This is a genomic window from Kribbella sp. NPDC104740 (genome assembly GCF_055583505.1).
The window spans coordinates 850,279-1,302,029 of record NZ_JBVJNV010000001.1 but is presented as its reverse complement, the minus strand read 5'-3'; the positions used below and the strand labels follow the sequence as shown (position 1 = coordinate 1,302,029).

General features: G+C 70.4%; 419 protein-coding genes, 2 pseudogenes and 1 riboswitch (2 of these 422 only partly in view). Of the genes and pseudogenes, 208 read left to right on the top strand and 213 right to left on the bottom strand.

The genetic code is table 11. The annotated features are described in order from the left end of the window. The 3 genes from ACZ6Z4_RS06150 to ACZ6Z4_RS06140 form a co-directional block, all read right to left on the bottom strand. Positions 1-1,108 carry the beginning of a glycosyltransferase gene (locus tag ACZ6Z4_RS06150; RefSeq protein ID WP_465558697.1) on the bottom strand. It extends 1,805 nt beyond the left edge of the window, so only the first 1,108 of its 2,913 coding nucleotides appear in the window; it begins with the start codon at positions 1,106-1,108; the stop codon falls past the left edge of the window. A 164-nt stretch (positions 1,109-1,272) separates the two neighbouring features. Next, the gene (locus tag ACZ6Z4_RS06145; protein ID WP_020389877.1) at positions 1,273-1,524 is read right to left on the bottom strand and encodes a WhiB family transcriptional regulator; all 252 of its coding nucleotides are present in this window, start codon (positions 1,522-1,524) and stop codon (positions 1,273-1,275) included. Positions 1,525-1,877: 353 nt separating this feature from the next. Continuing rightward, positions 1,878-3,197 (bottom strand): hypothetical protein, encoded by a 1,320-nt coding sequence (locus ACZ6Z4_RS06140; protein ID WP_465558695.1) that lies wholly within the window; start codon positions 3,195-3,197, stop codon positions 1,878-1,880. A 138-nt stretch (positions 3,198-3,335) separates the two neighbouring features. Here ACZ6Z4_RS06140 and cofD point away from each other — a divergent pair, with 138 nt between their 5' ends. The 3 genes from cofD to ACZ6Z4_RS06125 all read left to right on the top strand — a co-directional run bounded on the left by cofD (position 3,336) and on the right by ACZ6Z4_RS06125 (position 6,088). Beyond that, entirely contained in the window at positions 3,336-4,313 is a 978-nt protein-coding gene (gene cofD, locus ACZ6Z4_RS06135) for a 2-phospho-L-lactate transferase (RefSeq protein WP_465558693.1), read from the top strand. Further along, positions 4,310-5,284 carry a coenzyme F420-0:L-glutamate ligase gene (locus tag ACZ6Z4_RS06130; RefSeq protein WP_465558691.1) on the top strand — a complete coding sequence of 325 codons (975 nt, stop codon included), beginning with the start codon at positions 4,310-4,312 and terminating at the stop codon, positions 5,282-5,284. The genes cofD and ACZ6Z4_RS06130 overlap by 4 nt, the downstream gene beginning before the upstream one ends. A gap of 135 nt (positions 5,285-5,419) precedes the next feature. Beyond that, positions 5,420-6,088, top strand: a complete 669-nt coding sequence (locus ACZ6Z4_RS06125; protein ID WP_465558689.1) for a DUF3105 domain-containing protein — start codon at positions 5,420-5,422, stop codon at positions 6,086-6,088. Between the two features lie 72 nt (positions 6,089-6,160). Here ACZ6Z4_RS06125 and ACZ6Z4_RS06120 read toward each other — a convergent pair whose 3' ends face one another. Both ACZ6Z4_RS06120 and ACZ6Z4_RS06115 read right to left on the bottom strand, forming a co-directional pair. Then, positions 6,161-7,258, bottom strand: coding sequence for a mannose-1-phosphate guanylyltransferase (locus tag ACZ6Z4_RS06120; protein ID WP_465558687.1), 1,098 nt, complete (start codon positions 7,256-7,258; stop codon positions 6,161-6,163). Between the two features lie 40 nt (positions 7,259-7,298). Then, the gene (locus ACZ6Z4_RS06115) at positions 7,299-8,414 is read right to left on the bottom strand and encodes an NAD(+)/NADH kinase (RefSeq protein WP_465558685.1); all 1,116 of its coding nucleotides are present in this window, start codon (positions 8,412-8,414) and stop codon (positions 7,299-7,301) included. A gap of 130 nt (positions 8,415-8,544) precedes the next feature. Between ACZ6Z4_RS06115 and ACZ6Z4_RS06110 the strand changes: the two genes are divergently transcribed. From ACZ6Z4_RS06110 to ACZ6Z4_RS06085, 6 genes are all read left to right on the top strand, one after another. After that, positions 8,545-9,168: a hypothetical protein gene (locus ACZ6Z4_RS06110; protein ID WP_465558683.1), complete on the top strand. Its 624-nt coding sequence runs from the start codon at positions 8,545-8,547 to the stop codon at positions 9,166-9,168. Beyond that, a complete protein-coding gene (locus ACZ6Z4_RS06105; RefSeq protein ID WP_465558680.1) occupies positions 9,165-10,379 on the top strand; it encodes a peptidoglycan-binding protein in 1,215 nt (404 codons plus the stop codon). The genes ACZ6Z4_RS06110 and ACZ6Z4_RS06105 overlap by 4 nt, the downstream gene beginning before the upstream one ends. Next, entirely contained in the window at positions 10,376-11,044 is a 669-nt protein-coding gene (locus tag ACZ6Z4_RS06100; protein ID WP_465558678.1) for an ABC transporter ATP-binding protein, read from the top strand. Before ACZ6Z4_RS06105 ends, ACZ6Z4_RS06100 begins: the two co-directional genes overlap by 4 nt. Positions 11,045-11,097: 53 nt before the next feature. Further along, complete coding sequence (locus tag ACZ6Z4_RS06095) at positions 11,098-12,249, top strand: ABC transporter permease (RefSeq protein WP_465558676.1); 1,152 nt, start codon at positions 11,098-11,100, stop codon at positions 12,247-12,249. Positions 12,250-12,889: 640 nt separating this feature from the next. Continuing rightward, positions 12,890-13,582 carry a response regulator gene (locus tag ACZ6Z4_RS06090; protein WP_465558673.1) on the top strand — a complete coding sequence of 231 codons (693 nt, stop codon included), beginning with the start codon at positions 12,890-12,892 and terminating at the stop codon, positions 13,580-13,582. A 1-nt stretch (position 13,583) separates the two neighbouring features. Then, the gene (locus ACZ6Z4_RS06085) at positions 13,584-15,368 is read left to right on the top strand and encodes a sensor histidine kinase (protein ID WP_465558671.1); all 1,785 of its coding nucleotides are present in this window, start codon (positions 13,584-13,586) and stop codon (positions 15,366-15,368) included. On the opposite strand, the gene ACZ6Z4_RS06080 is transcribed toward ACZ6Z4_RS06085, so the two are convergent. Genes ACZ6Z4_RS06080 through ACZ6Z4_RS06070 form a run of 3 tightly spaced genes read right to left on the bottom strand, consistent with a single transcriptional unit; the run spans position 15,354 to position 19,482 of the window. Continuing rightward, positions 15,354-15,635: a DUF2470 domain-containing protein gene (locus ACZ6Z4_RS06080; RefSeq protein ID WP_465558669.1), complete on the bottom strand. Its 282-nt coding sequence runs from the start codon at positions 15,633-15,635 to the stop codon at positions 15,354-15,356. The genes ACZ6Z4_RS06085 and ACZ6Z4_RS06080 overlap by 15 nt on opposite strands. Beyond that, positions 15,632-18,748 (bottom strand): HtaA domain-containing protein, encoded by a 3,117-nt coding sequence (locus ACZ6Z4_RS06075; protein WP_465558667.1) that lies wholly within the window; start codon positions 18,746-18,748, stop codon positions 15,632-15,634. Before ACZ6Z4_RS06075 ends, ACZ6Z4_RS06080 begins: the two co-directional genes overlap by 4 nt. Further along, on the bottom strand, positions 18,745-19,482 hold the full coding sequence (locus tag ACZ6Z4_RS06070) for an LPXTG cell wall anchor domain-containing protein (RefSeq protein ID WP_465558665.1): 738 nt from the start codon (positions 19,480-19,482) through the stop codon (positions 18,745-18,747). Before ACZ6Z4_RS06070 ends, ACZ6Z4_RS06075 begins: the two co-directional genes overlap by 4 nt. A 24-nt stretch (positions 19,483-19,506) precedes the next feature. Between ACZ6Z4_RS06070 and ACZ6Z4_RS06065 the strand changes: the two genes are divergently transcribed. Genes ACZ6Z4_RS06065 through ACZ6Z4_RS06050 form a run of 4 tightly spaced genes read left to right on the top strand, consistent with a single transcriptional unit; the run spans position 19,507 to position 23,229 of the window. Continuing rightward, positions 19,507-20,181, top strand: coding sequence for a biliverdin-producing heme oxygenase (locus ACZ6Z4_RS06065; RefSeq protein WP_465558663.1), 675 nt, complete (start codon positions 19,507-19,509; stop codon positions 20,179-20,181). Then, positions 20,178-21,308 (top strand): heme/hemin ABC transporter substrate-binding protein, encoded by a 1,131-nt coding sequence (locus tag ACZ6Z4_RS06060; protein WP_465558661.1) that lies wholly within the window; start codon positions 20,178-20,180, stop codon positions 21,306-21,308. The genes ACZ6Z4_RS06065 and ACZ6Z4_RS06060 overlap by 4 nt, the downstream gene beginning before the upstream one ends. Further along, positions 21,305-22,414: a FecCD family ABC transporter permease gene (locus tag ACZ6Z4_RS06055; RefSeq protein WP_465558659.1), complete on the top strand. Its 1,110-nt coding sequence runs from the start codon at positions 21,305-21,307 to the stop codon at positions 22,412-22,414. The genes ACZ6Z4_RS06060 and ACZ6Z4_RS06055 overlap by 4 nt, the downstream gene beginning before the upstream one ends. Continuing rightward, the gene (locus ACZ6Z4_RS06050; RefSeq protein ID WP_465558657.1) at positions 22,411-23,229 is read left to right on the top strand and encodes a heme ABC transporter ATP-binding protein; all 819 of its coding nucleotides are present in this window, start codon (positions 22,411-22,413) and stop codon (positions 23,227-23,229) included. Before ACZ6Z4_RS06055 ends, ACZ6Z4_RS06050 begins: the two co-directional genes overlap by 4 nt. Here the strand turns inward: ACZ6Z4_RS06050 and ACZ6Z4_RS06045 are convergent. From ACZ6Z4_RS06045 to ACZ6Z4_RS06030, 4 genes are all read right to left on the bottom strand, one after another. Continuing rightward, positions 23,195-24,343 (bottom strand): hemolysin family protein, encoded by a 1,149-nt coding sequence (locus ACZ6Z4_RS06045; protein WP_465558655.1) that lies wholly within the window; start codon positions 24,341-24,343, stop codon positions 23,195-23,197. The genes ACZ6Z4_RS06050 and ACZ6Z4_RS06045 overlap by 35 nt on opposite strands. Next, positions 24,340-25,677, bottom strand: coding sequence for a hemolysin family protein (locus tag ACZ6Z4_RS06040; RefSeq protein WP_465558653.1), 1,338 nt, complete (start codon positions 25,675-25,677; stop codon positions 24,340-24,342). Before ACZ6Z4_RS06040 ends, ACZ6Z4_RS06045 begins: the two co-directional genes overlap by 4 nt. Positions 25,678-25,729: 52 nt before the next feature. After that, complete coding sequence (locus tag ACZ6Z4_RS06035) at positions 25,730-27,115, bottom strand: M1 family metallopeptidase (RefSeq protein ID WP_465558651.1); 1,386 nt, start codon at positions 27,113-27,115, stop codon at positions 25,730-25,732. A gap of 99 nt (positions 27,116-27,214) precedes the next feature. Beyond that, complete coding sequence (locus tag ACZ6Z4_RS06030) at positions 27,215-28,111, bottom strand: siderophore-interacting protein (RefSeq protein WP_465558649.1); 897 nt, start codon at positions 28,109-28,111, stop codon at positions 27,215-27,217. Between the two features lie 87 nt (positions 28,112-28,198). Here ACZ6Z4_RS06030 and ACZ6Z4_RS06025 point away from each other — a divergent pair, with 87 nt between their 5' ends. Continuing rightward, positions 28,199-29,002 carry a siderophore-interacting protein gene (locus tag ACZ6Z4_RS06025; RefSeq protein WP_465558648.1) on the top strand — a complete coding sequence of 268 codons (804 nt, stop codon included), beginning with the start codon at positions 28,199-28,201 and terminating at the stop codon, positions 29,000-29,002. After that, positions 29,002-29,802 (top strand): class I SAM-dependent methyltransferase, encoded by an 801-nt coding sequence (locus ACZ6Z4_RS06020; RefSeq protein WP_465558647.1) that lies wholly within the window; start codon positions 29,002-29,004, stop codon positions 29,800-29,802. Before ACZ6Z4_RS06025 ends, ACZ6Z4_RS06020 begins: the two co-directional genes overlap by 1 nt. Here ACZ6Z4_RS06020 and ACZ6Z4_RS06015 read toward each other — a convergent pair. After that, on the bottom strand, positions 29,792-30,709 hold the full coding sequence (locus ACZ6Z4_RS06015) for an SDR family NAD(P)-dependent oxidoreductase (RefSeq protein WP_465558645.1): 918 nt from the start codon (positions 30,707-30,709) through the stop codon (positions 29,792-29,794). The two genes, ACZ6Z4_RS06020 and ACZ6Z4_RS06015, sit on opposite strands and share 11 nt — an antisense overlap. After that, a complete protein-coding gene (locus tag ACZ6Z4_RS06010; RefSeq protein WP_465558643.1) occupies positions 30,706-31,551 on the bottom strand; it encodes an SDR family NAD(P)-dependent oxidoreductase in 846 nt (281 codons plus the stop codon). The genes ACZ6Z4_RS06015 and ACZ6Z4_RS06010 overlap by 4 nt, the downstream gene beginning before the upstream one ends. Before the next feature lie 70 nt (positions 31,552-31,621). On the opposite strand from ACZ6Z4_RS06010, the gene ACZ6Z4_RS06005 reads away from it, so the two are divergent. Beyond that, on the top strand, positions 31,622-32,548 hold the full coding sequence (locus tag ACZ6Z4_RS06005) for a LysR family transcriptional regulator (protein ID WP_465558641.1): 927 nt from the start codon (positions 31,622-31,624) through the stop codon (positions 32,546-32,548). A 10-nt stretch (positions 32,549-32,558) separates the two neighbouring features. Here ACZ6Z4_RS06005 and ACZ6Z4_RS06000 read toward each other — a convergent pair whose 3' ends face one another. Next, positions 32,559-32,876, bottom strand: a complete 318-nt coding sequence (locus ACZ6Z4_RS06000; protein WP_465558638.1) for a twin-arginine translocase TatA/TatE family subunit — start codon at positions 32,874-32,876, stop codon at positions 32,559-32,561. A gap of 59 nt (positions 32,877-32,935) precedes the next feature. On the opposite strand from ACZ6Z4_RS06000, the gene ACZ6Z4_RS05995 reads away from it, so the two are divergent. The 7 genes from ACZ6Z4_RS05995 to ACZ6Z4_RS05965 all read left to right on the top strand — a co-directional run bounded on the left by ACZ6Z4_RS05995 (position 32,936) and on the right by ACZ6Z4_RS05965 (position 41,333). Next, entirely contained in the window at positions 32,936-33,616 is a 681-nt protein-coding gene (locus ACZ6Z4_RS05995) for a TIGR03089 family protein (protein ID WP_363676580.1), read from the top strand. Between the two features lie 3 nt (positions 33,617-33,619). Next, entirely contained in the window at positions 33,620-34,393 is a 774-nt protein-coding gene (locus ACZ6Z4_RS05990) for an SDR family NAD(P)-dependent oxidoreductase (protein ID WP_465558635.1), read from the top strand. A 66-nt stretch (positions 34,394-34,459) separates the two neighbouring features. After that, the gene (locus tag ACZ6Z4_RS05985) at positions 34,460-35,779 is read left to right on the top strand and encodes a bifunctional o-acetylhomoserine/o-acetylserine sulfhydrylase (RefSeq protein WP_465558633.1); all 1,320 of its coding nucleotides are present in this window, start codon (positions 34,460-34,462) and stop codon (positions 35,777-35,779) included. 4 nt (positions 35,780-35,783) lie between these two features. Beyond that, a complete protein-coding gene (gene metX, locus ACZ6Z4_RS05980) occupies positions 35,784-36,896 on the top strand; it encodes a homoserine O-acetyltransferase MetX (RefSeq protein ID WP_465558631.1) in 1,113 nt (370 codons plus the stop codon). Between the two features lie 92 nt (positions 36,897-36,988). Further along, complete coding sequence (locus ACZ6Z4_RS05975) at positions 36,989-40,123, top strand: glycosyl hydrolase family 95 catalytic domain-containing protein (protein ID WP_465558629.1); 3,135 nt, start codon at positions 36,989-36,991, stop codon at positions 40,121-40,123. A 9-nt stretch (positions 40,124-40,132) separates the two neighbouring features. Continuing rightward, positions 40,133-40,879 carry a class I SAM-dependent methyltransferase gene (locus tag ACZ6Z4_RS05970; RefSeq protein WP_465558627.1) on the top strand — a complete coding sequence of 249 codons (747 nt, stop codon included), beginning with the start codon at positions 40,133-40,135 and terminating at the stop codon, positions 40,877-40,879. A 97-nt stretch (positions 40,880-40,976) separates the two neighbouring features. Continuing rightward, positions 40,977-41,333: a hypothetical protein gene (locus ACZ6Z4_RS05965; protein ID WP_465558625.1), complete on the top strand. Its 357-nt coding sequence runs from the start codon at positions 40,977-40,979 to the stop codon at positions 41,331-41,333. Positions 41,334-41,726: 393 nt separating this feature from the next. On the opposite strand, the gene ACZ6Z4_RS05960 is transcribed toward ACZ6Z4_RS05965, so the two are convergent. Then, on the bottom strand, positions 41,727-42,182 hold the full coding sequence (locus tag ACZ6Z4_RS05960) for a MarR family winged helix-turn-helix transcriptional regulator (protein ID WP_465558623.1): 456 nt from the start codon (positions 42,180-42,182) through the stop codon (positions 41,727-41,729). A 62-nt stretch (positions 42,183-42,244) separates the two neighbouring features. On the opposite strand from ACZ6Z4_RS05960, the gene ACZ6Z4_RS05955 reads away from it, so the two are divergent. Next, positions 42,245-42,604: a VOC family protein gene (locus tag ACZ6Z4_RS05955; protein ID WP_465558619.1), complete on the top strand. Its 360-nt coding sequence runs from the start codon at positions 42,245-42,247 to the stop codon at positions 42,602-42,604. An 80-nt stretch (positions 42,605-42,684) separates the two neighbouring features. Here ACZ6Z4_RS05955 and galE read toward each other — a convergent pair whose 3' ends face one another. After that, positions 42,685-43,638: a UDP-glucose 4-epimerase GalE gene (galE, locus tag ACZ6Z4_RS05950; protein ID WP_465558617.1), complete on the bottom strand. Its 954-nt coding sequence runs from the start codon at positions 43,636-43,638 to the stop codon at positions 42,685-42,687. 64 nt (positions 43,639-43,702) lie between these two features. Here galE and ACZ6Z4_RS05945 point away from each other — a divergent pair, with 64 nt between their 5' ends. From ACZ6Z4_RS05945 to ACZ6Z4_RS05935, 3 genes are read left to right on the top strand one after another with little or no spacing between them, the layout of a single operon-like run. Then, positions 43,703-44,440 carry a phosphocholine cytidylyltransferase family protein gene (locus ACZ6Z4_RS05945; RefSeq protein WP_465558615.1) on the top strand — a complete coding sequence of 246 codons (738 nt, stop codon included), beginning with the start codon at positions 43,703-43,705 and terminating at the stop codon, positions 44,438-44,440. Further along, complete coding sequence (locus ACZ6Z4_RS05940) at positions 44,428-45,528, top strand: iron-containing alcohol dehydrogenase family protein (protein WP_465558613.1); 1,101 nt, start codon at positions 44,428-44,430, stop codon at positions 45,526-45,528. Before ACZ6Z4_RS05945 ends, ACZ6Z4_RS05940 begins: the two co-directional genes overlap by 13 nt. Then, the gene (locus ACZ6Z4_RS05935; protein ID WP_465558611.1) at positions 45,525-46,247 is read left to right on the top strand and encodes a tyrosine-protein phosphatase; all 723 of its coding nucleotides are present in this window, start codon (positions 45,525-45,527) and stop codon (positions 46,245-46,247) included. Before ACZ6Z4_RS05940 ends, ACZ6Z4_RS05935 begins: the two co-directional genes overlap by 4 nt. Here the strand turns inward: ACZ6Z4_RS05935 and ACZ6Z4_RS05930 are convergent. Continuing rightward, a complete protein-coding gene (locus ACZ6Z4_RS05930; protein WP_465558609.1) occupies positions 46,228-47,961 on the bottom strand; it encodes a metallophosphoesterase in 1,734 nt (577 codons plus the stop codon). The two genes, ACZ6Z4_RS05935 and ACZ6Z4_RS05930, sit on opposite strands and share 20 nt — an antisense overlap. Positions 47,962-48,102: 141 nt before the next feature. On the opposite strand from ACZ6Z4_RS05930, the gene ACZ6Z4_RS05925 reads away from it, so the two are divergent. The 6 genes from ACZ6Z4_RS05925 (at position 48,103) to ACZ6Z4_RS05900 (ending at position 52,654) form a co-directional block, all read left to right on the top strand. Then, the gene (locus tag ACZ6Z4_RS05925; RefSeq protein WP_363676561.1) at positions 48,103-48,993 is read left to right on the top strand and encodes an ABC transporter permease; all 891 of its coding nucleotides are present in this window, start codon (positions 48,103-48,105) and stop codon (positions 48,991-48,993) included. Beyond that, positions 48,980-49,789 (top strand): ABC transporter ATP-binding protein, encoded by an 810-nt coding sequence (locus tag ACZ6Z4_RS05920; protein WP_465558606.1) that lies wholly within the window; start codon positions 48,980-48,982, stop codon positions 49,787-49,789. Before ACZ6Z4_RS05925 ends, ACZ6Z4_RS05920 begins: the two co-directional genes overlap by 14 nt. A 125-nt stretch (positions 49,790-49,914) precedes the next feature. After that, positions 49,915-50,373, top strand: a complete 459-nt coding sequence (locus tag ACZ6Z4_RS05915) for an SRPBCC domain-containing protein (RefSeq protein WP_465558604.1) — start codon at positions 49,915-49,917, stop codon at positions 50,371-50,373. Continuing rightward, complete coding sequence (locus ACZ6Z4_RS05910; protein WP_465558602.1) at positions 50,370-50,888, top strand: ArsR/SmtB family transcription factor; 519 nt, start codon at positions 50,370-50,372, stop codon at positions 50,886-50,888. The genes ACZ6Z4_RS05915 and ACZ6Z4_RS05910 overlap by 4 nt, the downstream gene beginning before the upstream one ends. Then, positions 50,885-51,331, top strand: coding sequence for an SRPBCC family protein (locus ACZ6Z4_RS05905; RefSeq protein ID WP_465558600.1), 447 nt, complete (start codon positions 50,885-50,887; stop codon positions 51,329-51,331). Before ACZ6Z4_RS05910 ends, ACZ6Z4_RS05905 begins: the two co-directional genes overlap by 4 nt. 135 nt (positions 51,332-51,466) lie before the next feature. After that, complete coding sequence (locus ACZ6Z4_RS05900; RefSeq protein ID WP_465558598.1) at positions 51,467-52,654, top strand: HNH endonuclease signature motif containing protein; 1,188 nt, start codon at positions 51,467-51,469, stop codon at positions 52,652-52,654. A gap of 581 nt (positions 52,655-53,235) precedes the next feature. Here ACZ6Z4_RS05900 and ACZ6Z4_RS05895 read toward each other — a convergent pair. From ACZ6Z4_RS05895 to ACZ6Z4_RS05880, 4 genes are read right to left on the bottom strand one after another with little or no spacing between them, the layout of a single operon-like run. Then, on the bottom strand, positions 53,236-53,361 hold the full coding sequence (locus tag ACZ6Z4_RS05895; RefSeq protein ID WP_465558596.1) for a hypothetical protein: 126 nt from the start codon (positions 53,359-53,361) through the stop codon (positions 53,236-53,238). 18 nt (positions 53,362-53,379) lie between these two features. Next, positions 53,380-54,675: an RNA polymerase sigma factor gene (locus ACZ6Z4_RS05890; protein ID WP_465558594.1), complete on the bottom strand. Its 1,296-nt coding sequence runs from the start codon at positions 54,673-54,675 to the stop codon at positions 53,380-53,382. A 1-nt stretch (position 54,676) separates the two neighbouring features. After that, a complete protein-coding gene (locus ACZ6Z4_RS05885; RefSeq protein WP_363676554.1) occupies positions 54,677-55,048 on the bottom strand; it encodes a YciI family protein in 372 nt (123 codons plus the stop codon). Further along, complete coding sequence (locus tag ACZ6Z4_RS05880; protein ID WP_465558591.1) at positions 55,045-55,668, bottom strand: DUF998 domain-containing protein; 624 nt, start codon at positions 55,666-55,668, stop codon at positions 55,045-55,047. Before ACZ6Z4_RS05880 ends, ACZ6Z4_RS05885 begins: the two co-directional genes overlap by 4 nt. Positions 55,669-55,840: 172 nt before the next feature. Between ACZ6Z4_RS05880 and ACZ6Z4_RS05875 the strand changes: the two genes are divergently transcribed. After that, positions 55,841-56,275, top strand: a complete 435-nt coding sequence (locus ACZ6Z4_RS05875; RefSeq protein WP_465558589.1) for a hypothetical protein — start codon at positions 55,841-55,843, stop codon at positions 56,273-56,275. On the opposite strand, the gene ACZ6Z4_RS05870 is transcribed toward ACZ6Z4_RS05875, so the two are convergent. The 4 genes from ACZ6Z4_RS05870 to ACZ6Z4_RS05855 form a co-directional block, all read right to left on the bottom strand. Then, positions 56,272-56,496 (bottom strand): hypothetical protein, encoded by a 225-nt coding sequence (locus ACZ6Z4_RS05870; RefSeq protein WP_465558587.1) that lies wholly within the window; start codon positions 56,494-56,496, stop codon positions 56,272-56,274. The two genes, ACZ6Z4_RS05875 and ACZ6Z4_RS05870, sit on opposite strands and share 4 nt — an antisense overlap. Before the next feature lie 305 nt (positions 56,497-56,801). Then, positions 56,802-57,824 (bottom strand): glycosyltransferase family 2 protein, encoded by a 1,023-nt coding sequence (locus ACZ6Z4_RS05865; protein WP_465560587.1) that lies wholly within the window; start codon positions 57,822-57,824, stop codon positions 56,802-56,804. Between the two features lie 10 nt (positions 57,825-57,834). Continuing rightward, on the bottom strand, positions 57,835-59,283 hold the full coding sequence (locus ACZ6Z4_RS05860) for an LCP family protein (RefSeq protein WP_465558583.1): 1,449 nt from the start codon (positions 59,281-59,283) through the stop codon (positions 57,835-57,837). 154 nt (positions 59,284-59,437) lie between these two features. Next, positions 59,438-61,168 (bottom strand): hypothetical protein, encoded by a 1,731-nt coding sequence (locus ACZ6Z4_RS05855; protein ID WP_465558581.1) that lies wholly within the window; start codon positions 61,166-61,168, stop codon positions 59,438-59,440. Between the two features lie 199 nt (positions 61,169-61,367). On the opposite strand from ACZ6Z4_RS05855, the gene ACZ6Z4_RS05850 reads away from it, so the two are divergent. The 3 genes from ACZ6Z4_RS05850 to ACZ6Z4_RS05840 all read left to right on the top strand — a co-directional run bounded on the left by ACZ6Z4_RS05850 (position 61,368) and on the right by ACZ6Z4_RS05840 (position 65,082). Next, positions 61,368-62,237: a S1 family peptidase gene (locus tag ACZ6Z4_RS05850; RefSeq protein WP_465558579.1), complete on the top strand. Its 870-nt coding sequence runs from the start codon at positions 61,368-61,370 to the stop codon at positions 62,235-62,237. A gap of 78 nt (positions 62,238-62,315) precedes the next feature. Further along, positions 62,316-64,385 (top strand): spermine/spermidine synthase domain-containing protein, encoded by a 2,070-nt coding sequence (locus tag ACZ6Z4_RS05845; protein WP_465558576.1) that lies wholly within the window; start codon positions 62,316-62,318, stop codon positions 64,383-64,385. 61 nt (positions 64,386-64,446) lie between these two features. Then, positions 64,447-65,082 (top strand): class I SAM-dependent methyltransferase, encoded by a 636-nt coding sequence (locus ACZ6Z4_RS05840; protein WP_465558573.1) that lies wholly within the window; start codon positions 64,447-64,449, stop codon positions 65,080-65,082. Here ACZ6Z4_RS05840 and ACZ6Z4_RS05835 read toward each other — a convergent pair. Next, on the bottom strand, positions 65,058-65,915 hold the full coding sequence (locus ACZ6Z4_RS05835; RefSeq protein ID WP_465558571.1) for a hypothetical protein: 858 nt from the start codon (positions 65,913-65,915) through the stop codon (positions 65,058-65,060). The two genes, ACZ6Z4_RS05840 and ACZ6Z4_RS05835, sit on opposite strands and share 25 nt — an antisense overlap. Before the next feature lie 296 nt (positions 65,916-66,211). On the opposite strand from ACZ6Z4_RS05835, the gene ACZ6Z4_RS05830 reads away from it, so the two are divergent. Continuing rightward, positions 66,212-67,057, top strand: coding sequence for a phosphotransferase family protein (locus tag ACZ6Z4_RS05830; protein WP_465558569.1), 846 nt, complete (start codon positions 66,212-66,214; stop codon positions 67,055-67,057). Here the strand turns inward: ACZ6Z4_RS05830 and ACZ6Z4_RS05825 are convergent. Together ACZ6Z4_RS05825 and ACZ6Z4_RS05820 are read right to left on the bottom strand one after the other, a co-directional pair. Then, positions 67,054-67,374, bottom strand: coding sequence for an AzlD domain-containing protein (locus ACZ6Z4_RS05825; RefSeq protein ID WP_465558567.1), 321 nt, complete (start codon positions 67,372-67,374; stop codon positions 67,054-67,056). The genes ACZ6Z4_RS05830 and ACZ6Z4_RS05825 overlap by 4 nt on opposite strands. After that, positions 67,374-68,054, bottom strand: coding sequence for an AzlC family ABC transporter permease (locus ACZ6Z4_RS05820; RefSeq protein WP_465558565.1), 681 nt, complete (start codon positions 68,052-68,054; stop codon positions 67,374-67,376). The genes ACZ6Z4_RS05825 and ACZ6Z4_RS05820 overlap by 1 nt, the downstream gene beginning before the upstream one ends. A gap of 69 nt (positions 68,055-68,123) precedes the next feature. On the opposite strand from ACZ6Z4_RS05820, the gene ACZ6Z4_RS05815 reads away from it, so the two are divergent. After that, positions 68,124-68,693 (top strand): helix-turn-helix domain-containing protein, encoded by a 570-nt coding sequence (locus tag ACZ6Z4_RS05815; protein WP_465558562.1) that lies wholly within the window; start codon positions 68,124-68,126, stop codon positions 68,691-68,693. A 3-nt stretch (positions 68,694-68,696) separates the two neighbouring features. On the opposite strand, the gene ACZ6Z4_RS05810 is transcribed toward ACZ6Z4_RS05815, so the two are convergent. Then, positions 68,697-69,527, bottom strand: a complete 831-nt coding sequence (locus ACZ6Z4_RS05810) for an SAM-dependent methyltransferase (RefSeq protein WP_465558560.1) — start codon at positions 69,525-69,527, stop codon at positions 68,697-68,699. A 207-nt stretch (positions 69,528-69,734) separates the two neighbouring features. Between ACZ6Z4_RS05810 and ACZ6Z4_RS05805 the strand changes: the two genes are divergently transcribed. Then, on the top strand, positions 69,735-70,568 hold the full coding sequence (locus ACZ6Z4_RS05805) for a helix-turn-helix domain-containing protein (protein WP_465560584.1): 834 nt from the start codon (positions 69,735-69,737) through the stop codon (positions 70,566-70,568). Between the two features lie 8 nt (positions 70,569-70,576). Here the strand turns inward: ACZ6Z4_RS05805 and ACZ6Z4_RS05800 are convergent, their stop codons facing one another. From ACZ6Z4_RS05800 to ACZ6Z4_RS05785, 4 genes are all read right to left on the bottom strand, one after another. Beyond that, positions 70,577-71,062 (bottom strand): hypothetical protein, encoded by a 486-nt coding sequence (locus tag ACZ6Z4_RS05800; protein WP_465558558.1) that lies wholly within the window; start codon positions 71,060-71,062, stop codon positions 70,577-70,579. Between the two features lie 63 nt (positions 71,063-71,125). Then, entirely contained in the window at positions 71,126-71,731 is a 606-nt protein-coding gene (locus ACZ6Z4_RS05795) for a hypothetical protein (protein ID WP_465558556.1), read from the bottom strand. Positions 71,732-71,807: 76 nt separating this feature from the next. Further along, positions 71,808-72,008 carry a hypothetical protein gene (locus ACZ6Z4_RS05790; protein ID WP_465558554.1) on the bottom strand — a complete coding sequence of 67 codons (201 nt, stop codon included), beginning with the start codon at positions 72,006-72,008 and terminating at the stop codon, positions 71,808-71,810. Between the two features lie 50 nt (positions 72,009-72,058). After that, positions 72,059-72,637, bottom strand: a complete 579-nt coding sequence (locus tag ACZ6Z4_RS05785; RefSeq protein ID WP_465558552.1) for a GNAT family N-acetyltransferase — start codon at positions 72,635-72,637, stop codon at positions 72,059-72,061. A gap of 126 nt (positions 72,638-72,763) precedes the next feature. Between ACZ6Z4_RS05785 and ACZ6Z4_RS05780 the strand changes: the two genes are divergently transcribed. Genes ACZ6Z4_RS05780 through ACZ6Z4_RS05770 form a run of 3 tightly spaced genes read left to right on the top strand, consistent with a single transcriptional unit; the run spans position 72,764 to position 74,915 of the window. After that, a complete protein-coding gene (locus tag ACZ6Z4_RS05780) occupies positions 72,764-73,525 on the top strand; it encodes a helix-turn-helix domain-containing protein (protein WP_465558550.1) in 762 nt (253 codons plus the stop codon). A 55-nt stretch (positions 73,526-73,580) separates the two neighbouring features. Next, positions 73,581-74,432: a hypothetical protein gene (locus ACZ6Z4_RS05775; protein ID WP_465558548.1), complete on the top strand. Its 852-nt coding sequence runs from the start codon at positions 73,581-73,583 to the stop codon at positions 74,430-74,432. Between the two features lie 27 nt (positions 74,433-74,459). Then, positions 74,460-74,915, top strand: a complete 456-nt coding sequence (locus ACZ6Z4_RS05770; protein WP_465558546.1) for a GNAT family N-acetyltransferase — start codon at positions 74,460-74,462, stop codon at positions 74,913-74,915. On the opposite strand, the gene ACZ6Z4_RS05765 is transcribed toward ACZ6Z4_RS05770, so the two are convergent. Further along, on the bottom strand, positions 74,912-75,406 hold the full coding sequence (locus ACZ6Z4_RS05765; RefSeq protein ID WP_465558543.1) for a methylated-DNA--[protein]-cysteine S-methyltransferase: 495 nt from the start codon (positions 75,404-75,406) through the stop codon (positions 74,912-74,914). The two genes, ACZ6Z4_RS05770 and ACZ6Z4_RS05765, sit on opposite strands and share 4 nt — an antisense overlap. 197 nt (positions 75,407-75,603) lie before the next feature. On the opposite strand from ACZ6Z4_RS05765, the gene ACZ6Z4_RS05760 reads away from it, so the two are divergent. Then, complete coding sequence (locus ACZ6Z4_RS05760) at positions 75,604-77,823, top strand: NADP-dependent isocitrate dehydrogenase (RefSeq protein ID WP_465558541.1); 2,220 nt, start codon at positions 75,604-75,606, stop codon at positions 77,821-77,823. Positions 77,824-77,893: 70 nt separating this feature from the next. On the opposite strand, the gene ACZ6Z4_RS05755 is transcribed toward ACZ6Z4_RS05760, so the two are convergent. Then, positions 77,894-79,084, bottom strand: a complete 1,191-nt coding sequence (locus ACZ6Z4_RS05755; RefSeq protein ID WP_465558539.1) for a M20 metallopeptidase family protein — start codon at positions 79,082-79,084, stop codon at positions 77,894-77,896. Positions 79,085-79,222: 138 nt separating this feature from the next. After that, a complete protein-coding gene (locus tag ACZ6Z4_RS05750; RefSeq protein ID WP_465558537.1) occupies positions 79,223-80,386 on the bottom strand; it encodes a hypothetical protein in 1,164 nt (387 codons plus the stop codon). Positions 80,387-80,701: 315 nt separating this feature from the next. Here ACZ6Z4_RS05750 and ACZ6Z4_RS05745 point away from each other — a divergent pair, with 315 nt between their 5' ends. Then, on the top strand, positions 80,702-81,373 hold the full coding sequence (locus tag ACZ6Z4_RS05745) for a GAF and ANTAR domain-containing protein (RefSeq protein WP_465558535.1): 672 nt from the start codon (positions 80,702-80,704) through the stop codon (positions 81,371-81,373). 76 nt (positions 81,374-81,449) lie between these two features. On the opposite strand, the gene ACZ6Z4_RS05740 is transcribed toward ACZ6Z4_RS05745, so the two are convergent. Then, positions 81,450-82,781: a DMT family transporter gene (locus ACZ6Z4_RS05740; protein WP_465558533.1), complete on the bottom strand. Its 1,332-nt coding sequence runs from the start codon at positions 82,779-82,781 to the stop codon at positions 81,450-81,452. Positions 82,782-82,857: 76 nt separating this feature from the next. Between ACZ6Z4_RS05740 and ACZ6Z4_RS05735 the strand changes: the two genes are divergently transcribed. From ACZ6Z4_RS05735 to ACZ6Z4_RS05720, 4 genes are all read left to right on the top strand, one after another. Then, positions 82,858-83,757 carry a LysR family transcriptional regulator gene (locus tag ACZ6Z4_RS05735; RefSeq protein ID WP_465558531.1) on the top strand — a complete coding sequence of 300 codons (900 nt, stop codon included), beginning with the start codon at positions 82,858-82,860 and terminating at the stop codon, positions 83,755-83,757. A 25-nt stretch (positions 83,758-83,782) separates the two neighbouring features. Then, on the top strand, positions 83,783-84,211 hold the full coding sequence (locus tag ACZ6Z4_RS05730; RefSeq protein WP_465558529.1) for a GNAT family N-acetyltransferase: 429 nt from the start codon (positions 83,783-83,785) through the stop codon (positions 84,209-84,211). Between the two features lie 144 nt (positions 84,212-84,355). Next, positions 84,356-86,185 carry an alpha-L-fucosidase gene (locus tag ACZ6Z4_RS05725; RefSeq protein WP_465558527.1) on the top strand — a complete coding sequence of 610 codons (1,830 nt, stop codon included), beginning with the start codon at positions 84,356-84,358 and terminating at the stop codon, positions 86,183-86,185. 79 nt (positions 86,186-86,264) lie between these two features. Next, on the top strand, positions 86,265-87,437 hold the full coding sequence (locus ACZ6Z4_RS05720; protein WP_465558525.1) for a low temperature requirement protein A: 1,173 nt from the start codon (positions 86,265-86,267) through the stop codon (positions 87,435-87,437). Between the two features lie 310 nt (positions 87,438-87,747). On the opposite strand, the gene ACZ6Z4_RS05715 is transcribed toward ACZ6Z4_RS05720, so the two are convergent. The 4 genes from ACZ6Z4_RS05715 to ACZ6Z4_RS05700 are packed head-to-tail and all read right to left on the bottom strand — an operon-like array spanning position 87,748 to position 91,448. Next, the gene (locus ACZ6Z4_RS05715) at positions 87,748-88,461 is read right to left on the bottom strand and encodes an alpha/beta fold hydrolase (RefSeq protein WP_465558523.1); all 714 of its coding nucleotides are present in this window, start codon (positions 88,459-88,461) and stop codon (positions 87,748-87,750) included. A gap of 10 nt (positions 88,462-88,471) precedes the next feature. Beyond that, a complete protein-coding gene (locus ACZ6Z4_RS05710) occupies positions 88,472-89,296 on the bottom strand; it encodes an alpha/beta fold hydrolase (protein ID WP_363676521.1) in 825 nt (274 codons plus the stop codon). Between the two features lie 29 nt (positions 89,297-89,325). After that, the gene (locus ACZ6Z4_RS05705) at positions 89,326-90,462 is read right to left on the bottom strand and encodes an SLAC1 family transporter (RefSeq protein WP_465558520.1); all 1,137 of its coding nucleotides are present in this window, start codon (positions 90,460-90,462) and stop codon (positions 89,326-89,328) included. Positions 90,463-90,518: 56 nt separating this feature from the next. Then, positions 90,519-91,448 (bottom strand): cupin domain-containing protein, encoded by a 930-nt coding sequence (locus ACZ6Z4_RS05700; protein WP_465558518.1) that lies wholly within the window; start codon positions 91,446-91,448, stop codon positions 90,519-90,521. 203 nt (positions 91,449-91,651) lie between these two features. Between ACZ6Z4_RS05700 and ACZ6Z4_RS05695 the strand changes: the two genes are divergently transcribed. The 3 genes from ACZ6Z4_RS05695 to ACZ6Z4_RS05685 are packed head-to-tail and all read left to right on the top strand — an operon-like array spanning position 91,652 to position 95,385. Next, the gene (locus ACZ6Z4_RS05695) at positions 91,652-94,432 is read left to right on the top strand and encodes a helix-turn-helix transcriptional regulator (RefSeq protein WP_465558516.1); all 2,781 of its coding nucleotides are present in this window, start codon (positions 91,652-91,654) and stop codon (positions 94,430-94,432) included. A gap of 39 nt (positions 94,433-94,471) precedes the next feature. Beyond that, the gene (locus ACZ6Z4_RS05690; protein ID WP_465558514.1) at positions 94,472-94,903 is read left to right on the top strand and encodes an SRPBCC family protein; all 432 of its coding nucleotides are present in this window, start codon (positions 94,472-94,474) and stop codon (positions 94,901-94,903) included. A 32-nt stretch (positions 94,904-94,935) separates the two neighbouring features. Further along, positions 94,936-95,385, top strand: coding sequence for a MarR family winged helix-turn-helix transcriptional regulator (locus tag ACZ6Z4_RS05685; RefSeq protein ID WP_465558512.1), 450 nt, complete (start codon positions 94,936-94,938; stop codon positions 95,383-95,385). A gap of 51 nt (positions 95,386-95,436) precedes the next feature. Here the strand turns inward: ACZ6Z4_RS05685 and ACZ6Z4_RS05680 are convergent, their stop codons facing one another. The 4 genes from ACZ6Z4_RS05680 to ACZ6Z4_RS05665 form a co-directional block, all read right to left on the bottom strand. Next, positions 95,437-96,318 (bottom strand): LLM class flavin-dependent oxidoreductase, encoded by an 882-nt coding sequence (locus tag ACZ6Z4_RS05680; protein ID WP_465558510.1) that lies wholly within the window; start codon positions 96,316-96,318, stop codon positions 95,437-95,439. A gap of 87 nt (positions 96,319-96,405) precedes the next feature. Then, on the bottom strand, positions 96,406-98,925 hold the full coding sequence (locus ACZ6Z4_RS05675) for a S8 family serine peptidase (RefSeq protein WP_465558508.1): 2,520 nt from the start codon (positions 98,923-98,925) through the stop codon (positions 96,406-96,408). A gap of 177 nt (positions 98,926-99,102) precedes the next feature. Further along, positions 99,103-100,014 carry a helix-turn-helix domain-containing protein gene (locus ACZ6Z4_RS05670; RefSeq protein WP_465558506.1) on the bottom strand — a complete coding sequence of 304 codons (912 nt, stop codon included), beginning with the start codon at positions 100,012-100,014 and terminating at the stop codon, positions 99,103-99,105. Between the two features lie 291 nt (positions 100,015-100,305). Beyond that, the gene (locus ACZ6Z4_RS05665) at positions 100,306-100,872 is read right to left on the bottom strand and encodes a GtrA family protein (protein ID WP_465558504.1); all 567 of its coding nucleotides are present in this window, start codon (positions 100,870-100,872) and stop codon (positions 100,306-100,308) included. A 153-nt stretch (positions 100,873-101,025) separates the two neighbouring features. Here ACZ6Z4_RS05665 and ACZ6Z4_RS05660 point away from each other — a divergent pair, with 153 nt between their 5' ends. The 3 genes from ACZ6Z4_RS05660 to ACZ6Z4_RS05650 all read left to right on the top strand — a co-directional run bounded on the left by ACZ6Z4_RS05660 (position 101,026) and on the right by ACZ6Z4_RS05650 (position 104,016). Next, entirely contained in the window at positions 101,026-102,207 is a 1,182-nt protein-coding gene (locus tag ACZ6Z4_RS05660; RefSeq protein ID WP_465558502.1) for a 5-(carboxyamino)imidazole ribonucleotide synthase, read from the top strand. A gap of 10 nt (positions 102,208-102,217) precedes the next feature. Then, complete coding sequence (purE, locus tag ACZ6Z4_RS05655) at positions 102,218-102,715, top strand: 5-(carboxyamino)imidazole ribonucleotide mutase (protein WP_465558500.1); 498 nt, start codon at positions 102,218-102,220, stop codon at positions 102,713-102,715. An 80-nt stretch (positions 102,716-102,795) separates the two neighbouring features. Continuing rightward, entirely contained in the window at positions 102,796-104,016 is a 1,221-nt protein-coding gene (locus tag ACZ6Z4_RS05650; RefSeq protein WP_465558498.1) for an MFS transporter, read from the top strand. A gap of 3 nt (positions 104,017-104,019) precedes the next feature. Here ACZ6Z4_RS05650 and ACZ6Z4_RS05645 read toward each other — a convergent pair whose 3' ends face one another. Continuing rightward, positions 104,020-105,357 carry a UDP-glucose dehydrogenase family protein gene (locus tag ACZ6Z4_RS05645; RefSeq protein ID WP_465558496.1) on the bottom strand — a complete coding sequence of 446 codons (1,338 nt, stop codon included), beginning with the start codon at positions 105,355-105,357 and terminating at the stop codon, positions 104,020-104,022. 136 nt (positions 105,358-105,493) lie between these two features. On the opposite strand from ACZ6Z4_RS05645, the gene ACZ6Z4_RS05640 reads away from it, so the two are divergent. Continuing rightward, entirely contained in the window at positions 105,494-106,657 is a 1,164-nt protein-coding gene (locus tag ACZ6Z4_RS05640) for an acyl-CoA dehydrogenase family protein (protein ID WP_465558494.1), read from the top strand. 319 nt (positions 106,658-106,976) lie between these two features. On the opposite strand, the gene ACZ6Z4_RS05635 is transcribed toward ACZ6Z4_RS05640, so the two are convergent. The 5 genes from ACZ6Z4_RS05635 to ACZ6Z4_RS05615 all read right to left on the bottom strand — a co-directional run bounded on the left by ACZ6Z4_RS05635 (position 106,977) and on the right by ACZ6Z4_RS05615 (position 112,532). Next, positions 106,977-107,228, bottom strand: a complete 252-nt coding sequence (locus ACZ6Z4_RS05635) for a hypothetical protein (protein WP_465558492.1) — start codon at positions 107,226-107,228, stop codon at positions 106,977-106,979. 147 nt (positions 107,229-107,375) lie between these two features. Next, positions 107,376-109,772 (bottom strand): hypothetical protein, encoded by a 2,397-nt coding sequence (locus ACZ6Z4_RS05630; protein WP_465558490.1) that lies wholly within the window; start codon positions 109,770-109,772, stop codon positions 107,376-107,378. Positions 109,773-110,018: 246 nt separating this feature from the next. Then, the gene (locus ACZ6Z4_RS05625; protein WP_465558488.1) at positions 110,019-110,900 is read right to left on the bottom strand and encodes an MBL fold metallo-hydrolase; all 882 of its coding nucleotides are present in this window, start codon (positions 110,898-110,900) and stop codon (positions 110,019-110,021) included. Between the two features lie 16 nt (positions 110,901-110,916). Next, positions 110,917-111,759: an SAM-dependent methyltransferase gene (locus tag ACZ6Z4_RS05620; protein WP_465558486.1), complete on the bottom strand. Its 843-nt coding sequence runs from the start codon at positions 111,757-111,759 to the stop codon at positions 110,917-110,919. 155 nt (positions 111,760-111,914) lie between these two features. Continuing rightward, positions 111,915-112,532, bottom strand: coding sequence for a PH domain-containing protein (locus ACZ6Z4_RS05615; protein ID WP_465558484.1), 618 nt, complete (start codon positions 112,530-112,532; stop codon positions 111,915-111,917). Between the two features lie 118 nt (positions 112,533-112,650). Here ACZ6Z4_RS05615 and ACZ6Z4_RS05610 point away from each other — a divergent pair, with 118 nt between their 5' ends. Together ACZ6Z4_RS05610 and ACZ6Z4_RS05605 are read left to right on the top strand one after the other, a co-directional pair. Further along, the gene (locus tag ACZ6Z4_RS05610) at positions 112,651-114,048 is read left to right on the top strand and encodes an OFA family MFS transporter (protein ID WP_465558482.1); all 1,398 of its coding nucleotides are present in this window, start codon (positions 112,651-112,653) and stop codon (positions 114,046-114,048) included. Then, the gene (locus ACZ6Z4_RS05605; protein WP_465558480.1) at positions 114,045-114,152 is read left to right on the top strand and encodes an MFS transporter small subunit; all 108 of its coding nucleotides are present in this window, start codon (positions 114,045-114,047) and stop codon (positions 114,150-114,152) included. Before ACZ6Z4_RS05610 ends, ACZ6Z4_RS05605 begins: the two co-directional genes overlap by 4 nt. On the opposite strand, the gene ACZ6Z4_RS05600 is transcribed toward ACZ6Z4_RS05605, so the two are convergent. From ACZ6Z4_RS05600 to ACZ6Z4_RS05590, 3 genes are all read right to left on the bottom strand, one after another. Next, positions 114,142-114,951, bottom strand: a complete 810-nt coding sequence (locus ACZ6Z4_RS05600; protein WP_465558478.1) for a biotin--[acetyl-CoA-carboxylase] ligase — start codon at positions 114,949-114,951, stop codon at positions 114,142-114,144. The two genes, ACZ6Z4_RS05605 and ACZ6Z4_RS05600, sit on opposite strands and share 11 nt — an antisense overlap. After that, the gene (locus ACZ6Z4_RS05595; RefSeq protein ID WP_465558476.1) at positions 114,951-117,590 is read right to left on the bottom strand and encodes a phosphoenolpyruvate carboxylase; all 2,640 of its coding nucleotides are present in this window, start codon (positions 117,588-117,590) and stop codon (positions 114,951-114,953) included. Before ACZ6Z4_RS05595 ends, ACZ6Z4_RS05600 begins: the two co-directional genes overlap by 1 nt. Before the next feature lie 96 nt (positions 117,591-117,686). After that, positions 117,687-118,325, bottom strand: a complete 639-nt coding sequence (locus tag ACZ6Z4_RS05590) for a TetR/AcrR family transcriptional regulator (RefSeq protein WP_465558474.1) — start codon at positions 118,323-118,325, stop codon at positions 117,687-117,689. Positions 118,326-118,392: 67 nt separating this feature from the next. Here ACZ6Z4_RS05590 and ACZ6Z4_RS05585 point away from each other — a divergent pair, with 67 nt between their 5' ends. From ACZ6Z4_RS05585 to ACZ6Z4_RS05575, 3 genes are all read left to right on the top strand, one after another. Beyond that, the gene (locus ACZ6Z4_RS05585; protein ID WP_465558472.1) at positions 118,393-118,875 is read left to right on the top strand and encodes an SCP2 sterol-binding domain-containing protein; all 483 of its coding nucleotides are present in this window, start codon (positions 118,393-118,395) and stop codon (positions 118,873-118,875) included. A 175-nt stretch (positions 118,876-119,050) separates the two neighbouring features. Continuing rightward, on the top strand, positions 119,051-120,628 hold the full coding sequence (locus tag ACZ6Z4_RS05580; protein ID WP_465558470.1) for an acyl-CoA carboxylase subunit beta: 1,578 nt from the start codon (positions 119,051-119,053) through the stop codon (positions 120,626-120,628). Positions 120,629-120,641: 13 nt separating this feature from the next. Next, a complete protein-coding gene (locus ACZ6Z4_RS05575; RefSeq protein WP_465558468.1) occupies positions 120,642-120,971 on the top strand; it encodes an acyl-CoA carboxylase subunit epsilon in 330 nt (109 codons plus the stop codon). A gap of 241 nt (positions 120,972-121,212) precedes the next feature. On the opposite strand, the gene ACZ6Z4_RS05570 is transcribed toward ACZ6Z4_RS05575, so the two are convergent. Both ACZ6Z4_RS05570 and ACZ6Z4_RS05565 read right to left on the bottom strand, forming a co-directional pair. Then, positions 121,213-122,214 (bottom strand): hypothetical protein, encoded by a 1,002-nt coding sequence (locus tag ACZ6Z4_RS05570; RefSeq protein WP_465558466.1) that lies wholly within the window; start codon positions 122,212-122,214, stop codon positions 121,213-121,215. Then, complete coding sequence (locus tag ACZ6Z4_RS05565) at positions 122,214-122,609, bottom strand: hypothetical protein (RefSeq protein WP_465558465.1); 396 nt, start codon at positions 122,607-122,609, stop codon at positions 122,214-122,216. Before ACZ6Z4_RS05565 ends, ACZ6Z4_RS05570 begins: the two co-directional genes overlap by 1 nt. Before the next feature lie 72 nt (positions 122,610-122,681). On the opposite strand from ACZ6Z4_RS05565, the gene ACZ6Z4_RS05560 reads away from it, so the two are divergent. Both ACZ6Z4_RS05560 and ACZ6Z4_RS05555 read left to right on the top strand, forming a co-directional pair. After that, positions 122,682-123,038 (top strand): hypothetical protein, encoded by a 357-nt coding sequence (locus ACZ6Z4_RS05560; RefSeq protein WP_363666247.1) that lies wholly within the window; start codon positions 122,682-122,684, stop codon positions 123,036-123,038. 29 nt (positions 123,039-123,067) lie between these two features. After that, positions 123,068-123,643, top strand: a complete 576-nt coding sequence (locus ACZ6Z4_RS05555) for a chorismate mutase (protein WP_465560582.1) — start codon at positions 123,068-123,070, stop codon at positions 123,641-123,643. Here ACZ6Z4_RS05555 and ACZ6Z4_RS05550 read toward each other — a convergent pair. Together ACZ6Z4_RS05550 and ACZ6Z4_RS05545 are read right to left on the bottom strand one after the other, a co-directional pair. Further along, positions 123,640-124,848 (bottom strand): Maf family nucleotide pyrophosphatase, encoded by a 1,209-nt coding sequence (locus ACZ6Z4_RS05550; RefSeq protein ID WP_465558462.1) that lies wholly within the window; start codon positions 124,846-124,848, stop codon positions 123,640-123,642. The genes ACZ6Z4_RS05555 and ACZ6Z4_RS05550 overlap by 4 nt on opposite strands. Continuing rightward, positions 124,845-126,536, bottom strand: coding sequence for a DUF885 domain-containing protein (locus ACZ6Z4_RS05545; protein WP_465558460.1), 1,692 nt, complete (start codon positions 126,534-126,536; stop codon positions 124,845-124,847). Before ACZ6Z4_RS05545 ends, ACZ6Z4_RS05550 begins: the two co-directional genes overlap by 4 nt. A gap of 92 nt (positions 126,537-126,628) precedes the next feature. Between ACZ6Z4_RS05545 and ACZ6Z4_RS05540 the strand changes: the two genes are divergently transcribed. Beyond that, positions 126,629-128,104 carry an insulinase family protein gene (locus ACZ6Z4_RS05540; RefSeq protein WP_465558458.1) on the top strand — a complete coding sequence of 492 codons (1,476 nt, stop codon included), beginning with the start codon at positions 126,629-126,631 and terminating at the stop codon, positions 128,102-128,104. Here the strand turns inward: ACZ6Z4_RS05540 and ACZ6Z4_RS05535 are convergent. Continuing rightward, entirely contained in the window at positions 128,101-128,445 is a 345-nt protein-coding gene (locus ACZ6Z4_RS05535) for an MmcQ/YjbR family DNA-binding protein (protein ID WP_465558456.1), read from the bottom strand. The two genes, ACZ6Z4_RS05540 and ACZ6Z4_RS05535, sit on opposite strands and share 4 nt — an antisense overlap. Before the next feature lie 56 nt (positions 128,446-128,501). Beyond that, positions 128,502-129,902, bottom strand: coding sequence for an MFS transporter (locus tag ACZ6Z4_RS05530; protein WP_465558454.1), 1,401 nt, complete (start codon positions 129,900-129,902; stop codon positions 128,502-128,504). A gap of 85 nt (positions 129,903-129,987) precedes the next feature. Here ACZ6Z4_RS05530 and ACZ6Z4_RS05525 point away from each other — a divergent pair, with 85 nt between their 5' ends. Beyond that, positions 129,988-130,521 (top strand): TetR/AcrR family transcriptional regulator, encoded by a 534-nt coding sequence (locus ACZ6Z4_RS05525; protein ID WP_465558452.1) that lies wholly within the window; start codon positions 129,988-129,990, stop codon positions 130,519-130,521. On the opposite strand, the gene ACZ6Z4_RS05520 is transcribed toward ACZ6Z4_RS05525, so the two are convergent. From ACZ6Z4_RS05520 to ACZ6Z4_RS05485, 8 genes are all read right to left on the bottom strand, one after another. Further along, positions 130,518-131,063: a hypothetical protein gene (locus ACZ6Z4_RS05520; protein ID WP_465558450.1), complete on the bottom strand. Its 546-nt coding sequence runs from the start codon at positions 131,061-131,063 to the stop codon at positions 130,518-130,520. The two genes, ACZ6Z4_RS05525 and ACZ6Z4_RS05520, sit on opposite strands and share 4 nt — an antisense overlap. A 156-nt stretch (positions 131,064-131,219) precedes the next feature. Then, the gene (locus tag ACZ6Z4_RS05515) at positions 131,220-132,521 is read right to left on the bottom strand and encodes a DUF58 domain-containing protein (protein WP_465558448.1); all 1,302 of its coding nucleotides are present in this window, start codon (positions 132,519-132,521) and stop codon (positions 131,220-131,222) included. Next, positions 132,518-133,498 carry an AAA family ATPase gene (locus tag ACZ6Z4_RS05510; RefSeq protein WP_465558446.1) on the bottom strand — a complete coding sequence of 327 codons (981 nt, stop codon included), beginning with the start codon at positions 133,496-133,498 and terminating at the stop codon, positions 132,518-132,520. Before ACZ6Z4_RS05510 ends, ACZ6Z4_RS05515 begins: the two co-directional genes overlap by 4 nt. Positions 133,499-133,504: 6 nt before the next feature. Further along, entirely contained in the window at positions 133,505-134,038 is a 534-nt protein-coding gene (locus ACZ6Z4_RS05505; protein ID WP_465558444.1) for a hypothetical protein, read from the bottom strand. Next, positions 134,035-134,745 carry a DUF4129 domain-containing protein gene (locus ACZ6Z4_RS05500; RefSeq protein ID WP_465558442.1) on the bottom strand — a complete coding sequence of 237 codons (711 nt, stop codon included), beginning with the start codon at positions 134,743-134,745 and terminating at the stop codon, positions 134,035-134,037. The genes ACZ6Z4_RS05505 and ACZ6Z4_RS05500 overlap by 4 nt, the downstream gene beginning before the upstream one ends. 20 nt (positions 134,746-134,765) lie before the next feature. Beyond that, positions 134,766-135,977 (bottom strand): GNAT family N-acetyltransferase, encoded by a 1,212-nt coding sequence (locus ACZ6Z4_RS05495; protein WP_465558440.1) that lies wholly within the window; start codon positions 135,975-135,977, stop codon positions 134,766-134,768. A gap of 66 nt (positions 135,978-136,043) precedes the next feature. Then, positions 136,044-137,780, bottom strand: coding sequence for a proprotein convertase P-domain-containing protein (locus ACZ6Z4_RS05490; RefSeq protein ID WP_465558438.1), 1,737 nt, complete (start codon positions 137,778-137,780; stop codon positions 136,044-136,046). A gap of 109 nt (positions 137,781-137,889) precedes the next feature. Beyond that, positions 137,890-138,780 (bottom strand): XRE family transcriptional regulator, encoded by an 891-nt coding sequence (locus ACZ6Z4_RS05485; protein ID WP_465558436.1) that lies wholly within the window; start codon positions 138,778-138,780, stop codon positions 137,890-137,892. A 187-nt stretch (positions 138,781-138,967) separates the two neighbouring features. Between ACZ6Z4_RS05485 and ACZ6Z4_RS05480 the strand changes: the two genes are divergently transcribed. Beyond that, complete coding sequence (locus ACZ6Z4_RS05480; protein ID WP_465558434.1) at positions 138,968-140,041, top strand: CobW family GTP-binding protein; 1,074 nt, start codon at positions 138,968-138,970, stop codon at positions 140,039-140,041. 160 nt (positions 140,042-140,201) lie between these two features. Here ACZ6Z4_RS05480 and ACZ6Z4_RS05475 read toward each other — a convergent pair whose 3' ends face one another. The 4 genes from ACZ6Z4_RS05475 to ACZ6Z4_RS05460 all read right to left on the bottom strand — a co-directional run bounded on the left by ACZ6Z4_RS05475 (position 140,202) and on the right by ACZ6Z4_RS05460 (position 144,489). Further along, positions 140,202-140,984 carry an HpcH/HpaI aldolase family protein gene (locus tag ACZ6Z4_RS05475; RefSeq protein ID WP_465558432.1) on the bottom strand — a complete coding sequence of 261 codons (783 nt, stop codon included), beginning with the start codon at positions 140,982-140,984 and terminating at the stop codon, positions 140,202-140,204. A 26-nt stretch (positions 140,985-141,010) separates the two neighbouring features. Next, positions 141,011-141,709: a maleylpyruvate isomerase N-terminal domain-containing protein gene (locus tag ACZ6Z4_RS05470; RefSeq protein WP_465558430.1), complete on the bottom strand. Its 699-nt coding sequence runs from the start codon at positions 141,707-141,709 to the stop codon at positions 141,011-141,013. A gap of 76 nt (positions 141,710-141,785) precedes the next feature. Next, a complete protein-coding gene (locus ACZ6Z4_RS05465; protein WP_465558428.1) occupies positions 141,786-143,315 on the bottom strand; it encodes an acyl-CoA carboxylase subunit beta in 1,530 nt (509 codons plus the stop codon). Between the two features lie 7 nt (positions 143,316-143,322). Continuing rightward, positions 143,323-144,489: an acyl-CoA dehydrogenase family protein gene (locus tag ACZ6Z4_RS05460; RefSeq protein ID WP_363666288.1), complete on the bottom strand. Its 1,167-nt coding sequence runs from the start codon at positions 144,487-144,489 to the stop codon at positions 143,323-143,325. A 67-nt stretch (positions 144,490-144,556) separates the two neighbouring features. Between ACZ6Z4_RS05460 and ACZ6Z4_RS05455 the strand changes: the two genes are divergently transcribed. From ACZ6Z4_RS05455 to ACZ6Z4_RS05445, 3 genes are all read left to right on the top strand, one after another. Next, positions 144,557-144,955, top strand: coding sequence for a MerR family transcriptional regulator (locus ACZ6Z4_RS05455; protein ID WP_465558425.1), 399 nt, complete (start codon positions 144,557-144,559; stop codon positions 144,953-144,955). A 448-nt stretch (positions 144,956-145,403) separates the two neighbouring features. Next, positions 145,404-147,437, top strand: a complete 2,034-nt coding sequence (locus ACZ6Z4_RS05450; RefSeq protein ID WP_465558423.1) for an ATP-dependent nuclease — start codon at positions 145,404-145,406, stop codon at positions 147,435-147,437. Between the two features lie 20 nt (positions 147,438-147,457). After that, on the top strand, positions 147,458-149,215 hold the full coding sequence (locus ACZ6Z4_RS05445) for a UvrD-helicase domain-containing protein (RefSeq protein WP_465558421.1): 1,758 nt from the start codon (positions 147,458-147,460) through the stop codon (positions 149,213-149,215). Between the two features lie 27 nt (positions 149,216-149,242). Here the strand turns inward: ACZ6Z4_RS05445 and ACZ6Z4_RS05440 are convergent, their stop codons facing one another. Next, positions 149,243-149,683, bottom strand: coding sequence for a YdeI/OmpD-associated family protein (locus ACZ6Z4_RS05440; RefSeq protein WP_465558419.1), 441 nt, complete (start codon positions 149,681-149,683; stop codon positions 149,243-149,245). A 4-nt stretch (positions 149,684-149,687) separates the two neighbouring features. Next, entirely contained in the window at positions 149,688-151,916 is a 2,229-nt protein-coding gene (locus ACZ6Z4_RS05435) for an MMPL family transporter (protein ID WP_465558417.1), read from the bottom strand. 196 nt (positions 151,917-152,112) lie between these two features. Here ACZ6Z4_RS05435 and ACZ6Z4_RS05430 point away from each other — a divergent pair, with 196 nt between their 5' ends. The 15 genes from ACZ6Z4_RS05430 (at position 152,113) to ACZ6Z4_RS05360 (ending at position 170,134) form a co-directional block, all read left to right on the top strand. Further along, positions 152,113-153,495: an MFS transporter gene (locus ACZ6Z4_RS05430; protein ID WP_465558415.1), complete on the top strand. Its 1,383-nt coding sequence runs from the start codon at positions 152,113-152,115 to the stop codon at positions 153,493-153,495. Continuing rightward, positions 153,492-155,570, top strand: a complete 2,079-nt coding sequence (locus tag ACZ6Z4_RS05425; protein WP_465558413.1) for a molybdopterin oxidoreductase family protein — start codon at positions 153,492-153,494, stop codon at positions 155,568-155,570. The genes ACZ6Z4_RS05430 and ACZ6Z4_RS05425 overlap by 4 nt, the downstream gene beginning before the upstream one ends. Beyond that, complete coding sequence (nirB, locus tag ACZ6Z4_RS05420) at positions 155,567-159,448, top strand: nitrite reductase large subunit NirB (protein ID WP_465558411.1); 3,882 nt, start codon at positions 155,567-155,569, stop codon at positions 159,446-159,448. The genes ACZ6Z4_RS05425 and nirB overlap by 4 nt, the downstream gene beginning before the upstream one ends. After that, positions 159,445-159,981: a nitrite reductase small subunit NirD gene (nirD, locus tag ACZ6Z4_RS05415; RefSeq protein ID WP_465558409.1), complete on the top strand. Its 537-nt coding sequence runs from the start codon at positions 159,445-159,447 to the stop codon at positions 159,979-159,981. The genes nirB and nirD overlap by 4 nt, the downstream gene beginning before the upstream one ends. Continuing rightward, positions 159,978-161,093 carry a uroporphyrinogen-III synthase gene (locus ACZ6Z4_RS05410; protein WP_465558407.1) on the top strand — a complete coding sequence of 372 codons (1,116 nt, stop codon included), beginning with the start codon at positions 159,978-159,980 and terminating at the stop codon, positions 161,091-161,093. The genes nirD and ACZ6Z4_RS05410 overlap by 4 nt, the downstream gene beginning before the upstream one ends. Further along, positions 161,090-161,311, top strand: a complete 222-nt coding sequence (locus ACZ6Z4_RS05405; protein ID WP_465558405.1) for a hypothetical protein — start codon at positions 161,090-161,092, stop codon at positions 161,309-161,311. The genes ACZ6Z4_RS05410 and ACZ6Z4_RS05405 overlap by 4 nt, the downstream gene beginning before the upstream one ends. Beyond that, positions 161,308-162,015: a sirohydrochlorin chelatase gene (locus ACZ6Z4_RS05400; RefSeq protein ID WP_465558403.1), complete on the top strand. Its 708-nt coding sequence runs from the start codon at positions 161,308-161,310 to the stop codon at positions 162,013-162,015. Before ACZ6Z4_RS05405 ends, ACZ6Z4_RS05400 begins: the two co-directional genes overlap by 4 nt. Beyond that, positions 161,978-162,721, top strand: a complete 744-nt coding sequence (locus ACZ6Z4_RS05395) for a DUF6891 domain-containing protein (RefSeq protein WP_465558401.1) — start codon at positions 161,978-161,980, stop codon at positions 162,719-162,721. The genes ACZ6Z4_RS05400 and ACZ6Z4_RS05395 overlap by 38 nt, the downstream gene beginning before the upstream one ends. 25 nt (positions 162,722-162,746) lie before the next feature. Further along, on the top strand, positions 162,747-163,265 hold the full coding sequence (locus tag ACZ6Z4_RS05390) for a hypothetical protein (protein WP_465558399.1): 519 nt from the start codon (positions 162,747-162,749) through the stop codon (positions 163,263-163,265). Positions 163,266-163,286: 21 nt separating this feature from the next. Then, positions 163,287-163,910 carry an HAD family hydrolase gene (locus ACZ6Z4_RS05385; RefSeq protein ID WP_465558397.1) on the top strand — a complete coding sequence of 208 codons (624 nt, stop codon included), beginning with the start codon at positions 163,287-163,289 and terminating at the stop codon, positions 163,908-163,910. 80 nt (positions 163,911-163,990) lie between these two features. Then, positions 163,991-164,827, top strand: coding sequence for an SMP-30/gluconolactonase/LRE family protein (locus tag ACZ6Z4_RS05380; RefSeq protein ID WP_465558395.1), 837 nt, complete (start codon positions 163,991-163,993; stop codon positions 164,825-164,827). A 175-nt stretch (positions 164,828-165,002) separates the two neighbouring features. Beyond that, positions 165,003-166,439, top strand: coding sequence for an Nramp family divalent metal transporter (locus ACZ6Z4_RS05375; protein WP_465558393.1), 1,437 nt, complete (start codon positions 165,003-165,005; stop codon positions 166,437-166,439). A gap of 10 nt (positions 166,440-166,449) precedes the next feature. Continuing rightward, positions 166,450-166,923: a hypothetical protein gene (locus ACZ6Z4_RS05370; RefSeq protein WP_363666312.1), complete on the top strand. Its 474-nt coding sequence runs from the start codon at positions 166,450-166,452 to the stop codon at positions 166,921-166,923. Continuing rightward, entirely contained in the window at positions 166,920-169,667 is a 2,748-nt protein-coding gene (locus tag ACZ6Z4_RS05365) for a CHAT domain-containing protein (RefSeq protein ID WP_465558390.1), read from the top strand. The genes ACZ6Z4_RS05370 and ACZ6Z4_RS05365 overlap by 4 nt, the downstream gene beginning before the upstream one ends. A 26-nt stretch (positions 169,668-169,693) precedes the next feature. Beyond that, positions 169,694-170,134 carry a hypothetical protein gene (locus ACZ6Z4_RS05360; protein ID WP_465558388.1) on the top strand — a complete coding sequence of 147 codons (441 nt, stop codon included), beginning with the start codon at positions 169,694-169,696 and terminating at the stop codon, positions 170,132-170,134. Between the two features lies 1 nt (position 170,135). Here the strand turns inward: ACZ6Z4_RS05360 and ACZ6Z4_RS05355 are convergent, their stop codons facing one another. From ACZ6Z4_RS05355 to ACZ6Z4_RS05345, 3 genes are all read right to left on the bottom strand, one after another. Next, a complete protein-coding gene (locus tag ACZ6Z4_RS05355; RefSeq protein WP_465558386.1) occupies positions 170,136-171,902 on the bottom strand; it encodes an acetyl/propionyl/methylcrotonyl-CoA carboxylase subunit alpha in 1,767 nt (588 codons plus the stop codon). 153 nt (positions 171,903-172,055) lie between these two features. After that, a complete protein-coding gene (locus ACZ6Z4_RS05350; protein ID WP_465558384.1) occupies positions 172,056-172,880 on the bottom strand; it encodes a hypothetical protein in 825 nt (274 codons plus the stop codon). Between the two features lie 15 nt (positions 172,881-172,895). Next, on the bottom strand, positions 172,896-173,390 hold the full coding sequence (locus ACZ6Z4_RS05345; RefSeq protein WP_465558382.1) for a SigE family RNA polymerase sigma factor: 495 nt from the start codon (positions 173,388-173,390) through the stop codon (positions 172,896-172,898). Positions 173,391-173,511: 121 nt separating this feature from the next. Between ACZ6Z4_RS05345 and ACZ6Z4_RS05340 the strand changes: the two genes are divergently transcribed. The 4 genes from ACZ6Z4_RS05340 to ACZ6Z4_RS05325 all read left to right on the top strand — a co-directional run bounded on the left by ACZ6Z4_RS05340 (position 173,512) and on the right by ACZ6Z4_RS05325 (position 178,443). Beyond that, entirely contained in the window at positions 173,512-174,444 is a 933-nt protein-coding gene (locus ACZ6Z4_RS05340; RefSeq protein ID WP_465558380.1) for an SMP-30/gluconolactonase/LRE family protein, read from the top strand. After that, the gene (locus ACZ6Z4_RS05335) at positions 174,437-176,806 is read left to right on the top strand and encodes an ATP-binding protein (RefSeq protein WP_465558378.1); all 2,370 of its coding nucleotides are present in this window, start codon (positions 174,437-174,439) and stop codon (positions 176,804-176,806) included. The genes ACZ6Z4_RS05340 and ACZ6Z4_RS05335 overlap by 8 nt, the downstream gene beginning before the upstream one ends. 67 nt (positions 176,807-176,873) lie before the next feature. Next, positions 176,874-177,767, top strand: a complete 894-nt coding sequence (locus ACZ6Z4_RS05330) for a peptidylprolyl isomerase (RefSeq protein WP_465558376.1) — start codon at positions 176,874-176,876, stop codon at positions 177,765-177,767. A gap of 7 nt (positions 177,768-177,774) precedes the next feature. Next, complete coding sequence (locus ACZ6Z4_RS05325; protein WP_465558374.1) at positions 177,775-178,443, top strand: hypothetical protein; 669 nt, start codon at positions 177,775-177,777, stop codon at positions 178,441-178,443. Here the strand turns inward: ACZ6Z4_RS05325 and ACZ6Z4_RS05320 are convergent. From ACZ6Z4_RS05320 to ACZ6Z4_RS05310, 3 genes are all read right to left on the bottom strand, one after another. Further along, positions 178,425-179,645 carry a glycoside hydrolase family 76 protein gene (locus tag ACZ6Z4_RS05320; RefSeq protein ID WP_465558372.1) on the bottom strand — a complete coding sequence of 407 codons (1,221 nt, stop codon included), beginning with the start codon at positions 179,643-179,645 and terminating at the stop codon, positions 178,425-178,427. The two genes, ACZ6Z4_RS05325 and ACZ6Z4_RS05320, sit on opposite strands and share 19 nt — an antisense overlap. A gap of 86 nt (positions 179,646-179,731) precedes the next feature. After that, entirely contained in the window at positions 179,732-180,907 is a 1,176-nt protein-coding gene (locus ACZ6Z4_RS05315; protein WP_465558370.1) for a SpoIID/LytB domain-containing protein, read from the bottom strand. Next, complete coding sequence (locus tag ACZ6Z4_RS05310; protein WP_465558368.1) at positions 180,904-182,505, bottom strand: N-acetylmuramoyl-L-alanine amidase; 1,602 nt, start codon at positions 182,503-182,505, stop codon at positions 180,904-180,906. Before ACZ6Z4_RS05310 ends, ACZ6Z4_RS05315 begins: the two co-directional genes overlap by 4 nt. A 150-nt stretch (positions 182,506-182,655) precedes the next feature. Between ACZ6Z4_RS05310 and ACZ6Z4_RS05305 the strand changes: the two genes are divergently transcribed. Then, a complete protein-coding gene (locus ACZ6Z4_RS05305) occupies positions 182,656-183,138 on the top strand; it encodes a winged helix-turn-helix transcriptional regulator (protein WP_465558366.1) in 483 nt (160 codons plus the stop codon). 84 nt (positions 183,139-183,222) lie between these two features. After that, positions 183,223-184,059, top strand: a complete 837-nt coding sequence (locus tag ACZ6Z4_RS05300) for a hypothetical protein (RefSeq protein WP_465558364.1) — start codon at positions 183,223-183,225, stop codon at positions 184,057-184,059. A gap of 59 nt (positions 184,060-184,118) precedes the next feature. On the opposite strand, the gene ACZ6Z4_RS05295 is transcribed toward ACZ6Z4_RS05300, so the two are convergent. Next, positions 184,119-185,321, bottom strand: a complete 1,203-nt coding sequence (locus tag ACZ6Z4_RS05295) for a glycosyltransferase 87 family protein (protein WP_465558362.1) — start codon at positions 185,319-185,321, stop codon at positions 184,119-184,121. Between the two features lie 36 nt (positions 185,322-185,357). After that, positions 185,358-186,506, bottom strand: coding sequence for a glycosyltransferase 87 family protein (locus tag ACZ6Z4_RS05290; protein WP_465558360.1), 1,149 nt, complete (start codon positions 186,504-186,506; stop codon positions 185,358-185,360). Between the two features lie 96 nt (positions 186,507-186,602). Here ACZ6Z4_RS05290 and ACZ6Z4_RS05285 point away from each other — a divergent pair, with 96 nt between their 5' ends. Next, the gene (locus tag ACZ6Z4_RS05285) at positions 186,603-187,832 is read left to right on the top strand and encodes an aminoglycoside phosphotransferase family protein (protein ID WP_465558358.1); all 1,230 of its coding nucleotides are present in this window, start codon (positions 186,603-186,605) and stop codon (positions 187,830-187,832) included. Beyond that, positions 187,816-188,277: a hypothetical protein gene (locus ACZ6Z4_RS05280; protein WP_465558356.1), complete on the top strand. Its 462-nt coding sequence runs from the start codon at positions 187,816-187,818 to the stop codon at positions 188,275-188,277. The genes ACZ6Z4_RS05285 and ACZ6Z4_RS05280 overlap by 17 nt, the downstream gene beginning before the upstream one ends. A 340-nt stretch (positions 188,278-188,617) precedes the next feature. On the opposite strand, the gene ACZ6Z4_RS05275 is transcribed toward ACZ6Z4_RS05280, so the two are convergent. Next, on the bottom strand, positions 188,618-189,997 hold the full coding sequence (locus ACZ6Z4_RS05275) for an NAD(P)H-quinone dehydrogenase (protein ID WP_465558354.1): 1,380 nt from the start codon (positions 189,995-189,997) through the stop codon (positions 188,618-188,620). 31 nt (positions 189,998-190,028) lie between these two features. On the opposite strand from ACZ6Z4_RS05275, the gene ACZ6Z4_RS05270 reads away from it, so the two are divergent. After that, on the top strand, positions 190,029-190,490 hold the full coding sequence (locus tag ACZ6Z4_RS05270; RefSeq protein ID WP_363666352.1) for a gamma-glutamylcyclotransferase: 462 nt from the start codon (positions 190,029-190,031) through the stop codon (positions 190,488-190,490). A 21-nt stretch (positions 190,491-190,511) separates the two neighbouring features. Beyond that, on the top strand, positions 190,512-192,164 hold the full coding sequence (locus ACZ6Z4_RS05265) for a phospho-sugar mutase (protein ID WP_465558351.1): 1,653 nt from the start codon (positions 190,512-190,514) through the stop codon (positions 192,162-192,164). A gap of 225 nt (positions 192,165-192,389) precedes the next feature. On the opposite strand, the gene ACZ6Z4_RS05260 is transcribed toward ACZ6Z4_RS05265, so the two are convergent. The 4 genes from ACZ6Z4_RS05260 to ACZ6Z4_RS05245 all read right to left on the bottom strand — a co-directional run bounded on the left by ACZ6Z4_RS05260 (position 192,390) and on the right by ACZ6Z4_RS05245 (position 195,684). Beyond that, positions 192,390-192,842, bottom strand: coding sequence for a hypothetical protein (locus tag ACZ6Z4_RS05260; RefSeq protein ID WP_363666356.1), 453 nt, complete (start codon positions 192,840-192,842; stop codon positions 192,390-192,392). Positions 192,843-193,020: 178 nt separating this feature from the next. Continuing rightward, positions 193,021-193,953 carry a neutral zinc metallopeptidase gene (locus ACZ6Z4_RS05255; RefSeq protein WP_465558349.1) on the bottom strand — a complete coding sequence of 311 codons (933 nt, stop codon included), beginning with the start codon at positions 193,951-193,953 and terminating at the stop codon, positions 193,021-193,023. 159 nt (positions 193,954-194,112) lie between these two features. Then, the gene (locus ACZ6Z4_RS05250) at positions 194,113-195,042 is read right to left on the bottom strand and encodes an alpha/beta hydrolase (RefSeq protein ID WP_465558347.1); all 930 of its coding nucleotides are present in this window, start codon (positions 195,040-195,042) and stop codon (positions 194,113-194,115) included. A gap of 81 nt (positions 195,043-195,123) precedes the next feature. Next, positions 195,124-195,684 carry a PH domain-containing protein gene (locus ACZ6Z4_RS05245; RefSeq protein WP_465558345.1) on the bottom strand — a complete coding sequence of 187 codons (561 nt, stop codon included), beginning with the start codon at positions 195,682-195,684 and terminating at the stop codon, positions 195,124-195,126. A gap of 87 nt (positions 195,685-195,771) precedes the next feature. On the opposite strand from ACZ6Z4_RS05245, the gene ACZ6Z4_RS05240 reads away from it, so the two are divergent. The 4 genes from ACZ6Z4_RS05240 to ACZ6Z4_RS05225 are packed head-to-tail and all read left to right on the top strand — an operon-like array spanning position 195,772 to position 199,678. After that, entirely contained in the window at positions 195,772-196,353 is a 582-nt protein-coding gene (locus tag ACZ6Z4_RS05240; RefSeq protein ID WP_465558343.1) for a mycothiol transferase, read from the top strand. 51 nt (positions 196,354-196,404) lie between these two features. Beyond that, positions 196,405-197,373, top strand: coding sequence for a deoxyribose-phosphate aldolase (gene deoC / locus ACZ6Z4_RS05235; protein ID WP_465558341.1), 969 nt, complete (start codon positions 196,405-196,407; stop codon positions 197,371-197,373). 3 nt (positions 197,374-197,376) lie between these two features. Beyond that, positions 197,377-198,813, top strand: a complete 1,437-nt coding sequence (locus ACZ6Z4_RS05230) for an aldehyde dehydrogenase family protein (RefSeq protein ID WP_465558339.1) — start codon at positions 197,377-197,379, stop codon at positions 198,811-198,813. Continuing rightward, the gene (locus ACZ6Z4_RS05225; protein WP_465558337.1) at positions 198,803-199,678 is read left to right on the top strand and encodes an aldehyde dehydrogenase family protein; all 876 of its coding nucleotides are present in this window, start codon (positions 198,803-198,805) and stop codon (positions 199,676-199,678) included. Before ACZ6Z4_RS05230 ends, ACZ6Z4_RS05225 begins: the two co-directional genes overlap by 11 nt. A gap of 84 nt (positions 199,679-199,762) precedes the next feature. On the opposite strand, the gene ACZ6Z4_RS05220 is transcribed toward ACZ6Z4_RS05225, so the two are convergent. Then, on the bottom strand, positions 199,763-200,512 hold the full coding sequence (locus ACZ6Z4_RS05220) for a class I SAM-dependent methyltransferase (protein WP_465558335.1): 750 nt from the start codon (positions 200,510-200,512) through the stop codon (positions 199,763-199,765). A 102-nt stretch (positions 200,513-200,614) separates the two neighbouring features. On the opposite strand from ACZ6Z4_RS05220, the gene ACZ6Z4_RS05215 reads away from it, so the two are divergent. Continuing rightward, positions 200,615-201,643 carry a S66 family peptidase gene (locus ACZ6Z4_RS05215; RefSeq protein WP_465558333.1) on the top strand — a complete coding sequence of 343 codons (1,029 nt, stop codon included), beginning with the start codon at positions 200,615-200,617 and terminating at the stop codon, positions 201,641-201,643. 24 nt (positions 201,644-201,667) lie between these two features. Here the strand turns inward: ACZ6Z4_RS05215 and ACZ6Z4_RS05210 are convergent, their stop codons facing one another. Continuing rightward, a complete protein-coding gene (locus ACZ6Z4_RS05210) occupies positions 201,668-202,246 on the bottom strand; it encodes a hypothetical protein (RefSeq protein ID WP_465558331.1) in 579 nt (192 codons plus the stop codon). A gap of 97 nt (positions 202,247-202,343) precedes the next feature. Beyond that, positions 202,344-203,417, bottom strand: a complete 1,074-nt coding sequence (locus ACZ6Z4_RS05205; RefSeq protein WP_465558329.1) for a serine/threonine-protein kinase — start codon at positions 203,415-203,417, stop codon at positions 202,344-202,346. Between the two features lie 52 nt (positions 203,418-203,469). On the opposite strand from ACZ6Z4_RS05205, the gene ACZ6Z4_RS05200 reads away from it, so the two are divergent. Beyond that, positions 203,470-204,009, top strand: a complete 540-nt coding sequence (locus ACZ6Z4_RS05200; RefSeq protein ID WP_363666378.1) for an RNA polymerase sigma factor — start codon at positions 203,470-203,472, stop codon at positions 204,007-204,009. A gap of 113 nt (positions 204,010-204,122) precedes the next feature. Here the strand turns inward: ACZ6Z4_RS05200 and ACZ6Z4_RS05195 are convergent, their stop codons facing one another. The 3 genes from ACZ6Z4_RS05195 to ACZ6Z4_RS05185 all read right to left on the bottom strand — a co-directional run bounded on the left by ACZ6Z4_RS05195 (position 204,123) and on the right by ACZ6Z4_RS05185 (position 207,593). Next, positions 204,123-205,508 carry a S28 family serine protease gene (locus ACZ6Z4_RS05195; RefSeq protein ID WP_465558326.1) on the bottom strand — a complete coding sequence of 462 codons (1,386 nt, stop codon included), beginning with the start codon at positions 205,506-205,508 and terminating at the stop codon, positions 204,123-204,125. A 127-nt stretch (positions 205,509-205,635) separates the two neighbouring features. Then, the gene (locus ACZ6Z4_RS05190) at positions 205,636-206,904 is read right to left on the bottom strand and encodes a sensor histidine kinase (RefSeq protein ID WP_465558324.1); all 1,269 of its coding nucleotides are present in this window, start codon (positions 206,902-206,904) and stop codon (positions 205,636-205,638) included. Further along, positions 206,901-207,593 (bottom strand): response regulator, encoded by a 693-nt coding sequence (locus ACZ6Z4_RS05185; RefSeq protein WP_184803563.1) that lies wholly within the window; start codon positions 207,591-207,593, stop codon positions 206,901-206,903. Before ACZ6Z4_RS05185 ends, ACZ6Z4_RS05190 begins: the two co-directional genes overlap by 4 nt. 127 nt (positions 207,594-207,720) lie before the next feature. Between ACZ6Z4_RS05185 and ACZ6Z4_RS05180 the strand changes: the two genes are divergently transcribed. The 5 genes from ACZ6Z4_RS05180 to ACZ6Z4_RS05160 are packed head-to-tail and all read left to right on the top strand — an operon-like array spanning position 207,721 to position 211,873. Beyond that, positions 207,721-208,005 (top strand): hypothetical protein, encoded by a 285-nt coding sequence (locus tag ACZ6Z4_RS05180; protein WP_465558322.1) that lies wholly within the window; start codon positions 207,721-207,723, stop codon positions 208,003-208,005. Continuing rightward, on the top strand, positions 208,002-209,015 hold the full coding sequence (locus ACZ6Z4_RS05175; protein ID WP_465558320.1) for an AAA family ATPase: 1,014 nt from the start codon (positions 208,002-208,004) through the stop codon (positions 209,013-209,015). The genes ACZ6Z4_RS05180 and ACZ6Z4_RS05175 overlap by 4 nt, the downstream gene beginning before the upstream one ends. Then, complete coding sequence (locus ACZ6Z4_RS05170) at positions 209,012-209,968, top strand: DUF58 domain-containing protein (protein ID WP_465558318.1); 957 nt, start codon at positions 209,012-209,014, stop codon at positions 209,966-209,968. Before ACZ6Z4_RS05175 ends, ACZ6Z4_RS05170 begins: the two co-directional genes overlap by 4 nt. Continuing rightward, a complete protein-coding gene (locus ACZ6Z4_RS05165) occupies positions 209,965-210,912 on the top strand; it encodes a VWA domain-containing protein (protein WP_465558316.1) in 948 nt (315 codons plus the stop codon). Before ACZ6Z4_RS05170 ends, ACZ6Z4_RS05165 begins: the two co-directional genes overlap by 4 nt. Before the next feature lie 16 nt (positions 210,913-210,928). Further along, positions 210,929-211,873, top strand: coding sequence for a S1C family serine protease (locus ACZ6Z4_RS05160; protein WP_465558314.1), 945 nt, complete (start codon positions 210,929-210,931; stop codon positions 211,871-211,873). A gap of 60 nt (positions 211,874-211,933) precedes the next feature. Here ACZ6Z4_RS05160 and ACZ6Z4_RS05155 read toward each other — a convergent pair whose 3' ends face one another. From ACZ6Z4_RS05155 to ACZ6Z4_RS05135, 5 genes are all read right to left on the bottom strand, one after another. Continuing rightward, the gene (locus ACZ6Z4_RS05155; protein ID WP_465558312.1) at positions 211,934-212,350 is read right to left on the bottom strand and encodes a PRC-barrel domain-containing protein; all 417 of its coding nucleotides are present in this window, start codon (positions 212,348-212,350) and stop codon (positions 211,934-211,936) included. Positions 212,351-212,427: 77 nt separating this feature from the next. Then, positions 212,428-213,561, bottom strand: coding sequence for an ROK family protein (locus ACZ6Z4_RS05150; protein ID WP_465558310.1), 1,134 nt, complete (start codon positions 213,559-213,561; stop codon positions 212,428-212,430). Positions 213,562-213,598: 37 nt separating this feature from the next. After that, positions 213,599-214,948, bottom strand: a complete 1,350-nt coding sequence (locus ACZ6Z4_RS05145) for an ABC transporter substrate-binding protein (RefSeq protein WP_465558308.1) — start codon at positions 214,946-214,948, stop codon at positions 213,599-213,601. A gap of 26 nt (positions 214,949-214,974) precedes the next feature. After that, a complete protein-coding gene (locus ACZ6Z4_RS05140) occupies positions 214,975-215,871 on the bottom strand; it encodes a carbohydrate ABC transporter permease (RefSeq protein ID WP_465558306.1) in 897 nt (298 codons plus the stop codon). Positions 215,872-215,883: 12 nt separating this feature from the next. Then, positions 215,884-216,786: a carbohydrate ABC transporter permease gene (locus ACZ6Z4_RS05135; RefSeq protein WP_465558304.1), complete on the bottom strand. Its 903-nt coding sequence runs from the start codon at positions 216,784-216,786 to the stop codon at positions 215,884-215,886. Between the two features lie 166 nt (positions 216,787-216,952). Between ACZ6Z4_RS05135 and ACZ6Z4_RS05130 the strand changes: the two genes are divergently transcribed. After that, positions 216,953-217,426, top strand: coding sequence for a hypothetical protein (locus tag ACZ6Z4_RS05130; RefSeq protein ID WP_465558302.1), 474 nt, complete (start codon positions 216,953-216,955; stop codon positions 217,424-217,426). A 13-nt stretch (positions 217,427-217,439) separates the two neighbouring features. Continuing rightward, positions 217,440-218,303, top strand: a complete 864-nt coding sequence (locus ACZ6Z4_RS05125) for a helix-turn-helix domain-containing protein (protein WP_465558300.1) — start codon at positions 217,440-217,442, stop codon at positions 218,301-218,303. Here the strand turns inward: ACZ6Z4_RS05125 and ACZ6Z4_RS05120 are convergent. After that, positions 218,300-220,726, bottom strand: coding sequence for a glycoside hydrolase family 2 protein (locus ACZ6Z4_RS05120; RefSeq protein ID WP_465558298.1), 2,427 nt, complete (start codon positions 220,724-220,726; stop codon positions 218,300-218,302). The genes ACZ6Z4_RS05125 and ACZ6Z4_RS05120 overlap by 4 nt on opposite strands. 66 nt (positions 220,727-220,792) lie before the next feature. Beyond that, positions 220,793-221,173 carry a hypothetical protein gene (locus ACZ6Z4_RS05115; RefSeq protein WP_465558296.1) on the bottom strand — a complete coding sequence of 127 codons (381 nt, stop codon included), beginning with the start codon at positions 221,171-221,173 and terminating at the stop codon, positions 220,793-220,795. A gap of 82 nt (positions 221,174-221,255) precedes the next feature. On the opposite strand from ACZ6Z4_RS05115, the gene ACZ6Z4_RS05110 reads away from it, so the two are divergent. After that, entirely contained in the window at positions 221,256-222,143 is an 888-nt protein-coding gene (locus ACZ6Z4_RS05110) for a LysR family transcriptional regulator (protein WP_465558294.1), read from the top strand. A gap of 2 nt (positions 222,144-222,145) precedes the next feature. On the opposite strand, the gene ACZ6Z4_RS05105 is transcribed toward ACZ6Z4_RS05110, so the two are convergent. From ACZ6Z4_RS05105 to ACZ6Z4_RS05060, 10 genes are all read right to left on the bottom strand, one after another. Beyond that, positions 222,146-224,200 carry a hypothetical protein gene (locus tag ACZ6Z4_RS05105; RefSeq protein ID WP_465558292.1) on the bottom strand — a complete coding sequence of 685 codons (2,055 nt, stop codon included), beginning with the start codon at positions 224,198-224,200 and terminating at the stop codon, positions 222,146-222,148. A gap of 113 nt (positions 224,201-224,313) precedes the next feature. Then, on the bottom strand, positions 224,314-224,706 hold the full coding sequence (locus tag ACZ6Z4_RS05100) for a DUF3592 domain-containing protein (protein WP_465558290.1): 393 nt from the start codon (positions 224,704-224,706) through the stop codon (positions 224,314-224,316). After that, a complete protein-coding gene (locus ACZ6Z4_RS05095; RefSeq protein ID WP_465558288.1) occupies positions 224,703-225,197 on the bottom strand; it encodes a DUF3592 domain-containing protein in 495 nt (164 codons plus the stop codon). The genes ACZ6Z4_RS05100 and ACZ6Z4_RS05095 overlap by 4 nt, the downstream gene beginning before the upstream one ends. Before the next feature lie 54 nt (positions 225,198-225,251). Beyond that, positions 225,252-226,673 (bottom strand): xylulokinase, encoded by a 1,422-nt coding sequence (gene xylB, locus ACZ6Z4_RS05090; RefSeq protein ID WP_465558286.1) that lies wholly within the window; start codon positions 226,671-226,673, stop codon positions 225,252-225,254. After that, positions 226,673-227,641, bottom strand: coding sequence for a sugar-binding transcriptional regulator (locus tag ACZ6Z4_RS05085; protein WP_465558284.1), 969 nt, complete (start codon positions 227,639-227,641; stop codon positions 226,673-226,675). The genes xylB and ACZ6Z4_RS05085 overlap by 1 nt, the downstream gene beginning before the upstream one ends. Then, positions 227,638-229,116 carry a mannitol dehydrogenase family protein gene (locus ACZ6Z4_RS05080; RefSeq protein ID WP_465558282.1) on the bottom strand — a complete coding sequence of 493 codons (1,479 nt, stop codon included), beginning with the start codon at positions 229,114-229,116 and terminating at the stop codon, positions 227,638-227,640. The genes ACZ6Z4_RS05085 and ACZ6Z4_RS05080 overlap by 4 nt, the downstream gene beginning before the upstream one ends. Further along, entirely contained in the window at positions 229,113-229,958 is an 846-nt protein-coding gene (locus tag ACZ6Z4_RS05075; protein ID WP_465558280.1) for a carbohydrate ABC transporter permease, read from the bottom strand. Before ACZ6Z4_RS05075 ends, ACZ6Z4_RS05080 begins: the two co-directional genes overlap by 4 nt. Beyond that, complete coding sequence (locus ACZ6Z4_RS05070; RefSeq protein WP_363666429.1) at positions 229,955-230,911, bottom strand: carbohydrate ABC transporter permease; 957 nt, start codon at positions 230,909-230,911, stop codon at positions 229,955-229,957. Before ACZ6Z4_RS05070 ends, ACZ6Z4_RS05075 begins: the two co-directional genes overlap by 4 nt. 10 nt (positions 230,912-230,921) lie before the next feature. Further along, on the bottom strand, positions 230,922-232,322 hold the full coding sequence (locus ACZ6Z4_RS05065; protein WP_465558278.1) for an ABC transporter substrate-binding protein: 1,401 nt from the start codon (positions 232,320-232,322) through the stop codon (positions 230,922-230,924). Positions 232,323-232,439: 117 nt separating this feature from the next. Then, positions 232,440-232,859, bottom strand: coding sequence for a hypothetical protein (locus ACZ6Z4_RS05060; RefSeq protein ID WP_465558276.1), 420 nt, complete (start codon positions 232,857-232,859; stop codon positions 232,440-232,442). A gap of 92 nt (positions 232,860-232,951) precedes the next feature. Between ACZ6Z4_RS05060 and ACZ6Z4_RS05055 the strand changes: the two genes are divergently transcribed. After that, positions 232,952-233,551, top strand: coding sequence for a uridine kinase family protein (locus ACZ6Z4_RS05055; protein ID WP_465558274.1), 600 nt, complete (start codon positions 232,952-232,954; stop codon positions 233,549-233,551). 63 nt (positions 233,552-233,614) lie between these two features. On the opposite strand, the gene ACZ6Z4_RS05050 is transcribed toward ACZ6Z4_RS05055, so the two are convergent. Then, positions 233,615-234,295: an IclR family transcriptional regulator gene (locus ACZ6Z4_RS05050; protein WP_465558272.1), complete on the bottom strand. Its 681-nt coding sequence runs from the start codon at positions 234,293-234,295 to the stop codon at positions 233,615-233,617. Positions 234,296-234,352: 57 nt separating this feature from the next. Between ACZ6Z4_RS05050 and ACZ6Z4_RS05045 the strand changes: the two genes are divergently transcribed. From ACZ6Z4_RS05045 to ACZ6Z4_RS05025, 5 genes are read left to right on the top strand one after another with little or no spacing between them, the layout of a single operon-like run. After that, entirely contained in the window at positions 234,353-235,921 is a 1,569-nt protein-coding gene (locus ACZ6Z4_RS05045) for an ABC transporter substrate-binding protein (RefSeq protein WP_465558270.1), read from the top strand. Then, positions 235,914-236,900, top strand: a complete 987-nt coding sequence (locus ACZ6Z4_RS05040; protein ID WP_465558268.1) for an ABC transporter permease — start codon at positions 235,914-235,916, stop codon at positions 236,898-236,900. Before ACZ6Z4_RS05045 ends, ACZ6Z4_RS05040 begins: the two co-directional genes overlap by 8 nt. Further along, entirely contained in the window at positions 236,897-237,721 is an 825-nt protein-coding gene (locus ACZ6Z4_RS05035) for an ABC transporter permease (RefSeq protein ID WP_363666443.1), read from the top strand. The genes ACZ6Z4_RS05040 and ACZ6Z4_RS05035 overlap by 4 nt, the downstream gene beginning before the upstream one ends. Positions 237,722-237,758: 37 nt before the next feature. Next, the gene (locus tag ACZ6Z4_RS05030) at positions 237,759-238,568 is read left to right on the top strand and encodes an ATP-binding cassette domain-containing protein (protein ID WP_465558266.1); all 810 of its coding nucleotides are present in this window, start codon (positions 237,759-237,761) and stop codon (positions 238,566-238,568) included. Further along, a complete protein-coding gene (locus tag ACZ6Z4_RS05025; RefSeq protein WP_465558264.1) occupies positions 238,565-239,398 on the top strand; it encodes an ATP-binding cassette domain-containing protein in 834 nt (277 codons plus the stop codon). Before ACZ6Z4_RS05030 ends, ACZ6Z4_RS05025 begins: the two co-directional genes overlap by 4 nt. A 41-nt stretch (positions 239,399-239,439) precedes the next feature. Here the strand turns inward: ACZ6Z4_RS05025 and ACZ6Z4_RS05020 are convergent, their stop codons facing one another. Continuing rightward, positions 239,440-240,438, bottom strand: coding sequence for an ROK family protein (locus ACZ6Z4_RS05020; protein ID WP_465558262.1), 999 nt, complete (start codon positions 240,436-240,438; stop codon positions 239,440-239,442). Between the two features lie 74 nt (positions 240,439-240,512). On the opposite strand from ACZ6Z4_RS05020, the gene ACZ6Z4_RS05015 reads away from it, so the two are divergent. The 5 genes from ACZ6Z4_RS05015 to ACZ6Z4_RS04995 all read left to right on the top strand — a co-directional run bounded on the left by ACZ6Z4_RS05015 (position 240,513) and on the right by ACZ6Z4_RS04995 (position 245,028). After that, complete coding sequence (locus tag ACZ6Z4_RS05015) at positions 240,513-241,316, top strand: creatininase family protein (protein WP_465558260.1); 804 nt, start codon at positions 240,513-240,515, stop codon at positions 241,314-241,316. Then, positions 241,313-242,440 carry a mandelate racemase/muconate lactonizing enzyme family protein gene (locus ACZ6Z4_RS05010; RefSeq protein ID WP_465558258.1) on the top strand — a complete coding sequence of 376 codons (1,128 nt, stop codon included), beginning with the start codon at positions 241,313-241,315 and terminating at the stop codon, positions 242,438-242,440. The genes ACZ6Z4_RS05015 and ACZ6Z4_RS05010 overlap by 4 nt, the downstream gene beginning before the upstream one ends. Next, positions 242,440-243,483, top strand: coding sequence for a serine hydrolase domain-containing protein (locus ACZ6Z4_RS05005; protein ID WP_465558256.1), 1,044 nt, complete (start codon positions 242,440-242,442; stop codon positions 243,481-243,483). The genes ACZ6Z4_RS05010 and ACZ6Z4_RS05005 overlap by 1 nt, the downstream gene beginning before the upstream one ends. A gap of 119 nt (positions 243,484-243,602) precedes the next feature. Next, positions 243,603-244,283 (top strand): hypothetical protein, encoded by a 681-nt coding sequence (locus ACZ6Z4_RS05000; protein ID WP_465558254.1) that lies wholly within the window; start codon positions 243,603-243,605, stop codon positions 244,281-244,283. Between the two features lie 73 nt (positions 244,284-244,356). Further along, the gene (locus tag ACZ6Z4_RS04995; RefSeq protein WP_465558252.1) at positions 244,357-245,028 is read left to right on the top strand and encodes a DUF998 domain-containing protein; all 672 of its coding nucleotides are present in this window, start codon (positions 244,357-244,359) and stop codon (positions 245,026-245,028) included. On the opposite strand, the gene ACZ6Z4_RS04990 is transcribed toward ACZ6Z4_RS04995, so the two are convergent. From ACZ6Z4_RS04990 to ACZ6Z4_RS04960, 7 genes and pseudogenes are all read right to left on the bottom strand, one after another. Next, positions 244,958-245,818: a DNA-3-methyladenine glycosylase family protein gene (locus ACZ6Z4_RS04990; protein WP_465558250.1), complete on the bottom strand. Its 861-nt coding sequence runs from the start codon at positions 245,816-245,818 to the stop codon at positions 244,958-244,960. The genes ACZ6Z4_RS04995 and ACZ6Z4_RS04990 overlap by 71 nt on opposite strands. Before the next feature lie 207 nt (positions 245,819-246,025). Further along, positions 246,026-247,306 (bottom strand): thymidine phosphorylase, encoded by a 1,281-nt coding sequence (locus ACZ6Z4_RS04985; RefSeq protein WP_465558248.1) that lies wholly within the window; start codon positions 247,304-247,306, stop codon positions 246,026-246,028. Next, positions 247,303-247,689, bottom strand: a pseudogene (locus ACZ6Z4_RS04980) (cytidine deaminase); the annotation flags it as partial. The pseudogene ACZ6Z4_RS04980 and the gene ACZ6Z4_RS04985, both read right to left, overlap by 4 nt. A gap of 64 nt (positions 247,690-247,753) precedes the next feature. Further along, the gene (locus ACZ6Z4_RS04975) at positions 247,754-249,037 is read right to left on the bottom strand and encodes an ABC transporter permease (protein ID WP_465558246.1); all 1,284 of its coding nucleotides are present in this window, start codon (positions 249,035-249,037) and stop codon (positions 247,754-247,756) included. Continuing rightward, positions 249,034-250,245, bottom strand: a complete 1,212-nt coding sequence (locus ACZ6Z4_RS04970) for an ABC transporter permease (RefSeq protein WP_465558244.1) — start codon at positions 250,243-250,245, stop codon at positions 249,034-249,036. Before ACZ6Z4_RS04970 ends, ACZ6Z4_RS04975 begins: the two co-directional genes overlap by 4 nt. Next, the gene (locus ACZ6Z4_RS04965; RefSeq protein WP_465558242.1) at positions 250,246-251,796 is read right to left on the bottom strand and encodes an ABC transporter ATP-binding protein; all 1,551 of its coding nucleotides are present in this window, start codon (positions 251,794-251,796) and stop codon (positions 250,246-250,248) included. It lies immediately after the preceding gene. Between the two features lie 96 nt (positions 251,797-251,892). Further along, the gene (locus ACZ6Z4_RS04960; RefSeq protein ID WP_363666471.1) at positions 251,893-252,969 is read right to left on the bottom strand and encodes a BMP family lipoprotein; all 1,077 of its coding nucleotides are present in this window, start codon (positions 252,967-252,969) and stop codon (positions 251,893-251,895) included. Between the two features lie 297 nt (positions 252,970-253,266). Here ACZ6Z4_RS04960 and ACZ6Z4_RS04955 point away from each other — a divergent pair, with 297 nt between their 5' ends. After that, positions 253,267-254,454, top strand: a complete 1,188-nt coding sequence (locus tag ACZ6Z4_RS04955; RefSeq protein ID WP_465558239.1) for an amidohydrolase — start codon at positions 253,267-253,269, stop codon at positions 254,452-254,454. Here the strand turns inward: ACZ6Z4_RS04955 and ACZ6Z4_RS04950 are convergent. The 4 genes from ACZ6Z4_RS04950 to ACZ6Z4_RS04935 all read right to left on the bottom strand — a co-directional run bounded on the left by ACZ6Z4_RS04950 (position 254,451) and on the right by ACZ6Z4_RS04935 (position 258,264). After that, positions 254,451-256,025 carry an acyl-CoA mutase large subunit family protein gene (locus ACZ6Z4_RS04950; RefSeq protein ID WP_465558237.1) on the bottom strand — a complete coding sequence of 525 codons (1,575 nt, stop codon included), beginning with the start codon at positions 256,023-256,025 and terminating at the stop codon, positions 254,451-254,453. The two genes, ACZ6Z4_RS04955 and ACZ6Z4_RS04950, sit on opposite strands and share 4 nt — an antisense overlap. A gap of 102 nt (positions 256,026-256,127) precedes the next feature. Then, entirely contained in the window at positions 256,128-257,072 is a 945-nt protein-coding gene (locus tag ACZ6Z4_RS04945; protein ID WP_465558235.1) for a pentapeptide repeat-containing protein, read from the bottom strand. Positions 257,073-257,205: 133 nt separating this feature from the next. Then, entirely contained in the window at positions 257,206-257,484 is a 279-nt protein-coding gene (locus tag ACZ6Z4_RS04940; RefSeq protein ID WP_465558233.1) for a hypothetical protein, read from the bottom strand. A 69-nt stretch (positions 257,485-257,553) separates the two neighbouring features. Beyond that, the gene (locus ACZ6Z4_RS04935) at positions 257,554-258,264 is read right to left on the bottom strand and encodes a DUF4241 domain-containing protein (RefSeq protein WP_465558231.1); all 711 of its coding nucleotides are present in this window, start codon (positions 258,262-258,264) and stop codon (positions 257,554-257,556) included. Positions 258,265-258,475: 211 nt separating this feature from the next. Between ACZ6Z4_RS04935 and ACZ6Z4_RS04930 the strand changes: the two genes are divergently transcribed. Both ACZ6Z4_RS04930 and ACZ6Z4_RS04925 read left to right on the top strand, forming a co-directional pair. Further along, positions 258,476-259,666 carry a glycosyltransferase family 4 protein gene (locus tag ACZ6Z4_RS04930; protein WP_465558229.1) on the top strand — a complete coding sequence of 397 codons (1,191 nt, stop codon included), beginning with the start codon at positions 258,476-258,478 and terminating at the stop codon, positions 259,664-259,666. Continuing rightward, positions 259,663-260,904: a glycosyltransferase gene (locus tag ACZ6Z4_RS04925; RefSeq protein WP_465558227.1), complete on the top strand. Its 1,242-nt coding sequence runs from the start codon at positions 259,663-259,665 to the stop codon at positions 260,902-260,904. Before ACZ6Z4_RS04930 ends, ACZ6Z4_RS04925 begins: the two co-directional genes overlap by 4 nt. Here ACZ6Z4_RS04925 and ACZ6Z4_RS04920 read toward each other — a convergent pair. Further along, positions 260,901-261,716 (bottom strand): MBL fold metallo-hydrolase, encoded by an 816-nt coding sequence (locus ACZ6Z4_RS04920; RefSeq protein ID WP_465558225.1) that lies wholly within the window; start codon positions 261,714-261,716, stop codon positions 260,901-260,903. The two genes, ACZ6Z4_RS04925 and ACZ6Z4_RS04920, sit on opposite strands and share 4 nt — an antisense overlap. 311 nt (positions 261,717-262,027) lie before the next feature. Here ACZ6Z4_RS04920 and sdhC point away from each other — a divergent pair, with 311 nt between their 5' ends. The 7 genes from sdhC to ACZ6Z4_RS04885 all read left to right on the top strand — a co-directional run bounded on the left by sdhC (position 262,028) and on the right by ACZ6Z4_RS04885 (position 271,883). Then, a complete protein-coding gene (gene sdhC / locus ACZ6Z4_RS04915) occupies positions 262,028-262,405 on the top strand; it encodes a succinate dehydrogenase, cytochrome b556 subunit (RefSeq protein WP_465558223.1) in 378 nt (125 codons plus the stop codon). A gap of 1 nt (position 262,406) precedes the next feature. Further along, positions 262,407-262,862 carry a succinate dehydrogenase hydrophobic membrane anchor subunit gene (locus ACZ6Z4_RS04910; RefSeq protein ID WP_363666487.1) on the top strand — a complete coding sequence of 152 codons (456 nt, stop codon included), beginning with the start codon at positions 262,407-262,409 and terminating at the stop codon, positions 262,860-262,862. 13 nt (positions 262,863-262,875) lie between these two features. After that, positions 262,876-264,618 carry a succinate dehydrogenase flavoprotein subunit gene (sdhA, locus tag ACZ6Z4_RS04905; RefSeq protein ID WP_465558221.1) on the top strand — a complete coding sequence of 581 codons (1,743 nt, stop codon included), beginning with the start codon at positions 262,876-262,878 and terminating at the stop codon, positions 264,616-264,618. Next, a complete protein-coding gene (locus tag ACZ6Z4_RS04900) occupies positions 264,618-265,322 on the top strand; it encodes a succinate dehydrogenase iron-sulfur subunit (RefSeq protein ID WP_363666491.1) in 705 nt (234 codons plus the stop codon). The genes sdhA and ACZ6Z4_RS04900 overlap by 1 nt, the downstream gene beginning before the upstream one ends. Before the next feature lie 1,235 nt (positions 265,323-266,557). After that, a complete protein-coding gene (locus ACZ6Z4_RS04895; RefSeq protein ID WP_465558218.1) occupies positions 266,558-266,752 on the top strand; it encodes a hypothetical protein in 195 nt (64 codons plus the stop codon). Positions 266,753-266,943: 191 nt separating this feature from the next. Further along, positions 266,944-267,318, top strand: a complete 375-nt coding sequence (locus ACZ6Z4_RS04890) for a peptidase inhibitor family I36 protein (RefSeq protein ID WP_465558216.1) — start codon at positions 266,944-266,946, stop codon at positions 267,316-267,318. 224 nt (positions 267,319-267,542) lie between these two features. Continuing rightward, a complete protein-coding gene (locus ACZ6Z4_RS04885) occupies positions 267,543-271,883 on the top strand; it encodes a S8 family serine peptidase (RefSeq protein ID WP_465558214.1) in 4,341 nt (1,446 codons plus the stop codon). A 41-nt stretch (positions 271,884-271,924) separates the two neighbouring features. Here the strand turns inward: ACZ6Z4_RS04885 and ACZ6Z4_RS04880 are convergent, their stop codons facing one another. Beyond that, positions 271,925-272,347, bottom strand: coding sequence for a DUF2000 family protein (locus ACZ6Z4_RS04880; protein WP_465558212.1), 423 nt, complete (start codon positions 272,345-272,347; stop codon positions 271,925-271,927). A 50-nt stretch (positions 272,348-272,397) separates the two neighbouring features. Here ACZ6Z4_RS04880 and ACZ6Z4_RS04875 point away from each other — a divergent pair, with 50 nt between their 5' ends. Then, a complete protein-coding gene (locus ACZ6Z4_RS04875) occupies positions 272,398-272,946 on the top strand; it encodes a histidine phosphatase family protein (RefSeq protein WP_465558210.1) in 549 nt (182 codons plus the stop codon). On the opposite strand, the gene ACZ6Z4_RS04870 is transcribed toward ACZ6Z4_RS04875, so the two are convergent. After that, complete coding sequence (locus tag ACZ6Z4_RS04870; protein ID WP_465558208.1) at positions 272,921-273,787, bottom strand: M55 family metallopeptidase; 867 nt, start codon at positions 273,785-273,787, stop codon at positions 272,921-272,923. The two genes, ACZ6Z4_RS04875 and ACZ6Z4_RS04870, sit on opposite strands and share 26 nt — an antisense overlap. A 191-nt stretch (positions 273,788-273,978) precedes the next feature. Here ACZ6Z4_RS04870 and ACZ6Z4_RS04865 point away from each other — a divergent pair, with 191 nt between their 5' ends. Further along, positions 273,979-274,767: a helix-turn-helix domain-containing protein gene (locus ACZ6Z4_RS04865; RefSeq protein ID WP_465558206.1), complete on the top strand. Its 789-nt coding sequence runs from the start codon at positions 273,979-273,981 to the stop codon at positions 274,765-274,767. 57 nt (positions 274,768-274,824) lie between these two features. On the opposite strand, the gene ACZ6Z4_RS04860 is transcribed toward ACZ6Z4_RS04865, so the two are convergent. The 7 genes from ACZ6Z4_RS04860 to ACZ6Z4_RS04830 all read right to left on the bottom strand — a co-directional run bounded on the left by ACZ6Z4_RS04860 (position 274,825) and on the right by ACZ6Z4_RS04830 (position 283,140). Then, on the bottom strand, positions 274,825-275,064 hold the full coding sequence (locus ACZ6Z4_RS04860; protein WP_465558204.1) for an SCO4848 family membrane protein: 240 nt from the start codon (positions 275,062-275,064) through the stop codon (positions 274,825-274,827). Positions 275,065-275,205: 141 nt separating this feature from the next. Continuing rightward, complete coding sequence (locus ACZ6Z4_RS04855) at positions 275,206-277,977, bottom strand: helix-turn-helix transcriptional regulator (RefSeq protein WP_465558202.1); 2,772 nt, start codon at positions 277,975-277,977, stop codon at positions 275,206-275,208. Between the two features lie 201 nt (positions 277,978-278,178). After that, positions 278,179-278,904 (bottom strand): FadR/GntR family transcriptional regulator, encoded by a 726-nt coding sequence (locus ACZ6Z4_RS04850; RefSeq protein WP_465558200.1) that lies wholly within the window; start codon positions 278,902-278,904, stop codon positions 278,179-278,181. Positions 278,905-278,937: 33 nt separating this feature from the next. Continuing rightward, complete coding sequence (locus ACZ6Z4_RS04845; RefSeq protein WP_465558198.1) at positions 278,938-279,717, bottom strand: 3-oxoacyl-ACP reductase; 780 nt, start codon at positions 279,715-279,717, stop codon at positions 278,938-278,940. A 3-nt stretch (positions 279,718-279,720) separates the two neighbouring features. Then, positions 279,721-281,079 (bottom strand): aldehyde dehydrogenase family protein, encoded by a 1,359-nt coding sequence (locus ACZ6Z4_RS04840; RefSeq protein ID WP_465558196.1) that lies wholly within the window; start codon positions 281,077-281,079, stop codon positions 279,721-279,723. After that, a complete protein-coding gene (locus tag ACZ6Z4_RS04835; RefSeq protein WP_465558194.1) occupies positions 281,076-281,795 on the bottom strand; it encodes a gamma-glutamyl-gamma-aminobutyrate hydrolase family protein in 720 nt (239 codons plus the stop codon). The genes ACZ6Z4_RS04840 and ACZ6Z4_RS04835 overlap by 4 nt, the downstream gene beginning before the upstream one ends. Next, complete coding sequence (locus tag ACZ6Z4_RS04830; protein WP_465558192.1) at positions 281,776-283,140, bottom strand: glutamine synthetase family protein; 1,365 nt, start codon at positions 283,138-283,140, stop codon at positions 281,776-281,778. The genes ACZ6Z4_RS04835 and ACZ6Z4_RS04830 overlap by 20 nt, the downstream gene beginning before the upstream one ends. Positions 283,141-283,291: 151 nt before the next feature. Here ACZ6Z4_RS04830 and eat point away from each other — a divergent pair, with 151 nt between their 5' ends. The 3 genes from eat (at position 283,292) to ACZ6Z4_RS04815 (ending at position 287,028) form a co-directional block, all read left to right on the top strand. After that, complete coding sequence (eat, locus tag ACZ6Z4_RS04825) at positions 283,292-284,731, top strand: ethanolamine permease (protein ID WP_465558190.1); 1,440 nt, start codon at positions 283,292-283,294, stop codon at positions 284,729-284,731. A gap of 115 nt (positions 284,732-284,846) precedes the next feature. Further along, positions 284,847-285,788 (top strand): zinc metalloprotease, encoded by a 942-nt coding sequence (locus tag ACZ6Z4_RS04820; RefSeq protein WP_465558188.1) that lies wholly within the window; start codon positions 284,847-284,849, stop codon positions 285,786-285,788. Positions 285,789-285,888: 100 nt separating this feature from the next. Next, positions 285,889-287,028 (top strand): D-alanyl-D-alanine carboxypeptidase family protein, encoded by a 1,140-nt coding sequence (locus tag ACZ6Z4_RS04815; protein ID WP_465558186.1) that lies wholly within the window; start codon positions 285,889-285,891, stop codon positions 287,026-287,028. On the opposite strand, the gene ACZ6Z4_RS04810 is transcribed toward ACZ6Z4_RS04815, so the two are convergent. Together ACZ6Z4_RS04810 and ACZ6Z4_RS04805 are read right to left on the bottom strand one after the other, a co-directional pair. Beyond that, entirely contained in the window at positions 287,025-288,146 is a 1,122-nt protein-coding gene (locus ACZ6Z4_RS04810; RefSeq protein ID WP_465558184.1) for a YihY/virulence factor BrkB family protein, read from the bottom strand. The genes ACZ6Z4_RS04815 and ACZ6Z4_RS04810 overlap by 4 nt on opposite strands. A 54-nt stretch (positions 288,147-288,200) precedes the next feature. Continuing rightward, positions 288,201-288,713: a 2'-5' RNA ligase family protein gene (locus ACZ6Z4_RS04805; protein WP_465558182.1), complete on the bottom strand. Its 513-nt coding sequence runs from the start codon at positions 288,711-288,713 to the stop codon at positions 288,201-288,203. A gap of 130 nt (positions 288,714-288,843) precedes the next feature. On the opposite strand from ACZ6Z4_RS04805, the gene ACZ6Z4_RS04800 reads away from it, so the two are divergent. Next, on the top strand, positions 288,844-289,395 hold the full coding sequence (locus ACZ6Z4_RS04800) for an alpha/beta hydrolase (RefSeq protein ID WP_465558180.1): 552 nt from the start codon (positions 288,844-288,846) through the stop codon (positions 289,393-289,395). A gap of 5 nt (positions 289,396-289,400) precedes the next feature. Here the strand turns inward: ACZ6Z4_RS04800 and ACZ6Z4_RS04795 are convergent, their stop codons facing one another. Genes ACZ6Z4_RS04795 through ACZ6Z4_RS04765 form a run of 7 tightly spaced genes read right to left on the bottom strand, consistent with a single transcriptional unit; the run spans position 289,401 to position 296,967 of the window. Next, entirely contained in the window at positions 289,401-290,354 is a 954-nt protein-coding gene (locus tag ACZ6Z4_RS04795; protein ID WP_465558178.1) for a hypothetical protein, read from the bottom strand. A 58-nt stretch (positions 290,355-290,412) separates the two neighbouring features. Continuing rightward, the gene (locus ACZ6Z4_RS04790) at positions 290,413-291,444 is read right to left on the bottom strand and encodes an iron-siderophore ABC transporter substrate-binding protein (RefSeq protein WP_465558176.1); all 1,032 of its coding nucleotides are present in this window, start codon (positions 291,442-291,444) and stop codon (positions 290,413-290,415) included. Between the two features lie 37 nt (positions 291,445-291,481). Continuing rightward, a complete protein-coding gene (ngcE, locus tag ACZ6Z4_RS04785; RefSeq protein ID WP_465558174.1) occupies positions 291,482-292,828 on the bottom strand; it encodes an N-acetylglucosamine/diacetylchitobiose ABC transporter substrate-binding protein in 1,347 nt (448 codons plus the stop codon). Positions 292,829-292,837: 9 nt separating this feature from the next. Beyond that, a complete protein-coding gene (locus tag ACZ6Z4_RS04780) occupies positions 292,838-293,725 on the bottom strand; it encodes a carbohydrate ABC transporter permease (RefSeq protein WP_465558172.1) in 888 nt (295 codons plus the stop codon). Then, entirely contained in the window at positions 293,722-294,723 is a 1,002-nt protein-coding gene (locus ACZ6Z4_RS04775; protein ID WP_465558170.1) for a carbohydrate ABC transporter permease, read from the bottom strand. The genes ACZ6Z4_RS04780 and ACZ6Z4_RS04775 overlap by 4 nt, the downstream gene beginning before the upstream one ends. Next, complete coding sequence (gene ngcE, locus ACZ6Z4_RS04770) at positions 294,720-296,135, bottom strand: N-acetylglucosamine/diacetylchitobiose ABC transporter substrate-binding protein (protein ID WP_465558168.1); 1,416 nt, start codon at positions 296,133-296,135, stop codon at positions 294,720-294,722. The genes ACZ6Z4_RS04775 and ngcE (ACZ6Z4_RS04770) overlap by 4 nt, the downstream gene beginning before the upstream one ends. A 22-nt stretch (positions 296,136-296,157) precedes the next feature. Next, on the bottom strand, positions 296,158-296,967 hold the full coding sequence (locus ACZ6Z4_RS04765; protein ID WP_465558166.1) for a sugar isomerase domain-containing protein: 810 nt from the start codon (positions 296,965-296,967) through the stop codon (positions 296,158-296,160). A gap of 209 nt (positions 296,968-297,176) precedes the next feature. Here ACZ6Z4_RS04765 and ACZ6Z4_RS04760 point away from each other — a divergent pair, with 209 nt between their 5' ends. After that, the gene (locus ACZ6Z4_RS04760) at positions 297,177-298,223 is read left to right on the top strand and encodes an N-acetylglucosamine kinase (RefSeq protein ID WP_465558164.1); all 1,047 of its coding nucleotides are present in this window, start codon (positions 297,177-297,179) and stop codon (positions 298,221-298,223) included. Between the two features lie 20 nt (positions 298,224-298,243). Then, complete coding sequence (locus ACZ6Z4_RS04755; protein WP_465558162.1) at positions 298,244-298,807, top strand: RDD family protein; 564 nt, start codon at positions 298,244-298,246, stop codon at positions 298,805-298,807. Here the strand turns inward: ACZ6Z4_RS04755 and ACZ6Z4_RS04750 are convergent. Continuing rightward, positions 298,700-299,347: a response regulator gene (locus ACZ6Z4_RS04750; protein ID WP_465558160.1), complete on the bottom strand. Its 648-nt coding sequence runs from the start codon at positions 299,345-299,347 to the stop codon at positions 298,700-298,702. The genes ACZ6Z4_RS04755 and ACZ6Z4_RS04750 overlap by 108 nt on opposite strands. 25 nt (positions 299,348-299,372) lie before the next feature. After that, the gene (locus ACZ6Z4_RS04745; RefSeq protein ID WP_465558158.1) at positions 299,373-300,671 is read right to left on the bottom strand and encodes a sensor histidine kinase; all 1,299 of its coding nucleotides are present in this window, start codon (positions 300,669-300,671) and stop codon (positions 299,373-299,375) included. Positions 300,672-300,845: 174 nt separating this feature from the next. Here ACZ6Z4_RS04745 and ACZ6Z4_RS04740 point away from each other — a divergent pair, with 174 nt between their 5' ends. Then, the gene (locus ACZ6Z4_RS04740; protein WP_465558156.1) at positions 300,846-302,576 is read left to right on the top strand and encodes an alpha/beta fold hydrolase; all 1,731 of its coding nucleotides are present in this window, start codon (positions 300,846-300,848) and stop codon (positions 302,574-302,576) included. Between the two features lie 82 nt (positions 302,577-302,658). On the opposite strand, the gene ACZ6Z4_RS04735 is transcribed toward ACZ6Z4_RS04740, so the two are convergent. Then, the gene (locus ACZ6Z4_RS04735; RefSeq protein ID WP_465558154.1) at positions 302,659-303,039 is read right to left on the bottom strand and encodes a YciI family protein; all 381 of its coding nucleotides are present in this window, start codon (positions 303,037-303,039) and stop codon (positions 302,659-302,661) included. A gap of 163 nt (positions 303,040-303,202) precedes the next feature. On the opposite strand from ACZ6Z4_RS04735, the gene ACZ6Z4_RS04730 reads away from it, so the two are divergent. Genes ACZ6Z4_RS04730 through ACZ6Z4_RS04715 form a run of 4 tightly spaced genes read left to right on the top strand, consistent with a single transcriptional unit; the run spans position 303,203 to position 307,258 of the window. Then, positions 303,203-304,063, top strand: a complete 861-nt coding sequence (locus ACZ6Z4_RS04730; protein ID WP_465558152.1) for an alpha/beta fold hydrolase — start codon at positions 303,203-303,205, stop codon at positions 304,061-304,063. 49 nt (positions 304,064-304,112) lie between these two features. After that, positions 304,113-305,336 carry a serine/threonine-protein kinase gene (locus tag ACZ6Z4_RS04725; protein ID WP_465558150.1) on the top strand — a complete coding sequence of 408 codons (1,224 nt, stop codon included), beginning with the start codon at positions 304,113-304,115 and terminating at the stop codon, positions 305,334-305,336. Between the two features lie 54 nt (positions 305,337-305,390). Beyond that, positions 305,391-306,011 carry an ArsR/SmtB family transcription factor gene (locus ACZ6Z4_RS04720; RefSeq protein ID WP_465558148.1) on the top strand — a complete coding sequence of 207 codons (621 nt, stop codon included), beginning with the start codon at positions 305,391-305,393 and terminating at the stop codon, positions 306,009-306,011. Further along, on the top strand, positions 306,008-307,258 hold the full coding sequence (locus ACZ6Z4_RS04715; RefSeq protein ID WP_465558146.1) for an MFS transporter: 1,251 nt from the start codon (positions 306,008-306,010) through the stop codon (positions 307,256-307,258). The genes ACZ6Z4_RS04720 and ACZ6Z4_RS04715 overlap by 4 nt, the downstream gene beginning before the upstream one ends. Here the strand turns inward: ACZ6Z4_RS04715 and ACZ6Z4_RS04710 are convergent. After that, positions 307,255-308,547, bottom strand: a complete 1,293-nt coding sequence (locus ACZ6Z4_RS04710; protein WP_465558144.1) for a hemolysin family protein — start codon at positions 308,545-308,547, stop codon at positions 307,255-307,257. The genes ACZ6Z4_RS04715 and ACZ6Z4_RS04710 overlap by 4 nt on opposite strands. Positions 308,548-308,677: 130 nt before the next feature. On the opposite strand from ACZ6Z4_RS04710, the gene galT reads away from it, so the two are divergent. Continuing rightward, a complete protein-coding gene (gene galT / locus ACZ6Z4_RS04705; RefSeq protein ID WP_465558142.1) occupies positions 308,678-309,721 on the top strand; it encodes a galactose-1-phosphate uridylyltransferase in 1,044 nt (347 codons plus the stop codon). Next, the gene (gene galK, locus ACZ6Z4_RS04700; RefSeq protein WP_465558140.1) at positions 309,718-310,845 is read left to right on the top strand and encodes a galactokinase; all 1,128 of its coding nucleotides are present in this window, start codon (positions 309,718-309,720) and stop codon (positions 310,843-310,845) included. Before galT ends, galK begins: the two co-directional genes overlap by 4 nt. On the opposite strand, the gene ACZ6Z4_RS04695 is transcribed toward galK, so the two are convergent. Beyond that, on the bottom strand, positions 310,842-311,660 hold the full coding sequence (locus ACZ6Z4_RS04695; protein ID WP_465558138.1) for a DeoR/GlpR family DNA-binding transcription regulator: 819 nt from the start codon (positions 311,658-311,660) through the stop codon (positions 310,842-310,844). The two genes, galK and ACZ6Z4_RS04695, sit on opposite strands and share 4 nt — an antisense overlap. Positions 311,661-311,772: 112 nt before the next feature. On the opposite strand from ACZ6Z4_RS04695, the gene ACZ6Z4_RS04690 reads away from it, so the two are divergent. Continuing rightward, on the top strand, positions 311,773-312,930 hold the full coding sequence (locus ACZ6Z4_RS04690; protein WP_465558136.1) for a GNAT family N-acetyltransferase: 1,158 nt from the start codon (positions 311,773-311,775) through the stop codon (positions 312,928-312,930). An 88-nt stretch (positions 312,931-313,018) separates the two neighbouring features. Continuing rightward, positions 313,019-313,678: a GNAT family N-acetyltransferase gene (locus ACZ6Z4_RS04685; protein ID WP_465558134.1), complete on the top strand. Its 660-nt coding sequence runs from the start codon at positions 313,019-313,021 to the stop codon at positions 313,676-313,678. Positions 313,679-313,831: 153 nt separating this feature from the next. Here ACZ6Z4_RS04685 and ACZ6Z4_RS04680 read toward each other — a convergent pair whose 3' ends face one another. Together ACZ6Z4_RS04680 and ACZ6Z4_RS04675 are read right to left on the bottom strand one after the other, a co-directional pair. Beyond that, positions 313,832-314,074, bottom strand: coding sequence for a hypothetical protein (locus tag ACZ6Z4_RS04680; protein WP_465558132.1), 243 nt, complete (start codon positions 314,072-314,074; stop codon positions 313,832-313,834). Positions 314,075-314,084: 10 nt separating this feature from the next. Continuing rightward, on the bottom strand, positions 314,085-315,005 hold the full coding sequence (locus ACZ6Z4_RS04675; protein ID WP_465558130.1) for an NAD-dependent epimerase/dehydratase family protein: 921 nt from the start codon (positions 315,003-315,005) through the stop codon (positions 314,085-314,087). 122 nt (positions 315,006-315,127) lie between these two features. Between ACZ6Z4_RS04675 and ACZ6Z4_RS04670 the strand changes: the two genes are divergently transcribed. The 4 genes from ACZ6Z4_RS04670 (at position 315,128) to ACZ6Z4_RS04655 (ending at position 318,537) form a co-directional block, all read left to right on the top strand. Continuing rightward, entirely contained in the window at positions 315,128-315,964 is an 837-nt protein-coding gene (locus tag ACZ6Z4_RS04670; protein WP_465558128.1) for a CAP domain-containing protein, read from the top strand. Positions 315,965-316,202: 238 nt separating this feature from the next. Beyond that, positions 316,203-317,084 carry a CAP domain-containing protein gene (locus ACZ6Z4_RS04665; protein ID WP_465558126.1) on the top strand — a complete coding sequence of 294 codons (882 nt, stop codon included), beginning with the start codon at positions 316,203-316,205 and terminating at the stop codon, positions 317,082-317,084. A gap of 328 nt (positions 317,085-317,412) precedes the next feature. Then, complete coding sequence (locus ACZ6Z4_RS04660; protein WP_465558125.1) at positions 317,413-318,195, top strand: CAP domain-containing protein; 783 nt, start codon at positions 317,413-317,415, stop codon at positions 318,193-318,195. An 81-nt stretch (positions 318,196-318,276) separates the two neighbouring features. Beyond that, on the top strand, positions 318,277-318,537 hold the full coding sequence (locus ACZ6Z4_RS04655) for a hypothetical protein (RefSeq protein WP_465558123.1): 261 nt from the start codon (positions 318,277-318,279) through the stop codon (positions 318,535-318,537). Here ACZ6Z4_RS04655 and ACZ6Z4_RS04650 read toward each other — a convergent pair. From ACZ6Z4_RS04650 to ACZ6Z4_RS04630, 5 genes are all read right to left on the bottom strand, one after another. After that, the gene (locus ACZ6Z4_RS04650) at positions 318,534-319,757 is read right to left on the bottom strand and encodes an NADP-dependent isocitrate dehydrogenase (protein WP_465558121.1); all 1,224 of its coding nucleotides are present in this window, start codon (positions 319,755-319,757) and stop codon (positions 318,534-318,536) included. The two genes, ACZ6Z4_RS04655 and ACZ6Z4_RS04650, sit on opposite strands and share 4 nt — an antisense overlap. A 79-nt stretch (positions 319,758-319,836) precedes the next feature. Continuing rightward, the gene (locus ACZ6Z4_RS04645) at positions 319,837-321,219 is read right to left on the bottom strand and encodes a M1 family metallopeptidase (RefSeq protein ID WP_465558119.1); all 1,383 of its coding nucleotides are present in this window, start codon (positions 321,217-321,219) and stop codon (positions 319,837-319,839) included. Between the two features lie 34 nt (positions 321,220-321,253). Continuing rightward, positions 321,254-322,114, bottom strand: coding sequence for an MOSC domain-containing protein (locus ACZ6Z4_RS04640; RefSeq protein ID WP_465558117.1), 861 nt, complete (start codon positions 322,112-322,114; stop codon positions 321,254-321,256). Between the two features lie 60 nt (positions 322,115-322,174). Then, positions 322,175-322,978 carry a spermidine synthase gene (locus tag ACZ6Z4_RS04635; RefSeq protein WP_465558115.1) on the bottom strand — a complete coding sequence of 268 codons (804 nt, stop codon included), beginning with the start codon at positions 322,976-322,978 and terminating at the stop codon, positions 322,175-322,177. A 1,976-nt stretch (positions 322,979-324,954) separates the two neighbouring features. Continuing rightward, positions 324,955-326,157 carry a glycerophosphodiester phosphodiesterase gene (locus ACZ6Z4_RS04630; protein WP_465558113.1) on the bottom strand — a complete coding sequence of 401 codons (1,203 nt, stop codon included), beginning with the start codon at positions 326,155-326,157 and terminating at the stop codon, positions 324,955-324,957. A 277-nt stretch (positions 326,158-326,434) separates the two neighbouring features. Between ACZ6Z4_RS04630 and ACZ6Z4_RS04625 the strand changes: the two genes are divergently transcribed. Next, the gene (locus ACZ6Z4_RS04625) at positions 326,435-327,427 is read left to right on the top strand and encodes a malate dehydrogenase (RefSeq protein ID WP_465558111.1); all 993 of its coding nucleotides are present in this window, start codon (positions 326,435-326,437) and stop codon (positions 327,425-327,427) included. A gap of 55 nt (positions 327,428-327,482) precedes the next feature. Here ACZ6Z4_RS04625 and ACZ6Z4_RS04620 read toward each other — a convergent pair whose 3' ends face one another. The 4 genes from ACZ6Z4_RS04620 to ACZ6Z4_RS04605 all read right to left on the bottom strand — a co-directional run bounded on the left by ACZ6Z4_RS04620 (position 327,483) and on the right by ACZ6Z4_RS04605 (position 332,458). Further along, the gene (locus ACZ6Z4_RS04620; RefSeq protein ID WP_465558109.1) at positions 327,483-330,770 is read right to left on the bottom strand and encodes a S8 family peptidase; all 3,288 of its coding nucleotides are present in this window, start codon (positions 330,768-330,770) and stop codon (positions 327,483-327,485) included. A gap of 385 nt (positions 330,771-331,155) precedes the next feature. Further along, entirely contained in the window at positions 331,156-331,431 is a 276-nt protein-coding gene (locus tag ACZ6Z4_RS04615; protein ID WP_465558107.1) for a DUF3017 domain-containing protein, read from the bottom strand. Further along, positions 331,431-331,607: a hypothetical protein gene (locus ACZ6Z4_RS04610; protein ID WP_465558105.1), complete on the bottom strand. Its 177-nt coding sequence runs from the start codon at positions 331,605-331,607 to the stop codon at positions 331,431-331,433. Before ACZ6Z4_RS04610 ends, ACZ6Z4_RS04615 begins: the two co-directional genes overlap by 1 nt. Next, positions 331,604-332,458, bottom strand: a complete 855-nt coding sequence (locus tag ACZ6Z4_RS04605; protein ID WP_465558103.1) for a bifunctional methylenetetrahydrofolate dehydrogenase/methenyltetrahydrofolate cyclohydrolase — start codon at positions 332,456-332,458, stop codon at positions 331,604-331,606. The genes ACZ6Z4_RS04610 and ACZ6Z4_RS04605 overlap by 4 nt, the downstream gene beginning before the upstream one ends. 602 nt (positions 332,459-333,060) lie before the next feature. On the opposite strand from ACZ6Z4_RS04605, the gene ACZ6Z4_RS04600 reads away from it, so the two are divergent. The 5 genes from ACZ6Z4_RS04600 (at position 333,061) to ACZ6Z4_RS04580 (ending at position 341,074) form a co-directional block, all read left to right on the top strand. After that, positions 333,061-333,660 (top strand): TetR/AcrR family transcriptional regulator, encoded by a 600-nt coding sequence (locus tag ACZ6Z4_RS04600; protein ID WP_465558101.1) that lies wholly within the window; start codon positions 333,061-333,063, stop codon positions 333,658-333,660. Between the two features lie 43 nt (positions 333,661-333,703). Further along, positions 333,704-335,884, top strand: coding sequence for an MMPL family transporter (locus ACZ6Z4_RS04595; RefSeq protein WP_465558099.1), 2,181 nt, complete (start codon positions 333,704-333,706; stop codon positions 335,882-335,884). 100 nt (positions 335,885-335,984) lie between these two features. Beyond that, complete coding sequence (locus ACZ6Z4_RS04590; protein WP_465558097.1) at positions 335,985-338,732, top strand: AAA family ATPase; 2,748 nt, start codon at positions 335,985-335,987, stop codon at positions 338,730-338,732. 75 nt (positions 338,733-338,807) lie between these two features. After that, entirely contained in the window at positions 338,808-339,794 is a 987-nt protein-coding gene (locus ACZ6Z4_RS04585; RefSeq protein WP_363666620.1) for a pirin family protein, read from the top strand. 53 nt (positions 339,795-339,847) lie between these two features. Further along, positions 339,848-341,074: an acyl-CoA thioesterase/bile acid-CoA:amino acid N-acyltransferase family protein gene (locus ACZ6Z4_RS04580; RefSeq protein ID WP_465558095.1), complete on the top strand. Its 1,227-nt coding sequence runs from the start codon at positions 339,848-339,850 to the stop codon at positions 341,072-341,074. On the opposite strand, the gene ACZ6Z4_RS04575 is transcribed toward ACZ6Z4_RS04580, so the two are convergent. The 8 genes from ACZ6Z4_RS04575 to ACZ6Z4_RS04540 form a co-directional block, all read right to left on the bottom strand. Then, positions 341,071-341,691 carry a phosphotransferase gene (locus ACZ6Z4_RS04575; protein ID WP_465558093.1) on the bottom strand — a complete coding sequence of 207 codons (621 nt, stop codon included), beginning with the start codon at positions 341,689-341,691 and terminating at the stop codon, positions 341,071-341,073. The two genes, ACZ6Z4_RS04580 and ACZ6Z4_RS04575, sit on opposite strands and share 4 nt — an antisense overlap. Before the next feature lie 45 nt (positions 341,692-341,736). Beyond that, entirely contained in the window at positions 341,737-343,017 is a 1,281-nt protein-coding gene (locus tag ACZ6Z4_RS04570) for a glycoside hydrolase family 18 protein (protein WP_465558091.1), read from the bottom strand. A 143-nt stretch (positions 343,018-343,160) separates the two neighbouring features. Continuing rightward, on the bottom strand, positions 343,161-344,138 hold the full coding sequence (locus ACZ6Z4_RS04565; protein ID WP_465558089.1) for a LacI family DNA-binding transcriptional regulator: 978 nt from the start codon (positions 344,136-344,138) through the stop codon (positions 343,161-343,163). Between the two features lie 10 nt (positions 344,139-344,148). Further along, positions 344,149-345,102 carry a Gfo/Idh/MocA family protein gene (locus ACZ6Z4_RS04560; protein ID WP_465558087.1) on the bottom strand — a complete coding sequence of 318 codons (954 nt, stop codon included), beginning with the start codon at positions 345,100-345,102 and terminating at the stop codon, positions 344,149-344,151. Next, on the bottom strand, positions 345,095-346,075 hold the full coding sequence (locus tag ACZ6Z4_RS04555; RefSeq protein ID WP_465558085.1) for an alcohol dehydrogenase catalytic domain-containing protein: 981 nt from the start codon (positions 346,073-346,075) through the stop codon (positions 345,095-345,097). Before ACZ6Z4_RS04555 ends, ACZ6Z4_RS04560 begins: the two co-directional genes overlap by 8 nt. 89 nt (positions 346,076-346,164) lie before the next feature. Beyond that, positions 346,165-347,724: a bifunctional phosphoribosylaminoimidazolecarboxamide formyltransferase/IMP cyclohydrolase gene (purH, locus tag ACZ6Z4_RS04550; protein WP_465558083.1), complete on the bottom strand. Its 1,560-nt coding sequence runs from the start codon at positions 347,722-347,724 to the stop codon at positions 346,165-346,167. Next, positions 347,721-348,329: a phosphoribosylglycinamide formyltransferase gene (purN, locus tag ACZ6Z4_RS04545; protein ID WP_465558081.1), complete on the bottom strand. Its 609-nt coding sequence runs from the start codon at positions 348,327-348,329 to the stop codon at positions 347,721-347,723. The genes purH and purN overlap by 4 nt, the downstream gene beginning before the upstream one ends. Before the next feature lie 15 nt (positions 348,330-348,344). Next, positions 348,345-349,580, bottom strand: coding sequence for a cell division protein PerM (locus ACZ6Z4_RS04540; protein ID WP_465558079.1), 1,236 nt, complete (start codon positions 349,578-349,580; stop codon positions 348,345-348,347). A 234-nt stretch (positions 349,581-349,814) separates the two neighbouring features. Here ACZ6Z4_RS04540 and ACZ6Z4_RS04535 point away from each other — a divergent pair, with 234 nt between their 5' ends. Then, a complete protein-coding gene (locus ACZ6Z4_RS04535) occupies positions 349,815-351,149 on the top strand; it encodes a hypothetical protein (RefSeq protein ID WP_465558077.1) in 1,335 nt (444 codons plus the stop codon). A gap of 48 nt (positions 351,150-351,197) precedes the next feature. On the opposite strand, the gene sucD is transcribed toward ACZ6Z4_RS04535, so the two are convergent. Together sucD and sucC are read right to left on the bottom strand one after the other, a co-directional pair. Next, entirely contained in the window at positions 351,198-352,082 is an 885-nt protein-coding gene (gene sucD, locus ACZ6Z4_RS04530; protein WP_363666642.1) for a succinate--CoA ligase subunit alpha, read from the bottom strand. A gap of 13 nt (positions 352,083-352,095) precedes the next feature. Next, the gene (gene sucC, locus ACZ6Z4_RS04525; RefSeq protein ID WP_465558074.1) at positions 352,096-353,271 is read right to left on the bottom strand and encodes an ADP-forming succinate--CoA ligase subunit beta; all 1,176 of its coding nucleotides are present in this window, start codon (positions 353,269-353,271) and stop codon (positions 352,096-352,098) included. Between the two features lie 183 nt (positions 353,272-353,454). Between sucC and ACZ6Z4_RS04520 the strand changes: the two genes are divergently transcribed. Beyond that, on the top strand, positions 353,455-355,089 hold the full coding sequence (locus ACZ6Z4_RS04520) for a glycoside hydrolase family 13 protein (RefSeq protein ID WP_465558072.1): 1,635 nt from the start codon (positions 353,455-353,457) through the stop codon (positions 355,087-355,089). 51 nt (positions 355,090-355,140) lie between these two features. On the opposite strand, the gene ACZ6Z4_RS04515 is transcribed toward ACZ6Z4_RS04520, so the two are convergent. The 6 genes from ACZ6Z4_RS04515 to ACZ6Z4_RS04490 form a co-directional block, all read right to left on the bottom strand. Next, on the bottom strand, positions 355,141-355,680 hold the full coding sequence (locus ACZ6Z4_RS04515; RefSeq protein WP_465558070.1) for an RICIN domain-containing protein: 540 nt from the start codon (positions 355,678-355,680) through the stop codon (positions 355,141-355,143). A gap of 191 nt (positions 355,681-355,871) precedes the next feature. Next, positions 355,872-356,015: a hypothetical protein gene (locus ACZ6Z4_RS04510; RefSeq protein WP_465558068.1), complete on the bottom strand. Its 144-nt coding sequence runs from the start codon at positions 356,013-356,015 to the stop codon at positions 355,872-355,874. Continuing rightward, positions 356,012-356,887, bottom strand: coding sequence for a carbohydrate ABC transporter permease (locus tag ACZ6Z4_RS04505; protein ID WP_465558066.1), 876 nt, complete (start codon positions 356,885-356,887; stop codon positions 356,012-356,014). The genes ACZ6Z4_RS04510 and ACZ6Z4_RS04505 overlap by 4 nt, the downstream gene beginning before the upstream one ends. Then, a complete protein-coding gene (locus ACZ6Z4_RS04500) occupies positions 356,887-357,939 on the bottom strand; it encodes a carbohydrate ABC transporter permease (protein ID WP_465558064.1) in 1,053 nt (350 codons plus the stop codon). Before ACZ6Z4_RS04500 ends, ACZ6Z4_RS04505 begins: the two co-directional genes overlap by 1 nt. Before the next feature lie 91 nt (positions 357,940-358,030). Continuing rightward, complete coding sequence (locus ACZ6Z4_RS04495) at positions 358,031-359,302, bottom strand: ABC transporter substrate-binding protein (RefSeq protein ID WP_465558062.1); 1,272 nt, start codon at positions 359,300-359,302, stop codon at positions 358,031-358,033. Positions 359,303-359,626: 324 nt separating this feature from the next. Beyond that, the gene (locus ACZ6Z4_RS04490; RefSeq protein WP_344175217.1) at positions 359,627-360,046 is read right to left on the bottom strand and encodes a cobalamin B12-binding domain-containing protein; all 420 of its coding nucleotides are present in this window, start codon (positions 360,044-360,046) and stop codon (positions 359,627-359,629) included. Positions 360,047-360,227: 181 nt separating this feature from the next. On the opposite strand from ACZ6Z4_RS04490, the gene ACZ6Z4_RS04485 reads away from it, so the two are divergent. The 4 genes from ACZ6Z4_RS04485 (at position 360,228) to ACZ6Z4_RS04470 (ending at position 364,151) form a co-directional block, all read left to right on the top strand. Beyond that, positions 360,228-361,094: an esterase/lipase family protein gene (locus tag ACZ6Z4_RS04485; protein ID WP_465558059.1), complete on the top strand. Its 867-nt coding sequence runs from the start codon at positions 360,228-360,230 to the stop codon at positions 361,092-361,094. Between the two features lie 252 nt (positions 361,095-361,346). Then, positions 361,347-362,234 carry a M23 family metallopeptidase gene (locus tag ACZ6Z4_RS04480; RefSeq protein ID WP_465558057.1) on the top strand — a complete coding sequence of 296 codons (888 nt, stop codon included), beginning with the start codon at positions 361,347-361,349 and terminating at the stop codon, positions 362,232-362,234. A gap of 48 nt (positions 362,235-362,282) precedes the next feature. Further along, positions 362,283-362,819, top strand: coding sequence for a DUF6886 family protein (locus ACZ6Z4_RS04475; protein ID WP_465558055.1), 537 nt, complete (start codon positions 362,283-362,285; stop codon positions 362,817-362,819). Between the two features lie 24 nt (positions 362,820-362,843). Next, positions 362,844-364,151, top strand: coding sequence for a lanthionine synthetase LanC family protein (locus ACZ6Z4_RS04470; RefSeq protein ID WP_465558053.1), 1,308 nt, complete (start codon positions 362,844-362,846; stop codon positions 364,149-364,151). A gap of 33 nt (positions 364,152-364,184) precedes the next feature. Here the strand turns inward: ACZ6Z4_RS04470 and ACZ6Z4_RS04465 are convergent, their stop codons facing one another. After that, positions 364,185-364,748, bottom strand: a complete 564-nt coding sequence (locus ACZ6Z4_RS04465) for a hypothetical protein (RefSeq protein ID WP_465558051.1) — start codon at positions 364,746-364,748, stop codon at positions 364,185-364,187. A 147-nt stretch (positions 364,749-364,895) separates the two neighbouring features. On the opposite strand from ACZ6Z4_RS04465, the gene ACZ6Z4_RS04460 reads away from it, so the two are divergent. Both ACZ6Z4_RS04460 and ACZ6Z4_RS04455 read left to right on the top strand, forming a co-directional pair. Next, complete coding sequence (locus ACZ6Z4_RS04460; RefSeq protein ID WP_465558049.1) at positions 364,896-365,357, top strand: hypothetical protein; 462 nt, start codon at positions 364,896-364,898, stop codon at positions 365,355-365,357. 143 nt (positions 365,358-365,500) lie between these two features. Next, positions 365,501-366,517: a TerC/Alx family metal homeostasis membrane protein gene (locus ACZ6Z4_RS04455; protein WP_465558047.1), complete on the top strand. Its 1,017-nt coding sequence runs from the start codon at positions 365,501-365,503 to the stop codon at positions 366,515-366,517. A 45-nt stretch (positions 366,518-366,562) separates the two neighbouring features. On the opposite strand, the gene pcrA is transcribed toward ACZ6Z4_RS04455, so the two are convergent. From pcrA to ACZ6Z4_RS04440, 3 genes are all read right to left on the bottom strand, one after another. Beyond that, positions 366,563-368,881, bottom strand: coding sequence for a DNA helicase PcrA (pcrA, locus tag ACZ6Z4_RS04450; RefSeq protein WP_465558045.1), 2,319 nt, complete (start codon positions 368,879-368,881; stop codon positions 366,563-366,565). 62 nt (positions 368,882-368,943) lie between these two features. Then, positions 368,944-369,276, bottom strand: coding sequence for a hypothetical protein (locus tag ACZ6Z4_RS04445; RefSeq protein WP_465558043.1), 333 nt, complete (start codon positions 369,274-369,276; stop codon positions 368,944-368,946). A gap of 41 nt (positions 369,277-369,317) precedes the next feature. Continuing rightward, a complete protein-coding gene (locus ACZ6Z4_RS04440; protein ID WP_465558041.1) occupies positions 369,318-369,572 on the bottom strand; it encodes an Imm32 family immunity protein in 255 nt (84 codons plus the stop codon). A 92-nt stretch (positions 369,573-369,664) separates the two neighbouring features. Here ACZ6Z4_RS04440 and ACZ6Z4_RS04435 point away from each other — a divergent pair, with 92 nt between their 5' ends. Next, positions 369,665-370,264, top strand: a complete 600-nt coding sequence (locus tag ACZ6Z4_RS04435; protein ID WP_465558039.1) for a ClpP family protease — start codon at positions 369,665-369,667, stop codon at positions 370,262-370,264. Beyond that, entirely contained in the window at positions 370,261-370,875 is a 615-nt protein-coding gene (locus tag ACZ6Z4_RS04430; protein ID WP_465558037.1) for a ClpP family protease, read from the top strand. The genes ACZ6Z4_RS04435 and ACZ6Z4_RS04430 overlap by 4 nt, the downstream gene beginning before the upstream one ends. Positions 370,876-370,914: 39 nt before the next feature. Here the strand turns inward: ACZ6Z4_RS04430 and ACZ6Z4_RS04425 are convergent, their stop codons facing one another. Together ACZ6Z4_RS04425 and ACZ6Z4_RS04420 are read right to left on the bottom strand one after the other, a co-directional pair. After that, positions 370,915-371,250, bottom strand: coding sequence for a YnfA family protein (locus tag ACZ6Z4_RS04425; RefSeq protein WP_465558035.1), 336 nt, complete (start codon positions 371,248-371,250; stop codon positions 370,915-370,917). Continuing rightward, on the bottom strand, positions 371,247-371,540 hold the full coding sequence (locus tag ACZ6Z4_RS04420) for a hypothetical protein (RefSeq protein ID WP_465558033.1): 294 nt from the start codon (positions 371,538-371,540) through the stop codon (positions 371,247-371,249). Before ACZ6Z4_RS04420 ends, ACZ6Z4_RS04425 begins: the two co-directional genes overlap by 4 nt. Before the next feature lie 66 nt (positions 371,541-371,606). Between ACZ6Z4_RS04420 and ACZ6Z4_RS04415 the strand changes: the two genes are divergently transcribed. Next, positions 371,607-372,332, top strand: a complete 726-nt coding sequence (locus tag ACZ6Z4_RS04415; protein WP_465558031.1) for a PIG-L deacetylase family protein — start codon at positions 371,607-371,609, stop codon at positions 372,330-372,332. 27 nt (positions 372,333-372,359) lie between these two features. On the opposite strand, the gene ACZ6Z4_RS04410 is transcribed toward ACZ6Z4_RS04415, so the two are convergent. Next, positions 372,360-372,917 (bottom strand): TetR/AcrR family transcriptional regulator, encoded by a 558-nt coding sequence (locus ACZ6Z4_RS04410; protein WP_465558029.1) that lies wholly within the window; start codon positions 372,915-372,917, stop codon positions 372,360-372,362. A gap of 86 nt (positions 372,918-373,003) precedes the next feature. On the opposite strand from ACZ6Z4_RS04410, the gene ACZ6Z4_RS04405 reads away from it, so the two are divergent. Next, positions 373,004-373,768: an alpha/beta fold hydrolase gene (locus ACZ6Z4_RS04405; RefSeq protein WP_465558027.1), complete on the top strand. Its 765-nt coding sequence runs from the start codon at positions 373,004-373,006 to the stop codon at positions 373,766-373,768. A gap of 48 nt (positions 373,769-373,816) precedes the next feature. On the opposite strand, the gene ACZ6Z4_RS04400 is transcribed toward ACZ6Z4_RS04405, so the two are convergent. The 4 genes from ACZ6Z4_RS04400 to ACZ6Z4_RS04385 all read right to left on the bottom strand — a co-directional run bounded on the left by ACZ6Z4_RS04400 (position 373,817) and on the right by ACZ6Z4_RS04385 (position 377,804). Further along, positions 373,817-375,139, bottom strand: a complete 1,323-nt coding sequence (locus ACZ6Z4_RS04400) for a C1 family peptidase (protein ID WP_465558025.1) — start codon at positions 375,137-375,139, stop codon at positions 373,817-373,819. A gap of 93 nt (positions 375,140-375,232) precedes the next feature. Further along, positions 375,233-375,586: a hypothetical protein gene (locus ACZ6Z4_RS04395; protein WP_465558023.1), complete on the bottom strand. Its 354-nt coding sequence runs from the start codon at positions 375,584-375,586 to the stop codon at positions 375,233-375,235. Positions 375,587-375,648: 62 nt separating this feature from the next. After that, positions 375,649-376,290 (bottom strand): response regulator transcription factor, encoded by a 642-nt coding sequence (locus tag ACZ6Z4_RS04390; protein WP_363666701.1) that lies wholly within the window; start codon positions 376,288-376,290, stop codon positions 375,649-375,651. After that, positions 376,287-377,804, bottom strand: coding sequence for an ATP-binding protein (locus tag ACZ6Z4_RS04385; protein ID WP_465558021.1), 1,518 nt, complete (start codon positions 377,802-377,804; stop codon positions 376,287-376,289). The genes ACZ6Z4_RS04390 and ACZ6Z4_RS04385 overlap by 4 nt, the downstream gene beginning before the upstream one ends. Positions 377,805-378,010: 206 nt before the next feature. On the opposite strand from ACZ6Z4_RS04385, the gene ACZ6Z4_RS04380 reads away from it, so the two are divergent. From ACZ6Z4_RS04380 to ACZ6Z4_RS04355, 6 genes and pseudogenes are all read left to right on the top strand, one after another. After that, entirely contained in the window at positions 378,011-379,309 is a 1,299-nt protein-coding gene (locus ACZ6Z4_RS04380) for a PspC domain-containing protein (protein ID WP_465558019.1), read from the top strand. Beyond that, positions 379,306-379,485: a hypothetical protein gene (locus ACZ6Z4_RS04375; protein ID WP_465558017.1), complete on the top strand. Its 180-nt coding sequence runs from the start codon at positions 379,306-379,308 to the stop codon at positions 379,483-379,485. Before ACZ6Z4_RS04380 ends, ACZ6Z4_RS04375 begins: the two co-directional genes overlap by 4 nt. A 229-nt stretch (positions 379,486-379,714) precedes the next feature. After that, positions 379,715-380,845 (top strand): annotated as a pseudogene (locus ACZ6Z4_RS04370) (Cmx/CmrA family chloramphenicol efflux MFS transporter); the annotation flags it as partial. 99 nt (positions 380,846-380,944) lie between these two features. Beyond that, positions 380,945-381,145: a cold shock domain-containing protein gene (locus ACZ6Z4_RS04365; RefSeq protein ID WP_363666711.1), complete on the top strand. Its 201-nt coding sequence runs from the start codon at positions 380,945-380,947 to the stop codon at positions 381,143-381,145. 157 nt (positions 381,146-381,302) lie between these two features. Then, positions 381,303-382,448 carry an L-histidine N(alpha)-methyltransferase gene (locus tag ACZ6Z4_RS04360; RefSeq protein WP_465558015.1) on the top strand — a complete coding sequence of 382 codons (1,146 nt, stop codon included), beginning with the start codon at positions 381,303-381,305 and terminating at the stop codon, positions 382,446-382,448. Positions 382,449-382,570: 122 nt separating this feature from the next. Next, positions 382,571-383,203 carry a hypothetical protein gene (locus tag ACZ6Z4_RS04355; protein WP_465558013.1) on the top strand — a complete coding sequence of 211 codons (633 nt, stop codon included), beginning with the start codon at positions 382,571-382,573 and terminating at the stop codon, positions 383,201-383,203. Here the strand turns inward: ACZ6Z4_RS04355 and ACZ6Z4_RS04350 are convergent. From ACZ6Z4_RS04350 to ACZ6Z4_RS04320, 7 genes are all read right to left on the bottom strand, one after another. Next, positions 383,190-384,212 carry a zinc-dependent alcohol dehydrogenase family protein gene (locus ACZ6Z4_RS04350; RefSeq protein ID WP_465558011.1) on the bottom strand — a complete coding sequence of 341 codons (1,023 nt, stop codon included), beginning with the start codon at positions 384,210-384,212 and terminating at the stop codon, positions 383,190-383,192. The genes ACZ6Z4_RS04355 and ACZ6Z4_RS04350 overlap by 14 nt on opposite strands. Before the next feature lie 43 nt (positions 384,213-384,255). Then, a complete protein-coding gene (locus tag ACZ6Z4_RS04345) occupies positions 384,256-386,367 on the bottom strand; it encodes a GH92 family glycosyl hydrolase (RefSeq protein ID WP_465558009.1) in 2,112 nt (703 codons plus the stop codon). Positions 386,368-386,469: 102 nt separating this feature from the next. Then, entirely contained in the window at positions 386,470-386,748 is a 279-nt protein-coding gene (locus tag ACZ6Z4_RS04340) for a ubiquitin-like small modifier protein 1 (protein ID WP_363666724.1), read from the bottom strand. Next, positions 386,745-388,004, bottom strand: coding sequence for a threonine synthase (gene thrC, locus ACZ6Z4_RS04335; protein WP_465558007.1), 1,260 nt, complete (start codon positions 388,002-388,004; stop codon positions 386,745-386,747). The genes ACZ6Z4_RS04340 and thrC overlap by 4 nt, the downstream gene beginning before the upstream one ends. An 11-nt stretch (positions 388,005-388,015) precedes the next feature. Continuing rightward, a riboswitch (SAM riboswitch) is annotated at positions 388,016-388,156 on the bottom strand. A 142-nt stretch (positions 388,157-388,298) separates the two neighbouring features. Beyond that, a complete protein-coding gene (locus ACZ6Z4_RS04330) occupies positions 388,299-389,258 on the bottom strand; it encodes a helix-turn-helix domain-containing protein (protein ID WP_465558005.1) in 960 nt (319 codons plus the stop codon). A gap of 350 nt (positions 389,259-389,608) precedes the next feature. Then, the gene (locus ACZ6Z4_RS04325) at positions 389,609-390,850 is read right to left on the bottom strand and encodes a cation:proton antiporter (protein WP_465558003.1); all 1,242 of its coding nucleotides are present in this window, start codon (positions 390,848-390,850) and stop codon (positions 389,609-389,611) included. Positions 390,851-390,881: 31 nt separating this feature from the next. Further along, entirely contained in the window at positions 390,882-391,835 is a 954-nt protein-coding gene (locus ACZ6Z4_RS04320) for a DNA-3-methyladenine glycosylase family protein (RefSeq protein WP_465558001.1), read from the bottom strand. Between the two features lie 52 nt (positions 391,836-391,887). Here ACZ6Z4_RS04320 and ACZ6Z4_RS04315 point away from each other — a divergent pair, with 52 nt between their 5' ends. Then, positions 391,888-392,340: a hypothetical protein gene (locus ACZ6Z4_RS04315; protein ID WP_465557999.1), complete on the top strand. Its 453-nt coding sequence runs from the start codon at positions 391,888-391,890 to the stop codon at positions 392,338-392,340. Here ACZ6Z4_RS04315 and otsB read toward each other — a convergent pair. Genes otsB through ACZ6Z4_RS04300 form a run of 3 tightly spaced genes read right to left on the bottom strand, consistent with a single transcriptional unit; the run spans position 392,337 to position 394,083 of the window. Continuing rightward, positions 392,337-393,173: a trehalose-phosphatase gene (gene otsB / locus ACZ6Z4_RS04310; RefSeq protein ID WP_465557997.1), complete on the bottom strand. Its 837-nt coding sequence runs from the start codon at positions 393,171-393,173 to the stop codon at positions 392,337-392,339. The genes ACZ6Z4_RS04315 and otsB overlap by 4 nt on opposite strands. After that, positions 393,170-393,724: a LytR C-terminal domain-containing protein gene (locus ACZ6Z4_RS04305; protein ID WP_465557995.1), complete on the bottom strand. Its 555-nt coding sequence runs from the start codon at positions 393,722-393,724 to the stop codon at positions 393,170-393,172. The genes otsB and ACZ6Z4_RS04305 overlap by 4 nt, the downstream gene beginning before the upstream one ends. Positions 393,725-393,771: 47 nt before the next feature. Then, positions 393,772-394,083, bottom strand: a complete 312-nt coding sequence (locus ACZ6Z4_RS04300; protein WP_465557993.1) for a DUF3263 domain-containing protein — start codon at positions 394,081-394,083, stop codon at positions 393,772-393,774. A gap of 213 nt (positions 394,084-394,296) precedes the next feature. On the opposite strand from ACZ6Z4_RS04300, the gene ACZ6Z4_RS04295 reads away from it, so the two are divergent. Genes ACZ6Z4_RS04295 through ACZ6Z4_RS04275 form a run of 5 tightly spaced genes read left to right on the top strand, consistent with a single transcriptional unit; the run spans position 394,297 to position 399,909 of the window. Further along, entirely contained in the window at positions 394,297-395,697 is a 1,401-nt protein-coding gene (locus ACZ6Z4_RS04295) for an amidase (protein WP_465557991.1), read from the top strand. Next, positions 395,688-396,686, top strand: a complete 999-nt coding sequence (locus ACZ6Z4_RS04290) for a Gfo/Idh/MocA family protein (RefSeq protein ID WP_465557989.1) — start codon at positions 395,688-395,690, stop codon at positions 396,684-396,686. The genes ACZ6Z4_RS04295 and ACZ6Z4_RS04290 overlap by 10 nt, the downstream gene beginning before the upstream one ends. A 7-nt stretch (positions 396,687-396,693) precedes the next feature. Continuing rightward, positions 396,694-398,091 (top strand): alpha,alpha-trehalose-phosphate synthase (UDP-forming), encoded by a 1,398-nt coding sequence (locus ACZ6Z4_RS04285; RefSeq protein WP_465560579.1) that lies wholly within the window; start codon positions 396,694-396,696, stop codon positions 398,089-398,091. After that, positions 398,078-399,589, top strand: coding sequence for an FGGY family carbohydrate kinase (locus ACZ6Z4_RS04280; RefSeq protein ID WP_465557987.1), 1,512 nt, complete (start codon positions 398,078-398,080; stop codon positions 399,587-399,589). Before ACZ6Z4_RS04285 ends, ACZ6Z4_RS04280 begins: the two co-directional genes overlap by 14 nt. Beyond that, on the top strand, positions 399,586-399,909 hold the full coding sequence (locus ACZ6Z4_RS04275) for a hypothetical protein (RefSeq protein WP_465557985.1): 324 nt from the start codon (positions 399,586-399,588) through the stop codon (positions 399,907-399,909). The genes ACZ6Z4_RS04280 and ACZ6Z4_RS04275 overlap by 4 nt, the downstream gene beginning before the upstream one ends. Here the strand turns inward: ACZ6Z4_RS04275 and ACZ6Z4_RS04270 are convergent. After that, entirely contained in the window at positions 399,906-401,144 is a 1,239-nt protein-coding gene (locus ACZ6Z4_RS04270; RefSeq protein ID WP_465557984.1) for a hypothetical protein, read from the bottom strand. The genes ACZ6Z4_RS04275 and ACZ6Z4_RS04270 overlap by 4 nt on opposite strands. Positions 401,145-401,283: 139 nt before the next feature. Here ACZ6Z4_RS04270 and ACZ6Z4_RS04265 point away from each other — a divergent pair, with 139 nt between their 5' ends. Genes ACZ6Z4_RS04265 through ACZ6Z4_RS04255 form a run of 3 tightly spaced genes read left to right on the top strand, consistent with a single transcriptional unit; the run spans position 401,284 to position 403,981 of the window. Continuing rightward, positions 401,284-402,072 (top strand): neocarzinostatin apoprotein domain-containing protein, encoded by a 789-nt coding sequence (locus ACZ6Z4_RS04265; RefSeq protein WP_465557983.1) that lies wholly within the window; start codon positions 401,284-401,286, stop codon positions 402,070-402,072. A gap of 48 nt (positions 402,073-402,120) precedes the next feature. Then, positions 402,121-402,543, top strand: a complete 423-nt coding sequence (gene panD / locus ACZ6Z4_RS04260; protein ID WP_363666752.1) for an aspartate 1-decarboxylase — start codon at positions 402,121-402,123, stop codon at positions 402,541-402,543. A 19-nt stretch (positions 402,544-402,562) separates the two neighbouring features. Continuing rightward, positions 402,563-403,981 carry an aminopeptidase P family protein gene (locus ACZ6Z4_RS04255; RefSeq protein WP_465557982.1) on the top strand — a complete coding sequence of 473 codons (1,419 nt, stop codon included), beginning with the start codon at positions 402,563-402,565 and terminating at the stop codon, positions 403,979-403,981. On the opposite strand, the gene ACZ6Z4_RS04250 is transcribed toward ACZ6Z4_RS04255, so the two are convergent. Then, entirely contained in the window at positions 403,982-405,934 is a 1,953-nt protein-coding gene (locus ACZ6Z4_RS04250; protein WP_465557980.1) for a M13 family metallopeptidase, read from the bottom strand. It abuts the gene before it with no gap. A 187-nt stretch (positions 405,935-406,121) separates the two neighbouring features. Here ACZ6Z4_RS04250 and ACZ6Z4_RS04245 point away from each other — a divergent pair, with 187 nt between their 5' ends. Continuing rightward, positions 406,122-407,066 carry an SMP-30/gluconolactonase/LRE family protein gene (locus tag ACZ6Z4_RS04245; protein WP_465557978.1) on the top strand — a complete coding sequence of 315 codons (945 nt, stop codon included), beginning with the start codon at positions 406,122-406,124 and terminating at the stop codon, positions 407,064-407,066. Here ACZ6Z4_RS04245 and ACZ6Z4_RS04240 read toward each other — a convergent pair. Then, positions 407,056-407,352 (bottom strand): HU family DNA-binding protein, encoded by a 297-nt coding sequence (locus ACZ6Z4_RS04240; protein ID WP_363666760.1) that lies wholly within the window; start codon positions 407,350-407,352, stop codon positions 407,056-407,058. The genes ACZ6Z4_RS04245 and ACZ6Z4_RS04240 overlap by 11 nt on opposite strands. Positions 407,353-407,500: 148 nt before the next feature. Between ACZ6Z4_RS04240 and ACZ6Z4_RS04235 the strand changes: the two genes are divergently transcribed. After that, on the top strand, positions 407,501-408,568 hold the full coding sequence (locus tag ACZ6Z4_RS04235; RefSeq protein WP_465557976.1) for a LacI family DNA-binding transcriptional regulator: 1,068 nt from the start codon (positions 407,501-407,503) through the stop codon (positions 408,566-408,568). A gap of 69 nt (positions 408,569-408,637) precedes the next feature. After that, positions 408,638-412,090 carry a sugar-binding protein gene (locus tag ACZ6Z4_RS04230; RefSeq protein WP_465557974.1) on the top strand — a complete coding sequence of 1,151 codons (3,453 nt, stop codon included), beginning with the start codon at positions 408,638-408,640 and terminating at the stop codon, positions 412,088-412,090. A gap of 24 nt (positions 412,091-412,114) precedes the next feature. On the opposite strand, the gene ACZ6Z4_RS04225 is transcribed toward ACZ6Z4_RS04230, so the two are convergent. Continuing rightward, a complete protein-coding gene (locus ACZ6Z4_RS04225; RefSeq protein WP_465557972.1) occupies positions 412,115-412,924 on the bottom strand; it encodes a phytanoyl-CoA dioxygenase family protein in 810 nt (269 codons plus the stop codon). Between the two features lie 72 nt (positions 412,925-412,996). Here ACZ6Z4_RS04225 and ACZ6Z4_RS04220 point away from each other — a divergent pair, with 72 nt between their 5' ends. The 4 genes from ACZ6Z4_RS04220 (at position 412,997) to ACZ6Z4_RS04205 (ending at position 416,258) form a co-directional block, all read left to right on the top strand. Next, entirely contained in the window at positions 412,997-413,827 is an 831-nt protein-coding gene (locus ACZ6Z4_RS04220) for a helix-turn-helix domain-containing protein (protein ID WP_465557969.1), read from the top strand. Between the two features lie 66 nt (positions 413,828-413,893). After that, entirely contained in the window at positions 413,894-414,907 is a 1,014-nt protein-coding gene (locus ACZ6Z4_RS04215; RefSeq protein WP_465557967.1) for an LCP family protein, read from the top strand. 17 nt (positions 414,908-414,924) lie between these two features. Beyond that, positions 414,925-415,437 carry a DUF1990 family protein gene (locus ACZ6Z4_RS04210; RefSeq protein WP_465557965.1) on the top strand — a complete coding sequence of 171 codons (513 nt, stop codon included), beginning with the start codon at positions 414,925-414,927 and terminating at the stop codon, positions 415,435-415,437. A gap of 134 nt (positions 415,438-415,571) precedes the next feature. Next, positions 415,572-416,258, top strand: a complete 687-nt coding sequence (locus tag ACZ6Z4_RS04205; protein ID WP_465557963.1) for a uracil-DNA glycosylase — start codon at positions 415,572-415,574, stop codon at positions 416,256-416,258. Here ACZ6Z4_RS04205 and ACZ6Z4_RS04200 read toward each other — a convergent pair. Then, the gene (locus ACZ6Z4_RS04200; protein ID WP_465557961.1) at positions 416,236-417,927 is read right to left on the bottom strand and encodes an ABC transporter ATP-binding protein; all 1,692 of its coding nucleotides are present in this window, start codon (positions 417,925-417,927) and stop codon (positions 416,236-416,238) included. The genes ACZ6Z4_RS04205 and ACZ6Z4_RS04200 overlap by 23 nt on opposite strands. Positions 417,928-417,998: 71 nt before the next feature. Then, complete coding sequence (locus ACZ6Z4_RS04195; protein WP_465557959.1) at positions 417,999-419,708, bottom strand: ABC transporter transmembrane domain-containing protein; 1,710 nt, start codon at positions 419,706-419,708, stop codon at positions 417,999-418,001. A gap of 210 nt (positions 419,709-419,918) precedes the next feature. Between ACZ6Z4_RS04195 and ACZ6Z4_RS04190 the strand changes: the two genes are divergently transcribed. The 11 genes from ACZ6Z4_RS04190 to ACZ6Z4_RS04140 all read left to right on the top strand — a co-directional run bounded on the left by ACZ6Z4_RS04190 (position 419,919) and on the right by ACZ6Z4_RS04140 (position 431,998). Further along, positions 419,919-421,118: an ROK family transcriptional regulator gene (locus tag ACZ6Z4_RS04190; RefSeq protein ID WP_465557957.1), complete on the top strand. Its 1,200-nt coding sequence runs from the start codon at positions 419,919-419,921 to the stop codon at positions 421,116-421,118. A gap of 87 nt (positions 421,119-421,205) precedes the next feature. Further along, entirely contained in the window at positions 421,206-422,534 is a 1,329-nt protein-coding gene (locus ACZ6Z4_RS04185; RefSeq protein ID WP_465557955.1) for an ABC transporter substrate-binding protein, read from the top strand. Further along, positions 422,534-423,499, top strand: a complete 966-nt coding sequence (locus tag ACZ6Z4_RS04180) for a carbohydrate ABC transporter permease (RefSeq protein ID WP_465557953.1) — start codon at positions 422,534-422,536, stop codon at positions 423,497-423,499. Before ACZ6Z4_RS04185 ends, ACZ6Z4_RS04180 begins: the two co-directional genes overlap by 1 nt. A gap of 16 nt (positions 423,500-423,515) precedes the next feature. Further along, positions 423,516-424,403, top strand: a complete 888-nt coding sequence (locus ACZ6Z4_RS04175; protein WP_363666786.1) for a carbohydrate ABC transporter permease — start codon at positions 423,516-423,518, stop codon at positions 424,401-424,403. Then, positions 424,400-425,653: a 6-phospho-beta-glucosidase gene (locus tag ACZ6Z4_RS04170; protein WP_465557951.1), complete on the top strand. Its 1,254-nt coding sequence runs from the start codon at positions 424,400-424,402 to the stop codon at positions 425,651-425,653. The genes ACZ6Z4_RS04175 and ACZ6Z4_RS04170 overlap by 4 nt, the downstream gene beginning before the upstream one ends. After that, entirely contained in the window at positions 425,644-426,714 is a 1,071-nt protein-coding gene (locus tag ACZ6Z4_RS04165) for an N-acetylglucosamine kinase (RefSeq protein WP_465557949.1), read from the top strand. Before ACZ6Z4_RS04170 ends, ACZ6Z4_RS04165 begins: the two co-directional genes overlap by 10 nt. A 168-nt stretch (positions 426,715-426,882) precedes the next feature. Further along, positions 426,883-428,307: a GntP family permease gene (locus ACZ6Z4_RS04160; protein ID WP_465557947.1), complete on the top strand. Its 1,425-nt coding sequence runs from the start codon at positions 426,883-426,885 to the stop codon at positions 428,305-428,307. A gap of 30 nt (positions 428,308-428,337) precedes the next feature. Then, on the top strand, positions 428,338-429,555 hold the full coding sequence (locus ACZ6Z4_RS04155) for a CaiB/BaiF CoA transferase family protein (protein ID WP_465557945.1): 1,218 nt from the start codon (positions 428,338-428,340) through the stop codon (positions 429,553-429,555). Continuing rightward, positions 429,552-430,460: a beta/alpha barrel domain-containing protein gene (locus ACZ6Z4_RS04150; RefSeq protein ID WP_465557943.1), complete on the top strand. Its 909-nt coding sequence runs from the start codon at positions 429,552-429,554 to the stop codon at positions 430,458-430,460. Before ACZ6Z4_RS04155 ends, ACZ6Z4_RS04150 begins: the two co-directional genes overlap by 4 nt. Before the next feature lie 65 nt (positions 430,461-430,525). Beyond that, complete coding sequence (locus tag ACZ6Z4_RS04145; RefSeq protein WP_465557941.1) at positions 430,526-431,323, top strand: IclR family transcriptional regulator; 798 nt, start codon at positions 430,526-430,528, stop codon at positions 431,321-431,323. Positions 431,324-431,473: 150 nt separating this feature from the next. Beyond that, entirely contained in the window at positions 431,474-431,998 is a 525-nt protein-coding gene (locus tag ACZ6Z4_RS04140; protein ID WP_363666792.1) for a hypothetical protein, read from the top strand. Positions 431,999-432,082: 84 nt separating this feature from the next. Here ACZ6Z4_RS04140 and ACZ6Z4_RS04135 read toward each other — a convergent pair whose 3' ends face one another. Then, entirely contained in the window at positions 432,083-432,973 is an 891-nt protein-coding gene (locus tag ACZ6Z4_RS04135; protein WP_465557938.1) for a membrane protein, read from the bottom strand. Between the two features lie 225 nt (positions 432,974-433,198). Between ACZ6Z4_RS04135 and ACZ6Z4_RS04130 the strand changes: the two genes are divergently transcribed. Then, positions 433,199-433,651, top strand: coding sequence for a GNAT family N-acetyltransferase (locus ACZ6Z4_RS04130; protein WP_465557936.1), 453 nt, complete (start codon positions 433,199-433,201; stop codon positions 433,649-433,651). Positions 433,652-434,330: 679 nt separating this feature from the next. Here ACZ6Z4_RS04130 and ACZ6Z4_RS04125 read toward each other — a convergent pair. Together ACZ6Z4_RS04125 and ACZ6Z4_RS04120 are read right to left on the bottom strand one after the other, a co-directional pair. Next, positions 434,331-435,197 (bottom strand): neutral zinc metallopeptidase, encoded by an 867-nt coding sequence (locus ACZ6Z4_RS04125; RefSeq protein ID WP_465557934.1) that lies wholly within the window; start codon positions 435,195-435,197, stop codon positions 434,331-434,333. Between the two features lie 1,431 nt (positions 435,198-436,628). Beyond that, positions 436,629-438,101, bottom strand: coding sequence for a neutral zinc metallopeptidase (locus ACZ6Z4_RS04120; RefSeq protein ID WP_465557932.1), 1,473 nt, complete (start codon positions 438,099-438,101; stop codon positions 436,629-436,631). A gap of 211 nt (positions 438,102-438,312) precedes the next feature. Here ACZ6Z4_RS04120 and ACZ6Z4_RS04115 point away from each other — a divergent pair, with 211 nt between their 5' ends. Beyond that, positions 438,313-439,080, top strand: a complete 768-nt coding sequence (locus ACZ6Z4_RS04115) for an SDR family NAD(P)-dependent oxidoreductase (RefSeq protein ID WP_465557930.1) — start codon at positions 438,313-438,315, stop codon at positions 439,078-439,080. Here ACZ6Z4_RS04115 and ACZ6Z4_RS04110 read toward each other — a convergent pair. After that, positions 439,042-439,854, bottom strand: coding sequence for a class I SAM-dependent methyltransferase (locus ACZ6Z4_RS04110; RefSeq protein WP_465557928.1), 813 nt, complete (start codon positions 439,852-439,854; stop codon positions 439,042-439,044). The genes ACZ6Z4_RS04115 and ACZ6Z4_RS04110 overlap by 39 nt on opposite strands. 27 nt (positions 439,855-439,881) lie before the next feature. Next, on the bottom strand, positions 439,882-440,331 hold the full coding sequence (locus ACZ6Z4_RS04105; RefSeq protein WP_465557926.1) for a GNAT family N-acetyltransferase: 450 nt from the start codon (positions 440,329-440,331) through the stop codon (positions 439,882-439,884). Between the two features lie 84 nt (positions 440,332-440,415). On the opposite strand from ACZ6Z4_RS04105, the gene ACZ6Z4_RS04100 reads away from it, so the two are divergent. Together ACZ6Z4_RS04100 and ACZ6Z4_RS04095 are read left to right on the top strand one after the other, a co-directional pair. After that, a complete protein-coding gene (locus ACZ6Z4_RS04100) occupies positions 440,416-441,150 on the top strand; it encodes an SAM-dependent methyltransferase (protein WP_465557924.1) in 735 nt (244 codons plus the stop codon). Continuing rightward, positions 441,147-441,569 (top strand): hypothetical protein, encoded by a 423-nt coding sequence (locus ACZ6Z4_RS04095; protein WP_465557922.1) that lies wholly within the window; start codon positions 441,147-441,149, stop codon positions 441,567-441,569. The genes ACZ6Z4_RS04100 and ACZ6Z4_RS04095 overlap by 4 nt, the downstream gene beginning before the upstream one ends. Here ACZ6Z4_RS04095 and ACZ6Z4_RS04090 read toward each other — a convergent pair. The 3 genes from ACZ6Z4_RS04090 to ACZ6Z4_RS04080 form a co-directional block, all read right to left on the bottom strand. Beyond that, on the bottom strand, positions 441,566-442,069 hold the full coding sequence (locus ACZ6Z4_RS04090) for a class E sortase (RefSeq protein ID WP_465557920.1): 504 nt from the start codon (positions 442,067-442,069) through the stop codon (positions 441,566-441,568). The genes ACZ6Z4_RS04095 and ACZ6Z4_RS04090 overlap by 4 nt on opposite strands. 207 nt (positions 442,070-442,276) lie before the next feature. After that, positions 442,277-442,804: a molybdenum cofactor biosysynthesis protein gene (locus ACZ6Z4_RS04085; protein ID WP_465557918.1), complete on the bottom strand. Its 528-nt coding sequence runs from the start codon at positions 442,802-442,804 to the stop codon at positions 442,277-442,279. Further along, entirely contained in the window at positions 442,797-443,735 is a 939-nt protein-coding gene (locus ACZ6Z4_RS04080) for a LysR family transcriptional regulator (protein WP_465557916.1), read from the bottom strand. Before ACZ6Z4_RS04080 ends, ACZ6Z4_RS04085 begins: the two co-directional genes overlap by 8 nt. A gap of 106 nt (positions 443,736-443,841) precedes the next feature. Between ACZ6Z4_RS04080 and ACZ6Z4_RS04075 the strand changes: the two genes are divergently transcribed. Together ACZ6Z4_RS04075 and ACZ6Z4_RS04070 are read left to right on the top strand one after the other, a co-directional pair. After that, positions 443,842-444,645 carry an alpha/beta fold hydrolase gene (locus ACZ6Z4_RS04075; RefSeq protein ID WP_465557914.1) on the top strand — a complete coding sequence of 268 codons (804 nt, stop codon included), beginning with the start codon at positions 443,842-443,844 and terminating at the stop codon, positions 444,643-444,645. A gap of 92 nt (positions 444,646-444,737) precedes the next feature. Then, complete coding sequence (locus ACZ6Z4_RS04070; protein ID WP_465557912.1) at positions 444,738-444,899, top strand: hypothetical protein; 162 nt, start codon at positions 444,738-444,740, stop codon at positions 444,897-444,899. Positions 444,900-444,986: 87 nt separating this feature from the next. On the opposite strand, the gene ACZ6Z4_RS04065 is transcribed toward ACZ6Z4_RS04070, so the two are convergent. Continuing rightward, positions 444,987-445,754, bottom strand: a complete 768-nt coding sequence (locus tag ACZ6Z4_RS04065; RefSeq protein WP_465557910.1) for a TrmH family RNA methyltransferase — start codon at positions 445,752-445,754, stop codon at positions 444,987-444,989. Between the two features lie 105 nt (positions 445,755-445,859). On the opposite strand from ACZ6Z4_RS04065, the gene ACZ6Z4_RS04060 reads away from it, so the two are divergent. Beyond that, a complete protein-coding gene (locus ACZ6Z4_RS04060; RefSeq protein WP_465557908.1) occupies positions 445,860-448,652 on the top strand; it encodes an AfsR/SARP family transcriptional regulator in 2,793 nt (930 codons plus the stop codon). Here the strand turns inward: ACZ6Z4_RS04060 and ACZ6Z4_RS04055 are convergent. Together ACZ6Z4_RS04055 and ACZ6Z4_RS04050 are read right to left on the bottom strand one after the other, a co-directional pair. Continuing rightward, a complete protein-coding gene (locus tag ACZ6Z4_RS04055) occupies positions 448,649-451,531 on the bottom strand; it encodes an AfsR/SARP family transcriptional regulator (RefSeq protein ID WP_465557906.1) in 2,883 nt (960 codons plus the stop codon). The genes ACZ6Z4_RS04060 and ACZ6Z4_RS04055 overlap by 4 nt on opposite strands. A 141-nt stretch (positions 451,532-451,672) precedes the next feature. Then, positions 451,673-451,751, bottom strand: the 3' end of a protein-coding gene (locus ACZ6Z4_RS04050) for an alpha/beta hydrolase (RefSeq protein WP_465557904.1). The gene runs 617 nt beyond the window's last position; the window shows 79 of its 696 coding nt (coding positions 618-696); its start codon lies off the right edge, out of view; it ends in the stop codon at positions 451,673-451,675.

The following is a 451,751-nucleotide window of genomic DNA, read 5'->3' as shown; positions in this document are numbered from 1 at the left end:
GGGAGAACAGGCCCTTGATGTCGTCGTACGGGACCTTGTCGAGGCGGCGGCGGTCCTTGCGGGCCTGCGTCCAGCCGCCGGCCAGGACCGTACCGAGCAACGCCGTCCACTCGTCGACCGCGCCGGACGGCGTCTTGCCGATCAGGAACCAGGCCGAGCGCAGGATCGTGCCGGCCAGGAAGCGCAGGATCAGCAGCGGCAGCAGCTTGCCGGGCGCGTTCGCCAGGACGGTGTAGTAGGCGTGGGCGCGGTCCAGCTGGTACGCGTGCCGCCGGGTGCCGGCCAGGGCACGCTCGCCGGTCGCGGCGGCCTGCGCGTGGTAGACGACCGCGTCGGGTGCGACGCCGACCCGGAAACCCGCGCGGCTGGCCCGCCAGCCGAAGTCGAGGTCGTCGCGGAACATCGGCAGCCGCGGGTCGAACCCGTGCAGCGCCTGCCAGACATCACGCCGGACCAGCATCCCGGCCGAGCTCACCGAGAGCACCTGCCGCGGCTGGTCGTGCTGGCCCTGGTCGAGCTCGCCGGCCTCGATGCCGGTGTCGCGGCGGCCGCCGAGCGACGTGGTGACACCGACCTCGAGCAGCTCGCGGTCGCGCGGCCAGAGCCGCAGCTTCGGGCCCCAGATCCCGGTCTCCGGCGACAAAGTGGCCTGGAGCAACAATTGTTCGAGCGCCTTGGGGGCCGGCGCGCAGTCGTCGTGCAGCAGCCAGAGCCACTCGACGACCGGGGCGTGGCCGTCGTCGCCGTACGGGCCGACCGCAGACGGGATCGGCGCGAAGCCGACCGCTTCGAGGCCGCGGGTGACCGCCGTGCCGAAGCCGGTGCGGGCGGACATGCTGACCACCGGCTCGACGCCGGGCATCTCGGCCAGCAGCTGGGCGGTGTCGTCGGTGGAACCGGTGTCGATCGCGATCAGCCGGTCGGGGCGGCGGGCCATCGCCCACAGCGCCTCGGTCAGCCGCGGCAGCCAGGCGGCTCCCTCGTGGCCGACCACGACGGCGGTGACGACGTGCCGGACCTGGGCGCGACCCATCGGGTCGTCGGTGAGTCCGGTCGGGAAGTCGACGGCGTCGAAGAAGTCCCAGCCGGCCGGAGCTTCGGGTTCCATCAGGAGCGCTGCACCTCAAGGGGAAGGATCGGCCTGCCACGAACCCTGAGGGTCACGGCGAGGCCTCACCTTACGCGAAGTGCGCAGGCGCCCGTAAACAGCCGCGGGCCCCGGTGGACAGTCTCCGACCGGGGCCTCACGCGAAAGTTTGTGTTGACTTGTGGCTAGACGGCCTTCTTCTTCAGCTTGCGGCGTTCCCGCTCCGACAGCCCGCCCCAGATCCCGAAGCGCTCGTCGTTCTGCAGTGCGTACTCGAGGCACTCGCCCCGGACGTCACAACCGAGGCAGACCTTCTTCGCCTCGCGGGTGGATCCGCCTTTCTCCGGGAAGAAAGCCTCTGGGTCGGTCTGGGCGCACAGCGCCCGTTCCTGCCAGTTCGGCTCCTCCTCGATCGCCTCACCGTCGACAATCGCCAGCAGCGTTTCTGTCACGGTACGACCTCCTCGACCCTGTTCGTTCCCCTGTACATGTGGAGTGCGGTCCACATGCCTGACCTCGACCGTTCTGTGTGCTGAAAACGGTCCCCGATACCGAGTGTCCAACGAACGACACGGTTGAAATTACATTCCTGCAATCCACGAAAGTCAAGCCGTGGTCTGCTATTGGCGGCATCCGCAACACGGCTGCAAAAGAACGAGAGGCCTGTGTACACAGGCCTCTCGGACTCCTCACTGCGGTGTCAACCACCGGAAACCGTTCCAGGATTGGCACGAACCTGCCGTACGGGAATGCGTTGTCCGCCACATTCGCGGCCCGGCAGGGCCGTCGCTCAGGACGGCTGCGACCACCAGCCCTGCTGTCCGGCCTGGCCCTGACCACCCGGCTGCTGCGGCTGGTCGTCGTCCTTCGCGGCGTCGGCACGGTCCTCGGAAACCCGCGGATCCACACGGGTTTCGTCGGCCGCCTCGGTCTCCGGCTGGGCCTGCGGCGTCGCTGCCGGAGCAGCCTCGTCGCCCTGCCAGGTCTGGCCGCCCTGCTGCCAGTTCTGGTCCGACCAGCCCTCGCCCGCGGCCTGACCGGCCTCGTGCTGCGGCTGCTCGGCCACGTCGTGCGCAGCGGCTTCCTGCAGGCCGGCGTCGTGCTGACCGGCCTGGTGCTGCGCCGGCTCCTGGCCCTGCCACTCGGACTGACCCTGCTGGCCGTACTGCGCGGCCTCGGCGCCACCCCACTGCTGCTGGCCGGCGTCACCGCCCCACTGCTGCTGCTCCTGCGGCCACTGCTGGCCCTGCGCGTCGGCGCCACCCCACTGCTGCTGACCCTCGGGGCTCCACTGCTGGGTCGGCTCGGCGCCCTGCGCCTCGGCAGCCGACCAGGCCTGCTGGTCACCCTGCTGGTCGTCGGCGGACCAGGCCTGCTGCTGCTCGCCCTGGTTCCAGTTCTGCTCCTGCGGCCACTGCTGGTCGCCGTGCTGAGCAGCGGCGTAGCCACCGGCAGCACCCGCGGCCGCACCGGCGGCAGCGCCGGCGCCGTACTGGCCGTACTGGCCCTGCCCCTGGCCGCCCTGGTCGTACTGGTTGCCGTAGGCGCCGTACTGCTGACCCTGCTGGCCGCCGTACTGGCCGCCCTGCTGAGCGCCGTACTGGCCGCCGTACTGGCCCTGGCCCTGGCCGGCGAACTGGCCCTGCTGGGCCGGCTTCGGGACGCGCACCGGGGCGGGCAGCGTCTGGAAGGTGTTGAGCACGTAGTAGCCGGAGGCGCCGTAGACGGCCAGCCCACCGAGGCCGACCAGGAAGCCGGCGATCTTCGGGCCGGCGTCGCTGGAGGAACCGAAGACGGCGAACACCGTGATCAGGTCGACCAGCGCGGTCAGACCGACGATCACCAGCGCGGCCAGCGCGACGGTCCGGGCGTTGGGGGTGCGCTCACCCGCCTCGGCCACCAGCCACACCGCGACGGCCGGGACCGCCGCGAGCAGCAGGCCGGACACCTCGAGCGGGGTGAGGACGTTGCGCACCCCGCTGGCGGAGGCGGTGAACCCGGCCCCGCCGACGAACAGCTGGAGCAGCGAGGCCAGGGCGACCAGGCCGGCGAAGGCGAGAAGGATGTACGCGACCGGCTCTCTGAGCTTCTTGGTTGCGTCGGTGACCACGAGGGCTCCTCGGGATGTTGGGGGGCCGTGCGTTATTCGAGGCAACTGCGGATAACACACTTCGGAACTGTTGTCGGACGCATGGCAGCATAGTCGTGCGGTGGCTCGTCCGATTGACGACTCGTGCAGACTCTTCCCATGCGATTGACAGTGCTGGCCGGTGGCATCGGCGGATCCACCTTCCTGCGCGGCCTGCTGAAGGCCCGGCCCGACGCCGACGTCACGGTGATCGGGAACACCGCGGACGACATCACCCTGTTCGGGCTGCGGGTCTGCCCCGACCTGGACACGGTGATGTACACGCTCGGGGACGGGATCTCGAAGGAGCGCGGCTGGGGACGTGAGGACGAGACCTGGGTGATCAAGGAGGAGCTGGCGGCGTACGGCGTGGAGCCGACCTGGTTCGGCCTCGGCGACCGGGACGTGGCCACCCACCTGGTCCGGACCCAGATGCTGGACGCCGGGTACGGCCTGAGCGCGGTCACCCAGGCGCTCTGCGAGCGGTGGAAGCTGCCGGTGCGGCTGCTGCCGATGAGCGACGACCGGGTCGAGACCCACGTCGTGATCGACGACCCGGACGCCCCCGGCGCCAAGAAGGCGATCCACTTCCAGGAGTACTGGGTCCGGCTGCACGCCGAGGTGCCCGCGCACCAGATCGTCGCGGTCGGCTCGGAGAAGGCCAAGCCGGCGCCCGGCGTGCTGGAGGCGATCGCGAACTGCGACGTACTGATCCTGCCGCCGTCGAACCCGGTGGTCTCGGTCGGCACCATCCTCGGCGTGCCCGGGATCCGCGAAGCGGTCCGCGACACCGCGGCACCGGTGATCGGGCTGTCGCCGATCATCGGCACCGGCCCGGTCCGCGGCATGGCCGACAAGGTGCTGGCCGCCGTCGGGGTCGAGTCGACCGCGTCCGCCGTCGCCCGGTACTACGGCGCCCGCGCCCGCGGCGGCGTCCTGGACGGGTGGCTGATCGACACCTCCGACGCCGCCCAGCTCGACTCGATCGCCGGCGCCGGAATTCACGCCCAGGCCGTGCCGTTGTGGATGACCGACGAGTCCCTGACCGCGGCGATGGCCGACGCGGCCCTGAGCCTGGCGGAGGCAGTACGCCGATGAGGAAGCACCTGGAGATCTTCGCGGTCACCGGACTGCCCGAGGTCGCGGCCGGGGACGACCTGGCCGCGCTGATCGGCGAGGCGGCCGACCTGCGCGACGGCGACGTGGTCGCGGTCACCTCGAAGATCGTCAGCAAGGCGGAGGACCGCCTGACCCACCTGACCCGCGCCGAGGCGGTCGACGCCGAACTGGTCCGCGTCGTCGCGCGCCGCGGCGACACCCGGATCGTCCAGACCCGGCACGGGCTGGTGATGGCCGCCGCGGGGACCGACACGTCGAACACCGCGCCGGGCACGGTGCTGCTGCTCCCGGTCGATCCGGACCACTCCGCGCGCGAGCTGCGGACCGCCCTGAAGGACCGGTACGACGTCAACGTCGGCGTCGTGGTCACCGACACGCTCGGGCGGCCCTGGCGGGTCGGCCAGACCGACCTGGCGATCGGGGCGGCCGGCGTACGGGTGGTGGAGGATCTGCGCGGCACGACGGACTCGCACGGGAACGTCCTGGCCGTCACCGAGCCCGCGGTGGCCGACGAGATCGCGTCAGCGGGCGAGCTGGTGAAGGGCAAGGCCGACGGGGTGCCGGTCGCCGTACTGCGCGGGCTCTCGGACGTCGTCCTGGCGGTCGGCGAGCACGGGCCTGGTGCGCGGGCGCTGGTGCGCGACGCGGAGAACGACATGTTCAGCCTGGGCACCCGGGAGGCCGCGCGGGCCGCCGTACTGGAGCGGACGCCGCCCGGTGGGCCGCGCGAAGTCGACCCGGCGCTGTGGGACGGGCTGCTGGTGAACGACGAGGACGTGCACCTGGAGGTCGGCGACAGCGCCGTGACGGTCTTCGGCGACAACCCCGTCGCGGTCGGCATCATCGCCGAACGGCTGGCCGTCCTGCTGCACGCCGAGGGCTACGGCGTCACCGTCCGGACCGGTTCGGGCAGTGAGGCGACGGTCACGTTCGGCTCACGCTTGGACTAGTTTTCTAGGCAACTTCTCAGGCGGGCTGCGTACACTGCATCCGCACGGCGGCGCCGGACCGCCCGGATCGGAAGACCAATCACTGTGGGTAAAGCGTCGTCGCAGAAGCAGTCGCGCCGCGAGATGGTAGAGAAGATGCAGCGGGACCAGGCCCGGTCCGACAAGCGCCGCACCCTGCTCATCGTCGCGGCCTCGATCGTGGTCGGCCTGGCGATCATCGCCTACCCGGCGATCAAGCTGATCCAGGACTCCCGGACCCGTGACCAGGCCCTGTCCTCCTTCGGAACCGCCGCCTCCGGCGCCTCGTGCGACAAGGTGATCGACGACAAGGCGAGCGGTACGCAGGACCACAAGCCGGACGGCGAGGTGATCGCCTACCCGGTGTCGCCGCCGTCGTCGGGCCCGCACTACGCCACCTGGGCGCCGTTCGGCAAGAAGTTCTACAGCACCGACGACCGGCCGCCGGTGCCGAACCTGGTGCACAACCTCGAGCACGGTTACACGATCCTGTGGTACCGCGACACCCTGCCGAAGGACCAGATCGACCAGATCGAGCAGATCTCCAAGGCGAAGCTGCCCGACTCCTCGCTCGGCAAGTTCATCGCGGCGCCGTTCAAGGAGGCCGACGGCCCGGCCTGGCCCGAGGGCAAGAACGTCGCCTTCTCGCACTGGAGCGGCAACGCCCAGGGCGCCACGGAGGCCTTCGGCCACCGCCAGTTCTGCGGCTCGGTCTCCGGCGAGGCCCTGACCCAGTTCATGGACAAGTTCCCGGCCCTGGACGCCCAGGAGCCCAACGGCGGCTGATCTCCACTTCTGCCTGAAAGGGCACCCGATCCAGTGGATCGGGTGCCCTTTGCCGTACGGCGTGCTGGTGGGTCAGACGTAGCGTTCGGCGTGGTCGGACTGGACCTGGGCGACCAGGTCCTTGACCCGTTCGCCGTCGGCCAGTGGGCAGACCATGGTGACGTCGTGGGTGTGCACGATGATGTGGCCGCGCAGGCCGACCGCCGCGATCAGGTGGTCGGGGTCGTCGGTGACGATCACGTTGTCGTTGGAGTCGAGCAGGCAGCTGAGCGCCGAGCCGTCGTGGCGGTTGCCTCGGGCATCGACCTCGTAGGTGCCGGCCAGTGCGGCCCAGGAGCCGACGTCGAGCCAGTGGACGGGCATCGGGACGACCACCACGTCGGCGTCGACCTTGCCCTGCGAGGCGGGCTCCATGACGGCGTAGTCGACGGAGATCTTGCGCAGCGTCGGGTAGATCTCGGCGAGGGTCGCGTCGCGGTCGGGGGTGTCCCAGACGGCGGCGACCTGGCGCAGCTGCGCGGCCGACTCGGGCAGCAGCGCGTCGAGCACGCTCAGCACCGTCTCGGCCCGCCAGACGAACATCCCGGAGTTCCACCAGAACCGCCCGGTGGCCAGGTACTCCTCGGCGGTCGCGCGGTCCGGCTTCTCCCGGAAGCGGTCCACCACGTACGCCGCCGTACCGTCGATCTGATCGCCCCGCTCGACGTACCCCAGCCCGGTGTGCGGATGCGTCGGCTCGATCCCGAACGTGACCAGCGACCGCGGCCGCTGCTCGACCAGCTCGAAACCGCTCTCGATCGCCTGCCGGAACTCGGCCTCGGGCGTGATCAGGTGGTCCGACCCGACGATCGCCAGTACGGCGTCCGGGTCGTTGCGGGCCACCACGGCCGACGCGAGGCCGACCGCGTTCGCGGTGTCGCGCCCGACCGGCTCGCCGATGATGTTGTTCTCGCCGAGCTCGGGGAGCTCCTCGCGGACCAGGTCGGTGTGCGCCGCGACCGTGCAGACGTAGATGTTCGCGGGGTCGACCAGACCGGCCAGCCGGTCGTACGCCACCCGCAGCAGCGAGTTCCCGGCTGCCAGCGGCAGCACCTGCTTGGGCTTGTCCGCCCGGGACAACGGCCACAGCCGCGTGCCCGAGCCGCCGGCCAGAATCACCACGTTCCGCATGAGGAGGAACCCTACCTGCCCGGCCGACCAGACAACTTCATCAGCTGGTCTGCTCGTCCTCGGGAACCTCGCACGCTTCCCCCGCCGGTACTTCGGGGACGGGCGTGGCCGACGGCAGCCGCAGGTGCGCCATGTCGGCCGGCACCTCGCCGCCGCTGGGCACCCAGACCGCGTCCGACTCGCCGTCGATCCCGGTCGCGGGCGCGTCGGTCAGCCGGAACCGGTCGCGCAGCCGCCCGTAGAAGTCGGTCGGCCGCAGCCGAACGAGCCGCAGCGGCCGCGTCGACCCGTAGACCCCGATCCAGTCCCCCGGATCGAGCACACCCCGCAGCTGCCCGTCGATGCTGACCGCGGCCTGCCCCGAGTGCGGCAGCACCCGCAGCCCGATCGGCTCGTCGGGCGCGGCGATCACGGTCCGGTTGAAGGTCATGTGCGGCGCGACCGGCGTGAACACGATCGCCTCCGTCGTCGGCGACAGGATCGGCCCACCGGCCGCGAAGCTGTACGCCGTACTGCCGGTCGGTGTCGCGACGATCACCGCGTCCGCCGAGTACGACGCCAGCAGCCGCCCGGACAGGTACACGCCGAGCGCGACCTGGTGGTCCCGAGCCAGCTTCTCCAGCACCACATCGTTCAGCGCGGTCACATCGAGCGCGACACCCCACCCGTCCGCATCCGTCTCCGGCCGGACGGCGGGCGGCGGCAGCGCCGGGCCGTGCCCGTACCGCAGCAGGGCGTCCATGCCGGTCGGGATCTCCAGCGCCCGGGACGCGCGCATGGTCAGCGTCATCCGCTGCTCGATCGTTGCCTCGTCGCGGTGCACGGCCTCGAGCGCCGCCTCGACGTCGCTGCAGGCGACCTCGGTAAGGAACCCGACCTTGCCGAGGTCGACACCGAGCACGGCCGCGTCGTTCTTGGCCGCGATCCGGGCGCCGCGCAGGAAGGTGCCGTCGCCGCCGAGGGTGACGACCAGGTCCGGGTTGCCGGCGTGGTGCAGCTCGTCCATCCCGCCGCGGCGGTCCTCGTGCTGCTTCCAGACGTCGATGTCGGTGCAGCCGATGTCGTTGGTCTTGCACCAGGCACGGACCACGTCGGCGGCCTGCACGGCCAGCGGACGGCCCTGGTGCACGACCAGACCGAGTCGACTGATGGGCACGGTGTTCTCCTTCTGATCCCGGCCGGACCGGCGGATGCTCCGGCCCTGTCTGCACCACCGTAGGGCTTCCGGACAAGATCGCCACCGACGGCCGACATTTCCCTGACATTCGCCTCGCACAGTGGCCGGTATGACCACGACACGACTGATCCGCTGGGTTCCGCTGCTCCTCGTCGCGGTGCTCGCCACCGGCTGCGGGGGCAGCTCGTCGGCCGGTACGGCGGACAAGACGCCCGAGATCGCCACGCTGACCACGCCGACGCCCGGCAAGGCCGCCACCGGCCAGCCGTCGGGCCAGCAGTCCGCCGCCGACCCGGACGCCGGGCGGGTCCGGGAGCGGATCGACATGACCGCCGCCGACCGCGACCGGCTGTACCAGGGCTACCTGGTCTGCATGAAGGAGAACGGCATCGACGTACTGTCCGAGCGGTCGAAGCCGAAGGAGTCCGGCGTCCTCGGCAGTGGTGGCCGGACCACCGACCCGGAGAAGGCGAAGAAGGCCGGCGCCACCTGCGCGAACAAGCTGCCGCTGCCGGCCTGGGAGATCGACGCGAAGAACCCGGACGCGCTCGACTTCGGCCGCAAGGTCGTGCAGTGCCTGAAGAACAAGGGCGTCAAGTACGTCGAGCTGTCGACCGGCGCCGACACCGGCATCGTCGGCCCTTCGCTGGGCGGCCCGCAGAACGACGCCGAGTCGATCCGCAAGGGCATGGACCTCACCCCCGAGTGCCAGCGCGAGGTGGCCGGCAAGTGAGCACCCTCCGTACGCCGCCCGCGGGCGGCCGCGGCCGCCCGCGCCGGGCGGTCGCGCTGGCGCTGGGGGCGGTCCTGGTCGTCGGCGCCGGCTACGCGGGCTTTCGCGTCTTCGACAAGCCGCCGCCGGCGGTCGCCGCGGACGGACCCGATCCGGCAGAAACCGTCGCCATCCAGCGCACCGATCTCTCCCAGGCCCGCGAGCTCTCCGGCGACCTCGGGTACGGCGGCCGCAAAACCGTGAAGACCCGCGCGACCGGCACGATCACCTGGCTGCCGAAGCCCGGCACCACCGTCGGCCGCGGCGACGTCCTGCTGCGCGTCGACGACAAGCCGGTCGTGCTCTTCTACGGCAGCACCCCGCTCTTCCGCACCCTCGGCATTCCGCCGGCGAAGAAGACCCCACCGCCCGAGAACGACCCCGCCGGGCCGCCGAACTCTCCGCCCGACTCCCCGGCGAAATCCCCGTCCGACCCACCGCCGAACCCACCCGCGAAACCCCCGGCCGGCCCCGACGTGAAGGTCGTCAAGCAGAACCTCGCCGCCCTCGGCTTCCTCGGCACCACCGGCAGCGACAAGCTCACCGCCGCCACCACGAAGGCGATCAAGCAGTGGCAGAAGTCGCTCGACCTCGACCAGACCGGTGTCCTCGACCCGGCCTCGGTCGTCGTGCTCCCGAACGCCGTCCGGATCGACTCGATCGCCGTCGCCCTCGGTGATCCCGCCCCGGCCGACGTCTTCGGTGTCACCTCGACCGAGAAGGTCGTCACGCTCCCGCTCGACGCCGACGACACCGCCGGGGTCCGCGCCGGGGTGAAGGTGAAACTCACGCTCCCGAACGGCAAGGCGACCACCGGCACGGTCCGCGCGGTCAGCACCGACGCGGCCCCGCCGCCGAGCGACGGAAACCCGGCCGACGGCACCAAGAAGCCGCAGGTCACCGCGACGATCGCCCTCGACCAGCAGTCCGCCGCGACCGGGATCGACTCCGGGCCGACCACCGTCACCGTCCCGGGCGCGGTCCGCAAGGGCGTGCTCGTCGTACCGGTCGCCGCGCTGCTGGCGCTCCGCGAGGGCGGGTACGCCGTACAGGTCGTCGACGGCACCGCGACGTCGCTGGTCGGCGTGAAGACCGGAATGTTTGCCGACGGCAACGTCGAGATCACCGGCGCCGGCCTGCAGGCCGGCCAGAAGGTGGTGACGACGTCGTGAGCGCCCCTGTCGTCGAGCTGAGGAACGCGGTCAAGCAGTACGCCGGTGGGGTGCGTGCCCTCGACAACGTCTCGCTGCGCATCGACTCCGGCGAACTGCTCGCGATCGTCGGCCCGTCGGGCTCCGGCAAGTCCACGCTGCTCAACCTGATGGGCACCCTCGACCGCCCGACCGAAGGCACGGTCGAGCTGCAGGGCCACGACGTCACCGCCCTCTCCGACCGGCAACTCTCCGCCCTCCGCGGCCGCTCGATCGGTTTCGTCTTCCAGCAGTTCCACCTGTCCGAGGGCCACACCGCCACCGAGAACGTCGCCACCGGCCTCCTGTACGCCGGTACACCGCGGCGGCAGCGCAAGCCGCTGGCCCTGGAGGCGCTCGACAAGGTCGGCCTCTCCCACCGCGCCACCCACCGCCCGCACGAGCTCTCCGGCGGCGAACGCCAACGCGTCGCCATCGCGCGGGCGCTGGTCAACAACCCGGCACTGGTCCTCGCCGACGAGCCCACGGGCGCCTTGGACACGGCCACAGGTCAGGCGGTCCTCCACCTTCTGACCACCCTGAACAGCACCGGAACGACCATCGCGGTGATCACCCATGACCGGGAGATCGCGGCGCAACTTCCCAGAAAAGTAGAAGTCCGCGACGGCCGCCTGGTGACCACATGAAGAAAGTGACAGCACCTGTCCGTCTCGCACTCTCAGATCTCTTACTCCTTGGATTGACCAGGCTCAGGACCAAACCCCTCCGCGCCGCCCTCTCCGCCCTCGGGATCTCCATCGGCATCGCCACCGTCGTGGTCGTCACCGGCATCCCCGCCTCCAGCCAGCAAGCCGTCATGGACGAGCTCGCCTCGCTTGGCCCCGACCTCCTCCGGGCCGCGGCGGTCCCCAACCAAGGCGAGGACCAGCCCGCCGGGTTGCCGACGGCATCGATCGGGATGGCCGGCCGGATCGGCCCGGTGCAGGAGGTCAGTGGCGTCGCCAACGTGCACGCCGGCGTTCGCCGTACGGACAAGGTCGACGGCGGCAGCACCGGGATCACCGTGCTCGCCAGCAAACCCAACCTCCTCCCGTTGCTCGGAGCAAAGATCCACTCCGGCAGTTTCCTCACCGCCGCCAACGAGCGCTTCCCGACCGTCGTCCTCGGCGCGAAAGCCGCGACCTGGCTCGGCATCACCGACCTCCCACCCGGCCGGCCGAAGCCGAGGATCCTGCTCAACGACACCTGGTTCACCGTCGTCGGCGTCCTCGCCCGCTCCCCGCTCGCCCCGGACGTCGAGCAATCCGTCCTGGTCGGCTGGGACGCCGCCAAGACCTCTTTGGGGTTCGACGGCCGCCCGTCGGTCGTCTACGTCCGCGCCACCGACACCTCGCTCGAAGACGTCCGCGCCGTCCTCGGCCGCACCCTCAACCCCGAGCAGCCCGGACTCGTCCAGGTCAGCCGCCCGTCCGAGGCCCTGGCCGCCCAGCGGATCACCCAGAACGCGTTCTCGACCCTCTTCCTCGGCCTGGCCGGCGTCGCCCTCCTGGTCGGCGGGATCGGCGTCGCGAACACGATGGTGATCTCCGTCCTCGAACGCCGCCGCGAGATCGGCCTCCGCCGCGCCCTCGGCGCCAACCGCGGCCAGATCCGCGGCCAGTTCCTGACCGAGTCCGTGGTGCTCTGCACGATCGGCGGCCTGCTCGGCGCCGGCCTCGGCATCCTCGGCGTGATCGCCTACGCCAACTCGCAAGCCTGGCCGGTCGTCGTCCCGGTGAACGCCCTCCTGGCCGGAATCGGCGCCTCGATCGCGGTCGGGGTCCTCGCAGGCGTCTACCCCGCCGTACGGGCGTCGCTGCTCACCCCCACCGAAGCCCTCGCCGCCGACTGATCCCACTTTGAGCACCACTCAGCCACTCCAGCGCCACCAAAACGCCTGACCGGTGCCCAAAGTCACCCCCACCCCCGACCCGCCATCCCCACTTTGAGCACCGGTCAGCCACTTCGACAGCCCCAGAATGACTGGCCAGTGCCCAAAGTTGGCCTTCAACCCGACGAGCGAGCCCAGGCCGCCTCGCCGTAGGAGCTCGCCGGCTCAGCCACAGTCCGGCCCCGCTCCGATCCACCCCCCAACCTTGGGCACCGCCCAGCCACTTTGCCGGTCCAGAAATGGCTGGCCGGTGCCCAAAGTCGCGTTCGGGTGGGCGGCGGGGGCGCAACCCCGGGGGCATTGGGGGTGAAGGGGGCGGCGGGCCTCAGCGGTTGGCGGCCGAGTGTGGGCGGTGGCTGGGTACAACGGGTGGCGGCTGGTGTGGAGCGGGTGCCAGGGCCGCAACGGGTGGGAGCGGTGCAGCGGATGGCCGCCAAGGTGAGGGCGGTGGCTGGGTGCAACCGGTGGCGGCGGGGGCGGGCGGGTGTCAGGACTGCGACGCGTGGGGGCGCCCGGGTTCGGCGACGCCGAATGTCAGGATCTCGTCCCGGTCGGCGTGAGCGTGCCGGGAGCAACGACCGGCCGACCTACAGTGGGAGCCATGTGTGCGCAGGTCGTGCTGGCCGAGGACGACGCGAAACAGGCTGAGCTGGTTCGCCGGTATCTCGAGCGGGAGCATCACCAGGTGGTCGTGGTCGGCGACGGGCGGGCCGCGCTCGAGCAGGTTCGCCGGTTGCAGCCGGATCTGTTGGTGCTGGACGTGATGCTGCCCGGGGTCGACGGGCTGGACGTGTGCCGGATCCTGCGTCGCGAGTCCGACCTTCCGGTGCTGATGCTGACGGCGAGGACCGAGGAGGACGACATGCTGCTCGGCCTCGATCTCGGTGCCGACGACTACATGACCAAGCCGTTCAGCCCGCGCGAGCTCGCGGCCCGTGTCCGCACGTTGCTGCGGCGTGGCCGGCAGGCTCCGAGCAGTGCCGAGCCGGACCAGATGCTGCGCGTCGGCGGGCTCACCGTCGACCTGGACCGCCACGAGCTGTTCGCCGACGGCACGAAGGTCGCCTGTACGCCGGGCGAGTTCCGCCTGATCGCGACGATGGCCGCGAAACCGCACCGGGTCTTCACCCGGGCCCAGCTGCTCGAGCAACTGCACGGCATCGACCAGTACATCACCACCCGCACGATCGACACCCACGTACTCAACCTGCGCAAGAAGATCGAGCCGGAGCCGCGCCGCCCGGTCCGTCTGCTGACCGTGTACGGCGTCGGCTACAAGCTGACCGACGCCTGAGATGGCGGCCCGCAGGAGCATCCTGGTCCGGCTGCTCGCGGGCGCCGTCCTGGTCTCGCTCTGCTCGATCGCGGCGACGGCGTGGCTGGCGGCCCGCAGTACGACGGTCGCGATCCAGCAGGAGCAGGGCCGGGCGCTGGCCGACGACAGCAAGATCTACGACGCCCTGCTCGGGTACGCCGCGACGCACGCCGCCTGGCCCGGTGTCGGCACGCTGATCGAGCAGCTCAGCCGCGAGACCGGCCGGCAGATCACGCTCACCACGAACGACCGCAAGCTGATCGCCGGACCGGCCAAGGATCTCGCGAGCGCGTCGTCGGTGACGATCGACCCGTTCGCGGTCGACCCCGATCTCGGCGGCGCGGACCGGATCGACCCGCGCGTGGTCGGCCCGTTCAAGCTGAGCGCGGCGGACCAGAAGTTCCTCGGCGACGTCGCGAAGCGGGTCCTGAACTGTGTGCGCGGCCGGACCGGCGTCGGCATCATCCAGACCACGCCGAGCGGCCGCCCGCGGATCGTCGGCGCCAGTGAAGCAACGATCAGCAGCTGCGACACCCAGGGTGTGCTCGATCAGCTGACCCGCTCGGAGCGCAAGCCGTACAGCGATCTGCAGACGCTGATCAACACCTGCCTGGCCAGCCAGAAGATCCAGTTCACCGTGAAGCTGCAGCCGGACCTGACCTGGTCGGTCTTCGACCCCGACGTCAGCGGCCCGGTCCCGCCGGACGGCGTACCGAGCGAACGGATCGAAGCCTGCGTCACCCAGTCCCGACGCACCCAGCTCGACCCGTACGTCGCTCCGCTCGCGCGGCTGTTCGTGAACACCCCGAGCCGCGCCGAGGCCGGGTTCGACCTGTCGCCCACGAACCAGAAACGGATCGCCGGGGTCGCGGCCGCGGTGCTGCTGATCACGGTGATCATCACCGTCGCGGGCGGGTTCCGGCTCGTGCAGCCGCTGCGGGCGTTGACCCGGGCGTCGCGGCGGATGACCGGTGGGGACGAGTCGGTCCGGGTCCGCGTGCGGGGACGCGACGAGATCGGGCAGCTGTCAGCCGCGTTCAACGAGCTCGCCGACAGCCGCGCCCGGACGGAGGCGTTGCGGCGCGCGATGGTGAGCGACATCGCGCACGAGCTGCGGACGCCGCTGAGCAACATCCGCGGCTGGCTGGAGGCCGTCGAGGACGGCGTCACCAAGCCCGACCAGGCGTTCATCCAGTCGTTGAGCGAGGAGGCCGCGCTGCTCCAGCACATCATCGACGACCTCCGCGACCTGGCGACGGCGGACGCGGGCAACCTCCGCATCCACCCCGAACGCGTTCATCTGCCGACGCTGCTGGAACAGGTCGTCGCCGCCCACCACTCGGAGGCGGGAGCCGCAGAAGTCACCCTCACCTCCGCCCCCTCCCCGTCCGCCCCGGCGGGGGCGGACGGGGAGCTCGAGCTGGAAGCCGACCCGATCCGGCTCCGCCAAGTGGTCGGCAACCTGGTGGCGAACGCCCTGCGTTTCACACCGGCGGGCGGCAGTGTCCGTGTGACCGGCCGCCGGGAGGGCAGCGACGTGGTCATCGACGTGATCGACACCGGCACCGGCATCTCCCCCGAGGACCTCCCCAAGGTCTTCGACCGCTTCTGGCGCGCCGAGCAGTCGCGCAACCGGCACACCGGCGGCAGCGGCCTCGGCCTGGCGATCGTCCGCAGCCTGGTCGAGGCGCACCACGGTCAGGTCACGGCCCGCAGCACCCTCGGCCAGGGCTCGACCTTCACCGTCCGGCTACCTGTCGACTGACTCCGCGTGCATCCGCGCGAACTCGCGCCGGAACTGCGGCCGCTCGACGATCTGCTCCGACCACGGCAGCTGCACCCGTACGACGCCGCCCGCCGCGACGGTCACCGCGAACACGGCGCCTGCCGGGTCGATGGTGGCCAGCTGCACGCTGACCGCGTCCGGGTACCCGCCGAGCGCGCGGACGATCTGCAGCGAGTCGTCCGCGTGGTCCTCGTTCATGTGCCGCAGCACGGCGGAGACGATGTCCGGGGTGAACGGGTCGCTCATGAGGACGCCTTCTTCCGTCGAGCCACCAGCACGAGCGCGGCCCCAACCAGCAACAGCACGCCACCCGCGACCGGCAGCCAGAACGTCGCTCCACCGGTACTGGCCAATGAGGCACCCGTCGGCTTGGTCGGGGTGTCACTCACAGGTGGGTCTGAAGGAATCTGTACAGGAGAAGTACGAACAACTGCTTTGACAGAAAAGTTGCTACTAGCAACAATATCGTCGACCGACAGCGTCACCACGTGCTTCCCGACCGCCAACGACATCGGCACCTTCCACCGGAAGCTGACTGTTCCGTCAGCACCAGCCACGTGCTGACCCACCGAAGCCTGCCGCTCCCCGCCGAACACCAACGGAATCCGCACATCGAACGACCGATTCCCCGTCGACCGGTGATCCGCCCGCAGATACAGCACGCACCCGTTCACCGCCTCAGCACACTTCGTGTTCTCGTCGAACGACTTCACCTCCACCGAGGTCGTCGCCACCAGATCACCCCCGATCGGCACCACCAGCTCCTCCGACCCGGCGTACGGGTAGTTCGTGATCCACTGCGACGTCCCCGACGCCCCGCTCATGTCCGCACCCCCGATCGCCGGCGACGCGTGCTTTCCTGGCCCGTTGTCGACCGCGGTCAGCAGGTAGAACCCACTCGGCGCCTCCACAGAGTTCGCCTTGCTGTTCACCAGCCCACTGATCCGCGCCGACACCTTCGCCCCCTCGGCCACCATCAACTTGCCCCCGGCAACCTTCAGTCCCGGCCCACTCACGACCACCGTCTGCCCGTGACCGTTCGAGAAGCTGAACTCCGGCGCGCCCGGTGTCGACCCCGGATCGACCTCCGCGGTCACCTTCGAACCGGCCGGGAACCCCGTCCCCTCGACCAGCAGTTCAGCCCCCGGCAGCACAGCCTCCGGCGACACCTTCACCGCAGGTTCCACAACCCTCAACACAGCAGCCGACGACGTCGCCGAGCCCGCCTCGTTGCTGAAGACCGCGCGATACCCCGACCCGTCGTCCGCCGCCGCGACCCCGGCGAGACTCAACGCCGGTGTCACCGCGGACGGCGACGCGATCGGAGCCCAGCTCTTCCCCTCGTCAGCGCTGCGCTCCCACTGCACCGTCGGCACCGGCGTACCGGTCGCCGCCGCGGTGAACCTCGCGGTGCCCCCGCCGACCACCGACGCCGCGACCGGCTGCGTCGTCACCACCGGCAGCACCGGCTGCGGCCCGGCGGGCTTGAAGGTGATCTTCTGGAACACGTCCTGCGACCGGTCGCCGCGATGATCGACGACCTCGTTGTCCGAGGCCAGCGGCGAGTTGAAGCTCGCGATGTGGCAGGCGGCCGCGAGGCAGTCCACGTCGACGCCCTCGTTGGTGAACGTCACCGCCGTCTCGACGGTCGCCTCGAACGTCCCGTCCGCACCGGTCACGACGCGCTGCGCACCCGAGAACGGCGTCGGGTTCGACTCGCCGACCGTGCCCTGCGGCGTCTGCGCGATGTACAGCGCCCGGTCAGGCGCGAAACCGGTCCCCTTCACCACAACAGCCTGTCCATCCGCAAGATAGACCGCCGGCGAGACCGTCAACGCAGGCTTCACAGCGTTGCCAAAGGCAACCACCTTCAACAGCTCCTGCGCCGCGTTCGGCAACGCTCCACCCGCCGCGTACGTCGCGACGCCGTACGTCCCGCTCGCGGTGTCAGCGGGCTTCACCGTCAGCGTCGTCTCGAACGTCCCGTCCGGCTTCAACGTCACGTACGCCGGGTTCGCCGCCCCCGGCCGCGAGGCGTCCGGCAGCGCCCACTTCTGGTCGAGCACCCGCCGCGTCCCCGCCGCCGCGCCCTTCGACGGCTGCCAAACCTCGTCGAAACTCCCGAACACGACGTACACCCCGGCGGGTAACCCAGGCGTCACCGGCGGCCGCGTCGACGGGTTCGCGGCCGGGTCGTACCCACTCCCGCGCACCGTCACGGTCGTCCCGGCAGCAGGCACGGTCCCCAGCGGCTGCCCGTCGGCACCGAGGAGTTCCAGCTTCGGCGTCCAGACCGGCGCCGTCGTCAATGCGACCGAGAAGCTGATCGGGTCGAGCGCCGTACCGGCCGGGTAGAAGTTCGCGAACGCCGGAACCCCCGCCGCGGTCAGCTTGGTCGGTGCCGCGGTCACGGTGGCGACGCCGTCCTTGGCCACCACCGGATGCGCGCTGAAGTCGACGTCGGCGAGCACCACGTCGTCGTACGTCGCGGGCTGCCCGGTCTCCAGGCTCTTGCTGACAACGTCGGCGATCACCGTTCCCGCGCTCCCGCTCATCGTGACCCGGACGTCGGTGACGGTGACCTCGAGGAGCGGGTTGCCGGCCTGCATCTCGTGGCCTTTGAAGTACACGCCGCCGGTGAAGCCGACCTGCTCGGCCGTCCCGCTCCCACCCGGGAAGCGGAACGTGCCGTCGGCGTTCCGGGTCGCGGGCTCGCGCATCGTGATCGAGCCGTGCGCGATGCTGCCCTCGATGTAGGTCCGGAACGATGCCTTCAGCCCCCAGTCGAGACTGCCGGCCGGCGGTTCTTCCGGCTCCGGCTCACCGCCACCTCCGAACGTCACCGGTACGGCGAGCTCGTGCGCCGCGTTGACCGCGGAGCCACCCGGGTAGGTGTAGACGCCGTAGTTGCGCGGGTTCTCGGCGACGGTCTTCGCCTTCACCTTCACCTCGAAGGTCCCGTCGGCGTTCAGCGGCACCAGCCGCGGCTTCTGGTTCGGGAAGTCGGTCCCGACCTGGTCGTACGACGCCTGCGGCAGCGCCCACTTGGTGTCGAGCAGCGTGCGCGTCGTCGAGTCGGCGCCGGTGGACGGCCGCCAGTCGTCGGCGAACGAGCCGAACACGACGTACACGCCCGCGGGCTGCCCCGGCGTCACCGGAACCCGTGTCGAGAGGTTGGCGGCCGGGTCGAAGCCGGAACCCCGGACGGTGAGCTCCTCGCCGTCGGTGACACCGGTGGTCTTGGAGACCTCCAGCTTCGGCTCGAAGACCACGGGGGCAGCGGCCACCGCGGACAAGGCACTTCCGGAAGCGACGACCAGCGTTGCCAGGGCGACGAACAGGCCACGGAGGCGGGTCATGCGGTGGGCTCCTTGCGGCGGCGGGTGGCGAGGATCGTGGTGGTGCCGACGACGGCCAGTACGGCGGCGGCGACGAGCAGGGACATCGTGGTGCCGCCGGTGTTCGCCAGTGGTCCGCCCTGCTGCTTCACCGCGGTGGTCTTGTCGTCGGTGACGGTCGGCTTGGCCAGCGTGGTCGACGAGGTCGGCGTCGCGCTCGGCTTCGAGGACCCGGCGCCCGCGAAGCCGACCGGGATCAGCACGTCCGCGGTCCGGTCAGCCGTCCTGGTGTGATCCGCGCGGGTCCCGATCACGCACCCCTTCGGCGCGACCTTCGGGTCCAGGCAGTTCGTGAACTGGTCCTTGGCCTTCACCGTCAGCCGCACCTCGAACGACCCCTTGCCGCCGCTGCGGGTGAACGGCGTCGCCAGCCCCTCGCCGTACGAGGGCGGGTTGGACGAGATCCACGCCGACGTGCCGGAGGCACCCTGCATGTCCACGCCGCCCAGGCACGGCGACGGCAGTTGCCCTGGGCCCTTGTTCACGCAGAACGCGACGTAGATGCCCTTGTTCAGGTCGAAACCGCGGCCGCGCACGGTGACCGAGGTCCCGGCCGGGTCCAGCCCCTGGCTGCGCGACACGGTGACCACCTGCCCCTGCGGACCGGTCGCGGCCGGCGCGGCGTCCGCGACCGACCCGATCCCCCAGATCCCTCCGACCAACAATCCAGCGACACACGCATAGGTTAGCCTCACCTAACTTAGGTTAACCTAAGTTCCGTGACCCCACCATTCGGCTCCACCGCCCAGCCGTTCTCGCAGCGACTCCGGGAACGGAGTCTCAGCTTGCACCGAGACGCCGAAGGGAGCACCTACCTGACCGCCCTCACCACCGGCCGCCTCGACCTCGGCGCGTACGCCGCGCTGGTGGCGCAGCACGCGGCCATCTACCGCGCGCTCGAACGCGTCGGGGCCGGACTGGCCGACGACCTGGTCGCGGGCCCGTTCCACTTCCCGCAGCTCAACCGCTGCCTGGCGCTCGAGGCCGATCTCGCCTTCCTGCGCGCGGCCGGCATCGCGATCCCGGAGCCGACCGAGGCCACCCGCCGGTACGCCGACCGCCTGGACGAGCTGGCGACCTGGCCGGGCGGGTTCATCGCGCACCACTACGTCCGCTACCTCGGCGACCTGTCCGGCGGGCAGGCGATCGGCCGGCTGGTCGCGTCGGCGTACGGGCTGGAGCGGGACGGGGTGCGGTTCTACACGTTCGAGCAGATCCCGGCGGTGAAGCCGTTCAAGGACCGGTACCGGGCGCTGCTCGACGAGACCGGCTTCGACGAGCGCGAGCAGGAGCAGGTGCTGGAGGAGGTCCTGCTGGCCTACCGCTTCAACGTCGACGTCCTCACGTCGATCGCCGAGCTGGTGCTCCCGCGTCACCCTCAGGTCGCCTCGTGAAGCTCCGACCGCCGGCCGCACTGGTCGTGGCCGCGCTGCTCACTTCCGTCGGCTGTGCCGGCCCGGCAGCCTCGCCGGAAGCCGCCGCTCCCGGCGTCGTCGACGCCTGTCTCCCGGCCGTCAAAGGCTTCGCCGTCAGCACCGGCGCCGACGGCAACCCCTTGCCCAAGGCAACACCCAGCCCCGGCGCGAAAGACCCGCACACCCTGACCGGCCCGTCGACCGCGACCCTCGCCGACCACTCGATCGACCCGGTCGGCGGTACCGATCCGCAGCTCCCCGTCACCGTGAAGTCCTGCGACGACAAGCAGGTCCAGATCAAGGACACGAGCCGCATCATCGCCGTCGACCTGTACGGAACGCTCGCCGAGATCGTCTTCAGCCTCGGCCTCGGCGACCACGTCGTCGGCCGGGACACCTCCACCGGCTTCCCCGAGGCCGCGAAGCTGCCGAAGGTCACACCGTCCGCGCACGACCTGAACGCCGAGGCGATCCTGGCGCTCGACCCGACCGTCGTGCTGACCGACAAGAGCATCGGCCCGCCCGAGGTGCTCGAGCAGCTGCGCGCGTCCGGCGTCGCGGTGGTCTTCTTCGACGACACCCGCACGATGGACAACATCCCGAGCCAGATCCGCGCGGTCGCGGGCGCCCTCGGTGTCCCCGCGCGCGGTGAGCAGCTGGTACGCCGTACGCAGGACGAGGTCGTGCGGTCCCTCGGCCTCGCCCCGGCCGGCGCGAAACCGCTGCGGATGACGTTCCTGTACGTGCGCGGCTCGGCCGGCGTCTACCTGATGAGCGGCCCCGGCTCCGGCGCGGACGCGATGATCACCGCGATCGGCGGCGTCGACACCGGCACCGATATCGGGCTGACGAAGCCGTTCGTCCCGCTCACCAGCGAGGCACTGGTCCGGTCGCAGCCGGACCTGATCATCGTGATGACCGAGGGCCTGAAGTCGCTCAAGGGCGTTGACGGGCTGCTCAAGCTGCCGGGCATCGCGCAGACCCCGGCCGGTCAGGACCGCCGGATCGTCGACATGAAGGACACCGAGCTGCTCAGCTTCGGCCCCCGCACCGGCCGCACGGTCGAGGCGCTGGCCAAGGCCGTCTACACCCCTGCCGCCCCTTGACCCCGGCAACCACCGCCGCACCCGCGCAGCGGCGGACCCGCCTGCGCTCGGCCGGCCTCCTCACCGGCCTGACGGTTGCCCTGCTCTTGATGGCTGTCGTCGCCGCAGGTGTCGGGCAGCTGCCCATCCCACCAGCGGAAATCATCGGCTCGGTCATGCACCGCGTCGACAGCGGCCTGGAACGCCTGCTGCACCTGCGGCTCCCGCTCGACCTCGGCCCGCTCCCGCACCACCCGCAGGGCGACAACGCCTTGTGGAAGGTGCGTTTCCCGCGCGTCGCGCTCGCCGTGCTCGTCGGCGCCTCACTGGCAACAGCAGGCGCCCTCATGCAAGGCGTCTTCGGCAACCCGCTCGCCGAACCGTCCGTGGTCGGCGTCTCCTCCGGCGCCGCGGTCGGCGCGAGCCTGGTGATCGTCACCGGCGTCACCTGGCTCGGCAACTGGACGATCGCGGCCGCCGCGTTCACCACCGGTCTGGCCACCACGCTGCTCGTGCACAGCCTGTCTCGCGCAGGACGGCGTACGGAGGTCGTGACGCTGGTGCTCACCGGCATCGCGGTCAACTCACTGGCCTTCACGCTGATCTCGTTCGCGACCTTCATCGCCGACACCAGCGCCCGCGAGCAGCTCGTCTTCTGGCAGCTCGGCAGCCTGAACGGCGCCACCTGGCAGGCCGTCTCCGCCGTCGCGCCCTTCACCTCGGTCGGTCTGGCCGCCGCGTTCGTGCTCGCCAGGCGCCTCGACTTGCTCGCGCTCGGCGACCGCTCCGCGAGCCACCTCGGCGTCGACGTGGAGAAGCTCCGGCTGGTCGCGATCGTCGTGGTCGCGCTGCTGGTCGGCGCGAGCGTCGCGTTCAGCGGCATCATCGGGTTCGTCGGCCTGGTCGTCCCGCACCTGATCCGGATGATCGCCGGCCCCGGCCACCGATTGTTGCTCCCGGCAAGCGCCCTGGCGGGTGGCGTCCTGGTGATCTGCGCCGACCTGCTGGCCCGCACCCTGATCCGCAACGCCGACCTGCCGATCGGCATGATCACCTCGCTGGTCGGGGCGCCGTTCTTCTTCTGGCTGCTCCGCCGCACCCGCGCCCGCCAAGGAGGCTGGGGATGAGACGCCGCCTGCCCGACCGTCTCACCGCCGGTACGACGATCGCGGCCGCCCACGACATCTCGGTGACGCTCGGCGGCACGCAAATCCTCGATCAGGTCACGATGACGGTCCGCACCGGTGAGGTGGTCGCCCTGGTCGGCCCGAACGGCGCCGGCAAGTCCACGCTGCTCGGCGTCCTGAGCGGCGACCTCGCACCCGACGAAGGCTCGGTCGAGCTGCACGGCGAGCCGTTGAGCCACTGGTCCCCGGTCGAAGCGGCGATGCGCCGGGCCGTGATGGTGCAGCAGGCAACGATCTCGTTCCCGTTCCCGGTCGGCGAGATCGTCGCGATGGGCCGCTCCCCCTGGGACCGCACCGAACGCGCCGACCACGACACCGAGGCCATCCGTACGGCGCTCCACCGAGCCGACGCGGAGACCTTCACGGACCGCGTCTTCAACTCCCTGTCCGGCGGCGAACGCGCCCGCGTCTCGCTCGCCCGGGCGCTGGCCCAGGAGACCCAGCTGCTCCTGCTCGACGAACCGACCGCCGCGCTCGACCTGCACCACCAGGAGGACGTGCTCCAGCTCGCTCGTCAGCGCGCGGCCGAGGGCGACGCCGTCGTGATCGTGCTGCACGACCTCAACCTCGCCGCCGGGTACGCCGACCGCGTCGCCGTGCTGTCGCGCGGCCGGCTGGCGGCGTACGGGTCACCGGCCGACGTCCTGACCGCTGAGCTGGTGACCGACGTCTACCAGCACCAGGTCGAGGTCTGGCCGCACCCGGTGACGGGTGCGCCGATCATCCTTCCCGACCGCTCTCCCGCGCGGCGGTGATACTGCTCTCTCGCGCGGCGGTGATACTGCTCTCTCGCGCGGCGGTGATACTGCTCTCCCGCGCGGCGGTGATGATGGGGTCGGTCTCGTCGTCGAACTCCCCGATCACCTCCTCCAGCAGATCCTCCAGCGCGACCACGCCGACCGGGAACCCGTCATCAGCCTGTACGACGGCCAGCTGCGACCGCTTCTCGCGCATCACCCGGATCGCTGCCGCCACCGGCGTACCGGCGGCCAGGCGGAGCGGATCGGTCATAAGGTCGGACGCATGCAGCGTGTCGCCACCGCCGGTCGTCGCGCGCGCCGCATCGCGGACGTGCACGATCCCGCACAGCAGCCGCGCCTCGACCGACACCACCGCCAGCCGCGACCGGCCCTGCTGGCGGCTCGCGACCTCGACCTCGCGCGCGGTCGCCTCGGCCGGGACCGTCGCCAGCTGCGCGGTCGGCGTCATCACCTGGGCAACCGTCGTGTTCTGCAGCGCGAGCATCGCCGTCAGCAGGTCGTGCTCGGCCGCTTCGAGCGTGCCGTGCTCACCGGACGACTCGATCAGCAGCCGCAGCTCGTCCGGTCCGTGCGCGTTGGCGATCTCGTTCTGCGGCGTGACACCGACCGCGCGAACGCAGACGTTCGCCAGCCAGTTCAGCACCGAGAGCAGCGGCCGGAACACGTAGGTGAACCCGCGGAACGGCAGCGCGAGGATCAGCGCCGAGCGCTCCGGGTCGCTGATCGCCCACGACTTCGGCGCCATCTCGCCGAGCAGCACGTGCAGCAGGCCGATGCCGCCGACGGCGATGATCAGCGCGACCACGTGCCCGACGTTCTCCGGCAGGCCGATCAGCTCGAACAGCGGATGCAGCAGGTGCGCGACCGCGGGCTCGGACAGCGATCCGAGACCCAGCGTGCACAGCGTGATCCCGAGCTGCGCGCCGGCCAGCATCAGCGACAGCTCGCTGACCCCGGCGATCGCCGCCCGGGCGGACCGGCTGCCCTCGGCGGCCGCCTGTTCGAGCCGGTGCCGCTTCGAGGCGACCAGCGCGAACTCGGCCGCCACGAAGAAGCCGTTGCAGACCAGCAGGACCAGGGAGATCAGCAGCGCGACCGTCGTACTCATGAGAGCCGCTCCAGCACGATCTGGCCGGGCACGTGCCGCAATACGGTCTGGACGGTCACGCGGGCGCGCTCCAGCGGGACCTGCCGCCCGTCGTGGTCGAAGCGCGGCGGCAACGCGATCACCACCTCGTCACCGACCACCGGGATCCTCCCGAGCCGGGCCATCACCAGTCCGGACACCGTGTCGTAGTCCTCGTCCTCCGGCAGCGCGATGCCGGTCGCTTCCTCGACCTCGTCGAGCCGCCAGCGGGCCGGCAACGTCCAGCTGCCGTCGCCGTTGACCACCAGGTCGCCCTCGGGCAGGTCGTCCTCGTCGCGGATCGGGCCAACCAGCTCCTCGGCGATGTCCTCCAGCGAGACCACCCCGGCGAAGCCGCCGAACTCGTCCACGACGATCGCGAGCTGCCGGTGCGTCGTCCGCAGCTGCTCCAGCACCGCGGGCAGCGGCAGCGTGTCCGGTACGACGACCGGCGGCGACGCCAGCGACCCGGTCGGCACGTGGTGCCGGTCGCCCGGCTCCACCTCGACCACGTCACTGACCGCGATCACGCCGACCACCTCGTCGACCGACGACGCGACCACCGGGAACCGGCTGTGCCCGGTGTCGAGCAGCTCGACCACCCGGGTCAGCGGGTCGTCTTCGTGCACAGTCACCACATCGACCCGCGGGATCATCACCTCCCCGGCGATCCGGCCGCGGAAGTCCAGCCCGCGGTCGAGCAGCCGGGTGGTGTCGCGGTCGAGCAGGCCCTGCTCGTACGACGTGGCGATGATCCGGTCCAGGTCCTGCGCGGTCGCGCCCCGCGGCAGCTCCTCGACCGGCTCGATGCCGACCCGGCGCAGGATCCGGTTCGAGGTCGCGTCGAACAGGTGGATGATCGGCCCGGCCACGGTCAGGTACATCAGCGTCGAGCGGGACAGCCGCAGCGCGATCGCCTCCGCGCGGGCGATCGCCAGGTTCTTCGGCGCCAGCTCGCCGAACACCATCTGGATGATCGTCGCCAGCAGCAGCGCCGCGATCACCGAGACGGTCAGGCTGACCCCCTCCGGAACGCCGGCGCCGCCGAGGATCTTCTGCAGCCCCTCACCGAGGTAGGGCTCGGCGACGTACCCGGCGAGCAGGGCGGTCACGGTGATCCCGACCTGTGCCCCGGACAGCACGAACGAGAGCCGGGCGGTGACCTTGAGGGCCCGGGCCGCGGCGGCGTTGCCCTCGTCGGCCAGGCCCTGCAGCCGGTTCCGGTCCACGGCGACGTAGGAGAACTCCTGGGCGACGAAGTAGCCGGTGGCAACGGTCAGGGCCAGGATCAGCGCGAGGCCGATCAGGATCAGCATGGATCGACCCTACAAGGCGCACCCCACGTCACCGCGGAGTGCGCCCCCGGGATCAGTGCGCGGGCTTCCAGTCCGGGTGGCCCGGCATCGCGGGGAGCTTCGTGCCGTACAACCAGCTGCGCAGGAAAGGTCCGAGGTCTCGCCCGGCCACCCGGGACGCGGTCGCGATGTACTCGGCCGTGCTGCCCAGCCCGTTGGCGTGCTCCCGCACCCAGGTCCGCTCGATCTTCTCGAACGTCGCCGCCCCGACCTCCTGCTGCAGCGCGTACAACGTCAACGCCCCACCCTGGTACGCCGCCACGTCGTACGGCTTCAGCAGCTGCTGCTCGCCGGGGAACGTCGCCGGATCAGGCTGCGCGATCGGCCCGTGCGAGAAGAGGTCGAGGTCCTTGTCCTCGTACGTCCAGCGCATCGCCTCGGCGACCGACGTGTTTCCCCAGTGCTCCGCCGCGAACACGGTCTGGTAGTAGACCGCGTGCCCTTCGTTGAGCCACAGATCCGACCACTGCTTCGGCGAGACCGAGTTCCCGAACCACTCGTGCGCGAGCTCGTGCAGCACCACCGCCTCGGTGCCGTTCTGCTCGAAGCCCTCCTTGGTCATGCTGTCGGCGTTCAGCAGCGTCAGCCCCTGCGTCTCCAGCTCACCACCGGCCGGCGTGATGTACGCCCCGGCCCGGCGGCCCGGGAACCTGCCGAGCCGCTGCTCGAGGAACCGCACCGAGCGGTCGAACGACGCCAGCTGCGGTTCGATCGCGGCGCGCCGCGCGGTCGGTACGGCGTACCGGAGGTCCAGGCCGTGCGGGCCGCGGGCGTGCAGGACGGTGAACGGGCCGAGGCCGACCTGGAGCAGCTCGGTCGCGAGCTTGCGGTCCTCGTGGAAGAACCGGGTGGTCCGGGCGCCGCTCTTCACGGTCGCGACGAGTTGGCCGTTGGCGATCGAGTTGAGCCGGGACGGGCCGGTGATGCTGATGTCGGTCGGCGCCTTCTGCGCCGGGTGGTCGGCGACGGCGAGCATCCGGCGGGCGCCGGACGGCTGGTTCTCGGTCTGCACCCAGCCGTCGATCCGCATCAGCCCGGGCGGGAACGGCGACTGCGCGGTGGTCTCCGGGAGGTCGTTGCGGACGTCGACCTTGACCACGAACGCCTGCCCCTTCCCGACCGCGGCCGCGGGCTTGATCACCAGCTCGCCCCCGGGGGTGGTCTTCCAGGTCGCCGCGCGGCCGTTCACCTTGACCGCGCCGACCTTCGGGCCGAGCAGATCGAGGTCGAACTCCTGCAACCGCTGGGTCGCCTGCCCGGTCAGCGTCGTACTGGCCGTGTAGGTGCCCAGGTCGTCGGCGAAGCTGAAATCGAGCTTCTGCCGGACGACGTCGTACCCTCCGTTCCCCAGCTCCGGCCAGACCGGATCGCCCAGACCGAACAGACTCAGACTCGTCACTACCGCAACTACGGGTGTCCACATACCGACGACCCTAGAAAGCATGCCGAGGGCAAACATCGCCCCACGGTCGCAACCGCGGTCAGACCTTCGTCGTACTCAGGCGAACTCGAGCCCCTGCAGAACGGCGGGGTCGGTGGTGTCCAGGCCCTCCGCACCGGCCTTGGCGTACCAGCGCATCTGCTCGGCGTCGCGGCCCTCGGCGGTCTGACCGGCGATCCAGTACGCGACCGTGTGCAGATCGTCGCGCTGCACGGCCAGGTCCTTCAGCAGGTACGGCCGCAGCGACCGGACGACGCCCGCTTCCGCGGCGAGCCAGGCCTGGGTGCGGCCGCGCAGCCGCGGGTACGAGCGCACCGCCTTCTCCAGCGGGGAGTCCGGACCGACGCCCGGCGGGCCGACGATCCACTGGACGTCACCGGGGACCAGAACCTGGTCCTCCTCGCTCTCCACCTGCAGGAAGATCGTCGCCGGGGCGTCCAGCGACTCGACGATGCTCGCGATCGCCGGCAGCGACGTCGGGTCGCCGATCAGCAGGTGGTTCTCGACGCCGTCGCCCACGGAGAACTCGCGACGCGTCCCGAGCAGGACCAGGGTGTCGCCCGGCCGGGTGCCGGCCAGCCAGGTCATCGCCGGGCCGGCGCCGTGCAGGGCGACGTCGAAGGTGAGGCGCAGCGTCGCCGGGTCGAACGAGCGGACCGAGAACGCCCGCATCAGCGGGAGCGGACGGTCGGCCGGCCAGACCGGTGCGCCGTTCGGGCCGAGCTTCGGCATCCGCACGCTGCCGACGCCGTCCGGCGGGATCATCAGCTTGAACGCGTCCGCCGGCCGGATCGTCCAGTACGCCGCCAGCCCGTCGCCGCGGACCACCACCCGGCCGAAGCCGGGGGTCAGCGGCTCGACCGACACGACGGTGACCGGGCAGATCACCCGGGAGTCCCCCGACCGGGTGAGCCTGCGGATCTCGGACCGGATCGTCCTGGTTCCCTGTGACACGGTTCCCTGTGACACCGCTCCCTGTGACACCGCGATCTCCTCACCAGCCATGGACCCCACGACTCAACTAAGGCTAACCTAACTTGCATGAGCCTCGGGGTGGATCCCGGCCTGTCGGCCGGCCTGGAACTGGTACGGCGGCCGATCGCGGCCACGGTCCTGGCGCGCACCGTGCTGAACCGGCAGCTGGTCCGCGTCACCGTCGGCGCGCCCGAGCTGGACCGCTTCGAGTACACCGCGCCCGACCACCTGGTCCGGATCTTCCTGCCGCCGCAGCCCGGCGCCGCGCTGGTGCTGCCGACGACCGAGCGCTGGTGGCCGGAGCTGCAGGAGATGCCGGACGCCTCCAGGCCCGTCGTCCGCAACTACACGGTCCGCGCCTTCGACCCGGTCGCCCGCCGCCTCGGCATCGACTTCGTCCTGCACGGCCACGGCCCCGGCTCGACCTTCGCCCGCACCGCGGCTCCCGGCGACCGCCTCGGCATCCTCAGCGACGGCGCCGACTACGCGCCACCCGCCGACACCGACTGGCAGCTCCTGGTCGGCGACGAGACCGCTCTCCCCGCCATCGCCGCGATCATCGAGCAACTCGACCCCGGCACCCGGGCCCTGGCCTTCCTCGAGGTCGGCACCCGCGCCGACGAGCTCCACATCCCCCGCCACCCCGGCGTACGGATCCACTGGCTGCACCGGGGCGAAACCCGCCCCGCCAACTGCGACCTCCTCCTGCGCCGCCTCCGCGAAACCGCCCTCCCCACCGGCCGCCCGTACGCCTGGCTGGCCGGCGAGTCGAGTCTCGTCACCTCCGTCCGCCGCCACCTCGTCACCGACCGCGGCTTCGACAAGTCCCACATCTACTTCTGCGGCTACTGGCGCCGGATGAACGACTGATGCAGCCCCACCTCGGCGCCGTCCAGGAGACCCTGCTGATCCCGCTCTACGGCCGCGCCGTCGAGACCGCCAGGAAACGCCCGCTGCTGCGCGACCCGAAGGCCGTCGAGATGGTCGCCGCGATCGACTACGACTTCACCAGGTACGACGGCGGCCGCAGCCTCGGCGGCTCGGTCCTCCGCGGCCTGATCTTCGACGCTTGGGTCAGCGACTTCCTCCGCGCCAACCCCGGCGGGACGGTGATCGAGATCGGCGCCGGCCTCAACACCCGCTTCGAGCGCCTCGACAACGGCACCTGTCACTGGTTCGAGCTCGACCTCCCCGACGCGATGGAGCTGCGGCGACACTTCTTCGCGCCGAGCCAGCGGCGCGGGATGCTCGCCGGGTCGATCACCGATCCTGCGTGGATCGAGGCCCTGCGCGCGCACCCGGCGCCGTACTTCTTCGTCGCCGAGGCGGTGCTCTTCTACCTGCCACGGGAGGACGCCCAGTACGCCGTGGCGCTGGTGCACGATCACTTCCCCGGTGCGGCGGTGGCGTTCGACACCGCTGGGCGGGCGATGGTCGACGGGCAGCGGACCCACGACGCGCTCAGGCACACGAAGGCCGCGTTCGCGTGGGCTTGTGACGAGCCGCGCGAGCTGGAGCCCTGGGGGTTGCGGCTGCAGGACTCCCGCTCGCTTGCCCGGCCGCAGCGGGCGGTGGCTGCTCGGCTGCCGGTCGCGTACCGGGCGCTGCTGCGGTTGCTGGCGTTTCACCCGCGGGCGGCGGCGTACCGGATGAATCTGTTCAGCGTGTGAGCAACTGCTCCGAGACCGTCCAGAGGCGCTGGGCGTTGGCGGGGTCGACGGCGTAGTCGGCGACGCCGGTGAAGTTGCCGGTGCGGTGGTGGACGACCGGGGTCTCCTGGGCGTCGACGAAGTAGCGGGCGCCGATGCCCTCCAGGAGTGGGGAGACGGCCAGGAGGGTCGAAGTGGCGGCGCCTTGTTCGGTGGTCTTGATCTGGTCGGGGCGGACCGAGCCGCTGCGGCCGGTTTCCAGGTGGCGCTGGAGGTTGGTGAGGATGGCGCCGGGCATCACGGCGTTCGCGGTGATGCCGTCGGCGGCCCAGCGGCGGCTCGCTTCGACGGCGAACAGGACGTTGGCGGTCTTCGACTGGCCGTAGGCGAGCCACGGGTCGTACGGGCGGAACGCGAAGTTCAGGTCGTCGAAGATCACCGGTGAGCGCTGGTGGCCCGACGAGGTGACGACGACGATCCGCGCCGCGCCGTCCGCGGCCAGCGCTGCGTGCAGCCCGGTCGCGAGCGCGAAGTGCCCGAGGTGGTTGGTCGCGAACTGCAGCTCCCAGCCCTCCTTGGTGAAGGTCTCCGGGCTCGCCATCACGCCGGCGTTGTTGACCAGGATGTGCAGCGGTCCCTGCCAGTCCGCGACGAACGCACCGACCGACTCCTGATCGGTCAGGTCGAGGTGCGCGACCCGGACCAGCTCGTTGCCGGTCGTCGCCGCGATGTCCTTGGCCACCGCCTCGCCCGCCGCGAGATCGCGGACCGCGAGCGTCACCTCCGCGCCGGTGCCGGCGAGCGCCCGCGCGGTCTCGACGCCGATCCCGGACGCCCCGCCGGTCACGACCGCCCGGCGCCCGCTCAGATCGATGCCCTCGGCAACTTCTGCCGCGGTGCTGCTGAAACCGAAAGGTGTGCTGATCACTGCTGTTCCTCTTCTCCGGGGTTCCACGGCAGCACCTTGCCGTCGCGGACCAGTTCGCCGTACGTGCTGGGGTCGAGCGGCTGCAGGGCGAAGTCGAGCAACGGCCCGGCCGCCTCCTCCGGGGTGCGCGCCTGGCTGAAGTCCTCGAACCACGGGCGCGACGCCCGCGTGTGCACCAACCCGGGGCAGACCGCCGCGATCAGCGTTCCGTTCGCGAGGTCCGTCGTACGGCGCTCCGCCGCGACCGCACGCACGGCGGCGACCTGCGCAACCTTGGACGGCACGTTGATCCAGTCCGGCCAGCCCTGTGCGGCCGCCGTACCGGCGTGCATCGCGACCCGGTACTCCTCGACCGCGGCCTCGACCTGATCGAGCGTCACACCGTCGAAACGACCCTGGACGGCGGCATCGAGGTGGTCGAGCGTGCCCAGCGAGCTGGCGACGACGATCAATCGCCCACCCGGCTTCAGCACCGGCCCGAACGACCGCAGTACGGCGCTCGTCCCGCCGTTCGCCACGGCCAGGAACTCGTCGACCTGCTCGGCCTGGGTCCGCTCGGGAACGAGCGGCCCGACCGCGTTGGAGACGACCAGGTCGACTCCGCCGTACTGCGCCTGCAACTCGGCGGCCAGTGCGGCCACCGCGCCGGCGTCGGTGACGTCGAGCACGCGCCCGGCCACCTGCTTGCGTCCGATCTCCTTCGTGGCGGCCGCGACCCGCTCGGCGTTGCGGCCGGTCAGCAGGATCACGTCGTCCGGGCCGAACCGGTCGGCCAGACCTTCCACCACTGCACGACCGATGCCCTGGTTGGCACCGGTCACCACTGCGACTCGTGTGTTCATGAAGCCAATCTAGGAACGGATCGGCCATGACTCCAACGAGAGTTGAGCACAGGTAGCATGCGTAAACGTCATGGACTTCTCCGATGTCTCCCCGACCGCGCTGCGGGTGTTCCGCGAGATCGCCGAGCGCGGCACGTTCACGGCCGCGGCGGTCGCGCTGGGGTACACGCAGTCCGCGGTGTCGCGGCAGGTCGCCTCGCTGGAGAAGGCCGCGCAGGCGCCGTTGCTGGAGCGGCGGCGCGAAGGCGTGCGGCTGACGCCGGCCGGTCAGGTCGTCCTGCGGTCAGCGGCGCGGGTGCTGGACGAGCTCGACAGTACGGCGCGGGAGCTGGCGGGGCTGCCGGTGAGCGGTGGGACGGTTCGGTTGGGCTGGATCCCCAGTGCCGGTGCTGTGCTGCTGCCGCGAGCGCTCGGGGCGCTGCGCCGCAGTCATCCGGCGATCGCTGTCACCAGCCGCGAGGGGACGACTCCGACGCTGGTCCGGGCGCTGCGGTCGGGGACGATCGATCTGGCGCTGCTCGCTTCGGCGCCGCCGTTCCGGCCACCGGACCTGGAGACGCCCGCGCTGAAGCTGCAGACGCTGACCGAGCGGAGCCTGCGCCTCGCCGTACCGGCCGGGCATCCGCTGGCGGCGTACGACGAGGTCGCCGTGGACGACCTGCGCGGGCAGCGCTGGATCGCCGGGCCGAGCGCCGGCGAGGACAAGCTGATGGGCGTCTGGCCGGGGCTCGACGAGCGTCCCGAGATTGCGCACACCGCGCGCGACTGGCTGGCGAAGCTGCATCTGGTCGCGGCGGGCGCCGGGATCACGACGCTGTCGGAGTCGCTGGTCGACGCGGTGCCGGCCGGCGTCCGGGTGCTGTCGGTGCGTGGCGGGCCGCAAGAGCTGCGCCGCATCCTGCTGGCCCGCCTGCCGGGCCCACTCGCCGAGCCGGCGAAGCTCCTGAGCGACGCCATCCGGACGGCGTCGCAGGAACTGAGCAACCCCCGGGGGTGAGCGCGCCGGATCAGCTGGTGGGTGTGGGCGGCTGAGCCGGCGGCGTGCCGTTCGGCTGCTGGGCCGAAGGCGCGCCGCTCGCCGGGTCGCCCGCACGCTCGACGGCGCTCGGCTCCTGCGGGGCCGGGTCGCCCGCACGCTCGACGGCGCTCGGCTCCTGCGGGGCCGGGTCGAGCTTGGCCTCGCGGGTCACCTTCTTCAGCTCGACCAGGGCCTTCGCGGTGTTGCGGGTCAGCTCGGGCAGCCGGTTGGCGCCGAAGAGCAGGACCACGACGATCAGCAGCACGATCCACTCGCCGCCTTCGGGCAGCGCCAGCAGAGTCTCCATCTGAGCCTTCTTTCTCCCCGGCCACATTAGCTCCGAATGCGAAACGTACGCTTCTCGGCATGGCCGGAACCCTGCCCGAACTGTTCGCCGCCGCGGTCCGCCGCGACGGCGCCAGCCCTTTCCTGACCCACTACGACGACGTCACCGGGGAGCGGATCGAGCTCAGCGCGGTCACCACCGCGAACTGGGTCGCCAAGACCGCGAACCTGCTCGTCGACGAGTACGAGCTCGAGCCGGAGGAGACGGTCGCGATCGGTCTCCCGCCGCACTGGCTCGGTGTCGTCTGGGCGCTCGCGACCTGGTCGGCCGGCGCGTCGGTGACCACCGGTGAGGGCGACCTCGCGATCACCGGCCCGGACTTCCGCGTCCGCGGCAACCGGGAGTCGGTCGCGTCCGCGCTGCTGCCGCTCGGCGGGCGCTTCCGCGACCCGGTCCCGGACGGCGTGCACGACTACGGCGCCGAGGTCTACAACCACCCCGACCTGTTCGTGCCGATCAACCCGCCGGCCGCCACCAGCCCGGCGTACGACGGACGCACGCACGCCGAGCTGATCGCCGCCGCGGCGCCGGTGTCCGAGCGGATCCTGCTCACCCGGTCGCTGGTCGACCCGGTCGGGATCGAGCTGCTGGCCGGAGTGATCTCCGGCGGTGGTTCGATCGTGCTCTGCCGCAACCTCGACCCGGCCAAGCTGGAGCGACGGATCGCGGACGAGAAGGTCGACCGAGTCGTGGAGGACTGAACGGTGCAGAGGTTCGAGGGCAAGGTCGCGCTGGTCACGGCGGCGGCGCAGGGCATCGGGGCCGCGGTGGCCCGGCGGATCGTCGCCGAGGGCGGCGCGGTGGTCGCCACCGACCTGCAGCAGGACAAGCTCGACGCCCTGGTGACCGAGCTCGGCGCTGACCACGCGCTCGCCGTACGGGTCGACGTCACCGACCGCGCGCAGATCGACGCGGCGGTCGCGGCGGCGGTCGAGCGGTTCGGCCGACTCGACGTCCTGGTGAACAACGCCGGCGGCTGCATCGTGACGTCGAAGATGGAGAGCACCCCCGCCGAGGAGTGGCACCGCCAGCTCGACCTGACGCTGGTCGGCGCCGCGCAGTGCATCCAGGCCGCGCTCCCCCAGCTGCTGGAGAGCCGCGGCAACGTGGTGACGATCAGCTCCGTGAACGGGCTGGCCGCGTTCGGCAACCTCGAGTACTCCGCGGCCAAGGCCGGTCAGGTCGCGATGACGCTGAACTTCGCCGCCCGCTTCGGCACCAGCGGCGTCCGCTTCAACGTCGTCGCCCCCGGCACCGTCCGGACGCCGAACTGGGACAACCAGCCGGGCACCCTGGAACGCTTCGCCACCTTCTACCCGCTCGGCCGCGTCGGCGAGCCCGAGGACATCGCGGCCGCGGTCGCGTTCCTGGCCTCCGCCGACGCCGCCTGGATCACCGGCGTCACACTCCCGGTCGAGGGCGGCATCCTGCTCGGCCCGAACCCGCTCGACCTGACGCCGTCCGGCCCCGGCAAGTAACCCGCTGACTGTCCACTCCGTGGACAGTCACCCGGAGTCAATGTGCAGTAACTTTATCGTCTTTATATGACTACTACCCCGAGCTGGTCCTTCGAGACCCGGCAGATCCACGCCGGCCAGACGTCCGACCCGGCCACCAAGGCCCGGGCGCTGCCGATCTACCAGACCACGTCGTACACGTTCGACAGCACCGACCACGCGGCGAGCCTGTTCGGGCTGCAGGAGTTCGGGAACATCTACACCCGGATCCAGAACCCGACCCAGGACGCCGTCGAGCAGCGGATCGCCAGCCTGGAAGGCGGGACCGCGGCGCTGCTGGTCTCGTCCGGCCAGGCCGCGGAGACGCTGGCCCTGCTGAACATCGCCGAGGCCGGCGACCACGTGGTCAGCAGCCCGAGCCTGTACGGCGGCACCTACAACCTGTTCCACTACACGTTCCCGAAGCTCGGGATCGAGGTCTCGTTCGTCGACGACCCGAACGACCTGGCGTCCTGGCAGGCCGCGATCCGGCCGAACACCAAGGTCTTCTTCGCCGAGACGATCGCCAACCCGAAGTCGGAGATCCTCGACATCGAAGGCGTCGCCAAGGTCGCGCACGAGTACGGCGTACCGCTGGTGGTCGACAACACGGTGGCGACGCCGTACCTGATCCGACCGATCGAGCACGGCGCGGACGTCGTCGTGCACTCGGCCACCAAGTACCTCGGCGGGCACGGCACCGCGATCGCCGGGGCGATCGTCGACTCCGGCAACTTCGACTACGCCGCGAACCCGGACCGCTTCCCCGGTTTCAACCAGCCCGACCCGAGCTACCACGGCCTCACCTACGCGCAGGCCCTCGGCGTCGGCAGCGAGCTGGGCAACCTGGCCTTCATCCTCAAGGCGCGCGTGCAGTGGCTGCGCGACCTCGGCCCGGCGGTGTCGCCGTTCAACGCGTTCCTGATCGCACAGGGCCTGGAGACACTGTCGCTGCGGATCGAGCGGCACGTCGACAACGCGCTGGCGGTCGCGCAGTGGCTGGAGGCGCGCGACGAGGTGGAGAGCGTCGCGTACGCGAGCCTGCCGTCGTCGCCGTGGTACGCGCTGGCCCAGAAGTACGCGCCGCGCGGCGCCGGGGCGGTGATCGCGTTCGAGATCAAGGGCGGCGTCGAGGCCGGTAAGCGTTTCGTCGACGCGTTGGAGCTGCACAGCCACGTGGCGAACATCGGCGACGTCCGGTCGCTGGTCATCCACCCGGCCTCGACCACCCACAGCCAGCTGTCCGCCGAGGACCAGCTCGGCGCCGGCGTCACCCCCGGCCTGGTCCGGCTGGCTGTCGGCATCGAGCACGTCGACGACATCCTCGCCGACCTCGAAGCGGGTTTCGCCGCCGCCAAGACGGCCTGACCCCATGAGCCAGGATCGCCCGCCCGTGGAGGCGGACCACTCACCAGGTCAGGTGGCCGGTGGGTGGCGGGCGGGCGATCCTGCCGGCTCGCGGCAGTTCTTCTCAGCAGGATCTCTGGCTCTGGAATCCGGTGAGGTGCTGCCGGACGTGACGATCGCCCACGAAACCTGGGGCGATCCAAGCGGTCGTCCGGTGCTGATCTGCCATGCGCTCACTGGGGATGCGCATGTCTTCGGCCCCGCCGGCCCCGGTCAACCGACAGCGGGCTGGTGGGACGGACTACTCCCGGCCTACCTGGATCCTCAGGACTTCTACGTGGTCGCCGCCAACGTCCTCGGCGGCTGCCAGGGCTCGACCGGCCCGTCCTCCCGAGCGCCGGACGGCCGGGCCTGGGGCAGCCGGTTCCCCGCGATCACCATCCGCGACCAGGTCACCGCCGAGGCCGCGCTGGCCGACGCCCTCGGCATCGACCGCTGGACCGCCGTGATCGGCGGCTCGATGGGCGGGATGCGCGCGCTGGAATGGCCGCTGATGTTCCCCGACCGAGTCGCGACGTCCGTCGTACTGGCGTCGACCGGTTACGCCACCGCCGAGCAGATCGCCTGGTGCGCACCCCAGCTCGCCGCGATCGAGTCCGACCCTCACTGGCACGGCGGCGACTACCACGACACCGGCCACGCGCCTCTGGCCGGACTCGGCATCGCGCGCCGGATCGCCCACATCACCTACCGCTCGGAGTACGAGCTCGCGATCCGCTTCGGCCGCAATCCCCAGGGCGACGGCCGGTTCGCTGTCGAGTCCTACCTCGATCACCACGCCGAGAAACTCGCCGCCCGCTTCGACGCCGGCTCGTACGCCGTACTGACCCGCGCGATGAACTCCCACGACATCGGCCGCGGCCGCGGCGGCCTGGTCCGAGCTCTGCAGGACCTCCGGTCGCGCCTCGTCGTCGCCGCCGTCGACTCCGACCGGCTCTATCCCGCGCGCCTGTCCACCGAGCTCGCCGACGCGGCCGGCGTACCGCTGCACCTCGTCAAATCGCCGTACGGCCATGACGGCTTCCTGATCGAGCTGGAGCAGGTGGGCGCCCTGATCGCGGGAGCGCTGACCGGATGAGAGATCCTATGAACCATGGCGACGACCTGTAGACAGCGTGTGACGACCCGCTTACAGTGTGCGGAATTCATCGGACCTCTCTGGGAGATCAGATGCGCACAGCCGGTTTCGCCCTCCTCGCTGCGGCAACCCTGATGGCCGGTCTGACGTTGCCACCCGAACCGTCCGAGGCGGTCCCGCCACCACGCAGCCCCGGCGAGCTGGCGCTCTGGTACACCGCACCGGCCACCGACTGGGAGTCCGAGGCGTTGCCGATCGGCAACGGCGCGAGCGGCGCGATGGTCTTCGGCGACCCCGCGACCGAGCACCTGCAGCTGAACGAGAAGACCCTGTGGACCGGCGGCCCGGGATCCCAGCAGGGCTACGACTTCGGCAACTGGCGCACCCCGCGGCCGACCGCGCTGAGCGACATCCGCACGATGATCGACCGCGACCTGAAGGTCGCGCCCGACGTCGCCACGAACATGCTCGCCCAGAACGAGATCGGCTTCGGCGACTACCAGCCGCTGCTCGACCTGAAGCTCGCGATGCAGCACGGCGGCACGCCCACGGCGTACCGGCGGCACCTCGACATCGAGAACTCGCTGGCCGGTGTCCAGTACGCCGTCGACGGCGTCCGGCACAGCCGCGAGTACTTCGCCAGCGCGCCCGGCAACGTGCTCGTGGCGCGGATCGCCGCCGACCGGCGCGGCAAGGTCGGCTTCACGGCGAGCCTGACCGGCGAAGCGAACCGCACGCTGACCGCGACGGCTCGGCGTGGGCGGATCACGGTCAAGGGGGCGCTGAACGACAACGGGCTGCGGTACGAGCTGCAGGCCCAGGTGCTGACGGCCGGCGGGACCAGAACCGACAACGCGGACGGCACGGTCACGGTGTCCGGGGCCGACTCCGCGGTGCTGGTGCTGAGCTCGGGGACCGACTACTCCGACGTCTACCCGACGTACCGGGGTGTCGATCCGCACGCCGGGGTGACCGGCCGGGTCGATGCCGCGAGCAACCTTTCGTACGGCGTACTGAAGGCTCGGCACGTCGCCGATCACCGCAAGCTGTTCGACCGGGTCTCGCTGGAGCTCGGGCAGGTGATGCCGGACGTGCCGACCGACGAGCTGCTGGCGTCGTACCAGGCCGGGACGGCGACGCCTGCGGCGCGCAAGGCGCTGGAGGCGCTGTTCTTCCAGTACGGGCGGTACCTGCTGGTCGCGTCGTCGCGCGGGAACTCGCCGCTGCCCGCCAACCTGCAGGGCGTCTGGAACCAGTCGACGACCCCGCCGTGGCGTTCGGACTACCACGTCAACATCAACCTGCAGATGAACTACTGGCCGGCCGAGACCACCAACCTGAGCGAGACGACCGCGCCGCTGTTCGACTTCGTCGATGCGCTGGTGCCGCCCGGGCGGGTGACCGCGCGGGAGATGTTCGGCGCGGACGGATGGGTTGTGCACAGCCAGACGAATCCGTTCGGGTTCACGGGTGTGATCGGGTATCCGCTGGCGTTCTGGATGCCGGACGCGGGTGGGTGGCTGGCCCAGCACTACTGGGAGCACTACCAGTTCACGCAGGACAAGCGGTTCCTGAAGGAGCGCGCGTACCCGCTGATGAAGGAGCTGGCCGCGTTCTGGATCGACGAGCTGCAGGTCGACCCGCGGGACGGGAAGCTGGTGGTCAGCCCGAGCTTCTCGCCGGAGCACGGCGACTACTCCGCCGGCGCGGCGATGCCGCAGCAGATCGTGTGGGACCTGTTCACCAACCTGTCCGAGGCGGCGCCGCTGGTCGGGGAATCGTCGTCGTACAAGGCGCAGCTCGCGTCGGTGCTGGAGCGGCTCGATCCTGGGACGAAGGTGGGGTCGTGGGGCCAGCTGCAGGAGTGGAAGGAGGACTGGGACGACCCAAACGACCAGCACCGGCACACGTCCCAGCTCTTCGGGCTGCATCCTGGGCGGCAGATCATCCCTTCCGCCCGGCCCGAGCTGGCTGCGGCCGCCGTGAAGACCCTGCAGGGCCGCGGTGACGGCGGCACCGGGTGGAGCAAGGCGTGGAAGATCAACTTCTGGGCGCGGCTGCTCGACGGCAACCACTCGCACAAGATGCTGTCCGAGCTGCTCAAGACGAGCACGCTGAAGAACCTGTGGGACACCCACCCACCGTTCCAGATCGACGGCAACTTCGGCGCGACCGCTGGGGTCGCGGAGATGCTGCTGCAGAGCCACGCGGGTGTTGTCGACGTACTGCCCGCACTGCCGGACGCGTGGGCGTCCGAGGGCTCGTACGACGGCCTGCGCGCTCGGGGTGCGTTGACCATCGGCGCGACCTGGCGCTCCGGGACCGCCACCGAACTGCGGATCCGCCCCGACCGCTCCGGCAAAGTTGCCCTTCGCAACAACATTTTCGGCGCCGGTTACGTGCTGACCTCCGACGGCCGGCCGGCCGCACACTCCCGCACCGGCAGCACGGTCACCTTCGATGCCGTCGCCGGTCGTACGTACGTCGCCCGCCCCAAGGCGCAGATCGAGCTGGTCGCACCGGACGCCGTAGCCCTCGAACCCGTCGAAGTGAAGGCCTCCATCACCGGCACCCTGTCCCCCGGCACCTTGTCTCTGGAAACCCCGCCCGGCTGGACCGTCACCCCCGTCGAGGTCCCGACCCCCGCGATCCGCCCCGGCAAACCCTTCACCACCACCTTCACCGTCACCCCCACCACAGCCTCCGGCGAAGGCGACTTCACCCTCACCGCCCGCCACACCGAAGGCCTCACCGCCCGAGCCGGCACCGGCCTGCACCGAGTCAACCTGGCCCGCGGCAAACCCGCCACCCAGTCCACCACCGCCCACAACGCCGAAGCCGCGAGAGCCGTCGACGGCAACACCAGCGGCAACTGGGGCGACAACTCCGTCACCCACACCGCCGAACCGTCCGACGAGGCTTGGTGGCAGGTAGACCTCGGCCAACCTCAGGCGCTCTCCCAGCTGGCGCTGCACAACCGCACCGACTGCTGCTCCGACCGCCTCAGCAACTACTGGATCCTCACGTCGGAATCCCCCATCACCGCGACGTCCCTGGAAGAAGCCCGCACCACTCCCGGCGTGACCGCCCTCCACCAGACCACAACCGCCGGCAGCCCGTCCCTGATCGACCTCGACACCACAGCCCGCTACGTCCGCATCCAACTGGAGTCCCACTCCACCCCACTCTCCATCGCGGAGGTCAAACTGCACCCCGCCGGTGGTTAGCGTGCCCGGGTGGACATCACCCGCGAGGTAGCCGACCAGTACGACGAACTCCCGCTGTGGTCGGCGCCGTTCGGCCAGCTGATCCTCGACCGCGTCCCCCTCCGGCGCGGCCAGACGATCCTGGACATCGGCGCCGGCACCGGCTTCCTCACCGTCGAGCTCGCCCAGCGCTCAGCCGCCCGCGTCATCGCCGTCGACCCGTGGGCCGACGCGATGGACGTGCTGCGCCGCAAGGTCGGGTACCTCGGCCTGCCCGACATCGAACTCGCCGTCTCCGACGCGGCGTCACTCGACCTGCCCGGCGACTCGGTCGACGTCGTGGTCTCCAACCTCGGCATCAACAACTTCACCAACGCGCCCGACGTACTGACCGAGTGCCACCGCGTCCTGCGCCCCGGCGGCCACCTGCTGATCAGCACCAACCTGGCCGGCCACATGCAGGAGTTCTACGACGTACTCCGCGAACACGTCGACCAGCAGGCACTGGACGACCACCTCGCCCACCGCGCGACCGTCGACGGGACACTCGACCTACTGGCCGCCGCAGGCTTCGACGCAACCGTCGACCGAACCACCTTCACCTGGCGCTTCACCGACGGCACCGCCCTCCTCAACCACTACTTCATCCGCCTCGGCTTCCTCGACAGCTGGCTCGAGCTCGCCGGCGACCTGACCGCCGTAGAACAAGACCTGAACCGCCGAGGCGAACTGACACTGACCATCCCGGCGGCCTGCTTCGACGCGGTCAAACACTGAGCCGGCGATCCTCCCGGTACGGGCGCGGTACGGGCAGTACGGCGACAGCCGCGCTTTCTAGCCTGGCGTCGTCCGAGCCCCACCGAAGGAGCGTTCGTTGAACCTGCCCGTAAGAAGTGTGTCGATCCCGAACCGAGCGGCGGCGATGGTCCTGCTGCTAACTGCAGCGAGCGTGTCCCTCACCGTCGGCACGACGACCCCGGCCGAGGCCCGCGAGCCGTCCCCGCCGACCGGTTGCAGCTCCAGCGTCGACCGCCGCGTCAAAGCGGTGGCACAGTGCACGTCCGGCTACGGGACCTACCGAGTCTGGGCCCGCTGCAACTGGAGTGCCTCGACGCTGTACGGCGCATGGAAGGCGCCGAGCCGAACCAGCGAGTCAGTCGTGTTCTGCGTGACCAGCACGCACCAGGCCGGCATCGTGATGGCCTACGGCATCCAGAAACGCGACGGCTGACCGCTCGACGGGCCGGTGCGCGCGATCAAGAGGCGTACGACACCACAAACCGCACCGGCACGCCCGGCACAGACACCCCGAACCACAAACCCCTCGTCACCCAGCAGACCCCGCGATGCCCCCGAACCGCTTGCAGCACCAGCGATCCGACGACCGCGGCCGCCAACGCCCCAAGCAGAATCCAACTGAACACCAACAACTCACACAACCAAGCCAGCCCCAGCACGACGTACCAAACCACCCCAGCAACAAATGACATCGGACTGTACGCCGCATCCCGCGTCCGCCAAGGCTGCTCCACCGCCCGACCACACCGACAAACCGGAGCGGGCTCCTGCGCCCGCCAGACCCCAGCGGGCCCGTCCGGCTGGTGGCCGGTCAGGCGTTCGTCGCTCATGTCGCCTCCTCGCCGCCCTCACGCAGCGAACGCACCATGCTCTGCAGAATCCGGAACGCCCCCGCCTGCTCAGCCTCGGTCAGTCCATCCAGCATCCTGACCTCCACAGCCCGAACCGCCGCGGACGCCTCCTTCAGACTCGCTCGCCCCCGCGCCGTGAGCTGCGCAGGCAGCACCTTCCCCACAGGCGCCTGCGCCGGCCTGGCCACGAACCCGTCCCGCTCCAGCGCCTGAAGCAACACGTTCATCGACTGCCGGGTCACGAACGCACCCCGCGCGAGCTCGGAGTTCGACAACCCCGGCCGCTGCGCCAGCAACTCCAGGCACGAGTAGTGCGTGATGCTCATCCCCAGCGGCCGCAGCACCTCTTCCATCGCCGCCCGCAGCGCACTGGACGCCTCCTTCAGCAGGTACCCCAGCGACGTCTCCAGCTCGACCCCGTCTTGCCTCATGTCAGTATCCTGACATACAGTCGAACGTGTCAGAAAACTGACACAACCCGAGGAGTCCTCTCATGCCCGTCACCGGCCCCGACTTCATCTCCCTCCAGGCCCACGACCTCGCCGCCACCCAGGCGTTCTACGAGCACTACCTGGGCCTGGTCCGCTCCCCAGCCGGCCCACCCCACGCGGTCGTCTTCGAGACCAAGCCGATCACCTTCGCCCTCCGCGAGGTCATCCCCGGCACGAACCTCGCCCACCCCGGCGCCGGCACGGCGGTCTGGCTCCACGCCACCGACATCCAGTCGATCCACGACACCCTGGCAGCCGACAATCACCGCATCGTCACCGCCCCCACCGACGGCCCCTTCGGCAGAACCTTCACCTTCGAAGACCCCAACGGCTACCAGATCACGCTGCACGACCGCGCCTGATCGGGCCACAGAGGACCCGCAGCCTTCCTCAGCTGAACAGAGAACAGCAACCAGGCACTCGAGCCTGTAGTTTTTCTGTTTTAGCTTCGGGGCCAGGAGTTCCAGGCTGAGGCGAACATTTCGTCGACGGTGTGGGTGTTCTTCCACTCCAGATCGCGGGCTGCCAGTTCGCCGGAGGCGACGACCCGGGAGGGGTCGCCCGGGCGGCGGGGCGCCTCGCCGGGGGTGAAGTCGATGCCGGTGACTCGGCGGGCGGCGTCCATGATCTCGCGGACGCTCGTTCCGGTGCCGGAGCCCAGGTTGTAGACGGGCTCGAGGGTTTTGCCGGAGTCGAGGGCTCGGGCCGCCGCGACGTGGGCTCGGGCGAGGTCGGCGACGTGGACGTAGTCCTTCACCGACGTGCCGTCCGGGGTCGGGTGGTCGGTGCCGTAGATCTGGGGGGTCTTGCCCTGGGTCAGCATGTTGCAGACGATCGGGAAGAGGTTGTACGGGCTGGCGTCGTAGACCTTCGGGTCACCGGAGCCGACCACGTTGAAGTAGCGGAGGGACGTGTGGTTGAGGTCGACGGCCTTCGCCTGGTCCGCCAGGAGCCACTCGCCGACGAGCTTCGTTTCGCCGTACGGGCTCTGGGGGTCGGGGGTGGTCTGCTCGGTGACGATCTCCTCCGTGGGAGTGCCGTAGACGCCGGCGCTGGAGGAGAAGACGATGTTCCGTACGCCGGTGTCGGCCATCGCGTTCAGCAGCGACACCATCGCGGTGACGTTCTGGGTGTAGGTGTGCATCGGCTTGTCGACCGACACTCCGGCGTACTTGTAGCCCGCCAGGTGCACCACGCCGCTGACCCCGGCCAGCGTTTTCCGGGTGAGGTCCGTGTCGAGCAGGTTGGCCTCGACGAACGGCACCCCCTCGACCAGGAACTCCGGCTTGCCGCTGGACAGGTCGTCGATCACCACGACGTCGATCCCGTCCGCCGCGAACGCGCGCACCACGTGCGCCCCGATGTAGCCCGCCCCGCCAGTCACCAGCCATGTCATGCGGCCTATCCTGCCAGTCCCGCGGACCCCTGGCCGAACCGGACCGAATCGGTATCATCGGCCAATGATCGGACTTGTTCTCGCCGCCGGGGCCGGCCGCCGGCTGCGCCCGTACACGGACACGTTGCCCAAGGCGCTGGTCCCGATCGACGCGGAGACCACCCCGCTCGACCTGACCCTGGCGAACTTCGCCGAGGTCGGGCTGACCGATGTGGCGGTCGTCGTCGGGTACGCCGCGGGCGCGATCGAGCAGCGGGTGCCCGACCTGCAGAGCCGGTACGGCGTCCGCATCCAGCTCGTGCACAACGACAAGGCCGAGATCTGGAACAACGCCTACTCGCTGTGGTGCGCCCGGGACCTGTTCGCCGAGGGGGTCGTGCTCGCCAACGGCGACACCGTGCACCCGGTCTCGGTCGAGCACACCCTGCTGAACGCCCGCGGCGGTGACAAGCGGATCATCCTCGCCCTCGACACCGAGAAGCAGCTCGCCGACGAGGAGATGAAGGTGGTCTGGCACGACGACCACGGCGTCCGCAGCATCACCAAGCTGATGGACCCGGCGACGGCCTCGGGTGAGTACATCGGCGTCACGCTGATCGAGCCGGCCGCGGCCGGCGACCTGGCCGACGCGCTGCGCAAGACCTGGGAGAACGACCCGGACCTGTACTACGAGGACGGCTACCAGGTGCTCGCCGACGCCGGCTACCGGATCGACGTCGCCCCGATCGGCAAGGTCGACTGGGTCGAGATCGACAACCACGCCGACCTGGCCCGGGCCCGCGAGATCGTATGCCCCTCCTAGCCCGGTTCGTCACCGCGCCGCTGGTCGTCGACGTCCGGCGCGGTGCCCTCAAGGAGCTGGCCGAGGTGCTGGCCGACCAGCGGATCTCGACGTCCGGCAAGGTCGCGATCGCGGTCGGACCGACGTACGGGCCGATCGTGCAGAACACGTTCGAGCACGGGCTGGTCGACGCCGACTGGTTCACCGTCGACGGCGGCACGATCAACACCGCGATCAAGCTGGTCGAGCAGATCCGGCAGAACCGGTACGACGCGATCGTCGGGATCGGCGGCGGCACGGTGCTGGACGTGACCAAGTTCGCCGCGGCCCGGCTCGGGCTGCCGATGGTCGCGGTCGCCACCAACCTGGCCCACGACGGCATCGGCTCCCCGATCTCCACGCTCGACAACGACGCCGGGCGCGGCTCGTACGGCGTACCGGCGCCGATCGCCGTGGTCGTCGACCTGGACCTGATCGCGCAGGCCCCGCCGCGCTCGGTGCGGTCCGGGATCGGCGAGATCGTCTCGAACCTGTCCGCGATCGCCGACTGGGAGGCCGCGCACGCGGCGCACGGCGAGGAGATCGACGGGCTCGCGGTGTCGCTGGCCCGGACGTCGGCGCAGGCCGTGCTCAACCACCCCGGCGGTATCCAGGACGAGGTGTTCCTGGCCGCGCTGGCCGAGGGCCTGGTGCTGTCCGGGATCTCGATGGTGGTCGCCGGGACGTCGCGGCCGTCGTCGGGCGCCTGTCACGAGATCTCGCACGCGATCGACCTGCTGCACGCGGACCGCCGCGCCTTCCACGGCGAGCAGGTCGGGCTGGGTGCGGCGTTCGCCTGGTACCTGCGCGGCGACGAGCAGGCGTTCGGTACGACGGTCGACTGCCTGCTCCGGCACGGCCTGCCGGTGCGCCCGGCGGACCTGGGCTTCAGCGCGGAGGAGTTCGGCGAGATCGTCGCCTACGCGCCGCAGACCCGTCCGGGGCGGATCACGATCCTGGAGGAGGCGGCGCTGTCACCGGACAAGATCGCCGAGGCGATCGCCGGTTTCGACGAGCAGGTGTCGCGGCGGATCGCTGCTGCTGACGGGCGTGCGCCGGAGCACGGGTGAGTGATCGTCGGCTGGACTGGCCCGACTGCCAGAACGTACGGGACCTCGGCGGCCTGCCGACCGCCGACGGAGGCGAGATCCGGCGCAACGCGCTGATCCGCGCCGACAGCCTGCAACACCTGACCGCAGCAGCCGTGCAGACCATCAAACAAGCCGGAGTGAGCCGCGTCATCGACCTCCGCTCCCACGGCGAGGTGAGCGGCTTCCCGACCCCCTTCACCGGCGACCCGCTCGGGATGCACCTCCCCCTGCAGGACCCGGCCGACCCACCCAGTACGGCGACCACGATCGTCGACGCCTGCACCGAGATGCTCGACCTCCACCCCGACCTGTTCGCGGCCGTCTTCCGCGCCATGCTCGACGCACCCGACGGCGCCGTCGTCGTGCACTGCTACGGCGGCAAGGACCGGACCGGCGTGGTCGTCGCGCTGGCGCTCGCGCTGGCCGGCGTACCGGAGGAGGAGATCGTCGCCGACTACTTCCTCACCCGCGCGAACCTGGCCGACCTGATGGCCGAGCAACTCGCCGCCGAGCCCGACGAGTCCTTGCACGCCGAGATGCTGGAGTTCCGCGAGACCCGCGCCGAGTCGATGACCGCGATCCTCCGCCACCTCGACACGGCGTACGGCGGCCCGGTCCCCTACCTGCGGCAGACCGGACTCACCGACGCCGAACTCGAAGCCCTGAAGCAAAGGCTGACTAGACCCGCGCAGTCGTAGCGGCGGAGGCGCGGACGACCTCGATCGGCTGCTCGATCAGCTCGACACCGATCGCGCCGGAAGTGGGCACCAGCCAAGGGCTTCCCGGTTCGCCGTCCGGAGCGGCCTTCCACGAGCGCCCGACCTTCGGCACCTTGATCGGGTAGATCCGCAGCGCGCCCTCGCGATCGATGTGCAGCCGCAGGAAGCCCTTGTAGTCCTCGAGGCTCTGCCCGGCGAACACCTCGTTGGTGTTGAAGCCGAAGCGGCAGGCGATCAGCAGGTAGAGGCCGACGACGAGCGAGTCCACGAAGCCGACGACCACGGGCGTACCAACGAGCGCGACGACGACGGTGATCCACTGGGCGGCGTTGGCCTCCAACCGGTACAGGACAGCTGCCCAGAAGCCGGCCAGCGCCAGGTGCGCCGCCGAGTGGAGGACACCCGCGACTCCGGCAGCGAACGAACTTCGTTCCAGCCCGAGCCGGGCGAACAGCACCCCGCCGACCACCGTCCCCAGCGCCGCGAAGGCGGCCGGCGTCCACACCGCGAGCGTGCCGAAGACTCCGTGCGGGTCCGACGCCAGCCCGAACTGCACGAGCAGCGCGATCACCGTCTGCAGGAACGCCGTCAGCCCCCAGAACCCCGGGTTGCGCCACGGCAGCCGGAAGATCCCGTTCGCCAGCCGCGACGACTGCGCGCGCGACGGGTACGTCTGCACCCGGTCGTACGTCGTCCGCTCGTCGGTCTCGGTGACCCGCGACGTCTTCGGCGGCAGCTCGAGCTTGTCCGGCAGCAGGTGCGTGGCGGTCAAGTACGCGCCGCCACCACCGCTGGTGATCCGCTGACCGGTGCCGCCTTCCTCGGCGTACCGGGCGTAGTGGTGCGAGTCGCCGGACAGCATCACGTGAACGGTCGCGCCGGCCGGGCGGACGATCTCGCGCTCGAAGAACCGGATCGCGTCGTAGCCGCGGGCGTCGCCGCCCGATCCGGCCTTGATCCACGCGGGTTTCGGCGTACAGAGGATGACGCCGTCGCCTTCGCGCATCTGCGTCGTCGCGCGCCGGAAGTAGGCGAGCTGCGGCGCGTCGATGTACTCGTCGAACTGGGTGTCGATGGCCAGCAGCCACCAGCGCTGCGGCAGCTGGACCGCGAAGTAGCTGCGGGCCTGCTCGGTGTCCCAGCCGCCGACCGGCCGGCCCTGCGCGAAGACCCGCAGGAACGCGGTCAGGCCGTCGTACCAGTCGTGGTTGCCCGGCAGGGCGAAGAGCACGGGCCGGTCCTCGCCGTCGTCCTCGCGCGGGAAGGCCGTGTCCTCGCGCGGGAAGGCCGCGCGGTACGGGCCCTTCGTCCGGTCCTCGTACGCCGTCGCGGACGCGGCCGGGTAGGCCTGGTCGCCGCCCATCACGAGCAGCTGCCCGCGCGGCAGGTGCAGGTTGTCGGCCGGCGACAGTTCCGCTGCCGCGAGCACCGACGCGATCGAGTACGTCGCGTCGAAACCGTCGCCGAGGTCGGCCACGAAGTCGAACCACAGCTCGTCGTCGCCGTGGTGGTAGATCTCGGCCTGCAGGCCGCTCTGGAGCTCGCGCTTGTCGGCGTACGCACCGAAGATGCCGGCCAGCACGGCCTTCAGGCCGGCACTGGCGAGAACGGTCGGGAGGAGCCAGCGAACAGCTCCCCGGCGGCGGAATCCGAGCTGTTCCTCGGACAGGTCGTGCGGGCGGGAATCCTTCACCCGCAGAAGGTACGCGGTCGCGCCGACGGCATCCGGAGTCGTGGCGAATTGTTGTCGAGCCGCGACCATCCGTCACCGGCTGAAACGGTTCAGAGCGCGCCGATGTGAGGTCCCGGCCCGGCGCCCAGTAGATTGGCCCGCATGTCAACCGCCGCCGAGTCGGCCACCACCGCGGACGCCGCGGCACTGGCCGAACGCTACGGGTTGTCCAAGAGCGCGGCACGTCCGCCGCTCGGGGGCTACCTTCGTGAACTGTGGGGCCGTCGCCAGTTCATCTACAGCTACGCCCGCGCGCGCACGTACGCGCTCTACGCGGGAGCCCGGCTGGGATCGGTCTGGCAGATCCTCACCCCACTACTGAACGCCGGGGTCTACTACCTGGCCTTCGGTGTCCTGCTGGGCACCAAGGGCGGGATCGACAACTACCCGGCCTTCCTGATCTGCGGCATGTTCATCTTCACGTACACGCAGCGCTCGATGACCGAGGGTTCGCGGGCGATCGCGACCAACATGTCGCTGATCCGCACGCTGCACTTCCCGCGGGCGACGCTGCCGCTGGCGTACGTGGTCAACGAGCTGAACCAGCTGTTCATCTCGATGGGCATCCTGCTGCTGCTGGTCGGCTTCACCGACGGGCCGTCGCTGAGCTGGTTCCTGGTGATCCCGGCGCTGCTGCTGCAGACGATGTTCAACGTCGGCGTGACGCTGATCTTCGCCCGGCTCGGGACCTTCCTGACCGACATCAGCCAGCTGCTGCCGTTCATCACCCGGACCTGGCTGTACGCCTCCGGCATCTTCTTCTCGATCCCGGACAAGCTGCGCGACGCCGACGCCCCGGGCTGGGTCATCCACCTGCTGGCCCTGAACCCGATCTCGGCCTACATCGACATCATGCGCAGCGCGCTGCTGGAGTCGCACGAGAAGCACGCGCTGCCGAACGCCTGGCCGATCGCGATCGGCTGGGCCGTGGTCGCACTGTTCGGTGGCTTCATCTACTTCTGGCGAGCGGAGGACAGGTATGGCCGTGGCTGAGACGGCAGCTCCGACCCCGGCGGCACCACTGCCGGAGTCCGACGCTGCCCCGACGGTGATCGCCGACAACGTCAACATCATCTACAAGGTGACCGCCGGCTCCGGCGGCAAGGGCACCGCGGCGACCGCGTTCCGGCGGATCCTGAAACGCCAGGACCGGCCGACCATCCGCGAGGTGCACGCGGTCAAGAACGTCACCTTCACCGCCCACAAGGGCGACGCGATCGGCCTGATCGGCCGCAACGGGTCCGGCAAGTCGACGCTGCTGCGGGCGATCGCCGGGCTGCTGCCGCCGGCCTCGGGCGCCATCTACACCGGCGGCCAGCCGTCGCTGCTGGGCGTCAACGCCGCGATGATGAACGACCTGACCGGCGACCGGAACGTCGTCCTGGGCTGTCTGGCGATGGGCATGAGCCCGGCCGAGATCGACGAGCGGTACGACGAGATCGTCGAGTTCTCCGGGATCGGCGACTTCATCGACCTGCCGATGTCGACGTACTCCTCGGGCATGTCGGCGCGGCTGAAGTTCGCGATCGCGTCGGCCAAGACGCACGACATCCTGCTCGTCGACGAGGCGCTGGCCACCGGTGACGCGGAGTTCCGGGTCCGCTCGGAGCAGAAGATCAAGGACCTGCGCGACCAGGCCGGCACGGTCTTCCTGGTCAGCCACTCCCTCGACGTCGTGCTCGACACCTGCAACCGGGCGATCTGGCTCGACAAGGGTGTGCTGCGGATGGACGGGGACGTGAAGGAAGTCGTGGACGCGTACAACAAGGAAGCCACCGGCAAGCGCTGAGGCTGCTCGAGAGGGCCCCTGGGATCTCGGTCCCAGGGGCCCTTTTGTTCGGGGTTGTGCAACCGATGGTTGCATGACATATTGATGTGCAACCAAACGTTGCAGATCATCTCGAGGAGCTCTTCATGGAGTACGCCACGCTCGAACGCGAGATCCACATCGAGGCCGCGCCGGAGGTCGTCTTCGACGTGGTCAGCAGTCCCGACCACGTCCGCGAGTGGTGGCCCGACTCGGCCGACTACCCGCTCGCTCCCGGCGGGTCCGGCCAGATCGTGTTCGACCAGGCCACCGACGACCCGAAGGCCGTCGCGATCACCGTCGTCACGGTCGACCGGCCGCGGCTGTTCTCCTTCCGCTGGACGCACCCGGTCGGCGAGCCCGCCGCCACGGCCAACTCGCTGCTCGTCACCTTCGAGCTCGTCCCCGCCGGGTCCGGTACGACGCTGAAGCTGACCGAGACCGGCTTCCGCGAGCAGGGCTGGGAGGCCGCCGTCCTGGAGGAGACCTACCGCGACCACGAGCTCGGCTGGGACCACCACCTGGCCCGGATCAGCCCGTACGTCGAGAAGCTGGTCGCCCGATGACCGACGGCGGCCTGATCGACGGCGGCCCGATCGACGGCGGCCTGATCGACGGCGGCCTGATCGACGACGGCCCGATCGACGACGGCCCGATCGACGACGGCCCGATCGACGACGGCCCGATCGACGACGGCCCGATCGACGACGGCCCGATCGACGGTGGCCCGATCGACGACGGGCTCTGGTCCGCGATCGGCGACCCGACCAGGCGCCGGCTGCTCGACCTGCTGCTCGCCGACGGCCCCGGTACGGCGACCACCCTCAGCGAGCAGCTCCCGGTGACCCGCCAGGCGGTCGCCAAGCATCTCGGCGTACTGGACCGGGCCGGGCTCATCCATGTCGCCCCAGCGGGCCGCGAGATGCGCTACCAAGTCGACGACGTGCAGTTGGCCCGTGCCGCCGCGCAGCTGGCCGATGTCGGCCAGGCGTGGGACCGCCGGCTGGAGCGCATCAAGCGCCTGGCCGAAACCATTCAGAAGAAGTCCGCATCCGTTCCACCGCAGCAAAAGGAGAAGTGACCGTGCCCGACATCCTGCACCGCATCGCGACTCGCGGCACGACGCCCGAGGACGTCCTGCCCGCGCTGACCACCATCGACGGTCTCGCCGCCTGGTGGACCACCGACACCGAGGGCGACGCCGCCGTCGACGGGACCATCAAGTTCCGCTTCGTCCCCGGCGGCTTCGACATGAAGGTGCTCGACGTGAAACCCGACCAGGTCCGCTGGGAGGTCGCCGAGGGTCCCGAGGAGTGGCTCGGGACGACGATCACCTTCGACCTGAAGCAGGACGGCGAGCACACCGTCGTGCTGTTCGCCCACGAGGGCTGGAAGGAGCCGGTCGAGTTCATGAACCACTGCTCGACCAAGTGGGCGTCGTACCTGCTGAGCCTGAAGGACTACGTCGAGACCGGCAAGGGATCACCGGCGCCGGACGACGTACAGATCAGCAACTGGCACTAGCTCCGACGCAGGGCACTAGGGGCTCTTCTGGGCTGCTTACATCGTTTCGTGGGCGTCGCCAGTGTGACGGATTCTCCTTGTGGACAAGGGATTCCGGGTCGAATCCTGTCGGCGGCGTAGTCCATCATGGTGGTCATGGCAGAGTACGACGAGCGTCCGGTGTGGTCGATGAGCGGCAGCGAGATGCTGTCCGCTCTCGACCAGCTCCAGGCCGCCCTCGCCCGCCTGCAAACCCGCCGCCTCGAGTTGCTGGCAGCCCTGGAAGCGAACGGTCACGCCGCCGAACTCGGCGCCCGCGACACCGCCGAACTGATCGCGCTGCGGCACCGTCTCGACACCGTCGAGGTACGCCGCGACCTCCGCCTGGCGACCGCGCTGCCGAAGTACCCGGACGTCCAGCAAGCCCTCTCGGCCACGCTGCATCCGGCCCAGGCCGAAGTCGTCGTCACCACCCTCGAGCGCATCCCGGCCGCCGCGATGGTCCCCGTCGACGACCTCCGCGTCGCCGAGCAGCAGATGGTGAAAGCCGCCGAACTCCTCGCCCCCGGCGAACTGCGAAAACTCGGCAGGCGCGTCCGCGACACCCTCGACACCGACGGCCCCGAACCCGCCGAGGACCGCGCCCTGGCCGCGGAAACCCTGGCCCTGCGACCGGACGACCACGGCGTCGCCTTCAAGGGCTACCTGGCCGGCGCCCACGCCGAACTTCTCCAGACCTTGATCCTCGCCGGTGCGAAACCCCGCCTCACCCCCGACGGACACCGCGACCCCCGCAGCAGCGGCAAGCGCCGCGCCGACGCCCTCACCAGCATCTTGGAGGTCGCCGCAGCGACCGGTGGTGCTGCGCCCGCACACGGTGACATCAAGCCCCACGTCAGCGTCACGATCGACCTCGCCGACCTTCAGTCCAGCACCGGTACCGGCACCTTCGCCTCTGGCGCCGCCCTCTCCGCAGCCGCCGCCCGCCGCCTGGCCTGCGACGCCGGCGTCATCCCCATGGTCCTCGGCTCGAACTCCGAACCGCTCGACGTCGGCACCGAACACCGCTTCGTCACCCGCGCGATCCGCCAAGCCCTCAACGCCCGAGACCAAGGCTGCGTCATCTGCACCGCCCCGCCGGCCCTGTGCGACGCCCACCACATCACCCACTGGGCCGACGGCGGCCCCACCAACCTCACCAACCTGGCCCTCCTGTGCAAACCCCACCACCAAGCCGTACACCAAGGCCACTGGACCCTCACCATCCGCAACGGCCACCCCCAGGTCAGCACTCCCACCTGGGCCACCCCCGACTCCTCCAAAGACCCGCCCACCGCCGCTTGACCAACCCACCCAGCAATCAGCGCCCCCAGGCCGCTGATCCGACCGCCACGCCCACCCGAGCTCCGGCACGCCCACCCGAGCTCCGGCACGCCCACCCGAGCTCCGGCACGCCCACCCGAGCTCCGGCACGCCCAACCGCCCCAGGCGAGCCAGGTGCTCCGGCGACGTGCGTTCCGCGGCCCGGCCGGCCACGCCCCGGCGCCAACCCCTGACAGTTCCGCGCCCGAAGCGCCGGGGACGGAACGCCGACGCAGCGCGCCGGACGGGAACAAGTCCGAGATGCTGCTCGATTTTCAGCCGCAGATCGGGAAGTTCAAGCTCGTCGACGGGCGGGCCGAGCTGGTCGGCAAGGTGTTGCTGAAGGGCGGGTCGCTGCCCGAGGCGGTCCGTCTGCTGCCTCGTGGGGTACAACGCGTGTCCGGTCCTGGCCGCGGCCGACGAGGACAAGGCCGCCCAGATCATGCGCGAGCACACCGAGCACACACGCACGGCGTACCACGAGCTCCAGTCCGGCGGCGGGGCGCCGATCCAGCCCGCCCCGGAGAAGAAGCCCGCGACCCGCGGAGATCCGCTCCGGCGGCCTACACCCCCAGGAACCGACCACGCTCGCCGCCCCGTACAACCTGCGCACCGACCTGCGCACCGACCGCGATCCCGGTGTCGGAGTTCTCGCTGGCGTTGTTCTGCTCGATCCGGTGCTCCGCCACACGGCGTACGGCGTGTGGTCAGAGGTTGTGGGCTCGGGTCAGGAGGTAGTGGCGTTCTACCTGGTTGGTGGCGAGGGCGGCGGCGGTGAGGTAGGCGGCTCGGGCTTCGGTTGGGTTGCCGGTGGATTCCAGGAGGTGGGCTCGTACGGCGGTGGCTCGGTGTTGGAGGAGAGGGTCTTGGGTGAGCTGGTGGTTCTTGTCCAGGTCGTCGAGGAGGGCGAGGGCTCGATGGGGGCCGAAGGCCTTGGAGACCGCGACGACCCGGCTCAGGCGGACCGGCGCGGTGGGGGCCAGGCGCTCCAGCCAGAGGTAGAGCGCGGCGATCTGCGGCCAGTCGGTCGCGTCGGCCGAGGGCGCTTGGGCGTGCACGGCGGCGATCGCGGCTTGGAGCTGGTACGGGCCGACCTGGTTCTGGGCCCAGGCTGCTTCGATCAGCGCGACGCCTTCGGTGATCGCCGTCTGGTCCCAGCGCGAACGGTCCTGGTCTTCGAGCTGGATCAGGTGGTTGTCGTCGTCGGCCCGCGTCGCGTCGCGGGAGGTCGTCAGCAGCATCAGCGCCAGCAGGCCGGTGACCTCGGCGTCGTCGGGCAGCAGGCCGTGCAGCATGCGGGTGAGGCGGATCGCTTCCTGGGTGAGGTCGGCGCGGGCCAGCTGTTCGCCTGACGTGGCGGTGTAGCCCTCGTTGAAGATCAGGTAGAGGACATGCATGACGGCCGCGATCCGCTCGTCCTGCGCGTCGGTCGGCGCGCTGAACCGCGCGCCGGTTTCCTTGAGCGTCTGCTTGGCGCGGCTGATCCGGGTCGACATCGAGCGCTCGGCAGCGCCGTACGCGTGGGCGATCTCGGCCGTCGTCAGGCCGCCGACGGCGCGCAGGGTCAGGGCGACCTGAGACGGCGGGGAGAGCGCCGGGTGGCAGCAGAGGAAGAGCAGCAGGAGGCTGTCGTCCTGGTCGGCGACCCACGGCGCCGAGCCGGCCGGGTCGCCGTCGGCCGCAGCCGCCCGGTCGGCCTGAACCTGCACGTGAACGGCGGCCTGGGCCGCTTCCTGCTCGCGGCGCCGGTCGGCCTGGGCCGCTTCCTGCTCGCGGCGCCGGTCGGCCTGCTCGGAGCGCAGCAGGTCGACCATCCGCCGGTACGCGACCCGGATCAGCCAGCTCCGCGGATCGTCCGGTACGCCGTCGACCGGCCAGCGCCGGGACGCGACCAGCAGCGCCTCCTGGGTCGCGTCCTCGGCCTCGGCGAAGCGGCTGAAGCGGCGTACGAGAGCGCCCAGTACCTGCGGCGCCTCGGCGCGCAGCAGCTCCTCGAGCTCCATCTCAGCCGGCGAAGTCGTCGCCCATGATCGGCCGGATCTCCATCGGCTCGCCGAGCACGTCGACCATCCGCTTCACGATGTCGGTCGCCCGCTCCAGGCTCACGCAGTCGATCACCGCGAAGCTCGCCAGCACCTCCTTGAGCTCCGCGAACGGCCCGTCGGTCGCCACCACGCCCGCTCCGGTCTTCCGCACGGTCGTCGAGACCACCGGGTGCCCGAGGCCCTCGCTGGTGACGAACTCGCCGGTCTCCCGGAGCTCCTTCTCGAACACCTGGTACGCCGCGAACGCCGCGAGCGCCTCCTCCGACGGCACGTCCGCCGTCGCGCCGTCCCAGCTGTCGGCCGGGGTGTAGCTCAGTACCAGAAACTTCATCGGGTCCTCCGGTTCAGCTGTACGGCGTACAGGGTGGTCCAGGTGAAGGCCACGACCCCATTCAAGGCGATCTGCAGGCTCGACTCGGTCGGCGACATGGGCAGCAGCATCACCAGCGCGACGAACCCGTGGCCGATCGCCGCCTTGGTCGCGCGGCGCCGGACCGCGTCGACGACCAGGACGATGCAGGCGACCGCGAGCGCGGTGAACGCGACGACCGCACCGATCGAGTGGACGACGCTGTGCCAGGACATCGCGACCGCGCCGTCGGGCGCGCCGGTCGGGAAGCCGTACTGCGGGTCCATCGGGAACAGGCCCGCGAGCACGAGCCCGGCGCCGAAGATGCCGAGGAAGAGCGGCACCGCGCGGCGGCCGGTGCCGTCGGTGATCAGCCTGCGGCGGGCGACGGCGAGCGCGATCACGCCCAGGCCGGTGAGTACGAAACTGATCATTTGGATCCAGCCGAGTGATCCAGTGGCCAGCTGACTGATCGGGTGGACCCGCAGGTCGAAGCCGTCGCGGGTCAGCATCTGGGCGATCGCGACGGCGTAGAAGAACGGCCCGGCGATGGCGGCGGCGGTCAGCAGTTGGGCCGGTCGGGTGGCGGTGAGAGTGGTCATCAGGTGCTCCTCGGGTCGGTCGGTCACCGCTACCTCGCTGCCGCCCGACCTGCTTCAACATCTCTCAGATGTGATCCACATCACACGAGCTGAGATGTTGAAGCGTCCCCGGCAGCTCCGAGGTGGCCGTGAGTGCGCAGGAGCCGCGCACCAGACCCGGAGGAGAACCAAGATGACCGAGAACCACACCCCGCCCGCCCCGACCGCCGGCCTGCACGCCCTCGACCGCCTGGTCGGCGAGTGGACCGTCACCGGAGGCGCCGAGGGCGTCGTCCGGTACGAGTGGATGGAAGGCCGCTACTTCCTGCTGCAGACCGTGGAGCTGGAGCAGTACGGACAGCAGGCGAAGGGCCTGGAGATCATCGGCAACCTCCGCCCGTTCGGCGAACCGCCCAGCGCGGACGTCCACTCCCGCTTCTACGACTCGACCGGCAACACCCTCGACTACACCTACGAACTGGACGGCGACAAGCTCACCATCTGGGGCGGCCCGAAGGGCAGCCCGGCGTACTTCGAAGGCACCTTCACCGACCACGATCGCGTGATGTCAGGCAACTGGATCTACCCCGGCGGAGGCGGCTACGAGTCCACGATGACCCGGCGCTAGCCGATCTCGGCCCACTCCATCCCACGCTCCAGGAACTCCGCCCGGTACTCCCGGTGCTCACCCCGCAGCGCCTGGCAGGTGACCCCGACCAGATCCGCCAGCGTGCCCTCTTCGCAGGGCCGCACGTAGTCGGAGCACGCCTCCCAGACGAACCCTTCGTCGCCTGACTCCGCGACCAGGAACGCGCCGCCACCGTCGATCGCGAACGGCAGACCGTCCACGCCCGCTTGCTCCCGGCACCAGCTGCGGGCGAACGGCGCCTCCTCGGGGACTCGCTGCAACGGGAGGAACTGCCAGAAGCGTGGGAACAGGTACAGCGGCCGATCACCGCGCTGCCAGGTGATGCCGTCGTGCCAGCTGTAGAGCTGTTCGGCGGCGGTTGCCGGAGCGATGCCGAGCAGGTCGAACGTGGACCGGATCTCCTCCGGCGAGGCGCCTACGTTGAGTTGGCGCTTCGCCGGCGGGTGGACGGCGAGCAGGCGGTCGAGCTCCGCCAGCCGGTCGGCCAGCGGGCTCGGTACGACGGTCAGGCCGGGCCCGGGGTGGTGAGGGCCGGGCCGGCCGGCTTTTCCTGGAGGCCGACGATGAAGCCCAGGCCCCAGGAGACGTGCATGGTGGCGATGACGCCGGGGAGCCAGAAGAGCGCCTTCCAGGGCAGATAGCGGCCTTCCATGGCGGAGCCGGCGATGACGGCGAGGGCGTAGCCGAGTGGGATGACGAAGCCCAGGTCGAGGATCGGGCTGCCGACGATCAGGCCGACGATGCCGAGGATGGTGCCGACGGCGAGCAGGCCGACGGCGACCGGCGGGGCCAGATAGCGCTTGTTGGCGGTCTCCGGGTGCCGGCGGATCACCTCGCGGCGCCACTGGCCGGTGTGGAAGAACTGCTTCGCGACGGCCGACAGCGACGAGCGCGGCCGGTACGTCACCGACAGGTCGGGGCTGAACCAGATCAGCCCGCCGGTCTTGCGGATCCGGTAGTTCAGCTCCCAGTCCTGGGCGCGGTGCATCGACTCGTCGAAGCCGCCGACGCGTTCCAGCGCCGTCCGCTTGAAGACCCCGAGGTACACGGTGTCGGCCGGTCCGGCCTTGCCGCCCTGGTGGAACGTCGACGCGCCGAGCCCGAGCCGCGACCGGTAGGCACACGCGACGGCCATCTCGAACGGCGTGCGGCCCTCGGCGGCCATCACGCCGCCGACGTTGTCCGCGCCGCTCTCCTCCAGCACCTCGACCGCGCGGGTGATGTACCCCTGGGTCAGTACGCCGTGCCCGTCGACCCGGACGACGATGTCGTGCCGGGCGTGCGCGATCCCGACGTTCAGCCCGGCCGGCGTCTTGCCGGTCGGGTTCGGGACGATGGTGATCCGCTGGTCGCTCGCGGCCAGCCGGTCGGCGATCTCCTGCGTCCGGTCCTTGCTCGGGCCGATCGCGAGCACGACCTCCAACTCGCCGGGATACTCCTGGTCGAGAACGCGGCCGACCGCCTCCTCGAGGTGGCGTTCCTCGTTCAGCACGGGCATCACGACGGAGACCGGGGGCCAGTTGGACAGCATCTTCAGGTCAGGCCTTACAGACTTGTGCGACGTCGTCGACGTCGGTGGATGGCTTGGTCGGGGTCTTGCTGGGCTTCTTGCTGGGAGACACGCTACTCGGTGTGTCCGACTTCTTACCGTCCCCGTCGTCGGACCCCTTGTCCAGGGCCTCGGACTTGCTGACCGCCTCGGCGACCTTCGTCCGGATCAGGCCGAAGTCGGGGTCACCGGTCTTGATCAGCGGTGGGACCGGCGAGAAGGATGACACCGGAAGCTTCTTGGAGTCCAGCGCGAGGTCGGTGAAGGTCCCGAGCTCACCCGACGGGATGTTGGTCTGGACCACCTCTTTGCTGGCCGACGCGATGCCCTGGAACTTGGTCAGCACCTTCTGCGGCGACAGCTGGTTGAGCATCGCGGTCATCACGCACTTCTGCCGGGTCATCCGCTCGTAGTCGCTGGCCCCGGCCCGGGACCGGGCGAACCACATCGCGTGGTACCCGTCGAGGTGCTGGTCCTTGCCGGGTTTGATGTAGCCCTTGATCGGCCCGCCGATCCCGCCGATCGGTACCTTCTTGCCGACGTCGACGGTGATCCCGCCGACCGCGTCGAGCAGGTGCTGGAAGCCGGCGATGTCGATCAGCACGTAGTAGTTGACCTTCAGCCCGGTCAGTCCCTCGACCGCCTGCTGGGTCGCGACCAGGCCGGGCTCCTTGACGCCCGGGAAGTGCTGCTTGTGCCCCATCGCCCAGGTGTAGACGCCGTTCAGGTAGCAGTCGTGGCCGCACCCGTCCCACTCGAAACCGTTCGGGAACTGCTTGGCCATCTCGGTCCCCTCCGGGAACGGCACCTTCGCCATGTTCCGCGGCAGGCCGATCAGCACGGTCCGCCCGGTCTCGGCGTCGATGCTGGCCAGCGTCAGACTGTCCGGCCGTACGCCGATCCGGTTGGCCCCGGAGTCCCCGCCGAGCAGCAGCACGTTGTAGCGGCCCTTGTCCGCCTTGGACTTCTCCCCGTTGCCGAACACGCTGGCCACGAAGTCGCGCTGCGCCGACACGATCGTCGAGCTCCAGATCAGCACGGTCATCACCAGCACCACCAGTACGCCGTCCACGATGCTCGCGGTCAGCCGGTGGTTGCGTTCCAAGGTCAGCGGCCGGCCGAGCCGGTAGGCGTCGACGAACAGCGCGGCCCACCCGATCGCCAGCAGGATCAGCAGAATCTGCACGATCCGCAGCGTGGTCGGCGACACGATGAGGTTGATCGTCCCGGACCGCCAGACCAGCGACAGCAGCACCAGGAACACGACGACCGCGACGATTCCCGCGATCACCCGCCAGGCCGCCCGCCCGGCTTTCTTGCTGCCCGCGACGATCTGCGCCGAGCCGGGCAGCACCAGCGTCATCAGCAGCAGCGCCAGCGCCCGCTTGAAACGGACCGGCTCACTGAGATTCCGCAGCTCCGGCTTCTCCGGCCGCATCACATCCACCTCCTGTTCCCCCCAGGGTCACTTCGTACGACGTACGGGGCAGGGGGATGGTTCGAGCTGGGCGGATTCCGAGTCGGAGAGTAACAGCCCGAAAGCGCCACGAAGGCGCCGACCTGCGGGGGTCGACGCCTTCGTAACGTAGGTCTCAGCGCAGCCCGTACGCGTCCAGCACGGTCACCTCGACGGCGTTGCCGGCGGAGTCGGTCGCCTTGGCCCGCAAGGAGATCGCGGCTCCCGGCGGTGTCGCGGCGATCGCGAGGAAGCCGTTGCGTTGCGTGACAACGGTCGCTCTCTGCCACGTCTTGCCCTGGTCCCCGGAGAGCTCGACGACCGGCTTGCCCAGCTTGCCGACCGTCGCTCCCGGCTGTGGCGTCACGGTGAACGGGAGCCGCGTGACCGGCGTCCGCCGGACGTCGTTGGCCGCGTCGACCGCCGGCTGGTAGCCGATCGACCACAGCGGCAGGTTCTCCCCCTGCTCGCTCGTCGTGTCCGAGTCGAAGGTCCAGACCGCCTTCACCTGCGTCGATCGGCGCGCGGCCGCGTTCCGGACGACCTCACTCTCCAACCGGTACGACGCCCGGCCGGGCTCGACCTCCACACCACGCCCGATGTTCCCGGGACTGGTCGTCTCGGCCACCAGGCGACCGTCGCGGTACAGCCTGGTCGCGGCCTCGGTGTCCATTCCCCATCCCGAGTGGCCGGCCGCGTCGTCGTACAAGCCGAAGCGGGCGGAGAAGAGGTCGCCGTACCGGGCCGCCGAGCCTTCCCGCACCGACGGCGCGAGCACCGCGTTGTTCCAGGGCGTCACGTACCGCCGGCCGGGCTCGGCCGTCCGGCTGATCGTCCCGTTCTGCGCGGTGACCAGGGCGCTGTCCATCCCGGCACCGTCGCGCTCCTGGAACTGCTCGGACACTTCGGCGCCGGGCTCGACGTACTCGGTCACCGTGCGGTGTCCCGTCCCGGCGAACCCCTTGCTCCAGTGGCCCCGCATCTCCGGGGCCAGCACGGTCGTCGACTTGCTGGTGGTGTTCCCGGGGCCGGTCGTGGACAGGCGGGACTCGAACGGGACCAGGCTCCGTGGCTGCACGACGCGGTCGAACCCGGTGAAGAACACGCCGCGGACGGTGTTCATCGTGGTGTAGGTGACCGGCGTCTCCGCGAAGTCCCCGGTGCTGCCGGGCACCGCCCACTGGGTCATCAGGCTCGAGGTCACCTCGCCGGCCGCGACCGCCGGGCCGAGCTGTGCGGCGTACAGCGAACCGAGCGTGTCGGCCGGGTAATCGAACCACAGAGCCGATCCGTCGTCGGCGCGACGGGTGAAGTACAGCGCGGCCATCGACGAGGCGACCGCGGGATCGTCGACCCGGACGTCGAACGGCCGGGCCTGGCGGGCATCTAGCGCGACCGTCGTGGCGGCGGTCAGGTCCAGGAACGGCTGGACCAGGATGCTCGTCGTCGTGCCGGTCGGGATGAAGCTGACCACGACGTACCGGCCCGGCGGGAGGTCGACGGTGGCCTCGCCGGTGCCGACGTCGACGGCGCCGTTGACGGTTCCGTCCAGGGCGGCGACGGTGGTTCGCGCGCCGGGCGCGAGCGCGCCGGTCCGATCGAGATGCCTGAGGGTCAGCGGGACGGTGGCCTGCTGGAAGCGGCGGGTGAGTGCGCCGGGGGTCGCGGTCGGGTCGATCCGCTGCCCGGCCTGCCGTCCGGGGAGCTCGGTCCGGAACGCTTGCCGGGGTTCGGCGTACGCCGGTGTGGGGTCTTGCGGGGGTTCGGCGTACGCCGATGTGGGGTGCGGTGCGGCGGTGGCCGTCGTACCGGTGAGTGGGAGGAGGGCGAGGGCGAGCAGAACGATCAGTCGTTGTCGTGAACGCATACCCAGAGGTGTCCGCCGGGCCGGTGGATGGTTGCCGGTGCGGAGGGAAACCCCTGCACCCGCCCCCGGATCGGCAGGTTTGACGCGTTCGTGATGGTTTCGGTGGCCGGTCTTCGGATACGAAGAGTTCCAGGGCCACTACGCCCTGTCCGCAACCGCCCAGTGCGCGGACACCTGTGAGGACAAAGGATCACCGCCCATGAAACTCGTCCGTTCCGTTCTCGTTTCTGCTCTCGCCTGCAGCGCTGTGCTGCTCGGTGGCAGCCAGGCCCACGCCGTGGAGGTCGCCGAACCGGCGGCAGCACCGGCGAAGGCCGCCGCTCCCGGTGCCGACTACACCGGCATCGCGGCGCTCAGCAACTGTTCCGCCTCCCTGGTCCGGTACGCCGAGTCCGTCGGCACCGACAAGGCGATGGTGCTCACCAACGGCCACTGCTACGAGGGAGGTTTCCTCAACCCCGGCACCGTTCTGGTGAACCGCGCGTCGACGCGGTCGATCACGCTGCTGCGCCCGAACGCGAGCAACGCCGGCACCGTCCGCGCCTCGCGGATCCTTTACGGCACGATGACCAAGACCGACATGATCGTGTACGAGGTGAACGAGACCTACAACGCGATCAAGACCCGGCTGAACGTGACGCCGCTGACGCTGGCCAAGCAGGGCCCGGCCAACGGCGCCGGGATGGCGGTCGTGTCGGGGTACTGGAAGCGCATCTACACCTGCTCGGTGCAGGCCACGATCCCCACGCTGCGTGAGGGCGACTGGACCTGGAAGAGCTCGATCAAGTACCTGCAGCCGGGTTGCGAGACGATCGGCGGTACGTCGGGCTCGCCGATCGTGAGCACCAGCACCGGTCAGGTGATCGGCGTCAACAACACCGGCAACGAGGACGGCGCCCGCTGCACGGTGAACAACCCGTGCGAGGTGGATGCGAACGGCAACGTCACGGTCGACCAGGGGGCGGCGTACGGGCAGCAGACCTGGTGGCTCTACACCTGCCTGACCGCGAGCCGCACGATCGACCTGAACAAGTCGGGCTGCCAGCTGGCGAAGCCCGCTCGCCGCTAGTGGTCGCCGGGACTCGCCGGTAGGCGTTTGCCGTACGAGGGGTGACGCGCGCCACATGCGTGGGTAAGGTGCCGACGCATGGCAGTCGACTCGTCAACCCCTCGTACGGCCGAACCGAACCGCTGGCAGAGCCCGATCGGGGTGAAACCCCGGCTGGTCGCGGCCAGCGCGCTGATGCTGTTCCTGGAGCTCGCGCTGATCCGCTGGACCGGCTCCAACGTGGTCCACCTCAGCTACTTCTCCAACTTCGTGCTGCTCGGCTCGTTCCTCGGGATCGGGATCGGGATCCTGCGGGCCGGGAAGGCGAAGCGGCTGCCGTACTACTCCCCGATCATGCTCGGGCTGCTGGTCCTGGTGATCGCCTGGAAACCGGTGACCGTCAACCGGTCCGGCGACAGCGTCATCTACTTCACCAGCCTGGACACCACCGGACCGCCGGTCTGGGTGATCCTGCCGATCATCTTCGTCGCCGCGGCCGTCATCCTGGCCGGCCCGGCCGAGCTGGTCGGCCGCTGCTTCACCGAGCTGCCGCGGCTGACGGCGTACCGGTACGACCTGATCGGCAGCCTGACCGGGATCGTCACGTTCACGCTGCTGTCTTTCCTCGGCGCGCCGCCGATCTGGTGGGGGCTGCTCGTCACCGTCGGGTTCCTGGCGCTGATGGTGCCGGGCAAGAAGGCGACCGCGGCCGCTCTGAGCGGCGCGCTGGTGGCGACACCGCTGCTGGTGATGCTCGGCGTGCTGCTGCACGAGTCGACCCGGCCGGACAACAGCTGGTCGCCGTACTACAAGGTGCAGACCTCCTCCTCGACGTACGAGGGCACGCCGCTGCTGACGATCAAGGTGAACGGCGTCCCGCACCAGCAGGCGATCCCGGCCGAGAAGCGGCTGCAGTGGGAGCCGCAGTACGGGCTGCCGTACGAGCGGGCCGCGAAGAAGAACCCGGAGAACGTGCTGATCATCGGCGCCGGCTCCGGCACCGACGTGGCCGTTGCCCTGCGCAACGGCGCCAAGCACGTCGACGCGGTCGAGATCGACCCGAAGCTGCGCGACATCGGCCGCGAGCAGCACCCGGACCACCCGTACCAGGACCCGCGGGTCAGCTCGCACATCGACGACGGGCGCGCGTTCCTGTCGCGGACCGACAAGAAGTACGACCTGATCCTGCTGGCGCTGCCGGACTCGCTGACGCTGGTCAACGGCGCGAGCTCGCTGCGGCTGGAGAGCTACCTGTTCACCGAGCAGGCGTTCAAGAGCGCGCAGGAGCATCTCGCGCCGGGCGGCGCGTTCGCGATGTACAACTACTACCGCGAGACCTGGCTGATCGACCGGCTCGCGTCGACGGCGCAGAAGGCGTTCGGGCACAAGCCGTGCGTCGACAAGGTCGGCGACGACCTGCAGCAGGCCGTCGTCACGGTCGGGCTGACGCCGGCCGACCAGACCTGCGGCGCGGAGTGGGCGGGCGCGACCTCGACGACTCCCCCGCCGGCGACCGACAACCGGCCGTTCCTGTACCTGTTCACGGACCGGATCCCGTCGCTGTACCTGGTGACGCTCGGCCTGATCCTGGTCGCCGGACTGATCGGGGTGGGGATCGCGGGCGGCGGTTCGTCGTACCGGCGGATGCGTCCGTACACCGACCTGTTCCTGCTCGGCGCGGGCTTCATGCTGCTGGAGACGAAGTCGATCACCGGTTTCGCGCTGCTCTTCGGCACCACCTGGGTCGTCAACGCGATCGTCTTCGCCGGCGTCCTGGTCGCCGTGCTGGCGGCCGTCGAAGTCACCAGACGCTTCAAAACGCCACCCCTGAAGACGATGTACGTCGTCCTCTTCGGCGGCCTGCTGCTGAGCTGGATCTTCCCCGACAGCTGGCTCCTGAGCATGCCGCTCGGCCTGCGCGCGGTGGTCGCGGTCCTGATCGCGTTCCTCCCGATCTTCGCCGCGAACGTCATCTTCGCCAAACGCTTCACCGACACCGCCGACAGCACCGCGAGCTTCGGCGCCAACCTGCTGGGCGCCCTGCTCGGCGGCTGCCTCGAGTACGCCGCCCTGCTGATCGGCTTCGACGGGCTGATCATCATCGCGGCGCTGCTGTACGTCGGAGCGTTCCTGCTGCGACCGAAATCCGTTGCCGGGGTGGGTTCCTGACGCCTAGGTTCTGATGTCTGGGTCCCTCCGGACCTCCGCGGACGACGACGGAGGTTCTGCGATGGACGACCTGACCGAGTACTACCGGCGGCGCGCCCGCGAGTACGACGCGGTGTACGCGAAGCCCGAACGCCAGGACGACCTCCGCCGGCTGCGGTCGGCGGTGGTCGAGCTGGTGGGCGGGCTGCGCGTGCTCGAGGTCGCCGCCGGGACCGGGTACTGGACCGAGGTGATGGCGCCCGCCGCGCGGTCGGTGCTGGCGACCGACCTGGCCGAGGAGACGCTCGCGGTGGCGCGCGAGCGGTCGTACGACGGGGACGTGGCGTTCCAGGCGCTCGATGTCGCGGAGCTCGACGGGCTCGGCGGGGAGTACGACCTGGTCTTCGCCGGGTTCTTCTGGTCGCACGTGCCGCGGGCCGAGGCGGTCGACTTCGTGCGGCGGCTCGGGCGGCGGGCGCCTCGGGTGGTGCTCGTCGACAACCTGTACGTCGAGGGCAGCAGTACGCCGATCCGCTCGGTCGGTGACGACACCTTTCAGACGCGGCGGCTGGCCGACGGGTCGGCGTACGAGGTGCTGAAGAACTTCCCGCGGGACGGGAACGTCGAAGCGGACCTCCGGGCGCTGGGCTCGGAGGTCCGCTTCGAGACGTTCGGGTACTACTGGATCGCGACCTACTTCGGCGGCGGGGCCGGGTAGTCCGGGTCCACGCCGTCGGTCTCAGCGGGCGGAGCCGGGTAGTCGGGGTCCACGCCGTCGGTCTCGGCCGGCGGCGCCGGGTAGTCCGGGTCGACGCCGTCGGAGATCGGGTCCGGCGGGGACGGCTGGGGGGCCGGGTAGTCGGGGTCGACGCCGTCGTTGCCGGTGCCGGGGCCGCCGTGCGGGTGGTAGCCGCGGGGTTCGTCGGCGGGCGGGACCGGGTAGTCCGGGTCGACGCCGTTCTGACCGAAGGTCGGGAACGTGTTGGCCTGGGTCGGAGGGTTGTTCGGGCCGGGTTGAGCCATGGTTGCCTTTCTCGCGCGGCGGCGGCGGACGGTGTCGACGACGATCAGCACGATGCCGATCAGGAAGAGCAGGACGAACGAGCCGATCGCCAGCAGCACCGACCCCACCAGCGAGGCGAGGGCGAGCTTCGGGCCGGCGTAGAAGGTGCCGCCGGTGTCCGCGGTGTCGCAGGCGACCACGACCTCCTGGGCCGGGACCTTGCGGACCGACTGCGCGACGACGTACCAGGTGTCGCCGTTCAGCGTGATCTGCTGGGACCCCTTCACCCGTTCCAGCGGGATGTCGGCGCCGGAGGCATCTTTCGCGGTACAGGGCGGGATCAGCGCCGGGACCGTCGAGTACACGGTCAGCCCGTCCGCGGTCAGCTGCACAGTCCCACCGTCGACCCGCGTCGGGGCCTTCGGCAGGTTCTGCACCAGGCGGACCACGAAGATCCCGCTCAGCACGATCCCGAGGACGAAGCAACCGACTGCGATCCACGTCAGTGTCCGCTTCGGCGCCACAGGTCCCCCGGAGTAGCTCGTCATACCCGCACGCTAACCCGCCGGAGGATCCCGTCAGGCCAATCTGCCCGAAAGGGCGACGGACCGGTGCGGGGCAGCGGACCCGGCGCGGGGCAACGGACCCGGCGCGGGGCAGCGCACCCGGCGCGGGGCAGCGCACCCGGTGCAGGGCAGCGCACCCGGTGCAGGGCAGCGCACCCGGTGCAGGGCAGCGCACCCGGTGCAGGGCAGCGCACCCGGTGCAGGGCAGCGCACCCGGCGCGGGGCAGCGCACCCGGTGCGTCCGTAGGGTGCGGAGCGTGGAGCGAATCCTGCGTTGGGTGAGCGAGCAGACCGGCAGCGGCGTCGACACGGTGACCCCGTTGCGCGGCGGCTGGACGTCCGAGATGCGCCGCGTCCGGCTCGTCGACGGGCGGGAGGTCGTGGTCCGCTCGTTCGTGACCGAGTTCTTCCGCCGGCACGCGGAAGGTCTGCTCGACCGCGAGGCCGGGATGCTCCGCGCCCTCGCCGACGTCGGCAGCGTCCCGGCGCCGCGGCTGCTGGCGGTCGACTCCACCGGCTCGTCCGGCGAGGCGCCGTCCCTCGTCATGTCGTTGCTGCCCGGCGCCGTCGATGTCCACACCGACCGCTCGACCGAGCTCGCCCGGCAACTCGTCGCGATCCACCGCGTCCAGATCGATCCCCGGCCGCGCGATTTCCAGGTCTGGGTCGTCCCCGGCCAGGTCCGCGTGCCCGAGGCAACCAACCGTCCCGAGGTCTGGGCCCGCGCCGTCGAGGTCGTCGCGCGCGAACTTCCGCCGTACGACGGGGTGCTGCTGCATCGGGACTTCCATCCCGGCAACGTGCTGTTCGACGGCGACCAGGTCAGCGGCGTCGTCGACTGGGTCGAGACCTCCTGGGGACCGGCCGACCTGGATGTCGCGCACTGCTCGACGGCACTGGCCCTGCTGCACGGACCGAAGGTCGGCCTGCGCTTCGCCGACCACTACGTCGCCGCCGGCGGGCAGCTGTCCGAAGAGCTCCGGCACTGGCAGGTCCTCGACGCGCTCGGCTTCGCCCCGGACGCCGAGAAGGTCGCGGGCCCGTGGCGCGATCTCGGGCGCACCGACCTGACGCCCGGCGTACTGCAGGATCGGCTCGAGACCTGGCTGCAGCAGGTGCTCTAGGGAACGCCGAGCAGCCGAAGCCCCGCGGCAGTGGCCGCGGCGGCGACCACGACCAGCACGAACGGCGCTCGGCGCCAGGCGAGAACGCCACCGACCAGCACGCCGACAGGTCGCGCGATTCCCGCGTACGTGTGCCCGACGGTGAACGTGGCCGTGGCAACCAGCGCCGCGAGCAGGACGACCGCGGCGGTGGAGAGCAGCTGCCGCGTCCGCTCGGAGAGCTCGAAGCGGGCGCGCATCAGCGGACCGGCGAACCGCAGCGAGAAGGTGCCTGCGGCAAGGATCAGGATCGCGACGAGGATCAGGGGTTGGTTCATCAGACGGGTTCCAGGGTTCTGATCGGGCGGTGGAAGAGCAGACCGGCGAGCGCCAGCAGCACCGGCAACCCGGCCGGCAGGAACGGCGTCGCCGCGAGTGCGACGACCGAGCCGACCAGCGCCGCCGTACGAGTCGCTTTGTCCTTCAGCGCGGGCAGCACCAGCGCCAGCAGGACGGCGGGGAACGCCGCGTCCAGCCCGAACGCGTCGGTGTCCGTGATCACCGACCCGGCCAGCGCGCCGACCAGCACCCCGGCGTTCCAGCTGATGAAGATCCCGATCCCGCACAGCCAGTACGCCGCGCGCTTGTGCCGAAGCTCCTCCTGGCCGAGCGCGAACGCGACGTTCTCGTCGGTCATCAGGTGGCTTCCGGCCACCCGGCGCCAGCCGCCGCCGAGCACGTCGCTGACCGCGAGCCCGAACGCGACGTGCCGGCTGTTGACCAGCAGCCCGGCGATGGTGGCCGCGACCGGCGAGCCGCCGGCCGCGACGATCCCGACGAACAGGAACTGCGACGCGCCCGCGAACACCAGCAGCGACATCGCGACCGGCACCCACAGGCTCAGTCCCCCACCGACGCTGATCGCGCCGTACGAGAGCCCCACGACGCTGTCGGCCAGGCAGACCAGTGCGATGTCTCGGGCCAGGCCCGGGTCGAGTGTTCGCCAGATCGAACGCATGGGTTTTATGATGAACAGAGCGTACGACGTTCGTCAAGTCGAACGCATGGACCGATGGAGCGAACACTCTTGGAGCGAACACTGTTGGACGCCAAGGCACCACTCGACGTGATCGCGGGCTCGTTGCGCCGCGAACGGGCCCGGACCGGACTGTCGCTGAGCGAGGTCGCCAAACGGGCCGGTGTCGCCAAGTCCACGCTGTCGCAGCTGGAGTCCGGCACCGGCAACCCGAGCGTCGAGACGCTCTGGGCGCTGTGCGTCGCGCTGGAGATCCAGTTCGGCGACCTGATCGACCCGCCGCGGCCGAAGGTGCAGGTGATCCGGGCCAACGAGGGCCCGGCGATCCGGTCCGAGAAGGCCGACTACAGCGCGACCCTGGTCGCCTCCTGCCCGCCCAACGCGCGCCGCGACCTCTACCGGCTGACGATCGATCCCGGCCCGGGCCGCAAGTCCGAGCCGCACATGCCGGGCACGATCGAGCACGTCGTCCTGAGTACCGGCCGGGCCCTGGTCGGCCTCGCCACCGAACCGGTCGAGCTCAACCCGGGCGACTACATCGCCTACCCGGGTGACCTCCCGCACGTGTTCCGCGCGCTGGAACCGAACACGACCGCCGTGCTGGTGTCGGAAACGTCGTAGAACTCAGACCTTCCGGCCGACGGCGCCGACGATGCACTCCTCGACCTGGTTCAGCGGCTTGAGCCGTGGGCCGTCCGGCCACCAGTCGTCGCAGAGCACCAGGCCCGGGTCGACCAGCTCCTGGCCGGGGAAGAACTCCATCAGTTCCTTGCGGGTGCGGAACCTGCCGCTGCCCATCGGGCTGTGGATGAACTTCTCCTCCATCCGCTGGGCGACCTCGGTGTGCTCCGGAGTCTCCGGGTCGAAGAAGTGCGAGATCGCCGTGTACGACCCGGGGACCACCGCGTCGACGTACTTCTGCATGATCTGCGCACCTTCGGTGCCGATGTAGTGGTGCAGCGTGCCGGCCTGCATCACGGCGATCGGCTGGCTGAAGTCGAGGAACTCACGCACCTCGGGCTTGCTCAGCACCTCGTCCGGCTCGAAGATGTCGGCGCTGATGAACAGCGTGTTCTCGTTCTCCTCGAGCAGCGCGCGGCCGTGCGCGAGCACCACCGGATCGTTGTCGATGTAGAGCACCTTGGCGTTGGGCTGGATCCGCTGCACGACCTGGTGGGTGTTCTCGGCGGTCGGCAGACCGGATCCGCAGTCCAGGTACTGCGTGATCCCCGCCTGGCCGGCCAGGAACCGGCACGAGCGGATCAGGAAGTTCCGGTTCGACCAGGCCAGGTCCTGGGCCTGCGGCGCGGCGGCCTGGACCCCACGCAGCACCTCGCGGTCGACCTCGAAGTTGTCCTTGCCACCCAGGAAGGCGTCGTACACCCGGGCGATACTGGCCCTGGTGGTGTCCACACCCACCGGGACGGAACTCGGAGCCTTGGTGACATCGGACATGCGGCGACCTCACTCGGGGAGATTCGGCTGAAGTTCCCAGCCTATCCACATCGGAGCGGAAATATCACGCCCAGTAGCGGGTCCGGACTCCCCATCGGCGGACCGGACGTGCAAAGATCGGCGGGCACGTCGCGGGAGAGTCGACTGGGGAGGATCGCGGTGACCGAGGAGCAGGGCGCACTGGGCGGTCCGACCGCCCTGCGGATCATGCTCGGGGCCCACCTGCGCCGGATGCGCGAGGAGGCCGGGATCAGCCGCGGTGACGCGGGCTGGGCGATCCGTGGGTCGGAGTCGAAGATCAGCCGGCTCGAGCTCGGCAAGGTCGGCTTCAAGCCGCGCGACGTCGACGACCTGCTGACGCTGTACCGGATGCACGACGCCGAGGAGCGCGAACGGCTGCTCGAGCTCGCCCAGCAGGCGAACAACCCCGGCTGGTGGCAGCGCTACGACGACCTCACCCCGAACTGGTTCCACCCCTACCTCGGCCTCGAGGTCGCCGCGGACATGATCCGTACCTTCGAGTCGCAGTTCGTCCCGGGCCTGCTGCAGACCGCCGGGTACGCCCGCGCCGTCACGCAACTCGGCCACAGCGAGGCGCCGCTGCCGCCGGCCGAGGTCGAACGACTGGTCACGTTGCGGGTCGAGCGGCAAGCCGTGCTGACCCGCGGACTGCGACCGCTGCGGCTGTGGGCCGTTGTCGACGAGTCGGTCCTGCGCCGCGGCGTCGGCGAGCCCGGCGTACTGCGGGAGCAGCTCGAGCACCTGCTGGAGGTCTCGCGGCGGCCCAACGTCACGCTGCAGGTCATCCCGTTCGACAAGGGCCTGTACGCCGCGACCGGCGGCGCCTTCAGCATCCTTCGCTTCGCCGAGGCCGATCTGCCCGACGTCGTCTACATCGAGCACCTCACCAGCGCCGTCTACCTGGACAAGCGCGAGGACCTCGACAAGTACGTGATCACGATGGACGCCCTGTCGGTCGCCGCCGGCACGCCGCGCGAGACCGAGGAGCTCCTGAAGGACATCATCAAGACCACCGCGTAGTCCCTTGCTCAGAACGAGAAGGCGGCGCGGACCGCTTCCACCCGGTGCTTGACGTTGGACAGGAAGCTCTTCGGGACCGACCGGTCGGTGAACTGCGGCAGCGCCTCGCACTCCTGGTGCCCCGGGGCCAGGTGGACGGTCATCACGCGGGTCAGACGGGTGCCTTCGGCAACGGGTTCGAAGAGGTAGTCGACCTGGGCGCCGACGCCGCGCCAGCCGTACCGGTCGGTGGTGACGGTCCACCGCCGGCCCCACTCGGCGCGGCTGACCGTCCAGGTCGCCGAGAACATCTCGTCACCGCTCGCCAGCACCTGCGTGACCTGGTCGCCGGCCACCGCGCAGCGGTCGGTGACGCCGGTCGTGTGCACGACCAGCGGATGGGTGCGCAGCACGTTGCGCGGCATGGTCAGGAAGAAGTACGTGTCCTGCGGGTCCCGCCCGACGACCACCTGGTCGCGGGCCCGGATCACGCCCCCACTCGTCGGCCCCGGCATCCCAGCGACTCTACTGACGCGGGTCGGCCCCAGGAACCAGGTGAACGGCGGCTTAACTCATTCTTACTCCGACGACGTGTGGTGGTCGGTTCTGGTGAAGAAGTCACTCGGATCGGCCGTCGGCCGGGGAGTTGTCTCCAGCCAGGCGGCGAAGGTCTCCGGCTGCCGGCGTTCGAGCTCGTCGAGGTAGCTGAGCCGGGTCGCGGTGATCGCGATCCGCTCGTCCGCGGTCGCCGCCGACTCCAGTGCCGTGCTGCTCAGGCACCAGGCCAGGCAGAGCTCCTCGTCGGAGTACTGCTCGATCGTCGAGGCCGGGGTCCACAGATGCTTCACGACGTACGGCGAAGTCGCCGCGACCGCGACGGCCAGCGCGATCGTCGTCCAGCCGGCGGTCACGACGTACCCGCAGAGGGCGAGCGCGAGCGCGCCGGAGCGCAGCGACCACTTGGCGACCTGGCGCGCGACCTGGCGGGCCGGCCGTCCGTCGGCGAGACCGGCGCTGAGGTAGACCGAGCCGACCGTGCCCGCGCCCATCACGAACGTCATCAGACAGGTGGTCGGGCTGATCAGCAGGACGGCGGCGCCGGCACCGGCCAGCAGCAGGAACCCGACCACGGCCGTCCAGACGATCCGATAGCGCCGCCCACCGAAGAACCCCGTAGCCGCCATCTCTACCTCCTTCTCCCCAGTCAAGTGCCCACACCAGGTGTGGTCAATCCATGACGCCGAGTGTCGGAGAACAGGCTCAGGAAATCGGGGGCTCGGACCGCCGGGCCGGGTGCAGGCACGCCCACGGCCTGGGCGACCTCGACCCGGGCGAGTTCGGCCCGAACCAGGCGTCCAGTACGACGTCCTCACCGCTCGCCTCGACCTGCTCGGCCGGCTCGCGCTCGACCAGCCGCAGCAGCGCGATCAGCCGCCAGGCCGGTTCCCCCGTGATTTTCATTGCCCCGGGCCCCCTCTCTGGGGTCTATCGGGGAACGGGGCCCGAACGTTTCACCCGGGGTCCACCTGGTGGCCCGGGAGCTGTCGCCACTCGTCCTCGCGGATCGCGAACACCAGGTCGTCGATCCACTCCCCCTTGAAGATCGCGGCGTGCACGAGATGCGCCTCCTGGTGCATCCCGAGCCGGGTCGCGAGCTGCGTCGAGGCGGTGTTGCCGTCGATGATCAGCGCGTAGATACGGTGCAGCTTCAGCTCCTCGAAGCCGATCCTGAGCATGGCGTCAGCGGCCTCGGCGGCCAGTCCACGACCGTGGTACGCCGTGTTCAGCGCGTAACCGAGCTCGCCCTGGCGGTCGGTCTCACTGGCCCACTTGAGCAGGACCTCACCGATCACGGTCCTGGTCTCGCGCAGCTCGATCGCGAGCACGAGCCACTGCCCGGGCTCGGTCAGCTCGCCCTGGCCGAGCTTCACCTCGAGGGCCGCCTCGACCTGCGCGCGGTCGCGAACCGGCCACGGGACGTAGCGGACGACGTCGGGGTCGGAGTGGAAGGCGAGCAGGTCGTCGAGGTCCTCGCGCCGATGCGGGCGCAGATCCAGCCGCTCGGTCCGGATCGGGTAGTCGAGACGCATCGGCGGGTCCTCTCGTGGGTGAAGGCGCCAGGCTAATGCGCTCCCCGGCTCACCCCCGCCGCATTCTCCTCCCGCCCGCCTCAGCTCACCTGGGAGCTGTCGGTGGGCGGCGCTATGGTCGAGGACATGACCAGCTACCGCGAGTACCGAGCCCCCAAAGGCCTGGAGCCGCTGGTGGCCTGCCTGTGGGAGAGCGAGCCGGTACGAGGGAAGACGACGCGGGTGATTCCGGACGGGTGCGTGGATCTGGTGTGGCTCGGGAGTGAGCCGGGGCTTGTTGTGGCTGGGCCGGACACCGGTCCCTGGATCGCCGAGGCAAGCACCGCTGCGCCTGGGGCCAGCGGGCCGGGCGGCGCCGGGCCAGGCGAGACCACGTGTGCGATCCGGCTTCGGCCGGGAGCTGCGGGGGCGGTCCTCGGTCTGCCCGCCGCCGAGCTGCGCGACGCTCGGGTGCGAATCGACCTGGTCTGGGGCGCCGCCGGGCGCGACCTCACCGAAGCCCTCCAAACCGCCGCCCCCGCCCAGCGCCTCCGCGTACTGACTGAAACTGTCCTCCAGCGCCGCGCGACCCCAGACCCCCTCGCGGTGGCCGCCGCCCGACGCCTCGCCGAACCGGACACGAAGGTCTCCGCCGCGGCCGCCGACCTCGGCATCAGCGAGCGCCAGCTCAACCGCCGCCTCCAGCACGCCGTCGGCTACGGCCCGAAGATGCTCGCCCGGGTCGCCCGCCTCCGCCGCCTGATCGCCCAACCGGGTGACGCCCCGCTCGCGACCCGCGCCTTCGCCGCCGGCTACGCGAGCCAGGCCCACATGAGTGACGAAGTACGCCGGTTGACAGGCCTGACTCCCGGCCAGTTCCTGAAGGACGCCACCCTTACCGCAGCCTGAAGCACGTCCATTTCCTGAAAGACCCGCCATCCGCGCGCGGCCTAGCGTCGTATACATGACCGACCTCGACGCAGCCGAACAGTTCGTCCTCGCCAACGCGCGGCTGATCGACCGGCACCGGCTCGCCGTGCTGCTGCACGGCACCCCGGCCGGCCAGGTCGTCGACGCGCTCATCGCCTACCGAACCGGCGACGGCGGCTTCGGGCACGCGCTCGAACCCGACGTCCGCTGCCCGGGCAGCCAGACCTCCGCCGTGCTGCACGCCCTCGACGTCCTCGCAGCGATCGACGCGCTCGACCACCCGCTGGTCGGCGAGATCGGCGACTGGCTGACCACGATCACCAACCCCGACGGCGGCGTACCGACCGTCCTGCCGAGTGCGGACGGCTTCCCGCGCGCCCCGTGGATGGTCCCGGCGCCGGAGAGCGGCTTCCTCACCTACGCGATCGCCGGCAGGCTCTGGCAGGCCGGTTCGACCCACGCCTGGTTGCCCAAGGCAACCGAATGGTGCTGGAGGTCGCTGGAGCAGGCCGACGGCGTCGGCGGGTACACGGTGAAGTTCGCCCTCGACTTCCTGGACGCCGTACCGGACCCCGCCCGCGCCGCCGCGGCGATCGAGCGCTTCCGCCCGGCCCTCGACGCCACCGGCAGCCTCGCCGTCGAGGGCGGCACGGAGAACGAGAAGATCACGCCGATCACGCTCTCGCCCCACCCCGGTACGCCGAGCCGCGCGCTGTTCACCGCCGACCAGCTCGACGCCGACCTCGACCGCCTCGCGGCCGGCCAGCACGACGACGGCGGCTGGGACGTCGACTACCTGAACTGGTCCCCCGGCCAGGCCCTCGACTGGCGCGGCATCGCCACCGTCCAGGCGCTCACCACGCTCCAGGCGAACAAGCGCCTCTGACCCGAACAGCTCCGTACGCTGCTGGACATGCCCACGACCATCCGCCGCGCAGTTCCCGCCGACGCCGAGCTCGTCCGCACCCTGATCGGCGAGATCGCCGATCACCAGGACGAGGGCCAGTACGTCACCGTCACCGCCGCCCGCTGGCGCGAGCTCCTCGCCGACGACACCGTCACCGTCCTCCTCGCCGAGCAGGACGGCGAACCGGCCGGCTACGTCTCCGCCGTACGCCGCCTGCATCTGTGGTCCGGCGGCGACGTCCTGGCCCTGGACGACCTGTACGTCCGCGAACAGCACCGCAGCGCGGGCCTCGGCCGCCTCCTGATGCTCGAACTCGCCCGCCAAGCGGACGGCCTCACCATCACCTGGGGCATGCGCGTCGAGAACGAGGCCGCCCAGCGCTTCTACGCCCGCCTCGGCGCCACCCTCAAAACCAAGGTCCTCGCCGCCTGGCCCGCCAGCGCCTACACGCCTCAGCTCTAGAACAGCCGAGCGCCCACCGGCTCCTCCAGCTCCAGCAACAGCTGCTTGCGCCGCAGCCCTCCGGCGTACCCGGTGAGCTTTCCGCCCTTCCCGACCACCCGGTGACACGGCAGCACCACACACAACGGATTCCGCCCGACCGCCTGCCCGACGTCCCGAGCCAGCGCCTTGTCCCCCAACCGCTCGGCCAACTCGCCGTACGTCGTGGTCTCGCCGTACGGAATCTCAGCCAGCAGCCCCCACACCCGCCGCTGGAAAGCGTCGCCGAGCAGCCTGATCGGCACCTCGAACGACCTCCGCTCGCCCGCCAGGTACTCCCGCACCTCCGCAGCGGCCTGCGTCAGCAAGTCATCGCCCTCGACGCGCTCCCCGAGAAGCACCTCCGGCCGCGGCCAGTGGTTCGGGAAGTAGACCCCCACCAGCGCCTCCCCGGAGGCGACCAAGGTCAGGTCCCCCAGGCTGGTGCCGATCACGGTGTGCCGGTTGTTCATCGCAGTTCCTCTCGCCGGTTGCACCGATGAAACGGGCCAGCGGGCCAACGTGTGAGGCGTCACCCTCAGTACACGCCCCGGTGAGGTGGTCGAGGTCACCGAAACCCGCGGCCGGTGTGACGGTGTGCCGCCACTAAGGTGGAGGGCGCCATCTTCTTGGCACCCTGCACGTTGGCACACTGGGAGCGGAGTACACGGTGACAGACCCGACCATCATCTACACCCACACTGACGAGGCGCCGGCGCTGGCGACGTACTCGTTCCTGCCGGTGATCCAGGCGTACGCCGGGCAGGCCGGGGTCGCCGTCGAGACCCGGGACATCTCGCTGGCGGGTCGGATCGTGGCGCTGTTCCCGGACTTCCTGACCGCGGAGCAGCAGACCCCGGACGCGCTGGCCGAGCTCGGTGAGCTGGCCAAGACGCCCGAGGCGAACATCATCAAGCTGCCGAACGTGTCGGCCTCGATCCCGCAGCTGAAGGCCGCGATCGCGGAGCTGCAGAGCCAGGGCTACGCGCTGCCGGACTACCCGGACGAGCCGAAGACCGACGCCGACAAGGACGTCCAGGCCCGCTACGACAAGGTCAAGGGCTCCGCGGTGAACCCGGTGCTGCGCGAGGGCAACTCCGACCGCCGCGCGCCCGCCTCGGTGAAGAACTACGCCAAGACCCACCCGCACCGGATGGGCGCCTGGACCGCCGACTCCAAGACCAACGTCGCGACGATGGGCGCCGACGACTTCCGCTCGACGGAGAAGTCGGTCGTGATCCCCGCCGACGGCACGCTGCGGATCGAGCTGGCCGGCGACGACGGGACCACGACGGTGCTGCGCGAGTCGGTCCCGGTGCTGGCCGGTGAGGTCGTCGACGCGTCGGTGATGCACGTCGCGCCGCTGCGCGAGTTCCTCACCGCGCAGGTCGCCAAGGCCAAGGCCGAGGACGTGCTGTTCTCGGTGCACCTGAAGGCCACCATGATGAAGGTCTCCGACCCGATCGTGTTCGGCCACGTGGTGCGCGCCTTCTTCCCGAACACCTTCGCCCAGTACGGCGACGTCCTGGCCAAGGCCGGCCTGACCCCGAACGACGGCCTCGGCGGCATCCTCAACGGCCTGGCGGGGCTCCCGCAGGGCGACGAGATCAAGGCCTCCTTCGACGCCGAGCTCGCGGCCGGCCCGGCGCTGGCGATGGTCGACTCCGACAAGGGCATCACCAACCTGCACGTCCCCTCGGACGTGATCGTCGACGCGTCGATGCCGGCGATGATCCGTACGTCGGGCCACATGTGGGGTCCGGACGGCCAGGAGCACGACACCCTCGCCGTACTGCCGGACAGCAGCTACGCCGGGATCTACCAGGTCGTGCTCGACGACTGCCGCGCCAACGGTGCTTTCGACCCGGCGACGATGGGCTCGGTCCCGAACGTCGGTCTGATGGCGCAGAAGGCCGAGGAGTACGGCAGCCACGACAAGACCTTCGAGATCGCCACCACCGGGACCGTCCGGCTGGTCGACGCCGACGGCAACGCCGTCCTGGAGCAGGCCGTGTCGGCCGGTGACATCTTCCGCGCCTGCCAGACCAAGGACGCGCCGATCCGCGACTGGGTCAAGCTGGCCGTCACCCGGGCCCGGGCGACCGGCGACCCGGCGGTGTTCTGGCTGGACGAGACCCGCGCCCACGACGCGCAGATCATTGCCAAGGTCAACGAGTACCTGGGCGAGCACGACACCGACGGCCTGGAGCTGAAGATCCTGGCGCCGGTGGACGCGATCAAGCTGTCGCTGGAGCGGATCCGCCGCGGTGAGAACACCATCTCGGTGACCGGCAACGTGCTGCGCGACTACCTGACCGACCTGTTCCCGATCCTCGAGCTGGGCACCAGCGCGAAGATGCTGTCCGTCGTACCGCTGATGGCCGGTGGTGGGCTGTTCGAGACCGGCGCGGGCGGTTCGGCACCGAAGCACGTGCAGCAGTTCGCGAAGGAGAACTACCTGCGCTGGGACAGCCTGGGCGAGTTCTTCGCGCTGGCCGCGAGCTTCGAGCACCTGGCCCAGACCACCGGGAACGCCCGGGCGCAGATCCTGGCCGACACCCTGGACCGGGCGACCGCGACGTTCCTGAACGAGGACAAGTCGCCGACCCGCCGCGTCGGTGGCATCGACAACCGCGGCAGCCACTTCTACCTGTCGCTGTACTGGGCGCAGGAGCTGGCCAAGCAGACCGACGACGCGGAGCTGGCCAAGGCCTTCGCCGGGGTCGCCGAGACGCTGGCGGGCAACGAGCAGACCATCGTCGAGGAGCTGCTCGCGGTCCAGGGCAGCCCGGTCGAGCTGGGCGGCTACTACCAGCCGAACCCGGAGCTCGCCGCCGCCGCGATGCGGCCGTCCAAGACCTGGAACGACGCGCTCGCTTCCCTGTCCTGACGCAAGCCGAAGGGGGCGCTCACCCGGCCGGGTGAGCGCCCCTTCGTCGTACTGCATGGTTCCTCTGGGATCAGCCGCGCGCCAGCCTGCGCCGCGCGAGCTCGGCCAGCAGCGCGGCTGCTTCCGGTACGACGGAGTCGTCGAACGCTGCGAACGGCGAGTGGTTCGCCGGAGCGTTGTCCCAGTCGTCGGTGGCCGCCGCACCGAGATGCAGGAACGCGCCCGGCACCTCGGCCAGCACGTAGGCCATGTCCTCGGCCGGCATCGTCGGGTGCGCGTACTCGTGAAAGCGTTCGGCTCCGAACAGGTCGACGACGGCGTCCCGGGCCAGCGCGAACTCCTCGGCGTCGTTGTTCACCACCGGGTAGCCGGGCGTGAAGGTCACCTCCGCGGTCAGCCCGTGCGCCGCGGCGACGTGCTCGGCCAGCTGCCGAGCCGCTCGTTCCACCTTCTCCATGGTCGCGGCCGAGAACGCCCGCACGGTGGCGTCCAGGGTCGCTTCGGCCGGAATGATGTTCGACGTCGTCCCGGCGACCAGGCGCCCGACCGACACCACCACCGGGTCGAAGACGTCGAACTGCCGCGTGACCATCGTCTGCAAGCCCAGTACGATCTCCGCCGCCACCGGGACGGGGTCCTGGCCGCGGTGCGGGAGCGAGCCGTGCGTGCCGGCACCGAGAACCCGGATCTCCAACTGGCCGACCGCGGCCATCAGCGGCCCGGCCTTGCCGCGCCAGTGCCCGCGCGGCGTCTCGGTGGACTGCACGTGCAGCCCGTACGCCGCGACGACCCGCTGGCCGGCCGCGTCGAGCACACCCTCCTCGATCATCAGCCGCGCGCCGGCGTAGCCCTCTTCACCCGGCTGGAACATGAAGACCACGTCCCCGGCGAGCTGGTCACGCTGGGCGTGCAGGACCTTGGCGGCGCCGACCAGGGCCGCGGTGTGCAGATCATGGCCGCAGGCATGCATCCGGCCCTGGTGCCGGGAGGCGTACGGGAGGTCGAGCCGCTCGGTCAGCGGAAGGGCGTCCATGTCGCCACGGAGCAGGACCGCCGGGCCGTCGCCGGCACCGCGCAGGACCGCGGTGACCGAGCTCAGCTTGCCGCCCAGCGTGATCTCGAGGTCGAGATCACGCAGTGCCGCGAGGACGAGCGCCTGCGTGTTCGGCAGCTCGAGCCCCAGCTCCGGTGCCTGGTGCAGCGCCCGGCGCAGGTCGATCAGTTCGTTGCGGAAGTGCTCAGCCAGCTCGGTGGTACTCACCCGTCCACGGTAACGGGGACGGGTGAGGTTTCCCTGACAGCTGAGCGGCAGGTCCGGCGAGTTCCTGCCGCGTCAGCCACCTCGTGTTCGCCGTACTCAGTGCTCGTGACTCAGTGCTCGTGACTCAATGCTCGTGACTCAGTGTTCGTGCTGGTACTCGTGCACGGTCATTTCCTTCAGCTCGTACGCCGGGGTCTTGACCTTGTTCTGGGAGGCACCGCCACCGACGTCACCGCCGCCGAACTGGATGTTGGCCCAGTTGTTCTGGGTGGTCAGCGTGGTCCGGCTGTTGTCGCGGTTGATGTCGGCCGACGCGGTGTCGCTGGTGTCGCCGTCGCAGTTCCAGTCGATGCCGAGGTTGGCCGCGCCCGAGGTCCGGGTGGTGTTGTTCGGGCACTTCCACTTGGTCTTCCAGCTCGCCGCGGCGCTGCCGAGGCCGGTCGACTCCTTCAGGCTGGACTCGTTCAGCGACGGCGGAGCGAAGTTCGAGTAGCTGAACCAGGCCGGCCCGCTGGTCCGCGGCACACCGTCGAACTGGAAGTGGTAGTTCATCACGCTCAGGTAGTTCGGCTTGTAGTTCACGTGGTCGGTGCCGCCGTGCTTGAGGCCGAGGTCGTGCCCGAGCTCGTGGATGAAGGTGCCGACGTTCATGTTCTCGGTGACGGTCCACTGGCACTTCGGGCCCATCGTCACGATGAAGGTGTCGTTCGGGATCGCGAAGGCGTTGCCGCTGCTGCAGGTGTTGTCGTAGTCGTCGGCCCAGAGCATGTAGTGGAAGACGGCCTTGCGGGCGGAGGCGAAGTTCGTCGCCTTGATCGCGTCGGTCTGCGACTCGGCGGGCTGCAGGTTGCTGTCGTAGGGCACCTGGTTGCCGCCGCCGAGGTTGTACGCCGTACCGCGGGCCGAGCCGGCGTCGAGGTGGATCCGGATGCCGGTGCTGCCGTCGGGGTTGCTGACCGGCGCGGACGCGAAGGTCTGCACGATCCGGTCGAGGGCGGCGGTGCTCGCGAGCCGGCCCTCCATGTAGTCCATCTCGACGAACAGGTCCTTCTTGTTCGGCGTCGCGCCCATCGCGGGCAGGTTCACGTCGACGACGCCGTCACCGTTGGCGTCGTACCCGTTGGTCTCCCAGGCGTCGGGCAGGGAGTCGCCGTCGGTGTCGGTGGCGGCCGGGGCCTTCACCTGCGGTACGGCGGCCGCGCCCTCGGGGGCGACGGCGGCGACGGCGCCACCGGCCGCGGCGGCGACCAGGGCGAACGAACTCAGGGTGGCGAGCACGAGGGGGCGTGGGCGGAAAGTCATCGGTTCTCCTCGGTCCAGTCAGCGGCGGGAGCAGGCTCCCTCTCACGGGCCGCACGACAGTTGCTGGATACAACTTTCCGCAGCATGTATCCAATCGACCACTCAGCGCAATGGGGATAACCCGAAACTTTTCGTTTTCGCCACCTCTTGGTGTGCGGGTTGTCACCCATCGTGAGCAGGGCCACGCTGAGCCAGGTCACCGTGAAGTTGGGCAGGTCCGCATTCTCCGGAGCGAGTGGGTAAAATCGGGCCCACGTACTGGGGGCGTCCAGAGACCGGCGCCTCGGCTCCCTGCTCACGCGTGGAGAGACGAGAATGACCGAACAGGCCGGCGCTTACGGCGAGCTGGCGATGAATCTGCACGACCGGGTCGGGGTCCTGGCCACGGTCGAGTCCGTCCTGGAGTTCGCCGTCGAGGTGCTGCCCTACGACCACGCGTCGGTGCTGCTGATGCACCGGCAGCAGGCGAAGACCGTGGCCGCGACCGACGACCTGGTCACGGCCGCGGACCAGCTGCAGCTGGATCTCGGCGAAGGGCCGAGCCTGCTGGCAATCAGCGACCACGAGGACGTGCTCGTCGAGGACACGATGACCGACACCCGGTGGCCGCGCTGGGCGCCGACCGCGGTCGCGAACGGGATCCGCAGCGCGCTCTCGATCCGGCTGCACACGGCGCACTCGACCAGCGGCGTGCTGAACCTGGTCTCGGCGTCGCCGTACCGGTTCGCCGAGGGCGACCGCGAGGCCGCCCGGCTGCTGGCACTGCACGCGTCGATCGCGATCGCCTCGGCCCGGCTGGAGGTCTCGCTGCACGAGGCGATCGACTCCCGCAAGGAGGTCGGCCAGGCCGTCGGGCGGCTGATGGAGCGCTACCAGCTCGACCCGGTACAGGCGTTCGGCGTCCTGAAACGCTACTCGCAGGACCGCAACCAGCGGCTGAACTCGGTCGCCCTGCACGTCGTCGAGCGCGGCGCGCTGCCGGACTAGCGGCGCGCTGCCGGACTAGCGCGGCATGCTGGACCAGCGCGGCATGCTGGACTAGCGCAGCATGCCGCCGGGGTGGCTAGGTGGCCGGCACCAGCGCCCGTTGCCGGGTCGGCCACTGCACCACCAGCACCGCACCGAGCACGACCGCGCCGCCGAGAACCTGTGGAACGGTGAGGTTCTCGGCGAAGATCGTTGCCGCAAGCAACACCGTGACCACGGGTTCGAGCGTGGACAGGATCGACGCCGCGGACGGCCCGACCCGGGCCATCCCGGCGAAGAACGCGAGGATCGCAGCCACGGTACTGATCACGGCGATCGCGACCAGCCAGACCCAACCGCTGGGCGCGAAGCCGAGCTTCGGCCCACCCCGTACGACGGACGCGAGCGCGAACGTGCAGGCCGCGCCGGTGCAGACGAGAGACGAGAGGGCCACGGGCGGAATCCCGGCGCCGGCAGGCCGATCGCCGCGTGCGGCACTCGCGGCGGCACCAGCAGGCCGGTCGCCCCCGGCGACGCTTGCGGCCTTCTCGACGGACGCGGCCATCTCGACGGACGCGGCCATCGCGCCGCTCGCGGCGGACGCGGCAGACCCGGCGGACCCGGCGTTCGCGACGGACGCGACGTTCGCGACGGACGCGGCGTTCGCGACGGACGCGGCGGACGCGGCGGACGCGGCGGACGCGGCGTTCGCGGCCTTCGCGCCGCTCACGGCCTTCGCGACGTTCGCGGCCTTCGCGACGTTCGCGGCCTTCGCGACGTTCGCGGCCTTCGCGACGTTCGCGACGTTCGCGACGGACGCGGCCCCCGCGCCATTCGCGGCACTCGCGGCGGACGCGACCCCCGCGCCGCTCGCGCCATTCACGGCGGACGCGGCCTCCGCGCCGCTCGCGCCGGTCGCGGCGCCCACACGGTCTCCGACCAAGATGTACACGGTGTAGGCAACAGCCGCGCCGAAGCCCATCGCAGCCCCCAGCGGATCGAGCGTCCCCGACGCCGCCCCGCCCAGGACCAGCGCCGTACCCACCGAGGCCAGCACGAGCGCGGCGATCCTGCGGCGCGACGCCCGCTCGCGGCCGAGCAGGATCGCGCCGACCGTCACCAGCGCCGGGTACGCGTACAGGATCAGGGCGAGCAGCGAGGCGTCGATCCGGCCGAGCGCGCCGAAGAACAGGCCGGACTGCGTCGCGTACCCGATCCCGCCCATCGCGAGCCCGGCCACGAGCGACCGGCGCGGGACGCCGCGCAGCGCGCCCGTCGTACCGGCGACGACCAGCAGGAGCACCGCGGCGATCGCGAAGCGCACCAGCAGCAGGTCGCCGACATCGACGCCGGCGTCGTACGCGAGCTTGCCGAAGATCGCCATCGCGCCGAAGCAGGCGGCGGACAGGAGGCAGAGGAGAGGACCCACGCGACGATGCTGACAGCGCTCAACCGTTCACGTCCATCTCACGTTTCTGCATGACACCGAGTAGATTTACTGCACGATGCTCGATCTTCGCCGCCTTCGCCTGCTCCGCGAGCTGCACGCCCGCGGAACGATGCACGGCGCCGCCCGCGCACTCGGCTACACGCCCAGCGCGATCTCCCAGCAGCTGGCGGTGCTCGAGCGCGAGGCCGGCTCCAAGCTGCTCGAACGGACCGGTCGCACTGTCCGGCTCACCGACGCCGGCCAGGCGCTGGTCCGGCACGCGGCGGTGCTGCTCGACGGTCTGGAAGCGGCCGAGGCCGAGGTCGCCGCGATCGCCGCGGGGCACCCGGCGGGCGTCGTCCGGGTGTCGGCGTTCCAGTCGGCGTTCCTGCGCATCGTCGCGCCCGCGGTCGCGGCGCTCGGCGCCAGCCATCCGGGCATCCGCGTCGAGGTGACCGAGGCCGAGGTCGAGGAGTCGATCCCGGCCCTGCGGCTGCGCCAGCTCGACGCCGTCGTCGGCGACGAGTACGCCGGCCAGCCGCGGCCGGTGCACAGCGATCTGACTCGCGAGTCGCTCGTCCACGAGCAGGTCCGGCTGGTCCTGCCCGAGTCGCATCCCCAAGCAGGCAACGCGAAAGTACGGATGACCGACCTCGCCGGAGAACGCTGGGCCGCGTGCCAGCCCGGTACCGGACACCGCAACATGCAGATCCGCGCGTGCCGCGATCTCGGCCACTTCGAGCCCGATCTGCGCTACGCCTCCGACGACTTCCTGATCCTGGTCGAGATGGTCCGTACGGCGGGCGCCTGCGCCCTGCTGCCCGACCTCGTGCTCGGGTACGGCGTACCGGGTGTCGCCGTTCGGCCGCTCGCCGAGGGACCGATCGACCGCGAGGTCTTCCTGCTCACGCGCGCGACCCGGACGCCGGCGGTCGAGGCCGTGGCCGCGGCACTGCACGAGGCCGCGCTCGCCTGACCTTCGCGCTGACAGACTGGCCCGCATGACGGATACGACGATGAGTGTCGGGGACGGCGACAAGGACCTCAGCGAACGTCTCTCCGCGGGGCTGGACGAGGTGAACTTCCCGGCGACCGGGACCACTGCCGGCGACCAGGGCGAGCTCTCGGTCAAGGTGGTCGACGACGCCGGCGAACTCGTCGGCGGCCTGACCGCGTGGACGTGGGGCGGCCTGCTCGGGATCGAGATGCTCTGGGTCCGCGCCGACAGCCGCCAGGACGGCTGGGGCAGCAAACTGCTGGTCGCCGCGGAGGAGGAAGCGCGGCGCCGCGGCTGCGACCGCGCGTGCGTCTCCTCGTTCACCTTCCAGGCGCCCGGGTTCTACCAACGCCACGGCTACGAGGAGACCGGCCGCACTCTCGGCATCCCCGGTGGCGCCGAGGACGTGCACTTCTTCAAGCGGCTGACCTGATCCGGATCCGATGATTCCTGAGCCGGCTGTGCTGGATCACCAGGCCAGGTAAAACCGAGATCCTATACGATCTAGTATTTTCCGAATTAATTCCCTACTCTCCTGTCGTCCGCCCACGACAGACAGGGGATCACTGTGCTCACAGTGGATCTTTCCCGCAGCCGCCGGCTCGTGCCGGCCCTGCTGGGGTTGGTACTTCTCGCCGCGACGCTCGGCGCACCCGGCGCCCAGGCCGACGCGACGACCGACCAGACGAACCTCGCCCTCGGCCGTACGGCGAGCCAGAGCTCGGAGTACGAGACCGCCGCTCCGGCCGCCCGCGCGGTCGACGGCAACCGCGACGGCGGGTTCTGGAACGGCTCGCTGACCCACACCGCCGAGCAGGACGAGGCCTGGTGGCAGGTCGACCTGGAGGCGCGCCGGCAGATCGGCGGCGTCGCGATCTACAACCGGACCGACTGCTGCGTCGCCCGGCTGGCCGACTTCTACGTGCTGGTCTCGAACAGCCCGTTCACCTCGAACTCGCTGGAGGAGACCCGGCGCCAGCCGGGTGTCACCGCGATCCACGTCGACCGGGTCGCGATGAAGGTCGAGGTCCCGGTCGGCCGGCAGGGCCGATACGTCCGGATCCAGCTCGCCGGTCACAACCCGCTCGCACTGGCCGAGGTCGAGGTCCGCAGCGCGGCGCCGGCCAAGCCGTCGCCGTACCGGAACCTGGCGCTCGCCGCGAAGACCTCCCAGTCCAGCGTCGCCGACGGCGGCGCGTCGACGCGCGCGCAGGACGGCAACACCAACGGCGCCTGGAGCGGCAGCTCGCTGAGCAACACCACGAGCGAGAAAACCCCTTGGTGGCAAGCCGATCTCGGGACGTCGAAGCGGCTCACCTCGGTGCGCGTCTTCAACCGCACCGACTGCTGCACCGACCGGCTGCGCGACTTCTACGTGCTCACGTCGGACCGGCCGTTCGCCTCGACCGACCTGCAGCGCACGCTGCGGCAGCAGGGCGTGACCGCGACTCGCGTCCGCAACATCGGCGCCGACAAGAGCATCGACCTGCGCGGGACCGCGCGCTACGTGCGGATCCAGTCGGCACTGACCGGCTACCTGACGCTCGCCGAGGTGCAGATCTTCGGCACCGAGCCGCTGACCCAGCCGAACGTCGCCGAACACATCCGGACCAACCAGTTCGGCATGTTCATCCACTACGGGCCCGGCACGTACACCAACGAGCAGTGGGCGACGCCCGGCACCTCGCCGAGCGTCTTCAACCCGACCGCGCTCGACACCGACCAGTGGGCCGCGGCGGCGAAGAGCGCCGGCATGTCGTACGGCGTACTGACCACCAAGCACCACGACGGGTTCGCGCTCTGGGACACCGCCTCGAACACCTATGACGTTGCCTCCAGCCCCTATCAGGGTGATGTCGTGCGCCAGTACGCCGACTCGTTCCGCAAGGCCGGGCTGGGCGTCGGGCTGTACTACTCGATCTGGGACCGGACCAACGGCGAGACGCCGGAGCTGGTGATCAACCAGCTGCGCGAGCTGCTCACGCAGTACGGGTTCGTGAACCAGCTGTGGTTCGACGCGTGGACCTACGTGCCGGGCTACCAGAAGATCCCGTTCGAACAGGTCCGGGACTTCGTGCGGAACGTGTCGCCGGGGACGGTGATCGTGAACAACGACAAGAACGACACGATCGCGACCTCGGACGTGCTGGAGTACGAGGACGGGCGGCCGCCGGCCGGGATCGCCGAGCCGGTGCAGATGTCGGACATGATCAGCACCAGCAACTGGGACTGGTTCAACACCGACGAGTCGCTGCCGCCGCGGACCACCGAGGACATCGTGGCCGAGGAGACCTACCAGCGGGAGCACGGCTACCAGTACCTGCTGAACGTCGGCCCGGGCAAGGACGGGCGGATGGCGAAGGTCTACACCGACCGGCTGGCGGAGGTCGGCGCCGCGCTGCGTTGACACGAGACGACCTGATGGTCATGATCTATTACTGTCACTGATTATGACCATCAGGTCTGTCGTTCGAACGGAGCTCGCCGTGACCACACCGTCCGTCGTCCCCACCCGGTTCCGGCTGGTGCCGATGCGGCCGCGCGACCCGGGCGAGCCCGGCCGGACCGCGTCTTCGCTGGAGCTGTTCTTCGACCTGGTCTTCGTGGTCGCGGTGAGCATCGCGGCGTCGGAGTTCCACCACACGCTCAGCGAGGGGCACGTCGTCGACGGGCTGCTCAACTACGGGCTGGTGTTCTTCAGCATCTGGTGGGCCTGGATGAACTTCACCTGGTTCGCGACATCGTTCGCCACCGACGACTGGCTGTACCGGGTGCTCACCTTCGTGCAGATGGGCGGCGTGCTCGTCCTGGCGGCCGGGATCGGCCCGGCGTTCGCCGAGGGCGACTACCACGTGATGGTCTTCAGCTACGTCGTGATGCGGATCGCGATGGTCGCCCAGTGGCTGCGCGCCTCCCGCAACCCGGATCCGCTGCGTACGACGACCCGCATCTACGCCGCCGGCATCGTCTTCACCCAGGTCTTCTGGCTGCTCCAGCTGACCCTCTCCGGCCCGGCCCACGCCGTAGCCCTGCTGGTCCTGATCGCCGCCGAACTGGCCATCCCGGTCGTCGCCGAGAAGGGCGGCGTCACCCCGTGGCACCCCCACCACATCACCGAACGCTACGGCCTCTTCGCCCTGATCCTGCTCGGCGAGAGCCTGCTCGGCTCGGCCAACGCGATCATCGAGGCCCTGCACGACGACGTGGCCCTGGGCCCGCTGATCTCGGTCTCGGTGCTCACCCTGGTCGTCACCGCCGCCCTGTGGTGGATCTACTTCTGGCCTCCGCACCACAAGTCGATCACCACCTTCGCGAACTCGGTCCGCTACGGCTACGTCCACTACTTCGTCTTCGCCGCCGCCGGCGCCTTCTCGGCCGGCATCGAGGTCACCATCGACGCCCTCACCGGCCACACCGAGCTGAGCAGCATCGCCGCCTCCTTCACGGTGACCATTCCGATCGCCGTCTTCGTCCTCGGCATCTGGCTGATCGCCGTCCGCCGGTACGCCGACCGCGTGGTCAACACCGTGATCCCCGCGGCCGTCGTACTCGTCCTCCTGGACCCGATCCTCCCGATCCCCTTCGCCCTGACCGCCATCGTCCTGGCGTTGGTGATCGCAGTCCTGGTCCTGCGTCCAGCGAAAGAACAGCACACCTGAGCAGGTAGCTGGAGGAGACTGCCCGCGGGGTCCCCGCGGCCAGTCCATCCTCCGCCCGCGCCGGTGGTTCCTGCGGCCGGGTTCCCCAGACAACCGGTCCCCCGGACGGCAGAGAGCCCGCCGCGATCTGCATGCGAGCAGCGCACTGGCGGCCCGCTGTTAGAACAGTTGCAGACCTGAGCCTCGCCCGCCTCCGCCGCGGTGGAGCTGGTTGCGGCGTGCAGCAAGCAGTTGGCGCCGGGGCAGCGGCCGCGCGGAGTGGTGCCGGTGCGCGGCCGCTGGGCTTGGTCGTACACCCAACTGAGTGAGGTCAGCTGGTTTTGGCGGCCCGGAGGATCAGGTCGGCGACCTCGGCCGGGTGGGAGGCGAAGACGGCGTGGGAGGCGCCTTCGATGGAGACCACTTCGCCCTTGGCGCGTTCGGCCATGAAGTGGTGGGCGGCGGCCGGGATGTTGCGGTCGGCCTCGGCGATCAGGAAGAAGCTCTGGATCTCCGTCCAGGCCTGGTCGCCGACGGCCGGCTCGTTCAGCGCGGCGGCGGTGATCGGGCGCTGGGTCGCCGCCATCAGGCGGGCCTGCTCCTCCGAGACGTCGGCGACGAACTGGTGGTGGTAGAGCTCCGGCGCGACGTACATGTCCTGGTTGCCGTCCGGCAGCGGTACCGGGCGCAGGGTCTCGCCGAGCGTGCTGCCGGGGAACATCCCGGACAGGCTCGCGCCGCTCTCGCCTTCCACCGGCGCGAACGCGGAGACGTACACGAGCGCGGAGACGTTGCCGGCGCCCGCCGCGGCCTTGCTGATCACCATCCCGCCGTACGAGTGCCCGACCAGGACGACCGGGCCGTCGATCGTGTTGATCAGCGCCCTGACCTGCGCCGCGTCGTACGCGACCGAGCGCAGCGGGTTCGGGGCCGCGATCACGCGGTGGCCCTCGGACTGGAGGCGGTCGGCGACCGGCCCCCAGCCGCCGGACTCGGCGAACGCCCCGTGCACCAGTACGACGGTCGGCTTGTTGCTGTCAGCCATTTCGGTCCTTTCAGGACTTGATGAAGTCGAGGATCTCGGCGTTGATCACGTCGGCGTGCGTGGTCGGCATCCCGTGCGGGAAGCCCGGGAACGACTTCAGCGTCCCGTTCTGCAGCAGCTTCACGGTCAGCGGCGCGGAGTCGGCGTACGGAACGACCTGGTCGTCCTCGCCGTGCAGCACCAGCGTCGGCACGCTGATCTTCGGCAGGTCCTCGGTGAAGTCGGTCTCGGAGAACACCCCGATCCCCTCGTAGTGCGCGTTCGCGCCGCCCTCCATGCCCTGGCGCCACCAGTTGCGGACCAGCGCCTCGCGCTTCTCCACACCGTCCCGGTTGAAGCCGTAGAAGGGGCCGGAGGCAACGGCCAGGTAGAACTCGGAGCGGTTCGCGGCGAGCTGGGCGCGGAAGTCGTCGAAGACGCTGATCGGCGTACCGCCCGGGTTCGCCTCGGTCTGCAGCATCAGCGGCGGGATCGCCGACATCAGCACCGCCTTGGCGACCCGCGACTCACCGTGCCGGGCCAGGTAGCGGACGACCTCGCCGCCGCCGGTCGAGTGACCGATGTGGACGGCGTCCTGCAGGTCCAGGTGCGCGGTCACCGCGGCCAGGTCGTCGGCGTAGTGGTCCATGTCGTGACCGGTCGCCACCTGCTCGGACCGGCCGTGGCCGCGGCGGTCGTGCGCGACGACCCGGTAGCCCTGGCTGACGAAGAACAGCATCTGGGTGTCCCAGTCGTCCGACGACAGCGGCCAGCCGTGGCTGAAGACGAGCGGCTGACCGGATCCCCAGTCCTTGTAGAAGATCTCGTTGCCGTCAGCACCGGTGATCATGGGCATGGTCTTTCTCCGTTCGGTTTGATCGGCGGTCACCGGCCGGGTCGGCGGGTGACCAATCGCAGCGACTCGACTGCGATCGCTGCGATGAATGCGGTCATCAGGACGGCGAGTACGCCGGTCGCCACGCGCCAGCCCGGCATCGCCTCGATCTCCAGCCACTCCTCGGTCCACGCCACCGCGGCGGCGAAGGGGAAGGTGAACGACCAGAACCCGAGCGAGAAATGCAGCCGGCGGTAGCGCGGCAGCATCGCGACCTGGACCAGGACGAGCAGTACGCCGACGCCCGCGGTCGCCTCCGCGACCGCGTCGACGACCCGGCCGTTCAGCGCGAACCACGCGATCCCGGCGACCGCGGGCGGCGCGACGAGGATCGCGGTGGTCGGCAGCAGCGGGTCGGCGAGCGGCGCGTGGAAGGCGAGCCGGAGGACGAGGATCGCGGTCATGATGACGGTGAAGAACATCCCGACGCCGAACAGCCCCCAGGCCAGGCCGCGGAAGCCGACACCGGCCGCGGCGCTGGCGCCGACGAGTCCGGGGGCGACGGTCGGGAGCAGGTAGCCGGGGTGCATCGACTCGAAGTCGAGCTGGCCCTCGAACCAGGACGCGAGGCGCCAGGCGGCGAAGACGGTCGAGACGAGCAGCGCGAGCACGAAGAAGACGCGCCCGGCGGCGAGCGAGTAGGTCGCGAGGTCACCGGCGAGCAGCATGGCGGTGACGGGGGCGAGCGAGGCGAGGGAGCCTTGCGCGGGGTGGTGGAGCTGCTGCGCGAGCGAGGTCGAGCTGCGGGCACCTCGTACGGCGTGCGCGACGATCAGCCAGCACCAGGCGACCGCGGCGATCCCCCAGAACGCCTGCGGTACGGCGCGCGGTAGTCCGAGAGCAGGCGCCGCGTTGGTCCACACCTCGGCGAGCCCTGCCAGGCCGAACCCGATGGCGAAGGTGTTGAGCGGCAGCCGCTCCGGACCGGCTCCGCCGGGCACGTGCCCCCGGGCCGGCCCACCCGCCTCCCTGCCTGCTTCGCGCCCGTCTGCTTCGCGCCCGCCCGCGTCATGCCTGCCTGCTTCGCGCCCGCTTTCCACCCGCCCACCGCCGGGCCGATGGCCGCCCGGCTGATCAGCTCCCCCGTTGTCCTCAGCCGGGGTGGTCGCTGTGTGCGGGGTGGTCACTGGTCCTCCGTCGGTCGGTGCTCGAGCGAGAACCATGCTCGGCCGACCCGCCCGGATCAGGGCCCGTCAGATGACCTGTCCGGCGACGGTTCCGGATGACGGACCTGTTTGCGGTACTGCGACGGCAGCATCCCGAGCGCGGCCCGGAACGCCTGGCCGAACGCCGAGTCGGAGCGGTAGCCGACCTCCCGGGCGACCCGCGAGACCGAGTGGTCCGAGCCCGCGAGCAGCTCGGCGGCCGCCATCATCCGGATCCCGGTCAGCAGCGCGGCGACCGTCGTACCGGTCCGGGCGTTGAAGCGGCGCAGGAACGTCGCCCGCGACATCGCGGCCTCGACCGCGAGCCGGTCGATCGTCCAGGCCTCCCCCGGCCGGTCGACGACGGCGCAGATCGCCTTGCCGAGGACGTCGTCGCCGATCGCCGTCCACAGCGCGGGGCTCTCCGGCGGCTGGCCCGACCGGCTGCGCAGCGCCATCGCGAGCAGCGCGTCGAGCAGCGACGACACGATCACCTCGGTGCCGGGCCCGTCGTACGCCGCCTCGCCGCGGAGGATCTCGGCCAGCGCCTGCGCCGGCTGGTCGAGCGCGACGTGCACGACCCGCGGCATCAGCCGGAACAGCAGCGCCCCGGCGCCGTCGTCGACGCGGTAGTGCCCGCAGAACAGGTCGAGCTCGGGCTCGGCGTCCGTCGTCCGGCGGACCCGGAACGACGGGCCGGCCGTCTCGGCGAACTCCAGGCAACGGTCGGATCTCGTGGCGACCAGGTGCGCGTCACCCTGCGGGAGCAGCAGCAGGTCGCCGGCCTCCAGGTCGACCGAGAAGTCCGCGGAGCTGACCGTGCACGAGCCCGCGAGCACGAGGTGGAACGGCACCAGCCCGGGCGCGGCCGGCGGGTGGTCGATCGCGAACCCGCCGGCGATCAGGCAGCGGACGTCGACCTCGCCCCGAACGCGGGCGAGCCGGACCAGCCGGCTCACGCTGTCCACGAACGGCCCCCGCTCCGCGCGGTCCCGGACCCCAGCCCGCCGGGCGCCGCTGAACCGATCCCGTCGAGAATCGAACCGCTCGGGCGTGGCCGGGATGTGCGCACCGGCGCGATGCTGTGCGCGTGGACGCGACCCCCTCCGAGCAGCGACACGATCCGTCCTTCCTGCTCCCGACCACCAGGGCCACGAGCTTAGTCACCTGAATGGACTATCCCAAACACCTGCCACCAGGCGCCGTGGACCGGGCGGAGCGGCTGATCGGCCGCGAGCACGACCTCGGCACGGTCCGGGCGTACTTCGATGATGCCGGAGTCCGCGGGGGCGCCCTGCTGGTGGTGGGTGAGGCCGGGGTCGGCAAGAGCGCGCTGCTCGAGGAGTTCGCCGCCGGTACGCCGAGCCGCGTGCTGCGCGCGGCCGGCGCCCAGTTCGAGGCCGAGTTCAGCTACTCGGCGCTCAACCAGCTGCTGTTCCCGCTCGGCGACGAGCTCGAGTCGCTGAGTCCGGCGCACCGTACGGCGCTGCGCTGCGCGCTCGGTTTCGAGGTCGGCCCGGTCCCCGACCGGCTCGTCGTCTCCAACGCCGCGCTGCTCTGGCTGCGCGCGGTCGCGGCCGAGACGCCGCTGGTGATCCTGCTCGACGACCTGCAGTGGGTCGACCGCGCCAGCGCCGAGGTGCTCGCGTTCGTCGCGCGGCGGCTGGTCGGCAGCCCGATCGTCGTCCTGGCCGCCTGCCGGCCCGAGGAGCGCGGCTTCTTCCACAACGCCGGTCTGCCCGAGCTGGTGTTGCCGCCGCTCAGCGCCCCGGCCGCCCGCGCGCTGGTCGACCTGCACTTCCCGGAGCTGGCTCCCGCCGTACGGCAGCGCCTGCTGGAGGAGGCGGCCGGCAACCCGCTGGCGCTGCTGGAGCTGCCGTCCGCACTCGACAGCGACCAGCGGGCCGACTTCACGACGCTGCCGGAGGTCCTGCCGCTGACCGAGCGGCTGCAGGTGATGTTCACCGCGCGGGTCCGCAACCTGCCCGAGCGCTGCCGGCTGATGATGCTGCTGGGCGCACTCGGCGGCGGCCTCGAGCTGACCCGCTTGGAGACGGCCTGCGGAGACGCCTGCGACCTCGACGACCTCGCCCCGGCGGAGGAGCAGCGGCTGGTCCAGCTGAGCCCGACCCGGCTGACCTTCCGGCACCCGCTGATCGGTGCGGCGGTCGTCGCCGCGTCCTCCGAACGCGACCGCCGCTGGGCCCACGGCCGGCTCGCCGGCGTCGCCCGTACGCCGGAACGCCGCGTCTGGCACCTGGCCGGCTCCGCCGTCGGCCCGGACCCCGAGATCGCCACCCAGCTCGACGAGGCCGCCCGCGCCCTGGTCCGCCAGGGCGAGGTCATCGGCGCCATCGCCGCGCTGACCCGGGCTGCCGAGCTGAGCGCCGACCCGACCTGCTCCAGCAGCCGGCTCGCCCAGGCCGCCTACCTGGGCGCCGAGGCCGGCGGCGAGCTGGCCACCGCGAGCCGGCTGCTCGACTACGCCCGGAAGTCCGGCGCCCTCGCCGCACACTCGTTGCCTGCGGCATCGGCTGCGGCGCACCTGCTGGTCAACGCCGACGGCGACGTACCGACCGCGCACCGGCTGCTGGCGGGCGCGATCGCGGCCGGCGACCACGGCTTCGCCGCCGGGGACGCCGACCTGATCGAGGCGCTGCAGAACCTGCTCCTGATCAGCTGGTACGACGGCACCGAGCGCGCCTGGCAGACCTTCCACGCCCTGGTCGACCGTCTCGTCCCGGAGCCGCCACCGCTGCTGCGGGTGAACGCGACCGTGTTCGCCGACCCCGCCCGCGCGACCGCCGAGGACGTCGCCGTACTGGACACGCTGATCGACACCGTCGACGACGAGGAGGACCCGACCCAACTGGTCCGGGTCGCCAGCGCCGCCATGTTCGCCGACCGGCTGCCGCGGCTGCGGCGCGCGGAGCGGGAGTTCGTCCGCTCCCGGCGCGACGGCAGAGGGCCGGTCCGCCGCCACATCGGCGCGCTGCTGCATCTCGGGATCGACGGCTTCGTCGCCGGGCGCTGGACCGAGGCCGCGGAGTACGCCGACGAGGGCATGGCGCTCTGCGCCGAGCACCAGCTCCGGTTCTTCGACTGGTACTTCCACTGGGTGCACGCGCTGGTCGCAGCCGGCCGCGGCGAGACCGGGGCAGTGCACCGGCTGACCGATGACCTGAACGGCTGGGCCGTCGCGCACCAGGCCACCGGCATCACCTACTTCGCCTCGCAGGCGCGAGCGCTCTGCGACGTCGGCGCGGGCGACTACGAGTCGGCGTACCGGCACGCGGCGCGCGTCAGCAGGCCGGGCGAGCTGACCAGGTATCGCCCGACGGCGCTGTGGTCCGGGCTGGACCTGGTCGAGGCCGGGCTGCACAGCGGGCACCGCGCTGAGGCCGCTGCTCACGCTGAGGTCATGGGGTCGCTGGGCAGGCTGTCACCGCGCGTGGAGTTGCTGAGCAGAGCTGCGGCGGCGCTGACCGCTGACGACGAGCGGACGCGGGAGCTGTTCGAGCTGGCGCTGTCCGGGCCGGAGCTGGAGCAGTGGCCGTTCGACCTGGCCCGCGTGCGACTCGTGTACGGCGAACGCCTGCGGCGGCTGCGGGACACCAGCGCCGCCCGCGACCAGCTGACGCTCGCGTACGACGTACTGGCTGGGCTCGGTGCTGACCCGTGGCGGGACCGGGCGGCAGCCGAGCTGCGGGCGACCGGCATGACGCGGCACTCGGGCGCGGACGCGCAGGCGCCGCTGACCCCGCAGGAGCGCGAGATCGCCGAGCTGGCGAGCAGCGGGCTGACCAACAAGCAGATCGGGCAGCAGCTGTTCATCTCGCACCGGACGGTCGGCGACCACCTCTACAAGATCTTCCCCAAGCTCGGGATCACCTCCCGGGCGGCCCTGCGGGCGGCGCTCACGGCGTACGACCAAACCCGGCCAGTCATCTGACAGATGTTGAACAGCACCGATCAGCGCGACGATGAGGGCATGAGCGCGGACATCCACTGGCCGCCCGGCTGGGGACCGGACTGCGCGGACAGCTTCGTGGACCACCAACGGGTGCTGGCCGCACCGATCCAGATCGTCTTCGCGTGCCTGCTCGACGTCGAACGCTGGCCGGTCTGGCAGCTCGACGTCCAGAACGTCCAGCTCGTCGACGCTGTCGCCGTCGGCTGCCGCTTCGTGGTCTCCACCCACCGGCACACCCTCGACGGCATCGTCGGCGAGCTGGACGCACCGCACCGCTTCGGCTGGGCCGCGGTCAGCGACGAGCTGAGCTTCTACCAGTCCTGGCTGCTGCTGGACGAGCCCGGCGGCGGGACCCGGGTCGTGCTCCAGGAATCCGCGCGCGGACCGGCGGCGCTGCTGCGGCGTACGGACCGCTCGATCGTGACCCAGAGGCACCTCGACGCCTTGTAGGGTGCTGCCAACTCTGGACCGAGGAGGCAGCGGTGGACGGCGAACGCCGCGACGAGGGCACCGACCTGGGCGTGCTGGCCGGCCGGTTGCTGTTCTCCGTCCAGGGCGAGCTGTTCCGCCGCCTGCACCAGGCCGGCTTCGACGACATCGCACCTCGCCACGGCGCCGTCCTCGCCTATCTCCGCGCCGACGGCATCCGCGCCACCGAGCTGGCCCGCCGGTCGGGCCAGCACAAGCAGGTGGTCGGCAAGAACGTCGACGAGCTCGAGGCCCTCGGCTACGTCGAGCGCCGGCCCGACCCCGCCGACCGGCGGGCCAAGCTCGTCGTCCCGACCGCCCGCGGCCGCGCCGAGATGCAGGCCGCCGACGCGATCATGGCCGAGATCGGCGAGCGGCACCGCGACGCGCTGGGCTCCCGCGAGTACGCCCGCTTCCTCGCGACGTTCCGCAAGGTCGTCGCGAACCAGCGCGACCAGCGCTGAGTCGAGGCGCCCCCGCTCACCCTCGCCCCCCTGGCTCACCCTCGCCCTGGCTCACCCGAGGCGCTCCCGCACCTTCGGCGCGACCTCCTCGCCGAACCTCCGGGCCTGCTCCCGCGCATCTCCTTCGGGCCACAGCACGAACCCGTCGAACCCGTCCTCCGCGAACCGGGTCAACACGTCCACCCAGTCCTGCACCCCACCTCGCACCGGCGCATCCCCGTGCACCTGCACGCCTTTCGCGCCCTCGCCCGTGACCGTCCCCACCACCTGCGCGAACCGCCGGATCCCCTTGGGGTTGCGCCCGGCCTCCACCGCCGCCCGATCGACGATCTGGTTGCCCTCGGCCCATTTCTCGTACGGCAGGTACGACGGGATCGGCGCCGCCCACCCGTCCGCGACCTTCCCGGTCAGCGCCAGGCTGCGCTTGCCCTGCGACCCCAGCCAGATCTCGACGCCGTTGGCTGCAGGCTCCTGCCCGGCCAGCCCGCGGACGCCGTACCAGTCCCCCGACGCCGTGACCTTCCCCGGCCGCCACAACGCCCGCAGCAACGCGATCGCCTCCTCCTGCGCGGCCAACGCCTCCGCCGGCGACTTCCGCTCGACCCCCATCGAGGTGATCGCGTCCCAGTACCCACCGGCGCCGAGCCCGAGCTGGAACCGCCCACCCGACACCAGACTCAACGAGCTGGCCACCCGCGCGAGCTGCGCCGCCGGCCGCAACGGCAGGTTCGCCACGTCGGGGAAGAACCCGATCCGCTCGGTGTGCGCGATCAGGTCCCCGATCACGACGAACGCGTCGAGATACTCCGCGACGTACGGATGGTCCTGTACCCCGATCAGGTCCAGCCCGGCGTCCTCGGCCGTCGCCGCCACCGCCCGAACCCGCGTGACGTCCACCGAGGGCTCCACCGCAACCCCGAACAGCACACCCATCATCCACTCCTTTGGTCACCAATCAAGATAGTCACGATTGATGACCAAATCAACCGGCCGCCCCGCGAAGGGACGGCCGGCTGATCCTCAGAACGGGAAGACGAACCAGTAGAAGGTGGCCGACGCCGAGGCGCCGGAGCTGTCGGTCACCTTCACGGTCGGGCGGTAGTTGCCCTGGCTGGTCGGCGTTCCGGAGACGAGACCGGTGGACGGGTTGACGGACAGACCACCCGGAAGGCCGGTCGCGGTGAACGTGTTGCCGCCGCGCCCTCCGGTCGCCGTGAGCTGCAGACTGGCCAGCTTGCCCTTGACCGAGGTCTGCGCGCCGGGAGTGGCCAGCTTCAGCGTGCTCGGACCGCCGCCACCGGTGACAGTGAGCCGGTACGTCGCCTGGCCCGTCATCGCGCCGCGAGTCGCGGTGACGGTGATCGCGTAGTCGCCCGCCGGCGTACCGGCGGTTGTGCTGACGGTGAGCTGCGAGCTGCCGCCGAGATCGACCGCGCTCGGGCTGAACGCGGCCGTCGCGCCGGTCGGCAGACCGCTCGCGGCGAGCGTGATGTCGCCGGCCGGCGGGGTGCCGCCGCCGATCTGCTCGTTGGCCCAGTCGCCCATCACGCCCCAGAGCTTGCCGTGCGCGTTGTACGACGCGCAGTCGGTGCGCAGCCAGGAGAAGACGCCGTACACCTTGCCGTTGTGCACGTACGGGCCGCCGCTGTCGCCCTGGCACAGGTGCGGCCGGCCGGCGTCGCCGTACCCGTTGCAGAACATGTAGCGGTCGTCGAAATGACCGGCGAACGCGTTGCAGTTCTGGCCGTCCACGGTGGGCAGAGCGGCCTCGTACAGCTTGGTGTTGCGCTGGGCGTCCTGCGCGTCGGACTTGCCGTAGCCGATCGCCGTGCCGAGCGTCCCGAGCGGCAGGTTGTCGCTCGACCGCGCAACCGTCGGGTAGGCCATACCGGCCGGGGTCGGGATGTCGGTCGTGGTGGTGATCACCGCGACGTCCCACCCGGTTCGCCAGCCGTCGTTCGCGTTGTAGTTGGGATGCGTGAGGTAATCGGCGATCTCGATCCGGACGCCCTTGCTGGTGTCCGCGAGGTCATCGCGGCCGTAGACCAGGTACTTCGGGTCACCCGCGGCGAACTTGCAGTGCGCGGCGATCAGAACCTTGCGCTTGGCAACGACCGTACCGGTGCAGGACTGCTCGGTCGGGCGGGCGCCGCCGGTCCGGTGCTGCGAGATGATGTAGGGGTACTTGGCAACCGTCGTCGGCTGACCGCCGACGACCGCCGGGCCGGCGAAGCCCGTGGCGGCCGACACCTTCACCGTCGTGCTCACCGCGTTGCCGGCCTGGACCGATCCCGACGACGGGTCGGCGCTGACCACGAAGTCGCCGGTCGGCGGCGGGGTGTCCGCGTTCGGCACGTACAGCAGCCGGTTCGGCGTGCCCTGGCGGATCCCGGTCATCTTGCCCGTGGTCGCGTTGTCGACGATCCACTGCTTCAGCTGCGCCGGCGTCGCGTTCGGCTGGTCGTGCAGGCGCAACGCGACCGCACCGGCGACGTGCGGCGCCGCCATCGACGTACCGGACAACTGGCCGTACGACGAATCCGACGAGTTCACCGACGAGTTGATGTTGCTGCCCGGCGCGAACAGGTCGGTGCACGGGCCGTCGTTGGAGTCCGAGGCGCGACCGTCGGAGCTGGTCGCGTTCGCCGTCCGGATCCCGGTCTCGACGCGGCCACCAGGCCCGTAGTCGCAGGCATTGCCGCCGTTGTTGCCGGTGATCAGCGCCCAGTGCACGCCGTTCGCGATCGCGCCCTTGATCGCGTCCACGCCGATCGACGGGTTGTCGGCGTACACGCTGAGGTTGGCGACGGCCGGCTTCTTCGCGTTCTGGGCCAGCCAGTCGGCGGCCGCGACGATGTCGACGTCCTGACCGCTGGACTGGCAGTTCAGGATCCGCACCGACCACAGGTTCGCCTTCTTCGCCACCCCCCGGGTCTTGCCGGCCGCGATCCCGGCGACGTGCGTGCCGTGGCTCTTCACCCGGTCGCAGTCCTCGCCGTTGGTCGGCGGCTCGACGAAGTCCGCGGCGTACTTGGCCCGGCCCTCGAACTCCTGGTGGGAGTAGCGGATGCCGGTGTCGACCACGTAGATGTTGACGCCGGCGCCGCCGTGCGCGGGATAGGCGTACTTCTTGTCCAGCGGCTGGTTGCGCTGGTCGATCCGGTCCAGGCCCCAGTTCGGCGGGTTGTCCTGGGTGTCGGCCGCGTGCGCCGTACCGGACTGGACGACGGCCTCGACGGCCGGGTCGGCGGCCAGCCGCCGGGCCTGCCGGTCGGACAGGTTCTTCAGCACGAACCCGTTCATCACCTTGGCGAACGTGTACTTCACGTCGCCGCCGTACCGGGCGGACAGGTCCGGGGCGAGCGCGGCGGAACGGGTCGCGCCCGGCTTCAGCTTGACCAGGTAGACGCCGGCGACCGGCTGCTTCGCCGACCGGTCGACGACGCCTTCGGGCTCGGCGGCCTGGCCGGGCAGTGCGGTGGCCACCGTGACGGCGAGCGTGACGGCCAGCAGACCTGCGGATCTTCGCGAGAAGCGCATCAGTGCTACCTCCTTGGGCGGGATGCCCCGGTGGGTCGCCGGGACAGCAGGAAGGTAGCCAGCGCGCGGCGGGCCCGGGCCGAAAACTGTTCGGTCGTCGTACGACTCGTTCGGGGCCGGCGTTTGCGCAGGTCAGAGGCCCTTGGTGTGAACAGATTTACGGGGTTTTGGGAGCCTTCACCACAGCCAGCGGACGCCGACCGTCCCCGATCTGACCTGCGGGACGACCAGCGACGTGGTCCCCGACCCGCCCAGCCACAGGTCGCCGACCAGCCGGTCGGGCCCGTCGGCCCCGGTGCGTTCGTACCGGCGGATCCAGGCCGGCTGCCGGCCGAGGAACCGCAGCTGCAGAGTGTAGAGGCCGCCGGGCCGGGTGAAGTGCCGGTAGAAGTGGTCGAGTGGCTGACTCACCGGCAGCCGCAGCTCGTAGTCGACGACCGTGTGCTCCCCCACCCGCAGCGGCCGGTCGAACAGGAACTCGGCAACGAACTGCCGCGTCGTCAGGTCGCACCGCACCCGCCCCCGCCGCCCGAACGCCACCCCGACCAGCTCCGGCACGAGATCCTCCGGGTCTTCGAGCTCGTGGTAGACCACGCACCGGTCGACGTCCTCGACCGCCGCCTCGGCAACCAGCCGAACCCGCTGCCGCCGGATCTCCTTGTCCTCGTCCACCACCAGCACGTCGTTCGTGCTCAGGTACGCCAACCGCCCGTCCGGCGGCGCGTCCAGCTCCGTCAGCAACGCCTCCGTCGACGGCCACAACTTCCACCGATCCAGCGTCCCCGGCGGATGCCCCAACCACCGCCCCCGCGGCCGCCGCCCACCGAGCAGCGCCACCAGCCCACACTCCGGCACCCCGAGGATCTCCTCCAACTTGCCCAGAGCAACCAACGAGGCCCCCCGCTCCGGCCGGCTCCGCCCCCGCCGCCAGTACGACAACGCCGTCGGACTCACCGAAACCCCCGCCAGCTCCAGCCGCTCCGAAAGCTCCCGCAACGAAAGCCCCGAAGCCGCGATCGCCACATCCAACGCCGCCTCGAACGGCCCCGACCGCAACAACCCGGCCAACTCCCGCCTGGCACCCACCACGCCGCCTCCCGCAGTAGCCCTCCGCCGAGTCTGAAGGACAGACGCCACCGAGGGAACGGCTCAGCGCCCCCGGTGACCGCGACGCGCCCGTCTCACTCCCGTGGTCACCACAAGGGCGAATAGTTGACGCAACAGGCACTTCCGTCTCGCGGCCCGGTGCTCGCCCCGGCGTTCCTGCGCGGCGACGCGCTGGACCACTTCACTCAGGGGTTCACCGACCGCCCGCTGGAACTGCTGGCCGAGGAGCGTGAGCTGATCGCCGCGCTCCGGCGTACCGGTGAAAGCCCGGGGTCAGCGGACGACGGGGAGGTCGCCGGTGTTGTCGGCGTCGAGGGCGGCCGGGGAGTCCGGAGCCTTCGGGTGGTGCTCGGCCTCGTCGAGGGCGATCTCCTCGCGGAAGACCCACTTGCGGTAGGACCAGAAGCGGAACAGCGTGCCAAGACCCAGGCCGATCACGTTCGCGGAGATGTTGTCGGCGAGCGCGGTGTGCAGGTCCAGCACGTAGCGGGAGAAGCCGAGGCAGCCGGCCGAGATCAGCAGGCCGATGCCGTTCAGCACGAAGAACAGCACGTACTCGCGGTGCAGCCCGGTGCGCTCGCGGTGCCGCCAGGTCCAGTGCCGGTTGCCCAGGTACGTCGCGACGGTGGCGACCGTGACCGAGATGAACTTCGCCGTCACCGGCCGGTCGTGCAGCATCCCGTCACCGTGCGTCCCGAACACGACCAGCGGGTTGTCGAACACCAGCCAGTTGTAGATCGGCAGGTCGACGACCATGCCGAGCAGACCGACCAGCCCGAACTTGGCCACTTCGTGCACCAGGTGCTCGACCTGGCGGTACAGCGTGGTGAAGATCTTCAACGGACCAGTGGACTCTCTGTGAACGGGCGATCGCGGGGCACCTTTCACGGTACCCGGCCGAGGGGCCGACACGAAAATCGCCCGCGCGCCGCAGTGGCCGCCTCGCGCCGGGTGATGTAAGCGGGCCCGACGGCAACGACTAGGCTCAGGCGGGTGAAGTTCGAGCGAAAAGACCTCCCGGTCGGGACTCCCGTGGTGGGCATGGTCGGCGGCGGGCAGCTGGCCCGGATGACGCAGGAGTCGGCGGTCGCGCTGGGCATCCAGCTCCGGGTGCTGGCCGAGGGCCCGGCCGTGTCGGCGGCGCAGGCGGTGGCCGACGCCCCGGTCGGCGACTACCGCGACCCGGCCACGGTCAAGGCGTTCGCCGCCGAGGCCGACGTGGTCACCTTCGACCACGAGCACGTGCCGACCGAGCTGCTCCGTGAGCTGGAGGCGGCCGGCGTCGCCGTACGGCCCGGTCCGGACGCGCTCGTGCACGCTCAGGACAAGGCGGTGATGCGGCAGCGGCTGGACACCATCGACGCGCCCGCACCGGCGCACCAGGTCGTTGCCTCGCCCGCCGACGTCGAGGACTTCGCCAAGCGCGTCGGCGGCTTCCCGATCATCCTCAAGACCACCCGCGGCGGGTACGACGGCAAGGGCGTCTGGGTCGTCGACGGCCCGGACGACGCCGCGGTGGCGCAGGCGTTCGGTTCCGGCGTACCGATCCTGGCCGAGGAGAAGGTCGACTTCGTCCGCGAGCTGTCCGCGATCGTCGCCCGCAGCCCGCACGGCCAGGCCGTCGCCTACCCGGTCGTCGAGTCGGTCCAGAAGGACGGCATCTGTGTCGAGGTGACCGCGCCCGCGCCGGGGCTGGACCCCGACAAGGCCGCCCAGGCCCAGCAGACCGCGCTGCGGATCGCCGGTGAGCTCGGTGTCGTCGGCATCCTCGCCGTCGAGATGTTCGAGGCCCGCGACGGGCGGCTGCTGGTCAACGAGCTCGCGATGCGCCCGCACAACACCGGCCACTGGTCGATCGAGGGCGCCGTCACCAGCCAGTTCGAGAACCACCTCCGCGCCGTGCTGGACCTGCCGCTGGGCTCCCCGGCCGCGCGGGCGCCGTACACGGTGATGGTGAACGTGCTCGGCGGCGACCCAGACGTCACAGCGGACATGCACTATGCGCTCCTCCACTGCATGGCGCGCGACCCGGGGCTGAAGGTGCACTTCTACGGCAAGTCCGTGAAGCCGGGCCGCAAGGTCGGGCACGTCACGGCGTACGGCGACGACCTCGACGAGGTCCGCGAACGCGCGCGGCACGCCGCGGCGTACCTGACCGGCACGATCGACGAGTGAGGAACCGGCCATGAGCGTGGGCATCGTGATGGGATCGGACTCCGACTGGCCGGTGATGAAGGCCGCCGCGGAGGTCTGCGCCGAGTTCGGCGTGCCGTTCGAGGCGGACGTGATCTCCGCGCACCGGATGCCGGTGGAGATGATCGAGTACGGGCGGGCGGCGCACGGGCGCGGCCTGAAGGTGCTGATCGCCGGCGCCGGCGGCGCGGCGCACCTGCCGGGCATGCTGGCCGCGGTGACGCCGCTGCCGGTGGTCGGCGTACCGGTGCCGCTGAAGTACCTGGACGGGATGGACTCGCTGCTCTCGATCGTGCAGATGCCGGCCGGCGTCCCGGTCGCGACGGTCTCGATAGGCAACGCCCGCAACGCGGGGCTGCTCGCCGTACGGATCCTGGCCGCGCACGACCCGGAGCTGCTGAAGAAGATGACCGACTTCCAGGACTCGCTGGCCGACCTCGCCCGCGCCAAGGGCGCTGCGGTGCGTGACGGAGCCGACGAGCTGCGTTAAACCGCACCCCAGACGGTTTTCCACACCCTCGGGGCGGGTAGCCGTGAGATCCCAACCATTGTCGTCTAAGGTCGTCGATCGTGACTCCGCCCGCAGAACCGGATACTGAGCGCATCCCGGTCCGTTACTGGATCTGGCTGCTCGGTGCCGCTGTGTCGCTTCTCGGCGACATCACGATGACGTTCGCCATCGGCTGGTCGGCCAGCCACTACGGCGGGCAGATCGCCGGCCTGGTGCTGCTGCTCGCGGCGGCCCCGCGGGCCGCGCTGCTGCTGATCGGCGGCGCGATCGGCGACCGGTTCGGTGCTCCGCGGGTGCTGCTGGTGAGCTGTACGGCGATGTTCGTGCTGACCGCGGTCCTCGTCCCCGTGACGATCGCGATCGACGAACCGGTCTGGCTGCTGCTCGGCACCGCGCTGCTGGTCGGTGTGATCGACGCGTTCTTCCTGCCGTCGTCCCGCTCGATGCCGCGACTGCTGGTCCCGGCCGCGCAGATTCCCCGGGCGATGGCCAGCTTCCAGGTCACCGGGATGGTCTTCGCCGTGATCGGTGCGGCCGTCGGTGGCGCGCTGGTCGCCTGGGCCGGGCTGACCGCCGCGGCCGGGTTCGACGCGCTGACCTTCGCGGTGATGATCGTGGTGCTGATCGTGATGGGCAAGGCGATCGCGCCGCCGCCGAAGATGACGACGGGGATGTTCCGCTCGATCGCCGAGGGCCTCAAGGTCGCGCTCGGGCGGCCGCTGACGCGGACCCTGCTGGTCACGATGACGCTCGCGGCCGGCCTGCTGATGCCGATGGACGCGCTGCTGCTGCCACTGCTGGCCCGTGACCACGGCTGGGACGCCGGGCGCGCCTCGCTGCTGATCGCGGTCCGCAGCCTCGGGGTCGGGCTGATCGCGCTGCGGATCCTGATGCGCGGGGCGTTCCAGCGCCCGGGCCTGGTGGCCGCGGTGGGTCTGCTGCTGGCCTCGATCGGGTTCCTCGGGCTCGCCTTCCTCGACCCGCTGCCGCTGACGATGGCCGCGGCGATCATCAGCGGTCTCGGCGTCGGCACCTTCACCGGGCACCTGCTGCCGCTGCTGATGAACTCGGTCGAGAAGGAGTACCAGTCCCGGCTGCAGTCGGTCGTCGTCCTGTGTCAGAGCCTGGCGCTGGTCGTCATGAACCCGCTGCTCGGTTTCTTCACCGACCTCGACGGGATCGGCATCACCGGGGTCCTGCTGGGCATCAGCGTCCTGACCGCACTGATCGGGTTCTTCGCGCTGACCCGCCCGGTGATGCGCGACGCCACCGTCGCCTGAGTACTACGGCTTGCCGGGCGCCCGGTAGGTCCAGCCCGCCTCGCGCCACTTGGCCGAGTCCAGCACCAGCCGCGCGTCCAGCATCACAGGCGCCGCGACGACGTCCTTCAGCTCGACCGGGTCGAGCGCGCGGAACTCCGGCCACTCGGTCAGGTGCAGCACCAGGTGCGCGCCCTCGCAGGCCTCGATCGCCGAGGCGGCGTACCGGAGGGTCGGGCGCACGCGTCGCGCGTTCTCCATCGCCTCCGGGTCGTACACGGTCACCGTCGCGCCGTGCAGCTGGATGCGGCCCGCCACGTCGAGCGCGGGCGAGTCCCGTACGTCGTCCGTACCGGCCTTGAACGCGGCGCCGAGCACCGTCACGTTGCGGCCGACCCACTCGGCGCCGAGCAGCTCGTGGGTGACGTCGACGATCCGGGCGCGGCGCCGGTAGTTGATGTCGTCGACCTCGCGCAGCAGCGTGATGACCTCCTCGACCCCGAGCTCACCGGCCCGGGCCATGAACGCGCGCAGGTCCTTGGGCAGGCAGCCACCGCCGTACCCGGGTCCGGCGTTGAGCATCCCGCGGCCGATCCGCTTGTCGAAACCGAGCGCGTCGGCGAGCTGGGTGACGTCGGCGCCGGTCGCGTCGGCCATCTCCGACAGCGCGTTGATGAACGAGATCTTCGTGGCCAGGAAGGCGTTCGCGCCGCCCTTGACCAGCTCGGCGGTCGGCAGGTTGCAGACCACGACCGGCGTGCCCTCGGCGATCGGGGTCGCGAACACCTGCCGCAGCGTCTGCTCGGCGCCGTCCGTCTGTACGCCGAACACCAGCCGGTCCGGGTGCAGCGTGTCGTCGACACCGTGCGCCTCGCGCAGGAACTCCGGCTGCCAGGCGATCTCGACGCCGGTCCCGGCCGGAGCCTCGGTGTGGAAACGCTGCTCGACGAGCTTCGACGTACCGACCGGGACGGTCGACCGCCCGACGACCAGCGTCGGCCGGGTCAGCAGCGGGGCGAGCATGTCGACGACCGAGTTCACCTGGGCCAGGTCGGCGGCGTCGCTGCCCTCGGTCTGCGGCGTCCCCACGCAGATGAAGTGCACGTCGGCCCAGTCGGCGATCTCGCGGTAGTCCTTGGTGAAGCGCAGCCGCCCCGACTCCACGTGCTTCTTCAGCAACGGGTCGAGCCCCGGCTCGTACAGCGGGGCCTTGCCGTCGTTGAGCAGCTTCAGCCGGTGCTCGTCGATCTCGACGCCGATCACGTCGAAGCCGAACTCGGCCATTCCGGCGGCGGTGTTGGCCCCGAGGTAGTTGGTCCCGATCACCGCGATCCGCAGCGAGCCGGTGGGCGTCTCAGTCATGCGGGCGACTCTACCGAGGCGGGTTTCCGGCCGGTGAACGGCTCTGGTCGGCCGCAAGTACCTCCGGGTGCGCCGTACGTCACTTTCCGGTGCCGGGAGGTCGTCGTCCGGGGCGATCCGTCGTAGATTGCAACTCGTGAGTAACTCATTCGACCTGTACGCGCTGTCCGAGGAGCACGAGGCGATCCGGGCGGCGGTCCGCGACGTCTGCGACGCCAAGGTGGCCCCGCACGCCGGGGACGTCGACGAGCTCGCCGAGTTCCCGAAGGCGTCGTACGACGCGCTGAAGGCCTCGGACTTCCACGCCCCGCACATCCCGGAGGCCTACGGCGGCGCCGGTGCGGACGCGCTGGCCACGGTGATCGTGATCGAGGAGGTGGCCCGCGCCTGCGCGTCCACCTCGCTGATCCCGGCGGTGAACAAGCTCGGCTCGCTGCCGCTGCTGCTGTCGGCGTCCGAGGAGGTCAAGCAGGCCTACCTGCCGCCGGTCGCGGCCGGCGACGCGATGTTCTCGTACTGCCTGTCCGAGCCGGAGGCCGGCTCGGACGCGGTGTCGATGAAGACCCGCGCGGTCGCCGACGGCGACGACTTCGTGCTGAACGGCGTGAAGCGCTGGATCACCAACGCCGGGGTGAGTGACTACTACACCGTCTTCGCGGTGACCGACCCCGACGCCCGCTCGAAGGGCATCTCGGCGTTCGTGGTCGAGAAGGCCGACGAGGGCGTCTCGTTCGGCGCGCCGGAGAAGAAGCTCGGCATCAAGGGCTCGCCGACCCGCGAGGTGTACTTCGACAACGTCCGGATCCCGGCGTCCCGGATGATCGGCGAACCCGGCACCGGCTTCGGTACGGCGATGGCGACCCTCGACCACACCCGGGTCACGATCGCCGCCCAGGCCCTCGGCATCGCCCAGGGCGCGCTCGACTACGCACTCGGCTACGTCAAGGAGCGCAAGCAGTTCGGCAAGGCGATCGCGGAGTTCCAGGGCCTGCAGTTCATGCTCGCCGACATGGGCATGAAGCTCGAGGCCGCCCGCCAGCTCACCTACGCCGCCGCCGCCCGCTCCGAACGGAATGCTCCTGACCTCACATACTTCGGCGCCGCCGCCAAGTGCTTCGCCTCCGACGTCGCGATGGCCGTCACCACCGACGCCGTCCAACTCCTCGGCGGCTACGGCTACACCCACGACTACCCGGTCGAACGCATGATGCGCGACGCGAAGATCACGCAGATCTACGAGGGCACCAACCAGGTCCAGCGCATCGTGATGGCCCGCCAACTTCTGAAGGGGCTGACCTAAAGGACACCGCCTCCGGCGGCGACAGCTTCTTTTGGCGCCTTCGGCGCGTGGGGCAGCACGGTCCGCCAGCGCCGATCCGCAGCCAGTTCGCGGTGATGCGGTGTCGCCGGCGGCGGATCTGACTGCACCGGCCGTTGCCGTATGCGCGTCATCCGGCGGCGCAAATACAGTCGATCGATCTGGGCTTCGAGCCTGGGCACCACCGGCGATTGACACGCGATGAGCCGCACTGCAGGTGCAGCCTGTCTTGCGACGGTAGGTCCAGCGCATCATCATGGCCCGCCAGCTGCTGAAGGCTCTTGGCTGAGCCGTCGCCATATCAGGCAGCGGTCGACCAACAGCGCAGCCCCAGGCGCAATGTCGCTGGCCTGACAACGCAGCTCGCGAGAGATCCACCAGCCGGCGGGTCCTCGGCCGAGACGGCGTTGGCGAGGTAGATCGAGCCGGTGCCGGAGGCGTCGACGATGAAGAAAGTCGGGCAGTCGTCGCCGGACTTCAGCACCTCGACGACTTCGCCTCGCACGTCGACGCAGTACTCAAGGAACCAGTCCGCATCACCTGAATCGACCATGCCGTCGTCATCCGCATCTAGTCCACCGTTCAGCTTTCTCGGCGGTAGCTCAAGCAGACGAGGAATGCCTGAGCCAGTGCAGCTGTGCAGTTGATGAAGGAGATCAGACTATTAGCATCATGCCGAGGTTCAAATCAAGCAGCGGCGTCAACGAAGACCTCGCGGAATTCGCCGTGGATGCTTGTCAGGACTGACGAGCTTGAATTCATGGCCGAGTTCCTTCATCTCGGCGTCTGATTCACCATCCGATCCGTCATAGATCGTCTGTAGTAGGTCTTTGGTGACTTGGTCCATGACGATCACGCAGCCACGAGGCAACGTCAGTTGATGCTTCTTCACACGGAGGTATCTCGTCATCTTCTCAATAAAAACGGCGCGATCATCGCCGACCGCCGGCGTCGCCCAGACGAGCAGGTATGCGTCGCTCTTCGAGTGGCCGAGCGCTACGGTGAGACTGTGCTCGCGGCTGCCCGAATCGATGCTCAGCAACTTGTCAGTCGCCCGAAGTAGATCGCTCTGCGTTCTGGTCGAGCAAGACAACAATGTGGCTCCGACGCTCAGCCACGCCTCGACCTCGCGCTCCTGTAGCAGTCTCGCGAGTGGCTTCATCGGGGAGTGCTGAAGTTCCGGTTTCGGCGCGGCTGTCGGCGAGAAGCCCCGGTCGTACCAGAACCACGCGTCCAACGGATCGGTACGGCTGGTGATGAGCCCCCTCCGTTGCCGACGACGTCTGTCGATATCGGCCGTCCGTGCCCGCTTGACGAAGCTCAGTTCCTCGCTGACCCGATGCGGATCGGGCTCGACGTAAAGACCCGCCTCAAGAAAGTACAGGAAGTAGTCGAGCTCGTCGACGGCGGTGTAGAACATGGTCACCTCGGGATTGCGCCGCCGTCGGACATACAGCAGGAAGGCCGCAGAAGGTTCGGCGAGTTCGGTGATCAGATCGAGATCGTGAAGCGAAACCGTCCACGGAATCTCCGTCGGCTTCAGTAGACCGACCAGAACCAGGTCGACTGTCGTCGTCGCAATCCCGGACAGGTCGTCGAGGCTGACCGCCACCGTGTGTATCTCACGAACTTCGGGGAGATCCACCCACTCGCCACTCCGCAGCCGGAAGCCGCGATCCCGCTGCAGGGCCCTCTTCAGTCGACCGGCTTGGTCGGCAGCCGCCGTAACGATCCGTGTCAGATCGCCGCGCAGTCGCCGAGTCTCACCGGCTCGGGCTCTGGGGGTGAGCGCGACTGCCTTTGCCTCGACCACGAACGCGACATCGTCCATTACGACGAGCAGATCGCCCTCGACCATCTTTGAGTAGGCTGCGGGCGCTCCTGCGGACTCCGCCTCTGTCGACGGCACGAAGTACTCGAAGCCGTTCCACACCTTGGCCTGCGGCAGAACGCGGCGGAAACACTGTGCGGTCCGGCGCTCAAGGACCTTGCCGCGGTGCGACTGATAGGTCTCCCAGGCGTGCGTGGACTTGAGCACCTGTTCGAGGTTTTCACGGACGGCCGGGAGGATGAGTGCCTCGTGCACCACCATCATGCGGCCCTCTCCAGTGGTTAGGAGTGGGTGTGTCCGGAGGGGATTGTTTCCACTCGTGAACTCGCGGGCCGCAGTCACGGGAGTCCAGTCGTCGATCGTCAGCCGGAACTGCGTCGCGACCGCAGCAATAGTTTCGATGTCGACTCCGCTGCGCTCTGCGACGGAGGCTTGGTCAACAGTGACCTCCAGTTCACCCGGCTCCCACGCGGCATCCCAGAGGGTCTTGAGTTCAGTGCGTCTCTGCTCGGTCAGGGGTATCGCGGACCGCCGAGCAGCATCCATCTCGCTGAGGCAAGTTTCCAGCCGTCTGTTCATCCCGTCGACTTGGAGCGAGTGAATTGCCTTCAGAGTCGCGATCGCGGCCGAGGCGTCGAACCCGACTGCCGCCGACAGAGCCGAGCTGACCGCCGGCGAGCCGAACAGGTCTGCCAGTGTCTCCTCGACCATCTCCGGGTACGAGGAATTTCGCAGCCAGATCTCGCGGCCTCGGGAGGCGGCTTGGATCTTTGCCATGACATCCGGTTGCTCCGCGATCATCGCGGCGACGAATTCCTCCGCCGTGGCCAACTCCATCACCGCGGTCGCCCGGGACCCGAGGTCCTCGAGAATTGGCGAGATCGGAGCATAGTCATCCGTCGTCCAGCTGGAGCGATCGGCAAAAGCGATCAGCGTCAAGAGTTCGGTTTGGGCCGCGCCTCCGTCGGTGCCGGGTCTCGTCTCCTCCCTGCCGACACTCCACGGTAGACAGCTGAGACGGGCGCCTTCGCACAATCTGAATCTATTGTGCTGCCGAGCGATATCTGCGATCCCGTTCACGGCGGCAGTAAGCCGCTGATCGGCCGCAGAGAGTGGATCAGCCGTCTCGACGAGTTCCTTGACCTTCTCGGCGAGGCCGTGGAGTGACTGCAGGATTGTCGAGACATGGTGATCCAATCGCTGCTCGGCAACCGGTCTGCGCCGCCGCTCGCTCCGTCGGCGCCGCTGCGCCTTACTTCTCGCCATGGAGGCACCCAACCAGGCGACACCGACAGTTCTCAGGCGCCGTCCCAGGACTCGTGGCGAATAGGCCTCAACACGCAGCCCTACGCTGTGGACGGGTCCGCTTGCGGACAAGCCAGGCAGATTGGCGCCGACGCACAACCCGCCCCGAGCACCCACCACCCGTTCATCCGCTCTGCCAGATGCACTCGGCACAGTGCGGCCGGCAGCTCAAAGCCCTGCGCGCGGGTGGTGGCGCCCGGCCGTCCGTTAGAAGTCCGAACGGACCGTCGTTACCGCATCCGCGATCGGGCCGTGGTGGAGGGGGCCGTGGCCGGGGAGTAGGAGGTCGGCGTCCAGGGCTTCCAGAGGGGTGAGCGCGGACAGGAGCTCGGCGCGGGACGCGTGGGCGAACATCGCGGGGAGCAGCTGTGGGCCGGTGGTCGGTGACAGCGGGTGGCCGGTGACCAGGGCGTCGCCGGTGATGACGGCGCCGGCGGCGGGGAGGTGGAAGGCGGTGTGGCCTGAGGTGTGGCCGTGGGTGGGGACGGGGACGGGGGCGCCGGGGAGGTCCAGGGCACCAGCACCCGCACCAGCAGCTCCAGCACCCGCACCAGCAGCTCCAGCTCCATCACCGGCTCCGGCTCCGGCTCCGGCTCCGGCTCCGGCTCCGGCTCCGGCTCCGGCATCAGCATCAGCATCAGCACCGGCACCGGCACCAGGGAAGGCCTGTGCGTGCGGGGCGGTGACGTCTTGGGTGGCGCCGTTGCGGAGGATGTGGACGGCCCATGGGAGGACCCGTGGGCGCCAGATGTTCTTCAGCAGGGTCGGCGGGGTGAGCTGCTCCAGGTAGTCGCGGTGGGCGTGGGCGACCTCGGTCGGGTCGAAGTACGCGGGGGTGCCGTAGCGGGTGTGGAACGGGTTCACGGCGCCGAGGTGGTCGACGTGGGCGTGGGTGACGAGGATTGCGCGGACGTCTTCGGGGCGGCGGCCGATCGACCGGATCGACTCCTCGACGTCGTTCAAGTCGCCGGGGTAGCCGCCGTCGACCAGGGTCAGGTCGGTGCCGTCGCGGAGGAGGATCCAGTTGACGGCGGAGCCGCGGACCAGGAAGACGTTCTCGGCTGCTTCGACCACTCGGTTGTCGCTCACCCGTTCAAACTAGCGCTCAGGGCTTGCGGGCGACCGCGCAGTACAAGAAGTTGCCATCGGCGTCGATCTCGGGGGCGTCGGGATCCGGTGCACCGGGCGGGTTCCAGTCCGATAGCCGGACCAGGCCCGGGCTGAGCACCTCGAGGTCGCCGAACAGGGTGAGGATCTCGGCGGGCGTGCGGAACCGCAGGCCGGGGAAGCTCGGGCCGAGCTGCTCCTCGAACGCGTCGGCGAGCTCCGCGGCCGGGCTGCCGTCGCGCGGGTTGCAGGCGTGGCTGATCGCGACGTACGAGCCGGACGGCAGGTGGTCCAGGTACTCCGCCTGGATCTTCCGCGCGTCGTCGAGGTCCGGGACGTGGTGCAGCACCAGGGCCTCGATCAGGGCGATCGGGCGGCTGTCGTCGAAGCCGACCACGACGGCCTCGTCGACCAGCACCTGGCGCGGGCGGGTCAGGTCGGCGGCGACGAACGCGGTGTAGTCGTTGTCGACCAGCAGCGCCCGGCCGTGCGCGATCACCGACGGGTCGATGTCGACGTACACGACCCTGGCCCGCGGCCGGACGGCCTGGGCGACCTGGTGGAGGTTCTCCTCGGTCGGAAGACCAGCGCCGAGGTCGACGAACTGGCCGACCTGCTGCTCACCGGCCAGCCATCTGACCACCCGCCGCAGCCAGCGCCGGTTCTCCCGGGCCCAGAGCGGCAGGTCCGGCACGACCTCGAGGAGCTGACGGTAGAGCTCCCGGTCGGCCTCGTAGTTGTCCTTGCCGCCGAGCAGCAGGTCGTAGACGCGCGCATTGCTGGGTCTGCTCACGTCGACGAGCGGCGGCTCGTCCACCCCGTCGCCGGCTGGCTCGATCATCCCCGAAACCCCTTCACTTCTTGGCCTTGCGGTCAGTCCTCCGAGGCTAGCGCGAAGGGGTGGGGCAACCCGGGGCAGATCACGGGGCATCCCGGGGCAGATCGCAGGGCAGATCAGGACGAATTCGGGGCAGATCCGGGGCAGATCGGGGCAGATCAGCGCCGGTCGTTGTCGTCGGAGCTGAACAGGGTCTCCGAGTCCGGCTCCTCGGCCGGCCGCTGGGAGCGGATCCGCTGGTGCTCCGGCGGCGCCTCGTCGTCCAGGTACCCGTCGCCGGGCTTGCCGTCCGGGCCGCCGAAGAGCAGGTCGGACATCTTCAGGTGCATCATCTCGACGTGCGGTACGTCGGGCAGCACCACGTGCCCGCCCTCGCTGGCCGACTGGATCTGCAGCGTGCCGCAGCCGAGCATCCGGTCGATCAGGCCGTGCTCGTAGGAGACGTCATTGATCCGCATCAGCGGGATGTCGCGGCCGGTCCGGGTCAGGATGCCGTGCCGGGTGATCAGGCGCCGGTTGGTCAGCGTGTACGTCGAGAAGAACCAGTTCAGGAACGGCTTGGCGCCGAACACGATCAGCACCAGCAACCCGACCACGCCGATCGCGATCCGGGCCGGGGTCTGCAGGCTGCCGGCCGGCACGATCGCGGCCAGGAACCCGCCGCCGGCCGCCACCACGAGCAGCAGGAAGACCGGGAAGATCAGTGCCTTCCAGTGCGTCCGGGTGTCGACGACGACGTACTCGTCCTCACCCAACAACTTCGCCGAGATCGCCATGAGATCAGTCAATCACGAGACGAGCGCCACCGGACCGGCGAAATGATTTAATGCTTTACAGAATGCATACAGTGCGCCAGTATGCGCCGGGGGGCTACCTGTTAAGGAGTCAGTTCTGATGGCCATCTTGTCGGTCCTCGACCGGGAGCACAGCGTCGCACCCCCGGGCTACAGCCGCTGGCTGATCCCGCCGGCCGCGCTCGCGGTCCACCTGTGCATCGGGCAGGCCTACGCCACCTCGGTCTACAAGACGTCGATGGTGAAGCACTTCGACGCCAGCCAGACCTCGATCGGCGTCATCTTCAGCATCGCGATCGTGATGCTCGGCCTGTCCGCCGCGATCGGCGGCACCTGGGTGGAGCGCAACGGCCCGCGCAAGGCGATGTTCGTCTCGGCCTGCTTCTGGGCGGCCGGCTTCGGAGTCGGTGCCCTGGGCATCGGAACCGGCCAGCTCTGGCTGGTCTACCTCGGGTACGGCGTGATCGGCGGCATCGGCCTCGGAATCGGCTACATCTCGCCGGTCTCGACGCTGATCAAGTGGTTCCCCGACCGCCCGGGCCTGGCCACCGGCCTGGCGATCATGGGCTTCGGCGGCGGCGCGCTGGTCGCCAGCCCGCTGTCGCGCCAGCTGCTCAGCCTGTACGACGACGGCTACGACCCGAACAACTCCGCGTCGGTGGCCGGCGGCGGTGCGCTGGTCGCGCTGTTCCTGACGCTCGGCATCGGCTACTTCGTGATCATGATGTTCGGCGTCTTCAACATCCGGGTCCCGGCCGAGGGCTGGAAGCCGGACGGTTTCGATCCGTCGACGGTCAAGCAGAAGGCGCTCGTCACCACGGCGAACGTGTCGGCCGCGAACGCGATCAAGACCCCGCAGTTCTGGCTGCTGTGGGTGGTGCTGCTCTGCAACGTCACCGCCGGGATCGGCATCCTCGAGCAGGCCAGCCCGATGATCCAGGACTTCTTCCGCGGCGCGGACGGCAAGTCCTCGGTCGCGGTCGCCGCGGCCGCCGGGTTCGTCGGCGTGCTCTCGATCTTCAACATGGCCGGCCGATTCGGCTGGTCGACCACGTCGGACCTGATCGGCCGCAAGCCGATCTACGCGCTGTACCTCGGCGTCGGGATCGTCGCCTACGCGCTGCTGGCCACGGTCGGCCACAACAGCACCGCGCTGTTCGTCCTGCTGGCCGCGGTCATCCTGTCCTTCTACGGCGGCGGTTTCGCCACCGCACCGGCGTACCTGCGGGATCTCTTCGGCACGTACCAGGTCGGCGCGATCCACGGCCGGCTGCTGACCGCATGGTCGCTGGCCGGGGTCTTCGGGCCGCTCATCATCAACGGCTTCCTGGACCGCGAGGGCAAGCCGGGCACGCTGACCGAGACGGCGTACCGCCCGGCGCTGTTCACGATGGTCGGCGTGCTGGCGATCGGTTTCGTCGCCAACCTGCTGATCCGCCCGGTCGCCGCCAAGTTCCACGAGCCGTCCAGCACCGAGTCCGCGGAGGCGGCCAAATGAACCAGACTCCTCGCCTAGTCCTGTCCTGGCTGCTGGTCACGATCCTGCTCGGCTACGGCGTCGTGCAGACGCTGATCACCGCGGCGAAGCTGTTCACCCACTAGTTCGTAGATGTGTCACGTCCCCGGCGGCCAGCGCGTGCTGGCCGTCGGCGGCGTCGACGAGCAGGCGGCCGTCGGTGTCGAGCCCGGTCGCCGTCCCCTCCAGGAACTTCCCGTCCGGCAGCTCGACCCGGACCGGCCGGCCGATCGTTGCCGACAGCCCCTGATAGTCGGGCAGGATGACCGCGGGGTCCCCCGCCGCGTCCACCCACTCCCGGTACCGCGCCTCCAGGTCCCGCAGTACGGCGGCCAGCACCGTCACCCGGTCGGTCGTCGCGGCGCCTTCCAGCGCCAGTGAGGTCGCCGCCGGGTGCGGCCGCTCGTCGGCGCGCAGCGTGACGTTCAGTCCCATCCCGACGATCGCCGCCGGCCCGTCGACCCGCTCGAGCAGGATGCCGGCGAGCTTCCGGTCCTCGACCAGTACGTCGTTCGGCCACTTCACCTGTGCCGGAACCTCGGCAACCCGCCGTACGGCGGAGGCGACGGCCAGCGAGACCAGCAGCCCCAGCCACGGCCAGCGGACAGCCGGTACCGCATCAGGGCGCAGCAGGACCGACGTCAGCAGCGCAGAGCGCGGCGGAGTGGTCCAGGTCCTCCCCAGCCGCCCTCGTCCGGACGACTGGTACTCCGCTGTCGCCACCAGACCCTCAGGAGCTCCGGTACGTGCAGCGGCGGCCAGGACGGCGTTGGTGGACGGCGTCTCGGCCAGTACGTCGATCTGCGTCCACAAGCCACCAGGACGCACCAAGCGCGCCCGCAGGAACTTCTCGTCCAGCGGAGGGCGCTCCAGGTCTCCGAACATCAGCCGGTGTTCTGCAGGCCGGCGGCAACGCCCGAGACGGTCAGCAGCAGCAGCCGTCGTGTGCGCACGATCTGCTCCTCGTCGAGGGAGTCGTCGGTGCGCAGGGTCCGCAGCGCTCGCAGCTGCAGGTAGCTGAGCGCGTCGACGTACGGGTTGCGCAGCTCGACCGCGCGGCCGAGCACCCGGCGTCCGGCCAGCAGCCGGTCGCCGCCGAGCACCTTGAGCACCCACTCGGTGGTCAGAGCGTGCTCGTCGAGCATCAGCTGGGACAGGTCTTCCCGGTCGCCCAGCTCCAGGTAGCGGCCGAGGATGCGCCGGTCGGTCTTGGCCAGCGACATCTCCGCGTTCTCCAGCATCACCTGGAACAGCGGCCAGTTCTTGTTCGCGTCCTGCAGCTTGGCGACGTCGCCGACCGCCTCCAGTGCGGAGCCCAGGCCGTACCAGCCCGGCGCGTTGACGCGGGCCTGCGACCAGGCGAATACCCACGGGATCGCCCGCAGGTCCTCCAGCGACGACACCGCCACGCCACGGCGAGCAGGGCGCGAGCCGAGCGGCAGCTGGCCGAGCTCCTCCAGCGGGGTGACCCGGCCGAACCACTCGGCGAACCCGTCGGCCTTCACCAGCCGGTGGTACGCCGTCTTGGCCGCCTCGTCCAGCACCTTCTCCACCTCGCCGAACCGGTCAGCGGCCTCAGCGGCCCGCTCCTCGATCGCCGGGGTGGACGCCAGCAGCGTGGCGGCGGTGACCTGCTCGATGTGCCGCTGGGCGATCGCTGCGTTGCCGTACCGGGCCGGGATCGCTTCGCCCTGCTCGGTCAGCTTGAACCGGCCCGCCACCGAGCCAGGCGCCTGCGCCAGTACGGCGCGGTTGGCGGGGCCGCCGCCACGGCCGAGCGCGCCGCCGCGGCCGTGGAACAGGGTCAGCCGGATGGCGTTGCGCTGGGCCCAGGCGGTGATCCGCGCCTGTGCGTCGTACAGGGCCAGGGTCGCCGAGACCGGGCCGACGTCCTTGGCGGAGTCGGAGTACCCGAGCATGACCTCGAAGCGCCGGTCGTTCGCCGTCAGGCGGTGCCGGACCCGGGTCAGCTGGATCGCGTTGTCCAGCACCTCGACCGAGTTCTGCAGGTCCTCACCGGTCTCGAACAGCGGTACGACGTCCAGCTCGATCGGGCGGCCGTCCAGCGCCGCGTCGGCCAGCTCGTAGACCGCGGCCAGGTCGCCGGCGTTGCGGGTGAACGACACGACGTACCGGCGGCAGGCCTCGGGGCCGAAGCGCTGCTGGATCTGGCCGATCACCCGGAGGGTGGCCAGCACCTCCTCGGTCTGGTCGGACAGCTCGCCGCCGCCGAGGACCTCCTCCAGCGCCTTCGCGTGCACGGAGGAGTGCTGCCGGACCTCCAGCTCGGCCAGGTGGAAGCCGAACGAGCTCACCTGCCAGATGAGCTGCTGCAACTGCCCGTACGCCTGGCGGGGAGCACCTGCTGTCACCAGTGAGTCCTGCAGGACCTTCAGCTCGTGCAGGAAGTCAGCGGCCCGCGGGTAGCCGAAGTCGGCGTCGCGACCACGAGTAGCGGCCAGGCGGCGCGCTGCCAACAGCAGGAGCTGCCGGTGCGGCTCAGCGGGCGAGCGGGTCTCGATGTCGGCGATCAGCTCCGGGTTGACCGCCCGGGCGTCCTCCAGAATCCGGCGTACCGGGGCGGACGGCGGGGTGGTCGCCGCGTCCAGCGTCAGCGAGCGGCCGAGCTCGTCGGTGGCCTGCTCCAGCGCGCGCAGCACGTGGTCGGCCTGGATCTGCATCGCCTCGCGGGTGATCGCGGCGGTGACGTTCGGGTTGCCGTCGCGGTCGCCGCCGATCCAGGAACCGAGCCGGACGAACGGCGCGACCGCCGGCGGGCGGGTACCCGCAGCGTCCCCGGCCAGCGCGTCGTCGAGGCGGCGGTAGACGTTGCCGACGACATCGAACAGGGTCTCCTCGAAGACCGCCATCGCCGAGCGCACCTCGTCCAGCGGCGTCGGCCGGCTGGTCCGCAGCTGCGACGTGCGCCAGAGGATGTCGACCTGCTCGACCAGGCTGCGGCGGTTCTCGGCCAGCTCGGCGTCACCGGCGCGCGGGTCGTTGCGCTCCTCCAGCAGCGAGGAGATGCGGCGGATCGTCGCCAGTACGGCGCGGCGGCGGGCCTCGGTCGGGTGCGCGGTCAGGACCGGGCGGAACTCCAGCCCGTTGAGGAGGGCGCGGGCCTGCTGCTCGCCGGCGTCCACGGAGATCTGCTCGACGGCCTGGGCCAGCTCGGACACCGCCGGCGCGTCGCCGGAGCGGTCGCGCTCGCGCAGGACGCGGGCGCGGTGCAGCTCCTCGCTGAGGTTCGTCAGGTGGAAGTAGCAGGTGAACGCGCGGGCGACGTCCTCGGCGCGCTCGTGCGGCCAGGTCGCGACCAGCTGCTCGGCCGCCTCGCCGTCCCCGGCGATGGTCAGCTCCCGCAGTTTCTCGACGTCGTCGAGCAGCGGCTGCCCGGCGTACTCGACCAGGATCCGGCCCAGGATCTCGCCGAGCAGGCGGACGTCACCCCGCAGTTCCTCGGGGACTTCGAAACGTGCGCGGGTACGGGTGCGGGCGTTCGCCTGACTGCCGGTCTCGGTCACGTTCGCCCACGATATCTGTGGCCGCGCTCTCTCGCCTCATGGTCCGGCCAGTGAACGCAGATCGTGACCGAGCGTGCTGGTGGTACGACGGACAGCTCAGACCGAGCCGAACCCTCCGCCGACCACCTGAGAGACCACCTGGGCGAGCTCCGCGGGAGTCCGGTCGGTGCCGTCGACGACGAGCATCCGGGCGCAGGCCTCGGTCATCGAGGCGAGCATCTCGGCCAGGACCGGCAGGTTCGCGTCCGGCGCGGTGACGCCCGGCAGCGACTGCACGAGCGTCAGCCGCAGGCCCTCGACCAGGAACGCGCGGGCGGCCCGCACGCGGTCGGCGACGGCCGGCGCCGCGCCGTACTGGGCTCCGAAGACGATCCGCCAGGAGTGCGGGTTCTTCGCGGCGGTCTCCAGGAACGCGGTCAGGCCCTCCAGCACGTGCTCCTGCGGCGTACCGACGGTCGGGTCGGCCGGCAGCGCGGCCATGATCGAGAGCACCAGGTGCTGCTCCTCGCGGGCCAGCAGCGCGAGCAGCAGCTCGTCGCGGTTCGCGAAGGACGCGTAGACCACCGGCTTGGTCACCCCGGCGGCGTCGGCGACCGACTGCATCGTCGTCCCGGCGTACCCGCGCTCGGAGAAGACTTCCAGGGCGGCCTCGAGGATCATCGGCCGCCGGCGTTCCGGGCCGAGGTGCGCGGCCCGGCGGCGAGGTTCCGCAACCGGCTCGTCGGGGCTGACCACTTGACAAACCTACCAGGTCGTAGGAAATTCCTACGGTCTGGTAGGAAGTCGCCACGGGGAGGTCTGCTTGACCGAACGTGGCGGTGCGCACTGGCTGGAGGCCGGTGACTGGTCCGGGCTCGAACTGGGTGAACTCGCCCGGCTGGTGGACCGGACGTCGGAACGGGAGCTTCGGCATCGACTCATCGGGGGTGTGCGAGAGATCGCGTTGCGCGAGATCTTTCGCCGGATGCCGGAGTACCTCCGACCCGCCCGGGCCACCGGGTTCGACGCCGTCGTCACCTGGCAGATCACCGGCGCCGCCGGCGGCGTCCACGGCGAGGGCGTCGACGAGTACCACCTGAGGATCACCGACGGCCGCTGCGCACTGATCCCCGCCCCGGCCACCCCGCCCGACATCTCGGTCCGCACCGACCCGGCCACCCTGCTGAGAATCGTCACCGGCAACGAGGACCCGGTCACAGCGGTGCTGAAGCAACGCCTCTCGGTCCGAGGCGACCTGGCGCTGGCCGCCCGCCTGACGAAGATCTTCGCCGTCGGCCCCCACTGACCCCCAGGCGGCATTCACCCCAGCAAGTACCGACCACCGCCCCGCGCACATCACCGTCTCACCCTCCACCCCAGCCGCGGATTTCCTTCCCTTTCTTTCTCTTTCTTTCCCCCCACCCACCACTGCGTCGGACATCACAGGCGCAACACCTACTAGCCAGTTAGGCTGCCGGTTTATGGGAGAGACCGTGAACATCCACACCACCGCCGGGAAGCTCGCGGACCTGGAGCAGCGGCTGGACGAAGCCGTGCACGCCGGGTCCGAGCGGGCGGTGGAGAAGCAGCACGCGCGGGGCAAGAAGACGGCCCGGGAGCGGATCGCGCTGCTGCTCGACGAGGGATCGTTCTCCGAGCTCGACGAGTTCGCCCGGCACCGCTCGACGGCCTTCGGCCTGGACGCCAACCGCCCGTACGGCGATGGCGTGGTGACCGGATTCGGCACCATCGACGGCCGCCAGGTCTGCGTGTTCGCCCAGGACTTCACCGTGTTCGGCGGCTCGCTGGGTGAGGTGTTCGGCGAGAAGATCGTCAAGGTGATGGACCTGGCGATGAAGATCGGCTGCCCGCTGATCGGCATCAACGACTCCGGCGGCGCCCGGATCCAGGAAGGCGTCGTCTCGCTCGGCCTGTACGGCGAGATCTTCCGCCGCAACGTCCGGGCCTCCGGCGTGATCCCGCAGATCTCCCTGATCATGGGCCCGTGCGCCGGCGGCGCCGTCTACTCCCCGGCGGTCACCGACTTCACCGTGATGGTCGACGAGTCGTCGTACATGTTCATCACCGGCCCGGACGTGATCAAGACCGTCACCGGTGAGGACGTCACCCAGGAGGAGCTCGGAGGCGCCCGGACGCACAACACCAAGTCCGGTAACGCGCACTACCTGGGCAGCGACGAGGAGGACGCGGTCGACTGGGTGAAGGCCCTGGTCGCGCACCTGCCGCAGAACAACCTGGAGGACCCGCCGGCGTACGACTTCGCCGCCGACCTCGAGGTCAGCGACATCGACGCCGCGCTGGACACGCTGATCCCGGACTCGCCGAACCAGCCGTACGACATGCACACGGTGATCGAGGCGGTCGTCGACGAGGGCGACTTCCTGGAGGTGCAGGCGCTGTTCGCGCCGAACCTGATCGTCGGCTTCGGCCGCGTCGAGGGCCGCCCGGTCGGCGTGGTCGCGAACCAGCCGCTGCAGTTCGCCGGCACCCTCGACATCGACGCCTCCGAGAAGGCCGCCCGGTTCGTCCGCACCTGCGACGCGTTCAACCTGCCGATCCTGACCTTCGTCGACGTCCCCGGCTTCCTGCCCGGCACCGACCAGGAGTGGAACGGCATCATCCGCCGCGGCGCCAAACTGATCTACGCGTACGCCGAGGCGACCGTCCCGATGATCACCGTGATCACCCGCAAGGCGTACGGCGGCGCGTACGACGTGATGGGCTCCAAGCACCTCGGCGCCGACATGAACATCGCCTGGCCGACCGCCCAGATCGCCGTGATGGGCGCCCAGGGCGCCGTCAACATCCTGCACCGCCGCGAACTCGCCGGCGCCGACGACGTCGAGTCGCGCCGCCAGCAGCTGATCACGGAGTACGAGGACCACCTCGCCAACCCGTACATCGCGGCGGAACGCGGCTACATCGACGCGGTGATCAAGCCGAGCGAGACCCGCGCCGAGATCATCCGCGCGCTGCGCCTGCTCCGCACCAAGCGCGACACCCTGCCCCCGAAGAAGCACGGCAACATCCCCCTCTGACGGGAGCCCTCCGATGACCGACACCTCCAACTCCCTGGGCGCTGCGGACGCTTCGCACGCGCCCGCCGACTCGCAGTCCGCCGCTGACTCGCTGTCGGCCGCTGACTCGCCGTCCGCCGCTGATTCCCCGTCCGCCGCGAGCACCCCCGTCCTCCGCGTCGTCAAAGGCGACCCCTCCCCCGAGGAACTCGCCGCCCTGCTCGCCGTGGTCTCCGCCCGCGCCGCCGCCCCCGCCCCCGAGCCCGACACCGAACGAGCCAGCGACTGGGCGACGTACTGGCGCCACGCCAAACGCCCGCTCCACCCAGGCCCCGGCCGGTGGCGCGCCAGCGCACACCCGTAACCGCGCGGGCGAGCCCCGAACGTCAGCGGCGCGTGGGTCGGCACCTGAGCGGCGCATGGGCCGGCGACTGCAGCTCGGGCACGGGCGGGCCGGCGGGAGCGCCGTCTATCCAGCGGCTTCAGCTACGGCCGTCGGGCTCGTTCGTCGCCGCGCGCCCGCTTTCGGGCGGGCGGGTGTTCGGGCTCGGCTGGTTGGGCTTGGGGCTTGCCGAGGCGGTGGGAACGCCGCCTGACCGGCGGCTTCAGCTGCGGCCGTCGGGCTCGTTCCTCGCCGCGCGCCCGCCTTCGGGCGGGCGGGTGTTCGGGCTCGGCTGGTTGGGCTTGGTGCTTGCGGGGCCGGCGGCTGGGGCTATGCCCTGGTCGTACGTGAGGCCTCCGAAGTCTGCCATCTGGGTGAAGAACTGCTCCGCCGTGCGGACCTTCTCGATGGCGACTGCGGCTAGCTCCTGGCCGCGTTGGGCGCCGGCGCTTCGGGCGGTGGGGATGTCGGTGAGGCTCGCGAAGCCCTCGGCGAGGGTGCGGGCGAGGTCGGTGCGGAGGGCGGCTTCTCGGCGGGGGTCCTGGAGGAGGGCGGGGAGTTGGGTTCGGGCGATGATCAGGGTCGCCAGCGCCTCCGGCCTGCGGGACGCCGACTCGCGAGCACCTGCTCGCAGTACGTCGACAGCCCGCAGATCCTCGAACTCCGCCGCGAGCTCCGCGGCGAACATCCCGGCCGCGCTCGTCCAGCCGGGGTACGACGGCAGCATCGGCTCCGGCCCGGCGGCCACCGCGCGCGCCAGCGGCTCGGCGAGCTCGGGCGGCAGCACGTGGGAGACCAGGCCGCGCAGCTCCGCCTGGGTGAGGGCCTCGATGAAGCCCTCCTCCGCGGGGTCCTGCTCGTCGCGGTCGAGGTCGCGGATCCGGTCGTCGAGAGTCCAGTCGGCCGGCGCCGTCAGGTGCCCGAACTCGTGCGCGGCGGTCTTGAGCGCGCGCCAGCAGGTTTGCGCGAACTTCGGGTCGGACAGCGCGCCCGGCCCTTCGGCGTACAGGCGTCGGAGCGGCTCCACGACCAGCGGGCGGCTGAGCAGCAACCGGCCGTCCGCGGTCGCCTGGCCCCTGACGTCGTTCTCGCGATCGGCCGGCAGGTAGTCGATCCGGCCGTTCCAGAGGGTCGCCTCGGCCTGGTAGTTGCTGACCACGTCAGCGGCGATCCGGTCCCACAGGCCGTCGAAGCCGGGGACCTCACTGGCCGGGTCGCGGCGCATCACTGCCGTTCGATCCGCTCCAGCACTCTGAGCAGCGCCGCGTTCATCTCCAGCGCCGCGTCCCGCTCGGCGTCGGTCGGCGCCGCGGCCGCAATCCGGGCGACCTCGGCGATCCCGGCCTGGACGTGCACGCACTGCTCAGTCGCCGTACCGGCGGGAACCTGCCGAGCGCGCAGCATCGCCTCGAACGCCTGGCCGACAGCCTCGCTCTGCGGCGCGGTCGCCTCCAGGAGCATCCGCTCGGTGGCCTCCAGGTACCGAAACGCCTTCCCCGGGTCGTCCTCCACCGTCGCCGCCAGCCCGCGCAACCGCTCCACACCGGCCTTGAAGGCAGTGACGTCGTCGGCCACGCCGACCACCTGCGCCCGCTCGGCGGCGAACTCCTCGAATCGCATGCGAGCAGGATTCCACCTCGACCCGCGCGCCACCAGGTGGCGCGTCGGCGCGCGTCCGTCAACACTGGGCCCATGGCCAAGTACGAGGTGAACCCGGCGGCGGTCGAGTACGCGCGGAAGCTGATCGAGGGTCGGCAGTACGTGCTGGACAGCGATTGGGGCTCGGTGCAACCAGACGCCGAGGCCCAGAACGACTACCTGGCCAAGCACGGCTGGGACGAGTACGGCGCCTGGCACCTCGGCCTCACCGACGGCGCGAACGAGGAGACGAAGGCACGGCACGCGTTCGTGTACGGCGATTTCCGGCGCATCCACCGGACCGGGCTGATCGCGTGCGTGTACCGGGCGGCGGAGTGGCGGCACAAGAAGGTCGAGCTGGCCGCGCACGAGTTGCTGCAGCTGCTGGACGCGAAGGCGGGGATCGAGTGAAGCGGCTTGCTGGGGTGGTTTCGGCCGGGATGCTGCTGGGCGGGATGGTCGCCGCACCGGCTTCAGCTGCTGCGGCGCCGGGCGCGCCGGCTTCGGCTGCTGCGGAGCGGGTGTCTGCGCGGACAACGGGCCTTGGGCAACTGATTGACCTGGTGGCGCAGCGGATCGAGGTCGGTGATCTCGTGGCCGCCTCGAAGTTCGGGACCGGTAAGCCGATCGACGACCCGGCCCGCGAGCAGGTCGTGCTCGACCAGGCCCGTGCCTCGGCGGTGCAGCTCGGGATCGACCCCGAGGAGACGGCGACCTTCTTCCGCGACCAGATCGAGGCGAGCAAGGTCGTCCAGCGCGGCTTGTTCGCGCGCTGGACCGCGCATCCGGCTGAAGCGCCGACGAAGCGCCCGGACCTTGAGGAGATCCGGGCGACGCTCGACAAGCTGACCACCGAGCTGCTGCAGGCGTTACGCAGTACGACGTACGTCCGGCACGCCGGGGTGCGCTGCGTGGTGGAGTTGACCACCAGCAGCATCACCACCGGCTTCGCGCACCGGCTGGATCGCCTGCACACGCAGGCTTTCAGCGGCGCCGTCGGGCACGTCTGCAGCTAGCTCTTGCGGAAGCGCACCAGCGGGTAGACCGGGATGCCGGGGCCGCCGCGGAGTGGGCCTTCGAACGTGGTCGCGCCGTCGAGGACGAGGCCGTGCTCGGCGCCGCGGGTGACCAGGTGGGAGAGGGCGTCGCCGGAGCGGGTGTCATTCGGTGAACGCCCGGCGGCGTAGCGGCTGGCTTCGGACTTCTCGGTGGTGGTGATGAAGACCCCGCCGGGCCGCAGGACGCGGGCGACCTCGGCGATCACGCCCTCGGTGTCGTCGAGCAGGTGCAGCAGCCAGATCGCCACCACCGCGTCGCACCGGCGATCGGCGACCGGCAGCCGCGCGACATCAGCCGCCGCCACGTGCCCGGGGAGGCGGTACTTCGCATGCTTGAGCATCGCGGGCGACAGGTCGACACCGTGCACGAGATTGCCCAAGGCAACAAGCTCCGCGCCGACGATCCCGGTGCCGACAGCCAGCTCCAGCACCCGTCCAGTACCTGAGGGAATCAAGCGGTGGACTGCTTCCGCGGCCGCTCGCGCTCGGGGTTCGCCGCCTCGGGTTTCGTCGTAGATGGCGGCTTCGGCTTCGTCGTACGCGAAGTGGGGGTCCTGCCACAGGGACGGCCACGGGATGCCGACCTCGGTGAGCATGCGGCGGAGCAGCGGCAGGGAGAGGCCGACGACGTTGTGGTAGTCGCCTTCGATGGCGGTCACGAAGGGGCCGCCGAAGCCGTCGACGGTGAAGGAACCGGCGACGACGAGCGGTTCGCCGGTGGCGACGTACGCGTCGATCTCTTCGTCGGTGAGGTCGGCGAACTGCACGACTGTGGAGGCCAGCTCGCGGAGCTCCTGCTTGCTGTTGGTGTCGAAGAGGCAGTGCCCGGTGTGCAGTACGCCGGACCGGCCGCGCATCATCCGGAGGCGTTCGCGGGCGATCTCCGGCGTACCGGGCTTGCCGTACGCGACGCCGTCGATCTCCAGGACGGAGTCGCAGCCGAGGACCGTCGCGTGGTCGTCGAGGGTCGCGACGACCGCTCGGGCCTTCAAACACGCCAGCAACCGCGCCAGCTCGCCAGGGCTCTCCGCGGTGACGTTGTCCTCGTCGACACCGGAGACGATGACTTCAGGCTCGACTCCCGCGTTGCGCAGCGTCTTGAGGCGAGCCGGCGACTGCGACGCCAGCACGAAGCGCGGACGCTCCCCCGTGTGCCCGTTCACAGGCGGGCGAGCGCGCGGCGCAGCGGGTCGAGGCCGATCGAGCCCAGGTCCAGCGCTTCCCGGTGGAAGGCACGCAGGTCGAACGCGGCACCTCGCCGCGCCCGCACCTCCTCGCGGGCCTGCAGCCAGATCCGCTCACCGACCTTGTACGACGGCGCCTGCCCCGGCCAGCCGAGGTACCGGTTCAGCTCCGAGCGCAGGAACTCGGTCTCCATCCGCGAGTACGCGCGCAGGAACTCGAACCCGAGCTCGGCGTTCCAGCGCTCGCCGGGCCGGAACCCGAGCGGGTTGTCGCGCGGGATCTCCAGCTCCAGATGCATCCCGATGTCCACGATCACCCGCGCCGCGCGGAACCCCTGCGCGTCCAGCATGCCGAGCCGGGCGCCCGGCTCCTCCAGGTATCCCAGCTCTTCCATCAGCCGCTCGGCGTACAGGGCCCAGCCTTCGCCGTGACCGGAGACCCAGCAGCCGATCCGCTGCCAGCGGTTCAGCGTCTCGCCGCGCAGCATCGTCTGCGCGACCTGCAGGTGATGCCCGGGGACGCCTTCGTGGTAGACCGTCGTCACCTCGCGCCAGGTGGCGAAGTCCTCGATACCGGCCGGGACCGCCCACCACATCCGGCCGGGCCGGGTGGTCAGGTCCTCGCTCGGGGCGGTGTAGTAGATCGACCCGTCGGAGGTCGGCGCGATCATGCACTCGATCCGCCGGATCTGCTCGGGGATGTCGAAGTGCTCGCCGCCGAGCTCGGCGACGGCGGCGTCGGCGAGCTGCTGCATCCAGTCCCGGAAGGCTTCCTTGCCGTGGATCTGGCGGGCCGGGTCGTTGTCGAGCAGCTCGGCGGCCGCGGCGATGCTCTTGTCGCCACCGTTCAGCGACGCGGCGATGGTCTGCATCTCGGCGTCGATCCGGGCCAGCTCCTGCCAGCCCCAGGCGTAGGTCTCGTCGAGGTCGACGGCCGCACCGAGGAAGTTGCGCGAGGCAAGCTCGTAGATGTCCCGGCCGACCGCGTCCCGGGCCCGGCCCTGCGGGACCACCTCGGCGGTCAGCCACTGGCCGAACTCGTCGTAGGCCTTGCGCGCCGACCCGGCGGCGGCCTCGACCGATGCCTTGACCGCGCCCTCGGGCGCCCGCGCGGCCAGCCCGGCGAAGAAGTCGTCACTCTCGGCGCCGGTCCAGCTGGCGATCCGGGTGGCCAGGTCGTTCAGCTGCCGTACGGCGGACACCCGGCCCTGGCCGGCCTGGTCGAGCACGGTCTCGCGGAACCCGTCGAGCGTCGTCCCGACCTGGTTGAGCCGGATCGCGATCCGCTCCCAGTCCTCGGCCGAGGCGGTCGGCATCAGGTCGAACACCTGCCGGATCTCGGCCGGGATCGAGGTCAGCGCGTTCAGCTGCGACTGCGGTACGCCGGCCTCGAGGTTCTCCACCTCGAGCCCGAGCCGTTCCACGAAGGCGTCCTGCGCGACCTCCTCGCGCGGGCTGCCGGGCTGCAGAGCACGCGCCTCGGCGAGCGCCCGCCGGTGCAGCTCGAGCAGGCCGTCGAACCCGTTCGGCGAGTAGTCGGGCAGTTCGTGGTCGTGCCCCTCGACCCCCATGAAGGTCGCCGCGGTCGGCATCAGCTCGAGGTACTGCTCGAGGAACCGCTCGGAGACCTGGTCGATCGGGCTGTTCGGTGTGGTCGCGTCCGTCACGGCTCCGACCCTACCTGCCGCACGACCGGCGACTCCGTCATTTACCGCAGGCCTGTGGGTAACCTCAGGCACCGACAGTCCAGGAGGGCCGAATGCCGCAGTACCTCGACGGAGTCCGGCTGCTGCACCACCGCGAGCAGCAGACCACCACCGACGCCACGCTGACCTTCGCCGTGGGCGCTCGCGACGAGACGCTGCCGACGGTCGGCGTCGCGCACGCGCTGGAGCACCTGGTGATGAGCACGGTCCGCCGGCTGCCGATCCAGATCGACGCGACCGTCACCACCACGGTCACCAGCTTCGTCGCCTCCGGTACGCCGGAACGCGTCGGCGAGTTCCTGACCGGCGTCTGCGCGGCCCTGGCCAACCCGCCGGTCGAGCGGCTGGAGGTAGAGGCCGGCGTACTGGCTGCTGAGGACAGCTGGGTCACACACCCGATGGCTGCTCTCCTCTACTTCGTCCGGTACGGCGCCCGCGGCGCTGGGCTCGACTGGCTGGACGGGCCTGGTCCGGACGGCCTCACAGCCGACCAGGTGAACGCCTTCGCCCGGCGGTGGTTCACCGCCGACAACGCGGTCCTGCAGATCACCGGACCGATCCCTGCTGACCTCGAGCTCCCCCTGCCCGCCGGCAGCCGACCTCAGCACCAGCACTACCCCGCCAGGCAGTTCGCCGGCCCGGCGGTCGTCGGCATCGGCATCCCCGGTGCCGCCGTGCTGCTGTCGCTGCCCAACAGCGACGCGGCCCGGACCGCCGCACTGGCGACCGACGTGCTGCAGCAGCGCATCGAGGAGAGCGCCCGGCACGGCGGAGGCCACAGTTACGTGGTCGACCACGACTCGGTGCCGCAGCCGGACGGCACGACCGACTGGGTCCTGTACGCCGAAGCCCGCGAAGGCGCCGAGCAGGAGGTGGCCCAGGCCGTCGTCGAGTCCCTCACCGGCCTGGCCGCCAACGGCCCGTCCGAGGAGGAGCTGCAGCTGGCGCTGGCCCGCTTCGAGGAGGAGCGCGCGACCACCGACGCCGAGCTGGGCGCCGAGTTCAACGTGCTGCGCCGGGAGCTGTTCGGCGAGCCCGCGGCCGAGCCGCTCGACCCGGAGCAGGTGCGGGCGGTCCGGCCGGACGACCTGGCCGCCGTACTGCGTGCGGCGCTGCCGACGGCCATCGGGTACGCGGCGGAGCACGCGGTCGAGCAGTGGACCAAGCACGGGTTCACCGAGGTGTCGCTGTGCCCGGTCGGCGAGGAGCTGCCTGCTGGTGAGGAGTTCCGGCCGCCGCGGATGGCGCGGCTGTTCGTGCGGGAGGCGCGGGAGACGGCGCTCGTGGTGACGCCGGACGAGCTGGCGGTCCGCGAGGAGGACGGCGTGCACCGCGTGCGGTGGGACGAAGTCGCCGGCGTGATGCGGGCCGGCGACGGGACCACGGTGGTGTTCGGGACGGGCGGGTGCGTGATCCTGGTGTCCGGCGACCTCTACCGCGGCGGCCAGAAGGTCGTCGCGGAGCTGGAACGCCGGGTCGACCGCTCGCTGTGGTTCAAGGAGTCGCGCTTCAAAGCCGAGGAGGACTAGGGCTCGAGTCCTGCCGGCGCGGTTTGGCGCCAGGAGTCGAGCACGATGTCGTAGAGCTCGTCCGCACCTTCGAGGGCGCCTAGCCGCGCGCGGACCCACGCCGAGCCGGCCTCGTGCGGCGGGACCCAGAACTTGTCCGGCTCGGCCGCGATCAGCTCGTCGCGCTCCAGCCGTGGGCAGCGGACCGCGAACGAGGTCTGGTCGTCCGGCACGGTCAGGAACATCCGCCCGGCGACGTCGAACGTCGGGTGGTTCCACCGCTGCTTCTCCACGGTCTCCGGCAGCGACAGCGCGACCCGGCGTACGTCGTCGGCGTTCAGCACGTCCAACTCCCCCAACAAGACAACAGGATGGTCCCCGACATCGAGGGGACCATCCTGCCGTACGCCGGGGACACTCAGCGGTTCTTGACCGGCCCCGGGATCAGCAGGGCGACGAACGCGCCGACCGCGACCACCGCGGCCCCCACCCAGACCGCGGGGACCAGCCCGTCGACGTACCGGGCGGGTGACTCGTAGCCGCCGGCGGAGGCGAAGACCGAGGCGAGCACTGCGACGCCCATCGCGACGCCGACCTCGCGAACCGTGTTGTTGGTCCCCGACGCGACGCCCCGGTCGTTCTCGGCCGCGGCGCCCATCACCACGCTCGCGGTCGGCGCGAAGGTCAGGCCCATCCCGACGCCGGCCAGCACGAACGGTACGACGTACGCGCTGTAGGTGACGTCGACCGTGGTGACCACAGCCATCCAGCCCAGCGCCACCGCGAGCAGCGCCTGTCCGCCGGCGATCAGCACTCGCGCCCCGACCCGGTCGACGATCAGTCCGGCGATCGGTGCGACCACCATCGGCGCGGCGGTCCAGGGCAGCGTCCGCAGCCCGGAGTCGAGCGGCGAGTAGCCCTGCACGACCTGGAAGAACTGCGCGAGCAGGAACACCGCGCCGAACACGCCCAGCGAGAAGGTGAACGACGTCGTGTTGACGACGCTGATCGCGCGGATCCGGAACAGCCGCAGCGGCAGCATCGGCGCCGGCGTCCGGCTCTCCCAGACCACGAACGCGATCAGGAGCGCGACGCCACCGACCAGCGCGCCGAGCACCGGTCCGGACGTCCAGCCGTCGTCAGCACCGTGGACGACACCCCACACGACGCCGAGCAGACCGGCCGCCGAGAGCACCAGCCCGGCCACGTCGAAGCGCCGGCTGCCGCCGTACGACTCGGTCAGGACACGGGCGACGAACGGCAGCGCGAGCACGCCGATCGGGACGTTCAGCCAGAAGATCCACTGCCAGTTCAGCCCGTCGACGACCGCGCCGCCGACCACCGGCCCGACCGCGACGCCGAGCCCGGAGATGCCACCCCAGATCCCGATCGCGGCACTGCGCATCCTCTCCGGTACGGCGGCCGACAGCAGCGTCAGCGACAGCGGCATCACCGCGGCCGCACCGACGCCCTGGATCGCGCGGGCGCCGATCAGCATCCACGGCTCGGTCGCCAGCGCGCAGGCCGCCGACGCGAACGTGAACAGCGCCAGCCCGGCCAGGAAGATCCGGCGCCGGCCGAGCCGGTCGCCGATCGCCGAGGCGGTCAGCAGCAGCGCCGCGAAGGACAGCGTGTAGGCGTTCACGAACCACTGCAGGTCGGTCAGCGAGGCGCCCAGATCCTGCTTGATCACCGGCAGCGCGGTGGTCACCACGAGGTTGTCGAGCGTGACCATGAAGACGGGAATGCCGACCACGGCGAGCACCGCGCCGAGCGGTCGGGCGGTGCGGACCCCGGGATCGAGGACGGTCGATGTCATAGCGCGCATCCTTTGTTGTTATCGACTGATAACAAGGAAGGTATGCATTGACTGATAACATGTCAAGCGACGAGTGGAGGACCCGATGACCAGAACCAGGCTGACCGCGGCCGAGCGCGGCGAAGAGGTGCTGCAGGCCGCCATCACGGCCTTCGGCGAGTCCGGGTACGCCGGGACGAAGACCGACGAGATCGCCCGGCTGGCCGGCGTCTCGCAGCCCTACGTGATCCGCCTGTTCGGCACCAAGCAGCAGCTGTTCCTGGCCACGCTGGAGCGGGTCTGCGACGAGATCGAGCAGGCGTTCCGGATGGCCGCCGAGCGCAAGTCCGACCTGGAGTCGCTCGGCGACGCGTTCAACCAGCTGCTCGTACGCCGTGAGCTGCTCGTGGTCCTGCTGCACGGTTTCGCGGCGAGCGCGGAGCCGGCCATCGGCGAGGCGTCGCGGGAGCGCTTCGGCGGGATCTACCGGCTCGTCCGCGACCTGACCGACTCGTCGCCGGAGGAGACACGCGAGTTCATGGCCACCGGCATGCTGCTGACGGTGATGGCCGCCATGCAGGTCGTCGGGCCGAACCCGGTCGCCTGCACGTGGGCCACCGACCTGCTGGAGAACCTCTAGTCGTTCACCGACTGGCCGGAGGCGAACCAAACCGCCGCTGTCGCGGCCGCGAGCGCTGCGACGGTGACGATCAACGAGCCGGGCACACCTGCGCCGCGGACGACGGAGGCGCCGATCGCGACCAGCGGCGCGAGCAGCACCGCGATGCTCGTCGGCAGCAACCACCTGCGCAGCGAGCGGCGTCCGACCTTCGCGTACGACGGCAGCTGCGCGGCGTACGCCGATGCCAGGTGGAGCAGGAGGAGGCCGAGCGCGGTGACCACCGTCGACCAGCCGACCTCCACTGGCGCTCTGAACAACCAGCCGACCAGTACGACGAGCAGGAACAGCAGCGCGGCGGCTGAGTCGGGCAGGACCAAGCAGACCAGCAGCAAGGCGCCCGCGGCGATCGACACCGCGTCCATCTGGTCCCACGGCTGCAGCGCTGGGACCAGCAGGGCGATCAACCCACCCAGTGCGATCAGCAGCCGGGCAACCAGAGGCCCGCGCCCGAACGCCCGCAGCTCCCCGAGCCAGCGCGTCAACCGATCAGCGATGCTCACAACCGACCCCCTCCACAATCGACGAGCACCACAAAGGTTTTGGGGCCGCCCGGTCTGGACTGAGGAGGGAGGGAGCGCAGCGACCGACCGACGAGGGAAGACCGGGCGAGAAAGCCCCAAAACCCGCGGCGACGAAGTCGACGCCAAAGACATAGCTCATGAGCGCATCCTCGGCGCCGACGCGACGCGTGCTGCATCCCGCAGCACCTCGTCCAACGTCCCAGCGCCCCGCCACCGCACAGTAGGCACTCCCAGATCCCCCAGCCGGTCCAGCTCGCGGCGCCGCTCCAGCAACCGCAGCCGCCAGGCCAGCGGCCACGCCTGCGAGTCGTGCTGCTCCAGGTCGATCACGTCCGCCACGTCGTCCGGCAGCGTGTCCACAGCGATCACCGTGCACCCGGAGTGCACCAGCGTCACCACATCCCCGAGCACAGCCGGCCGCAGCAGCGGGCTCAGCACCAGCACCAGGCTGTCCGCACGAATCCGGTGCCGCCGAGCCAGCGCCTGCTCGTCCTGCTGCCGGCCCTTCTGGTCAGCGTGCACCAGCACATCCAGGATCCGCCGCAAGTGCGCCCGCCCGCTGCCCGCGCGCACACCGCCGACCGCCGTACCGGTGTCGACCAGGCGCACCCGGTCGCCGTGCCGCAGGTAGTGCTCAGCGATCGACGCGGCAGCGCGCACAGCCGTGTCCAGGCTGCTGGAGCGCCCGTCGATGCCCTCGCTGATCCCGACGTCGCCACCGGTGTCCAGCAGGATGACGACCTCGGTGTCCCGGTCGGACCAGGTCGACGTGACGTGCAGCTCCTGGGTCCGCGCCGACACCGACCAGTTGATCCGCCGCAGCCGGTCGCCGGTCCGGAACGGCCTGACTCCCGAGAGCTCGGTCCCTTCACCCGGCCGCCGCGACCGGTGCAGCCCGACCAGACCAGCAGGCCGCGGTACGGCGTCGACTGCCTCGAAGCCCTCCCGGAGCGGCAGCGTCGTCACGGTCAGCGCCGCAGCATCCGGCAGCTGCACCCGGTACGACCCCAGGTCCGACGTGGCGATCACCCGCGGCCGCTCCAACCGCCGCAGCCCCCACCGCTCGGACCGTACGCCGACCTCGACCTCAACGGTCCCGTCGGCCGCCGACTCGGCCACCGCGGCCTGCGGCGGGTCGTACCGGAACCACTGCGTCCGCGGCACCGCCGCAACCACCAGGTCGATGTCCGGGTCGACAGCACCCGGCACCAGCACCCGGTACGTCGTCGCCTGCCCCTCGAACAGCACGTCCGCGTCCAGCTCGGTCGCCACCTGCGGAACGCTCCGCGGCCGGAAGAACCGTCCCCAGACCGCGACGAACCCCAGCGGCATCCCGAGCACGGCCAGGTCCGGCCTGCGCGCGACGACCGCGACCAGCAGCAGCCCGGCGGCCACGCAGACCACCCGGACCTGCGCGTGGGTCGGCCGCCAGGTCACTGCCGGGCGCCCACGACGGTCGGCGGCGCCGGCACCTGCGTCAGCACAGCCCGTACGACGCTCGCGCCGGTCACCTCGTGCAGCCACAGCTCCGGCCGCACAGTGATCCGGTGTGCCAGCGCAGCGACCGCGACAGCCTTCACGTCCTCCGGTACGACGTAGTCGCGGCCCTGGATCACGGCGTACGACCTGGCGGTCAGCAGCAGCGCCAGCGAGCCACGCGGTGACGCACCGACGAGCACCTGCGAGTCCCGGCGGGTAGCGGCGGCCAGCTCCACGCAGTACCGGCCGACGGTGTCGTCGACGGTCACCGTCTCGACAGCGCGCTGCGCGGCGAGCAGACCGGCCGCGTCGGTGACCGCCTCGACGTGCTGGTCCTCCTGACGCCGTGCCATCCGGCGCTGGAGCACCTGCCACTCCTCGTCGGCGCTGGGGTAGCCGAAGCCGATCCGCAGCATGAAGCGGTCGAGCTGGGCCTCCGGCAACGGGTAAGTGCCCTCGTACTCGACCGGGTTCGCCGTGGCCAGCACGTGGAACGGCGCCGGCAGCGGGAAAGTCTGGCCCTCGACGGTGACCTGGTGCTCCTGCATCGACTCCAGCAGCGCGGCCTGGGTCTTCGGCGGCGTCCGGTTGATCTCGTCGGCGAGCAGCAGCCCGGTGAAGATCGGTCCGGGCCGGAAGACGAACTCGCCGTTCTTCTGGTCGTACACGAAGGCGCCGGTGACGTCGGAGGGCAGCAGGTCCGGGGTGAACTGGACGCGCCGGAACTCCAGCCCGAGCGCCTGTGCGAACGACCGCGCGGCCAGCGTCTTGGCCAGGCCCGGGTAGTCCTCGAGCAGCACGTGCCCGCCGGCCAGGACCCCGGCCAGCACCAGCTCGAGCGCCTCGGCCTTGCCGACCACGGCCTCGCCGACCCGCTCCAGCACCCGCCGGCTCAGCTCCGACACGTCGCCCGGGCTCAGTTCCCGATCAGTCACGGTTCCTCACAGCTTCTCGATGGTCTGGACAGCCTGCTCGATCTCGGCGAACGACGCCGTGCCCGGCCCGGTCCCGGTGATCAGGTTCCACAGCTGGTCGCCGACCAGCGCGCGGGCGCGGTCGGGCTCCTGCTGCGGGTCGATGCCGTGCCGGTGCACCAGCCGGTCGGTGGTCAGCTCCAGCAGCAGCGGCCGGACCCGCCGGGCGAACGTCAGCGACCCGTCACCGCCGCGGCGCTCGCGTCCGGACTCCTGCACCCAGGTGGCCAGGAACTGGGTCCGGTTGTCGTTGCTGCGGCTGCGTAGCTCGGCCCACTTCTCGTCGAACCGCGACGGCCAGGTGGTCTCGACGAGCTGCGGGAACACCAACCGGAGCGCCACCGAGACGAAGGCGATCGCCAACGCCAGCCCGACGAACCACATCGGGCGCGGCGCCGTACCAGCCAGCCCGAACCCCGCGATCGCCAGCAGCGCGGCGACGATGCAGATCAACAGGTGCCTCAGCAGCACGCTGTTGAAGGACCGCAGCTTCTCCTTCATCGCGCCGCCACCGCAGCCGCCAGCTCCTCGCGCAGGCTGAGCAGCGCCGCTCTCGCCTGCGTACGAGCCTCTTCCGTCGACCCGTGCGTCGAGTAGCGGGCCTCCCGGTACAGCTGAGCAAGCCGCAGCAGCTCAGGCTCCGAGATCCCGCCAACGCCAAGCACCCGCACGGTGAACTCCGCCGGCGTCTCCGACGGCTCCCGAGCGACACCAGCTGATGCGGCAGCCTCCTCCAGGGCGACCCAGCACGCGATCACCGCGTCGGTCGCCGTACCGGAGTCCACAGCCGACAGCCCCGACTCCACAGCCTCGGCAAGCCGGTCCACCTTCACCCGCTCCCAGTCGGTGTCGTCGTCCTCGCCGTGCGGCAGCTCGACCTTCCGCAGGATCCGGTAGACCACCCGCAGCAGGAAGAGCACCAGCAGCACCCCGGCGGCGTACACGAGTGCCGTCCAGAGCGCCTTGAGCCACTCCGGCATCTCGATCGGCTTGATGTCCTTCGGCGTCGGCTGCCCGCTCGGCGTCGGTGCCACCACCGACTGGCTGCTGTTGAACGTCGGCGGCGTCCGCGGCGCCGCGGTACGGGTGCTCTCGCTCACCGGCTGCACGCTCCCGCCGGCCGACGCGAACACGACCAGCACCACAGCCCCGACGCCCAGCACGAGGGCAGCAACGACTGCCACCACACTGCGTCGCGTCGGCTGCATCCCGGAAGACTAACCGCGAATCAGAAGCCTGTGTCGAGCCAGGGGAGGCGCTTTCCGAGGAATGCCCGGGAAGTTGCAGCAAGTGCCCCTTCGGTGCGCTCCTCGACCAGTCCGGCCGCTCCCAGCAGCTCCAGCGACGGCTTGCCGAGGTAGACCGCACCCAGCTCCCGGACGTCGACCAGTACGTCGGCCGGCCGGTTGGTCTGCTCGCAGGTCGCTCCAGCGGGTCCGCCGACCAGGTGCCAGTGCCCGGCGTTCCAGGACAGGAAGTCGTCGCTGACACCCAGTACGACGTCCAGCTCCTCGGCGTACGTGCGGCCGGCCAGGGCCTTGCCGACATCGGCCAGCCGCACCCAGAGCCCGTCCGCCGTGACCGGCTTCGGCGCTCGCGGGTCGACGAGCAGGGACAGCAGCGGGTCGTCCGACGGCAGCTGCTCGTACGTCGTCTCGCTCAGCAGGTCCTGGTTGAGCAGGAACTGCCAGAGCGCGGCATGCGAGGCCAGGTCGCGGGCGTGCACGCGGGAGACGTCGACGAAGCCCTTGGTGGTCCGGCGGGTCCGGAAGTGCGCGTAGCCGGTCACCTCTCCGTCGACCGAGGCGAGCACGCAGCGCAGCGGTGAGGCGCCGCTGGTGTTGGTCACCACGTTCTCGCCGCCGACATAGGACTCCCAGCGGGCGTCGTGGTGGAACATGCCCGGGCGGCCGAGCGCCTCATCGTTGTGGATCCGCGTCGTCACCGGGCGGGCCTCCACCGGGTCGGCGTACCGGACGCGGACCTTGTCGGCGCCTGCGACCGGGCGGAGCGCCCGGGAGGCCTTCGGCACGGTGATCTGCTGGTGGTCCGAGCCCAGGCCGTAGCCGAAGCGGCCGTAGATCACCGGCTCGCTGGCGGTCAGTACGGCGACCGGCTCGACGCCGGTCTCGTGCAGCTCGGTGAGCTGGGCGCGCATCAGGTCGCGCAGGATGCCGCGACGGGTGTGCGTCGGGCTGACGCAGACCATGCTCACCCCGGCGACCGGCAGCTGTCCGCCCGGCACGCTCATCGTCATCCCGAACGACGCGGTGTGCCCGGTGAGCTCCTTGTCGTCCCACGCGACGATGCTCCGCGCCGGCTCCCACATCTTCTGCTCGGCGAGCAGCTGCGCGTCGCTCCAGGGCTCCGCGAACCCCAGGTTCAGCAGCTTGACCAGCTCGCCCCACTCACCCTCGTACCGCCCGATGGAGTTCGTCATGGCCCTTGCCTACCAGACTCACCCGTCCACTGCCCCCGACTTTCGGGAGCAGTGGACGGGGAGCACTCACAGCGTGATCGACCAGTTCGTCAGCGTGCCGGTGTCACCCGGCCCGTTGTCGCCGATGCGGAGCGTCCAGGTGCCTGCGGCGTTCTCGGTCGTCGGGACCGAGTACGTCTTGCTGCTGGGCAGCGGGTGGCAGCTGCTGCCGCCGTAGCGCTGCAGGTAGTACCAGCGGCCGCTCGGCGAGACCAGGCTGATGTTGAGGTCCTCCAGGCAGCTGTGGTTGCCCTCGACCGTCACCTTGATCGGGCTGGTCGCCCGGCCCGTCGCCGTCGACCGCACTGCGCTGACAGCCGTCTGGTAGTCCCGGATCGGGTAGTCGGTGCCGTTGCTGAACGTGCGCCCGCCGCTGCTACCCGGCTGCGTCCGTGCCGACACCGCCGCACTCTGCGGCGACTTGTTGCCCGCAGCGTCCTTCGCCTGCACGGTGAACGAGTACGCCGTGTCGGCCGCGAGGCCGCTGACCGTGGCCGACGTACCGGCGACCGTCGTCGCCAGGGTGCTGCCGTTGAAGACGTCGTACCCCGTGACCCCGACGTTGTCGCTGGCTGCGTCCCAGGCGAGCGAGACCGAGCTGCTCGTCGTACCGGTGGACCGGACGTTGCCCGGCGCGGTCGGCGCCTGCGTGTCGTCCGGGTCGCCCGGCCCACCGTCGCCGACCAGCAGCGTGAGGTTCCACTGGGCCAGCGCTTCGTTGACTGGCTGGAAGATCGAGTTGTCGTCGTTCGCGACGCAGCTGGAGTTGCCACCGGAGTGCAGCCCGACCGCCTTGTCGCCGCGCAGCCAGGCGCCGCCGGAGTCGCCACCCTGCGAGCAGGCGTCGGTGGTGGTCAGTCCGTCGATCACCACGTTGCCGTAGTCGATCGACTGGTTCACCGCGCGCACCTTGCCGCACTCGAACTTCGGCGCGGTGTTGCCGGAGTGGCAGACCGTCTCACCGACGATCGCCTCGGCCGAACCGGTGACGGTGATCGCCGGCTGACCCCAGGTGTTCACCGCCGCGGAGATGTTCCAGCCGGGCTCGGTGACCGCGACCACGCCCATGTCGCCCTCACGGGCGTTGATGCTCCGGCTGCCGCCGACGTTCGACGTCCCGAGCTTGTTCTGCTGCCCGCTCGCGCCGTACGCCGCCTGGTTGGCGTCGTTCGTGCAGTGCCCCGCGGTCAGGAAGTGCTTGTTGCCCTGGGCATCGGTCGCCGGGAAGCCGACCGAGCAGTTGCTCTCGCTGCCCGGCCACCACGGATCGCCGGGATGCACGTCGCCCGCCTGCTGGCGGAAGTTCGTCGTGGTCCGGACGACCTGCACGCCGTCGCCGAGGCCCTTCAGCGCGCCGTACGCGCCGCGCGCCTTGACCACGACCTTGTTCGAGACCGGGTCGATCCCCCAGCTCTGCAGGCCCGCGGACCGGTCGGCCCGCGCGATCTTGTCGACCTGGGCGAGCAGAGCGTCCAGCTCGGCCTGACTGCGCGCCACCAGCTTCGGCGTCGCGCCGGCCCGGCGGACGCGATCGGCCGCGGCCGCGTCGGTCACCGCGACGTGCAACCTGCCGTCGTCAGCGATCCACCGCCCCGCCAGATCCGATGCCTTGGGCAACTGCTCGGAGACTTGCTGGGGGCTGACCTGCTGCGGGCCGGCCGGCGAGGGCTGCGCCGCCCTGGCCGGCCCGCCGATCGCGATCAGACCGGCCACCAGGCCCACGACCGCGGACCCACCGATCACCATTGTCCTGCGCCGTTTCATGGATTCGCTCCTTGTTCACTCGGGAGGGGTGGCCCGACCCTAGGAGCGAACAACGGCGACCGACATCGCCCAGATCCCTTTCACACTTAACAAAACGCGCTTCCACAGTTCACAGCTGGAAGCGGAAACCGTACCGGCCGGGGCCGAAGTTGAGGGCCACACCGTGCACCGAGGAACTGGGGTCGATCGCCCGCACCTGCTCGGCATCGTCGTCCAGCTGGGCGTACTGCTCGCACCACAGCGGCGGCTGCTCGAAGGAGATCTCCAGGACGTACTCGCGCACCGGCAGCCGGAACTTGCGCTCGTAGTTGTCGGCCGGCGGGTACGGCGGGGAGTTGACCAGCTCGTGCTCGGTGATCACCGTCTCGCCCTTGCGGAGTGGGCGATCGAAGAGCAGCTCGGCGACCAGCAGACCGTCGCCCGGGCGCGAGACGACGCGGCCGAGGTGGCAGTGCCGCAGCGGGCGGATCGCCGGGAGCGGGCGGTCGTGCTCGTCGAGGTGCATGATCACGACCCAGCGGTCGGGGCCGTCGGCCTCCGCGCGCAGGACCTGGCGCGAGTGGTACGACAGCTCGCCGCCGTCCGCGCCGACGTACACGTGATCGTGCTGGCTGATCCGGGTCAGGCGCTCGTCCCAGCGGATGTCGACCTCGCTGACCGCGTCCTCGACCGGGTCGGGCTCGGGCCAGTACGCCGCGACCTCGGACGACGGGACCGTGCTCAGCCAGCGACCGCGGCGGCGCGGTGGGCCGAGCGACGACGAGAGGGTGCCGGCGGGGACCTCCAGTACGGACTCCAGCAGCCCGACGGCGAGCAGCGAGTCGCGGCGCTCCGGTCGGGAGCGGCCGGACTGCCAGTAGCTGAGCGTCGCGAGGCTGACGGTCACGCCCTGGGCGCGCAGACGGTCGCGAATCCGCTCCAGGCCGAGGCCGCGCGCCCGGATCGCCGCGCGCAGCACGCCGGCGAAGTCGTCGTCCGCTGCCTCCGACCGGTCCGGCACCGCGCCTCCTCGAGTCCCCCTCGGAGGCTAGCCCGCGCCCGCCGCCGCGGGGAAGCGCGTGGCGAGCGTGACCGGATTAACAGTTAACAGCCGATTTCCCGGCCAGGCGCGAAATTTCCCGCCCTGACGGGAAACTCTTCCGCGTCAACCTCTGGACTGATGAAAACCGTTTTCATATACTCGGCGCATGGCCGCCCATCGGAAGACCCCGCTGTCCTTGCTCGTAGGGCTCTCGACGACCCTTCGCGGGCCGGTCCTGCAAGCCGTCACCGACCCGACCACCGTCGCGATCGTCGTCGATCAGGACGAGCTGCGCAGCCGCGGCGTCCTGACCTGGCAGGTGCTCGACGCCGGCGGCGCGATCGACTCCGGCGAGTTCACCGTCGGCGACGACTGCGGCGCCTGCCAGCTGATCGAGTCGCTGCTCCCGCTCCTGGAGACGCTGGTCGCGCGCGCCCACTGGCAACACATCGTGCTCGCGACACCGCCCGCAATGGAGGCCCGGCCGCTCGCGAGCGCGCTGGTCGCGACGATGCCGGAGATCGAGGTCGACACCGTCACCTGCGTCGTCGACGCCGTACTGCTGGTCGAGCAGCTGTCCGGCGACGAGCTCCTCGACGAGCGCGGCCTCGCCCTCGGGCCGCCGGACCGGCGCAACGTGGCCGAGCTGACCGCCCGCCAGATCGAGTACGCCGACGTCTGCGTGCTCGCGAACGCGCACCGCAGCCAGGTCCCCGAGCGGCTGCACAACCTGCTGCTCCACCTGAACCCGCGCACCACCGTCGTACCGGCGGATCCGGCCGGCGTACCGGCTGCTGCCGTCGCGCGAACGGGCCGGTTCGACTTCGCTGCTGCTGAGGCCTGGGCGGGTGAGATCGCCGACGGCGACCGGCTCCAGCCCAGCGGCGACGGGGTCACCACGGTGCTGTGGCGCTCCACGCGGCCGCTGCATCCGGCGCGGCTGAACGACGCTCTGGAGGACATCGTCAACGGGGTGGTCCGGAGTCGGGGCGTCGTGTGGCTGGCCAACCGGCCGACTCAGCGGGTGCGCTGGGAGTCGGCGGGTTACAGCGCCTCGCTGGGGACGCTCGGCGAGTGGTCGGACACCAACCACCTCGCCGAGTGCACGGTGGTCGCCACGGGTGTGGGCCTGGATCCCGCGCGCCTGCAGTCCGTCCTGGATGCCTGCCTGCTCACCGAGTCGGAGCTGGCGACGCTGGACTGGCAGACGCTGGAGGACCCGTTCGCTGGTGTCCTGTAGACCCCGCTGACGCTCAGCGGGGTGCTGTAGAACCCCGCTGACGCTCAGCGGGGTGCTGTAGAACCCCGCGGACGCTCAGCGGGGTGCTGTAGAACCCCGCGGACGCTCAGCGGGGTGCTGTAGAACCCCGCTGACGCTCAGGTGGTCGCGCGCGGGTGCCTCACCCTCTGACGACGCCCAAGTGGTCCGCGGCGACCTGGTGCAGGTGGTCGATGTCGGAGGAAACCGTCGCGTAGCTGTACCCCTCGCTCAGCCGACGCTTGGCCGAGGGCCCGTCGTTGGTGTGGATGCCGGCGGCAACACCAGCCGCCGCGGCAGCCTGGGCGATCCGCTCGATCGCGGCCTCGAACGGCTCCGCGACGTCCGGGTCGCCCGGGAACTTGCCGCCGATCGCCAGACACAGGTCGGACGGACCGACGTAGATCCCGTCCAGCCCCGGCGTCGCACAGATCGCCTCGACGTTGGCCAGCGCGCTCGCGGTCTCGATCATCGCCAGGACGACGGTCGTCGCGTCGGACTCGGCGGGGACCGGACCGATGCGCTGCCCGGCCCGGGTCGGCCCGAACGACCGGATCCCGCTCGGCGGGTACTTCGCCGCCCGGACGGCGTACGCCGCGTCCTCGGCGGTGTCGATCAGCGGCACGATCACCCCGGTCGCTCCGGCGTCGAGCGCCCGCCCGATCGGCGTCGCGTTGTTCGCCTCGACCCGAACCAGCCCGACCGTCGCGGCAGCGCCGTCGCCTCGCCGTCCGGCCCCCGCGGCGTCGATCGCCAGCAACCCGTCCAGGATCCCCCGCGTGCTCAACAGCCCGTGCTGCCCGTCGAGCACCACGTAGTCGTACCCGACGCTCGCGATCCGTTCGGTCGACGGCGGCGAGTCCAGCACCACCCAGTAGCCGACGAGCGATTCACGGGCACGAAGACGCGCAGCGAAGTTGGTCACGCGACCGTTCTACCCGATCCCCGCCACTACCCGAGCAGCGGCAGCCGCCCGGCGTACTCACCGAGCATCTCCTGGTCGGCCGCGGTCAGCGGCTCCCGGCCGGTCCCCTTGAGCACGTACGTCGTCGTGTCCCACCCGATCACGTCCCACGCCTCCGGCCCGAACAGCCCGTCGAGCGTCCGCGCGGTCACCTGCAGCCCCTCCGGATCAGGCTCCGGCGCGCCGACCAGGTCCACGGTGAGATCCAGGTGGTGCACGGTTGCCTCCAGCACCAGCGTCGCGACGAAGTCCTTCGCCGCCAGCACGTGCCCCTGCGTCTCGACCCGCTTGCCCTTGTCCGCGACCCCGAGCGCCGCCGCCCGCACCGCCGCCTCCGACAGCTCCCGCCACTGCGCGACCAGCTGCACCGAAGGCCGTTCGTACGCCGAGGCAACCACCTGCACGAACCGCGAGTCCCCGTCCGCGCCCGGCGGGAAGTCCTTCCAGTACGACACGAAGTCCCGGTCCGGATCCAGCACCGACGGCGACGCGAACGCCGTCAGCGCCCGCTGCGCGTCGTACAGCAGATGCACGAGCAACGGCCCGACCGCCATCCCCGGGCAGCGTGTCGGCCGCGCGAAGTCCGCGTCCGACAGTCCCTGCACGACCTCGGTCACCCGCCCGTAGGCCCGCCCCAACGTCCCAGCCGGCCACAACGGCAACGCCCCACGCTCAGGAGCCTTCATACTCCGAGCGTAAAACCGGTCCGGTCCCGATCCAACCTTCGCGACCAATACCGGCCACGTCCGGTACCGGCGACGGTCAGACCGGCGGGACCCCGTGCCGTTTGGTGCTGAAGTGCCGGTCCTTGGTCTGCGCCGCCGCCAGCCGCGCGATCAGGTCCTCGCGCAGGTTCTCCGGCTCCACGATCGCGTCGATCACCAGGTCGGCGGCCAGCCGCAGGATGTCGATGTCGGTCTCGTACTCCTCGCGCAGCTTCGCGACGTACTCGACCCGCTCGGACTCCTGCGCGATCTCCTGGATCTTGTTGTAGTAGACCGCGTTGATCGCCGCCTCCGGACCCATCACCGCGATCTTCGCGGTCGGCAGCGCGATGCACGCGTCCGGCGAGAAGCCCGGCCCGCACATCGCGTACAGCCCGGCGCCGTACGCCTTCCGGACGATCACCGACACCGTCGGCACCGTCGCCTCCGACACCGCGGTGATCATCTTCGCGCCGTGCCGGATGATCCCGGCCCGCTCGACCTCGGACCCGATCATGAACCCGGGCACGTCGCACAGGTACACCAGCGGCACGTTGAACGCGTCGCACAACCAGATGAACCGGGCCGCCTTGTCCGCGGAGTCGACGAACAGCACGCCGCCCTTCACGGCCGGCTGGTTCGCCACGATCCCGACCACCTGACCGGCGAGCAGGCCGAAGCCCGTCACCAGCTCCGGCGCGTACGCCGGCTTGAGCTCGAAGAACGTGTCCGCGTCGAGCAGCGCGTCGATCACGTCGTGGATGTCGAAGCCGACCGACTCCTCGGCCGGCACCAGGTCACGCGTGAAGTCCCGCCCCGGCGCGGAGGCGTCGTACGACGGCGGCCGGACCTGCCACGAACCGGGCAGGTACGAGAAGTACTGCTTGGCCAGCTCGATCGCCTCGGTGTCATCGCTCGCCAGCAGGTCGCCGCAGCCGGACACCGACGTGTGCATCCGGGCGCCGCCCATCTCCTCCAGCGTCACCTTCTCGCCGACGACCATCTCGGCCATCCGCGGCGACCCCAGGTACATCGAGGCGTTGCCGTCGACCATGATCACCAGGTCGCAGAACGCCGGGATGTAGGCGCCACCGGCCGCGGACGGGCCGAACAGGCAGCAGATCTGCGGCACCTTGCCGGACAGCGCGACCTGGTTGTGGAAGATCCGGCCCGCGCCGCGGCGGCCTGGGAACAGGTCGACCTGGTCGGTGATCCGGGCGCCCGCGGAGTCGATCAGCCAGAAGATCGGCAGCTCGTCGCGGAGCGCGATCTCGGTGATCCGGACGATCTTCTCGACCGTCCGGGCACCCCACGACCCGGCTTTCACGGTCGGGTCGTTGGCAACCAGCAGCGCCGGCCGCCCGTCGACCAGCGCCCGCCCGGTGACGACACCGTCCGCGGGCAGGCCCGGGTTCAGCGCGTTGGCCAGCTGCGCGTCCTCGACGAAGCTGCCCTCGTCGACGAGCAGGGCGATCCGGTCCCGTACGTAGAGCTTGTTCTGGGAGTCGAGCTTGGCCTTGGCCTTCTCCGGCGGTGCCAGGGTCGCTTCCCGCGCGACCTTGACCTCTGTCCAGTGATCCCGGGTCATGTCCTCATCATTCCACTGGGAGCCCGAGGCCCCGCGCGATCAGCATCCGCTGCACCTCGGACGTGCCTTCCCCGATCTCGAGGATCTTGGCGTCACGGTAGAACCGCGTCACCGGGTACTCCTCCATGAAGCCGTAGCCGCCGAAGACCTGCGTCGCGATCCGGGTCGCGGTCACCGCGGCCTCGCTCGCGTACAGCTTCGCGACCGCCGCGGCCTGCTTGAACTCCTGGTACGGCGCTCCGGCGTCCTTCAGCGCGGCCGCCCGGTACACGAGCAGCTCGGCGGCGTCGGCCATCACCTTCAGGTCGGAGATCTGGAACGCCACGCCCTGCTTCTGCCCGATCGGTACGCCGAACGTCTTGCGCTCCCCGGCGTACTGGACCGACATCTCCAGGCAGGCCTTGATGCAGCCCAGCGCGACCGCGCCGATCGCGACCCGGCCGTCGTCGAGGGTCGCCAGGAACTGCGCGAAGCCGCGGCCGCGCTCGCCGAGCAGGTTCTCCTTCGGGACCCGGCAGCCCGCGAACGACAGCGGGTGCGTGTCCGAGGCGTGCCAGCCGAGCTTGTCGTACTGCGCCTCGGCGACGAAGCCCGGCGTACCGGCCGGGACGATGATCGTGGAGATCTCCGGGCGCCCGTCGGGGCGCTCGCCGGTGCGGGCGGTGACGGTGACGACCGACGTGATCGCGGAGCCGGAGTTGGTGATGAACTGCTTGCTGCCGTCGATCACCCACTCGTCACCGTCGAGCACCGCGCGGGTCTTGGTCGCGCCGGCGTCCGAGCCGGACTCGGGCTCGGTCAGGCCGAACCCGGCCAGCGTGCGACCGGCGACCAGGTCCGGCAGCCAGGTCTGCTTCTGCTCGTCGGTGCCGTAGGTGAGGATCGGGTTGATCCCGAGCCCGACCGCCGCCTCGAGCGTGATGCCCATCGACTGGTCGGCGCGGGAGATCTCCTCGATCGCCACGCACAGGCTGGTGAAGTCGGCGCCGGCACCGCCGTACTCCTCCGGCGCGGTCAGCCCGAACAGGCCGAGCTTGCCCATCTTCTGCACGGTCTCGACCGGGAAGTGGTGCTTGCGATCCCACTCGGCGGCGTACGGCGTGATCTCGGCCTGCGCGAAGTCGCGCACGCTGGCGCGGAACTCGCGGTGCTCCTCGGACAACTCGTACGACATGCCAGGCTCCTTGTGATTGACGCTTACGTAAACGTAAAGCACAGTGGGTGGTGTGCACAATGTCCGGGTGAGCACCGACACCTCGACCTGGTCGATCGCCGACCTGGCCGCCGAGTACGACGTCACCCTGCGCACGATCCGCTTCTACGAGGACCGCGGCCTGCTCACCCCCGAACGCCGCGGCACCACCCGCGTCTACCACCCCCGCGACCGCGTCCGCCTCGGCCTGATCCTGCGCGGCAAACGCCTCGGCTTCTCCCTCGACGAGATCGCCACCATCGTCGACATGTACGACGCCGAACCCGGCGAGGAAGGCCAACTCGTCTACCTCCTCGACCAGATCGCCGTCCGCCGAGCCGACCTCGAACAACGCCGCCGCGACCTCGACGAAACCCTCGCCGACCTCGCCGAGGTCGAGGCCCGCTGCCAGGCGGACCTGCGGAAGCTGCGAGACAAGCACCAGTAACAGCATCAATCGCCACCGAAGTGCAGCCTGCCAGTAGGTGCGATCGCCAGCGTGCCAGGAAATGCACGGCCTAATGCGTGCACCGCGCCCCCTTCAACAGTCCGGCACGAAGTGCATCGATCGGTGCGACTGCATTCGCTCCCGCCGAGTCAGCCGACGGTCGAGTTACGGCCGCTCGCCGGAGTTGTGATTGCGTCTGAAGCGTCTGTTGGCGCAACAGATGCAACCCGAAGTGGACACAACTTTGTCTTGCTGCGAAGCATCGAGCAAGACGTCCAGGAGCGCATCACGGGCCAACTGAGCGAAAAGCTTGCCTTACAGCACGATCCACCTGTTGTAACGGATTGTGAGCATGGCGCGATATCTGGCGCGAGTAGTGAGACAAGGAGCCAGCGACCGACAAGGTTCGACGGCCCCGCCCCACCGATCTGAAGTCCGAGGCAGCAGCGTGAAACTCACGACCCTAACCATCAAGAACTTCCAATGCTTCGGCCCGCAGCCGACAACTGTCGGCTTGGACGAGTTGACCTACCTCCTCGGTCCGAACGGGGCCGGCAAGACGGCGGTACTCCATGCCCTGGCACGAATGTTCGCGGTGGATTCAACTCTCCGTGGGGTGCGACAAAGCGACTTCCATGTGCCTCACAGCACCGCCGAAGGCTTGGCCATGGTCGATGATGCAGACTCGGGGTCAGAAGCGCTGTGGATCGAGGCGGAATTCATCCTGCCGGAGGTGGACGAGGACAGCGTCGATCTGCAGCCCGCAGTACCTCAGTTCCTCTCTCAAATGAGGCTGGAATCTGTGGGTGGGCAGATGGTGATCCGCATTCGGCTGACGGCGGAGACCGCCGCGGACGGCGAGGTCGACGAGCGGCTGGAGTTCGTACTGGCTCGTGATGAGGATGGCGTTCCGACCAAATGTCAACCGGTCGATGCTTACGCTCGGCGACGCATTCAACTCCACTACCTTCCTGCTCGCCGCAACCCGAGCGAGCAGGTCTCATACGCTTCGGGGTCACTGCTTGGCAATGCGCTGCGAGCGGCCAACTGGCAGGCCGAGAGCGAGAAGATCCGCTTGTGGAACCTCGACATCACGAGCGTCATGTCCAAGAACTCGGCGATCACCGCCATCGGCGAACACCTGGCGAAGAACTGGGCTCAGCTCCACAAAGGCCATCACTACGCATCGCCCTCGATCAGCTTCGGTCGCAGCGACCTCGACCTGCTACTTCGTCAGTTGACCGTCAATTTCGCGCCGAGCCATCATGGGCCGCCGTCGTCGATGGAAATGCTCAGTGACGGTCAGCAGTCTCTGCTGTACCTGACTACTGTCCTGAGCTTGCACCAAGTGGGCAGGGCACTGCTCTCGAAGGCGCCGCCGGGATTCAGCGAGGAGAAGTTCCGGCCCGCTGTCTTCACGATGCTCGCGGTGGAGGAACCAGAGAACAGTCTCTCTCCCTTTCACCTGGGCCGCGTTCTCGACCTGCTCAGGGCGAGCGCCCGAGAGCCGGACTGTCAGGCGATCATCGCGACCCACTCGCCGGCTGTGGTGCGGCGGGTCATGCCGGAGCACATCAGGTTTCTTCGTCTGACTGAACAGCGCACCGCACGCGTCAGCGTGGTGACTCTGCCGGCTGACGAGAACGAGGCACACAAGTATGTGCAGCAGGCTGTTGCGGCATACCCCGAGTTGTATTTCGCGCGCTTGGTGGTGCTCGGAGAAGGAGCGAGTGAAGAGGTCTTTCTCCCACGGCTGTTCAGTTCCAGCGGGACCAGTATCGACGAGAACTCGGTCGCTGTCGTGCCTTTGGGCGGGCGTCACGTCAATCACATGTGGCGTCTGCTCAACAGCTTGAGCATCCCGCACATCACGCTGCTTGACCTTGACCGATGTCGCTTCGGCGGAGGCTGGGGACGCGTTCGGACGGCCCTGAAGAACCTCCAGGAATTCTCGTCTGACCCAGGGATGCCAGAGATCGTGAGGCACACCAAGCACACCGATCTTCCCTCCTGGCGGGAGAGGGGCCTCCCGGCCGCTGACGAAGACAACAGTTGGCTGCAGCACTTGGAAGCCGCGGGTGTCTTCTTCTCTGCTCCGCTGGATCTGGATTTCCTACTCCTTCGCCATTTCCCAGGGGCGTACCCAGATGGAAGCGAGGCGCTCGAAGGCGACACAAACGTGGACACCGATGCCGGTGACCTGCCAGACGTCATCGATGAGACGGACAGCCGGGAGGCCACTGACAAGGTTCACGCCCAGGTCCTGGGAAAGAAGAGGCTCAAGCCGGAGGGCATCTACAGTGCGGCCGAGCTTGAGCTGTTCCCCCGATACCGGTCGCTCTTTCAGTTGGGCAGCAAACCGTCGGCGCATCTTGTCGCCTTGTCGAAACTCGATGACGCCGCCTTGCTTGCCGATCTGCCCGGCGTGATGCACCGACTCGTAGCCAGAGCCTCGGTTCTGCTGTCAAAGCACGGTGAGTAAGGATGGTTGACGCTGGCTGGATGGCCGACTCAGTCAGTCCCGTGAACACCAATCACACGTCGGCGCCCATCGACGACACGAGTCAACGACTCTGGTTGCCCAGCCGGGGAATCACGCTGGAGCCGCTCGGACTGCGAGCGGTCACGACGCTGGAAAGAAACGTCGCTGTACTGGCCGGGCCTGGCGCAGGCAAGACCGAGCTCCTTGCACAGCGGGCCGACTTCCTGTTCACGACGGGCGCGTGCTCGTATCCAAGGCGGATCGTTGCGATCTCGTTCAAGGTCGACGCTGCCACCAACTTGCGCGAGCGCGTGACGGCGCGATGCACCCCGGCCAGCGCGTCCCGGTTTGACAGCTTCACCTTCCATGCCTTCGCTCGCCAGATCGTCGCGCGGCATCGACCTCACGTCGCCAATCGTGTTCCCCCGGACTTCCGGGTCGGGATCAACCGATCTGCGCGCGAGTTGCATTATGACGATCTTCTACCTCTCGCACTCGAAGTGGTGGCCAAGGACCCGTCCGCACGGCGAGTCGTCAGGCAGTCCTACGCGTTCGCGTTTTTCGACGAGTTCCAGGACTGTACAGCCGAGCAGTTCGAGCTTCTGTGCATGCTGTTCGCGGAAACGGACATCCGGACTACCGCGGTCGGCGACCCCAAGCAACGGATCATGGGGTTCGCCCGCGCGCTGGGCACAGCTCTCACCGACTACCGGCAGGCATTCGACGCAGAGGTATGCCCGATCTACCTGAACCACAGATCTCGGCTTCGACTGCGACGGGTTCAGAACGCACTTGTCCGGGTCATGGACGTTCGTGCAGCTGTGGTGGACAGCGAACTCCGGACGCCTGACTCGCTGCCTACCGGGCCCGACTTCGACGGCGAAGTCGGAGTGTGGAGATTTCCCGATGCTTCAGCCGAGGCGGCTGAGCTGGCACGATGGATCCAGCGCGACGTCTCCAGCGGGATCGAGCCACACCAGATCGCAGTGATCGTCTCCCGTACCCCGGGCGCGTACTGCGAGGAGCTTGTCGCTCTCCTGAGAGCGGCCGGCATTGCCTGTCGCGACGAACAGAAACATCAGGACGTGCTCGCGGAACCCGCCGGAGCTCTCATCCTCGACGTGACCCGTCTACTAGTCCTGAAGCATGCACCCGCAGAGTACGTCCGACTCACGGCGTTCATGACACGCAACTGTGTCGACGAGAAGCAAGCTGAACGGCGCCGCCGTCGATTGGATCGCTTTCTTGACGAGACTCGACACGCCCTCACAACTGGCAAGGTAGATCTCATGGTCCGCGCGCAGTTGGAATCGACCATCTACGACTTCCTGAAGGTTTGTGAGCGCCAGTACTTGTCGCGGCTGTCCACTGAGTATGCGGACAGCGAGGCACTGACGCTGGTCGCCAAGCAGGCCATCGATTCCGTGTTCGAGGCCATCGAGCAGACCACATCTCTTGAAGCCGCGATGGCACGGTTATCGCCTCTGGACGCCGTGCGGCTGCTGAGTGTCCACAAGTCCAAGGGGCTTGAGTTCGAGCATGTGTACTTCGTTGGTGTCGAGAACGAAACCTTCTTCAACCCGGTCGAAGAAGAGCGCCCCAACTTCTTTGTCGGCATCTCGCGGGCGCGATCGCGACTGGTCCTTACCGCCGCCGACTCTCGTGCCTTGCCGGCGGCTCCGACGAAGCGATGGAAGCTGCGTCGCACCGAACATCGCGAGTTCCTCGACTATGCGCGGAGTGAGTGCAACATTTGGCCTGCAGGACAGCAGCGCTGACTCGGCGAACCGATCCAGTCAGGTGTCCTATACAGTCGAAAGGCTCTCGAGAGCTTTCGCGATCCGCCGCGCGCGGGTCTCCGGCTTCTTGGCGTCCAGTACGGCGTTCACGTGCTCGCGTCGGTGCGAGTAGCTGAGCCGGTCGAAGGTCTCCCGGAGGCCGGCCTCGGCGAGGGCGGTGGCGAGGTCGGGTGGGACGTCGACGGTGCGTTCGGCGGTGTCGCGGGTGACGGTGACCGTGACGGTGTCGCCGGGGGACTTGCCGAGCGTCGTACGGATGCTCTTGAGGACGCCGAGCGCTTGGCAGCCGCCCATCGAGACGATCGAGCCCTGGTACGGGATGGTGTCGAAGGTCGCCTGGACGGGGATGCGGGCGCCGCCGCCGAGGGCGGTGAGTACCTCGGCGGGGATCTCGACGTACGCGCCGCCGCCTTCGGCGTCCTGGATCACTGCGTCGAAGGTCTCCATGGGCTCACACCTTCTCGGGCTTGGACAGCTTGCTGGGCCACCAGATGTGGCGGCCGATGTCGTGGGAGAGGGCGGGGACCAGGAGGGAGCGGACGACTGTCGTGTCGAGGAGGACGCCGAAGGCGACCATGAAGGCGATTTGGGCGAGGAAGAGGATCGGGAGGACGGCCAGGGCGGAGAAGGTGGCGGCGAGGACCACGCCGGCCGAGGTGATGACGCCGCCGGTGACGGCCAGGCCGACCAGGATGCCGGGTCTGGTGCCGTGCTCGATGGATTCCTCGCGGACCCGGGTCATCAGGAAGATCGAGTAGTCGATGCCCAGGGCGACCAGGAAGACGAAGGCGTAGAGCGGGATCGACGGGTCGGCGCCGGGGAAGTCGAAGACGTGGTTGAAGAACAGGGCGCTGACTCCGACGGTGGCGCCGAACGAGAGGACGTTGCAGACCACCAGGAGCAGGGCGGCCGCGACCGAGCGGAGCAGGAGCATCAGGACGACGAAGATGACCGCGAGGATGGTCGGGATGATCACTCGCAGGTCGCGCTTGCTGGAGTCGAGGACGTCCAGGTTGATCGCGGTGTTGCCGCCGACCAGGATCTCGGGGCTGACCGTGTCCAGCTCGGTGCGCAGGTGCTCGACGACCTTGGTGGCCTCGGGTGAGTCGGCGGCGACCTTCAGGGTGGCCTGGACCAGAACCTTGCCGTCGACAACCTTCGGCGGCATCCCCGGGGCGACCGAGGCCGACGCGGTGGCGACGCCGTCGACCTTCATCGCGGTCTGGACGACCTGCGCCGACTGGTCCAGCGGGGTGAGGATCTGCACCGGCGTACCGGCGCCGGCGTCGAAGTGCTTGGCCAGCTCTTCCTGACCGGTGACCGACTCGACCTTGTCCAGGAACAGCTCCTCCTGGGAGATGCCGGAGGCCTTGAACGTCGGCAGGAACGCACCGCAGATCAGCAGCGCCAGCGCGCTCAGCGCCCACACCTTGCGTGGGCTGCGGCCGACCAGGCCGGAGACGCGGCCCCAGAGTTTGCGGCCGCCGACCTGGTCGCGGGCGTGCACGTGGTCGACGCGCGGGATCGACGGCCAGAAGATCCGCCGGCCGAAGGCGAGCAGCAGCGCGGGCAGGAACGTCATCGCGGAGATCAGCGCGCCCGCGATGCCGATGGCACCGACCGGGCCGAGGCCCTTGGTGCTGCCGAGCTCGGACAGCAGCAGGCAGAGCAGGCCGAGGATGACAGTCGCGGCGCTGGCTGCGATCGGTTCGATCGAGGCCCGCCAAGCGACCTTCATCGCCTCGAACTTGTTGTCGAAGTCGTGCAGCTCCTCCTTGTAGCGGGAGACGAGCAGGAGTGAGTAGTCGGTGGCGGCGCCGACGACGAGGATGAACAGGATGCCCTGGCTCTGGCCGTTCAGCTCGATCACGTCGGCTTTGGCCAGCGGGTAGACGACGAGCGCGGCCAGGGCGAGGCCGAAGACCGCTGTCAGCAGTACGGCGATCGGCAGCACCGGGCTGCGGTAGACGATCAGCAGGATGATGAACACGACGGCCAGCGCGACGCCGAGCAGGATGCCGTCGATGCCGCCGAAGGCGACCACGAAGTCGGCGAACACGCCACCAGGGCCGGTCACGTAGACCTGCAGGCCGGTCGGGGTGAGCGAGTCCTTGATCTCGGCCCGCATCTTGTCGGCGACCGCGAACAGCACGGTCTCGCCTTCGGTGACGACCTCGTCGGCCTGGTCGCCGTTCAGTTCGACGGTGACGAGCAGCGCCTTCTTGTCCTCGGACGGGATCACCGTCTTGACCGGCGCGGCGAGGTACTCGCCGAGGGTCTTGCCGTTGCCGAGGTCGAGCTTGGGGATCTGGGCGAGGAACTCGTTGGTTTTCGCAACGTCTTCGGGGGTGATGCCGCTGTCGCGCTCGATCAGGACGAAGTACGGGAGTGCTTTGGAGTCGACGAACTTGGCCGACTGGTCGGCGACCAGCGTGGACTCGGCCCGCTTGGGCAGGAAGTTCGCGTTGTCGTTCTCCTGTACTTCGCTGAGGCGGCCGACGGTCGGGCCGCCGAGCGAGCCGACGAGCAGCCAGCCGATCAGTACGGCGGCGATCGCCGCGCGCCAGGCCCAGCGGCCGCCCTTGCGAGGCGCGGCGTGCTCGGCGTGGTGCTGCTCACCGCGATGTGCGCCGTGCCCGGCGCCCTGGCCGTTGTCCCCCGTGCTGTCCTGCTGGTTCACCCGTGATTCCCCTCATCGGTCCCGCGCCGGCTACCTGACGGGCACAGTACCCAGCCGCGGGGATCACATCTCTCACCCCCCACCGGCGCGTGTGCGGAGGCCGTTTCGGCGGCGTAACAACGAGATGACCGCTCGGAAACACCCCGGTCATAGCGTCCTGGCCTAATCAGTGGGGTCGAACGATCGGAGACGAACCATGACGCTCGAGGCAGGGCCGGACACGGTCGGCGCGGCAGAAGGAACGGGCGTGGTCGGGACCGTCGAGGCGCCGCGGCGGGGGCGCTGGATCGACGTCTGGGACCCGGAGGACGCCGCGTTCTGGGCCGCGAAGGGCCGCCGGGTCGCGCGGCGCAACCTGTGGCCGTCGATCTTCGCGGAGTTCCTCGGCTTCTCGGTGTGGCAGTTGTGGAGCATCGTCGTGGTGTCGCTGCCGGCCGCCGGGTTCGGCTACAGCACCGACCAGATGTTCTGGCTGGTCGCGCTGCCCAGTCTGGTCGGCGCGACGCTGCGGCTGCCGTACACGTTCGCCGTGCCGAAGTTCGGCGGGCGGAACTGGACGATCGTCTCGGCGTTGCTGCTGCTGATCCCGACCTGCGGTCTCGCGTACTTCGTGAGCAAACCGGACACGCCGTTCTGGGTCCTCGCGCTGGTCGCCGCCACAGCGGGCGCAGGCGGCGGCAACTTCGCCAGCTCGATGACCAACATCTCCTTCTTCTTCCCCGAGCGGGACAAGGGCTTCGCGCTCGGACTGAACGCCGCCGGCGGCAACCTCGGCGTCGCGGTCGTGCAGCTCGTCGTACCAGCGGTGATCGTGATCGGCGCGGGACTTTCGCTGGAGCGGGCCGGGCTGATCTGGCTGCCGCTGATCGTGCTCGCGGTGGTGCTGGGCTGGAAGGTGATGGACAACCTGTCCGCCGCGACGTCGTCGTTCCGGGCCTCGGTCGCGGCCGCGAAACGGCCGCACACCTGGGTGATCTCGTTCCTCTACATCGGGACGTTCGGCTCGTTCATCGGGTTCTCGGCGGCCTTCCCGCTGCTGATCAAGACAACGTTCCCCGAGGTCGCGGGCGTGCAGCTGGCCTTCCTCGGCGCGCTGGTCGGGTCGGTGTCGCGGCCGTTCGGCGGCAAGCTCGCCGACGTGGTCGGCGGCGCCCGGGTGACCGTGGCGGCGTTCGTGGTGATGGGCGCCGGCATCCTGTCCGCGGTCGTCGCGCTGAACGCCGGGAGCTTCGCCGGGTTCCTGGTCAGCTTCCTGGTGCTGTTCGTGGCCAGCGGCGCGGGCAACGGTTCGACGTACCGGATGATCCCGGCGGTGTTCCGTTCGACGACGCGGGACGTCGATGGGAGTGTCGACCTGGTCCGGGCCCGGCGCGAGGCGGCGGCGTGCATCGGGATCGCCTCCGCGGTCGGCGCGTACGGCGGGTTCCTGGTGCCGCGCGGATTCGCGATGTCGAGCGGAGCGTACGGCTCGCTGGTCCCGGCGCTGTACTGCTTCTGCGGCTTCTACGTCGTCTGCCTGCTGGTCACGTACGCGTGCTACCTGCGCAAGGGCGGACCGCTCAGCGGGGTGCGCGTGTGACGGCCACCCACTGCCCGTACTGCGCGCTGCAGTGCGCCATGACGCTGTCGCCGGCGCCGGTGACTGTCACGCCGCGGGCGTTTCCCACCAACCGTGGCGGGCTGTGCCGGAAGGGCTGGACCTCGGCCTCGGTTCTGACGACGCCGGACCGGCTGACGACGCCGCTGGTGCGGGTGGACGGCGTACTGGTCGAGACGAGCTGGGACCACGCGCTGGATGTCGTCGCCGAGCGGATCAGGGCGCTGCAGTCGGCGTACGGGAACGACTCGGTGGCGGTGTTCGGTGGTGGTGGGCTGACGAACGAGAAGGCGTACGCGCTGGGCAAGTTCGCGCGGGTTGCGCTGCGGACCGCGAACGTGGACTACAACGGGCGGTTCTGCATGTCGTCGGCGGCTGCCGCGACGAACCGGTCGCTCGGCGTGGACCGGGGCCTGCCGTTCCCGCTGACGGATCTGGGTGGTGCTGCGGCGATCCTGCTGGTGGGGAGCAACCTGGCCGACACAATGCCGCCGGCGGTGGCGCACCTGGAGGCTGCACGGGAGGCGGGTGGGCTGCTGGTGGTGGACCCGCGGCGGTCGGCTACTGCTCAGCTCGATGGCGCGCTGCATCTGCAGGCGACCCCTGGTACGGATCTGGCGCTGGTACTGGCGCTGACTCACGTCGTACTGCAGGAGGGGCTGGCGGATACGGCGTACCTGACTGAGCGGACCGACGACCCGGAGGGGCTCTACCGGTCGACAGCGGCTTGGTGGCCGGAGCGGGCCGAGCGGGTGACCGGCGTACCGGCTGGGGTGATTCGGCAGGCGGCGCGGGTGCTGGCTGCTGCTGCGCCCATGCACGGTGGCGCTGGGGCGTTCGTGCTGACCGGGCGTGGGGCTGAGCAGCACAGCAAGGGCACTGACACGGTCACGGCCTGCATCAACCTGGCGCTGGCGCTTGGCCTGCCTGGGCGGGTTGGTAGCGGCTACGGCTGCATCACCGGGCAGGGCAATGGGCAGGGCGGGCGGGAGCACGGGCAGAAGGCGGATCAGCTGCCGGGCTACCGGAGCATTGCTGATCCTGCTGCTCGGGAGCATGTGGCTGGGGTGTGGGGTGTCGAGCCCTCGTCGTTGCCGGGCGCTGGGAAGAGTGCTGTTGAGCTGATCAACGCGCTGGGGACTGCTGGCGGGCCGCGGGCGTTGCTGGTGCACGGGAGCAACCTGCTGGTGTCTGCTCCGCGGCTGGCGTCGGTGCGGGAGCGGCTGGCGTCGCTGGACCTGCTGGTCGTTGCCGACGTCGTACCGTCCGAGACGGCGTTGCTGGCGGACGTGGTGTTCCCGGTCACGCAGTGGGCCGAGGAGGACGGCACCATGACGTCGCTGGAGGGGCGGGTGCTGCGGCGGCGGGCTGCTGTTGAGGCGCCGGGTGACGTGCGGAGTGACCTGGCGGTGTTCGCTGGGTTGGCTGAGCGGTTGGGCTGCTCTGCTGCGTTTCCTGTGGAGCCTGAGGAGGTGTTCGAGGAGCTGCGGCTGGCCAGTGCTGGTGGAGTTGCGGACTACTCGGGGATCTCGTGGGAGCGGCTGGACGCCGGCGAGGCGTTGTACTGGCCGGTGCCTGATCAGGGGCACCCGGGGACGCCGCGCCTGTTCGGTGAGCGCTTCGGTACGCGGGACGGCCGCGCTCGTATCGTCGCCGTCGACCACCAACCGGTGGCGGACGACCTGCGCGGGGACGCACCGCTCTACCTGATCACCGGGCGGCTGCTGCAGCACTACCAGAGCGGGGCGCAGACGCGGCGGGTGCCGGAGTTGCTGGAGGCGGAGCCGGAGGTGTTCGCGGAGGTCCATCCGCGGGTGGCTGCTGCGCTGGGGGTCGTCGACGGCGGACTGCTGCGGTTGCGGACTGCGCGGGGATCGCTGGTGTGTCCGGCGCGGGTGACGCTCGACGTACGGCCGGACACGATCTTCGTGCCGTTCCACTTCCCCGGGGTGAACGAGCTGACCAACGACGCGCTCGACCCGGTGTCGCGGATGCCTGAGTTCAAGGCGTGTGCGGTGGAGGCGACTGCGGTCGGCCGGGCGGAGGTGTCGGCATGAGGGTGGTGATCGTCGGCGCTGGGATGGCGGGGACTCGGCTGGCTGAGCTGCTGGGGTCGCACGAGGTGACGCTGCTGGGGGACGAGCCGTACTACCAGCGGCATCGGTTGACCGAGTACGTCGCTGGGCGGGCTGAGCTGGTGACCGGTGGGGCGTACGCGGCTGCTGTGCGGGTGGACCGGGGTGCTCGGGTCGTGGTGGACAGCGCTGGTGCTGAGCACTCGTACGACCGGCTGGTGTTTGCGACCGGAGCTGCGGCGGTCGGTGGGTACGGGTTGCGGACGGCAACGGATGCCCGGCGGGTGGTCGAGGAGGCGGCTGGGGCCCGGCGGGCTGTGGTGCTGGGCGGTGGGGTGCTGGGGGTCGAGACGGCTTGTGCGCTGCGCGAGCGTGGTGCGGCGGTGACGCTGGTGCACGACGGCGAGACGTTGCTGGTGCCCGGTACGGCGGGGCGCTTGGTCACGCGGATGGTGCGGCGGCTGGGGATCGAGGTGGTGCTGCAGGCGCGGGTGCAGGCGACCGAGACGCGGGACGGGCGGTTCCGGGCGCTGCAGCTGGCGAGTGGGCAGGTGGTGTTCGGGGATCTGTTGGTGACCGCTTGCGGCGTGCAGCCGCGGGTGGAGCTGGCTGCGGCCGCTGGGTTGGCGATCGGGGCCGCGGGTGGAATTGCTGTTGATGCGTCGCTGATGACCGCGGATCCGGTGGTGCATGCGATCGGGGATTGCGCTGAGGTCGACGGGGTGGTGTCCGGGACCGTGGGGGCGGCCTGGGATCAGGCTCAGGTGCTGGCGGACGTGCTGGACGGGCGGCCGGCGCGGGAGTTGGCGCCGGAGGTATTGCGGCTGACCGCCGGCGGGCTGGACGTGCTGGTGCTCGGGGACGACAGCCGAGTGGCGGGCGGCGAGAGCGCGCCCGTCGTCGTACAGCTTGCGGATGACGGGCGGTACGTGCGGGCGGTGCTGGTCGACGGCGTCGTTCGGGCGGCGGTGGCGGTGAACGCGCCGGAGGTCGCGGCCGAGCTGGTGCTGCTGGCGGACCGGCGGACGGCCGTCGTCCCGGAGATGTTGCTGGAGGCAACGGAAGCGCCGCGGCGGAAGGCGCCGGTGTGCCGGTGCAACGGGGTGACGCGGGCCGTCATCGAGGCGGCGTGGAAGGACGGTGCCGACAGCGTCGACGGCATCGCGGCACGGACCAGAGCGACCACCGGGTGCGGCAGTTGCACCGGCGCGGTGGGTGAGCTTCTCGAGCGGCTTCGGCGCGGGGAGACCGCGGAGAGCCCGACCAGGAGGGTAACGATGAAAGAGCTCGAGCAGGCGAAACACCTGGTGGTCGTCGGTGGCGGCATGGTCGCGCACCGGCTGGTCGAGGCGCTGCGGTCGCGGGACAGCGGGGTCGAGTGGAAGGTCACTGTGCTCGCGGAGGAGCCGCGGCTGCCGTACGACCGGGTGGCGCTGACCAGCTATTTCTCCGGGCGGGATCCGCAGGATCTGAGTCTGGGCGAGGCGGAGCTGTGGGACGACCCTGCGGTGACGCTGCGGAAAGGCGTTGCTGTTGCTGCGCTCGATGTCGCGGGGAAGACCGTGCGGACGACGCGGGGTGAGGTGGTCGCGTACGACGAGCTGGTGCTGGCGACCGGGTCGAGTGCGTTCGTGCCGCCGGTGAAGAACAGTGATGCGCAGGGGTGCTTCGTCTACCGGACGATCGATGATGTGGCGGCGTTGCGGACGTACGTCGAGAGGTTGCGGACGGAACGCGAGCAGGTTCACGGTGTTGTCGTCGGTGGTGGTCTGCTCGGGCTCGAAGCAGCCGGAGCTCTGCGTGCGCTTGGTGCCTCTACAGAGGTTGTCGAGTTCGCTCCTCGGTTGATGCCTCTGCAGGTGGACGAAGGTGGCGGCGCCGCGCTCGCCCGGTTGATCCGCGGGCTGGATGTCGGGGTGCAGACCGCGACGCAGGTGACGCGGGTGAAGACCACCTCGCAGGGTTCCGCGCGGGCGATGGCTGTTGCCGACGGTCCGGACCTGCCGGCCGACGTGGTGGTGTTCGCGACCGGCGTACGGCCTCGGGACGAGCTGGCGCGGGCTGCTGGACTCGCGGTGGGAGAACGTGGTGGGGTCGTCGTCGACGACTCGTGCCGGACGTCGGTGCCGGGCGTCTGGGCGATCGGCGAGGTCGCGTGCATCGAGGGCCGGGTGTGGGGATTGGTTGCCCCCGGCTACGCGATGGCCGAGATCGTCGCCGACCGGCTGCTCGGGGGCGCGGCGACGTTCCCGGGCGCCGACTCCTCGACCAAGCTGAAGCTGCTCGGGGTCGACGTCGCGAGCTTCGGTGACGCGTTCGCGACCACTGAGGGCGCGCTCGACATCGTGTACGCCGACCCGGTCGCGGGCGTCTACAAGAAGCTCGTGCTGTCCGACGACGCGCGCACGCTGCTCGGCGGGATCCTGGTCGGCGACGCGTCGGCGTACGCCGCGCTGCGGCCGATGGTCGGCCGCGAGCTCGGCGCCGACCCGGCGTCGTACCTGCTGCCCGAAGGTGCGCAGCCGGTCAAGCTGGAGCTGCCCGACGACGCGCCGGTCTGCTCCTGCAACAACGTTGCCGCGGGCACCATTCGCTGCGCGGTCCGGGACGAGGGCTGCGGCGACCTGAAGGCGCTGTGCGCCCGGACGAAGGCCGGCACGAGCTGCGGGTCCTGCCTGCCGATCGTGAAGAACCTGCTGAACACCGAGCTCGCCGCGGCCGGTGTCGAGGTCGGCAAGGCGCTCTGCGAGCACTTCGCGCTGTCCCGCGCCGAGCTGTTCGACGTCGTCCGGGTGACCGGGCTGCGCACGTTCAGCGAGATCGTCGACCGGCACGGCAGCGGCCGCGGCTGCGACATCTGCAAACCCGTCGTCGCGTCGATCCTGGCCAGCCTCGACCCGGGCAGCCACGTGCTGGACGGCGAACGCGCGACGCTGCAGGACACCAACGACCACGTGATGGCCAACATCCAGAAGGACGGCACCTACTCGGTCGTCCCGCGGATCCCCGGCGGCGAGGTCACCCCCGAAGGGCTGATCGCGATCGGTGAGGTCGCCCGCGACTTCGGGCTCTACACCAAGATCACCGGCGGGCAGCGGGTCGACCTGTTCGGTGCTCGGATCGAGCAGCTGCCGGCGATCTGGGCCCGGCTCGTCGACGCCGGGTTCGAGTCCGGGCACGCCTACGGCAAGGCGCTGCGGACCGTGAAGTCGTGCGTCGGGTCGACCTGGTGCCGGTACGGCGTCCAGGACTCGGTCGGGATGGCGATCGCGCTGGAACTGCGCTACCGCGGGCTGCGGTCGCCGCACAAGCTCAAGCTCGGCGTCTCCGGGTGCGCGCGGGAGTGCGCGGAGGCGCGCGGCAAGGACGTGGGCGTCATCGCGACCGAGTCCGGCTGGAACCTGTACGTCGGCGGCAACGGGGGCATGACACCCCGGCACGCACAACTGCTCGCCTCCGATCTCACCGACGAACAGTTGCTGCAGGCCATCGACCGGTTCCTGATGTACTACATCCGGACCGGCGACCGGCTGCAACGCACGGCCGTCTGGATGCAGGAGATCGACGGCGGGCTGGAGCACGTGCGGTCCGTCGTACTGGAGGACAGTCTGGGGATCGCGGCCGATCTCGACGCGGCGATGGCCGCGCACGTCGACTCCTACGTCGACGAGTGGCGCGCGACGCTCGACGACCCGGCGAAGCTGGCCCGGTTCGTGTCGTTCGTGAATGCGCCGGACCAGCCGGACGCCGATCTGCGGTACGTGGTCGAACGCAGCCAGCCCCGGCCGGCGACGCCGGCCGAGCGAGGCAAACTGGAGCCGGTGCTGCTGGCCGGCCCCCGACTGGAGGTACGCCGATGATGATGGTCTGCTCGTACGACGAACTGCTGCCCGAACGCGGCGTCGCCGCGCTGCTGGACGGGCGCCAGATCGCGCTGTTCCGCACCCACACCGGCGAGGTGTTTGCCCTGGGCAACCAGGACCCGTTCAGCGGCGCCAACGTGCTGTCCCGCGGGATCGTCGGCAGCCGCGGCGACGTGCCGACGGTGGCGTCACCGATGTTCAAGCAGGTCTTCGACCTGCGGACGGGGGTGTGTCTGGACGACCCGGGGGTGGGGGTGACGGCGTACGCCGTGGAGGTGCGCGACGGGCTGGTGCTGGTGGGGGCGGCTGCGGCCGGGCTGGGCGAGGCCGGGATGGGCGGCGCCGCGCTGGCCGAGGCCGGGATGGGCGGCGCCGCGCTGGGTGAGGCCAGGCTGGGCGGGGTCGGGGCGGGTGAGCCCGGGCGGGATGGGGCCGGGCCGGACGGGCTGGGCGAGGCCGGGCTTGGTGCGGGGCCAACTGCTGGTGCGGCCGGGGCTGGTGCGGCGCCGGCTGCTGGTGGGGCTCGGTGAAGGCCAAGCCGGGGCCGCTCAGCGGGTGCACGGTGGCGGTGACCGCGCACCGGCGGGCCGACGACCTGATCGCGTCGTTCGAGCGGCGCGGGGCGAAGGTGCTGCACGCGCCGACGCTGCAGATCGTGCCGGCGCCCGACGACCAGGCGCTGATCGAGGCGACCCGGCGGGTGATCGCGAACCCGCCGGACGACGTCGTGGTGACGACCGCCGTGGGGTTCCGCGGCTGGGTCGAGGCGGCGGACACCGCCGGGCTCGCGGCCGATCTGCTCGGGACGCTGGAGCAGTCCCGGATCCTGGCGCGGGGGCCGAAGGCGCGCGGGGCGATCCGGGCCGCGGGGCTGGTGGAGCACTGGTCGGCGCGGTCGGAAACGACCGCCGAGGTGGTCGAGTGGCTGCGCGAGCAGGGCGTCGAGGGGCGCAAGATCGTCGTACAGCTGCATGGGCTGTCGGAGCCCGGGCTGCAGGACGAGCTGCGGCAGGCCGGGGCTTCGGTGCGGGGGTTGGAGGTGTACCGGTGGGGGCCGGCGCCGGATCCGGTGGCTGTCGAGCGGCTGATCGGGCAGATCGTCGGCGGGGGTGTGGATGCGATCGTCCACACCTCGGCGCCGGCTGCGCAGGCGCTGCTGGATGCGGCGGCCGAGCTGGGGCAGTACGACGCGTTGCTGCGGATGCTGCGGAGCGGGCGGGTGCTGAACGGGTGCGTCGGGCCGGTGACGGCGGCGCCGTTCGTGGCGCTCGGGTTGGAGCCGCTGGTGCCGGATCGGTATCGATTGGGGGCGTTGATCCGGAGCGTCACCGATCGGCTGACCGACGCGAACGCGCGGTCGATCGAGACGAGCTTCGGGCCGCTGGTGATTCGCGGTGGGGCCGCGGTGCTCGACGGCGTGGTGCTGCCGCTGGGGCCGGGGCCTCGGGCGGTGCTGTCGGCGCTGGTCGAAGCGGGTGGGGATGTGGTGTCGCGGCCGGATCTGCTGGCGGTGCTTCCGGGGGCGGAGGACGTGCACGCGGTGGAGGTGACGGTGAACCGGCTGCGGACTGCTGTTGGGCGGCCGGAGCTGGTGCGGACCGTCGTGCGGCGGGGGTATCGGTTGGCGGTGGGGCCGGCGTGAGCGACCTGGTGGCGGCGCACGGTACGGCGTACGGGATGAGCGATCCCGTGGCGGCGGCGCACGGTACGGCGTACGGGATGAGCGATCCCGTGGCGGCGGCGCACGGTACGGCGTACGGGGTGAGCGATCTGGTGCCGACGCCGAGCGGTACGGCGTACGGGATGAGCGATCTGGTGGCGGCGGCGAGCGGTACGGCGTACGGGCGGAGGCTCGGATGAGCGACCTGGTGGCGGCGGCGCACGGGACGGCGGATCGGCGCGGGATTCGGGTTGTGCACGACCTCGTGCGGGAGATCGCTGGGCAGCGGACGGGGGTGCCGGTGTCGTTGGGGTTCGTGGATGTGGATCATCCGGCGCTGTCCGGGGTGGTTGATCGGGTGGTGGGTGACGGGGCTCGGGCTGTGGTGGTGCCGTTGCTGCTGAGCTCGGGGTATCACGTGTGCCGGGATGTTGCGGGAGAGGTTGCGCGGTATCCGGGGGCGGTGGCGGCGGCTGGGGCGTTGGGGCCGGATGTGGTGCTGGCGGAGATCCTGGCTGATCGGGTGCGGGAGTTACCGGCGGCTGATCGGGTGGTGCTGGCGGCTGCGGGGTCTTCGGATCCGCGGGCGTTGGCGGATTGTTCGGTGGTCGCTGCGGAGCTTTCGTTGGTGCTGGGAGTGCCGGTGGAGGTGGGGTATGTGTCGGGGGCTGGGGAGCGGCTGGCCTCGGTGCTCGCGCGGGTGAGCGGGCGGGTGGCGGTGGCGACGTACTTGCTGGCACCTGGGTACTTCGCTGACCGGGTCGTGGCGATCGCTGGGCGGGCGAGTCGGCCGTTGGGGGCTGATCCGCGGCTGGCTGAGTTGGCATTGCGGCGGTACGACGAGGTGGAGGGCCTAGGCTTCGGACGTGGGGATCTTCGACAAGTTCAAGCGCCGGCCGGCTGAGGACGCGCCCGCGGACGCTGCGGCCGCGCCCGCGAACGCCGTGCCCGCGAACGCCGTGCCCGCGAACGCCCCCGCCGTGCCGCAGAGCGCGTCGGCCCAGCCCGCTGCCTCACCGGTCGACGGGCAGCAGGCGGTCGAGGACCTCCGCGAGCAGGTCGAGCTCTGGGTCCGTCCCGGCTTCCTCACCCGCGCCGAGGTGCTCGAGTACGCGCGCGAGTTCCGCGACGACGACGAGATGCCGGTCGACGACCAGCAGCTCGAAGCCCTCGTCGACAACGTCTGGAACAGCCGGCTCGCCGACGAGGCGAACTGGCCCTCCCACACCGACGCCGACCGCGTCGCCGCCGCCTTCGCCGAGCTCGACGCGAACGGCGTCGTCGCCCGGATGAACTTCACCTGCTGCCAGACCTGCGGCGTCACCGAGATCGACGACGAACGCCCCACCGACCGCCCCTCCAGCGGCTACGTCTTCTTCCACCAGCAGGACGCCGAGCGCCTGGCCGACGACCCTGCCCACCTGTTCCTCGCCTACGGCACCCTCGACCCCGAAAAGGGCCGCGTAGCCGAGCAGGACCAAGCCGTAGGCGAACAGATCCGCACGACTCTCCTGGCCCACCACCTCCCCGTCGAGTGGAACGGCTCCTCCACCCAACGCATCGCCATCGGCCCCCTCAACTGGCAACGCCGCCTGCCGCGAAGCTCGTGACCTGGCGGGTGGATAACTTCCGGGCATGAAGTACTGCTGCGGCTACGCATACTCGTGCCCGGTCCGGGATGCGGTGGCGTGCTACGCGCACGGCGGGTCCGACCCGTGCTGCGGCCTCGAGCAGTCACACGAGTGCCTGCGAGACATGTACGGCAGCGAGGACGGCGTGAAGTTCGGCGACGGCTTCTTCTGCCGCCGGTGCGGCAACTACGAGCTGGTCGGCATCGCCCACGCGGTGGGCGAGGAACCCGGCTTCCCGCGCAAGTACCCGCCGGGCTGGTCCCCCGAGGACGCGAAGGACGGCCCGGCGATCTTCCTCGTCGAGGACGTCTTCGACCTGCCCTCGCGAGGCGGGTTGCTGGTAGCCGGCCGCCTGTACGGCGGAGTGGTGGCCGCTGGGACGACGCTGTTCACCTACAACCGCCAGCCGGTCCGCGTGATCGGGATCGAGCTGGTCCCGGGCAGAACCGACGACGCGCTGACACTGCTCGTCGAACGCGCGGAGCAGCCACGCGTCGTACCGCGGATGTACTTGCGGAGCTGAACGAAGGGGCCGACCTGACCTATGAGCGAGTCCGGGATCCGCCATGTGCTGCTGGATGCCGACGGGGTCCTGCAGGATCTCCCCGGCGGCTGGTACGCAGCGATGGAGCCGTACGTCGGAGCGCGGGCTCGTGAATTCCTGCACCGGACGTGGAACGACGAACTGCCGATGCTTGCCGGGCACGGCGACTATCTGCCGGTCCTCGCGGCCACGTTGCGCGAGTACGGCGTACGCACTCCTGCCGCCGAGGTGTACGCCGCCGTCTGGACGAACATCGTGGTGATCGAGGAGTCGATCGAGATCGTCGGAGCGTTGCGGCGGCACGGCTACGGCGTTCACCTCGCGACGAACCAGGAGTGCTACCGGGGCGCCCACATGCGGACAGTGCTCGGGTACGACGACCTGTTCGACGTGAGCTGCTACTCCTACGACCTCGGTGTCGCCAAGCCCGATCCCGAGTTCTTCACCCGGGCGGCGCACCAGATCGGCGCCGACCCCCACACGGTCCTGTTCATCGACGACACTGCCTCCAACGTGGACGGCGCCAGAGCCGCGGGGATGATCGCCGAACAGTGGGACTTCACCCGAGGTCACGACGTCCTTCGCGCTCACTTGGCATGGCACGGCGTCACGATCAACACCTGAAGGGGTGATCGCGGCTGAGTGTCGATCTAGGCGGTTGCCGTTCGTGTAGGGAGTAAACCAACGAGAACGAGGTGGCGGTCATGGAGGTCTTGCTGAGTGGGCTGGGGATTCCGGAGTCTCCGCGGTGGCACGACGGGCGGTTGTGGTTCGCGAACTGGATCGCGCAGGAGATCGTCGCGGTCGCGCCGGACGGGACGGCTGAGCGGTGGCCGGCGGCGAGTGAGCGGTTGATGGGCTGGTCGATCGACTGGCTGCCGGACGGGACGCTGCTCACGACGGGTGATCGGTTGCGCCGGCAGCAGGGGGACGGGAGCTTCGCGACGTACGCCGAGCAGCAGGCGAACGAGATCGTGGTCGATGCGCGGGGCAACGCCTACGTGAACGGGGCGGACTTCGACTTCGCCGGTGGGGAGGCGCCGAAGCCGGGGTACATCAAGTTGGTGACGCCCGCGGGTGAGGTCAGGGAAGTTGCGCAGGACATCCAGTTTCCGAACGGGATGGTGATCTCGCCGGACGGCTCCACCCTGGTGATCTCGGAGTCGTTCGCCGGGCGGCTGACCGCGTTCGACATCGCGGCCGACGGCGGGCTCGGGAACCGGCGGGTGTTCGCGGACGGGCTCGGGCCGGATGGGATCTGCCAGGACGTCGAGGGCGCGATCTGGGTCGCGACCGGAGGGTCCGACGTCGTACGGGTCGCTGAAGGTGGTGAGGTGTTGCAGCTGGTCGAGCTGTCGGAGGACAAGGCGCCGTTCGCGATCGCGCTGGGCGGGGACGATCGCCGCACGCTCTGCATCCTGCGCGCCGAGTGGCGGCCGGGCGACAGCATCACCGACAACCTCGACCGGCTGACCAACGGGCCGCGCACCGGCGAGATCGTCACGCTGCGCGTCGACGTACCGGGCACCGGCCGGCCCTGAGCAACACCGGACCGGCCGCCCTGAGCGACGCTGCCGACCTGCCTCCCTGACCGGTACCGGACAGCCGAGCGACCGCCCGTCGCGCCGATCGGACCGCTCGGCGGTGTCGGGTCGCCCGTGCGCCCAACCTTCGCTACTGTCCGGTGAACGGGGGTCGACCGGGAGCGAGGAGCCCATGGCAGACACCAGGTCAACACCGCACCGTTTCAACCTGCCCACCAAGAACCTGCCCGCGCCGCAGGTCCGCGACCTGCCCGAGCCGCCGTCGAACACCTGGCGGATCGTCGGACCGGGCATGGTCGGCGCCGGGGTCGGACTGGCGTCCGGCGAGTTCATCCTGTGGCCGTACATCTCGTCGCAGGTCGGCCTGGTCTTCCTCTGGGGCGCGGTCGTCGGCGTCGCGATCCAGTGGTTCCTGAACATGGAGATCGAGCGCTACACGCTGGCCACCGGCGAGACCGCGCTGACCGGCTTCAACCGGTACGGCAAGCACTGGGGCCTGTTCTTCGCGATCATGACGTACTTCGCGAACCTCTGGCCGGGCTGGGCCACCAGCTCGGCGTCGATGCTGACCTATCTCTTCGGCGCCGGTGACCCGCGCTGGATCGCGATCGGCATCCTGGTCGTGATCGGCCTGATCCTCACCCTCGCGCCGGTCGTCTACGTGATGCTGGAACGGTTGATCTTCGTCAAGATCGCGGCGGTCGCCCTGCTCGTCGTCCTGGCGCTGATCTTCGCGATCCGCGGCAAGACCTACAGCGCGCTCGGCGACGCGGTCACCAACCCGCAGTTCCCGGTCGACCAGCTCGGCTTCGCGCTGATGATGGGCGCGATCGCGTACGCCGGGGCCGGCGGCGGCCAGAACCTGTGCCAGAGCAACTGGATCCGCGACAAGGGTTTCGGGATGGGCGTGCACGTCCCGCGGCTGACCTCGCCGGTGACCGGTGAGAAGGAAGCCGACCCGAACGCCAACGGCTACACCTTCCCGCCCGACGAGCAGAACCTGGCCCGCTGGAAGCGCTGGTGGAAGTTCGCGAACCTCGAGCAGGCGCTCACCTTCGTGCTGATCACCGTGCTGACGATCATGTTCACGTCGATGCTCGCGCACGCCACGCTGTTCGGTGACGCGTCGGTGAAGAACAACATCAGCTTCCTGAAGATCGAGGGCGTCAACCTGCAGTCGCTGGTCGGCGGCTGGTTCGGCTACCTGTTCTGGGCGATCGGCGCGTTCAGCCTGTTCGCGGCCGCGGCCGGCATCGTCGACTACACCTCGCGGCTGGCCTCGGACATGATCAAGGCCCGCTACCTGCGCGAGTCCAAGGTGACCGAGTCCAAGCTGTACTTCTGGCTGGTCTGGGGTCTGGTTGCCTTCGGCATCATCGTGTTGCTGGCCGGGCTGGACCAGCCGCTGGTGCTGCTGGTGATCTCGGCCTGTACGGCGGGCACGATGATGTTCGTGTACTCCGGGCTGCTGTGGTGGATGAACTCGCGCGCGCTGCCGGCCCCGATCCGGATCAGCGCGGTGCGCACCGCGGTCCTGGCCTTCGCGTTCCTGGCCTTCGGGGCGCTGGCCGCGTTCACGATCATCGACCAGGTGAAGAAGAACTTCTGAGGGGGAGCCGGTGGGGTTGTTCGGACCGAAGAAGGTCAGCAAGTGGGGACTCGCGGACGCGATGGCGGCGGGTATCGCGTCCCGCCGCGACCTCACCCACCTGTACCTGATGTACGAGGCCGGCGGCACCGTCTCGGTGAAGTGGGAGGCACCGAGCGGTGACCGCAAGCAGCAGTTCCGGATCACCGGCGGCAACGTCGCCGGTGACGCGTGCCCGCACTGCGCCGTCCTGATCGCGGTCGACCGGCTGGAGACCGCGATCGGGCTCGACGACGGGCGGATCGAGCGGATCAACCGCGAGTACGAGTCGACGGTCCGGAGCGGGATGCTGCCGTGCCCCGCGTTCGGGCGGCCGCCGTCGATCGACACGCCCTTCGGTGCGATGCCGCTGATGCTCGGCGGGCCGTCGTGGATGGCCGAGGTCCACGTCGGCAACGGGGATCCGCACACTCCGGCCGACTGCACCGACCACGCGCGCCGGTGAACGACTTCCTCCAGCGGATGGTGGTGACCCAGCTCCTGGGTGAGGCGGAACGGCTGCACGCGGCGTACGAGACCGGTGGGCGGGTGGCCGATCTGTCCGCAGCTGTCAGCGCGTTCGAGCAGGCGCTGGAGCTTGCGGACGAGGCGGACACCCGGAGCGCTGCACTGAACGGGCTCGGTACGTCGTACTGGTCGCAGGCTGAGCGATCCGGTCGGGTCGACGAGGCGGATCGGGCGATCGGGCTCTTCCGGGAGGCCACCGCTCAGCTCGACGAGGGCGTGCCTGCCGCGTTCGCCTTCGGTGTGCGCCCGGCCTTCGAGTCCAACCTCGCGGGCGCGCTGCGCTTCCGCTGGCGGCTCACCGGCGCCGAGCAGGACCTCACGGACTCGATCACCGCCGTCCGCAACGCCTTGGCAGCCACCGACCTCGACGACAAGCGCCGCCCGAACCGCCTGTCCAACCTCGGCGAGGGCTTGCTCTCCCGGCATCTCCAACTCGGCGACTCGTCGGCTCTGGCCGAGGCGATCACCGTCTTCCAGGAAGCCCTCGACACCGCCCGCCCGCGCAGCGACGCCCGCGCCTTCGCCGGTGCGAACCTCGCCGAAGCGTTACGTCGCCAGTACCTGTCGACGCACTCCCGCGACCCCGCCGTCCTCGACCGCGCGATCGACCTCGCCCGCTCGACACTGGCCGCGACCCCACCCGACCGGCTCCTGCACCCGCGCTTCCAGTCCAACCTCGCGGTGCTCCTGATCACCCGCTACCACGCGACCCACAGCCCCGCGGACCTCGCCGAGGCGACGACGCTCGCCGAGCAGGCCGTCGCCACAACCCCAGCGGGTCATCCCAACCGTGTCGAACGCCTGTCGGTCCTCACCGGCATCAAGCAGGCGCAGTTCGTCCGTACGTCGGGCCTGCTGCGCGCCGACCTCCGCCGCACGAGGAGCGCAGGGGCGGACGGAGCGGGAGCGGGCCGGGGAGCTGCCGGACGGCTGGCCGGGCGACTCGGGCTGTCCAAGCAGCGCCGTCAGCTCGACGACTTCGTCGCCGCGACCGCCGAAGCCGTCGCGGCCGGTCCCGACGGCTACCGCCGCTCGGAGGCCCTGCTCTCGCACGGCGCAGCCCTCGCGTTCCAGAGCGAGATCACCAACGACCGGAAGACCGGCGCCGCCGCCCTCTCGGTCCTCCGCCAGCTCGCCGCCGACCCGACCGCGACGGTCCACAACCGGATCGAGGCCGCCACCCTCGCCGCCTTCAGCTTGCTTGCCCAAAGCAACAACGCCGACATCGCGGGCGCCGCCGAATCGCTCCGGCTGGCCGTCGAGCTGCTCCCCCAGACCGCCCCACGCCGCCTCCCGTACGCCGACCGCGAGCACCAGCTGGCCGGCTTCTCCGGCCTGGCCGGGCATGCCGCCGCCTGCGAGATCGCCCTCGGCCGCCCGGACCGCGCCGTGGAGCTCCTGGAAACCGGCCGCGGCGTCCTCCTCAGCCAGGCCCTCGACACCCGCACCGAGCTCACCGACCTGCACGAACGCCACCCCGCGCTGGCCGCCCGTTTCGAGGATCTCCGCTCGGCTCTGGACCGCCCAGCGGCTACCGGTTTCCTCGACCAACCCGCCGGCGATCACCTCTCCGGCGAGGCCCGCCACGCACTCTCCGACGAGTGGGACCAGCTCCTCGCGACCATCCGTCAGCAAGCAGGCTGCGAGACCTTCCTCCGCCCACCGACCATCGACGAACTGCTGCCTGCCGGCGCCCAGGGTCCGGTGGCGATCGTCAACACCAGCGTCCTGCGCTGCGACGCCCTGATCGTCGCCGACGGCCGAGTCACCCTCGTCGAGCTCCCCGAGTTGCACCACGCCGATCTCACCGCCCGCGCCGAAGCCTTCCGGGCTGCGGTCCTGCAGAGGGACGACGCAACCGTCCAGGAAACCCTGACCTGGTTGGCGAAAGTCGTCACCGACCCAGTGCTCGCCGCGGCGGGCCTGCACCTGCCGGGGCCCGACCTCCCCCGCCTGTGGTGGATCCCCACCGGCCCACTCACCACGCTCCCTCTCCACGCAGCCGGCCCGCCCGACGGCCCGAGCGTCCTCGACCGCGTCATCTCGTCGTACGCCCCGACCGTCCGCAGCCTCACCGACGCCCGCCGTACGACCTCGGACACCCCAGGCTCACCCCTGATCGTCAGTGTCCCCGCCGCCCCCGGCACACCCCCACTCCCCCGCGTCCGCGAGGAAACCAGCGAGCTCAGCACCCGCTTCCCCGCCGCCCTCGTACTGGCCGACGACCAAGCAACCCGCCGCCGAGTGCTGGACGCGTTGCCGAACCACCGCTGGGCCCACTTCGCCTGCCACGCCGTCAGCTCGGCCGACGCCGCGACCGGCCAACTCCTCCTCCAGGACCACGCTTCCGACCCGCTGACCGTCGCTGACCTCGCCCGCCTCAGGCTCAACGACGCAGAGGTCGCCTACTTGTCGGCCTGCGACACCAGCGTCTCCCGCGGCGACCTCGCCGACGAGGCCCTCCACATCACCGGCGCCTTCCAGATGGCCGGCTTCAGCCACGTCATCGGCACCCTCTGGCCGGTCGGCGACCAAACCGCCCGCACCGTCGCCGACCACTACTACTCCGCCCAACGCACCACCGACCCCGCGACCGCCCTCCACACCGCCGTACAAGCAGTCCGTACGACGTACCCGAGCCGTCCCGCCGTGTGGGCGCCGTTCGTCCACGCCGGAGCATGATCCGGCGAACAGGGGAAGATGACTTCGTGACCGAGACCCCGGAACCCGCCCACCCAGAGCGCCCCCAGCCGGACGAGGACCCCCGCGGAGCCGTCGAACTGCTCCTCGGCGCGCTGGCCGGTTCGACGCTGCTCCCGTTCGTCCAGGCGATCGCCACCAAGGCCGGTGAGGACGTCTACACCAAGATCCGCGACAGGCTGTCGCGGAGGCACCGCCGGCAGGCGAAGGCGGCCCTGCGCGCGCGAGGTACGGTCACCATCGCCGACGAGCAGTCCCGCCTGCTCCTGCAGCTCCCGTCGACGATGACGACCTCGATGGCCGCCCGCCTGAGCGCTGTCCAGATCCCGCCGACCCGCGACGGCTGGTTCCTGGTCCACTGGAACCACAGCACCGCCGAGTGGCAGACGCACCCCTGCGCCCCGCCCTCCCCCGACGACGTCATCGAGGCAGGGCAGGACGAGCAGTAGGTCAGTCCTTGATCTCGCAGATCGCGGCGCCGGCCGCGACCGTCGCGCCGACCTCCGCGGCCAGGCCGGTGATCGTGCCCGACTTGTGAGCGTTCAAGGGCTGTTCCATCTTCATCGCCTCGAGGACGACGATCAGGTCGCCCTCGGAGACCGTGGCGCCTTCCTCGACGGCGATCTTGACGATCGTGCCCTGCATGGGCGACGTGAGCGAGTCACCCGAGGCGGCTGACTTCCCGCCACCGCCGGAGCGCTTGGCCGGCTTCTTCTTGGCGGTGCCGGCGGCAGCAGCGGAAGCACCGAGCCCGGCCGGAAGCACGACCTCCAGGCGCTTGCCGCCGACCTCGACGGTGACCTTCTCGCGCTCGCCGGCTTCAGGAGATTCAGCACCACCCTCGTACGGCGTGAGCTGGTTGTCGTACTCCGTCTCGATCCAGCGGGTGTGCACGGCGAACCCGTCGTCGCCGACGAACGCGGGATCGCTGACCACCGCCGCGTGGAACGGGATCACCGTCGGCATTCCCTCGACGACGAACTCCTTCAGCGCCCGCCGCGACCGCTCCAGCGCCTGCGTCCGGTCCCGCCCGGTGACGATCAGCTTCGCCACCAGCGAGTCGAAAGCGCCCGGCACCGTCTCGCCCTCGTCGTACCCGCCGTCCAGCCGTACGCCGGGACCCGACGGCGGGTGCCACCGCGTCAGCGTCCCCGGTGCGGGCAGGAAGCCGCGCCCACCGTCCTCGGCGTTGATCCGGAACTCGATCGAGTGCCCGGAGACCTCCGGGTCGTCGTACCCGAGCTCCTCGCCGTCGGCGATCCGGAACATCTCGCGGACCAGGTCGAGGCCGGTGACCTCCTCGGAGACCGGGTGCTCGACCTGCAGGCGGGTGTTCACCTCGAGGAACGAGATCAGCCCGTCCTGCCCGACCAGGAACTCGCACGTCCCGGCACCGACGTACCCGGCCTCGCGGAGGATCTTCTTCGACGAGTCGTACAGCAAGGCCAGCTGCTCGTCGGACAGGAACGGCGCCGGCGCCTCCTCGACCAGCTTCTGGTAGCGGCGCTGCAGCGAGCAGTCGCGCGTCGACACCACCACGACGTTGCCGTGGGCATCGGCCAGGCACTGGGTCTCGACGTGCCGCGGCTTGTCCAGGTACCGCTCGACGAAGCACTCGCCGCGGCCGAACGCGCTGATCGCCTCGCGGGTCGCGGACTCGAACAGCTCCGGCACCTCTTCCAGCGTCCGCGCGACCTTCATCCCGCGGCCACCACCGCCGTACGCCGCCTTGATCGCGATCGGCAGCCCGAACTCCTGCGCGAAGGCAACGACCTCGTCGGCTCCTGCGACCGGGTCCGGCGTACCGGGAACCTGCGGCGCGCCGACCTTCTCGGCGATGTGCCGGGCCTTGACCTTGTCGCCGAGCGAGTCGATCGCGGACGGCGGCGGGCCGATCCAGATCAGCCCGGCGTCCAGCACGGCCTGGGCGAACTCGGCGTTCTCGGCCAGGAAGCCGTACCCCGGGTGCACGGCGTCGGCGCCGGAGCGGGCCGCGACGTCCAGGATCTTGGCGATGTTCAGGTACGAGTCGGCCGGCGTGGCGCCGTCGAGCGAGTAGGCCTCGTCGGCGAGCCGGACGAACAGCGCGTCGCGGTCCGGCTCGGCGTACACGGCGACGCTGCCCAGCCCGGCGTCGGCGGCGGCGCGCACGACCCGGACGGCGATCTCGCCCCGGTTGGCGACCAGGACCTTGGTGATCTTGCGGCTGTCTGGCACAGCTCAGCTCCCTTCGGCGTCGCCTGAGTGTAGGACGAAGTTACTCACCGGGAGGGCGGTTTGTGCCTCACACCACGGCCCCGGCCCGGGCGAACCGCCTGCCCGGGCCGGGACTGTCTGCGGACTGGTCGCAGGGTCCAGCTGATGGACGCGTCAGCGTGGTGCCGGCGGTGTGGTGGGCTCGTCGACCCACTGGTACGCCGGGGACAGGTGCGTCGACCAGGTGTCGAGCAGCCGGGTCAGCCGCGGATCGCCCGCGACGGCGAGCAACTGGTCGCTGTCGATCGGCGCCGAACCACCGGAAGCGTCACCGAAGATCGCCAGCCGCAGCCCGAGTCCGTGGTGGTCCAGGGTCAGCATCGCGGTCCGGCTTCCGGCCGGCCTCAGGACGATCACCCCGTTCTCCGTCGTCTGCGTCTGCCGCTCGCTCGGCCGGCGCGCCATCGCCAGCCCACCGGAGCCGAGCCGCTCCACCCGGCACCCGTCGTTGTCGGGCTCGACCCGGACGGTCCCCTTGTCGAGCGGGACCTGCGGGACGCACCGCGTCCCGGGGCCGGGGAAGTCCGCCATCGGGCCGGAAAACTCGAAGGTGACCGGGTACGTCGATCCACCGGCCCGGACCGTCATGTTGCCCTTGCCGGTGTCCGTGGATCCGGCCTCGACGGCACCGAACCCGTCCGGCAGCAGCACCGACAGCGTCTCCGCGGCGTACCCGAGGAACTCGTCGTACCCGAGGACCTCAGGGATCGGCCGCACCGTGGTCATCGGCGCGACCGGCGGTTCGGACTGGACCAGAGGAACCACGGTCACCGTCGCCGCGACCACCGCGGCCGTGGACAGCACCGCTGCGGCACCGACCAGCGCCCGGCGCCGCCGGACCGTCCGGGGGCCTTCGGCAAGCACCGCCGGGACCAGGTCGGGCATCGGCTCCAGACCGTCGAGCGACCGGGCCAGCTCCTGCTTCATGTCGAGCGTCATCTCTCCTCCTGAGAACTAGTTGGCGGACAGGGCCGGGAACTCGTCGCCGAGCCGGGCGCGCAACAGCCCCAGCGCGCGGGACGCGTGCGACTTCACCGTGCCCGGACTGCATCCGAGGACGTCGGCCGTCTGCTCGATGCTGAGGTCCTCCCAGTACCGCAGGACGACCACGGCCCGGCCCCGGCGCGGCAGCTCGGCGAGAGCGGCCATCAGCGTCATCCGCAGCTCGACCGAGCTCTCCGCCCGGGCGGCGTCGGGCTTGTGGAACCAGTCCAGCTCGCGCCGCCGGCGCCGCTCACCGTCGATGTAGGTGCGGACCATCGTCTTGCGCGCGTAGGCGTCGACGTTGTCCGCGCGCCGGACCGACGGCCAGGCGCGGTACAGCTTCAGCAGGGTGGCCTGGACCAGGTCCTGGGCGCCGTCCCGGTTGCCGACGAACAGGTAGGCCTGCTGGAACAGGCGCTGCTGCCGTGCGGCCGCGTACTGCGCGAACTCCTCGTCTCGTCGCATCCACCGTCTCCTCTCGTCACACCCTGACAAGAGCACGCCCGCCGGGAGAAGGTTCAAACCGCGGCCGGCCGCCGTACGATCTCGGGTGACGACGCTGTCACCCGAATCGTGAGGAGTGCGGATGTCCCTGCTCGAGCCGCTGGCCGGAACCGTTCCCGCTGTCTGGGAGAAGCTCGACGATCGGTGGAACGGGCCGCTCGGTGACAAACACCTCGAGCGGCTGTGGACGGGCGGGCGCTGGCTGGAGGGGCCGGTCTACTCGCCGCAGGGCCGGTTCGTGCTGTTCAGCGACATCCCGAACGACCGGATCCTGCGCTGGGACGAGACGTCGTACCAGGTCTCGGCGTACCGGGAGCCGGCCGGGAACACCAACGGGCACACCCGCGACCAGGAGGGCCGGCTGGTCAGCTGCGAGCACGGCAACCGCCGGGTCACCCGGACGGAGCACGACGGGTCGGTCAAGGTCCTTGCCGACGGCTACGAAGGGCACCGGCTGAACAGCCCGAACGACGTGGTGGTGCGGCCGGACGGTTCGGTCTGGTTCACCGACCCGGCGTACGGGATCGACAGTGACTACGAAGGACACCGCGCGGAGATCGAGACCGAGGGCTGCCATGTCTACCGGATCGCCCCGGACGGCGCGATCACCAAGGTCGCCGACGACTTCAACCGCCCGAACGGGCTGGTCTTCTCCGCCGACGGCTCGAAGCTGTACATCTCCGACACCGAGGAGGCCACCATCCGGGTCTTCGACGTGACCAGCGACGGTACGGCGCTGAGCGGCGGCGACGTGTTCGCCGAGTGCGGCAACGGCGCCTTCGACGGCATCCGCCTCGACACCGCCGGCCGGGTCTGGGGAGCGGCCGCCGACGGCGTCCACGTGTACGACGCCGACGCCACGCTGCTCGGCAAGCTGCTCGTCCCCGAGATCGTCTCGAACCTGTGCTTCGGCGGCGCCAAGCGCAACCGGCTGTTCCTGACCGCGACGACCTCGCTGTACTCCCTCTACGTGAACGCCAACGGCGGCCCCGAGGCGTACGACGGCCGTGACTGACTTCGGCGCCGTCCTCCGGGTGCACCGGCACGCGGCGGACCTGACGCAGGAGCAGCTCGCTCACGCCGCCGGGGTGAGCGTCGAGGCCGTCCGCACGCTGGAGAACGGCCGCCGGCGGTACCCACGCGCCCAGACGGTAGAGCTGCTGGCGAAGGGGCTCAACCTGGCCCCGGAGGACGAGGCCGAGCTGGCCGAGTACGCGCGGCGCCCGTCCGCAGCGGGCCGCCGCAGCCTGCCCGAGCGCGTCCCGGACTTCACCGGACGCCGGGAGCAGGTCGATCAGCTGCGCGATCTCCTGGTCGCGGGGAGCACCGGCCCGGGCGTCGTGGTGATCTCCGCGATCGCCGGGATGGGTGGCGTCGGCAAGACCGCGCTGGCTGTCCACGTCGCGCACGAGCTGGCCGCGCACTACCCGGACGGCGTACTGGTGGTGAACCTGCGCGGCTTTGGCCCGGACGAACCGCTGCCGGTCGAGGACGCGCTGGCCAGCTTGATGGAGCAGGCCGGGGCCGAGCCGAGCGACCAGCCCGAGTCGGCCGACCAGCTGGCTGCTCGATTCCGCAGCGTGCTGGCTGGGCGGCGTACGTTGCTGCTGCTGGACAACGCGGCGGACGTCGCGCAGGTGAAGCCGCTGCTGCCCGGCTCGGAGACCTGCGCGGTCATGGTGACCAGCAGGCGTCTGCTGACCAGCCTGCCCGGCAGCCGGCTGCTGAAGCTCGACGTACTGGCTGAGGCGGAGGCGGTCGCGCTGCTGACAGAGACCGCTGGAGCCGACCGGGTGTCCGCTGAGCCGGAGGCGCTGCGCGAGCTGGCCCGGCTGTGTGGCTACCTGCCGTTGGCGCTCCGGATCACCGGCACTCACCTGGCGACCGACGCTGGGCTCAGCGTGGCGCAGCTGGCCGCTCGCCTGTCCGACGAGCGGGCTCGCCTCGACCAGCTCTCCAGCGACGACTTGGACGTCCGGGCGACGATGGCACTGTCGCTGGCCCGGCTGGTCGAGGTGGAGCCGTCGGCCAGGGCGGTGTTCACGTTGCTGGGCGCCTATCGCGGTGACGTGCTCGACCTGCTCGTTGCGGCTCGCCTGGTGGAGCACGCACCGGAGGAGGTCGAGGAGGTGCTGGAGAAGCTCGTCGACCTGCACCTGCTGGAGACGGTCGGGCCTCAGCGCTACAGCTTGCACGACCTCGTACGGGCCTACGCGAGAGAGCTGGCGGTCGCCGAGCTGACCACCGCCGAGCACGACGCCGCTCAGCTCAGGATTCTCGAGTGGTACCAAGCGGTGAGTCTGCGGCGACGGCTGCAGGTGTTCGGCCTCGGCAAGCTGGCCCGCGAGCTCGCCGATCCCGCGCTGACCGAGCTGGCCGCGGGGCTCGACGTACCGCAGCTCGACGACTGGTTGCAGACCGAGTTCCCCGAGCTGCTCGCCGCGGTCCGGCGGGCGGTGGACGACGCACCGCAGGTGGCACGACCGGTCGCCTCGATCGCGATGGGGCTGGAGATGTACCTGAGCGACCGCCGGCGCTACCTCGACTGTCTGGCCCTGTACGACGCCGCCGGGACGGCGATCCGCCGCGCCGGCGACCAGGTCGGGCAGTCGCTGACCTTCTACGACTGGGCGACCACACTGGCCGAGCTCGGCGACTTCGAGGCGGCGGCAGTGCGGATGCGGGAGGCGCTCGACGCCGAGCCGACAGCTCGGCACCTGAACCACGAGCTGCACTGCCGGATCTACCTGGCCGCCTACCTCGGCCGGCTCGGGCGCCACGAGGAGGCGTTCCCGGAGGCTGAGCGGGGGCTCGCGCTGGCTGGGGAGTTCGGCGCGGAGATCCCGATCGCCGAGGCGCACCTGGTGCTGGGCACGCTGTACGGCGAGGTGCAGCGCTACGCCGAGCAGGACGAGCAGTTCCGGACCGCCGCGGAGCTGGTTCGGCGTACGGAGGACGTGCGGGCGGCGCGGCACTGGATCCTGTACCGGATCGGCGTCGCCTACCGGCAGTCGGAGCGGTCCGCTGAGGCTGTCGCCTACCTGCGGGAGTGCCTGGCGGTCGACGAGGAGGAGTACGACGAGCTGGAGCGGATGGAGACGCTGCAGGAGCTCGGGCGCAACGAGCTGGCGCTGGGCGAGGCGGCGCAGGCGGCAGCGCATCTGAGCGCTGCGCTGGAGGTCGCCGTACGGAACGAGAACCTGTTGATGGAGGCCCGGACCCGGCAGTACCTCGGGGAGGCGCTGGCCGGGCTCGGTCGTGATGCGGAGGCCCGGGCCGAGTGGGAGCGGGCGCTGGGACTGGCGCGTTCCAGCGGTCTGCGGGAGGCGGCGGAGCTGGAGGCGCTGCTCGGTAGTGTTGCCGACCCGCGGGGTTGACAGGTGATTCTCAGGGTTTGGTTGTAGCTTTCCCCCAGCGTTGGCCCGTTCCCAGGTGAGGAGTGCGATGTCCAAGAAGACCCACCAGCAGCAGCTCGCGGCGCGGAAAGCGCAGCGGCAGGCGGAGCGGGCGGCCGAGCGGAGCAAGCAGCGGCGGATGGTGGGGATCACCATCGCGGCGATCGTGTCCGTGGTCGTGGTGATCGTCGGCGTCGTGCTGATCGCCGCGAACACCGGTACCAAGGAGACCCCGGCGGCCGGTGACACCCCGTCGGCCGACCCGTCGTCGCTGCCGTCGGAGGCCGGCCCGGGCAACAAGCCGGCGTCGATCCCGACCGCGCTGGCGGCGCCGCTGAAGCGGCCGACGCCGCTGCCCGCCGAGGTCGACTGCAGCTACACCAAGGGCGGCCCGGCGGCGAAGAAGGTGAACGCGCCCGCGAACGGCAAGGTCAAGGCCAGCGGCACCACCGCGGTGACGCTGAAGACCAGCGTCGGCAACCTGGGCCTGACCCTGGACAGCGCGCTCGCGCCCTGCACGGTGAACAGCTTCGTCAGCCTGGTCAACCAGAAGTACTTCGACAACACGATCTGCCACCGCCTCACCGTCGGCCAGGGCCTGCAGGTCCTGCAGTGCGGCGACCCGGGCGGCGACGGCCGCGGCGGCCCCGGCTACAGCTTCAAGGACGAGGTCTTCCCCGAGCTGAAGTACGGCCGCGGCACCCTCGCGATGGCCAACTCCGGCCCGAACACCAACGGCAGCCAGTTCTTCATCGTGTACGGCGACGGCTCCGGCCTCGACCCGGCCTACACCGCCTTCGGCACCCTCGACACCGCCGGCCTGACCGCGGTCGACAAGGTCGCCAACGCCGGCGTGAAGCCCGTCGAAGGCGGTACACCGGGCGACGGCGCCCCCGCCACCGAGGTCCGCATCACCGCAGCCAGCACCGACTCGAAGAACTAGCCCACCGATGCCCGACCCGACCCCCGCGGCGCTCGGCAACGAGCCCACGGGGTTCTCGTTCGCGGCGTACGGCGAGCTGCGGCTGCACGCGTGGGCCAGGGCGGCGTACGCCGCGGGGGCGGATCGGGATCTGTTCATCCTGGTCGCGAACCAGGCGGCGGCGCTCGGGTTGTCGGCGTTCGACGGGCGGACGCAGGGGTTGCAGTGGCACCCGGCGGGGGTGGTCGACGGGTGGACCACGCCGCAGCGGGAGAACCTCGTTCTCCAGTGCGGGTTCCAGGCTGATGTCGAGCTGCCGCTGCAGTCGGCGGGGCTGGTGCTGCAGCAAGCCGTTGACCGGGTCGGGGTGCTGGAGCTGGAGCGGCTCGACGTACGGGTCGGGTGGAAGGTCGCGGACCCGATGCGGTTCGTGGACGGGCGGGACTGGTTCGAGTTCAGCGATCCGGCGGGGGCCGTGCCTGCGCGGCTCAGCTGGTCCGGTGCGGTGGCCGACGTCGAGCCGTGGCTCGGGGGAACGGTGGCGTTCGACCGAGCCACGGAGGACGGGTGGATCGTCACCCTGCGGTCGTCGTCGCTCGACTTCCTCGGGTGGGTGGCCGGTGTACTGGCCTGGGCCTCGCCCGACCAGGAGAGCCTGGTCGGGTTCGGCTTCGGACGTCAGGCCAGCTTGTCGTAGCGGCCGCGGGGCCAGGCCAGGAGTGCGTCGATCTGGACCATGCCGGCCTGCTCCAGGAGCTGGACCGGGCCGTCGGCGAAGTGGAAGAGGCCGGTGGCGGGGTCGCGGACCTCGGACCAGGCTCGGGCCGAGTAGGCCTTCATGACCGCGGTGTAGCGCGGGTCGTGGGTGACCGAGTCGAGGATCAGCAGGTTCTTGAACCAGATCGCGTTGAAGCGGGTGGGCTGCTTCCAGAGGCGGTCCTCGCTGCCGTAGAAGGCCAGCGACGCGTTCGCTAGCGCCTTGGCCTCGGTCAGGTAGCGCTTCTGGCCGGTGGCCTTGTAGAGCAGGGTTCCGGCGCCGAGCATCACGCCCTGGTTGTAGCTCCACTGGGTCTTCTCGACCGTGCCGGCCAGGTCGATGTGGTCCCAGTACAGGCCGTTCGGCGCGAGCATGCAGCTGCGCGCCCATTCGTACATCTTCTGCGCCCAGGTCAGGTACGACCGGTCCCGCGTCAGCAGGTACAGGTGCGCGCCGAGCTCCGCGCCGGGCCCGTTGGAGATCGTGTTGCGGTCCTGGCTCCACGGCGCCTGGGTCCAGTAGACGCCGCCCGCGCACGGGTGCGCCGGGTCGGTGTCCCAGCCGTGCACGACGAGCGCGAAGATCTCCTTCGCCCGCGCCAGCGACGCCTTGTCGTGGGTGCGCTGGTAGTGCTGGATCAGGTTCAGCCCGATCCACTCGTTGTCGTCGTAGAACTTGTCGCCGCCCTGGCCGAGCGGCGGCCGCAGGTACGAGTCGTAGCCCTTCGGCGTCGTCTCCGCGTTCCAGTACGGCTTGTACCCGTCGAGCCGGCGCTCCGCCTCGGCCGCGGCCTTGCGCCCCGAGCCGGGGATCCCCGCGAGGTTCTCCGCCGCGACCGCGCCCTGCGAGTACGGCCAGACGTAGGAGTACGGGTTCTGCTGCTCGTTCGGGTACTCCTCCAGGAGCAGCCCAGGTCCGGCCGAGAAGTACTTGTTCAACGCCTGGTACGACGAGTTGGCGCGCGCCGCCGCGCTGCCGCCGCCCTGCGCACCGCTCTGTGCACCGCCCTGCGCACCGCTCTGTGCACCGCTCTGCTCCCCGGCCGGCGCGGCCTCGGCCCCGGGCGCGTGCAGCGCGCCGACCACCGCCACCGCCAGCAACCCGGCGAGGACCCTAGTTGATATACCAATTCTTCCGCGCATCGAGCACTCCTTCACGGGCGGCTGACATCGATGTCACGTTCTAACCGGCGGCAGCGCGCAGCGTCAAGGGCTCACCACTTGGTATGTCAACCAGCGAAGACGAACCAAGCCGACTTCAGATGCAGGTTCGCCCGCACCTGATCCCCGGTGAACGCCCGCGTCCCGGCCGCGCCGGTCGCGACCACCCGGGTCACCCGGCCGCCGTCCGGCCCGAGCCCGGTCCGCCGGCTGATCGAGACGCCCTTCAGCTTCCCGACGCCGAACGCCGCCTGCAGCTGCGCGGCGGTCCGCGTCGTCGTCCAGGTGACGTTCGGGTTCTTGTTGCCCGGGTACGCGTCCCAGCTGTCCGCCTTGGCCAGCTGGTACGCGACCGTGCCGGCCGTCGTCGCGCCGCCGTTCGAGGACGAGAACTCCGCGATGATCGGCGTGTTCCGGTACAGCCGGATCTGCCCGGCCGTCGCCGCGATCGCCGCGTTCGTGGACGTCTTCTCCGAGGAGTACCCGCCGTACACCTGGCAGGAGATCGTGTCGCACAGGTCGTACACCCGGCTCCCCGCGCGCTTGCGGTGGTACGCCGCATAGGTGCGCGCGGCAACGGACTGCGCCTGCAGCGCGGCCGGCCGCCAGCTGGTGATCGCCTCGCGCGGCACCACACCCCGCAGGTAGGTCTCCATCGGCAGCACGTTGACCGTGTCGAGGTGCGCGCCGCCGACATCGGCAGCCCGCAGCGCGCCGCGGTACTTGGCCTGCGCCCCACTCGGCAGCACCAGCCCGATCACTGCCGGGCCCTCGAACTGCGCCGTACCGGACAGCGTCCGCCACAGCGACCAGGTCCGCTTCTTCGCGTCGAACGACCGGACCTGCGTCCCGTGCTCGCCGTGCGGATCGATCGACCACTGGTTCCGAGTCGTTGCCACCGGCAACGTGTAGACGGTGTTCGTCTTCAGGTCGCGCAGCTTCAGCCCGCTCACCGAGTGCACCCGGACGCCGTCGGTGGTGTCGGCGGTGATCCGGATCCGGACCGTCCCGGTGGCCTTGCCGACCGCCGTACCGGGGTAGTAGAAGTCGAGGATCTGCTTGACGTTCTTCCCGGCCAGGGCCGCGCCCTGCGCGCCGTACTGCGACATGCCGCGGCCGTGGCCGAAGCCGCGGCCGGTGATCGTCTGGGTCGCCTCGGCGTCGAACGGGTCGATGTCCTGGGCAACCGCCAGCCCGCTCGGCAGCACGGCCAGCACGAGGCCGGCGGCAACGACCCGCCTCACGAGACGTAGACCTTCTGGGTGCGGGTGCTCGCGGTCAGCTTGCCGTGCTGGAACCGTTGCTGCTGGCCACCGTTCACGGCGTACGTCCCGGAGGTCGGCAGCCCGAGCCGCGAACCCTCCGCGCCGAGCGAGCCGTACTTGCGGGAGATCAGCCCGGCGACCGGGTACATCCCGGTCTTCGGCGACCAGTACAGCGCGCCGTTGCGGAACGTCTGCAGCCGGCTGCCGCTCACCCGGCCGTTGCGCTGCTCGGCGGTCGGCATCCCGAGGAACCCGTCCGGCCCGATCCGCCGGTACTGCGCCTTGAAGCCGCCGCGCACCGACCACGCGCCGGTGCGCGCCGACCAGTAGATGTCGAGGGCACCGAAGTACGTCGCCCGCCCGGTCTTCGTCGGGTGCTCACCCCAGAAAGGTTGCCCGATCGCCCGATAGCCACCGTGCTCCTGCGCGCGCCGGTAGATCTCGGTCGAGATGCTCTTGCCCATCAGCGCGTTCACCCGTTGCCGCAGCCAACCGAGTTTGGAGTACAGGTTCTTGCCCGGGCACGCGGTCGCCTTGGTGTCGCGGTGCCCGGAGACGGTGCCGAGCTTGCTGCCGTCGAGGATCACCGTGCTCAGCGGGGAACGGTAGTTCGCGTCCAGCTTCCAGGCCACCACCCGGGCGGTCATCTCCATCATCTGCGCGGTCGGCGCGACCTTCTCGAAGTTGCCGATCAGCGAGACCCCGAAGGAGTTCGCGTTGAACGAGCCGGTGTGCGCGCCGAGCACCGGCAGCTGCATCCCGCCGTACCGGCCCTCCCAGGCCCGGCCGAACTTGTCGACCAGGAAGTTGTAGCCCAGGTCGCACCAGCCGCGGCTCTTCACGTGGTACGTGTACATGCCGCGGATCATCGCCGGGACCTGCGCGCTGGTGTAGTTGTTGGTGTCCGCGGTGTGGTGCACGAACGCGGCCTGCACGGTGCTGGTGTACTTCGGCTTCGCGCACGCGGCACCGTTGTGCGAGCGCAGCTTCTCGTCGGCACCCCAGCCGGGCCGCCCGACGATCCGCGGCATCGCGTACGGCGCGCGGCTGCCCTCGGGCTCGATCGGCTGCTCCGGCGTGGTCGGCGGATCGTTGTCCGCGGCCCGGATCCCGGGCTGGATCAGCACCACCTTGGAGTCCGGCACCGGCGTCCCGTCGGTGGTGGTCACCGCGGCCTCGACGCCGTCCGCCGTACCGACCCAGGTCGGTTCGGTCCCGGAGCGTTGCTTGCCCTCGGCACCGTCCGGGCCGTGCTCGTCCTCGACCTCGAGCCGCTCCCAGACCGCCCAGACCCCGTTGCGCTGGACCCGGACCTTGGCCACGATGTCGGCCGAGCTCTTCCGGGCCGGCCAGGTCACGCCGACCATGCCGAACGGCTGCGTCTGCGCCGACGTACTGGCCATCTTGGTGCCCTGGACCTGCGACAGCGGCAGCTCCCGGTACGACGGCTCGACCTCGTACGCCGAACGCGGCGCGGCCTCGGCCGGTGCCGGGTCGCTCCAGGGGACGTGCGGCACGAAGAGTGCGAGCCCGGTCACCGCGGTGAGGGCCAGTCGCACGGGGGTGGTGATACGCATCGGAGAGCCTCCGGCAGATCTGTGCGCTGATGAGCAGCTGTGACCGATTATGCGCAAGGAGTCACCGGAACCCCGGGATTGCGGTCACCCTGCGTGGCGCGCCGAGGACACGTTCTAGACTGGCTTCGGAAATCGAAGTGAGGGATGTGGATGCGCGACCAGCTCCGGCTCGAGGATCTGTCCTGCCCGCTGTCGGCCACCGCGCGGCACGTCGGCGAGTGGTGGACGCTGCTGATCCTGCACGACGCCTTCGACGGGTTCACCCGCTTCGACGAGTTCCAGCGCAACCTGAAGATCTCGTCGAGCATGCTGACCACGCGACTCAAGTCGCTGGTCGACGACGGGCTGCTGGAGCGCCGGCCGTACCAGGAGCGTCCGGTGCGGCACGAGTACGTGCTGACCGAGCTCGGGCAGTCGCTGCGGCCGGTCATCCTGACCCTGGCCGCGTGGGGCAACGAGCGGCTCGCACCGGCCGAGCGGACGATGATCCTGGTCGACTCCGAGACCGGCGAGGAGGTCGAGCCGGTACTGGTCGACCGGGCCACCGGGGAGCCGGTTTCCGGGCCGCGGTACGTGTTCACAGCCGGCCCGGCGGCGAGCCCCGCGATGCGGGAGCGCTATCTGGATCGGTGACCAATTCTTTTTTCGGCGAATTGGTACGACTCGGTAGGCTCGACGGAAAGTACCTCTTTCCAGGCACGTCGAGGAAGGCACGTCATGGAACTCATTCTGCTGATCGCGGTGGTCGTGATCGCAGTGCTGGCCTACCGCTCCTACCGCCGGACCCAGCTGCAGACCAAGCAGCGTGACGAAGTGACCTCGGCCGAGCTGGAGTCGGTCAAGCGGACCGCCGACGAGGACATCACCCGGTTCGGCGAGGAGTTGCAGGACCTCGACCTGGACATGGTCGGCAAGGACCTCGGCGACGGCGCCCGCCAGGACTACCAGCGCGCCCTCGACTCCTACGAGTCGGCCAAGCAGTCCCTCAGCCAGGTGACCGCGGCCGACCAGATCAAGCACGTGATCGAGATCCTCGAGGACGGCCGGTACGCGATGGCCTGCGTCCGCGCCCGGGTGAACGACCAGCCGCTGCCGCAGCGCCGCCCGTCCTGCTTCTTCAACCCGCAGCACGGCCCGTCGGTCGAGGACGTGACCTGGGCCCCGGCCGGTGGCGCCCCGCGTGAGGTCCCGGCCTGCGCCGCGGACGCCGAGCGCGTGCGCGCCGGCGCCGACCCGGACATCCGCAAGGTGATGGTCGGCCCGCAGCAGGTCCCGTACTGGCAGGCCGGCCCGGCGTACGCGCCGTACGCGCAGGGCATGTTCGGTGCGCTCGGCGGTGTGATGACCGGTATGTTCATCGGCACCATGCTGGGCGGCATGTTCGCCGGCGGTGGCTACGGCGACTACGCCGCGGGCTACGACGCCGGCCAGGCCGACGCCGGTGACGGCGGGGGCGGCGACGACTTCAACTTCGGCGACGACGCCGGCGGCGACATGGGCGGCGGGGACATGGGCGGCGGCGACTTCGGCGACTTCGGCGGTTTCGACTTCTGAGCTCTGGTTCGACTCGAACGGACGGCCCCCGGGATCGCTCCCCGGGGGCCGTTCTCGTGCTAGCTGGGAATGTGCTGCCGCCTGATCGTTGCTGACGGCATCTTTTCCGTACGGCGGCCGGCCGCGAGCAGGATGCCGGCGGTGAGGGCGAGCCAGAGGTAGGCGTTGCCGAAGACCTGCTCGAGCATGTTCCAGTGCAGCTCGCGGTCGCCGCGGCGCGGGACCCACCAGATCGGCGCGAGCATCATCAGCCCGAACCAGGTCGCCGCGGTCGGGACGGGGAACCGACGCCCGACCCGCGTTCCGGTGAGCAGCGCGACGCCGAGCGGGATCATCCAGACCCAGTGGTGACTCCACGACACCGGCGAGCAGAGCAGGCTGATCATGCCGGTCACCGCGGCCGCGCCGAGGCGCTCACCGCGCAGCCACAGGGCGCGGGTCAGCCAGAGGCCGGCGACGACCGTCAGCAGGACCAGCGCCTTCCAGGCCAGGCCACCGCCCTCGGGGTCGCCGGTGATGCGGATCAGGAAGCCGTTCCAGGACTGGTTGCCCGCATAGGCCAGGGCGCCGATCCGGCCGGTGTCGGCGAGCAGCTTGGTCGAGTACTCCCAGGCCGCGGTGGGGGCGAGCAGGAACCCGGTCAGGACGGTCGCCGCGAAGGCGGCCGACGCGTGGGCGAGGGCGCGCCACTGCCGGGTCACGACGAGCAGGCCGAGGAACACGAGCGGGGTGAGCTTGATGCCGGCGGCGATGCCGAGCCAGATGCCGCGGCGACGACGGCGGACCTCCAGTACGTCGTACAGGATCAGGGCGCAGAGGATCAGGTTGATCTGGCCGTACGACAGCGTCTCGCGGACCGGCTCGATCAGCAGCGAGGCGGCGGTGACCGCGAGCAGCGCGGCCGGGCCCCAGCCCTGCGCGGCCGGCAGGCGGCGCAGGCAGAGCCGCCAGATCACCGCCAGCGCGACCAGCGAGGCCGCGATCGAGACGCCGTACGCGACCGGCCACGGCATCACCGCCACCGGCACCATCACCAGCGCGCCGAACAGCGGGTAGGTGAACGGCATCGTGATGTCGCGCATCCGGGCGGCGTACAGCGACGACGGGTCGTCGAGCACCATCGAACCACCCAGCCGGTAGACCTTCAGGTCCGCGCCGGTGTGGTCCCAGACGAACGGCAGAAGGATGCCGACGGCAACACAAACAGCCACGGTCAGCCACCAGCGGCGCTTGACCGGGTCCCCCAGGATCCCCGTACTCACCCGCCGAGCGTGCCAGGCCGGGAGGGTCAGACCGGGCTAGACCGGCTGGCAGCTTGATGTCACGGCGTGTCGGGAACTTTTCACCGTCCGTACGACGAGCAGCGCGGCAGCCAGAGTCGCCGCTATCAGATAGGCGTTTCCGGCCACTTGTTGCCCGATCGTCCAATCCAGCTCGCGGTTCTCGTGGTTCGGCGGCCACCAGATCGGGGCGATCGCGAAGACCGCGGTCCAGAGGATGCCCACGGCAACCTTTGCTCCGGTTCCGAGAGGTTGCACGAGGGCCACGCCGAGCGGGATGCACCAGACCCAGTGGTGGCTCCAGGAGACCGGCGAGCAGAGCAGGCTGATCAAGCCGGTGACTGCCGTCGCTGCGAGACGGTCACCGCGAAGCCAGAGGACGCGGCAGAAGTACAGGCCGGCCAGCGCGGTCAGCGCGACGAGGGCGAGCCAGATCGGGCCGCCGCCGTCGAGATCGCCCTGGACGCGAACCAGGAAACCGTTCCAGGACTGGTTGCTGGCGAAGGCCAGGCCGCCGACCCGCGTGGCGTCGGAGACGAGTGAGGTCCAGTACTCCGTCGCGGCTTTCGGTGTGACGGCGAAGCCGAGCAGGACGGTCGCGGCGAATCCGGCGGTCGCGTAGGCGAGGGCCTTCCACTGGCGGGTGACGGCCAGCAGCCCGAGGAAGACCAGCGGCGTGAGCTTGATGCCGGCGGCGACGCCGATCCAGATCCCTCTGAGCTGGTGCTTGGTGTTGAGGGCGTCGTACAGGATCAGGGCGCAGAGCAACAGGTTGACCTGGCCGAAGCCGAGAGTCTCCCGGACCGGTTCGAGAAGCAGCGAGGCGGCAACGACCCCGAACATCGCTGCCGGGGGCAACGTGATGCAGAGCCGCCAGACGGCGACCAGGGCAACAATCGTGACGATCGTCCAGACCACCGTTGCCACCGGCCACGGCATCAGCGCGAACGGAACCATCACCACGGCCGCGAACGGCGGGTAGGTGAAAGGCAGCGGGGTGCCGCCGAGGCGTACGTCGTACAGGGCCTTCGGGTGCTGGAGCAGGGTCTCGCCGCCGAGCCGGTAGACCTTGAGGTCGACCATCGCGTGCCGCCAGAGCAGCGGGAGAACGATGCACGCGGCAACCCCCACGACCAGAGCCGCCGCCCACCGCCAGTTCCCCCGCACGGCGGAGACGATACGCCAACCTTGCTGCAGCGTTGATGAGAGCCTTCTCAGAATCGGTTCATTGGGGACTCATGGTGGCCCGGCAGTGTTCTGGGTATGGCAGACCACGAGGCGTTGGAGCTCCTGACCGGGGTGACCGCGGGCGAGATCCTCGGCGCCGCCGTCGAGGCGGGCGGCGGGGAGCTGCTGTCGTGGCGCTCCACTGAAGTGGCCCACGGCAACAACTCCGCCACCGTCGCGTACCGTACGACGATCCGCTGGGCGCACGGCGAGACCGAGGAGATCCTCGGCGCCACGGCCGGCGGGGAGATCCCCGCGGGCGCGACGGTGGTCGGGGCTGACGACAGCCACACCGTGGGTGTCTGGCGGGCGGCGCACGATCCTTCTCTTCCTGGTCTTCGTGGCGCTCTCGACCCTGCTGGTGTCTCCGCGCTCTTCAACCGCTGCGGCCTCGGCGACCACCCGGTCTCGCTGAAGCTCCGCGCCTACCGACCGCTCCGGCGCGCCGTCGTGGAAGCGTGGACGCCGACCGGTCGCCTGTTCCTCAAGGTCGTCCCGCCCGCGCAAGGCGAAGCGCTCCACAGCCGCCACCGCCTGCTCACCAACGCCGGCGTCCCCTCCCCGCGCAGCCTCGGCTGGACCGACGACGGCCTCGTCGTCCTCGAGTCCCTCCCCGGCCGCACCCTCCGCTCAGCCCTGCGATCCGGGCCCGTGGCAACCAACCCGGCCGCCATCACCGCCCTGCTCGACCGCCTCCCGACCGAGCTTCTCGACAACCCCCGCCGAACCTCCTGGCTCGACCGTACGCCGTACTACGCCCGCTCGATCGGCAACGTCCTCCCCGACCTGGCCACGTGGACCTCCGACCTCGCCACGTCGATCGTTGCCGAGAGCACCGTCGGCCCCACCGTCCCCGTCCACGGCGACCTGTACGAGGCCCAGCTCCACGTCGACCACACCGGCGCCATCGTCGGCCTGCTCGACATGGACACAGCCGGCCCCGGCGACCGCTTGGACGACCTGGCCTGCATGCTCGGGCATCTCGCCGTACTGGCCCAGGTCCTCCCCCAGCACGCCGCGGCGATCAATGCCCTGACCGCCCGTTCCCTCACCACCTTCGACACCCAGACCGACCCCGGCCAACTCCGCCTGCGAACCGCCGCGGTCGTCCTCTCCCTCGCCACCGGCCCGCACCGAGTGCAGGACCCCGGCTGGCAACAAACCACCCGGCAGCGCGTCGCCCTGGCCGAAAGCTGGTACGACGCCGCCCACCGGGCCACCCGAGTAACCCACGATGAAAGGAACCACCATGTCAGCCACGCGTAAATGGGCCGTAGTAGGCACCGCCGCCGCCATCTCCGCCATCGGCATCGGCACCGCCGCGTACGCCGCCCCCGCAGACCTGAACGACCCCGCAAAGGCCACCCCGACCCCCACCCTCACCCAGGACACCCCCACCCAACCGACCGCCGCCGCCCCCGCAGCCCAGTCCGCCGACACCCCCGGCGAAACCGCCAGCACCAACACCCCCGGCGAACCGGCCTCCGCCGACACCCCCGGCGAAACCGCCAGCACCAACACCCCCGGCGAACCGGCCTCCGCCAACACCCCCGGCGACACCGCCTCCGCCAACACCCCAGCCGGCGCCACCTCGGCCAACACCCCCGGCGACACGAACTCGGTCAACACCCCGAACGACACCAACTCCACCAACACCGCCAACTCGGCGAACACCCCCGGCGACACCAACTCGGCAAACTCCCCGAGCTGACCCACCCGCAACCTCCCGTGCCCGGCCCGGCCCCCTCCGGCCCGGGCACGGGCGCGCAGGAACGGTGCAAGTACTGAGAGACACACCCGCGACCACCGCCCAACCAACAACCTCAGCCACAGCGGACAACCACCGAAGCCAAAGGTGTGCAGGGCAATGGCCCACCCCAAGGTGACGCCTGCTGACTTCTCGCCCGAACAGCGCGCCTGTACTTGGCAAGCAACGGAGGCAGGCGAGAAGTGCACAGGCGGCACCTACCCGCACCCAACCGCAAACCCGTAGCCGGCGCCGCGAGGCCCGAACCACCCGCACCCGACCTACGTACGCCAACCCCAGCCGGTCAGTTCCTCAAATGCAACCGCCGCGCAGCCTCAGCAATAGACCCGGTAACCGACGGATACACCGTGAACGCCTGTGCCACCTGATCAACCGTCAGCCGCCCAGCGACAGCCAGCGAGATCGGATGAATCAGCTCCGAAGCCCGCGGCGCCACCACAACCCCACCCACGACAATCCCCGTGTTAGGCAAGCAGAACAGCTTCACGAACCCATCCCGCACACCCTGCATCTTCGCCCGCGCATTGTCCGCCAGCGGCACCTTCGCGACCATCGCCGTACTCCCACCAGCATCCAGCGTCGCCTGCGTCAGCCCCACCGTAGCGATCTCCGGCGCCGTGAAAACGTTCGACGAAACCGTCGACTGATCCAGCGGCGCAACAGCGTCACCCAAAGCGTGCGACATAGCGATCCGCCCCTGCATCGCCGCCACCGACGCGAGCATCAGCACCCCCGTGCAGTCACCGGCGGCATAGACCCCACGGCTAGAAGTCCGCGACACCCGATCGACCGAAATGAACCCCCCGTCGTCGAGCGACACGCCCGACTCGACAAGTCCCATGTTCTCCGTGTTCGGCAGCGATCCAACCGCCAGCAGCGCATGCGACCCATGCACCGTCCGCCCGTCCGTGAGCGTCACGACGACGCCGTCGCCCTGCCGCTTCACCGACTCCGCGCGCGACCGACCAAGCACCGTCAACCCCCGCCGCCGGAAAACGTCTTCCAAGACCGCGGCAGCATCAGCGTCCTCACCGGGCAGCACCCGATCCCGCGAGGACACGAGCACGACCTCGCTCCCCAGCGCGTCGTACGCACTGGCGAACTCCGCGCCCGTCACACCCGACCCGACCACGATCAACTTCTCCGGCAGCTCCTGGAGCTCGTACACCTGCTCCCAGGTCAGAATCCGCTCCCCGTCAGGCTCAGATCCAGGCAGGATCCGCGGCCGCGCCCCCGTGGCGACCAGTACGACGTCCGCCTCCAGGCGCTCGTCGCCGACGACAACCGTCTCCGGCCCGTCCAGGCTCCCCCGCCCGTGGATCAGCCGGATCTTCTCGTCCGCGAGCCGCCGGGCAATGCCGTCCGACTGCGCCGCGGCGAGCGCCTTGACCCGGCTGTTGACCACGTTGAACTCGACGCTGACCGAGTTGGCCGGGTCGTCGTCGCCGTCGTCGACCCGCAGGCCCAGCTCGCCGGCCTCCTCCACCTCGGTCATCACCTCCGCGGTGGCGATCAGAGTCTTGCTGGGGACGCAGTCGGTGAGCACGGCCGACCCGCCGATCCCGTCGGAATCGACAACCGTCACCTCCGCTCCCAGCTGGGCGGCCGCACTCGCCGCTTCGTACCCGCCAGGACCGCCACCGATGATCACAACTCGCGCCACGAGAGGCCATTGTTCCGTATCCTGTGATCTCGTGACCCTGTACGCCGCGTTTGCGTCGAATCTGGACCCGAATCTGATGGCCGATCGGTGCCCGTACTCGCCTCTGCGCGGGACCGGGTGGATCGTCGGCTGGCGCCTCACCTTCGGTGGGGAGGAGCTCGGCTGGGAGGGTTCGATGGCCACTGTCGTCGAGGACCCGGCCGACCCGACCAACCAGGTCTTCGTCGCCCTGTACGACGTCAGCCCGAAGGACGTCGAGCGGCTGGACGAGTGGGAGTGGATCGACCAGGGCGTCTACCGCAAGATCCAGGTCCGGGTCCAGACCCTCGACGGCACCCAGCTGGCCTGGATGTACGTCCTGAACGCCTACGAGGGCGGCCTCCCGTCGGCCCGCTACCTGGGCATCCTGGCGGAGGCCGCGGAGGCAGCAGGCGCCCCGGACGACTACGTAGCGGACATCCGCGCGAGACCCTGCCAGTCCTCAGGTCACTGACGTACCGGGCGGTATCGTGCGGTGGTGACCGTCAACGATGCCGTTCTGATCCGTACTGCTGCTGAGGCCTGGCTGGCCGAGGACCCCGACGCGGACACCCGCGCCGAGCTCCAGGCGCTGCTGGACGCCGGGGAAGACGCCGAGCTGGCCGATCGGTTCTCCGGGAAGCTGGAGTTCGGTACGGCGGGCCTGCGCGGCGCTGTGGGCGCCGGGCCGAACCGGATGAACCGGGTGGTCGTGATCCGCGCCGCCGCGGGCCTGGCGGCGTACCTGAAGGCGAACGGGCTCACCAACGGCCCGGTGCTGATCGGGTACGACGCGCGCCACAAGTCCGACGTGTTCGCGCAGGACACCGCCGCGGTGATCCGGGGCGCGGGGCTCGACGCCGTGCTGCTCGACCGCCCGACGCCGACGCCCGTCGTCGCGTTCGGGATCCCGCACCTGAAGGCGGTCGCGGGGGTTGTGGTGACCGCGTCCCACAACCCGCCGCAGGACAACGGCTACAAGGTGTACCTCGGCGACGGCTCCCAGATCGTTCCGCCCGCGGACCACGAGATCGCCGCGGCCATCGATGCGGTCGGCGCGCTCGCCGAGGTCCCGCGCGGCGACGACTGGCAGACCGCCGGCGACGACCTGCTCGACGCCTACCTGTCCCGGATCGCCACCCTCGTCCCCGGCGACGCGCCGCGCGACCTCAAGGTCGCCTACACCCCGCTGCACGGCGTCGGCCGCCTGCTTGTCGAGGACGCCGTACGCCGGGCCGGCTTCGCCGCGCCGGCCGTCGTCGCGACGCAGGCCGACCCGGACCCGGACTTCCCGACCGTCGCCTTCCCGAACCCGGAGGAACCCGGCGCGATCGACGCGGCGCTGGAGCTCGCACGCGCCGAGGGCGCCGACATCGCGGTCGCGAACGACCCCGACGCGGATCGTTGCGCGGTCGCCGTACCGGATCCGGCGGCCGACGGTGGCTGGCGGATGCTGCGCGGTGACGAGCTCGGCGCGCTGCTCGGCGAGTTCCTCCTGTCGGGCGGGCCGAACGGGGTCGCCGCGTGCTCGATCGTGTCGTCGTCGCTGCTGGGCAAGATCGCGGCGTCGTACGGCGTGCGTTACGAGGACACGCTGACCGGCTTCAAGTGGATCGGCCGGGTGCCGGAGCTGGTCTTCGGGTACGAGGAAGCGCTCGGCTACTGCGTCGATCCGGCCGCGGTGAAGGACAAGGACGGCATCTCGACCCTCGTCCGCGTGCTCGAGCTCGCGGCCCGCGCGAAGGCCGACGGGCGCACGCTGCTCGACCTGCTGGACGATCTCGCGAAGAAGTACGGGCTGCACGCGACCGACCAGCTCTCCGCGCGGGTCGAGGACCTGAGCCTGATCGCCGCCGCGATGGATCGCCTGCGCGCGACCCCGCCGACGTCGCTCGGCGGCCACACCGTCGACCGCGTCGACGACCTGAGCGAGGGCAGCGCGCACCTGCCCCCGACGGACGGCCTGCGCTACACGCTCTCCGAGGGCGCGCGCGTCGTCGTCCGCCCGTCCGGCACCGAGCCGAAGCTCAAGTGCTACCTCGAGGTCGTCATCCCGGTCACACAGGACGATGTCCCAGCAGCTCGTACGAAAGCAGCCGAAGAGCTCGCCGCGATCAAGCAGGACCTGGCAGCAGCCGCCGGAATCTGAGCGAGCGCAGCGAAGCGCCCGGGACCGCAGGCCCAGCCAGCACCTGAGCGAGCGCAGCGAAGCGCCCGGGACCGCAGGCCCAGCCAGCACCTGAGCGAGCGCAGCGAAGCGTTCGGGGCGCCGGCTCATCCGCCCCACCACGCAAGCCGAAGGGCCCCTCGCAGAGGGGCCCTTCGGCTTGCGTGTTCAGTTTCAGGGAGCACCTGGCGGGAGACTCCCTGGGGACTAGCGAACCGCGGCGGCTTCCTGCTCGGCCTGCTCGGAGCGCAGCGAGCTCTGCAGCGACGAGTGCAGGATCCGCAGCGTGCTGGTGGACTGCATCAGCGCGTCGCGCTCGTCGGGGTTGCGGTTGGCCAGCGCGGTGATGTCGTTGATGCTCGCCTCGATCCGGGCGATCCGGTCGGCGACGGTGCCTTCCTGGCTGCTGGCGCGGCGGATCGCCTCGGACGTGACCGTCCAGACGTCCTCCTTGTCGTTGGTACGGCGCGACAGGTCGACCATCTGGCCGAGCGCGGCGAGATCGCTGTCGATCTGGCTCCGCTCGACCGGCACCGTGATGCCCGCGGTCGACTGACGGAGCCGGGTGACATGCCCGGACAGCTCCGACCAGCTGCACTTACCGCTCTTGATCTTGTCCAGCACCTTGGTGTACTCGGTGTTGAACTCGTCGTAGTTCACTGTCCTTGACTCCTGCCGTTCGACGTTCGACCCAGACTCTAAGGCGTGCGGACCCGAAACACGGTAACCACACGATCGCAGATCGTGCACGTGTCGGCAAAACGCGAAGGCGCCCGGAGAGCCAACGCTCTCCGGGCGCCTTCGTTACGTGTCTTTACCGAACCGAATCCGCCGGTGGTCAGGCGATCCGGGTCGCCGGGGCCGACCAGGTCTGGCAGCTGCCCGGGTGGGTGTTCTTGCCGTTGCCGGTGAAGCCGGCCAGCGACCAGAAGTTGTGGTTGGTCCACGAGCCGTGGTCACGCGGGCCGCCCGGCATGTCGCCGGAGTGCGAGACGACGTACTTCCACTCGGTCAGTAGACCGCCGCTCATCGGGTAGTACGCCTTGTTGGCGCCGATGTAGGCCGAGCCGAGGCAGGACGCCTGCAGCTCACGGCGGCGGCTCTCGGCCAGCGCCGCGTCGTACGTCATGTGGCTCGAGCGCCAGAACGAGGCCGTGATGATGCCGGTCATGCTCTGCACGTGGTGGCCGTACTCGTGCGCGATCGTGTTGGTCGCGTAGGCGACGGTGTACGTCGGGTTCTGCGCGTACCAGGTGACCAGCTGACGCCACGGGATGTAGATGGTGCCGCCGCCGGTGGTGCAGTAGAACGAGACCCAGCCGGTGACCTGGCCGCAGCTGGTCTTGACCGTGTTGTAGCCGTGCACGACCAGGCCGGGCTTGACGTCCCAGCGCGCGCCCATCCGCCACAGGTTCGGCTTCCAGGCGGCGTACAGGCAGCGGACGAGCTCGGACTCGAAGTACCGGACGTTCGCCTCGGTGTTCAGCGCGACGTTCGGCCGCTTGCACTTCGACGCCGCGATGTTGCCGGTGCCGTAGAGCTTGTTGTTCTTGACCGCCTTCAGCGCGCTGGCGGCGTTCCAGCCGGCGTCGCGGCCGGAGTCGGGCACGATCAGCGGGGTGTCGATCTCGCCCGGCGTCGGCCGGACCGCGGTGGCCCCGGACGGCGAGGACTGCGCCGCCTGGGCGTTCGGCATCGCGAGCACCGCGCAGCTGGCCAGGGCGACGGCGCCGGCCAGGACGCGCAGCTTCTTGCTGGAGAGATAGTTCATGCGCTCCACTCTCGAAAACTGGGGGGACATACCGGAGACATCCTGGATCACCCAGAGGTTCACCCCGGCCTGAACACGGGGTCCGACGCAGGATCCCGGCGTGAAGTTCCCCTCATTTGTCCGCTTCCTGCCACTGCGTCAGCCCGTGGCTGCGCTGGGTCAGCGGTTGCCGAGGCGTCCGCCGAGGAAGCGGAGCTGCTCGGGCAGCATCCGGCGCCAGTAGCCGGCGGTGTGCGTGCCGGGCTGGATACCGCCTTCCGCACTCAGGTCGTCGCGCAGCTCGCGGACGGCATCGGCGAACGGGTCGTCCCGGCCACAATCGATGCGTAAGGCAACATTTTCCAGCTGTCCGGCCTCGATCTCGTACGCCGCGAAGTCGGCGACGCCGTCGAACGCACCGGGAGCAGTGTCGCCCACGGTCGCCCACAGGGCCGGGCTCAGCGCCCCGGCGGCGACGACCTGGCGCCCGCTCTCGCGATCCCCGCCGCCCTGCTGACCGTTCTCATGATCCCCGCCGCCCTGCCGACCGCTCTCCCGCGCCGCGAGCAGCGCGCCGTACCCGCCCATCGACCACCCGAGGACGCCGTACCGGTCGACCAGCAGGCCGCGTTTCGCCAGCAGGGGAAGGAGTTCCGCGGTCAGCATCCGCTGCGGGTCCTCGCCGGTGGAGCGCCGGTGCCAGTACGAGTCGCGGCCGCCGTCGACGGTCGCGAGCGCGAACGGCGGCGTACCGGACCGGACGGTCTTGGTGAGGTACCGGTCGATGCGGAGATCGTTGAGCGCGGAGGTGTGGTCGCCGCCGCGACCGTGCAGGACGAGCACGACCGGGAGGGCTGCGTCAGGGCGCCGGCCGTGCGGGTAGACGACCGACCAGCCGACCGTCGTACGCCGTGCGGCGGAGTCGAAGGTGCCGCTGATCACCGGTCCGGCAGGGACGTCGGGGACCACACCGTCGTCGCCGGTGAGGCCGAGTGCGGTGTGGACGCGGGCCCGGCCCGGGAGGACGCCGGTCTCCAGGCCGCCGATCCCGGCAGCACCGAGACCCGCGAGCGAGAGCAGAACGCGGCGCCGGGTCAGTCGTGAAGTCACACGAGATCGGACGCCACGAAACGCGGTGGGGTTCGTGGCCGGTCGCCGCTGGGCTCTAGCGGAGCAGTCGCCGCGCGAGTTCTAGCGGAGGATCTGGGCGATCACCGCAACGACCACCAGTACGCCGGCGATCGCCAGTTCCGGGACGGCCCAGGTCGTGACGACCTCGCCCTCGGCGGTGGCGGCGTGCCGCTCGCGGTGGTTGTCGATCCGGTCGACGACGAACTCGGCGCGGCTGATCGAGTTCTCGGCGCCGAGCTTGCGGCCGCCGACGCGGCTCTTGCGCAGGTCCTTCATCACCAGCTGGACGCCGGGGCAGCGGATCCGGCCGGCGCTGGTGTGCACGCGCAGGATGTCGGTGACGTCGGCGTCCTCGATCCGGTGCCACGGGACGTGGTGGTCGCGGATGTGGTTGCGGATCAGCAGGCCGTCGGGACGCAGCGTGACCGAGGGACGCACCAGGCCGACGTACGCGACGACCATCAGCAGGCCGATCAGCGCGGCGACCAGCAGACCGCCCGTCGTCCGCCACTCCAGCACGATGTCGAGCAGCCCGGCCAGGCCGATCACCATCACCACGACGCCGGTGATGCGGTTCGACTGGGACAGGTACTGCTCGTTCTCGGACACCTTCGGTTTCACCCGGACAAGGTAGCCGCTCGGGCCCAGCCGAACGAGCGGAGGCTACACGGACGGGGATCGTCCGGGTACGGCGTTAGCGTGCTGTGCATGAGCGAACACGACAGCGACACCCCGTGGGAGCCGCCGATCGCCGGTACCGAGGTCGAGCACCTGCTCGGCGCGCTGAACCGGCTCCGGACGACGTTCCGGTTCAAGGCCGACGGCCTGGACTCCGAGGGCCTGAACCAGCGGATCGGCAAGTCCTCGCTGAGCCTCGGCGGGCTGCTGAAGCACCTGGCGCTGCACGAGGACTACACGACCCGGGTCAAACTCCAGGGCGGCAAGGTCGGGTCGCCGTGGGAGGAACTGGCCCCGGACGGCGACGACTGGGAGTTCGAGACCGCGGCGCAGGACTCGCCCGAGCAGCTGTACGCGCTCTGGGACGACGCCGTCGCACGATCGCGTCAGGTCGTCGCGGAGGCGCTGGCGAACGGCGGGCTCGACCAGGACGCGCACGTCTCGTGGCCGGACGGCCGGCATGCGAGTCTGCGCCGCCTGCTGTTCGACCAGGTGGAGGAGTACGGCCGGCACACCGGCCACGCCGACCTGCTCCGCGAAGCCGTCGACGGCCGGACCGGCGAGGACCCGCCCGACGGCTGGCGTCCGAGCTCAGGTACTTACAAATTCTGAGTAAGACCTGCGACCACACAGGTGTCAGAGGTAAGCCCTAGACTCGGAGAGGTGACGACTACCGACAGCTCCCCCGGCGCAGGGGTGGACAGCCTCGCCGACGTGACCTCGTCCGAGGACCGGTTGCGCCGGTTCCTGCTCGGTCTGCCGGGTGTCGACCAGGTCGGCGCCGAGGCGCGGGCGGCGACGCTGAGCACCCGGTCGATCAAGACCACCGCGAAGGCGTACGCGCTCGACCTGGCGATCCAGATGATCGACCTGACCACGCTGGAGGGCCAGGACACCCCGGGCAAGGTCCGGGCGCTGTGCGCGAAGGCGCGCCGCCCCGACCCGGCCGACCCGACCGCGCCGCAGGTCGCCGCGGTCTGCGTCTACCCCGACCTGGTCGCCACCGCGAAGTACGAGCTGAAGGGCTCCGGGATCAACGTCGCCAGCGTCGCGACGGCCTTCCCGAGCGGCCGGTCCAGCCTGGCGATCAAGATCCAGGACACCAAGGACGCGGTCGCCTCCGGTGCCGACGAGGTCGACATGGTGATCGACCGCGGTGCGTTCCTGTCCGGCCGGTACGGGCTGGTCTTCGACGAGATCGCCGCGATCCGCGAGGCGGCCGGCGACGCGCACCTGAAGGTGATCCTGGAGACCGGCGAGCTGGTCACCTACGACAACGTACGGCGCGCGTCCTGGCTGGCGATGCTGGCCGGCGCCGACTTCATCAAGACCTCCACCGGCAAGGTCTCCCCGGCGGCGACGCTGCCGGTGACGCTGGTGATGCTGGAGGCGGTCCGCGACTACCACGAGGCGACCGGGCTGCACATCGGCGTCAAGCCGGCGGGTGGTATCCGGACGGCGAAGGACGCGATCAAGTACCTGGTCACCGTCAACGAGACGGCCGGACCGGACTGGCTGGACCCGGAGCTGTTCCGCTTCGGGGCGTCCAGCCTGCTGAACGACCTGCTGATGCAACGCACCAAGCTGGCCACCGGGCACTACCCCGGCCCCGACTACTTCACGCTGGACTGAGGCATGAGCAGATTCGAGTACGCCCCCGCGCCGGAGTCGCGCGCGATCGTCGACATCAAGTCGTCGTACGGGTTGTTCGTCAACGGCGCCTTCACCGAGGCGACCGACGGCAAGCCGTTCAAGACCGTCAGCCCGGCGTCGGAGGAGGTGCTGGCCGAGGTCAGCGAGGCCGGCCCGGCCGACGTCGACAAGGCCGTCCGCGCCGCCCGGCGCGCGTACGAGAAGGTCTGGGGCCCGATGGCGGGCCGCGACCGCGCGAAGTACCTGTTCCGGATCGCCCGGCTGATCCAGGAGCGGTCCCGCGAGCTGGCCGTGCTGGAGTCGCTGGACAACGGCAAGCCGATCCGCGAGTCCCGCGACGTCGACCTGCCGCTGGTGGCCGCGCACTTCTTCTACTACGCCGGCTGGGCCGACAAGCTCGAGTACGCCGGGGCCGGCGCCGACCCGCGGCCGCTCGGTGTCGCCGCGCAGGTGATCCCGTGGAACTTCCCGCTGATGATGCTGGCCTGGAAGATCGCGCCGGCGCTCGCGGCCGGCAACACCGTCGTACTGAAGCCGGCTGAGACGACCCCGCTGACGGCGCTGGCGTTCGCGGAGATCTGCCAGCAGGCCGACCTGCCGCCGGGCGTGGTGAACATCATCACCGGCGCCGGCCGGACCGGGCAGGCGCTGGTCGAGCACGAGGGCGTCGACAAGGTCGCGTTCACCGGCTCGACCGCGGTCGGGCGGGCGATCGCCCGCTCGGTGGCGGGCACCGACAAGAAGGTGACGCTGGAGCTCGGCGGCAAGGCCGCCAACATCGTCTTCGAGGACGCGCCGATCGACCAGACCGTCGAGGGCATCGTCAACGGCATCTTCTTCAACCAGGGCCACGTCTGCTGCGCCGGTTCGCGGCTGCTCGTCCAGGAGAGCGTGTACGACGAGGTCCTGGCCCGGCTGAAGCGCCGGATGGGCACGCTGCGGGTCGGCGACCCGCTGGACAAGAACACCGACATCGGCGCGATCAACTCCGCCGAGCAGCTGGCCCGGATCCGCGAGCTGTCGCAGATCGGCGAGGACGAAGGCGCCGAGCGCTGGTCGCCCGAGTGCGAGCTGCCCACGCAGGGGTTCTGGTTCCCGCCGACCGTCTTCACCGGCGTCTCCCAGGCACACCGGATCGCCCGCGAGGAGATCTTCGGGCCGGTGCTGTCGGTGCTCACCTTCCGCACCCCGGCCGAGGCCGTCGAGAAGGCCAACAACACGCCGTTCGGGCTGTCCGCGGGCGTCTGGACCGACAAGGGCTCCCGGATCCTGTGGATGGCCGACCAGCTGCGCGCCGGCGTGGTCTGGGCGAACACGTTCAACCGCTTCGACCCGTCCTCGCCGTTCGGCGGGTACAAGGAGTCGGGCTACGGCCGCGAGGGCGGCCGCCACGGTCTGGAGGCCTACCTTGCCCACTAAGTCCGACGCGCGGCTGGACGTGCGCAAGACCTACAAGCTGTACGTCGGCGGCGCCTTCCCGCGCAGCGAGTCGGGCCGGTCGTACGTGGTGAACGATGCCAAGGGCAAGTTCCTCGCCAACGCCTCGCAGGCCTCCCGCAAGGACGCCCGGGACGCGGTCGTCGCGGCCCGCAAGGCGTTCGGCGGCTGGTCCGGGCGGACGGCGTACAACCGCGGTCAGGTGCTGTACCGGATCGCCGAGGTGATGGAGGGCCGGCACGACCAGTTCAGCGCCGAGGTCGCCGCCGCCGAAGGGGTCTCGGTCGCCAAGGCCCGCCCGCTCGTCGACGCCGCCATCGACCGCTGGGTCTGGTACGCCGGCTGGGCCGACAAACTCGCCCAGGTCGTCGGCTCCAGCAACCCGGTGGCCGGCCCGTACTTCGACTTCTCGGTGCCCGAGGCAACAGGTGTCGTCGCGCTGCTGGCGCCGCAGGACTCCAGCCTGCTGGGCCTGACCAGCGTCCTCGCGCCGGCGATCGTCTCCGGCAACACCGCGGTCGTCGTCACGTCGTACGAGCGCCCGATCCCCGCGATCACCCTCGGCGAGGTGATGGCCACGTCCGACGTACCGGGCGGGGTGGTCAACATCCTCACCGGCTCGGCGTCGGAGATCGGCCCGTGGCTCGCGTCCCACCTGGACGTCAACGCCATCGACCTCTGCGGCATCGAGGACCCCGAAGAGGCCCGCGACCTCGAGGCGGCGAGCGCCGAAAACCTCAAGCGAGTCCGCCGCCCCGCGGAAGAGGACTGGCAGGAGTCTCCGGGCCTGTCGCGCCTGACGCAGTACCTGGAACTGAAGACGGTCTGGCACCCGATCGGGGTCTGACCACCAACGGCCGGGGTTGTGGACAAAGCCCCGGCCGCGCAGGCCCTCCCTTGTAAACTCAACAAGGAAGGGCAGATGGCGGCGTCAGTCGGGCCGACGCGCAACGGCTAGCAGCGACCCGCCCGCCGGCAACGGCAGTCCTGCTTTGATCAGCACGTTCTCCAGCTGCATCGCCTTGTAGCAAACGGCGTTGAGTGGGGCCGCCATGCCTAGTTCGCCTTCTACGTCGGCGGACTGTTTCTTCGTGAGGCGGGCGGCCATCATCGCGGGGAGCAGAACGGAGACGAAGGACGTGATCCTGACCGGCTCGAAGCCGGCGTCCTGGAGCTCCTGGGTGAGGTCGCGGCGGGTGTAGCGCTTGACGTGGTGGGCGGCGACGTCGGCGGCGCTCCACAGCCACTGGTGCTGGGGGACGGTGATCAGGACACCGCCGCCGGGGCGGACCGCCTGGAACATGCCCTTCAGTACCGCGGGGGCCTCCTCGACGTGCTCGATCACGTCGAAGGCGCCCGCGACGTCGAACTCCTTCTCGTACGGGTTCTGCGTCGCGTCGAGCTGCCGCAGTTCGATGCCGGCGGGCATCCGGACGCGCGCGTTGACCAGGCCCTCCTCGAACAGCTCGGTGCCGACGAGGTGCCAGTCGGGGTGGAGCTGGCGCACCCGGTCGAGCACGTACGCGTTCCCGCAACCGAGCTCGAGGAACGAGCGGGCGTGCGGGAAGTACTTGTCCAGCGCCCAGTTGATCAGGTCGCTGCGCCCGCGGTACCAGAAGCTGTTGGCCTCCAGTGCGAAGAGCTTCTCGAAGATCGCCGGGTCGTACCCGCCACTCGCCATGCTGCAACCTATGCCCCCACGGCCGTGCGCGGGAAGGGTTTCGGACAAGTCCATCCGGTAACTGCGGTGCGGTGAAGCTGGACGGCGCTTTAAGGTCAGCGCATGATCTTTGCTGCGAAGCCGAAACCTGGGGATCGGGTTGCCGTGGTCTCTCCGTCGAGCGGGTTGCCGGGGCTGTTTCCGGCGCCGTACGAGCTGGGGCTCGAGCGGCTTCGCGGGTTCGGGCTGGAGCCCGTGGAGTATCCGACGACCCGGAGGATGGGGAGCTCGGCGGTCGAGCGGGCCGCGGATCTGCAGGCGGCTTGGGCGGATCCGTCGATTCGGGCGGTGTTCGCGAGTATCGGCGGGGATGACCAGATCACGGTGCTGAAGCATCTCGATCCGGAGGTGTTCCGGGCTGATCCGAAGCCGTTCTTCGGGTACTCCGACAACACGAACCTGCTGAACTTCCTTTACTCGTTGGGCATTCCGGCGTTTCACGGCGGCAGTGTGATGGTGCAGCTCGGGCGGGGTGGAGCAATGCACCCGGACACCGAAAAATCGATGCGTGCGGCAATCTTTTCGTCGGGGGCGTTCGAGCTGACGGCCGCGGCAGGGTGGACCGATCGCGATCGGGACTGGGGTGATCCGGCGACGTTCGAGTCCGCGCCGGAGTTGTCGCCGGGGACCGGGTGGCAGTGGTCTGGACCATCAACGCCGGTGAGTGGACGGCTGTGGGGTGGGTGCTTGGAGATCCTCGACTGGCAGCTCGCGGTGGGGCGGTGGATGTTGCCGAGCGATCAGTACTCCGGGGTGCTGTTCCTGGAGACGAGTGAGGAGATGCCGTCGGCGACTCAGGTTCATCGGATTCTGCGGAACCTGGGCGAGCGTGGGTTGCTGGAGCGGTTCGAGGCGGTGCTGTGGGCGCGGCCGAAGGCGTGGGAGCTCGGTCATCAGCTGTCGCGCGAGGAGTCGGAGGCGTTCGTTGCCGAGCAGTACGACGTCGCGCGCAGCACGGTCGCGGCGTACAACGAGGATGCGGTGTTCGTGAGCGGGCTGGACATCGGGCACACGGATCCGCAGCAGGTCCTTCCGTACGGCGGGTTGGCCGAGCTGGATCCGGCAGCGGGCCGGATCACCGTGACGTACTAGCCGCCGGTCCGGCAGCGGGCCGCCTCAGCGGATCTCCGTGCGGGTGAGCGCCGGATTGGGGTCGGGGTAGCACTTCACCGGGGACTTGATCGTGACGAACTTCCACTTGATCGTCGCCTGGAGATCGAGCCCGGGGTTGTCGAAGCTCGAGCCCTGCAGCTTCGTCTCGACGACCCCCGATCGCCCGGCCTTCAGGTGCACGGTGAGCTGCGGCAGCTTGTACGACGCCCCGCCGGCGATCGGGCCGGCGACGCGCAGCGTGGCGACCCCACCAGCGGCCTGGATGCTCGGGGTCGAGTTGAGCCCGGAGCCGCCGGAGAGCCAGGCCGACACGTACTGCGCGTTGGCCGGGATCGGGATCCGCAACGAGAGGTCGCGGACCTCCTTCAGCTTGAAGCCCTTCACCTCGCCGGGGAGCGAGCCGGGCTTCAGGTCGACCACGACGTAGAAGTGCGCGCCGGGCCGGACGACGGTGGGCGCCTTGGCCTCGGCGCCCTGGCGGAGCGAGAGTTGATGCTGGCCGAACTTGGTGTCGGCCCGGCAGGCGTAGCTGACCGCCGAGCCCGCGGCTGAGGCGGGGAGGGGTACCAGGACGAGTCCCATAACCATCACGGGAGCCAGAAACTTCCGCAGAGTAGTCATACGATTACTCTAAGCAGCCATCTGCCGGGTTGGCGCCTGCCGTCTCAGCCAGTGAGCGTCAGCGTCCGGCCAGGTACCAGGCGCCCACGGCGGCGGCCGCGAAGACGACGGGCACGAGCACCACCAGCAGAAGACCTCTGAGGAACCTGCCTCGGCGGCGAGGTGCAACAGGAACCTCAGACGAACTACCAAGGGTTGTGTTGATCTCATCCTGCTGGCCGACCGTCGTACGCAAGGACGCGAGCAGCGGCGCCTCCTGCTCCAACCGGTAGGCCTCCGCTTCCAGGCGTTCGGCGAGCGTGTGCGCCTGCGCCCAGCGGTCGCCGACGCGGTAGGCCAGCGCGCGCCTCAGCAGCTCGTCGACCTGGCCGACCGCGTCGTGCAGCAGCGGCTGCAGGCTCGGCGGGTCCTGGTCGGGGTCGCGGCCGACGACATCGGTGATCGATGAGGCCACGAACGGCGCGCGCCCGGTCAGCAGCGCGTACGTGACCGCGCCGACGGCGTACACGTCAGCCCGCTCGTCGAAGCCACCGTCACCTCGCCCCTGCTCGGGGGCCATGTACGACGGCGTACCGACCGCCTCCGTCAGCCCGGACGCCTCTGCGGCCCGCTTCGCCAACCCCAGGTCCGCGAGCACGATCCGGTGCGTCCCACCGCCGGACTCGCTCCCACGCGCGTAGCCGTCCGCCGAACCGTCCGAGCCCCCGCCCGAAGGCCGCAGCAGCAAGTTCGCCGGGGTGATGTCCCGGTGCACCACACCCTCCGCATGCAGCGCCGCGACGGCGTGCGCGAGATCGGCGCCCCACCACAGCGCGTCGGCGGGGTCGAGCGGGCCGGCGGCCAGTACGTCGGCCAGCGTCCCGCCGCTCACGTAGTCCATGACGAAGTACGGCCGGCCGTCGTCGAGGGCGCCGAGGTCGAAGACGCGGACCACGCGGTCGCTGGCGATCCGCCGCATCAGCCGCGCCTCGGACAGGAACCGCTCGCGGACGTCGGCCCGGGACGCCCAGTTGTCGGCCAGCACCTTCACCGCGACGTCGACGTCCAGGTCGTCGTCGTACCCGCGCCAGACCGTCGCGAAGGCACCCGCGCCGATCTTCGACTGCAGGCGGTACCTCCCGATGGCATCCATCGAGACTATTGTCGGTGACAGAGAGGATCATGGCGAACACCCCTGGGGGAGCATGAACGACGAGTTGGAGGCGTTGGCGGTGCGGGCCGCGGGTGGGGACGAGGCCGCGCTGCCGGAGCTGCTGCAGGCGATCCGGCCGCAGGTGCAGCGGCGGGTGGCCAAGTTCCTGCCGTTCCGGGAGGACGCCGAGGAGGCCGCGCAGGACACGCTGCTGACGGTCGCCACCAAGATCCACACGTTCAAGGGGACCGGCACGTTCGCGGGCTGGCTGACGATCGTCGCCACGAACCAGGCCCGGCAGACCTACCGGACGCTGAAGCGGCGGTCGGTCGAGCAGTCGGCGGAGGTCCTGCCGGAGTCGGTGGACCCGCGGACGACGTCGGTGATCGCCGGTTCGCGTCTCGACCTGCTGGAGGCGCTGGAGCAGCTCGAGTCGAACCACCCGCAGCTCGTTCAACCGCTCGTACTGCGCGACCTGGGCGCGCTGACGTACGCCGAGATCGCGGAGGAGCTCCAGGTCCCGCTCGGCACGGTCAAAGCGCGCATCCACCAAGCCCGCAAGGAAGTCGCCCAGCGTCTCACCATCCGCTGACCGGCGGACACGCCCGCCCTGCAGTCGAGGGTCGTCTGCGGGTAGACCTTTCAAGTACCGGCCACCGATCGGGGGCCGGTACTTGAAAGGTTGTCGGTGAGGCCTGTCAGGTGTCAGCGGGCCTTGAACTGACGGGCGCCCGGGTCGATCGTCGTCTGCTGGGTCACCGGCTGGGCCGTGACGCCCATCCACTTCTGCAGGATCGAGGTCGCCTCGGTGCGCTGCGCGGCCGGCAGGCCGCTGATGTTCGAGCCGTGGTTGCCGCCGGGCTGCGTGTACCAGTGCGAGTCGCGCGTGCCTGGCCCGGGCGCGAACTTCTCCGCGCTCCACGGGTCGTTCTCGCCGTACACGAACAGCATCCGCCGGCCCTGCGTCTTCAGCCACAGGTCCACGTCGAGCATCGCGAACGGCTCGTGCCGCGGCTCGATCGCGTCCGGTACGGCGGCCGGTGCGTCGCCCGCCTCGCGGTAGTGCAGCAGGCCCTTGAGCCAGGTGGTCTTCGAGGCGACGTCGGGCCAGTTCAGCTGCTGGGTGGCCTGGAAGTAGTACGGCAGGAAGCCGGCCGTGCCCTCGTCGGAGTAGAAGGACCAGCCGGAGATCTGGTCGATGAAGTCGAACAGCTGCTGGTCGGTGGCGGCCGCCGTACCGGGGACGGACGGGCAGCTCGCCTGGGTGCTGTACTGCCAGAACGCGAACGGGGTGTCCAGGACCGCAGCCTCGAGCGCGCGGTCGGCCGAGCCGAACGTGCTCTCGTAGGTCAGGCCGTTCGCCGCGGCGTACTCCTTCAGCTTAGCCAGCATCGCGGGACGGCGGAGCAGGGTGTTGCGCTGCATGTTGCGCAGGGCGGTGTTGCACGCCGGGTCAGTCCCGGCCTGCTGGATGAACGCGACGTACGTGTCGGCCTTGTTGAACACGTCCTGCGGCGCGACGTACGCGACGGTGGCGTCGACGTCGTTCGGGTAGAACCGGCGGTGGTACACCGACGTCATGCCGCCCTTGGAGGCACCGGTCGAGACCCATTTCCCGGCGTACAGGGCCTTCTTGAACGCCTGGACGATCCGGTGGTGGTCGCTCGCGGCCTGCCAGATGTTCAGCTTCGACCAGTCCTGGCTCGCGGGCGTCGAGGAGTTGAAGAAGCGCTGCTCGACGTTCAGCTGGTTGCCGTCGACGAGCCGGGTCGGCTCGGCGGTGAACGCGCCGCCGACCCCGCCGTACCCGGTGGTGTGCAGGACGGTCGGGCGGGCGAAATCCCGGTGCCACAGGGTGATCCGCTGCTCGAACTTCTCACCGTTCGGTTTCCGGTGGTCGGCGGGCTGCGTGTACTTCAGCACGAAGAACGGCTTCCCGCTGACCACGCTGCTGCTCTCGATCCGCAGGCCCGGGATGGTCGCGAGCCGGGCCGCGACGTCGTCCACGGGCGCTGCGGCAGCAGGCGTCAGCGACGTTCCGATCAGGGCCGCGACGAGCACGGCGACAACACTGGCAACGAACCGGCGCATGACGGCTCCTCTGTTGGGGGCGAGCCCAAAGCCTAAGCCGGATCGGCTTCCCCGGGGAGAGGTTCGTCCACAGCCAAACGCCCGCTTCAGCCCCGCAGCCAGTACTTCAGACCCTCAGCCCAATACGTCAGGCCCGCGGCCCGAGCGGGTCCTCCTCCGCCGGCGGCGTCGGCGCCCGCCGGGTGTCGTTGGTCAGCGAGCGTTCCGGCAGCCACAGCACGAACGTGCTGCCGACCCCGACCTCGGAGTACAGCGAGACCGATCCCCCGTGCGACTCGACGATCTGCCGGACGATGGCCAGGCCGAGGCCGGCTCGGCGCTGGCCGGTGGAGGGCACGGTGGCGGGCGACTGGCGTTGGCCGGAGCGGAAGAAACGGTCGAAGACGCGGTCGGCGTCTTCCTCGGCGATACCGGGGCCTTCGTCGCGGACGGCGATCCAGGCCCAGCCGTTGCGGCTGCCGACGGCCAGGACGAGCTCGCTGCCGCCGCGGGCGAGGCGAACTGCGTTGGAGAGAAGATTGTCGACGGCTCGGCGCAACGCCGAGGCGTCACCAGCCGCGATCGGCCCCGGCGACAGCCGTCGTACGAGCCGGATCTCGCGGTCCGCGGCGAGCAGCGCGTACTCCTCGGCGGCCTCCCCCGCGATCCCGGCCAGATCCACGTCGGCGTCGACGAACGCCGGCGACGAGCGCCGCGCGGACGCGAGCAGGTCCTCGACCAGCCGTGTCATCCGCTGGATCGCCCGGGAGACGATCGCGGTCGCCTGCGCGCGGTCCTCCGGGGGCGTGTCGTCATGGGCCAGGACAGCGTCGACGTTGGCCTGGATCACCGCGAGCGGGTTGCGCAGCTCGTGCGACGCGTCGTCGACGAGCTGCCGTTGCGCGACGAACGCCGACTCCAGCCGGACCAGCATGTCGTCGACCGTGTCGGCCAGGTTGCGCAGCTCGTCGCGCGGCCCGTCCAGCGCGATCCGGCGGGACAGGTCGGTCGCCGAGATGTCCTGCGCGGTCGCGGTGATCGCCCGGACCGGCCGCAGCGCGCGCCCGGACAGCCACCACCCGGTCCCGAGGCTGACCAGGAACAGCACGCCCATCCCCGCCGCCGAGTAGTTCCGCATCGTCTGCAGGGTCTGGTAGTTCACCGCCGACTGGATGCTGGAGATCTCCGCGGCCTGGATGACGTAACCGGGCTTGAGCTTGATCTCCCCGTCGTGCTCGTAGGTGACCTTCTTGACCGTGATCGGGTCCAGCGGCTTGGGATCCAGGTACGCCGACAGCGCGAAGTACAGGCCGCCGAGCAGCAGCGCCGACAGCGCGATCAGCACCGCGGAGTACGTCACCGTGAGCCGGAACCGGATCGTCTGCGCCCAGCTGGGCAGCGACTGCGGAATCTTCATGTCTCACCTCTGAGCCGGTAGCCCCGGCCGATCACCGTTTCCAGCAAGGGATCCTCGCCCTCCTGGGTGAGCTTGCGCCGCAGGGTTCCGACGGTCACGCGGACGCTCTGCGTGAACGGGTCGGCGTTCTCGTCCCAGACGTGCTCGAGCAGCTCCTCGGCCGACACCACGTGGCCCGGCCGCGACATCAGGTATCGCAGTACGCCGAACTCCTTCAGCGTCAGCGGAAGCTCGCGCCCGGCCCTGGTCGCCAGGTGCCGCGCCGAGTCCAGCACCAGGTCGCCGACGTGCAACTGGGTCGACCCGTTCGTCACGTCGCGCCGCAGCAGGGCGCGGATGCGCGCCAGCAGCTCGACCAGCGCGAACGGCTTGGTCAGGTAGTCGTCGGCGCCCTCGTCGAGGCCGCGGACCCGGTCGGCCAGCGAGGCGCGCGCGGTCAGCATCAGCACCCGCAGCTCGCGCCCGGACGCGACCTCGATCTCGCCGCGGCGGACCGCCCGGCACAGGTCGAGACCGTTGGTGTCCGGCAGCGTGATGTCCAGGATCGCCAGGTCGTACGCCGTGGTCGCGAGCTTCTCGACCGCCTCGGCGCCGGTCAGCGCCGTGTCGACGGCGTAGCCGGCCCGGCCGAGTCCCGAGCGCAGCGCGCTGACCAGGCCTTCTTCGTCCTCCACCACCAGTAGTCGCACAGCCCAACCGTAGCGGCGGTCGCGGCGTGCTCAGGGATGCGCTTTCGGTGCGCTTTCGCTCCGCTTTCCGGCCGTTTTCGTGGCCGGGTGATGAATTGGTCGCACGATCCGATCAAAGGAGTGCCAGATGAACTTCCCCGGAAAGCGTGTCCTGCTCGGCAGCGCGGTCGCCGTCGCGGCCCTCGGCGTCGGTGGTTTCGCGTACGCCGCCGGCAACGACCCGGCGCCGTCGCAGGGGTACGTGACCGTCGAGGACGGCGCGACCACCCCGTCGGCCGATCCGAGCACGGGTCCCGGCCAGGGCAACAGCGCCCAGCCGCGCGACGGCAAGGACTGCCCCGAGAAGAGCGGCGGCCAGGCCCAGCCGTCGCAGCCTGAGCAGAGCCAGGCCAACCCCCAGGGCAACGCATGACCGCAGTACTCGAGCGGGCCCTCTTCGAGGTGAAGCGGGTCGTGGTCGGCCAGGACCACCTGGTGGAGCGGATGATGGTGGGCCTGCTGGCCCGCGGTCACTGCCTGCTCGAAGGTGTTCCCGGCGTCGCGAAGACGCTCGCCGTCCGGACGCTGGCGGAGGTGATCGGCGGCCGGTTCGCCCGGCTGCAGTTCACCCCCGACCTGGTCCCCGGTGACATCGTCGGGACCCGGATCTGGCGGCCGTCGGCGGAGGGGTTCGACACCGAGCTCGGTCCGGTCTTCGCGCACCTGGTGCTGGCCGACGAGATCAACCGGGCCCCGGCCAAGGTCCAGTCGGCGCTGCTGGAGGCGATGGCCGAGCAGCAGGTCAGCATCGGCGGCGTCAGCTACCCGCTGCCGGAGCCGTTCCTGGTGCTGGCCACCCAGAACCCGATCGAGTCCGAGGGCGTCTACGCGCTGCCGGAGGCACAGCGGGACCGGTTCCTGCTGAAGATCACCGTCGACTACCCGACGCCGCTGGAGGAGCTCACGATCCTGCAGCGGATGAGCTCGCACCGGCCGCACGCGAACGCCGTACTGACGCCCGACCTGGTCCGTGAGCTGCAGGAGGCCACCGAGGACGTCTTCGTGCACAACGCCGTCGCCGAGTACGTCGTACGGCTGGTGCACGCGACGCGGCAGCCGCAGCAGTACGGGATCAACGATCTCGGCGGCGTGCTGGAGTTCGGGGTGAGCCCGCGGGCGACCCTTGGGCTGGTCGCAGCCGGGCGGGCGCTGGCGCTGCTGCGCGGGCGGGACTACGTGCTGCCGGCCGACGTGTACGACGTCGCACACGACGTGATGGCGCACCGGCTGGTGCTGACCTTCGACGCGCTCGCGGACGGGGTCGACCCGCGCGCGGTGGTGTCGCGGGTGCTGCACGCGGTCGAGCAGCCGCACGTCGTACCGGCGGACGACGGGCCCGGGATCAACACCGCGCCGGGCTACGACGTGAGTGGCGCGGCATGACCAGCCGATCACCGGAGCCTGCTCCCGACCTGCTGGCCGGGCGGGAGCGGGCGCTGCGGTCGCTGGAACTGTCCGTCAAGCGGAAGCTGGAAGGCTTCGTGCACGGCGAGATCACCGGGTTGCGCAGCGGTCCGGGCAGCGAGCCGAACGAGGCGCGGCCCTACCAGGCCGGGCAGGACGACGTCCGGCGGATGGACTGGAACGTCACCGCCCGCTCGCTCGAACCGCACGTCCGGGCGCCGCTGGCCGAGCGCGAGCTGGAGACCTGGGCGCTGATCGACGCGTCGGCCAGCATGGACTTCGGTACGGCGCTGAGCGAGAAGCGCGACCTCGCGATCGCGGTGGTCGGAGCGGTCGGTCTGCTGGCCGACCGGCCCGGCAACACCCTCGGCGTCCGGGTGGCCCTGGGCAACCAGGTCCACAGGATCCCCGCCGCCGGTGGATCGGCCGCACTTCGCCGGACCTTCCGGACGTTGTTGTCGTTGCCCAGAGCAACACCAGGCGAGCATCCGGAGACAGATCTCGCCACCGCCGTCACCAGACTCGACCGAGAACACCCCAGACCAGGTCTCCGTGTGGTGGTCTCCGATTTTCACAGTACTGATTGGGGAGACGCGCTCAGGAGATTGAGCGCCCGGCACGAGGTGATCGCCGTCGAGGTGCTCGATCCTCGCGAGCTGGAGCTTCCCGAGGTCGGTCTGCTGACGGTCGTCGACCCCGAGACCGGGCAGCGGCGCGAGATCCAGACGTCCAGCAAGCGGCTGCGACGCCGGTACGCCGAGGCGATGCAGGAGCACCGGCAACAGACCACGCAGGCGATCCGCGCGTCCGGTGCCGCGCACCTCGTCCTGCGCACCGACACCGACTGGGTGCGCGACGTCGCCGCCTTCGCCGCCGCCCGGAAGCGGGCCGCGGCCCGCCGTACCCCTCGAGGGAGGACCGGTACCCGATGAGATTCGAGCAACCCCTGTGGCTGTGGCTGCTGCTGGTCGCCGCGGCGCTGGTCGTCGCGTACGTGGTCGCCCAGCGCCGCCGCAGCCGGTACGCCGTCCGCTTCGCGACGCTGCCGATGCTGGACAAGGTCGCGCCGAAGCGCCCCGGCTGGCGGCGGCACGCGCCGGCGTTCGCCTTCCTGGCCGCGATCGTCGTGCTGACGATCGCGATCGCCCGCCCGGTCACCGACGTCCGCGTCCCGCGCGAACGCGCGACCGTCGTGGTCGCGATGGACGTCAGCAACTCGATGGCCGCCACCGACGTCTCCCCCGACCGGTTCTCGGTCGCCAAGGAGGCCGCGACCCAGTTCGTCCGCGACCTGCCCGAGCAGTTCAACGTCGGCCTGGTCTCGTTCGCCCGGACCGCGACCGTGGTCGCGCCGCCGAGCACCAACCACCAGGCCACCGTCGACGCGATCGAGCAGCTCACGCTGACCGACAGCACGGCGATCGGCGAGGCCGTCCTGACCAGCCTGCAAGCGGTTCGCTCGCTGGACAGCCAGGCCGCCGAGGACCTGCCGCCGGCCCGGATCGTGCTGCTGTCCGACGGCGGCAACACCGCCGGGCGCCCGATCGACGAAGCCGCCCAGGAGGCGACGCAGGCCGGCGTACCGGTCTCGACGATCGCGTACGGCACCCCGGACGGCACCATCGACCTCGAAGGCCGGCCGGTGCCGGTCCCCGCCGACACCGAGTCCCTGCAGGGGCTGGCCGAGGCGACCAGCGGTTCCTTCTACGCCGCCGAGAGCGACCAGGAGCTGCGCGACGTCTACTCCGACCTCCAGTCGTCGATCGGCTGGACCACCGAGGAACGCGAGATCACCAACCTGGTGGCGGGAATCGCCCTGGCCGCGGCGCTGCTGGCCGGGCTGGCGTCGCTGCTGTGGTTCTCGCGGCTCCCGTGAGCACCAAGGAGCATCTGTGAGTCCTCATCTGGGTCATCCGTTCCGCGGGCCGCACTACCAGCCCGGCCCGCCGCCCGCCGTACCGCCGCCGGCCGACCGGTCCGGCGTCCCGTTCCCCGTCACCCCGGCCTCCGCCCCGCCGGCTCCCCCCTCTCCGGCTGCGGCACCTCAGGCCGGGGTGACGGCTCCACCTGCTCGCGTACGGCGTACCGGCCGCACGCTCGCCGCCGGGATCGCGCTGTCGATCCTGGCCGGCGGGCTGGCCGGGGCGGTGACCGGGAACTGGGGTGACGACAACCCGCCGGCCGCGACCGCACAGTTGCCGCAGGCATCGGCTCCGTCGGCCGCCGCGGGCGGCGGGTCGATCGCGTCGGCGGCCGCGAGCGTGCTGCCCGGCGTGGTGTCGGTCCGGGCCGGCCGGGCCACCGGCTCCGGTTTCGCGATCGATGCCGAAGGTCACGTGGTGACGAACGCGCACGTGGTGGAAGGAGCCCGCGCTGTCTCGATCGTGCTGTCGAACGGGCGGACGCTGGACACCGAGATCATCGGCGTCGACGCGGACAACGACCTGGCGGTCCTGCAGGTCTCCGGGAACGCGGCGGGCTCGGGACTGCGGTCGCTCCCGCTCGGCCGGTCCGCGGAGCTGAAGGTCGGCGACCCGGTGCTCGCCGTCGGGTCGCCGCTCGGGCTGGAGGGCACGGTGACGGCCGGGATCGTCAGCGCGGTGAACCGCCAGGCCCGGTTCGGCGACAGCGGCGCGCGGCAGACCGCGATCCAGACCGACGCGGCGATCAACCCGGGCAACTCCGGCGGCCCGCTGGTCAACGCGGCCGGTCAGGTGGTCGGCGTGAACACGGCGATCGCGACGCTCGGTACGTCCAGCCGGTCGGGCAACATCGGGATCGGTTTCGCGATCCCGGTCGACCGGATGACCACGATCGTGCGTGGCCTGATCGACTGATTCACTGAACACCTCGGCCCGCCGCGACTTTCCATGCCACGCGGCGGGCCGAGGCCTGTCTCAGTGCTGGTACGGCGGCTGCCGGTAGATCGAGCCGGGCGCCCAGAACGGGCCGATCTCGTAGTACTCGTAGACGCCGGTGAAGTAGTCCGGCGAGTCGGTCAGCTCCGGGTCGTAGCCCGGACCGCCGGCGACCTTCTGCTGGTCGCGGTCGATCACCACCTGGTCCTCGTCGACCGACCCGACGAGCTCGACCGGGATCAGCCGGGACTCCTTGCCGAGCCCGAGGAACCCGCCGTCGACCACCTCGAGCAGCCGCACCTTCGCCTCGTCGTGGTCGAGGAACAAGCCGTCGACCTTGCCGATCTTCTCCCCGGCCGCGTCGACAACGGTCCGGCCGCGGATGTCGTCGGCCGGATCGGCCAGAACCAGGTCCGTCGAGCCCAGCTTCACCAGGGCCACCTGCTGCTCAGTCATCGTCGTACTCCCTTCCGGCCCTCTGGTAGCCGGAAGCCGCCACGGTCAAACGGTCGCTTGCAGCACACCGGAGCCGGTCAGGCCCGGCTGACCAGTCCGTGCTGGATCAGGTGCCGGAGTACGGCGGCTGAGCCGGCCCGGGCGAAGTCCTCCGGACCCTGCGAACGGACGACGAGCGCGCAGCTGTAGCCGAGCCTCTCGACCCGGTGCGCGAAGGCCGCCCGGAGCGCCGTGTGCAGCTCCACGCTGTCGGTGACGAAGTCGCCCGTGACGAGCACGAGCTCCGGGCCGGCCAGGGCAGCAACCGCACCGGCGGCCTCGCCCAACGCCGTACCGGCCGCGGTCAAGGCGGCAGTCACCCGCGGGTCGCTCTCCCGGGCGAGGGCCAGCGCGTCGTCCCGGCCGAGCCGGGGATCACCGACCGCGGTACGGACGGCAGCGAGGATCGCGCTGGTCGACGCCACGTCGTCCAGCTCGGCGGAGCCGACCACCATCCGGCCGAGGGCGCCGTCACCGGACGGCCCGCCGACGACGCCACCGTTGGCGAACAACGCGCTGCGGACCCGGTCGCCGACCGACACCACGGCGAAGGTCGGCATCCCGATCGCCGACCCGAACCACTCCTCGGCCTGGGCCAGCGCGTGGACGTCGTTCGCCACCACGACCACGTCGTCCGGCAGCTCCGACCGCAACCGCTGCGGAAAGGCCACGTCGCGCCACCCGAGCTGCCCCGACCGGACCCGTTCGTCGCCGACGACCCCGTCGAGGACGACGCCGATGCCGCCGACGTTCGCCATCGCGTCGCCGAGCGAGGTCCGCAGCCCGCGAACCAGCCGGCCGACGGCCACGGCGACGGTCTCCGGCGTGGAGCCCGGCAGGCCGTACTCCGTTCGGTGCAGAACGCCGGCACGCAGGCTGGTCAGGGTCGCAACCAGCCGGCCGGGCTGGACCGCGATCCCCAGCGCCAGCAGGCTTTCCGGCACCACCCGCAGCGCGCGGGCGGGCCGGCCGGGCGCGGCCGGCGCAACCGTCCGGTCCTCGGCGAGGGTGACGAGGCCGTGATCCATCAACGTGGTCACGGCCTTCGTCACCGACGCGGGGGACAGCTGCAACTGCCGGGTGACGTCGATCCGCGCGATCGGGCCCCGGGTCAGGATCCGGACCAGCACGTTCACCGCCGTCGGCGAGTCCAGCGCGAGCGGTTTGCGCACCTCTTTGGCCGTCACCCGGTCCGCCCGGTCGGTCCCGTCAGCCCTGCGCGGCCAGCGTCTCCTTGGTCTTGTCGGTCACCTTGGTCCAGAAGTCGTCGCCGGCGTTGCTGGTGAAGTACGACTCGAACAGCGGCTTCAGCGTCGACTCGACCGCGGTCCCGTTGCTGAACGGTTTCGACAGCTGGATCTGGCCGGCCTTCTCCATCGCGGTGAAGACGCTCAGGTCCACGCCCTTGGCCTGCTCGGACGCGGCCAGCGCGTCCATCGCCTTGCCGTTGGACGGGAAGAACGAGGCGTTGTACGCGGCGGCCTTGGTCTGGCAGGCCTCCGACTCCTGGTAAGCGATCCACTTCCAGGTAGCCTCCTTGTTCTTGCCCTTGGCCCACACGACATTACCGTTGGCGTTGCCGAAGGCCCCGCGGGTCTTCCCGTCCTTGCCGAGCGGCGACGGCGCGATCCCCGTCTTCAGCCCCGGCAGCTTCGCGAACGTCGCCGCCTCCCAGGATCCTCCCACGGTCATCGCCACCTTGCCGCTGCCGAGCTGCTCGCTGTCGGACACGGTGAAGGTGCCGAGCTTCGGCGAGTACCCCTTGTCGACCATCGAGGTGACCCAGCGCATCGTGCTCACGAACCGCGGGTCGCCGTACTGGAACTGGGTCGGCCAGGACTCCGGCTCGGCCATCGTCCAGCCGGTCGCCGCCGCGAACGGGAACCACGAGGTCTGCCCGCGGAAGTCGTTGGCGGCCAGCATGCCGATCCCGTAGACCGCCACGTGCGCCTTGTCGAAACCGGGCGCGTCGCCGCGGACCCCGTTGCGGTCGACGGTCAGGTGCGCCGCGAGCTTCTCCGCCGTACCGCCGTCGCTCGGGTCGAAGGTCATCGACTGCACCTGCGCCTCGGTGATCCCGGCCTTGGCCAGCAGCGCCTTGTTGTAGTAGATGCCGGAGGTGGCCCAGTCCATCGGCAGCCCGTACAGCTTGCCGTCCTTGCCCTTCCAGGCGTCGGTGCCGATCGTGATGCCCTTCAGGTCGAAGCCGTCCTCGGCGACGTGGTCGTCGAGCGGCTCGAGCTGGCCCTGGTCGACGTACGACGGGAAGTACTGGACGCTGTTCATGAAGCCGTCCGGCGCGTTGCCGCCGACGAACCCGGCGGTCAGCTTGGTGAAGTAGTCGTCGGTGCTGTACTGCGAGATCTTCACCGTCACGTCCGGGTTCTTCGCCTGGAAGTCCGGGACGCACTGCTGGTACGCCTCGGCCTGGACCGGGTCCCAGGTCCACCAGTTGACCGTGGCGGCGCCGCCGGCCGCGTCGTCCGAGGACGAGCAGGCCGCAAGACTCGCGGTGAGGACGGCGGCCGCGGCAACGGCCACCCAGCGTGTGGACTTCATGGGGTTCTCCAGGGGTGAAGGGGGTGTTACTTGATGCCGCCGAACTGGATGGAGTTGACGATCCGCCGGCCGAAGACCATGAACAGCACCAGCATCGGCAGCGCGGACACCAAGGTGGCGGCCATCAGGCCGGCCCAGTCGGGCATCGACTGGGGTGAGGCCTGCTTGAAGACGGCCAGCGCCACGGTCAGTGGCCGGACGCTGTCGTCGGTGGTGACCAGCAGCGGCCAGAAGTAGTCGTTCCACAGACCGATGAAGCCGAGGATCGACAGCGTCGTGACCGGGCCGGACGACATCGGCAGGATGATCCGGAACAGGATCCGCACCGGCCCGGCGCCGTCGATGATCGCGGCCTCCTCGACCTCGGTGCTGAGCCCGATCATGAACTGCCGCAGGAAGAAGATGTTGAACGCCGAGAACAGCGCCCCGGGCAGGATCATCCCGCCGAAGGTGTTCAGCAGCCCGAGGTCCTTGATCAGCACGTAGTTCGGCAGCAGCGTCAGGATGCCGGGGATCATCAGCGCGGTCAGCAGGACCGCGAACACCGCGTCCCGGCCGCGCCACCGCAGCCGGGCGAAGGCGTACGCCGCGAGCACCGAGAAGAACACGATCAGCGCGGTCGAGACCGCCGCGTAGACGACCGAGTTCAGCACCGAGTGCGCGAGGTCGATCGCCGCGCCGGAGCCGCCCTGGGCCAGCGCCTCGGCGCGCGAGGAGAAGCCGAGGACCCGGCCGAACGCACCCCAGGTGAAGCCCACCGGGAGCGGTGAGGACGGGTCGGTGATCAGGTTCAGGTTGTTGGACAGCGCCGTGCGCAGCATCCAGTAGAACGGGAAGATCGTCACCAGCAGCACCAGCGCGATGTACAGCCAGGCGAAGGTCCGGCCGACCGGAAGGCGGCGGCGTGAGGTCTGCGTCGTCATGGCCAACGGCTCCTAGTTCGTGTCCGACTCGTTGGCCCGCAGCAGCCGCAGCTGGACGAACGTGATGGCGAGCAGGATGACGAACAGCGCCAGCGACATGGTCGCCGCGTAGCCGAAGTCGAACTGCCCGAACGCCTTGTCGTAGATGTAGATCTGCAGCATGTTCGTCGCGCCGGCCGGGCCGCCCTTGGTGGTCACCTGGACGATGTCGAAGACCTGGAACGAGCCGATCACGGTGAGCACCGCGACCAGCGCGAGGATCGGCCGCAGCAGCGGCAGGGTCAGGTACCGCAGCGTCGCGAGCTCGCCGGCCCCGTCGAGCCGACCGGCCTCGTAGACCGACGGCGGGATCGTCTGCAGCCCGGCGAAGATGATGATCGCGTTGTAGCCCATCGACTTCCAGACGCTGATGAACGCGACCGTCGGCACCGCCCAGCCGTGCGACCCGAGGAACAGGATCGGGTGGTCGATCAGCTTGGTCAGCGCGAGGTTCACGATGCCCAGCTGCGGGTCGAGCATCCAGGACCAGACCGTGCCGGCGACGACGCCGGAGACCAGGAACGGCAGGATGATCAGCCCGCGGACGACCGTCGAGGCGCCGAGCCGGTGCAGCACGACCGCGGTGAGCACCGAGAAGAACAACCCGATCACCACCGCCAGCGCGACGAAGTACACCGTCACCAGCAGCGACTTCCAGAACATCTCGTCGTGCGCCAGGTGCCGCAGGTTGGCCAGACCGGTCCAGCGGGCCGGCGTCAGCACCTTGAAGCTGGTGAAGCTCAGGTAGATGCCGCGCAGCGTCGGGTACGCCGCGAAGACCACGAACCCCAGCACCGCCGGGGCGATCAGGATCCACGCGAGCCGCGCGTCGTACCGGTGCGCCGGTGATCCACGCCGCTGATCGAGTGTCGCCATCTACCTGCCCATCGACTATTATTTTGCTCGGTGAAAAAATTGCCTGAACACCGGGCGGTTGTCAAGCCGGGCGCCGGGGACCCGGGTGGAGGGATCGTAGAAATGTCCATACAGTTCCGCTGTGACTCCATTCCCGGCCCAGCGACGGGTTCCTAACGTGCGAGACATGGCCCCTTCCAGCGCTCCGGCGCCTGCGTCGACGCGGCTGGACGAGCACCAGCGGCCGCCGCGGCTGCGGCTGGTCCCGGCCGATCCGCTGGTCACCTTCGAGGGCGACGAGCACGTCAGCACGTACGACGCCACGCTGCAGACCGGCTGGGTCGAGCTGGCGGGCGGTCCGTCGTACGCGATCCGCCGGATCGGTGTCGCGCACTGGGCGACGGCCACCGCGGCGATGCACTTCTCCGCGGACGGCGGCAGCCTGGCGGTCGGTCTCGCGGTGGCGGCGCCGTTGCCCGGCGTACGGCTGCAGCTGATCGACGAGATCGCGGGGCGGGTCGAGCGGCAGTGGCTCGCCGACCTCACTCCGGACGAGCCGCTCGTCGACCACGTCTCCGCGCCGCACGACGACCTCAGCGCCTTCCGGCTGACCGCGTTCGCCGGCGGTGCCGAGCTGATCACCGCGCACCTGACCGGCTGAATAAGCTGGCGGGGTGCTCATCCCCGACGGCTTCCCCGGCCAGCGCATCCAGGTGCTGCCGCGGCCGCTGGTCCGGCGGATGCGCTCCGAGCCGATCACCGAACGCCTGCTCGTCACCGACGCGGGCTACTTCCCACGCGCCGCCGGGCACGGTCGCAGCCGCCCGGACGGTACGCCGGAGTCGATCGTCATCATCTGCACCGAGGGTTCCGGCCAGGTCTCGGCCGACGGAGTCACGGCCCACGTCGCGGCGGGAGAGGCAGCGGTCATCCCCGAAGGAATGCCGCACAGCTACCAGGCCGACGAGCACGACCCGTGGTCGATCTGGTGGCTGCACGTCTGCGGTCCGGACGCCGCCGCGCTGGTCGACGCCGTCCGTGGGCCGGAGCGGGCCCTCACGCTGAAGCTCCGCGACGTCTACACCGCCTCGGGGCTCGTCGACCGGATTCTGTCCAGCCTGGAGCGCGACGAGACCGCGGGCAGCCTGATCCCGGCGGCCGGCGCCGCGTGGCACCTGCTGGCCCAGCTGACCGCCGACCGGCTGCTCGGCCAGGCGCCGAGTCACGACCGGATCGAGCTGGTGCAGCAACATCTGCGGCAGCACCTGGCGACCCGGCAGAGCGTCGCCGAGCTCGCCCGGCTGGCCGGGCTGAGCACGTCGCACTTCTCCGCGTTGTTCAAGCAGTCCACCGGGATGGGCGTGATCGAGTACCTGCGCCGGCTGCGGAACGCACGGGCGCGGGAGCTGCTGATCACCACCGCTCTGTCGGTCGGTGAGATCGCCACCGCGGTCGGCTACACCGATCCGCTGTACTTCTCCCGCCAGTTCCACGCGGTCAACGGGGTCAGCCCGAGCACGTTCCGGGCCGGGGCCTAGGGCGTGCCTCCCAGGTCCTCGACGACCAGGTCGTTGGCGGACCTGATGACCGGGTAGGTCAGCGCGGGCTCCAGCTCGGCCCGTGCCACCCCACGGACCCGGATCACCGCGGACTCACCCGGCAGCAGCGTCACCAGCATCTCGTCGGCCTCGGCCGCCGGCGCCACCCGGTCCGCCAGGACCGCGAGGTCCCGCACGAACCTCCGCGCAGTGACGGTCAGCTCCACCGCGTCGTCGACGTCCGCGGCCGTGATGTCGAGCTCGGCCGGCCTGTACGCGAAGTCCTTGTCCTCCACGAAGTACCAGAACGCACGGTCGCCCTCGGACGTCTCCGCCACCAGCAGCTCGCGCGCCGGGTCGCCCGGCTCAGCCACCTCGACCAGCGCCCGCGCAGCCGCCAGGCCGTCGGTCGACAGCTTCACCGACTGCTCGGCGAGGACGGTGCCGTCGCGGTCGATCCGCCGTACCCGGACGTCGGTCGCCCAGTCCGCGCCGGAGTCGTCAACGGTGACCACGGCCAGGCCGGCCGGGCCGGGCTGGAAGGTGAGCAGCCGGGGACGGTAGGCGTCCCTGAGCGCGTACCAGGCCGGCTTCAGCCGCTCGTCGCCGTCGACGACCGCCCACGACACGACCGGCCAGCAGTCGTTGAGCTGCCAGATGATCGCACCCATGTTCAGCGGCTGCAGCGAGCGGAAGTACTCGATGCCGAGCTGGAAGGCACGCGCCTGGTTGAGCTGCATCGCCCAGTGCCAGTCGTCGAACCGTTCCGGCAGCTCGAAGTGCGGAGCCAGCCCGCGCTCGAGCTTGCCGTTGCCGTCGCCGGCCTTCTGGTGGTTCAGCATCGCGGGCGAGTCGGGCGCGAGGACGTCATCGTGGACCGCGCGGGTCAGCGTCGACATCGTCATCGGTCCCTGCCAACCGAACTCGGCGACGAACCGCGCCGGGTAGTCGCGGTAGACGGTGTAGTCCTTCTCGTTCCACGCGTCCCAGAGGTGCACGAGCCCCTTCGACGAGTCGTTGTAGAACACCTCCGGGCTGCCGGAGTACGGACTGCCCGGCCAGTAGTAGCGCGCCGGGTCGACGTCGGCCACCGCCTTCGGCAGCGTCTCCAGGTAGTACGTGCTGCCCCAGCCGCGACCGGCGACGCGGCCCTTCCAGTCCCAGTCCTCGAAACCCCAGCCGAGCCAGTTCTCGTTGTTGCCGTTCCACAGCGCGAGACTCGGGTGGCTCATCAGCCGCTCGACGTTGTCGCGGGCCTCGGCATCGATCTCGGCCATCATCTCGGGCGTCTCGGGGTACGGCGCGACCGCGAACAGGAAGTCCTGCCAGACCAGCAGACCGGTCTCGTCGCAGGCCTGGTAGAACTCGTCGCTCTCGTAGACGCCACCACCCCAGACCCGGACCAGGTTCACGTTCGCGCGCAGCGCCTGGTCGAGCCGGCGGTCGATCCGGGCCCGGTCGACGCGCGGCAGGAAGCAGTCGTCGGGGATCCAGTTCACGCCGCGGACGGGAATCGGCCGGCCGTTGACGACGAAGACGAACGGGATGCCGTCGGCGTCCGGGACCGTGTCCACCTCGAGGCTGCGGAAGCCGATCTTCCTGGTCCAGGTGTCCACGCGCTGGGCCAGCTCGACCTCCAGCTCGTAGAGCGGCTGCTCGCCGTACCCGACCGGCCACCACAGTTCGGGATCGGGGACGGTCAGCTCCAGGTGCGCTGTGCCGTTGGCCGTGTGGGCGGTGGCCTCCATGCCGGCGACGCGCGCCGTCACGGCCTGGTCGGCCCCGACGACCTCGACGTCGACGATCACCTGACCCTTGCCGTCGGCAACCGTCACCTGCGGCCGGACGGCGCCGAGTCGCGCATCCGCCCACTGCTCCAGGCGCACCGACCGCCAGATCCCGGAGGTGACCAGCACCGGTCCCCAGTCCCAGCCGAAGTTGCAGGCCATCTTCCGGATGTGGGTGTGCGGCGAGTAGACGTCCGGCCAGTCGTCGGCGTACGCCTGCTCGGACGGGCCCCAGGGCGAGGCGAACTCGACGACGAGCTCATTGTCGCCGTCCAGGAGCAGGCCGGAGACGTCGAACCGGTACCGGCGGTGCATGTTCGCCGTACTCGCGATCTCGTGGCCGTTGAGCTCGATCCGCGCGAGGGTGTCGAGCCCGTCGAAGACCAGGTCGCTGTTGGCGGCCGTCGTGGCCGTGAACCGGCAGCGGTACCGCCAGGCCTGCCGGCCGATCCAGTCCAGCCGCTGCTCGTTCTCGTCGAGGTACGGATCCGGGACCAGCCCGGCCGCCAGCAGGTCGGTCGTCACCGTCCCCGGCACCGCAGCCGCCACCGGCAGCGCGCCGCGGACCTCCTCCGGAATCCGCCCCGGCTCAACCGCCTCGAGCACCCACCCGTCATTGAGTTCCTGCTTCGCCATGGCAGTCACCCTACATTTATTTCCCCGGGAACATAATTCAGTCTTCAGCCTGCGGGACCGGGCTGGTCAGACGGTTGCCGGCAGCACACCGGAGACAGGTGCGGGGCCTGGGTCGCAGTCGAGGTGGCGGCTCACCCAGTCGTCGAGGTCGCAGGCTGCTTCCGCTGGATCGTCCATCAGGTGCTCACGCCACCAGTCGCCGACCTCCGGGCAGGACGTACGCCGTACAGCCTCCTCCGACCACCCGAGAGCGGCGGCGATCTGCTGCCAACTGCTCCCCCGGAGCCTGGCGAGCGCCACCACCGACTCCACGTACCGGTCAGCCGCCTGCAGCACCGCGCGGGCCGCGACGAGCTCCTCACCGCCGGCCGGGACCGCAGCGCCCGCGGTCTCGGCGAGCTGGCACGCCTCGTACGACAACGCGACGCGAGCGACGGCCTCTTCCATCTCTCGAGCATCGGTGCTACCGCCGACCGGCACAATGCGCGATTCCCGCAGCCAGCCTCTGTTGCTGCCTTAGGCTGAGCCCATGCGCTACGACCTGGAGGACCTGCGGCTCTTCGTCCACGTCGTGACTGAAGGGTCCATCACCGCAGGCGCCCGGCGGATGCACCTGAGTCTCCCGTCGGCCAGCGCCCGGGTCCGCGCACTGGAGGCGCAGGCCGGTCTGCCTCTGTTGATCCGCGAACGCAGAGGCGTTCGCCCTACCCCCGCTGGGAGCTCCCTCGCTCGCCATGCGGAGGCCGTGCTCGCCGAGACCGTCCGGCTGGACAACGCGATCGCCAGCTACACCGCTGCCCCGCGGCGGCCCGTCGTACTGGTTGCCGGTGCGTCCGGGATGCACCGGATCGTCCCGCTCGCGCTGACCACGTTCCTGCGGGCCTACCCCGAGTACGACGTCTCCGTGTCGGAGCAGCGGACGCCGGAGAGCCTGCGGATGCTCGCCGACGGCGAGGCCGACCTGGGAATCGTGCTGCACGACGAGGCCGAGGACACCGACCTCCGGCTCGAACCGCTCAGCGAGGACCACCTGGTGGTGATCGGCCAGGCCGGCGGCATCCTCAGCGGGCGCACCGGGATGACGTACCGCGAGGCGGCCGAGCACCCGATGGTCGGCGTCTCCCTGGACTCGTCGCTGCGCCAGTGGATCGACCGCCACCTCCCAGCGAACGCACCCGCCCCCCGCTACCGCACGCTGGTCCCCGACCTGCACACCCTGATCGCGCTGGCGACGTCCGGCGCCGGGCTGGCCATCACCCCGCGCCGGGCCGTCACAGCGAGCCCGGAGCTCGACATCTGCCCACTGACCGACCCTTGGTCGCTACGCCGCCACCTGCTGGCCCACGGCACCCGCCGCCCAGCCTCCCGCCGGGCAACCGACGCACTGGCCGACCACATCCGAGCCACTGCCGACTGACTTCAGGTACGGCGTACTGCCAGCCCGTCGATCTGGTTGGTCATCGACACGTCCCGAGTGGTCAGCTGGACCGTCCCCGACAGAAACGTCGCCGGCGTCGGCAGCGCGATCACAGCCTGGTACTCGGTGGTCGCCTTGTTCAGGTTCACCGTGCCCACCGACTTGCCGCCGTAGTAGACCTGCAGCGTGCCGCAGGTCTGGCAGCGGGTCGCGATCAGGTACAGCCGCTTGGCCTGCACCGTGCGGGTCAGCGAGATGCCCTTCGCACCGCCGCTGGTCACCGTGCCCAGGTAGTAGACGCCGTTCGCACCGCGCGACCAGCCCGCCGACGCGGTCAGCGCGCGGTCGTCCATCGGCCGCGAGAAGCACCGCTCGGCGGTCCAGCCCGACACCGTGCCGAAGACGTCGCGCGCCCGCACCGACATGCAATATTCGTTGCCTGCAGCAACATTCAGCGTGATCGAGGTCGCCTTGGTCGCGGAAGCGGCGTTGACGTAGGCACCGAAGTTCCCCAGGTACGTCGCGGTCCGGTAGCGCACGTCGTACGAGCCGACGCCACTGGAGTCGGTCGCGGCGTAGGACAGGCTGACCGACGCGGCCTTGGTGAGCTCGAAAGCGCCCGAGGTGAACGCGACCGTCGGCGCCACCGCATCGACGTTCAGGTACCGGATCGCCACCGTTGCCCGCCCACCCGGCTCGACCGCGCGCACCTGGAAGACGTGGGTGCCGGAGGCCACCCCGGTCTTCGTGTACGGCGAGGTGCAGGCCGTCGCGGGCGCGCTGTCGAGCTGGCAGGTGACCGTCGGCGAGGCCATCCCGGTGGTGTCGAACGGAATCGACAGGCTCGGGCCGTTGATGGTCGCGGTCGGCTTGATCGCGACGCGCGGGCCCTGCCAGAACGCCGTCCCGAGCATTTCGTCCCAGGGCCGCTGGAACACCGTGACGGCAGTGCCCGGCCGGCCGGTCGCATCGACCGAAACGACGTGCAGCGCGTTGCCACCGTGAGGCACCGACTGGTTCAGCAGCAGCTTGGTCGCGTCCGGTGACCAGGCGACCGAGTTCAGTTTCAGGGCCCCGGCGGCGCCGAGCTTGGGCGTACCACCGGCGATCGGGATCACGGCCGGGGCCGCGCCGCTGGCGTACGCGATCCAGCGCCCGTCAGGCGAGACGGCCGGGTAGGTGGCCTGCTCGGTCCCGGCGATACTGCTCAGCACCGCGCCGTTCGCCCGTGCCTGGACGCGCTGCAGGAGTCCCTGGAACTGGTCTTTCACGAGGATGGTCTGGTTGTCCGGCAGCCAGGTCGGCATCAGCAGGTGACACCCGATCCGGACCGGCGTACCACCGGTCGCCGCGACCATGTCGACGCAGGAACTGCTGTCCGGCTGCAGACGCTCGTAGGCGATCCGGGTACCGTCCGGTGACCAGGCCATCCGAATGATCCCGGTGGAACCGCCGACCAGCTGCACCGGGACTGCCCCCGGGACGTCGGTCCGCACCCGCCACAGGCTCTCCTGCCCCCTGGCGAAGGCGATCTCCCGTCCGTCGGGCGACGGCGCGATCTCGTGGCCGATCACGTGTGTCAGTCCGTCGACGGCCAGCGGCAGGACCTCGGTGCCGCCCGGGACGCCGACCTGCGCCGCGTACGTCCGGGTGTTCCCGGTCTCCAGCCGGATGGTGTTGGTCAGGCCGATCACTTCCCGGGTGGGTGCGGGCGCGATCGGCGTACTGGCCGGACCTTCGCCCTCCGCACTCACCGCGGCGACCGAGTAGGTCGCGCCCTCGATCCGTTCGACCTGCGACCAGGCGACCTCACCGGTCAGGGTGCTGGTGCCCCAGGTCGGGTAGCTGGTCTCGGTTCCGTTCACCGAACGACGGACGACGAAGCCCGTCACCCCTTCGGCTTCGGCAGGCCGCTGCCACCGAAGCTCCACCCCGGTGAACGTCCCCACGGCTGCGACACCCGACGGCACCGAAGGCACCGCCTCCGCCGTCGCGTGGGCCGGCACCCCGGCTCCGAGCGCTGCCGCGCCCACCGCGAGTGCCACCACAGAACGCATCAACGACCGCACGCTTCCCCCAGCAGGTGTTCGGACCCGCCCACGCGCGCCTCACCGGCCTATCGTTGCCCCCGGCCCGTTCGTTACACCTTTGCAGCCAGCTGCAAAGGCTGTCAGCGGGCGGACCAGAGCAGGACGCTCCCGATCGCCAGGCAGATCACGGCCACCACACCGAAGAAGATCGGCCCGCTGTAGTCGGTTCCCCAGTCCGCCGCCTGCATCCGGTGCGGGTCGGAGCGGTCGTAGACCACGTCGATGGTCTGACCCACCTCGGCGTCGAAGAAGTTGGAGGTCTCCTCCTCGACCGTCTCGCCGGTCTTCGTCACGTACCGGACGGTGATGTGCTCGGTCCTGCCGCCGAACCTGTCCAGTACGACGCCCGGCACGACCTCCCCGCGCTCGCGCAGCCCCCGCAGGTCGTCGGCCTGGGCCGCACCGATCACCCCGAAGACCACGGCGAGCAGCAGCATCGCGCCGCCCTCGTACCGGGTCTTCCACCGGCTCACGAGTGCCGCCCGCGGCGGTAGAACTGGGTGAAGGCGTAGCCGAGCAGGCCGACGCCGAGGGCACCGGCGAGGCCGGGGAGGACGTAGTCGAAGCCGTAGTCGGCGGCCTGCATGCGCTTCGGGTCCTGGGGGTCGTAGACGACGTCGATGGTTGCACCGGTGGTGGCCTCGTCATAGTTGCGGGTGCCGTCCTCGACGGTCTCGCCGGACTTGGTGACGTAGCGGACGTCGAGCTTGGGGTGTTTGCCGGACGACACGTGGACGACGGTGGCCGGGACCACCTCGCCGCGGTGCTGGAGGTAGTAGGTGTCGCGGGCGATCCAGAAGCCGAAGGCGAACACCGCCAGGGCGAACGCGAGGGTGATCAGGCCGTCGGGGTCCCAGTGCCAGCGGCGGCGACTGCGCTCCCGGTGGACCCGCCGGGCCGCGACGCGACGGGACCGCCGGGCGGCTTTCGCCCGGCGAGTCGCTGCGGTGGCGCGTCGGCTCATCGGTCCTCACCGGTTGGGTCCGTGCTGGGACGTCCCGACCGGTGGGGGCGTTCCCTAGGGCTTGGTGAGGAGCGGGCGGGTTCCCTCGAGGACGGCAGCGTAGCGGGCACGGATCGTCGCGGCCTCGGAGTCGTCGAGGATCGAGGACTCCGGCTTGCCGACGGCAACCGACCAGGTCGGCGGCGTGTCAGCGCCCGACAGCGCCCAGGCAGCCTGCCGGGCAGCGCCGAGCGCGACGTACTCGCCCGGCTCCGGCAGCACCACCGGCGCACCCAGCAGCGCAGGCGCCAACGCCTGTACGGCGCGCGAGCGCGCAGCACCGCCCAGCAGCAGCACCCGCTCGACCGGAAGCCCCTGCGCCCGCAGCGCGTCGACAGCATCCGCCAGACCGCACAGCATGCCCTCGACAGCGGCGCGGGCCATCGTGGCGGGCTGCATGGTCGCCCGGGTCAGGCCGTAGAGCAGGCCGGTCGAGTGCGGGAGGTCAGGGGTGCGCTCGCCGTCCAGGTATGGGAGGAGGACCAAGCCGTTGCTCCCGGACGAGTTGAGAGCCGCCTCGTCGAGCTCGGAGAGCTCCAGGCCGAGCAGGGAGGCGGTGGCGGACATGACTCGGGCAGCGTTCAGCGTGCAGACCAGGGGCAGGTAGCCGCCGGTCGCGTCGGCGAAGCCTGCGACGAAGCCGCTGGGGTCGGCGGTTGGCGTCGTGCTGGTGGCGAAGGCCGTGCCGCTGGTGCCGAGAGAGACAGCAACGTCACCGGGCTGCAGGTCCAGCCCGAGAGCGGCAGCCATGTTGTCGCCGGTGCCAGCGGCGATCAGCGCACCAGCTGCGGTCTCGCCGACCACCTCTCGCGGCCCAGCCACCCGCGGCAGCTGCAGCGAGCGCCCGAAGGCGCGCTCGACCAGGTCGGGCCGGTACGAGTTGGTCGCCGGCGACCACCAGCCGGTACCTGAGGCGTCGCCGCGATCAGTGGTGAGGTCAGCGATCCCCGAGCGACCAGCGGCGAGCTGGTGCGTCAGCCAGTCGTGCGGCAGCGCCACAGCGGCAGCACGCGCAGCAGCCTCCGGTGCGGCCGACTGCACCCAGCGCAGCTTCGTCACCGTGAAGCTGGGCACCGGCAGCGAGCCGATCGCCTCGGCCCACGCCTCAGCGCCGCCCAGCTCGGTCACCAGCTCAGCAGTGGCGTCGGCGGAGCTGGTGTCGTTCCACAGCACCGCCGGGTGCACCGTCTCGCCGGCCTCGTCGAGCAGCACCATCCCGTGCTGCTGCCCACCGACCGACAGCGCCTGTACGCCGTCCAGCAGGCCGTCCGACGCGATCCGCCAGGCCTGGAGCCACTCGGCGGGGTCGACCTGGGTGGCGTCGGGGTGCGGCGCACGCCCTTCGCGCAGCACCTCTCCGGTCGCGGCGTCGCAGACCACGACCTTGGTGGCCTGGGTGGAGCAGTCGACACCGGCGACCAGTTGCGGCTGTGTCATCAGACGGAGTTCCTCTCGGCGGCAGGCAACAGGCGGAGTACCTCACGGGCCAGGTCGGTGGTGGTCACCAGCGTGCTGACCAGTCCCGACCGGACCGCTGCGACGACCGCGGGAGCCCGGTGCGCGCCGGCCGCCAGTGCGACCCGCTCGGCTGGGCGGCGCAACTGGTCGATCGACACCGCGATGATCATCTGCTCCAGCGGTGACGCGACCAGTTTGCCGTCCACGTCCAGCAGATGCCCACTCACCTCGGCGACGGCGCCGCCCGCGACCCCTGCATCGCGCACCGCTTCCGACACTGCGTCCCACACCGTGGAGCAACCGGAGCGCCAGGCACCGATCGCCACCACGGAGATGTCGAGCCCGTCAGCCATCGCGAGCGTGTCGGCGATCCCCGGCTGCCGGCGCAGCGCGGTCACGGCGGCGACGTCGTCCACGACGAGCGGCGCGTGCACCGCGTACGCCGTACCGCCGGCAAGCTCTGCAGCCCGCCGGGCCAGGTCAACCGTCGTACCGCCACCAGCTGGTGAGTGCAGCGACCCGGCCATCTGGATCACCGTGCAGGACGGCAGCGCGTCGAAGTGGTCGACCATGGAGTCCACCGCCCGGCTCCACGTCAGCCCGAGCAGGTCGCCCGCACGGACCAGTGGCATCACCGTCCGGGCAGCAGCCTCCGCGACCTGCGCCCTGACCTGCTCAGCCGACCCGGTAGCGGTCGTCGCCACACAGCGCGGGATGCCCAACGCTGTCGCCAGCTGCTCGGACAGCACCCGGTCGACCGGCGACGGGCTCTTGATCTGGATCTGCACGATCCCCCGCTCCCGGGCCGCCTCCAGCAGCCGGGCGATCTTGAACCGGCTCAGGTCGAACTGCTTGGCGATGTCCACCTTGGAGGTGTTGTCCAGGTAGTACCGCCGGGCCACGTCGGCCAGCAGCTCGTCGTCGTCCTCGCCCCCCTCCCCGCTCATCCGGCCAGGTCCTCCAGCGTCGCGCGAGCGCCCCGCTCGTGCAGCGACGCCAGCGACGCCTTGTACGCCGTGACGAAGCGCTCGTCGTCCACCAGGTCACCGAACAGGTCCCTGTCGGAGACGAACACCAGCGGGTCCTGCTGGTTGTGCTGGGCGCGCTCGACGAGCTTGTCGCGCAGCCGGTCGACCACCTCGATCGGCTGGCCCTGCTCGTCCACGCCCTCGGCGTACCGGGCCCAGGAGGCCACCACCAGCGCCGACCGCTCTACACCGCGACCAGCAGCCAGCTGCTCGCGGATGACCGGCACCAGCCACTTCGGGATCCGGTCGGAGCTCTCCGCGCACAGCCGGGCCAGGGTGTCCCGCACCTCCGGGTTGGCGAACCGCTCGATCAGCTGGTGCTTGTACTGCTCCAGGTCCACCCCTGGTACGTCGGGCAGCGTCGGCTGGCCCTCCTCGGTCATGTAGCCGAGCAGGAAGTCGACGAACAGCTTGTCCTGGCACACCTCGTGCGCGTACCGGTAGCCGGCCAGGTACCCCAGGTAGCACAGCGCCTGGTGCGAGGCGTTGAGCAGCCGCAGCTTCATCAGCTCGTACGGCTCGACGTCCTCGACCACCTGCACGCCGACCTCCTCGTACGCCGGCCGCTCACCGCCGAAGTCGTCCTCCAGCACCCACTGCGTGAACGGCTCGCACACCACCGGCCAGCCGTCCTCGATCCCGAACCGCTCGGCCAGCGCCGCGCGGTCCTCGTCGGCGGTGACCGGCGTGATCCGGTCGACCATGCAGTTCGGGAACCGCACCTCGGCGCCGATCCAGTCGGCCAGGTCGGCGTCGCGCAGCCGGGCGAACGCGGTCAGCATCTTCTTCGCGACGTGCCCGTTGCCCGGGATGTTGTCGCAGGACATCACCGTGAACGGCTTCGTCCCCGCCGCCCGGTGCCGGGCCAGCGCCTCGACGATCAGGCCGAACGCCGTACCAGGAGTGGCACCCGGTACCAGGTCCGCGGCCAGACCCGGGTCGGACGCGTCGAGCTCACCGGTCACCTGGTTGACGTGGTACCCGCCCTCGGTGATGGTCAGCGACACGATCCGGGTCGCCGGGTCGGTCATCCGGGCCAGCACCGCCTCCGGGTCGTCCGGCGCGAACAGGTAGTCCACGATCGAGCCGATCACCCGCGGCTCCAGCGTCCCGTCCGGGTGCTTGACCACCAGCGTGTAGAGGCAGTCCTGGGCGGCCATCACGTCGGCCATCCGCCGGTCCTGCGGCAGCACGCCGACGCCGCAGATCCCCCAGTCCAGCGCCTTGCCCTCGCCCATCAGGCGGTCCAGGTACATCGCCTGGTGCGCCCGATGGAAGCCGCCGACCCCGAAGTGCACGATGCCCGGGCGGACCGCCGTACGGTCGTACGCCGGGACGCCGACCCGCGGGTCGAGCGCGGACAACGCGGCGGAACTGAGCTTCTGCAAGGTCACTTGACGGCTCCCAGCGACAGGCCCTGGACCAGCTTGTCCTGGGCGGCGAAGCCGGCGATCAGGACGGGCAGCGACACCACCAGCGAGGCCGCGCAGACCTTGGCCAGGAACAGCCCCTGGCTGGTGACGAAGCCGGTCAGGAACACCGGTGCGGTCTGGGCCACCGTACCTGTCAGGACCCGGGCGAAGAGCAGCTCGTTCCAGCTGAAGATGAAGCAGATCAGCGCCGCCGACGCGATCCCCGGGGTGACCACCGGAGCGACCACGGAGCGCAACGTCCGGAGCAGCCCGGCGCCGTCCACCGAGGCCGCCTCGAGGATCTCCACCGGCACCTCGGCCAGGAAGCTGCGCAGCATCCAGACCGCGATCGGCAGGTTCATCGAGGTGTAGAGCACGATCAGCAGCCAGATGTTGTCCAGCAGCCCGGTGAACTGCGCGAACAGGTAGATCGGCAGCAGCCCGGCCACCACCGGCAGCATCTTGGTGGACAGGAAGAAGAACATCACGTCGGTCCACTTCCTGACCGGCTTGATCGACAGCGCGTACGCCGCCGGGAAGGCGAGCAGGATGACCAGGACCGTGGACAGGATGCTCGCGGTCAGCGAGTTCGCGATCGACGGCCACGGGCCGCTGTCGAAGAACGACCGGTAGCCGTCCAGCGTGAGCGGCGCGGCGAGGTCGGGCGGGTTCTTGGCCGCGTCCTCCTCGGCGTGGAACGAGGTCAGCGCCATCCACAGCACCGGCAGCACGAACAGCGTGCCGACGATCCAGGCCAGGCCGCTGAGCACGACCCCGCCACCGCGGTTGCGTTTGCCGGTCACGATCGTCACGGTGTTGCTCATCGGCCCTCCTCCTTGAACAGCGACGAGACCGACCGCAGGGCGAACGTCGCGATGATGATCGTGCCGATCACCACGATCACGCCCGCGGCCGAGGCCCGGCCGTAGTCGTGCGCGGTGTAGAAGGTCTGGTAGATCGTGTACGGCAGGTTCGCCGTCCCGAGCCCGCCGGACGTGATGGTGAAGACCGCGTCGAAGTTCTGCACGACGTAGATCGAGCCGAGCAGCGCGCTCAGTTCGAGGTACTGGCGCAGGTGCGGCAGCGTCATGTAGCGGAAGATGTCCCACTGGCTGGCGCCGTCGATCCCGGCCGCCTCGATCACGTCCAGCGGCCGGCTCTGCAGCCCGGCCAGCAGGATCAGCATCATGAACGGCGTCCACTGCCAGACCAGCGCGAAGATCACCGACCACAGCGGCTGGTTGCTGATCCAGTCCGGCTGCGGCGCGTTGTCGCCGAAGATCCAGGTCAGCAGGCCGTTGAACAGCCCGTACTCCGGGTTGTAGAGCGCGTGCTTCCACAGCAGCGCGGCCGCGACCGGTACGACCAGGAACGGCGTGATCATCATCGTCCGGACGATCCCGCGGCCGCGGAACCTCCGGTCCAGCAGCAACGCGATCACCAGCCCGAGGACCAGGCTGATCAGCACGACGGCCGCGGTCAGCAGGATCGTCACCAGGATCGCCTGCCGGGTGTTCGCGTCGGTGAGCACGCGGCGGAAGTTGTCGATCCCGGCGAAGCCGCGCTCGTCGGGGTAGTAGGCGTTCCAGTCCATGAACGAGGTGATGATCGTGACCACGAACGGCAGCTGGGTCACCACGATCATGAAGATCAGGGCCGGCAGCAACGGTGCCCGGCGGGCCCAGTCGCCGGTCTTGCGCAGCATCGTGGACTGGCCGCCCGGCGGCTTGTTGGCGGCGTGCCGGCCGCTGGTGCGTGCCTCGGTGTCGACACTCATGACGGCTTCCTCACTTCGCTTCTCGGGAGCGGTAGCGCTCCGCCACGTCGTCCGCGAGCTCCTGGCCGCGTTTCAGCGCCTCGTCGACGCTCATCCGCCCGGCGATCGCCGAGCTGACGTCCTGGCTGACCTGCGTCCCGAGATCGGGGAACTCGGGGATGTCGACGAACTGGATCCCGATCGCCGGCCGCGGCTGCACACCCGGGTTGCGCGGGTCGGCCGCCTCGATCGCCTGCTTGGTCGGCTCGGCGAACGCGCCCGCCTCCTTCACGTACTCCGGGTTGGTGTACGTCGACGCGCGCTTGCCCGCCGGGACGCGGGACCAGCCGAGCTCCTTGCCGACCAGTTCCTCGTACTGCTTGCTGGACGCCCAGGAGATGAACTTCCAGGCGTTGTCCTTCTTCTTGCTGGCCTCCTGGATGCTCCAGGACCACGCGTACAGCCAGCCGGAGCTGTCGGTCTTGACGACCGGCGCCGGGGCGTAGCCCATCTTGCCCTTGACCGGTGAGTTGGGCGCTTCGAGCGAACCCGCGGCCGAGGTCGCGTCGTACCACATCGCGACGTTGCCCTGGACGAGGTTGTTCAGGCACTCGGTGAAGCCGGCCTGCGGCGCGCCGAGCTCGCCGTGGTTGCGGACCAGGTCGACGTAGAACTTGGTCGCCTCGGTGAACTCCGGGGCGTTCACCTGCGCCTGCCAGTCGTCGGTGAACCAGGTGCCGCCGAAGGTGTTCACGACGGTGGTCAGCGGCGCGAACAGCTGACCCCAGCCCGGCTGGCCGCGCAGGCAGATGCCGCGCATCCCCGGCTGGGCGTTGTCGACCTTGGCCGCGATGTCCGCGACCTGCTGCCAGGTCGGCTTCGCGGGCATCGTCACGCCCTTGGACTCCAGGATGTCCTTGCGGTACATCAGGAACGACGACTCGCCGTAGAACGGTTCGCCGTACACCTTGCCGTCGGCGCCGCTCAGCGACTCGGTCATCGGCTTCAGGACGTCGTCCTGGTTGAAGTTCGGGTCGTTGGCGATGTAGTCCGACAGCGGCGCGATCCACTTGCTGGTCGCGTAGATCGGGATCTCGAAGTTGCTCAGCGAGGCCACGTCGTACTGGCCGGCCTGGCTGGAGAACTCCTGGCTGATCTTGTCCCGGACGTCGTTCTCGGGCAGCACGGTGTAGTTGACCTTGATCCCGGTCTGCTTGGTGAAGTTGTCGGCGGTGAGCTTCTGCAGGTCGACCATCTGCGGGTTGTTCACCATCAGCACGTTGATGCTGTCCGCACCGCCACCACCGGCCCCACCACCCCAGCCGGCGCACCCACCAGCCGTCGTCACCAGGACGAGGGCGAGCGCGGCCGCCCCCACCCGCTTCCGCTGTTCCAGCACGAGCTGCTCCTTCACATCCGGGGACTCGCTCATCTGAGCAGGGCGTTGCTCAAACTAGAGTGAAGCGTTTGCGCGGGGAGGTGTCAAGAGTTCGCGGAGCATGAGAGCAGCCCCGCGCTCAGATGAGCACGGGGTTCCGGGGAGGTTCGTCTACTGCTGCTCGGCCCGCGCGGCCGCCGCGGCTCGGCGGGTCTCCTCGACGCCTTCGAAGTACGCCCGCTCGAGCCGGGCGACGCCGAAGGGCACCAGGATCACCGGCGAGATCGGGAACACCCCGAACTCCGGCACGTCGGCCACCAGCGTCAGGAGAATCGCGAACGCGGTCAGGCTCAGCAGCACGACCCACCCGTAGCGCGTCAGCAGGTGGTCGCCGTCGCCGCACAAGGGCCGGCGGGTGACGGTCGCGGCCGCGAACAGCACACAGGTCGCGACGGCGACGATCTCCAGCAGCACCGCGGCCCACGCCCGGCTGCCGTCCCAGATGCCGTCGACGCTGAACATCCACACCGCCTTTGCGGCGACGAGTGCCGCGACGACGCCGTACGCGAGCGTGCCCGGGCGGGTCAGCATCAGTGGTCTCCTGTCTGGACGGATCGATGGTGACATCGCCGGTTGGATGCCTGGTGTTACCCGAGAGTTCCCGATGGCGGAGAATGGCTCGCGTGAGTGCGCGTGTAGTCCTGCTGGCCGGGCCGTCCGGGACCGGGAAGTCCCATCTGGCCGAGCTGGTCGGGTTGCCGGTCGTCCGGCTCGACGACTTCTACCGGGACGGGGACGACGCGGCGATGCCGCGGTCGCCGCTCGGGATCGTCGACTGGGACGACCCCGCTTCCTGGGACGCCAACCGCGCGGTCGACGCGCTGGAAGCGCTGTGCACGAACGGGTCAGCCGAGCTGCCGGCGTACGACATCCGGGCCAACGCGACCGTCGGGCACCACCGGCTGAGCACCGCCGGGCAGCCGCTGATCGTTGCCGAGGGCATCTTTGCCGACCAGATCGTCGGCGAGCTGAAGACCCGCGGCCTGCTGGCGGCCGCGATCTGCGTGCGGCACCACCGGATCGTCACGTTCCTGCGTCGGTTCCAGCGCGACCTGCGCGAGCACCGCAAACCGCCGTTCACCCTGCTGCGCCGTGGATTGCTGCTCCTGAAGGACGACCCCCGAGTCGTCAAGCGCTGCCTCGACGCCGGCTGCGAACCGCTGCACCCGAAGGCCGCCCGTCGCCGCATCGCCGACCTGCTCGCCACCGCCAGAACCAGTTAACCGCAGCCGCTCACCGCGACGTCCAGCTGACCGCCGGGCCGCGGCCGCCCCCAACGCTGTACCTCAAGCAGTCCGGTGCCCGAAAGACGGGGCAGTCAGCACCGCCGACGCATCCGCCGCGGCCGACTGCACCAACGCCCGGATCCGCTCCGCCGCCTGATCAGCCAGCGTGAACTCCGTCCCCGCAACCCCCAGCGCACCCAGCACCTCGCCGTTGCGATGGAACACCGGCGCCGCCACCGACCGCAGCTGACCGCCATCCAGCCGTACGACGGCACCTGCCGCCCCCGAGAAGATCGCCTGCCCGAACGCCGTCTGCTCCATCGCGGTCGTCAGCCCGGGCCGCACCGGGATCCCGAACGGGTCCAGCGACTCGGCCGCGTCGACCACCACCAACTGGTCGCCGTACGGCTGCGCGAAGTGCGCGCTGAGGCCGGTCGACGTCCGCAGCGACTCCAGCGCCGCGCGAACGACCTTGCGCCACGGCGCATCGGCGAGCGTCGCCGCGGCGATGCCGAGGAAGCGCGGCCCGATCCGGTACGTGCTGTCGGGTTCGGCCACGGCGAACCCCTGGCCGACCAGGTGCTGCAGCAACCGGTAGACAGTGGCCTTGGGCAGGTCGGTCCGGGCCGCTAGATCCACGATCCGGTGGCTGCCGCCGTGCTCGGACAGCGCCACCAGCACATCCAGCACCTTGACCGCCGCTGCCCGCGGCGATTCCACCGAACCACTGTCGCTCGTCATGATCACAGGTTATTGTAAGCAACCAACGTTTCATCAGATGAAACCCAAGTTTCATTTATGAGGAGGATTGCGGCGTTGAGGAACCTCCAACCACCCCTGACCCGCCGGCGGCTGCTGACCACCGCCGCCGTCGGCGTCCCGCTGCTCGGCATGCCCTCGCTGCTGGCCGGCTGCGGGACGGCCGAACCGGCCGGTTCCGGACGCCGGATCCGGGTGTCGCAATCGGTCGACCCGACGACGCTCGACCCGCAGAAGCAGGGCGGGATGACGACGATGAACGTCCTGATCAACCTGTTCGACACGCTCACCGCGCGGGACGTGCACAACCAGCTGGTCCCCCGCCTGGCGACGAGCTGGACGCCGGTCGACGACCACCACTGGCGGTTCGTGCTGCGGCGCGGCGTCACCTTCCACAACGGTGAGGCGTTCGACGCCAAGACCGTGAAGTTCAGCATCGAGCGCCTGCTCGACCCGAAGACCCAGTCGCCGATCGTCGAGCTGCGCTACGTCACCGGCGTCCGCGTCGTCGACGACTACACGGTCGACTTCGTGCTCGACCAGCCCGACCCGGTGCTGCCGGCCAAGCTGTCGCTGTTCGGCGGCGTGATGGTTCCGCCGAAGTACCTGGCCGACGTCGGCGACGAGAAGTTCGCCGCCGCGCCGGTCGGCACCGGCCCGTTCCGGTTCGAGAGCTGGAAGCGCGGTGTCGGCATCCGGATGCGCGCTTTCGACAAGCACTGGGAGAGCAGACCGGCGTACGACGAGCTGGAGATCCAGACCATCCAGAACCCGGCCTCCGCGCTGGCCGCGCTGCAGAGCGACGAGGTCGACCTCGTCACCGGGCTCGTCCCCGACGCGGCCCTGCAGCTCGAGGGCTACAAGGGCGTCCGGGTCAGCTCGTTCCCCGGGCTGCGGATGTCGTACCTGTCGCTGGACACCACCGACCCGGCGTTCGCCGACGTCCGCGTACGCCGGGCGCTCAACCACGCGATGGACGTCCCGCTGCTGGTCAAGGCGACCCTGAACGGCCACGGCCGCGAGGTGCCGACGATGATCCCGCGGGAGTCGTTCGGTTTCGATCCCGCGATCGCGCCGTACCGGCGGGACCTCGACCTGGCCCGCGGGCTGCTCACCCAGGCCGGTCACCCGAAGGGGTTGTCCACCACGCTCACCGCGTCCAGCACCGACGCGACCACCGCGCAGGCGATCTCCGGGCTGCTGACGAAGGTCGGCATCCAGGCGAAGGTCTCGCTGCTCGACCCGTCGACGTACTCGAAGCGACTGACCAGCGACAACCGCAAGGCGCTCGGCCCGATGTATCTGGCCGCCACCACCGGCTGGACGCTCGACGGTTCCAGCCCGGTGCAGTCCAACGTCCGTACCGGCCGCCGGCAGAGCCGCTGGTCGAACCCGCAGGCCGACCGGCTGATCGACCAGGAGGAGAACTCGATCCGCCCGGCCGACCGCCAGAAGGCCTTCAGCTCCCTGCAGCGCCTGCTCTCCCAGGAGGCCCCCTTCGTGTTCCTCTACCAAGCCGACACCATCGTCATCTCGAACGACCGGGTGCGCTGGACGCCGAACGTGATCGGCCACCTCGCCCTGCAGAGCGCGGTGCGCGATGACTGACCTGATCGCGTCAACGGCTCCGGCCGTACGCCGTACCGGCCGGAACCGGACCCTCAGCCTCGGCCGGACCGTGCTCGGCAAGATCGTCTCGTCGCTGATCGTGCTGCTGGTGGTCGCGACCGTCGCGTTCCTGCTGGTCCGGATCTCCGGCGACCCGCTGGCGCTGCTGCTGCCGCCGGACGCCACCAAGGAGCAGGCCGACCAGCTCGCCGCCGAGCTCGGCCTCAACCAGTCCCTGTTCGCCCAGTACGTCGACTACCTCGGCGGCCTGGTCCAGGGCGACCTCGGCCGGTCGATCTTCTTCGACCAGCCGGTCGTCTCGCTGATCGGTGAACGCCTCCCGGCCACCGCCCTGCTGGCCGTCTCGGCGCTCGTGCTGTCGCTGCTGATCTCGTTGCCCGCGGGCATCCTCGCCAGCGTCCACCGCGGCCGGATCACCGACACGATCATCAGCGGGATCGTGCTGATCGGGCAGTCCACCCCGGCGTTCTGGGTCGGCATCGTGTTCATCCTGCTGTTCGCCGTCCGGCTGCACGCGTTGCCGGCCGCGGGGTACGGCAGCGTCGCCCACCTCGTGCTGCCGACCGTCACACTGTCGATCTACTCGATCGCGGTGGTCGCCCGGGTCCTGCGGACCTCGCTCGCCGAGGAGCTGTCCGCCGACTACATCCGTACGGCGACCGCGAAGGGCCTCACCCGCGGCCAGGTCGTGCTCGGCCACGGGCTGCGCAACGCCTCGCTGCCGGTCGTCACGGTGGTCGGGCTGGAGCTCGGATCCCTGCTGGGCGGCGCGATCCTGACCGAGCAGGTCTTCTCCTGGCCGGGGATCGGCCGGCTCACGGTCGAGGCGATCGCCAACCGCGACTTCCCGCTGGTCCAGGGCGCGGTGCTGTTCTTCGCGCTGGTCTTCGTCGTGGTGAACCTGCTCGTCGACCTGTCCTACACGCTGCTCGACCCGAGAGTGAGGCTCGGCCGATGATCGTTCGCGTACTCCGGGGCCGGCTGGCCCTGCCCGCGCTGATCCTGCTGGCCCTGGTCGTGCTGTGCGCGATCCTGGCGCCGGTGGTCGCGCCCGACGACCCCAACGCCCAGGACCTGCTGACCCGGCTGAGCCCGCCGGGCAGCGCCCACCTGCTGGGCACCGACAACCTCGGTCGCGACGTGCTCAGCCGGCTGATCTACGGCGCCCGCATCTCGCTGTTCGTCGGGCTCGCGGTCGCGCTGATCTCCGGCACGATCGGCGCGGTGATCGGGATCGTCGCCGGGTACCGCGGCGGCTGGGCCGACCGGGTGCTGATGCGGCTGGCCGACGTCCAGCTCGCGTTCCCGTCGATCCTGCTCGCGCTGGCCGTGGTCGCGTTCCTGGGCAACGGCCTGTGGGTGGTGATCATCGTGCTCGGTGTCACCAACTGGGTTTCCTACGCCCGAGTGACCCGGTCCAGCGTGCTGTCGCTGCGCGAACGCGACTTCGTCCTGGAGGCCCGCGCGATCGGCGTCGGTCCGGCCACGATCATGCGCCGGCACCTGCTGCCGAACGTGTTCGCGCCGCTGATCACGATCGCCGCGCTGAACGTCGCCTCGGCGATCGTGGTCGAGTCGGCGCTGAGCTTCCTCGGCCTCGGCGTACCGGCCGAGATCCCGACCTGGGGCTCGATGCTGGCCGACGGCCAGCTCTACCTCGGGACCTCGTGGTGGATCGCGGTCTTCCCGGGGCTGGCGCTGATGCTGACCGCGCTGTCCATCAACATCACCGGCGACGCGATCCGCGACGCCGTCGACCCGAGGGCGTACCGCCGATGAGCGCACCGAACCCGACCGTCGAGCCGGAGGCGAAGCTGTGAGCGCACCGATCCTGTCCGTCGACGACCTGCGCGTCGACTTCGCCCTGCCCGGCCGGACCGTGCACGCGGTCCGCGGCATCTCCTTCGAGCTGCGGGCCGGCCGGACGCTGGCCATCGTCGGCGAGTCCGGCAGCGGCAAGTCGGCCACCGCCTGCAGCGTCCTGCGGCTCAACCCCGAGCCGCCCGCGGCGTACCCGTCCGGCAAGATCCGGTACGACGGCCAGGACCTGCTGAAGCTGCCCGAACCCGAGCTGCGCAAGGTCCGCGGCGAGCAGATCGCGATGGTCTTCCAGGACCCGATGTCCAGCCTCAACCCGGTCCGCCGGATCGGCGCGCAGATCGCCGAGGTGCTCAGCCGGCACCGCGGCGGCCGCGGGTCCCGGTACCGCGCCGAGGTGATCGCCGCCCTGGAGTCCGCGGGGATCGACGACCCCGAACGCCGCGCCGCGCAGTACCCGCACCAGCTCTCCGGCGGCCTGCGGCAGCGCGCGATGATCGCGATGGCGCTGGTCGCCGGGCCGCGGCTGCTGATCGCCGACGAGCCGACGACGGCACTGGACGTCACGGTCCAGGCGCAGATCCTCGACGTACTGGCCGAGCTGCAGCAGGAGCGGCAGATGGCGCTGCTGCTGATCACGCACGACCTCGGCGTGGTGGCGAACATGGCCGACGACGTCCTGGTGATGCGGGCCGGCGAGGTGGTCGAGAGCGGCGACGTCCTCTCGATCCTGACCGATCCGCAGCACCCCTACACCCAGCAGCTGCTGGCCGCCACGCCCCGACTGCGCGAGGAGACCCCGGCATGACCGAACAGCGGGTACTGCTCAGCACCTCCCAGCTGTGCAAGGAGTACGACGTCCGCGGCCGCGCGCCAGTGGTTGCCGTGGACAACGTTTCGCTCGAGCTGCGGAGCGGTGAGACGCTCGCGGTGGTCGGCGAGTCCGGGTCGGGCAAGACCACGCTGGCCCGGATGATGCTCGGGCTGCTGCCGCCGACCTCCGGTCGCGTCGAGGTCGGCGGTCGGGATCTCTTCTCTCTGCCGCCGGGCGAGCTCCGGGCGCTGCGGCGGGATCTGCAGGTGGTGCTGCAGGACCCGTTCTCCAGCATGAATCCGCGGATGCGCGTGGTCGACATCGTGGCCGAACCTCTGGTGACGCACGAGCCAGGGCTTCGTGGGCGGCGTGGGCGGGCCGAGCGGGAGGCGCAGGTCGCCTCGCTGCTGACCGCCGTCGGGCTGGAGACGGACGTCGCCTCCCGGTACCCGCACGAGTTCTCCGGTGGCCAGAGGCAACGGATCTCGATCGCGCGGGCGCTGGCGTTGCGGCCCGAGGTGATCGTGCTCGACGAGCCGACGAGCGCGCTGGACGTGTCGGTGCAGGCTCAGGTGCTGGATCTGCTGTCGTCGCTGCAGCGGGAGTTCAACCTGAGCTACGTGTTCGTGTCGCACAACCTGGCGGTGGTGCGGAAGCTCGCCGACCGGGTCGCGGTGATGCGCGGTGGAGCAGTGGTCGAGAGCGGGCCGGTGGCGACGGTGTTCGACAGCCCGTCCGATCCGTACACGCGTGCGCTGCTGGACGCCGTACTCGAGCCGGACCCGCGGCGCGCAAGGCGACGGCGAGCCTTGGACGTCGCGTGAGCGCGGCCGGGTCGCGCGGCAACTCCGCGAACGGCGTGGGCTCACTGGCCGGACAGGCGGGACAGCACCAGACCGGCGCCGCCGAGCAGCGCGACGTCGTCCGCGGCGGTGTCCGCGGCGACCACCCGCGGGCGCTCGGCGAACTCGGCCCAGTCGCTGACCGCACGCAGCCGTTCCTCGATCCGGCCGAGGAACTCGCCGCCACCGACCGCCGCGTCGCCGTGCACGATGTAGAGCCCGGGCGCGAGCAGGTGCTGGACCGAGGACAGGCCGACGGCGAGGTTGTCGGCGTACTCGGCCATCAGGCGGCGCGCTCCGGTGTTCTCGCGGGCGGCGGCGATCAGATCGCCCACGCCGGTGATCTCGCCGAGACCGCGGACCGTCGCCTCCTGGCGCAACCAGGTCGAGGTGGCGATCGTCTTCCAGCACCCGAGGTTCCCGCACGAGCAGCGCCGGCCGCCGACCGCGACCGTGATGTGCGCGCCGCTGCGGCCACCGAGCGGCGCGATCACCTGCCCCTCGTGCAGCAGCCCGACGCCGAGCGTGTCCCCCGTCGCGACCGAGGCGAACGACGCCCGCCCGGCGCCCTGGCCGAACCAGCGGTCGCCGAGCACCTGCAGGCGGGCCCGGTGGTCCACGAACACCGGGCAGCCGAGCAGCCGGTTCAGCGACGCGGCGATCGGGTAGCCGGTGAAGCCCGGCCGGTCGTCGATCCGCCGCAGCACCCCGGTGGTGTGGTCGACCAGACCGGCGCTGGCCACGCCGACACCGCACGGATCGCTGCCGGCCAGGCAGCCTTCCACCGTGTCCTGCAGAGCCGCCCGCAGTACGCCGGGGTCGTCGGTCGCCGGGAACTCCTGCTCGGCACGCCGGACGATCCGGCCCGCCGAACTGACCAGCGCCACCCGCACCGACCCGGCCAGCAGCTCGACGCTGCCGATCAGGGTCTCAGTCGCCGGCGCGCTGTCGCCGCGGTCGAGCGCCGCGTTCTCGGCGCCGACCGGCTGCAAGTGCCGGTTGCCGCGGGGCAGATCGACCATCGTTCCATCCTGCCTGAGCACTCGGGCCCGGGTCGGCGCCCGACCTCGGGTCCGTCCGATCGGAGATCGTTGCGATGACTGTACGACACCTGGCCACGCTCACCCGCGGAGTCGTCCGGGCCCTGGCCGCGGACGGCGCCGTCGCTGTCCTGCCGATCGGTGCGGTGGAGCAGCACGGCGACCACCTGCCGCTCGGGACGGACTTCCTGCTGGTGGAGGCGGTTCTCGACCGGGCGCTGGAGCAACTGGCTGACGACAGTACGACGTGGGTCCGGCTGCCGACGATGACCTTCGGACACAGCCCGCATCACCTGTTCGCGGCCGCAGTGAGTCTGCGGCCGGCGACGTTGTCCGACGTACTGGCTGATGTGCTGGCGTCGCTGGCGCAGAGCGGGTTCCGGCGGATCGTGATCGTCAACGGGCACGGCGGCAACGACGAGCTGGTTCGGCTGGCGGTGAAGGCGCACTCGCTGCAGGCGGAGGGGACGGCGGCTGCCTGCTCGTACTGGTCGCTGATCGCGGAGACGACCGCGGAGGCGGCGGCGGTCGAGCGGCCGGATCGCACGCCCGGTCACGCCGGCTGGTTCGAGACCTCGCTGATGCTGGCCGTCCATCCGGAGCTCGTCGCCGACGATCGCCCCTTCCAGCCTGCTGATCCGCCGCCGCTGTTCAACCGAAGCCCTGCGCCCGGCCTGACTGTCGAGCGGTCCGGCGAGTGGCCGCGCGTCGGCGGAGTCACCGACGACGCCGCCGAAGCGACCGCCGAGACCGGGCGGCTGCTGCTCGGCCGCCGCGTCGCCGGGCTGGTCGCCGCCCTGCGCGGGCTCGACGAAGCCACCACTTCCCACCCACTGACCGAAAGAGGTCCTCAGGCATGATCATCACCGGCATCGACGTCCAGGTCGTCAACCTGCCGCTGACCAGTCCGTTTCGCAGCTCGTTCGAGACCAAGACCGGCGAGACCCGGACCGTCGTCCGGATCACCACCGACGACGGCCAGGTCGGCTGGGGCGAGACGATGTGGGGCGCGCCGGTCGCGCGGCTCACCGAGCAGCTGGCCGCGTCGCTGATCGGCAAGAGCCCGTTCGCGCTGGAGGAGTTCCACGCCACGCACCGGATGGTCCCGTTCTTCTACGGCTACATCGGGTACGCCGCCCTGGCCGGTCTCGACGTCGCCTGCTGGGACCTGATGGGCAAGATCACCGGCCGTCCGCTGACCGACCTGATCGGCGGGCGGGTCCGCGACACCGTCCCGATCACCGCGCTGATCACCCGCGCCGACGCGCCCGGCGCGAGCGACGCCGACCTGCCCGGAGCGCTCGCCGAGTTCGCCGCGAAGGTGGTCGCCGAGGGCGGCTTCACCGCCGTGAAGCTGAAGGGCACGAAGGACGTCGACGGCGACGTACGGATCATGCGGGCGCTGCGCACCGCGCTGCCCGAGGCCGAGCTGCGGGTCGACCCGAACGCCGCCTGGAGCGTGCCGGAGTCGATCCGGGCCGGGCTGCGGCTGGAGGAGCTCGACCTGGAGTACCTGGAGGACCCGTGCTGGGGCATCGACGGGATGGCCCAGGTGCGGGAGAAGATCCGGATCCCGCTCTGCACGAACATGTGCGTGGTCGCCTTCGAGGACTTCGCACCGGCGATGCGGCTCGGCGCGGTCGACGTGATCCACGGCGACGTCTACAAGTGGGGCGGGATCAAGGCCACCAAGGACCTGGCCGCGCACTGCGAGACCTTCGGGCTCGGGATGAACCTGCACAGCGGCGGTGAGCTCGGCATCGCGACCGCGGCGCACCTGGCCGTCGTCGCGTCGACGCCGGTGCTGAACCGGGCGATCGACAGCATGTACTACCTGCACGACGACGACATCATCGACCCGATTCCGTTGCGGGACGGGCGGTTGACGGTGCCGGACGGTCCTGGGCTCGGGGTGAAGGTCGACGAGGACAAGCTGGCGCACTACGCCGCGCTGAACGCGCGCGAAGGTGACCTGGTCAAGTGATGCCGGTGATCGAGGAGCTGCTCACCGAGGCGCGGCGGCGCAGGGTGTTCTCGGCTGCTACGTGGTCGGTGGGCTCTGCTTCTGAGACGTTCAGCCGAGGTTTGGTCGGTACGACGGCGTGGGCCTTGGAGGCGCCCGTCGGCGAGGACAGCCGGTGGGACCTTGCCTCGGTCACCAAACCGATCGTGGCGATGGCCGTGCTCTCGCTGGTCGAGGACGGCGTGCTCACACTCGACGACACGATCGCCGACCACCTGCCGGAGTACGCCGGGACGGACAAGGCCGGGATCCGGATCCGTGAGCTGCTCGCGCACACCTCGGGGATCCCCGGGCAGCAGCCACTCTGGCGATGGGCGCGGACTCGGGACGAGTTGCTGGCCGCGATCCGTGCGCTGCCGTTGCTCGGGCCGCCCGGCGCGCAGGTCGCGTACAGCTCGCAGGGGTTCATCCTGCTCGGGCTGATCGCCGAGGCCGCTGCCGAGGCGACGCTCGACGTGCTGGTCGCCGAGCGGGTGACGCGGCCGGCCGGGATGCTCGGCGCTGCGTACGGCGTACCGGATCGTGCGCTGGCGGTGGCGACCGAGGACGATCCGTGGCGCGGCCGCGTCGTGCAGGGTGAGGTCCACGACGAGAACGCGGTGGTGCTCGGTGCACCGGCCGGGCATGCCGGCCTGTTCGGCACGCTCGCGGATCTGGAGGCTCTCGGCCGGACGCTGTGCGCACGGGGGTGCGGCGCTGCCGGACGGGTGCTGTCTGAGGCCGGGTACGCCGCGATGATCGCGCCGCGGACCGATCACCTGACGCTCCGGCGCACGCTGGGCTGGCAGGGCGTCGACCCGGTCGACTCGGTCGCCGGGGACCTGATCGGGCCGCGCGGCTACGGGCACCTCGGCTTCACCGGGACCTCGCTGTGGGTGGACCCGGACCGCGGGGCGTACGTCGTACTGCTGACCAACCGGGTGCACCCGACCCGGCAGAACCCGGCGATCGGGCGGGTCCGCCGGGCGGTGAACAACGCGGGGTTCGCCCTCGCGAGCCGGTGAAACCCCCACGCGTCCGGTGACACGCCGGTCACGGCGGGTTTCGTCGTCCGGTGGTTGCTTGGCGTTCACCTTCGTCTGGTGGGCTTCCTGCGAGGATCCCCTGAACTGGCGGAGGAGTTGTGAGGCGGACTGCGCCGGGCGTGGCCGTACTGGTCGTCTGCGCCGTGCTGGCGTTACCCGGGTGCGCGGGCGGTGACGCGGGAGCCGTCACCACCGAGACAGGCACCAACAACGCCGCCGCGCCGGCCGCGCCGAGCGCGCCCCCGACGCCGGCCGCGCCGAAGAGCGCGCTGGCCGGGCTGATCGTCGTACCGAGCGGGTACGGCGCCGACGGACGCGAGCCGAGCGGGCCGTTCACGCTGCCGTCGTTCGTCGCGACCATCTCCGGCGTCCCCGCCGAGGACCGCGCGCTGCTGCTCAACGCGAGCTTCAAGGACGGCTACCAGGCGGTGCGGGTCAGCCCGGACCGCGAGAAGCAGTACACGATCCGCCTGTTCCGGACCGGCTCGAAGCGCAAGGCCCAGGACCTGCGCACCGGCTTCTGGAGCCAGGAGACCTTCACCGCCAAGTTCTCCGTCCCGGGTGTGCCCGACGTCCGCACCGGCCGCCGGGTCGGCCCCAACGGCGTCCCCGACGAGGCCGAGGCGGTCGCCCAGGCCTCGTTCGTCACCGGCAACCTGCTCGCCCAGATCACCGTCCGCCAGACCGGCCCGATCACCGGCAACCTCCAGCCCGACACCACGCTGGTGACCGCCCTGGCGAAGCAGCAATACAAGCGCCTCACCTCCAAGTCCGGCTGAGTCGCTCAGCCGCTACCCTCGCCCGGGCGCGCAGGCGATGTCCCCGCCCGTGGCCGCTGTCTAGCGTCGAGGGATGAGCCCAAGGATCGGCGCGATCGCCTGGCTGGCCGGCGCCCTGCAGTTCTTCGTCGTGATGATCGTCGTCCAGCTCGCCTGGACCACGCCGTACAGCTGGGCGGACAACAACATCAGCGACCTCGGCAACGTGCACTGTGGCGATTTCGGCGGTCGGCCGATCTGCTCACCGCTGCACGGCCTGATGAACGCGTCGTTCGTCCTCGGCGGCCTGCTGATCGTCTGCGGTGTCGTTCTGACCCGCGCAGCCTGGCCGCGCGGCGTCGCCTCGACGCTGACCCGAGTGTTGCTCGTGGCAACAGGTGTCGGCTGGGCGATCGCCGGTCTGGCCCCGGCCGACGTGAACGAGGACCTGCACGTCCTCGGCGGCGCGGTCGTCATCTTCCTGGCCGGCAACCTCGCTCTCCTCCTCACCGCGGCACTCCGCCCCGGCAGCGCGATCAGCCGAGCGCGCTGGTACGGCGTCACGCTCGGTCTCCTCGGCCTGGTCGCGATGGTGCTGCACTTCGGCGGCCACGGGCTCGGGTTGGGTGTCGGCGGGATGGAGCGGGTGACCGCGTACGGCGTACCGGTCTGGCTGATGATCGCCGGTGGGCTGCTCATCCGGAGGCCCGCAGGTAGTGCGCCCAGTACCCACGCCACGGGCCGTAGCGTTCGGCGAGCTGGATGACGTCCGCCTCGTCGACGGCTCGTCCGTACACCCGCGCGGCTGCGCGGAGGAACTCCTTCTCGGTCGGCACCTCGTCGGTCCGGCCCAGCCCGCGAATCATCACGAACGTCGCCGACCACGGCCCGATTCCCGGCAGCGCCAGCAGCTGCTCCTTGGCGTCGTCGTACGGCGCCGTCCGCAACTCCAGCTCGGACAGCTCCAACCAGCGCCGCGCAGCTCCCTGCAGGTACCCGGCCTTCCGGACGTTCCCGATCACGTCGGCGAGATCGTCGATCCCCGCTACCTGCTCGGCATCAGGAAACGCCGGATACTCGACGCCGTCGACCTCGATCACCGTCCCCGCCTGCCGGATCAAGGCCGCTTTCGCCTGCACCGCAACACTTCTCGGCGTGCGCTGCGACAGGATCGCCCACGCGACGTTCTCCCACGGCGAGCTGAACTTCACCTGGTGGTACCCGTACAACCGCTCCACCACGACCTTGAAGTCGTCGTCCGCGAGCGCGTAGAACTCCCCCAGCTCGTCGTCCAGGCTGAGGTAGAACCGGATCCGGTCCAGCGCCGCCTCGACCACCACGTCATCCCGCGCACCACGCAGCCTGACATCCACCCCGGCACCAGCCCCCGAAACCTCCGCCAGCACCGTCTCCCCAGCGACCCGCAGCGCCTTCACCAACCGCCCTGCGCCGATCTGCTGCTCCCCAGCAGTCGGCGAAAATCCCCCCACGAACCGCAACGACAACCCGAAGTCGAACGGTGCGGCCGCGGTCAACTGATGCGCAGAACCCGTCATGCACCCCACTCTGCCGGACCCCACCGACTGTTTTGCGGCGTCACCAGCGGCGGCCGCCTGCACCGCGGCGCCCACAGCGCGGCGGAGGTGAGACCCAGCGCGGTGGTGCAGGCGGGCGACGCGCCCTACTCCGCCTTCTCTCGCCGGCAGCGGCGGGACGTTCCAACCACGTGATCCGGCGGGGCAGCGGCGACCAGCCCCCAGCGATCAGCCGGTGATGCGGTCGATGATCAACGCCTGCGCGGCATACGCCGTACCGATCTCCACCGCACCATCCAGCGACTCCAGCGCGCGCTCGAAGCGTGCAGTGTCATCGGCGTGCAGCGTGAGGAGCGGCTGGCCTTCGGTCACCTCGTCACCCGGCTTGGCATGCAGCTCGATGCCGGCGACCGGCGAGACCGGGTCTTCCTTGCGCGCCCGGCCCGCGCCCAGACGCCAGGCTGCGACGCCGACGGCCAGGGCGTCCAGCCGACTCAGTACGCCGGTCGACTCCGCCTTCACCACGTGCTGCTCCGGCGCGACCGGCAGCTCGGCGTCCGGGTCGCCGTCCTGCGCTGCGATCATCCGCCGCCACACGTCCATCGCCGTACCGTCGCGCAGCTTCTCCGCTGGGTCGACATCCGTGACGCCAGCAGCCGCGAGCATCTCCGCCGCCAGCGCGACGGTCAGCTCGACGACATCCGCCGGGCCACCACCCGCGAGGACCTCCAGTGACTCGCGCACCTCGAGCGCGTTGCCCGCGGTCAGGCCGAGCGGTGTCGACATGTCGGTCAGCAGCGCGACCGTCCTCACCCCGGCATCCGTGCCCAGGGCAACCATCGTCTCGGCCAGCTCGCGCGCGTCGGCGAGGTCCTTCATGAACGCGCCCGTCCCGACCTTCACGTCGAGCACCAGCGCGCCGGTCCCCTCGGCGATCTTCTTGCTCATGATCGAGCTGGCGATCAGCGGGATCGCCTCGACCGTCCCCGTCACGTCGCGCAGCGCGTACAGCTTCTTGTCGGCCGGCGCCAGCCCGTCGCCCGCCGCGCAGATCACCGCGCCGACGTCCTCGAGCTGGTTCATCATCTCGGCGTTCGACAGCGCCGCCCGCCAGCCGGGGATCGACTCCAGCTTGTCGAGCGTCCCGCCGGTGTGGCCGAGGCCGCGCCCGGACAGCTGCGGTACGGCGACGCCGCAGGCCGCGACCAAGGGGGCCAGCGGCAACGTGATCTTGTCGCCGACGCCGCCGGTGGAGTGCTTGTCGGCGGTCGGCCGGGACAGCTTCGCGAAGTCCATCCGCTCGCCGGAGGCGATCATCGCGGCGGTCCAGCGGGCGATCTCGCGGCGCGTCATCCCGTTCAGCAGGATCGCCATCGCCAGCGAGGACATCTGCTCGTCGGCGACCGCGCCGTGGGTGTAGGCGTCGATCACCCAGTCGATCTGCCCGTCGCTCAGCTCCCCGCGATCGCGCTTGGTCCGGATCACGTCCACGGCGTCGAACGACATCATTCCTCCAGGTTCTCGGGCCCGAAGGCCTCCGGCAGCAGCTCGCTCAGCGGCCGGCTACCGGTCTTCGATTCGAGCAGCAGGTTCGGCCCGCCGTGCTCGTGCAGCAGCTGCCGGCACCGCCCGCAGGGGGTCAGCAGCTCCTCGTTGTGGTCGACACAGGTGAAGGCGACGAGCCGCCCGCCGCCGGTCGAGTGCAGCTCGGAGACCACGCCGCACTCGGCACAGAGCGTCAGCCCGTACGACGCGTTCTCGACGTTGCACCCGGCAACGATCCGCCCGTCGTCGACCAAGGCGGCCGCCCCCACCGGAAAGCCGGAGTACGGCGCGTACGCCCGCCGCATCGCTTGCACAGCAGCCGCATGCAGAGCGACCCAGTCGACCTCCCGTCCCCGCCCTGCGGGCGGGGACGGGAGGGAAGAAGAGGGGGAACCCGAGGCCGGCTCCGGGCTACTCGGTGACGTAGGGCTCACCATCCGCCTTCGGTGCTCTCACTCGCCCGACCAGCCCGGCCACCGCGATCACCGTCGCCAGGTACGGCGCCATCAGCAGCAGCTCGCCGGGGATCGGGGTCTGGATGATCTGCAGCTGCGACTGCAGCTGGGTCGCGAAGCCGAAGAACAGCGCCGCGACCATCGCGCCGATCGGGTGCCAGCGGCCCATGATCAGCGCGGCCAGCGCGATGAAGCCGTTGCCCGCGGTCATCTCCTTGGAGAACGAACCGGCGTACCCGACGGTGAAGAACGCACCGCCGAGCCCCGCGAGCACGCCCGCCCACAGCACAGCGGAGTACCGGACGCGCTTCACGCGGATCCCCACGGTGTCGGCGGCCTTCGGGTGCTCGCCGACCGCGCGCACCCGCAGGCCCCAGCGGGTCTGGAAGAGCACGAACGTGACGACGGCGACCGCCAGATAGGTCAGGTAGACCAGGATCGTCTGGTTGAACAGGATCGGCCCGATGAACGGGATGTCACCGAGCCCCGGGATCTTGACCGCCGAGAGCACGCTCGGGGTGTTCAGGTTCTCCGCGTCCTCCTGCAGGAACTGGTCGAACAGATACCCGGTGATACCGGAGGCGAACACCACCAGCACGACGCCGAGCACGACCTGGTTCACCAGGTACTTGATCGAGAAGATCGCCAGCAGCCAGGCCATCAGTACGCCGCTCACCGCGGCCGCGATCAACGCCGCCGCCGCGCTGCCCGTCGTACTGGACACGACGGCTGCCGTGAACGCGCCGACCAGGAACTGGCCCTCGATCGCGATGTTGATGACACCGGCCCGCTCGCACAGCACACCGGCCAGTGCGCCGAGGACCAGCGGGGTCGCGAAGTTCAGCGTGCCCTGGAACTGGTTCGCCAGCGGGAACGTCTTGCCCGCCGCCGCCCAGCACAGGAACGCGCCGATGAAGCAGATCCCCAGCACGACGGCCAGCCAGCCCGAGTACTTCTGCGGCACCCGGCGGACGATGTAGGCGCCCGCGGCAACCAGTCCGAGCACGCCCAGGAAGATCGCCACCGGCTGGGCCGGTACGCCGAGCAGGTTGTTCTGCAGGTCGCCCGAGACCAGCTGGAAGGTGGCCTTGCCGCTGTTGGTGAAGATCGCCAGCCCGAAGCCGATCAGCGCGAAGACGACCATCAGGCCGCCGACGCGCAGCCGCCGGATCCGGTCGGCCGGAGCCTCGATCGCGGCCGGTGCGGGGTCGCGCACCACGTCCTGCACAGAGGAGCTCATCCGTTCCAGCCTTTCGCGAGGACGGCGCCGATCCCGCGTTCCTTGGGCAGGAAGCGGAAGACCGAGCGGACCAGTGCCGGGGCCGCGACGAACAGCACGATCACGGCCTGCAGGACGGTGGTCAGGGTCAGCGGGGTCTGGGTCTGCAGCTGCATCTGCAGGCCGCCGGCGTTCAGCGCGCCGAAGAGCAGGCCGGCCAGGACGGTGCCGAGCGGCGTACCGCGGCCGAGCAGCGCGACGGTGATCGCGTCGAAGCCGATCGACGCGGCGACGCCGTCGGTCAGCGGCAGGTCGGTGCCGAGCACCTGCTGGGTGCCGGCCAGACCGGCCAGCGCGCCGGCGACGACCATCGCGACCAGGTACGCCCGGCCGACGGACATGCCCGCCGTCCGGGACGCGTCGGCGTTGGCGCCGACCGCGCGCAGCTCGAAGCCGATCGTCGAGCGGTTCAGCAGCCACCAGACGAAGACCGCGGCCAGCAGCGCGAGCAGGAACCCGACGTGCAGCCGGGTGTCACCCATCTGCGGGTACTGCGCGTTCGCGTCGACGATCGGGCTGATCGGGTCCTCGCGGCCGGGCCGCTTGAAGGCCGTTGTGGTCAGCAACCACTGCAGCAGGTAGATCGCGACGTAGTTGAGCATGATCGTCACGATCACCTCGTGCGCGCCGGTCCGGGCCTTCAGCAGCCCGACGACACCGCCCCAGATCGCGCCGCCGATCAGGCCGGCCACGATCGCGAGCACCAGGTGCAGGACCGGCGGCAGGTGCCAGGCGAAGCCGACGTACGCCGCCAGGATCGCGCCGATGATCAGCTGCCCCTGGGCGCCGATGTTGAACAGACCGGTTCGGAACGCCAGCGAGACCGCGAGGCCGCCGCAGATCAGCGGCGTGGCCTGGGTCAGCGACTCGGCGATCGGGTTCATCCCGCCGAGCGCGCCGACCGCGAGCGCCTTGTACGCCTCGCCGACCGCGGTCACCGCGGCCGACAGGGTGTCCAGCGGCGCGGCGCCGAAGTACCCGACGGCGGCCTTCACCTCGTCGTCGCCGACGATGATCAGGATCGCGCCGACGACCAGCGCCAGCACGATCGCGCTCAGCGAGACCAGGCCCTGGACCGCCCAGGACGGCAGCCCACTGGTCGCGGGCTCCTTCACCGGGCTCGCGGGCGCCGGCGTCTGCTCCGGCTCGGTGGTCGTGTCGTTGCTCATCTAGATGGTTCCCAACGTCGTCGGGTGCTCGGTCGCCTCGGCCTCGGCCTCACGTTTGCTGGCGCCGGCCATCATCAGGCCCAGCTCGTCGCGGGGCGTGTCGGACGGTACGACGCCGACCACCTTGCCGCGGTACATCACCGCGACCCGGTCGGCCAGCGCGGCGATCTCGTCCAGCTCGGTGGACACGATCAGCACCGCCGTGCCCTGGTCGCGCTCGCGCACGATCCGGGTGTGCAGGAACTCGATCGAGCCGACGTCGACGCCGCGGGTCGGCTGCGAGGCGACCAGCAGCTTCAGCGGCCGGGACAGCTCCCGGGCCAGCACCACCTTCTGCTGGTTGCCGCCGGACAGCGACGAGACCGGCAGGTCCGCGCCCTGGGTGCGGATGTCGAACTCCTCGATCCGGGCGTGCGCGTTCTTCTCGATCTCGTCGGTGCGCAGCGACAGCCCGCGGCCGAACGGCTCGTTGCGGAACAGGTCGAGGACCAGGTTCTCGGCGACCGTGAACGGCCCGACGAAACCGTCGTGGCCGCGGTCCTCCGGCACGTAGCCGATGCCGGCGTCGAGCCGGTCCCGGGTGCTGCGGCCGGTCAGGTCGACGCCGTCCACGGAGATCTTGCCGGCCGCGATCGGGGTCAGCCCGAGCAACGCCTCGGCGAGCTCGGTCTGACCGTTGCCCTGGACACCGGCCACGGCGAGGATCTCGCCGGCCCGGACCTCCAGGTCGACCGCGTCGACGGCGGTGAAGCCACGCTCGTCGATCACGGTCAGGCCCTCGACGGTGAGCACCGGGGCGCCCGGCTGGGCCGGCTCCTTGTCCACCACCAGGTCGACCGCGCGGCCGACCATCAGCTCGGCCAGCTCCTCCTCGGACGCCGACGGCTCGGCGCTGCCGACCACCTTGCCCCGGCGGATCACGGTGATCTTGTCCGCGATCGCCTTGACCTCCTTGAGCTTGTGGGTGATGAAGACGATCGAGGTGCCGTTCTCCTTCAGCTGCCGCATCACCGCGATCAGCTCGTCGATCTCGGCCGGGGTCAGCACGGCCGTCGGCTCGTCGAGGATCAGCACCTTGGCGTCGTTGGTGAGCGCCTTGATGATCTCGACCCGCTGCTGCACCCCGACCGGGATGTCCTCGACCAGCGCCTCGGGATCGACCTCGAAGCCGTACCGGTCGGACAGCTCGCTGACCAGCGCGTGCGCCTTCTTGCGGTCCAGTACGCCGGCCGCGCGGGTGTTCTCGCGGCCGAGCATGATGTTCTCGGCGACGGTGAAGACCGGGACCAGCATGAAGTGCTGGTGCACCATGCCGATGCCGTGGCTGATCGCGTCGCTGGGCGAGGTGATCGCGACCTTCCGGCCGTCGATCACGATCTCGCCGGAGTCGGGCTGCAGCAGCCCGTAGAGCATGTTCATCAGGGTCGACTTGCCGGCCCCGTTCTCACCGAGCAGGCAGTGGATCTCGCCCGGTTCGATGACCAGGTCGATGTGGTCGTTGGCGACCAGCGAGCCGAAGCTCTTGGTCAGGCCGGACAGCTCGAGATGCATGCGGGCAGCCTCTCCTCAGACGGCGAGCCAGGAAGGCGACCCCCGGTGGGGTTCCGCCTTCCTGGCTCGCACCGTACTACGTGGTACAGCCGTCGGTCAGGAGGCCTTCGGCTGGGCCTTCGACGCGACCGGGACCTTGCCGCTGATGATGTCGGCCTTCAGCGTCTCCAGCTCGGTCTTCAGCTCGGCCGGGACCTTGCTGTCGAACTCGTGGAACGGCGCCAGCGACGTACCGCCGTTGTCCAGGGTGCCGATGAACTGGCTGTTGTCGAACTTGTTGTCGACCACCGAGGTGACCGCGTCCTGGACGGCGACGTCCATGCCCTTCTTGACGCTGGTGATCAGCACCGAGCAGTACTCCGCGGCGCTCTCGCAGCCGTCGGTGTCGACCCAGATCGCGTTCACCTTGCCGTTGCTGGCCTTGGCCGCCTGCAGACCGCCCAGACCGGACGGGCCGGCCACCGGGAAGATGATGTCGGCGCCCTGGGTGATCAGGTTCTGCGCGGTATTCTGGCCCTTGGCCTTGTCCTCGAAGTCACCGGTGAACAGACCGGACTGCTTGGCGTCGTCCCAGCCGAGCACCTGGACGTTCTTGCCCTTGGCCTGGTTGTAGTAGCGCACGCCCTCGGCGAAACCGTCCATGAAGATGGTCACCGGCGGGATCTTGATGCCGCCGAAGGTGCCGACCTTGCCCGAGGTGGACATCGCGGCGGCCAGGTAGCCGGCCTGGAAGCTGGACTGCGCGGTGTTGAAGCCGAGCGGCTTGACGTTGGCGATCGGCTTGGCCGGGGCCGAGTCGACGATCGCGAACTTGATGTCGGGGTTGGCCGCGGCCGCCTTGTCGGTGGCGTCCTCGAGCTTGAACCCGACCGCGACGATGACCTTGCAGCCGGCCTGGACCATCGCGGTCATGTTGGTCGGGTAGTCGTTGTCCGACTTCGACTCGGCCTTGACCTCGGTCAGACCCTTCTCCTTGACCGCGGCCTGGAGGCCGGCGTACGAGGTCTGGTTGAACGACTTGTCGTCGAACCCACCCGAGTCGGAGACCATGCAGGCCTTGAAGTCCTTGTTGGCGCTGCCGCCGGCCGAGTCCTCGGTCGGCTTGCTGCCACACGCGGCGACGGCGAGCGTCACCGCGCCCACGATCGCCAGTCCCCGCACGTACTTCTTCACCGGACGTCTCCTTCGTCGAACCGATTGCTTTGTGCGCGGCACGCCTTCCCCAGCGTGCCGCATCCGCAGACTATAGGGGCCGCTCCCGCATTCTTTGAACGTCAAGACGGCCTCGATACCGGAAAGTGACCGGCACTTTCGTCACAACTCCGCAACTTCTCCCGATCGGTCACGGAGTGCAGGTTCGCTGTCACCGAGCGCCTTCGCGCCGTGTCGGCGCGATCAGAATCGGTCACGCTGGGTAGCCGCGGTGGCGGCCCTCGCGGGCCGGTCGTCACCGGGTGAGATGATCGCCCGATGGGAAACTCGCGCCACCTGTTGCTGTCCGAGGTCGGGGCTCGCGTCGAGGAGGTGCGGGAGGAGGCCGTCGCGCTGCGGCGGGACCTGCACGCGCACCCGGAGCTCGGCTGGCACGAGGTGCGCACGACCGAGGTGATCAGGCAACGACTTGTCGACGCCGGCCTGTCCCCGCAGGTGCTGCCGACCGGGACCGGGCTGATCTGCGACATCGGGTCGGGCGACAGCTGCGTGGCGCTGCGCGCGGACATCGACGCGCTGCCGGTGCCGGACGGCGTACCGAACCCCTGGCGCTCCACGATCGACGGCGTCGCGCACGCCTGCGGCCACGACATCCACACGTCGGCGCTGGTCGGTGCGGCGCTGGTGCTGGCCGGGATGGCGCGCGACGGTCTGCTCGACCGGCGGGTGCGGCTGATCTTCCAGCCCGCCGAGGAGGTGATGCCCGGCGGCGCGTTAGGTGTGATCGCCGCCGGCGGCCTGGACGGCGTACGGCGGATCTACGGGCTGCACTGCGACCCGCGGCTGCAGGTCGGCCAGGTCGGGCTGCGCGTCGGCGCGCTGACGGCCGCGGCTGACCGGATCCTGGTTCGGCTCACCGGGCCCGGCGGGCACACGTCGCGGCCGCACCTGACCGGGGACCTGGTCTACGCGCTGGCGACGCTCGTCACCGAGCTCCCCGCTGCACTGTCCCGCCGCGTCGACCCGCGGGCGGGGATGTCGCTGGTCTGGGGGCGCATCACGTCCGGTTCGGCGGCGAACGCGATCCCGGCGCGTGGCGAGGCCGAGGGCACGCTGCGCTGCCTCGACGTGAACGCGTGGCGGCTCGCCGCCGAGCTGATCCCGGGGCTCGCGGAACAGCTGGTCGCGCCGTACGGCGTACAGGTGGACACCGAGGTCACGCACGGCGTGCCGCCGGTGATGAACGATGCCGCGGCTATCGAGGTGTTCCGGTCTGCTGTCGAGCAGACGTTGGGGTCGGATGCGTTGGCGCAGACCGATCAGAGCCTGGGTGGCGAGGACTTCGCGTGGTACCTCGAGCATGTGCCGGGGGCGATGGCTCGGCTCGGGGTGCGGCCGGTTGGTCAGGACAGCGCTGCGGATCTGCACACGCCGGGGTTCGATCCGTCCGAGGACGCGATCGACCTCGGGACGAAGATCCTGGTGTCCTCGGCGCTGCTCGACTAGAACGCGTCGGTGGGGACGTAGACGCCCCACACCTCCCGCAGCGCGTTGCAGACCTCGCCGACCGTCGCGCGGGCCTTCAGCGCCTCCTTCATCGGGTACAGGCAGTTGTCGTTGCCCCGGGCAGCGTTCTGCAGCTCGGCGAGCGCCTTGTCGACGGCCGCCTGGTCGCGCTCGGCGCGCAGCTTCGCCAGCCGCGCGACCTGCTGCGCCTCGATCGCCGGGTCGACGCGGAGCGGCTCGTACGGCTCCTCCTCGGCGGCCTGGAACTTGTTGAGCCCGACAACGACCCGTTCCCCGCTGTCGATCTCCAGCGCGATCTTGTACGCCGACCGCTCGATCTCCTGCTTCTGGAAACCCTTCTCGATCGCGGCCACGGCCCCGCCGTACTCCTCGACCTGCTCCATCAGCTCCCGCGCCGCGGCCTCGACCTCGTCGGTCAGCGCCTCCACGACGTACGAGCCGGCGAACGGGTCGACGGTCGCGGTCACGTCGGTCTCGTACGCGAGCACCTGCTGCGTCCGCAGCGCCAGCCGCGCCGCCTTCTCGGTGGGCAGCGCGATCGCCTCGTCGTACGAGTTGGTGTGCAAGGACTGCGTGCCACCCAGTACGGCGGCCAGCCCCTGAACCGCGACCCGCACCAGGTTCACCTCAGGCTGCTGCGCCGTCAGCTGCACCCCCGCGGTCTGCGTGTGGAACCGCAGCATCAGCGACTTCGGGTTCTTCGCCCCGAACTCGTCCCGCATCACCTGCGCCCAGATCCGCCGCGCCGCCCGGAACTTCGCGACCTCCTCCAGCAGCGTCGTCCGCGCCACGAAGAAGAACGACAACCGCGGCGCGAACGCGTCGACATCGAGCCCCGCCGCGACGGCGGCCCGCACGTACTCGATCCCGTCGGCCAGCGTGAACGCGATCTCCTGCGCAGGCGTCGCCCCCGCCTCGGCCATGTGGTACCCGGAGATCGAGATCGTGTTCCACCGCGGCAGCTCGGCCTGGCAGTACCCGAAGATGTCACTGATCAGCCGCAGCGACTCCTTCGGCGGGTAGATGTAGGTCCCCCGCGCGATGTACTCCTTCAGCACGTCGTTCTGAATCGTCCCCGTCAGCTTGTCGCCACTGACCCCCTGCTCCTCGGCGACCAACTGGTAGAGCAACAGCAGCACGGACCCCGGCGCGTTGATCGTCATCGAGGTGGAAACCTGATCCAACGGAATCTGATCGAACAGAATCCGCATGTCATCGATCGAGTCGATCGCGACGCCGACCTTGCCCACTTCCCCGTGCGCCAACTCGGCATCGGAGTCGTACCCCATCTGCGTCGGCAGATCAAAGGCCACCGACAACCCCATCGTCCCCGCGTCGATCAACTGGTGATACCGCTGATTCGACTCCTTCGCCGTCCCGAACCCGGCGTACTGCCGCATCGTCCACGGCCGCTGCGTGTACATCGTCGGGTAGACCCCCCGCGTGAACGGGTACTCCCCCGGCTCTCCGAGCTTCTCCGCCGGATCGAACCCGTCGAGCGGCCCATACACAGCCTTGAAGTCCGACCCGGACTCGGTCTGATGGCTCATCCCCTTACGGTAAGCCGCCCAGTGCGCTGACTGGTACGCCGTACGTGGTGAGATCGAGCACGCAGGGTGAGCGGAGTCTCAACGCTGCGCCCGACGTACTGGTCATTCGAGCAGGAGGTCCTCGGCAAGCTCGGCGAGACTCTCACCACCCGCAACGACGTAGTCAGCCCGGTTGAACACCCCGGTCCAGCCCTCGGCGCCCGGCGCCTTGAGGACGGTCTGCAGTTCCGCGATCAGCATCCGAGCGTTGACGTCGGAAGCACCCCCCAGCCGCTCGAGCGCACGCCTGGCGACCCCCGGGTAATCCGGGACAGCACGTACACCGTCCGGCAGACGAACCCCGTCGAACACGTAGCCCCTGAACTCCACGTCAGCGAACGACGCCGCGGAGAAGTCCACCGCCCGCATCGGGCCGGCTTGATGCTTACCCGGGAGCGTGCGCCCGTCGAACAGGACACCCTCCAGGACGCCGCCGAACACACAGTTCTCGACATCGGTCTGGCGAAACTCTGCCCCGGACAGCCGCGACCCGACGAACGTGCACCCGGACAGCCGACAGCCGGAGACCAACGCGCCCCGCAGATCAGCTCCGTCGAACGAGACGTCGACCCAGGCGTTCGAACGACCATCGTCCCAGGTACCCAGTGCAGCATCCCGCAGATCGGCGCCGGCGAACGAACACTCGTTGACCACGCTGTCCCACAGGCGCCAGTCCCGGCATGCCCCGTCCCGAAAGACGCAGTTCTCGATACTCGTACCGAAGAACCTCAGGCCGATCAGTCGGGCGTAGCTCAGATCCAACGACTCCCACCGGGCGTCCCGCACCCGAGTGACCCCGTCGACCTCCTCAGCACGCAGCCGCCCCACGCTGATGTCCCGCAGGACCTGCGGATCCGGCGCCGGAAGCCCCCGAAGATCCACCCGCCCCTCGAACTCGTGCAGCCCATCAGGCCGGCGACCACCGAGCAACCACTTCAGCACACCAGCAGCGAGCTCACGACCATCCGTCGACGCCCACCGCCGCCGAAGCCCAGCAGAACCACTCATTCGGTGAACAGCCCTATCCCGTATCCAAAGGGATCACTGTAATGATCCAGATGCTTCTGAAACTGCGCCGAGGTAGTCGGGGGCCAGCGGGCCCCGTACCGCGCCGTTGTACGGGTCCCGCGTCAGGTCTGCATCAGCCCGGCTCGACCCGCGCGATCTCCTCAGCCCACGTCTCTGACAGCTCCATCCAGTACGTCTGCCCGGAGGCCCGCGCCGACTTCACGATCTTCGTGACGAGTTCCTCCGGAGTCGCGAACCCGCGCCCCTCAAGGTCCGTCCAGACGCGCCGCAACTCGCCGAGACACTCCCGCGGATCTCTCTCCATGAAGGGCCACAACGGGACGAACCCCGAAGCCTCGAGCGAGACATGAGGCTCGCTCTCCACCCCGACACCGATCTCGCCGTCGGGCATGATCCCGATCCACGCGCCGTCACCGCGGTAGATCAAGGGCCGCCATCCAGCCACAGGGCGCGTACTCAACTAGACATCCCCTCTGATGAAGTCAATCGGACGCTCGGCTCTGGCGGCCGACTGCGGCCAGCTGTGCGCCAAGACCTCCAGGTCTACGACGAGAGAGACCACGTCACCCGAGCTGCTCCGGCCGAGCCAGACGGGGTAGACGCCGTCGCCCAGGCCGCACTCGAAGATCAGCATTCCGATGGGGAGGTCGGGTGGGGTGATGATCTCGGCCTCCTTGCCGTCGAAGTCGTCCAGGAGATCTTCGAGGGCTCGATCGTGCAGCCAGAGCCGACGGAGGAAGTTGAGTCCGGATGCGTCCGCGAGACAGCCGAGGCCTGCGTCGACGCTGAAGCCGGGGAGGGACTTGGCTTCTTCGGTTGGAGCCTTCTGGTCTGGGCGCAGGCCGAGTTCCCAGTGCTGGGGCTGATCGAGGCCCGAGTCCGCTCTCACCGCTGCCACCTTTCGGAGCGGCGCAGGGATCCGTGGGTCCGGGGATTCGGGCCAGTGGGCGACGCTGATCGAGATCCGCCAGGGGCCGGGCGCTACGACAGCTGTCAGCGGCTGCTCACCGTCCGAGACCCATCGGGCCGGATCGCGGACGACGATCCGTCCGCTCGGGAACACGAGCTCTCCGACATCGACCACGTCGAGGCGCGACGTCAGGCCGTTCTCCCACTCGTGCCGGGCGCCATGGGCGAAGAGCCGAGCGACATCCGGTGCTGCCAACGTCATGCTGCAGTCTCCTCGGTGCATCAGGTCACGCTGAGCCCCGGCGGCGTACGGCGACCGCTCGGTGACGCCCGGTGTTCGGCTCGCCGCTACCGGCGATCGTTTGGTGGTTACCGGGAAGTCACCCCGTGGCCGGGACAGCGTCGCCAGGGGATCGGGCTTCGGTCACGGAGGCGTCGCCGAGGGTTCACCGGCGGGCGGGAACCTTCGAGGCGTGCGCATCGTGATGGTCGCTGAGTCCTTCCTGCCGCAGATCAATGGCGTGGCGAACACGGTTCGTCATGTCGCCGACCGGTTGCTCGAGCGCGGGCACGAGCTGCTGATCATTGCCGCCGGCCCCGGGCCGGACACCTACCACGGGGTGCGGGTGCTCCGGGCGCGGAGCTTCGGGATCCCGGGGTACAAGGAGTTCCCGGTCGGGTTGCCCGACCCGGGGATCGAGCGGGCGATGGCCGAGTTCCGGCCGGAGCTGGTGCATCTGGCGTCGCCGTTCATCCTGGGTGCGTACGGGCTGCGGGCCGCGCGGCGGCTCGGGCTGCCGACGGTCGCGATCTTCCAGACCGACATCGCCGGGTTCGCCCGCCAGTACCCGTGGTTCGCGAAGACCGACCGGGCCGTGTGGGCCTGGCTACGGCGGACGCATTCGCGGGTCGACCGGACGCTGGCGCCGTCGTCGGCGGCGATGGCGCAGCTGGTGCAGGCCGGCGTACCGCGGGTTCAGCACTGGGGTCGCGGCGTGAACCTGGATCTGTTCGATCCGGGCCATCGCGACGAGGCCTGGCGGCGCGAGGTCTCTCCCGAGGGCAAGCCGATCGTCGGGTACGTCGGGCGCCTGGCCGCGGAGAAGAAGGTCCGGCGGCTCGCCGAGCTGGCCGAGCTCGACTGCCAGGTGGTGGTCGTGGGCGACGGGCCGGATCGCGCCTCGCTGGAGCAGAAGTTGCCGCAAGCAACCTTCCTGGGGATGCGGCGGGGTGCCGAGCTGGCGTCGATCTTCGCCGGGCTGGACGTGTTCGTGCACACCGGCGAGCACGAGACGTTCTGCCAGACGATCCAGGAGGCGCAGGCCTCCGGAGTGGCTGTGGTCGGCCCGGCCGCGGGTGGGCCGCTGGATCTGATCCACCCGGGTGAGAACGGGTTGCTGTTCGAGCCGGGGCAGCCGGGGTCGTTGAAGGACGCGGTCGCGTTCGTGCTGGACAACCCGGACGCCCGCGACTCGATGGCGGCGCACGGCCTGCGGCGCGTGCAGACGCGGACCTGGCCGGCGGTGGTCGACGACCTTGTCGACCGGCATTACGCGGAAGTGCTCGCGGCCCACCAGCCGGGGACGCAGCTCGGCGACGTGGCGGCGCCTGGCGCGGCAGCGGCGGCCGGTCGGCGTACGGCGCGGGACCGGCGGGTCGCATGACCCTGCTCACGCCGTACGGCGAACAACCACGCGCCGGCCTGCGGATCGCCCAGCTGGCGAACTTCGTCGGCCCGACCTCCGGCGGGATGCGGACCGCGATCGAGCACCTCGGCCAGGGCTACGTCGAGGCCGGCGCCGAACGCATCCTGATCACGCCGGGCGAGCGCGACAGCGTGACCCGGACCGAGCACGGCACGATCGTGAAGATGAAGGCGCCGAAGGTCGGCGGCGGCTACCGGCTGATCACCGACCCCTGGCGGGTGATCGAGACACTGGAGCGCTTCGAGCCGACGACGGTCGAGATCTCCGACAAGTCGACGCTGCTCCCGGTCGCGCGCTGGGCGAAGAAGAACGACATCGGGTCGGTGCTGTTCAGCCACGAGCGCCTCGACGCGATGCTGTCGCTGCGAACGGCTCGCCCCGCGCGGCCGGCCCGGCGTACGGGTGATGTCCTGCGCCCGAACTGGTGGAGCGCCGAGCCCAAGCCGGTCCTGCGCGGCGGCGAGCCCGGCCAGTACCGCCAGCTCGGCGTCGCCGCAGGTGTCGGCGCGCTCTACAAGCTCCTCGGTCGCACGTACGACGCGGTGGTGGTCACGAGCCGGTACGCCGCCGCCGAGTTCGACGAGGTCACCACTCCGCTGATCCGGATCCCGCTCGGCGTCGACCTGGAGACCTTCCACCCCTCGCGCGCCGAACCCGTCGACGACGGACTGCTCAAACTCGTTCACGCAGGCCGCCTTTCGCGCGAGAAGAGCCCCCATCTCGCCGTCGCGACCGCCGCGGAGCTGCACCGCCGCGGCGTACCGCTGCGGATGGACGTGTACGGTTCCGGCCCGCACCTCGACGAGCTGATCGCGATCGCCGGCAACGCGCCGATCCACTTCCACGGCTACGTCGACGGCCGGACGACGCTCGCCCGGCATCTCGCCGAGGCGGACATCGCGCTGTCGGTCTGCCCAGGCGAGACCTTCGGCCTGGCCGTGCTCGAAGCGCTCGCCGCCGGTACGCCGGTGGTCACGGCGAACACCGGCGGCGCCCGCGAGCTGGTCGACGAGACCTGCGGGCGTTGGGCCCCGGCCGACCCGCGAGCGCTTGCGGACGCCGTACAGGAACTGATCACGGTCCCCGGCCGCAGAGCCGCGGCCCGCGCCCGGGCCGAGCTCTACGACTGGGACTCGTGCGTTCAGCACATGCTCAAGCTGCACACGCAACTCACGCAGGACCGACTGGCCGCTTAGGTCAGGTGGTCGAAGTCTCCGCGGACCCACGCAGCGTGCCGGTCCGCGGAGAACCGGACGACCTGCTTGGCGTTCACCGGGATCGAACCGCCGAAGTTCCCGTACAACCGGTCGTACGCGAACTCGTCCAGCGCCTTCGCGACCCGGTCCACGACCGCGCCGGACAACGGGATCCGGTTCGGGTACGAGCGCATGAAGCTCACCGACGTACGGTCCGGGTTGGCGAACACGGTGTCCCCGGCAAGGATCACACCCTTGCCCTCGGCCCCCTCCGCCCAGTGCACCACCGCACTGCCGGGGAAGTGCCCGCCCGGCTGGATCAGCGTGACGCCCGGCAGCAGGTCGAGCGTGCCCGACCAGGTCTGGATCGCCGGGTCCTGCCGCGCGACCCACTCGGCGTCCGCCTCGGACACGTACACCGGTACGCCGCCCAGCCGCTTGCTCCACTCCACCTGGACGCCGAACATGTGCGGGTGGCTGGCGATGATCGCCTTCACCTCGCCGAGCGCGGCCACCGCCTCGACGGCCGCGTCGTCCAGGAACCCGATCGGGTCCCAGAGCAGGTTGCCCTCGCTCGTGCTCACCAGCATCGACTGCTGCCCGATCCCCGCGCCGGGCTCCGAGGTGATCCCGTGCAGCCCGGGCTCGACCTCCTCGAGCTTCACCGTGTACCCCGCCGCGGCCAGCTCCTCCAGCGTCGTCCAGTGCTGGCCGTCGGCCGGCACCCACTGCCGCTCGTCGGCGCAGATCGCGCAGACCCCGACCTGCTCGCTGTGCTCGACCGCGCAGGTCGCACAGATCCAGAAGTTCATCGTCCGTCCCCTCTCGTGGTGTCCCGCTGCCGACACTAGGCGCGCAAAGGGCAACGGAAGAGGGCCAATCGCGGCGGGATCTGCTGGGCAGATCGGGCGAAATCACCCGACTCAGTGAGCCCGATCACTACCCGCGACACCCGGGAGATCGATGTCACATGAGGACCGTCGGGAAAGGGTTCGGCACAGCGATAGCATCAGAAACGGTCTGGTTCCCTTCCGGGCCGAGCCGATCGCGGCCGCTGCTGAGTCCCCCGCCCCCGGAGTCGCGTCCCCCGGCTCTCGGTCTGTCGTCCGATCGGAGGATCGGTTTGCCCAGCAAACCAGCCGGCACCCTGTACCGCGGCCGCGAGGGCATGTGGTCGTGGGTGGCGCACCGGATCACCGGCGTCGGGATCTTCTTCTTCCTGCTGGTGCACGTGCTCGACACCGCGCTGGTCCGGGTCTCCCCGGAGGCGTACAACGAGGTGATCGGCACCTACAAGAACCCGATCGTCGGCCTGATGGAGGTCGGACTGGTCGCCGCGATCCTGTTCCACGCCTTCAACGGCATCCGGCTGATCCTGGTCGACTTCTGGGCCAAGGGCCCGCGCTACCAGCGCCAGCTGATGATCGGCGTCGGCGTCGTCTGGGTGGTCCTGTTCGTGCCGTTCGTGATCCGGCACCTGACCCACGTCTTCGGAGGCTGAGATGACCGACATCGCCCAGCCCCGCTCCTCCAGCCGGGCCCGCTCGCTCAAGGGCGGCGGCCGCAACCGCTCCGGCCAGACCAACTTCGAGCTGTACGGCTGGCTGTTCATGCGGCTGTCCGGCCTCGCCCTGGTCGTGCTGGTGCTCGGCCACCTGTTCACCAACCTGATGCTCGGCGACGGCATCAACGCGCTCGACTTCGGTTTCGTGGCCGGCAAGTGGGCCAACCCGCTGTGGCAGGTCTGGGACCTGCTGATGCTGTGGCTGGCGATGCTGCACGGCACCAACGGGATGCGCACGATCATCAACGACTACGCCGAGAAGGACCAGACCAGGTTCTGGCTGAAGGCCCTGCTGATCACCGCCTCGATCGTGATCGTCGTACTCGGCACCCTGGTCATCTTCACCTTCGACCCCTGCCTGGACCCGCACAGCACGCTGTCGGTCTGCAAGTAAGGACACTTCTCAGATGCAACGGCATCAGTACGACGTAGTGATCGTGGGCGCCGGCGGCGCCGGGATGCGGGCCGCGCTGGAGTCCAGCAAGCGCACCCGGACCGCCGTCCTCACCAAGCTCTACCCGACCCGGTCGCACACCGGCGCGGCCCAGGGCGGCATGTGCGCCGCGCTGGCCAACGTCGAGGAGGACAACTGGGAGTGGCACACCTTCGACACCGTCAAGGGCGGTGACTTCCTGGTCGACCAGGACGCCGCCGAGGTGATGTGCCGCGAGGCCGTCGACGCCGTCCTCGACCTGGAGAAGATGGGCCTGCCGTTCAACCGGACGGCCGAGGGCAAGATCGACCAGCGCTTCTTCGGCGGCCACACCCGCAACCACGGCGAGGCCGTCGTACGCCGGTCCTGCTTCGCGGCGGACCGCACCGGCCACATGATCCTGCAGACGCTGTACCAGCAGTGCATCAAGCAGAACGTCGAGTTCTTCAACGAGTTCTACGTGCTCGACCTGCTGATGGTCGGCGGCCGCTCGACCGGGGTCGTGGCCTACGAGCTGGCCACCGGTGAGCTGCACATCTTCTCGGCCAAGTCGGTCATCTTCGCCTCCGGCGGCTTCGGCAAGGTCTTCCGGACGACGTCCAACGCGCACACGCTCACCGGCGACGGCATGGGCATCGTGTGGCGCAAGGGGCTGCCGCTGGAGGACATGGAGTTCTTCCAGTTCCACCCGACCGGCCTCGCCGGGCTCGGCGTACTGCTGTCGGAGGCCGCCCGCGGTGAGGGCGGAATCCTGCGCAACAAGGACAACGAGCGCTTCATGGAGCGCTACGCGCCGACCGTGAAGGACCTCGCGCCGCGTGACATGGTCGCCCGCGCGATGGCGAACGAAGTACGGGAAGGCCGCGGCTGCGGGCCCGACGGCGCGTACGTGATGCTCGACCTGACCCACCTCGAGCCCGCGCACATCGACGCCAAGCTGCCCGACATCACCGAGTTCGCCCGGACCTACCTCGGCGTCGAGCCGTACACCGAGCAGATCCCGGTCTTCCCGACCGCGCACTACGCGATGGGCGGCATCCCGACCAACATCCGCGGCGAGGCGCTGGCCAACAACGACGACGTCATCCCCGGCCTGTACGCCGCCGGCGAGGTCGCCTGCGTGTCCGTGCACGGCGCGAACCGGCTCGGGACCAACTCGCTGCTCGACATCAACGTCTTCGGGCGGCGCGCGGGCATCGCGGCCGCGGAGTACGCCGAGACGGCCGAGTTCGAGGAGCTCCCGGAGGCGCCGGAGCAGTTCGTCGTCGACCTCGTCGAAGGGCTGCGCGACGCGACCGGCTCCGAGCGCGTGGCCGCGATCCGGTCCGACCTGCAGGCGACGATGGACCTGAACGCGCAGGTGTACCGGACCGAAGGCTCGCTGAAGCAGGCGCTGGTCGACATCGAGGCGCTGAAGACGCGGTTCGCGAACGTCGCCGTACAGGACAAGGGCAAGCGGTTCAACACCGATCTGCTCGAAGCCGTCGAGCTGGGCTTCCTGATCGACCTGGCCGAAGTCCTGGTCGTGTCGGCGCTGGAGCGCAAGGAGTCCCGCGGCGGGCACTTCCGCGAGGACTACGACAAGCGCGACGACGTGAACTTCATGCGGCACACCATGGCCTACCGCGAGGTCGATGCCGACGGCAACACCAACATCAGGCTGGACTACAAGCCGGTCGTCCAGACTCGCTACAAGCCGATGGAGCGCAAGTACTGATGGACGTCAAGGTCAAGATCCTCCGGTACAACCCGGAGGTCACCGAGGAGTCCGAGTGGATCACCTACTCGGTCACCCTGCAGCCGACGGACCGGGTGCTCGACGCGCTGCACAAGATCAAGTGGGAGCAGGACGGCACCCTCACCTTCCGCCGCTCCTGCGCGCACGGCGTCTGCGGCTCCGACGCGATGCGGATCAACGGCCGCAACCGGCTCGCCTGCAAGACCCTGATCAAGGACCTGAACCCCGACAAGGAGATCACCGTCGAGCCGATCAAGGGGCTCGCGGTCCTCAAGGACCTCGTCGTCGACATGGAACCGTTCTTCGACGCGTACCGCTCGGTGATGCCGTTCCTGGTGACGAGCGGGCACGAGCCGACCCGCGAGCGCATCCAGTCCCAGGCCGACCGGGACCGTTTCGACGACACCACCAAGTGCATTCTCTGCGCGGCCTGCACGACGTCGTGCCCGGTGTTCTGGTCGGACGGCCAGTACTTCGGCCCCCAGGCGATCGTCGGCGCCCACCGCTTTATCTTCGACAGCCGCGACGAGGGCACCGAGCAGCGCCTGGAGATCCTGAACGACAAGGAAGGCGTCTGGCGGTGCCGGACGACGTTCAACTGCACGGATGCTTGTCCGCGAGGGATCGAGGTCACGAAGGCGATCCAGGAAGTCAAGCGAGCCTTGATCTTCCGTCGGGTCTGAGGCTCTGAAGCTTCCAGCCGTGCAGCAGCCGCCGCGCTTGCCGTTCCATCCGACGACAGGAGGCGGTCGGCCGCTGACGACCGCACGTACCTGCACCCGGTCGGCGGCGACGTAGCTACCGCAGCCCAGCCGTGGACTGACCGAACGCTCGTCGTTCCAGCCGACGGCGCCTCGTCGGCCCGCGAAGGCGGGCCCGTCGGCTGCGGCTGGTACCTGCACCCCTCGCCTGGCTCCCTCAGGCATGCCGCGGGCGCCGGGGAGGGCTGAGTTATCCGACTCCCGGCTCTAGCCAGCGGCTGGGCCTGTGGGGCTGGCACTGGATGGTCTATGCCGGGATGAGGGCGACGGCCACGGCCACCACCCACCAACGTCGGAGCAGCGGGCTGCTTCACGCTCAGAGGGTCATCGACGGGCAGCTAAGCAGGTAGTTGGACGGTGGTGGGCGTCGACGCGGCCGGGCGGCGGGAGATACACGCTTGGCCGGCGCCGAGGGACCGGCACTGGCGGGGACTGGGCTGTTGGCGATGGTGGTTGGGCGGCGGTCACCGGCCAGGCGACACCCAGCACTGATCAACGCCGGGATCGCGGGGAGTTTCACGCTCAACGGTGCGTCATCAGGCGGGGATGTAGGTGGTTGGTCAGTGGTGGGTGTCGACGTGGTTGGGTGGCGGGAGCACGCGCGGAGGTTGGGACGAGCACTGGGCTGATCAGCTCCACGTGGCTGGAGGTGGAACTCGTCGTGCACACCGCGTGAGGGCTGAGCTGTCCGACACTCGACTGCAGCCGGCGGGAGCGGTGGGCTAGTGGTGGGCGGTCACCGCGGCTGGGCTCTGGACGGTGGTGGTTGATCGACGGTCGCAGGGGTGGGCGGACATCCAGCACTCACCAACTTCGGGATCGCGGGGGTGTTGCACGCTCAGAGGAGCGTCGGCGGGTGGCGAGTCGAGTGGTTGGTGAGTGGTGGGTGTCCGCGCGGTCAGCGAATGGCTGCTGGGCCCGAGCTCCTCTCGCGCACCCTCGAGGTGCACACCAGCCGTCGCCTGCAGGTCGACCACCCCTGCCGCTGGATGGAACGCTGGGCGTGGTGGTTGGACACAGCTGGGTGCGGAAGCTCGTTTCCGGCGCGCCGCGGGCCGTTGCACGTTTGTGAGGTTTACGTGGGCGCCACCTGGTGACTATGTCTTGTTGGGTACAGACATGTCGCCCGCAGTAGCTTGATGGGGAAGGTGCTTCCCGTGGTCACCATGTTCGAGGCTCCGCAGGTTTCTGTCGATCAGCCGGCCGCGCCGTACGCGGCGGTGTACGCGCTGCTGGATCGGCCGCGGCGGCACTGGCTGCGGTTGCGGCGGCGGTGGGTTGCCGAGGTTGTGGTCGGGGCGGCGGCGCTGGCGCTGGCTGTTGCGGCGTTCGTGGCGGCTCACAGGTTCTAGCAAGAGACAGAGTTCGACGGCCGGTGCCCTGACGGGGTGCCGGCCGTTTTGTTGCTGTGGGCCACCGGGTGAGTGACACGAACATCTCAGCGAACACACAGGCGCATGTCGACAGTCAGCTGACAGCGGACTGACACCAGCGACGTTTTTGCTGGAGGTGTTCCGCAGGATTCGTTGACAGAAGGAGTGACATGTACCGCAAGCGTGTAGCAGTCATCCTGGCCGGTGGGCTCGCCGTCGCGGGGTTCGGGATGGTCAGCCCGGCGAGCGCGACCCCGGACGCGCCGGCCGCGGGGAACGTGCGGATGTGGGAGGACCCGGACTACACCGGCAGCCAGTACGTGACCGCGACGCCGGACAACTGCCCGGACGGGTGTGACATCGACGGCTGGGACGGCGACAACGAGATCTCGTCGGTGCGCAACGAGACGGCCTGCAAGATCCGGCTGTACGCCGACGACAACTTCGCCGGGCGCTCGGTGGACCTGGCCGCGAACACGAACTACCCGAACCTGGAGCAGGTCGGCTTCGACAACGACGCGGAGAGCTTCCAGTTCGTCTGCTGACGCTGTGTCACGCGCGCCCGGGGACCGCGGGGTTCCCGGGCGCCGTGGCGTGTGGGTGCCATGGCCAGACTGGTCAGCACTCTTCGTTGAGGCGACGGGGATCGCAGGGCTAAAACTTTGTGACCGCTCACTGAAAAGTGAGCTTCCCCTGCCGAAGGACCGCCCCCATGCCCCGTGCGTCACTTGCCGTACTGACGACCCTCGCGGTCCTTGGTACTGCCGTCGTGTCAGTGCCTCCAGCCGCTGCCGCTCCCCCGGCTCATCAGTCGACCGCGGCTCCTGACACCGCCGCCCCGAAGCGCTACATCGTCACCCTGCGCGACCCAGCAGCCGCCTCGTACGTCGGCGGTGTCGCAGGCAAAGCCCGCACCGCTCCTCGGCAGGGCGAGGGCCTCAAGGCCGGCTCCGCCCCGGTCAAGGCGTACCGCGACTACCTCCGCGCCCGCCAGCAGACGGCCGCGGCCTCCGTCGGCAGCAGCGTGATCTCGTCGTACTCGGCGGCCCTCAACGGCTTCACCAGCAAGCTGTCCGCCGTACAGGCCGAGCAGCTTCGTACCGACCCGTCGGTGCAGTCCGTCGTCGAGGATGTCCTGCGCAAACCCCTCGCGGCCCCCTCCACCGACTACCTCGGGCTGAGCGGCGACGCCGGCGTGTGGGCGACCAACGGCGGCGTCGGCAAGGCCGGGCAGGGCGTCGTGGTCGGTGTCGTCGACACCGGCATCGCGCCCGAGAACCCCGCGTTCGCCGGAGCCCCGCTCGGCACGACCGCAGGCGCGGAGCCGTACCTGGACGGCAGCACGATCACCTACCGCAAGGCCGATGGCGGCACCTTCACGGGAGCCTGTACGACGGGCGTCCAGTTCACCGCCGCCAACTGCACCACCAAGCTGATCTCGGCGCGCTACTTCGTCGCCAACTTCGGCGCCGGCAACATCGGCAACCCCACGACCGGCGAGTACCTGTCGCCGCGGGACGGTTCCGAGCACGGCTCGCACACCAGCAGCACCGCGGCCGGTGCGCACGACGTCGAGGCCGACCTCGGCGGCGTACCGATGGGCCGGATCTCCGGCGTCTCGCCGGCGGCGAAGGTCGCGGCGTACAAGGCGTGCTGGAGCGGGCCGATCGCCGGGCCGGACGACGACGGCTGCGCGACCGGTGACTTGCTCGCCGCGATCGACGCGGCGGTCGCCGACAACGTCGACGTCATCAACTACTCGATCGGGATGGCCTCGGGCGCCGAGAGCACGGACTCCGTGGTCGACGAGGCGTTCCGGAACGCGGCCGCGAGCGGGATCTTCGTCGCCGCGGCCGGTGGCAACGCCGGTCCGGGCAGCTCGACGATCGACAACGCGTCGCCGTGGATCACGACCGCCGCGGCGAGCACGATCCCGACCTGGACCGCGACCGTGCGGGTAGGCGACGGGACGGACCTGCTCGGCGCCTCGGTTTCGTTGCCCAGCGCACCGGTCAGCGGTTCGCTGGTCGCGGCCTCGGCGGCCGGTACGGCGACCGCTTCGCAGCCGTCGATGTGCGGACCGGGGACGCTCGACCCGGCGAAGGTCGCGGGGAAGCTGGTGCTGTGCGAGCGCGGGATCGTCGACCGGCTGGCCAAGTCGGCCGAGGTCAAGCGCGCCGGAGGCATCGGGATGGTCCTGGTGAACCCCACACCTGACTCGGTCGATCTCGACGCGCACACGCTGCCGACCGTGCAGGTCGATGCCGATGCGTACGACGTACTGACTGCTTACGCGGCCGGTGATGCGCCGACCGCGACGTTGGTCGGCGGGAACCCGCTGCACCTGCCCGAGCCGGCCGCGCCGCAGATCGCCGGGTTCTCCTCGCGCGGTCCGGTGACCGCGGACGGCGGCGACCTGATCAAGCCCGACCTGGCGGCGCCCGGGGTCGGGATCCTCGCTGCCGCGGCGAACGCGGCGGGCCAGCGGCCGGAGTACGCGTTCCTGTCGGGGACGTCGATGGCGTCGCCGCACGTTGCCGGACTGGCCGCGCTGTACCTCGGGCTGCACCCGGCCGCGACGCCGGCCGAGATCAAGTCGGCGCTGATGACGACGACCCGGCCGACGGTCGGCGCCGCCGCCGGCGATGTGTTTGCTGAGGGCAACGGTCAGGTGGATCCGACGCGCTATCTGAAGCCGGGACTGCTGTACCTGAACGGTCCTGACGACTGGACGGCGTACATTGCCGCAATCCACGGCGATGCCTCAGCTCCGGACCCGTCGGACCTGAACCTGGCGTCGATCGGCGTCGGTGCGCTGGCCGGTCGGCAGACGGTGACGCGGACCGTGACGTCGACCGCGCCGGGGACGTTCGTGGCCGACCCGGTCTCGATCCCTGGTGTCACGACGGTCGTGGAGCCGTCGACGCTGAGCTTCACCGCGGCCGGGCAGTCGAAGAGCTTCCAGGTGACATTCACGCGGACGACCGCGCCGCTCGACGAGTACGCGACCGGGCTGCTGACGTGGCGCAGCGGCGACCAGACCGTACGCAGCGCTGTTGCTGTGCGACCTGTTGCGCTGGTGACTCCTGCTGAGGTGACTGGCACGGGTAGTACCGGCACCACGACGCTGACTGTGGCCGGTGGCGACGTACAGGACGTACCGCTGGCTGTGACTGGGCTCAGCCGCGGGCAGAGCGTCACTGGCTCGGGCACTGTCGGCTCAGCTCCGCAGAGCCAGGTAGTGGAGGTCCCTGCCGGTACTACGCACGCCCGCTTCGTGCTGGGTACCCAGACGCCTGGTGCTGACCTCGACCTGTCGGTGTACCGGTTCAACGAGTACGGCGACAAGCAGCTGGTCGCACGGGCCGCTACGCCGTCCGCTGGTGAGCAGCTGGACCTAGACGACCCCCGCGACGGGCTGTACGTCGTCGAGGTCAGCTTCTACGCCGGGAGCGGTCCGCTGGGCTTCAGCCTGACCAGCTTCGTGCTGAATGAGTCTGCGGGGTCGTTCAAGGCTGACCCGTCCACCGTGTCGCTGGAGATCGGTAGTCGTACGCCGGTTGCGCTGTCCTGGAAGGGGTTGCAGCCGGGCGGGCAGTACCTGGGCCGGGTGAGCTTCGGCGACAGCGGGCGTACGTCGTACGTGGTGGTGACCAGTGACCCGCGGACCGGACCGCCTGGTGGCGGGTCTGGTGCGCAGGCGACGGTGAAGCCGGAGTACGCGCTGGCCGGTCGGCCGGTGGCTGTGGTCGCCAGTGGGCTGGCGCCGGCCACTAGCTACCAGATCCTGCTGAAGGGAAAGGTGCTCGGCAGCGGGCGGACCAGCGAGGACGGACGGGTCGGCCAGCTGGTCACCCTGCCAACTGGGCTGGCCGCTGGGCAGGTGACGGTGGAGGTGCGTGCTGGTGGGAAGACGGTGCGGGACACGCTGACCGTGACGCCGGTGGTGCTGCGCGGACTGGCGGGCGACGACCGGCAGGCGTTCGACGGGAACCCGTTCGTCGCGCTGGTGGGTGCGCTGAGCGGCAAGGGCTCGGTGCGAGTCACCATCAAGGGCCGTACGAGCGTGTACCTCGACCAGACGATGCCTGTCGACAGCGGGACGTTCCCGGCGATCGACTGGTCGTCCGCACGCGTGGAGACGCGCGCCGAGAAGCTCACGGCGACTCTGACCGTGCAGCTCGACCGCGGGCAGGCCGGCCAGAGCAAGACGGTCAGCTGGACGCCGGTGGCCGGAGCGGCGAGCTCTGCTTCGATCGCCAAGTCCGATGGGAAGGCGAAGGTGAGCTTCGTCAACCACGGCGAGCGGACGATCTTCCCGACCCTGCGCTACAAGCTGACCAGCGGCGACGTCGTCTTCGCGACACTGCAGGCCGACCCGGAACAGGCGCTGACGCGCTCGTACGACGTGACCGGGGTCGACCGGCTCGACCTGGTGCTCGACGGCGCTGCTGTGGCGACGTACCGGAACCTGGACAAGAGCCGACTGACCGGTCGACCTGCGATGGCTGAGCCGTTCTGGGCGACGTTCCACCGCGGGAGTGGGCAGCAACTGCAGCTGACGCTGACGAACCGGCCGGCGGGGTACAGCGGGCTGTTCTCGCTGCTGGTCGGGCAGGGCACGGGCACCTACACCGGCCCGAAGGAGCTGTACGCCGAGGACATCCCGGTCGTGTACAGCCCCGAGGAGAAGGCGCCGGTGTCGCGCACGCTGAACGTTCCGGCCGGCCAGCCGCTGTGGGCGACCGCCTTCTACGAGGTGGTCAGGCCGGACATCCAGTACCTCGCCGTACGGTCGCTGCTCGCGACGCCGCTCACGTCTGCTGACCTGGCGCCGGTACGTGGCGGCTCGACCTTCTCGGTCGACGCCGCACCTTCGCCGGCGCCCACGGGCAGCACCGTGTCGGTGACCGCCGCGGGCCTCGCGCCGAACGAGCCGTGGACGGTGTGGATGGGCATCCTGCCTGTCGCGCACGGCCGCGCTTCTAGCGCCGGGCGGATGCAGGCGTTCGTGCAGATCCCGCTGCTGCACGGCTCGACGCTGGCGGTTCACGTCACCGGCCAGAGCCTGACCCGATCAGGCGAAACCACGATCCACACTCCGCGGTAACCCCGCCGGGCGCCCCGGAGAGTTGCACCTCTCCGGGGCGCTCACGGGTGCATGCGCGCACCCTTCAGGATCTTGTCCACCACGTTCTTCGGCCCGTGCACCGCGATCCCGACCAGGTCGAGCTGGTCCCGCGCCACGGCCTTCACCGCCGCCCGGTTGTCCCGGTCGTTGCCCGTAGCAAACAGATCCGCGGTGAACACCGAGTGGAGGATGCCTCGCCCGAGCACCCGCCCGTGTGACACCGCCATCTGCTCCTTCGCCCCCTCGAACACCAGCACCGGCTGCCGGAACATCGGCAGGTACTCGGTCCCGTCCCCATCGACGTACGGCAACCCCAGCAACTCCGGCTCCGCCTTGGCCAACCCGGACACCAAGAACGCCGTCACGTTCAAGCGTTGCCAGGTCGCCAGATCGTCCCGCAGGAGCACGGCGATCTTGGTATCGAATCTGATCTCGTCATCCACAGCTCCCAATCTCCCCGCCGAGCCGCCTCCGAGGCTTGTACGTTCCTTGCATGAATCACGTCTACCTCGTCCGGCACGGCGAAGCCGGATCACCACAGATCGACCACGAAGGGTGGTGGGGAACCATGCGAGATCTGGCGCCGCTCACGCCGCGCGGTGTTGAGCAGGCGAAGGCTGCCGGGCAAGCGCTGCGCACGTCCGGCGCCGACCGCATCGTCACCTCTCCCCTGACCCGCGCGATGCACACCGCGACGCTGATCGCCGCGGAGACCGGGCTGCCGGTCACTGCTGTTGAACTAGACCTCCGCGAGTGGCAGCCCGACTCGACGCAGTCCTGGCGGAACTACGCGGACATCCAGGCGCTCAGCGGAGACTTTCACCGGTGTGAGGGCGAGTGGCCGCCGGGTGAGACCCGACGGTGGGAGCCGCTGTCCTCGCTACGGTCTCGAGCGGTCGCCGCGTTGCAGCGGCAGGCCGGTTCGACGCCGTTCATCGCTGTCACGCACAACATGCTGATTCAGGCGGTGACGGGCTTGGACGACGTCGAGCACTGCGGCGTCCACCGACTCGAGGTCAGCAGTACGGCGGATTGCTTGTGACTGCTGTGGCGACGCGCAAATACAGGTTGAAGAGGCGGTAGGGGTGGGGCATTTCGCCTTCGGTGGTGACGGTGCGGTCGTCGGTTTTGTGGACGCCGGGGATGGCTTGGAGGTGGGAAGCGACTGAGGCGGACTGCCAGCGGACCGTGAGCTGGTGGATGGGCTTGGAGGGGCCCGGGTGATTACCCTCCGCGGCGGCGGGGGCGGGGGCGGGCCCGGTGGGGAGAGTGGTGAGGGCTGTTCGGATGGTTTGTTCGATGCCTGCGCGGGAATCAGCGACGGGGACCAGCTGGGCGGCGAAGCGGTCTTTTGCTTGTTTCACCGGGTAGGTGTGGATCTCCGGGGCCCACTGGGTCGCCTCGATGCAGGCCGTGTTGTCGCCGGTCAGGGCTGCGACGGGAACGCCGTACGACGTGGCGGTGGCGTGGAGGAGGCCTATTTCGCCGCAGGGGCGGTCGTCGAGCCAGATGTCTTCGATTTCGTGGCCCATGAAGCTGTGGCTGAGGACGCCCAGGGTGCCGGCTCGGGAGTGGAAGCCGATGCAGACGACGGCGTCGAAGTCGGGGGTCAGGCCCTCGATCATGCCCATGGGTTTGGGGCGGCCCTTGATGAGGAGGGCGCGGGGGTCGAGCAGGTCGGGGAGGAGGTTGCGCATGGGGCCGTGGGCGTCGTTGACCAGCACGTACGTCGCGCCGGCGGCGTAGGCGCCGCGGACGGCGGCGTTCACGTCCTCGGTCATCAGGGCGCGGCCGCGTTCGTAGTCGCGGCCGGGTGGCTGGACGTCCTCCGCGTCGACCAGGCCGGTGATGCCTTCCATGTCCGCGCTGATGTACACCTTCACCCGTTACCCACCCTTTTCCTCGGACCTCGTCATCCGTCCACGCTTCTCGAGTGCAGACACTCGATCGGTGGTCGGTACTTGGTTGACGCAACCGCGGCCGGAACAGTTGGTCGTACGCCGCTCGCCTCCGCGGCGGAGCCGGGCCACCTCTGCTCGTGCTGCGTCAGCAGGCAAGCGTAGTGTTCTGAAGGGTGAGCGCGAGGGCGCAGGTACGAGCCTGGCGACCGGGACTGAACGGTGTCGTCGAGGTGCTGCACGCCTACTTCCCGTCGCACGCCTATCCGAGCCACACGCACGACGCCTGGACCGTGCTGCTCGTCGACGAAGGGGTCGTACGGTACGACCTGGACCATCGCGAGCACGACCAGAGCCGGACGCAGGTCTCGCTGCTGCCGCCGAACGTGCCGCACGACGGGCGGTCGGTGCGGCCGGAGGGGTTCCGGAAGCGGGTGCTGTACCTGGAGCCCGACCGCCTCGGCACCGATCTGACCGGAGCCGCTGTCGACCAGCCGGAGTTGCTCGACCCGGTACTCCGGCGGCGCATCGAGCAGCTGCACGGCGTACTGGCTGTCGGGCAGGAGCCGCTGGAGGCGGAGAGCCGGCTGACGCTGATCGAGGAGCGGCTACGGCAGTACTTGCGTCGCCAGACTCCACCGGCTCGGCTCAAGGACCCAGGTGTGGCCAGCGACCTCAGGGACCTGCTGGACGCGCGGCTGCCGACCGGTGTCTCTCTCGACGAGGCCTCGAAGCTGGTGCATGCGCACCCGGCCCACCTGGTGAGGGCGTTCAGCCGCGAGTACGGCATGCCGCCGCACCGCTACCTCACCGGGCGCCGCGTCGATCTGGCCCGCCGCTACCTGCTGGAGGGCCGCCCGGCCGCCGAGGTGGCGACGCTGGCCGGGTTCTACGACCAGTCGCACCTGACGCGGCACTTCCGCCGCATGCTCGGCGTCACCCCGAGCGCCTTCGCCAAGCCCTGACGGCTCGCCTCGCTCCCGCTCGCGCCCACTTGCCCGCGGCCGTACGACGTCCGCGAGCTACAGCGCGTCGACCTTCGCGGGCGACTCCGCCTTCGCGCCCTTGTACGCGCGAGCACCCCACGTCCCGAGCAGCCCGGCGATTCCCAGGTTCACCACGATCAGCACCGTGTGCGCCACGTAGTACCCGGTCGGCCGGTCCTCGGTCGCGGCGAGGTTCTTGATGAAGGTCACGTAGGTGACCACGTTCCAGACCGCGATGGCGAGCAGGACGAGTGCGTGCTTGCGTTCCAGTTTCACCCTGCCAGTGTGCACGTAGGGGGCGGCCGCGCCTCACTCGGCCGCCCCGCGAGGGGCGAGCTCTCCACGTGAGTTCGACCCTGCGCGACCGAATGACTCCAGAGCAAGCAAAAGAAGCTACCGGCGGGTCACTTCAAGGGTTTACCTCTGCGCGAGGTCGGTTCCCCCGCGGTCGACCGTCCGCAGCAGCTGCGTCCGGTTCGCGACGCCGAAGCGCCGGTAGAGCCGCGTCAGCTGCGACTCGACCGCCTTCACGCTCAGGTACAGCGCGGCCGCGATCTCCCGGTTGGTCGACCCGTCGCGGACCATCGCGACGATCTGCAGCTCGTTGTCGGTCAGCTCCGAGGGCTGACGGCTGCGACTCGGTACGTCGAGCCGCGCGAGCTCGGTCTCCGCGACCTCGCGCCAGGCCGGCGCGCCGTACTGCTCGAACTGCTCGATCGCGTCCAGGAACGCCGTCCGCGCGACCGAACGCCGCCGCGCCTGCCGCGCGACCCGCCCGCGAGTCAGCTCGCAGCGGGCCAGATCCAAGGGATAAACCCGGTCCCCAGCGGTCGCGATCGTCTTCTCCAGCAGGTCGAGCGCCGCCGCCGGATCACCCTGCTTGGCGATCAGCAGCGCCTCGGAGCGCGCCAGCCCGACCCGAACCACATCGCGGTCGAGCGTGTCCGCGCGGTCCCGGATGTCGGCGATCAGCGCCGCCGCGTCGTCCAGCCGGCCGGAGGCGACCAGCGCCTCGGCGTAGTCCGCGTGCCACGGGATCACGGCCGGGTCGTACGGCATCGCCGCCTCGCCCGACTCGGCGATCGCGTCGAACGCCTCGACGGCCCGCTGCGGATCCCCGACCAGTACGCCGACCAGCCCGACCGCCGACAGCGCCGGCCCGGTCCACTCGTCGTTCCCGATCACGCGCACCGCCTCGAGCGACGCCTCGGCCATCTCGCGCGCCATCGCCGCGGTCCCGCCGGCCCACTCGGCGCGGGCGGCGATCACCATGCCGACCTCGGGCTCGTCGCCCAGGTCCTGCATCAGCTGGAGGCACTCGTGCCCGGCCGCGAGCGCGTCGGCCCCGCGGCCGCTGCGCTCGTAGATCGCGGTCGCCGAGATCAGGATCCCGGCCAGCCAGCGCACCGCGCCGCCGACCCGGACCTCCTCGACGAGCGTGCTGATGCCGTCGATCGCGGCCGCGTTGTTGCCGCGGAACAGCTCGCGCATCGCGGCCATCTGCCGCGCGTGCACGACGCTCTTGGTCAGCGGCAGCCCGATCGCCAGCGCACCGGCCTGGTCGAGCAGCCGGTCGGACATCTGCCCGCCGCCGACCGCGATCTCGACCGGGTGCGCGGCACTCAGCGCGTCGACCAGCGCCTCGGTGTCGCCGCAGCGACGGGCCAGCTCCTCGGCGACCCGTGCGTCCTCGCGGGCGTCGTCGAGCCGGCGGTCGAAGTACGCGCTGTGGCTGCGCATGATCCGGACCTGCGCCTCGAGCCGGTCGTTGCCCTGGGCGGCCTCGAACGCCTCGGCGAGCAGCTCGATCCGGTGCTCGCGCTCGGGCCAGGCGGCGTCGACGAGCAGCAGCAGCGCCGGCACCTTCACCTCGGCGTGGCTGGCAGCCTGTACGGCGAGCCGCGCCATCTCCGCCGACTCCACCAGGTGTCCAGCCGCCGCAGCGTCGTCAGCAGCGCGGGTCAGTCGTCGCGCCCGGTCGTCGGGCGAGTCCGCCGGGGTCCTGTCAGCAGCGAGCCGCCAGAGCGTCGCGGCGGCGCCCAGCGCCCCACGAGCGCCTGCGGTCGTCCCCGCCTCCTCCAGCGCGGCAGCTAGGTCCGCGTCGGCCTCCTGGGTCGCCAGGGCCCGGTGAGTGGCGTTCTCGACCGGCTCCTCGACCACAGCGGCCAGCCGGGCGTGCGCCTGCCGGCGCGCGGCGGACGTCGCCTCGGCGTACACGAACTCGCGGAGCAGCGGGTGGTTGAACCGGAGCCGCTCCGACGACACGTCGATCAGCCCGAGCGCCTCGGCCTCAGCGAGCTCCAGGTCGACCGGGCGACCGATCGACGCGGCCAGCTGGGAGGTGGTCGGGCGCGGCGAGGAGGCGGCGTGCAGCAGCAGCTCGTGCGTCGCTGGGCTCAGGTCGGCCAGACGATCACCGAGCAGGGTCTTCAGCCGCGACGACACCGGCAACGGGTCGTTCGGCGAGACGCCCTGCGGGTGCCGCAGTACGGCGCGGCCCAGCTCGAGCGCCATGAACGGGTTACCCGCGCTGGCCGCGTAAATGCGCCGGGCGGTCCGCACCGGGAGCGGGCTGGACAGGCGGTTGCGCAGCAGAGCCAGTACGTCGGGCTCAGCCAGCGGCGGGACCTCCAACTGCAGCACTGGCTCCGGGCAGGCCTCAGCCATCACCGGGAGGTCGCCGTCGGCCACCTGCTCGGTGGCGAGCATGTGCACGCCATCGGTCAACCGGCGGGCGCAGAAGGTCAGTACTTCGAGACTGGACGGGTCGACCCACTGGATGTCGTCGACAACGAGCAGCACCGGCCCGGACGCCGCCAGGCGGCGCAGTACGTGCAGCACGGCCAGCCGCACAGCCAACTCGTCCCGGACGGTGTCCGGTGCGCTGGCCTTGAGCAGCGCGACCTCCAGCGGCTGCCGCAGGTGGTCGGGCAGCACCTGCCAGGCCAGCTCGAGCTGGTTGGACAGCAGGTCCAGGAGCGTGACGTACGGCAGTCCGGCCTCGCTCTGGGACGGCGCGGCGCTCAGCACCCGCCAGCCGGAGCGGGCCCGGTCGGCGACCAGCGCCCGGCCGAGCGCGGACTTGCCGATACCGGTCGGGCCGTAGAGCAGCACGGAGCCACTGGTCTCGAGCTGCGTCCGCGCACGCTCGACCAGTCCGGCGCGCCCGACCAGCTCGTCGTCAGTCATCGATCAACATTCTCCCCGAAGGATTACATTCGCGGACATCACAGTCGAGTGCCACTGGACACGGCGAGTGTCACACACGGATATCCGGACGCCATCCCCTCGTTACCCATCTGTTCACGCCTGACCCCGTTCGGCGCCGCACAAACGTCCGGCGTGTCGCCCGGGAGCACGCCAAAATTTCCTGTTTCGCCGCCCACCCCGTCATCCGAGAAAAGCCCGCAGCAGCGCGGCCGTCCCGGCCAGGTGCAACTGCATCGCGTCCCGCGCCGCCGCCGGGTCGCCGGCCAGGATCGCGTCGACGACCTGCTGGTGCTGCTCGTCGGAGTGCACGATGTTGCGCTCCAGCAGCGGGATCGCGTCGAGCAGCGCGTTCAGCCGCATCCGGACGTCGGCGACCGCGGAGGTCAGCGACGGCGAGCCGCTGACCTCGGCGATCGCGAGGTGCAGCCGTGAGTCCATCCGCCGGTAGTCGGTCAGCTTGGCGGCCGCGGTGTCGGCCAGGCAGCGGGTCAGGTGCTCCTGTTCCTCGCTGCTGAGCGACCGGGACGCCGCCGCGTCGGCCGCGCCGATCTCCAGCGCGGCGCGCAGGACGAGAGCATCGTCGAGTCCGTCACCGAGTTCCCTGACCAGCTTCTTCGCGCCGACCCGGCGCGGGCGGGGCAGGCGCGTGTTGACGAACGTCCCGCCGTACCGGCCGCGGCGGGACTCGACGTACCCGGCCTCGGTGAGCGCGCGGATCGCCTCCCGCAGCGTGACGCGGGAGACGTTCAGCCGCGCGGCGAGGTCGCGTTCGGACGGCAGCCGCTCGCCCGGCGCGACGACGCCGAGCTTGATCGACTGCAGCAGCCGCTCGACGGTCTCCTCGAACGGGTTGCCCGTCCGCACCGGCCGGAACAGCGCTTCCCCGGCCCGCGCCTCCTCGACCACACCGCCACCTCTCCCCGTACTGGTGAGCACAGCCTAGAGCGGTGTCACGTACGAGCCCGAGATGCCGCCGTCGACCAGGAACGTGTTGGCGGTGACGAACGACGAGTCGTCGGAGGCCAGGAACGCGACCGCGGCCGCGATCTCCTCGGGCTCGCCGAAACGGCCCATCGGGACGTGCACGAGCCGCCGCTGCGCGCGCTCGGGGTCGGCCGCGAACAGCTCCTGCAGCAGCGGCGTGTTCACCGGGCCGGGGCACAGAGCGTTCACCCGGATCCCCTGCCGGGCGAACTCGACGCCCAGCTCGCGGCTCATCGCCAGCACGCCGCCCTTCGACGCGGAGTACGAGATCTGCGAGGTCGCCGCGCCCATCACCGCGACGAACGACGCGGTGTTGATGATCGAGCCCTTGCCCTGGCGCCGCATGTACGGGATCGCGGCCTTGCAGCACAGGTAGACCGAGGTCAGATTGACCTCCTGCACCTTGCGCCACGCCTCCAGGCCGGTGTCCAGGATCGACGCGTCCTCGGGCGGCGAGATCCCCGCGTTGTTGAAGGCGATGTCGACCGAACCGTAGGTGTCGAAGGCCTGCTGGAACAGGTTGTCCACCGCGGCCGCGTCGGTGACGTCGGTCGGGACGAACAGCCCGCCGACCTCGTCGGCGGCGGTCTTTCCGGCCACCGGGTCGAGGTCGCCGATCACGATCTTGGCGCCTTCGGCCGCGAGCCGCCGTACGCTCGCCAGGCCGATGCCGCTGGCGCCGCCGGTGACGACCGCGACGCGGCCCTCCAGACGGTGCGCGTTGACTTCGGTCATAGGTCAGTCCTCCGTGGAGATGAAGATGTTCTTGGTCTCGGTGAACGCGGCCAGCGCGTCCGGACCGAGCTCGCGACCGAGCCCGGACTGCTTGAAGCCGCCGAACGGCGTCGAGTAGCGCACCGACGAGTGCGAGTTGACCGACAGGTTGCCGGCCTCGATCCCGCGGCTGACCCGCAGCGCGCGGCCGACGTCCCGGGTCCAGATCGAGCCCGACAGCCCGTACGCCGAGTCGTTGGCGCGCCGGATCGCGTCGGCCTCGTCGTCGAACGGGACCACCACGACGACCGGCCCGAAGATCTCCTCGGTCAGCGCGGGCGCGTCATCGGCGAGCCCGGTCAGCACGGTCGGCGGGAACCAGTACCCCGGCCCGTCGGGCGCCGAGCCACGGAACGCGACCGCAGCGGGGTCGACGTACGACGCCACCCGCTCGAGCTGCCGCGCGGAGATCAACGGACCCATCTCCGTCGAAGCGTCGCTCGGATCGCCCACCCGCACGCCCTGCACCGCGGGCTCCAGCAGCTCCAGGAACCGGTCGTGCACCGACCGCTCGACCAGGATCCGCGACCGCGCACAGCAGTCCTGCCCGGCGTTGTCGAACACCCCGTACGGCGCCTGCGCCGCAGCCTTGTCCAGGTCGGCGTCGGCGAACACCACGTTCGCGGACTTGCCGCCGAGCTCCAGTGTCACCCGCTTCACCTGGTCCGCGCACCCGGCCATCACCTGCTTGCCGACGCCGGTCGAGCCGGTGAAGACCACCTTGCGGACGGCGGGATGCGTGACGAACCGCTGCCCGACCACCTTTCCCGCACCCGGCACGATCTCCAGCACGCCCGGCGGGATCCCCGCCTCCAGCGCCAGCTCGCCGAGCCGGAGCGCCGTGAGCGGCGTCAGCTCGGCCGGCTTCAGGACGACGGTGTTGCCAGCGGCGAGCGCCGGCGCGAAGCCCCAGCCCGCGATCGGCATCGGGAAGTTCCACGGCACGATCACCCCAACCACGCCGAGCGGCTCGGCCATCGTCAGATCGATGCCTCCGGCAACGGGAATCTGCCGGCCGAAGAGCCGTTCGGGCGCGGCCGCGTAGTAGTGCAGGACGTCGCGGACGTTGCCCGCCTCCCAGCGCGCGTTGCCGATCGTGTGGCCGGCGTTCTCGACCTCCAGCGCGGCCAGGTTCTCCAGGTCGGCGTCGACCGCGTCCGCGAACCGGCGCAGCAACCGGCCGCGATCCGCCGGCGCGACCGCGCGCCAGCTGGTGAAGGCCGCGGCCGCGCGGGCGATCGCGGCGTCGGTCTGCTCGACCGACGCCAGCTCGACCGTGCGAACCACCTTCTCGGTCGCCGGGTTGATCACGTCGTACGTCACGTGGTTCGTCTCCTCGATGCTTCGGCGACCAGCGCGCTGAACAGCCGCAGGTCGTCGGGGTTCTCCTCGGGGTGCCACTGCACGCCGAGCGCGAAATCGTGGCCGTTCACCTCGGCCGCCTCGACCGTGCCGTCGCTCGCGCGGGCCGTCACGTGCAGCGCGGGAGCGACGGTGTCGAGCGCCTGGTGGTGGTAGCAGTGCACGCTGGTCCGGTCGCCGAACAGCTCCGCGGTCAGCGAACCGGGGTCGATCTTCACGTCCGTACGCCCGAAGATCGCCGGCGACGGGCGGTGCTCGTCGTGGCCGACCGCCTCCGGCAGGTGCTGCTGCAGCGTGCCGCCGAGCGTGACGTTGAGCATCTGCAGCCCGCGGCAGATCGCGAGCAGCGGGAGATCCTGGTCGAGCGCGGCGCGGATCAGGATCGCCTCGTGGGCGTCGCGGCCGGGCCGGGTGTCGACGGTCTCCGAGTGCGGCACAGCGCCGTACGACGTGGGGTCGACGTCGCAACCGCCCGCGATCACCAGCCCGTCGAGGATGTCGAGGATCGACGGATCGGTGCCGACCGGCGGGAGCAGGATCGGCGTGCCGCCGGCCGCGACGACGGCGTCGAGGTAGACGCGCGGCAGCAGCGCGGCGTCGCGTTCCCACACACCCCAGATCGTCGGCTCGAGGTAGGTGGTGATGCCGATCCGGGGCCTAGAGCCGTTCGAAGCCACGGACGCGCTCCCAGTCGGTGACGGCGGCGTCGTACGCGTCCAGCTCGACGCGGGCCGCGTTCTGGTAGTGGTCGACCATCTCGTCGCCGAACGCCTCGCGGGCGATCTTCGACCCGCCGAACAGCGCCGCTGCCTCGCGCAGCGTCGTCGGGACGTGCGGTTTGTCGCTGGTGTAGGCGTTTCCGGCCAGCAGCGGCTCGAGCTCCAGCTCGTTCTCGATGCCGTACAGGCCGGAGGCGATCAGCGCCGCGACGGCCAGGTACGGGTTCACGTCGCCGCCGGGCAGGCGGTTCTCGACGCGCAGCGACTGGCCGTGGCCGACGACGCGGAGCGCGCAGGTGCGGTTGTCGAGACCCCACGCGACCGCGGTCGGCGCGAAGCTGCCGGGCTGGAAACGCTTGTACGAGTTGATGTTCGGCGCGAGCAGGTACGTGAGCTCGGGCAGGCAGGCGAGCTGGCCGGCGATGAACTGCTCCATCAGCTCGCTGAACCCGTGCTCACGGTCGCCGGCGAGCACCGGATCGCCGTCGGTGCTGCGGAAGGACAGGTGGATGTGGCACGAGTTGCCCTCGCGTTCGTCGTACTTGGCCATGAACGTGAGGCTCTTGCCGTGCTTGACCGCGATCTCCTTCGCGCCGGTCTTGTAGATCGAGTGGTTGTCGCAGGTCTTCAGCGCCTCGTCGTACCGGAAGGCGATCTCCTGCTGGCCGAGGTTGCACTCGCCCTTGGCCGACTCGACGTACAGGCCCGCGCCCTCCATCGCGTTGCGGATGTCGCGCAGCAGCGGCTCGATCCGCGCGGTGCCGAGCAGCGAGTAGTCGACGTTGTACTGGTTGGCCGGGTCGAGGTCCTTGTACGTCTTGGACCAGGCCTGCTCGAACGTGTCGTTGAAGACGATGAACTCGAGCTCGGTCCCCACGTACGCCGACAGGCCGCGCTCGGCGAGCCGGTCGAGCTGCGCCTTCAGGATCTGCCGCGGGCTGGCCGGCATCGGCTTGCCGTCGAGCCACTGCACGTCGCAGAGCACCAGCGCCGTCCCCTCCAGCCAGGGCAGCAGCCGGAGCGTGTCGAGGTCGGGTGCCATCAGCAGGTCGCCGTACCCGCGCTCCCACGACGACATCTCGTAGCCGTCGACGGTGTTCATGTCGACGTCGACGGCGAGCAGGTAGTTGCAGCCCTCGGTGCCGTGCTGCAGCACCTCCTCCAGGAAGTAGCGCGCACCGCAGCGCTTGCCCTGCAACCGGCCCTGCATGTCGGTGATCGCTACCAGGACGGTGTCGACCACCCCCTCGGCCACCAGGTCCCGCAGTTGCTGCACGGTCAGCTTGCCGGTGGTTGGGGCCACGGTCTCTCCCGGGTTCTATTGGTCTGCGGTCAGTCCATTGACGCAAGCCACCGGGCCGATGTCAATGCACGCGATCCCTTGACAGTGCCGGCCGGCGCGAGGAACCTCGGGTCCATTCCTAGTGGTATGCCCGTAGACCATTGGAGCCACGATGAGCCGGAAGACCTCACGCGTCGACTACCAGCAGGTGGGCAAGGAGTACCTGGAGCAACGCCAGCTGCGCCGGGGCGCGGCCGGCTGGGTGCTGCTGGCCGGGCTCGGGGTCGCCTACGTCATCTCCGGCGACTTCGCCGGCTGGAACTTCGGGCTGGCCGAGGGCGGCTGGGGCGGCCTGCTGATCGCGACCGTGCTGATGGCGACGATGTACACCTGCATGGTGTTCGGGCTGGCCGAGCTGGCCTCGGCGATCCCGGTCGCCGGCGCGGGGTACGGGTTCGCCCGGCGGGCGCTCGGGCCGTTGGGCGGGTTCGCGACCGGGACGGCGATCCTGATCGAGTACGCGATCGCGCCGGCCGCGATCGCGACCTTCATCGGCGGCTACATCGAGGCGCTCGGGTTGTTCGGGCTGACGTCGAGCTGGCCGGTGTACCTGGGCTGCTACGTGATCTTCATCGGCATCCACCTGTACGGCGTCGGCGAGGCGCTGCGGCTGACTCTCGGTATCACCGTGGTCGCTGTCGTCGCGCTGGTCGTGTTCGTGATCGCGATGGTCCCGCAGTTCGACGCCGACAAGCTCTTCGACATCGTCCCGAACGACGCTGCCGGGGCCAGTGAGTTCATCCCGTTCGGGTACGCCGGGGTGCTGGCCGCGCTGGTGTACGGGATCTGGTTCTTCCTCGCTGTCGAGGGCGTCCCGCTGGCCGCCGAGGAGGCGCGTGACCCGGTCCGCGACATGCCGCGCGGCATCATCACCGCGATGGGCATCCTGCTCGTCTTCGCCGCCCTGATGCTCGTCTTCACCGCCGGCGGCGCGGGCTCGTCGGTCGTCGCCGACTCGGACAACCCGCTGCCGTTGGCCTTGCGGACAGCTCTCGGCGGTGACCCCTGGGTCGCCGACTTCGTCAACTACGTCGGCCTGGCAGGCTTGGTGGCGAGCTTCTTCTCCATCGTCTACGCCTACTCCCGCCAGCTCTTCGCCCTCTCCCGCGCCGGCTACCTGCCGCGCTTCCTGTCCGTCACCGGCAAGCGCAAGACGCCGTACCTGGCCCTGCTCGTCCCCGGCGCCATCGGCTTCCTGCTCGCCGCCATCACCCAGGACGGCGCCCTCCTGATCAACATCGCGGTCTTCGGCGCGACGGTCTCCTACGTCCTGATGACGCTGTCCCACATCGTCCTGCGCGTCCGCGAACCGAACCTGGAACGCCCGTACCGCACCCCCGGTGGCACCGTCACCACCGGCATCGCCCTCACCCTCGCGGTCATCGCCGTCGTAGCCACCTTCTTCGTCGACAAGCTCGCCGCCGCCATCACCGCCGCGATCTTCCTCGCCGCCATCGCCTACTTCTGGCTCTACAGCCGCCACCACCTGGTCGCCTCAGCCCCCGAGGAGGAGTTCGCCGCCATCCAGCAAGCCGAGTCGGAGCTGCAGTAGCCGTACGGCGCAGTACTGCCGTGGCACTGGTGGGTCTTCGGAAACCGCGGAACCGTGCTGAAAATCGGGTGATTCGGCCGCACCGCCCAAGTGGCCCGATCTGGAGGAGCGCGTCATGCGATCTTTCGTCAACCGTCCCCGCGCGTTCGCCGTACTGCTGGCTGGTGCTGCGCTCGCGTTCAGTCCGCTCGGTGGTCAGGCGAACGCGAAGTTGCCGGCCGACGCCACCGGGAACCCGTGTTTCAGTCCGGCGGAGTCGACGTCGGCGCGTGGTGGTCAGGAGGCTGACCACCGGGAGCTGAGCGTCGCCGAGCAGAAGGCCATCGACGCGCGGACCGCGGAGCTGGTCGCGGCCAAGCGGGCCCGGGGGCTCGCGCCGGCGCCCGGGAAGCTGGCCGCGGCGAACGTGCCGGTGTACGTCCACGTCATGCGCAGCAGCACCGGCGCCGGTGACGTGACCAACGCGCAGATCACCCAGCAGATCGCCGAGATGAACCAGAACTTCGCCGGCGGCGAGTCCAGCGCGGCGGCGAACACCGGGTTCACCTTCTCGCTGGCCGGGACCTACCGGTACAACAACAACACCTGGCACCGCGACGGCCAGAGCACGACGTACCGGTCGCAGACCCGCAAGGGCGGCAAGAACGCGCTCAACATCTGGCTGGTCAACTTCTCCTACCTCGGGATCGCGACCTTCCCGTGGGACTACTCGAGCAACCCGTCGATCGACGGCATCCGGGTGCAGTACAGCTCGCTGCCCGGCGGCTCCTCGACGAACTTCAACCTCGGCAAGACCGCGACGCACGAGGCCGGGCACTGGTTCGGGCTCTACCACACCTTCCAGGGCGGCTGTACGTCGACGAACGACTCCGTCGCCGACACCCCGGCGCAGGGCAGCGCGAGCAGCGGCTGCCCGACCGGCCGGAACTCCTGCTCGCTGCCGGGCAACGACCCGATCCACAACTACATGGACTACTCCTACGACTCCTGCTACAACCAATTCACCCCGGGGCAGAGCTCCCGGATCAGCAGCATGTGGACGGCGTACCGCGCCTGATACCACCTGAACCGTGGTCCGGTCCTCTGCCCTGGCCGGGACCGGCCCCGGCAGGTTGTCCGCGTGGTGTTTGGACTGGAGGTTGTCTAGAGTGCCGCCGATGCGTGTGCTCCTGACGGCGTGCGCGACCACCGTGATGCTGGTGGCCGGCCCGCTCACAGCGACTGCCGCCGCCCAGGGCTCCCGGAGCCCGGTCGGCGGCGCCCAGCTGACCGCGGAGTCGACCGTCGTCACGGCGGGCGCCAAGCCGCCCACGGTGCAGGCAGGCTCGTACGTCGTCGCCGACCTCGACACCGGGACCGTGCTCGCCGCCAAGGCGCCGCATGCCAAGTTGCGCCCGGCGAGCACGCTCAAGACGCTGACCGCGCTGGTGCTGCTGCCGCGGCTGAACAAGGCCGACGTTGTGGTCGGGTCGGACGGCGACGCGGGCATCGAGGGCAGCAAGGTCGGCGTGTACCCCGGCCTGCGGTACTCCGTGGACCTGCTGTTCCAGGGCATGTTCCTGGCGTCCGGCAACGACGCGGTGCACGCGCTGGCCGAGCACGACGCCGGCGGGACGGCCGCGACGATCCAGCGGATGAACAAGAAGGCCGCGGAGATCGGCGCGCTCGACACGCACGTGACGGACCCGACCGGGCTGGACTCCGACGGGCAGGTGTCGTCGGCGTACGACCTGGCGCTGTTCGCGCAGGCCGGGCTGGGGCGGCCGGACTTCGCGAAGTACGCATCGACGAAGTACACGAACTTCCCGCTGGCCAAGGCCGGCACGTACCAGGTCGCGAACCAGAACAAGCTGCTGTTCAACTACGACGGCGCGCTCGGGGTCAAGACCGGCTACACGACGCTGGCCCGGAACACGTTCATCGGTGCGGCCCGCCGCAACGGCCACACACTGGTCGTCACGTTGATGAACTCACCGCACGGCATCACCGAGGACGCGACCAGGCTGCTCGACTGGTCGTTCGATCACTACACCGCGCTGAGCCCGATCGGCACGCTGGTCAAACCGGCGACCGCGGCGAAGACCGGGCCGAACATCTCGAAGAAGTCCGCCGCCGGTACGCCGCTGCCGAAGCGCACCCGCGCGGTCACGATGCCCGGCCTGGCCGTGCAGACCCTCGCACTGCGGGTCCCGTCCTGGGCGTACGCCGCCCCGCTGTTCCTGCTTCTCGCGCTCTTCCTGCGCAGGCCCAGAGCGCTCCGCATCCACAACCGCAAGAGCAAGGCCCGACGGCACTAACGCCGGAGAGACTTGGCTGCCCTGGCCAGCTGGACGGTGATGGCTGTGGCGGTGACGCCGAGCAGCGCTCCGGCGGCGACAGCGACCGAGTCGGCCTTGCGCGCCGGGATCGGGACGACCTTGAACTTCTTCCCGGGCGGCCCCGGGAGCAGCCCGTTCTCGTCCGGCTCCGGGTTCGTCGAGCCGTTCGTCCGCCGCCGCGGTACCGGCTGCCCGGTCTCGAACGGCATCGCGGCGCGGGCCGCTTCCTCCGCCTCGCCGGTGTGCCAGCGGTGGTCGAGCGTGGCTTCCTTCGTCCAGGCCGCGATCAGCATGATCACCCGGGTCATCAGGTAGATCCAGACCAGCAGCGCCAGCGGCAGCGCGAGCGCGCCGTACGCCGCGTTGTTGCCGATCACGTTCTTCACGTACGCGTTGCCGAGCTTCTGCGCCGCGAAGAACACGATCCCGCCGGCCAGCGCGGCGATCAGCGCGACCTTGCGGGGCAGGATGATCCGCGGCATCGCGGTCTGCAGGTACAGGAACAGCACCGCGCCGGCCGCGATCCCGACCACGACGCTGATCGTGCCGAGCCCCCAGTCGGCCAGCCAGGTGCCGTCCAGGTCGACCCAGCCGACGATCTTCTTCGACAGCCCGGACAGCACCGACGAGGCGAGCGTGGCCAGGATGCCGATCAGGCCGAGCCCCATCAGGGCGCCGAGATCCTCGACCTTCAGCTTGACCGCGTTCCCGGGCTGGTCGTCCAGCTCGTGCATCGACCGGATCGAGGCGCGCAACGAGTCGATCCAGCCCAGCCCGGTGAGCAGCAGCGAGACGCCGGAGATCAGCCCGATGGTGCCGGCGTTGGCGATCAGCGAGTCGATGTCGATCTGGTCGCCGATCCCGGGCAGGTTCTTGGCCAGCGCCTTCTTCATCACGTCGATCGCGCTCGGCGGCAGCAGCTTGCCGACGACGGCCGCGGCCAGCACGATCAGCGGGAACATCGACAGGAAGCCGAAGAAGCTCGTTGCCCCGGCCAACCGGTTGCCGCGGCGGTCGCCGTACCGCTTCCAGGCCCGCCACAGCTGCGTGCGGCTGAACCGCGCCCAGACCGCCTTGCCCCGTTCCTTGACGCCCATTGCTCTCCTGTACCCCGACCACCAGCCCGTACGCCGTACAGCCTGGCAGGTGCCTCAGCCCTTGAGCGGGAAGGCGCGCTGCGGGCGCCAGACGCCGTCGGCGCCGTGCTCGTACCGGCTGAAGGCCGCGACGTCGAACGCGCAGTCGTAGTCGGTGAGCGTCTCGTAGGCCCGGTCCAGCGACTCCTTGTCGAGGTCGTGGGCGACCGTGACGTGCGGGTGGTACGGGAACCGCAGGTCGACCGTGAGCGGCCCGGAGCGGACCTGCGACTGCAGCACCTCGCAGGACGAGATGCCCTCGGCGACCATCACGAACACCACCGGCGAGATCGGCCGGAAGGTGCCGGTGCCGCGCAACCGGATCCGGAAGCTCGGGAACCGGGCGGCCAGCTCACGCAGGTGCTCGTCGATCCGCGGCAGGTCCTCGTCGGCCACCTCGGTCGGCGGCAGCAGCGTGACGTGGGTCGGGATCGAGGAGGCCATCGGGTCCCCGAAGTCGGCCCGGTACTTCTGCAGCTCCGAGCCGAAGGGTTCGGCGATCGGAACCGCGACACCGATCGTCGCCATCAGGGCATCGCGGAGGGGACGACGGCTGCAGACATACCCCGATTCTGACACCGTCCCGGGTCGGTCCCGTACCCGGGGACGGTGTCGGATTCCTCATACCGGAACCCTGACCGGTCATAGACTCCGAGCTATGACCTCACGGCACGCGGTGATCGTTCCCGGCGGCCAGTACGGCCCGCACGCGCCTCTGCTGATGTTCAGCGCCGACGCAGCCGAACGCCGGGGCGCCACACTCCACCCGGTGGAGTGGAAGGACCGCGAGAAGGCCCTGGAGCTCACCGAGGCCCAACTGGAGGCCTGGGTGATCGGCCAGGTCTCCCCGCACCTACCACTCGGCGCCGCAGGCTCAGGCCTGCTACTGATCGGCAAGTCCCTCGGCACCCACGCAGCAGCACTAGCTGCCGAGCGCGGCCACCCAGCGGTCTGGCTGACCCCGCTGCTGACCTACCCCCAGGTGCGCGCAGCACTGGAGCGCTCCCGCTCGCCGTTCCTGCTGGTCGGCGGCACCGCCGACCCCCTGTGGGACGGCGACTTGGCGCGCCAGCTCACGCCGTACGTGCTGGAGGTGCCCGAAGCCGACCACGGCATGTACGTCCCGGGCCCGCTCGCCGCGTCCACCGCCGTACTCGGTGAAGTCGCTACTGCCGTCGAGAACTTCCTCGACGAGGTCATCTGGCACTAGGTCATTCAGCTCTGCTGGTAGTTCACCGCGGCGAGGCCGCAAGGTGCATGGAGATGCAGGTAGTAAGCGCCTTCGCCATAGGGCTCCAGGTCGGCCCCGGCGACCAGGCCGAGGTAGTCCATCGACTGCCCGCAATCGGGACAGTCGACGTACTCGTAGTCCTGGATCCAGTCCGGGAAGCCGCCAAGAGTCGATCCGCCCTGGTCCCAAGCGCCGGCCTGGAAGGGCGACGGGCGCGGCTCCCCCACGGCAGGTCTCCGCATCGGCGGATCTTCCGGTCCGGAGATGTCCGGGAGGTAGCTGGGACGACTGTTCCCCTCCCACCACTCCGGCTCGGCCCCGGGTGCGACCCGGAAGAACAGCGGGGAGTAACAAGCACAGAAATAGCAGGTGTCGATCCGCAGTCGCCCGGACCACCCCGTGCGCGCCAGGACCTCACGCACCGCGGCGTCACCGGTGTCGAAGTCGGCGATCCTCCACAGCGGCGAGGCACACAGCCGACAGGCCTGGCCGGCGGTCGGGGGCGGCGTCTCGTCCATCACCAACTGGTACGCCGTGGGAGAACACAACTCCCGGCGTACACCGTCGTGATCGATCACCCACCCCGCCGTACGGGCGTAGCCCAGTGCGTCGACGTGCAGGCGATCGGCCCCAGGCGGCGGATGCTCCTGCCAGCGCCGCAGAGCAGCCTCGGCCTCCGGGCCGGGCGCGTGCGCGACGATCAGCAGCAACCAGTTGAGTTCGTCCGTCCGCGCACCGGAGTCAACCGCCTCGACAACACGGCGGACGACCTCCACCCCGGCAGCGCGATACAGACTCGGCGGCCACAACACCCCGGCGTCGAACAAAGCCCCCGTCCACTCCGCCAGCCGCACCGGACTGGCAGCGGCGATCTCGACCAGCTCCTCCAGCGCACTCTCGTCACCTGCACCGGCCGCCCGCACCTGCTCCTCGATCACTCCCGCATGCTAATCGGCCCCACCGGCACCGTCCGAGCCGTCGCCAACCGCTCTGTTCTTAGGCCGTGGTCGCCGGGTCTCCGTCGACGGCGGCCTTCAGCTTGGGGACCAGTTGGTCGAGGACGATCGGGAGGCTGAGGACCGAGACGAAGCTCGTCGCGCCGTACAGGGGGTCGTCGTAGTTCTCTTCGACGAAGACGTCGCGGCCCTGGGTGCGGACCGGGAGGTTCTTGTAGAGCGGGTCGGCCTGGAGTTTCGCGGTGCCGCCCTTGGTGGGGAACCAGACGAGCGCCTGCTGGTCGAGGAGTTTGATTCGTTCGGCGCTGATGTTCGCGCCGAACTTGTCGCCGATCAGGCTGTCCAGGCCGCTCGGGAGGGTGAAGCCGAGGTCGGTGAGCAGGCGGGAGCGTGGGTCCTGGCTGCCGTAGATGAAGTAGCCCTCGTACGGCGTCGCCATCAGGGCCGGCTTGCCCTGGAACTCGGGGTGCTCGGAGCGGACCTTCGCGAAGCGGTCCTCGATACCCTTGACCAGCTCGTCGGCCTGCTTCGGCTTGCCGACCGCCTGGCCGACGGTGCGGGCCGCGTCCTGCCAGGCGACGCCGTAGTCCGGCAGGCCGGGCGGCTGGGCGACCGTCGGCGCGATCGCGGTCAGCTTCTTGTAGTCGTCGGCGGTGATACCGGAGTACAGGCCGATGATCAGGTCCGGGCGGAGCGCGGCGATCTGCTCGAACTGGATCCCGTCCTTGTCCTTCAGCACGGTCGGCAGCGGCCGGTCGCCGAGCTTGTCCTTGGCCCACGGGAACAGCGCGCCGGGCTTCTCGCCGAACCACTCGGTGGTCCCGACCGGTACGACGTCCAGCGCGAGCAGGGCGTCCTGCTCGATCAGCCCGACCGAGACGACCCTCTGCGGCGCGGCCTTGATCTCGGCGGTGCCGAACTTGTTCTTGATCGAGACCGGGAACGCGCCCGCCTCGGAGCCGGCCGAGCTGCCCTCGCCGGACGCGGCCGGTTCCTCGGCACCGGAGCCGCAAGCGGTCAGGACGAACGGAACGACAGCCAGCAGCGCCAGCGGCCGGAGGATCGAGCGCATCACTACCTCACAAGGGATTAGGTTTCCCTTACCTTACTCAATCCCTGTGGTACTTCGTGACCGTGCTGTCCTGCTTCACCTTGTCCGCCGCGGCCTGCACACGCGCCGTCCACTCGTCGACACGGAACGCACCCGAGAGGAACTGCCCGGTCAGCTGCCCGGCCGCCGTGCCGAGCGCCGGGTACCAGTCGGCGAAGTACCAGCGGATCACCTGATCCCCCGCCGCCGTCAGCAGGTCCCGCGCCGAGCGCAGCGCCGTTCCGATCTCCTGACCGTCCGCAGCACCCCGTACGACGGTCAGCCGGTTGGTCTCCTTGGTCACCTGCCCGGCGACCTCGCGCGACAGCATCGCCCGCAGGTACTCGACGCCACCCGGCTCGTTCGGCCCCTTGGCCGGCACCAGCAGCGGCGACCCGGGCTCGACGTGCACGCCGCGCGGCAGCGCCGGCGACCCGTCCAGCGGCGGCAGCCCGAACACGGTCAGCCCGAAGCCGTCCGGAATCACCGGCTTCATCTCGTTCTCGAGCCAGTTCCCGCACGGCAGCAGGCCGGCCTTCGACTGCATCAGCCGGGTCTGTGAGCCGGTGTGGTCGAGCTCGGAGGTCCCGGTCGCGATCAGCCCGCGCCGGGCCAGCTCACCGAACGCGGTGATCGCGCGGGTGACGCTCGGGTCCTTCCAGGCGCCGTCCTCGAGGTTGTCGATCCGCTTGGCGACGTCGTGGCCGCCGGTCTTCACGGCCAGCGTCAGCACCGCCTCGAACACGTAGTACGGGTGCACCCCGGCGTACGTGAACGGGCCGAGCCCGGCGGCGCGCATCTCGGCGCCCAGCGCGAGCAGCTCGGGCCAGGTGCGCGGCAGGTCCCAGCCGCGCTGCTGGAAGAGGCGGGCGGAGTACCAGAGGCCGTAGACGTCGACCAGGTAGTTCAGCGAGCGCAGCGAGCCGTCGTACCGGCCGGAGTCGAGCAGGCCGGGCAGTACGACGTCCTGGACCTTCGCGTCCTTGTTCTCCCAGGAGGGGGCGGTCAGCAACGGCCCGAGGTCGGTCAACTGCCCGTCGGCGACCAGGCGGCTGACAGTCAGCGCCTTGTCACCGGTGTTCAGTACGACGTCCGGCGGGCTCCCAGCCGCGAACCGCGACTGCAGCAGGTCCCGCAGCTGCTTGGTGGGCGTCACAGTGACCGCTGCCTGCTGGTACTTGGCCCGGTACTGCGGAGCGCCGAAGCCACCGAACTCCTCGGAGACGACCACCTCGACCGGCCGGTCGGCGACCACCCCGAACGGGTTGTCCTTGGTCCGGGCCGGCCCGGTGGGCTTCTCGGAGCTGCAACCAGCAAGCAGGGCGCTCGCGAGAGCGCCCTGCAAGACCGTACGCCGTGTCAGCACGCCCGCAGGCTACTTCACGCCTCCGGCGGTGACCGAGACCTGCAGCTGACGCTGGAAGATGATGTAGACGACCAGCACCGGCGCCACCGTGATCACCACGGCCGCGAACAGCGCACCGAAGTCGACCGCGTAGCCGGCCTGCGACGCGAACGACGCCATGCCCTGGGAGAGCACGTAGTTGTTCGAGTCGGTGTTCAGCGCCACCGGGAGCAGGAACTGGTTCCACAGGCCGAGGAAGTTGAAGATCGCGACCGAGGCCATGCCCGGCTTCGCCATCGGCAGCATCACCGAGAAGAACGTCCGCCACTCGCCGGCGCCGTCGATCTGCGCCGCCTCGTAGATCTCGTGCGGCAGCGACTTGAAGAAGCTGTGCAGGAAGAACACGGTGAACGGCAGCGCGAACGCGACGTAGGTGATGATCAGGCCCGGCAGCGTGTTCAGCAGGGCCAGGTTCTTCAGCACGAAGAACAGCGGCACGATCGCCAGGAAGACCGGGAAGGTCAGACCGGCCAGCATACTGTAGTAGATCAGCCGGTTGCCGGGGAAGGTGAACCGGGCCAGCACGTAGGCGCACATCGCGCCCAGGATCATCACCAGCACCAGCGCGCTGCCGACGACGATCACGGTGTTCGCGAAGTAGCGGCCGATCCCGGCCGTCGTCCAGGCGTTGGCGTAGTTCTCGAACCGCAGCCCGCTCGGCAGTGACAGCGGGTTGCCGAGGACCTCCTGCGTCGTCTTGAACGACGACAGCACGGTCCACAGCAGCGGCAGGATCACCAGCAGCGACCACAGGATCAGCGCGACGTGGGCGGTGACGGCCACCCCCCGGCCTTCCGGGGCCCGCTGCCTGGGCGCGCGATCGGCCACGACGGCGCGGTCGGCGGTGGTTGTCGTCATCGGCTTACCTTCTTCTTCGGCTCACGTCCGCCGGTCAGGGCGTTCACGGTGAAGACCAGCAGCGCGAACAGCATCGTCACCGCGGCCAGGATCACCCCCATCGCCGTCGAGTACCCGAACTGCCCCTTGGTGAAGGCCGTCGTGAACAGCTGCTGCGGCATCACCAGCGTCGAGTTCTGCGGTCCACCGCCCGGGTTCAGCGCCTGCATGTAGACGAAGGCGTCGAGGGCGGCGATCCCGAGGTAGACGTACGCCGTCTGCACGTTGTCGCGGATCAGCGGCACGGTGATCGACACCGCGCTGCGGAACCGGCCGGCACCGTCGATCCGGGCCGCCTCGAACACCTCGGGGTCGATGCCCCGGATGGCGGCGATGAACAGCACCATGTAGAAACCGACGGCACCCCAGATCATCACGAACATCGAGGCCGGCATCGCCGTCCGGGCGTCGCCGAGCCAGGCGTAGTTCTCGAACCCGTGCAGCCCGATCTTGTTCAGGACGGCGTCCAGGATGCCCGAGCTCGGGGTGAACACCTGCGCCCAGATCAGGCCGATCACGATCGCCGGGATGACGTACGGGAAGAACGAGATGATCCGGTAGAAGCCGGAGTTGCGCAGTCCGCGGACGGTCCCGGTGCCGGAGCCGCCGATCGTGACCAGGGTGGCCAGGGTCAGCGACAGCACGATCGTCACCAGCGGTACGACGACCGCGAGCAGGACGTTGTTGCGGACGGCTTTCAGGAAGATGTCGTCGTGGAACAGCCGGACGTAGTTGTCGAAGCCGACGAAGTTCATCCCCGAGCTGAACCCCGACCAGTCGGTCAGCGAGTACCACAGCGCCTGGACGAACGGCGACACCACGAAGACCACGAACACCACCAGCGGCAGGCCGAGGAACACGACCATGAAGCTGACCCGGTCGAAGGTCAGCGGCCGGCGGCGCCGGGTGGCGGACCGCTTGGGTCCGCCTCCCGGCACGGCCTCTTGCTGCACGGTCACTTGGTGACCGGGATCTTCTTGACGGAGCTGTCGTTCCGTACCTTGTCGGTGATCTGCTGCAGGCCCTTGGTCAGGCCCGCCGCGTCCAGCTGGCCGGACAGGAACGAGTTCCAGACCACCAGCTGGTCGGTGTTCATGCCGTACAGGCCGAAGACCTGGTAGTCGAAGACGTTGGTGCCGGCGGCGTCCAGCATCTGGGTCTGCGACTGCAGCGCGGTCGAGCCGAAGCCGTCGGCGGGCACCAGGCCCTTGACGATGGTCGGCGCGAGCCGGGTCTTGGCGAAGTTGGTCGCCGCCTCCTTCGACAGCATCGCCCGCAGCAGCTCCTTGCCGCCGGCAACGTTCTTGCCCTTGGCCGGGACGATGAACGGCTCACCGGCCGCGCTGCGCAGCGACTCGTAGGGCAGCTTCGGGCTGGCGGTCAGGGTCGGCTCCGGGACGCCCTTCATGTTGAAGCCCGCCTTGGTGGCCTTCTTCATCTCGTTCTCGATCCACGAGCCCGAGGGGTAGAGGATGGCCTGCTGGTCGTTGCTCCACTTGGCCTGCGCGGCGGTGAACTGGGTGCCGGCGCCGCCGGGTACGAAGTACCCGTTCTTGACCATCGTCTCCAGGGCCTTGAAGATCCCCTGGAACTGCGGCATCGACCAGCAGCCCTCCTTGAGGTTCTCCAGCGCCAGCCGGACCTCGTCGCCACCCTCCTTGATGGCGCCGTCGACGGCCATCGTGTGGTAGTAGGTGGCGGCTTCCTTGCCCCAGACGAACAGGTACTTGCCCTTGGCCTTGGCCTTGGCGCCCAGGTCGAGCAGCTCGTCGTAGGTCTTCGGCGGGGTCCAGCCGTTCTCCTGGAACAGGCTGTCGGAGTACCAGATGCCGTACAGGGTGAGCACGTAGTTCATCGCGACGAACTTGCCGTCGAACGTGCCCGGCACCTTGGCGCTCGGGTACAGGGTGTCGGCGATCTTGGTGCCCTCGTAGTTGTTGGCCTCGAAGACGTCGTCGAGCGTCGACAGCTGGTCCAGGATCGTGTTGAAGCCGATCTGGTTGGCGCCGGAGTTGTCGATCAGGTCCGGCGGGTTGCCACCGACGAAGCGCGGCTGCAGCTGCTGCGCGATCTGGGTGGACGGCGCGACCTTGAAGGTCGAGCCGGCGAACTTCTTCTGCGCGATGTCGGCCGCGAACTGCACGTAGTCGTAGCCGTAACCACCGTTGAAGATGACCGCGTCGACGGTCGCCTTGTCCGCCATCCCGAACGGGTTGTCGGCGGTCTTCTCGCCACCACCGGTGGAGCCGCCGTCGTCACTGCCGCTGCCGGCGCAGGCGGCCAGAAGCGTGCTGCCGCCGGTGGCCAGCAGGGTGCCGACCGCCGCGCGCTGCAGGAACAGCCGCCGCGACAGTTTGTTGGGAGTACTCATGGTCCCGCCTTCCGAGAGTGTTTCAGGCAGTACGACGGATCCGGCCGGCGTACTTTGCTTCCAGGGCGTGGTTGTGGTCGTCGCCGCCGGGAATGTTCGCGGACAGGTAGACCGGAGGAGTTTCACCTGCTTCGGCGAGCCGGCGCAGCACCTCTGCCACCAGCATCTGCGCGATCAGCGCCGCGGTGATGGACGACACGGCGCAGACCTTGCCGAAACCTGGCAGTTCGAGCACCGAGTCGCCGTACGGCGCGTGGTTGTCGAGCACCACGTCGGCGAAGTCGATCAGCTTCTTGCCCGACGGGTGCCGCGATTCGACGCCGGCCGTGTGCTGCAGCGACGTGATCGCGATCAGGGGGTGACCGTGCTCCTTGACGACACTGGCCAGCTCGACGATCGAGCCGTTCACGCCGGAGTTGGAGGCGATCACGAACAGGTCGTTCTTCTGCGCGGCGCTCAGCTCGTACAGCCGGCGCGAGATCGACGGGTCGCGCTCGAGCTCACCACTGCGCAGCACCTCGATCGGCTCGCCGCCGATCAGGACCAGGTCGCGCAGCGCGAGCCGGTTGGTCGCGATCAGGCCGCCGGCCCGGCCGGCGATCTCCATCGCGAGCGCCTCGGAGTGCCCGGACCCGAAGGCCTGGATGACTCCGTCGTTGCGCAGCGAGCTGACGAACAGCTCCGCCGCGTCCTGGATCGGGCCGTCGATCTGCTCGGTGACCGCGGCCAGGATCGGTGTCAGCGTGTGAACATACGACTGCGCACTGACGCCACCGGTGTCGTTGCCCGTTCCCGCGTGTGCGCCCGTGCTGCCGTCCGTCGTACTGGCCATCAGAGGCCCCGCCCCTCCACTAATGTGTTCGCCGCGACACACCTGGTGCCGACAAGTGCGCAAGTTTGCGGTTTGCTGGACAGAACTTTTCTCACCTGGCAGCTAAAGTCAAGGCTCATCTCACTCTTCCCTCCAGATCGGGACCGTTGCGTGACCTTGCACGTTATTGTCCATTAACGGCTCTGATTGAGCAGTTTGGAGCACCGCCTATGTCCGTCGAGTACGCTCTCCCGGAACCACAGGACACAGTGGTCCTGCGACCTGACACCACACTGGTCCTAGGCGGCGACCTCGGCGGGACCTCCACCCGGATCGTGATCGCGGACCACAACGGCAACGTAGTCGGTCGCGGGGCTGCCGCGGGCGGAAATCCGACCAGCCACCCCGCGAGTGCCGCGGCGAACTTCGGGCAGGCGATCCGGCAGGCGCTGACGGGCCTCGATCCGGCCGCCGTGCAGGCCGCGGTGATCGGCGCCGCGGGGGGTTCCGCGCTGTCGAAACCCGAGGTCGCGGCGCAGTTCGACGCCGCCTGGTCGGGCGCCGGCCTGGTCTGCGTGCCGCGCTACATCGGCGACCTGGAGGTCGCGTTCGCCTCCGGTACGCCGGAAGCCGACGGCGCCGTGCTGATCGCGGGCACCGGCAGCGCGGCCGGCCTGGTCCGCGACCACCGGCTGGTCCGGACCGCCGACGGCCACGGCTGGCTGCTCGGCGACGACGGCTCGGGCTTCTGGCTCGGCCGCGAGGCGATGCGCAGTCTGTTGCGCGCGATCGACCAGGGCGAACCGATCGGCGGCCTCGGCGAGGCCGTCGTCCAGGCTGTCCTGCCGGGCTGGGATCCGGGCGACGTCGCGGAGCGTGAAGGCTACGACCTGCTCCGTGACGACCTGATCCGCACCGTGAACTCGCGGCCGCCGGTCCTGCTGGCCGAGCTGGCGCGGACGGTGGTGGCGGCGTACGACCAGAACGACAAGACCGCGCACGCGCTGGTGAAACGCGCAGCCGAACTGCTCACAGAAACGGTCAGCCGGCTGAGGACAACGTCGGACAACGGGCCTTTGGTGCTCACCGGCAGTGTCGCGGGCGAGTCGTCACCGGTCGGGAAGTTGTTGCGGCAGAGCATCCGCGACCACTTCGACGGCGAGGTGCTGACGGCGCACGACGGCGTCGGGGGTGCCACCTGGCTGGCGCTGGGGGCGCTGGACCCGGCGCTGGCGACGCGCGAGAACCACACCCGGCTGGTCGCTCCGAGAGACTGAGCGCCCCGGCGGGTGGTGCAATGATGAAGCACGTGACCGCACTCACCCGCGAGGCGACCAGAGTCACTCCCCGGCGCTGCGTCCAGTGGCTGGTCGACCTGCTGTCCGTGATGCTCGTGGCCGCGCTGCTCGCGGTCGGCGCCCTGTTCGCGGTCGTCTGGCTCGGCGGCCGGGGGCGCACGGTCGGGTACGGCGTTGCCGGCACCTACATCGGCGCGATCGTCGTCCTGCAGGTCGTCAACGAGATCGTGCTGCCCCGCCGTACCGGCGGCCGGACGCTCGGCATGCTGGCGCTCGGGCTGCGGACGGTGACGCTGGAAGGCACGCTGCCGAGCTGGACCCAGTTCTTCGTGCGGTACCTGCTCTGGGTGGTCGACGGCCTGTTCTGGGGGCTGACCGGTTTCGTCGTGATCTGCTGCACGCCGTTGCGGCAGCGGGTCGGCGACCTGGCCGCCCGGACCGTCGTGGTCCGGGCCTCAGCTCACCAGCCGGTTCTCCCAGGCCCAGACGGCGAGCTCGGTGCGGTTGCGCAGCCCGAGCTTCCGCTGGGCGCTGGCCAGGTGGGACTTGACGGTCGACAGTGACAGCGTCAGCTCGTCGGTGATCTCGCTGTTCATCCGGCCGCGGGCGACCGCGCGGACCACGTCGGCCTCACGCTCGGTCAGCGGGTGGGCCGCGGGCGCGTCCGGAGCGGCCGCCTGCGTGAACCGCTCGAGCAGCCGCGCGGTGACCGACGGCGAGACCATCGACTCCCCGTCCGCCGCCGCCCGGACCGCCTCGACCAGCAGCCGCGGGCCGGCGTCCTTCACCAGGAACCCGCAGGCCCCCGCGCGCAGCGCGGCGTACACGTTCTCGTCGACGTCGTAGGTCGTCACCACGACCACCCGCAACGGCTCAGCGACGCCCGGGCCGGCGAGCAGCTTCGTCGCCTGGATGCCGTCGATCAGCGGCATCCGGATGTCCATCAGCACCACGTCCGGCCGCAGCTCCCGCGCCCGCCGGACCGCCTCCTCGCCGTCGGCGGCCTCGGCGACCACCTCGAGGCCGGGCTCGGACTCCAGGATCAGCCGGAAGCCGGTCCGGACCATCGCCTGGTCGTCGGCCAGCAGCACCCGTACGGCCATCATCGTCTCCTTCGCCGGTCCGGCGTCACCGGTAGAGGTGGTCGGCCGGCAGCGTCGCCCGCACCCGCCACTGCCCGTCCGGGCCGGCGCCGGACGACAACGTACCGCCGACGGCCTGCGCGCGTTCGGCCATCCCCACCAGCCCGTACCCGTCGCCTCGCTCGGCGTTCGCCGGTACGGCGTTGACGACCGTGAGCTCCAGCGCCGCGGTCAGCCCCTTGCGGCGCAGCCCGGCCGACACCTCGATCGGCGACCCCGGTACGGCGTACCGGCGGGCGTTGGTGACCGCCTCGAGGACGATCCGGTGCGCCGCGACGATGATTGCCGGTGACAACGACATGCTGTCGAGCTCGGCGTTCGCGGTCAGCCGGACCCGTGGATCGTTGCCACAGGCCTCCTTCAGCTCGGCGCGCAACACCGGGTGCAGCGGGTCGTCACCGGCCCGGGTGCGGCTCGCCTCCGGCTCCTCGGCGCGCAGCATGCCGACCAGCCTGCGCATCGCGCTCAGGGCTTCGCTCCCGGCCTGCTCGATCTGCGGGTAGGCGCCGGGCCGCTCGTCGCGCCGGGCGGCGGCGACCTGTGCGCCCTGGGCGAGGACCACGATCCCGGTCACGTGGTGGGCGACGAAGTCGTGCAGCTCGCGGGCCAGCGCGAGCCGCTCGGACTCCCGCGCGCCGGCCAGTTCCGCGTCGTACCGGCTGTCGGCGTCGCGCAGGACGAGGCCGGTCGCCACGCCGGCGCCCCACAGCAGCGCGGCCGGTAGGGCGAGCAGGGCCCAGGGCGAGTCGAGACCGAACCGAAGCGGCGCCGCGACGGTCGCGGCGATTCCGACGAGTACGACGAGCGGCGCGACCGACCGCGACGGGAGCTGGTGGCAGACCGCGCCGCACAACAGCGCCAGCGCCAGCGCCTCGGCCAAGGGCGACTGGGCCTGCACGGCGGCGCCGGCCCAGGCCGCGAGGCCGCTGCCGACGCTGACCACCAGCGACGCGGAAGCGACCACGACGGTCAGCAGCACGAGCCGGTCGAAGTGGCGCCGCAGTACGGCGACCACCGCGGCGCCGATCCCGATCGCCGGCGTGATCGCGGTGAACGAGGCGGCGAGAAATCCACCGGGCGGCGCCGGGTGCAGGAGAGTGATCGCGAGGTCGGCCGCGGAGAGCAGCGCGAGAGCCACGATCTCCGCGACCAGCGGCGCCCGCCGGCGGTGGGCGGCGGGCGCCCGCCGAGTGTGAACGGCGGCGCCGTCCGGTGCCCGCCGAGTGTGGGCGGCGGCACCGTCCGGCGCCTGCCCGGATCCACGGGCGCCGCGAGGACTCGTCATGGTTCCAGCATGCCTTCCCGGACGCGGTCCGCACCTCGGCCCGACGGCTGGACCGGGCCCCGGCCGAAAGGACGAGGTGCCACCGCCGATCCGGCCGTTCGGCCGTGCCGCGCCCGCCGCACGCGGAAATACGTTCGGCCGAGAAGGTTCGTCCACCGTGAGGAAGGCCAGGGTATGAGACGCCTACGAGCAGGACTCGCCGCCGCGACGTCGATCTCGTTGCTCGCCGTACTGTTTCCGCTGACATCCGATGCCGCTCCCGACCTGTCCGGGTACACCGGGCAGAAGCTGACCTGGGGTGCGTGCACGTTCAAGGCCGAGGTCCCGGTCGAGTGCGCGCAACTGACCGTGCCCCGGAACTGGTCGGCGCCGGACGCCGGCCAGGACCTGAAGGTGTCGGTCAGCCGGGTCGCCGCGACCGGCGCCAAGGACGACTACCAAGGGATCCTGCTGACCAACCCGGGCGGGCCCGGCGGTCAGGGCACCGGGCTGGCCGCCGATCTGGCGAAGCTGCAGCCGTCGCTGAACGCGCGGTACGACGTACTGGGGATGGATCCCCGGGGCACCGGGCAGCAGGGCGCCGCCGGTCAGGCCGGGCTCGGCATCACCTGCCAGGTGCCGACCGGTCGCCTGCCCAAGGGCCCGCTCGACGCGCGGGACCGGTCGCCGAAGAGCATCGCCGATCACCAGCAGACGCCGAAGGCGATCGCCGAGGCCTGCCAGAGCGTCGCCGAGGCGCCGTACATCACGACCTGGCAGACCGCGCACGACATGGACCTGCTGCGACAGTTGCTCAAGGCCCCTGTTCTGAACTACGTCGGGTACTCGTACGGGACCTGGCTGGGCGCCAAGTACGCGTCGTTGTTCCCGGCAACCACCGGGCGGGTCGTGCTCGACTCCAGCGTCGACTTCCAGGGCCGGCTGCAGGCGGACTTCGAGGACTTCCCGCGGATGGGCCAGCGGCAGGCCGAGGACGTCTTCCTGCCGTGGCTGACCCGGACGATGCCCGGCGTGTTCGGCACCACGACCGCGCAGGCCGAGGCCGCCATCGCCGCCGGCCGGAGCAAGGCCGCGGGGCTCGGGATCAGCCCGGACAACTACGACGCGCTGCTGATCGGCAACGGCAGCGAGCTCGGCTGGCTGCTGCGCCTGCTGGTGTTCAGCTTGGTGATCGAGGGCGACTCGGCCGGCGCGCAGAAGCTCGCCGCTCTGCCGGCCGGGCTGCGGAGCAGCGTGGACGCGGTGTCGCGGGAGCGGTTCGGCGTCACCGCGGCGAAGCTGACCACGGCCGCCGTGGCGAAGGCCGACCTCGGCCAGGCGACGCCGGACTACCAGCAGCTGCCGATCACCCGGTACGCCGTGGCCTGCGGCGACCAGCCGACCAAGTCGACGCAGTGGTACAAGAAGCTGAGCGACGTCCAGGGCCGCAAGTACCCGGCGTACGGCTGGCAGTACGGGCTCGGCGAGGTCTGCGGTCCCTGGACGGACGCGCCGCGGCAGACGCTGCCGGAGCTGCCGAAGGCGGTCCGGGACCACGTGCTCGTCGTGCAGGGTGAGTTCGACCCGCAGACGTCGTACGAGCAAGCGATGAGCGCGGTCCGCAAGGCGCCGGGCGTGGACGTGCTGCGGGTCGACGACGCGGCGTTCCACGGGCAGTACGGGTTACAGGGGAACCCGTGTGTCGACGGTGTCGTGAACACGTACCTGCTGTTCGGGTCGAAGAGCACCAACAGCCTGTGCCCATCGGTGCCGCTGCCGGGTGAGGACAAGGTGTTCCCGGTCCGCGGGCCGGTCGACAAGTACGTCGGCGCCGGTCGCGCGGGGGCGCTGAAGGCCGTCGACAGCCCGCTGCGGCTCAAGCTGTCGGACGAGATCTCCACGGTGAACCGTCTGGCCACCCGCTGATCCACGGACGACAACCGGCCCCGGACCGCTCTGGTCCGGGGCCGGTCGCGGCCGGGCGGAGGTCCGCCCAGCTCCGGGCCGGCTAGTCGGCGGAGATCAGGCGGACCTCGACCGCGGAGAACGCCGCCTCGGGGATGCGGGCGGCGATCTCCTCGGCCCGGGCCGGCGAGGCGACGTCGACGATGAAGACGCCGGCGAGCTGCTCCTTCGCCTCGGAGTACGGGCCGTCGGTGGTCGCGCGGACGCCCTCGCGGACGCGGACGACCTTGCCCTTCGCCGGCGCCTCCAGCGGACTGGCGGAGACGAGCTCGCCGGAGGTGTCGAGCTCGGTGAGCAGGTCGTCGAGCTGCTTGGCGAGTGCGTCGCGGGCGGTCCTCGGCAGCGCGATGCCCTCCTCGGTGTGCAGGAACGACGGGTGACCCCAGGTCTTGGGGTTGCTGTGGATCAGCAGCAGGTACTTCACGGGACTTCCTCTCGTCGGAACGGATCTTCGCAGCAGAGGTCGGAGGCGCGCGACAGTCGTCGACATTTCGCCTCTTCGGGCAGCCAGGGCCGAAATGTCGAGTCCGCGGGCACGATCGCGACGTACCGTCCGAAGAGGAGCCGAGAGGAACGGACGTGCGGTGATGGAACGGAGCGAGTTGCGACTGCCCGGCGGACGGGTGCTCCGGGTGTACGACACGCACCCGGGCGACGAGCGCCGGGTCCCGGTGGTCTGGCACCACGGCACACCCAACCTCGGCGTCCCGCCGGTGCCGTTGCTCGAGGCCTCGGAGTGGCTGGGGCTGCGCTGGATCTCGTTCGACCGGCCCGGGTACGGCGGATCGACGGTCGCGCCGGGCCGCACGATGCGGTCGGTGGCCCGCGACGTCGAGGCGGTCGCGGACGCGCTCGGGCTCGGGCGGTTCGCGACGATGGGGTACTCCGGGGGCGGGTCGTACGCGCTGGGGTGCGCGGCGGTGCTCGGTGAGCGGGTGCAGGCGGTCGCGAGCCTGGCCGGGATCGCGCCGTACGGCGTACCGGGGCTGGACTGGTTCGGCGGGATGATCCCGTCGGGGGTCACCGCGCTGGAGGCCGCGCGGAGCGGGCGCGAGGCGCGGGAGGCGGTCGACGGGGACGACTACGACCCGGAGTTCGCTGCTGTCGATCTGGCGCTCTTCGACGGGCCGTGGTCGTGGCTCGGCGAGGTCGCGGGGCCGGCGGCGCTCACCGCGGGGCCGTACGGCGCGATCGACGACGACGTGTCGTACCTGCTGCCGTGGGGGTGCGATCCGGCCGACATCACCGCGCCGGCGCTGCTGCTGCACGGCAGGATCGACCGGATCATCCCGCCTGCGCACGGCGACTGGCTGGCCACGCACATTCCGTGCGCCGAGCTCGACCAGTACGGCGCGGACAGCCACATCTCGATCCTCCGGCACGCGGAGTCGGCCCTCGACTGGCTGCGTGATCGGGCGGACGGCCCGACCTCCTACCCGCTGGGCTGAGGCCGGCCGCCTCGACTGAAACGCATGCCGGGCGGGTACCGAGCGCGGGATGAGGCGTGGTGAGGTGGTGGCCGGACGGTACCGGGTGGGTGATCCCCTCGGGCGTGGCGGCATGGGCGAGGTGTTCCGGGCGACCGACGAGCTGCTCGGCCGGGACGTCGCGGTCAAGCTGCTGCTGCCGGCGCGGCGTGAGCCGGAGATGGCCGCGCGCTTCCACCGCGAGGCCCGGGCAGCGGCGTCGCTGTCCGACCCGCACGTCGTCGCGGCGTACGACTTCGGCCCGTACGACGACGGCTTCTTCCTGGTGATGGAGCTCGTCGAGGGACGGACGGTCGCGGTGGAACTGCGGCAGCACGGCCCGTTCGGGCCCGACCGCGCGCTCGGCGTGGTCCGGCAGGCCGCAGCGGGCCTGGCCGCGGCGCACCGCAACGACATCGTGCACCGGGACGTGAAACCGCAGAACCTGCTGGTCACCGACGACGGCACGGTGAAGGTCACCGACTTCGGTATCGCGCGGTTCCTCGCCGACACCACCACCACGATGACCGCGACCGGCCAGGTGCTCGGAACGAGCCACTTCCTGGCGCCGGAACGTGCCCAGGGACTGCCGGCCGGCAAGGCGTCGGACGTGTACGCGTTGGGGTGCGTGCTCTACCAGCTCGTGACCGGGCACCCGCCGTTCCAGGGCGATCAGCCGGCCAGCGTGATGTACCAGCACGTGAGCACGGCGCCGACCCCACCGAGCGACCTGCGGCCTCACCTGGCCGGCCCGTTCGAGCAGCTGCTGATGAGCATGCTCGCGAAGGACCCCGCCGATCGGCCCACCGCGGCGCAGATCGCAGCCGGTACGACGATCACCGGTACGACGCCGGTCCGCGGGTCGACCGCACAGCTGCCCAGTGGCAAGGCGAAGGGCGGCGTCGGCTGGTGGTCGCGGGGGCGGCTGATCGGTGGCGGCGCCGCACTCGCGCTCCTCGCCGCGGCGGGCACCGGTGTCGTCCTGGACCAGCGCGACCGCCGGCTGCCGGAGACCGCCGAGCTGACGCCGTCTTCGGTCCCCCGCACTACGCCGGTGGCGCCGCCCGCGTCGGTGAAACCGACCTCGACGCGGCCGACCTCGAACCGCCCGACGACCCGGCCGACCTCGAACCGGGTGGCCACGACGCAGAAGCCGGTCGCCGAGCCGCCCGCGCCACCGGGGCACGCCAAATCGGGCAAACCCGACAAGCCCGGTCAGGGCAAGTCGAAGGGCAAGAACCCGAAGAAGCCCTAGGGCTATTCCAAGCAACAGCTTGACATCGTCTTGCGCCTGCCGCATATTCCAAGCATGTCTTTGGAATCCGGGCAGGACCCGCGCCGCCGCCGGTTGCTGGACGACCCCCTCGCCATCCGCGCGATGGCCCATCCGGTGCGCCTCGACCTGCAGGCGCTGCTCGGCCGCGAAGGCCCGCTGACCGCGGCCGACGCAGCGCGGAAGCTGGGGATCAGCCAGGCGCTCGCCTCGCACCACCTCCGGCAGCTGGCGAAGTACGACTTCGTCGAGCCCGCCCAGGGCAAGGACAACCGCGAGCGGCCGTGGCGACTCGTCTCCACCTCGCAGTCGTGGCGCGGCGCGCGGCTCACGACGGAAGGCGCGGCAGCTGCCGACGTACTGGAGCAGCTGATCGCCGAGCGCGCGGTGAGCAACCTGGTCGACTGGCAGCAGCGGCGGCCGCAGGAAGCAGAGGTGCTCGTCGAGAACTCCGGCATCGGGCACAGCTCCGTCTACCTCACCGGCGAGGAGCTGGCCGAGCTGGAGGAGCAGGTGGCCGCACTGATCCAGCGGTACGTCGACGAGCGGCCGATCGACGACAAGTCCACCCGGCCGCCCGGCAGCCGATTGATCGACATCACCCGCATCGTCAGCGTGCTCCCGGAGGAGTCCCCGGCGACCGAGGAGGACGCATGAGAGACCTGTGGGCCGTTCTAGCCCGCCGCCGGGACTACCGGCTCGTGCTGAGCGCCGGACTGATCTCCCTCACCGGCGACTGGGTACTACGCACCGGCCTCGCCTTCCACGTCTACACGCTCACCGGCTCGACCCTGGCGTCCGGCGGCCTGCTGCTGGCGTCCTTCGTGCCACTGGTCGTGCTGGGCTCGCTGGCGGGAGTGTTCGTCGACCGCTGGGACCGCCGGCGCACGATGATCGTGGTCAACCTGCTGCATGCGCTCGTGCTACTCCCCCTGCTCCTCGTCAAGGACGAGAGCGGCCTCTGGGTGATCTACGTGATCGTGCTCGCGCAGAGCTGCCTGCAGCAGTTCTTCCGGCCCGCGGAGCAGTCGCTGGTCCCCCACCTGGTCGACCAGCAGCAGCTGGTCACAGCCAACGCGTTGAACAGCCAGAGCAACGACATCGCCCGGCTGACCGGCGCAGCGCTCGGCGGCGTACTGGCGGCTGCGGGCGGGATGCCGCTGCTCGCAGCGGTCGACGCGGCGACCTACTTGCTGGCCATGGGCTTGCTGATCGGCGTGAAGCACCGGGCGGTCGCCGTCGTACGTGAGCGGACGTCCGGCGCGGTGCAGCGGCTGAAGGCCGAGTGGGTCGACGGGCTGCGGATCTGCCTGAGCAGCAAGGCGATGCGGATCGTGTTCGTGTTCGGCCTGGTCACCGGCGTCGGCGAGGGTGCGATGAGCACGCTGTTCGCGCCGTTCGTCAGCGCCGAGCTGGGCGGCGACGGTACGGCGTACGGGTTGATCGTGTCGGCGCAGGCGGTCGGCGGGATCGCGGGCGGACTGGTCGCTGCGGCGGTCGGTGCACGGTTCGCGGCGGCGAAGCTCTGGGGCATCGGCGCGGTGCTGTTCGGGCTGATCGACCTGGCGCTGTTCTGCTACCCCTTGTTCTACAAGGGATTGACGCCCGCGTACGTGCTGATGATCGCGGTCGGGCTGCCCGGCGCGTTCGTCGTCGCCGCGTCGATGACAGTGGTGCAGCGGCTCACCGACGACGCCTCGCGCGGCCGCGTCTTCGGCGCGCTCTTCGCGGCCGAAGGCCTGGCCGTGCTGGTCGGGATCGTTGCCTCCGGCGTGCTCGGCGAGGTCGTCGGCATCATCCCGGTGCTGATCTTCCAGGGCCTCGGCTTCACCGTGGGAGGGCTGGTGGTTCTGGCCAGGAGCAACGTCCTGGAGCAGAAGGCACCAGCCCCCGCACTCGTCTAGCCGGCGTCCTCGACGGCGACCTGGTGCACGCGGACGCGAGCGACCCGGCGGCCGTCCATCTCGGTGACGGTGATGTTGTAGCCGTCGACCGATCCCTCGTCGCCGACCGCGGGCACCCGGCCGAGCTGGGCGGCGAGGAAGCCGGCGACCGTCTCGTACGGGCCGTCCGGCAGCTCGACGCCGGTCTCGTCGGCGAAGTCGTCGAGGTTCAGCAGGCCGTCGACCTCGACGTCACCGCTGCGCAGGCGGGTGGTCTCGCCCGCCTCCTCGTCGTACTCGTCCTTGATGTCGCCGATCAGCTCCTCGACCAGGTCCTCGAGCGTGACGATGCCGGCGGTGCCGCCGTACTCGTCGAGCACGATCGCCAGGTGCGTCGAGCGCCGGCGCATCTCGGTCAGCGTCGGCAGCAGCTTCGCGGTGTCGGGCAGCATCAGCACGTCGCGGGCCAGATCGCCGACCCGGACCGACCGGGACGCGACCGCCGGGTCGAACAGGTCGCGCACGTGCACGAACCCGACGATGTCGTCGGCCGAGCCGTTCATCACCGGGTAGCGCGAGTGCGGCCGCTCGGCGGCGAACTTCACCGCCTTGTACGCCGGCATCTCGGCGTCGACGAAGTCCACCTCGGTGCGCGGCAGCATCAGCTCGCGCAGCTGCCGGCCGCCGGCCTCGAAGACGTCGTCGACGATCCGGCGCTCCTCCTCGCCGAGCGACTCGTGCGCCGACACCAGGTCGCGCAGCTCCTCGTCGCTCATCACCTCACGGTTGGCGTTCGGGTCGCCGCCGAGCGCGCGGACGACCAGGTCGGTGGACCGCGACAGCAGCCAGATCACCGGCCGGACGGCCGAGGCGATCCGGTCGACCAGCGGGGCCAGGCCGAGTGCGAACAGCTCGGCGCGCTGCAGCGCGAGCCGTTTGGCCGCCAGCTCCCCGATCACGATCGACACGTAGGAGATGGCCACCGTGATCAGGACCAGGGCGACGGTGCTCGCGACGGACTCGGGCAGGCCGAGGTCCTGCAGGTGCGGCGCCAGCCCGTCGGCCAGTGTCGCGCCACCGAAGGCGGCGGACAGGAAGCCCATCAGGGTGACGCCGATCTGCACGGCGGACAGGAAGCGGTTCGGGTTCGCGGCCACCCGGGCGACGGTCTCGCCGCGCCGGCCTCGGGTGGCGATCGACTTGATCTGGCTCTCCCGCAGGGAGACCAGGGCCATCTCGGCGGCGGCGAAGACGCCGCCGATCAGCACGAAGACGAAGATCAAAACGATGTTGAGCAGGGTCTCGTTCATGGGCTGGGGGTTCCTAGCGTCCTCTCCGGCACGGGAGAGGACGCGGAAGTAGGGCGACGTCCATCGATCAAGAGTAGCGGCGCCGGGGATCGCGATGCATGTTCAATTCTGTTGGTTTATGATCATTCGCATGACGATGCGTGGCGCGCGCCGCACTGACACCAAGCTGTCCGACGGCCGGGACCTGATCTACTACGACCCCGCCGACGCCCCCGCCCGGGTGCCGCTGGCCGACACCCGCGGCCTGGCCGCACCCAAGCCGCAGGTCGACCTGCGGACCGATCCGCTGACCGGCGACGTGATCACCTTCGCCACCCACCGCAACACCCGGACCTACCTGCCGCCGGCCGACCAGTGCCCGCTGGACGCCAGTACGCCGGACAACCCGACCGAGATCCCCGACCACGACTACAACGTGGCCGTCTTCGCGAACCGGTTCCCGTCGTTCGCCGGTCCCGGCCGGACCGAGGTGGTCTGCTTCACCAGCGACCACGACAAGTCGTTCACCGACCTGTCGCACGGCCAGGCCCGCCTGGTCGTCGAGGCCTGGGCCGACCGGGTCGCCGAGCTGAGCGCCCGCGACGACGTCGAGTACGTCTTCCCGTTCGAGAACCGCGGCCGCGAGATCGGCGTCACCCTCAGCCACCCGCACGGCCAGATCTACGCCTACCCGTTCCTGCCGCCGCGGATCCGGACCCTGATGGCCCGCGCCCGCGAGCACTTCGAGGCCACCGGCGGCAACCTGTTCGCCGACATCCTGGCCGCCGAGCGCAAGGAAGGCACCCGGGTCGTCGCCGAGAACGGCACCTGGACCGCGTTCGTCCCCGAGGCCGCCCGCTGGCCCGTCGAGGTGCACCTCTACCCGCACCGCCAGGTCGCCGACATCAGCGAGCTGACCGAGACCGAGCGCGACGACTTCGTCCAGCTCTACCTCGACGTCCTGCGCCGCTTCGACGGACTGTACGACGACCGCCTGCCCTACATCGCCGCCTGGCACGCCGCTCCGGTCCGCGCCGACCGCGAGCTCGGCTACCTGCACCTGGAGCTGCTGTCGATCCGCCGGGCCGCGGACAAGATCAAGTACCTGGCCGGCTCGGAGTCGGGGATGGGTGCTTTCATCTCCGACACCCGTCCGGAAGACGTGGCTGAGACCCTCCGTAAGGTCGGCGCATGAGTACGTTCGACGAGGTCTTCGGTACGACGCCCGACGGCGCCTGGCGGGCGCCCGGCCGGGTGAACCTGATCGGTGAGCACACCGACTACAACGACGGCCTGGTGCTGCCGATCGCGCTGCCGAACCAGATCTCGGTGACCGCGTCGGCGCGCGAGGACGGCGTCGTCGCGGTCTCGTCGAACGGGCAGAAGGGTGTGACCGAGTTCGCGCTCGACTCGCTCGCGCCGGGCTCGGTCAGCGACTGGGCGACGTACCCGGCGGGCATGGCCTGGGTGCTGCGCGAGGCCGGCTACGAGATCGGCGGCGCGAACCTGCTGTTCGACTCCGACCTGCCGACCGGCGCCGGGCTGTCGTCGTCGGCCGCGCTGCTGTGCGCGACCGGCGTCGCACTGCTCGGTCTGCGCGGCATCGAGGTCGACCCGGCGGAGGTCGCGCGGCTCGCGCAGAAGGCCGAGAACTCCTACGTCGGGGCGCCGGTCGGGCTGATGGACCAGATGGCGTCGATGTGCTGCACCGCCGGGCACGCGCTGTACTTCGACATCCGGGCGATGTCGACCGAGCAGATCCCGTTCGACCCCGAGGCCGACGGGCTGACGCTGCTGGTGATCGACGTGAAGGCGCCGCACCGGCACGTCGACGGCGAGTACGCCGCCCGGCGCAAGAGCTGCGAGAACGCGGCCGCGGCGCTCGGCGTACCGGCGTTGCGGTCGATCGCTCTGGCTGACCTGGACGAGGCGCTCGGGAAGCTGACCGACGACGTGGACCGCCGCCGGGTTCGGCACGTGGTGACCGAGATCGACCGGGTCGAGCAGGCGGTCGCGCTGATGCACGCGGGACGGCTCCGCGACGTCGGCCCGCTGTTCACCGCGTCGCACGCGTCGCTGCGGGACGACTTCGAGATCACCGTGCCGGAGCTGGACGTCGCGGTCGACACCGCGCTGGCCGCGGGCGCTGTCGGTGCGCGGATGACCGGCGGCGGCTTCGGCGGCTGCATCATCGCGCTGGTCGAAACCGCCAAGGCGGACGAGACCTTCGCCGCGATCGAGAAGGCCTTCGAGGAGCACGGCTTCCACGCTCCGACCTCGCTGGCGGCCACCCCGTCGCCGGGAGCCTCCAAGCTCTAAGCGCCGGCCAGCACCAGTTCGCAGCCGGTGTCCCGCATCGACTTGCGGGCCGCCGGCGTGAGGCCGGTGTCGGTGACGACGACGTCGAGGTCGTTCCAGGTCGCGAACGTGCTCAGGCCGACCGTGCCCCACTTGGTGTGGTCGGCCACCAGCACGACCTCGCGGCTGGCGGCGATGAAGGACCGGTTGGTCTCGGCCTCCATCAGGTTCGGCGTACTGAGTCCGTGCTCGGCGTCGACGCCGTGGGCGCCGAGGAACAGCATGTCCAGGTGCAGCGACTGCAGCGCGGCGGTCGCGATCGGGCCGACCAGCGCGTCCGACGGCGTCCGGATCCCACCGATCAGCACGACGGTCCGGTCCGAGCGGCCGTTGCCGTGGAACACGTCGGCGATCCGCGCCGAGTTCGTCACGACGGTCAGGTTCTCGACGCGCAGCAGCTGACGGGCGAGCGCGTACGTCGTCGTACCGGCGCCGATGCCGATCGCGCTGTCCGGCTGCACACGGCGAGCGGCCTCCGCAGCGATCGCTTGCTTGGCCCCCGACTCCTGCGTCAGCTTCGCGTCGAACCCGGGCTCGTGCGCGCTGCGCAGCCCGACCGACGTCGCGCCGCCGTGCACCTTGTGCAGCAGGCCGCTGGAGTCGAGCGCGTCCAGGTCGCGGCGGATCGTCATGTCCGAGACGCCGAACCGGTCGACCAGCTCGGCGACCGTGACCGCGCCCCGGCTGTTGACCTCGGCAACGATCGTGGCCTGGCGCTGGGCAGCCAGCTGACCGCCCCGGCCGCGGGTCGGTTCGGCGTTTCCGGCAGCGTTCACAGGCACAGACTACGGTCTGCGACGCCCCGGCGCAGTGGGAAAGTGTTGGTTTCCGTGCTTGTGGACCGAAATGGCGTTGCCTGCCGGGCGTTGTGCGCGTCACGCTTCGGGGATGCGATTCCCCGACGACGTCCCGGTGCTCACCGACTCCCTGGTCACGTTGCGCGCCCACACGACGGCCGACATCGGCCCGGCGTACGAGACCTGCCAGGACCCGGAGATGCAGCGCTGGACGACCATCCCGGTGCCGTACCTGCAGGAGCACGCCGTCGCGTACCTGACCGAACAGATCCCGGGCTACTGGGCCGACGGATCGTCGTACGCGTGGGCGATCGAGTACGACGGCCGGTACGCCGGCACCGTCGACCTGCGCGACCGCGAGGGCGGCGTCGGCGAGATCGGGTTCGCGATCTCACCGTGGGCCCGCGGCAACGGCGTGATGACGCGCGCGGTCAAGCTCGCGGTCCGCTACGCCTTCGACGAGATCGGCTGGCAGCGGGTGGTCTGGCGCGCGTACGTCGGCAACTGGGGTTCGCGCCGGGTCGCGTGGAAGGCCGGCTTCCGGTCGCTGGTGACGCTGCCGCAGGAAGGCCTGCAACGCGGCGTACGGCGGGACGAGTGGGTCGCGTCGGTGACCCGCGACGACGAGCTCGAGCCGCAGGGGCACTGGTGGCCGATCCCGGTGGTCGAGGGCAACGGAGTGCGGCTGCGTCCGCTCGGGCCTCAGGACGCGGAGCGAGTGATGGCCGCGTGCAACGACGAGCGAACTGCTAGGTGGCTGGCCGGTCTGCCTTCGCCGTACACGCTGGAGGACGCGCACACGTTCATCGAGGGGCGGATCGCGTGGGCCGCCGACGGTGACGGGGTCTCGTGGGCGATCGCCGACCCGGAGACCGACGAACTGCTCGGCAACATCAGCGCCTTCGACCTGCGCGGGCGGATCGACCCGACGGTCGGCGAGATCGGGTACTGGGCGCACCCTGACGCGCGGGGGCGCGGGGTGATGTCGGCCGCGGTCGGGCTGGCGGTCCGGCACGCGTTCACGCCGCTCGACGACGGCGGGCTCGGCCGGCGGCGGCTCGTCCTGTACGCCGCGGCGCCGAACGCTGCGTCGGCGCACGTGGCCGAGGTCAACGGTTTCGTCCGGACCGGGCTGCAACGCGCCGCGAGCCCGCGGCGGGACGGGACGTACGACGACCTGATCTCGTTCGACCTGCTCGCCGCTGAACACCCGGACTACCGGAAACTCTTGGAAAACGTCGCGGATTGAGCGAGTCGTCCACAGTGTGAGGCGGATTTGTTCGACTGGCGACACCGTTCCCCTCGCCGTCCGGCGCTCGGGCTGCTTGAATCGACAGGTGAGAGATCGTGAGGAGCTCGTCCGCCGCTGGCAGGCGGGGTGGTCGGTGTCGCGGGGCTGGACCAAGGTCGAGGACGACAACGACGGGATCTTGACCGTGCGCGCGGGTGAGGACAACCGCGCCATGGAGTACGTCGTGCTCGACGCGGACGACAAACCGGAGCGGGTCGAACGGGCCGCCGAGCTCGCGCTCGCCGCGCCCGGTGGCCGCGGCGCCGGCTGGATCACGCTGGCCACCGACGACCGGGAAGCCCGCGTCGACCAGTTCGAGGAGCTCGGGCTGGAGGTGCAGCGCGAGCAGGACTGGCTGATGACCATCCAGCTGTCCGAGCAACCGGCGCTGCAGCTCAACGACCGGTACACGCTGCACACCGAAGTCGAGTCCGACCTGATCGTCTGCCGCGCCACCGTGCACGGCGGCGTGGTGTCGAGCGGCCGGATGGCGGTGGTCGGCGAGGACGCCGTCGCCGACCGGATCGAGACCGACCCCCAGCACCGGCGGCGCGGCCTCGGCAGCGCGGTGATGGCGTCCCTGGTCGAGACCGCCGCGGCCCAGGGCGCCAAACGCGGCATCCTGATCGCGTCGATCGACGGTCTGCGTCTCTACCGCAGCCTCGGCTGGAAGGTCGTCGCCGACATCGTCATCGCCCGCTGCTGAGTGCGCCGGCTCGGGTTCGACCCGAGGAACAGCTCACCCAGGCGGTCGGCGGCGCCGACAAGGCCGTCGCCAGGCGAAGAACGCGCTCCGGCAGGCGAAGGCCGCGCTGAAGCAGGCCAAGGCGACACCGGGCCCTGCCTGCGTGCTCCTTCTTCACCGAGCGTGCAAGCGTTGGCATCCGAGCTGTGGGTGGATTCCGCTGGACTTCACGGCGATCGCCTCGGGGACGCGGTTGGCGCGCTCGAACAGGTTGTGCTCGACCAGGGCGTCGTCCAGCGAGCGGCCGCTGAGGCCGGGCCGGATCGGCGCACTGCCGCCGTCGCCGGTGAAGGTGTGGTCGGAAAAATAGACCCGCAGGATGTGCAGGCCGTTGGTCGAGGCCGTGGGTTTGTCCACAGCCCCGCAGCTAGGCGCCTTCGTGCGCTGCCTCGACGGTTGCCTGAAGGGCGTCTTCGGTCGGCGTGGGGCGCAGGCCGAAGGCCTCTTCGGCTTGCGTGGAGTCGAGCACGAACGGTTCGCGGAACTGGTACTGCAGTTCGCGGATCTCCTTGGCCTGGGGGTTGAACAACCCACCCAGCCAGAGCACCGCGGCCGGCATCTCCGTCACGCGCGCTGCGGGCAGGCCGACCATCCGCGCGGCGTCCGCTGCGAGGTCGCGGATCGAGACCGGCGGTGCGGTCGGCACCAACCAGGTTCGGCCCCACGCGTTCTCGTCGTCGGCGACCGCGACGAGCGTTCGCGCGACGTCGTCGACCGCCGTCCAGCTGTGCACCGCGTCGATGTCCGCCGGTACGGCGACCCGCCGGCCCTCGAGGACGCCGGGCAGCACGCCGACGGTGAAGAACGACACCGCGCCCGCGCCCAGGTAGTCCGAGCCGCGGACCTCCGCCGTACGGATTCGCCCGGCTCGATGCGCCGCGAGCGCTTCGGCCCAGACCTTCGCGCGGACCTCGCCCTTGGTCGAGTTCGGGCGGTCCGGGTCCTGCTCGCGGATCGGGCCGTCGGGGGCGCCGTACGGGTAGAGGTTTCCGGTGGTGACGAGCAGCGCGCCGGTCTTCTCGGCCGCGGTGATCAGCGACGTGCCGAGCTTCGGCCAGTCCGAGATCCATTGCGGGTAAGGCGGACCGCCACAACTCAGTAACGTGCTCGCGCCGTCGGCGATCGCGCTCAGCGCCGCCGGGTCGGAGGCGTCCGCGGCGACCTTGGTGAGTGCTGGGTGTTCGGGTCCGCTCCCCCGGCGGGTCACGAGCTTGACCTGCTCGCCCCGGTCGAGCAGCAGCCGCGCGACCGCCGTACCGACCGGGCCCGCTCCGACGACAACGTGCATGATCGCGCTCCCCAGATAGTGGACCAGGCCTGAACGGTAGTACGTCAAAGGTCTGTAAGAGCCCGAACGTCCTTCGTCACAAGGGCTCGTCGGCGCTGACGATCTCCGCTACGTTGCCTCGGGTGTCCAACACTCAGTACGACGAATTCCCGGATCACCAAGGTCGCCGGCGCGCGAAACGACGAGGAGTCGCCGGACCTGTGCTCGCGGCACTCGTCGTCCTCGGACTGGTCGCCGGTGGCGGGTGGTACTTCACCCGCGACGGTGGAACCGCCCCGACCAGCCAGGACGAGCCGCTGACCGTCGTCACCGACACCCCGCCCACGGACGTCGAGGAGCTCACGCCTCCGCCGAGCCCGACGCCCACCCCTTCGCCTTCCGCGACGCCGAGCAAGACGCCGTCGAAGACACCCAGCGCGACGCCGACGCCGACCCGGTCGACCACTGCGCCGAGCCGCGGCACCACGCGCACCCCGAAGCCGACCGCCCGGCCGACCAAGCCGTCGCCGCGGCCGAGCCACACCAGTACGCCGAAGCCGACCACGACGAAGCCGGCGCCGACCGGCGGCTCGATGGAGACGCAGGTCCTGCAGCTCACCAACAACGAGCGTCAGAAGGCCGGCTGCGGACCGCTGCGGACCAACAGCGCGCTGGCCCGCGCGGCCGAGGACCACGCCGCCGACATGGTCGACAACCACTACTTCGACCACAACAGCCAGGACGGCCGCAGCCCGTTCGACCGGATGAAGTCGGCCGGGTTCAAGGGTGGCTCGATGGCCGAGAACATCGCCGTCGGCTACAGCTCCGCGGCCGCGGTGGTGAAGGGCTGGATGAACAGCGAGGGCCACCGCAAGAACATGCTCAACTGCAGCTACACGATGATCGGCATCGGCTACGACAGCGGCCAGGTCAAGCCCGACTGGGGCAACGGTTCGTGGGTGCAGGACTTCGGTGGCTGACGCAGAAAGTACAGGGTCTGTTAAGAAGGTTCGAACGCTTGTAACAGTGGCCTTGCTGATCGGTTAAGGTCACTGTTCGGTAACCAGGGGGGCCTGGCACTGCACCGCGGGGAACGACGGACTCGGTACGAACGAAACGAAGAGGATTCGCCCACCCATGACGGACTCGCCAACCCCTGGGCGACACCGGAGCAGAAGAGCAGCGCGCAAACGCAGCCGAGGCCTGATCGGCCCGGTCGTGAGTGCCCTGTCGGTGTTGCTGGCCATCGGACCCGTGGTCTACCTGATGTCGCACCGCGACGGCTCGGACGTCGCCGACGGGACCAAGGTCCTGAACGTCTCCGAGGACAACTCCGGCCCCGCCGCCGTCGACGACACCTCCGGCTCGGACCAGCCCGGCAAGCCGCTGGTCACCGTCACCAAGACCCTGCCGAACGGCGTCACCACCACGATCGCCCCGACCGGTACGCCGGTGCTGGGCTCGGCGGAGTCGACCACCACGTCGACCACGCCCGGTACGCCGGGCAGCACGGTCAGCACCCCGGGCGGCGTCGTCACGGTGACCGTCGACCCGACCGGTAAGCCGACCACCACCGGCGAGACGCTGAAGCCGAAGCCGTCGGTCACCAAGACGACGACCAAGACCCCGCGGCCGCCGACGACGACCCAGTCGACGCCGGACGACCCGCCGCCGCCCCCGTCCGACGGTGGCGGTACCAGCGCGATCGAGCGCGACGTGCTCGACCTCACCAACGCCGCGCGCCGCAACCAGGGCTGCCGCCCCCTGCAGCTCGACGACAGCCTGGTCGAGGCTGCCGGCCGGCACGCGTCCGACATGGTCCGCCGGCACTACATGGACCACACCAACCCCGACGGCCAGGGCCCGGGCGACCGGATCTCCGCCGCCGGCTTCCACGGCAACAGCTGGGGCGAGAACATCGCCGCCGGCTACGACACCGCGCAGCGCGTGTTCGCCGCCTGGATGAACAGCGACGGGCACCGGGCCAACATCCTGAACTGCAAGTTCAACCGGATCGGCATCGGGTACGACGACGGCCAGGTCAAGCAGCAGTGGGGCCCGGGCAGCTGGGTCCAGGACTTCGGCCGGGTCAGCAACTGATCCGGCGCTTGTCGAGCGCGACACGCGTCGGCGAGTTTGTCAGGACAATGTTTTGTCGCAGGCCCACCGTGGTGCGGGTGCAGTTTGTCGAACAGCAACAGCCGCCGGCCGCTTGGCCGGTGAACGCAGCGGGTAGATCCGTCCTTGCACTTCACTGGGCGCCCCTCACAGGCGCCCCGGTGAGACGAATGAGGCACGTCTTGGGGGCGACCGTGAAGGGAACACGCAGGTAATGTCAGAGCCCGGAGCCACCGCTCGGCGCCGGCGCAGCAGAAGGGCCGCCCCGCAACCGTCGCGGGTCCGCCGTCCGCTGATCGCCATCGCATCCGTGATCCTGGTGATCACCCCGATCTCCTGGATCCTCCTGCACCAGCCGCAGAGCGACCAGGCCGACGCGTCCGTCCCGTACGTCACCCGCGACGACGACACGTACATCACGGCGTCGACCGATCCGGTCGTCGACACGACGGACGCGCCGCCCACCGCTGCGCCTTCTACGCCGCCCACGCCGGGTCAGACCCCGACTCCGGGGGTGACGCCGACGCCAGGAGAGACACCCGGTACGCCGGGGAGCGGGCCGACGGTGACGCCGACCGACAGCCCGACCGGCGGTCCCACCGACCCGCCGACGGCCGGCACCACCACCGCTCCGCCGCCGAGCAGCGAGACCGAGAACCCACGCCCGACGAAGAAGCCCACCCAGACGCCCTCGGACGACCCGACGACGCCGGAACCGCCGAAGGACCCTGGGGACCAGAGCGATGCCGAGCGCGAACTGTTCAGCTACATCGACAGCGCCCGGCAGGAGCGCGGCTGCGCTCCCCTGGACAACAACAGCAACCTCGACCACGGCGCCGGCAGTGAGGCACAGGACCGCGCCGAGGGCGGCAACTTGACGTCGACCGGTAGCTCCAAGGGCTCCACCGGCGGCTCGGACATGAGCGCCAAGGCGGCCTTCGACAAGCTCAAGACCGAGAACTCGGGCACGATCTTCAACTGCGGTCTGACCGAGCTCGGTGTCGGACGGTTCCGGTACGAGTACTGCACGCTGCAGGTGCTGGCCTGTCTGAACAAAGCCAACCGTGTCGGCTGGGTCGTCGACTTCGACTAGGTGAGACCATGGGGCAAGGTGCTTGAGTCGGCAACGATCTGAACCGCCGGCTCAGGCTTCCACCGAACCGTGGGAGGCCGGATGTCCGGGGAGCGCGACGATCTGGAACCGGCCCGGCCTGCGTTGTTCGGGATTCCACCGGACGCGCTGGCCGACGAGCGGCCCGACAACCGTCCTGGTGAGGCCAGGCGGATGGGGCTGAGCCGGCACACCGAGGAGGGCGCCGTACTGGCGTTCGCCTCGTCGCTCGACCGGGCCAAACCAGGCCACCGGATGGTGGCCTGGCTGCTGCTGGTGATGTTCAGCGCCCCGGCGCTGTACACCCTGATCACGTTGCTTTAACGCTGCGCGATCTCCTTCTGCAGGTTCTCGTCGAGCGCCTGCAGGAACTGCTCGGTGGTCAGCCACTCCTGGTCGGGGCCGATCAGCCGGGCCAGGTCCTTGGTCATCTGGCCCTGCTCGACCGTGCGGACGCAGACCTGCTCGAGGGTTTCGGCGAAGCCGTTCACGTCCGGCGTACCGTCGAGCGTGCCGCGGTGCCTGAGCCCGCCGGTCCAGGCGAAGATCGACGCGATCGGGTTCGTCGAGGTGGGTTCGCCGCGCTGGTGCCGGCGGTAGTGCCGGGTGACCGTCCCGTGCGCAGCCTCGGCCTCGACGGTCTTGCCGTCGGGCGTCATCAGCACCGACGTCATCAGCCCGAGCGAGCCGAACCCCTGCGCCACCGTGTCGGACTGTACGTCGCCGTCGTAGTTCTTGCAGGCCCAGACGTACCCGCCCTCCCAGCGCAGCGACGACGCGACCATGTCGTCGATCAGCCGGTGCTGGTAGCTCAGCCCGCGGCGCTCGAACTCCGCCTTGAACTCGGTCTCGTAGACCGACTCGAAGATGTCCTTGAAAGCGCCGTCGTACGCCTTGAGCACGGTGTTCTTGGTGGACAGGTAGACCGGGTAGTCGCGCCGCAGCCCGTACGCGAACGACGCCCGGGCGAAGTCCTCGATCGACTTGTGGAAGTTGTACATGCCCAGCGCGACCCCGCCGTCGGGGCCGTAGTTCGCGACCACGTGCTGGATCGGCTCGGAGCCGTCCTCGGGCGTGAACGTGATGGTCAGCTCGCCCGCGCCCGGCACGGTGAAGTTGGCCGCCTTGTACTGGTCGCCGTGCGCGTGCCGGCCGATCACGATCGGCTTGGTCCAGCCCGGCACCAGCCGCGGCACGTTCCGGATGATGATCGGCTCCCGGAACACCACGCCGCCGAGCAGGTTCCGGATCGTCCCGTTCGGCGAGGCCCACATCTCGCGCAGCCCGAACTCGGCCACCCGCGCCTCGTCCGGCGTGATCGTCGCGCACTTCACGCCGGCGCCGTACCGCTTGATCGCCTCGGCGGCGTCGATCGTCACCTGGTCGCCGGTGGCGTCCCGGTGCTCGATCCCGAGGTCGTAGTAAGCCAGGTCCACGTCCAGGTACGGGTGGATCAGCCGCTCTTTCACGAACCGCCAGATGATCCGGGTCATCTCGTCCCCGTCGAGCTCGACCACCGGGGTCTGCACCTTGATCCGCCGCATCCGCACTCCAATTATCTTGACATCAAGACATCTATCTCGACATCAAGATAACCCCTCGCTCCGGGGAACACCACACCGGCTACCCGATCGCGTGGTCCTTCCAGAACTGGGTGAGGTCCTTCGTGGTCGCCGCCTGGGCCGCCGCCTTGAACGCCTGCGGCGTCGCGACGCCGTACCAGTTGGCCTTCGTGTACGCCTTGAGCATCGCGGCCATCGGCTTGGTGCCGAGGGTGCGTTCGAGGTCGTGCAGCATGCAGGCGCCGTACGAGTAGACGTACGCCGACCAGCCGGGGACCGTCTTCCAGTGGCCCATGTCGCTGGTGATCAGGTGGTCGAGTTTCCCGGGCCAGCAGTCGGGCTGGTTGTCGCCGGTGTGGATGTAGCTGGCGTAGACCGCGAACGACTCGTCCAGCCACGGATCGGCGTACTCGTTGTTGCCGACGATGCCGTAGAACCACTGGTGGGCGAGCTCGTGCACGACCGGCCCCTCCTCGTTCGGCGGCGCGATCAGCAGCACGAGACCGGGGTACTCCATGCCGTAGAAGGACTCCCAGTTGTCGTTCAGGACCAGGTCGACCTCGCCGTACGGGTAGGTGCCGAAGCGGCGGCCGAAGTCGTCGATCGCTGCCGCTGCGCGGGTCTGCGCGTCCTTGACCGCTGCGGCGGTGACGACGTCGGTCCAGGCTGTGCGGATGGTGATGCCGCCCGGGGACTTGGTCGTCGCTTGCTTGAAGGGCCCGGCGGCCCAGGCGAAATCCCTGACCTGCTTGGCTTTCGAGATCGTCGTCGTACGGCGATCGGCTGCGACGGTGCCGGTCGCGGGGACGGTCAGGCCAGCGGGGTGGTCGAGGCGGACGGTGAAGTCGGCGGCGAGCGTGTAGTAGCTCTCGCCGATGCCGACGTCGGGCTCGAGGTGCCAGCCGGCCTGGTCGCGGACGGCGAGCACCGGGAGCGCGTTGCCGAAGAAGCTGTACTTGCCCGAGCGGCCGAAGCGCTCGGCGCGTTGGGGTGCGGTCAGGGTGAGGTCGAAGGCGACGGTTGAACGCTGGCCCGGCCGGAGGGGCTTCGTCAGCGTGATCTTCTGCGCTGTGCAGTTCACCGTCGGCGCTGCCGCGGCGCCGCCCTCGAAGCGGCTGAGCTTGACCGGCGCCTTGCAGCCGTCCCAGGTGTTGCCCCAGAGCCGCAGGTAGACCTCCCGCAGCGGGCTGTCGCCGGTGTTGGTGAACGAGATCTTCTCCCGCCCGGTCCAGGTCACGCCGGTCGCGTTCGCGGTGAGGCGGACGTCGTACGACGCCTGGCCCGGTGTCCGGGCGGCGGTCAGCTCCCGGCCGTCCGCGGTGGTCGGCTCTCGGCCGTCCGCGGTGTGGTTGCTTACGGCAACCGCGGTGTGGTTGCTTACGGCAACCGCCGTGGGCGCGGTCAGGCCGGCCAGCACCAGTCCCAGCAGCACGATTCGTCGCACGATGACTCCCCAGGGTCAGCAGGTGCGATCGAGGCTACCGAGTCAGGGGTGCGGGATCGGGACCTTCGGGCAGCCATTCCGCGACGTCGAAAGCGTCGCCGACCGCGACCACGCCCGGCGTCAGCACCGCCGCCTTCATGCCGAAGCTCACCCCACCGCCGTACGCCGGTTCCCGCCGGTACTTGGCCAGCGTGCGCGTCGGCTCCGGGCCGCTCTTGCGGCCGGTCGCCTGGTCGACGGTCGGCACCGCGCAGCGGATCGCGCGGGCGGCGTACCCGAGCTCCAGCGCGCCGGCGGTCGCGCGCAACACCTGGTCCTCGGTGTGCGGCTCGGTCCAGCCGGAGACCACGAGGTTCGGGCGGAAGCGGTTCATCGGGATCGGCTCGCCGCCGGACTCGACGATCCGCGCGTTCAGCTCGTCGAGCGACGCCAGCGAGGTGATCAGCAGCGCGTGCGCGTCGCCGAAGCCGGTCTGCCCGGCGTGCACGCCCCAGCCCGGACGCTCGTGCTCCGGCGTGACGCGGACCAGCGACGCGGGCTTGCCGAGGCGCTCGGTGAACCAGGCGTCGGCCGCCGGGTCCTGGACGACGCCCGCGCCGAACCACTTGGCGAACAGGCTGACGTCGCGGCGCTTCCCGTCGTACGCGACCTCGATCTCGAGGTCCGGTGAGGTGCCGTCGGACAGGCGCAGGCCGTGCCCGTCGATCACCTCGACGCGCAGCGGCGCCATCGCGGGGAGGCTGCGCTGGCTGTAGAAGGCGCCGTCCGGGCCGACGAGCATGAAGCTGCGATCGTGCTGGAGGCCGGTGGCGCCGATCTCGGCCTGGTCGACGGAGACGCCGGCCAGCCCCTTCACCGGGTAGTAGGTCAGCGCGGAGATTCGGACGTCGGCCACTGGCCCACAGTAATCGGCGCCCGGGCTCTTCGGTGCCGAAGCTGACTTTTCATTGTCCAGTTAGCCGAAAGTTCCGGAGGGAGCGGCCGGGGAGACGAAGGTCTCGCCGTCGGTCAGCGGCTCGGCCTTGCCTGCGAGCTCATTGAGCGGGAGTACGTCGTACGGCGGTTGCGCGCGACGGCCGACGGCGGTCAGGTCGGGCACGGGCTGCCGGGAGGCGACGAGGACGACGTTGCCGAACGCCTTGCCGCGCAGCACCTTCTTCTCGGCGAGCACCACGCCGTCACCGAACGCTTCCCTTGCTGTGGCCGCCACTCGTCGTACGAACCCCAGGCCTGCGGAGCCGTCGATCAGGTTCTGCACCAGCACACCACCCGGCCGCAGCACGCGAACGCACTCCGCGGCGAACTCCCGCGTCACCAGATTCTCCGGCACCGCTTCCTTCACGAACGCGTCCACCACCAGCAGATCCACCGAGTCCTCATAAACGCCGGCGATCCCAGCCCGCCCGGTCTCCGGCCGCACCTTGATCCCCGACCGCTTCGGCAACGGCAGCGCCTCCCGCACGAACTCGGTCAGATCCTCATCCGGCTCCAACACGATCTGCCGCGACCGAGGCCGCGTCACCGCAACGTACCGAGCCAACGACAACCCGGCACCCCCGACATGCAGCACCGAAATCGGCTGCCTCCGCGCCGCCACAGCATCGACGACGTCCCCGATCCGCCGCATGTACTCAAACGCAAGATGAGAGGGATCAGCCAAATCCACCTGCGACTGCAACGACCCATCCACCCGCACCACAAACGTCCCATCCGCCACGGCCTCCACAGACGCCGTCCCGGATCCCACCAACCGCTCCATTCCTCCATCCTCCCAGGCGAAAGGCGAACACCCACCACTGATCAAGCCGCCGCGAGCCGAGCGACGCACGCTCAGAGGCGCTGCTGGACGGGCGTTCGGAGGAGGTTAGTCAGTGGTGGTGTCCGCCTGGCGTCGCCCATCACCCACCAACCCGCCGTCGTGGCGGCCCGCAAGCACGGCGGTCCCGGCGGACGAGCCGCCGGGCGTTGTTGGTGGGTGGTGGGCGACGGGCGAGAAGCCGGCCGACCGCTTCGCCCCGCAGCGCGGGGCGCCCGGCACCACCCCGCCTCGCGGCTCCGTTCGCGCGCGCCGCCTCGCGGCCCCAGGCACCCGCCGCAGCCCGCAACTCCGGCCGCGCTTCACCACCCACCAACCACCCGCGTCGACGTGCTGCGGGCGCGGGCGGTCCAGCAGATGGGCCGCCGAGCTCCTTTGGTGGGTGGTGGACGACGGCCGCGCTCCCGGCCACCGGCGCCGTTGGTCGGCGTCGGCGACGAGCCGACCGCTTCGCCCCCGCGGCGCCGGCCGCCCGGCACGCCCCGCCTCACGTCTCCGGTAACGCGCGCCGCCTCGCGGCTCCAACCGCCCGCCCCCTTCGCCCCGCAGCTCCGGGCACCTAGACACCGCCCCGCCTCGCGACCCGGGCACCTCGCCACCACCCCGGCTCGCGGCCTTGGGCGCGCGCCCCCGCCTCGCGACCCCAGGCGCGCGCCCCCGCCTCGCGACCCCAGGGGCGCGCCCCGCGGCTCCGCCCGCCCCGCAGCTCCGGGCACCCCGCGCCGGCGAGACGTCGTCCGGTGTCGCGGACGGCGAGGACCTTTTGCCACGCAGCCGCGCCACTGAAGTCACCGCCCTCGCCCGGCCCCGCTTCGCAGTTTCGGCACCACGCCTTGCCCGAGGCTGGCGGACACCACCACTGATCAATGAGCCAGGAGCAGCGCGGCGCACGCTCAGACGCGCTGCCGGCCGGCCGTGCGTTGGGGGTTGGTGAGTGGTGCATGTCCGCGCGGGGCGTGCCCAACCATCCACCCGCGCCGGCGGCAGCATGCCACTCGCGAACCGGCGCAAAGCCGGGCACGACGAAGCGTCGGGGACTTCGGCAAGGTCGTGCCGCAGGCGCGGCGGTCCCGGCAGTTGGGCCGCCGGGCGCCCCTGGTGCGTGGTGGGCGACGCCCACCACTGATCAACCACTCGCCGCCCAGGCGGCGCACGCTCGAAGTGCCGCTGATTAGTGCGGCCAAAGCGAGTTAGTCAGTGGTGGGTGTCCGCCGGGGCGCTCCACCACCCGCCAACCCGCTGCGGGGGTGTGCCGCAGGTGTGAGTGGTCCGGCGGATGGGCCGCCGGGCACCGTTTGGTGGATGGTGGGTATCCTCCGGGCCGCGCTCCACCGCCCACCAACCCCAGGCCTGCCGGCGTACCGCAGGCACGGCGGCGGGGGAGATGGTCCGCCGGGCGCCGTTGGTGGGTGGTGACGACGGCGAGGAGCCGACCGCTTCGCCCCGCAGCGCCGACCGCCCGGGCACTGCCCCGTCTTGCGCGGCGTGGCCGGCGGACCTGCACCACTGATCAACCACCCGCGAACCGAGCGGCGCACGCTCAGAGGCCCTGTTGGACGGCCCTGCGGACGGGGTTAGTCAGTGGTGGGTGTCCGGCGGCGCGCTCCACCACCCACTAACCACCACCGTCGGCTGGCCGCAGGCGTATTCGGTCCGGCGGGTGGGCCGCAGGGCGGCGTCGTTGGGCGACGGGCGGGCTCGCCGAGCGCCCGGCCGGGTGACCGCGGCGCGGGAGCGCGGGAGCCCCGCAGGCGTGAGTGGTCCGGCAGACGGGCGACGTTGGTGGGTGGCGGGCGACGGGCGGGCTCCCGGACCGTCGGCCGACGGCGGCGCGGGAGCCCGGGGAGCGGGAGCCCCGCAGCCCGCAGCCCGGGAGCCCGGAGCGCCGGCGCACGGGCGCACGGGCGCCCGTGGCTCGGTTACTCCGTCGTGGCCGCTATGGCGATGTCAGCATTGTCGGAGAAGAGGCCGTCGATGCCGGTTTTGCGGTAGGTGGCGATTTCGGCGAAGAGGTTGCCGGAGTCGCTGGCGACTGTGGAGGTGCGGAGGTTCGCCGGGAGGAAGGAGTTCTCGACACGGAAGGTGTAGGGGTGGACGACGAGGCCGGCTTTGTGGGCGTCTTGGACGAGGGTGGTGGGGCGGCCCAGGTTGCCGCTCGCGTCTAGGGGGATGACCTGGTCCTTGGACGGGCCGACGCCGTCGGCGTAGGTGGCTACCTCGCGGAGGCCGCGGGCGGAGACGACGTCGGCGTAGGTGCGCTTGTCGCCGGCGACGACGAAGTCGTACGGCGCGCCCGCGGAGCTGGTGAGCTGGACGAGTGGGACGCGGAGCTGCTTGTCGAGGGACTTCAGGTTCGCTACCTCGAAGGACTGGACGAAGACCTTGGCGTCGGAGCGGTTCAGGTTGTTGCGGTTCAGGACCTTGACCAGTTCCGGCTCGAGGGCGAGGCCCTGCTGCTGGAAGTACGTCGGGTGCTTGGTCTCGGGGTAGATCCCGATCGGGCGGTTCAGTTCGCGGGAGAGTCGCTTGGTGAGGTCGATGACCTCCTGCAGCGTCGGGATCTGGTAGCGGCCGTTGAAGACCGTGTTGTGCTGGCGGATCGCCGGGATCCGCTCGGTGGCGCGGAGCGTCTTCAGCTCCTTCAGCGTGAAGTCCTCGGTGAACCAGCCGGTCAGCGCGACGCCGTCGAGCATCTTCGTCTTGCGCCGGTTGGTGAACTCCGGGTGCTGCGCGACGTCGGTGGTGCCGCCGATCTCGGGCTCGTGCCGGGTGACCAGGACGTGGTCCTTCGTGGTCACCAGGTCGGGCTCGATGTAGTCCGCGCCCATCCGCGCCGCCAGCTCGTACGACGCCAGCGTGTGCTCGGGCCGGTAGCCGGACGCACCGCGGTGCCCGACGACCACGAAGTCGTCGTGCTTACCGGACGCCGAGGCGGCGCCGGAATCGGCGGCCACGGCGCCGGACGCGGCGAGGGAGTCGGTGGCCACGGCACCGGACGCGGCGCGGGAGTCAGACGCCGCGCGCGAGTCGGTGGCCGAACCGGACACCTGCGGGACGACCAGCGCGGCGCCGACGGTCAGCGCCGAGGCGCCGATCGCGACGAACTGCCGGGACAGCTTCATCGAGGTTCTCCTCGCTGCTCAGGGGAATTGCGCAAACGATCAAGCCGCCCGGCATCCACCGAGCGGCCGCCCCGGGTCGCCCCGGCGACCGCCCGGTGAACGATCCCCGTCCTTGCCGGTGAACAACTGGTCACCTACCCGAGCAGTACGCCGTACCGAGCACACCCGGTCACCGCCTCTCACGAGGTGGTACGGATCACCGGCCCCACCGTCGCCACGCAGCGCGCGGGTTGCTAGCGTCCGAAGTACAGCCAGTCGAGTTCCCAAGGAGCGTGTCGTGAGCACTACCCCCGTGAAGGTGGCCGTCACCGGCGCCGCCGGTCAGATCGGTTACAGCCTGCTGTTCCGGATCGCCAGTGGTGCGCTGCTGGGCCCGGACACCCCGGTCGAGCTGCGGCTGCTGGAGATCACCCCGGCGCTGAAGGCGCTGGAGGGGGTCGTGATGGAGCTCGACGACAGCGCGTTCCCGACGCTGGCCGGCGTGGAGATCGGCGACGACCCGAACGTCATCTTCGACGGTGCGAACGTCGCGCTGCTGGTCGGCGCCCGCCCGCGGACCAAGGGCATGGAGCGCGGTGACCTGCTCGAGGCCAACGGTGCGATCTTCACCGGCCAGGGCAAGGCGCTGAACGACCACGCCGCCGACGACATCCGGATCACCGTCACCGGCAACCCGGCCAACACCAACGCGCTGATCGCGAAGAGCAACGCCCCGGACATCCCGGCCGAGCGGTTCTCCGCGCTGACCCGCCTGGACCACAACCGCGCGCTGGCGCAGCTGGCCCAGAAGACCGGCACGCACGTGACGGACCTGAAGAAGCTGACGATCTGGGGCAACCACAGCGCCACGCAGTACCCGGACATCTTCCACGCCGAGGTCGGCGGCAAGAACGCGGCCGAGGTCGTCAACGACCAGGCCTGGCTGGAGAACGACTTCATCCCGACCGTGCAGAAGCGCGGCGCGGCGATCATCGAGGCCCGCGGCGCGTCGTCCGCGGCGTCCGCGGCGGCGGCGACGATCGACCACACCCGGGACTGGCTGCGCGGTTCGGCCGACGGTGACTGGCTGTCGATGGCGGTCGTGTCCGACGGCTCGTACGGCGTACCGGAGGGCCTGGTCTCGTCGTTCCCGGTGACCACCAAGGACGGCAACTGGGAGATCGTCCAGGGCCTGGAGGTCAACGACTTCTCCCGCGGCCGGATCGACGCGAGCACCGCCGAGCTCGGCGAGGAGCGCGACGCGGTGAAGGCGCTCGGCCTGATCGGCTGACCCACGCATTCAACCGAAGGCCCCCGGGGTGTTCCCCGGGGGCCTTCGCCGTTCCCTACCGCAACAGGTACGCGTTGAGCACGGTCTGCGCGGCCGTGTTCCCGTCCCGGTCGACCACCAGCGACTTCAGCGACACCGTCGATCCCGCCGGGGTCTTGAAGATCGCCTTGTACTTGCCCTTCCCCGCCGGTACGACGCTCGCCCGCTGCCAGGTCTTCCCGCCGTCACCCGACACCTGCACGACGACCGACTTTGCCGTCGTCACTTTCGCACCGGCAGCGCTGGTCACCGCGAGGTCGAGCACGCTGACCGGCAGCCGCTTCACCGCGTTCCGCTCGTCGACCCGCGGCATGAACCGGACGGCCTTCATCGGCAGCAGTTCCGCCGCACCGGTCTGCTGGGAGCTGAACGTCCAGACCCCTTCCATCCGGTTGGCCAGCTGCAGCATCGGCCGGTCCTGCACGATCTCCACCCGGTACGACGACCGCCCGGCCGGCAGGTCGTCCAGCCAGAGCTGCCCGGGCACCGGCGACTCGCCGTGCAGTTTCCCGTTGCGGAACACCTTGGTGCTGCTGCCCGGCCCGAACTCGTCGGACATCCCGTCGTGCCCGTCGCCGTCCCCGTTCGGGAACACGAACAGGTCCATCAGGTTGCCCTCGCGGTAGGACCCGCCGCCGGCGACGTCGATGGTCGCGGCTGCCGCGCCCCAGCGTTCGCCGTACGACGCTCCCGGCCGGTACTTCCTGTCGGTGAACGAGTACGAGAGCGGGAACTTGTAGAACTCCCCGTCCTCGACGAACGTGTTGACCTGGGCCGCCCAGGTGACGTCCTTGGCGTCGATCAAGTGCGTGACGCGGCTCGGCGCGCTGTGCGGGAACGGCCATCCGGACGCGCTCGCGAACATCCCCGGCAGTGTCCCGAACCGCTCGTCGAAGACCTGCTGCCCGGCGTGGTCCGCGGTGTAGAGCGTCGCCAGCTTGGTCAGCTCGTGGTCGCGCACCGTCCGCTGGTAGCCGGTGAAGTAGCTCCCGGTCCGCCCCTGCATCAGGTCGTAGGTGTACGGCGTGTCCCGGAAGTCGCCGTTCTTGCCGGGAACGCCCCAGCGCGACGCCGCGAACGACCGCATCTCGTCCGCCGGTGCCGACGGGCCCATCGAGCCGACGAAGAGCTGGCCGAGCTCGGTCGCGAAGTTCGAGTTGCCCTGCACGAACCCTTCGATCGCGCGTTCGTAGCCGATCTCGACCCGCCCGAGCCGGGCGTCGGAGCGCGGCAGCGTGATCTTGATCGGCCCGGCCTTGCGGGCGTCGACCGCGACCGTGGTCGCCTTGCCGACGACGAGCCGCGGCCAGACCAGCTGGTAGACGCGGCCGCCGGTGTCCATCAGGTTGCCGTCGACGAAGTACTCGCCCTTGGGCAGCCGCAGCTTCGCGGTGCCCTGCGCGTCGGTGATCACCTCGACGAACCGGACGCCGTCGAGGCCGAGGATCGTCGTGTAGTTCACCTCGGCGCCCTGGCCGTCCGGGCCGAGGTGCTTGACCGTGACGTCGTAGCTCTCGACCTCCTTCTCGACCGCCAGCGGGACGCTCAGGCTGGTCCCGCCGCCGGTGGCGACCAGGCGGCCGGCGTACTGGCCGTCGGGGCCCTGGTGGCGGGTGTCGGAGGTGACGGCGACCGACGCGGTGCCGCCCGCGGGGACGGTGACCTTGCTCGCCGCGAGCTTGAACGCGCCGGACGGTTTGCCGTCCGGTCCGGTCGCGGTGAGCTGCAGCTGGAGCGTGACGGGCGTCTTGCCGAGGTTGCGCAGGGCAACCTGCTTGATGACCGGCTTGTCGTCGGTGTGCGGCCAGAGCGCCTTGCCGAACGAGATGCTGCCCGGCGTCGCCGTCAGCCACTGGGTGATCGCCTGGCCGGCGTCGACCCGCCCGGCGCCCTGCTGGAACACGGTCTGCCCGGCGATCTCCTTCGCCGACCCCATCACGACCGGCTTGAGCTCGGCCGCCTTCCAGGTCGGGTGCTGCTGCGCGAGCAGCGCGGCCGTCCCGGCGACGTGCGGGGTCGCCATCGACGTACCGGAGAGCTTCATGTACTGCGTACCGACCGGATCACCGATGTCGGCGCCCTTGGCCCGGGCCGCGACGATGTCCACGCCCGGGCCGGTGACGTCGGGTTTGATCGCGCCGTCGCCGACCCGCGGACCGCGGCTGGAGAACTCCGCGAGCTGGTCGGACTTGTCGACCGCGCCGACGGTCAGCGCCGCGTCGGCGCTGCCCGGCGAGGAGATCGAGCCCTCACCCGGCCCTTCGTTGCCTGCAGCAACGATGAACAGGGTGCCGGTCTGCGCGGTGAGCTTGTTGATCGCGGCCTCGATCGGGTCGATCTCCGGGGTGTCCGGGCCGCCGATGCTGAAGTTGACGACCTTGGCCTTCTGCTCGACCGCGGCCCACTGCAGCCCGGCCAGCATCGCCGAGTCGGTACAGCCGCCGCCGCCGTCGCAGACCTTGCCGTCGAGCAGCGTCGCGTCCGGCGCGACGCCCTTGTACTTGCCTTGCGAGGCCGCACCGGAGCCGGCCACCGTCGACGCGACGTGCGTGCCGTGCCCGAACTGGTCACCCGCCGGGTCGGTGGTGAAGTTCTTGGTGGCGCCGATCCGGCCCTTGAAGTCCGGGTGCGCCGGGTCGATGCCGGTGTCCAGGATCGCGACCTTGACGCCCTTGCCGGTGAACCCGGCCTGCCAGGCCTTCGGCGCACCGATCTGCGGGACCGACCGGTCGAGCAGCACCTTGCGCTTGGCGTCCAGCCAGACGTGCTCGATCCCGGCGGCGTCCCGGGTCTGCCCGGTCACCTGCCGGAGAAACTGCCCGGCCGCCTTCTTGTCGACCGTGACCGCGGTCGCGCCGATCGCCGGCAACTCCTTGGCGACTGTTGCTGATGACAACTTCTTCACGGATCGGCCGCGAGTCGCGACGATCAGCGGGATCGTCGCGGACCGCTGGTCGTCGTACCCCATCTCCAGCAGCCCGGACACGTCGAACAGCCGCCGGTCGAGCTTGCCCGCCGTCACCACCGAGCTGACGTCGAGCGGAAGCACCGTCAGCCGGCCGTGCGACCGCTGCAGCTTGAACACCACCTTGTCGCGGCCCGGACCGGGCGCGACGGAGACCTTCCGCAGATCCCCGCCGCGCACCGTCACCCTGTCCCCCGTGACCAGCGTGACGAGCTGGTCCTTCACCGGCTTCGCCGTGGGCTGCGCGCCGGGCTCAGGCGCGGTGTGCGCCTGCGCCCCAGGCCCTTGCACCAAACCGATCGCGAGCGCTCCGGTCAGCACACCGGTTGCGACTGTCAACCATTTCCTGCCGTGCTCCATCTCCTGATCTCCCCTCCGTCGGTGACCACACGGGTACGACGCGTGCCCGCCGGAAAAAGATGCTCCGGATCTCGAGCCCTGCCCTTTCGGACAGGTTCAGCGGATCGTCCAGGCCCCGATCACGGTCTGGACGCCGTCGGGGTCGGTGGTGAAGTTCTTGCGCTGGGCAACCTGTCCGGTGAGGTCGGGGTGGGTGCTGTCGAGGCGGCCGGCGGCGATCAGGGGCGGGCGTCGGAGGGGATGACGAGGCGCTTGCCGCGGGAGTTCTGGGTGCTGCGAACCTCATACGTACTCCCGTCGTCCACGCGGCTCAGGGCGGAGCCGCTGTGCCCGGTCAGACGCACCGGGGACGACGAAAGGTTGGTCAGCCGCGCGGGACGATCAGGCCGAGCACGAGGATCGCGGCGCCCGCGCCGAGCAGCAGGCCGGTGTCGAACATCCGGCCGCGGACGTGCAGCAGCCCGGCCTGGTCGTCGGTCAGCACCGCGCGCAGCAGCCCGGCGAGCACGACACTGCCGGAGACGGTGAGGATGCCGTTGAACCAGTTGTAGAAGGTCAGCATCACCAGACCGACCAGGCCTGCCAACAGGACGACAGCCAACGGCCACTCGCTGCGCCGAGGTTCGGTCGCGGCCGCCATCACGGAGCTCCGGGGAGAGCGAGGGCGGTCGCGGTCGCCGCGTGGGCGGTGGCGATCGCCGCGTGGGCGGTCGCGGGCGCGGTGCCGCGGGGAGCGGGCGCGGGCGCGGCGCCGCCGGGCGCGGCCGCCGTGCTGCCGGACGATGGCGCGGTACCGCGGGGAGCCAGCGAGGTCATGCGGTGGCTGCTTCGGCTGCTTCCACCACGTTGCTGAGCAGCATCGCGCGGGTCATCGGGCCGATGCCGCCGGGCATCGGGGCGATCCACGCGGCGGCCTCGCGGGCGGCCGGGGCGATGTCGCCGACGATCTTGCCCTCGGCGCTGCGGCTGGTGCCGACGTCGAGGAGGACCGCGCCGGGCTTCACCATGTCGGCGGTGATCAGGCCGGCCGAGCCCGCCGCGGCGATGACGATGTCGCCGGTGCGGACCACCGACGCGAGGTCCTTGGTGCCGGTGTGGCACTGGGTGACGGTCGCGTTCTCCGACTTGCGCGTGAACAGCAGCCCCATCGGGCGCCCGGCGGTCACCCCGCGCCCGACCACGACGACGTGCGCGCCGGCGATCGGTACGTCGTACCGGCGGAGGATCTCGACGCAGCCCTTCGGCGTACAGGGCAGCGGTCCGTCCTGGCCGAGGACCAGCTTGCCGAGGCTCATCGGGTGCAGCCCGTCGGCGTCCTTGAGCGGGTCGATCAGCCCGAGGATCTCGTTGGTGTCGACGTGCTTGGGCAGCGGCAGCTGCACGATGAACCCGGTGCAGGCCGGGTTCTCGTTCAGCTCGCGCACCTTCGCCGCGATCTCGTCCTGGGTCGCGGTGTCCGGCAACTCGACCTCGATCGAGGAGATCCCGACCGCCGCGCAGTCCCGGTGCTTCCCGGCGACGTACGCCCGGCTGCCCGGGTCGTCCCCGACCAGGACCGTCCCCAGCCCGGGCACGACGCCCTGCTCGGCGAGCTTGGCCACCCGGACCTTCAGCTCGTCCTTGATCGCCGCCGCCGTCGCCTTGCCATCCAAAATCTGAGCCGTCACAACACCGGAGTCTGCCACGCCTCCCACTCACCCCACGCGCCACCCGACACCAACCGCCGACAACTACTTGAACCCACCGCAGCCCCCCGCCCACCACGATCCGCCCACACCCACCACCACGCCTCCAGTCCCCACAGCAAGTACCAGCCCCCGCTGCCCTCCCACCCCTCTCTCCATCCCCCACCCCCCCGGCTCCTCATCACCCCCACACCCCCCCCACCACCTCAACCACCCACCGCGCGTCCCCTCGAAAGGCGCCACCGGGCGAGGTGAACCCCGATGGGCTCGCCAGGCTGGACCCGCCTCAGGGGGACCCCGGGTGGGTGCGTCTCAGGCAGGCGCGAGCCCGCCCCTGGGGCACCCGGCACACCCGGGCGGGCGCCACTCGGGTGTGCACACCTCGGCCGAGCCGACCCGCGAGCTGGCACCTGGGCGGGACGACCCCCAGGTCGGGTGGAGCACGGATGGGGTGACGCGCGGATGGGGCGCCCCGGCCCGCCGATCTCGCGAGCTGTCGCGCGATCGGCTCCACCAGGTGAGGTGAACCACAATCCTGACCGATCGGTTGAATACTGGCCGATCGGTCAGGCAAGCTGATTGACATGGCAGGCAGCACTCCCGCGCGTGAGCGCACCCGGCGTGAGATCGAGCAGCAGGCGGTCGCGCTGTTCGCGAGCAAGGGGTACAGCGCGACTTCCCTGCAGGACATCGCCACCGCCGCGGGGTGCTCCAAGGCGACCGTGCTCTACCACTTCAACGGCAAGGCCGCCGTACTGGCTGCTGCGCTGGAGCCGTCGAAGCAGGCGCTGAAGGTCGTGATCGCCGAGGCCGAGCAGTTGCCCGCGGACGAGGCCCAGGAGTTGGCGATCGTGCGGTTCAGCGAGCTCGCGGTCGGGGCTCGTGGGCTGATCGCCGTGCTGTCCGACATCCTGCCGACGATGGACGGGATGCCCGAGTTCGCCGAGTTGATCAGCGAGGGCATCCGGCTCACCGAGATCATGGCCGGCCAGAGTCACGACCAGCTGGAGCTGGACGTGGCGAAGTTCGCCGTCAACGGGTTGCTGGGCGAGTGCCGGCACCCGGGAGAGCGCTCCGACGCGGAGCTGCTCGAGCTGTGCAACACCGCTCTGCGCCGGCTGCTCCGTCCGCCGGCGACCAGCGAACCGGCCCTCGGCGCCACCTCGCCGGCGACCGGAGCCTGATTCCCCTGCCCGCCCGGACCATCCGAAACGGACGTACTGACTGATGGCGAATCTCCTGTACCGGCTCGGCCGGTTCTCCTACCAGCGGCGGCGGCTCGTCGCCTCGCTCTGGGCGCTGGTGCTGGTCCTGCTCGGGGTCGGCGCGCTGACCCTGGGCGGCCAGACCGCGAACACGTTCTCGATCCCGGGCACCGAGTCGCAGCGCGCGCTCGACGCGCTGGCCAAGGACATGCCGGCCGCCAGCGGCGCGTCGTCGAGCGTCGTGGTGAAGGCCCCGGCGGGCAAGACGCTGATGGACCCGGCGGTCAAGGCCGCGGTCGGGGTCACCGTCGCGAAGGTCGCGAAGGTGCCCGAGGTGGTCGGCGCCGTTGACCCGTACACCGCGCGGGCGATCAGCCCGGACGGGACCACCGGGCTGATCCAGGTGCAGTTCGCGAAGTCCGCCGACCAGCTCTCCGAGGAGAGCACCAAGGCGTACGACGGACTGGACGCGCTCAGCACCGGCGACCTGCGGGTTGTCCCGGGCGGTGCGGTGGTCGGCGGGCCGCCGGAGATCGGCAGCACCGAGGTGATCGGTGTCGCGATCGCCGCGGTCATCCTGGTGATCACCTTCGGCTCGCTGGTCGCCGCGGGCATGACGTTGCTGACGGCACTGATCGGCGTACTGGCCGGGATGGCCGGCCTGTTCCTGGTCACCGCGTTCACCGAGGTCTCCTCGACCGCCCCGATCCTGGCGCTGATGCTCGGCCTGGCCGTCGGGATCGACTACGCGCTGTTCATCAGCTCGCGGCACCGGTCGCAGCTCGCCGAGGGGATGGACCCCGAGGAGTCGGTGGCGCGCGCCACGGCGACCGCCGGTTCGGCCGTGCTGTTCGCCGGCGCGACCGTCGTGATCGCGCTGGCCGGGCTGAGCCTGGTCGGCGTACCGTTCCTGACCGCGATGGGCCTGGCCGCGGCCGCGACCGTGCTGACCGCCGTACTGGTCGCTCTGACGCTGCTGCCGGCGATGCTCGGCTTCGTCGGCAAGCGGGTGCTGCCGCGCAAGCTGCGCCACCACGGCGCGCACGCCGCCGAGCCGGTCGAGGTCAAGGAGGGCTTCGGTTTCCGCTGGGCCCGGCTGGTGACCCGCTTCCGCGTCCCGATCGTTGCCCTGGGCATCCTCGGGCTCGGTGCGCTGGCGCTGCCGGTGCAGGACATGCGGCTGGCGATGCCGGACGGCGCGACCGCCGCGGAGAACACCAACCAGCGGATCGCGTACGACCTGTCCGCGGCGGCCTTCGGCCCCGGCTCGAACGGACCGCTCGTGGTGGTCGTGAAGACGCCGAACGCGCAGCAGTCCGAGGCGCTGGTCGGTCAGGTGCTCGGGCTGACCAAGAACTTCGAGGACATCGTCGCGGCCCAGCCCGGCCCGGCCAGTCAGGACGGTGCGACCCGGCTGATCAGCGTGATCCCGGCCAGCGGGCCCGCGAGCGAGCAGACCGCCGACCTGGTCGGTGACCTGCGCGACTCGCTGAAGCCGCTGTCGGTGAACGGCGCGGACGTCTCGATCACCGGCAACACGGCGATCGGGGTGGACGTGTCGCAGAAGCTGACCGACGCGCTGCCGACGTACCTGCTGGTCGTGATCGGGTTGTCGTTCCTGCTGCTCCTGCTGGCGTTCCGGTCGATCCTGGTGCCGCTGAAGGCGACGCTGGGCTTCCTGCTGACGATCGGCGCGACGTTCGGGATCACCGTCGGGGTGTTCCAGCTCGGCTGGGGCGCGGCGCTGTTCGGGGTGGACTCCCCGGGCCCGCTGGTCAGCTTCCTGCCGATCATCATGATGGGCATCCTGTTCGGGCTGGCGATGGACTACGAGGTGTTCATCGTGTCCCGGGTCCGGGAGGAGTTCGTGCACGGCAAGCACGCGACCCAGGCGACGATCGCCGGCGTCGGGCACGGCGCCCGGGTGGTGACCGCGGCCGCGCTGATCATGGCGGCGGTGTTCGCGGGCTTCATCCTGGTGCACGACCCGATCATCAAGACGATCGGCTTCGGGCTGACCGTCGGCGTGCTGATCGACGCGTTCGTGGTCCGGATGACGATCGTCCCGGCGGTGCTGTCGCTGCTCGGCGACCGGGCCTGGTGGTTCCCGAAGTGGCTGGACCGGATCACCCCGAAGGTCGACATCGAGGGCGAGTCGCTGCGCGTCGACGAGCCGAAGGACAAGGAGCTCGTCGAAGCCTGACGAGGCCGGGCGCGCCGTGGGTCGACTGCGGCGCGACCGGTACGGCGGGAGCCTGATCGAGCAGGGCGTGGCCGACCCGGCCACGCCCTAGTCTCGGGCCATGGCCGACCTGCCCGAGGACCTGCGGATCCTGCTCAGCGACGACCGTCCGTACCTGCATCTGTTCGGGCCGGACGCGCCCTGGCCGTTCCCGGACGGCTGGCTGGAGGACACCCGGGCGCGGGCGACCGCCCTGGTCCGCGACCCGGCCTTCGAGCGCTTCACGCTCACCGGCAAGCTCGCCCGCTCGTACCTGCGCGAGGACGCACCGGTGCTGGCGGCAACGTTCCACGACCTCAACGCCCTGCTCTACGCACCGCTCAGCATCGCCAGCGGCCCCGGCGCGAACCAGCTGTCGCTGCTGATGGAGGAGTTCCGCACCGAACCCACCACGCCGTTCAAGTTCGACGGCTGGCTGACCAAGAGCCGGACCGAGCTGCCGGGGAGCTGGTTCGCCAAGCTGGGCGCAGCTCCCGAGCTCCGCGAGCGGCTGGTCGAGTTCTGCCGCCAGAGCCTCGACCTGTACCGCGGCGTCGAGCCCTTCGAGCCGCGACGGACGTTCCTGGCCGGCCTGTTCGACCGCGTCGCCGAGGACCCCGACCTGCTCCGCGCCCACCGCGAGCTCCCGTACGACGAGCTGAAGGAGCTGTGGCGCACCGAACTGTGCGCGGGCGACGAGGCGTTCGCCGTACTGCCTGAGCAGTCGGACAACCCGCTCGAGCTGCTGATCTGGGGGATGACGCGGCTGCGCACGGCGTACGCCGAGGTCTCGGCGGTCACTCCGGAGCGGGAGCAGTCGTTCGAGCTGCACCTGGCCGAACTGCTGCATCAGGTGGGGCGGATCGACGTACCGGCCGGGCTGCTGTTCGCCGGAGTGAGTACGGCGGAGGTGCAGGAGCACTTCGACGAGCTGGCCAAGGATCACGACCAGGAGGCGTGGCTCCGTCGCCAGGAAGGCTGGATGGCCCGCGCCTGCGTGGCCGGCGCCGCGCACGCGACTCGACGCTGGCTGGGCGCGATGTACCAGGTCGGCGGCTGTCTCGCCGGGCTGCCGGGCTGGCCGGTCGCGTCGGACCACCTCAACCTGCCGCGGCGGTACCTGCGCAACCTCCGGACGCTGTACGACCTGCGCTCGGCGGCCCGCCAGCACACCGTCGCGCCGGCCGGCTCCGACCCGATGGGCGAGCTCGCGGGGATGGTCGGGCTGACCGCGGTCAAGCAGCAGATCGGCGAGCTGGTCGCCGAGGCGAAGGTCGCCGGGCTGCGCGCCGGGGCGGGGATGACGATCACCCGGCGGACGCGGCCGCTGCTGTTCGTCGGGCGGCCGGGGACCGGGAAGTCGACCGTCGCGCGGCACCTCGCGACGGCGTACCGGCAGTACGGGCGGCTGACCTCCGGGCATGTGGTGAGCGTCGGCCGGTCGGATCTCACGACGGGCGGGGTCGTTCCGACGCCGGTGAGGGTGCAGAGCGCTGTCGCTCGCGCGGTCGGCGGTCTGCTGTACGTCGACGAGGCGCACCGGCTGAGCAAGCATCCGGACGTGCTGTCGGCGCTGGTGCAGGCGATGGACGAGCAGCGCGACGACCTGGTGGTCGTGCTCGCGACCTCCCCGGACGCGGTCGACGAGCTGCTGGACAGCCATCCGGGGCTGCGCTCGCGGGTCGGGCGGGTGCTGACCTTCCCCGACTACACCGACGCCGAGCTGCTCACGCTGTTCCGGACCCTGGCCGGTACGGCGGGGTACGTGCTGGCCGGCGACGTCGCCGACCGGGTGCCGCTGCTGCTCAAACGGTTGCCCAGGGCAATTGGTTTCGGGAACGCGCGGGCGGCCCGGTCGCTGCTGGAGCAGATCTCGGTCCGGCAGGCGGTGCGGATCGCGGCGCTGGCCGATCCGTCACCGGAGCAGGTCCGCGAGCTGATCGCCGACGACCTGCCGCTGCTGGCGGCCGAGGGCATCGGCGGTCCGGCTCCGGAGCAGCGCCGCTCCGCGCACGAGCAGCTCGAGCGGATGGTCGGCCTGGCCGAGGTCAAGGACGCAGTACGGCGACTGACCGCCGAGGCGGCCGCCGAGGTCCTCCGCGCCAAGGCCGGGATCCAGCCCGTCGAGCAGTCCCGGCACCTGGTCTTCCTCGGCAACCCGGGCACCGGCAAGACGACGGTCGCGCGGCTGATCGCCGAGATCTATCGCGACCTGGGCCTGCTCGGCAGCGGTCAGCTCGTCGAGGTGACCCGGACCGACCTGATCGCGGAGTACGTCGGCCAGACCGGGCCGAAGGTCCGCCGGGCCGTCGAGAGCGCGATCGGCGGCGTGCTGTTCATCGACGAGGCGTACGCGCTCGCCGACAACACGGCGTACAGCGCGGAGGCGATCGCGACGCTGGTGCAGCAGATCGAGCTGCACCGCGACGAGCTGGTCGTGGTGATCGCCGGCTACGCGAAGGAGATGAAGCGGCTGCTGGACTCGAACAGCGGGCTGCGGTCGCGCTTCCCGGTCACGCTGCGGTTCGCCGACTACTCGGTCGGCGAGCTGACCGGGATCTTCCGCGGGCTCGCCGAGGACGCCGGGTTCACGCTCGGCGACGGCGTACCGGAGCGGGTCGGGCGGCTGCTCGGACCGCTGCGGGGCGAGTACGGCTTCGGCAACGGGCGGGAGGCGCGCAGCGTGTTCGAGGCGACGGTCGCGCGGCAGGCGACGCGGATCGCCGAGCTCGACGGACCAGGTCCGGAGGAGCTGGCCGAACTGCTGCCCGGTGACGTGCCGCCGAGCTGGCGGCAGCGGAGCACGCCGCCGGTGGGGCAGTACCTGTAGGGAATCTTTCCCGGTCTTGCCGCCGTTGGGACGGATAGTTTATTCTTGAACTACCTGCTCAGCGAGGAGACCTCCATGCCTGCCGTCACCGTCAGCGACATCACCGTGCTGCCCCGCGTCCACCAGCCCGACCCGGCCGTGTCCCGCGAGCGCGCGGTCCGGTCGGTGACGTCGGCGCCGAGCGGGTACGAGGGCGAGGGTTTCCCGGTCCGCCGGGCCTTCGCCGGGGTGGACCTGCGCGACCTGGACCCGTTCATCCACATGGACCAGATGGGCGAGGTCGAGTACGCGCCGGGCGAGCCGAAGGGCACGCCGTGGCACCCGCACCGCGGCTTCGAGACCGTCACCTACATGCTCGACGGGATCATGGAGCACCAGGACTCCCAGGGCAACGGCGGTGTGATCACCAACGGCGACACCCAGTGGATGACCGCCGGCAGCGGCCTGCTGCACATCGAGACGCCGCCGGAGCACCTGGTGACCAGCGGCGGCCTGTTCCACGGCATCCAGCTCTGGGTGAACCTGCCGCGGGCGCAGAAGTGGGCCCCGCCGCGCTACCAGGACATCCGCGGCGGCGACTCGGCCCTGCTGTCCACGCCGGACGGCGGCGCGCTGATCCGCGTCATCGCCGGCTCGGTCGACGGGCACGACGGCCCCGGCTCGACTCACACGCCGATCACGCTCGTGCACGCCTCGGTGAGCCCGGGTGCGGAGATGGTGCTGCCCTGGCAGCCGGACTACAACGCGCTCGTGTACGTGCTGGCCGGCCAGGGCACGGTCGGCGCCGAGCGGCGCCCGTTCCGCAAGGGCCAGCTCGCGCTGTTCGGCCCCGGCGACACGATCCGTACCCAGGCCGCGACCTCCCAGCCGCTGGCCGAGCCGAACCTCGACGTCCTGGTCCTCGGCGGCCGCCCGATCCGCGAGCCGGTCGCGATGGCCGGCCCGTTCGTGATGAACACCCGCGACGAGGTCGTCCAGGCCTTCGAGGACTTCCAGGCCGGCAAGCTCGGCACCATCCCCGCCGTGCACGGCGCCCCGACCGAGCTGCGCGAGTCGAACTGACCCCGCGCCGATGACCCCACCGCCGGTGTAGACCGGTTGGTGGGGTGGTGCGGATGCGTCGGGTGCTCTTGGTTCTGGTGCTGCTGGTCGCTGGGTGTTCCTCGCCTGCCGACGTACGGGTCGAGGTGGAGCCGACGGCGCTCGCAGACGCTGCGACGCACGTGAAGGTGACCGGGCTGGGGAGCGGCGACGCGGTGGAGATCGCGGCGGAGACCGCCGACTCCACAGGCAAGGTCTGGAAGGCTGCGGCGACGTACAAGGCCGACGAGCACGGGGTCGTCGACCTCGACCGGGCCGCACCGACCGGCGGGAGCTACACAGGGGTCGACGGGATGGGCCTGTTCTGGGCGATGAACTCACCGGACGGGGATCCTGAGCAGCAGTACTACCTGCCTGAGTTGTCCGACGGGGCGCCTCGGTCGGTCGTGCGGTTCAGCGTGCGGGACGAGGACGGGAAGACGCTCGCGACGGCGACACAGACGCGGCGATTCTTGAGCGACGGGGAGACCAACCGAACGCTGACACTGGCGCACGACAAGGCGGTCGGGCGGGTGTTCCTGCCGAAGCCTGACGGTCAGCGGCATCCGGGCGTGCTGCTGCTCGGCGGGTCCGAGGGCGGGATGAGTCTGACGCTGACGGCCGCGCTGCTGGCGGCGTACGGGTATCCGTCGCTGACCGTCGCGTACTTCGGGGAGCCTGGGCTGCCGAAGACGCTGAAGCAGATCCCGCTGGAGTACTTCGAGACCGCGGCGAAGCTGCTCGCCGCCCAGCCTTCCGTCGATCCCACGCGGGTGATCGCGCTCGGTGTCTCGCGCGGCGCCGAGGCGTCGCTGCTGATGGCGCAGGACTTCCCCGCGCTGATCCACGGCGCTGTGCTCTACGGCCCGACCTCGAAGGTCGCGCCGGGCTTCCCCGACTACCTCTCCAAGTCCTGGACGCTGCACGGGACGCCGCTCGCCGAGGACCTGATCCCGGTCGACCGCGTCAGCGGCCCGGTGCTCGCCGTGGCCGGTACGGCGGACGGCGTCTGGCAGTCGGCTCCGGCCGCCCAGCTGATCACCACCGAGCTCGACGCAGCCCACAATCGCCATCCCCACAAGGCGTTGATCTACCCCGGCGCCGGGCACAACGTCGGCACCTACCCGTACGTCCCGCAGGGCACGCAGTTCTACGAGCCCGCGGCGAAGCACACGGCATACCTGGGCGGCACCCGCCCGCTCAACGCTGCCGCCCAGGCCGACTCCTGGCCGCAGGTCATGGCGTTGCTGCGGGCGCTCTAGAAGTTGTCGGCCGCGATGTAGCGCGGGATCCGCTCGTCGTCCGGATCGGCGCCGTACACCGTCGCGAACGCGCGCGCGGTCGGCGGTCCGCCGTACTGGGGGTTGAGGCCGCCGGACAGGCTCTGTGTCATCACCGCGACGTCGACGTACGGATCGCCGAGACCGAGCCGGCTCAGGTCCAGGACGCCGGTGCAGCGCAACGTCTCCGGGTCGATCAGGACGTTGGGCAGGCAGTAGTCGCCGTGGGTGACCACGGTCGGCGTTCCGGGGAAGGGTGAGGTGAACGGGCAGTCGGTCAGCTCGTGAAGTTGCTTCAGGCAATCAATGACCGCGGCCAGTACGACGGGACGCTCGGCAGCCGGCCATGGCTGCGAGGCGTCGCGGCCGGGGAGCGCGGAGGTGAGCATCCAGTCGTCGCCGCGGTCGAGAAGGCGTGGGCAGCTGAAGCCCGTGGCGCTCAGCCAGGCGACGCGGTCGGCCTCGGCGGCGGCCTCCGGGCCGGCCTTGTAGTACAGGGTTTCCGTCCCGCGCTCGAGGCGGACGACGGTCGCGCCGGAGAAGCCGATGTGCACCTGCTCGGCGGTCTGCGCGCCGAAGCGGGTCGCGAGGTTGTCCACGGCGGCACCCTAGGCGATCGGCCCAGGGTGCCGCGCGGGGATTTCTCAGTGCAGGTTGCGGTGCAGCGCGGAGATCAGCTCGCCGTCGGCGGTGTCGCCGTCCAGCGACCAGATCATCGCGCCGCCCAGGCCGCGCTTGTCGATGTAGCGGGCCTTGCGCTTGATCTCGGTCGGGTCGTCCCAGGTCCAGAACGTCGTCCCGTCGAACAGCCAGGCGAAGCCGGCCTTCTCGTCGCGGTGCACGGTGAACTGCGACAGCTTCGTCTTCAGCACCCGGTAGTCCTCGTTACCGGCCTCGTACGTCGCCGGCGCCGGCCCGGTCGCGGGCTGGAACAGGCCGTTGTTCTGGTTCGTCACGCCGGTCCAGCCGCGGCTGTAGAACGGGACGCCCATCACCAGCTTGCTGCGCGGCGCACCGCGGGTCAGGTACGCGTCGATCGTCACCTGCGAGCTGAACTCCGCCGTCGACGGGTCACCCTTCGGGCCGTCGATCGCCGACTGCTGGTTGGTGATCGGGTCCCAGCTGCCGTGGTAGTCGTAGCCCTGGGTGGTGCCGAAGGTCAGGTCCTTGAAGATCTTCTTGACCTCGAACCCGTTGTCCACCTGGGCCGGTGCGGCCGGCAGGAACGCCGACAGCGTGTAGCGGCCCTTGAACGGCCAGGACTGCCGGTCCAGCTGCTTGCGGTACTCGTGCACCAGACCGGTGAAGTTCTGCTTGTCCTCGGGCCGGATGATGTTGCCCGGGTTGCCTTCGCTGCCCGGCCACTCCCAGTCCAGGTCGATGCCGTCGAAGACGCCCTTCGCGGCGCCGGCCGGCAGGCCCGGAAGGTTGCCCTTGATCCACATGTCGACGCAGGACTTCACGCTCGCGGCGCGGTTCGCCGGCAGCGCGGCGTCCGAGAAGTACTTCGATCCGGTCCAGCCACCGAGCGAGATGCTGATCCGCAGCCTCGGGTACTTCTGCTTCAGCTGCTTGAGCTGGTTCAGGTTCCCAGCCAGCGGCTGACCGGCCACGTCGGCCTTGCCGTTGACGCTCTGCTCGGCGGTGAACGGCCGCTGGTAGTCGGCCCACGCGTCACTGCTGATGCACTTGCCCTGCTCGTCCAGGAACCCGAACGCGTAGTTCAGGTGCGTCAGCTTGGCGGCCGCGCCGCTCTTCACCAGGTCCTTCACCAGGACGTTGCGGTCGTAGCCGCTCCACTGGGTGTAGTACCCGACCACTCGTTTGCCGCTGCCGTGCGCTTCGGCCGGCACCGCGGTCAAACCCACCGGCGCCACGACGGCCACAGCCGTCAGCAGCACCAGACTCCGACGTTTCACTGACATTGATCTCCCCACCCGGGCGGTCACTAAGGGACAGATGCGGCTCACCCTAGGTCCCGGCGGTGAGTTAGGCAATGTCACTGCCGAAGTCACTTTGGCACATCCTCGCCAGCGGGGAGAGCGCTTTCTTTCCCCACACCCTTGGGTTAGTCGGTCGAGCCCCGGACCACCAGCCGAAAGTCGGTGGTGACGTGCTCCGGCGTCCGGGTGGGATCGGCCAGCCGCTGGGCGAGCAGCTCGACGCCGCGGCGGGCGATCTGGCCGACCGAGGGGGCGACGCTGGTGAGCGGCGGGGTGCTGTACCGCGCTTCCTCCACGTCGTCGAAGCCGACGACGGCCAGCTCACCTGGTACGTCGATCCCGAGCTCGGCGCAGCCGGCCAGTACGCCGAGCGCCAGCGAGTCGTTCAGCGCGAAGACCGCGTCAGCTCTCCTCAGCTTGTCCACCGCCGCGCGGCCGGCCTCCCGGGTCCACGGGATCGCCAACTCCTCCTGCGCTTCCAGCCCCGCCTCGGCCAGCGCCTCGCGGAAACCCTCGCGCCGCAGCCGCCCCGACTTGTTCGCTCCCGCATCCCCCAGCAGCGCCACCCTTTGCTTGCCCAAAGCAACCAAATGCGCGGTCGCCGCCCGCGCCCCCTCGACGTTCGGGATCGCCACCTGATCGAACGGCCCGTCCAGCCGCCGATCGCCGATCAGCACCAGCGGGTACGCCGTACCGGCCGCCAGCCGCGCATCCGCCGCCGTCAACTCGACCGCACTCAGCAGCGCGCCGTCGGTCAGGCTGCTCCGCCCACCCCCGAGCACCAGCCGCTCGCGCTCCCGCCGGCCGCCGGTCACCTCGACCATCACGGTCAGCTCGTGCCGCTCCGCCTCCTGCACGACCGCCTCGGCCAGGTCCGCGAAGTACCGCTCCCGCAGACTCGGTACACCGAGCGCGATCAGCCCGGTCCGCCCGAGCCGCAGCCCGCGCGCGGCCGCGCTGCGCTGGTACCCGAGCGCGTCGATCGCCGCCTGCACCTTCGCCCGGACCTCCGGGGAGACGTGCACGTACCCGTTGACGACGTTCGACACGGTCCGCGCCGACACCCCGGCGTACCGGGCCACGTCGCTCTGCCGCACCACCACCCGCGCTCCCTCACACCTGCGTACGCCGACCACTCCCGGACGCCTCGATGATCGCAGCACAGACCTCCAGCGCCCGCAGCCCCGCCGTCGCCGGGACCGGCGGCTGCTCCCCGGCGCGCAGCGCGGCGAGCAGGGCGTCGAGGTGCCGGTCGAAGGTCTGCTCGAAGGACCGGCCGCGGTCGTCGAAGTAGCCCGCCTCCCAGACCTCGCGGGTCTCGTTGCCGGCCGCGGAGAACGTGTAGCGCTTGACGGTGTCCTCGACGAGCACGCGCCCGGCGCGGCCGTTGACCTCCAGGTGATGCGTGCCCGAGTAGGCGTACGACGAGTCGTAGCTGCCGACGAGCGACCCGACCGCGCCGCTCGCGAACCGCAGCGTGGCAGCGACGGTGCTGCCGTGCAGCTCCGCCGAGACCGCCTCGATCGGGCCGCCGAGATGCTCGAGCATGTCGATGCCGTGGCACTGGGTCTCGATCAGGTTCGCGTACGGGTGATGCGCGCTGCTGCCCTCGCCGCCGAAGCGCCAGGTGAGGAAGTCGAGTACGCCGAGACGGCCGGACCGGATCGCTTCGTGCGCGCGTTGCACCGGTACGGCGTACCGGTGGTTGAAGTTGATCGCGAAGAAGGTGTCACCGGCTTCGGCGACGAGCGTGTGGGCCTCTTCGAGGTCGAAGACGAGCGGTTTCTCCACCAGTAAAGGGATTCTTCGCTTCAGCAGGCGCTCGGTGAGCGCGAAGTGGTCGGTGTTCGGCAGGCAGACCGAGACGAGATCGGGGCGTTCGGCATCGATCATCCGGTCGAGATCGTCGTAGCCGGTGGTGTGCCACTCGGCGGCCCGCCGCTCAGCCTTGCCGAGATCGCGCGACCAGATCCCGACCAGCTCGGCCTCCGGATGCTGCGCGAACGCCCGCGCGTGCTGCCGCCCCCACCCGCCGGCCCCGACCACCGCGACTCTGGTGTCAGGCATCTTGGGTCACCACGACCTTCCCGGTCTCGCCACCCAGGAACGTCTCAAACGCCGCTTGCGTCTCCGCGAGATCGAACTCGTGCGTGATCAACTGGCTGACCGCCTCGATATTCTCCAGCAGCAGTTGATGATTCCGCGCGAAATCGCCGTACGGGAAGTACTCGCTCCCGATCACCGCGGCCTCGTTCGACACCAGATCGCGCGACACATCGAGCTCCAGCCCCTGCCCGTGCCCCACGCACACCAGCACCCCACGCCGCCCCAGCCGCCGTACGGCGGTCTGCCGCGCCTCCGTCCGCCCACTCGCATCCACCGCGGCGTCGACCAGCGGCGGCTCCTGCACCGGCGTACCACCCATCCCCGCCGCGAAGTCGAGCCGCCACTGCGACGGATCACTCACGTACACCGGAAAATCAGCCCCGAACCGCAGCTTCGCCATCAACAACACCCCGAGCCCGACCGGCCCCACGCCGGCGACGTACAGATCCTCGATCTCCGGCCGCACCGCCAACGCCCGATCCAGCGCGTGCCCACTCGTCCCCATCACATCCAGCAAGGCCGTCGCGGTGGCGAACGGAACCCGCTCGTCCACCGGAAAGAACACCCGCTCCTCGACCACCGCGTAAGGCCCCAACCCACCCGCCCGGTTGAACCCCATGTCCCCACGCTTGTCGAGACAAACGTTCGTAGCCCCCGCCCGGCAACTCCGGCACTCCCCACAGAACACCATCAGATAGACCACCCCATGAGTCCCGACAGCCGTACTCGTCCCCTCCCCAACAGCAACCACCTCCCCCGCAGCCTCATGCCCCTGCACCACCTCCACCCCACCCGCGAACGCCCCCCGATCACTCCCACAGATCGCATTCGCCCGGCACCGCACCACCAACTCCCCCGGCCCTGCCACCGGCCGCTCCACCTCCCGAAACTCGACCCGGCCCCCACCCACCAGCACCGCCGCAAGATCCGCCATACCCCTGTGTTTCCATCATTTGCCACGTGGCAAACCCCAACCGCAAAGAAGGCGACCGCAACCAGCGCGGCCGCCTCCTCGGAGTCAGCTCAGTGGAAGAAGTGTCGCGTCCCCGTGAAGTACATCGTGACGCCGGCCTTGGTGGCGGCCTCGATGGCGGCTTCGTCGCGGATGGAGCCGCCGGGCTGGACGACGGCGGTGACGCCGGCTTCGAGGAGGACCTCGAGGCCGTCGGGGAAGGGGAAGAAGGCGTCGGAGGCGGCGACCGAGCCGGTGGCGCGTTCGCCGGCGCGGGAGACGGCCAGGCGGCAGGAGTCGACGCGGTTGACCTGGCCCATGCCGACGCCGACCGAGGCGCCCTGGGAGGCCAGCAGGATCGCGTTCGACTTCACCGCGCGGCAGGCCTTCCAGGCGAAGGCGAGGTCGGCCAGGACCTCCGGGGAGGCGGGCTCGCCGGCGGCCAGGGTCCAGGCGTTCGGGTCGTCGCCCTCGGCCTGGAAGCGGTCGGTGTGCTGCAGCAGCAGGCCGCCGCTGATCGCGCGCATCTCGACCTGCTCGGCGGCCGAGACCGCCGGCGCGACGAGCAGCCGGATGTTCTTCTTGCCCTGCAGGATCTCGACCGCGCCGTCCTCGTAGGCCGGCGCGACCAGCACCTCGGTGAAGATCTCCGCGACCTGCTTGGCCATCTCGACCGTCACCGGAGCGTTGGTCGCGATCACCCCGCCGTACGCCGAGACCGGGTCGCACTCGTGCGCGCGCCGGTGCGCCTCGGCGATGTCGGCGCCGACCGCGATCCCGCACGGGTTGGCGTGCTTGATGATCGCCACCGCCGGCTCGGCGAAGTCGTACGCCGTGCGCCGCGCGGCGTCCGCGTCGACGTAGTTGTTGTACGACATCTCCTTGCCGTGCAGCTGCTCGGCGCCGGCCAGGCCGCCGCGGCCGTTCAGGTACAGCGCGGCCGGCTGGTGCGGGTTCTCGCCGTAGCGCAGCACGGACTTCTTGTCCCAGGCCGCCCCGACCCAGGCCGGGAAGTTCGAGCCGTCGCTGGTGTCGGTGAGCACGCTGCCCATCCAGGACGCGACGGCGACGTCGTACTCGGCGGTGTGCACGAAGGCCGCGACCGCGAGCTTCTGCCGCTCGGCGAGCGAGAAACCGCCCTCGTCGAGCACGGTGTAGACCTGGTCGTACTGCGCCGGAGACGTGACCACGGCGACGTTCGCGTGGTTCTTCGCCGCGCCGCGGACCATCGACGGCCCGCCGATGTCGATCTGCTCGACGCACTCCTCGGTGGAGGCCCCGGAGGCGACCGTCTCGGTGAACGGGTACAGGTTGCTGACCAGGAGGTCGAACGGCTCGACCCGCATCTCGGCCAGCTGCTCGACGTGGTCGGCCTTGCGGACGTCGGCCAGCAGCCCGGCGTGCACCTTCGGGTGCAGGGTCTTGACCCGCCCGTCCAGGCACTCGGGGAAGCCGGTCAGCTCCTCGACCTTCGTCACCGGTACGCCGGCCGCGGCGATCCGCGCCGCCGTGGAACCGGTGGACACGATCTGGACGCCCGCCTCGGACAGCGCCTTCGCGAGCTCCTCCAGACCGGTCTTGTCGTAGACGCTGATCAGCGCCCGGCGGATCGGCCTGCGGTCGGCACTCACTTCAGTCGAACCTTTCGTCCGGTGATGGTCCAGCCCTGACGGACCAGCCGGCCGACCCACTCCACCAGCTGGCGGCGTTCGACCTCCTTGATCCGTTCGGTCAGGGTGTCTTCGGTGTCGTCGTCCTCGACCGGTACGACGACCTGGCCGATGATCGGCCCGGTGTCGACGCCGCCGTCGACGAAGAACAGGGTCGCGCCGGCCACCTTCACGCCGTACGCGAGCGCGTCGCGAGGGCCGTGGATGCCGGGGAAGGCCGGCAGCAGCGCGTTGTGGGTGTTCACGTAGCGGTCGCCGAAGGCGGCCAGGAAGTCGTCACCGACCAGCTTCAGGAACCCGGCCGAGACGACCAGGTCCGGCTGGTACCGCGCGACCGACGCGGTCAGCGCCCGGTCCCAGTCGGCCCGCTCGGCGTGGTCCTTGACCTTGTGCACGAACGTCGGCACCCCGGCCGCGGCGGCCTTGTCGAGGCCGGCGATCCCGTCCCGGTCCGCGCCGACGGCGACCACCTGCGCGCCGTACGCCGGGTCCGCGCAGGCGTCGAGCAGGGCCTGCAGGTTGGAGCCGGAGCCGGAGACGAGCACCACGAGCCGTGCGAATTCCACAGCCCGGACCCTATCTCAAGAGCTTTTCCTGATTTTCAGTGCGCCCGCCGCGACCGCGGCACCGATCGCCATCCCCGCCCCGAGCAGCCCGGCGGCCGGGAGCGCGCTGCCGACGCCGAAGTCGGCCATCCGGCCCGGTCCGGCCGATCCGCCGGCCAGCAGCATCAGGACCAGCAGTCCCACGGCGGCCAGCAGCGCCGACATCGCGCCACGCAGCGCGAACGCGTCCCAACCGAGCGCGAACGACTCCGGCGCGGCCAGCCCGCGCCGTCCGACCACGAGCCCGGCGACGGCTCCGGCGACCAGCGGGACGACCGCGGTGAGCACCAGGAAGTACGTCGGCGTACCGCCGTCACCCGGTACGGCGGCCAGCAGCGGCAGCGCGGGCAGGTTGCCGACGTCGACCCCGGTCGGCGCGATCGACGTACCGACCCCGAGCTGGAAGCCCGGGCCAGCCAGGAAGCCGACGAAGTAGAGCACCACGTTCGGCAGCAGGCCGAGGCAGATCGCGAACAGCACCACCGAGCCGACGACGCCGGTGTCGAGCAGGTCGAGCATCGCGGTCACGCGGGAGAAGCGGACCGCCAGCAGTACGGCGTACAGGAGGGAGGCGAAGCCGAGCACGGTCAGGACGGCGGCCGCGGCGGCCGGTACGGCGTCGCGCAGGCCGGTCGGGGTCGCGTCGGCGATGTCGGCAGCAGCACCGGACTCGACCAGAATCCCGGCGGTGCCCGCGACCAGCGCCAGCGAGGCGGCGCCGAGGAACGCCGACAGCGGCGAGATCTTCAGCGCGCCCTCGGAGGTCAGCAGCGCGATGATCAGCGCACCCAGCCCGTACGTCGCCGCGAACGCGCCGGCCGCGGTGACCAGGTCCTTCGTCCGGTCGGCGGCGCTGATCCGCGCGGTGAACCGGCCACCGCGGTACAGGCACCAGGCGACGAACGCGGTCAGGCCCAGCGGCGCGACCGAGATCGTTGCGCCGTTCAGGCCGACGCCGGCCTTGTGCGCGAGCAGCCAGACCGACGCGCCCGCCCGGACAGCACCGGAGGCGCCGCCGAAGGTAGCGGCCAGCCAGCCGACCACCGCGACGGCAGCACACGCCAGCAGCCCAGCGAGCAGACAGGCACCCGCTCCCACGACAGCAGCAACCACCACCGGCCTGGGCGGGACAGTCGGCGCGGGCTGGGCGGGCCCGGGCGCCTGGTGGGATCCGCCGTCACGGGCGCCCGGACGGCTCAGCATGTCGCTCATGCCTACGCCTCGCTACCGCTCGGCTTCGGCATGATCGACAGGTCGGCTCTGCTTGTTGTTCGCTCGCTACGCTCGCTCATCTCCTCCCATCGTCCCCCTCCCCCGGACGCAGCTCGTTCTGACACGCCGGATGTGGAAGACTTCGCGCGAGTTGACCTCGGCGTGGCTGCTTGCCTGGTACCGGGTACATTCGGCGTGGACCAGGGGTGGATTCAGCAAGGAGGTCTGGAGTCATTGTCCGGTTCCCACCGTGCGCCCCGCGGCGGCGGTCGTGCCGCGGCGCGTGAGGCGCGGCGCCAGCAGTCCCGACGCCGGAACCAGCTGATCGGCGCCGGTGCGGCGGCCGTGGTCCTGATCGGCGGTGGCGGGTTCGCCGCGGTGAACGCCTTCGGCGGTGACGACTCCCCGGGCGGCTCCAAGTCCAGCAGCCCCGACGCGAACAAGGGCGGCGAGAACGCGCTGTCCGACGCCAAGGTCCTGATCGACGGCCCCGCGGCCAAGCCGCTGACGGTCTCCGGCAGCTGGGCGATCGCGGCCACCGAGGACGGCAGCAGCGCGCCGGACAAGTCGTTCGTCTGCCAGGCGCAGCGCTTCGCCGACCCGGCCGGCGTCCGGACCTGGGTCCGCACCTTCAAGAACGCCGCCACCAAGGACACCGCGGTCCAGTACGTCGAGGTCTCCAACGACACCACCGCGGCCGGCAAGGCGTACAGCACGATCACCGGCTGGCTGAGCCAGTGCAACTCTCCGCAGGTCCGCCTGGTCTCCAGCTACACCACCGAGGGCCTCGGTGAGCGCGGCGTGATCGCCGTCTTCGGCCAGCCCACCGGCAGCAAGTCGAACAAGTACCGCACGATCAGCGTGACCACCGCCGGTCAGGCCACGATGGTCTTCGAGCACGACTCCACCGGCTCCACGCCGCCCAAGCCGGACGGCGTACTGGCGACCGCGGGCGCCGGGCTGAAGCGGATCTGCACCGAGACCGGCGCCGACTGCGGCTCGGGCAGCCTGCAGGCCAAGACCGGGCTGCTGCCGACCCAGGAGAGCGCCGGGTTCATGGCGCCGATCGACCTGCCGGTGCTGTCCAGCGTCGACAAGCCGTGGGTGAGCGTCGACGGCGAGGTCCGCTCCGGGACGCTGTGCGAGAAGATCGACCTGAAGAAGGCCAAGGCGACCAAGTACAAGACGCAGACGTACGTCGTACCGGAGGCGCAGGTACCGACCGAGTTCGGGCTGGACGCCACCGTCGCCCGGTTCGCGACGCCGGCCGCCGCGGCGGCCTTCGTCGCCCAGATCCGCAAGAACGTCGACGGCTGCGCCAAGTCGACGTCGACCGCGACGGTGAAGTCGACCGGGTCGATCAGCCTGGCCGCGACCAAGGGCGAGGCCTGGAAGGCGACCTACGACACCGGCGGCGGCAAGGTCTTCACGTTCCGGATCGGGATCGCCGGCTCCGGCGACCGCGCGGTCTACCTGCTCTACCCGGTGCTGAAGAACCTGGACATCACCGACACCGCGTTCACCGAGATCCTGTCCCGGGCCGCGGACCGGTCGGCGACCTTCAAGTAGAAACGGGCCGCAACCCGGCAGGGTTGCGGCCCGTTGTCAGGCTGTCGTTCAGAGGTTCCGCATGATCTCGCGCATCAGGTTCGCGGTCTCCGACGGCGTCTTGCCGACCTTGACCCCGACCGCCTCGAGCGCGTCCTTCTTCGCGGCCGCCGTACCGGACGAACCGGACACGATCGCGCCCGCGTGGCCCATCGTCTTGCCCTCCGGCGCGGTGAAGCCCGCGACGTAGCCGACCACCGGCTTGGTGACGTTCTCCTTGATGAACGCCGCCGCCCGCTCCTCGGCGTCGCCGCCGATCTCGCCGATCATCACGATCGCGTCGGTCTCCGGGTCGTCCTGGAACGCCTGCAGCGCGTCGATGTGGGTGGTGCCCACGATCGGGTCGCCGCCGATGCCGATCGCGGTCGAGAAGCCGAACTCGCTGAGCTCGTACATCATCTGGTAGGTCAGCGTGCCCGACTTCGACACCAGACCGATCCGGCCGGCGCCCGCGATGGTGGCCGGGATGATGCCCGCGTTGGAGACGCCGGGGGTGATGATGCCGGGGCAGTTCGGCCCGATGATCCGGGTCTTGCCCGAGGCCTGCGCGGCGGCGAAGAACGCGGCGGTGTCGTGCACCGGCACGCCCTCGGTGATCACCACGACGAGCGGGATCTCGGCCTCGATGGCCTCCAGCACGGCGTCCTTGGTGAACTTCGGCGGCACGAAGACGACCGACACGTTCGCGCCGGTCTCCTTCATCGCGTCCGCGACGCCCCCGAAGACCGGCACCGCGGTGCCGTCGAAGTCGACGCTCTCACCGGCCTTGCGCGGGTTCACGCCACCGACGATGTTGGTGCCGGAGGCAAGCATCCGGGTGGTGTGCTTGGTGCCCTCGGAGCCGGTCATGCCCTGGACGATGACCTTGCTGTCCTTGGTCAGGAAGATAGACATGTTCAGCGATCCCTTACTTCGCAGCCAGCTCGGCGGCCCGCTTGGCGGCGCCGTCCATGGTGTCGACCCGCTCCAGACCGGCCAGGCCGGCCTCGTCGAGGATCCGGCGGCCCTCGTCGGCGTTGTTGCCGTCCAGGCGGACGACCAGCGGCTTGCTGACCGCCTCGCCGCGGCCGGCCAGCAGCTCGAAGGCCTGCACGATGCCGTTGGCGACCGCGTCGCAGGCGGTGATGCCGCCGAAGACGTTCACGAACACGCTCTTCACCTGCGGGTCGGAGATGATGATCTCCAGCCCGTTGGCCATCACCTCGGCGCTCGCGCCGCCACCGATGTCCAGGAAGTTGGCCGGCTTCTGGCCGCCGAACTCCTCACCGGCGTACGCGACGACGTCGAGGGTCGACATGACCAGACCCGCGCCGTTGCCGATGATGCCGACCGAACCGTCGAGCTTCACGTAGTTCAGGCCCTTGGCCTTCGCCTTGGCCTCCAGCGGGTCGGCCGCCGACGCGTCGGCGTACTCCGCGAACTCCGGGTGCCGGAACTCGGCGTTCTCGTCCAGCGAGACCTTGCCGTCCAGCGCCTCGACGTTGCCGTTCTCGAGCTTGACCAGCGGGTTGACCTCGACCAGCGTCGCGTCCTCGGCCAGGAAGACCTCGTACAGCTTGACGATCTCCGGCGCGACCGCGTCGATCACGTCGGCCGGGTAGCCGGCCTGGGTCGCGATCTCGCGGGCCTTGGCGTCGTCGACACCGGTCGCCGGGTCGATCGAGATCTTGGCCACCGCGTCCGGGTTGGTGTGCGCGACCTCCTCGATCTCCATGCCGCCGGCCGCCGACGCGATGCACAGGTAGTTGCGGTTGGCCCGGTCGATCAGGAAGGAGAAGTAGTACTCCTCCGCGATCGCGGCCGCCGGAACGATGTTCAGCGTCTTGACGATGTGGCCCTTGATGTCCAGGCCGAGGATCTCGCGGGCCCGGGCCTCCGCCTCGTCGGGCGAGGTGGCGATCTTGACGCCACCGGCCTTGCCGCGGCCGCCGGTCAGCACCTGCGCCTTCACGACCACCGTGCCGCCGCCGAGCTTCTCGGCCGCCGCGCGGGCTTCCTCCGCCGTGTGGACGACTTCACCCACCGTCGTCCGTACACCGTGCTTGGCGAAGACAGTCTTCGCCTGGTACTCCATCAAGTCCACGACTGTGGTCCCTCTCTCGCCTTTTCGAGTTGGGCCGCGGCAGGCTGCGGTGCGGAGAGGCACGGTCGCCGGGCGCGTTCCGTCGGCCTGAGACTAGCCACCCCGGCGCCCGTGGCAACAGCCGGGGTGCGCGCTGAGACGACTGTCACAGGTTGGTTGCTCCCGCGTGAAAGGCTGGTGCGCATGACTGAAGGATCAACCAGACCAGCTGACGACTGGTGGCGTAGTGCCGTCGTCTACCAGGTGTACCCCCGGTCGTTCGCCGACGCCGACGGCGACGGCACCGGGGACGTGAACGGGATCCGGGCCCGGCTGCCGTACCTGGCCGAGCTCGGCATCGACGCGATCTGGATCAGCCCGTGGTACCCCTCACCGCTGCTCGACGGCGGGTACGACGTGGCCGACTACCGCGACATCAACCCCGAGTTCGGCACCCTGGCCGACGCCGACGCGCTGATCGCGGAGGCGCACGCGCTCGGGATCCGGATCCTGATCGACCTGGTGCCGAACCACTGCTCCTGGGAGCACCCGTGGTTCAAGGCCGCGCTGGCCGCCGGAAAGGGTTCTCCGGAGCGCGAGCGGTTCTGGTTCCGCGACGGCGTCGACGGGCAGCCGCCGACGAACTGGCCGGCGGCCTTCGGTGGTGGCGCCTGGCAGCAGATCGAGGACGGCCAGTGGTACCTGCACATGTTCGACATCTCCCAGCCGGACTGGAACTGGGAGCACCCGGACGTGATCGCGGAGTTCGACGCGATCCTGCGGTTCTGGTTCGACCGGGGCATCGACGGCTTCCGGATCGACGTCGCCGACTCGATGGCCAAGGACGCGTCGCTGCCCGACGTACCGCTGAAGGACGGGCAGCCGACCCACGACAAGTACATCGGCAACCCGTTCTACGACCAGCCGGGCGTGCACACCATCCACCAGCGCTGGCGCGCGATCGCCGACGAGTACGCCGGTACGCCGCAGGGCCCGCGGGTCTTCGTCGCCGAGGCCTGGCTGTCCCCGGCGGAGCGGCTGGCGAAGTACGTGCGGCCGAACGAGCTGCACTCGGCGTTCAACTTCGACGTGCTGCGCTGCGCCTGGGACGCGAAGGAGCTGCGCCAGGTCATCGACTACACCACCGAGAGCCTGTGGGCGGTCGGCGCCCCGGCGACCTGGGTGCTGAGCAACCACGACACCATCCGGCACCGCACCCGGTACGGCCGCGACCTGAAGGTCGCGCTGGCCGGCGCCGGTGAGGTCCCGACCGACCTGGCCCTCGGCCTGCGCCGGGCCCGCGCCGCGGCCCTGCTCGAACTGGCGCTGCCCGGTGGCGCGTACATCTACCAGGGCGACGAGCTCGGCCTGCCCGAGGTGGAGGACCTGCCCGAGTCCTCGCTGGACGACCCCACCTGGGAGCGCTCCGGCCACACCGTCCGCGGCCGCGACGGCTGCCGCGTCCCGATCCCGTGGGGCGGCACCGAGCCGCCGTACGAGTTCGGCCCTGGCACGGAGCAGCCCTGGCTCCCCCAGCCCACCGACTGGGCCCCACTGACCGCAGCCGCGCAGGCCGGCGATCCGGACAGCCACCTCGAGCTGTACAAGGCGGCGCTGCGGATCCGGCGTACGGAGGAATCCCTCGGCGAAGGCCGCCTCACCTGGGACGACGACGCCCCCGCGGGCGTCCTCTCCTTCACCCGCGACCCGGGCTTCCGCTGCGTGGTCAACCTGGGCGCGGCGCCGGTCGCCCTCCCCGCAGGCGAGGTCCTGCTGGCCAGCGAGCCACTCACCAACGGCGAACTTCCGGTCGACGCAACGGTCTGGCTGAAGGTCTGAGACCACGAGGACGGATTCTCCTGCCCCGGTTGGAGAATCCGTCCTCGCTTTTCAGAAGTAGAGCCGCTGCCACAACTGGTTCTGGCTGCTGTTTCCGGGCAACGTGTAGACAGCGCCTTGGCTGTTGCTGTCCAGGTACCGATAGGGATTGTGGTTCCAGGTACTGAGCCAGCCGGCAATGTGCTGTCTCCACAACTGCCACGTCGATCCGTCGCAGGGCGCGGTCCAGACCGCACCCGTGCCCGATCCGGCATAAGTGCTGTACGAAAGACACCGACCCGTCGCCTGGTTGCGGATCCGCATCGGAGTGGTCGGGGTCGTGTACCACACCTGGTACCCGTTGCCCGTGTTGCACGGGCTCACGGTGGTGGTCGATCCCGCACTGTTGGTGGTCAGGCAACGCAGCGTCGCCCGGTTCCGGATCAGCTGCCGCGAATCTGCCTGGGTCCTGCTGGGCACCCTCGAGACGTTCACCGAAGGTTCCACGTCCACTGTTGCCCCGGCCGTGGCCGGAAGTGCACCGGCGAACCCGACGGTCACCGACGCGAGCGCCATCACCGCGGCCGTCGTGCCGCGAACAAACTTCGTCATCACATCTCCTTCATGACATAGGAGATCGACAGTGCATTCGCAGGCGGGCCGGCGCCGTCGTGACTACTTGCTTTCGCCGGACGCTACGCGGGGGGCCCAAGGGTCGCAACAGCCCGCCGGGCGAATCGACTGCAACTTGCTGCAACAGGACAAAGGCGCCCCGGACGATGTCCGGGGCGCCTTTGCTGTTCTCAGCGGTTGCGCCGGTCGCGGTCTTCCCGGTCCCGGCGGTCGCGGTCCTCCTGATCTCTGCGATCCCGGTCCTCCCGGTCCCGGCGGTCCCGCTCCTCGCGGTCGCGCCGGTCCCGGTCGTCTCGGTCGCGGTCGTAGCTCACTTGACGCCACCAGCGGTCAGGCCGGCGACGATGCGGCGCTGGAAGATCAGCACCGCGATCACCAGCGGGATGGTGACGACCACACCCGCGGCCATCTGGCTGCCGAACGGTTGGTCCCGGCCGGACGCGCCGGTGAACTGCGAGATCACCACGTTCGCGGTCTGCAGCTCCTTCTTGTTGATCATGCTCAGCGCGATCAGGAACTCGTTCCAGGCCGCGATGAACGTGATGATCGCCGTGGTGAACACACCAGGTGCGGCCAGCGGCAGGATCACCTTGTAGAACGCCTGGGCCGGCGTACAACCGTCCACCATCGCCGCCTGCTCCAGTTCTCTCGGCATCTGCCGGAAGAACGTGGTCAGTGTCCACACCGCGAGCGGCAGCGCGAACGACAGGCTGGGCACGATCATCGCCTGGTAGGTGTTGATCCACTTGATGTCGATGAACAGCTTCAGCAGCGGGATCACCAGCGAGATGCCGGGGAACATCGAGGTGGTGATGATGATCGCCAGCACGACGTTCTTGAACTTGAAGTCCAGCCGCGCCAGCGTGTACGCCGCGACCATGCCGATCACCAGGGTCAGGATCGTCACCACCCCGGCCACCAGCAGGCTGTTCAGCAGCGCGCGGCCGAACCCGGTGCCCGGCTTGAACACGTCGGTGAAGTTCGTCAGCGACCAGGTGGTCGGGATGATCGAGTTCTCGAACTGGTCGGTCGGCCGGCGCAGGGCCGAGACGACCATCCAGTAGAACGGCGCCAGGCAGTACAGGACGATGATCGCCACGCCGACCAGTGGCAGCCACCGGCGCAGCGGACTCGCTTCGGCGGCCTTGACGTCGATCTTGGCCGGAGCCTTCGTTGCTGTGGCCATCAGACTCCACTCCCTGCGCCGCTCATACCGGCCGCGGACCCCAGGGCGACCCCCGGCGGTGCGCTGTCGCGGTCCTTGCCCTTCTTGGTCTTCTTCTTCTGCACCGCGTCACCCAGCACGTCGGCGCCGAGCAGCTTGACGAACACGAACGCGACCACCGCCACGTAGAGGAACAGCAACGTCGCGTACGCCGCCGCCGGCCCGTACCGGGTCTGATTGGCTTCCAGGTAGGCCAGGATCGACAGCGTCTCCACCGACTCCTTGTTCGGCCCGACCAGCACGAACGGCAGGTCGAAGATCCGCAGGGTGTCGAGGATGCGGAACAGGACGGCGACCAGCAGCGCCGGCTTCACCAGCGGCAGCGTGATCTTCAGGAAGGTCTGGAACGGACTCGCGCCGTCGACCTTCGCTGCCTCGTAGACCTCGTCGGGAATGGTCTGCAGGCCCGCGAGCACCAGCAGCCCGATGAACGGTGCGGTCTTCCAGGTGTCGGCGACGATCACCGACGCCACCGACTGCCAGCCTTCGGTCGACCACAGGATCTGGGTGCCGAGCAGCGCGTTGGCGGCACCGTCGGCCTGGAAGATCCACTTCCACAGCAGTGCCGAGACCACCGTCGGGATGGCCCACGGGACCAGGATGCTGGCCCGGACGATCGCGCGCCCCTTGAACGCCTTGTGCATCACCAGAGCCATCGCCACACCCAGCAGCGTCTCGAGGACGACGCAGGTGACGGTGAAGAACGTGGTGTTGTAGAAGGCGTTCCAGAACCGCTCCCCGGTCTCGCCGGAGAAGATCGCGGTGTAGTTGTCCAGGCCGACGAACTCCGAGCCCTGGATGACGAACCCGTCCTCGTCGATCCGCTGGCCGCTGGTGTACAGCGACTCGCGCAGCGCCGAGATGATCGGGTACACGACGACCAGGACCAGCACGATCAGGGTCGGCGACAGCAGCAGCGCGGCCAGCCGGCCGGTGCCTTCGTTGAACGTGGTCTTGCGGACCTTCTCGGTCCCCGTCGGTGGCCGCTTCACGGCCACGTCGGATGCACTCACCTCTGCCTCCTTCTCTCCACGGCCTCACGGCGGTGGGGACAGGCCGGGGCCGGTACCCAGCGTGTGCTGCGTACCGGCCCCGCCAGTTCGATCATTGCGTGATGAGCGTGCTCAGCTTGGTCTGCAAGCCGGCCAGCGCATCCTTCGGAGGTGTCGTGCCGGTCAGGGCGCCGTACGCGGCTTCCTGGATGGCGGTGGTGACATCGCCGTACTTGACCACCTTCGGCCGCGACTTCGCGGACTCGATCGAGGCCTTCAGCGGGGCGAGGTACGGGAACTGCTTGGTCAGCGCCGCGTCGTCGTACAGCGACGCCCAGGTCGGGGCCTGCGAGGTCTTCTCGATGTTCGCCTTCTGGCGCTCCTCGCTGGACATGAACTTGATGAAGTCCGCCGCGGTCGCCTTGTTCTTGGCGAACTCCGAGATCGCGTAGTTGTGGCCACCGAGGGTGGACACGCCCGGGCCCTTCAGGCCCGGCAGCGGCGCGACCGCGAACTTGCCGGCGATCTTCGACGAGCCGTCGGTCTTGTTCGCCAGCGCGTACACGTACGGCCAGTTGCGGTGGAAGAGCAGGTTGCCCTCCTGGAACGCACGCCGGCCGGGCTCCTCCTGGTAGGTGATCGCGGCCTTCGGGATCTCACCGGACTTGAAGCCTTCGACCAGGAAGTTCAGGCCCTCCAGGGCCTCCGGCGTGTCGACGTCCGGCTTGCCGTCCTCGCCGACCACGACACCGCCGGCGCCGTTGATCGCCTCGGAGAAGTTGACCGTGAGGCCCTCGTACTTCTCGAACTGGCCGGCGTAGCAGTTGATGCTCTTTGCCTCCGGCAACGCCTTGACCTTGGCGCAGGCGTCCTTCATCTCGGTCCACGTCGTCGGCGGCTTCACGGCCGCCTTGTCGAGCAGATCCTTGCGGTAGTACAGCAGGCCACCGTCGGAGGTGACCGGGACGGCGTACAGCTTGTCCCGGTACTTCGCGGTGTCCAGCGTGGACGGCAGCAGCTTGCCGAGGTCGGGGAACTGGTCCTCGGGCAGCTCGGTGACCCAGCGGTTCGCGGCGAACTCCGCGGTCCAGACCACGTCCAGGTTCAGCACGCTGAACGAGTCGGACTTGTTCTGCGCGTTCTGGATCATCTGCGCGCGCTGCTGGTCGGCCGACTCGGGAAGCTCGGAGACCGTCACCTTCTCTTCCGGGTGCTGCGAGTTCCACGCCTCCACCTGGCTGTTCAGGTTCCCCGACGTGTCCTTGCCGGTGGCAAACGTGATCGGACCGCGCCCTTCGAGCGCTCCCCCGGTCGAACCGCCGCCGCCGCTGTCCCCGTCGTCACCGCCGCACGCGGAGGCCAGCAGCACGAGGCTGCCGGTCATGGCCAGAGCGGCCGCCCGGCGTGCGTGTGATCGTTCAAACCTCATCGTGTACCTGCCCTCTCCCGATGGGATCTCGCTTGGTCCTGCGCGGGCCGTGGCAGTCCCCCACCACACTGCGTACGGCCCTGTCCGGACAGTAACCGAGATCGGGGGCGATGTGTCCTGAGCCACACACCTGACCGATCGTCCGTACGGACAAACGCATGGCTGTATGCGACCGCGATTCGACAGCCCGCACAACCAGGTGTTTCTTAACGATTCGGTATTACCGATTAGTAACTACGGCGCTGTGCGCGGGGTGGTACGGGGGGTGACGCTCAGTGATCAGGCCGTGGTCGCGGAGGCGTCGCCCACGTTCGTGCGCACCCAGTCGACGATCTCGTGGGTCGGGGCGCCCGGGGTGAAGATCCGGCGGACACCCAGCTCGGCCAGCGGGGCCAGGTCGGCCTCGGGGATGATCCCGCCGCCGAACACGACGATGTCGTCGGCGTCCCGGGCGGCCAGCAGTTCGCGCACCTTCTTGAACAGCGTCATGTGCGCCCCGGACAGCACCGACAGGCCGATCGCGTCGGCGTCCTCGGCGATCGCGGTCTCGACGATCTGCTCCGGGGTCTGGTGCAGGCCGGTGTAGATGACCTCCATCCCGGCGTCGCGCAGCGCCCGGGCGACGATCTTCGCGCCCCGGTCGTGCCCGTCCAGGCCCGGCTTGGCGACGACGATGCGCAGGGTGCTGGTGGCAGGCATGGATCGGCCTTTCAGTACTGGAGCGCCGCGTTGCGTCCAGTTTCGCAGGTTATCCGAGCGGCACCTCACGGATAAGACACGAAGCCGTGTGTTCCCCGCCACGCGATCTGGGAACCGGTTACCGTGAAAGAGAAGTCAGACCAGTGGCGCGGGGGGTCTGATGGGACGTGAGGAGTCGCCGATGAGTGCTGAGGCGGTAGAGCAGGGCGGTGCGCGCAGCAGTCTGTGGCAGGCCCTCGACGGTCTCCGGTACGGCGCTCGCTCCGCGTTGTCCCCACGCGTTCTGCAGGGCGCGGCGGTGGAGCTCGGTTGGCTGACCACTCATCTGGCCATGTATCCGCTCGGCCTGGTCGGCGGCGCCGGCAGCCGCGCGGACCGGCTGTCGCTCGACCGCCTGACCCCGGCCCAGCGCAGCCTGCTGGTCGGCGACGTCCGCGCGGCCGGTACGCCGATCCTGCTCGCGCACGGCATCGTCGACAACCACACCGTCTTCGCGCTGATGCGCCGGCAGCTGCTGCGGCGCGGCTTCACCCGGATCCACACCTTCTCCTACTCACCCCTGACGCTCGACGTACGGTCGACGGCCCGGCGGATGGCCGCCGAGGTCGAGGCGCTCTGCGAGGAGTCGGGGTCGGACCAGATCCACATCGTCGGCCACAGCCTGGGCGGCCTGATCGCCCGGTACTACGTGCAGCGCCTCGGCGGCGACGAGCGCGTGCACACCTGCGTCACGCTCGGTACGCCGCACCAGGGCACTGTCGCCGCGCGCCTGCTGCCGTGGCCGCTGGTCAAGCAGCTGCGCCCCGAGAGCGACCTCATGGAGGAGCTGGCCGAGCCGGCGCCGGACTGCGCGACGCGGTTCGTGGCGTACTACAGCGACGTCGACCAGCTGATCGTCCCGCAGCGCCGCGCGCGGGTCCGGCACCCCGACCTGATCGCGCAGAACGTCCGGATCAACGGCGTCGGCCACCTGTCGCTGCCGTTCCACGGCGACGTCGTGCACCGGATCTGCGGCGTACTGGCCCATCTGGACGACCAGGTCGCGTAGGACACGAAAAACAACTTGCCGGATCTTTGTCAGGATCTCGGCCCGAAACTGGTTGACCTAGCAGCTTGTTACGCGGGTGAGCGGATGCACGTGCAGCGGCTCATGCAAAAGTTTCGTGAAGGAGGGCCGGAAAAAGGGGTGGCAGGGTTTGTCGGCTCGTGACCCGTCCGTTATGGTGCTTGAGCCCGCCAGGGGGAACAAATCCCCGGGCGAGCGGACAGTGCCCCTCCCCTGTGACCGAAAGGCCACGTTGTGTCCCAGCACCGTGCCGCGGGAAACCGCGTCACGCCAGGCAACAGTGCTGCGCGCAAGACCGGCGCATCACGTCACGCCAAACACCGTGTTGCCCGGCGTAACACCCCCAGCAGTACCCAGATCGTCGGTCTCACCGCAGCGCTCGCTGCGGCGGCAGGCGCTGTCGGCTTCAGCCACAGCTCCCTGGCGTCGCCGACGCAGGCGAACTCCGCGGTCAACATCGCCGCACTGTCCGGCGGCAACAGCCTGTCCGAGGTCACCACGGCCCGGATCGAGCGCCGCCAGCTGGCCACCCGTGACTCCTCCCGGGTCGAGCTCACCAGCACCGAAGCCACCAAGAAGCAGGCCGCGGCCGACCGGCTCTCCAAGGCCCGCGCCGCCAAGCTCGACGCCACCCGGGCGCTGACCGCCAAGCGCGCGTCCTCGCTGGCCGCCGCCAAGGCCGCCGCGGCCGCCGCCGCCGAGAAGGCCCGCGAGTCGGCCACCCGCTGCGAGATGATGATCTCCGGCTACCACATCACCGCCACCTTCGGTCAGGGCGGCAGCCGCTGGGCCGCGAACCACACCGGCACCGACTTCGCCGCCCCGATCGGCACCCCGATCCGCTCGGTGATGAAGGGCAAGGTCGTCTTCGCCGACTGGGCCGGCGCCTACGGCCGCCAGGTCCAGGTCGAGCACGCCGACGGCACCGTCACCTGGTACAACCACATGTCGAAGTTCAGCGTCGAGGTCGGCGAGACCGTGTACGCCGGCGACCAGGTCGGCGCGGTCGGCGTCACCGGCAACACCACCGGCCCGCACCTGCACTTCGAGGTCCACCCCAACGGTGGCTCCGCGATCAACCCGATGCCGTGGTTGCGCGAGGTCTGCGGCCTCAACCCCTGATCCACCGGCCCTGCCCCGGCGGGCCGTCGTACCTCTAAGCTGCTCGGCATGCGTCCGGCAGCCGGTGAGGTCCTGCACTTCTCCGAAGACCCGACCATCGAGGTCTTCCGCCCGCACGTCGCCGCGACCGCTCAACAGCCGTCGCCGTACGTCTGGGCCGTCGGGTCCGAGCGCGCTCCCGACTACTGGTTCCCCCGGCAGTGCCCCCGCGCGATGGCGTGGGCGGGCCCCGGGACTTCTGCTGCTGATCTGTCCCGCATCGTCGGCGACGGCTGTGGAACGCGGGTACATGCCATCGAGTACGGATGGCTGGAGGCGCTGCGGACCGTCGAGCTGTACGCGTACCGGCTGCCGGCGGACGCCTTCGAGCCGCATGACGCCGCTGTGGTCGCGACGAGCGAGGTCCGGCCGCTCGGGCCTGCTGAGCGCGTGGGCGATCTGTTCGCGCTGCACGCCGAGGCGGGGATCCAGCTGCGCGTGCTGCCGAACCTGCACGCGTTCTGGGACGAGGTGATCGTGAGCACGCTGGAGTTCAGCGGGATCCGGCTGCGGAACGCGCTGCCTCGGCCTGCTGCCGTGAGCTGACGGCTGTGGTGGCACCATGTGCCGGTGAGGAACCCGACCTACCTCGAGACCGCCGAGTCCGCCTGGCAGTGGACGCTCGGGCAGTTGCGCTGGGCGCCTGACGGGCCGTGGATCCCCGGTGCGGTGGTCGACGGGGTCGAGCCGGAGGTCTCCTGGGACCGCGACAGCATGCACAGCGGGGTCGCCGGGCTGCTGCACACGCTCGCCGAGATCCGCTTGAGCCGGGCGTGGACTCCTGCTGAGGTGGAGCTCGCCGACGCGGTCGCCGAGCGCTTGATCGCGGTGATCCCGGCAACCACCGACGTCTCGTACTTCGACGGGCTGGTCAGCACGATCGGTGCGCTGGTCGCGGTCGACCGGCTGGACGGCGTACGGGTTGCTGTCGATCGGCTGCTGGAGCTGGCCGAGGACGACGGCTGGCTGCAGACGCAGATGCTCCCGCCGAAGTTTCTGCCGGGGACCCGGATCCACGACATGACGCTGGGGAGCGCGGGGGTCCTGCTCGGTGGCGTCTGGGCTGCCCGGCACGGCGTCGAGGCGGGCGCCGAACTGGCCAACCGAGCCGCCGACATCCTGCTGGCCGAGTCTGCTGACGATGACCTCGGCTGGCCGTTCGTCCCCCAGCGCTTCCGGACCGAGTCCGGGGCCGTCATGCCCAACCTCTCCCACGGTCTCGCCGGGGTCTCGGCTGCTCTCGCGGCCGGAGGTCTCGCGCTGGATCGCCCGGAGCTTGTCGGCGCGTCCGTGCGAGCGGCCGAGCAGCTGGTCTCCATCGGTCGCACCGACGGGCGCGGGTTCGTCGTACAGCGCTACATCCCGACGGAGATCAACGACGAGGACGAGATCACCTACACCTGGTGCCACGGCGCCTCGGGCACCTCGCTCGCCTTCGCCGCGCTGGACGCCGCGGGCGCCCCCTCGATCGCCGGTACGGCGCCTGCCGAATGGCGAGCCCGCTGTCTCTACAGCGTTCGTACGTCGGGGATTCCCGAGCGCCTCCATCCCGGCTTCTGGGACAACGACGGGCGGTGCTGCGGCACCGCGGGGGTCGGCGACATCTTCCTCGACGCGTGGCACCGGGGCCGGGGCGACGACGAGCTCGCCTTCGCCCGGCTGCTCGCCGACACCCTGGTTGCGCACGCCCTCCACACGGACGGGACGTACTGGAGGTTCACGGAGCACCGCAACGAGGACCCGCTGCTGCCGCCGTCGGTCGGCTGGATGCAGGGCGCGGCGGGGATCGCGGCGTTCCTGTTCCACACGGCGCGCGTGGTGGAGCAGGGCCCGGCGGCGCAGCCGCAGGCCCGGATGGACACCTGGTGGGCCGGCTAGCTCAGCGGCGTACGGCGTACCGGCGGTCCGGCGTCAGCGGCGCCAGACCTCAGCGGTGGTGAGGAAGGCAGACGAGCCGGGACGGTCCGGGGAGCCGTCGACCTGGACGAAACCGGGCACTGAGGCGCCGCCGATCGAGACCGTGGCCGACCGAACCGGAGCGATCACCAGGCTCAGGCTGTGCATGCCCTCGGCGAGCTGGAAGGTGTCGGTCGCGAACAGGCGGCGGTCCAGCACACCGCCCATCTCGATCTGGATGTCCGCCGCCTTCGCGCTGAGCCCGTCGGCCAGGTTCATCCGGACCTGAACGAGATCGCGCTCGACCGCCGGCTCGTGCCACGGCAAGCCCTGCACCTCGAGGAACGAGCGGACGAAGTACCGCTCCAGCCAGGCCGCCAGATCCACATCCTCCGAGACCACCCGGACGATCCCGTCGAACCACAGCACCACCGCCGTACCGGAACCCCGGACCGACCAGTCGACCATCCAGATCGACGCGTACGCCGTCACCCGGCCCTTCTCGTCGAACAGCCGCAGCCCAGGATTGGCTCCCGCCAGGATGATCCGGCGGGTGGAGCTGTCAGCTGCCTTGGGCATGGGAGGACCTGTCGTCCGGGGAGGGCCGAAGACCCAGAGTGACCCACGGCAGGGCCATCTCGCAACGCGAACGCGCATTCCTGGACGCCCGCGGGGCCTCGCGGCGTGGGAGGATCGCCGTCTGCACCGCCGAGAAAGGGCGCCTCGATGCCGTCAGATGGACCCACCCAGTGGACCGCCACGCTCCGTGAGCACGGCCGGCTGGCGATCGGCCCGGAACGCACCCGGCTGGCCCTCGGGCTGGTCGTCGCGGGCGCGATCCTGCTGATCAACGGCACCCGGACGATCAGCCTGCTGTCGGGCGACGCGACCTGGGACGTGATCTCGTCGGCGCGCGCCGCGTTCGCCGTACTGGCGGCCGGTGCGCTGCTGCTGATCCTCAACAACCTGCGGACCCGGCGCTGGACGCTCGTGGTCGACGCCGACGGCGTCGCGCTCGGCCGCCGGCGGCTCGCCTGGGGCCAGATCGCCCAGGTCACGACGGCGAAGGAGCAGACAGTCGTCCACTCCGTCACCGGCACCGAGGACCTGCGCGTCACCACCAACACGGTGAAGGACACCCGGGTCCTCACCCAGTGGCTCACCAACGAGCTGAACGACCACCGATGACCGGCCGTACGGCGTACCTGCGGCCGCCGGCTTGTGCGACCTGAGACACTGAGCAGATCGTGGCGTAGGGCAACCATCAGCCCAGCGCCGTGGCACGTCCGTTCCGGCCGGATCAGAGATTCGGCGTTCGACCGGGAGGATCCTTGCTCGAGATCAGTGGGTTGACCTGGGCCGTGACGATCGGCCTGATCGTGCTGCTGCTGGCCGTGGACCTGGTGCTGGCCACGCTGCGGCCGCACCGCGTCGGCTTCGGCGAGGCGACGGCCTGGTCGGTGTTCTACGTCGCCGTCGCGGTCGCGTTCGGGGTGTGGTTCACCAGCCAGTACGGCGGTGCCGCCGGGACGGAGTACTTCGCCGGCTACATCGTCGAGAAGAGCCTGTCGGTCGACAACCTGTTCGTCTTCGTGATCATCATGACGACGTTCGCCGTACCGGAGAAGCACCAGCACAAGGTGCTCACCTTCGGCATCGTGCTCGCCCTGGTGATGCGGGCGATCTTCATCGCGGTCGGCGCCACCCTGCTGTCGCTGTTCTCCTTCATGTTCCTGCTGTTCGGTCTGCTGCTGCTGTTCACCGCGGTCCAGCTGTTCCGGCACCGCAACGAGGATCCCGACGTGGAGAACAACGTGGTGGTGCGGACCGCCCGGCGGGTGCTGCCGATCACCGACGACTACGTCGGCGGCAAGCTGGTGATCCGGCGGGAGGGCCGCCGGCTGGTGACGCCGCTGTTCGTCGTCCTGGTGGCGATCGGCGGGGTCGACCTGCTGTTCGCGCTGGACTCGATCCCGGCCGTGTTCGGGGTGACCGACGAGCCGTTCATCGTGTTCGCGGCGAACGCGTTCGCGCTGCTCGGGCTGCGCGCCCTCTACTTCCTGGTCAAGGGGCTGCTCGACCGGCTGGTGTACCTGTCGGCCGGGCTCGCGGTCATCCTGGCGTTCATCGGGGTGAAGCTGATCCTGCACTGGGCGCACGTCGACATCGATGCATCGGTGCCGGAGGTGCCGACCTCGGTCAGTCTCGGGGTGATCGTCGTCGTGCTGCTGGTCGTGGTCGTGGCCAGCCTGCTCAAGACCCGGAACTCCCCGGAGACGAAGGCGCACGCGGGGTCGTTGCGGGCGACGCGGCGGCGCGACGACGCCGGCCGCGGCGACTCGGCCTGACCTGCTGGCAGGCTCGCGAGTGCTGGGCCGGCGCTGCGGCGCCGGCTACAGCTTCTGCACCGGCGCGTACCTGAGCAGCAACCGCTTCACACCCTCCGACCCGAAGTCGATGTCGGCCTGCGCCTGCTGACCCTCGCCGCGGACGACGACGACCGTGCCCATCCCGAAGCTGTCGTGCACGACCCGGTCGCCCGGGTTCAGGCTGATCACCGGCTTGTCCGACGCGGTCCGCCGGGCCGGCTCGTACCGGCTCGGGATCCCGCTCCCGCGGCTCGTCCCGGTCCCCGACCAGCGGGTGATCGCGGACTCGTCGCGGCGCCAGTCGAGCAGCTCGGCCGGGATCTCCTCCAGGAACCGCGACGGCGGGTTGTGCTGCGGAGCGCCGTACGCCGAACGCACCGCCGCCCGCGAGATCGACAGCCGCTGCCGGGCCCGCGTGATCCCGACGTACGCGAGCCGTCGCTCCTCCTCGAGCTCCTTCAGATCGGTCAGCGAGCGCGAGTGCGGGAAGACGCCGTCCTCCATGCCGGTCAGGAACACGACCGGGAACTCCAGGCCCTTCGCCGTGTGCAGCGTCATCAGCGTCACCACGCCACCATCGTCGGCGGCGTCCGGGATCTGGTCCGCGTCGGCGACCAGCGCGACCCGCTCCAGGAACGCCTGCAGGTCCGACGGCTCCGCGGCCGCCGTCCGCTCCTCGACGAACTCGCGCGCGACCGAGATGAACTCGTCCAGGTTCTCCAGGCGGGTCTCGTCCTGCGGGTCGGGCGACTTCTGCAGCTCCTCGTAGTACCCGGAACGATGCAGCGCGACGTCCAGGATGTCGTCCGGCGGCGCGCCCGAGTCGACCATCGCGGTCAGCTCGTCGAGGATGTCGACGAACGACTGCACCGCGTTCACCGAGCGCGACGCCATCGCCGGCGCGTCCTGCGCGCGGCGCATCGCCTGCGCGAACGAGATCCGGTCCCGCGAGGCCAGCGCCTCGATCGCGGCCTCGGCGCGGTCGCCGATCCCACGCTTCGGCACGTTCATGATCCGCCGCAGCGAGACCGTGTCCTCCGGGTTCACCAGCACCCGCAGGTACGCGAGCGCGTCGCGGACCTCCTTGCGCTCGTAGAACCGGACGCCGCCGACCACCTTGTACGGATGGCCGGTGCGGATGAACACCTCCTCGAACACCCGCGACTGCGCGTTCGTCCGGTAGAACACCGCGACGTCGGACGGCTTCACCTTGTCGGCGTCGGCCAGCCGGTCGATCTCGTCGGCGACGAACTGCGCCTCGTCGTGCTCGTTGTCGGCGACGTACACCGCGATCTGCTCACCCTGGCCCTGGTCGGACCACAGATTCTTCGCCTTACGGCCCTCGTTGCGGCTGATCACCGCGTTCGCCGCGGTCAGGATCGTCTGGGTGGAGCGGTAGTTCTGCTCCAGCAGGATCGTCTCGGCGCCCGCGAAGTCCTCCTCGAAAGCGAGGATGTTGCGGATGGTGGCGCCGCGGAACGCGTAAATCGACTGGTCGGAGTCGCCGACCACCATCAGCTCGGCCGGCGGCGCGCTCGGGCCGTTGCGCCCCGGCTCGTCCTCGCCGCAGAGCTCACGGATCAGCGTGTACTGCGCGTGGTTGGTGTCCTGGTACTCGTCGACGAGCACGTGACGGAAGCGGCGCCGGTAGTACTCACGGACCTCCGGGAAGGCCTGCAGGAGATTGACCGTCGTCATCAGCAGGTCGTCGAAGTCCAGCGCGTTCGCCTGCGCGAGACGCTCCTGGTAGATCCGGTAGCACTCGGCGTACTGCTCCTCCAGGTGGTTGGAGGTCTTCGACGCGGCCGTCTCGTGGTCGACCAGCTCGTTCTTCTGGGTGGAGATCCAGTTCAGCACGGCGCGCGGGTTGTACCGCTTCACGTCGAGGTCGAGCTCCCGGCAGACCAGCGTCATCAGCCGCCGCGAGTCGGTGTCGTCGTAGATCGAGAACGTCGAACTGATCCCGAACCGCTTGATGTCCCTTCTGAGGATCCGCACACACGAGCTGTGGAAGGTCGACACCCACATCAGCTTCGCCCGCGGCCCGACCAGGTCCACCACGCGCTCCCGCATCTCCGCGGCCGCCTTGTTGGTGAACGTGATCGCCAGAATCGCCCCCGGATGCGCGTCCCGCGCCGCCAGCAGATACGCGATCCGCCGCGTCAGCACCCGCGTCTTACCCGACCCGGCCCCGGCCACCACCAGCAACGGCTTCCCCGCATGCACCACCGCCGCCCGCTGCTGAGGGTTCAACCCCTCCAGCAACTCTTCAGGGTCAGCCTTACCCTTCCTGGGCTGCTCGAGCGGCACCGGAAGCTCATCAGGAGAAAACAGCGTAGTCATCGCCCACCAGGGTAGGCGCTCCCACGGACAGTTCCGGTACGGCGGTCAGCTCGGGTGCGACATCAGCCCGGGAAACCGAGCTTCGTCCAGGTGTGGTGGGTGTCCCGGAAGAGCTCGAACGACCAGTCGGTGAGGAGCTGATGGGCGCTTCGGTGGTCGGCGGCGGTGGTTCCGAAGTGCCTCGACGCGTCGCCTTCGCGGCGTTCGACCAGGTAGGTGCCGTCGGGGTTGCGCACGGTCTGGATGTAGGTCTGGCCGCTCGGGTCCGTGGTGCGCTCGACGATCAGGAACTCCGACTCCCCGCGCTCGACCTCGGCCAGCAGGTCGAACAGGAGGTCCTCGGACGGGTCGTCGTACGTCTCACCGTTCTCGCTGGTCACGCGCAGCACGTTCACGGGGCGCAGTCTGGCACGGCGCTCAGCACCAACGAGTCTGCTCAAGCATCCGTCGAGGCCCGGCGTTCCAGGATCAGGTCGACCGTCGACGTGAGTTCTTGCCCGGCGGTGAGGTGCAGGTGGGCGCCGTCGGGGACGCCTTCCTGGGCGAGGGTCAGGAGGTGGCGCGCGAGGCTGGTGAGGCCGGCTGGGTTGGCGGCGATGAGGATTTCCGGCGACGTGGTGTCGACGGTGATCTCGAAATCGTCGTTCCAGATGAAGGTCAGGCCCGTGGGGCCGTAGGTGCCGAGTTCCACGGGGTGATTCAAGCAGGCTTGTTGGCTGAGAGCAGAGTTGCTGGGAGCAGAAAGGCTTCGGTACGGCGTACCGGCGCGGTCATGGTGGAGACATGGCTGATGAGAACAAGGTGCCCCTGTTCGGGGAGCAGGCTCGGTTGGGGTTGTTGCGGCGGCGGGTCGTGGTGCTGGACGGGGTGTTGAACGACGACAACGGGACGTTGATCGCCACGCAGATCCTGACGCTGGCGGCGGAGGATCCGGAGACGGACATCGCGTTGTGGATCCACTCGCTGGGTGGGTCGGTGCCGTCGATGCTCGCGATTCGGGACGTGATGCGGCTGGTGCCGTGTGATGTGGCGACGGTGGCGTTGGGGCTGGCGTGCAGTGCGGGGCAGTTCCTGCTGTCGGCGGGGGCGAAGGGGAAGCGGTACGCGCTCCCGCACGCTCGGGTGCTGATGCACCAGGGGTCCGCGGGGATCGGCGGGTCGGCGGTGGAGATCGAGATCCAGGCGAACGACCTGCGGCACATTCGCGACACCGTGCTCGGGCTGGTCGCGGAGGACACCGGGCAGCCGGTGGAGACCGTGTACGAGGACTCGCTGCACGACCACTGGTACACGGCGCGGGAGGCGATCGAGTTCGGGTTCGTGGACCAGATCGTCGAGTCGTTCGACCAAGTGATGCCCCTGCGGACGGAGGCGGCCCGATGAGCAGCTACACGATCCCGAACGTGATCACGCAGAGCGCGCGCGGCGAGCGGATCATGGACGTCTACTCGCACCTGTTGTCCGAGCGCATCATCTACCTCGGCACCGGCATCGACGCCGGCGTCGCGAACGCGATGATCGCGCAACTGCTGCATCTGGAGGCGGATCGGCCGGAGCAGCCGATCAACCTGTACATCAACTGCGAGGGCGGCGACATGACCGCGATGCTCGCGATCTACGACACGATGCAGTACATCAGCTCGCCGATCGCGACGTTCTGCATCGGGCAGGCGATCGCGGCCGGCGCGGTGCTGCTCGCGGCGGGTGAGCCGGGGCAGCGAGCGGTGGTGCCGCATGCGCGCGTCGTACTGCATCAACCGGCGGCTCGCGGGCAGGGGACGATCCCCGATCTGATCCTGCAGGCCGACGAGGTGGTTCGCGTGCGGGCCGAGGTCGAGACGATCCTGTCGACGCATACCGGGCAGACCGTGGAGCAACTGCGGCACGACACCGACCGCGATCACGTACTGCGGGCCGAGCAGGCGCGGGCGTACGGGATCGTCGATCAGGTGATCCAGCACCGGCAGGTGCTGAAGGCGTTCGCCGGGGCGTGAGTTGGGGCGCCCGCCGTGTTTGTACGGCGGGCGCCCGCTTCACGTACTCCGCGGCGCGTACATGATCACCACCACGCCCACCAGGCAGATCACCGCGCCGATCACGTCCCAGCGATCCGGCCGGAACCCGTCGACGAGCATCCCCCAGGCGAGCGATCCGGCCACGAACACACCCCCGTACGCCGCCAGGATGCGCCCGAAGTTCGGGTCGGGCTGAAAGGTCGCGACGAAACCATAGGCGCCCAGGGCAACTATCCCGCCGGCCACCCAGAGCAGGCCGCGATGCTCGCGCCAGCCCTGCCAGATCAGCCAGGCGCCGCCGATCTCGGCGATCGCGGCCAGCACGAACAGCGCGATCGACCGGGCGACGGTCATCCGAGCCGCTCGACCAGCGCGTCCAGCACGCCCGCACGCTGAGCAGGCACGTCGATCACCAGCAGCACCCCGGGCTCGACCCGGAACGTGAAGAACGAGCAGCACTCGGACTCCCGCGCGACCAGCTCCTCGACCTCCGCAAGCGAGTCCTTCGCGAGGTCGAGCTCGAGCGTCGTCTCCCCCGTACGCCGTACGCCGCGCAGCGCCCGCGCGAACAACCGGTCGAACTCCTCCACCCGCAGCGGCTGCTCCGCGGTCGGCAACGTGCACGCATCCGGAACCCAGGTCATGTCTCGACGGTAAACCCGTACCCAGGGACCGGAGGCAATGCTTGAACCTTCCACTAAACTGTCAGGATGAGTCTCCCCGCCGCGAACCCGCGCCCCGACCACGAGATCGAGCGGGTGCTGGTCATCGCCGCGCACCCCGACGACATCGACTTCGCCGTCGCGGGGACCGTGGCGAACTGGACCAAGGCCGGCATCGAGGTGCACTACTGCCTGGTCACCGACGGCCAGGCCGGCGGTTTCGAGCCGGACCGGGACCGGGCCGAGATCCCCGCCGTCCGCCGGGCCGAGCAGACCGCCGCGGCGGCGCAGGTCGGCGTCGACCAGCTGCACTTCCTCGGGTACGCCGACGGCGAGGTCGAGCCGACCCTCGCGCTGGTCCGCGACATCGTCCGGATCACCCGGCAGGTCCGCCCACAGCGCCTGGTCAGCTCGTCGCCGGACCGCAACTGGTCGAAGCTCCCGGTCTCGCACCCCGACCACCTGGCGACCGGCGAGGCGACCGTTCGCGCCTTCTTCCCCGCGATCGGCAACCCGTTCGCCTTCCCCGACCTGGCCGAACCGGCCTGGGCCGTCGACGAGCTCTGGCTGATCGAGCACCCGGAGACCAACCACCACGTCGACATCACCGACACCATCGACCAGAAGCTCGCCGCCGTCGAGGCCCACCACAGCCAGCACCGCGACCCCACCCACCTGCTCGCGAGAGTCCGCGACCTGATGAGCCAGAACGCCAAGATCTCCGGCCTCCCCGCGGACCACTACGCCGAACTCTTCGCAGTCATCCGCCTCTGAGGGTCGCCGAGGCGGGCGGCGTACGCCTCAGTCCGCGGCGGTGAGTGCGGAGACCATCGCGGCAGTCGCCGCGACCACGGCCGCGCGGTGGGACGCCTGGGAGCCCAACGCCCGCAGGGCCGGCGCGGTCGTGCTCCACGCCGCACACAGCCCGACGACGAGGATGAAGATGTCCATCGCCCGGGCCTCCGACAGGGCGACAGAGGACGCGGCGGCGATCGCCTTGGCCTTGGACTGGTGGGAGTCGATCTCGGCCGGCGTCACGTCGGCGCGTTCGAGCCAGGCCCACTGGGTCAGCCGGAGGATGTCCGGGTTGGCCTGGAGAGCGTCGAACAACGCCCCGGCGTACGCCGGGAGGTCCTCCGGCGTGAACGGCGCGGCATCGGCCAGCGTGCTCATCCGGACCGCGAGCATCGCGTCGAAGAGGCCGTCCTTGGAGCCGAAGTAGGCGTAGATCGCCTGCTTGTTCGCGCGCGCCTCGGCGGCGATCCGGTCCACCCGGGCTCCGGCCAGGCCGCGGGCGGAGAACTCGGCGTACGCCGCGTCGAGCAGGCGGGCGCGGGTGGCGGCGGAGTCGTACGGCATGGCCCCCAGGGTAACAACCAACCAGACGGTTGGAACGCGGGCCAAAAGGGTTTGCGCCGGGCGGCGGCAGCGGTGAGGCTCCACCCATGACGATCAATCACGAGGTGGTGGGCGACGGGCCCGCCGTGCTGCTGGTGCATGCCGGAGTCGCGGACGCGCGGATGTGGGCCCCGCAGGTCGAGGACCTGCGGCGCGACCACCGGGTGATCACGGTCGACCTGCGCGGGTACGGCGAGACGCCGCTGCCCGCCGGTTCGGCGTACTCCGACGCGGGCGACCTGCTCGAGCTGCTCGACGCGCTCGCGAGCGAAGGCGTCGTCGACGGCGGACCGGTCGCGGTCGTCGGGGCGTCGTACGGCGGGAACGTGGTGCTCCAGGCGGTGAGCAAGGCGCCGGAGCGGTTCCGCCGGGTCGTGCTGCTGGCGCCGCCGGTCGACGGGGTGGAGCCGACCGAGGACCTGCGCGCGTTCTGGGGCGAGGAGAACGCGCTGCTGGACAAGGACGACGTCGACGGCGCGACGGCGCTCAACGTGCGGACCTGGATCGGGCCGGAGGCCGACGACGCCGCCAAGGACCTGCTGTTCGCCATGCAGAAGCGCGCGTTCGAGCTGCAGCTCGCGGCGGGCGACGTGGACAACGAGGAGTACGACGTCGTCCCCGCGAATCTCACGATGCCGGTGAAGCTGTACGTCGGCGCGCACGACCTCGAGTTCTTCCGCACCGGCGCGCGGCACCTGGCCGGTCAGCTGCCGGACGCCGAGCTCACCGAGCTGCCGTGGGCGGGCCACCTGCCGACGATGGAGCGGCCCGCGGAGGGCGTCACGCTCGTCCGCGAAGCGCTCACGAAGTAAGGAAAGGCCCTGGACCACAAGGTCCAGGGCCTCCCAGCAAGAGAAACGTCAGTCCGCGAGCGCACCCATCGGGTCCCACGCGGGCAGCACGATCGGCGTCTCGTCGAACGCGGCCTGCAGCTCGGCCGGCAGCGCCGACTTGCGGACCGCGATCTCGAAGACGTGCTCGCCGAACCACGAGTCGTTCATCGTCCAGAAACCGCTGTCGGCCTTCTCGTCGCCCCAGCTGTTCTCGACCCGCCAGCGCCGCGGCGCGCCGTCGACCAGGTCGACGCCGGTGAACAGCATCGCGTGCGTCATCAGCGTCTCGTGGTGCAGCAGCCGCTCGGCCTTGTCGAGCGTGAACGTGGTGTCGTACACGGCCTCGAAGTCGTACAGCGCGGCGTCCCAGAAGCCGAGGTCGGCCGACATCTGCTTGCCGACGTCGCAGCCGAACCAGACCGGCTCGCCGCCGACGATCGCGTCCTGGGCGAGCTTCTTCATCAGGTCGATCTCGACGTTCAGGTAGACCACCGGCGGCGCGTCGATGACGTTGCCGAGGTAGTCGACGGTGAAGGTCTTGCCGGTCGGGCTGGACTCGCGCGGGTCGTGCACGATGCAGACGTACTCGTCGACCGGCAGCGTCACGTACGACGCGGCGAACTCGGCGGGCGTCGTCCAGCCGTCGCGGTGGAAGCCCTTGTCGCTGTCCTTCCACTGCCACAGGAACTTCTGCGGCGGCGTCCCGAGGTGGATGCTCAGCACCCGGTGGATCGTGGTCAGCAGCTCCCGCTTCGCGGCCCGCTGCGCTTCCGCGCCGTCGAGCTTGCGCAGGTCGCGGGCGCCCTGACGGAGCAGCCGGCGGAGCGTGTCGTTGAGCTGGGCGGTCGACGACGAGCTCTCGGTCTCCGGCATCGCCGTCTTCGGGACCAGGCCGTGCTTGCGGACCAGCGCGACGAACATGTTCCACTGGCCGCCGTCGCCGATCGGGTCCGATAGCAGGTGCGCGACGGTGCGGTCGTCGACGTCACGGTCGGTGGTCTCGATCACCGCTTCGAGGAAGAAGTTGGCGCGCTCGAACTTGTCCCAGAACAGCAGGTAGTTCTGGGAGAACTCGAAGTCCTTCACACCGAGCTTCTCGGCGGCGCCGGCCCGGAGCAGGTTCAGGCCCGCGAACAACCAGCAGCGACCGCTCTTCTTCTGGTTGGTCACCTTCCAGTCGTCCAGCAGGTTCGACACCGAGTGGTCGATCGAGGTGACGACCTGACGATCCAGGGCGATCTTGGCGACCGGCGTCTCCGTGACGGCGTTCTGCATCACCCGGTACTGCGGGTTCGACGCGAACTCCTTCTCGAAGAGCGCCAGCTGTTCGGCAGTGAGATTCCGCTCCATAACCATCGACGGTATCTCAGCCCCGAAGGACCGGGCGCCCCCGCCGGGGTGGCGCATGTGTGCCCTGTCCGGAACCCGCCAGCGGCGACCGGCTCAGTGCCAGAAGACGGCGATGACGGCGTTCAGCAGCGTGAGCCCGCCGATCGCCATCAGCATGCCACGGGTGATCGACGGCCGGCGACGCCACAGCAGCACCAGCACCGTGATCACCACCACGACGACCAGCTTGACCGCGATCTTGGTGTTGTCGACGGTGAAGTCGTCGTCCTTCACACCGGAGGCCAGACCGACCAGCAGGATCCCGGTCACCAGCTGGGTCAGCGCGCCGTGCAGCATCGCGGCGTTGACCACCGGCTCCTTCGCCTTCAGCTGGGTGAAGAACCCGCCGAACAGCGCGGCGAAACCGACCAGGTGCAGCAGCGTGAGCACGTCGTGCAGGAAGTCCATGCCCACACCCTAGGGATCCCCGCCAGGCCGGTACGCCGTACGCGCCGACCTGGCGGCGAACCTCACACCAGTCGGCGGTCGGTCGCCCAGCGGGTCAGTTCGTGGCGGTTCGACAGCTGCAGCTTGCGCAGTACCGAGGAGACGTGGGTCTCGACGGTCTTCACCGAGATGAACAGCTCGCGGGCCACTTCCTTGTACGCGTAGCCGCGGGCGATCAGCCGGAGGACTTCGCGCTCGCGCTGCGAGAGCCGGTCGAGGTCCTCGTCGACCGACGCGATGTCGATCGCGCCCGAGAACGCGTCCAGCACGAAGCCGGCCAGTCGCGGCGAGAACACCGCGTCGCCGTCGGCGACCCGGCCGATCGCGTCGACCAGCTCGGTGCCGGAGATGTTCTTGGTGACGTAGCCACGGGCTCCGGCCCGGATCACGCCGATCACGTCCTCGGCCGCGTCCGACACCGACAGCGCCAGGAACTTGATCTCCGGGTGCCGCTGGTGCACCTGCTTCATCACCTCGGTGCCACCGCCGCCGGGCAGGTGGACGTCGAGCAGGACGACGTCCGGCTCGTTGGCCACGATCGCCTTCACCGCGCTGTCCACGTCGGCGCCCTCGCCGACGATCTCCACCGCGGTCCCGATCTCGCTGCGGACACCGGCCCGGAACATGTCGTGGTCGTCGATCACGACCACCCGTCGTACTGTCATCTGTCCATCTCCAGTCGCACCTCGGTGCCGGTTTCCGGGCTCGACCGCACCGTCGCGCGGCCGCCGTGCCGTTCCATTCTCCCCATCACGCTGTGCCGCAGACCGAGCCGGTCCTCGGGCACCCCGTCGGTGTCGAAGCCCTTGCCGCGGTCCCGGACGAACATCTCCGCCCGGTCGCCGTCGACCTCGACGAACACGTCGATCTTGTCCGCACCCGAGTGCTTGGCCGCGTTCACCATCGACTCCCGGGCCGCGCGGACCATCGCCGACAGGCCCTCGGTCAGGTCGCAGTCGCCGACCGTGACCACCTCGACCGGTACGCCGTGCGAGTCCTCGACCTCGGCGGCGGCGCGCTTGGCGGCACCGGCCAGGGTCTTGTCGGTCTGGTCGTCCTCGTCGTACAGCCAGGCCCGCAGCTCACGCTCCTGGGAGCGGGCCAGCCGGGCCACCGCCTTCGGGTCGGCGGCCTGCTTCTGGATCAGCGCGAGCGTCTGCAGGACCGAGTCGTGCAGGTGTGCGGCCATGTCGGCGCGCTCCTGGGAGCGGATCCGCTCGCCGCGCTCGGCGTTCAGGTCGCGGCTCAGCCGGTGCACCCACGGGCCGGCGATCACGCCGAGACCGACGACGGCGAGCAGCAGCGCGACCAGTACGTCGCCGACCTGCGAGAGGCGGCCGTTCTGGACCAGGAAGACGGTGACCGCGGTGCCGAGCAGGATGACGCCGACGACGACGCGGACGATCGACTTCATCCCGCCCTTGCCGAGCAGGTTGCCGAGCGTCGGCGCCTTGTTCGTCCAGGCGGCCTTCTGGGTCTCGTCGGCCTGGCGCCAGATCAGGGCGAGACCGGTCCCGGCGAAGACGAGCGGCCAGAACATCTTGCCGGCGATGCCCAGGCCCGCTGCCTGGAGGAGGAGCAGGAGCCCGGCGGCGACGACGACCAGGGCGATCAGCTGGCCGCGGTTCTTCTCGCGGCGGCGGCTGCGGGCCTCGCTGACCGGCGGTGGAGGCTGGTCGGAGCGCATGTTCTGGCGGGTCGCTGCTGCGAGGCCCGGTGCGCCAGGGACGGTTGGAGCGCCCAGGGGCATCAGGAACCAGAGCGCGGCGTAGATGAGGACGCCGAAGCCACCGAAGACGGTCGCGGCGATGAAGACCAGCCGGACGGCGATGTCGGGGACGTTGAGGTGATCGGCGATACCGCCGGCGACACCGCTGACCACACGGCCTTCGAAGCGCCGGTAGGCCCGCCGTACAGGCGGTGCCTCAGGACCGGGACGACCTGGTCCAGGTGGGCCGAAAGCCGGACCGGGCTGACCGTACGGCGTACCGCCAGGTGGTCCGTACGCCGAACCACCAGCCTGCCCGTACGGCGGCGGCGCATACTGCGCTCCCCGGGCCGGGCCGCCGTGCCAGTGCTGGTACTGCCCAGGAGGCGGCGGGTTCTGCGCAGGCTGCTGCCCGGCCGGACCTCCGGTGGAGGGTCCGCCCGAGGGCGCGGCTGCGGCTGGCTGGCTCATCACCACGATCGTCACATGCGGACAGGGCCGACACCAGCAGGCTTGTCCCCGGGCGCCACCTCAGCGGCGGCCGGACCCGGTCAGGGTCGGCTCGGGGAGAACCCGGAGTCCCCCGCCTGCCCGGCGGGCCGGCCGGCAAGTTCCAGGGGTCGGCAAGGGGGGATCCCCGATGTTGCCGGGCCCTGGCGCGGGACACTATCGGTGTCATGGACCAGAACCAGAGCGGCTTCGACCGCACCCAGCTGCGCGACGTGCAGAGCTGGCGGCGCAGCCGGAGCGACCGGATGGTGGCCGGCGTCTGCGGCGGGATCGCCCGCGCGCTGAACGTCGACCCCGTGCTGGTCCGCGTCGTGATGGCCGTCCTGGTGATCAGCGGCCCCGGCATCCTGTTCTACGCCGCCGGCTGGATCCTGATGCCCGACGAGGGCTCCGACAAGGCGCCGGTCGAGGGCCTGCTCGGCAACCGGGTCCGCCCCGACCACCCGTGGCTGTGGCCGGTGGTGCTCGGCGTCTGCGTGTTCCTGGCGATCGCGGTGATGTCGTCGTTCGACTTCGGCAAGCTGATCCCCGGGCCGATCGTCGTACTGGGCCTCCTCTACCTGTTCGTGTTCCGCCGCAAGCCGAAGACCCCCAACCCGCACTGGTCGCACCAGAACCCGCACCAGAGCCAGGCGCCCGGCACCCCGCCGTACCAGCAGCAGACCACCCAGTACGTCGGCCAGCAGCCTCCCACCAACGGCCCGCCACCTCCCCCGGCGGGCATGTCGTCCTCGGCCACCCGGCGACCACAGGACCGCACCGTCGAACCGGTCCAGCCGGTGTGGACCGAGGACGACCCCCTGGGTCTGTACGTCGACGAGCCGCCGGCCGCGGCGGCCCCGGCCGCCACGCGGGTCGCCGAGCCGCCGGTGAAGGGGATGCGCGGCGTCAAGCCCGCCGTCGTCGCCCTGACCGGCCTGGCGATCGCGATCGCCTGGCTCGCGGGCTCCTCGACGCCGACGATGCTCGCGATCGGTGTCGCGACGCTCGGCGCCGGGATGCTGATCGGCGGGTTCCTCGGCCGGACGATGGCGCTGCTGCCGCTCGGCATCCTGCTCGCCCTCGGCGTCGCGGCCAGCTCGATCTTCCCGAACGTGCCGCGCGACTTCAAGGACGTGAACCTGGTCGCGAAGCCGGACCAGCCGGTCACGGCGACCAGCAACAACTACACGTTCGACGCCGGCTCGGTGCATCTCGACCTGACCAGGACGAAGTTCGCGCCCGGTGCGCACGTGACGATCACCGGAGGGGTCGGTGAGGTGGTGCTGAAGGTGCCGGCGAACGTGGACGTCACCGGTACGCTGAGCGCGCAGGCAGGCGAGGTGGTCGGCCTGGCCCAACGCGAGGGCGGTCACGACGTGAAGATCGTGCTGAACGACCTCGGCGCCGACGGCAAGGCCGGCCCCGAGAAGGTCGTCGTCGACGCCCAGCTCAAGCTCGGCAGCATCACCGTGGAGCGCGGATGAGGAAGATCAAGGCGGACGTCCCCGGCGTCATCACCGGCACGGTGCTGACCGGCGCGGCGACCATCTACCTGCTGAACGAAGAGGGCCTGGTGCAGACGGGCGACCTCGGCCTGACTGCCGCCATCCTGCTGGTGGTCGCCGGGGCCGTAGGCCTGGCCGCGTCCCGGCGCAGCTGACCGCCGCTCCCTCGCCGTTATCTCTTTGATCTTCTCCAGCGAGTCCTTCTAGGCTCGCTCCGTGTCCACCCCCGAGGCAGACAGAGGCTAGCCACCGGCTGCCCGGTGGCTGATCGACTCCCGCACCTCGAGCTGCGGTGCTTCAGCCTGCCCCGGTCCGCCGGCGATGTGTGCCCTCGCGCGGCGACCTCCTGCCGCGCGCCCGTCGCTCTCGGTCGTGGAGTCCTCGATGCCTTTCCTGCTGTACCTGCTCGCCCTAGCCGTCTTCGCCCAGGCCACCTCGGAGTTCATGCTCTCCGGTCTCACCCCGGAGATCGCCGCCGAGCTCACCGTTTCGATCCCCACCGCCGGCTGGCTCACCTCGGCGTTCGCGCTCGGCATGGTCGTCGGCGCCCCGGCGATCGCCGTCCTCGGCCGCCGCTGGCCACGCCGCGCCACTCTCCTGCTGACGCTGACGGTCTTCCTGCTCGCCCACGTCGCCGGTGCGCTGGCAGACGACTTCACCGTCCTCCTGCTCACCCGCCTCGTCGCTGCCCTCGCCAACGCCGGCTTCCTGGCAGTAGCGCTGGCTACCGCAGCCACTCTCTCCACCGCCACCGGCCGCGCCACCGGCGTACTGCTGGCCGGTACGACGCTCGCCTGCATCGCCGGCGTACCAGCGGGCGCCTGGCTCGGCCAGCACCTCGGCTGGCGCTCAGCGTTCTGGGCCGTCGCTCTGCTGTGCCTGCCTGCACTGATCGCCATCGCCCGCTCGATCCCCTCGCAACCAGTCCAGCTCCAACCACCTGTCACCTTCCGAATCACTCGACGCCTCGCCCTGCTCCTCACGCTCGGCGCCCTGGTGAACGGCGCGACCTTCTGCACCTTCACCTACCTCGCGCCGATCCTCACCACCGTCACTCGCCTCGCCCCGGCCTGGGTCCCGCCGCTCCTGATGCTGTTCGGCCTCGGCTCGTTCGTCGGCGTCAGCCTCGCCGGCCGGTACGCCGACCGCCGCGCGTACGGCGTACTGGCTGCTGCCGGCACCGCCCTCCTGCTCGGCTGGTGCGCGTTCGCCTGGGCTGCCCACCTCCCGGCGGCTGCTGTGCCGCTGGTCTTCCTGCAAGGACTCCTGTCGTTCGGAGTCGGCTCAGCGCTCATCTCACTCGCTCTGTCAGCCGGTGCGGAGTCGCCTGTCCTCGCTGGTGGGCTGGCCACCGCAGCCCTCAACGTGGGCGCAGTAGTAGGCCCGCTCGCAGGCGGCGCGGCCATCACCGCAGCAGGCGACCGGGCGCCGCTCTGGTGCAGCGCCGTGCTGACCGGGATCGCCCTCGCCGTCGCCGTACTCGCCGGACCGGTCCGGCGGGCGCGCCGGGGTTCGGATAGTCTGGTGGACCGCTCGCGACGGCCGGAGACCGGCCGGCGGGCACCGGAGGGGCCCGAGTGCAGCGGGTCCCGTTGAGGGTCACGGGAGTTACCGATGGTGCGCGGCACCGTGAAGTGGTTCAACGCCGACAAGGGCTACGGCTTCCTGGCGGTCGACGGGCAGGACGACGTGTTCGTCCACTGGAGCCGGATCGTCTCCGACGGCTACAAGACGCTCGAGGACGGCCAGCACGTCGAGTTCGAGGTGGTCGACGGCCCCAAGGGCCGCGAGGCCGACACCGTCACGCCGGTCTGATCCACCACCCCGTACGCCGGACGCCTCGCGGCTGACGTCGCTGTACGCGCGACACGACCGCTCCCCGGCGACGCGACGCCGGGGAGCGGGTTTCCGGACTGCGGGGCGGCTCGGCAACCGATAACCTGAGCGCCCACGCTTGGGAGGGGTTGCCGCGGTGAGCGAGCCGGTGCACGTGATCAGGAAGCTCGAGAAGGCGCTGGCCGACGACGACTTCTCCTGGTCGTTGCTGCTGGTCGGTGAGGACCAGACCGACAAGCTGGCGACGCTGACCGGCGACCTGCGCGGCCCGTACTCGACGACCGGGGACGGCAAGCAGATCACGTCCGGCTTCTCGTACTGGGGGATCGGCCCGACGATCGCCTGGGCGAACGCGACCAACGACCCGTTCTACCTGGTGATGAAGGCCGGCGCCGAGTCCTTCCAGCGGCACTGGCGGCAGGTGCGGCCGCACGTCGACCAGGGCGGGTTCCACTTCGTCAGCCTCGGTGTCGGGACCGGTGTGAAGGACCGGACGATCGTCGCCGACCTGCACCGGTACAACCCGGACATGTTCTACATCCCGGTCGACATGAGCTCGGAGATGCTGCGGCTCGGCACGCTGGAGCCGGTCCGCGGCGCCGGGTTCCCGATGGCGCAGGTGCTGCCGGTGCAGCTCGACTTCTCGATCGCGGACAACGTCGAGCAGCTCGGGCAGATGCTCGCAAAACTGGTCGGCGACGAGCCGCTGCTGTACGCGCTGACCGGCAACACGCTGGCCAACTTCGAGAGCGATCTCGAACTGCTGCAGACGCTGACCAACGTGCTGCGCCCGCAGGACCGGCTGCTGCTCGAGGTCGCGAGCACGAACGTGCTGAACGCGGAGACCGCGAAGGAGGCGGCCGAGGAGTACCACCAGACGCGGGCGTTCGCGGAGTTCGTGACGAGTGCGCTGCGCTACAACACCGACCTGCGGATCGAGCTCGACAACCTGGACTTCCGCGGCGAGGTCGAGGACGACGACGCGCTGCTGGTGAAGATCGTCTGGCAGAACAACACCCCCGACCAGATCGTGATGGGCCTGCCCGACCACACCGACGTCGCGCTCGACAAGGGCGACACGATCCTGCTCTACACGACCCGCAAGTTCTCCACCGAGCGCCTGAAGAAGCTGACGTCGGCCTGCGAGCTCAACCCGGTCGAGCACGCGCGTTCCCGCTTCCGCCGTACCCGCCGCCCGAGCCCCTTCGGCCTCGACATGCTCCTGCTCGCTCCCGGCTCCGCCCCCACCACCAGCTCCCTGGCCGACGACATCTGGCGATGACCACACCTGCTGGTACGCCGGGAGAAGCGCGCGACAGCTCAGGAGCCGAGCGAAGCGAAGGCGGGCGCGCCGGGCCCTCCCCCTCCCCCCAGGCGCGGCGAGTCGCGACCGCGCGGTTGCGCGTGCTCGGACGCCTTCGCAAGCTCAGCCGGGCGTTGCCCAAGGCAACTACCAGCTCCGGCTGGGCGGCGTACCGGCGTACGGTCGTCTCGGTCATCAGCTACGGCCTGCTCGCGATCGCCTTCGTGCTCGGCGTGATCTGGTTCTTCAAGCCCGACAACAGCCGCTGGGAACCAGCGGTCAACTCGCTCACCCTCGTCGCCGGCCTGACCGGCATCTTCGTCGAGCGCCTGACCGCCGCCGCCGAGCGGCGCGCCGAGATCCTCCGCGCGGTCTCCGACGAGCTGCAGGAGAACACCCGTCTCCTCGCCGACGAGCGCTTCTCGCCCACCCCGCCGAGCCACCGCCAGGTCTACCCGCGGCTCGTCGTCTCCGCGGTCGACCTGGCGCTCGTCTCCGGCGCGCTCGGCCTCCACCGCGACGCCGAGCTGGTGAACCTCCTGCACCGCTGGCGCGACACCGTGCACCTGTTCAACCGCCGCCTCGACCTCACCGAGATCAGCACCTTCTCCAGCACCATCACCAGCGCCGAGCTAGCGGCGTTCCACCGCGCGCTGAACCACGAGAACAGCTACTTCGCGACCACCCGCCAGATGCTCGAAACCCTGCTGGCCCGCCTCCCTAAGGGCGAATGACCGTCACCCCGGCAGGCGTCCCCGACGACAGCTCCTCCAGAGCACCCGGTACGTCGTCCAGCCCGATCGTCCGCGTCACCAGCTCAGCCGGCTTCAACACCCCGGACGCGACCAGCTCGAGCATCTCCGGGTAGGTGTGCGCAGCCATCCCATGGCTGCCCAGCCACTCCAGCTCCTGCCCGATCACCCGCGACACATCCAGCTGTACGCCGTCCGGCAGCAACCCCACCTGCAGATGCCGCCCGCGCGGCCGCAACACCCGCAGCGCCTGCTGCACGATCTCGTTGGCCCCCAACGCATCCATCGTCACCCGAGCCCCGCCCCCGGTCAGCGCCCGAATCTCCTCCACCGCTCCCGGCCCGGCAACCACCGCATCCGCGGCGCCGTACCGAAGCGCCAGCTCCAGCGCCCCCGGATTGGTGTCAACGGCAACAACTCGCGCGCCCAGCGCAGCCCCGATCATCACCGCCGAGAGCCCCACACCCCCGCACCCGAACACCACGAAGTCCTCCCCGGCGCGCACCTTCCCCACCTGGTGCACCGCCCGGAACGAGGTCGCAAACCGGCACCCGAGGCCGGCCGCCGTCGAGAACGACATCTCCTCCGGCAACCGCACCAGATTCACCGCCGCGAACGGAAGTGCGACGTACTCGGCAAAGGATCCCCAGTAGTTGAACCCAGGCTGCAACTGATTCGGGCAGACCTGCTGGTTCCCCTCCAGGCACTGCTCGCACGACCCACAAGCGCAGATGAACGGCGTCGTCACCCGATCCCCAACCGCCCACCCGGTGACCCCGTCCCCCACCGCGGCAATCGTCCCCGCCACCTCGTGCCCCGGCACGTGCGGCAGCACGATGTCCGAGTCGTGCCCCTGCCACCCGTGCCAGTCACTGCGGCACAACCCGGTCGCCTCGACCTTCAGCACCACCCCACCAGCAGCAACCACCGGCTCCGGGACCCCTTGCACCGTAGGCAGTACGCCGTACTGCTCGACCACAATCGCACGCATGCCGCCCATCCTGAGCGACAACCGCCGCGACCGCCACCCGACCCTAGGGCCGGTTCTTCGTCCCCCACTCGGTCGGCTCCGGCGACATCGTCGTGAGCAGCTCGCCGCCCGCGATCACCTCGTCGTGGGTGATCCAGGCCCGGTCGATCGGTACGCCGTTGAGTGTCGCCCCGGCGATGTAGATGCCTTCGCCGGACCGCGCGATCGTGAAGCTGGTGCCGCGGGAGGTGCGGAACGTCGTCCGCTCGAACATCGGGCTGCCGAGGACGTAGACCTTGTCCACCGGCGACACCGGGTAGAGCCCGGCGGCGGCGAAGACGTACCAGGCCGACATCTGTCCGCAGTCCTCGTTGCCGCCGAGTCCCTCGGGTCCGGTGCCGTAGCCGTGGTCGCAGACGTAGCGCGACCACTTCTGGGTCAGCCACGGCGCACCGGCGTAGGTGAACATGAACGCCATCTGGTGCACCGGCTCGTTGGAGTGGTTGTAGTGGTCGTTCCACTTCATCAGGTCGGCCGGCGGTGTCTTCTCGAAGATCGCGTTCAGCCGCTCGGCGAACGCCGCGTCGCCACCGGCCAGCTCGATCAGCCCGGCGACGTCGTGCGGCACGAACCAGCCCTGCTGCTCGGGGTTGCTCTCCGTGCACCCCTCGTCCGGGCCCATCCACGTGCCGTCCTGGTACCGCCCGCGGAACCAGCCGACGTCGGCGTTGAAGACGTTGCGGTAGTTCTGCGCGCTCGCGTCCAGCCGCCGGGCGTCGTCGGTCTCGCCCCGCAGCTCGGCGAACCTGGCCAGCGCGTGGTCGGTGTAGGAGTTCTCCAGCGTCACCGACAGCCCGTCCTCGACGACCCAGCCGAGCTGCTGCCAGTTCGCGAGCTCCTTGCGGTTGGAGCGTTCCTCCGGCCCGAGCGCCACGTCCCGGCAGATCCGGTACGCCGTACCGATGTCGAACCCCTCGATCCCCTTCACCGCCGCCTCGGCGATGACGTTGATCGCCGGGTCGCCGACCATGGTGTCGGTGTCGACGCCGAGCAGCTCCCAGCGGGCCAGGCCCTTGACCCGGCCGGACGTGGTCAGGTCGAGCAGCGTGCTGATCTGGTCGGTGACGACCTTCTCGTCGATGATCGTCATCAGCGGCAGCTGCGCGCGGAACACGTCCCACCCGCTGAACACGGTCCTTCGCTCGTACGCCGCGTCGTCGCCGACGTCGCTCCACCGGCGCGGCTCGATCATCGTGTGGTAGAGCGCGGTCCGGAAGATCTGCCGCTGCTCCGGCGTTCCGCCCTCGATCTCGACCTTCTCCAGCACGGCGGCCCAGGCCGCGCGCGCGTCGGCGGCGACCTGGTCGAAGTCCCAGCCGGGGAGGTCGTGGGCGAGGTTGCGGCGGGCGCCCTCGACGCTGGTGAACGAGATCCCCGACTTGACCAGCACCGGCCCGGCCACGTCGAGCTCGATGAAGAACCCGGCGTCCGCGGCGGCCGTCGTACGGGACGGCTCGGTGCGCAGGTCGTCACCGTCCCAGGTCGTGAAGCTCTTGACCGGCTGCGAGAGCTGCAGCGAGAAGTACACCGTGTACTCCGGCCCGGTCCCGCAGATCCAGCCGCCGCCGCTGCGGTCGCAGCGCATCCAGCCCTCGACCGTGTGGTCGTCGACCAGGACGACGTGCTGCTCGACCGAGTGCGATCCGTCGAACCCGACCCGGCGGGACAGGTCGATCTTGATCCGGGCCGGCCCGGCCTCGGCGTACGTGAACCGGATGATGCCCGCGCGCTCGGTCGCGGTCAGTTCGGCGCGTACCTGGTACCGGTCGAGGTCGACGGAGTAGTAGCCGGCCTTCACGACCTGGTTGCGGTAGCGGCTGTTGGCGGCGACGCGCCCGGTCACCAGCGGTCCGGTCTGCGGCATCACCTGCAGGTTCCCGAGGTCGCCGTAGCAGCCGATCCCGCCGAGGTGGGTGAAGCTGAACCCCTCGATGGTCTCCATGTCCGCCGAGTAGCCGCTCCCGTGGTCGCCGCCGCTGACCGTGTCCGGACTCAGCTGCACCATCCCGAACGGCCGCACCGGTCCCGGGAACGTCTTGCCGCACGCCGTGTCCGGCGACGTCGTCAACGCCCCGATCAACGGATCGATGTCGTCGACAGCCTCACGCTGACTCATGCCGGTCCTCCACAGCTCCGCTCCATGTCCGGACATAGCATGCCAGAAACCTCCGAGACCCCCGGCCGGTCGGCCGGGGGTCTCGGAGGACGAGTGGTCGGGTCAGCAGCCGCCGGCGACCGCCGGGATGATCGAGACCTGGCCGCCGTCCTTGATCGAGGTCTGCAGCCCCTCGGCGAACCGGACGTCGTCGTTGTCGACGTACACGTTCACGAAGCGGCGCAGCTCGCCGGAGTCGTCCAGGACGCGGCCCTTGATGCCCGGGTACGACGCGTCGAGCGACTCCAGCACCTCGCTCAGGGTCGAGCCTTCGACGGAGACCTCGGACGCGCCCTGGGTGTAGGGCCGCAGGATGGTCGGGACGCGGACACTGACGCTCACTGCAGACCTGCCTTCACGAAGGCGTCGTACGACGCGGGGATGGTCACCTTCGGGCCGACCCGGTCGGCCACCGCGTCGAGCGTCTTCAGCCCGTCGCCGGAGTTGATGATCACGGTCTCGGCCTCGGGGTCGAGCTGCCCGGTCGCGATCAGCTTCTTCAGCGTCGCGACGGTCACGCCGCCGGCGGTCTCGGCGAACACACCCTCGGTCCGGGCCAGCAGCTGGATGCCCTCGACGACCTCTTCGTCGCTGACGTCCTCGATCGCACCCCCGGTCCGCCGGGCGACGTCGAGCACGTACGGCCCGTCGGCCGGGTTGCCGATCGCCAGCGACTTGGCGATGGTGTCCGGCTTGACAGGCTTCACCACGTCGTGGCCGTCGCGGAACGCCTGTGCCACCGGCGAGCAGCCGGTCGCCTGCGCGCCGTAGATCTTGTAGTCGGTGGCGTCGACCAGGCCCAGCTTGCCGAGCTCGGTGAAGCCCTTGTCGATCTTGGTCAGCTGCGAGCCGGAGGCGACCGGGATCACCACCTGCTGCGGGATCCGCCAGCCGAGCTGCTCGGCGATCTCGAAGGCCAGCGTCTTGCTGCCCTCGGAGTAGTAGGGCCGCACGTTCACGTTGACGAACGCCCAGCCCTCCTCCTCGCCGGCGATCTCGGAGGCGAGCTTGTTCACGTCGTCATAGTTGCCGTCGACAGCGACCAGCGTGCCGCCGTACACGGCGGTGGTGATGATCTTGGGGCGCTCGAGGTCCTTCGGGATGAAGACGACCGAGCGGATACCGGCCCGGGCGGCCGCGGCGGCGACCGCGTTGGCCAGATTGCCGGTGGAGGGGCAGGCGAAGACCTTCATGCCCAGCTCACGGGTGGCGCTCAGGGCACTCGCGACCACGCGGTCCTTGAAGGAGTGCGTGGGGTTGCCCGAGTCGTCCTTCACCCAGAGCTTCCGCAGCCCGAGCTCGCGGGCCAGGTTCTGCGCGTCGATCAGCCGGGTGTAGCCCGGCTCGGTGTTCGGGTAGCTGGCCACGTCGACCGGGACGGGCAGCAGCGGCTGGTAGCGCCAGATGTTCTTGGGTCCGGCCTCGATCTGCTCGCGGGTGATCGTCGGGTACTCGTACCCGACCTCCAGCGGACCGAAGCACTCCATACACGCGTAGAACGGGCCCAGCTCGGACTTCGCCCCGCAGGCCCGGCAGCTCAGGTGCGTTCCGTTGCCGAAGGCACCTGCACGGATGGTGTGGGTGGCGGTCTGGCTCATGGAGAGGTTCCTCCTCATCTTCCCCGGGCGCCGGATCTCGGCGTGGGACGGATTTGGCACCGGTCCGCCGCGAGCGCCTCAGGAGGAGGCCTCCACGGGGAGGGTTGCCGGGACTTCAACGGGCCGTTTCCCTCAGTCCCTCTGGATGAGCAGGTTCGAGGTTACCCAATCGGGTCCATATTGTGTCTGGTGATCCCAACATCCGAGACGGCAGATCTCAGCCTTGCGCGACGCTCCGCGTTCGGCTTGCGAGCCCCGGTACGACGCCCGAAGCTCCCCCGAGCGGCGCCTCGCTCACCCGGCGGAGCGCTCGCGGAACGTCCGCCGGTACGCCGACGGCGACGTCTGCACCGCCTTGGCGAAGTGGTGCCGGAACGTCACCGGCGTCGCGAACCCCGCGGCCAGCGCGATCTCCTCCACCGGCGCGTCCCCGGTCTCCAGCATCGCCAGCGCCGCCTGGATCCGCTGGGCGATCAGCCACTTCGCGGGCGTCGTACCGGTCTCGCGCGTGAAGTGCCGCAGATACGTCCGCGGCGCCAGCCCGGCCTCCCGGGCCAGATCCGGTACGCCGATCGGCTCGGCCAGGTGCTCCAGCGCCCACCCCAGACTGCGCGCGACCGGCGCGTCGACCGGGTCCGGCGGCATCGGCGACTCGATGTACTGCGCCTGCCCGCCGGCGCGGTACGGCTGGATCACCAGCCGCCGGGCGACCGCGTTCGCGACGGCAGCGCCGAGGTCCTTCCGGACGAGATGCAGCGCGAGGTCGAGCCCCGCCGCGCAGCCGGCGCTGGTGAGCACGTCGCCCTCGTCGGTGTACAGCGGCTCGGGGTCGACGTGGATCGCCGGGTAGCGCTCGCGGAGCTGCTCGGCGTACCGCCAGTGCGTGGTCGCGCGGCGCCCGTCGAGCAGCCCCGCGGCCGCGAGCGCGAAGGCGCCGGAGCAGATCGAAACGATGCGCGCCCCGCGGCGATGCGCCGACTGCAGGGCCTCGATGAGCTGGGGAGACGTGGTCGCCGAGGGGTTGGCGACGCTCGGCACGACGACGGTGTCGGCGGCCGCGAAGTCGTCCAGCCCGTACGGCGTCGACAGCGTCGCGCCGCCGATCACGCGGATCGGGTCGGGCGTCTCGGTGCAGACCTTGAGCTCGTACCAGGGCTGGTCGATGTCGGGCCAGACCAGCCCGAACACCTCGATCACGATCCCGGCCTCGAACGCGGTCATGCCGTCGTACGCGAGCACCGAGACTGTCGCCATGGCAAAATCTTAGCGATAGGCGTCTACTACGCCACTTCTCGCCGAGGCCGAGCGCTCGGACGATGGAGACATGTTCGAGAGACTGAAGGACTTCCTGGCCGGGATCCACGCCGCCGCGGCCATCCGGCACGGCGCGAAACCGCCGGCCCGCGCTCGGCGCGTGCCCTCGTACGGGCCGTCGCCCCAGGTCCGCGGCCGCACCTCGCCGTCCGCCCCGGACGCCCACCACTGTTCAACCTCGTCGCGCGCGGCGTGTCGCGGGCGACACGCCGTGGCCGGCGAGTCGCGCGCGGCGTGTCGCGGGCGACACGCCGTGGCCGGCGAGGTTGGTCAGTGGTGGGTGTCCGGGCTCACTCCCCACGACGCCGTTCGAGCATCCGCATCAGCGGCGTCGCGGCGACACCGTGCACGACCACACTCAGCACGACCGTGAACCCGACCGTCGCCCACAACCACGGCAGGTCGTCGGCGAAGTCGGCGCCGGCGTACGCGAGGTAGAAGATCGACCCCACCCCCCGGACGCCGAACGCCGCCGTCACCCAGCGCTCCGAGCGGCGCATCTCCGTCCGGTGCAGGCTGAGCCAGGCGGTCAGCGGCCGCAGGACGAGAATCAGCGCGGCCCCGATCGCCACACCCCGCAGATCGAGCGGCTGCAGCAGCCCACCTGTGATCGCGACGCCGAGCAGCAGCAGGATCCCCCAGGTGAGGATGTGCTCGACCTGCTCGATGAAGCTGTGCAGCTCCTCGTGGAAGTCGTGCGCCCGCTCGGCCGAGCGCAGCGCGAGGCCGGCGACGAAGACCGCGAGGAACCCGTAGCCGTGCAGCACTTCCGCCAGGCCGTAGACGCCGAGCGTCATCGCCAGCGCGAGCACGGGTTCGCGGGAGTCGGCGAGCCGGAAGCTCGGGACCGGCGCCGAGAACGCCATCCGGCCGAGCAGCCTGCCGGTGACCGCGCCGACGACGACACCGATCAGTGTCTTGCCGATCAGATCCCAGGCGATCCACTCCAGCGCCCAGTCGCCGAGGGCGCCCTTCGTCGCGGCGAACACCGCGAGGTAGACCAGCGGGAACGCGAGCCCGTCGTTCAGCCCCGCCTCCGAGGTGAGCGCGAACCGGACCTCGTCGTCCTCCTCCGGCTCCGCGTCCTCGCCGGTGGTCGGCCCCTGCACCTGTACGTCGGACGCCAGCACCGGATCGGTCGGCGCGAGCACCGCCCCCACCAGCAACGCGACCGCCGGCGCGAGCCCCAGCAACCACCCCAGCCCGGCCACCGCCGCAACGCAGGCGGGCATCGCGACGAACAGCAGCCGCCAGGTGACCTTCCAGCGCCGCCACCCGATCGGCCGGTCGATCGCCAGCCCGACACCCATCAGCGCGATCAGGATCGTCAGCTCGGCCAGGTGCTCGGTCAGCTTCGGCTCGGCGATCGGGCTCAGGTGCCCGCGATCCACGACGAACCCGAGCAGCAGCCCGGCGCCGAGAAACGCGATCGGAGCGGACACGGCGTACCGGCGTAAGAGCCGAGGCAGCACAGCTCCCACCAGCAGGGCCACCCCGGCAACCAGGTAGAGCCCGTCCCCGTCGATCCGCATGATGGGAACCTAGTGCCCAGTGGTATGTCCTTCAGCGCAGGCGGTGCGTGGCACCCGGGGTGTGCGTCGGCAGCGACTTCCTCGGTCCGTACCGCGGGTGCGAGATCCCCGCGAGCTGCAGCAGCGCCTGCACCCGGAACCGATGCCCCCGGTACGGCTCGATCAGCTCCGCCGTCGCGTCGTCGTCCAGCTCCTCCCCGGTCAGCGCGTAGGACACGTTCCGCGACACGTGGTAGTCCGCGAACGAGAACGCATCCGCATCACCGTGCGCCCGCTGCCGAACCTCAGCCGCGGTCCACACCCCCACCCCAGGCAACGACCGCAGCCTCCGCTCGATCTCCGCCGAGTCGCTCAGCTCCAACGTCCGCTCCAGCGCCTTCGCCCGCGTCGCCGCGGTGATCACCACCCGCGACCGCCGACCCTCAACGCCCGCCCGCAACCACTGCCACGAAGGAATCAACCGCCACTCCTCCGGCGCAGGCGGCACCATCATCACTCGCCCGTCCGGCGCCGCCGGCCCAGGCGCGGGCTCGCCGTACTCGCGCAGCAGCAACCGCCAAGCCCGGAACGCTTCCTTGCCCGTCACGACCTGCTCGATCCCCGCCGCCGCCATCGCCTCGAACACCGCCCGCGTCCGCGGCACCCGGAAGTGCGAGAACCGCCGCGCGGCGTCGACCAGCGGCTGATGCTCGGCCAGCGGCTCGAACCCGTCCCACGAGTCCGCCTCCCCCAGCAGCTCCGGCACCCCGTCGAGCGCCCACCCCGCACCGGGCCCCCACGCCTCCGCCTCGACCTCACCGACGGCCAGGTACGGCGTCAGCCGCAGCAGCACCGGCCCGTCCGGCGTCCGCGTCGCCCGCCAGACCGTCCGCCGCCCGGGGTCGACGACGTACGCCGGGTCGCCCGGCCCCTTCCGCAGCCCACCGATCAGCTGGTGCGGATCCACCGGTCGCCCGGGCCGCCAGCGACGTACGACCGAACTCACGCACCCATCCTGACGCATTCCGCCGACAGAACCCGACGGCGATACTGGGCCCATGACCGGCGCGCAGAAACTCAAGCTGGTGGTGAACTTCGTCAACCTGTCCACGCTCGCCGGTTTCCTGATCGCGCTGATCGGCCGGGCGAAGGTCAGCCGCGGCCCGCGCGGACTGTTCTACGCGAACGGCTACCGCCTCGGTTTCCCGATCGCGAACGCGTTCACGGTCGGCAACGTGGTACTCACCAAGAACGACCGCGCCTACCTCGACGCCCGCCCGGTCCTGGTCCGGCACGAGGAGCGGCACTCCTGGCAGTACTTCTGCCTGATCGGCCTGCCGATGCTGCCGCTGTACGTCCTGGCCGTCGCGTGGTCCTGGGCCCGCACCGGCTGCCCGGCCTCCCGCAACCCGTTCGAGCGCCTGGCCGGTCTGGCCGACGGCAACTACACCGAGCACCCGGTCCAGTCGTTCGGCCGGACGCTGCAGCAGACGTTCAGCCGGAAGCGCTAGCCGCGAGCGCCGATCGCGTCCGACAGAGCCGTCAGCACGGTCACGACTCCAGCAGGGTCGTCGACGACGATGTCCGCGGCCTCGACCAGCTCAGCAGCACCCGACGACCGAGCAGCCACCAGTACGGCGGCCAGCCCGTCCGCGCGCTGCTCCTGCAGGGCCCGGAACGCGGCCAGGTCGCCCAGGTCGTCCCCGGCGTACAGCACGGAACGAGCGCCGGTCGACTCGACCAGCCGGCGGATCGCCACGCCCTTGTCGATCCCCGGCGGCCGCAGCTCGAGCACCAGGTTCCCCGGCTCCAGCCGGAGCTCCACCGACTCGGCCAGCGCAGCCAGCGGGATCCGCAACGACTCCAGCGCCGCAGCAGGGTCAGCCAGCCGCCGCGTGTGCACAGCGAGCGAGCTCTCCTTGTCCTCCACGAACGCATCCGGATACCCAGCGGCCTCCAGCACGACCGGCAGCTGCTCCCGCGCGACAGCAACACCAGGAGGGACCGGGTCGCTGGTCACAGCACCAGTGGCCGCCTCCCACCGCTCCAGCCCGTAGTGCCCGAGTACGACGAGCCGCCCGAGCCCCGGGTGACCAGTGACCCCTGACAGCTCCGTGGCAACCAACGCCGGGCGTCCGGTGACGATCGCCAGCTGGTTCACCGAGCGCCCCAGCCGCGCCAGCGCGTCCAGCGCGCCGTCGGCGGCCCGTGACATCGCCGGGTCCTCGACCAGCGGCGACAGCGTCCCGTCGAAGTCCGACGCGATCACTGCCCCGGCCGGATCGGCGACGATCGCCTCCCAGCCCTCCCGCCCGGCTGTGGTCGCCAGTACGGGAGTGCTCATCCGGAGTATTCCGAGGTGAGGATGACCGTCAGCCGGTCCTTCTTCATGTTGTCCAGCGCGTCCTTGATCCGCGGTACGCCGAGGTCCTGGGCGAGCTGCGCGGCCTCGGCCTGCATACCGGCCGGGTAGTAGACGGTGCTGGTGACGATCTTGCCGTGCCAGTTGTCGGCACCGGTGACGGTCCAGCCGGCCTGCTGCGCGCGGCCGCCGACTGCCTGGGCCAGGCCCTTGCGGCCGGTGTTGTTGTAGATCTCCACCGCGGGCCGCTCCGACGACGGCACCGGCGGCACGCTGGTCTGCGTCGTCGGAGTCGCCGGTACGGCGGGCGGCTGCGTCGACTCGACCGGAGTCGGGTCGGCCGGCGTCTGCACCGGCTCGGTCGGCTCCGAGCTGAGCGCGAACGTCGGCGTCGCACTCGGCTCGGTCGGCTTCGGCGTCACCGACGGTGTCGATGCGGCCGGCTTGCCCTCGTCGGCGACGCTGTCGTTGCCGCGGGTGCCGAACAGCACCAGCAGCCCTCCGACGATCGCGACGACGGCCAGCACCGCCACGAGGGAGGAGAGAACCTGTCCCCGTTCGTCCCTGCGGGTCAAGGTGCTCAGACCTCGATACCCAGTCGACGGGCGGAGCGGGCGCGCTGGCGGGCGGCGCGCAACCGGCGCAGCCGCTTGACCAGCAGCGGGTCGTGGGCCAGGGCCTCGGGCCGGTCGATCAGCGCGTTCAGGACCTGGTAGTAGCGGGTGGCCGACATCTGGAACTGGTCCCGGATCGCCTGCTCCTTGGCCCCGGCGTACTTCCACCAGTGCCGTTCGAAGCCGAGGATGGCGCCGTCCCGCTCCGACAGCCCGGCGACGGCCGGCTGCGCAGCCTCGGCACCCGGGCCGGAAGAGCTCGCGTTCGCGCTGTCCATCTGCTGGTGACTCCCGTGCGGTCGGTGATCGTCCGTCCGCGCTCCACTGTACGGGTTGAACAACAGCCATGTCATTCACCCGGCAGCGATCCCGGCCGTGTCGTCCCCGGCGCTTTCGCGCCACTCACGCAGCACCGGGACGGGCCGCCCGGCGAGCCCGACTCTGGCAGGATCTTTGGGGTGAGCTCACCTCGACAGGGCTCCGGTGGTGTCTTGCCGGACCCTCGACCCGCCCTCGCAACGGTCGAAGAGCTGCAGGCCAGGATCGCCGAGATCGACCCGGCAGTCCGCGCCGTCTGCACGCCGAACCCCGCTGCGCCGTCCGACGCCGCCCGCCTGGACACGGAGCGTGACGACGGCCGTACGCGCGGTCCGCTGCACGGCGTACCGGTGCTGGTGAAGGACAACATCGACACCGCCGACCTGGCCACCACGGCCGGGTCGCTGGCGCTGGCCGACCAGCCCCCGCCGCCGGACGACGCGGTCCTGGTCCGCCGACTGCGCGAGGCCGGCTGCGTGATCCTCGGCAAGACCAACCTCAGCGAGTGGGCCAACTTCCGCGGCTACGCGTCGTCGTCCGGCTGGAGCGCGTACGGCGGCCTGACCCGCAACCCGTACGCCCTGAACCGCTCCGCGGGCGGGTCGTCCAGCGGCTCCGGCGCCGCGGTCGCGGCCGGGCTGTCCGACTTCGCGATCGGCACCGAGACCAACGGCTCGATCGTCTGCCCGGCCGCGCTGAACGGCATCGTCGGGCTGAAGCCGACCGTCGGCCTGGTCCCGCAGCAGGGCATCATCCCGATCTCGCACTCGCAGGACACCGCCGGGCCGATGACGCGGACGGTCGCCCAGTCCGCGGCGCTGCTGACCGTGCTCACCGGCGGCGGCACCGACTACCTGGAGGCCTGCCGCGGCAAGGACCTCAGCGACGTACGGATCGGCGTACTGCGGGGATCGCTGTGGGGCTACTCGACCGGGCTCGACCAGGTCACCGAGAAGGCGCTGGAGACCCTCAGCCGGTGCGGCGCGACGCTGGTCGACCGCCTGTCGTTGCCGGCCCTCGGCGACGACGACCAGCTGCAGGTGCCGCTGCACGAGCTCAAGGTCGGCCTGGCCAAGTACCTGGCGACCCGCAAGGACGGGGCGCCGCGCGACCTGGCCGAGCTGATCGCCTTCAACCAGGCGCACCCGGACGAGGAGCTGCCCTGGTTCGGCCAGGAGCTGTTCGAGCGGGCCGAGGCGACCGGCGGGCTGGACTCGCCGATCTACGTCGCCGCCCGGTTGTCCGCACTGCGGACCGGTCGTGACGGGATCGACACGTTGCTGCGGGACAATCAGCTCGACGCCCTGGTCAGCCCCGCGTACTCGCCGGCCTGGACGATCGACCTGGTCAACGGCGACCACGTGCTCGGCAGCTCGTCCTCGCACGCCGCCCTGGCCGGCTACCCGTTGCTCTCGGTGCCGTCCGGGACCGTCGCCGGCCTGCCGGTCGGCATCGTGCTCAGCGGTACGGCGGGGAGTGACGCCACCCTCATTCGCTTGGCGCACGCCTTCGAGACCGCGAGAATCGAAGCCGACGGCCCGTTCCCGACCCCGGAGTTCAGACAGTGGGTATAGACCAGGTCCGTTGGGGTGTAGTTGCTACTGGCAACATCTCGACGCAGTTCACCGCCGATCTCGCCGAGCTCGACGACGCGGTCGCGACCGCCGTCGCGTCGCGGTCCCGGTCCGGGGCCAACGCGTTCGCCGACACCCACGGCATCGAGCACCGCTTCGACGACTACCGGCAGCTGATCGAGTCCGGGACCGTCGACGTGCTCTACATCGGTACGCCGCACCCGCAGCACTACGCGATCGCGCGCGCAGCGCTGCAGGCCGGCGTCGCCGTACTGTGCGAGAAGCCGGTGACGCTGACCGCTCGCCAGGCCAAGGATCTGGTCGCCGTCGCGCACGAGCACAACACGTTGTTCGCCGAAGCGATGTGGATGCGAACCAACCCCGTCGTCCAGGCGATGTTCGCGGACTTGGCGACCGGGGTGATCGGTGAGCCGATGGAAGCCCTGGCCGACTTCGGCTTCCACAAGCCGCAGCTGCCCGCGCGGCTGCTCGACCCCGCGCTCGGCGGCGGCGCGCTGATGGACGGCGGCATCTACCCGATGACGTTCGTGCACATGGCTCTCGGCCGGCCCGACGAGATCAAGGCCGTCGGCTCGCTGAACGACGACGGCGTCGACCTGAACGTCGCGATGGCCTGGCGGTACGACTCCGGCGCGGTCGCCGCGCTGACCTGCGGCCTGCGCTCGCAGAACCCGTGGACGGCTTCGGTGAGCGGACCCGAGGGCAGCCTGCTGCTGCCGCACCGGTTCCACCACCCCGAGTACTACGTGCGCAGCACCGCGTCCGGACAGGAGCGGGTCGACGTACCGGTGCATGGCCGTGGGTACCACTACGAAGCAGCCGAGGTGATGCGCGCCCTGCGTGCCGGACAGATCGAGTGTCCGGCCCTGCCGCACGCCGCGACGATCGAGATCCTCGAACTGCTCGACGAGACACGCCGACAGATCGGGGTCACGTACCCCGGCGACGACGAATACCTGGGTGGGTAAACAGCAGATGCCGAGCGGACGCAGTTCCTTCGTGGTGGTGGCCAACCGGTTGCCGGTCGACCGGGTCGAGATGCCCGACGGCAGTACGGCGTGGCGGCGCAGCCCAGGAGGCCTGGTCACCGCGCTGGCCCCGGTGATGCAGCGCCACCACGGCGCCTGGATCGGCTGGACCGGCGGCAAGGACGAGAAGGTCGACCCGTTCGACTCCGACGGGATGCACCTGGTCCCGGTCACCTTGTCCGCCGAGGACGTCGAGCTGTACTACGAAGGATTCTCGAACGCGACGCTGTGGCCGCTGTACCACGACGTGATCGTGCCGCCGGAGTTCCACCGGGAGTGGTGGGAGGCCTACGTCGCCGTGAACCGACGGTTCGCCGAAGCGGCCGCGGACGCCGCCGACGACAACGCGGTGGTCTGGGTGCACGACTACCAGCTGCAGCTCGTCCCGGCGATGCTGCGCCGGCTCCGGCCCGACGTACGGATCGGGTTCTTCCTGCACATCCCGTTCCCGCCGACCGAGCTGTTCGCGCAGATGCCGTGGCGCCGGCAGATCCTGGACGGGCTGATGGGCGCCGACCTGGTCGGCTTCCAGCGGCCGGGCGCGGCCTCGAACTTCGCGCGGCTGGCCCGCAACCGGATGGGCCTGCGCACCCGCGGCGACCGCATCCACCTGCCCGACGACCGAATCGTGCGCGCCAAGGCGTTCCCGATCTCGATCGACGTCGGCGAGCTGGAGCAGCTGGCCCGGCAGCCCGAGACCGAGGCGCGGGCCGCGGAGATGCGCAAGGAGGTCGGCAACCCGGCGCACATCCTGCTCGGCGTCGACCGGCTCGACTACACCAAGGGGATCCGGCAGCGGCTGCGGGCGTTCGGCGAGCTGCTGGACGAGAAGCGCGTGTCGGTCGACGACGCCGTCTTCATCCAGGTCGCGACGCCGTCACGCGAGCGCGTCGAGCAGTACCGGGTGCTGCGCGACGAGATCGAGCTGCTGGTCGGCCGGATCAACGGCGAGCACGGGCGGATCGGGACGCCGGCCATCAACTACCTGCACACGTCGTACTCGCGGACCGAGATGGCCGCGCTGTTCCGCGCCGCCGACGTGGCCGTGGTGACGCCGCTGCGCGACGGGATGAACCTGGTCGCCAAGGAGTACGTGGCCTGCCGGTACGACGACACCGGCGCGCTGGTGCTGAGCGAGTTCGCCGGGGCCGCGGACGAGTTCCGGCAGGCATTCCTGGTCAACCCGCACGACATCAACGGGATGAAGGACACCATCGTCGACGCGATGAACACCGACGACCGCCAGCTCGGCCGCCGGATGAAGGCGATGCGCAAGCACCTGGCGGCGCACGACGTGAACGTGTGGGCGGCGTCGTTCCTCGAGGCTTTGCATGCCGCCGACTGATCCTTCGGCCGGCATCGCCAGCTCCGGCCAAGTACCGGACCGCGCGCCCGGCTCCGGCCGAGTACCGGCCGGCGACCGGGTGCTCGCACTCGATCTCGGGACCTCCTCAGCGCGTGCTCTTGTTCTTTCCTCCTCCGACGCCGCACCGGTCCCCGGCGCACTGGCCCGCCACAAGATCACCCCGACGTACAGCACCGGCGGCTCGGCGACCATCGACCTGCACGCGTACGTCGAGGGCCTGCTCGGCTGCCTCGACGAGCTGCAGCAGGGCGGCCACCTCGACGGCATCACCGCGATCGTGCTGTCCTCCCAGTGGCACTCGATCGTTGCCCTCGACAACAGCGGCGGCGCGCTCACCCCGGTGATCACCTGGGCCGACACCCGCTCGGTCGCGCCACGCCTCGACCCGGCCTTCGACGAGCACGCCTTCCACGCCCGCACCGGCGCCTGGCTGCACCGCCTGTACTGGCCGCGCCGCATCCCGTGGCTGCTCTCCGAGGTCAACGCCACCTCCTTCGCCGGCCTCCCCGACCTGGTCCTCGAACGTCTCACCGGCGACCGCGTCACGTCGGTCTCGATCGCCTCCGGCACCGGTTCGCTCGACCTCGCCACCGGCGAGTACGACGCCGAGGCGCTCACCATCGCCGGCGTCACCCCCGACCGGCTGCCGGAGATCGTCCCGAGCGGCTGGACCGGCGTACTGGCCGCGTCCTTCGCCCGCCGCTGGCCCGGGCTGGTCGGCGTACCGATCCATCCCCCGACCGGCGACGGCGCCGCCTCGAACGTCGGCACCGGCGGCTACGACGAGTCGACCGCCGCCGTCACCGTCGGCACGTCGGCCGCCGTACGGGTCGTGCATCCCATCGACCAGGCCCCCGAGCTCCCCTGGGAACTCTGGCGCTACCGAGTCGACGACAAACGCGCGGTGACCGGCATGGCCTTCTCAGCCGCCGGCAACCTGCACGCCTGGCTCACCAAGGTCCTCCAACTCGACGAGGCCCACCAGGAGCCCACCGATGTCGAGATCGGCTCCTCCAGAGTCATCGCCATCCCCTTCCAGGCCGGCACCCGCCCACCCGAAACCGTCCCCGGCGGCTCCGGCGTCTACTTCGGCCTCTCCTTCGACGACGAGGCCGCCGACCTCCTCGCCGCCTCCCTCCAAGGCGCCTCCCTGGAGATCGACCGAGGCCTCCGCATGCTCGACGGTTTGTTCGACCGCCAACTCGAGGTCGTCCTCGGCGGCGGCGGAATCGACGCCTCAGCCTGGTGGCGCCGCTGCCTCACCGCCACCTTCGCCCGCCCCACCGATGTCTGCGCCGAAGCCGAAGTAGGCGCCCGAGGCGCCGCGGCAGTAGCCCTGGGCCTCTCCCCAACCCCCGGCGGAGAACACCTCACCCCGGCCCCCGCCGACGTAGACCGCATCACCCTCCTCCGCCCCCGCTACACCACCCTCCGCACCCTGGCCGTCCAAGCAGCCGAGGAACTCAGACCCCAGTGACCGACCTGCAGACCCTGCTCGCCACCGACGCCACCACCCTCGCCGCCGAGACCTTCGCCCCCACTTTCACCGGCGTGAAGCTCGGCCACGAGACCTCCTCCACCAAGGTCGTCAAACACCTCCGCCGCACCTACGGCAACCCCCGCTGGACCGACCCCAACAGCCTCACCTACGAGGCCGTCGCCCTCCAGTGCATCCTCCTCTGGGAACGCGCCGCCGTAGCCGGCCGCGGCCACACCGCCCAACTCATGCTGCTTCCCCGAGGCCTCACCCTCCTGGAGGCCCCCGACCCGATCGGCGCACTGCGCGAGTACCTCTAGCCGTCCTCGGCGTCCTTGTTCCGCCGCAGACCTCGGAGGGGGATGCGGCCGGAGAGCTTGCCGGTGACCGACTTGGCCGCGCCGAACGTGTCGGTGCCGAGGCGCCACGCGGCGTCGACGCCGTCGGCTCCGGCGCCGAGGGCCTTGTCCTTCACGTCCGTGGCCGCGTCGGTCCAGCGTCTCGCCTCGACCGCCTCCCGGTCGCCCTCGATCCCGAGCCGGCCCTGGAAGTCGACAACGGCGGTCGCCACCTGGTTGCTCGCGTTCACGACGGTTCCGGACGCCGACGGGTGCAGCAGCACCTTCGTGTTGGCCGTTCCGGCGGCGGCGTCCATCCGGGCCATCACCCGCCCGGTACTGCGGGCGATCAGCTCCAGCCGGTTGTCCCGGGCGACCCGCAGCGCGAGCCGATGCCGGTCCAACTCGTCGGGCGACGCATCCAGCACTCGATCGAGCTCGAGTACGGCGAGCGCGTCCTGCAACTGGAAGCAGTGGGCCAGCACGGCCAGCCACTCCCGCACCTTGGTCTGCGCTTCGGTGGCGAGCTTCGCCAACTCCCCGATCCCGTCCTCGCGTTCCAGCTTGTCCGCGAGCCCGTCGAGCTGCCGCAGCGCGTACGCCTGCGTCGAGGCGATCGTCACCGAGGTGGCCTGCACCTTCGACCAGGTGACCTCCGAAACCCGGCCGACCTGCTCGCGGATGGTCATGGCCTCCTTGACCACGAAGTCCACGCCGACCATGCCCGCCAGGACGGCGTCGGTCTGCGCGCGCAGTACGTCGTCGACCTTCTGGTCGATCGTCGCGAGGTAGTCGGTGATCTCGTCCATCGCCTGCTGCATCGCGAGCTGCGCCATGATCCCGGCCGCACCAGCCAGAACCGACGGGTTGGTCAGCAGCTTGCCGGGTCCTTTCACGAACTCGACGGCGCCCTTGATCTTGCCCTGATGAGTCACCACACCGCGGCTGACGCCCGGGCTCGATCCCTTCATCAGGTCGAACTTCTTGACTGCCTCGGCGGACTTCTTCGTCAGTTTCACCCACCGACCGGAGTTGGCCGCGATCTCCGAGCCGGCCTGAGCAACCGCCGACCCGATGCTGAGCGCGGCCCCGAGCCGATGCAGCCCGAGGTCCCGCGACGGCAGCCCCTCGGAGACGAGGAAGCGTTCGACCGCCGCCGGATCACCGATCACCGCCAGCCCGTCACCGTCGTTGATCAGCTGGATCTCGTCGTCCATCGTCGCTCCCGGAACGTGGGCAGGGTGCGCACACGCTACCTCCGTTGTCCGGCCTCGGGGAGCGCCGAACTCTTCCCTAGCGGTGCATTCGCGGGTAATACAGTCTGTGGGCCGTTGACTTCTGTGGGGGGAACCACTGATGCGACTTCTTGCTGCTGTTTCTGTTGTGCTGGGGGCGTTGCTGGTGCCGGGGGTGGCTTCGGCGCACACGCCTGACATTCAGGTGAGCCGGACGAATGGGCTTTCGGGTGGGGATCAGGTGCGGGTGAACGCCCGTGGGTTCGCGCCGGGGTCCGAGGTGCGGATCGTGCAGTGTGATGTGTTCGTGGATTCGGTGGACGGGGACTGCCCGGATCTGGGGACGACGACAGCGAGCCAGAGCGGGAGGGTCGGCAAGTGGGTGACACTGGGCGATCCCGTGTTCCGGCGGATGGAGTTCGGGGCGCCGGCGGTCGTCTACTGCCGGGCTGACACGTGCCACCTGTACGCCGTGGGCGACGCGCCGGATGGGAGCCGGGTTGTGCTCGACTCGGGGGTGCTCAGGTTCAAGGGGGCGCCGGCGACGATCAGTGCCTCGCCGTCCACCGATCTCCCGGCGCAGCGCTGGGTGAGGGTGAGCGGTACGGCGTACGGTGCCGAAGGCCGGCAGGTGCGGATCGTCGAACAGGCCTGCTTCGACATCATTCAGGAGACCGGCTGCTACGGCGCGCGGGCCGCGGTGACGACGCTGGTGCACGCGGACGGGCGGTACGCGACCTGGTACAGGGTGAACCGGCTCCTCGACGACGGGACCGACTGTGCGCAGCCGGACATCCTCGGGAGCTGTGGGCTGAGCGTCACCGTGCTGAAGAAGAACGGTCAGCCCGACGACAGCTTCGGGTACGCGCCGTACGGGGACATGACGACCCCGCTCACCTTCGCGCCCTAGTGACGGCAGCCACTGACAGCGCGGGAGCCGGCCTGGATCATGGCGCGCATGCTGCGCGAGATGATGAAGTCGAAGGTGCACCGGGCCACCGTCACCCAGGCGGACCTGGACTACGTCGGGTCCTGCACGCTGGACGCGACGCTGATGGACGCGGCGAACCTGCTGCCGGGCGAGAAGGTCGACATCGTCGACATCACCAACGGGAACCGGCTCTCGACGTACCTGATCGAGGGGCCGCGGGACTCCGGCGTGGTCGGGATCAACGGTGCGGCCGCGCACCTGATCCACCCGGGCGACCTGGTGATCCTGATCGCGTACGGGCAGTTCGAGGACGCCGAGGCCAAGGGGTTCGTGCCGAGCGTAGTCTTCGTGGACGGGCGGAACGCGATCACCCGCGTCGGTTCCGACCCCGCCGAGGCGCTGCCCGACAGCGGCACGCTCCGCGGTGACCACCTGTACACCCAGCGTTGAGACGAGGACAAGGTCGACGATGACCGAGACGACGGAGCAGGCCCCCAAGACCGCGACCCACGACAGCGAGCCGCAGGACAAGCTGCGCACGTTCATGAACTCCGGCTGGGGTGACATCGAGCGCACCGACGCCAGCCTGCGCGACGTCGCGGCCTGGACCGAGAAGCGCCGGGCGGCGCTGTCGCAGGCGTTCCCGGGCGAGCGCCTGGTGATCCCGGCCGGGACGTTCAAGGTCCGTTCGAACGACACCGACTTCGTCTTCCGCCCGCACACCGACTACGTCTGGCTGGCCGGCGACCAGACCTCCGACGCGGTCCTGGTGCTGGAGCCGAACGGCAGCGGTCACGACTCGGTGCTGTACTTCCGCCCGCGCTCCGAGCGCAGCCAGGGCGAGGAGTTCTGGCGCGACCGGATGTACGGCGAGCTGTGGGCCGGCCGCCGCCCGTCGCTGACCGAGACCTCCAAGGAGTTCGGTCTGGAGACCCGGCACGTCGACGAGCTCGCGAACGCCCTGAAGGGCGACGTCCCGACCCGCGTACGCCGGGGCGAGGACGGCTCGCTGGCCGCCGTGCTGAGCGGCGCGAAGGTCGACGCGGACCGCGACCACGAGCTGGCCGCGACGCTGTCGGAGCTGCGACTGGTCAAGGATCCGTTCGAGATCGAGCAGCTGCGGGACGCGGTCGCGATCACGCACCGCGGCTTCTCCGACGTACTGGCCGAGATGGAGCAGGTCCGCAAGTACGGCGAGCGCTGGATCGAGGGCACCTTCTGGCGCCGGGCCCGCGCGGAGGGCAACGAGGTCGGCTACACGTCGATCGCCGCGGCCGGCCCGCACGCGACCACGCTGCACTGGATCGAGAACGACGGCCCGGTCAACGACGGCACGCTGATGCTGCTCGACATGGGTGTGGAGAACCGCAGCCTGTACACCGCGGACATCACCCGCACGCTGCCGGTGAACGGCGAGTTCACCCCGCGCCAGCGCGAGCTGTACCAGCTGGTCCTCGACGCGCAGAACGCCGGGATCGCGGCGCTCAAGCCGGGTGTCCCGTTCGCCTCCGGGCACAAGGCGGCGATCGAGGTCCTGGTGAACGGCCTGTCGGCGATGGAGCTGCTGCCGGTGAGCGCCGAGGAGGCGCTGGAGACCACGCTGCACCAGCGCTACACGCTGCACGGTGTCAGCCACATGCTCGGCCTCGACGTGCACGACTGCGCCGCGGCCCGCACCGAGCAGTACCGCGGCGACCTGAAGACCGGTTACGTGCTGACCGTCGAGCCCGGCCTGTACTTCCAGGCCGAGGACCTGACGGTGCCCGAGGACCTGCGCGGCATCGGGATCCGGATCGAGGACGACATCCTGATCACCGAGGACGGCACCGAGAACCTGTCGGCCGCGATGCCGCGCGAGGTCGAGGCGTTGCAGAGCTGGATGCGCTGACTACCAGATCCTGACCCGGTCCTCCGGCGGCAGCCACATGGCGTCGCCGGAGGCCGTGCCGAAGGTGGTGTGGAACGCGTCGATGTTCCGCACCACCGCGTTGCAGCGGAACTCCGGCGGCGAGTGCGGGTCGATCGCCAGCCGCCGGACCACCTCGGCCGGCCGCGTCTTGGTCGACCACGCCTTGCCCCAGGCCAGAAAGAAGCGCTCGGCGCCGGTCAGCCCGTCGACCACCGGCGGCTCCGCGCCGTTCAGCGAGATCTCGTACGCCGTGTAGGCGATCGACAGCCCGCCCAGGTCGCCGATGTTCTCGCCGAGGGTGAGCTTGCCGTTGACGGTCTGGCCGTCGCCGCCGGCCGGCGCGAGCACGTCGTACTGCGCGACCAGCGCGTTCGCGCGGAGCTCGAACGCGGCCCGGTCGTCGTCGGTCCACCAGTCGCTGATGTTGCCGTCGCCGTCGTACTTGGAGCCCTGGTCGTCGAAGCCGTGGCCGATCTCGTGCCCGATCACGGCGCCGATCGCGCCGTAGTTCAGCGCGTCGTCGGAGTCCAGCCCGAAGAACGGCGGGCGCAGGATCGCGGCCGGGAAGACGATCTCGTTGGCGCGCGGGTTGTAGTAGGCGTTCACGGTCTGCGGCGTCATGTGCCACTCGTCGCGGTCGACCGGCGTCCCGAGCTTGCCGAGGTCGCGGGCGGTCTCGACGGCGACCGAGCGCCGGACGTTGCCGACCAGGTCGCCCGCGACGATCTCCAGCGCGCTGTAGTCGCGCCACTTGTCGGGGTACCCGATCTTGGGCGTGAACCGGCCGAGCTTGTCCAGCGCCCGCTTCCGGGTCTCCGGGCCCATCCAGTCCAGCGCCTCGATCCGCTGCCGGTACGCCTCGACCAGGTTCGCGACCAGGTCGACCATCCGGGCCTTCGCGGCCGGCGGGAAGTACTCCGCGACGTACAGCTGCGCGACGGCCTCGCCGAGCGCCGACTCGACGACGCCGAGCCCGCGCTTCCAGCGCTCGCGCAGCTCGGGCGCACCGGTCAGCGTGCGGCCGTAGAACTCGAAGTTCTCCTGGACGAACGCGGAGCTGAGCAGCGGCGCCGCGGCATGCACGATCCGCCAGCTCAGCCACTCCTTCCAGTGCTCGAGGTCGATCTCCTGCAGCGCCTCCGCGGCGACGGTCAGGTAGTCCGGCTGCTGCACGACGAGCGTCGCGAACGCGTCGTCCGGTACGCCGGCCGCCGTCATCCACGCCGACCAGTCGAACCCCGGAGTCAGCGCCTCGAGCTCGGCCCGGCTGACCTTGTTGTACGTCGCGGTGACGTCGCGGGTCTTCACCCGGTCCCAGTGCCCGGCGGCGAGCCGGGTCTCCAGCGCGAGCACCCGCTCGGCGGCCTCGGCGTCGGCGATCCCGGCCAGGCCGAGCATCCGCGCCACGTGCGCGACGTACGCCGTGCGCTGCTCGGCGAACGAGTCCTCGCGGTAGTACGACTCGTCGGGCAGGCTGATCCCACCCTGGATGACGTACACGACGTACTGGTCGGACTGCTTGGCGTCGATGTCGACGCCGTACCGGAAGACGCCGCCGACGCCCTGCAGCTCCAGCGTGCCGAGGGCGGCGACCAGGCCGGCCCGGTCCTGGACCGCGGCGGCCAGCGCGAGCTGGTCGGCGATCGGGGCGGCGCCGAGCTGCTCGACGGTGTCCTCGTCCAGGAAGCTGCCGTACAGGTCGGCGATCTTGCGCGCCTCGCTGCCGGCCGGGTGCCCGGCCGTGCGGGTCTGCTCGACCAGCTCGCGGACGCTTTGCTCGGCGCTGTCGGCCAGGGCGTGAAAGGCGCCGTAGATGGCCTTGTCGGCCGGGATCTCGTGCGCGTCCAGCCACGGGCCGTTGGCGTACAGGTACAGATCGTCCTGCGGCCGGACGGATCCGGACAGCTCCGAGATGTCGATCCCTGAGGTCATCGAACTCCCCTGCGTGCACGGCCCGCGGACCCAGCTCCGGCGACCCTGATGACTGCGACATTACCCGCTGGCTTTGAACCCTTGCGTCCCCTGATCCGTTGTCTACGGTCAAGAGCACGTCGTCGGCTTTTCGGGGGCGAACTGAGCCGACCGGACCACCGCCATCGACCAGGAGGTCATCCAGCTCATGTCCGGTTCGCTGTCCCGTCGCGCGTTCGTCGCCGCGGCCACCGTGTCCACCCTGCTGCTCACCACCGCCGGTACGGCGACCGCCGGCTCCACCGGCACCCACCACGCGGCGTACCCGAAGCACTTCGACCTGCCGGACGGCTTCCAGCCCGAGGGCATCGCGATCGACCGCGGCCGGGCGTACTTCGGCTCCCGCGTCGACGGCGACATCTACGCGGCCGACCTGCGCACCGGCCGGGGCCGGGTGATCAGCCAGGGCCCGGGCATCGCGTCACTCGGGATGAAGGTCGACGACCGCGGCCGCCTGTTCGTCGCCGGAGCGGGCGCCGGCAACGGCCGGGTGATCGACACCCGGACCGGCAAGGTGCTCGCCAGCTACACGTTCACCACCGCGACGCCGACGTTCGTCAACGACGTGATCCTCGGCCGCGACGCGGCGTACTTCACCGACTCGCGGCAGCCCGTGCTCTACAAGGTCCCGTTCGGCCGGCACGGCAAGCTCGGACCGGCGCAGACGATCCCGCTGAGCGGCGACTACGTGCACGACGCGGTGAACAACAACGCCAACGGCATCGAGCTGACGCCGGACGGGCGGTCGCTGATCATCGTGCAGTCGGCGACCGGGTTCCTGTTCAAGGTCGACCCGCGCACCGGTGTCACTCGCAAGATCGACCTCGGCGCCGCGGTGATGACCAACGGCGACGGGCTGCTGCGCTCAGGCGACACCCTGTACGTCGTACAGAACCGGCTGAACAAGATCGCCGTGCTCGACCTGAACGGCTCCGGCACCCGTGGCCGGCTGGTCCGTGAGATCACCAGCACCGACTTCGACGTCCCGACCACGGCGGCCTTCTTCGGCCACCGGATCTACCTGCCGAACGCCCGGTTCAGCACCCCGCCGACGCCGGAGACGCCGTACTGGGTGACCGCCGTCAACCGGTGATCGTGCGCAGGTCGCCGCGTGCGGCAGCCTTCAGCCGGCTGCCGCACGACAGCCGGACCGAGTAGCCGGCCGGGATCGACAGCGGTTCGCCGGTCTGCGGGTTGCGGCCGGTCCGCGGCGCGCGCATCACCCGCTCGATGCTGAGCAGACCGGTCAGCGAGACCTTGTCGCCCTTGTGCACGGCCTCGGTCACGACGTCGCCCAGCGCGTCGAGGACCTTCTCGGCCTGGTTCCGCGGGATCCCCGCCTTCGCCGCCACCCCGGCCACCAACTCGTTTCGGTTCACGACCGGGACTTTAACTAGAAATGATTGTCGTTAGCAAGAGCGGCGGTCGGTTTCTAGCGTTAAAACTCTGCCCTCAGCGTCTTGACCAGGCCGCCGGCCACCACTAGCGTGCGGAATGTTTAACGTTAATATCCCTGCGGAGGCGCCGATGAGTTCCGAGCAGCCCGGCCGGGGCCCGGTGCCGCACGGTCATGTGACGCTCAGCCAGGTCGCGCGCCGGGCCGGTGTCTCGGCCCAGTCGGTCTCCAACGCGCTGAACAACCCCGCCCGCCTGGCACCGGCCACGCTCGAGCGCATCCTCGCCACCGTCGCCGAGCTCGGCTACGAGCCGAACCTGTCCGCGCGAGCGCTGCGCAACCGCAGCTCGCACCTGATCGCGTTCAAGGTCCGCCCGTCGCGGCCGGACAAGGCGTCGCTGCTGATGGACGAGTTCCTGTACGCGCTGAACGCGGCCGCCGTCGCGGCCGGCTATCACCTGATCCTGTGCCATGCCGAGGGTGACAGCCTGGCCGAGGAGATCAAGGCGTACCGGAACCTGCTGACCAAGGTCTCGGTCGACGCGTTCGTGCTGGCCGAGACGCACCGCAACGACGACCGGGTCGCGGCGCTGCGGTCCTGGGGCGTGCCGTTCGCGACCTTCGGCCGGTCCTGGGACGGCGACGACGAGACCGCCTGGGTCGATGTCGACGGCCGCGCGGGGACCCGGGCCGCGACCGAGCACGTCGCCGCTCAGGGCCACCGGCGGATCGGTCACCTGGGCTGGCCGGTCGAGTCCGAGATCGGGCAGGAGCGCCGGAGCGGCTGGCTCGAGGCGTGCACCGAGCGCGGGCTGGACACCGATCTCGAGGTGGCGGTGCCGGACACGCTCGAGGACGGCCGCCAGGCCGCGCACCGGATGCTCGACGCGGCGCGGCCCGCCACGGCCTTCGTCTGCGCGTCCGACACGCTGGCTCTGGGCGTACTGCGCGCGCTGCACGAGCGCGGGCTGCGCCCGGGCGCCGACGTGGCGGTCACCGGCTTCGACGACTCGCCCACCGCCGCGCTGGTCAGCCCCGGGCTGACGACGCTGCGGCAGCCGATCGACCTGGTCGGGCGGCAGCTCATCGAGTCCGTCGAGAACCTGATCGCCGGCGACCCGCGCACCCCACGGCACCTGCTGCTGCAGCCCGAGCTGATCGTGCGCGGCTCCAGCCTGCCGGGGCCCGGCGCCCCCTAGTACCGGCCGGGCCCGCCCTGGCCCGGTGAACCGCCCGTCCACCGGAACACCCTTGCGAAGGGACACAAGATGAGGCCTGGACCCCGCCTGCTCGCGGCGGTCGCTGCCGGAGCGCTGCTGCTGCCGGCTGCCATTTCGTTGCCTGCGGCACCAGCCGTGGCGGCGCCCGCCGATCCGTTCGTCGTGACCACCGAGACCCTGCCGAGCGGCACCGCCACCGCCGGCCGGACCGACCTGAGCGCCGACGGCACCCTGGACTGGGTGCACGTCACCGGCGACGGCGTCGAGCGCAAGGCGGCCGTGCCACCGTCCATCACCGTCGACGACCTCAACCCGGCCGCCGCCCGGACGACGCTCGGCGACAGCCCGCTGACCTTCCGCTGGTCCGACGGCACCACCACCGCGTCGACCCCGGGCGTCACCACCGGCGGCGTCTTCCACTACGACGACACGACGGTCGGCCCGACCACCGGCCACGACGCCGGCTACCGGATCACCGTCCCCGCCGCCGCGTCCGCGCGCCGGCTCGTCGTCGTCGGTGGCATCTGGCAGGCCCGCGGCACCGTCACGGTCGCCGCGGCCGACGGCGTCGGTACGCCGTACACGGCCTCGATCGGTGCGACCGACCGGGCCACGGCCAAGCGCTACACGGTGACGATCCGCCCTGGTGAAGGCGTCGTCATCACGAGCAGGTTCACCGAGAAGCTGACCGCGAACGGGAACCTCTCGCTGTCCGCCGCGACCCTCGCGCCGATCGGGTCCGGCCGGAGTTTCACCTCCACCGCCGCGCCGGCCGCGCTCGACCTGACCGCCGACGGCCCGGCCGACTGGCTGCACCTGGACGGTCCGACGGTCAACCGCCGGGCCGGCGTGCCGGACTCGGCCGCGCGGCTCGCGGTCGCCAACCGGCAGACCGGCGCCGCGATCGGCACCCAGACCGACAACCCGGTCAGCTACTCGTGGACCGACGGCACCCCGACCACGACCCAGCCCGCGACCCGGCACGGCGGCATCTTCTTCGCCGACGGCACCAACCCGGACCTGGTGAACGTCGACCTGACCGATGCCTACGGCTACGACCTCACCATCCCCGCGGCCCCGAACCCGCGCACGATCCGATTGGTGTCCGGCGTCTGGCAGGCCTCGGCGACGGTGACGGTCCACCTGAACGGCGCCGCCGAGCCCTCGTTCACCAGCTCCGACCTCGTCGCCGGCGGCGCGTCCGTCACGCGGCTGTTCGAGCTGACGCTCGAGGCCGGCGACTCGGCGCGGGTCAGCGCACAGCTCGACCGCAAGACCCACGAGTCCGGCAACGTGACGCTCGCGGCCGTCACCCTCGCCGACGCCTCGGCCGCCGGGTACCGCGCGCAGACCACGGCGCTGCTCGACCGCATCGCGGCCGCCGACACGTCGAACGCGAGCGACTCCGCGCTGCGGCAGCTCACCGCCGAGGTCGCGGCGGCCAAGGCGACGCTCGCGAACACCTCGGCCTCGCGCGACGAGCTGCGGCTGTCGTACCTCCTGCTCCGTGCCGCGTACGACGACGCGGTCGCCTCCGCGGCGGCCGCGGAGTACACCAGTGTCACCAACCCGGGGCTGACGTCCTCGTTCGGCTGGGAGGGCGACCTGAACGCGCCGATCGCGTTCATCGACGGCAGCTACCGGCTGCGCAGCCGCAACGACGCGATGATCACCTTCGGCGTACCGAACATCCCGGGCAAGATCAAGTGGACCAACGCCGAGGGGTACCTGCCGGCCTTCGTCAGCGAGTACAGCAAGGACGGACTGCGCTTCACGGTGCAGAACTTCGCCGACCTGGTCGTTGCTAATGGCAACCGGTTCGAGATCGCCTACTCCCGGATGACGGTCACCAACACGACGAAGGCGGCAGCCCGTCTGCCGCGGGTCTCGACCCTGCTCACCCCGCTGAACGCCGCAGCGGAACCGACCGTGACGACGATCGGCGCCGGCCGGACCGTGGTCCGCGACTACGCGGTCGCCGCCGACCGGTTCGGCGGGAGCTACGACTGGCCGACCAGCACGCAGCTGCGCCGGTTCGGCGGGTACGACCAGCACTACGCGCACATGCGCAAGTACTGGAACACCCGGCTGTCCGCGATCGCCGACATCACCGAGCTGCCCGACCAGCGCCTCGTCAACGCGTACAAGGCCGGTTACATCTACACCCTCATCATCCGCGACGACATCGACGGCAAGCAGGAGTTGCACGTCGGCGAGAACGGCTACGACGAGATGTTCGACCACGACACGATCGGCATCGTCGCCAACCTGCTGACGATCGGCGACTTCACCTACGCGCGCGACTACCTCGCGACGCTGCCCGCGCAGCTCCAGTACGACGACGCCAAGTGGAAGTACAGCTGGCCGTACGCGCTCTACCTGCAGCGCACCGGCGACAAGACGTTCGTCCGGCAGCAGTTCGAGACGATCAGGAAGAACACCCACACGATCGAGACCGACCGGATCGACGGCGGCACCGGAATCATCAAGCAGACCGTCGCGATCGACTCGCTCGGCTACTGGACGATCGACAACTGGTCCGCGCTGGCCGGCCTCACGACGTACCGGTACCTCGCGACCGCGCTCGGCGAGACCGCCGAGGCGAACTGGGCCAAGGCCGAGTACGACGACCTGCTGCGCGTCGCCACCGCGCGGATCGAGCAGACCATGGCGCAGTACGACCTGGACTACCTGCCGATCTCGATGGTCGAGCCGAACGAGACCGGACCGCGCAAGGACCCGCGGGACGCGAACTGGGCCTCGATGTTCCTGTTCGGCCGCTGGGCCTGGGACGGGTACCTGTTCGGCGCCGAGCAGACCGGGACGATGTTCGACAAGATCGACGACACCTACACGCACGGCTTCGAGCGCCGCCAAGGCGTCTCGGACTCGATCTACAACTTCGGCGGCTACCCGCACGGGTACTACTCCAGCGCCTACAACGCCGGGTACGGCAGCGCCGCGCTGCGCGGTGAGCAGTACCGCGACCTCGGCATCAAGGCGTACCAGTACATGATCGACAAGACGATGAGCGGCCCGTTCGGCTGGTGGGAGGGTGTCGACTACCCGAGCCCGAGCTCGCCGTGGGACATCGAGCACGCCCGCGGTGGCGGCGGCTCCAACCAGCACATGTGGGGCCAGTCGACCGCGACCAAGGTGCTGTTCGACTCGCTGATCGCGGAGAAGGCCGACGGGACCGTGATCCTCGGGCGCGGGGTGCCGAACGAGTGGGTGCGAGCGCACCAGAAGATCGCGCTCGACCGGTACCCGGTCGCCGGCGGCCGGGTCGGCTACCGGATGACCAGCACCGGTCGCGAGGTGTCGATCCAGCTGACCGGTGACGTGCGCGCGGTCAAGGGCTACAGCGTCGAGCTGCCCGGACTGCGGGACAACGTCGCCAAGGTGTCGGTCAAGGGCGCGAAGGTCGACCAGACCGGCGGCAAGGTCACGCTGCCGCCCGGGACCCGGCACGTGACGATCACGCTGCGGCACACCGTGTGACCGGTGGCCGGGACGGCCTCTCGCTCAGAGGCCGTCCCGGTCGTGCCAGTGGGCCTGCCAGCGCTGGTCGACGGGAAGCTCGGCCGGCTGGTAGCGGATGTCGGTGGACAGCCGGACCCGGTCGTCGACGTTGTCGAGGGCCGCGTGCACGGTGTGCGCGGTGTGGATCATGACGTCGCCGGCCCGGTAGTCGGCGACCAGCCAGCGAGCGTCGTACTCCTCGGCGAGGGCGGGCAGGTCAGCGGTGATCGAGGCCGCTGGCCGCTTGAGGCGACCCTCGGCCTCCTCGCGCAGGACGCGATGGTGGCTGCCTTCGAGGTACGTCAGCCCGCCGCGCTCGACCGGGCAGTCGCCCAGCGGGATCCATGCGGAGAGGACCTGGTCGGTGCCTTCGCGCAGGTAGACGAGGTCGTAGTGAGCCTGGGTGGCGGTGCCGATGCCGTTCTCGCCGGGGGCGGTGTGGCGGATGATCTTGCGGCGATGGAGGAAGACGTCCGCGCCGAAGAACCAGGCGAACCAGCCCCTGATCGCTTCCTGGCGGCAGAACGCGTCGTACTCGGGGCCTGGCACGACCTCTTGGAACAGAACCTCACGGAGCTGCTCCCGCTCGACGCGCTGCGGCCGGCCCTCAGCATCGGCCACTTTGGTCCGTGCGAAGTAGTACTTCCGAAAGTCGTCACTCACCTCGGGCGTGAGCAGTCCACTCAGGAAGAGATGGCCGTCCCGCCACAGCCGCGCTCGCAGCGCCTCGCGATCCGCACGCTCGTTCTCCGGCACCGGGACCAGTCGTCCCAGCCGCCGCTCGTCCAGTTCGTACCCGTTGGAAGTCAGCACCTCTTCAGTTGACCTGCTCGCGGCTGTTGACGGAATGGACACTTCGCTGCGTCTTCTTGGACTCTTGTGTTCATGACCGACTGGTCGATCTACCTGACGCCCAACGACGCCCAGCGCCGACTTGGACTCTTCTGCCTCGGCGCCGGCGAGCAGGAGAACCCGGCCCGCCCGTCCCCCGAGCGCGCCCTCGGCTGCCACGCCGCCGTCCTGGTCCGCCGCGGCCGCGGCCGCCTCCTGCACGGCTCCGACCGCCGGCTCCACGAGATCACCGCCCCGGCGCTCCTCTGGCTCTTCCCCGGCGTACTGCACGCGTACCGGCCGAGCACCACCTGGCAGCAGTCCTGGGTCCTCTTCGGCGGCCCCGCGGCCGACGCGCTCGTCGAGCTCGGCCATCTCGACCCTGCGCATCCCGTACGCCGGTACGCCGACCCGCGCCCCGTCGACCGCACCTTCACCAAGCTCCTCCGCACCGCGCGCTCCGGCGGCCCCGACGTCCACCTGCTCGCCGCGCTCTACGAGCTCGCCGGCCTCGCCGACCCGTCCGGCGGCGACCTCGTCGACCGCCTCCGCGCGCTCGCGACCCGCCCGCTGTCGATCGCCGAGTACGCCGCCGAGCTCGGCCTGACCGTGCCTGAGCTGCGCGACGCCGTACGGCTGTCGACCGGAACCACGCCGCAGGAGGTGATCCTGACCACGCGGCTGAACGCGGCGAAGGCGCTGCTGGCCGAGACCGACCTGCCGGTCGCGACCGTCGCGCGCGAGGTCGGGTACGACGACCCGGCGTACTTCAGCCGGCTGTTCGCGGCCCGGACCGCGCAACCGCCGCGCACGTTCCGGCGGATTGGTTCGATCCAGGCCGCGAATTCCTCCTTTCGGCGGAGGCCCGAGCCTGGCGCGGTCTGAAAGTCTTGGGCCAAACCGTTCGCTGGGGTGAGGTGTGAACACCGCGCGGACGGATACGGTCGTGCCATGAGTCAACCGCAGCCCATCGACCCCCGCCTGGTCGGCCGCAAGCCCGTCCGCCCGAAGAAGCGGCGCAGCCTGCTCGGCCGCCTGATCGGCCTGGTCATCCTGCTGTTCGTGCTGACCCTGATCGTCGTCCCGCTCTACGCGTGGAGCCGGATCGACAAGGTCGACGCGTTCCCGACCGGCAAGCGCGCCGCCGAGGGGCCCGGTACGACGTACCTGATGGTCGGCTCGGACAGCCGCGAGGGACTGAGCGCCGAGGAGAAGAAGAAGCTCGGCACCGGCACCGTCGGCGGCAGCCGGACCGACACGATCATCCTGCTGCACGTCCCCGACTCCGGACCGCCGGCGCTGATCAGCGTCCCGCGGGACAGCTGGGTCGAGGTCCCCGGCAAGGGCAACGAGAAGATCAACGCCGCCTTCGGCAACGGGAACCCCAAGCTGCTGGTGCAGACGCTGGAGAACTACACCGGCCTGCGGATCGACCACTACGTCGAGATCGGTTTCGGCGGGTTCGCCTCGATCATCGACAGCGTCGGCGGCGTCAACGTCTGCCTGGACAAGCCGATGAAGGACCAGAAGGCGCACATCAACCTCCCGAAGGGCTGCCAGGACCTGGACGGCCCGAAGGCGCTCGGCTACGTCCGCTCCCGCTACGTCGACAAGCTCGGCGACCTCGGCCGGGCCAACCGCCAGCGCGAGGTGATCGGCCTGGTCGCCGACAAGGCCGTGTCCTGGCAGACGTTCGTGAACCCCGTCCGGTACTACCGGATCGGCACCTCGAGCGCCGACGCGCTCACCGTCGACGAGCAGATGGGCCCGTTCGACCTGGCCAAGTTCGCGCTCGCGATGCGCAAGGTCGCCGGCGGCGGTGAGGGCGTCTCGCTGACCATGCCGGTGAAGAACCCGAACGCCCGCCGCAACGGCCAGAGCGTCGTGCTGCTCGACGACGCGAAGGTGAAGGCGCTCGTGAAGGCGTTGAAGGCCGGTCAGACCGCAGGCTTGAAGTCGAGCTGACCGGGCACCTGACGACCATGATGACCCTGGACGACCTGGCCGCGTTGCGCTTCTCGTACGACGCGGTCGGGTCGACCCGTTTCGACACGACCCCCGACGGCTACCACCGCCTCGACCTGCGCACCCGGATCGGCGAGGGCACCAAGACGTTCGAGCGCGCCGGCGACGTCGTCACCACCTGGCAGATGCACCGCGCCGCCGGCATCCGCATCTGGGCCACCGACACCCCCGCCACCATCGGCACCAACTGCCTGGGCCGCCTCGGCCCGATCCCGATCCCCTGCCGCGTCGTCTGGACCGTCGCCGACGAAACCCAGACCGGCTTCGCCTACGGCACCCTCCCCGGCCACCCCGAGTCCGGCGAGGAGTCCTTCCTGGTGACGCAGGAGCCCGACGGCGTCTGGTTCACCCTCCGCTCGTACAGCCACCCCGCCACCTGGTACACCAAACTGGCCGGCCCGCTGTCCCGCACCACCCAGCAGATCTTCGCCCGCCGCTACACCAAAGCCGTCCAGCACCTCGTCGCATAGCAAAGGCCCCGCGAGCTCATACCTTCGCGGGGCCGCCGACAGTTCTACCGGACCACCCCAAACCTCCGGGGAACCGACACGCGAACATCCGGCGGACTCCTGCCCCCGGCGTGCACGTGACGGTGCGTGCTGGGATGCTGTCGCAGGTGAGCAAACCGTTGGGTGAACTGATGGCGGCCGACTGGGCCGAGGCGTTGCAGCCGGTGGGGGACACCGTGGCGCGGATGGGGGAGTTCCTGCGGCAGGAGATCGCTGCGGGGCGGCCTTACCTGCCGGCCGGGGAGAACGTGCTGCGGGCGTTCCAGCGGCCGCTCGCGGACGTGCGGGTGCTGGTGGTCGGGCAGGATCCGTACCCGACGCCGGGGCATCCGGTGGGGTTGAGTTTCTCGGTGGCGCCGGACGTGCGGCCGGTGCCGCGGAGTCTGGTGAACATCTACAAGGAGCTGATGGCCGACGTCGGCGTCGACAAGCCGTCGAACGGGGACCTGACGCCATGGGCTGATCAGGGCGTGCTGATGCTCAACAGGGTGCTCACCGTGCAGCCGGGCAAGCCTGGGTCGCACCGCGGGAAGGGCTGGGAGGCCGTCACCGAGCAGGCGATCCACTCGCTGGTGAAGCGTGGCGGACCGCTGGTCGCGATCCTGTGGGGGCGCGACGCGCAGACGCTCAAGCCGATGCTCGGCAGTACGCCGTACGTCGAGAGCGCGCACCCGAGCCCGATGTCGGCCGACCGGGGGTTCTTCGGGTCGAAGCCGTTCAGCCGGGTGAACGCCCTGCTCCAGGAGCAGGGCGGTTCGGCTATCGACTGGCGTCTTCCGTAGCGGTACCCGTCCAGCTGTGCCAGAGCTGCGCGTAGCGTCCGCCGGACGTCAGCAGCTCGGCATGCGTACCCGACTCGACCAGGCGGCCCTGGTCCATCACCACGATCCGGTCCGCCTGCTCTGCCTGCGTCAGCCGGTGCGCAACGACCAGCGTCGTACGGCCCTCAGTGGCAGCCGCACTGGCTCGCTCCAGCTCCCGCGCACCAGCTGAGCCCGCCTCGGCCGTCGCCTCATCCAGTACGGCGACCGCCGGGTCAGCAAGCACCAGCCGAGCCAGCGCGACCTGCTGGGCCTGTGCACCGGTCAACTGCTCGCCGTTCTCACCCACCTGGGTGTCCAGCCCGTCCGGCAACGCCCTGACCCACGCCAGCGCGCCAACGCGCTCCAGCGCCGCCTCTACCTCCTCGACGGTCGCGTCAGCCCGAGCCAGCCGTACGTCGTCCACCAGCGCGCCGGAGAACACGTGCACCTCCTGGCTGAGCAGGGCGACGTACGAACGCGTCCGGGCCTCACCGAGCTCCCGGATGTCGACACCACCGATCCGTACGACACCAGCGGTAGGCACCAGCACCCCAGCGGCCACAGCAGCCAGCGTGGTCTTGCCTGCTCCACTGGCACCGACCAGCGCGACCCTCTCCCCCGGCAGCAGCTTCAGCGACGCGCCGTCGACCACCAGCGGCCCGTCGTACGAGTGCTGGACGTCTACCAGCTCCAGCGTCGCGTCGGCCGGCTCTCGACCAGCAGGCGGCTCAGCAACCGTCGGAATCTCCACCACCCCAGCGAGCCTCGCCAGCCCGGCCGCAGCGGTCTGCACGGCGTCGAACTCCATCAGCAGCGCGCCGATCGGGTTGAACAGCCGGTGGAAGTACAACGCGGCAGCCGTCACCGCGCCGACCGTCACCAGATCGTCCCGCACCAAGAAGAAGCCCGCGGTCAGGATCGCGGTCAGCCCGACGAACTCGGCGTGGTTGATCCGCGACGAGAAGAAGCTGAACAGCTTGAACACGTTCAGCGAGAGATCACGGGCAACGGCGGAGCGGTCGCGGATGCGCTCCAGCTGTGTGTCCTCGAGCCGGTACGCGCGCACGGTCGCGCTGCCGCGCAGCGAGGTGATGATCGCCTCCGAGCGCTCACCGAGCGCAGCGCGCTCGCGGGCGTAGAAGGGCGCGGAACGCGGAAGGTACCAGCGCAGCGCCCACAGGTACATCGGCACCGACAGCAGCCCCGCGACACCGAGCCGCCAGTCGAGCGCGAACAGCCCGGCCGCGGTCAGCACGATCGTCAGCGACGCCGACAGCAGGATCGGCCCGATCTCAGTCAGCGCGGCAGCAACGGACGAGACGTCGTCGCCGACCCGCGAGAGCAGGTCACCGGTCCGCACCTTGTCGAGCACCGGCGCCGGCAGCTGCAGGACCCGATCGAGCACCTTCTCCCGCAGCCGGGCCAGCACGGTCTCTCCGACCCGCGCCACCAGCGTCACACCCACCGCCGTCAGCCCACCGGACAGCAGCGCTCCACCAGCGATCAGCAGTACCACCCGTACGACGGCCGACCGGTCCGCACCCGAGGCGATGTCGTCCACCAACACACCCAGCGCCCAAGGCGCGACCAGCCCGGCAGCACTCGCCACGGTGATCACGACGGCAGCAACCACAGAGGTCCCCGGCAACTGCCGAATCTCACGCCACAGAACAGACCACGTCACCCGAGGACTGGCAATCGGAAGCAGCTCAGGCTCACTCATCGCAGCACCGCCTCTGCGTACAGAACGTCGGAAGCCGCTAACTCCGAATGGGTGCCCTCAGCAACCACCACACCCTCGGACAGCACCACCACCCGATGCATCTTCCCCAGCAGCGCCGGGCTGCTCGTCAGCACCAGCGTCCCCAGCGAGTCAGCAGCACGGACCTCCGCCAGGCCCTCCGCCAGCACCTCCTCCGTCACCGCATCCACCGCCGTACTGGGATCGTGCAGCACCAGCAACGGCGGCGAGGCCAGCAGCGCCCGCGCCAGCCCGAGCCGCTGCCGTTGACCACCAGACAGCGTCCGCCCACGATCAGACAGCGGATGATCCAGCCCGTCAGCATGCGCCTCGATCACGTCAGTCGCCGCAGCAGCGCCAACCACCCTGTGCAACGCAGCATCATCAGCAACCGACCCAGCCAGCAGATTGCTCCGCAGCGTCCCCTCAAAGAGATCAGTGTCGTGCTGCTCGACCAGCACCGACCGCCGCAGCAGGTCGATGTCCAGCTCCTCCATCACCTGTCCACCGACAGCAACCGACCCGCTGTGCTCCGGCGCCCGCCCGGAAACGACCGCCAGCAACGCATCCGCGTCCCGCGGGTCGTAGCAGAGCACTCCAACGAGCTCACCCCGCCCAACAGCCAGCGACACCCCGGACAGCGTCTTGTGCCCAACCCCGTCCAGCTCCAGCAACGGCCCGTCACCAGCCACCGTCTCAACAGCACCAGTCACCATCAACGGCGGCGAGCTCAGCACCGACGCCAGCCGCGCAGCAGAGGCCCGCGCCATCGCCAGCACCTGACTGACGTACCCCAACGTCCCCACCGGCTCAGCCACGAACTGCGCCAACCCCACCACCGTGATCAGCTCACCGATCGAGATCCGTCCGTTCAACGCGAACCACCCAGCCACCCCGGCAACAGCCGCCAGCAGCAACCCACTGGCAGCAGTAGTCACCCCGTCCTGCAGCCCGTTGGTCGAAGCAGCCTTCAGCGTGGCCCGCAGCGTCGCCTGCGACGACCGCCGGTACCGCTCAGCCGCGTTGTGCTGCGCCCCGATCCCCCGCAGCGCCCGCAGCCCGCTCACCAGGTCAGTCGCCAGCGCAGTAGTGTCCGCCACCGACTCCTGCTGAGTAGAGGTCCGCCGGGTCAGCAGCGGCGACAGCGTCTGGATCCCCACCACCAGCAGCGGTACGCCGACCAGCACGCCCAGCCCCAGCGGCACGTCGATCAGCAGCAGCACCACCGACGACACCACCAGCGCCGTAGTAGCCGCCGTACCGATCGCCAACGCCCGCATGATCAGCGCAGCCTTCTCAGCATCGGAGGTGGCGATCGACAACAGCTCACCAGCCCGCATCCCGGTCCTGTGCCCCCGCGGATCCAGCACCCGCTGCGCGACCTCCAGCCGCAGCTGATGCATCTCGTACTCCGCGGACCGCACCCCCTGCCGAGCGCCGGTCTTCCAAGCCGTCGACAGTACGGCGAACAGCCCCGCCATCATCAGCAGGCACCACAGCAGCGGCTCCAGCCGCCCGGTGGACACCGCCTTGTCGACGAAGATCCCGATCGTCACCGGCACCGCCGCCTCGGTCGCCTGGTGCAGCGACAGCCAGAACACCCCCAGCGCGAGCTGCTTGCGGTGCCGGCCGACAGCGCGGCGCAGCACCTGGCCGCCGGTCACCGTCTCCCCCACTTGGTACGTCACGAACAGGCCTCTCCCCACAGGACGGACTAGACAGGTAAGCCCACCCTAACCTCCGCCCGCCGGGAACGGTTCCGGTACGAGATCCGCCGATCGATTGACACCGCCCGCGAGGCCCCGTACGGTCTCGCGGTAATAGGAAACTTTCCTAACAGTTGGCGGGAATCGGCACGGCACCCGCATCAGACGGCCGAAGGAGGGCAGGGTTAGCTCATGGCCAGTACACCCGGCACTCCCCGGCTGCTCCGCGCGATGAACGACCGCGCCGCTCTCGACCTGCTGCTCGCCCAGGGACCGCTGTCCCGGACGACGCTCGGCAACCTGACCGGCCTGTCCAAGCCGACCGCCTCCCAGCTGCTGTCCCGCCTGGAGAACGTCGGCCTGGTCCGCCCGAGCGGCACCAGCGCCGGCCGGCCCGGCCCGAACGCCCAGCTGTACGAGATCAACGGCGGCATCGCGTACGTCGCCGGCCTGGACGTCACGCCGACCCGGATCCGCTCCGCGGTCGCCGACCTGACCGGCAACGTCGTCGGCCGCTACGAGCTGCCGACGCCCGGCCGCAGCGCCAAGGGCACCGTCGAGCGGGTCGTGAAGGCCGTCGAGGGCGCGCTCGGCGAGGCCGGGCTGACCAAGGACCGCCTGCACCGCGTCTCGATCGGTACGCCGGGTGGTTTCGACCCGACCACCGGCCGGCTGCGCTACGCGATGCACCTGCCGGGTTGGCACGCGCCGCACCTGCTCGAGGAGCTGGCCGCCGCCATCGCCGTACCGCTGGACGTCGAGAACGACGTGAACCTGGCCGCCGTCGCCGAGCAGCGCGTCGGCCACGCCGCCGACAGCGACAACTTCGTGCTGCTCTGGGGCGAGGAGGGCATCGGCGCCGCGGTCGTCATCAACGGCCGGCTGGTGCGCGGCGCGACCGGCGGCGCGGGCGAGGTCGCCTTCCTGCCGCTGCCCGGGACGCCGCTGGTCCGCAACGTCGGCCGCAACAACGCCGGTGGCTTCCAGGAGCTGGCCGGTGGCGAACCGGTCCTGGCCCTGGCCCGCTCGCACGGCCTCAAGGCCCGTACGCCGGAAGCCGCGATCGCCGCCGCCCTGGACACCCCCGGCGCCGGCGACACCGTGCTGGCCGAGTTCGCCCACCGCCTCGCGGTCGGTCTGGCCGCCGTCGTGGCGGTCGTCGACCCCGAACTGATCGTCCTGGCCGGCGGCGTGATCACCGCCGGCGGGGAGCGCCTCCGCGGCCTGATCCAGGAGGAGCTGGCCGAGCTGGCCGTCCCCCGGCCGCGGCTGCTGATGACCGCCGTACCGAACGACCCCGTGCTGTCCGGGGCCCTGCAGTCCGCCCTGACCATCACCCGCGACGAAGTCTTCGACACTGCCGGCCCGACGAGCGGGGGCGGCACCGACTAGACCACCCGCACCACCCACCACCTTCCAACGGACAGGCGAGCGCCTGCTCCGGTGGATCCGTACGCGCCGAACCAGGGAGAACACGTCATGTCCCGAGTCCACAAGGTGGCACTCGCCGCCGCCGCGGTCGCGCTGCTCGCCACCGCCTGCACCGGCACGTCGACCGCGCCGCAGGCCAACGACGACGCCACGCAGGAGACCACGATCACCTTCTGGCACGGCTGGTCCGCGCCCAGCGAGGCGGCCGCGATCGACGCCAACGTGAAGGCTTTCGAAGCCGCGCACCCGAACATCAAGGTCAAGGTCGTCGGCAACATCAACGACGACAAGATCAAGCAGGCGCTGCGGGCCGGCGGCCCGAACTCGCCGGACGTGGTCTCGTCGTTCACCACCGACAACGTCGGCACCTTCTGCCAGTCGAAGGTGTTCGCGGACCTGAAGCCGTTCCTGGAGAAGTCGTCGATCGACCTGGACAAGACCTTCCCGAAGGCGCTGCAGGACTACACCCAGTTCGAGGGCACCCGGTGCACGCTGCCGCTGCTCAACGACGCGTACGGCCTGTACTACAACAAGGACGCGTTCAAGGCGGCCGGGATCGCGGCCCCGCCGAAGACGCTGTCGGAGTTCGACGCCGCGGCCAAGAAGCTGACCAAGGCCAAGGGCGACAGCTTCAGCCAGCTCGGCTTCATGCCGAACTTCCACGGCTACGAGTCGACCACCACGCACTTCGCGGCGCAGTGGAACCCGACGTACTTCACCGCCGACGGCAAGTCGAACCTGGCCGCCGACCCGGCCTTCGGCAAGATGCTGACCTGGCAGAAGAACCTGGTCGGCGAGCTCGGCGGTTTCGCCAAGCTGGAGAAGTACCGGGCCACCTTCGGTGACGAGTTCGGCGCCAAGAACCCGTTCCACACCGGCCAGGTCGCGATGGCGATCGACGGCGAGTGGCGGCTCGGGATGGCCAAGGAGGCCGGCACCAAGTTCGAGATCGGGGTCGCGCCCTTCCCGGTCCCCGACGACCAGGCCGACAGCTACGGCAAGGGCTACCTGTCCGGCACCATCATCGGGATCGCGAGCACCAGCCAGAAGCAGAACGCGGCCTGGGAGCTGGTCAAGTTCATGACCACCGACACCGACGCCGTGGTGAACTTCGCCAACGCGATCCACAACGTGCCGTCCACGCTGGAGGCGCTGAAGTCGCCGAAGCTGCAGGCCGACGACAACTTCAAGGTGTTCCTGGAGATCGCCCAGCACCCGAAGAGCAGCACCACCCCGGCCAGCCCGAACGGTGGCGCGTACCAGCTCACCCTGCAGGACTTCGGTTTCGCCTTCGAGGCCGGCAAGCAGACCGATCTGGCCGGCGGCCTGGCGAAGACCGACCAGCAGATCGACAAGGACCTCGCGCAGGCCAAGTGATGACAACCGCCTCCAGCGCGATCCCGTCGAGTCCCGGCCTGCGGAACAAGCAGCGCCGGGACCGGCTCCGGATCCTCGCCTTCCTGTCCCCCTGGCTGATCGGCGTCAGCGTCTTCTTCCTCTACCCGCTGGTCTCGACGGTCTACTTCAGCTTCATGAAGTACGACGGGTTCACGCCGCCGACCTTCACCGGGCTGAAGAACTGGTCCTACGTGTTCAGCGACTACCCGTTCTTCTGGCCGGCCCTGCGCAACACGCTGTGGCTGGTGATCGTGATGGTCAGCCTGCGGGTCCTGTTCGGGCTCGGCATCGGGATGCTGATCACCAAGGTGAAGACCGGCGCCGGGCTGTTCCGGACCTTCTTCTACCTGCCCTACCTGGCCCCGCCGGTGGCCGCGACGATGGCGTTCGCGTTCCTGCTCAACCCCGGCACCGGCCCGGTGAACAACGTGCTCGGCAGCATCGGGCTGCCGCAGCCCGGCTGGTTCAACGACCCGTCCTGGTCGAAGCCGGCGCTGACGCTGCTGGCGCTGTGGGGTATCGGCGACCTGATGGTGATCTTCATGGCGTCGCTGCTCGACGTACCGAAGGACCAGTACGAGGCCGCGTCGCTGGACGGCGCGAGCGCGTGGCAGAAGTTCCGCTTCGTGACGCTGCCGAACATCTCGCCGATCGTGCTGTTCGCGGTGGTCACCGGGATCATCCAGACCATGCAGTACTACACCCAGCCGCTGGTCGCTGGGAAGGTGGCCAGCGGCGTGATCGGTGGCTCCGGGCAACAGTTCCAGCCGGGCTACCCGGAGAACTCGACGCTGACGCTGCCGCAGCTGGTCTACAACCTCGGGTTCCAGCGCTTCGACACCGGCGGCGCCAGCGTGGTCGCCCTGGTCCTGTTCGCGCTCGCGATGGTGTTCACCGCCGTCCTGATGCGCCGCCGCAGCGGTTTCCTGGGCACGGACGACTGAGGGGTACGCCGAAACCATGACGATGACGACTTCCCTGTCCACCCCCGTCCCGATCACCGCGGCGGGACGTGAGGCCCGGCGGACCAGGTTCCTGAACTGGGTCGCCGTGCACTCGCTGGCGATCGTGGCCGCGCTGTTCTTCGTGCTGCCGTTCGTGTTCGTGGCGCTGACCGCGCTGATGAGCGACCAGCAGGCGCTGACCCGGAACCTGTGGCCGGACACCTTCCACTGGGAGAACCTGCGCACGGTGTGGGAGACGCCGGGCTTCCTGACCTGGTGGAAGAACACCCTCCTGTACGCCGGGCTCGGCACCGCGCTGACGCTGCTGTCCAGCATCCCGGTCGCGTACGCGCTGGCCCGCTTCAAGTTCCGCGGCCGCAACGTCGCGCTGATGCTGGTGATCGCGACCATGATGCTGCCGCCGCAGGTGGTGATCGTGCCGATGTACCTGTTCTGGGCCAAGCAGCTGCACCTGTCCGGGACGCTGTGGCCGCTGATCATCCCGATGGCCTTCACCGACGCGTTCTCGATCTTCCTGCTCCGCCAGTTCCTGCTGACGATCCCCAAGGACTACGTCGACGCCGCCAAGGTGGACGGCTGCGGCGAGTTCAAGGCGCTGGTCCGGATCGTGCTGCCGATGGCCCGCCCGGCGATCGCCGCGGTCGCGCTGTTCCAGTTCTTCTACTGCTGGAACGACTACTTCGGCCCGCAGATCTACGCCTCGGAGAACCCGGCCGCCTGGACGCTCAGCTACGGCCTGGAGTCCTTCAAGGGCGCCCACCACACCAACTGGAACCTCACGATGGCAGCGACCCTGCTGGTGATGGCACCGGTGATCATCCTGTTCTTCTTCGCCCAAAAGGCCTTCATCGAAGGCGTCACACTCACAGGGGTCAAAGGTTGAAACTCACAGTCGTAGGCGGCGGATCCACCTACACTCCCGAGCTGGTCGACGGGTTCGCGCGGCTGCGTGACTCGCTGCCGGTCGACGAACTGGTCCTGGTCGACCCGGCCGCGGACCGGCTCGAACTGGTCGGCGGGCTCGCGCAGCGGATCTTCGCCAAACAAGGACATCCCGGCAAGGTCACCACGACCAGCGACCTGGACGCCGGCATCGACGGCGCCGACGCCGTACTGCTGCAGCTGCGCGTCGGCGGTCAGGCCGCCCGGAACCAGGACGAGACCTGGCCGCTGGAATGCGGCTGCGTCGGTCAGGAGACGACCGGCGCGGGCGGGCTCGCCAAGGCGTTGCGGACGGTTCCAGTTGTCCTGGACATCGCCGAGCGCGTACGGCGAAGCAACCCGGACGCGTGGATCGTCGACTTCACCAACCCGGTCGGCATCGTCACGCGGGCGCTGCTGTCCGAGGGCCACAAGGCCGTCGGGCTGTGCAACGTGGCGATCGGGTTCCAGCGGCGGTTCGCGCGGCTGCTCGGCGTCGCGCCGGAGCAGGTCGCGCTGGACCACGTCGGGCTGAACCACCTGACCTGGGAGCGCGCTGTCCGGGTCGACGGCGTCGACCACCTGCCGTCGTTGCTCGCCGAGCACGTGGGTGACCTGGCGGCCGACCTGAAGCTGCCGGCCGAGCTGCTGCTGCAGCTGGGCGTCGTACCGTCGTACTACCTGCGCTATTTCTACGCGCATGACGAGGTCGTTCGCGAGCTGCTGGAGAAGCCGTCGCGGGCCGCCGAGGTCGCGGCGATCGAGAAGCAGCTGCTCGACCTGTACGCCGACCCGGCGCTCGACGAGAAGCCTGCCCTGCTGGAGCAGCGTGGTGGCGCCTACTACTCCGAGGCCGCGGTCGCGCTGGCGTCGTCGCTGCTCAACGACACCGGTGACGTGCAGGTGGTGAACACGCTGAACAACGGCGCGTTGCCGTTTCTGCCCGACGACGCGGTGATCGAGGTCCCGGCGACCGTCGGTGCCTCCGGCACGACGCCGCTGCCGATCTCACCCCTCGAGCCGCTGTACGCCGGGCTGGTGGCGAACGTCACGGCGTACGAGAATCTGGCTCTCGAAGCAGCTCTGAAGGGTGGTGCGGACCGCGTGTTCACGGCCTTGCTGGCACACCCGCTGATCGGGCAGATCGAGTACGCGCAGGCACTCACCGACAAGCTGCTCGCCCACAACCGCGAGTACCTCCCGTGGGCGTGACCGTGGCGAACGAAGCCGAGGCCCTCCAGGCACCTCTGGTCCCTGGAGGAGTCCTCGCCTTCGACGCCGGCAACAGCAAGACGGACGTCGCCCTGGTCTCGGCCGACGGCACGATCCTCGGCACCGCTCGGGGCGGCGGCTTCGAGCCGCACCTGGTCGGCGCCCAGGCGGCGGTCGACGGCCTCGCGCCGCTCGTCGCGGCGGCAGCACGCGCGGCGGGGCTCGCCGTCGCCGAAGGCGACCGGCGCTTCGGGGCGACAGGCTCCCCCTCCCTCCCCCCTTTGGTGGAACAGATCTCGGCCTGCCTCGCGAATGCCGACCTGCCCATCGAGGAGGAGCGCCTCGCCGACGCCTTCCGCTCCTACGGCTGGGCCTCGAAGGTGCACGTCGCCAACGACACCTTCGCCCTGCTCCGCGCGGGCCTCGACGAACCCCGCGGTGTCGCGGTCGTCTGCGGCGCCGGCATCAACTGCTGCGGCCTCCTCCCCGACGGCCGGACCGCCCGCTTCCCCGCCGTCGGCCGGATCTCCGGCGACTGGGGCGGCGGCCAGCAACTCGCCGAGGAAGCGATCTGGGCCGCCGCCCGCGCCGACGACGGCCGCGGCCCGGCGACCGCGCTGACGACGATCCTGCCGCAGCACTACGGCGTCGCGTCGATGCCCGACCTGATCGAGGCCATGCACCTCGGTGACATCCCGCTGGTACGGCGCTTGGAAGCAGGCCCGATCCTCTTCCAGGTCGCCGCCGCCGGCGACCAGGTCGCCACCGCGGTCGTACACCGCCAGGCCGAGGAGATCGTCGCGATGGCCACCGTCGCGTTGCGCCGCCTCGACCTCCTCGGCGAACCGACGCCGGTGATCCTCGGCGGCGGCGTCCTCACCGCGAACCACCCACTCCTCCTGGAGGAGATCACCACCCAGCTCGCAACGGTGGCGCCGTACGCGATCCCCCAGATCGTCGAGGTCCCCCCGGTCGTCGGCGCGATCCTGCTGGGCCTGGACCAAACCGAAGCACCAGCAGAAGCGCACAAGGCGATCCGCACCAGCTACCACCGCACCTAGACCGCTGATCCGGCCCGGCCCCCGTCCCGGTCCGGCTCAGCACCGCACGGCCGTCGTACCCACTGGGTACGGCGGCCGTTTTTTTGTAACAACTTCAACCTCTTGCCTACTTCGTGGGTTTATGTTCACATTGTGAGCAGCTCCCCGATCCCACGAAGGACCTCGCCCATGTCAGATGTCGGAGTACTGATCAACACCGCGGTGGCGATCCTCGCCATCGTGGTCCTCATCGTCCGGTTCCGCGTCAACCCGGTGATCTCGCTCGTGGTGGGATCGCTGTACCTCGGACTGGCCAGCAAACTCGGCCTGGACAAGACCATCGAGACCATCACCGGCGGCTTCGGCGACATCATGGCCGAGGTCGGCCTGCTGATCGCGTTCGGCGTCCTGATGGGCTCGATCCTGCAGGAGCTCGGCGCGATCGAGCGTCTGGTCAAGCACCTGCTGCGCCTGTTCGGCCCAAAACGTTTGCCGTACTCGATGGCGCTCACCATCGGAACCCTGCTGCAGTCGATCTACCTCGACGTCCTGCTCGTCATCTCCGCCCCGCTCGCCAAAACCGCGTCCAAGCGGATCGGCCCGCTCGGCACCGCCCGGATGGCGACCGCGCTCGCCATCGGGCTGGAGACCGGCATCGTGCTGATGGTCCCCGGCGTCGGCGCACTCGCACTGGCCGCGCTGCTGCACGTCCCGCTCGGCAAGATGCTGCTCTGGGGCCTGGTCCTGATCGTCCCGACCATCCTGATCTCGGTCACGATCATGACGTTCCTGTTCCGCCGCGGCTTCTGGAAGAGCGAGTACGACGAGCAGCAGGCCGTCGTGGTCGAGGAGGAGCTGGTCGCGGTCGGCTCCGACGGTACGGCGACTGGTTCGACTGGTTCGGTGACCAGCACCCCGCAGCCGACCGGCGCTGGTGACGCCGGCCCGCAGACCGACCCGGACGAGGGTCAGCCGCCGCTCGTGCTGCTCTTCGTCCCGCTGCTCTCCTCCCTGCTGCTGATCGGTTTCGGCGCCATCGCCGAGGTCGCGAAGTGGGACAACAAGGTCGTCCAGTTCGTCTCCGACCCGGTCGTCGCGCTGCTGGTCGGCCTGATCGGCACCTGCCTGATCGGCCGGTACGCGATGGGCCAGCCGCGGGTCGAGAAGGCGATCGCGCGCGGCTTCAAGGAGAGCGGCCAGATCCTGATCCTGACCGCGGTCGGCGGTTCGCTCGCCGCCGTCGTCGCGGCCGGCGGCCTCGGCGACATCCTGCGCGGCTACTTCAGCGCCCACACGTTCGCGCCGCTGCTGCTGGTCTGGGGCATCGCCGCCGTACTGCACATCGCCGTCGGCTCCGTGACGATCTCCGCGATCACCGCGGCCGGAATCCTCGCGCCGATCGCCCCGGCGCTCGGCCTCGACCCGGTCCTGATCGCCCTGGCCGCCGGCGCCGGCTCGCTGTTCGCCGTACACGTCACCAGCAACACGTTCTGGCTGCTGCAGTCGCTGATGGGCCAGACCACCCGCGGCACGCTGAAGAGCTGCACGGTCGGCGTCTCGGTGGCGTCGGTCGTCGCGATCCTCCTGCTGCTGCCGATCAGCCTGCTGTTCTGACCCCACACCCCTCCCTGGAGAGATACCGCTATGACGAGTCAGTCCCCGGCGCCCCTGGCCGGCCTCAGAGTTCTCGAGCTCGGCAACTACATCGCGGCGCCCACCGCCGGCCGGCTGCTCGCGGACTTCGGCGCCGAGGTGATCAAGGTCGAACGGCCCGGCACCGGTGACGAGCTGCGCAACTGGCGGCTGTACGCCGGGACGACGTCGCTGCTGTTCCGGACCATCAACCGCAACAAGCTGTCGGTCGAGCTCGACCTGCGCAGCGAGTTCGGCCGCCGGACCGTGATCGACCTGGTCAAGCAGTGCGACGTCGTCCTGGAGAACTTCCGCCCCGGCACGCTGGAGAGCTGGGGCATCGGCCCGGACGTGCTGATGGCCGCGAATCCCGAGCTGGTGATCACCCGGATCTCGGCGTTCGGCCAGACCGGCCCGATGGCCGACCGGCCGGGCTTCGCGGCGGTCGCCGAGGCCCACGGCGGTTTCCGCGAACTGGTCGGCCACCCGGACCGCCCGCCGGCCCGGGTCGGCATCTCGATCGGCGACTCGATCGCCGGCCTGTACGCCGGGTTCGGCACGGTGATGGCCCTGTACCAGCGCGAGGTCCGGCGTACGGCGGGGTTGCCGCCGGTCCCCGCGCAGGAACGGATCATCGACGTCGCGCTGAACGAGTCGATGCTGTCGATGATGGAGTCGCTGATCCCCGACTACGAGGCGTACGACGTACTGCGGGAACGGATCGGCGGCCGGATGGAGGGCATCGCGCCGTCGAACGCGTATCTGTGCGCCGACGGGGACAGCATCATCGTGGCGGGCAACGGCGACCGGATCTTCCAGCGGCTGATGACGCTGATCGGGCGGGCCGATCTCGCCGAGGATGCCGAGTTGCGGTCGAACGCCGGGCGGTGGGCGCGTCGGGACGAGCTGGACGAGGCGATCGGTGCTTGGACTGCTGGGCTTTCGGCGGGTGGCGCGATCGAGGCGCTGGAGACGGCGGGGGTGCCGTGCGGGCCGATCTACACCGCGCGCGAGATCACCCGCGATCCGCAGTACGCGGCGCGGGAGATGATCCAGCGCTTCGACGTGTCGAACGGCGAGGAGGTGCTCGCGAACGTGGGGTTCCCGGGGATCGTGCCGGTGATCGGCGGGAAGTCGCTGCCGGTGCGGACGCTCGGGCCGGATCTGGGTGAGCACACCGAGCAGGTCCTCCGCGATCTGCTCGGCCATGGACTGGAGGAGGCGTCATGACGGACGTCGTACTGCGTGACGTGACCTTGCGCGACGGTCTGCAACTGACCGGCAAGCCGCTGCCGACCGCCCGCAAGGTGGAGATCATCCGGACGCTGCTCGCGCTCGGCGTACCGTCGCTCGAGATCGGCTCGATGGCTCGACCGGACCTGGTTCCGGCGGTCGCGGACACCGTCGATGTGATTGGTGCGCTGACTGCTGCCGAGCTGGCCAAGTGCTGGATCTGGGTCGCGACACCGCGGCACGTCGAGCGCGCGGCCGAGGCCGGCGCGCGCAACTTCCAGTACTGCCTGTCCGCATCCGACCAGCACAACCAGGCGAACCTCGGGCGCTCGACCGAGGTCAGCCTCGCCGCGATGCCGGCCGCCGTGGAGATCGCCGGATCGGTCGGCGGCGCCGTGCAGCTCTGCATCGCGACGGCGTTCACCTGCCCCTTCGAGGGCGAGGTCGCTCCCGACCGCGTGCTGTCGATCGTCACCGACGCTCGGACGGCGGGCGCTGTCGAGGTCGTGCTCTGCGACACCCTGGGCCAGGCAGTCCCGCGGCAGGTCGGCTCTTTGGTACGCCGTACGGCGGCCGCGGACGGACGCCCGATCGTCTACCACGGCCACGACACCTGGGGCCTCGGCGTCGCGAACAGCCTGACCGCGATCGACGCCGGCGCGACCACCGTCGACGGCTCGCTCGGCGGACTCGGCGGCTGCCCGTTCGCGCCCGGCGCGGCCGGGAACACGGCCACCGAGGACCTGCTGTTCGCGCTGCGGCCCGAGTGGCTGACCCCGTCGACGTTCGGCAAGGTCGTCCGGCTCGGCGCCGGTCTGCTGGCCGACCTCGGCGAACCGAACCGCTCCCGCGCGGGCGTCGGCGCCCTTTCCAGTACGACGTCGTTCGCCTGGGCCTCATGAACGTCGGTTGCGTGCTGGCGAGACAGTCCGGACCGGGTCACCCAGCGGTCGAATACCCTGAGGCCATGGCGACGGCGGACTCCGGGAACAGCGGCGCGCCGCTGCTCGTCCTGGGCAAGATCGGGGAGATCCTGGACGCGTTCTCACTGGACCGCCCGGCGCTGACCCTCGGCGAGATCCGCGAGTCCACCGGCTTCCCGACCTCGACGGTGCAGCGCCTGGTGACCAACATGGTCGCCCTCGGCTTCCTCGACCGCCAGGGCGACCAGGTGCGTGTCGGCGTCAAGATGGCCTACTGGGCAGCGCCGGCCGTCAAGGGCGTCGACGTACTGGATCTCATCGTCCCGGTCCTCAAACAACTCCGCGACGAAACCGGCGAGACCGCCTCCTTCTTCCGCGCCGAACAAGGCCACCGCGTCTGCGTGGCCCTCGCCGAAACCGCCCACGCCCTACGCCGCGAAATGCACGTCGGAAAGATCATGCCGCTGCATGCCGGCTCCGCAGGCCGAGTGTTGCTGGCCTGGGACGAGTCGCTGGCCCGATCGGTCCTCTCCCACCCCCTCGGCTCGATCACCGACAGCACCATCACCAGCGCCGACGAACTCGCCGCCGTCATCCAGCAAACCCGAGCCGACGGCTACGCCATCACCATCGGCGAACGCGAACAAGGCGCCTCCGGCCTCTCCGTCCCCGTCTTCAAAGCCAACGGCGAACTGGCGGGTTGCCTGACCATCAGCGGCCCCACCATCCGCATGCCTCTGGCCCGCTGCCTCGACTGGCTGGACCTACTGGTCGAATCCGCCGAACAATCAACCCGCCTGCTGGGCGGCCGCTTCCCCACCACGTCATCGATCGCCATCTGAGCCCACCCACCACCTCACCTACTCAGGCTCCTTCAAGTCTTTCTCCGCCGGCAGCGGCGGGAAGTTCCAACGACGTCACCCGGCGGGACCACGGCGACCAACCACAAACTGCCCTTTTCTTCTGTTTGATTGCAGTGTAATTATGTAAGCATGAGTACACAGCAAGACGACGAGCGGGTCCGCGGCTGGCTGTCCGGCCGCCTCCCGCAGGAGTGGTTCGACGGGGAGCCGGAGGTGAGCCTCGACCGGGACGAGATCCTGATCGTCGGCACCATCCCCGCCCCCGAACAGGCCGGGGATGTCACCCCCGCCGCACGGTCCGCCGCCGAAGAGGGCCGGATCAAGCAGTTCCGCGAGAACACCCGAGAGCGCCGCATCGAGATCGCCCAGGAGCTCGAGCACGCCACCCGCCGCAAGGTCGCCTGGGGCGTCCGCTGCGGTGAGACCAAGACGGTCTTCACCTCCCTGTCCGCCCCCGTCATGACCCGCCTCCGCCAGCCCGAGCGCCAGGTCCTCGACACCCTCGTCGACGCCGGCGTGGCCCGCTCCCGCAGCGACGCCCTCGGCTGGTGCGTGAAGCTGGTCGCCCAGCACAGCGAGACCTGGCTGAAGGACCTCCGCGACGCCATGACCAAGGTCGAGGACGTCCGCCGGGCCGGCCCCGACGCCCAGTAGCACGCAACAGGGTGGGTGCGACCCGATCCGGTCGCACCCACCCTGTGAACTCCCGCCGGAGGTGACCCCTTCCGGCGAAAGGGTCTAGCGCTGCTCGCCCGACCAGTTGCCGTTGTCACCGGTCCAGTTGCCGTTGGCACCGGTGGTGCCGTTGGAGTACCCACCGTTCTGCGGCGCACCGTGCGTCGCCGGGTACTGCTCGGTCGGGTACGCCTGCTGCTCGGTCGGGTACTGCTCACTCTGGTAGCCGGACTGATCAGCCTGGTAGCCGTTCCCGGCCTGGTACCCGTTCGACTCCGCCGGCCGGTTGGCCGCCATCGCCTGACCCCGGTCGAACAGCGTGCGCAGCGCCTCACCGGCCATCTCACGCCCGCCGAGGCCGAACGCCAGCCCCAGCGCGAGCGCCGCACCGCCGAGCACGATCAGCAGCGTGTTCCCGGTCAGCTGGACCGCGATCCCCAGCTGCGTCAGCGCGGCGAACGCGGCGTACACGAGGATCGCGTACCGGCCGACCTTGGCCAGCGTCTCGTTGCCGGTGGCCCCGCGGATGATCGCGGCCAGGAAGTTCGCGAACAGCGCGGCCAGGCAGACGATCACGATCGCGGCGAAGATCCGCGGGATGTAGCCGAGCATCGCGCTCATGAAGTTCGAGATCTCCGGTACGCCGAGCGCGGAGGCGAACATCGTGAAGCTGATCAGGAACACGAACCAGAACACGACCTTGCCGAGCATCGCCGAAGCGGTCAGCCCCGTGCCGGACCGCTGCAGGACGCCGGAGACGCCGGCCCGTTCCATCCACTGGTCGAAGCCGACCTTGCCGAGCAGCTTGCCGACCAGGTTGCCGAGCAGTTTCGCCACGAAGTACCCGACCACCAGGATGACCAGGCCGCCGAGCAGGTTGGGGATGAACCCGAGAAGCTTGCCGAAGGCATCTTCGAAGGGCTGGGTGAAGTCGATCGCCAGTGGTGCGGTCATCGGACATCTTCCTTCCGGACTGAGCCCGCACCGCCGCCACGCGCACCGCTCCACGCGACCCCGGCCACGGGCGGTGCAGTGGTGTCTGCCCCACCCGTGCCCGGACGCCACCCCCGCAAACGCGTCTTCGCTAACGCAATGTGATTGCATAAGGCAAGAAACGTGACGAGCGGCAACTATTGCCCCACTCAACTAACCGGTTCACGCTGCTGCGAAGATGCGACCATGACCGCCGCCGACCTGCGCCCCGCCACCCTCGCCGACCTCCGTGCGATCGTCACCCTGATCGCCGACGACCAGCTCGGCAGCACCCGCGAGTCCCTCGACGACCTCACGCCGTACGAAACCGCCTTCGCCGCCCTCGAAGCCGACCCCAACCAGCTCCTGATGGTTGCCGACCGCAACGGCGAGGTCGTCGGCACCTTCCAGCTCACCTTCATCCCCGGCCTGTCCCGCCGAGGCGCCACCCGCTCCCAGATCGAAGCAGTCCGCGTCGCCGCCTCCACCCGAGGCACCGGCCTCGGCCGCACGATGATGCAGTGGGCCATCACCGAGTCCCGCCGCCGAGGCTGCAGCCTGGTCCAGCTGACCTCGGACAAGTCCCGCACCGACGCCCACCGCTTCTACACCAACCTGGGCTTCACGATGAGCCACGAGGGCTTCAAACTCACCCTCTGACACAGCACAGCCCGACGGCGTCCAGCTGGGCCGCTGCGGCTTCGACGCGCCGATCAGCGGACGCCGCACTGGTCCGCGCCTGGAGTTGCTGAGCAGAGCTGCGGCAGCGCTGACGGCTGACGACGAGCGGACGCGGGAGCTGTTCGAGCTCCGTCAGCTCACCTCGCGGTGCGCACGGCACCGCACCCCGTGCAACCCGAGGCGACTTCAGCAACGCCAGCGTCCGCCGTACCGGCTGTTCGTGGCTGCGGCGGGGTGCTGGGTGCTTGGGTTGCCTCGGCCGTGGCACGCGGCACCGGCACCTCACCGTCGCGCGCCGCCGACACCCACCACTGTTCAAGCAGCCCGGTCGCCGCTGTTCAGCGGCGTGTCGCGGCGTGTCGCGAGCCGGCGGGGAGGTTGGACAGTGGTGGGTGTCGGCGGCGCGACACCACCCGCGGCAGGTGCGATACCCGGCCCGTCGCCTCACGGCAGGTGCGGCACTCCCAGCCCGCCTCCCGCGGCACGCGCGGCATCCCGGCCCACCGCCCCGCGGCACGCCCGGCACCCCCAGCCGACCACCCCGCGGCACGCCCGGCACCCCCAGCCGACCACCCCGCGGCACGCCCGGCACTCCCCGCCCACCACCCCGCGGCACGCCCGGCACCCCCAGCCCACCACCCCGCGGTGGGTGGCGTCGTCAGCTGACCTTTGCGGCCGGGGCGGTGAAGGTGTTGCAGGAGGCTGGGTTGGTGGTTTTGAAGGCTGCGCCGGACCAGAGCCAGTTGTTCTTGCGGGAGCCGTGGTCGCGGACCTTCTTCGGGTTGTACTCGTCGCCGGAGTGTTTGGTCTGCCACTCCCAGGTTTCGAGGCGTTCGCCGGTGAGGCCGAGGGCGGTCTTGTTGGCGCCGAGGAAGGCCGCGCCCAGGCAGCTGGCCTGGAGTTCGAGGCGACGGCTTTCCTCCAGCTTGGCCGGCTCGGTCTTCGCCCAGCCCTTGCGGGAGCTGGAGGAGATCAGGATGTTCGTCAGCATCTGCACGTGGTGGCCGTACTCGTGCGCGAGCGTGTCCATCGCGTGGATGCGGCCGGACATCGCGTCCTGGCGGAAGAACTTGGAGTCCTGGTCGCCGCGCATGGTGATGGTCTCGGCGTCGCCGCAGTAGAACGCGACGTCGGTGGGCTCGCCGGTGCAGGACGTCTGACCCTTCGCCCACAGCACCACCTTCGGCGGGCGGAACTCGTACCCGGCCTTGCGGACCAGCGGCGCCCACGCGCGGTTCAGGCACGGCAGGATCGCCTGGTAGAACCGCAACGCGGCGGCCTCGGTCGACGGCTTGACCGCGGGCGCGGTGCAGTTCACCGCGGCGACCTTGCCGGCCTTGTAGAGCCCGTTCTGCTTCACCCGTACGGCGTCCGGCACCGGCGTCGCGGTCACGGTGACGGTCGGCCGCGGCGGAGCGAGCGGGACCTCGGTCTGCTTCGCCGACGGGTTGGCGAGCGGATTCGCGACGGTGTCGAAGGTGTCCATCGCGCGATACCCGAGGATGGCTGCGCCGACGAGCGCCACCACCCCAACGATGGCTGCGCTGACCAGCACGGGCTGCGGCAGGCGTCGTACGGGCGCTGCCGGAGTCGTGTCGGTGAACTGCGGAGGACGGCGGCTCGAGGGCGAGTTCCACCCAACCGGCCGCGCGCCACCACGCTGCCGCGTCCCGGTCAACGGCGTCGACGGCGCCCCTGGGAGCGGAGCCGGCGGCGGAGCGCCGTACCCGGTCTGCCCGGGGTCAGTCGGAAGCGGTGCACCCTTGCGCTGCGTCGGTTGAGCGTCCGAGAGCGGCTTCGCCTTACTCAACCCACTCGGCTGAGGCCGCCGCGCCGGCCGATTGACCGCCTCAGCAGAAGCCCCGGCCTCACCGTCACCACCCGGGAGAAAGTGCCCGGGGGTAGGCACACCAGACCGCGGCTGCGCCTGCAGGTCAGCGTCACCGCCCGCGGAAACAGTTCGTGGGGCGGCCGCACCGCGTCGCGGGTCGGCTTCTCCGCCCGAGGCGACGGTCCGAGCGGCGGGCGCACCGGCTCCCGGACCGGCTTCGCTGTCGCCACCCGGGAGGCTGGTCTGCGAGGTGGGCGCGCTGGAGAGCGAATCCGACACCGGCCCGGGGTCAGGGTCGCCGTCTGCAAGGGCCCGCGCTGAAGTGGGCTCACTGCGGAGCGCGTCTGACTGCGGAGTACGCGCGCTGGAGAGCGCGTCCGGCACCCGATCGGGCTCGGCGTCGGCGGCTGCGAGGAACTGCCCAGGGCCGGGCGTGCTGCGGAGCGGGTCCGGCTCGGCTTCGCCGTCAGGGGCGGCCTGCGGAGTGGGCGCGCTCAAGAGCGCGTCCGGCTGCGGATCGGGCTTGGCGTTGGCGCCTGCGAGAACCTCCGCCGAGGCGGATTCGCCGCGGAGTGCGTCCGGCCGCGAGGTGGGCGCGCTCGAGAGCGCATCCGGCTGCGGGGTGGGCGTTGCGTCGGTGGCTGCGGCGAACTGTCCCGGGGCGGGGGTGCTGCGGAGCGCGTCTGACTGCGGAGCGGACATGCTGTGAAGCGCATCCGACCCGGCTTCGCCGTCAGGGGTCTGCGGAGTGGAGGTGTTGGGGAACGCGCCCGGCCGCGGATTGGGCTCGGCGTCGGCGGCAGCGAGGAACTGCTCAGGAGCGGACCCGCTGTGGAGCGCATCCGACCCGGCTTCGCCGTCGGGGGCGGAGGTCTGCGGAGTGGATGCGCTGGAGAGCGCATCCGGCTGTGGGGGCGACGTGCTGGGGAGCGCGTTGGGCTGCGGACCGGTCTCGGCTTTGCCTGCGAGGAACTGGCCCGAGGTGGACTCGCTCGGGAGGGTGTTCGGCTGTGGGGTGGGCGTGCTGGGGAGTGCGTTCGGCTCGGGGGCAGCGGTGGGGGGTTCTGGGGTGGGCTCGCTGGGGGGTGGGGCGGCGTTGCTCATCTGGGTCCCAGTCTTCTCGCGTCAGCTGACCTTGGCGGGGGGCGCTGTGAAAGTGTTGCAGGCGCCTGGGTTGCCGGTGGAGAAGCCCCTGGTCATCCAGTCCGCGGTGCTCTTGCGGGAGCCGTGGTCGCGGACCTTGGTCTTCGTGCCCTCGTCGCCGCTGTGGGCGGTGCGCCACTGGTATTCCTTGAGGAGGTCGCCTCGCAGGGGGAAGGTGGACTTTTCTGTTCCCAGGAAGGCTGCGGAGAGGCAGGAGGCCTGGAGGGCCTGGCGGCGGTCCAGTTCCAGTTTGGCGGACTCGGTGGGTGCTGTGTCGCCCATCGAGCCTGCGGCTGTGTAGATGCCGGTGAGCCACTGGACGTGCAGGCCGTAGATGTAGCCGAGGTTGTTGGCCAGGTCGACGCGGGCCAGGGGGCGGTTGTTCTGGTAGTCCTCGGGCCAGTCCTCCCAGCTCATCGCCAGTACGCCGTCGCCGTCGGGGCAGTAGGTGTCGAGAGTGTCGTCGTGGACGCCGCAGGCGGTTTCCTGGCCCTGGTCGAAGATCACCAGCTTCGGGGCCTTGAACTCGTAACCGGCCGCGCGGACGACCGGCTCCCAGGCCTTGTTCAGGCAGCCGAGCAGGGCGTCGTAGTACGCGCGGACGTTCTCCTTGGTGGTCGGCTGGTACGCCGGCTCCTTGCAGCCGACCGGCTTCAGTTTGCCGGTCGTGTAGAGCTTGTTCTGCGCGGTCATCGCGGCGTCGGAGGTCGCCTCACCGGACGGTTTCACGTTCACCGGCTCGTCGGTGCCGCGGACGGAGGGCTTGCCGACCGGGTTCGCGACGTAGTCGTCGTACGACGCCAGCAGCTTCATGCCGCCGAAGGCGATCCCGGCGACCAGCACCAGCGCGCCCGCGACGCCGCCGGCGATGAGGAGCTTGGAGCGCTTCTTCGGGACGAACGGGATCGGCTCCGGCCGGTAGCGGGCGTTGAACGCGGCGACCGCGGCGTCGCCCGGCGGGGGCGGGCCGATCCGGGAGCCGTGCAGCTGCGGAGGCCCGTCCGGGGCGTTCGCGCCGAGCCGCGGCGTGGGCGCCGCGAGCGGCGTCAACCCGGGCCCAGCCGCCCCAGGCGCAGCCGTCCCATGCCCAGCCGCCCCAGGCGCCGTCGTCCCGGGCCCAGCCGCCCCAGGCGCAGTCGTCCCGGGCCCAGTCGCTCCGGGCGCAGTCGTCGCGGGCGCAGTCGTCGCGGGCGCAGCCGCCCCGGCGGAAGTCGTCGCGGGCGCAGTCGTCCCGTCCCCGCTCGGCTCCGCGGAAGGCGCGCCGAAGCGTGCCGCCGCTGCCTCCGAGTCCGCGATCGGGGGCGTCGGGGCGGCCTGGTCGCCCGCGCCGCCGGGCAGGAAGTGCCCGGGCCTGGGCGCCTGGTCGACCGGCAGGGACTGGCCGGGCTTCGACGCTTGGTCGCCGGCGCCGCCGGGCAGGAAGTGGCCGGGCTTGGGTGTCTGGTCGTTGGACATGCTTGTGCTGCTTCTCCCCAGGTTGCGGCGCTTGCAGGCCGCCCGAAAGTGTCGCGGCGCCGATGACCACCCCCTGGCCCGAACCGCCGGATGATGTTACTTCCTCGGCTGCCCGGCGGCGTACCGGATTGCAGCTATTGACATCGATCCGCGACCTCCCGCCGCGTGTCCTACGCTGAGTCACCCCGCCGTCGACGTAACGGAGTACCGGATGAGCGTGCTGGACACTTTCGGGCTGAACGGCCGCCGGGTCCTGGTGACCGGTGGGAACCGCGGGCTCGGGCGGGCGTTCGCGCTCGCGCTGGCCGAAGCGGGCGCGGACGTCGCGATCGCCGGGCGGGACACCGACCGCAACGACCGTGTCGTCGGCGAGATCGCCGAGCGCGGCCGCCGCGGGCTGGCGGTCACCGCCGACATCACCCGGCGCGAGGACGTCACCGCGATGGTCGACCAGGTCACCGCCGAGCTCGGCGGGATCGATGTCCTGGTCAACAACGCGGGCATCGCGATCCACCGGCCGGCGCTGGAGGTCCCCGACGACGAGTGGCAGCAGGTCATCGACCTCAACCTGACCGCGCTGTGGAACACCAGTACGGCGGTTGCCCGCGGCATGATCGCGGCCGGCGGTGGCGTGATCGTCAACGTGGGCAGCATGTCCGCGCAGATCGTGAACCGCCCGCAGTGGCAGGCGTCGTACAACGCCTCCAAGGCGGCCGTGCACCACCTCACCCGCAGCCTGGCCGCGGAGTGGGCGCCGCACAACATCCGTGTCAACGCGATCGCTCCGGGTTACGTGAAGACCGACATGGCTCCGGTCGACCGCCCCGAGTTCCGCCAGAACTGGATTCTCGACGCCCCGCAACAGCGCTACGCGACTCCTGATGAGATCGCCCCCTCCGTCGTCTACCTCGCCAGCCCGGCGAGCTCCTTCATGACCGGTTCAGTTCTCCTGATCGACGGTGGCTACTCCGTCTACTAGTCCGACTGCCAGGTAGTGGAGGCTGCTCGCCACCATCACCGGATCCACCTCCACGAATCGCGCCAACGTCACCGCCGCAGGCATCAGCCGATCGATCTCGGCGCCGACGGCGTTCTCCAGGGTGTGCGCGGCCGGCCCTTCCACACCGAACTCCGCGATCTCCACCAGCCCTGCGGCCGCGAACTCCTCGCTGAGTTCGCCGACACAGTGAAAGTACGCGGTCGTGAACCCGTTCGGGTCGTCGAAATGCAAGCCTGTGGACAACAGCCCGGCGAACACCGGCAGCTTGTCCACAGTCAGCCGGCCGTTGTTCCCCCACTCGAGCAAACCGGCGTAGCGACTGATCCCGACGGCGATCACCAGCCCGCCCGGACGCGTCACCCGGCGGGCCTCGCGCAAAGCCTGCAAGCGATCCGCGGCCTCGACCAAGTGGTAGAGCGGCCCGAGCAGCAGCGTCACGTCGACGCTGTCGTCGGCCTGCGTCAGCGCCCTCGCATCACCGACCGACGCCGCGAAACCCCCACGCTGCAAGGCCTGCGTGACGTGCTCCTCCATCGGGTCGACCAGCTCGACCTCGTAGCCATCAGCGGCCAACCAGCTCGCATGTACGCCGGTAGCTCCGCCGACGTCCAGCACCCGGGCGGGCGGCTTCGGCAGGTGGCGCCGGATCAGCTCCTGCGTGCGCAGGAACTCCAGCTGCCCGTGCCCGCTGCGGGTGAGGCGGTCGTGTTCGACGTACCGGTCGCGGTAGAAGTTCTCGATGGTCGGGTCCATCCGGCCATCATGGTGAGGCGATCGCGCTCAGGGCACCTGGTTTTCCACCGCGAGCGTGAGCTCCACGTCGCCGTACTCGTCCTCACCGTGGTTGGTGAAACCGGCGGCCTTCAGGGTCGCGAGGCTCGCGGCGTTGGCCGGCTCGACGGAGGCGTGCAGGGACTTCGCGCCTTGAGCGCGAGCCAGCGCGACGATCTCGGCGAGGAGCTGGTGCGCCAAGCCCTGGCCGCGATACGAGGGAGCGACGTAGAAGACGATCTCGGCCTCGTCGTCGAGGATCTCGACGTCGGCGAAACCGATCGGTCCGCCCTCGGTGGAAACAAGCCGGCCGAAGCGGGTCGGGGCTTCGAGCAACGGCGTCCAGCGCCGTACGGCGGCACCGTAGAAGCCGCCGAAGATCGCACCGCCCACCGGGTCGGCCGCCAGCCACCGCTCGACCTGCGAAAGCCCGGCCGCGTCCATCGCCTCCATCCGCATCCCCTGATGCTGCCCGGACGGCCGCACTGTCACAAGCCGGTAAAAAACTTGCGGCCGCGGAGACGATCGTCGTTGGGTAGTCGGATGGAGTTGCTGAACCGGCCCGAGTACCCGCTGTCCTCCAAGTACGACGCCGAGTGGGTGATCGCGAACGACATGGGCCCGCACCCGCTCTGGCTGCTCGAGGACCTGGCCCGGGACCTCGACCTGAAACCGGGTATGCGGGTCCTCGACCTCGGGTCCGGCAAGGGCGCGACCAGCGTGTTCCTGGCCAAGGAGTACGGCGTCCAGGTCTGGGCCGCGGACCTGTGGATCGACCCGAGCGAGGCCGCCGCGAACTTCGCCGGGCTCGACATCACCGCGCTCAAGGCCGAGGCGCACGCGCTGCCGTTCGCGCGCGGGTTCTTCGACGCGATCGTCTGCGTCGACGCCTACGAGTACTTCGGTACGGCGGACGGCTACCTCGCCTACCTGACCGCTTTCCTCAAGCCCGGCGGCCAGCTCGGCGTCGCGACCCCGGCGCTGCGCCGCGAGGTCCGCGAGATCGGGCACATCCCGGAGCACATCAAGAAGCTGGTCGGCTGGGAGGCGATCGCCTGGCACACCGCGGACTGGTGGCGGTTCCACTGGGAGATCACCGAGCTGGTCGAGGTCACGTCGGCGCGGCTGCAGGAGTCGGGCTGGCAGGACTGGCTCGCCTGGGCGCAGGCTTGCGGCGAGCACCGCGGTGCGCCGGACCCCGCGCTGGAGATGCTGGAGCAGGACAAAGGTGAGTACCTGACGTTCGCGCTGGTCACCGCCCGTACTGTGGGGGCATGAGCTGGGCTATCTACGCGTTGCGAGGACCGGGTGGTGTCCGCCGGCTGGACGAGTTGCCGGAGGACTACGCGCCACCGTCGCTGGGGACCGCGGACGAGGTGGTCGAGATCGTCCGCGAGGTCTACCCGGGCGTGGACGCCACCAAGCGGTCGTGGCTGGTGCTGAAGGACGACGACCACGACGTCGAGCTGACCATCGGCAAGGGGATCGACGTCCGGGACATCACCTTCTACCTGAACGACGGCCCCGGGTCGATCCCGTTGGTGATGGAGATCAGCCGCCGGCTCGGCGCGACGCCGTACGACACCGAGTCGGGCGACTTCCTCACCGAGGAGTCGCGGCCGCCGGTGCCGCCGCCGCTGACCGAGGAAGAGATCAAGGCGAACAAGCCGAAGTGGTGGAAGTTCGGCCGCGCCTAACCAGGTCGCGTCGCGACGAGGGTGCCGATCTTGTTGATCCGGTGCTCGGGGTTGCCCAGCGCGTCCTTCCAGTAGTTGCCCTGGGCATGGTCTTCCGGGGTGGCGCAGGTGCTCAACGTGATCTTGGCCTGTGTCGCCCTGGCTCCCGGCCGGCCCGGTACGGCCGCGTTCTGCCGGGCGAGCTCGGCGGGCTTGCGGAACGAGATCGTCATCGTGCGGTCGATCACGTAGTCGTAGATCATCCCGTTCGCGGCGACCAGCACGTGGTCGCCGTTCTTCAGCGCGGGCACGCGGCCGAACGGGCGGCCGTGCGTGGTCCGGTGCGCGGTGACGATGTAGTTGCCGATCTCGCCGGGCCCGACTCCGCCGCGGGCGCCGCGGGGCGAGGCGGCGACGCCGCGGTTCTGGATCACGGTGCCGGGGCGGTCGTCGGCGGTACCGGTGTACGGGACGACGCGCAGGGTCTTGCCGAGCGCGGGGATCCGCAGGACCGCCTGCACCGTACGCCGTACCGTCGGCGTTGGTGTCGGGGACGGAGTCCTAGTCGGTGTTGGAGTGGGAGCAGCAACCGTAGGTGAAGCAACAGGAGGCGCCTCCCCCGCGACATCCGAGCACCCCACCAGCACCCCAGCCAGCAGCACCCCGGACGCCCACCTCACCATCCGAAAACGCTAACCCCGCCGACCGAAAGCCCGCCGAAACCAGCGCTAGCCGAGCACCTCGAGCACCGCCGGTCCCACCCGCAACTCCCCGTCGTCCAGCGGCTCGCACCGCACCCCACCGTGCCCGCGCAGCCCCTTGAACGCCCCCGCGCCGACGACCACATCCATCCACGCGCACGGATTCGCCGGCCGATGCGCCCGGAACCGCACCGGCCCGGACCCGGAGTCGAGAGAGAACACCTGTCCGTCCTCGCGCGTCCCGTCAGCCAGGCGCCGGGCCGCGAGCGTGTCGATCGGGAATCCCCGCAGCACCACGTTGCGCCGCAGCAGATGCGGATCCAGCCCGAGCCCGCCCGCCAGCGTCTCCAGACTCTCCACCGCGAAGAACGTCACCGACGCGTTCCGATGCACCGCCTGGTTGAAGTACCGGTCCCCTACCAGCCCCAGCCCGGCCCGCACGACCACCCGGTCCACTACCCCGTCCAGCGGATCGACCCGCGGCCCGTCCTGCGGCCGCCCCTCGAACGCGTGCACCGGCGACACCAGCAGCCCGACGATCTCCACGTCAGTCACCCGACTCAGGCCGCGGCAGCCAAGCTCCCTCCGGCTGATCCAGCCAGCCCTCCACCGATGACAGGCGATCCACCGCAGCATGCAGCGCGACCAGCCCGGGGTGCGAAGTCTCCCGCCGCCAGTACATCGCCCACGGGTACAGCGCGACGGGCTCGACCACAGGCCGCACCACCGACCCCGGCACCCGCGGCTGCGTAGTCAGCGCCAGGATCGGCGCGTTCCGGTCGCGCAGGTGTTGCGCCACCTCATCAGCACCGAGCACATGCGGATGCGCGCCACCTGCCTCGATCCCCAGCGGTCCCAGCAGTTGCAGTACGGCGTGCTCCCACCCGGCCGTCACGTGGTCCCCAGCGCGGAAGCACACCCCAGCCCTGCCCAGCTCACCGACCGGTACGGCGTCGAGCGATGCAAGCGGGTGCCCGACAGGCAGCAGCACGGTCAGCGGCTCCCGTCGTACATCGCGACGCTCCAGCTCGGCGTACGAGCCAGTGAGGCGGCCGAACGTGACGTCGAGCCGCTCTGCCAACAGGTGCGGCGCTGCGGACTCTCCACCGGTGTGGAAGCGAGCGAAGAACTCCACCTCCGGCGCCAGCCGCCGCGCCTCGGCCAGCACGAGCGCAGGAGTCAGCCCAGGCCCGACAACGTCCACTGTCAGCGAGCGTGCCTCTCCACGCAGCTCCAGCACGGTGGAGTCGTGCAGCGCGATCAGCTGCCGGGCGCGGTCGAGCAGCGTCTTCCCAGCCGGGGTCAGGGTCACCCGGCGGGTGGTGCGGTCCAGCAGCCGTACACCGGCCCGCTCCTCCAGCCGCTGGATGTCCCGGCTGAGCGCCTGCTGCGCGACGTACAGCTTCTCGGCGGCACGGCTGAAGTGCAGCTCCTCGGCGACCGCGACGAAGTAGCGCAGCAGTCGGATCTCCAACTCGTCGGGCACGACACCAGTTAACACAGCTGGAGTGTTAATCGGCCAGGATCAGGTGTTGGAGTCCAGGCCGCACCCTGCGGCATCGTCGAAGTCACCAGACCTTAGGAGACTCCCGATGCCGATCCTCACCGTTCCCACCGCGAACCTGTACTACGAACTGCGCGGCAGCGGGCCGCTCGTCGTCCTGGCGGGTGCGCCGATGGACGCCCGCTCGTTCGAGCCGCTCGCCGACCTGCTGGCCACCGACTACACCGTGCTCACGGCGGATCCGCGGGCGATCAACCGGAGCTCGGTCGCGGACCGCGACCAGGACTCGACGCCGCAGCAGCGCGCCGATGACCTGTCCAGGTTGATCGCCCACGCCGACGCCGGGCCGGCGGTGGCCTTCGGGTCCAGTGGTGGGGCGGTGTCGGTGCTCGCGCTGGCTGAGGCGCACCCGGAGCAGGTCGCTGCCGTGATCGCGCACGAGCCGCCGATCGTCGGGCTGCTCGACGACGCTGCGCGCGTGCACGCCGAGACGGACGAGATGTGCGCGACGTACCTGAGCGGGGACGTGCTCGGTGCGTGGCGGATGTTCATGGACCAGGCGAACCTGCAGGTGACGGACGAGGCGCTGGAGCAGTGGTTCGGGGGTGAGCGGGAGCCGCAGGCGGTCGCTGACGAGCGGTTCTGGTTCGCGCACGAGCTGCGGGCGAGCACGCACTGGATGCCGGAGATCGCGGTGCTGCGCTCGCGGAACGTGGTGATCGGGCTCGGAGAGGAGTCCGGTGGGCAGCTGTGCGACCGGACCTGTCACCGGCTGGGGCAGGAGCTCGCGGTGGAGCCGACGGTGTTCCCCGGGGACCACACCGGGTTCGCCGAGCAGCCGGAGGCGTTCGCCAAGGTTCTGCGCGACGTACTGCGGGAGCTGCACCGCTGACACCGGGCAGCGGGCAGCGGGCAGCCGGGGGAACGCGCTTCCCCGGCGCGCCTGCCCGCCGTACGGGGAAACTCGCGGTAACAGTTGGAGGGATGACCAGCGAACCCGTCGAGTGCAAGCCGTGGTGCAGTCCCAAGCACTACCGGTTCTGCGGTGGCGCCTGCTGCCCGCACCTGCACCAGGTCACCCGGGACGGGAAAGACGCCGGCCGAGACCCGGCCCGCCGCACTGGCCGCACTCGCGCCGGCGTCTGAAGTTCACCGTCGTGACTGGTGCACCCCGGAGGTGCCCACCTGGGCACCCCCGCATGCGTGTGAGCTGAACCACACAGCGTAGGCCGGTCAGCGGCGGTTGGCTACCTCGAAGGCCACCACGGCCGCCGCGACCGCGACATTCAGGGACTCGACGCCGTTGAAGAGCGGGATCTTCAGGTCGGTGTCGGTCCGGACCTTGATCCCGTGCGTCTCCCCGCCGAGCACGAAGACCGCCCGGTCGGCCAGCTCGGTGCGGAACAGCGAGCGCTGCGACCGCGCCGACAGTCCGTAGATCTCGTACCCCGCCTCGCGGAACGCGTCGACCGCTCCGGGCGCCGTCGGCGCGTTCACGATCGGCGCGGAGAAGGCGACGCCGGCGGACGCCTTGATCACCAGCGGCCCGACGTGCGGCGTCCCGGCCCGGGGCAGGACGACGCCGTCGAAGCCCGCGCCGGTGGCGGTCCGCAGGATCATCCCGACGTTGCCCGGGTTCGTCACGCCGTCCAGCAGGAAGACCTTGGTCGGACGGCGACCGCGCGAGCGCAGGAAGTTCTGCAGCGGGGTCATCCGGGGCGCGTCGACGTCGGCGACGACGCCCTGGTCCTGCTTGCCGTTGCCGGCCAGCCACTTCACCCGGCTCGCGGTGGCGCGCTCGACCGGCGTACCGACCCGGCGGGCGGTGGACAGGATCTCGTCCAGCGACTCGCCGCCGGCGTTGTCGGCGACGACCACCTTGGCGACGGTCAGCGCGGGGTCGTTCAGCGCCTCGAGCACCGGTTTGCGCCCGAAGATCGTGATCCACTTGTCCCGGGGCGACAGCTCCGCCCGGTCTGCACCTTCTGTCCGCCGACTCACCGAGCCACCTTATCCGCCGCCGCCCCGGTGCCCGAGCCAACCTTCGACGGGGGCGCGCGCATCTGTGTCCTCGTCAGCGCGGGCTATCTGGGGGATCGTGAAGCGATGAGGTTTCACCTGCTCGGGCCGGTCGAGGCGGTGGTGGCGGAGCGCAACGTCGTGCCGCCGGGCCGCGGACGCCTCGTCCTGGCCGCGCTGCTGCTGCGCGCGAACAGCACGGTGTCCCGCAACGACCTGGTCGACGCCCTGTGGGAGGCGGATCTCCCGGCCAACCCTGACGCCGCGCTGCAGACCACCGTGTCCCGCCTGCGGTCAGCACTGGCCGGCTGCCGCGATCAGATCAGTACCGAGCCGCACGGCTACCGCATCACCATCTCCCCGGAGCAGCTGGACCTCCTGCAGTTCCGGAGCGGTGTGGAGGACGCCGCACGGGAGGGGGACGTGGCAGCCCGGGTAGAGCTGCTCCGCAATGCCCTGGCGCAGTGGCGTGGTGAGCCGCTCAGCGGGCTCCCACCGTCGGCGCTGGTCCGGGACCACGCGCCAGCGCTCACCGAGGAGCGGCTCCGGGCGATCGAGATGCTGGCCACCGACCAGCTGGAGCTGGGCCGGCACGCGGAGATCGTGCCGCAGCTGACGACGCTGGCCCGCCGCTACCCGGCCCGCGAGCGGCTCGCCGTACTGCTGATGCAGGCGCAGTTCCGGTCCGGTCACCAGGCCGAGGCGCTGCACGTCTACCACCGCATCCGCACCTACCTGGCCGACGAGCTCGGTGTCGATCCAGGACCCGAGCTCCGCCGCCTGTACGACGAAGTGCTGAACAGCGGCGAGCCCCGGACCACCCGTCGCCGCCGTGAGCACCACCGGCCGCGTCAGCTGCCCACCGACATCACCCGCTTCACCGGACGCGCGGCAGACCTCGCCGTACTCGACACGCTCGTCCCCACGACCGCCCAGCCACCAGTGGTCATCGTGGCGCTCGACGGCCCGGGTGGAGTCGGCAAGACCGCACTGGCCGTCCACTGGGCGCACAGCGTCAAGCACCAGTTCCCGGACGGCCAGCTCTACCTCAACCTGCGCGGCCACGGCCAGGGCCACCCGCTCGACTCCGCGATGGCCATCGAGACCGTACTGCGCTCGCTCGGCATCACCGACCAGCAGATCCCCACCGACCTGGACGGCCGCTCAGCCCTGCTCCGGACCGTGCTGGCCGGCAAGCGGATGCTCCTGCTCCTCGACAACGCCGCTGACGCGACGCAGGTCCGTCCACTGCTCCCTGGTTCGGGCAGCCTCGTCCTGATCACCAGCCGCACCCAACTGCGCGGCCTGGTCGTCCGCGAAGGCGCCAGCCGCCTCACGCTCGAGCAGCTCCCCAGCACCGAAGGCGCCGAGCTCCTGACCCGCATCATCGGCGACCGGGCCCGGCTCGCTCCCACCGCCGTCAACGACCTAGTACGCCGGTGCAACGGGCTCCCGCTCGCACTGGTGATCGCCGCCGAGCGAGCGACCAGGTCCCCCGACGCCCGGCTCGACGACCTCGTCACCGAGCTGTCCGGCGAGCGCGACCAGCTCGACTTCCTCGGCAGCGGCGACGACCCGAGCACGGACATCCGCAGCGTCTTCTCCTGGTCGTACCACGCGCTCTCGCCGGACGCGGCCACGTTGCTGCGACTGCTGGGCATCTTCCCGGGCGCCGACATCGGCGTACCGGCCGCAGCTGCACTCGCTGGGCTCTCCCAGGCGCAGACCGTTCGCCTGCTCGACCAACTGGTCGACACGAGCCAGCTGATGAACCGCCGTCCCGGCCGCTACGAGCTGCACGACCTGATGCGCACGTACGCCGCTGAGCTGGCCGAGCGGTTCGACCCACCCGAGCTGCGGGCGGCCGCACTGCGCCGGCTGGTCGACAACTACCTGCAGACCGCCGTCGCCGCGCGGCCCTGGCTGCAGGCCGGTGAGCCCGCCATCGACTTCCCCGCCGGCCTGAGTGAGCCGGACACCATCGAGGACGCCAGGTCCGCGCTGGCCTGGCACGAGACCGAAGGGCGCAACCTGGTCGCAGTGGCGAAGCTCGCTGTCGACCACGGGTTCGACGATCTGTGCTGGCGGTTCGCGTACGCCAGCTGGGTCGGTCCACACCGCGGCAACAACTGGCAGGACCTGCTGGAGATCCAGCAGGCCGGGCTGCGCGCGGCAGAGCGCGCCGGCAACCTGATCGGCCAGGCTCACGGCCACTCCGGCATCGGCGGCGCGCACCGGGGTGCCGGTCGCCAGGAGGAGGCCATCGCTGAACAGCTGGAGGCGCTGAAGCTGTTCCAGCAGGTCGGCGACCCGTCCGGTCAGGCAGCGACGCTCCGGAACCTGTCGGCGGTCTGCCTGGACGCCGGCCGCTACACCGAGGCTCTGGCCTACGGCAGCTCGGCGCAGGTCACCGACAAGGCCACCGGCCAGCCCGGCAACACCGCCAAGTCGGCGTACCAGGTCGCGCTCACATTGCTTGCCCTAGGCAAGTACGACGAGGCGGTGGTGGTCGGCGCGGAGGCCGGTGCGCTGTTCCGCGAGGTCGGGCAGCGCCGGGCCGAGGCCGGTGCGCTGCAGCTGCTGGCGACCGGGTGGGGACGGCTCGGCGAGCACGAACCGGCGATCGACGCGGCCCGCGCTGCGGTCGAGATCCGCACCGCCATGGGCGATCACGCGTACCAGGCAGCAGCGCTGGAGCAGCTCGGCGACCTGCTGCTGGCAACAGGTCGCCGGGCCGAGGCGGACCGGGTCTGGCTGGAGGCGCTGGGCATCCTCGACGACCTGGGCGACCCAGCGGCCGACGTACTGAGGTCACGGCTGGAGGACCTGGCCGTAGGCGGCAACCTGTGGCCGACACCAGGACCGCTGCGGATCAGCTAGGACTCGACGTTCAGGTGGTCCGAGAGCCGCTCCCGGACCTTCGCCGCGGCCGCGTCGTCCAGCCCGGCCAACAACTCCAGCGCATGCGTCCACGCGTCCCGCGCGCCGTCCGGGTTGTCGGCGGCGATCAGGCTGTCGCCCAGGTTGATCAGCGTGGTCGCCTCGTTCACCTGGTCGCCCAGCTCGGCGAACATCGCGATCGAGTGCCGGTACGCGCGGACCGCCTTGGCCTGGTGACCGAGCATCTGGTGCGCGTGCCCGACGCTGTCCCAGGCGTTCGCCTCGCCGTGCCGGTCGCCGACCTCGCCCCACAGCCGCAGCGACTCCAGCGACAGGGTCAGCGCCTGGCCGTGATCGCCGAGCCGCGAGTAGGCGTTGCCGAGGTTGTTGATCGCCATCGCCCGGACCACCGGCTCCTCGGTCAGCTCCAGCGCCTGCCGGTACAGCCGGATCGCCTCGTGCGCGTCGCCACGGTCGGAGGCGAGCGTGGCCAGCGTGGCGTACCCGCTGGCGGCCCGGTCGATCTCGCCCTCCTCCTCGAACATGGCGATCGCCTGCACGAGGTGCGCGTGCGCCTCCTGGTACTGCTTGAGGCGGACGTGACCGCGGCCCAGGCTGGTGTGGAAGCGCGCCTGCAGCACCCGGTCGCCGAGCCGGTCGGCAGCGGCCAGACCGGTCTCGTCCGAGGCCAGCGACTGCCGCCAGCGACCGGTTCGGTAGAGGAACGTGTCGAGCACCCGGGCGAGCCGCCAGACGTGCTCGTCGAAGCCCTCGTCCACCGCCAGGCTCATTGCCGCCAGCAACGGCTCGTGCTCGGTGGCGAACCAGCCGAAGGCCTCGTCGTAGCTCGTGCTCTCCAGGACGACGACGCCGTCCAGCGGCTCGATCGGGTCGACCTGCGGGCGGTGCGGGTTGATCGTGAAGTCGGCGTTCTGGGCGCTGGTCGTGTAGTGGTCGAGCAGCCGGTGGATCGCGGCCCGGCGCAGGCCGGCCGGCAGGTCGGCGGCCAGCTCGGCGGCGTACAGGCGGACGAGGTCGTGGTACATGTACCGGCCGGGCTCGCCGGCGAAGACCAGATTGGCGGTGAGCAGCTCGCCGAGCAGGCGGCGTACCAGCGGTAGTGGCCGGCCGATCAGGCTCGCAGCCGCTGACTCGTCGCAGGACATCGCGCGGTGGAGAGCCATCAGCTGGAACAGCTCGGCCGCCGGCTCGGACACTGCCTGCAGCGACCAGGAGAAGACCGAGCGGACGTCCACCACGGCGTCCACGTCCATGAAGGCGTCCAGCACTCCCTGCTGGTCGCGCAGCTCGGCCAGCGCAGCCGACAGCGGGAAGTGCGGAGCGGTAGCGACCCGGGCAGCAACGACGGCGATGGCCAGCGGCAGGCGGCCACAGCGCTCGGCGATCTCCGCCAGCTCAGTGCTGTCCTGCAGGTGGGCCGGACCGAGCCGGCGGTCCAGCAGGTGCAGCGCGTCCTGCGACGACAGCACGTCCAGCTCGATCATCCCGGCGCCGTCGTGCACGCTGAGGCCGCGCAGCTGGTTGCGGCTGGTCACGATGACCAGACAGGTCTTGCCACCGGGCAGCAACGGGCGGACCTGCTCGGCATCACGCACGTTGTCCAGCAGGATCAGCAGCCGCTTGCCGGCGACCAGACTGCGCAGGTACGCCGCCTGGCGGTCCACGTCGTTCGGCAGGTTCGAGGCGCGGACGCCGAGCGAGTCGAAGAGCGCCGTCAGCGCCTCCTGCACGGTCAGCGTCGGCCGGGCCGGGTCGAAGCCGCGCAGGTTCAGGTAGATCTGGCCGTCCGGGAACCGGTCGGCGATCCGGTGCGCCCAGTGCACAGCGAACGCCGTCTTCCCGACACCGGCCATGCCGGTCACGACGACGACCGACTCCGTCTCGTCGCACTCCAGGAACCCCTCGGCGCGCTTCAGCTCGCCCTGACGCCCGACGAACCCACGCAGACCAGCGGGCAGCTGCACCGGCCGCACGGCGCCGTCCACCTGCTCCTCGACGACGACAGCGGCGGCAGCCTCCGCCGGCTCGCGCTCCTCCGGCACCACCGGGGCGACGAACGGGCGGCTGGGCAGCAGCGTCGGGTCACCGCGCAGGATGCGCTCGTGCAGAGCCCGCAGCCCCGGGCCCGGGTCGACCCCCAGCTCCTCGGCCAGCAGGTCCTGCGTCTGCCGGTACACGTTCAGCGCGTCCGACTGCCGGCCGTACCGGTAGAGGGCCAGCATCCGGAGTTCCCGGAACCGCTCGTTCAGCGGGTGCTCCGCGGTCAGCTGGTCCAGCAGCACCTCGGCGTCGCCGTAAGCACCGGCCTCGACCTGAGCGACCGCCTTCGCCTCCAGCGCGGTCAGCCGCAGCTGGTCCAGGTGGATCCGCTGGGTCTCCGCGAACTCCCCCGGTACGCCGGCCAGCGCGGAGCCGCGCCAGAGCCCGAGCGCGTCGTCCAGCAGCATCACGGCCTTGGCGTGCTCACCCGCCCGGGTCGCCTCCTGCGCGGTGCTCAGCCCCTCGCGGAACGTCGCCAGGTCCAGCGAGTCCGGCCCGGTGGCCAGCAGGTACCCATGACCGACCGAGGCGATCACCGAACTACCCACACCGCCGGAACTACCCACATCAGCGCTGTCGACGGCTCCCAGCACCTTGCGCAGCCGGTAGATGTAGCTGCGGATGACGTGCTCGGCCGAGCTCGGCATGTCGTCGGCCCAGAGCGCGTCGATGATGTCCGACACCGAGACCTGGGCGTTCTCCCGGAGCAGCAGCACCGCCAGGACGGCGCGCTGCTGCGGCGGTCCCAGCTTGAGTTCGCGGTCTCCCCGCCATGCCCGGACGGGTCCCAGTACGGCGAACCTCAGCTGCCCTGACACCTTCCTCCACTCCTGCTCGTCGAAATCCCGCGACTGCCAGTGTGCAACACCGCACGAAACGTGCGACGTCACCCTGGCCGAGCCGGCGGGCCAGCGTGGCAGGAGCATGTCAACGCGGCGTAGACGTCCTGTTCACGCTCCTCAGGCGACACACCCCTTCACAGCCTGCGGCGCGACCCTGCGCACCGCCTCGTGCACGATGGCCGCCAGCTCGGCCGGC

Excerpts from the sequence above, each read along its gene's own strand:
- cofD (WP_465558693.1), top strand. The coding sequence starts at position 3,336 with ATGCGATTGACAGTGCTGGCCGGTGGCATCGGCGGATCCACCTTCCTG.
- ACZ6Z4_RS06130 (WP_465558691.1), top strand. The coding sequence starts at position 4,310 with ATGAGGAAGCACCTGGAGATCTTCGCGGTCACCGGACTGCCCGAGGTC.
- ACZ6Z4_RS06125 (WP_465558689.1), top strand. The coding sequence starts at position 5,420 with ATGCAGCGGGACCAGGCCCGGTCCGACAAGCGCCGCACCCTGCTCATC.
- ACZ6Z4_RS06120 (WP_465558687.1), bottom strand. The coding sequence starts at position 7,258 with ATGCGGAACGTGGTGATTCTGGCCGGCGGCTCGGGCACGCGGCTGTGG.
- ACZ6Z4_RS06110 (WP_465558683.1), top strand. The coding sequence starts at position 8,545 with ATGACCACGACACGACTGATCCGCTGGGTTCCGCTGCTCCTCGTCGCG.
- ACZ6Z4_RS06090 (WP_465558673.1), top strand. The coding sequence starts at position 12,890 with ATGTGTGCGCAGGTCGTGCTGGCCGAGGACGACGCGAAACAGGCTGAG.
- ACZ6Z4_RS06085 (WP_465558671.1), top strand. The coding sequence starts at position 13,584 with ATGGCGGCCCGCAGGAGCATCCTGGTCCGGCTGCTCGCGGGCGCCGTC.
- ACZ6Z4_RS06080 (WP_465558669.1), bottom strand. The coding sequence starts at position 15,635 with ATGAGCGACCCGTTCACCCCGGACATCGTCTCCGCCGTGCTGCGGCAC.
- ACZ6Z4_RS06075 (WP_465558667.1), bottom strand. The coding sequence starts at position 18,748 with ATGACCCGCCTCCGTGGCCTGTTCGTCGCCCTGGCAACGCTGGTCGTC.
- ACZ6Z4_RS06050 (WP_465558657.1), top strand. The coding sequence starts at position 22,411 with ATGAGACGCCGCCTGCCCGACCGTCTCACCGCCGGTACGACGATCGCG.
- ACZ6Z4_RS06045 (WP_465558655.1), bottom strand. The coding sequence starts at position 24,343 with ATGAGTACGACGGTCGCGCTGCTGATCTCCCTGGTCCTGCTGGTCTGC.
- ACZ6Z4_RS06040 (WP_465558653.1), bottom strand. The coding sequence starts at position 25,677 with ATGCTGATCCTGATCGGCCTCGCGCTGATCCTGGCCCTGACCGTTGCC.
- ACZ6Z4_RS06025 (WP_465558648.1), top strand. The coding sequence starts at position 28,199 with ATGAGCCTCGGGGTGGATCCCGGCCTGTCGGCCGGCCTGGAACTGGTA.
- ACZ6Z4_RS06020 (WP_465558647.1), top strand. The coding sequence starts at position 29,002 with ATGCAGCCCCACCTCGGCGCCGTCCAGGAGACCCTGCTGATCCCGCTC.
- ACZ6Z4_RS06010 (WP_465558643.1), bottom strand. The coding sequence starts at position 31,551 with ATGAACACACGAGTCGCAGTGGTGACCGGTGCCAACCAGGGCATCGGT.
- ACZ6Z4_RS06005 (WP_465558641.1), top strand. The coding sequence starts at position 31,622 with ATGGACTTCTCCGATGTCTCCCCGACCGCGCTGCGGGTGTTCCGCGAG.
- ACZ6Z4_RS06000 (WP_465558638.1), bottom strand. The coding sequence starts at position 32,876 with ATGGAGACTCTGCTGGCGCTGCCCGAAGGCGGCGAGTGGATCGTGCTG.
- ACZ6Z4_RS05995 (WP_363676580.1), top strand. The coding sequence starts at position 32,936 with ATGGCCGGAACCCTGCCCGAACTGTTCGCCGCCGCGGTCCGCCGCGAC.
- ACZ6Z4_RS05985 (WP_465558633.1), top strand. The coding sequence starts at position 34,460 with ATGACTACTACCCCGAGCTGGTCCTTCGAGACCCGGCAGATCCACGCC.
- metX (WP_465558631.1), top strand. The coding sequence starts at position 35,784 with ATGAGCCAGGATCGCCCGCCCGTGGAGGCGGACCACTCACCAGGTCAG.
- ACZ6Z4_RS05975 (WP_465558629.1), top strand. The coding sequence starts at position 36,989 with ATGCGCACAGCCGGTTTCGCCCTCCTCGCTGCGGCAACCCTGATGGCC.
- ACZ6Z4_RS05960 (WP_465558623.1), bottom strand. The coding sequence starts at position 42,182 with ATGAGGCAAGACGGGGTCGAGCTGGAGACGTCGCTGGGGTACCTGCTG.
- ACZ6Z4_RS05955 (WP_465558619.1), top strand. The coding sequence starts at position 42,245 with ATGCCCGTCACCGGCCCCGACTTCATCTCCCTCCAGGCCCACGACCTC.
- galE (WP_465558617.1), bottom strand. The coding sequence starts at position 43,638 with ATGACATGGCTGGTGACTGGCGGGGCGGGCTACATCGGGGCGCACGTG.
- ACZ6Z4_RS05945 (WP_465558615.1), top strand. The coding sequence starts at position 43,703 with ATGATCGGACTTGTTCTCGCCGCCGGGGCCGGCCGCCGGCTGCGCCCG.
- ACZ6Z4_RS05940 (WP_465558613.1), top strand. The coding sequence starts at position 44,428 with ATGCCCCTCCTAGCCCGGTTCGTCACCGCGCCGCTGGTCGTCGACGTC.
- ACZ6Z4_RS05925 (WP_363676561.1), top strand. The coding sequence starts at position 48,103 with ATGTCAACCGCCGCCGAGTCGGCCACCACCGCGGACGCCGCGGCACTG.
- ACZ6Z4_RS05920 (WP_465558606.1), top strand. The coding sequence starts at position 48,980 with ATGGCCGTGGCTGAGACGGCAGCTCCGACCCCGGCGGCACCACTGCCG.
- ACZ6Z4_RS05915 (WP_465558604.1), top strand. The coding sequence starts at position 49,915 with ATGGAGTACGCCACGCTCGAACGCGAGATCCACATCGAGGCCGCGCCG.
- ACZ6Z4_RS05910 (WP_465558602.1), top strand. The coding sequence starts at position 50,370 with ATGACCGACGGCGGCCTGATCGACGGCGGCCCGATCGACGGCGGCCTG.
- ACZ6Z4_RS05900 (WP_465558598.1), top strand. The coding sequence starts at position 51,467 with ATGGCAGAGTACGACGAGCGTCCGGTGTGGTCGATGAGCGGCAGCGAG.
- ACZ6Z4_RS05890 (WP_465558594.1), bottom strand. The coding sequence starts at position 54,675 with ATGGAGCTCGAGGAGCTGCTGCGCGCCGAGGCGCCGCAGGTACTGGGC.
- ACZ6Z4_RS05885 (WP_363676554.1), bottom strand. The coding sequence starts at position 55,048 with ATGAAGTTTCTGGTACTGAGCTACACCCCGGCCGACAGCTGGGACGGC.
- ACZ6Z4_RS05880 (WP_465558591.1), bottom strand. The coding sequence starts at position 55,668 with ATGACCACTCTCACCGCCACCCGACCGGCCCAACTGCTGACCGCCGCC.
- ACZ6Z4_RS05875 (WP_465558589.1), top strand. The coding sequence starts at position 55,841 with ATGACCGAGAACCACACCCCGCCCGCCCCGACCGCCGGCCTGCACGCC.
- ACZ6Z4_RS05860 (WP_465558583.1), bottom strand. The coding sequence starts at position 59,283 with ATGCGGCCGGAGAAGCCGGAGCTGCGGAATCTCAGTGAGCCGGTCCGT.
- ACZ6Z4_RS05855 (WP_465558581.1), bottom strand. The coding sequence starts at position 61,168 with ATGCGTTCACGACAACGACTGATCGTTCTGCTCGCCCTCGCCCTCCTC.
- ACZ6Z4_RS05850 (WP_465558579.1), top strand. The coding sequence starts at position 61,368 with ATGAAACTCGTCCGTTCCGTTCTCGTTTCTGCTCTCGCCTGCAGCGCT.
- ACZ6Z4_RS05845 (WP_465558576.1), top strand. The coding sequence starts at position 62,316 with ATGGCAGTCGACTCGTCAACCCCTCGTACGGCCGAACCGAACCGCTGG.
- ACZ6Z4_RS05840 (WP_465558573.1), top strand. The coding sequence starts at position 64,447 with ATGGACGACCTGACCGAGTACTACCGGCGGCGCGCCCGCGAGTACGAC.
- ACZ6Z4_RS05835 (WP_465558571.1), bottom strand. The coding sequence starts at position 65,915 with ATGACGAGCTACTCCGGGGGACCTGTGGCGCCGAAGCGGACACTGACG.
- ACZ6Z4_RS05825 (WP_465558567.1), bottom strand. The coding sequence starts at position 67,374 with ATGAACCAACCCCTGATCCTCGTCGCGATCCTGATCCTTGCCGCAGGC.
- ACZ6Z4_RS05820 (WP_465558565.1), bottom strand. The coding sequence starts at position 68,054 with ATGCGTTCGATCTGGCGAACACTCGACCCGGGCCTGGCCCGAGACATC.
- ACZ6Z4_RS05810 (WP_465558560.1), bottom strand. The coding sequence starts at position 69,527 with ATGTCCGATGTCACCAAGGCTCCGAGTTCCGTCCCGGTGGGTGTGGAC.
- ACZ6Z4_RS05805 (WP_465560584.1), top strand. The coding sequence starts at position 69,735 with ATGCTCGGGGCCCACCTGCGCCGGATGCGCGAGGAGGCCGGGATCAGC.
- ACZ6Z4_RS05800 (WP_465558558.1), bottom strand. The coding sequence starts at position 71,062 with ATGCCGGGGCCGACGAGTGGGGGCGTGATCCGGGCCCGCGACCAGGTG.
- ACZ6Z4_RS05795 (WP_465558556.1), bottom strand. The coding sequence starts at position 71,731 with ATGGCGGCTACGGGGTTCTTCGGTGGGCGGCGCTATCGGATCGTCTGG.
- ACZ6Z4_RS05790 (WP_465558554.1), bottom strand. The coding sequence starts at position 72,008 with ATGAAAATCACGGGGGAACCGGCCTGGCGGCTGATCGCGCTGCTGCGG.
- ACZ6Z4_RS05785 (WP_465558552.1), bottom strand. The coding sequence starts at position 72,637 with ATGCGTCTCGACTACCCGATCCGGACCGAGCGGCTGGATCTGCGCCCG.
- ACZ6Z4_RS05780 (WP_465558550.1), top strand. The coding sequence starts at position 72,764 with ATGACCAGCTACCGCGAGTACCGAGCCCCCAAAGGCCTGGAGCCGCTG.
- ACZ6Z4_RS05775 (WP_465558548.1), top strand. The coding sequence starts at position 73,581 with ATGACCGACCTCGACGCAGCCGAACAGTTCGTCCTCGCCAACGCGCGG.
- ACZ6Z4_RS05770 (WP_465558546.1), top strand. The coding sequence starts at position 74,460 with ATGCCCACGACCATCCGCCGCGCAGTTCCCGCCGACGCCGAGCTCGTC.
- ACZ6Z4_RS05765 (WP_465558543.1), bottom strand. The coding sequence starts at position 75,406 with ATGAACAACCGGCACACCGTGATCGGCACCAGCCTGGGGGACCTGACC.
- ACZ6Z4_RS05750 (WP_465558537.1), bottom strand. The coding sequence starts at position 80,386 with ATGACTTTCCGCCCACGCCCCCTCGTGCTCGCCACCCTGAGTTCGTTC.
- ACZ6Z4_RS05745 (WP_465558535.1), top strand. The coding sequence starts at position 80,702 with ATGACCGAACAGGCCGGCGCTTACGGCGAGCTGGCGATGAATCTGCAC.
- ACZ6Z4_RS05735 (WP_465558531.1), top strand. The coding sequence starts at position 82,858 with ATGCTCGATCTTCGCCGCCTTCGCCTGCTCCGCGAGCTGCACGCCCGC.
- ACZ6Z4_RS05730 (WP_465558529.1), top strand. The coding sequence starts at position 83,783 with ATGACGGATACGACGATGAGTGTCGGGGACGGCGACAAGGACCTCAGC.
- ACZ6Z4_RS05715 (WP_465558523.1), bottom strand. The coding sequence starts at position 88,461 with ATGGCTGACAGCAACAAGCCGACCGTCGTACTGGTGCACGGGGCGTTC.
- ACZ6Z4_RS05710 (WP_363676521.1), bottom strand. The coding sequence starts at position 89,296 with ATGCCCATGATCACCGGTGCTGACGGCAACGAGATCTTCTACAAGGAC.
- ACZ6Z4_RS05695 (WP_465558516.1), top strand. The coding sequence starts at position 91,652 with ATGGACTATCCCAAACACCTGCCACCAGGCGCCGTGGACCGGGCGGAG.
- ACZ6Z4_RS05690 (WP_465558514.1), top strand. The coding sequence starts at position 94,472 with ATGAGCGCGGACATCCACTGGCCGCCCGGCTGGGGACCGGACTGCGCG.
- ACZ6Z4_RS05680 (WP_465558510.1), bottom strand. The coding sequence starts at position 96,318 with ATGGGTGTGCTGTTCGGGGTTGCGGTGGAGCCCTCGGTGGACGTCACG.
- ACZ6Z4_RS05675 (WP_465558508.1), bottom strand. The coding sequence starts at position 98,925 with ATGCGCTTCTCGCGAAGATCCGCAGGTCTGCTGGCCGTCACGCTCGCC.
- purE (WP_465558500.1), top strand. The coding sequence starts at position 102,218 with ATGAGCGTGGGCATCGTGATGGGATCGGACTCCGACTGGCCGGTGATG.
- ACZ6Z4_RS05645 (WP_465558496.1), bottom strand. The coding sequence starts at position 105,357 with ATGACTGAGACGCCCACCGGCTCGCTGCGGATCGCGGTGATCGGGACC.
- ACZ6Z4_RS05635 (WP_465558492.1), bottom strand. The coding sequence starts at position 107,228 with ATGGTCGATTCAGGTGATGCGGACTGGTTCCTTGAGTACTGCGTCGAC.
- ACZ6Z4_RS05630 (WP_465558490.1), bottom strand. The coding sequence starts at position 109,772 with ATGGCGAGAAGTAAGGCGCAGCGGCGCCGACGGAGCGAGCGGCGGCGC.
- ACZ6Z4_RS05620 (WP_465558486.1), bottom strand. The coding sequence starts at position 111,759 with ATGATCGAGCCAGCCGGCGACGGGGTGGACGAGCCGCCGCTCGTCGAC.
- ACZ6Z4_RS05615 (WP_465558484.1), bottom strand. The coding sequence starts at position 112,532 with ATGGCGATCTCGGCGAAGTTGTTGGGTGAGGACGAGTACGTCGTCGTC.
- ACZ6Z4_RS05610 (WP_465558482.1), top strand. The coding sequence starts at position 112,651 with ATGGCCATCTTGTCGGTCCTCGACCGGGAGCACAGCGTCGCACCCCCG.
- ACZ6Z4_RS05605 (WP_465558480.1), top strand. The coding sequence starts at position 114,045 with ATGAACCAGACTCCTCGCCTAGTCCTGTCCTGGCTGCTGGTCACGATC.
- ACZ6Z4_RS05600 (WP_465558478.1), bottom strand. The coding sequence starts at position 114,951 with ATGTTCGGAGACCTGGAGCGCCCTCCGCTGGACGAGAAGTTCCTGCGG.
- ACZ6Z4_RS05580 (WP_465558470.1), top strand. The coding sequence starts at position 119,051 with ATGGGAGAGACCGTGAACATCCACACCACCGCCGGGAAGCTCGCGGAC.
- ACZ6Z4_RS05575 (WP_465558468.1), top strand. The coding sequence starts at position 120,642 with ATGACCGACACCTCCAACTCCCTGGGCGCTGCGGACGCTTCGCACGCG.
- ACZ6Z4_RS05570 (WP_465558466.1), bottom strand. The coding sequence starts at position 122,214 with ATGCGCCGCGACCCGGCCAGTGAGGTCCCCGGCTTCGACGGCCTGTGG.
- ACZ6Z4_RS05565 (WP_465558465.1), bottom strand. The coding sequence starts at position 122,609 with ATGCGATTCGAGGAGTTCGCCGCCGAGCGGGCGCAGGTGGTCGGCGTG.
- ACZ6Z4_RS05560 (WP_363666247.1), top strand. The coding sequence starts at position 122,682 with ATGGCCAAGTACGAGGTGAACCCGGCGGCGGTCGAGTACGCGCGGAAG.
- ACZ6Z4_RS05555 (WP_465560582.1), top strand. The coding sequence starts at position 123,068 with ATGCTGCTGGGCGGGATGGTCGCCGCACCGGCTTCAGCTGCTGCGGCG.
- ACZ6Z4_RS05540 (WP_465558458.1), top strand. The coding sequence starts at position 126,629 with ATGCCGCAGTACCTCGACGGAGTCCGGCTGCTGCACCACCGCGAGCAG.
- ACZ6Z4_RS05530 (WP_465558454.1), bottom strand. The coding sequence starts at position 129,902 with ATGACATCGACCGTCCTCGATCCCGGGGTCCGCACCGCCCGACCGCTC.
- ACZ6Z4_RS05525 (WP_465558452.1), top strand. The coding sequence starts at position 129,988 with ATGACCAGAACCAGGCTGACCGCGGCCGAGCGCGGCGAAGAGGTGCTG.
- ACZ6Z4_RS05505 (WP_465558444.1), bottom strand. The coding sequence starts at position 134,038 with ATGAAGGAGAAGCTGCGGTCCTTCAACAGCGTGCTGCTGAGGCACCTG.
- ACZ6Z4_RS05500 (WP_465558442.1), bottom strand. The coding sequence starts at position 134,745 with ATGCAGCCGACGCGACGCAGTGTGGTGGCAGTCGTTGCTGCCCTCGTG.
- ACZ6Z4_RS05495 (WP_465558440.1), bottom strand. The coding sequence starts at position 135,977 with ATGACGAACTCCATCGGGCGGTACGAGGGTGAGTGGGGCGAGCTGGTC.
- ACZ6Z4_RS05490 (WP_465558438.1), bottom strand. The coding sequence starts at position 137,780 with ATGAAACGGCGCAGGACAATGGTGATCGGTGGGTCCGCGGTCGTGGGC.
- ACZ6Z4_RS05480 (WP_465558434.1), top strand. The coding sequence starts at position 138,968 with ATGGCCGCCCATCGGAAGACCCCGCTGTCCTTGCTCGTAGGGCTCTCG.
- ACZ6Z4_RS05470 (WP_465558430.1), bottom strand. The coding sequence starts at position 141,709 with ATGAAGGCTCCTGAGCGTGGGGCGTTGCCGTTGTGGCCGGCTGGGACG.
- ACZ6Z4_RS05465 (WP_465558428.1), bottom strand. The coding sequence starts at position 143,315 with ATGACCCGGGATCACTGGACAGAGGTCAAGGTCGCGCGGGAAGCGACC.
- ACZ6Z4_RS05460 (WP_363666288.1), bottom strand. The coding sequence starts at position 144,489 with ATGTCGTACGAGTTGTCCGAGGAGCACCGCGAGTTCCGCGCCAGCGTG.
- ACZ6Z4_RS05445 (WP_465558421.1), top strand. The coding sequence starts at position 147,458 with ATGGCCGACTCAGTCAGTCCCGTGAACACCAATCACACGTCGGCGCCC.
- ACZ6Z4_RS05440 (WP_465558419.1), bottom strand. The coding sequence starts at position 149,683 with ATGGAGACCTTCGACGCAGTGATCCAGGACGCCGAAGGCGGCGGCGCG.
- ACZ6Z4_RS05430 (WP_465558415.1), top strand. The coding sequence starts at position 152,113 with ATGACGCTCGAGGCAGGGCCGGACACGGTCGGCGCGGCAGAAGGAACG.
- nirB (WP_465558411.1), top strand. The coding sequence starts at position 155,567 with ATGAGGGTGGTGATCGTCGGCGCTGGGATGGCGGGGACTCGGCTGGCT.
- nirD (WP_465558409.1), top strand. The coding sequence starts at position 159,445 with ATGATGATGGTCTGCTCGTACGACGAACTGCTGCCCGAACGCGGCGTC.
- ACZ6Z4_RS05400 (WP_465558403.1), top strand. The coding sequence starts at position 161,308 with ATGAGCGACCTGGTGGCGGCGGCGCACGGGACGGCGGATCGGCGCGGG.
- ACZ6Z4_RS05390 (WP_465558399.1), top strand. The coding sequence starts at position 162,747 with ATGAAGTACTGCTGCGGCTACGCATACTCGTGCCCGGTCCGGGATGCG.
- ACZ6Z4_RS05385 (WP_465558397.1), top strand. The coding sequence starts at position 163,287 with ATGAGCGAGTCCGGGATCCGCCATGTGCTGCTGGATGCCGACGGGGTC.
- ACZ6Z4_RS05380 (WP_465558395.1), top strand. The coding sequence starts at position 163,991 with ATGGAGGTCTTGCTGAGTGGGCTGGGGATTCCGGAGTCTCCGCGGTGG.
- ACZ6Z4_RS05375 (WP_465558393.1), top strand. The coding sequence starts at position 165,003 with ATGGCAGACACCAGGTCAACACCGCACCGTTTCAACCTGCCCACCAAG.
- ACZ6Z4_RS05350 (WP_465558384.1), bottom strand. The coding sequence starts at position 172,880 with ATGACGCTCGACATGAAGCAGGAGCTGGCCCGGTCGCTCGACGGTCTG.
- ACZ6Z4_RS05345 (WP_465558382.1), bottom strand. The coding sequence starts at position 173,390 with ATGCGACGAGACGAGGAGTTCGCGCAGTACGCGGCCGCACGGCAGCAG.
- ACZ6Z4_RS05340 (WP_465558380.1), top strand. The coding sequence starts at position 173,512 with ATGTCCCTGCTCGAGCCGCTGGCCGGAACCGTTCCCGCTGTCTGGGAG.
- ACZ6Z4_RS05330 (WP_465558376.1), top strand. The coding sequence starts at position 176,874 with ATGTCCAAGAAGACCCACCAGCAGCAGCTCGCGGCGCGGAAAGCGCAG.
- ACZ6Z4_RS05325 (WP_465558374.1), top strand. The coding sequence starts at position 177,775 with ATGCCCGACCCGACCCCCGCGGCGCTCGGCAACGAGCCCACGGGGTTC.
- ACZ6Z4_RS05320 (WP_465558372.1), bottom strand. The coding sequence starts at position 179,645 with ATGCGCGGAAGAATTGGTATATCAACTAGGGTCCTCGCCGGGTTGCTG.
- ACZ6Z4_RS05310 (WP_465558368.1), bottom strand. The coding sequence starts at position 182,505 with ATGCGTATCACCACCCCCGTGCGACTGGCCCTCACCGCGGTGACCGGG.
- ACZ6Z4_RS05305 (WP_465558366.1), top strand. The coding sequence starts at position 182,656 with ATGCGCGACCAGCTCCGGCTCGAGGATCTGTCCTGCCCGCTGTCGGCC.
- ACZ6Z4_RS05300 (WP_465558364.1), top strand. The coding sequence starts at position 183,223 with ATGGAACTCATTCTGCTGATCGCGGTGGTCGTGATCGCAGTGCTGGCC.
- ACZ6Z4_RS05285 (WP_465558358.1), top strand. The coding sequence starts at position 186,603 with ATGGCAGACCACGAGGCGTTGGAGCTCCTGACCGGGGTGACCGCGGGC.
- ACZ6Z4_RS05280 (WP_465558356.1), top strand. The coding sequence starts at position 187,816 with ATGTCAGCCACGCGTAAATGGGCCGTAGTAGGCACCGCCGCCGCCATC.
- ACZ6Z4_RS05255 (WP_465558349.1), bottom strand. The coding sequence starts at position 193,953 with ATGAACTATCTCTCCAGCAAGAAGCTGCGCGTCCTGGCCGGCGCCGTC.
- ACZ6Z4_RS05240 (WP_465558343.1), top strand. The coding sequence starts at position 195,772 with ATGAGCGAACACGACAGCGACACCCCGTGGGAGCCGCCGATCGCCGGT.
- ACZ6Z4_RS05230 (WP_465558339.1), top strand. The coding sequence starts at position 197,377 with ATGAGCAGATTCGAGTACGCCCCCGCGCCGGAGTCGCGCGCGATCGTC.
- ACZ6Z4_RS05220 (WP_465558335.1), bottom strand. The coding sequence starts at position 200,512 with ATGGCGAGTGGCGGGTACGACCCGGCGATCTTCGAGAAGCTCTTCGCA.
- ACZ6Z4_RS05215 (WP_465558333.1), top strand. The coding sequence starts at position 200,615 with ATGATCTTTGCTGCGAAGCCGAAACCTGGGGATCGGGTTGCCGTGGTC.
- ACZ6Z4_RS05210 (WP_465558331.1), bottom strand. The coding sequence starts at position 202,246 with ATGGGACTCGTCCTGGTACCCCTCCCCGCCTCAGCCGCGGGCTCGGCG.
- ACZ6Z4_RS05205 (WP_465558329.1), bottom strand. The coding sequence starts at position 203,417 with ATGGATGCCATCGGGAGGTACCGCCTGCAGTCGAAGATCGGCGCGGGT.
- ACZ6Z4_RS05200 (WP_363666378.1), top strand. The coding sequence starts at position 203,470 with ATGAACGACGAGTTGGAGGCGTTGGCGGTGCGGGCCGCGGGTGGGGAC.
- ACZ6Z4_RS05195 (WP_465558326.1), bottom strand. The coding sequence starts at position 205,508 with ATGCGCCGGTTCGTTGCCAGTGTTGTCGCCGTGCTCGTCGCGGCCCTG.
- ACZ6Z4_RS05190 (WP_465558324.1), bottom strand. The coding sequence starts at position 206,904 with ATGAAGATTCCGCAGTCGCTGCCCAGCTGGGCGCAGACGATCCGGTTC.
- ACZ6Z4_RS05180 (WP_465558322.1), top strand. The coding sequence starts at position 207,721 with ATGAACTTCCCCGGAAAGCGTGTCCTGCTCGGCAGCGCGGTCGCCGTC.
- ACZ6Z4_RS05175 (WP_465558320.1), top strand. The coding sequence starts at position 208,002 with ATGACCGCAGTACTCGAGCGGGCCCTCTTCGAGGTGAAGCGGGTCGTG.
- ACZ6Z4_RS05170 (WP_465558318.1), top strand. The coding sequence starts at position 209,012 with ATGACCAGCCGATCACCGGAGCCTGCTCCCGACCTGCTGGCCGGGCGG.
- ACZ6Z4_RS05165 (WP_465558316.1), top strand. The coding sequence starts at position 209,965 with ATGAGATTCGAGCAACCCCTGTGGCTGTGGCTGCTGCTGGTCGCCGCG.
- ACZ6Z4_RS05155 (WP_465558312.1), bottom strand. The coding sequence starts at position 212,350 with ATGACTGAGCAGCAGGTGGCCCTGGTGAAGCTGGGCTCGACGGACCTG.
- ACZ6Z4_RS05145 (WP_465558308.1), bottom strand. The coding sequence starts at position 214,948 with ATGAAGTCCACACGCTGGGTGGCCGTTGCCGCGGCCGCCGTCCTCACC.
- ACZ6Z4_RS05140 (WP_465558306.1), bottom strand. The coding sequence starts at position 215,871 with ATGACGACGCAGACCTCACGCCGCCGCCTTCCGGTCGGCCGGACCTTC.
- ACZ6Z4_RS05135 (WP_465558304.1), bottom strand. The coding sequence starts at position 216,786 with ATGGCGACACTCGATCAGCGGCGTGGATCACCGGCGCACCGGTACGAC.
- ACZ6Z4_RS05130 (WP_465558302.1), top strand. The coding sequence starts at position 216,953 with ATGGCCCCTTCCAGCGCTCCGGCGCCTGCGTCGACGCGGCTGGACGAG.
- ACZ6Z4_RS05120 (WP_465558298.1), bottom strand. The coding sequence starts at position 220,726 with ATGGCGAAGCAGGAACTCAATGACGGGTGGGTGCTCGAGGCGGTTGAG.
- ACZ6Z4_RS05115 (WP_465558296.1), bottom strand. The coding sequence starts at position 221,173 with ATGGAAGAGGCCGTCGCTCGCGTCGCGTTGTCGTACGAGGCGTGCCAG.
- ACZ6Z4_RS05110 (WP_465558294.1), top strand. The coding sequence starts at position 221,256 with ATGCGCTACGACCTGGAGGACCTGCGGCTCTTCGTCCACGTCGTGACT.
- ACZ6Z4_RS05105 (WP_465558292.1), bottom strand. The coding sequence starts at position 224,200 with ATGCGTTCTGTGGTGGCACTCGCGGTGGGCGCGGCAGCGCTCGGAGCC.
- ACZ6Z4_RS05095 (WP_465558288.1), bottom strand. The coding sequence starts at position 225,197 with ATGAGCCGACGCGCCACCGCAGCGACTCGCCGGGCGAAAGCCGCCCGG.
- xylB (WP_465558286.1), bottom strand. The coding sequence starts at position 226,673 with ATGACACAGCCGCAACTGGTCGCCGGTGTCGACTGCTCCACCCAGGCC.
- ACZ6Z4_RS05085 (WP_465558284.1), bottom strand. The coding sequence starts at position 227,641 with ATGAGCGGGGAGGGGGGCGAGGACGACGACGAGCTGCTGGCCGACGTG.
- ACZ6Z4_RS05075 (WP_465558280.1), bottom strand. The coding sequence starts at position 229,958 with ATGAGCAACACCGTGACGATCGTGACCGGCAAACGCAACCGCGGTGGC.
- ACZ6Z4_RS05070 (WP_363666429.1), bottom strand. The coding sequence starts at position 230,911 with ATGAGTGTCGACACCGAGGCACGCACCAGCGGCCGGCACGCCGCCAAC.
- ACZ6Z4_RS05065 (WP_465558278.1), bottom strand. The coding sequence starts at position 232,322 with ATGAGCGAGTCCCCGGATGTGAAGGAGCAGCTCGTGCTGGAACAGCGG.
- ACZ6Z4_RS05060 (WP_465558276.1), bottom strand. The coding sequence starts at position 232,859 with ATGCTGACCCGCCCGGGCACGCTCGCGTACGGCGTCGTCGCGGCACTC.
- ACZ6Z4_RS05050 (WP_465558272.1), bottom strand. The coding sequence starts at position 234,295 with ATGACGAGCGACAGTGGTTCGGTGGAATCGCCGCGGGCAGCGGCGGTC.
- ACZ6Z4_RS05045 (WP_465558270.1), top strand. The coding sequence starts at position 234,353 with ATGAGGAGGATTGCGGCGTTGAGGAACCTCCAACCACCCCTGACCCGC.
- ACZ6Z4_RS05040 (WP_465558268.1), top strand. The coding sequence starts at position 235,914 with ATGACTGACCTGATCGCGTCAACGGCTCCGGCCGTACGCCGTACCGGC.
- ACZ6Z4_RS05035 (WP_363666443.1), top strand. The coding sequence starts at position 236,897 with ATGATCGTTCGCGTACTCCGGGGCCGGCTGGCCCTGCCCGCGCTGATC.
- ACZ6Z4_RS05025 (WP_465558264.1), top strand. The coding sequence starts at position 238,565 with ATGACCGAACAGCGGGTACTGCTCAGCACCTCCCAGCTGTGCAAGGAG.
- ACZ6Z4_RS05020 (WP_465558262.1), bottom strand. The coding sequence starts at position 240,438 with ATGGTCGATCTGCCCCGCGGCAACCGGCACTTGCAGCCGGTCGGCGCC.
- ACZ6Z4_RS05015 (WP_465558260.1), top strand. The coding sequence starts at position 240,513 with ATGACTGTACGACACCTGGCCACGCTCACCCGCGGAGTCGTCCGGGCC.
- ACZ6Z4_RS05010 (WP_465558258.1), top strand. The coding sequence starts at position 241,313 with ATGATCATCACCGGCATCGACGTCCAGGTCGTCAACCTGCCGCTGACC.
- ACZ6Z4_RS05005 (WP_465558256.1), top strand. The coding sequence starts at position 242,440 with ATGCCGGTGATCGAGGAGCTGCTCACCGAGGCGCGGCGGCGCAGGGTG.
- ACZ6Z4_RS04995 (WP_465558252.1), top strand. The coding sequence starts at position 244,357 with ATGAGCCCAAGGATCGGCGCGATCGCCTGGCTGGCCGGCGCCCTGCAG.
- ACZ6Z4_RS04990 (WP_465558250.1), bottom strand. The coding sequence starts at position 245,818 with ATGACGGGTTCTGCGCATCAGTTGACCGCGGCCGCACCGTTCGACTTC.
- ACZ6Z4_RS04985 (WP_465558248.1), bottom strand. The coding sequence starts at position 247,306 with ATGATGTCGTTCGACGCCGTGGACGTGATCCGGACCAAGCGCGATCGC.
- ACZ6Z4_RS04975 (WP_465558246.1), bottom strand. The coding sequence starts at position 249,037 with ATGAGCTCCTCTGTGCAGGACGTGGTGCGCGACCCCGCACCGGCCGCG.
- ACZ6Z4_RS04970 (WP_465558244.1), bottom strand. The coding sequence starts at position 250,245 with ATGAGCAACGACACGACCACCGAGCCGGAGCAGACGCCGGCGCCCGCG.
- ACZ6Z4_RS04965 (WP_465558242.1), bottom strand. The coding sequence starts at position 251,796 with ATGCATCTCGAGCTGTCCGGCCTGACCAAGAGCTTCGGCTCGCTGGTC.
- ACZ6Z4_RS04955 (WP_465558239.1), top strand. The coding sequence starts at position 253,267 with ATGGGAAACTCGCGCCACCTGTTGCTGTCCGAGGTCGGGGCTCGCGTC.
- ACZ6Z4_RS04950 (WP_465558237.1), bottom strand. The coding sequence starts at position 256,025 with ATGAGCCATCAGACCGAGTCCGGGTCGGACTTCAAGGCTGTGTATGGG.
- ACZ6Z4_RS04945 (WP_465558235.1), bottom strand. The coding sequence starts at position 257,072 with ATGAGTGGTTCTGCTGGGCTTCGGCGGCGGTGGGCGTCGACGGATGGT.
- ACZ6Z4_RS04940 (WP_465558233.1), bottom strand. The coding sequence starts at position 257,484 with ATGCCCGACGGCGAGATCGGTGTCGGGGTGGAGAGCGAGCCTCATGTC.
- ACZ6Z4_RS04935 (WP_465558231.1), bottom strand. The coding sequence starts at position 258,264 with ATGACGTTGGCAGCACCGGATGTCGCTCGGCTCTTCGCCCATGGCGCC.
- ACZ6Z4_RS04925 (WP_465558227.1), top strand. The coding sequence starts at position 259,663 with ATGACCCTGCTCACGCCGTACGGCGAACAACCACGCGCCGGCCTGCGG.
- ACZ6Z4_RS04920 (WP_465558225.1), bottom strand. The coding sequence starts at position 261,716 with ATGAACTTCTGGATCTGTGCGACCTGCGCGGTCGAGCACAGCGAGCAG.
- ACZ6Z4_RS04910 (WP_363666487.1), top strand. The coding sequence starts at position 262,407 with ATGACCGACATCGCCCAGCCCCGCTCCTCCAGCCGGGCCCGCTCGCTC.
- sdhA (WP_465558221.1), top strand. The coding sequence starts at position 262,876 with ATGCAACGGCATCAGTACGACGTAGTGATCGTGGGCGCCGGCGGCGCC.
- ACZ6Z4_RS04900 (WP_363666491.1), top strand. The coding sequence starts at position 264,618 with ATGGACGTCAAGGTCAAGATCCTCCGGTACAACCCGGAGGTCACCGAG.
- ACZ6Z4_RS04890 (WP_465558216.1), top strand. The coding sequence starts at position 266,944 with ATGTACCGCAAGCGTGTAGCAGTCATCCTGGCCGGTGGGCTCGCCGTC.
- ACZ6Z4_RS04875 (WP_465558210.1), top strand. The coding sequence starts at position 272,398 with ATGAATCACGTCTACCTCGTCCGGCACGGCGAAGCCGGATCACCACAG.
- ACZ6Z4_RS04855 (WP_465558202.1), bottom strand. The coding sequence starts at position 277,977 with ATGACTGACGACGAGCTGGTCGGGCGCGCCGGACTGGTCGAGCGTGCG.
- ACZ6Z4_RS04845 (WP_465558198.1), bottom strand. The coding sequence starts at position 279,717 with ATGACCGAAGTCAACGCGCACCGTCTGGAGGGCCGCGTCGCGGTCGTC.
- eat (WP_465558190.1), top strand. The coding sequence starts at position 283,292 with ATGAGCCGGAAGACCTCACGCGTCGACTACCAGCAGGTGGGCAAGGAG.
- ACZ6Z4_RS04820 (WP_465558188.1), top strand. The coding sequence starts at position 284,847 with ATGCGATCTTTCGTCAACCGTCCCCGCGCGTTCGCCGTACTGCTGGCT.
- ACZ6Z4_RS04815 (WP_465558186.1), top strand. The coding sequence starts at position 285,889 with ATGCGTGTGCTCCTGACGGCGTGCGCGACCACCGTGATGCTGGTGGCC.
- ACZ6Z4_RS04810 (WP_465558184.1), bottom strand. The coding sequence starts at position 288,146 with ATGGGCGTCAAGGAACGGGGCAAGGCGGTCTGGGCGCGGTTCAGCCGC.
- ACZ6Z4_RS04805 (WP_465558182.1), bottom strand. The coding sequence starts at position 288,713 with ATGGCGACGATCGGTGTCGCGGTTCCGATCGCCGAACCCTTCGGCTCG.
- ACZ6Z4_RS04800 (WP_465558180.1), top strand. The coding sequence starts at position 288,844 with ATGACCTCACGGCACGCGGTGATCGTTCCCGGCGGCCAGTACGGCCCG.
- ACZ6Z4_RS04790 (WP_465558176.1), bottom strand. The coding sequence starts at position 291,444 with ATGCGCTCGATCCTCCGGCCGCTGGCGCTGCTGGCTGTCGTTCCGTTC.
- ACZ6Z4_RS04780 (WP_465558172.1), bottom strand. The coding sequence starts at position 293,725 with ATGACGACAACCACCGCCGACCGCGCCGTCGTGGCCGATCGCGCGCCC.
- ngcE (WP_465558168.1), bottom strand. The coding sequence starts at position 296,135 with ATGAGTACTCCCAACAAACTGTCGCGGCGGCTGTTCCTGCAGCGCGCG.
- ACZ6Z4_RS04765 (WP_465558166.1), bottom strand. The coding sequence starts at position 296,967 with ATGGCCAGTACGACGGACGGCAGCACGGGCGCACACGCGGGAACGGGC.
- ACZ6Z4_RS04760 (WP_465558164.1), top strand. The coding sequence starts at position 297,177 with ATGTCCGTCGAGTACGCTCTCCCGGAACCACAGGACACAGTGGTCCTG.
- ACZ6Z4_RS04755 (WP_465558162.1), top strand. The coding sequence starts at position 298,244 with ATGATGAAGCACGTGACCGCACTCACCCGCGAGGCGACCAGAGTCACT.
- ACZ6Z4_RS04750 (WP_465558160.1), bottom strand. The coding sequence starts at position 299,347 with ATGGCCGTACGGGTGCTGCTGGCCGACGACCAGGCGATGGTCCGGACC.
- ACZ6Z4_RS04745 (WP_465558158.1), bottom strand. The coding sequence starts at position 300,671 with ATGACGAGTCCTCGCGGCGCCCGTGGATCCGGGCAGGCGCCGGACGGT.
- ACZ6Z4_RS04740 (WP_465558156.1), top strand. The coding sequence starts at position 300,846 with ATGAGACGCCTACGAGCAGGACTCGCCGCCGCGACGTCGATCTCGTTG.
- ACZ6Z4_RS04730 (WP_465558152.1), top strand. The coding sequence starts at position 303,203 with ATGGAACGGAGCGAGTTGCGACTGCCCGGCGGACGGGTGCTCCGGGTG.
- ACZ6Z4_RS04725 (WP_465558150.1), top strand. The coding sequence starts at position 304,113 with ATGAGGCGTGGTGAGGTGGTGGCCGGACGGTACCGGGTGGGTGATCCC.
- ACZ6Z4_RS04720 (WP_465558148.1), top strand. The coding sequence starts at position 305,391 with ATGTCTTTGGAATCCGGGCAGGACCCGCGCCGCCGCCGGTTGCTGGAC.
- ACZ6Z4_RS04715 (WP_465558146.1), top strand. The coding sequence starts at position 306,008 with ATGAGAGACCTGTGGGCCGTTCTAGCCCGCCGCCGGGACTACCGGCTC.
- ACZ6Z4_RS04710 (WP_465558144.1), bottom strand. The coding sequence starts at position 308,547 with ATGAACGAGACCCTGCTCAACATCGTTTTGATCTTCGTCTTCGTGCTG.
- galT (WP_465558142.1), top strand. The coding sequence starts at position 308,678 with ATGACGATGCGTGGCGCGCGCCGCACTGACACCAAGCTGTCCGACGGC.
- galK (WP_465558140.1), top strand. The coding sequence starts at position 309,718 with ATGAGTACGTTCGACGAGGTCTTCGGTACGACGCCCGACGGCGCCTGG.
- ACZ6Z4_RS04690 (WP_465558136.1), top strand. The coding sequence starts at position 311,773 with ATGCGATTCCCCGACGACGTCCCGGTGCTCACCGACTCCCTGGTCACG.
- ACZ6Z4_RS04675 (WP_465558130.1), bottom strand. The coding sequence starts at position 315,005 with ATGCACGTTGTCGTCGGAGCGGGCCCGGTCGGTACGGCGGTCGCGCGG.
- ACZ6Z4_RS04655 (WP_465558123.1), top strand. The coding sequence starts at position 318,277 with ATGTCCGGGGAGCGCGACGATCTGGAACCGGCCCGGCCTGCGTTGTTC.
- ACZ6Z4_RS04650 (WP_465558121.1), bottom strand. The coding sequence starts at position 319,757 with ATGCGGCGGATCAAGGTGCAGACCCCGGTGGTCGAGCTCGACGGGGAC.
- ACZ6Z4_RS04635 (WP_465558115.1), bottom strand. The coding sequence starts at position 322,978 with ATGGAGCGGTTGGTGGGATCCGGGACGGCGTCTGTGGAGGCCGTGGCG.
- ACZ6Z4_RS04630 (WP_465558113.1), bottom strand. The coding sequence starts at position 326,157 with ATGAAGCTGTCCCGGCAGTTCGTCGCGATCGGCGCCTCGGCGCTGACC.
- ACZ6Z4_RS04615 (WP_465558107.1), bottom strand. The coding sequence starts at position 331,431 with ATGGCGGCCGCGACCGAACCTCGGCGCAGCGAGTGGCCGTTGGCTGTC.
- ACZ6Z4_RS04610 (WP_465558105.1), bottom strand. The coding sequence starts at position 331,607 with ATGACCTCGCTGGCTCCCCGCGGTACCGCGCCATCGTCCGGCAGCACG.
- ACZ6Z4_RS04600 (WP_465558101.1), top strand. The coding sequence starts at position 333,061 with ATGGCAGGCAGCACTCCCGCGCGTGAGCGCACCCGGCGTGAGATCGAG.
- ACZ6Z4_RS04595 (WP_465558099.1), top strand. The coding sequence starts at position 333,704 with ATGGCGAATCTCCTGTACCGGCTCGGCCGGTTCTCCTACCAGCGGCGG.
- ACZ6Z4_RS04590 (WP_465558097.1), top strand. The coding sequence starts at position 335,985 with ATGGCCGACCTGCCCGAGGACCTGCGGATCCTGCTCAGCGACGACCGT.
- ACZ6Z4_RS04585 (WP_363666620.1), top strand. The coding sequence starts at position 338,808 with ATGCCTGCCGTCACCGTCAGCGACATCACCGTGCTGCCCCGCGTCCAC.
- ACZ6Z4_RS04580 (WP_465558095.1), top strand. The coding sequence starts at position 339,848 with ATGCGTCGGGTGCTCTTGGTTCTGGTGCTGCTGGTCGCTGGGTGTTCC.
- ACZ6Z4_RS04570 (WP_465558091.1), bottom strand. The coding sequence starts at position 343,017 with ATGTCAGTGAAACGTCGGAGTCTGGTGCTGCTGACGGCTGTGGCCGTC.
- ACZ6Z4_RS04560 (WP_465558087.1), bottom strand. The coding sequence starts at position 345,102 with ATGCCTGACACCAGAGTCGCGGTGGTCGGGGCCGGCGGGTGGGGGCGG.
- ACZ6Z4_RS04555 (WP_465558085.1), bottom strand. The coding sequence starts at position 346,075 with ATGGCGGATCTTGCGGCGGTGCTGGTGGGTGGGGGCCGGGTCGAGTTT.
- ACZ6Z4_RS04540 (WP_465558079.1), bottom strand. The coding sequence starts at position 349,580 with ATGAGCGACATGCTGAGCCGTCCGGGCGCCCGTGACGGCGGATCCCAC.
- sucD (WP_363666642.1), bottom strand. The coding sequence starts at position 352,082 with ATGTCTATCTTCCTGACCAAGGACAGCAAGGTCATCGTCCAGGGCATG.
- ACZ6Z4_RS04520 (WP_465558072.1), top strand. The coding sequence starts at position 353,455 with ATGACTGAAGGATCAACCAGACCAGCTGACGACTGGTGGCGTAGTGCC.
- ACZ6Z4_RS04515 (WP_465558070.1), bottom strand. The coding sequence starts at position 355,680 with ATGACGAAGTTTGTTCGCGGCACGACGGCCGCGGTGATGGCGCTCGCG.
- ACZ6Z4_RS04505 (WP_465558066.1), bottom strand. The coding sequence starts at position 356,887 with ATGGCCACAGCAACGAAGGCTCCGGCCAAGATCGACGTCAAGGCCGCC.
- ACZ6Z4_RS04495 (WP_465558062.1), bottom strand. The coding sequence starts at position 359,302 with ATGACCGGCAGCCTCGTGCTGCTGGCCTCCGCGTGCGGCGGTGACGAC.
- ACZ6Z4_RS04490 (WP_344175217.1), bottom strand. The coding sequence starts at position 360,046 with ATGCCTGCCACCAGCACCCTGCGCATCGTCGTCGCCAAGCCGGGCCTG.
- ACZ6Z4_RS04485 (WP_465558059.1), top strand. The coding sequence starts at position 360,228 with ATGAGTGCTGAGGCGGTAGAGCAGGGCGGTGCGCGCAGCAGTCTGTGG.
- ACZ6Z4_RS04475 (WP_465558055.1), top strand. The coding sequence starts at position 362,283 with ATGCGTCCGGCAGCCGGTGAGGTCCTGCACTTCTCCGAAGACCCGACC.
- ACZ6Z4_RS04465 (WP_465558051.1), bottom strand. The coding sequence starts at position 364,748 with ATGCCCAAGGCAGCTGACAGCTCCACCCGCCGGATCATCCTGGCGGGA.
- ACZ6Z4_RS04460 (WP_465558049.1), top strand. The coding sequence starts at position 364,896 with ATGCCGTCAGATGGACCCACCCAGTGGACCGCCACGCTCCGTGAGCAC.
- pcrA (WP_465558045.1), bottom strand. The coding sequence starts at position 368,881 with ATGACTACGCTGTTTTCTCCTGATGAGCTTCCGGTGCCGCTCGAGCAG.
- ACZ6Z4_RS04435 (WP_465558039.1), top strand. The coding sequence starts at position 369,665 with ATGGCTGATGAGAACAAGGTGCCCCTGTTCGGGGAGCAGGCTCGGTTG.
- ACZ6Z4_RS04430 (WP_465558037.1), top strand. The coding sequence starts at position 370,261 with ATGAGCAGCTACACGATCCCGAACGTGATCACGCAGAGCGCGCGCGGC.
- ACZ6Z4_RS04425 (WP_465558035.1), bottom strand. The coding sequence starts at position 371,250 with ATGACCGTCGCCCGGTCGATCGCGCTGTTCGTGCTGGCCGCGATCGCC.
- ACZ6Z4_RS04420 (WP_465558033.1), bottom strand. The coding sequence starts at position 371,540 with ATGACCTGGGTTCCGGATGCGTGCACGTTGCCGACCGCGGAGCAGCCG.
- ACZ6Z4_RS04415 (WP_465558031.1), top strand. The coding sequence starts at position 371,607 with ATGAGTCTCCCCGCCGCGAACCCGCGCCCCGACCACGAGATCGAGCGG.
- ACZ6Z4_RS04410 (WP_465558029.1), bottom strand. The coding sequence starts at position 372,917 with ATGCCGTACGACTCCGCCGCCACCCGCGCCCGCCTGCTCGACGCGGCG.
- ACZ6Z4_RS04405 (WP_465558027.1), top strand. The coding sequence starts at position 373,004 with ATGACGATCAATCACGAGGTGGTGGGCGACGGGCCCGCCGTGCTGCTG.
- ACZ6Z4_RS04400 (WP_465558025.1), bottom strand. The coding sequence starts at position 375,139 with ATGGAGCGGAATCTCACTGCCGAACAGCTGGCGCTCTTCGAGAAGGAG.
- ACZ6Z4_RS04395 (WP_465558023.1), bottom strand. The coding sequence starts at position 375,586 with ATGGACTTCCTGCACGACGTGCTCACGCTGCTGCACCTGGTCGGTTTC.
- ACZ6Z4_RS04390 (WP_363666701.1), bottom strand. The coding sequence starts at position 376,290 with ATGACAGTACGACGGGTGGTCGTGATCGACGACCACGACATGTTCCGG.
- ACZ6Z4_RS04385 (WP_465558021.1), bottom strand. The coding sequence starts at position 377,804 with ATGAGCCAGCCAGCCGCAGCCGCGCCCTCGGGCGGACCCTCCACCGGA.
- ACZ6Z4_RS04380 (WP_465558019.1), top strand. The coding sequence starts at position 378,011 with ATGGACCAGAACCAGAGCGGCTTCGACCGCACCCAGCTGCGCGACGTG.
- ACZ6Z4_RS04375 (WP_465558017.1), top strand. The coding sequence starts at position 379,306 with ATGAGGAAGATCAAGGCGGACGTCCCCGGCGTCATCACCGGCACGGTG.
- ACZ6Z4_RS04365 (WP_363666711.1), top strand. The coding sequence starts at position 380,945 with ATGGTGCGCGGCACCGTGAAGTGGTTCAACGCCGACAAGGGCTACGGC.
- ACZ6Z4_RS04350 (WP_465558011.1), bottom strand. The coding sequence starts at position 384,212 with ATGCGTGCGATTGTGGTCGAGCAGTACGGCGTACTGCCTACGGTGCAA.
- ACZ6Z4_RS04345 (WP_465558009.1), bottom strand. The coding sequence starts at position 386,367 with ATGAGTCAGCGTGAGGCTGTCGACGACATCGATCCGTTGATCGGGGCG.
- thrC (WP_465558007.1), bottom strand. The coding sequence starts at position 388,004 with ATGAGCCAGACCGCCACCCACACCATCCGTGCAGGTGCCTTCGGCAAC.
- ACZ6Z4_RS04330 (WP_465558005.1), bottom strand. The coding sequence starts at position 389,258 with ATGGCGACAGTCTCGGTGCTCGCGTACGACGGCATGACCGCGTTCGAG.
- ACZ6Z4_RS04325 (WP_465558003.1), bottom strand. The coding sequence starts at position 390,850 with ATGCGGATCGACGGGGACGGGCTCTACCTGGTTGCCGGGGTGGCCCTG.
- ACZ6Z4_RS04315 (WP_465557999.1), top strand. The coding sequence starts at position 391,888 with ATGACCGGCGCGCAGAAACTCAAGCTGGTGGTGAACTTCGTCAACCTG.
- otsB (WP_465557997.1), bottom strand. The coding sequence starts at position 393,173 with ATGAGCACTCCCGTACTGGCGACCACAGCCGGGCGGGAGGGCTGGGAG.
- ACZ6Z4_RS04300 (WP_465557993.1), bottom strand. The coding sequence starts at position 394,083 with ATGGACAGCGCGAACGCGAGCTCTTCCGGCCCGGGTGCCGAGGCTGCG.
- ACZ6Z4_RS04285 (WP_465560579.1), top strand. The coding sequence starts at position 396,694 with ATGCCGAGCGGACGCAGTTCCTTCGTGGTGGTGGCCAACCGGTTGCCG.
- ACZ6Z4_RS04280 (WP_465557987.1), top strand. The coding sequence starts at position 398,078 with ATGCCGCCGACTGATCCTTCGGCCGGCATCGCCAGCTCCGGCCAAGTA.
- ACZ6Z4_RS04270 (WP_465557984.1), bottom strand. The coding sequence starts at position 401,144 with ATGGACGACGAGATCCAGCTGATCAACGACGGTGACGGGCTGGCGGTG.
- ACZ6Z4_RS04265 (WP_465557983.1), top strand. The coding sequence starts at position 401,284 with ATGCGACTTCTTGCTGCTGTTTCTGTTGTGCTGGGGGCGTTGCTGGTG.
- panD (WP_363666752.1), top strand. The coding sequence starts at position 402,121 with ATGCTGCGCGAGATGATGAAGTCGAAGGTGCACCGGGCCACCGTCACC.
- ACZ6Z4_RS04255 (WP_465557982.1), top strand. The coding sequence starts at position 402,563 with ATGACCGAGACGACGGAGCAGGCCCCCAAGACCGCGACCCACGACAGC.
- ACZ6Z4_RS04250 (WP_465557980.1), bottom strand. The coding sequence starts at position 405,934 with ATGACCTCAGGGATCGACATCTCGGAGCTGTCCGGATCCGTCCGGCCG.
- ACZ6Z4_RS04245 (WP_465557978.1), top strand. The coding sequence starts at position 406,122 with ATGTCCGGTTCGCTGTCCCGTCGCGCGTTCGTCGCCGCGGCCACCGTG.
- ACZ6Z4_RS04235 (WP_465557976.1), top strand. The coding sequence starts at position 407,501 with ATGAGTTCCGAGCAGCCCGGCCGGGGCCCGGTGCCGCACGGTCATGTG.
- ACZ6Z4_RS04230 (WP_465557974.1), top strand. The coding sequence starts at position 408,638 with ATGAGGCCTGGACCCCGCCTGCTCGCGGCGGTCGCTGCCGGAGCGCTG.
- ACZ6Z4_RS04220 (WP_465557969.1), top strand. The coding sequence starts at position 412,997 with ATGACCGACTGGTCGATCTACCTGACGCCCAACGACGCCCAGCGCCGA.
- ACZ6Z4_RS04215 (WP_465557967.1), top strand. The coding sequence starts at position 413,894 with ATGAGTCAACCGCAGCCCATCGACCCCCGCCTGGTCGGCCGCAAGCCC.
- ACZ6Z4_RS04210 (WP_465557965.1), top strand. The coding sequence starts at position 414,925 with ATGATGACCCTGGACGACCTGGCCGCGTTGCGCTTCTCGTACGACGCG.
- ACZ6Z4_RS04205 (WP_465557963.1), top strand. The coding sequence starts at position 415,572 with ATGCTGTCGCAGGTGAGCAAACCGTTGGGTGAACTGATGGCGGCCGAC.
- ACZ6Z4_RS04190 (WP_465557957.1), top strand. The coding sequence starts at position 419,919 with ATGGCCAGTACACCCGGCACTCCCCGGCTGCTCCGCGCGATGAACGAC.
- ACZ6Z4_RS04185 (WP_465557955.1), top strand. The coding sequence starts at position 421,206 with ATGTCCCGAGTCCACAAGGTGGCACTCGCCGCCGCCGCGGTCGCGCTG.
- ACZ6Z4_RS04180 (WP_465557953.1), top strand. The coding sequence starts at position 422,534 with ATGACAACCGCCTCCAGCGCGATCCCGTCGAGTCCCGGCCTGCGGAAC.
- ACZ6Z4_RS04175 (WP_363666786.1), top strand. The coding sequence starts at position 423,516 with ATGACGATGACGACTTCCCTGTCCACCCCCGTCCCGATCACCGCGGCG.
- ACZ6Z4_RS04160 (WP_465557947.1), top strand. The coding sequence starts at position 426,883 with ATGTCAGATGTCGGAGTACTGATCAACACCGCGGTGGCGATCCTCGCC.
- ACZ6Z4_RS04155 (WP_465557945.1), top strand. The coding sequence starts at position 428,338 with ATGACGAGTCAGTCCCCGGCGCCCCTGGCCGGCCTCAGAGTTCTCGAG.
- ACZ6Z4_RS04150 (WP_465557943.1), top strand. The coding sequence starts at position 429,552 with ATGACGGACGTCGTACTGCGTGACGTGACCTTGCGCGACGGTCTGCAA.
- ACZ6Z4_RS04145 (WP_465557941.1), top strand. The coding sequence starts at position 430,526 with ATGGCGACGGCGGACTCCGGGAACAGCGGCGCGCCGCTGCTCGTCCTG.
- ACZ6Z4_RS04140 (WP_363666792.1), top strand. The coding sequence starts at position 431,474 with ATGAGTACACAGCAAGACGACGAGCGGGTCCGCGGCTGGCTGTCCGGC.
- ACZ6Z4_RS04135 (WP_465557938.1), bottom strand. The coding sequence starts at position 432,973 with ATGACCGCACCACTGGCGATCGACTTCACCCAGCCCTTCGAAGATGCC.
- ACZ6Z4_RS04130 (WP_465557936.1), top strand. The coding sequence starts at position 433,199 with ATGACCGCCGCCGACCTGCGCCCCGCCACCCTCGCCGACCTCCGTGCG.
- ACZ6Z4_RS04120 (WP_465557932.1), bottom strand. The coding sequence starts at position 438,101 with ATGTCCAACGACCAGACACCCAAGCCCGGCCACTTCCTGCCCGGCGGC.
- ACZ6Z4_RS04115 (WP_465557930.1), top strand. The coding sequence starts at position 438,313 with ATGAGCGTGCTGGACACTTTCGGGCTGAACGGCCGCCGGGTCCTGGTG.
- ACZ6Z4_RS04110 (WP_465557928.1), bottom strand. The coding sequence starts at position 439,854 with ATGGACCCGACCATCGAGAACTTCTACCGCGACCGGTACGTCGAACAC.
- ACZ6Z4_RS04105 (WP_465557926.1), bottom strand. The coding sequence starts at position 440,331 with ATGCGGATGGAGGCGATGGACGCGGCCGGGCTTTCGCAGGTCGAGCGG.
- ACZ6Z4_RS04100 (WP_465557924.1), top strand. The coding sequence starts at position 440,416 with ATGGAGTTGCTGAACCGGCCCGAGTACCCGCTGTCCTCCAAGTACGAC.
- ACZ6Z4_RS04095 (WP_465557922.1), top strand. The coding sequence starts at position 441,147 with ATGAGCTGGGCTATCTACGCGTTGCGAGGACCGGGTGGTGTCCGCCGG.
- ACZ6Z4_RS04075 (WP_465557914.1), top strand. The coding sequence starts at position 443,842 with ATGCCGATCCTCACCGTTCCCACCGCGAACCTGTACTACGAACTGCGC.
- ACZ6Z4_RS04070 (WP_465557912.1), top strand. The coding sequence starts at position 444,738 with ATGACCAGCGAACCCGTCGAGTGCAAGCCGTGGTGCAGTCCCAAGCAC.
- ACZ6Z4_RS04060 (WP_465557908.1), top strand. The coding sequence starts at position 445,860 with ATGAGGTTTCACCTGCTCGGGCCGGTCGAGGCGGTGGTGGCGGAGCGC.